This window comes from Flaviflagellibacter deserti (genome assembly GCF_042652085.1).
Lineage (GTDB): Bacteria > Pseudomonadota > Alphaproteobacteria > Rhizobiales > Methylopilaceae > Flaviflagellibacter > Flaviflagellibacter deserti.
Genome location: NZ_JBHSJF010000006.1, coordinates 1128032 through 1506992, shown reverse-complemented (window position 1 = coordinate 1506992; position 378961 = coordinate 1128032). Strand labels below are relative to the sequence as shown.

399 protein-coding genes, 4 tRNA genes, 1 other RNA gene, 1 pseudogene and 1 other annotated feature (1 of these 406 only partly in view) are annotated in these 378961 nt (G+C 63.7%); of the genes and pseudogenes, 237 read left to right on the top strand and 168 right to left on the bottom strand.

Features of this window, described 5'->3' with window-relative positions; genetic code table 11:
- Positions 1–487: 487 nt before the first annotated feature.
- On the top strand, positions 488–1681 hold the full coding sequence (locus ACFPFW_RS14460) for an MFS transporter (protein ID WP_379771257.1): 1194 nt from the start codon (positions 488–490) through the stop codon (positions 1679–1681).
- Positions 1682–1730: 49 nt separating this feature from the next.
- Here ACFPFW_RS14460 and ACFPFW_RS14455 read toward each other — a convergent pair whose 3' ends face one another.
- A complete protein-coding gene (locus tag ACFPFW_RS14455) occupies positions 1731–2657 on the bottom strand; it encodes a LysR family transcriptional regulator (RefSeq protein WP_114957663.1) in 927 nt (308 codons plus the stop codon).
- Positions 2658–2733: 76 nt separating this feature from the next.
- Between ACFPFW_RS14455 and ACFPFW_RS14450 the strand changes: the two genes are divergently transcribed.
- The 4 genes from ACFPFW_RS14450 (at position 2734) to ACFPFW_RS14435 (ending at position 5075) form a co-directional block, all read left to right on the top strand.
- The gene (locus ACFPFW_RS14450; RefSeq protein WP_114957664.1) at positions 2734–3519 is read left to right on the top strand and encodes an MBL fold metallo-hydrolase; all 786 of its coding nucleotides are present in this window, start codon (positions 2734–2736) and stop codon (positions 3517–3519) included.
- 61 nt (positions 3520–3580) lie between these two features.
- Positions 3581–4294 carry an SDR family NAD(P)-dependent oxidoreductase gene (locus ACFPFW_RS14445; protein ID WP_114957665.1) on the top strand — a complete coding sequence of 238 codons (714 nt, stop codon included), beginning with the start codon at positions 3581–3583 and terminating at the stop codon, positions 4292–4294.
- Between the two features lie 26 nt (positions 4295–4320).
- Positions 4321–4566, top strand: coding sequence for a tautomerase family protein (locus ACFPFW_RS14440; protein ID WP_114957666.1), 246 nt, complete (start codon positions 4321–4323; stop codon positions 4564–4566).
- A 278-nt stretch (positions 4567–4844) separates the two neighbouring features.
- Positions 4845–5075 (top strand): hypothetical protein, encoded by a 231-nt coding sequence (locus ACFPFW_RS14435; RefSeq protein WP_114957667.1) that lies wholly within the window; start codon positions 4845–4847, stop codon positions 5073–5075.
- Positions 5076–5176: 101 nt separating this feature from the next.
- On the opposite strand, the gene ACFPFW_RS14430 is transcribed toward ACFPFW_RS14435, so the two are convergent.
- Complete coding sequence (locus ACFPFW_RS14430; RefSeq protein WP_114957668.1) at positions 5177–6004, bottom strand: DUF1206 domain-containing protein; 828 nt, start codon at positions 6002–6004, stop codon at positions 5177–5179.
- A 57-nt stretch (positions 6005–6061) separates the two neighbouring features.
- On the opposite strand from ACFPFW_RS14430, the gene ACFPFW_RS14425 reads away from it, so the two are divergent.
- A complete protein-coding gene (locus ACFPFW_RS14425) occupies positions 6062–6694 on the top strand; it encodes a LysE family translocator (RefSeq protein ID WP_114957669.1) in 633 nt (210 codons plus the stop codon).
- 112 nt (positions 6695–6806) lie between these two features.
- A complete protein-coding gene (locus ACFPFW_RS14420) occupies positions 6807–10493 on the top strand; it encodes an AsmA family protein (protein WP_114957670.1) in 3687 nt (1228 codons plus the stop codon).
- Here the strand turns inward: ACFPFW_RS14420 and ACFPFW_RS14415 are convergent.
- The 7 genes from ACFPFW_RS14415 to ssrA all read right to left on the bottom strand — a co-directional run bounded on the left by ACFPFW_RS14415 (position 10460) and on the right by ssrA (position 13931).
- Complete coding sequence (locus tag ACFPFW_RS14415) at positions 10460–10690, bottom strand: ribbon-helix-helix domain-containing protein (RefSeq protein ID WP_114957671.1); 231 nt, start codon at positions 10688–10690, stop codon at positions 10460–10462. The two genes, ACFPFW_RS14420 and ACFPFW_RS14415, sit on opposite strands and share 34 nt — an antisense overlap.
- The gene (locus tag ACFPFW_RS14410) at positions 10687–10872 is read right to left on the bottom strand and encodes a DUF4169 family protein (protein WP_114957672.1); all 186 of its coding nucleotides are present in this window, start codon (positions 10870–10872) and stop codon (positions 10687–10689) included. The genes ACFPFW_RS14415 and ACFPFW_RS14410 overlap by 4 nt, the downstream gene beginning before the upstream one ends.
- Before the next feature lie 3 nt (positions 10873–10875).
- On the bottom strand, positions 10876–11184 hold the full coding sequence (locus ACFPFW_RS14405; protein WP_114957673.1) for a CcdB family protein: 309 nt from the start codon (positions 11182–11184) through the stop codon (positions 10876–10878).
- Positions 11185–11202: 18 nt separating this feature from the next.
- Positions 11203–11409, bottom strand: coding sequence for a type II toxin-antitoxin system CcdA family antitoxin (locus ACFPFW_RS14400; RefSeq protein ID WP_114957772.1), 207 nt, complete (start codon positions 11407–11409; stop codon positions 11203–11205).
- A gap of 50 nt (positions 11410–11459) precedes the next feature.
- Positions 11460–12851: a class II fumarate hydratase gene (gene fumC / locus ACFPFW_RS14395; protein ID WP_114957674.1), complete on the bottom strand. Its 1392-nt coding sequence runs from the start codon at positions 12849–12851 to the stop codon at positions 11460–11462.
- A 60-nt stretch (positions 12852–12911) separates the two neighbouring features.
- Complete coding sequence (locus ACFPFW_RS14390) at positions 12912–13514, bottom strand: SspB family protein (protein WP_114957675.1); 603 nt, start codon at positions 13512–13514, stop codon at positions 12912–12914.
- A gap of 61 nt (positions 13515–13575) precedes the next feature.
- Positions 13576–13931, bottom strand: a transfer-messenger RNA (tmRNA) gene (gene ssrA / locus ACFPFW_RS14385).
- Between the two features lie 88 nt (positions 13932–14019).
- Here ssrA and ACFPFW_RS14380 point away from each other — a divergent pair.
- Positions 14020–14814 (top strand): CPBP family intramembrane glutamic endopeptidase, encoded by a 795-nt coding sequence (locus ACFPFW_RS14380; RefSeq protein WP_114957676.1) that lies wholly within the window; start codon positions 14020–14022, stop codon positions 14812–14814.
- Positions 14815–14861: 47 nt separating this feature from the next.
- Here the strand turns inward: ACFPFW_RS14380 and ACFPFW_RS14375 are convergent, their stop codons facing one another.
- Positions 14862–15218 carry a hypothetical protein gene (locus tag ACFPFW_RS14375; protein ID WP_114957677.1) on the bottom strand — a complete coding sequence of 119 codons (357 nt, stop codon included), beginning with the start codon at positions 15216–15218 and terminating at the stop codon, positions 14862–14864.
- A gap of 116 nt (positions 15219–15334) precedes the next feature.
- Between ACFPFW_RS14375 and ACFPFW_RS14370 the strand changes: the two genes are divergently transcribed.
- The 8 genes from ACFPFW_RS14370 to ACFPFW_RS14335 all read left to right on the top strand — a co-directional run bounded on the left by ACFPFW_RS14370 (position 15335) and on the right by ACFPFW_RS14335 (position 21780).
- Positions 15335–15808 carry an MEKHLA domain-containing protein gene (locus ACFPFW_RS14370; protein ID WP_114957678.1) on the top strand — a complete coding sequence of 158 codons (474 nt, stop codon included), beginning with the start codon at positions 15335–15337 and terminating at the stop codon, positions 15806–15808.
- Between the two features lie 95 nt (positions 15809–15903).
- Entirely contained in the window at positions 15904–16698 is a 795-nt protein-coding gene (locus tag ACFPFW_RS14365; protein WP_114957679.1) for a thymidylate synthase, read from the top strand.
- A 63-nt stretch (positions 16699–16761) separates the two neighbouring features.
- Positions 16762–17247 (top strand): GNAT family N-acetyltransferase, encoded by a 486-nt coding sequence (locus ACFPFW_RS14360; protein ID WP_114957680.1) that lies wholly within the window; start codon positions 16762–16764, stop codon positions 17245–17247.
- A complete protein-coding gene (locus ACFPFW_RS14355) occupies positions 17244–17771 on the top strand; it encodes a dihydrofolate reductase (RefSeq protein WP_114957681.1) in 528 nt (175 codons plus the stop codon). The genes ACFPFW_RS14360 and ACFPFW_RS14355 overlap by 4 nt, the downstream gene beginning before the upstream one ends.
- A 169-nt stretch (positions 17772–17940) precedes the next feature.
- Positions 17941–19149: an FtsH protease activity modulator HflK gene (gene hflK, locus ACFPFW_RS14350; RefSeq protein WP_114957682.1), complete on the top strand. Its 1209-nt coding sequence runs from the start codon at positions 17941–17943 to the stop codon at positions 19147–19149.
- Entirely contained in the window at positions 19146–20054 is a 909-nt protein-coding gene (hflC, locus tag ACFPFW_RS14345; RefSeq protein ID WP_114957683.1) for a protease modulator HflC, read from the top strand. Before hflK ends, hflC begins: the two co-directional genes overlap by 4 nt.
- Positions 20051–20236 carry a DUF2065 domain-containing protein gene (locus ACFPFW_RS14340; RefSeq protein ID WP_114957684.1) on the top strand — a complete coding sequence of 62 codons (186 nt, stop codon included), beginning with the start codon at positions 20051–20053 and terminating at the stop codon, positions 20234–20236. The genes hflC and ACFPFW_RS14340 overlap by 4 nt, the downstream gene beginning before the upstream one ends.
- Positions 20237–20292: 56 nt before the next feature.
- Complete coding sequence (locus tag ACFPFW_RS14335) at positions 20293–21780, top strand: Do family serine endopeptidase (protein ID WP_114957685.1); 1488 nt, start codon at positions 20293–20295, stop codon at positions 21778–21780.
- 35 nt (positions 21781–21815) lie between these two features.
- On the opposite strand, the gene serB is transcribed toward ACFPFW_RS14335, so the two are convergent.
- Complete coding sequence (gene serB / locus ACFPFW_RS14330) at positions 21816–22709, bottom strand: phosphoserine phosphatase SerB (protein WP_114957686.1); 894 nt, start codon at positions 22707–22709, stop codon at positions 21816–21818.
- A gap of 30 nt (positions 22710–22739) precedes the next feature.
- Here serB and miaA point away from each other — a divergent pair, with 30 nt between their 5' ends.
- The 10 genes from miaA (at position 22740) to ACFPFW_RS14280 (ending at position 32346) form a co-directional block, all read left to right on the top strand.
- Positions 22740–23642 (top strand): tRNA (adenosine(37)-N6)-dimethylallyltransferase MiaA, encoded by a 903-nt coding sequence (miaA, locus tag ACFPFW_RS14325; protein WP_114957687.1) that lies wholly within the window; start codon positions 22740–22742, stop codon positions 23640–23642.
- 130 nt (positions 23643–23772) lie between these two features.
- Entirely contained in the window at positions 23773–24417 is a 645-nt protein-coding gene (locus ACFPFW_RS14320; RefSeq protein ID WP_114957688.1) for an outer membrane protein, read from the top strand.
- Positions 24418–24558: 141 nt separating this feature from the next.
- Positions 24559–25227 carry an outer membrane protein gene (locus ACFPFW_RS14315; protein ID WP_114957689.1) on the top strand — a complete coding sequence of 223 codons (669 nt, stop codon included), beginning with the start codon at positions 24559–24561 and terminating at the stop codon, positions 25225–25227.
- Positions 25228–25522: 295 nt separating this feature from the next.
- On the top strand, positions 25523–27304 hold the full coding sequence (locus ACFPFW_RS14310) for an acetolactate synthase 3 large subunit (protein WP_114957690.1): 1782 nt from the start codon (positions 25523–25525) through the stop codon (positions 27302–27304).
- Positions 27305–27388: 84 nt separating this feature from the next.
- Entirely contained in the window at positions 27389–27904 is a 516-nt protein-coding gene (gene ilvN, locus ACFPFW_RS14305; RefSeq protein WP_114957691.1) for an acetolactate synthase small subunit, read from the top strand.
- A 117-nt stretch (positions 27905–28021) separates the two neighbouring features.
- Positions 28022–29041: a ketol-acid reductoisomerase gene (gene ilvC / locus ACFPFW_RS14300; RefSeq protein WP_114957692.1), complete on the top strand. Its 1020-nt coding sequence runs from the start codon at positions 28022–28024 to the stop codon at positions 29039–29041.
- Between the two features lie 72 nt (positions 29042–29113).
- Positions 29114–29788: an HAD family hydrolase gene (locus ACFPFW_RS14295; protein ID WP_114957693.1), complete on the top strand. Its 675-nt coding sequence runs from the start codon at positions 29114–29116 to the stop codon at positions 29786–29788.
- Between the two features lie 85 nt (positions 29789–29873).
- Positions 29874–30722, top strand: coding sequence for a pyridoxal kinase PdxY (pdxY, locus tag ACFPFW_RS14290; protein WP_114957694.1), 849 nt, complete (start codon positions 29874–29876; stop codon positions 30720–30722).
- Positions 30719–31627: a PhzF family phenazine biosynthesis protein gene (locus tag ACFPFW_RS14285; RefSeq protein ID WP_114957695.1), complete on the top strand. Its 909-nt coding sequence runs from the start codon at positions 30719–30721 to the stop codon at positions 31625–31627. The genes pdxY and ACFPFW_RS14285 overlap by 4 nt, the downstream gene beginning before the upstream one ends.
- Positions 31624–32346: an NUDIX hydrolase gene (locus ACFPFW_RS14280; protein WP_114957696.1), complete on the top strand. Its 723-nt coding sequence runs from the start codon at positions 31624–31626 to the stop codon at positions 32344–32346. Before ACFPFW_RS14285 ends, ACFPFW_RS14280 begins: the two co-directional genes overlap by 4 nt.
- On the opposite strand, the gene ACFPFW_RS14275 is transcribed toward ACFPFW_RS14280, so the two are convergent.
- A complete protein-coding gene (locus tag ACFPFW_RS14275) occupies positions 32347–32619 on the bottom strand; it encodes a hypothetical protein (protein ID WP_114957697.1) in 273 nt (90 codons plus the stop codon).
- A gap of 73 nt (positions 32620–32692) precedes the next feature.
- Between ACFPFW_RS14275 and ACFPFW_RS14270 the strand changes: the two genes are divergently transcribed.
- The 3 genes from ACFPFW_RS14270 (at position 32693) to ACFPFW_RS14260 (ending at position 34930) form a co-directional block, all read left to right on the top strand.
- Positions 32693–32896 (top strand): hypothetical protein, encoded by a 204-nt coding sequence (locus tag ACFPFW_RS14270; RefSeq protein WP_162799730.1) that lies wholly within the window; start codon positions 32693–32695, stop codon positions 32894–32896.
- Between the two features lie 106 nt (positions 32897–33002).
- On the top strand, positions 33003–34550 hold the full coding sequence (locus ACFPFW_RS14265; protein WP_114957699.1) for a 2-isopropylmalate synthase: 1548 nt from the start codon (positions 33003–33005) through the stop codon (positions 34548–34550).
- Between the two features lie 209 nt (positions 34551–34759).
- Positions 34760–34930, top strand: a complete 171-nt coding sequence (locus ACFPFW_RS14260) for a hypothetical protein (RefSeq protein WP_162799731.1) — start codon at positions 34760–34762, stop codon at positions 34928–34930.
- On the opposite strand, the gene ACFPFW_RS14255 is transcribed toward ACFPFW_RS14260, so the two are convergent.
- A complete protein-coding gene (locus ACFPFW_RS14255) occupies positions 34927–35766 on the bottom strand; it encodes a helix-turn-helix transcriptional regulator (protein WP_114957700.1) in 840 nt (279 codons plus the stop codon). The two genes, ACFPFW_RS14260 and ACFPFW_RS14255, sit on opposite strands and share 4 nt — an antisense overlap.
- Before the next feature lie 226 nt (positions 35767–35992).
- Between ACFPFW_RS14255 and ACFPFW_RS14250 the strand changes: the two genes are divergently transcribed.
- Positions 35993–37051: an aldo/keto reductase gene (locus ACFPFW_RS14250; RefSeq protein WP_114957773.1), complete on the top strand. Its 1059-nt coding sequence runs from the start codon at positions 35993–35995 to the stop codon at positions 37049–37051.
- Between the two features lie 151 nt (positions 37052–37202).
- Here ACFPFW_RS14250 and ACFPFW_RS14245 read toward each other — a convergent pair whose 3' ends face one another.
- Positions 37203–38171: a Bug family tripartite tricarboxylate transporter substrate binding protein gene (locus ACFPFW_RS14245; RefSeq protein ID WP_114957701.1), complete on the bottom strand. Its 969-nt coding sequence runs from the start codon at positions 38169–38171 to the stop codon at positions 37203–37205.
- 173 nt (positions 38172–38344) lie between these two features.
- Here ACFPFW_RS14245 and ACFPFW_RS14240 point away from each other — a divergent pair, with 173 nt between their 5' ends.
- From ACFPFW_RS14240 to ACFPFW_RS14210, 7 genes are all read left to right on the top strand, one after another.
- Positions 38345–39313, top strand: coding sequence for a tripartite tricarboxylate transporter substrate binding protein BugD (locus tag ACFPFW_RS14240; RefSeq protein ID WP_114957702.1), 969 nt, complete (start codon positions 38345–38347; stop codon positions 39311–39313).
- 48 nt (positions 39314–39361) lie between these two features.
- A complete protein-coding gene (locus ACFPFW_RS14235; RefSeq protein ID WP_114957703.1) occupies positions 39362–39748 on the top strand; it encodes a hypothetical protein in 387 nt (128 codons plus the stop codon).
- Positions 39745–40197, top strand: coding sequence for a tripartite tricarboxylate transporter TctB family protein (locus tag ACFPFW_RS14230; RefSeq protein ID WP_114957704.1), 453 nt, complete (start codon positions 39745–39747; stop codon positions 40195–40197). Before ACFPFW_RS14235 ends, ACFPFW_RS14230 begins: the two co-directional genes overlap by 4 nt.
- A gap of 4 nt (positions 40198–40201) precedes the next feature.
- Positions 40202–41722, top strand: coding sequence for a tripartite tricarboxylate transporter permease (locus tag ACFPFW_RS14225; RefSeq protein WP_114957705.1), 1521 nt, complete (start codon positions 40202–40204; stop codon positions 41720–41722).
- A 53-nt stretch (positions 41723–41775) separates the two neighbouring features.
- Complete coding sequence (greA, locus tag ACFPFW_RS14220; RefSeq protein ID WP_114957706.1) at positions 41776–42258, top strand: transcription elongation factor GreA; 483 nt, start codon at positions 41776–41778, stop codon at positions 42256–42258.
- Positions 42259–42354: 96 nt separating this feature from the next.
- Positions 42355–42430, top strand: a tRNA-Lys gene (locus tag ACFPFW_RS14215).
- Positions 42431–43496: 1066 nt separating this feature from the next.
- Complete coding sequence (locus tag ACFPFW_RS14210; RefSeq protein WP_114957708.1) at positions 43497–43691, top strand: hypothetical protein; 195 nt, start codon at positions 43497–43499, stop codon at positions 43689–43691.
- Here the strand turns inward: ACFPFW_RS14210 and dprA are convergent.
- Genes dprA through ACFPFW_RS14190 form a run of 4 tightly spaced genes read right to left on the bottom strand, consistent with a single transcriptional unit; the run spans position 43669 to position 47693 of the window.
- Entirely contained in the window at positions 43669–44805 is a 1137-nt protein-coding gene (gene dprA, locus ACFPFW_RS14205; protein ID WP_114957709.1) for a DNA-processing protein DprA, read from the bottom strand. The genes ACFPFW_RS14210 and dprA overlap by 23 nt on opposite strands.
- A 1-nt stretch (position 44806) precedes the next feature.
- Entirely contained in the window at positions 44807–45430 is a 624-nt protein-coding gene (gene plsY / locus ACFPFW_RS14200) for a glycerol-3-phosphate 1-O-acyltransferase PlsY (protein ID WP_114957774.1), read from the bottom strand.
- Between the two features lie 18 nt (positions 45431–45448).
- Positions 45449–46738, bottom strand: a complete 1290-nt coding sequence (locus ACFPFW_RS14195; protein ID WP_114957710.1) for a dihydroorotase — start codon at positions 46736–46738, stop codon at positions 45449–45451.
- A gap of 4 nt (positions 46739–46742) precedes the next feature.
- The gene (locus tag ACFPFW_RS14190; protein WP_114957711.1) at positions 46743–47693 is read right to left on the bottom strand and encodes an aspartate carbamoyltransferase catalytic subunit; all 951 of its coding nucleotides are present in this window, start codon (positions 47691–47693) and stop codon (positions 46743–46745) included.
- Between the two features lie 108 nt (positions 47694–47801).
- On the opposite strand from ACFPFW_RS14190, the gene ACFPFW_RS14185 reads away from it, so the two are divergent.
- Both ACFPFW_RS14185 and ACFPFW_RS14180 read left to right on the top strand, forming a co-directional pair.
- Complete coding sequence (locus ACFPFW_RS14185) at positions 47802–48227, top strand: BA14K family protein (protein WP_114957712.1); 426 nt, start codon at positions 47802–47804, stop codon at positions 48225–48227.
- A gap of 166 nt (positions 48228–48393) precedes the next feature.
- Entirely contained in the window at positions 48394–48741 is a 348-nt protein-coding gene (locus ACFPFW_RS14180) for a hypothetical protein (RefSeq protein ID WP_114957713.1), read from the top strand.
- 116 nt (positions 48742–48857) lie between these two features.
- On the opposite strand, the gene ruvX is transcribed toward ACFPFW_RS14180, so the two are convergent.
- A complete protein-coding gene (ruvX, locus tag ACFPFW_RS14175; protein ID WP_114957714.1) occupies positions 48858–49334 on the bottom strand; it encodes a Holliday junction resolvase RuvX in 477 nt (158 codons plus the stop codon).
- Positions 49335–49436: 102 nt separating this feature from the next.
- Between ruvX and ACFPFW_RS14170 the strand changes: the two genes are divergently transcribed.
- The 12 genes from ACFPFW_RS14170 to der all read left to right on the top strand — a co-directional run bounded on the left by ACFPFW_RS14170 (position 49437) and on the right by der (position 60265).
- A complete protein-coding gene (locus ACFPFW_RS14170) occupies positions 49437–50132 on the top strand; it encodes a metal-dependent hydrolase (RefSeq protein WP_114957715.1) in 696 nt (231 codons plus the stop codon).
- A gap of 149 nt (positions 50133–50281) precedes the next feature.
- Positions 50282–50569 (top strand): Asp-tRNA(Asn)/Glu-tRNA(Gln) amidotransferase subunit GatC, encoded by a 288-nt coding sequence (gene gatC / locus ACFPFW_RS14165; protein WP_114957716.1) that lies wholly within the window; start codon positions 50282–50284, stop codon positions 50567–50569.
- A complete protein-coding gene (gatA, locus tag ACFPFW_RS14160) occupies positions 50569–52101 on the top strand; it encodes an Asp-tRNA(Asn)/Glu-tRNA(Gln) amidotransferase subunit GatA (protein ID WP_114957717.1) in 1533 nt (510 codons plus the stop codon). The genes gatC and gatA overlap by 1 nt, the downstream gene beginning before the upstream one ends.
- The gene (locus ACFPFW_RS14155) at positions 52098–52385 is read left to right on the top strand and encodes a chorismate mutase (RefSeq protein ID WP_114957775.1); all 288 of its coding nucleotides are present in this window, start codon (positions 52098–52100) and stop codon (positions 52383–52385) included. Before gatA ends, ACFPFW_RS14155 begins: the two co-directional genes overlap by 4 nt.
- A 4-nt stretch (positions 52386–52389) precedes the next feature.
- Positions 52390–52704, top strand: a complete 315-nt coding sequence (locus ACFPFW_RS14150) for a hypothetical protein (protein WP_114957718.1) — start codon at positions 52390–52392, stop codon at positions 52702–52704.
- Between the two features lie 3 nt (positions 52705–52707).
- Positions 52708–53178: a ricin-type beta-trefoil lectin domain protein gene (locus ACFPFW_RS14145; RefSeq protein WP_114957719.1), complete on the top strand. Its 471-nt coding sequence runs from the start codon at positions 52708–52710 to the stop codon at positions 53176–53178.
- A gap of 17 nt (positions 53179–53195) precedes the next feature.
- Positions 53196–54674, top strand: a complete 1479-nt coding sequence (gene gatB, locus ACFPFW_RS14140) for an Asp-tRNA(Asn)/Glu-tRNA(Gln) amidotransferase subunit GatB (protein WP_114957720.1) — start codon at positions 53196–53198, stop codon at positions 54672–54674.
- Positions 54674–56260: an ArnT family glycosyltransferase gene (locus ACFPFW_RS14135; protein ID WP_114957721.1), complete on the top strand. Its 1587-nt coding sequence runs from the start codon at positions 54674–54676 to the stop codon at positions 56258–56260. Before gatB ends, ACFPFW_RS14135 begins: the two co-directional genes overlap by 1 nt.
- A gap of 13 nt (positions 56261–56273) precedes the next feature.
- Positions 56274–57791 carry a glycosyltransferase family 39 protein gene (locus ACFPFW_RS14130; RefSeq protein ID WP_114957722.1) on the top strand — a complete coding sequence of 506 codons (1518 nt, stop codon included), beginning with the start codon at positions 56274–56276 and terminating at the stop codon, positions 57789–57791.
- Positions 57792–57912: 121 nt separating this feature from the next.
- On the top strand, positions 57913–58608 hold the full coding sequence (locus ACFPFW_RS14125) for a tetratricopeptide repeat protein (RefSeq protein WP_114957723.1): 696 nt from the start codon (positions 57913–57915) through the stop codon (positions 58606–58608).
- 8 nt (positions 58609–58616) lie between these two features.
- A complete protein-coding gene (locus tag ACFPFW_RS14120) occupies positions 58617–58883 on the top strand; it encodes a hypothetical protein (protein ID WP_114957724.1) in 267 nt (88 codons plus the stop codon).
- A 23-nt stretch (positions 58884–58906) separates the two neighbouring features.
- Complete coding sequence (gene der, locus ACFPFW_RS14115; RefSeq protein ID WP_114957725.1) at positions 58907–60265, top strand: ribosome biogenesis GTPase Der; 1359 nt, start codon at positions 58907–58909, stop codon at positions 60263–60265.
- Between the two features lie 204 nt (positions 60266–60469).
- Here der and ACFPFW_RS14110 read toward each other — a convergent pair whose 3' ends face one another.
- From ACFPFW_RS14110 to ACFPFW_RS14085, 6 genes are all read right to left on the bottom strand, one after another.
- Positions 60470–61213, bottom strand: coding sequence for an SDR family NAD(P)-dependent oxidoreductase (locus ACFPFW_RS14110; RefSeq protein WP_114957777.1), 744 nt, complete (start codon positions 61211–61213; stop codon positions 60470–60472).
- Positions 61214–61223: 10 nt separating this feature from the next.
- Positions 61224–62711: an amidophosphoribosyltransferase gene (purF, locus tag ACFPFW_RS14105; RefSeq protein ID WP_379771220.1), complete on the bottom strand. Its 1488-nt coding sequence runs from the start codon at positions 62709–62711 to the stop codon at positions 61224–61226.
- 31 nt (positions 62712–62742) lie between these two features.
- Positions 62743–63363: a CvpA family protein gene (locus ACFPFW_RS14100; protein ID WP_114957726.1), complete on the bottom strand. Its 621-nt coding sequence runs from the start codon at positions 63361–63363 to the stop codon at positions 62743–62745.
- Positions 63364–63446: 83 nt separating this feature from the next.
- Positions 63447–64874 carry a DNA repair protein RadA gene (radA, locus tag ACFPFW_RS14095; RefSeq protein WP_114957727.1) on the bottom strand — a complete coding sequence of 476 codons (1428 nt, stop codon included), beginning with the start codon at positions 64872–64874 and terminating at the stop codon, positions 63447–63449.
- A gap of 103 nt (positions 64875–64977) precedes the next feature.
- Positions 64978–65898, bottom strand: a complete 921-nt coding sequence (locus ACFPFW_RS14090; RefSeq protein ID WP_114957728.1) for an MBL fold metallo-hydrolase — start codon at positions 65896–65898, stop codon at positions 64978–64980.
- Between the two features lie 104 nt (positions 65899–66002).
- The gene (locus ACFPFW_RS14085; RefSeq protein ID WP_114957729.1) at positions 66003–66668 is read right to left on the bottom strand and encodes a peroxiredoxin; all 666 of its coding nucleotides are present in this window, start codon (positions 66666–66668) and stop codon (positions 66003–66005) included.
- A 190-nt stretch (positions 66669–66858) separates the two neighbouring features.
- Between ACFPFW_RS14085 and ACFPFW_RS14080 the strand changes: the two genes are divergently transcribed.
- The 3 genes from ACFPFW_RS14080 to msrB all read left to right on the top strand — a co-directional run bounded on the left by ACFPFW_RS14080 (position 66859) and on the right by msrB (position 68179).
- The gene (locus ACFPFW_RS14080; RefSeq protein ID WP_114957778.1) at positions 66859–67167 is read left to right on the top strand and encodes an ArsR/SmtB family transcription factor; all 309 of its coding nucleotides are present in this window, start codon (positions 66859–66861) and stop codon (positions 67165–67167) included.
- A gap of 23 nt (positions 67168–67190) precedes the next feature.
- On the top strand, positions 67191–67556 hold the full coding sequence (locus tag ACFPFW_RS14075; protein ID WP_379771215.1) for a VOC family protein: 366 nt from the start codon (positions 67191–67193) through the stop codon (positions 67554–67556).
- Between the two features lie 116 nt (positions 67557–67672).
- On the top strand, positions 67673–68179 hold the full coding sequence (gene msrB / locus ACFPFW_RS14070; RefSeq protein WP_114957731.1) for a peptide-methionine (R)-S-oxide reductase MsrB: 507 nt from the start codon (positions 67673–67675) through the stop codon (positions 68177–68179).
- A gap of 285 nt (positions 68180–68464) precedes the next feature.
- On the opposite strand, the gene alr is transcribed toward msrB, so the two are convergent.
- The 8 genes from alr to ACFPFW_RS14030 all read right to left on the bottom strand — a co-directional run bounded on the left by alr (position 68465) and on the right by ACFPFW_RS14030 (position 75679).
- Entirely contained in the window at positions 68465–69595 is a 1131-nt protein-coding gene (gene alr / locus ACFPFW_RS14065) for an alanine racemase (protein WP_114957732.1), read from the bottom strand.
- Positions 69592–71088 carry a replicative DNA helicase gene (locus ACFPFW_RS14060; RefSeq protein ID WP_114957733.1) on the bottom strand — a complete coding sequence of 499 codons (1497 nt, stop codon included), beginning with the start codon at positions 71086–71088 and terminating at the stop codon, positions 69592–69594. The genes alr and ACFPFW_RS14060 overlap by 4 nt, the downstream gene beginning before the upstream one ends.
- Before the next feature lie 131 nt (positions 71089–71219).
- Positions 71220–72467: a class I SAM-dependent methyltransferase gene (locus ACFPFW_RS14055; RefSeq protein WP_114957734.1), complete on the bottom strand. Its 1248-nt coding sequence runs from the start codon at positions 72465–72467 to the stop codon at positions 71220–71222.
- 169 nt (positions 72468–72636) lie between these two features.
- Positions 72637–73188: a 50S ribosomal protein L9 gene (gene rplI / locus ACFPFW_RS14050; protein ID WP_114957735.1), complete on the bottom strand. Its 552-nt coding sequence runs from the start codon at positions 73186–73188 to the stop codon at positions 72637–72639.
- A 31-nt stretch (positions 73189–73219) separates the two neighbouring features.
- Complete coding sequence (locus ACFPFW_RS14045; protein WP_114957736.1) at positions 73220–74194, bottom strand: DUF2232 domain-containing protein; 975 nt, start codon at positions 74192–74194, stop codon at positions 73220–73222.
- A gap of 105 nt (positions 74195–74299) precedes the next feature.
- Positions 74300–74539 carry a 30S ribosomal protein S18 gene (rpsR, locus tag ACFPFW_RS14040; protein ID WP_114957737.1) on the bottom strand — a complete coding sequence of 80 codons (240 nt, stop codon included), beginning with the start codon at positions 74537–74539 and terminating at the stop codon, positions 74300–74302.
- Positions 74540–74541: 2 nt separating this feature from the next.
- Positions 74542–74958, bottom strand: coding sequence for a 30S ribosomal protein S6 (rpsF, locus tag ACFPFW_RS14035; protein ID WP_114957738.1), 417 nt, complete (start codon positions 74956–74958; stop codon positions 74542–74544).
- 235 nt (positions 74959–75193) lie between these two features.
- The gene (locus ACFPFW_RS14030) at positions 75194–75679 is read right to left on the bottom strand and encodes a DUF1579 domain-containing protein (protein WP_114957739.1); all 486 of its coding nucleotides are present in this window, start codon (positions 75677–75679) and stop codon (positions 75194–75196) included.
- A 162-nt stretch (positions 75680–75841) separates the two neighbouring features.
- Here ACFPFW_RS14030 and trhO point away from each other — a divergent pair, with 162 nt between their 5' ends.
- A complete protein-coding gene (gene trhO / locus ACFPFW_RS14025) occupies positions 75842–76594 on the top strand; it encodes an oxygen-dependent tRNA uridine(34) hydroxylase TrhO (RefSeq protein ID WP_114957740.1) in 753 nt (250 codons plus the stop codon).
- Entirely contained in the window at positions 76587–76802 is a 216-nt protein-coding gene (locus ACFPFW_RS14020) for a SlyX family protein (protein ID WP_114957741.1), read from the top strand. The genes trhO and ACFPFW_RS14020 overlap by 8 nt, the downstream gene beginning before the upstream one ends.
- 8 nt (positions 76803–76810) lie before the next feature.
- On the opposite strand, the gene ACFPFW_RS14015 is transcribed toward ACFPFW_RS14020, so the two are convergent.
- Positions 76811–78016, bottom strand: coding sequence for a multidrug effflux MFS transporter (locus tag ACFPFW_RS14015; RefSeq protein ID WP_114957742.1), 1206 nt, complete (start codon positions 78014–78016; stop codon positions 76811–76813).
- A 295-nt stretch (positions 78017–78311) separates the two neighbouring features.
- Between ACFPFW_RS14015 and ACFPFW_RS14010 the strand changes: the two genes are divergently transcribed.
- The 7 genes from ACFPFW_RS14010 (at position 78312) to ACFPFW_RS13980 (ending at position 84503) form a co-directional block, all read left to right on the top strand.
- Positions 78312–79082, top strand: a complete 771-nt coding sequence (locus tag ACFPFW_RS14010) for an amino acid ABC transporter substrate-binding protein (RefSeq protein WP_114957779.1) — start codon at positions 78312–78314, stop codon at positions 79080–79082.
- Between the two features lie 75 nt (positions 79083–79157).
- The gene (locus ACFPFW_RS14005; RefSeq protein ID WP_114957743.1) at positions 79158–79838 is read left to right on the top strand and encodes an amino acid ABC transporter permease; all 681 of its coding nucleotides are present in this window, start codon (positions 79158–79160) and stop codon (positions 79836–79838) included.
- Positions 79835–80605 carry an amino acid ABC transporter ATP-binding protein gene (locus ACFPFW_RS14000; RefSeq protein WP_114957744.1) on the top strand — a complete coding sequence of 257 codons (771 nt, stop codon included), beginning with the start codon at positions 79835–79837 and terminating at the stop codon, positions 80603–80605. The genes ACFPFW_RS14005 and ACFPFW_RS14000 overlap by 4 nt, the downstream gene beginning before the upstream one ends.
- 166 nt (positions 80606–80771) lie before the next feature.
- Positions 80772–81419 carry a TetR/AcrR family transcriptional regulator gene (locus ACFPFW_RS13995; RefSeq protein WP_114957745.1) on the top strand — a complete coding sequence of 216 codons (648 nt, stop codon included), beginning with the start codon at positions 80772–80774 and terminating at the stop codon, positions 81417–81419.
- Positions 81416–82387, top strand: a complete 972-nt coding sequence (locus tag ACFPFW_RS13990; protein WP_114957746.1) for an HlyD family secretion protein — start codon at positions 81416–81418, stop codon at positions 82385–82387. Before ACFPFW_RS13995 ends, ACFPFW_RS13990 begins: the two co-directional genes overlap by 4 nt.
- Positions 82384–83346, top strand: a complete 963-nt coding sequence (locus tag ACFPFW_RS13985) for an ABC transporter ATP-binding protein (RefSeq protein ID WP_114957747.1) — start codon at positions 82384–82386, stop codon at positions 83344–83346. Before ACFPFW_RS13990 ends, ACFPFW_RS13985 begins: the two co-directional genes overlap by 4 nt.
- A complete protein-coding gene (locus ACFPFW_RS13980) occupies positions 83343–84503 on the top strand; it encodes an ABC transporter permease (protein ID WP_114957748.1) in 1161 nt (386 codons plus the stop codon). Before ACFPFW_RS13985 ends, ACFPFW_RS13980 begins: the two co-directional genes overlap by 4 nt.
- A gap of 9 nt (positions 84504–84512) precedes the next feature.
- Here ACFPFW_RS13980 and phnE (ACFPFW_RS13975) read toward each other — a convergent pair whose 3' ends face one another.
- From phnE (ACFPFW_RS13975) to ACFPFW_RS13915, 13 genes are all read right to left on the bottom strand, one after another.
- Positions 84513–85322: a phosphonate ABC transporter, permease protein PhnE gene (gene phnE / locus ACFPFW_RS13975; RefSeq protein WP_114957749.1), complete on the bottom strand. Its 810-nt coding sequence runs from the start codon at positions 85320–85322 to the stop codon at positions 84513–84515.
- Complete coding sequence (gene phnE / locus ACFPFW_RS13970; RefSeq protein ID WP_379771201.1) at positions 85319–86116, bottom strand: phosphonate ABC transporter, permease protein PhnE; 798 nt, start codon at positions 86114–86116, stop codon at positions 85319–85321. Before phnE (ACFPFW_RS13970) ends, phnE (ACFPFW_RS13975) begins: the two co-directional genes overlap by 4 nt.
- On the bottom strand, positions 86103–86909 hold the full coding sequence (gene phnC / locus ACFPFW_RS13965; protein ID WP_114957751.1) for a phosphonate ABC transporter ATP-binding protein: 807 nt from the start codon (positions 86907–86909) through the stop codon (positions 86103–86105). The genes phnE (ACFPFW_RS13970) and phnC overlap by 14 nt, the downstream gene beginning before the upstream one ends.
- Positions 86906–87931 carry a phosphate/phosphite/phosphonate ABC transporter substrate-binding protein gene (gene phnD, locus ACFPFW_RS13960; RefSeq protein WP_114957752.1) on the bottom strand — a complete coding sequence of 342 codons (1026 nt, stop codon included), beginning with the start codon at positions 87929–87931 and terminating at the stop codon, positions 86906–86908. Before phnD ends, phnC begins: the two co-directional genes overlap by 4 nt.
- Positions 87932–88180: 249 nt before the next feature.
- Complete coding sequence (locus ACFPFW_RS13955; RefSeq protein WP_114957753.1) at positions 88181–88507, bottom strand: DUF1330 domain-containing protein; 327 nt, start codon at positions 88505–88507, stop codon at positions 88181–88183.
- Positions 88508–88620: 113 nt separating this feature from the next.
- The gene (locus ACFPFW_RS13950; protein WP_114957754.1) at positions 88621–90810 is read right to left on the bottom strand and encodes a xanthine dehydrogenase family protein molybdopterin-binding subunit; all 2190 of its coding nucleotides are present in this window, start codon (positions 90808–90810) and stop codon (positions 88621–88623) included.
- Positions 90811–90821: 11 nt separating this feature from the next.
- Positions 90822–91286 (bottom strand): (2Fe-2S)-binding protein, encoded by a 465-nt coding sequence (locus tag ACFPFW_RS13945; RefSeq protein ID WP_114957755.1) that lies wholly within the window; start codon positions 91284–91286, stop codon positions 90822–90824.
- A gap of 299 nt (positions 91287–91585) precedes the next feature.
- Positions 91586–91843 carry a hypothetical protein gene (locus ACFPFW_RS13940; protein ID WP_114957756.1) on the bottom strand — a complete coding sequence of 86 codons (258 nt, stop codon included), beginning with the start codon at positions 91841–91843 and terminating at the stop codon, positions 91586–91588.
- Between the two features lie 17 nt (positions 91844–91860).
- Positions 91861–92121 carry a hypothetical protein gene (locus ACFPFW_RS13935; RefSeq protein WP_114957757.1) on the bottom strand — a complete coding sequence of 87 codons (261 nt, stop codon included), beginning with the start codon at positions 92119–92121 and terminating at the stop codon, positions 91861–91863.
- Complete coding sequence (locus tag ACFPFW_RS13930; protein WP_114957758.1) at positions 92114–92368, bottom strand: hypothetical protein; 255 nt, start codon at positions 92366–92368, stop codon at positions 92114–92116. The genes ACFPFW_RS13935 and ACFPFW_RS13930 overlap by 8 nt, the downstream gene beginning before the upstream one ends.
- A gap of 9 nt (positions 92369–92377) precedes the next feature.
- The gene (locus tag ACFPFW_RS13925) at positions 92378–92596 is read right to left on the bottom strand and encodes a hypothetical protein (RefSeq protein ID WP_114957759.1); all 219 of its coding nucleotides are present in this window, start codon (positions 92594–92596) and stop codon (positions 92378–92380) included.
- Positions 92597–92943: 347 nt separating this feature from the next.
- Entirely contained in the window at positions 92944–93081 is a 138-nt protein-coding gene (locus ACFPFW_RS13920) for a hypothetical protein (RefSeq protein ID WP_379771193.1), read from the bottom strand.
- 54 nt (positions 93082–93135) lie between these two features.
- Complete coding sequence (locus ACFPFW_RS13915) at positions 93136–93969, bottom strand: transglutaminase-like domain-containing protein (RefSeq protein WP_114957760.1); 834 nt, start codon at positions 93967–93969, stop codon at positions 93136–93138.
- A 227-nt stretch (positions 93970–94196) separates the two neighbouring features.
- Between ACFPFW_RS13915 and pgm the strand changes: the two genes are divergently transcribed.
- Positions 94197–95855: a phosphoglucomutase (alpha-D-glucose-1,6-bisphosphate-dependent) gene (pgm, locus tag ACFPFW_RS13910; RefSeq protein WP_114957780.1), complete on the top strand. Its 1659-nt coding sequence runs from the start codon at positions 94197–94199 to the stop codon at positions 95853–95855.
- Between the two features lie 13 nt (positions 95856–95868).
- Here the strand turns inward: pgm and ACFPFW_RS13905 are convergent, their stop codons facing one another.
- The gene (locus tag ACFPFW_RS13905) at positions 95869–97545 is read right to left on the bottom strand and encodes an FAD-dependent oxidoreductase (RefSeq protein ID WP_114957761.1); all 1677 of its coding nucleotides are present in this window, start codon (positions 97543–97545) and stop codon (positions 95869–95871) included.
- A gap of 178 nt (positions 97546–97723) precedes the next feature.
- On the opposite strand from ACFPFW_RS13905, the gene ACFPFW_RS13900 reads away from it, so the two are divergent.
- The 5 genes from ACFPFW_RS13900 to ACFPFW_RS13880 all read left to right on the top strand — a co-directional run bounded on the left by ACFPFW_RS13900 (position 97724) and on the right by ACFPFW_RS13880 (position 103493).
- On the top strand, positions 97724–99835 hold the full coding sequence (locus ACFPFW_RS13900; protein ID WP_162799733.1) for a bifunctional diguanylate cyclase/phosphodiesterase: 2112 nt from the start codon (positions 97724–97726) through the stop codon (positions 99833–99835).
- 150 nt (positions 99836–99985) lie between these two features.
- A complete protein-coding gene (locus tag ACFPFW_RS13895) occupies positions 99986–100903 on the top strand; it encodes a metal ABC transporter substrate-binding protein (protein WP_114957763.1) in 918 nt (305 codons plus the stop codon).
- An 8-nt stretch (positions 100904–100911) separates the two neighbouring features.
- Positions 100912–101787 (top strand): manganese/iron ABC transporter ATP-binding protein, encoded by an 876-nt coding sequence (locus ACFPFW_RS13890; RefSeq protein WP_379771187.1) that lies wholly within the window; start codon positions 100912–100914, stop codon positions 101785–101787.
- A gap of 3 nt (positions 101788–101790) precedes the next feature.
- A complete protein-coding gene (locus ACFPFW_RS13885; protein ID WP_114957765.1) occupies positions 101791–102648 on the top strand; it encodes a metal ABC transporter permease in 858 nt (285 codons plus the stop codon).
- Positions 102645–103493, top strand: coding sequence for a metal ABC transporter permease (locus ACFPFW_RS13880; RefSeq protein ID WP_114957766.1), 849 nt, complete (start codon positions 102645–102647; stop codon positions 103491–103493). The genes ACFPFW_RS13885 and ACFPFW_RS13880 overlap by 4 nt, the downstream gene beginning before the upstream one ends.
- Positions 103494–103587: 94 nt before the next feature.
- Here ACFPFW_RS13880 and ACFPFW_RS13875 read toward each other — a convergent pair whose 3' ends face one another.
- Positions 103588–104232, bottom strand: coding sequence for a TetR/AcrR family transcriptional regulator (locus ACFPFW_RS13875; protein WP_114957767.1), 645 nt, complete (start codon positions 104230–104232; stop codon positions 103588–103590).
- 171 nt (positions 104233–104403) lie between these two features.
- Here ACFPFW_RS13875 and ACFPFW_RS13870 point away from each other — a divergent pair, with 171 nt between their 5' ends.
- Positions 104404–105240 carry a MipA/OmpV family protein gene (locus ACFPFW_RS13870; RefSeq protein ID WP_379771183.1) on the top strand — a complete coding sequence of 279 codons (837 nt, stop codon included), beginning with the start codon at positions 104404–104406 and terminating at the stop codon, positions 105238–105240.
- Between the two features lie 8 nt (positions 105241–105248).
- Here ACFPFW_RS13870 and ACFPFW_RS13865 read toward each other — a convergent pair whose 3' ends face one another.
- Positions 105249–106679, bottom strand: a complete 1431-nt coding sequence (locus ACFPFW_RS13865; RefSeq protein ID WP_114957769.1) for an MFS transporter — start codon at positions 106677–106679, stop codon at positions 105249–105251.
- A 366-nt stretch (positions 106680–107045) separates the two neighbouring features.
- Between ACFPFW_RS13865 and ACFPFW_RS13860 the strand changes: the two genes are divergently transcribed.
- The 3 genes from ACFPFW_RS13860 (at position 107046) to ACFPFW_RS13850 (ending at position 117351) form a co-directional block, all read left to right on the top strand.
- Positions 107046–114251 carry a 3-keto-alpha-glucoside-1,2-lyase-like domain-containing protein gene (locus ACFPFW_RS13860; RefSeq protein ID WP_379771179.1) on the top strand — a complete coding sequence of 2402 codons (7206 nt, stop codon included), beginning with the start codon at positions 107046–107048 and terminating at the stop codon, positions 114249–114251.
- Between the two features lie 229 nt (positions 114252–114480).
- On the top strand, positions 114481–116451 hold the full coding sequence (locus tag ACFPFW_RS13855; protein ID WP_379771177.1) for a glycerophosphodiester phosphodiesterase family protein: 1971 nt from the start codon (positions 114481–114483) through the stop codon (positions 116449–116451).
- A gap of 183 nt (positions 116452–116634) precedes the next feature.
- Entirely contained in the window at positions 116635–117351 is a 717-nt protein-coding gene (locus ACFPFW_RS13850) for a DUF2141 domain-containing protein (protein WP_114956698.1), read from the top strand.
- Positions 117352–117403: 52 nt separating this feature from the next.
- Here ACFPFW_RS13850 and ACFPFW_RS13845 read toward each other — a convergent pair whose 3' ends face one another.
- From ACFPFW_RS13845 to ACFPFW_RS13830, 4 genes are all read right to left on the bottom strand, one after another.
- Entirely contained in the window at positions 117404–119248 is a 1845-nt protein-coding gene (locus ACFPFW_RS13845; RefSeq protein WP_114956699.1) for a hypothetical protein, read from the bottom strand.
- Between the two features lie 123 nt (positions 119249–119371).
- On the bottom strand, positions 119372–119740 hold the full coding sequence (locus tag ACFPFW_RS13840) for a response regulator transcription factor (RefSeq protein WP_114956700.1): 369 nt from the start codon (positions 119738–119740) through the stop codon (positions 119372–119374).
- 117 nt (positions 119741–119857) lie between these two features.
- Positions 119858–120487: a response regulator transcription factor gene (locus tag ACFPFW_RS13835; RefSeq protein ID WP_114956701.1), complete on the bottom strand. Its 630-nt coding sequence runs from the start codon at positions 120485–120487 to the stop codon at positions 119858–119860.
- Complete coding sequence (locus ACFPFW_RS13830; protein ID WP_162799645.1) at positions 120484–122406, bottom strand: PAS domain-containing sensor histidine kinase; 1923 nt, start codon at positions 122404–122406, stop codon at positions 120484–120486. Before ACFPFW_RS13830 ends, ACFPFW_RS13835 begins: the two co-directional genes overlap by 4 nt.
- 236 nt (positions 122407–122642) lie before the next feature.
- On the opposite strand from ACFPFW_RS13830, the gene ACFPFW_RS13825 reads away from it, so the two are divergent.
- Together ACFPFW_RS13825 and ACFPFW_RS13820 are read left to right on the top strand one after the other, a co-directional pair.
- Positions 122643–123383, top strand: coding sequence for a sensor histidine kinase (locus tag ACFPFW_RS13825; RefSeq protein WP_114956703.1), 741 nt, complete (start codon positions 122643–122645; stop codon positions 123381–123383).
- Between the two features lie 46 nt (positions 123384–123429).
- Complete coding sequence (locus ACFPFW_RS13820) at positions 123430–123951, top strand: Dps family protein (protein WP_114956704.1); 522 nt, start codon at positions 123430–123432, stop codon at positions 123949–123951.
- A gap of 45 nt (positions 123952–123996) precedes the next feature.
- Here ACFPFW_RS13820 and ACFPFW_RS13815 read toward each other — a convergent pair whose 3' ends face one another.
- Entirely contained in the window at positions 123997–124764 is a 768-nt protein-coding gene (locus ACFPFW_RS13815; protein WP_379771170.1) for an ion channel, read from the bottom strand.
- A 236-nt stretch (positions 124765–125000) separates the two neighbouring features.
- Here ACFPFW_RS13815 and ACFPFW_RS13810 point away from each other — a divergent pair, with 236 nt between their 5' ends.
- From ACFPFW_RS13810 to ACFPFW_RS13800, 3 genes are all read left to right on the top strand, one after another.
- Positions 125001–126167, top strand: a complete 1167-nt coding sequence (locus tag ACFPFW_RS13810) for an alpha/beta hydrolase (protein WP_379771167.1) — start codon at positions 125001–125003, stop codon at positions 126165–126167.
- 194 nt (positions 126168–126361) lie between these two features.
- Positions 126362–128515, top strand: a complete 2154-nt coding sequence (locus ACFPFW_RS13805) for a histidine kinase dimerization/phosphoacceptor domain -containing protein (RefSeq protein ID WP_114956706.1) — start codon at positions 126362–126364, stop codon at positions 128513–128515.
- A 77-nt stretch (positions 128516–128592) separates the two neighbouring features.
- The gene (locus ACFPFW_RS13800; RefSeq protein WP_379771164.1) at positions 128593–129702 is read left to right on the top strand and encodes a calcium:cation antiporter; all 1110 of its coding nucleotides are present in this window, start codon (positions 128593–128595) and stop codon (positions 129700–129702) included.
- Here ACFPFW_RS13800 and ACFPFW_RS13795 read toward each other — a convergent pair.
- Positions 129693–130640 carry an AraC family transcriptional regulator gene (locus ACFPFW_RS13795; RefSeq protein ID WP_114956707.1) on the bottom strand — a complete coding sequence of 316 codons (948 nt, stop codon included), beginning with the start codon at positions 130638–130640 and terminating at the stop codon, positions 129693–129695. The genes ACFPFW_RS13800 and ACFPFW_RS13795 overlap by 10 nt on opposite strands.
- A 231-nt stretch (positions 130641–130871) precedes the next feature.
- Between ACFPFW_RS13795 and ACFPFW_RS13790 the strand changes: the two genes are divergently transcribed.
- The 3 genes from ACFPFW_RS13790 to ACFPFW_RS13780 are packed head-to-tail and all read left to right on the top strand — an operon-like array spanning position 130872 to position 134652.
- Entirely contained in the window at positions 130872–133046 is a 2175-nt protein-coding gene (locus tag ACFPFW_RS13790; protein ID WP_379771161.1) for a TonB-dependent receptor, read from the top strand.
- Positions 133046–133417: a hypothetical protein gene (locus ACFPFW_RS13785; protein ID WP_114956709.1), complete on the top strand. Its 372-nt coding sequence runs from the start codon at positions 133046–133048 to the stop codon at positions 133415–133417. Before ACFPFW_RS13790 ends, ACFPFW_RS13785 begins: the two co-directional genes overlap by 1 nt.
- Positions 133414–134652, top strand: a complete 1239-nt coding sequence (locus tag ACFPFW_RS13780) for an MFS transporter (protein WP_114956710.1) — start codon at positions 133414–133416, stop codon at positions 134650–134652. Before ACFPFW_RS13785 ends, ACFPFW_RS13780 begins: the two co-directional genes overlap by 4 nt.
- Here the strand turns inward: ACFPFW_RS13780 and ACFPFW_RS13775 are convergent.
- On the bottom strand, positions 134646–135101 hold the full coding sequence (locus ACFPFW_RS13775; protein WP_114956711.1) for a hypothetical protein: 456 nt from the start codon (positions 135099–135101) through the stop codon (positions 134646–134648). The two genes, ACFPFW_RS13780 and ACFPFW_RS13775, sit on opposite strands and share 7 nt — an antisense overlap.
- Before the next feature lie 455 nt (positions 135102–135556).
- On the opposite strand from ACFPFW_RS13775, the gene ACFPFW_RS13770 reads away from it, so the two are divergent.
- From ACFPFW_RS13770 to arsK, 11 genes are all read left to right on the top strand, one after another.
- Positions 135557–136306, top strand: a complete 750-nt coding sequence (locus ACFPFW_RS13770; protein ID WP_114956712.1) for a nucleotidyltransferase — start codon at positions 135557–135559, stop codon at positions 136304–136306.
- A gap of 205 nt (positions 136307–136511) precedes the next feature.
- Positions 136512–137291 carry a metallophosphoesterase family protein gene (locus ACFPFW_RS13765; RefSeq protein WP_114956713.1) on the top strand — a complete coding sequence of 260 codons (780 nt, stop codon included), beginning with the start codon at positions 136512–136514 and terminating at the stop codon, positions 137289–137291.
- 130 nt (positions 137292–137421) lie between these two features.
- Positions 137422–137778 (top strand): ArsR/SmtB family transcription factor, encoded by a 357-nt coding sequence (locus tag ACFPFW_RS13760; protein WP_114956714.1) that lies wholly within the window; start codon positions 137422–137424, stop codon positions 137776–137778.
- Positions 137771–138298 (top strand): arsenate reductase ArsC, encoded by a 528-nt coding sequence (locus ACFPFW_RS13755; RefSeq protein ID WP_114956715.1) that lies wholly within the window; start codon positions 137771–137773, stop codon positions 138296–138298. Before ACFPFW_RS13760 ends, ACFPFW_RS13755 begins: the two co-directional genes overlap by 8 nt.
- Positions 138299–138336: 38 nt before the next feature.
- A complete protein-coding gene (gene arsB / locus ACFPFW_RS13750) occupies positions 138337–139374 on the top strand; it encodes an ACR3 family arsenite efflux transporter (RefSeq protein ID WP_114956890.1) in 1038 nt (345 codons plus the stop codon).
- Positions 139374–139796, top strand: a complete 423-nt coding sequence (gene arsC / locus ACFPFW_RS13745; RefSeq protein WP_114956716.1) for an arsenate reductase (glutaredoxin) — start codon at positions 139374–139376, stop codon at positions 139794–139796. Before arsB ends, arsC begins: the two co-directional genes overlap by 1 nt.
- A gap of 123 nt (positions 139797–139919) precedes the next feature.
- Positions 139920–139975, top strand: a sequence feature (sul1 is cis-regulatory element that is thought to sense ions involved in sulfur or methionine metabolism; They are found in Alphaproteobacteria).
- 71 nt (positions 139976–140046) lie between these two features.
- The gene (locus ACFPFW_RS13740) at positions 140047–141522 is read left to right on the top strand and encodes a SulP family inorganic anion transporter (protein ID WP_114956717.1); all 1476 of its coding nucleotides are present in this window, start codon (positions 140047–140049) and stop codon (positions 141520–141522) included.
- A gap of 550 nt (positions 141523–142072) precedes the next feature.
- Complete coding sequence (locus ACFPFW_RS13735) at positions 142073–142474, top strand: PadR family transcriptional regulator (RefSeq protein WP_379771153.1); 402 nt, start codon at positions 142073–142075, stop codon at positions 142472–142474.
- Between the two features lie 22 nt (positions 142475–142496).
- On the top strand, positions 142497–143846 hold the full coding sequence (locus tag ACFPFW_RS13730; protein ID WP_114956719.1) for an FAD-dependent oxidoreductase: 1350 nt from the start codon (positions 142497–142499) through the stop codon (positions 143844–143846).
- Between the two features lie 13 nt (positions 143847–143859).
- Positions 143860–144546, top strand: a complete 687-nt coding sequence (gene arsH / locus ACFPFW_RS13725) for an arsenical resistance protein ArsH (RefSeq protein ID WP_114956720.1) — start codon at positions 143860–143862, stop codon at positions 144544–144546.
- On the top strand, positions 144546–145751 hold the full coding sequence (arsK, locus tag ACFPFW_RS13720) for an arsenite efflux MFS transporter ArsK (protein ID WP_114956721.1): 1206 nt from the start codon (positions 144546–144548) through the stop codon (positions 145749–145751). The genes arsH and arsK overlap by 1 nt, the downstream gene beginning before the upstream one ends.
- A gap of 41 nt (positions 145752–145792) precedes the next feature.
- Here the strand turns inward: arsK and ACFPFW_RS13715 are convergent, their stop codons facing one another.
- Positions 145793–147643 carry a mechanosensitive ion channel family protein gene (locus ACFPFW_RS13715; RefSeq protein ID WP_114956722.1) on the bottom strand — a complete coding sequence of 617 codons (1851 nt, stop codon included), beginning with the start codon at positions 147641–147643 and terminating at the stop codon, positions 145793–145795.
- Between the two features lie 224 nt (positions 147644–147867).
- Here ACFPFW_RS13715 and ACFPFW_RS13710 point away from each other — a divergent pair, with 224 nt between their 5' ends.
- The gene (locus ACFPFW_RS13710) at positions 147868–148371 is read left to right on the top strand and encodes a hypothetical protein (RefSeq protein ID WP_114956723.1); all 504 of its coding nucleotides are present in this window, start codon (positions 147868–147870) and stop codon (positions 148369–148371) included.
- A 2-nt stretch (positions 148372–148373) separates the two neighbouring features.
- On the opposite strand, the gene ACFPFW_RS13705 is transcribed toward ACFPFW_RS13710, so the two are convergent.
- Positions 148374–148661 (bottom strand): hypothetical protein, encoded by a 288-nt coding sequence (locus ACFPFW_RS13705; RefSeq protein WP_114956724.1) that lies wholly within the window; start codon positions 148659–148661, stop codon positions 148374–148376.
- A gap of 405 nt (positions 148662–149066) precedes the next feature.
- Here ACFPFW_RS13705 and ACFPFW_RS13700 point away from each other — a divergent pair, with 405 nt between their 5' ends.
- On the top strand, positions 149067–150746 hold the full coding sequence (locus ACFPFW_RS13700) for a methyl-accepting chemotaxis protein (protein ID WP_114956725.1): 1680 nt from the start codon (positions 149067–149069) through the stop codon (positions 150744–150746).
- 27 nt (positions 150747–150773) lie between these two features.
- On the opposite strand, the gene ACFPFW_RS13695 is transcribed toward ACFPFW_RS13700, so the two are convergent.
- The 3 genes from ACFPFW_RS13695 to ACFPFW_RS13685 form a co-directional block, all read right to left on the bottom strand.
- On the bottom strand, positions 150774–151205 hold the full coding sequence (locus tag ACFPFW_RS13695) for a DUF6766 family protein (RefSeq protein WP_379771146.1): 432 nt from the start codon (positions 151203–151205) through the stop codon (positions 150774–150776).
- An 80-nt stretch (positions 151206–151285) separates the two neighbouring features.
- Entirely contained in the window at positions 151286–151510 is a 225-nt protein-coding gene (locus ACFPFW_RS13690; protein WP_114956726.1) for a DUF2934 domain-containing protein, read from the bottom strand.
- Between the two features lie 19 nt (positions 151511–151529).
- On the bottom strand, positions 151530–151718 hold the full coding sequence (locus ACFPFW_RS13685; protein ID WP_114956727.1) for a DUF3008 family protein: 189 nt from the start codon (positions 151716–151718) through the stop codon (positions 151530–151532).
- A gap of 111 nt (positions 151719–151829) precedes the next feature.
- Between ACFPFW_RS13685 and ACFPFW_RS13680 the strand changes: the two genes are divergently transcribed.
- The 3 genes from ACFPFW_RS13680 to ACFPFW_RS13670 all read left to right on the top strand — a co-directional run bounded on the left by ACFPFW_RS13680 (position 151830) and on the right by ACFPFW_RS13670 (position 153275).
- Positions 151830–152573, top strand: coding sequence for a competence/damage-inducible protein A (locus ACFPFW_RS13680; RefSeq protein WP_114956728.1), 744 nt, complete (start codon positions 151830–151832; stop codon positions 152571–152573).
- A 53-nt stretch (positions 152574–152626) separates the two neighbouring features.
- On the top strand, positions 152627–153139 hold the full coding sequence (locus ACFPFW_RS13675; protein WP_379771141.1) for an MgtC/SapB family protein: 513 nt from the start codon (positions 152627–152629) through the stop codon (positions 153137–153139).
- A 50-nt stretch (positions 153140–153189) separates the two neighbouring features.
- Positions 153190–153275 (top strand) — tRNA-Leu (locus ACFPFW_RS13670).
- 25 nt (positions 153276–153300) lie between these two features.
- On the opposite strand, the gene ACFPFW_RS13665 is transcribed toward ACFPFW_RS13670, so the two are convergent.
- The 9 genes from ACFPFW_RS13665 to ACFPFW_RS13625 all read right to left on the bottom strand — a co-directional run bounded on the left by ACFPFW_RS13665 (position 153301) and on the right by ACFPFW_RS13625 (position 159932).
- Positions 153301–153636, bottom strand: coding sequence for a cytochrome C oxidase subunit IV family protein (locus ACFPFW_RS13665; RefSeq protein ID WP_114956729.1), 336 nt, complete (start codon positions 153634–153636; stop codon positions 153301–153303).
- An 8-nt stretch (positions 153637–153644) separates the two neighbouring features.
- Positions 153645–154364, bottom strand: a complete 720-nt coding sequence (locus tag ACFPFW_RS13660; protein WP_114956730.1) for a heme-copper oxidase subunit III family protein — start codon at positions 154362–154364, stop codon at positions 153645–153647.
- 13 nt (positions 154365–154377) lie between these two features.
- Positions 154378–155070 (bottom strand): cytochrome c oxidase subunit 3, encoded by a 693-nt coding sequence (locus ACFPFW_RS13655; RefSeq protein ID WP_114956731.1) that lies wholly within the window; start codon positions 155068–155070, stop codon positions 154378–154380.
- Entirely contained in the window at positions 155067–156839 is a 1773-nt protein-coding gene (locus ACFPFW_RS13650; protein ID WP_114956732.1) for a cytochrome c oxidase subunit I, read from the bottom strand. The genes ACFPFW_RS13655 and ACFPFW_RS13650 overlap by 4 nt, the downstream gene beginning before the upstream one ends.
- Positions 156836–157666: a cytochrome c oxidase subunit II gene (locus tag ACFPFW_RS13645; RefSeq protein WP_114956733.1), complete on the bottom strand. Its 831-nt coding sequence runs from the start codon at positions 157664–157666 to the stop codon at positions 156836–156838. The genes ACFPFW_RS13650 and ACFPFW_RS13645 overlap by 4 nt, the downstream gene beginning before the upstream one ends.
- 30 nt (positions 157667–157696) lie before the next feature.
- A complete protein-coding gene (locus ACFPFW_RS13640; protein WP_114956734.1) occupies positions 157697–158149 on the bottom strand; it encodes a c-type cytochrome in 453 nt (150 codons plus the stop codon).
- Entirely contained in the window at positions 158146–159003 is an 858-nt protein-coding gene (locus ACFPFW_RS13635; RefSeq protein WP_114956735.1) for a DUF2189 domain-containing protein, read from the bottom strand. Before ACFPFW_RS13635 ends, ACFPFW_RS13640 begins: the two co-directional genes overlap by 4 nt.
- Positions 159004–159365: 362 nt before the next feature.
- Positions 159366–159461, bottom strand: coding sequence for a pyrroloquinoline quinone precursor peptide PqqA (gene pqqA, locus ACFPFW_RS13630; protein ID WP_114956736.1), 96 nt, complete (start codon positions 159459–159461; stop codon positions 159366–159368).
- Positions 159462–159515: 54 nt separating this feature from the next.
- Positions 159516–159932 (bottom strand): hypothetical protein, encoded by a 417-nt coding sequence (locus ACFPFW_RS13625; RefSeq protein WP_379771133.1) that lies wholly within the window; start codon positions 159930–159932, stop codon positions 159516–159518.
- Positions 159933–160057: 125 nt separating this feature from the next.
- Between ACFPFW_RS13625 and ACFPFW_RS13620 the strand changes: the two genes are divergently transcribed.
- The 6 genes from ACFPFW_RS13620 to ACFPFW_RS13595 all read left to right on the top strand — a co-directional run bounded on the left by ACFPFW_RS13620 (position 160058) and on the right by ACFPFW_RS13595 (position 165094).
- Positions 160058–161242: an ABC transporter substrate-binding protein gene (locus ACFPFW_RS13620; RefSeq protein ID WP_114956737.1), complete on the top strand. Its 1185-nt coding sequence runs from the start codon at positions 160058–160060 to the stop codon at positions 161240–161242.
- A gap of 37 nt (positions 161243–161279) precedes the next feature.
- Positions 161280–162251, top strand: a complete 972-nt coding sequence (locus tag ACFPFW_RS13615; protein WP_114956738.1) for a PQQ-dependent catabolism-associated beta-propeller protein — start codon at positions 161280–161282, stop codon at positions 162249–162251.
- 60 nt (positions 162252–162311) lie between these two features.
- Positions 162312–162752 carry a cupredoxin domain-containing protein gene (locus ACFPFW_RS13610; protein WP_162799646.1) on the top strand — a complete coding sequence of 147 codons (441 nt, stop codon included), beginning with the start codon at positions 162312–162314 and terminating at the stop codon, positions 162750–162752.
- 91 nt (positions 162753–162843) lie between these two features.
- Entirely contained in the window at positions 162844–163629 is a 786-nt protein-coding gene (locus ACFPFW_RS13605; RefSeq protein WP_114956894.1) for an ATP-binding cassette domain-containing protein, read from the top strand.
- A complete protein-coding gene (locus ACFPFW_RS13600) occupies positions 163626–164480 on the top strand; it encodes an ABC transporter permease (protein ID WP_114956740.1) in 855 nt (284 codons plus the stop codon). Before ACFPFW_RS13605 ends, ACFPFW_RS13600 begins: the two co-directional genes overlap by 4 nt.
- Positions 164477–165094 (top strand): hypothetical protein, encoded by a 618-nt coding sequence (locus ACFPFW_RS13595; protein ID WP_114956741.1) that lies wholly within the window; start codon positions 164477–164479, stop codon positions 165092–165094. Before ACFPFW_RS13600 ends, ACFPFW_RS13595 begins: the two co-directional genes overlap by 4 nt.
- On the opposite strand, the gene ACFPFW_RS13590 is transcribed toward ACFPFW_RS13595, so the two are convergent.
- From ACFPFW_RS13590 to ACFPFW_RS13575, 4 genes are all read right to left on the bottom strand, one after another.
- Positions 165091–165897, bottom strand: a complete 807-nt coding sequence (locus ACFPFW_RS13590; RefSeq protein WP_379771127.1) for a substrate-binding domain-containing protein — start codon at positions 165895–165897, stop codon at positions 165091–165093. The genes ACFPFW_RS13595 and ACFPFW_RS13590 overlap by 4 nt on opposite strands.
- A 73-nt stretch (positions 165898–165970) precedes the next feature.
- A complete protein-coding gene (locus ACFPFW_RS13585) occupies positions 165971–166474 on the bottom strand; it encodes a c-type cytochrome, methanol metabolism-related (RefSeq protein WP_379771489.1) in 504 nt (167 codons plus the stop codon).
- Between the two features lie 107 nt (positions 166475–166581).
- Positions 166582–168387 carry a lanthanide-dependent methanol dehydrogenase XoxF5 gene (gene xoxF5, locus ACFPFW_RS13580; protein WP_114956744.1) on the bottom strand — a complete coding sequence of 602 codons (1806 nt, stop codon included), beginning with the start codon at positions 168385–168387 and terminating at the stop codon, positions 166582–166584.
- A 254-nt stretch (positions 168388–168641) separates the two neighbouring features.
- Positions 168642–168998, bottom strand: coding sequence for a hypothetical protein (locus ACFPFW_RS13575; protein ID WP_162799647.1), 357 nt, complete (start codon positions 168996–168998; stop codon positions 168642–168644).
- 208 nt (positions 168999–169206) lie between these two features.
- On the opposite strand from ACFPFW_RS13575, the gene ACFPFW_RS13570 reads away from it, so the two are divergent.
- The 3 genes from ACFPFW_RS13570 to gfa all read left to right on the top strand — a co-directional run bounded on the left by ACFPFW_RS13570 (position 169207) and on the right by gfa (position 171958).
- Positions 169207–169965: a pentapeptide repeat-containing protein gene (locus ACFPFW_RS13570; RefSeq protein ID WP_114956896.1), complete on the top strand. Its 759-nt coding sequence runs from the start codon at positions 169207–169209 to the stop codon at positions 169963–169965.
- 262 nt (positions 169966–170227) lie between these two features.
- Positions 170228–171337 (top strand): S-(hydroxymethyl)glutathione dehydrogenase/class III alcohol dehydrogenase, encoded by a 1110-nt coding sequence (locus tag ACFPFW_RS13565; protein WP_114956745.1) that lies wholly within the window; start codon positions 170228–170230, stop codon positions 171335–171337.
- Positions 171338–171376: 39 nt separating this feature from the next.
- A complete protein-coding gene (gfa, locus tag ACFPFW_RS13560) occupies positions 171377–171958 on the top strand; it encodes an S-(hydroxymethyl)glutathione synthase (protein WP_379771122.1) in 582 nt (193 codons plus the stop codon).
- Positions 171959–172009: 51 nt separating this feature from the next.
- On the opposite strand, the gene ACFPFW_RS13555 is transcribed toward gfa, so the two are convergent.
- Positions 172010–172306: a hypothetical protein gene (locus ACFPFW_RS13555; protein ID WP_114956746.1), complete on the bottom strand. Its 297-nt coding sequence runs from the start codon at positions 172304–172306 to the stop codon at positions 172010–172012.
- Positions 172307–172572: 266 nt separating this feature from the next.
- Entirely contained in the window at positions 172573–174027 is a 1455-nt protein-coding gene (locus tag ACFPFW_RS13550; protein WP_114956747.1) for a DEAD/DEAH box helicase, read from the bottom strand.
- 334 nt (positions 174028–174361) lie between these two features.
- On the opposite strand from ACFPFW_RS13550, the gene wrbA reads away from it, so the two are divergent.
- Positions 174362–174961, top strand: coding sequence for an NAD(P)H:quinone oxidoreductase type IV (gene wrbA / locus ACFPFW_RS13545; RefSeq protein ID WP_114956748.1), 600 nt, complete (start codon positions 174362–174364; stop codon positions 174959–174961).
- A 3-nt stretch (positions 174962–174964) separates the two neighbouring features.
- Here wrbA and ACFPFW_RS13540 read toward each other — a convergent pair whose 3' ends face one another.
- Complete coding sequence (locus ACFPFW_RS13540; RefSeq protein WP_114956749.1) at positions 174965–176131, bottom strand: FAD-dependent monooxygenase; 1167 nt, start codon at positions 176129–176131, stop codon at positions 174965–174967.
- Positions 176132–176137: 6 nt separating this feature from the next.
- Entirely contained in the window at positions 176138–176398 is a 261-nt protein-coding gene (locus ACFPFW_RS13535) for a zinc-finger domain-containing protein (protein ID WP_114956750.1), read from the bottom strand.
- Positions 176399–176505: 107 nt separating this feature from the next.
- Here ACFPFW_RS13535 and ACFPFW_RS13530 point away from each other — a divergent pair, with 107 nt between their 5' ends.
- From ACFPFW_RS13530 to ACFPFW_RS13520, 3 genes are all read left to right on the top strand, one after another.
- Entirely contained in the window at positions 176506–177258 is a 753-nt protein-coding gene (locus ACFPFW_RS13530; RefSeq protein ID WP_114956898.1) for an alpha/beta fold hydrolase, read from the top strand.
- 116 nt (positions 177259–177374) lie between these two features.
- Entirely contained in the window at positions 177375–178217 is an 843-nt protein-coding gene (gene cysE / locus ACFPFW_RS13525) for a serine O-acetyltransferase (RefSeq protein WP_379771115.1), read from the top strand.
- Between the two features lie 88 nt (positions 178218–178305).
- Positions 178306–178503 (top strand): DUF3126 family protein, encoded by a 198-nt coding sequence (locus tag ACFPFW_RS13520; RefSeq protein ID WP_379771486.1) that lies wholly within the window; start codon positions 178306–178308, stop codon positions 178501–178503.
- Here ACFPFW_RS13520 and ACFPFW_RS13515 read toward each other — a convergent pair.
- From ACFPFW_RS13515 to ACFPFW_RS13505, 3 genes are all read right to left on the bottom strand, one after another.
- Entirely contained in the window at positions 178500–179222 is a 723-nt protein-coding gene (locus tag ACFPFW_RS13515; protein ID WP_114956752.1) for a phosphatase PAP2 family protein, read from the bottom strand. The genes ACFPFW_RS13520 and ACFPFW_RS13515 overlap by 4 nt on opposite strands.
- 57 nt (positions 179223–179279) lie before the next feature.
- Positions 179280–179915, bottom strand: a complete 636-nt coding sequence (locus ACFPFW_RS13510) for a transglutaminase-like cysteine peptidase (RefSeq protein ID WP_114956753.1) — start codon at positions 179913–179915, stop codon at positions 179280–179282.
- Between the two features lie 173 nt (positions 179916–180088).
- Complete coding sequence (locus ACFPFW_RS13505; protein WP_114956754.1) at positions 180089–180688, bottom strand: PilZ domain-containing protein; 600 nt, start codon at positions 180686–180688, stop codon at positions 180089–180091.
- Between the two features lie 224 nt (positions 180689–180912).
- On the opposite strand from ACFPFW_RS13505, the gene ACFPFW_RS13500 reads away from it, so the two are divergent.
- Together ACFPFW_RS13500 and ACFPFW_RS13495 are read left to right on the top strand one after the other, a co-directional pair.
- Positions 180913–181653, top strand: a complete 741-nt coding sequence (locus ACFPFW_RS13500; protein ID WP_379771110.1) for a rhomboid family intramembrane serine protease — start codon at positions 180913–180915, stop codon at positions 181651–181653.
- Positions 181654–181731: 78 nt separating this feature from the next.
- On the top strand, positions 181732–182163 hold the full coding sequence (locus tag ACFPFW_RS13495) for a CBS domain-containing protein (protein ID WP_114956755.1): 432 nt from the start codon (positions 181732–181734) through the stop codon (positions 182161–182163).
- Here ACFPFW_RS13495 and hisI read toward each other — a convergent pair.
- Together hisI and folE are read right to left on the bottom strand one after the other, a co-directional pair.
- Entirely contained in the window at positions 182160–182621 is a 462-nt protein-coding gene (hisI, locus tag ACFPFW_RS13490; protein ID WP_114956756.1) for a phosphoribosyl-AMP cyclohydrolase, read from the bottom strand. The genes ACFPFW_RS13495 and hisI overlap by 4 nt on opposite strands.
- A complete protein-coding gene (folE, locus tag ACFPFW_RS13485) occupies positions 182622–183245 on the bottom strand; it encodes a GTP cyclohydrolase I FolE (protein ID WP_114956757.1) in 624 nt (207 codons plus the stop codon). It lies immediately after the preceding gene.
- Between the two features lie 158 nt (positions 183246–183403).
- On the opposite strand from folE, the gene ACFPFW_RS13480 reads away from it, so the two are divergent.
- Complete coding sequence (locus ACFPFW_RS13480) at positions 183404–183847, top strand: iron-sulfur cluster assembly scaffold protein (protein ID WP_114956758.1); 444 nt, start codon at positions 183404–183406, stop codon at positions 183845–183847.
- A 33-nt stretch (positions 183848–183880) separates the two neighbouring features.
- Here the strand turns inward: ACFPFW_RS13480 and ACFPFW_RS13475 are convergent, their stop codons facing one another.
- The 5 genes from ACFPFW_RS13475 to ACFPFW_RS13455 all read right to left on the bottom strand — a co-directional run bounded on the left by ACFPFW_RS13475 (position 183881) and on the right by ACFPFW_RS13455 (position 188871).
- Positions 183881–185977, bottom strand: coding sequence for a methyl-accepting chemotaxis protein (locus ACFPFW_RS13475; protein WP_114956759.1), 2097 nt, complete (start codon positions 185975–185977; stop codon positions 183881–183883).
- A 187-nt stretch (positions 185978–186164) separates the two neighbouring features.
- Entirely contained in the window at positions 186165–186758 is a 594-nt protein-coding gene (locus ACFPFW_RS13470; protein ID WP_114956760.1) for a formyltransferase family protein, read from the bottom strand.
- Positions 186759–186842: 84 nt separating this feature from the next.
- Entirely contained in the window at positions 186843–187205 is a 363-nt protein-coding gene (locus ACFPFW_RS13465) for a hypothetical protein (protein ID WP_114956761.1), read from the bottom strand.
- A gap of 132 nt (positions 187206–187337) precedes the next feature.
- Positions 187338–187844 carry a YciE/YciF ferroxidase family protein gene (locus ACFPFW_RS13460; RefSeq protein ID WP_114956762.1) on the bottom strand — a complete coding sequence of 169 codons (507 nt, stop codon included), beginning with the start codon at positions 187842–187844 and terminating at the stop codon, positions 187338–187340.
- Between the two features lie 88 nt (positions 187845–187932).
- Positions 187933–188871, bottom strand: coding sequence for an NAD(P)H-dependent oxidoreductase (locus tag ACFPFW_RS13455; RefSeq protein ID WP_114956763.1), 939 nt, complete (start codon positions 188869–188871; stop codon positions 187933–187935).
- Positions 188872–188940: 69 nt separating this feature from the next.
- On the opposite strand from ACFPFW_RS13455, the gene ACFPFW_RS13450 reads away from it, so the two are divergent.
- Both ACFPFW_RS13450 and ACFPFW_RS13445 read left to right on the top strand, forming a co-directional pair.
- On the top strand, positions 188941–189339 hold the full coding sequence (locus tag ACFPFW_RS13450; protein ID WP_379771102.1) for a hypothetical protein: 399 nt from the start codon (positions 188941–188943) through the stop codon (positions 189337–189339).
- A 23-nt stretch (positions 189340–189362) separates the two neighbouring features.
- Complete coding sequence (locus ACFPFW_RS13445; protein WP_114956765.1) at positions 189363–189659, top strand: hypothetical protein; 297 nt, start codon at positions 189363–189365, stop codon at positions 189657–189659.
- Here ACFPFW_RS13445 and ACFPFW_RS13440 read toward each other — a convergent pair.
- Entirely contained in the window at positions 189656–190804 is a 1149-nt protein-coding gene (locus ACFPFW_RS13440) for an aminotransferase (RefSeq protein WP_114956766.1), read from the bottom strand. The genes ACFPFW_RS13445 and ACFPFW_RS13440 overlap by 4 nt on opposite strands.
- A gap of 265 nt (positions 190805–191069) precedes the next feature.
- On the opposite strand from ACFPFW_RS13440, the gene ACFPFW_RS13435 reads away from it, so the two are divergent.
- Entirely contained in the window at positions 191070–191324 is a 255-nt protein-coding gene (locus tag ACFPFW_RS13435; RefSeq protein WP_114956767.1) for a hypothetical protein, read from the top strand.
- A 69-nt stretch (positions 191325–191393) separates the two neighbouring features.
- Here ACFPFW_RS13435 and ACFPFW_RS13430 read toward each other — a convergent pair whose 3' ends face one another.
- Both ACFPFW_RS13430 and ACFPFW_RS13425 read right to left on the bottom strand, forming a co-directional pair.
- Positions 191394–191639, bottom strand: coding sequence for a hypothetical protein (locus tag ACFPFW_RS13430; RefSeq protein ID WP_114956768.1), 246 nt, complete (start codon positions 191637–191639; stop codon positions 191394–191396).
- A 96-nt stretch (positions 191640–191735) separates the two neighbouring features.
- The gene (locus ACFPFW_RS13425) at positions 191736–191951 is read right to left on the bottom strand and encodes a hypothetical protein (RefSeq protein ID WP_162799644.1); all 216 of its coding nucleotides are present in this window, start codon (positions 191949–191951) and stop codon (positions 191736–191738) included.
- A gap of 246 nt (positions 191952–192197) precedes the next feature.
- Here ACFPFW_RS13425 and ACFPFW_RS13420 point away from each other — a divergent pair, with 246 nt between their 5' ends.
- Together ACFPFW_RS13420 and ACFPFW_RS13415 are read left to right on the top strand one after the other, a co-directional pair.
- The gene (locus ACFPFW_RS13420; RefSeq protein WP_379771097.1) at positions 192198–192590 is read left to right on the top strand and encodes an NADH:ubiquinone oxidoreductase subunit NDUFA12; all 393 of its coding nucleotides are present in this window, start codon (positions 192198–192200) and stop codon (positions 192588–192590) included.
- Positions 192591–192670: 80 nt separating this feature from the next.
- Positions 192671–193126: a DUF2155 domain-containing protein gene (locus tag ACFPFW_RS13415; protein WP_379771094.1), complete on the top strand. Its 456-nt coding sequence runs from the start codon at positions 192671–192673 to the stop codon at positions 193124–193126.
- Between the two features lie 95 nt (positions 193127–193221).
- Here the strand turns inward: ACFPFW_RS13415 and aat are convergent, their stop codons facing one another.
- The 6 genes from aat to ACFPFW_RS13385 form a co-directional block, all read right to left on the bottom strand.
- Entirely contained in the window at positions 193222–193902 is a 681-nt protein-coding gene (aat, locus tag ACFPFW_RS13410; RefSeq protein ID WP_114956770.1) for a leucyl/phenylalanyl-tRNA--protein transferase, read from the bottom strand.
- 52 nt (positions 193903–193954) lie between these two features.
- Positions 193955–195307: an acetyl-CoA carboxylase biotin carboxylase subunit gene (gene accC / locus ACFPFW_RS13405; protein WP_114956771.1), complete on the bottom strand. Its 1353-nt coding sequence runs from the start codon at positions 195305–195307 to the stop codon at positions 193955–193957.
- Positions 195308–195322: 15 nt separating this feature from the next.
- Positions 195323–195781, bottom strand: coding sequence for an acetyl-CoA carboxylase biotin carboxyl carrier protein (gene accB / locus ACFPFW_RS13400; RefSeq protein ID WP_114956772.1), 459 nt, complete (start codon positions 195779–195781; stop codon positions 195323–195325).
- 24 nt (positions 195782–195805) lie between these two features.
- On the bottom strand, positions 195806–196258 hold the full coding sequence (gene aroQ, locus ACFPFW_RS13395; protein WP_114956773.1) for a type II 3-dehydroquinate dehydratase: 453 nt from the start codon (positions 196256–196258) through the stop codon (positions 195806–195808).
- Positions 196259–196364: 106 nt separating this feature from the next.
- The gene (locus tag ACFPFW_RS13390; protein ID WP_114956774.1) at positions 196365–197123 is read right to left on the bottom strand and encodes a DsbA family protein; all 759 of its coding nucleotides are present in this window, start codon (positions 197121–197123) and stop codon (positions 196365–196367) included.
- Between the two features lie 28 nt (positions 197124–197151).
- On the bottom strand, positions 197152–198501 hold the full coding sequence (locus tag ACFPFW_RS13385; protein WP_379771087.1) for a M48 family metalloprotease: 1350 nt from the start codon (positions 198499–198501) through the stop codon (positions 197152–197154).
- Positions 198502–198618: 117 nt separating this feature from the next.
- On the opposite strand from ACFPFW_RS13385, the gene ACFPFW_RS13380 reads away from it, so the two are divergent.
- Positions 198619–199797: a pyridoxal phosphate-dependent aminotransferase gene (locus ACFPFW_RS13380; protein ID WP_114956776.1), complete on the top strand. Its 1179-nt coding sequence runs from the start codon at positions 198619–198621 to the stop codon at positions 199795–199797.
- Positions 199798–199839: 42 nt separating this feature from the next.
- Here the strand turns inward: ACFPFW_RS13380 and ACFPFW_RS13375 are convergent, their stop codons facing one another.
- Positions 199840–202395, bottom strand: a complete 2556-nt coding sequence (locus ACFPFW_RS13375) for an Rne/Rng family ribonuclease (protein WP_114956777.1) — start codon at positions 202393–202395, stop codon at positions 199840–199842.
- Between the two features lie 663 nt (positions 202396–203058).
- Here ACFPFW_RS13375 and ACFPFW_RS13370 point away from each other — a divergent pair.
- From ACFPFW_RS13370 to ACFPFW_RS13355, 4 genes are all read left to right on the top strand, one after another.
- Positions 203059–204150 carry an N-acetylmuramoyl-L-alanine amidase gene (locus ACFPFW_RS13370; protein ID WP_379771082.1) on the top strand — a complete coding sequence of 364 codons (1092 nt, stop codon included), beginning with the start codon at positions 203059–203061 and terminating at the stop codon, positions 204148–204150.
- Between the two features lie 119 nt (positions 204151–204269).
- A complete protein-coding gene (locus ACFPFW_RS13365) occupies positions 204270–206741 on the top strand; it encodes a penicillin-binding protein 1A (protein WP_114956779.1) in 2472 nt (823 codons plus the stop codon).
- On the top strand, positions 206738–206986 hold the full coding sequence (locus ACFPFW_RS13360) for a hypothetical protein (RefSeq protein ID WP_114956780.1): 249 nt from the start codon (positions 206738–206740) through the stop codon (positions 206984–206986). The genes ACFPFW_RS13365 and ACFPFW_RS13360 overlap by 4 nt, the downstream gene beginning before the upstream one ends.
- 133 nt (positions 206987–207119) lie before the next feature.
- A complete protein-coding gene (locus tag ACFPFW_RS13355) occupies positions 207120–208067 on the top strand; it encodes a DMT family transporter (RefSeq protein ID WP_114956781.1) in 948 nt (315 codons plus the stop codon).
- 10 nt (positions 208068–208077) lie between these two features.
- On the opposite strand, the gene ACFPFW_RS13350 is transcribed toward ACFPFW_RS13355, so the two are convergent.
- On the bottom strand, positions 208078–208590 hold the full coding sequence (locus tag ACFPFW_RS13350) for a hypothetical protein (protein ID WP_162799649.1): 513 nt from the start codon (positions 208588–208590) through the stop codon (positions 208078–208080).
- A 122-nt stretch (positions 208591–208712) separates the two neighbouring features.
- Here ACFPFW_RS13350 and prfB point away from each other — a divergent pair.
- Positions 208713–209844 (top strand): peptide chain release factor 2 gene (prfB, locus tag ACFPFW_RS13345; protein ID WP_114956783.1). Its coding sequence is split into 2 segments (ribosomal slippage): positions 208713–208781 and positions 208783–209844, totalling 1131 coding nucleotides; the frame shifts between segments, so codons are not numbered across the junction.
- A 2-nt stretch (positions 209845–209846) separates the two neighbouring features.
- Here the strand turns inward: prfB and ACFPFW_RS13340 are convergent.
- Both ACFPFW_RS13340 and ACFPFW_RS13335 read right to left on the bottom strand, forming a co-directional pair.
- Entirely contained in the window at positions 209847–211028 is a 1182-nt protein-coding gene (locus ACFPFW_RS13340) for a M23 family metallopeptidase (protein ID WP_162799650.1), read from the bottom strand.
- Between the two features lie 405 nt (positions 211029–211433).
- Positions 211434–211907: a peroxiredoxin gene (locus ACFPFW_RS13335; RefSeq protein WP_379771077.1), complete on the bottom strand. Its 474-nt coding sequence runs from the start codon at positions 211905–211907 to the stop codon at positions 211434–211436.
- Between the two features lie 188 nt (positions 211908–212095).
- Here ACFPFW_RS13335 and ACFPFW_RS13330 point away from each other — a divergent pair, with 188 nt between their 5' ends.
- A complete protein-coding gene (locus ACFPFW_RS13330; protein ID WP_379771074.1) occupies positions 212096–215428 on the top strand; it encodes a YhdP family protein in 3333 nt (1110 codons plus the stop codon).
- Here ACFPFW_RS13330 and tyrS read toward each other — a convergent pair.
- The gene (gene tyrS / locus ACFPFW_RS13325; protein ID WP_114956788.1) at positions 215425–216684 is read right to left on the bottom strand and encodes a tyrosine--tRNA ligase; all 1260 of its coding nucleotides are present in this window, start codon (positions 216682–216684) and stop codon (positions 215425–215427) included. The genes ACFPFW_RS13330 and tyrS overlap by 4 nt on opposite strands.
- A 90-nt stretch (positions 216685–216774) precedes the next feature.
- On the opposite strand from tyrS, the gene ACFPFW_RS13320 reads away from it, so the two are divergent.
- Both ACFPFW_RS13320 and ACFPFW_RS13315 read left to right on the top strand, forming a co-directional pair.
- Complete coding sequence (locus tag ACFPFW_RS13320) at positions 216775–217881, top strand: anhydro-N-acetylmuramic acid kinase (protein ID WP_114956789.1); 1107 nt, start codon at positions 216775–216777, stop codon at positions 217879–217881.
- 82 nt (positions 217882–217963) lie between these two features.
- A complete protein-coding gene (locus ACFPFW_RS13315; RefSeq protein ID WP_114956790.1) occupies positions 217964–219523 on the top strand; it encodes an OpgD/OpgG family glucan biosynthesis protein in 1560 nt (519 codons plus the stop codon).
- Here the strand turns inward: ACFPFW_RS13315 and ACFPFW_RS13310 are convergent.
- Together ACFPFW_RS13310 and ACFPFW_RS13305 are read right to left on the bottom strand one after the other, a co-directional pair.
- Positions 219520–220461 (bottom strand): AEC family transporter, encoded by a 942-nt coding sequence (locus ACFPFW_RS13310; protein ID WP_114956791.1) that lies wholly within the window; start codon positions 220459–220461, stop codon positions 219520–219522. The genes ACFPFW_RS13315 and ACFPFW_RS13310 overlap by 4 nt on opposite strands.
- A gap of 15 nt (positions 220462–220476) precedes the next feature.
- Positions 220477–221130 (bottom strand): alpha/beta hydrolase, encoded by a 654-nt coding sequence (locus tag ACFPFW_RS13305; protein ID WP_114956792.1) that lies wholly within the window; start codon positions 221128–221130, stop codon positions 220477–220479.
- 182 nt (positions 221131–221312) lie between these two features.
- On the opposite strand from ACFPFW_RS13305, the gene ACFPFW_RS13300 reads away from it, so the two are divergent.
- The 8 genes from ACFPFW_RS13300 (at position 221313) to ACFPFW_RS13265 (ending at position 229641) form a co-directional block, all read left to right on the top strand.
- Positions 221313–222485 carry a cysteine desulfurase family protein gene (locus ACFPFW_RS13300; protein WP_114956793.1) on the top strand — a complete coding sequence of 391 codons (1173 nt, stop codon included), beginning with the start codon at positions 221313–221315 and terminating at the stop codon, positions 222483–222485.
- Between the two features lie 88 nt (positions 222486–222573).
- Positions 222574–224049 carry a Fe-S cluster assembly protein SufB gene (gene sufB / locus ACFPFW_RS13295; protein WP_114956794.1) on the top strand — a complete coding sequence of 492 codons (1476 nt, stop codon included), beginning with the start codon at positions 222574–222576 and terminating at the stop codon, positions 224047–224049.
- Positions 224049–224369 carry an antibiotic biosynthesis monooxygenase gene (locus tag ACFPFW_RS13290; RefSeq protein WP_114956795.1) on the top strand — a complete coding sequence of 107 codons (321 nt, stop codon included), beginning with the start codon at positions 224049–224051 and terminating at the stop codon, positions 224367–224369. The genes sufB and ACFPFW_RS13290 overlap by 1 nt, the downstream gene beginning before the upstream one ends.
- 50 nt (positions 224370–224419) lie before the next feature.
- Positions 224420–225172: a Fe-S cluster assembly ATPase SufC gene (gene sufC / locus ACFPFW_RS13285; protein ID WP_114956796.1), complete on the top strand. Its 753-nt coding sequence runs from the start codon at positions 224420–224422 to the stop codon at positions 225170–225172.
- On the top strand, positions 225172–226479 hold the full coding sequence (gene sufD / locus ACFPFW_RS13280; RefSeq protein ID WP_114956797.1) for a Fe-S cluster assembly protein SufD: 1308 nt from the start codon (positions 225172–225174) through the stop codon (positions 226477–226479). Before sufC ends, sufD begins: the two co-directional genes overlap by 1 nt.
- Positions 226480–226634: 155 nt before the next feature.
- A complete protein-coding gene (locus ACFPFW_RS13275; RefSeq protein WP_114956798.1) occupies positions 226635–227882 on the top strand; it encodes an aminotransferase class V-fold PLP-dependent enzyme in 1248 nt (415 codons plus the stop codon).
- A 9-nt stretch (positions 227883–227891) separates the two neighbouring features.
- Positions 227892–228269 (top strand): SUF system Fe-S cluster assembly protein, encoded by a 378-nt coding sequence (locus tag ACFPFW_RS13270; RefSeq protein ID WP_114956902.1) that lies wholly within the window; start codon positions 227892–227894, stop codon positions 228267–228269.
- A 124-nt stretch (positions 228270–228393) separates the two neighbouring features.
- Entirely contained in the window at positions 228394–229641 is a 1248-nt protein-coding gene (locus ACFPFW_RS13265; protein ID WP_114956799.1) for a peptidoglycan DD-metalloendopeptidase family protein, read from the top strand.
- 147 nt (positions 229642–229788) lie between these two features.
- On the opposite strand, the gene ACFPFW_RS13260 is transcribed toward ACFPFW_RS13265, so the two are convergent.
- Entirely contained in the window at positions 229789–230652 is an 864-nt protein-coding gene (locus ACFPFW_RS13260; RefSeq protein ID WP_114956800.1) for an ATP-binding protein, read from the bottom strand.
- Between the two features lie 66 nt (positions 230653–230718).
- Here ACFPFW_RS13260 and ACFPFW_RS13255 point away from each other — a divergent pair, with 66 nt between their 5' ends.
- From ACFPFW_RS13255 to ACFPFW_RS13230, 6 genes are all read left to right on the top strand, one after another.
- Positions 230719–231339: a glutathione S-transferase family protein gene (locus ACFPFW_RS13255; protein WP_114956801.1), complete on the top strand. Its 621-nt coding sequence runs from the start codon at positions 230719–230721 to the stop codon at positions 231337–231339.
- Between the two features lie 109 nt (positions 231340–231448).
- Positions 231449–231784: a preprotein translocase subunit YajC gene (gene yajC / locus ACFPFW_RS13250; RefSeq protein WP_114956903.1), complete on the top strand. Its 336-nt coding sequence runs from the start codon at positions 231449–231451 to the stop codon at positions 231782–231784.
- 16 nt (positions 231785–231800) lie between these two features.
- The gene (gene secD, locus ACFPFW_RS13245) at positions 231801–233405 is read left to right on the top strand and encodes a protein translocase subunit SecD (protein ID WP_114956802.1); all 1605 of its coding nucleotides are present in this window, start codon (positions 231801–231803) and stop codon (positions 233403–233405) included.
- 11 nt (positions 233406–233416) lie between these two features.
- Positions 233417–234358 (top strand): protein translocase subunit SecF, encoded by a 942-nt coding sequence (gene secF / locus ACFPFW_RS13240; RefSeq protein ID WP_114956803.1) that lies wholly within the window; start codon positions 233417–233419, stop codon positions 234356–234358.
- Positions 234359–234361: 3 nt separating this feature from the next.
- Positions 234362–234754 carry an Mth938-like domain-containing protein gene (locus tag ACFPFW_RS13235; RefSeq protein WP_379771062.1) on the top strand — a complete coding sequence of 131 codons (393 nt, stop codon included), beginning with the start codon at positions 234362–234364 and terminating at the stop codon, positions 234752–234754.
- A complete protein-coding gene (locus tag ACFPFW_RS13230) occupies positions 234751–235602 on the top strand; it encodes a phytoene/squalene synthase family protein (RefSeq protein ID WP_379771059.1) in 852 nt (283 codons plus the stop codon). Before ACFPFW_RS13235 ends, ACFPFW_RS13230 begins: the two co-directional genes overlap by 4 nt.
- 106 nt (positions 235603–235708) lie before the next feature.
- On the opposite strand, the gene ACFPFW_RS13225 is transcribed toward ACFPFW_RS13230, so the two are convergent.
- Positions 235709–235879 (bottom strand): hypothetical protein, encoded by a 171-nt coding sequence (locus ACFPFW_RS13225; protein WP_162799651.1) that lies wholly within the window; start codon positions 235877–235879, stop codon positions 235709–235711.
- Between the two features lie 191 nt (positions 235880–236070).
- Between ACFPFW_RS13225 and minC the strand changes: the two genes are divergently transcribed.
- Genes minC through minE form a run of 3 tightly spaced genes read left to right on the top strand, consistent with a single transcriptional unit; the run spans position 236071 to position 237877 of the window.
- A complete protein-coding gene (gene minC, locus ACFPFW_RS13220) occupies positions 236071–236769 on the top strand; it encodes a septum site-determining protein MinC (RefSeq protein ID WP_114956804.1) in 699 nt (232 codons plus the stop codon).
- Between the two features lie 17 nt (positions 236770–236786).
- Entirely contained in the window at positions 236787–237605 is an 819-nt protein-coding gene (gene minD / locus ACFPFW_RS13215; protein ID WP_114956805.1) for a septum site-determining protein MinD, read from the top strand.
- Positions 237602–237877 (top strand): cell division topological specificity factor MinE, encoded by a 276-nt coding sequence (gene minE, locus ACFPFW_RS13210; protein WP_114956806.1) that lies wholly within the window; start codon positions 237602–237604, stop codon positions 237875–237877. The genes minD and minE overlap by 4 nt, the downstream gene beginning before the upstream one ends.
- 64 nt (positions 237878–237941) lie before the next feature.
- On the opposite strand, the gene ACFPFW_RS13205 is transcribed toward minE, so the two are convergent.
- From ACFPFW_RS13205 to ACFPFW_RS13185, 5 genes are all read right to left on the bottom strand, one after another.
- Positions 237942–238964 (bottom strand): extracellular solute-binding protein, encoded by a 1023-nt coding sequence (locus tag ACFPFW_RS13205; protein WP_114956807.1) that lies wholly within the window; start codon positions 238962–238964, stop codon positions 237942–237944.
- Between the two features lie 35 nt (positions 238965–238999).
- Positions 239000–239926 carry an alpha/beta hydrolase gene (locus ACFPFW_RS13200; protein ID WP_379771054.1) on the bottom strand — a complete coding sequence of 309 codons (927 nt, stop codon included), beginning with the start codon at positions 239924–239926 and terminating at the stop codon, positions 239000–239002.
- A gap of 11 nt (positions 239927–239937) precedes the next feature.
- Positions 239938–241035, bottom strand: coding sequence for an ABC transporter ATP-binding protein (locus tag ACFPFW_RS13195; protein WP_114956808.1), 1098 nt, complete (start codon positions 241033–241035; stop codon positions 239938–239940).
- Positions 241035–242771, bottom strand: coding sequence for an ABC transporter permease (locus ACFPFW_RS13190; RefSeq protein ID WP_114956809.1), 1737 nt, complete (start codon positions 242769–242771; stop codon positions 241035–241037). Before ACFPFW_RS13190 ends, ACFPFW_RS13195 begins: the two co-directional genes overlap by 1 nt.
- Positions 242772–242833: 62 nt before the next feature.
- The gene (locus ACFPFW_RS13185) at positions 242834–243694 is read right to left on the bottom strand and encodes a fumarylacetoacetate hydrolase family protein (protein WP_114956810.1); all 861 of its coding nucleotides are present in this window, start codon (positions 243692–243694) and stop codon (positions 242834–242836) included.
- A 146-nt stretch (positions 243695–243840) separates the two neighbouring features.
- On the opposite strand from ACFPFW_RS13185, the gene ACFPFW_RS13180 reads away from it, so the two are divergent.
- Both ACFPFW_RS13180 and ACFPFW_RS13175 read left to right on the top strand, forming a co-directional pair.
- On the top strand, positions 243841–244536 hold the full coding sequence (locus tag ACFPFW_RS13180) for a FadR/GntR family transcriptional regulator (RefSeq protein WP_379771050.1): 696 nt from the start codon (positions 243841–243843) through the stop codon (positions 244534–244536).
- Positions 244533–245423 carry an HpcH/HpaI aldolase/citrate lyase family protein gene (locus tag ACFPFW_RS13175; protein ID WP_114956811.1) on the top strand — a complete coding sequence of 297 codons (891 nt, stop codon included), beginning with the start codon at positions 244533–244535 and terminating at the stop codon, positions 245421–245423. Before ACFPFW_RS13180 ends, ACFPFW_RS13175 begins: the two co-directional genes overlap by 4 nt.
- On the opposite strand, the gene ACFPFW_RS13170 is transcribed toward ACFPFW_RS13175, so the two are convergent.
- Complete coding sequence (locus tag ACFPFW_RS13170) at positions 245420–245815, bottom strand: transposase (RefSeq protein WP_114956812.1); 396 nt, start codon at positions 245813–245815, stop codon at positions 245420–245422. The two genes, ACFPFW_RS13175 and ACFPFW_RS13170, sit on opposite strands and share 4 nt — an antisense overlap.
- 248 nt (positions 245816–246063) lie before the next feature.
- Between ACFPFW_RS13170 and ACFPFW_RS13165 the strand changes: the two genes are divergently transcribed.
- From ACFPFW_RS13165 to ACFPFW_RS13140, 6 genes are all read left to right on the top strand, one after another.
- Positions 246064–247317 (top strand): urea ABC transporter substrate-binding protein, encoded by a 1254-nt coding sequence (locus tag ACFPFW_RS13165; protein ID WP_114956813.1) that lies wholly within the window; start codon positions 246064–246066, stop codon positions 247315–247317.
- A gap of 69 nt (positions 247318–247386) precedes the next feature.
- Positions 247387–249003 (top strand): urea ABC transporter permease subunit UrtB, encoded by a 1617-nt coding sequence (gene urtB / locus ACFPFW_RS13160; RefSeq protein ID WP_379771045.1) that lies wholly within the window; start codon positions 247387–247389, stop codon positions 249001–249003.
- The gene (gene urtC / locus ACFPFW_RS13155; RefSeq protein WP_114956815.1) at positions 249000–250076 is read left to right on the top strand and encodes an urea ABC transporter permease subunit UrtC; all 1077 of its coding nucleotides are present in this window, start codon (positions 249000–249002) and stop codon (positions 250074–250076) included. The genes urtB (ACFPFW_RS13160) and urtC (ACFPFW_RS13155) overlap by 4 nt, the downstream gene beginning before the upstream one ends.
- Positions 250073–250786, top strand: coding sequence for an ABC transporter ATP-binding protein (locus tag ACFPFW_RS13150; protein ID WP_114956816.1), 714 nt, complete (start codon positions 250073–250075; stop codon positions 250784–250786). Before urtC (ACFPFW_RS13155) ends, ACFPFW_RS13150 begins: the two co-directional genes overlap by 4 nt.
- Before the next feature lie 2 nt (positions 250787–250788).
- Positions 250789–251478: an urea ABC transporter ATP-binding subunit UrtE gene (gene urtE, locus ACFPFW_RS13145; protein WP_114956817.1), complete on the top strand. Its 690-nt coding sequence runs from the start codon at positions 250789–250791 to the stop codon at positions 251476–251478.
- A 17-nt stretch (positions 251479–251495) separates the two neighbouring features.
- Entirely contained in the window at positions 251496–252437 is a 942-nt protein-coding gene (locus tag ACFPFW_RS13140) for an acetamidase/formamidase family protein (protein ID WP_114956818.1), read from the top strand.
- Positions 252438–252465: 28 nt separating this feature from the next.
- Here ACFPFW_RS13140 and ACFPFW_RS13135 read toward each other — a convergent pair whose 3' ends face one another.
- Entirely contained in the window at positions 252466–253404 is a 939-nt protein-coding gene (locus ACFPFW_RS13135) for an acetamidase/formamidase family protein (protein WP_114956819.1), read from the bottom strand.
- Between the two features lie 112 nt (positions 253405–253516).
- Between ACFPFW_RS13135 and ACFPFW_RS13130 the strand changes: the two genes are divergently transcribed.
- The 5 genes from ACFPFW_RS13130 (at position 253517) to ACFPFW_RS13110 (ending at position 257760) form a co-directional block, all read left to right on the top strand.
- Complete coding sequence (locus ACFPFW_RS13130; protein WP_114956820.1) at positions 253517–253870, top strand: transposase; 354 nt, start codon at positions 253517–253519, stop codon at positions 253868–253870.
- Between the two features lie 261 nt (positions 253871–254131).
- Positions 254132–255145 carry an ABC transporter substrate-binding protein gene (locus tag ACFPFW_RS13125; RefSeq protein WP_114956821.1) on the top strand — a complete coding sequence of 338 codons (1014 nt, stop codon included), beginning with the start codon at positions 254132–254134 and terminating at the stop codon, positions 255143–255145.
- A 5-nt stretch (positions 255146–255150) separates the two neighbouring features.
- Complete coding sequence (locus ACFPFW_RS13120; protein WP_114956908.1) at positions 255151–255975, top strand: ABC transporter ATP-binding protein; 825 nt, start codon at positions 255151–255153, stop codon at positions 255973–255975.
- The gene (locus ACFPFW_RS13115; RefSeq protein WP_379771039.1) at positions 255975–256811 is read left to right on the top strand and encodes an ABC transporter permease; all 837 of its coding nucleotides are present in this window, start codon (positions 255975–255977) and stop codon (positions 256809–256811) included. The genes ACFPFW_RS13120 and ACFPFW_RS13115 overlap by 1 nt, the downstream gene beginning before the upstream one ends.
- 28 nt (positions 256812–256839) lie before the next feature.
- Entirely contained in the window at positions 256840–257760 is a 921-nt protein-coding gene (locus ACFPFW_RS13110; protein ID WP_114956823.1) for an acetamidase/formamidase family protein, read from the top strand.
- A gap of 19 nt (positions 257761–257779) precedes the next feature.
- Here ACFPFW_RS13110 and ACFPFW_RS13105 read toward each other — a convergent pair whose 3' ends face one another.
- The 6 genes from ACFPFW_RS13105 to ACFPFW_RS13080 all read right to left on the bottom strand — a co-directional run bounded on the left by ACFPFW_RS13105 (position 257780) and on the right by ACFPFW_RS13080 (position 263823).
- Positions 257780–258553 (bottom strand): enoyl-CoA hydratase/isomerase family protein, encoded by a 774-nt coding sequence (locus ACFPFW_RS13105; protein ID WP_114956824.1) that lies wholly within the window; start codon positions 258551–258553, stop codon positions 257780–257782.
- Positions 258550–259815, bottom strand: coding sequence for a CaiB/BaiF CoA transferase family protein (locus ACFPFW_RS13100; RefSeq protein ID WP_114956825.1), 1266 nt, complete (start codon positions 259813–259815; stop codon positions 258550–258552). Before ACFPFW_RS13100 ends, ACFPFW_RS13105 begins: the two co-directional genes overlap by 4 nt.
- Positions 259816–259895: 80 nt before the next feature.
- Complete coding sequence (locus ACFPFW_RS13095; RefSeq protein ID WP_114956909.1) at positions 259896–260624, bottom strand: GntR family transcriptional regulator; 729 nt, start codon at positions 260622–260624, stop codon at positions 259896–259898.
- Between the two features lie 69 nt (positions 260625–260693).
- Positions 260694–262232 (bottom strand): tripartite tricarboxylate transporter permease, encoded by a 1539-nt coding sequence (locus tag ACFPFW_RS13090; RefSeq protein ID WP_114956826.1) that lies wholly within the window; start codon positions 262230–262232, stop codon positions 260694–260696.
- A gap of 10 nt (positions 262233–262242) precedes the next feature.
- Positions 262243–262725, bottom strand: a complete 483-nt coding sequence (locus ACFPFW_RS13085) for a tripartite tricarboxylate transporter TctB family protein (protein WP_114956827.1) — start codon at positions 262723–262725, stop codon at positions 262243–262245.
- A gap of 87 nt (positions 262726–262812) precedes the next feature.
- A complete protein-coding gene (locus ACFPFW_RS13080; RefSeq protein WP_114956828.1) occupies positions 262813–263823 on the bottom strand; it encodes a tripartite tricarboxylate transporter substrate binding protein in 1011 nt (336 codons plus the stop codon).
- Positions 263824–263997: 174 nt separating this feature from the next.
- Between ACFPFW_RS13080 and ACFPFW_RS13075 the strand changes: the two genes are divergently transcribed.
- Positions 263998–264525 (top strand): gamma carbonic anhydrase family protein, encoded by a 528-nt coding sequence (locus ACFPFW_RS13075; protein ID WP_114956910.1) that lies wholly within the window; start codon positions 263998–264000, stop codon positions 264523–264525.
- A 100-nt stretch (positions 264526–264625) separates the two neighbouring features.
- A complete protein-coding gene (locus ACFPFW_RS13070; protein ID WP_114956829.1) occupies positions 264626–265387 on the top strand; it encodes a DeoR/GlpR family DNA-binding transcription regulator in 762 nt (253 codons plus the stop codon).
- A 74-nt stretch (positions 265388–265461) separates the two neighbouring features.
- On the opposite strand, the gene ACFPFW_RS13065 is transcribed toward ACFPFW_RS13070, so the two are convergent.
- From ACFPFW_RS13065 to ACFPFW_RS13045, 5 genes are all read right to left on the bottom strand, one after another.
- Positions 265462–266151, bottom strand: coding sequence for a cysteine hydrolase family protein (locus ACFPFW_RS13065; RefSeq protein WP_114956830.1), 690 nt, complete (start codon positions 266149–266151; stop codon positions 265462–265464).
- Positions 266152–266164: 13 nt separating this feature from the next.
- On the bottom strand, positions 266165–266965 hold the full coding sequence (locus tag ACFPFW_RS13060; protein ID WP_379771033.1) for an ABC transporter permease: 801 nt from the start codon (positions 266963–266965) through the stop codon (positions 266165–266167).
- 1 nt (position 266966) lies between these two features.
- Positions 266967–267875, bottom strand: a complete 909-nt coding sequence (locus ACFPFW_RS13055; RefSeq protein WP_114956831.1) for an ABC transporter permease — start codon at positions 267873–267875, stop codon at positions 266967–266969.
- Positions 267875–268996: an ABC transporter ATP-binding protein gene (locus ACFPFW_RS13050; protein WP_114956832.1), complete on the bottom strand. Its 1122-nt coding sequence runs from the start codon at positions 268994–268996 to the stop codon at positions 267875–267877. The genes ACFPFW_RS13055 and ACFPFW_RS13050 overlap by 1 nt, the downstream gene beginning before the upstream one ends.
- Before the next feature lie 122 nt (positions 268997–269118).
- Complete coding sequence (locus ACFPFW_RS13045) at positions 269119–270267, bottom strand: ABC transporter substrate-binding protein (RefSeq protein WP_114956833.1); 1149 nt, start codon at positions 270265–270267, stop codon at positions 269119–269121.
- Between the two features lie 325 nt (positions 270268–270592).
- On the opposite strand from ACFPFW_RS13045, the gene fabG reads away from it, so the two are divergent.
- Positions 270593–271369, top strand: coding sequence for a 3-oxoacyl-ACP reductase FabG (gene fabG, locus ACFPFW_RS13040; protein WP_114956834.1), 777 nt, complete (start codon positions 270593–270595; stop codon positions 271367–271369).
- Positions 271370–271534: 165 nt separating this feature from the next.
- Here fabG and ACFPFW_RS13035 read toward each other — a convergent pair whose 3' ends face one another.
- From ACFPFW_RS13035 to ACFPFW_RS13005, 7 genes are all read right to left on the bottom strand, one after another.
- Positions 271535–272866: an aspartate aminotransferase family protein gene (locus ACFPFW_RS13035; RefSeq protein WP_114956835.1), complete on the bottom strand. Its 1332-nt coding sequence runs from the start codon at positions 272864–272866 to the stop codon at positions 271535–271537.
- Positions 272867–272882: 16 nt separating this feature from the next.
- Entirely contained in the window at positions 272883–273872 is a 990-nt protein-coding gene (locus ACFPFW_RS13030) for a phosphotransferase enzyme family protein (RefSeq protein ID WP_114956836.1), read from the bottom strand.
- A gap of 74 nt (positions 273873–273946) precedes the next feature.
- Entirely contained in the window at positions 273947–274834 is an 888-nt protein-coding gene (locus ACFPFW_RS13025; RefSeq protein ID WP_114956837.1) for a proline iminopeptidase-family hydrolase, read from the bottom strand.
- A gap of 149 nt (positions 274835–274983) precedes the next feature.
- Positions 274984–275535, bottom strand: coding sequence for a sarcosine oxidase subunit gamma (locus tag ACFPFW_RS13020; protein ID WP_114956838.1), 552 nt, complete (start codon positions 275533–275535; stop codon positions 274984–274986).
- Positions 275528–278509 carry a sarcosine oxidase subunit alpha family protein gene (locus ACFPFW_RS13015; protein ID WP_114956839.1) on the bottom strand — a complete coding sequence of 994 codons (2982 nt, stop codon included), beginning with the start codon at positions 278507–278509 and terminating at the stop codon, positions 275528–275530. Before ACFPFW_RS13015 ends, ACFPFW_RS13020 begins: the two co-directional genes overlap by 8 nt.
- The gene (locus ACFPFW_RS13010) at positions 278506–278772 is read right to left on the bottom strand and encodes a sarcosine oxidase subunit delta (protein WP_114956840.1); all 267 of its coding nucleotides are present in this window, start codon (positions 278770–278772) and stop codon (positions 278506–278508) included. The genes ACFPFW_RS13015 and ACFPFW_RS13010 overlap by 4 nt, the downstream gene beginning before the upstream one ends.
- A gap of 176 nt (positions 278773–278948) precedes the next feature.
- Entirely contained in the window at positions 278949–280196 is a 1248-nt protein-coding gene (locus ACFPFW_RS13005) for a sarcosine oxidase subunit beta family protein (RefSeq protein ID WP_114956841.1), read from the bottom strand.
- 74 nt (positions 280197–280270) lie between these two features.
- Between ACFPFW_RS13005 and ACFPFW_RS13000 the strand changes: the two genes are divergently transcribed.
- The 23 genes from ACFPFW_RS13000 (at position 280271) to ACFPFW_RS12890 (ending at position 302848) form a co-directional block, all read left to right on the top strand.
- A complete protein-coding gene (locus tag ACFPFW_RS13000) occupies positions 280271–281242 on the top strand; it encodes a GlxA family transcriptional regulator (protein WP_379771023.1) in 972 nt (323 codons plus the stop codon).
- A gap of 16 nt (positions 281243–281258) precedes the next feature.
- On the top strand, positions 281259–281921 hold the full coding sequence (locus tag ACFPFW_RS12995; RefSeq protein WP_114956842.1) for a helix-turn-helix domain-containing protein: 663 nt from the start codon (positions 281259–281261) through the stop codon (positions 281919–281921).
- 111 nt (positions 281922–282032) lie between these two features.
- Positions 282033–282923: a class II glutamine amidotransferase gene (locus ACFPFW_RS12990; RefSeq protein WP_114956843.1), complete on the top strand. Its 891-nt coding sequence runs from the start codon at positions 282033–282035 to the stop codon at positions 282921–282923.
- A complete protein-coding gene (locus tag ACFPFW_RS12985) occupies positions 282923–283606 on the top strand; it encodes a GltB/FmdC/FwdC-like GXGXG domain-containing protein (RefSeq protein WP_114956844.1) in 684 nt (227 codons plus the stop codon). The genes ACFPFW_RS12990 and ACFPFW_RS12985 overlap by 1 nt, the downstream gene beginning before the upstream one ends.
- The gene (locus ACFPFW_RS12980; RefSeq protein WP_114956845.1) at positions 283607–284938 is read left to right on the top strand and encodes an FMN-binding glutamate synthase family protein; all 1332 of its coding nucleotides are present in this window, start codon (positions 283607–283609) and stop codon (positions 284936–284938) included.
- 55 nt (positions 284939–284993) lie between these two features.
- A complete protein-coding gene (gene glnT / locus ACFPFW_RS12975; protein WP_114956846.1) occupies positions 284994–286292 on the top strand; it encodes a type III glutamate--ammonia ligase in 1299 nt (432 codons plus the stop codon).
- A 22-nt stretch (positions 286293–286314) separates the two neighbouring features.
- Entirely contained in the window at positions 286315–287229 is a 915-nt protein-coding gene (gene purU, locus ACFPFW_RS12970; RefSeq protein WP_114956913.1) for a formyltetrahydrofolate deformylase, read from the top strand.
- Between the two features lie 67 nt (positions 287230–287296).
- A complete protein-coding gene (ureE, locus tag ACFPFW_RS12965) occupies positions 287297–287764 on the top strand; it encodes an urease accessory protein UreE (protein WP_114956847.1) in 468 nt (155 codons plus the stop codon).
- Positions 287758–288429: an urease accessory protein UreF gene (locus ACFPFW_RS12960; protein WP_114956848.1), complete on the top strand. Its 672-nt coding sequence runs from the start codon at positions 287758–287760 to the stop codon at positions 288427–288429. Before ureE ends, ACFPFW_RS12960 begins: the two co-directional genes overlap by 7 nt.
- 12 nt (positions 288430–288441) lie before the next feature.
- Positions 288442–289134 carry an urease subunit gamma gene (locus ACFPFW_RS12955; protein ID WP_114956849.1) on the top strand — a complete coding sequence of 231 codons (693 nt, stop codon included), beginning with the start codon at positions 288442–288444 and terminating at the stop codon, positions 289132–289134.
- Between the two features lie 5 nt (positions 289135–289139).
- Entirely contained in the window at positions 289140–290849 is a 1710-nt protein-coding gene (ureC, locus tag ACFPFW_RS12950) for an urease subunit alpha (protein ID WP_114956850.1), read from the top strand.
- A gap of 5 nt (positions 290850–290854) precedes the next feature.
- Complete coding sequence (gene ureG / locus ACFPFW_RS12945) at positions 290855–291505, top strand: urease accessory protein UreG (RefSeq protein ID WP_114956851.1); 651 nt, start codon at positions 290855–290857, stop codon at positions 291503–291505.
- Entirely contained in the window at positions 291502–292362 is an 861-nt protein-coding gene (locus tag ACFPFW_RS12940) for an urease accessory protein UreD (RefSeq protein WP_114956852.1), read from the top strand. Before ureG ends, ACFPFW_RS12940 begins: the two co-directional genes overlap by 4 nt.
- 400 nt (positions 292363–292762) lie before the next feature.
- Complete coding sequence (locus ACFPFW_RS12935) at positions 292763–294070, top strand: transporter substrate-binding protein (RefSeq protein WP_114956853.1); 1308 nt, start codon at positions 292763–292765, stop codon at positions 294068–294070.
- 90 nt (positions 294071–294160) lie between these two features.
- Positions 294161–295048, top strand: coding sequence for an urea ABC transporter permease subunit UrtB (urtB, locus tag ACFPFW_RS12930; protein WP_114956854.1), 888 nt, complete (start codon positions 294161–294163; stop codon positions 295046–295048).
- A 37-nt stretch (positions 295049–295085) separates the two neighbouring features.
- Entirely contained in the window at positions 295086–296195 is a 1110-nt protein-coding gene (gene urtC / locus ACFPFW_RS12925; protein ID WP_114956855.1) for an urea ABC transporter permease subunit UrtC, read from the top strand.
- 2 nt (positions 296196–296197) lie between these two features.
- Positions 296198–296938: an urea ABC transporter ATP-binding protein UrtD gene (gene urtD / locus ACFPFW_RS12920; protein ID WP_114956856.1), complete on the top strand. Its 741-nt coding sequence runs from the start codon at positions 296198–296200 to the stop codon at positions 296936–296938.
- A gap of 1 nt (position 296939) precedes the next feature.
- Positions 296940–297638 carry an urea ABC transporter ATP-binding subunit UrtE gene (gene urtE / locus ACFPFW_RS12915; RefSeq protein ID WP_114956857.1) on the top strand — a complete coding sequence of 233 codons (699 nt, stop codon included), beginning with the start codon at positions 296940–296942 and terminating at the stop codon, positions 297636–297638.
- 69 nt (positions 297639–297707) lie between these two features.
- Complete coding sequence (locus ACFPFW_RS12910; protein WP_114956858.1) at positions 297708–298151, top strand: N,N-dimethylformamidase, small subunit; 444 nt, start codon at positions 297708–297710, stop codon at positions 298149–298151.
- Between the two features lie 129 nt (positions 298152–298280).
- A complete protein-coding gene (locus ACFPFW_RS12905; RefSeq protein WP_379771009.1) occupies positions 298281–300662 on the top strand; it encodes a N,N-dimethylformamidase beta subunit family domain-containing protein in 2382 nt (793 codons plus the stop codon).
- A 69-nt stretch (positions 300663–300731) separates the two neighbouring features.
- Positions 300732–301829 (top strand): Rieske (2Fe-2S) protein, encoded by a 1098-nt coding sequence (locus ACFPFW_RS12900; protein ID WP_114956860.1) that lies wholly within the window; start codon positions 300732–300734, stop codon positions 301827–301829.
- A gap of 3 nt (positions 301830–301832) precedes the next feature.
- Positions 301833–302531 carry a tetratricopeptide repeat protein gene (locus tag ACFPFW_RS12895; RefSeq protein WP_379771006.1) on the top strand — a complete coding sequence of 233 codons (699 nt, stop codon included), beginning with the start codon at positions 301833–301835 and terminating at the stop codon, positions 302529–302531.
- 5 nt (positions 302532–302536) lie between these two features.
- Positions 302537–302848, top strand: a complete 312-nt coding sequence (locus ACFPFW_RS12890; protein WP_114956861.1) for a hypothetical protein — start codon at positions 302537–302539, stop codon at positions 302846–302848.
- On the opposite strand, the gene ACFPFW_RS12885 is transcribed toward ACFPFW_RS12890, so the two are convergent.
- Genes ACFPFW_RS12885 through ACFPFW_RS12875 form a run of 3 tightly spaced genes read right to left on the bottom strand, consistent with a single transcriptional unit; the run spans position 302845 to position 306043 of the window.
- The gene (locus ACFPFW_RS12885; protein ID WP_114956915.1) at positions 302845–303780 is read right to left on the bottom strand and encodes a phosphotransferase; all 936 of its coding nucleotides are present in this window, start codon (positions 303778–303780) and stop codon (positions 302845–302847) included. The genes ACFPFW_RS12890 and ACFPFW_RS12885 overlap by 4 nt on opposite strands.
- Before the next feature lie 20 nt (positions 303781–303800).
- On the bottom strand, positions 303801–304760 hold the full coding sequence (locus ACFPFW_RS12880) for a phosphotransferase (RefSeq protein WP_114956862.1): 960 nt from the start codon (positions 304758–304760) through the stop codon (positions 303801–303803).
- Entirely contained in the window at positions 304757–306043 is a 1287-nt protein-coding gene (locus ACFPFW_RS12875; protein ID WP_162799652.1) for an allantoate amidohydrolase, read from the bottom strand. The genes ACFPFW_RS12880 and ACFPFW_RS12875 overlap by 4 nt, the downstream gene beginning before the upstream one ends.
- A gap of 357 nt (positions 306044–306400) precedes the next feature.
- Here ACFPFW_RS12875 and ACFPFW_RS12870 point away from each other — a divergent pair, with 357 nt between their 5' ends.
- From ACFPFW_RS12870 to ACFPFW_RS12845, 6 genes are all read left to right on the top strand, one after another.
- Positions 306401–307609: a tyrosine-type recombinase/integrase gene (locus tag ACFPFW_RS12870; RefSeq protein ID WP_114956864.1), complete on the top strand. Its 1209-nt coding sequence runs from the start codon at positions 306401–306403 to the stop codon at positions 307607–307609.
- A 17-nt stretch (positions 307610–307626) separates the two neighbouring features.
- Entirely contained in the window at positions 307627–308274 is a 648-nt protein-coding gene (locus ACFPFW_RS12865; RefSeq protein WP_162799653.1) for a hypothetical protein, read from the top strand.
- 72 nt (positions 308275–308346) lie between these two features.
- Positions 308347–308541 (top strand): helix-turn-helix domain-containing protein, encoded by a 195-nt coding sequence (locus ACFPFW_RS12860; protein WP_114956866.1) that lies wholly within the window; start codon positions 308347–308349, stop codon positions 308539–308541.
- Positions 308542–308777: 236 nt separating this feature from the next.
- Complete coding sequence (locus tag ACFPFW_RS12855) at positions 308778–309065, top strand: winged helix domain-containing protein (RefSeq protein ID WP_114956867.1); 288 nt, start codon at positions 308778–308780, stop codon at positions 309063–309065.
- Positions 309062–309307 (top strand): transcriptional coactivator p15/PC4 family protein, encoded by a 246-nt coding sequence (locus ACFPFW_RS12850; protein WP_114956868.1) that lies wholly within the window; start codon positions 309062–309064, stop codon positions 309305–309307. The genes ACFPFW_RS12855 and ACFPFW_RS12850 overlap by 4 nt, the downstream gene beginning before the upstream one ends.
- Positions 309308–309390: 83 nt before the next feature.
- Positions 309391–309885, top strand: coding sequence for a hypothetical protein (locus ACFPFW_RS12845; RefSeq protein ID WP_162799654.1), 495 nt, complete (start codon positions 309391–309393; stop codon positions 309883–309885).
- A 97-nt stretch (positions 309886–309982) separates the two neighbouring features.
- Here the strand turns inward: ACFPFW_RS12845 and ACFPFW_RS12840 are convergent, their stop codons facing one another.
- Together ACFPFW_RS12840 and ACFPFW_RS12835 are read right to left on the bottom strand one after the other, a co-directional pair.
- A complete protein-coding gene (locus ACFPFW_RS12840; RefSeq protein ID WP_114956870.1) occupies positions 309983–310666 on the bottom strand; it encodes a DUF6064 family protein in 684 nt (227 codons plus the stop codon).
- On the bottom strand, positions 310666–311562 hold the full coding sequence (locus ACFPFW_RS12835) for an aldo/keto reductase (protein WP_379770998.1): 897 nt from the start codon (positions 311560–311562) through the stop codon (positions 310666–310668). The genes ACFPFW_RS12840 and ACFPFW_RS12835 overlap by 1 nt, the downstream gene beginning before the upstream one ends.
- A gap of 312 nt (positions 311563–311874) precedes the next feature.
- Here ACFPFW_RS12835 and ACFPFW_RS12830 point away from each other — a divergent pair, with 312 nt between their 5' ends.
- Entirely contained in the window at positions 311875–312042 is a 168-nt protein-coding gene (locus ACFPFW_RS12830; RefSeq protein WP_379770995.1) for a pyocin activator PrtN family protein, read from the top strand.
- Here ACFPFW_RS12830 and ACFPFW_RS12825 read toward each other — a convergent pair.
- From ACFPFW_RS12825 to ACFPFW_RS12815, 3 genes are all read right to left on the bottom strand, one after another.
- Positions 312030–312842, bottom strand: coding sequence for a nickel-binding protein (locus tag ACFPFW_RS12825; RefSeq protein WP_114956872.1), 813 nt, complete (start codon positions 312840–312842; stop codon positions 312030–312032). The genes ACFPFW_RS12830 and ACFPFW_RS12825 overlap by 13 nt on opposite strands.
- A 44-nt stretch (positions 312843–312886) precedes the next feature.
- The gene (locus ACFPFW_RS12820; protein ID WP_162799655.1) at positions 312887–313069 is read right to left on the bottom strand and encodes a hypothetical protein; all 183 of its coding nucleotides are present in this window, start codon (positions 313067–313069) and stop codon (positions 312887–312889) included.
- A gap of 430 nt (positions 313070–313499) precedes the next feature.
- Positions 313500–313883: a hypothetical protein gene (locus ACFPFW_RS12815; protein WP_379770992.1), complete on the bottom strand. Its 384-nt coding sequence runs from the start codon at positions 313881–313883 to the stop codon at positions 313500–313502.
- Positions 313884–314475: 592 nt separating this feature from the next.
- Between ACFPFW_RS12815 and ACFPFW_RS12810 the strand changes: the two genes are divergently transcribed.
- Entirely contained in the window at positions 314476–315228 is a 753-nt protein-coding gene (locus tag ACFPFW_RS12810; RefSeq protein ID WP_114956876.1) for an SOS response-associated peptidase, read from the top strand.
- Positions 315228–315521: a hypothetical protein gene (locus tag ACFPFW_RS12805; protein ID WP_114956877.1), complete on the top strand. Its 294-nt coding sequence runs from the start codon at positions 315228–315230 to the stop codon at positions 315519–315521. The genes ACFPFW_RS12810 and ACFPFW_RS12805 overlap by 1 nt, the downstream gene beginning before the upstream one ends.
- Before the next feature lie 15 nt (positions 315522–315536).
- Here ACFPFW_RS12805 and ACFPFW_RS12800 read toward each other — a convergent pair whose 3' ends face one another.
- Both ACFPFW_RS12800 and ACFPFW_RS12795 read right to left on the bottom strand, forming a co-directional pair.
- On the bottom strand, positions 315537–315761 hold the full coding sequence (locus ACFPFW_RS12800; RefSeq protein WP_114956878.1) for a hypothetical protein: 225 nt from the start codon (positions 315759–315761) through the stop codon (positions 315537–315539).
- 115 nt (positions 315762–315876) lie between these two features.
- Entirely contained in the window at positions 315877–316113 is a 237-nt protein-coding gene (locus ACFPFW_RS12795) for a hypothetical protein (protein WP_114956879.1), read from the bottom strand.
- Between the two features lie 104 nt (positions 316114–316217).
- Here ACFPFW_RS12795 and ku point away from each other — a divergent pair, with 104 nt between their 5' ends.
- The 3 genes from ku to ACFPFW_RS12780 all read left to right on the top strand — a co-directional run bounded on the left by ku (position 316218) and on the right by ACFPFW_RS12780 (position 318479).
- Positions 316218–317081 carry a non-homologous end joining protein Ku gene (ku, locus tag ACFPFW_RS12790; protein ID WP_114956880.1) on the top strand — a complete coding sequence of 288 codons (864 nt, stop codon included), beginning with the start codon at positions 316218–316220 and terminating at the stop codon, positions 317079–317081.
- 433 nt (positions 317082–317514) lie between these two features.
- Positions 317515–317715, top strand: a complete 201-nt coding sequence (locus tag ACFPFW_RS12785) for a DUF3606 domain-containing protein (protein WP_114956881.1) — start codon at positions 317515–317517, stop codon at positions 317713–317715.
- Between the two features lie 281 nt (positions 317716–317996).
- On the top strand, positions 317997–318479 hold the full coding sequence (locus ACFPFW_RS12780) for a DUF4142 domain-containing protein (RefSeq protein WP_114956882.1): 483 nt from the start codon (positions 317997–317999) through the stop codon (positions 318477–318479).
- A gap of 170 nt (positions 318480–318649) precedes the next feature.
- Here ACFPFW_RS12780 and glgX read toward each other — a convergent pair whose 3' ends face one another.
- The 4 genes from glgX to ACFPFW_RS12760 form a co-directional block, all read right to left on the bottom strand.
- Positions 318650–320728 carry a glycogen debranching protein GlgX gene (glgX, locus tag ACFPFW_RS12775; RefSeq protein WP_114956883.1) on the bottom strand — a complete coding sequence of 693 codons (2079 nt, stop codon included), beginning with the start codon at positions 320726–320728 and terminating at the stop codon, positions 318650–318652.
- Positions 320729–321734: 1006 nt separating this feature from the next.
- Entirely contained in the window at positions 321735–322412 is a 678-nt protein-coding gene (locus ACFPFW_RS12770; RefSeq protein WP_114956884.1) for a PRC-barrel domain-containing protein, read from the bottom strand.
- A gap of 328 nt (positions 322413–322740) precedes the next feature.
- Positions 322741–323469 (bottom strand): Crp/Fnr family transcriptional regulator, encoded by a 729-nt coding sequence (locus tag ACFPFW_RS12765; RefSeq protein WP_114956885.1) that lies wholly within the window; start codon positions 323467–323469, stop codon positions 322741–322743.
- Between the two features lie 285 nt (positions 323470–323754).
- Positions 323755–324396 carry a Crp/Fnr family transcriptional regulator gene (locus tag ACFPFW_RS12760; protein ID WP_379770983.1) on the bottom strand — a complete coding sequence of 214 codons (642 nt, stop codon included), beginning with the start codon at positions 324394–324396 and terminating at the stop codon, positions 323755–323757.
- A gap of 328 nt (positions 324397–324724) precedes the next feature.
- Between ACFPFW_RS12760 and ACFPFW_RS12755 the strand changes: the two genes are divergently transcribed.
- Entirely contained in the window at positions 324725–324955 is a 231-nt protein-coding gene (locus tag ACFPFW_RS12755) for a DUF6894 family protein (RefSeq protein ID WP_114956887.1), read from the top strand.
- 832 nt (positions 324956–325787) lie between these two features.
- Here ACFPFW_RS12755 and ACFPFW_RS12750 read toward each other — a convergent pair.
- On the bottom strand, positions 325788–326543 hold the full coding sequence (locus tag ACFPFW_RS12750) for a hypothetical protein (RefSeq protein WP_162799596.1): 756 nt from the start codon (positions 326541–326543) through the stop codon (positions 325788–325790).
- 115 nt (positions 326544–326658) lie between these two features.
- Here ACFPFW_RS12750 and ACFPFW_RS12745 point away from each other — a divergent pair, with 115 nt between their 5' ends.
- The 5 genes from ACFPFW_RS12745 (at position 326659) to ACFPFW_RS12725 (ending at position 330303) form a co-directional block, all read left to right on the top strand.
- Entirely contained in the window at positions 326659–327306 is a 648-nt protein-coding gene (locus ACFPFW_RS12745) for an SH3 domain-containing protein (RefSeq protein ID WP_114955948.1), read from the top strand.
- Positions 327307–327627: 321 nt separating this feature from the next.
- Positions 327628–328164, top strand: a complete 537-nt coding sequence (locus tag ACFPFW_RS12740) for a hypothetical protein (RefSeq protein ID WP_114955949.1) — start codon at positions 327628–327630, stop codon at positions 328162–328164.
- A 94-nt stretch (positions 328165–328258) separates the two neighbouring features.
- Positions 328259–328447 carry a hypothetical protein gene (locus tag ACFPFW_RS12735; RefSeq protein ID WP_114955950.1) on the top strand — a complete coding sequence of 63 codons (189 nt, stop codon included), beginning with the start codon at positions 328259–328261 and terminating at the stop codon, positions 328445–328447.
- Between the two features lie 149 nt (positions 328448–328596).
- Positions 328597–329838 carry a hypothetical protein gene (locus ACFPFW_RS12730; RefSeq protein ID WP_114955951.1) on the top strand — a complete coding sequence of 414 codons (1242 nt, stop codon included), beginning with the start codon at positions 328597–328599 and terminating at the stop codon, positions 329836–329838.
- Between the two features lie 108 nt (positions 329839–329946).
- The gene (locus ACFPFW_RS12725) at positions 329947–330303 is read left to right on the top strand and encodes a hypothetical protein (RefSeq protein ID WP_379770977.1); all 357 of its coding nucleotides are present in this window, start codon (positions 329947–329949) and stop codon (positions 330301–330303) included.
- Between the two features lie 561 nt (positions 330304–330864).
- Here the strand turns inward: ACFPFW_RS12725 and ACFPFW_RS12720 are convergent.
- The 3 genes from ACFPFW_RS12720 to ACFPFW_RS12710 all read right to left on the bottom strand — a co-directional run bounded on the left by ACFPFW_RS12720 (position 330865) and on the right by ACFPFW_RS12710 (position 331832).
- Entirely contained in the window at positions 330865–331086 is a 222-nt protein-coding gene (locus tag ACFPFW_RS12720) for a hypothetical protein (protein ID WP_114955953.1), read from the bottom strand.
- An 8-nt stretch (positions 331087–331094) separates the two neighbouring features.
- Complete coding sequence (locus tag ACFPFW_RS12715; RefSeq protein WP_114955954.1) at positions 331095–331391, bottom strand: hypothetical protein; 297 nt, start codon at positions 331389–331391, stop codon at positions 331095–331097.
- Between the two features lie 123 nt (positions 331392–331514).
- Positions 331515–331832, bottom strand: coding sequence for a hypothetical protein (locus ACFPFW_RS12710; protein ID WP_114955955.1), 318 nt, complete (start codon positions 331830–331832; stop codon positions 331515–331517).
- Between ACFPFW_RS12710 and ACFPFW_RS12705 the strand changes: the two genes are divergently transcribed.
- On the top strand, positions 331817–332194 hold the full coding sequence (locus ACFPFW_RS12705) for a helix-turn-helix domain-containing protein (protein WP_379770973.1): 378 nt from the start codon (positions 331817–331819) through the stop codon (positions 332192–332194). The two genes, ACFPFW_RS12710 and ACFPFW_RS12705, sit on opposite strands and share 16 nt — an antisense overlap.
- Complete coding sequence (locus ACFPFW_RS12700) at positions 332191–332664, top strand: thermonuclease family protein (protein ID WP_114955957.1); 474 nt, start codon at positions 332191–332193, stop codon at positions 332662–332664. Before ACFPFW_RS12705 ends, ACFPFW_RS12700 begins: the two co-directional genes overlap by 4 nt.
- Before the next feature lie 49 nt (positions 332665–332713).
- Here ACFPFW_RS12700 and ACFPFW_RS12695 read toward each other — a convergent pair whose 3' ends face one another.
- Entirely contained in the window at positions 332714–332938 is a 225-nt protein-coding gene (locus ACFPFW_RS12695) for a hypothetical protein (protein WP_114955958.1), read from the bottom strand.
- A 23-nt stretch (positions 332939–332961) separates the two neighbouring features.
- The gene (locus tag ACFPFW_RS12690) at positions 332962–333423 is read right to left on the bottom strand and encodes a hypothetical protein (protein WP_114955959.1); all 462 of its coding nucleotides are present in this window, start codon (positions 333421–333423) and stop codon (positions 332962–332964) included.
- Between the two features lie 163 nt (positions 333424–333586).
- Between ACFPFW_RS12690 and ACFPFW_RS12685 the strand changes: the two genes are divergently transcribed.
- Positions 333587–333928 (top strand): HGGxSTG domain-containing protein, encoded by a 342-nt coding sequence (locus tag ACFPFW_RS12685; protein ID WP_379770969.1) that lies wholly within the window; start codon positions 333587–333589, stop codon positions 333926–333928.
- Between the two features lie 829 nt (positions 333929–334757).
- Positions 334758–335090 (top strand): helix-turn-helix domain-containing protein, encoded by a 333-nt coding sequence (locus tag ACFPFW_RS12680; RefSeq protein ID WP_114955961.1) that lies wholly within the window; start codon positions 334758–334760, stop codon positions 335088–335090.
- On the opposite strand, the gene ACFPFW_RS12675 is transcribed toward ACFPFW_RS12680, so the two are convergent.
- The gene (locus ACFPFW_RS12675) at positions 335087–335740 is read right to left on the bottom strand and encodes a hypothetical protein (RefSeq protein ID WP_114955962.1); all 654 of its coding nucleotides are present in this window, start codon (positions 335738–335740) and stop codon (positions 335087–335089) included. The genes ACFPFW_RS12680 and ACFPFW_RS12675 overlap by 4 nt on opposite strands.
- A 461-nt stretch (positions 335741–336201) precedes the next feature.
- On the opposite strand from ACFPFW_RS12675, the gene ACFPFW_RS12670 reads away from it, so the two are divergent.
- Positions 336202–336942 carry a hypothetical protein gene (locus tag ACFPFW_RS12670; protein WP_114955963.1) on the top strand — a complete coding sequence of 247 codons (741 nt, stop codon included), beginning with the start codon at positions 336202–336204 and terminating at the stop codon, positions 336940–336942.
- Positions 336943–336978: 36 nt separating this feature from the next.
- Here the strand turns inward: ACFPFW_RS12670 and ACFPFW_RS12665 are convergent, their stop codons facing one another.
- Positions 336979–337485 carry a hypothetical protein gene (locus tag ACFPFW_RS12665; RefSeq protein ID WP_379770966.1) on the bottom strand — a complete coding sequence of 169 codons (507 nt, stop codon included), beginning with the start codon at positions 337483–337485 and terminating at the stop codon, positions 336979–336981.
- 28 nt (positions 337486–337513) lie between these two features.
- A tRNA-Ser gene (locus ACFPFW_RS12660) sits at positions 337514–337607 on the bottom strand.
- 87 nt (positions 337608–337694) lie between these two features.
- On the opposite strand from ACFPFW_RS12660, the gene recJ reads away from it, so the two are divergent.
- The 4 genes from recJ (at position 337695) to ACFPFW_RS12640 (ending at position 340700) form a co-directional block, all read left to right on the top strand.
- A complete protein-coding gene (gene recJ, locus ACFPFW_RS12655) occupies positions 337695–339494 on the top strand; it encodes a single-stranded-DNA-specific exonuclease RecJ (RefSeq protein ID WP_114955964.1) in 1800 nt (599 codons plus the stop codon).
- A 63-nt stretch (positions 339495–339557) separates the two neighbouring features.
- A tRNA-Glu gene (locus ACFPFW_RS12650) sits at positions 339558–339632 on the top strand.
- Positions 339633–339924: 292 nt separating this feature from the next.
- Positions 339925–340161 (top strand): hypothetical protein, encoded by a 237-nt coding sequence (locus tag ACFPFW_RS12645; protein WP_114955965.1) that lies wholly within the window; start codon positions 339925–339927, stop codon positions 340159–340161.
- 320 nt (positions 340162–340481) lie between these two features.
- Complete coding sequence (locus tag ACFPFW_RS12640; RefSeq protein ID WP_114955966.1) at positions 340482–340700, top strand: hypothetical protein; 219 nt, start codon at positions 340482–340484, stop codon at positions 340698–340700.
- A gap of 3 nt (positions 340701–340703) precedes the next feature.
- On the opposite strand, the gene tsaA is transcribed toward ACFPFW_RS12640, so the two are convergent.
- The 4 genes from tsaA to ACFPFW_RS12620 are packed head-to-tail and all read right to left on the bottom strand — an operon-like array spanning position 340704 to position 344044.
- Positions 340704–341156: a tRNA (N6-threonylcarbamoyladenosine(37)-N6)-methyltransferase TrmO gene (gene tsaA / locus ACFPFW_RS12635; RefSeq protein WP_114955967.1), complete on the bottom strand. Its 453-nt coding sequence runs from the start codon at positions 341154–341156 to the stop codon at positions 340704–340706.
- Positions 341140–342045 carry an allantoinase PuuE gene (gene puuE / locus ACFPFW_RS12630; RefSeq protein ID WP_114955968.1) on the bottom strand — a complete coding sequence of 302 codons (906 nt, stop codon included), beginning with the start codon at positions 342043–342045 and terminating at the stop codon, positions 341140–341142. Before puuE ends, tsaA begins: the two co-directional genes overlap by 17 nt.
- Positions 342042–343319, bottom strand: coding sequence for a Zn-dependent hydrolase (locus ACFPFW_RS12625; protein ID WP_114955969.1), 1278 nt, complete (start codon positions 343317–343319; stop codon positions 342042–342044). The genes puuE and ACFPFW_RS12625 overlap by 4 nt, the downstream gene beginning before the upstream one ends.
- Positions 343319–344044 carry a GntR family transcriptional regulator gene (locus tag ACFPFW_RS12620; RefSeq protein ID WP_114955970.1) on the bottom strand — a complete coding sequence of 242 codons (726 nt, stop codon included), beginning with the start codon at positions 344042–344044 and terminating at the stop codon, positions 343319–343321. The genes ACFPFW_RS12625 and ACFPFW_RS12620 overlap by 1 nt, the downstream gene beginning before the upstream one ends.
- Before the next feature lie 218 nt (positions 344045–344262).
- Here ACFPFW_RS12620 and ACFPFW_RS12615 point away from each other — a divergent pair, with 218 nt between their 5' ends.
- The 6 genes from ACFPFW_RS12615 to ACFPFW_RS12590 all read left to right on the top strand — a co-directional run bounded on the left by ACFPFW_RS12615 (position 344263) and on the right by ACFPFW_RS12590 (position 350104).
- Positions 344263–345351 carry an ABC transporter ATP-binding protein gene (locus ACFPFW_RS12615; protein ID WP_114955971.1) on the top strand — a complete coding sequence of 363 codons (1089 nt, stop codon included), beginning with the start codon at positions 344263–344265 and terminating at the stop codon, positions 345349–345351.
- Between the two features lie 24 nt (positions 345352–345375).
- Positions 345376–346668 carry an ABC transporter substrate-binding protein gene (locus ACFPFW_RS12610; protein WP_114955972.1) on the top strand — a complete coding sequence of 431 codons (1293 nt, stop codon included), beginning with the start codon at positions 345376–345378 and terminating at the stop codon, positions 346666–346668.
- Positions 346669–346768: 100 nt separating this feature from the next.
- The gene (locus ACFPFW_RS12605; protein ID WP_114955973.1) at positions 346769–347680 is read left to right on the top strand and encodes an ABC transporter permease; all 912 of its coding nucleotides are present in this window, start codon (positions 346769–346771) and stop codon (positions 347678–347680) included.
- 1 nt (position 347681) lies between these two features.
- Positions 347682–348509: an ABC transporter permease gene (locus tag ACFPFW_RS12600; protein ID WP_114955974.1), complete on the top strand. Its 828-nt coding sequence runs from the start codon at positions 347682–347684 to the stop codon at positions 348507–348509.
- Between the two features lie 9 nt (positions 348510–348518).
- On the top strand, positions 348519–349265 hold the full coding sequence (locus tag ACFPFW_RS12595) for an aspartate/glutamate racemase family protein (RefSeq protein WP_114955975.1): 747 nt from the start codon (positions 348519–348521) through the stop codon (positions 349263–349265).
- On the top strand, positions 349262–350104 hold the full coding sequence (locus ACFPFW_RS12590; protein WP_379770956.1) for a GNAT family N-acetyltransferase: 843 nt from the start codon (positions 349262–349264) through the stop codon (positions 350102–350104). Before ACFPFW_RS12595 ends, ACFPFW_RS12590 begins: the two co-directional genes overlap by 4 nt.
- Before the next feature lie 3 nt (positions 350105–350107).
- On the opposite strand, the gene ACFPFW_RS12585 is transcribed toward ACFPFW_RS12590, so the two are convergent.
- On the bottom strand, positions 350108–350521 hold the full coding sequence (locus tag ACFPFW_RS12585) for a DUF3830 family protein (RefSeq protein WP_114956184.1): 414 nt from the start codon (positions 350519–350521) through the stop codon (positions 350108–350110).
- A gap of 106 nt (positions 350522–350627) precedes the next feature.
- Between ACFPFW_RS12585 and ACFPFW_RS12580 the strand changes: the two genes are divergently transcribed.
- Positions 350628–351797 (top strand): winged helix-turn-helix domain-containing protein, encoded by a 1170-nt coding sequence (locus ACFPFW_RS12580; protein ID WP_114955976.1) that lies wholly within the window; start codon positions 350628–350630, stop codon positions 351795–351797.
- Here ACFPFW_RS12580 and trpE read toward each other — a convergent pair whose 3' ends face one another.
- Positions 351798–353312 carry an anthranilate synthase component I gene (gene trpE / locus ACFPFW_RS12575; RefSeq protein ID WP_114955977.1) on the bottom strand — a complete coding sequence of 505 codons (1515 nt, stop codon included), beginning with the start codon at positions 353310–353312 and terminating at the stop codon, positions 351798–351800. It abuts the gene before it with no gap.
- A gap of 7 nt (positions 353313–353319) precedes the next feature.
- The gene (locus ACFPFW_RS12570; RefSeq protein ID WP_114955978.1) at positions 353320–355215 is read right to left on the bottom strand and encodes a SurA N-terminal domain-containing protein; all 1896 of its coding nucleotides are present in this window, start codon (positions 355213–355215) and stop codon (positions 353320–353322) included.
- A 131-nt stretch (positions 355216–355346) separates the two neighbouring features.
- Between ACFPFW_RS12570 and tpiA the strand changes: the two genes are divergently transcribed.
- The 4 genes from tpiA (at position 355347) to kdsA (ending at position 359147) form a co-directional block, all read left to right on the top strand.
- On the top strand, positions 355347–356099 hold the full coding sequence (gene tpiA, locus ACFPFW_RS12565; RefSeq protein WP_114955979.1) for a triose-phosphate isomerase: 753 nt from the start codon (positions 355347–355349) through the stop codon (positions 356097–356099).
- A 62-nt stretch (positions 356100–356161) separates the two neighbouring features.
- Positions 356162–356611 carry a preprotein translocase subunit SecG gene (gene secG / locus ACFPFW_RS12560; protein ID WP_114955980.1) on the top strand — a complete coding sequence of 150 codons (450 nt, stop codon included), beginning with the start codon at positions 356162–356164 and terminating at the stop codon, positions 356609–356611.
- Positions 356612–356686: 75 nt separating this feature from the next.
- Positions 356687–358315 (top strand): CTP synthase, encoded by a 1629-nt coding sequence (locus tag ACFPFW_RS12555; RefSeq protein WP_114955981.1) that lies wholly within the window; start codon positions 356687–356689, stop codon positions 358313–358315.
- 4 nt (positions 358316–358319) lie between these two features.
- The gene (kdsA, locus tag ACFPFW_RS12550) at positions 358320–359147 is read left to right on the top strand and encodes a 3-deoxy-8-phosphooctulonate synthase (RefSeq protein ID WP_114955982.1); all 828 of its coding nucleotides are present in this window, start codon (positions 358320–358322) and stop codon (positions 359145–359147) included.
- 170 nt (positions 359148–359317) lie between these two features.
- On the opposite strand, the gene ACFPFW_RS12545 is transcribed toward kdsA, so the two are convergent.
- Complete coding sequence (locus tag ACFPFW_RS12545; RefSeq protein WP_114955983.1) at positions 359318–360301, bottom strand: hypothetical protein; 984 nt, start codon at positions 360299–360301, stop codon at positions 359318–359320.
- A 206-nt stretch (positions 360302–360507) separates the two neighbouring features.
- Between ACFPFW_RS12545 and eno the strand changes: the two genes are divergently transcribed.
- Entirely contained in the window at positions 360508–361791 is a 1284-nt protein-coding gene (gene eno / locus ACFPFW_RS12540) for a phosphopyruvate hydratase (RefSeq protein WP_114955984.1), read from the top strand.
- A 61-nt stretch (positions 361792–361852) separates the two neighbouring features.
- Here the strand turns inward: eno and ACFPFW_RS12535 are convergent, their stop codons facing one another.
- Positions 361853–362365 (bottom strand): nucleoside 2-deoxyribosyltransferase, encoded by a 513-nt coding sequence (locus tag ACFPFW_RS12535; protein WP_162799600.1) that lies wholly within the window; start codon positions 362363–362365, stop codon positions 361853–361855.
- A complete protein-coding gene (locus ACFPFW_RS12530) occupies positions 362365–363291 on the bottom strand; it encodes an alpha/beta fold hydrolase (protein ID WP_114955986.1) in 927 nt (308 codons plus the stop codon). The genes ACFPFW_RS12535 and ACFPFW_RS12530 overlap by 1 nt, the downstream gene beginning before the upstream one ends.
- 143 nt (positions 363292–363434) lie before the next feature.
- On the opposite strand from ACFPFW_RS12530, the gene ACFPFW_RS12525 reads away from it, so the two are divergent.
- From ACFPFW_RS12525 to lpdA, 9 genes are all read left to right on the top strand, one after another.
- Positions 363435–365237, top strand: a complete 1803-nt coding sequence (locus tag ACFPFW_RS12525) for a potassium/proton antiporter (protein WP_114955987.1) — start codon at positions 363435–363437, stop codon at positions 365235–365237.
- A gap of 25 nt (positions 365238–365262) precedes the next feature.
- Positions 365263–365577 (top strand): FtsB family cell division protein, encoded by a 315-nt coding sequence (locus tag ACFPFW_RS12520; RefSeq protein WP_114955988.1) that lies wholly within the window; start codon positions 365263–365265, stop codon positions 365575–365577.
- 226 nt (positions 365578–365803) lie between these two features.
- Entirely contained in the window at positions 365804–366961 is a 1158-nt protein-coding gene (locus tag ACFPFW_RS12515; RefSeq protein WP_162799601.1) for a TAXI family TRAP transporter solute-binding subunit, read from the top strand.
- 45 nt (positions 366962–367006) lie between these two features.
- A complete protein-coding gene (locus ACFPFW_RS12510; RefSeq protein ID WP_114955990.1) occupies positions 367007–367840 on the top strand; it encodes an SEL1-like repeat protein in 834 nt (277 codons plus the stop codon).
- Positions 367841–368055: 215 nt separating this feature from the next.
- The gene (pdhA, locus tag ACFPFW_RS12505) at positions 368056–369069 is read left to right on the top strand and encodes a pyruvate dehydrogenase (acetyl-transferring) E1 component subunit alpha (RefSeq protein ID WP_114955991.1); all 1014 of its coding nucleotides are present in this window, start codon (positions 368056–368058) and stop codon (positions 369067–369069) included.
- Positions 369070–369152: 83 nt separating this feature from the next.
- Positions 369153–370571: a pyruvate dehydrogenase complex E1 component subunit beta gene (locus tag ACFPFW_RS12500; protein WP_114955992.1), complete on the top strand. Its 1419-nt coding sequence runs from the start codon at positions 369153–369155 to the stop codon at positions 370569–370571.
- Positions 370568–370858 carry a DUF5076 domain-containing protein gene (locus ACFPFW_RS12495; protein ID WP_114955993.1) on the top strand — a complete coding sequence of 97 codons (291 nt, stop codon included), beginning with the start codon at positions 370568–370570 and terminating at the stop codon, positions 370856–370858. The genes ACFPFW_RS12500 and ACFPFW_RS12495 overlap by 4 nt, the downstream gene beginning before the upstream one ends.
- Positions 370859–370865: 7 nt before the next feature.
- A complete protein-coding gene (locus tag ACFPFW_RS12490; RefSeq protein ID WP_114955994.1) occupies positions 370866–372194 on the top strand; it encodes a pyruvate dehydrogenase complex dihydrolipoamide acetyltransferase in 1329 nt (442 codons plus the stop codon).
- A 108-nt stretch (positions 372195–372302) separates the two neighbouring features.
- A complete protein-coding gene (gene lpdA, locus ACFPFW_RS12485; RefSeq protein WP_114955995.1) occupies positions 372303–373742 on the top strand; it encodes a dihydrolipoyl dehydrogenase in 1440 nt (479 codons plus the stop codon).
- Positions 373743–373858: 116 nt separating this feature from the next.
- On the opposite strand, the pseudogene ACFPFW_RS12480 reads toward lpdA, so the two are convergent.
- A pseudogene (locus tag ACFPFW_RS12480) lies at positions 373859–374172 on the bottom strand (four-helix bundle copper-binding protein).
- Entirely contained in the window at positions 374135–374332 is a 198-nt protein-coding gene (locus tag ACFPFW_RS12475; RefSeq protein ID WP_114955996.1) for a DUF3606 domain-containing protein, read from the bottom strand. Before ACFPFW_RS12475 ends, ACFPFW_RS12480 begins: the two are co-directional and overlap by 38 nt.
- Positions 374333–374517: 185 nt before the next feature.
- Here ACFPFW_RS12475 and ACFPFW_RS12470 point away from each other — a divergent pair, with 185 nt between their 5' ends.
- The 3 genes from ACFPFW_RS12470 (at position 374518) to ACFPFW_RS12460 (ending at position 375960) form a co-directional block, all read left to right on the top strand.
- Positions 374518–374778 (top strand): GlsB/YeaQ/YmgE family stress response membrane protein, encoded by a 261-nt coding sequence (locus ACFPFW_RS12470; protein WP_114955997.1) that lies wholly within the window; start codon positions 374518–374520, stop codon positions 374776–374778.
- Positions 374779–374852: 74 nt separating this feature from the next.
- Positions 374853–375206 carry a DUF1428 domain-containing protein gene (locus tag ACFPFW_RS12465; RefSeq protein ID WP_114955998.1) on the top strand — a complete coding sequence of 118 codons (354 nt, stop codon included), beginning with the start codon at positions 374853–374855 and terminating at the stop codon, positions 375204–375206.
- 16 nt (positions 375207–375222) lie between these two features.
- Complete coding sequence (locus ACFPFW_RS12460) at positions 375223–375960, top strand: DUF3750 domain-containing protein (protein WP_114955999.1); 738 nt, start codon at positions 375223–375225, stop codon at positions 375958–375960.
- A 48-nt stretch (positions 375961–376008) separates the two neighbouring features.
- On the opposite strand, the gene ACFPFW_RS12455 is transcribed toward ACFPFW_RS12460, so the two are convergent.
- Positions 376009–376887: a DUF4394 domain-containing protein gene (locus ACFPFW_RS12455; protein WP_379770940.1), complete on the bottom strand. Its 879-nt coding sequence runs from the start codon at positions 376885–376887 to the stop codon at positions 376009–376011.
- Positions 376888–376947: 60 nt separating this feature from the next.
- On the opposite strand from ACFPFW_RS12455, the gene ACFPFW_RS12450 reads away from it, so the two are divergent.
- The 3 genes from ACFPFW_RS12450 to ACFPFW_RS12440 all read left to right on the top strand — a co-directional run.
- Complete coding sequence (locus tag ACFPFW_RS12450; protein ID WP_379770937.1) at positions 376948–377499, top strand: sigma-70 family RNA polymerase sigma factor; 552 nt, start codon at positions 376948–376950, stop codon at positions 377497–377499.
- Positions 377496–378203: an anti-sigma factor gene (locus ACFPFW_RS12445; RefSeq protein WP_114956001.1), complete on the top strand. Its 708-nt coding sequence runs from the start codon at positions 377496–377498 to the stop codon at positions 378201–378203. Before ACFPFW_RS12450 ends, ACFPFW_RS12445 begins: the two co-directional genes overlap by 4 nt.
- A 77-nt stretch (positions 378204–378280) precedes the next feature.
- Positions 378281–378961, top strand: partial view of a glutathione binding-like protein gene (locus ACFPFW_RS12440; protein WP_114956002.1) — the 5' portion only. 27 nt of this gene lie beyond the right edge of the window; the window shows 681 of its 708 coding nt (coding positions 1–681); it begins with the start codon at positions 378281–378283; the stop codon falls past the right edge of the window.

The window sequence follows — 378961 nt, the reverse complement described above, 5'->3', positions numbered from 1 at the left end:
TTCTCGGTCGTCCTACATCCTCCGGCCTCCCGGGAGCGGGGTTCCGGACCCCGCCCGCAGGCGCCGCTCCTCATCCCGCGCCGGCCGGCCGGTACCTGGCCAGCGCCCCTCGCAGGGTGAGGATGAATGGAGGACTAGCAGAAGATAGGAATATTGTCAATATATTTGAGCCATGCGCGGACCGGGAGACGGGTGCGCCAAATCCCATTCTCCGTCATTGCCGGGCTTGACCCGGCAATCCAGCCAGCTGCCCGTTGCCTGGCTCTGGTCAAGCCCGGGCATGAGGAGTGCTTCCCCTCACGCACTCGAATCTCCCGGCGTCGAGTCGCCTCTCCCGTAACGGGGAGAGGCGCTCGCCCCCTGTGCGCAACCGTTATCGCGGTCCCATGCGTTCCTAGGGGAAGCGACGGTCCCGTTGGCGGGTGGTCACGCTCCAGCGCAGCCACGCGGGGGTGCGCAGTCACAGGGTCGAGATCGGCGAGGGTCCGTGTATCCAAATCCGCTGCCGCGCTTCGTTCTGCTCTATGCGCTGATGTATGCGGCGTTCGGGGTGACCTCGCCGTTCTGGCCACGGTTCTTCGAGACGCGCGGGCTGACGCCGGAAGAGCTCGGCCTGCTGTTCGCGGCCGGGACGGCGGTGCGGCTGGTGTCCGGTCCGCTGGCAGGCAGGGTGGCCGATCTTGTCGCGGCGCGGCGCGCGGTGCTCGCCGTCTGCACCGGCACGGCGGCTTTGGTCGCGCTCGGCGTGCTTCCGGCGCAGGGCTTCTGGCTGTTGCTGCTGGTGAGCCTGTGCCATGCGGCGGCGCTCGCCCCGGTCACCACGCTCGCGGATGCGCTGGCCCTGAACGCGGCCACGGCGTCCGGGCGCGCTGGCGGCAAGAGGTTCGAATATGGCTGGGTGCGCGGCACCGGCTCGGCGGCCTTCATCGTCGGGACGCTCATCGCCGGGCAGGTGGTGGGCGAAGCCGGGCTCGCTCTTATCGTCCCGATGCATGCGGGACTGCTCGCCGGCGCGGCTCTCGTCGCTCTGCTCGTCCCCGAGGTGATGTCCAAGCGGGACGCACCGGTGGCGAAAGAAGCGGCAAAGGAAGCGGGCTCGCCCGCCGGAGGCTTCGCGGCGCTACTGCGCATCGCGCTGTTCCGCCGGCTCCTGCTGGTGGCGGCGCTGGTGATGGGTAGCCATGCCATGCACGACGTGTTCGCGGTCATCCGCTGGCATGCGGCGGGCATGAGTGCGGGGCTGGCAAGCGTGCTGTGGTCGCTGTCGGTGGCGGCGGAGGTGGTCGTGTTCTTCCTGATCGGCCCGCCGCTGATCGCGCGGCTGGGCCCGGCGGCGGCGGCCGCCATCGCCGCGGCAGCGGGCGTGCTCCGCTGGATCGTCATGGCTCTGTCGGTCGATCCGCTGGCGCTCGTCCTGGTACAGCCGCTGCACGGCCTCACCTTCGCGCTGCTGCATCTCGCCTGCATGAGGCTGCTGGCGCAGACCGTGCCGCCGCAGCTCGCGGCGACCGGGCAGGCGGTCTACGCGCTCGCCGTCAGTGCGGCGACGGGGCTGCTGACGCTCACGGCGGGCGCGCTCTATGCCCGGTACGGTGCGCCGGCGTTCTTCGGGATGGCGGCGTTGTGTGCCGTGGCGCTGCCGCTGACGCTGGGGCTGCGGGTGCGCGTTCAGGAGGGGTAGGGCGCGATCGCCGGCGGTATCCGGCAAGCGTCCTCGGACGAACTTCCACTTATAACTGGCGGAAATCAGCGTTCGCTCCGCCCTCGATGAAAGTTTCAAAAAGCGCTCGCTCGCTCGCGAACATTTCACCGAGCTTGTCGGCCACCGTTCGGACCGGCGAATTCTTTCGGTCCTGGCGCCGTGTCAGAATCCAGACCTCGCGTGGCGGCGGGAGGGGCTCAAGTCTGCAGGGGCGCAGGCCGTTCTCCTGCCGCCCGATATAATGAGGAAGCAAAGCGAGACCGGCGTTCGCCTTGGCGGCGGTGGCCTGTGCGACCTGGTTGTTGGCACGGAACGAGACGCGCGCTCGGGGGAAGTGACGCGACAGCCAGGCGGCCTCGGGAATATCGGCGTTGACCTCGTCGAAGCCGACGAAGATCGGATCCGCCCCCGCCTCGACCTCGTCGCAGACAGCAGGCGTGCCGTAGAAGCCGTATCCAATGGTCGCGAGCTGGCGGGCGATCAGATAGCTGTCCTGCGGGCGACCGAGCCGGATGGCGATATCCGTCTCGTGCCGTTCCAGGCTGACGGCGCGGAGATCGGTAGCGAGATCGATGTCGAGCCCGGGATATTCGACGGGGATCCTGGCCAGCCGGGCGATCAGGAAGCCTTGGGAGAGCGCCGGAGAGGCGTTGATCCGTACGAGGCCGCGCGGGGCGTCGTCGGTGCCGGCGCGGCCGAGCGTCTGGGCGGCGGCTTCCATGTCGCTCGCCGCAGCGAGCGTGCGCGTGCCGGCGGGCGTCAGGACATAGCCGTCCGGCCGCCGTTCGACGAGCCTTTCCCCGAGCGAGGCCTCCAGCGCCTTGATCCGGCGCGCGACGGTGGCGTGATTGATCGCGAGCGTGCGCGCCGCCGCCGACAGGCTGCCATGCCGGCCCAGCGCGAGGAAGACGCGGAGGTCCTCCCAATCGAGGTCTGTGCGTTTTTGCTCAGCCATTGCGCAAGAATAGCGAATTTTGCGCAGGTGTGAACGACCCTATTCATTTGGGCACCGACAAACACGAGGTGTCCGGATGTCCTCCCAAGACCTGAAACTGACGCTCATCGGCGGCCCGACGGTCCTGATCGAATATGACGGACTGCGCCTGCTGACCGACCCGACTTTCGACCCTCCGGGCCTGTACCGCGAGGGACCGCCGGTCCGGTTCGAGAAGACCTCCGGCCCCGCGCTTTCGGTCGAGGAGGTCGGGCGGCTCGACGCCGTGCTGCTCAGCCACGACCAGCATTTCGACAATCTCGACGATTCCGGCCGCGCGATGCTGCCAACGGTTCGCGTGACCTACACGACCAGGGTTGGGGCGGAGCGCCTCGGCGGCAATGCTCGGGGACTGGCGCCGTTCGAGACGGTGTCCCTGACCGGCGCGAGCGGGCAGAGGCTCCTCGTCACGGCAACGCCCGCGCGGCATGGGCCCGTCGGCATCGAGCCGATCTCCGGCGATGTCGTCGGCTTCGCGCTCGGCACCGACAGGCCGGGCGACCTCCTCTACGTGACCGGCGACACCGTCTGGTACGACGGCACGGCCGAGGTCGCCCGCCAGTTCTCGCCCCGCGCCGTGATCCTGTTCACCGGCGCCGCCGAGCCGCGCGGCCGCTTCCACGTGACCATGGGCAGCGAGGACGCGCTGGAAGCGGCGCACGCCTTCCCGAACGCCACTCTGGTCGCCGCGCACAACGAGGGCTGGGTGCATTTCCGCGAAACCCAGGCGCAACTCGCCGACGTCTTCGCCCAGTTCGGGCTAAGCGACCGCCTGAGGCACTTCGAGCGCGGCAAGCTTCTCGTCATCGGCCCGCAGGCCTGAGCGATCCCAAAACCTTCATTCGACAACCCGCGCCAACGCGCATTTCCAGAGGTAACTCATCATGAGAACAGAGCAGAAAGTCGCAATCGTCACCGGAGCCTCGCAGGGCATCGGAGCGGCCATCGTCGAGGCGTATCGCAAGGACGGCTTCGCCGTCGTCGCCAATTCGCGCAGCATCAAACCCTCGCAAGACGATGGCGTGGTCGCGGTCCCCGGCAATATCGGCGATCGCGAGGTGGCGGCGCTGGTGGTCAAGACGGCGATCGAGCGCTTCGGGCGGATCGATACCTTGATCAACAATGCCGGCATCTTCATCGGCAAACCGTTCACCGACTACACGCCGGACGACTTCGCCAACGTCCTCGACGTCAACGTGCGCGGCTTCTTCCACGTGACCCAGCTCGCCGTCCCGCAGATGCTGCGGCAGGGCAGCGGGCATATCGTCCAGATCACGACGGCGCTCGTCGACCAGCCGATGACCGCGCTTCCGTCGGGCCTCGCGGCCCTGACCAAAGGCGGCCTCGACGCGGTGACGCGTTCGCTGGCGATCGAATATGCCAGGAGCGGTATCCGCGTGAACGCGGTGGCGCCGGGCATCATCAAGACGCCTATGAACCCGCCGGAGACGCACGCCGCGCTCGGCGCCCTGCATCCGGTCGGACGCATGGGCGAGGTCCGGGATGTCGTCGATGCGATCCGCTATCTGGAACAGGCGAGCTTCGTGACAGGCGAGACCCTGAACGTCGACGGCGGCCAGCACGCCGGCCATTGGTGATCGATCCAACCTGAAGGAGAACGACAATGCCCTATGTGAACATCAAGGTGACGCGCGAAGGCACCGCGCCAGGCGCCTTCAGCACGACACCGGAGCAGAAGGCCGCGCTCATCAAGGGAGTGAGCGACCTACTGTTCGAGGTGCTCGGTAAACCGCGGAATACGACATTCGTCATCATAGACGAGGTGGAGCTGGACAGCTGGGGCTTGGGTGGACTGCCGGTTCTGGAATATCGCGAGCTCGTGTCACGGGCGGCTCCGAAGGACGAGTGAACGTCATTCCATGGTCCGATGGCGCGGTATTTCGAGCTGGCTCGCCCGGCTAGCGGACGACGGCAATTACGAGCGAGAAGCAATCGCCTGTAATCGCCGCCGCGTCAGGATCATGTAATCCAACCGCATCAAAATTGTCGGTTTCTGTATCAGCCGCCCGCACGTTCGATAGAATCGTGCAATTCTGCCGGAGGCTTGGTCTACCGCTTCAGACCCTTCCGCCCCCATCTTCTTCTCACGCCAGCCAACACTGGCTGACACCATCGGAGGAGATGACTATGACCACGAACAAGACCCTGATCCTTGCCGCTGCCGCTCTGGTCGTCGGCGCCACGCCGGCCCTGGCCTGGAAGGACTCCCGCAACAACCAGAACGGCATGTATGCCTTCGTCCGCGAGCACAATGCGAAGATGGAGCGCCGCTTCGAGGTTCCGGCTTCACTGGAGATACGCGCCGCGACGACGGTGCAGCCGAAGAAGGCCGTGAAGCAGCAGCCGAAGGCGCAGTGAGGGTCGTTTGAAGGGCGTTATCCTCCTGCCTGACCGGAGGAGATCCACGCCAAGCGGCGCCCGAAAGGGCCGTCCCGACGGGGCGGCCCTTCTTTGTGCCCCTAGGCCGTTTTTAGCCGGCGCGTGTTCAGGCGTGGCTCGGGCGGATCGATCCTGCGGTAGAAGGCCTGGGCGATGGCGAAGGCGCCGAAGGCGAACAGGCCGGCCGATACGAGGGCGAGCAGGGCCCAGCCATAGGGCTGCTCGCGCAGGGTCTGGAGCGCGCCGCCAAGTCCCTTCGCGGCCGATGGATCGTGGGTCCAGGCGGCGAGGACGAGCAGGGCGCCGACGATAAGGAAGGTGACGCCTCGCGCCGCATAGCCGGCGCGGCCGAGCGGGATGAGCCAGGTTTCCTCGTCGCGGCCGCAGCGCAGCCTTTTGCGGAACGCGGCCGTCCAGGCGCGGACGAGCATCGCGCCGCCGGCGACGACGACGGCGATGCCGGCCGCGGCGACCAGCCAGGGGCCGAAAGGCTGCGACAGCAGCCAGCGCGTCCAGTCCTGCGCGCCGTCTCCGCCGCCCGACGAGCCGATGCCGAGCGAGAGCTGGATGGCCCAGGCCGCCAGTCCGAAATGAAGGGCGGAGCTGACGAGATGGGCGCCCCGCACCGCGAGTCCCTTCGCGCCGGTGCCGTGGCCGTCGGCATCGCTCAGCGCCTCGACGAGCCGCCAGAGCGCGAAGGCGAGGAGGCCGGCGGCGACGACGGCCAGGAGAACGCCGCCGAAGGGCTGGTTCATCAATTCGCGCAGGGCGTCGGTCGAGCCGCCGCTCATGCCGCCCGCGCCGATGGCGGCGAGAAGCGAAAGTCCGCCGACCAGGAGGTAGACGATCCCGCGCGCCGCATAGCCGCATCGCGCGGCATTCTCCAGTGTCTCCTTCGCCAAAGCCATTTGTCATCGCTCCGTTACAGGCTACAAACTCGCGACCTTCTTTCTTGTTCGTTCGCCATGACACCCCAAGCTCTCGTCGCATCCTTCTCAGCCGGTTTCGTCTACGGCATTTCGCCCGGTCCGGCGGTGCTCGCGATGTTCACGCTGACGGCGCTGTCCGGCCGCAAGCATGGCGCCCGGTTCATCGGTGCGCATCTGTTCGGCGACACGGTCTGGTGCTCGCTGGCCATTCTCGCGATCGTCGGCGTCAGCCAGTTGGGGCACACGCTGTTCGACGTGCTGGGCGTCGCCTGCGGGCTCTATCTGATCTGGCTGGGCTGGCAGGCGATCCGGCAGTCGGGCGATGCGGAGACGACGGCGATCGGCGCGATCAATCCGGCGCGCACGGGCTTCCTGTTCGGCATCACCAATCCGAAGGCCTATCCGGTCGCGGTGGCGATGTTCACCGCGCTGACCGCGCCGTTCGCGTCGAGCCTGACCTGGTCGGACGCGCCGGCCTTCATGCTGGCGGCGATCGTCGGCTTCGTGCTGGCCTATGCGCTCCTGTTGTGGATGGCCGGGCTGTCGCCGATCCGAAACGTGGTCTCGCGCCACCACCGCATCATCACCCGCATCACCGGGGCGATGTTCGTGCTGTTCGGCGCGAAATCGGTGTTCGACGTGTTCAATGCAGTGAGATCGCGGGCCTGACACGCGCAGGCTGTCGCTTTCTCACCATGTTGCAGTCATATTGAACGAATGCGACCGCGCCGGGGGATCCGGCGCATAGGTTCTGGGGCGAAGGGGCGGGGCGCTTCTTAACGTGACCAACACGCTGACCGGTCTCGGCATCGCGCTTCTGCTGGCATTGGCCACCGCGCTGATCGGGCCGCTGTTCATTGACTGGACGACCTATCGCTCCTCGTTCGAGGCGCAGGCGAGCCGCGTCATGGGCGTGCCGGTGCGCGTGCTGGGCGATGTCGAGGCGCGCATCCTGCCGAGCCCGCGCATCCGCTTCGGCAATGTCGTCGCCGGGGACGAATGGGATTCCGCCAAGCTCGAGGCGGATTCGTTCTCGCTCGACATGGCACTGATGCCACTGCTCAGCGGAAGCTACCATGTCAGCAATCTGCGCATCGACGGTGCGAACCTGAAGACGGCGCTCGCCGCCAATGGCGAGGTGACGCTGCCGGTGCGCAACGGCGGTGTGTCGCGCGAGGATCTCGACCGCGTCCGTGTCGAGAAGCTGTCGATCACCAGATCGAAGCTGACTTTGGCCGATCCGGCGGCCAATCGCATGATCACCATCGACAACCTTGCGCTCGACGGCGAGGCGGCTGCGCTGGCGGGACCGCTGAAGCTGCAGGGCTCGGGCACGGTCGACGGCCAGCGTTATTCGCTGCGGGCGGGGACGGGCGAGTTCGACCAGGCCGGCAATGGCCGTGTCGAACTGGCGGTCGAGGGACCGGATGGCGGCACGCTGTCGGTCGACGGATCGCTGACGCTCGGCGCGCTGCCGCGCATCAAGGGCAAGGCTGTCTATGTGATCCCGCCGGGCGAGGCGGCCGAGGACCGGCCCGCGCGCTCGCGGCTGAAGCTGCAGGCGCAGATCGAGGGCGATCCGCGACGTCTGGTGTCCGACACGGTCGACGTCCAGCTCGGCGACGAGGGCAGCGGCACCCTGATGTCGGGCACCGGCGAGCTGTCGCTCCGGGGCGTGCCGGCGCTCAAGCTCGACCTCAACGCTCGCCAGGTCGACGTGGACCGCAGCCTGGCGCGGCCGAAGGAGGTCCCGCCGCTGACCCCGGCCGACGCGCTCGGGGCCTATTCGGCGCAGCTTCCAGTCTCGCCGTCCTCCGCGCTCAATCTCCAGCTCCGGCTCTCAGCCGAGGGCGTGGTGCTGGCCGGCGACATCGTCCAGAATCTCCGCGCCGAGGTCTCGAACAGCCGGACCGGCTGGACCATCGACAATCTCGCCTTCCGCGCGCCGGGCGGCGGCGACGTGAAGACTGCCGGGGCCGTGACCTTCGAGGGCGGCCCGGGTTATGCCGGCCTGTTGTCGGTCGATGTCTCCAACATGCCGAGCCTCGTGCGCTGGCTCGAAGGCGCGACGGCGACGCGCTCCGACATCGCGGTGCGTCGCCTCAAGGTCGACGGCGATATCGCGGTCCGTGCCGACGCATACGTCCTGCAGGACTTCCGGATGACCGCCGACGGCGCCGACCTCAGCGGCCGCGTCGCCTGGAGCGGCGAGGACGGCAAGACGCCGAAGCTCGAAGCCAAACTTAGTGCCGACAGGCTCGATCTCGACGCGATCGATATCCAGCGCTTCGCCTCGCTGTCCGGCGTGCAGAACGCGAACGTGGACCTGACGCTGAAGGCGAACCAGATGACCTTCGCCAAGGTGCCGTGGAGCAAGGTCGACGTGGATCTGTCGGCGTCGTCCGGCGCGGTCGACATCCGCCGCCTGAACGTCGCCGATCTCGGCGGCGCAAGGATCGAGGCCAAGGGCAGGATCGGCGAGAAGGACGGCCGTCCCGACGGCAGGATGGACGCGAAGATCAATGCCGCCAGGCTCGACGGGCTGGTCGCGGTCCTGAGGAAGACGCCGGCTCCGGCCGCGCTCGTCGACGCCTTCGCCGCGCGCACCGATCTTCTCGCGCCGGCGGCGCTGACGGCTACGGTCACCTCCGATCCGAAATCGACGAAGCTTTCCGGAAAGGTGCGCGGCAGCCTCGGCGGTTCGACGGTCGATCTCGATCTCGGCGCCGATCCGCGTAATGTCGCGCCGACGCTCACGGCCACCCTGAGGGCGTCGTCCGACAACCAGGCCAGGCTTCTCGCGCAGCTCGGCCTGCCGGTCGTCGCGATCGATGCAAGCGGTCCGGCGAGCGTCGAGGCGAGCATCCTGAACAACGGCAAGGACAAGCCAACCGCCCAGGCCAAGTTCATGGCCAACGGCACGACCGGCGCGTTCAGGGGCACCTACGATCCCTCCGGCAAGCCGCTGCTCGCCGGCCACCTCGAAGCGGGCACCGAGGATGCCGGGCATTTCGCGATCATGCTGGGTCGTGCGGCACCGGGCAGCCTGCCGTCGATCCCGTTCAACGTGACCGGCGATCTCAGCATCGCCGACGACGGCTGGCGGCTGGCGAAGGCGAGTGGCTTCGTGCAGGGCCGTGCGATCAATGGCAGCCTTGGTTATGGCGGCAAGAACGGCGTCTCGGGCAATCTGTCGGTCACCTCGCTCAGCCTGAGCGAGCTTCTCGCGACCGGCCTCGGGCCGCTCGTCGTCAGCGGGGCCGATCCCGCTGGCTGGCCGACCGGGCCGATCGCTCCGGGGCTCCTCGAAGGGACGAGCGGCAAGGTCGACGTGACGACCGACGCGCTCGAACTCCTGCCGGGTTATGTCGCCGGCAAGGCCGCCTTCACCGTGTCGGTCGGCAAGAACGAATTCGCTCTGCAGGACGTGAGGGGCGTTCTCGCCGGCGGCGAACTCAAGGGCAGTCTTAGCCTGCGCCGGATGGAGAACGATACCTCGGTCGCCGCGCGCATGGCCCTGACCGATGCCGAGGCGCGGGATCTCGTCTGGTCGTCCGATCGCCCCGCCGTCGTGGGCCGCCTCAATGTCTCGGCCGACGTGCTGGGTAATGGCGCCAGCCTTTCGGACGTCATCGCCAATCTCTCGGGCAGCGGCACGGCCACGCTTCGCGACGGCCGTTTCGCCGCGCTCGATCCCGGCGCGTTCGAGCGCACCCTCCAGTCCATGGAGGCGGGAAACGGGGCCGGCAATGCCAATCCGGCCCAGATCGGCAACCGCTTCCAGACCGAACTTCTGCTCGGCGATCTCGGCGTATCTGAAGCGACGACGTCGTTCACGATCGGCGCGGGCGTTCTGCGAGCGCAGAACGCGGCGGTGACCGGTCCCGCCGCCAACGCCACGGCTTCGGCGACGATCGATCTGACCAAGGCCAATGTCACCGGCGACATCACGATACGCCCGCGTTCGCTGGCCGACATCGCCGACGACAAGGTTCCGCAGGCCGACATCATGTTCTCCGGTCCGATCCAGGCGCCGGTCCGGACACTCGATACGACCACTTTCGCCAACACGCTGACCGTCCGCGCGTTGGAGCGCGAGGTCGCCCGCGTCGAGAAGATGGAAGCGGAGAGGGCGGAGCGGGAGCGGATCGCGGCGGAGGAGGAGGCCAAGCGCGCCGCCGAAGAGGCCGAGGAGGCCCGCATCCGCGCGATCACCGAGAGTACGGGGCAGGTGCCGTTGCCCGCGCTGCCTCCGCCGATCCAGGTGATGCCGATGCCGAGGAATTCGCCGGTTACGTCCGCGACGCCGCCCGCAGCGGCGCCGTCCGCGATCGTGCCTCCTCCCGCGGCGGCGTCATCGCCTCCGCCTCCGGCGACGCCGCGTCCCCGCCCGCCGGGGCGCTCGGACGAGGGATCGCCGCTCGACTTTCTCCGTCAGCGCGCCGCGCCGGCAGCCTCGTCGCGGTAATAGCGAAGCACGTACAGTCTGATCGCCGACGAGAGATTGTTCTCGCCGCGGTTGCCGTCGATCTCCGCGACGAGCGCGCGGAGAGTGACCTCGCGCCGATGGCCGATCTCCTGAAGGGCTGTCCAGAAATCGTCCTCGAGCGTGATGCTGGTCCGGTGCCCAGCGATCTCGATCGAGCGCTTGCGGACGCCGCTCACTCGGGGTCCTTGTCGATCCGGTGCTGATCGATGAGGCGCCGGGCCTGTTCCTCGCGCGCGCTTGCCGTCGACTTCTCGGTTTTGGTCCGGCCGAAAGCGGCCCGATTTTCGGTCGCTTTCGCCTTTTTGTCGGCGCGGGCCTTGTCCTTGCGGAAACGGTTGAGGTTGATCAGATCGGCCATCGGTCAGATCCCGGTGAAGAGCAGATCGAGCGCGGCGGCAATTGCGGTGCGTTCCGGTTCGAGGTTCTGCACCAGCCGCCGCAGTTCGGATGTCAGAATATTCACGATCTCCAACGGCGAAAGCAAAACGGCGGCGCCCTCGATTTCAAAACGCGGATTAAGCCGCTGGACCGGTTTCAGCAATTCAGCGCCAATAAGAGGCGCGATAACCGTCCGCCGATCCAGAAAGTACCCGCCGGGAAGGGCCAGCAGGTATGGCGCACGTTCCCGCGAGCGCGCGCTCTCGTTCTCGAAGACGTCGAACTGGCGCATTCAGAGGCTCCGCCATTCCTAGCCGAAAACGCCGTGCTCGCTTACGTATCTGTCGAAGTCCTCCAGCGCGGTGCGATTTTCCGCGCGCCAACGCCGCTCTCTCTCAAGTCGAATGGCCTTCGAGAGTGCCGCTTCCGCCAGATGCGATAGATTGATTCCCATCGCCTTCGCCTCATCGAGAAGCTCAGCATCCACCGACAGATTCACAGCCCGTTTCGAGCTCATCGCGATCACTCCGTTCTGATGCGCATATCGCATGCGCATCAGGTGAGAAATCAACCTGGCCCGACCATCTTCTCCGGGCGAACCAACTCATCGAATTCCGCGTCGGTCACGTAGCCGCCGCCGACGGCTTCCTCGCGGAGCGTCGTGCCGTTCTTGTGCGCGGTCTTGGCGATCTTGGCAGCGTTGTCGTAGCCGATCTTCGGCGCGAGCGCGGTGACGAGCATCAGCGAGCGCTCCAGCGCCGACTTGATGTTGTCCTCGCGCGGCTCGATGCCGACGACGCAGTTCTCGGTGAAGGAGATTGCGGCGTCCGCCATCAACCTGACCGACTGCAGGAAATTGTAGGCCATCACCGGGTTGAAGACGTTCAGCTCGAAATGGCCCTGGCTGCCGGCGAAGGTGATGGCGGCTTGGTTGCCGAACACCTGTATGCAGACCTGTGTCAGCGCCTCGCACTGCGTCGGGTTCACCTTGCCCGGCATGATCGAGGAGCCCGGCTCGTTTTCCGGCAACGCAAGCTCGCCGAGGCCCGAGCGCGGACCGGAGCCGAGCAGGCGAATGTCGTTGGCGATCTTGAACAGCGACGCCGCCACCGTGTTGATGGCACCGTGCGAGAACACCATTGCATCGTGGGCCGCCAACGCTTCGAACTTGTTCGGCGCCGAGGTGAACTTCAGCCCGGTGATCTGTGCGATCCGGTCCGCCACCGCCTCGGCGAAGCCGACCGGCGCGTTTAGCCCCGTGCCGACGGCGGTGCCGCCCTGGGCGAGCTGCATCAGCGCGGGCAGGGTACTTTCGATCCGGGCGATGCCGTTCTCGACCTGCTGGGTGTAGCCCGAAAACTCCTGACCCAGCGTCAAAGGTGTTGCGTCCTGTGTATGGGTGCGGCCGATCTTGATGATGCCCGCCCATTGGTTCGCCTTGTCGTTCAGGGCGTTGCGCAGCATCTGCAGCGCCGGCAGGAGCCGGTGGACGATCTCCTCCGCGCAGGCGATGTGCATCGCCGTCGGATAGGTGTCGTTCGACGACTGGCTCATATTGACGTGGTCGTTCGGATGGACGGGCTTCTTCGAGCCCATCTCGCCGCCGAGGATCTCGATGGCGCGGTTCGACACCACCTCGTTGGCGTTCATGTTCGATTGCGTGCCGGAGCCGGTCTGCCAGACTGCGAGCGGGAAATGCGCGTCGAGCTTGCCTTCGATGACCTCCTGCGCTGCCTGCACGATGGCGCGGCCGAGCGCCGGATCGAGCCGGCCGAGGTCCATGTTCACCTCGGCTGCGGCGCGCTTGACGATGCCGAGCGCGCGGACGATTGGCAGCGGCTGCTTTTCCCAGCCGATCTTGAAATTGCCGAGGGATCGCTGCGCCTGTGCGCCCCAGTAACGGTCGGTGGCGACCTCGATAGGGCCGAACGTATCTGTTTCGGTACGCGTCTTCGTCATGGAACTCGCCCTCCCGCGGCGAGGCGGGATGTGCCCGCTGATGGAGCCGGGCTTAGCCCGTTATTTTTTCCGGAATTTGTCGAGGCTGACGATTTCGGCGCCGCCGGTGTCCGGCGGGTTGGCCTGGACGCTCGGCGTTTCGGCGGCCGCCAGAGTCTCGACCGACGCCTTCTCGCTTTTCTTGCGTCCCGTCTGCGCTGGCGCGGGCGGCGAAACGGCCGGTTCGCTTCCGGCGCCGCGAGGCAGATCGCGCGGTCCCGTCGCCTTCTCCGGCTTCTCGGTGGCCTTCTCGTCGGTCGGCACCTGATTGAGCGCCTCGAACTTCAGGCCGAACTTCACCGATGGGTCGAAGAAGCCGGTGATCGCGTCGAACGGCACGTAGAGCTTCTCAGGCACGTTCGAGAAGGACAGGCCGACCTCGAAGCCGTTCTCGCCGACCGAAAGGTCCCAGAACTGATGCTGGAGGATGATCGTCATCTCCTCCGGATACTTCTCGCGCAGGCGCGGCGAGATCCGGACCCCGGGAAACTCGGTGTTGAAGGAGATATAGAAATGGTGCTCGCCGGGCACGCCTGTCCGGGCGACGTCCTCGAGAACGCGACGCACGACTCCACGCAGGGCCTCCTGCGCCAATAGGTCGTAACGAATAAGGTCCGTTGCCATGCTCCGCCGCTTGCGACCGGATCCGAAATCAGGCCGCCCCAGCAATGCCGAAGCGGAGTTAAGTGGAGGCTTCTGTTGCCAGGTGCCTCCGAACCCCGCCTGACGAGTGCTAGCCCGCCAGGACTTTGATTTCGGTACTCAAACTGCGTTACGCAGCCTGGGCAACCGGAGCATAGTTGTCGTTGGCAACTACAAATTTAGCCCGATAACGGCGGTACAATGCCGAGCAAAAGCGCAACCTTTACACCCTCGTCGATCCTGTTTCGCCCCCGCCGCAATCCGCTGAAAACGGATTCTGGTGGAGGCGCCGGGCACTGCCCCCGGGTCCGAAAGGCTTATTACGTAGGCCGTTTATCGCCATATCTGGCCGAAGCCAGCACGTGAAATATAGGGATTTGAGTCGCCGACGCAAAGGCTTTGCGGCGGAATTCGGTGGACCGGTGAACGTTTCGCGACCATTCGACGACTGACGGAAAGTGCTTCACCAAGGCAAGGACCGTTCGCCATGACCATGACCACCGAAATATCGATGCTGCCGTCCGTCGAGACGGCGCCACGGGAATCGGCGTCCGGCGTCCGGCCATTCGGCCCCTTCGTATCCATCCTCCTCGTGCTTGCGATCATGATCATGGGGATCGCGATCGCTTTCGCGGTGGCTTTCGTGGCGACCGGACTGCTGCACGGCGGCGGCTGGCAGAGTTTTCTCGACGCACTCGATTCGCCGGAAGAGGCGACCGGGCTCGCTCAACTGGGCGAGAGGTTTTCGTGGCTGCTGGCCGCGACCTGGAGCTTCCTGCTCATTCCGCTGATCGTCGCACTCGCGGCGATTCGAGGCGGCGGAGGAATCCGCAGGCTCCTCGCGATCAATTTCAGCGTGCCGCTCAAGCCGATGCTGTGGGCGCTCGGCTTCATCGTCCTCGTCGCATTGGTCGAGGGCCGGCTCGCCGAGATGTATCCCTCGATCCAGCAACTCTTCGGGCTGGCGCAGGATCCGCTCGCCCTGGCGATCTCCGCGGTGGTGATCATGGTCCTCGCGCCGATCGGCGAGGAACTCGTCTTCCGTGGCTTCCTCTACACCGCGTTCCGCGAGCGGTGGGGCTATGCGCCGTCGCTGATCGTCGTCTCGGTGCTGTTCTCGGCCATGCATTTCGAGCCGACGATGATGTATCCGCTGCTCGTCCTGCCGCTCGCCTTCGCGCTCGGCTGGCTGCGCGAGAAATCCGGCGGGGTATTCGCGCCGATCCTGCTGCACATGATCGTCAACGACTGGGCGTTTCTCTCGACCTATCTGACGAGATGAATAAAACGGCGGGCATGGGAGCCCGCCGTTTGGATTCCTCGTTCGGCTCAGCGAACGACGCGGGTGACGCTGATCACGCGGCCCGAGCGGTCGTCGATGCGAACGCGCAGGTTGCCGGGTCCGCGACGGGCGGTGCCGACGACCACCCAGTCGCCGCGATTGCGCGAGACCGAGCGGACACGCTCGACGCCGTTGCGGCGGGCGATGAAAATCGCGTCGCGCTGGTCGACATTGCGGCGCCAGCGGCGGTCGTAACGATCATAGCCGGCATCGCCGGGATAGACGCGGACGCCGTTCGGCGTGATCACGATACCCTGGGCGCTGGCGGGGGCTGTGCCGGCCACGGCGGCGAAGCCGAGCCCGAGGCTCAGCGCCATCAGCGCGCTGGCTGCAAACTTACGCATGGACATCTCCTGAAGGTCAAAATTGAACCCTTGCAGCGCATTAATAGGAAATCGCTGCTGAACGGGCTGTGAACGCCTCGTCCGGGTTTTCGTTCAGAAAGGGCGGAAGGGACTGCATGGACAGCCAAACGAAACACGCGGTTCCGGATGTCGCTCTGGACCGTTCTTTCTTCGACCTTCTGACCGGAAGCCATCTCAGGATCGTCGGGCGCCCGCTGATGCCCGTAGATCAGGGGCCGCGCTGGCTCTATGAGCACGCGCCTTTCGTCCTGCTCGCACACGATGGCGGCACGGATCCGACGTTCGTGTATGCGAACCGGACCGCGCAGACCCTGTTCGAATATGACTGGAACGAATTCGTCGGTCTGCCGTCGAGGCTTTCGGCCGAGCTTCCGGACAGGGCCGAGCGCCAGCGCCTGCTGGACAGGGTCGCAGCGAAGAGCTTCATCGACGACTACAGTGGGATCAGAATCGCGAAGTCCGGTCGCCGCTTCCGGATCGAGCGGGCGGTGGTCTGGCAGTTGATCGACGGCACCGGGGTCGATCGCGGGCAGGCGGCGGCATTCTCGTCGTGGACCGACGTGACCTAGTCGCCGACCTTTCTGTTCAGAAGGGTCGGGCAGGGGTTTTGCGGCCCCCGGGCGCGGTATAAATAAGCGCGACCAGCGCGCGGGACTCGACGCAGATGCAGGCCTATCTCGATCTACTCCGCCGCGCCTTCGACGAAGGCGCGCAAAAGGGCGACCGCACCGGCACCGGGACATTGTCGGTGTTCGGCCATCAGATGCGTTTCGACCTGTCGGAAGGCTTTCCGCTCGTCACCACGAAGAAGCTGCATCTGCGCTCGATCATCCATGAGCTTCTCTGGTTCCTGAAGGGCGACACCAATGTGCGCTACCTGCAGGACAACAAGGTCACGATCTGGGACGAATGGGCGGATGCCGACGGCAATCTCGGCCCGGTCTACGGCAAACAATGGCGCTCGTGGGCGACGCCTGACGGCACGACGATCGACCAGATCAGCGACGTGCTGAACGAGATCCGCAGCAATCCGAATTCGCGACGCATGATCGTCTCAGCCTGGAACCCGGCCGATCTCGACAAGATGGCGCTCGCGCCGTGCCATTGCCTGTTCCAGTTTTACGTTGCCGACGGCAGGCTGTCCTGCCAGCTCTATCAGCGTTCCGCTGACATCTTCCTCGGCGTGCCGTTCAACATCGCTTCCTATGCGCTGCTGACGCAGATGATCGCGCAGGTCACGGGGCTGAAGCCGGGCGATTTCGTCCACACTCTGGGCGATGCGCATCTTTATCTGAACCACGTCGATCAGGCGCGCGAACAGCTTGCCCGCGAACCGCGACCGCTGCCGACGCTTCGGCTCAATCCGGCGGTGCGCTCGCTGTTCGATTTCAAATTCGAGGATATCGAGATCGTCGGCTACGAGCCGCACGCCACGATCAAGGCGCCGATCGCGATCTGACGGCCTTGCCGTTCCCGGCGTGTTGCCTGACAACACGCCGGACATTCCTCACCAGGTTTCCCGATGACCCTCACCATCCGCCCCGCGCGTCCCGGCGACGCGGCGCTCATCCTGCGTCTCGTCCATGAACTCGCAGAATACGAGAAGCTGACACACGAGGTTCTCGCGACCGAGGAGCTGATAGACGCGGCCCTGTTTGGGCCATCGCCGCGCGTCTTTTGCGAGATATCCGAATGGGACGGCGAGCCGGTCGGGCAGGCGCTGTGGTATTATACGTTCTCGACCTTCACCGGTCGCGGCGGTCTCTATCTCGAAGACCTCTACGTCCGTCCCGAAGCGCGTGGCAAAGGGATCGGCAAGGCGCTGTTGATCCATTTGGCCCGTCGCTGCGTTGATGAGAATCTGACCCGGTTCGAATGGTCGGTCCTCGACTGGAACACGCCGTCCATCGAGTTCTACAAATCGCAGGGAGCGGTGATGACAGATGGCTGGACGGGCTGCCGGGTGAGCGGCGAGGCGCTGAACAGGCTGGCGGAGAAGGGCGCATGATCCCGGATATCGTCTTTGTGGTCGCGATGGCCGACAACCGCGTCATCGGCCACAACGGCGACATGCCGTGGCATGTCCGCAGCGATCTGAAGCGCTTCAAGGCGCTGACCTGGGGCAAGCCCATGATCATGGGCCGCAAGACATGGAAGTCGATCGGCAAGCCTCTGCCAGGCCGCGAATCCATCGTGGTCACCCGCGACGCGGGCTTCGTGGCGGAAGGCGCGCATGTCGTCCATTCCGTCGAATGCGCCGTCGAGCGCGCGAGGCAGATTGCGGTGGAGCTTGGCTCCGACGAGATCGCGGTGATCGGCGGCGGCGACATCTTCGCACAGCTTCTATCGCAGGCGCGCCGCATCCACGTGACGGAGATCCACGCCGATCCCCGCGGCGACGCCTTCTTCCCGGAGCTCGACCCCGGCCAATGGGTGGAGGAAAGCCGCGCCCGCCACGAAGCGGGCGAGGCCGACGACCACGCTTTCGACTTCGTCACTTATGTTCCGCGGGCGATGGCCGACGTCACGTAAACGTTCCCGTCTACCGTAGTTCTGCTCTCTTGAACCGCGGCAAAGGATTAGCCATTTCGTGGCCCGCATTCTCTGTCTGGGTTGATCGGTCGCCGTGCGGTCGCCTACAAGCTTTCCAACCAATTGACGGAATACATCCGCATTCCGAGCGGAATGGAGAAGGATTTCTATGCCCTGGAGCAATCAAAGCGGCGGTGGCGGCGGTCCCTGGAGGCCCAATCCTGGTCCGTGGGGCGGTGGCCCGCAGTCGGGCGGCCCGCGTCCGCCGGATATCGACGAGCTTCTCCGCCGTAGCCAGGACCGCCTGCGTCGCGTCATGCCGGGCGGTTTCTTCGGTGGCGGCCGCGGCATCCTTCTCATCATCATCGCGGCTCTGGCGCTGTGGGCCGCATCCGGCTTCTTCACGGTCAGCCCGAGCGAGCAGGGCGTCGTGCTACGCTTCGGCAAGCATGTCCGCACGACCGGCGACGGCCTGCACTATCACCTGCCTTATCCGATCGAGACGGTGATCATTCCGAACGTCACCGAGAACCGTCGCCTGGAGATCGGCCTGCGCATGGAAGGCGCAAGCCAGCGCTCGACGGTCGGCGTCCGCGAGATCCCCCAGGAAAGCCTGATGCTGACGGGCGACGAGAACATCGTCGACGTCAACTTCACGGTGGTCTGGCAGATCAAGCCGGGCAATCCCGCGACCGATACCCCCGGAGGTGCGGCCGACTTCCTGTTCAACCTGCAGGCGCCCGAGAACACGATCCGCGCCATCGCCGAAAGCGCGATGCGCGAGGTCATCGGCCGCACCGATCTCCAGCTCGTCCTCACCCAGGGCCGGCAGAACATCGAGTCCGCGGTCCACGAGCTGATGCAGAAGACGCTGGACGAGTACCAGGCCGGTGTCCTCATCATCCAGGTACAGATGCAGAAGGTCGATCCGCCGGATCAGGTCATCGATGCGTTCCGCGACGTCCAGGCGGCCCGTGCCGACCAGGAGCGCGTGCAGAACGAGGCGCAGGCCTACGCCAACCGCGTCGTGCCGGAAGCGCGAGGCGAGGCAGCCCGCATCTCGCAGGCCGCCGAAGGCTACAAGGAGCGCGTCGTCAACGAGGCGCGCGGTGCCGCCGACCGTTTCAACTCGGTCTTCAACGAGTACCGCAAGGCGCCGCAGGTCACCCGCGAGCGCATCTTCCTCGAGACGATGGAGCGCGTGCTCGGCTCGACCGACAAGATCATCATCGATCCGACCACGGGCGGGCAGGGTGTCGTGCCCTTCCTGCCTCTGACCCAGATGGAGCGCTCCCAGCCGCGCGGCGGCTCGACCAGCGCTCCGCCGGCGGCTGCTCCGCGTCCCGCCATTCCGCCGACCACGGGAGTTGCCCGATGAAAAGTCTCATTGGCGGTGCGGCGTTCGTCGTCGTCATACTCGCCGCTTTCCTTGGTCTGAGTTCGCTGTTCACGGTCAGCCAGACCGAACAGGTGCTCGTCCTGCGCTTCGGCCAGGCGATCAAGATCGTTCGCGAGCCGGGTCTCAACCTCAAGCTGCCGTTCATCGACAGCGTCGTCCGGATCGACAAGCGCATCCTCGCGCTCGACCTGCCTGAGCAGGAGGTCATCGCCTCCGACCAGAAGCGGCTGCGTGTCGACGCCTTCGCGCGCTACAAGGTCATCGATCCGCTTAAGTTCTACCAGACCCTAGGTTCGGTCGAGACGGCCAACAGCCAGCTCGCGACCTTCGTGAACTCGGGTCTTCGCCGCGTGCTCGGTGAATCGACGTTCCAGCAGGTCGTCCGTGACGAGCGCGCGCAGTTGATGTCGCGCATCCGCGAAACCGTGAACACACAGGCTGCGAGTCTCGGCATCGACGTGATCGACGTTCGCATCCGCCGCGCCGATCTGCCGGAGCAGAACAGTCAGGCAATCTACCAGCGTATGCAGACCGAGCGTGCCCGCGAAGCCGCCGAGATTCGCGCCCAGGGCCAGGAAGCGCAGCAGCGTATCCGCGCCAGGGCCGATCGTGACGTGATTGTGATCACCGCCGAAGCCAACCGCGCCGCCGAGGCGATCCGCGGCCAGGGCGATGGCGAGCGCAGCGCGATCTTCGCGAATGCCTACGGCCAGGATCAGGACTTCTTCGCGTTCTTCCGCTCGATGCAGGCCTACGAGACCGGCCTCGGCGCGAACGACACGCGGCTCGTCCTCAGCCCAGATTCGGATTTCCTGAAGTATTTCAGATCTCCGAACGGGCAGACGCCGCCGGCCCCAGCTCTTGGAGCCGCGCCGGCACAGTGACCGACTTCATCGTGGCCCTCGGTCTCGTTCTCGTGATCGAGGGCCTCGTGTCGGCCGCTTTTCCCGGTGCGGTCGTCCGGGCAATGGAAAGGGCGGCGGCGACGCCGCCGCAAACGCTTCGTCTCGTCGGTCTGATCTCCGCCGCCATCGGCCTTGCCCTCGTCTGGCTGATTCGCGGCTGACGGAACGGTTTTCATCGCGGCGTTTAACGGGTTAGACTTCGCATCAGAGGTCGCCCATGACAGATTTCGTTTCGCGTAGGATCGTCCGACCGGCCGCCGGAATTGCCGGCCTTCTGCTGCTGATCGCAGAGGCAACAGCCCAGACACCTCCGCCGCCGACACCGCGTGGACCAGAGGCACTTGCCGATACGATCGACCAGGTCGTGGATTCGGTCGTCCTGATCTCGACCTCCGAGGACGTCGACGGCACGGGCGGGGACGACACGGACGATCCGAAGCTTTCCCCGGATGTGCCGCTCGACGAATTCTTCGACGATTTCTTCAAGCGCCAGCAGGGTGGCGACAACCGGGCACGCCCGACCGGCGAGGGGTCCGGCTTCGTGATCGATCCTGCCGGCACGATCGTCACCAACTTCCACGTCGTCGACGGCGCCGACCGGGTCGAAGTGACCTTCAATGACGGTTCCAAGCTCCCGGCCGAGGTCGTCGGCAAGGACAAGGAAACCGACGTCGCGGTGCTGAAGGTGAAGCCGTCCGCGCCGCTTGAGGCCGCGAAGTTCGGCAATCCCGACCGGCTTCGCGTCGGCGAATGGGTGCTCGCAATGGGCAATCCGTTCGGCATCGGCCTGTCGGCGACCTCGGGCATCGTCTCGGGTCGCAATCGCGACATGCGCACCGGCCGCTACGACAATTTCATCCAGACCGACGCGAGCATCAACAAGGGCAATTCGGGCGGTCCGCTGTTCAATCTGGACGGCGAGGTCGTCGGTATGAACACCGCCATCCTGTCGCCTACCGGCGGCTCGGTCGGTATCGGTTTCGCGGTGCCCGTCTCGACGCTCGCGCCCGTCATCGATCAGTTGATCCGCTTCGGCGAGACGCGGCGCGGCTATATCGGCGTCCGTATCCAGGACGTGCCGCCGGAAATCGTCCAGCGCCTGTCTCTGAAGAACGTTCAGGGCGCTCTCATCGCCGGCGTCAACGAGCAGGGACCGGCTGCCAAGGCAGGCCTCAAGATCGGCGACGTCATCGTCACCTTCGACGGCAAGCCGGTGACGACGTCGCGCGTTCTGCAGCGCCTCGTTGCCGATGCGGGCGTCGATCGCAAGGCCGAGATCCTGATTCTTCGCGACGGCAAGGAAATCCGTACCCAGATCGATATCGGTCGTCTCGAGGAAGGCGCGGCCGCGGAGGCCAAGCCATCCGGGGAGAACGACAAGCCGCTGGCGCCCCCGGTCGCGACGGGTTCCGTCCTCGGCCTCGACGTCGCGCCGCTCAATGACGACACACGCGCCCGCTTCAAGATCGACCCGACGCTCGAAGGCGGCGTGGTCGTCGTCGCGGTGAAGCCGGAATCGCCGCTGAAGGACTCGAACGTCCGGGTCGGCGACGTCATCCTCGAAATCGCGCAACAGAAGATCGCGACGCCGGAGGACTTCACCGCCAGGCTCGCAGCGTTGAAGAAGGACGGCCAGTCGAGCGCGCTCGCTTTGGTCGCCAACGCCAAGGCGGAAATGCGCTTCCTGCGCGTGCCGACGGAGTGAGATGTTTTCCCTCCCGCACGGGGGAGGGAGGGCGCTCACGCTGCGAATTCGTCGCGGTGATAACCCTGCAAATAGAGGAGGGCGGTCAGGTCGCCGTGGGTGACCCGGGCCCCCGCGGCAGCGGCCACGGCCGGCTTTGCGCGGAACGCCACTCCGAGGCCCGCCTCCGCGATCATCGCCAGATCGTTCGCTCCGTCGCCGACGGCCAAAGTCTGCTCGCGATTGAGGCCGAGCGCGTCGCGCAGTTCGACCAGCGCCTCGCGTTTGGCCTCGCGCCCGAGAATCGGCTCTGCGATCGTGCCGCGCAGGAATTCGCCATCCAGATCGAGCCGGTTCGATCGATCCTCGTGAAAGCCGAGCCGTGCCGCGACCGGTCCGGTGAACAGGGTGAACCCGCCCGAGACCAGAGCCGTGTGCGCGCCGTTCGCCCGCATCGTCTTCACCAGCGTCTCCGCGCCGGACATCAGGGTGATGCGCTCCTCCAGAAGCCGATCGATCTGATTCGTCGCCAGACCCTTCAGAAGCGCGACACGCTCCCTCAGGGCCGGTTCGAACGCGATTTCGCCCTGCATTGCACGCTCGGTGATGAGGGAAACTTGCGCCTTCAGCCCGACGAGATCGGCCAGCTCGTCCACGCATTCCTGGCCGATCATGGTCGAATCCATGTCGGCGACGAGGAGCGCCTTCCGGCGGTGCGCCGGAGGCAGGATGTTGAGATCGACGGGGGAATTGCCCAGCACGCTGCCGACGTCGTCCAGCAAACCGGGCAATGAGCCGGCGTCGGCCTCAAACGCGATCTCGGCTGCAACACCGTCCGCCAATGATTTCGGATCGTGAGCGCCGGGCAGGGCCGCCCGAACGCGATCGAGGAGATCGCCATTCACAACGGGATTGTCGGGATTGGCAGTGAGAACGGCGATGTGCAGCATGGTCGCGCACGACTATAAGGGCCGGCTCCCATGAACAAGCCCGTGCCGTCCCAACCCCGTATCATCCTTCTCGCCGGTCCGACGGCCAGCGGGAAATCCGCGGCCGCACTCAGGCTTACGGAGGAGACCGGCGGTACGATCGTCAATGCCGATTCGATGCAGGTCTATCGCGACCTGCGGCTACTGACCTCCCGGCCACCCGAGGCGGATGAGGCGAGGGCGCCGCATCTTCTCTACGGCCATGTCGATGGCGCGGAAGCGTATTCGGTCGGGCGCTGGCTCGCGGATGTCGAGCCTGTCGTCACCCAAGCGCGGGAGGACGGGCGCATCCTGATTTTTGTCGGCGGGACAGGCCTCTATTTCGAAGCTCTCACGCAAGGTATTTCGCCTGTTCCCGACATTCCCGAGGCCGTGCGGCAGCACTGGCGGACCCGCGGAGCGGAAGCTTCGACTGAGGACCTGCACCGCGAACTTGGCCGCCGCGATCCCGAAATGGCCCGGCGCCTGCGTCCGTCCGACCCGCAGCGGGTGATCCGCGCCCTTGAAGTGCTGGAGGCCACCGGGAGCTCGCTGTCGCACTGGCAGGAAGTCGCTTCCAGGCCGCTGATCGATCCGGGGCAGGCGGAGAGATACGTCTTCAAGGTCGAGCGCACGGAATTGCGCCGCCGCATCGGCGTACGATTCCAGACGATGATCGAGCAAGGTGCGCTCGACGAGGTACGGGCTATCATGGATCGCGGGCTCGATCCGGCGCTGCCGGTCATGCGCGCCATCGGGGTGCCGCTGCTCGCGGCCCATCTGCGGGGCGAAATGTCGTTGCAAGCCGCGATAGATCTCTCGATCACAGAAACGCGCCAGTACGCGAAGCGCCAGGACACCTGGATGCGGCGCCGGTTTGGAGACTGGCCGGAATTTCCGATCACGGAAGCGTGAGGTCTTGCCGTCTTTCCGGCGCAACGGAGGCAGGGCCGTCACAATCGAGGCGCCTGTGGCTTTCGCGTTACAGCGTTTCAGGCCCTCAATCTGTACAAACTGATTCACAAACATTCGGGGGCCACCTCTCATGAAGCGTATTCTTCTCGCCGGCGCTGCGTTCGCCGCTCTCTCCACCGCAGCCATGGCGGCCGACATGCCGATCATGGCTCCGGAAGCGGCTCTTGCTCCGGTTGACATCTGGTCGGGCCAATACGCCGGTATCCAGGGCGGCTTCGCCTGGGGCGAGTTCGACGACGACACCTTGGCCGACACCTTTGACGCGGAAGGCGGCTTCGGCGGCCTCTACTACGGCAGCAACTGGCAGTTCGGAAACTGGGTCCTTGGCCTCGACGGCAGCGTGTCCTTCGCCGACATCAGCGTTGACGACGATGCCTATCCGGCCGGCGACGATTTCAAGATTCAGGGCTTCTCGGCTTCGCGTGCCCGTGTCGGCTACGCCTTCGACAACGTCCTGCTCTACGCCGCCGGTGGTTTCTCTCTCGCCCGCGCCGAACTGGACGTTGCTGGCGTCGATGACGACCAGTGGCTGAAGGGCTTCACGGTCGGCGCTGGCCTCGAGACCAAGTTCGCCGAGAACTGGTCGGCTCGCATCGAGTACATGTACTTCAACTGGGGTGACGAGGACTTCGACGTTCCGGCTGCGGTCAACATCGACGTGGAAGACACCCACATGATCCGCGCCGGTATCGCCTACCACTTCAACCTGTTCTGATCTCTGTCGCCTCGGCGATTGTCAGACCCCGCCCGGGCAACCGGGCGGGGTTTTTGCATTTTTGACTTGTGTGATGCTGAGGGTACAGCAATCGCAGCAAATTCGGCTTACTGGTTGCACCAATTCAGGATTTGGCTCGGAATGATCAGACTCCCTCTCACCTTTGCCGCATTGGCGCTTTCGACGACGGTGGCTTTTGCCGCCGACGTGACAGCACCTGCGCCCGCGGCGGGCGACTGGGGTGGTTATTTCGTCGGTGTGCAGGGCGGTGGCGCTGTTTCCGGCGAGGCTGAGTTCACGCCTGGAACGGCCGCGCCCGGCACGCCCGGCGAGTTCGACGCCGAAGGCGGCTTTGGCGGCGTCTTTTACGGCCGCAACTGGCAATCCGGAAACTGGGTCTACGGCCTTGAGGGCAGCCTGTCCTTCGGCAAGATCGACGGCGGGGAAGATCTCGGCGGCGGCGCCGACATCGACGCCAAGATCGACGCCTTCTCCACGTCCCGCGTGAAGCTCGGTTACAGCTTCGACGACATCCTTCTGTTCGTCGCCGGCGGCTTCTCGCTGGCGCATGTCGAGGCGGAAGCGTCCGACGTAGGCGGTTCGCCGCTGTTCGACGACAGCGCTTGGGCCAAGGGCTTCACCTTCGGCGCCGGCGCCGACATGAAGGTCTCGGAGAACTGGACCGCGCGCGTCGAATATCTCTTCGTCGATTACGGCGACGAGGATTTCTCGCTCGCCGGCACGTCCGGTACGAAGATCGACCTGAACGATCTGCATCTTGTTCGCGGCGGATTTTCGTACCGGTTCTGAGCCGTTCCGCGTTAAGTCTCCGGCAATGTCCGTCGGCCAAGATCATGGCGGTCCACATTTTCGCCCAAAGTCCGCTTGACCGTTCCCAGGCAGCGGATTATGTGACTGTCACGATCAACAGGAGAGGCTGCGCCGTGCGCACGCTCATTATCGTATCGGGAGCGCCATCAACGTAACGGTCATGGACCGTCGCGAAAGGTGGCGCATGCAGGGGCTCTTCGAGGCCCCTTTTTTATTGCCCGGTCGGTACCGAAAACTTTCCGGGTGGTCTGCAAGTGAGGGCGGAGAAATCGCCATGGCGAAGAAGATCGCGAAGCAACAGATGACCGGCGCCGAGATCGTGGTTCGGGCTTTGCTCGACCAGGGCGTGGATACCATTTTCGGCTATCCGGGCGGCGCGGTACTTCCGATCTACGACGCGCTCTTCCAGCAGAACGAGCTCCAGCACATCCTCGCCCGTCACGAGCAGGGCGCGACCCATTCGGCCGAGGGCTATGCCCGTTCGACCGGCAAGGTCGGCGTCGTCCTCGTGACCTCGGGTCCGGGCGCGACGAACGCCGTCACCGGCATGGTCGACGCACTGATGGATTCGATCCCGCTCGTCGTCATCACCGGCCAGGTCCCGACCCATCTGATCGGCACCGACGCGTTCCAGGAATGCGATACCGTCGGCATCACCCGCGCCGCGACCAAGCACAATTATCTGGTCAAGGACGTCAACGATCTCGCGCGCATCCTGCACGAGGCGTTCTACGTCGCGCGCTCCGGCCGCCCCGGCCCCGTTCTGGTCGATATCCCGAAGGATCTGCAGTTCGCTGCCGGTCTCTACACCGGTCCCGAGAATGTCTCGCATCCGACCTATCAGCCGCGTGTGAAGGGCGACGAGGACCGCATCCGCGCGGCGGTCGAGTTGATGGCATCGGCCAGGAAGCCGGTCTTCTACACCGGCGGCGGCATCATCAATTCGGGGCCAGAAGCGAGCGAGGCGCTGCGCGAGCTCGTCCACGCGACCGGCTTTCCGATCACCTCGACCCTGATGGGCCTCGGCGCCTTTCCGGCATCCGACAAGCAATGGCTCGGCATGCTCGGCATGCACGGCACCTACGAAGCCAATCACACGATGCATGATTGCGACGTGATGATCTGCCTCGGCGCCCGCTTCGACGACCGCGTCACCGGCCGCGTCGATGCGTTCTCGCCGGGCTCGAAGAAGATCCACGTCGATATTGACCCGTCCTCGATCAACAAGATCATCAAGGTCGATATCCCGATCATCGGCGACGTCGGCAACGTCATCAAGGAGATGCTGCGTCTCTGGAAGGACGAGAAGAAGAAAGCCGACAAGGACGCGCTGAAGGACTGGTGGAAGCAGATCGGCCGCTGGCGTTCGCGCAAGAGCCTCAACTACACGGGCTCGAAAAACATCATCAAGCCGCAATACGCGGTCGAGCGGCTCTACGAGGCCACCAAGGGCCGTGAGACCTATGTCACGACCGAGGTCGGCCAGCACCAGATGTGGGCCGCGCAGTACTATCATTTCGAGCAGCCAAACCGCTGGATGACCTCGGGCGGCCTCGGAACGATGGGCTATGGCCTGCCAGCCGCGATCGGCGCGCAGGTCGCGCATCCGGACGCACTCGTCTGCTGCATCGCGGGCGAGGCCTCGGTCCTGATGAACATGCAGGAGATGTCGACCGCCACGCAGTTCCGCCTGCCGATCAAGGTCTTCATCCTGAACAACGAATATATGGGCATGGTCCGCCAGTGGCAGCAACTGCTCCACGGCGCTCGCTATTCGCAGTCGTACTCAGAGGCGCTGCCGGACTTCGTGAAGCTCGCGGAGGCCTATGGCGGCAAGGGCATTCGTTGCGAAGACCCGGCCGAGCTCGACCAGAAGATCCAGGAAATGCTGGATTACGACGGTCCGGTCCTGTTCGACTGCCGCGTCGAGAAGGTCGAGAACTGCTTCCCGATGATCCCGTCGGGCAAGGCCCACAACGACATGATCCTGGGCGATGCCGCGGCGGCCGAGGACATCGGCTCGGTCATCTCCGAAGAGGGCAAGGTCCTCGTCTGACGACATGTCAGGGCGCGGCGGGGGGCCGCGTCCGACGACACTCGTAGGCCGGGGGCTCCTGCCCCCGGCGATTGAAAGCGCACAATGCTCTCCCAAAAAGAACCCATCGAACGCCATGTCCTGTCTGTCCTCGTGGACAACGAACCGGGCGTACTCGGCCGCGTCGTCGGCCTCTTCTCCGGCCGCGGCTACAATATCGAGAGCCTGACGGTCTCCGAGATCGAGCACGACAAGCATCGCTCCCGCATCACCATCGTCACCTCCGGCACGCCGGCGATTATCGACCAGATCGAGGCCCAGCTCGGCCGCCTCGTGCCGGTTCATCGCGTGGTCGACCTCTCCAATTCCGGCCCGATGGTCGAGCGCGAGCTCGCGCTCATCAAGGTCGCCGGCAAGGGCGAGATCCGCGCCGAGGCGCTGCGTCTGGCCGAGGCCTTCCGCGCCCGCGTCATGGACGCGACGATCGAAAGCTTCGTCTTCGAGCTCACCGGAAAGTCGGACAAGCTGGATCAGTTCATCTCGCTTATGCTGCCGCTCGGCCTTGTTGAAGTGTCCCGCACCGGCGTCGCCGCGATCTCGCGCGGCCCCAAGGGGATGTAAGTCTGACTTGTCCCAAACGCCCCCGGGCCGTATAGGCCCCGCGGGGAGGGCGCTTTAGCCCGCAAACTACTCACCTCGAGCCGCGTCCGCGGCCATCCGTTTCAGGGGTTTACGAACATGCGCGTCTATTATGATCGGGATGCCGACATCAATCTCATCAAGAGCAAGAAGGTCGCCATCATCGGCTACGGCTCGCAGGGCCGCGCCCACGCGCTGAACCTCAAGGAATCCGGCGTCAACGACATCGTGGTCGGCCTGCGTCCGGAATCGACCACGGCGAAGAAGGTCGAGGCCGATGGCCTCAAGGTCATGTCGGTCGCGGAGGCCGCCAAATGGGCGGATCTGATGATGATGGCCACCCCGGACGAGCTCCAGGCCGACATCTGGAAGGACGAGATCGCTCCGAACATCCGCGACGGCGCCGCGATCGCCTTCGCCCACGGCCTCAACGTCCACTTCAACCTGATCGAGCCGAAGTCGACCATCGACGTCGTCATGATCGCGCCGAAGGGCCCGGGCCACACCGTGCGCGGCGAATACCAGAAGGGCGGCGGCGTGCCGTGCCTGGTCGCCGTTCACCAGAACTATTCGGGCAATGCCCTCGAGCTCGCCATCGCCTATGCTTCGGGCGTCGGCGGTGGCCGTTCGGGCATCATCGAGACGACGTTCAAGGAAGAGTGCGAGACCGATTTGTTCGGCGAGCAGGTCGTCCTTTGCGGCGGTCTCGTCGAGCTGATCCGCGCCGGTTTCGAGACGCTGGTCGAGGCCGGCTACGCACCGGAAATGGCCTATTTCGAGTGCCTGCACGAGACCAAACTGATCGTCGACCTCATCTATGAGGGCGGCATCGCCAACATGAACTATTCGATCTCGAACACCGCCGAATGGGGCGAGTACGTCTCGGGTCCGCGCATCATCACCGACGAGACCAAGGCCGAGATGAAGAAGGTCCTGAAGGACATTCAGACCGGCAAGTTCACGTCGGACTGGATGCAGGAATATCGCGCCGGCGCCGCCCGCTTCAAAGGCATCCGTCGCGTCAACGACGCCCACCAGATCGAGCAGGTCGGCGAGAAGCTGCGCGGCATGATGCCGTGGATCGGCAAGAACAAGCTGGTCGACAAGGCCCGCAACTGATCGCCATCGTCGGCCGACATGATCGAGCCCCGGCCATCGCGCCGGGGCTTTTCAGTTCAGGGGGAATATCGCGTGCTGGTCATCTTCGATTGCGACGGCGTGCTCGTCGATTCCGAAATCCTCGCTCTGCGGCTGATGGCCGAACGGTTGACGGAGGCCGGCTTTCCGATCGAGGTCGAGGACATGCTCGGCCGCTTCGCCGGGTTCACCGACGAGCAGACAATCCACATCCTCGAGGAGGAGTTCGGCCGGGGCATTCCGGACAGCTTCCTCGCCGATTATTCCGCCGAGCTCGACAAGCGCCTGCCGAACGTCCAGATCATCCCCGGCGCTCAGGAGGTGCTCGACCTGATCGACGCGCCGCGCTGCGTCTGCTCGAATTCCGAGACGCACCGCCTCAAGATCACGCTCGGCGCGACCGGGCTGTGGGACCGGTTCCGGCCCTACATCTTCTCGGCGCGCGAAGTCGGCGAAAAGAGGCCGAAGCCGGCGCCGGACGTCTATCTTCATGCCGCGAAGGAGATGGGCGTCGCTCCTGCCGATACCATCGTCATCGAGGATTCGGTTGCCGGCGTTGCGGGCGCGGTCAAGGCGGGCATGCGGGTGATCGGCTTCGTCGGAGCTTCGCATCAGCAACCCGGCGCCAGCGAGGCCTTGACCGATGCCGGGGCGGAGACGGTGGTACGCCGCCTCGTCGACGCGGCGGCAGTGGTCGAAGCCTTCAAGGGCTGGCGCGATCCGGGCTGACGTTTCGCGTGATGGCAGTCATCACGCCTTTTCGCTTTGCCGCCTGCCAACTCTGCCCTAAAGCGCATCCTCTCGAAGGTGCGTCATGAACATCCTGTCCATCCAGTCCTGGGTCGCCTACGGCCATGTCGGCAATGCGTCGGCGGTTTTTCCGATGCAGCGCCTCGGCCACGAGGTCTGGGCCGTCAACACGGTCCAGTTCTCCAACCACACCGGCTACGGCGCCTGGAAAGGCCAGGTTTTCTCCGGCGAGGCGATCCGCGAGGTCGTCGACGGCATCGCCGAGCGCGGCGTGCTCGGGACCTGCGACGGCGTGCTGTCCGGTTATATGGGCGATGCCTCGATCGGCGAGGCGATCCTCGACGCCGTCGAGCGGGTGAAGACGGCGCATCCCGGCGCGCTCTATTGCTGCGACCCGGTGATCGGCGATGTCGGGCGCGGCGTGTTCGTGCGGCCTGGCATTCCGGAATTCATGAAGGCGCGCGCGGTCCCGGCCGCCGACATCATCACGCCGAACCATTTCGAGCTCGAACTTCTGTCCGGCATGGAAGTGAAGGGAACAGAGGACCTGGCCCGCGCACTCGACGCAGTCCACGAACTCGGCCCCAAAGTGGTGGTCGTCACCAGCCTGCAAACGGACGACACGCCGCTCGGCTCACTCGATCTCGTTGTCTCCGATGCCGGCAAACGTTCGCGCGTCCGCACGCCGCTTCTCCCAGTCTCGGTCAACGGGGCAGGGGACGCGATCGCCGCTCTGTTCTTCGTCCACTTCATGGAGACCGGCAGCGCTGCCGAGGCTTTGGCTCGCGCGGCATCGTCGGTCTACGGCCTCCTCAAGCGCACATCGGACGCCGGATCGCGGGAGATCCTGTCTGTCGCCGCGCAGGACGAGTTCGTGAAGCCGACCACCCGCTTCGAGGCTGAGCCGCTATGAAATCCCGTCGTTTCGTCACGCTCGACGTCTTCACCGACAAGCGGTTCACCGGCAACCAGCTTGCGGTTGTTCTCGACTCCGAGGGACTTGAGACCGAGGCGATGCAGGCCATCGCCCGCGAGTTCAACCTGTCGGAGACCGTGTTCGTCCAACCGCCGCAGGACTCGGTCAATCTCTCCGCCGTGCGCATCTTCATGCCCGGTGGAGAACTGCCTTTCGCCGGCCATCCGACGGTCGGCTCGGCCGTCCTGCTCGCGATGCTCAACAAGGCCAGCATCGGCCACGACCTGAACTTCACCATCGAGGAGAAGATCGGTCTCGTCCCGTGCACGGTCCGTCTGTCTGCAAGCGATACCGGCCGCGCGCGGTTCGAGCTGCCGAAGCTACCTTATGAAGCCGGCGAGGCGGCACCCGCCGCAGACATCGCGGAGGCGCTCGGGCTGGACGCCTCCGACATCGGGTTCGGCAATCACGTGCCGAGCCGGTTCGGCGTCGGTGCTCCCTTCACCTTCGTGCCGCTGAAGTCGCGCGATGCGCTCGATCGCGCCGCGATCCATGCACAGCATTGGGCTAAGGCTTTCGGCACCGATTCTCACAACGCTGCACATCTCTACACGCCGGGTGGTGTCAGTCCCGATGCCAGCTTCGACACCCGCATGTTCGCGCCGGGAATGGGCGTCACCGAAGACCCGGCGACCGGCTCGGCGGCCGCGAGCTTCGCGGGCGTGCTGATGAAATTCCAGCCATCCGGCAATGGCCAGCACACCTATGTCATCGAGCAGGGCCGCGTGATGGGCCGCCCGAGCCGCATCGTGCTCGGCCTCGACGTCTGGGACGGCGCGCTGACTGGAGGTACGATCGGCGGCGAGGCGGTCGTCGTATCTGAGGGCACCATCACCGCATGAGCATCTTGAATCCGTCCGGCAGGGCTCCCATCGTGGGCGACGTCACGTCGTTCGAATGCCGGATGGTCGACGAGGTGTGGCCCTGGGCGGAGAACAATTCCGCCGCCATTGCCGCGAACTGGGCCACGGCCAAGGCCAGGAAGCCGGAACTGTTCGACGGCGAGGTGATCATCGCCCGTAGTGTCGAGATCACGGGTTCCCAACTCGTCTCGACACATACGATCGTCTCGTACTCCGCGCTGATGTATTGGCAGAGCCTCAATTTCCCTCCGGCCGGCGCCTTCAATCTGTTCGGCGCGGCGGCGGTCGTGACGAGCGATGGCGCGCTACTGTTCGGCCGGATGGCCGCCCACACCAACAATGCCGGCAACCTTTACTTCCCGTGCGGAACGCCGGACCGCGCCGACATCGTCGATGACCGGCTCGACATCGAAGGCTCGATCCTTCGCGAACTCGATGAGGAAACCGGCCTCGGCGCTTACCTGACGGCGACGGACGATCGCTGGATCGTCTGGGATGGCGGTCTGTTCGGCTGCATGCGCCGCTATGATACGGCGCTCGATGCAGCGCAGGCGGCCGAGGCCGTGGCTGCCTATCTGGCGAAGGACGAGAAACCGGAACTGTCCGAAGTCGTTTTCGCACGCGCGATGAGCGACATCGATCAGGCGGTCACCCCGGCTTACGCGCGGGCTATCGCCTCGCAGATACTGCCCGACTGATCACTGCAGCTGGGGCGGATAGCCGTAGCGCTTCTTGGTCGCCAACACGGCCTGGATCGCGGCGTCGTTCTGGCCCGCTTTGCAGAGTTCGTTGGTCTTGACCAAGTCCGCGCTCGCCTTGGCGTAGATTTCCTTGCCGACGAAGCCGATGCGGAGATCGTTGTCGAGCAGCTTCTGATACTTCGTGATCTGGACCTTGCAGTCGACCTTCTGCGCGAAAGCGGGCGAGGCAGTCAGCATAATTGCTGCGAGAAGAAGCGGAAGACGCGGCATGGATACCCCCGGAAACACGCCTCAAGGATTAGGCAGCGGGACCCAAGCGGGCAAGACGGACGAAGGTCTCGACTTGCCCGACACACAGGAAGTCGGCTATCAAGCCGCTCTGCCGCGCACACGGTTTGGTAATCGGCGTGCGGCAGAGTTGAACGACAGGCGCAAACGGAACGCGACGACCATGCTGGTCCGCACCACGATCGACGACAAGACCGCACGGCGTTTCGCCGCCGGCGTCGCGCGCCTTCTTTCCGGGCTCCTTCTTAGCCGCCCCTGAGGGCCGGCCGGGCTTTGCCTGGGCGCTCAGGGGACTTTGACCGCTCAGAAGACAAACCCAACCCGCGCTGACCAGGCCGGGCGAAAAATTCAGAAGGCAGTTTCCGATGACGAATTCCGCAAGCGACCGCGTCGTAATCTTCGACACCACCCTGCGCGACGGCGAGCAGTGTCCCGGGGCCTCGATGACCTTCGAGGAGAAGCTCGAAGTCGCCGAACTCCTGGAGGAGATGGGCGTCGACATCATCGAGGCCGGCTTCCCGATCGCCAGCGTCGGCGATTTCGAGAGCGTGCAGGAGATCGCCCGCCGCGCCAAGAAGGCCGTCATCGCGGGTCTGGCCCGCGCCATTCCCGGTGACATCGCCCGTGCCGGCGAGGCCGTGCGTCTCGCCCAGCGCGGCCGCATCCACACTTTTGTGTCGACCTCGCCGATCCATCTGGAACACCAGATGCGCAAGACGCAGGAGCAGGTGATCGAGATCATCGCCGCGACGGTCGCGCAGGCGCGCAATCTCGTCGAGGACGTCGAGTGGTCGGCGATGGATGCGACCCGCACTCCGCTGGATTACCTGGCGCGCTGCGTCGAGACCGCCATCAAGGCCGGCGCGACCACGATCAACCTGCCGGACACGGTCGGCTATTCGACCCCGGACGAATACGCCCACATGTTCCGGACCATGATCGAGAAGGTACCGAACGCCGATCAGGCGATCTTCTCGACCCATTGCCATGACGATCTGGGTCTGGCCGTCGCGAATTCGCTGGCCGGCGTCGCCGGTGGCGCGCGGCAGATCGAATGCACGATCAATGGCCTCGGCGAGCGTGCCGGCAATGCCGCGCTGGAGGAGGTCGTGATGGCGCTCCGCACCCGTCGCGACGTGCTGCCGTATTCGACCGACATCGACGCCACCATGCTGACCCGCGCTTCCAAGCTGGTCTCGGCCGTCACCTCGTTCCCGGTCCAGTACAACAAGGCCATCGTCGGCCGGAACGCCTTCGCGCACGAGAGCGGCATCCATCAGGACGGCATGCTGAAGAACGCGCAGACCTACGAGATCATGACGCCGGAATCGGTGGGCGTGACCAAGACCTCGCTGGTGATGGGCAAGCATTCCGGCCGCGCCGCCTTCCGCACCAAGCTGAAGGATCTCGGCTACCAACTGGGCGAGAACGCGTTCGAGGACGCCTTCAACCAGTTCAAGGCATTGGCCGACCGCAAGAAGCACGTCTACGACGAGGACATCGAGGCGCTGGTCGATCAGGAGATCGCGCTGGCCGACGACCGTATCAAGGTGCTGTCGCTGACGGTGATCGCCGGCACGCTCGGCGCCCAGTCGACGGTGACGCTCGATATCGACGGCGAGCACAAGACGGTGCAGGAAACCGGCAACGGCCCGGTCGATGCGATCTTCAACTCGATCAAGACGCTCGTTCCGAACGAAGCGGTGTTGGAGCTCTATCAGGTCCACGCCGTGACCGAGGGCACCGACGCCCAGGCCGAGGTTTCGGTCCGTCTCACCGAGAACGGCAAGACCGTTACCGGCCGTGCCGCGGACCCGGATACACTCGTCGCGTCCGCCCGCGCCTATGTGGCCGGCCTCAACAAGCTGATGATCAAGCGCAACACGGTTGGCGCCCAGGTCATGATGGCCTGATCTCGTGCGCAGGCTGCACGGAAATGAGAGCCGCCCTTCGGGGCGGCTTTTTTCATGACAAAGTAGTGATCGAAATCAGTTGCAACCCCGATTGACTGTCGTTTTCCGCCGATTACAGTGCCGGGTTATCTCAGAAGCTTATCGTGGCCAGTAATCGGAGCGGATCGCGCGCTCCAAGTCGTGTCTTCGCGAAAGTCGTGAGGGATTCGATGGAATATGAAATCAAGCGGCCCGACATTCTTTTCCGTCTGCGTTTCTACGCCGACGATATTGAAGATGTGCCGGAGAGCGATCTGATCAGCATCCTGCAAGAAGCGGCCGAACTCATCGAGACGCTCCGTGACAGCGTCAACGGGACCGAGCGTCTGGCTCGGGCCTAAAGATCGCCGCGAAACCGGGACGGATTGACGCCGCTGATCCGCCGGAACGTCCGCGTGAAATGGCTGACGCTCTGGAAGCCGACGCGCAGCGACAGATCGAGCACCGACACCTTCTCCGTCGACAATATCCGCATCGCCCGTTCGATCCTTCGGCGGGTGATGAAATCGAGCGGCGTCGCGCCTGTCGTTTCACGGAAGGCGCGATGGAGATGCCCGGCGGACAGACCGATCTCCTGAGCCAATTCCGCGATCCGTATGTCGCGTTCCAGATGCGCGTCGACGAACTCGGCGATGCGCCGGAGGCGCCACGGCGCCAGCGCCCATGGCCGGGCAGGGGCGGATGCCGGCCGGCCATAACGGCAGCCCATATAGCTCCGCAGCGCGTCCGTCATCGTCTCGCAATAGAGAGTGGAGAGCACTCCGCCGGCCGTATGCAGCCGGGCGAATTCCTGCACGAGACCGAACAGGAACGAGTCCTCGGCATGGGTGAACGGCGCGAAGTCGAACCTCTCCTCGTTGTCTCCCGTGTCGGGATCGAACGCGATCGAAGCCCAGCGCATGTCCACGCCGCGCATCCGCATCCGGCGCTCCGAATTAGCGGGAATGAACGAGACCGAGCCCGCGCGGTCGGGGCCTGAATAAAGGTGGCCGCAATCCGTCTCGACCTCGATCCTCTCCGCTCCGCCGCTCAGGGTGGCGATCAGGATGTGATCCGGAGTCCGGATCGTGCCTTCCACGACGTCGGTATAGGGCCGGCGGGCGGTATCGAAGCTGCCGCCCGCCCAGGCGAAATTCTGCCAGTCGCGGGGTAGGGGATCGAGCCTGCGGACACGCATCGGATGTGCTCCTGCTTATTGCCCGAACTACTATCGACAGGCGTGCGTGTGCCGGATTTTTTGTAGCGAGGATCGCCAGCAGGCCGGCCTGACAGATTTCGTTACAAATCCATGCGTGATTTCCGCGAGGATCCGACAAACGCGGTCAGGATCGGGAGCGCGCGATCTTCCGCGCGCAGGCAGTTTGGCGCCATGGGAGCGGGATTGCCGCTCGATGGAGCTAATCATGACTTACCCGACGACAGCGAGCCGCCGCGACATCTTCAAGGGCGCGCTCGGCCTCGGCCTTGCGGCGGCGATGCCCGGTATCGTCCCGGCTTTCAGCCAGACCGCCCCGGCCGCCAGTGACGGCATCATCCGCCGCACGATCGGCCGCACCAACGAAACGATCCCCGCGCTTGGCCTCGGCACGTTCCTGACCTTCGACGTGCTTCCTGGCGAAAAGCGCGACCATCTTCGGGAGGTCATCCGTACCTATTGGGACGGCGGCGCCCGGATGATCGACACCTCGCCGCTTTACGGAACGAGCGAGAACACCGTCGGCGATTTCGCGACCGATCTCGGCATCAATGACCAGGCTTTCATCGCCAACAAGATCTGGGCGACCGGCGAATTCCTCGCCGACCAGAGCCATGCGCTGGCGAGCCTCCAGCAGTCGCAGACGCGGCTGTGGCGGGAGCGGTTCGACCTCATGCAATGCCACAGTCTGGTGAATGTCGACTTCATCGTGCCGCTGCTCAACAGCTGGAAGAAGGAGGGCAGGGTCCGCTATGTCGGGATCACCCATTTCGAAAATCCGTATCACTCGATCCTCGTCGACTGGATCGGCAAGGCGCCGCTCGATTTCGTCCAGGTCAATTACTCGATCGCCAACCGCGCGGCCGAAGACCGGATCATTCCGGCGGCGGCCCATCGCGGTGTCGCCGTCCTGACCAATCTGCCGTTCGAGAAGGCGAGGCTGTTCAAGCTGGTCGAGGGGCGGCCGGTGCCGGATTTCGCGCGGGAGTTCGGCGCGGAGAACTGGGCCCAGTTCTTCCTGAAATGGGTGATCTCGAACCCGAACGTCACCTGCGCGCTGAGCTCGACCGCGAACCCCGCCCATGCCGCCGAGAACATCGGAGCGCTCAAAGGGCCGCTGCCGGATGCCGCCATGCGCCGCCGCATGGTGCAGCACATGGAGACGATTCCCGGCTTCGATCAGGTCGCGACCACGCCCTGGTATCCGGGCAAGCGCTATCCCGGGATCATCGCACGCTCGCAGGCCGAATTGCGGGCTAGGAGTTGATCAGAGGGAGGATGACGGCGATGCGTGATGTGTCCCGGGGCCGCGAAAGCGGAGCCGGGGACACATACTCCGCAGCGCCTCGGCTCAATCATTGACACCGGGGGCTATGGGTTCCGGGCCCGGCTTCGCCGTCCCGGAACACGCGATTCACTCAGCTTGCGAGACCGAGTTCCTTCAGCAGCGATGCGACGCGGGTCTTCTCGGTGTCGAGGAAGGTCTTGAACTCGGCGGCCGGCATATGGAGATTCTCCCAGCCGCGGTCCTTGCAGGCCTTCGCCCATTCATCGCTCTTGGCGACCTTGGCGATGACACCGTCGAGCTCTTCGAGCTTGGCCGCGTCGATACCCGGCGAGGCGACGAGGCCGCGCCAGTTCACGAGCTCCGCGTCGACGCCCTGTTCCTTGAAGGTCGGGACGTCGATGCCCGCCAGTCGCTGCGGCGAGGACATGCCGATCGCGCGCAGCTTGCCGCTCTTGATGTGGTCGGCGAACTCGGCGTAACCGCCCGTCGCGACCGTGACCTTGTTCGAAATCACGAACGGCAGCATCTCGCCGCCGGCGCCGACCACGATGTAGTTCATCTTGGTCACGTCGCCGCCGACCGCCTTGACGACGAGGGCGCTGACGAGGTGATCCGGACTGCCGAGGCCGAATCCGCCCCAGCTCACCGAACCCGGATTGTCCTTGTACTTCTTGACCAGGTCGTCGAGCGTCTTGATGTCGGACTGCGCCGATACGACGAGCGGCTGGTACTCGCCCTGGAGACGGGCCAGGGGTGTCACCTGGTCGAGCGTGACAGGAGCCTTGTTGAGGATCACCGCGCCGACCATGCCGAGCCCGACCGTCAGCATTCCGTTCGGCTTCTTGGCGTTGACGAACTGGGCGAGGCCGACCGTGCCGCCCGCGCCGGGCACGTTGAGGACCTGCGCGCTCGAGACCGTTTTCTGGCCCTGCGCGATCTGCTGGACGGTACGGGCCAGCGTGTCGTAGCCGCCGCCGGGGCCCGCCGCCGCGATCATCTCGATCGAAGGGCCGGCTGCATGCGCGGGGCCTAGACCGGCAAGGCTCCCGCCTGCCACGGCCGCGAGGCCGGCGTTGAAGCTGCGTCGTGTGATGTTCATGTCCATTCTCCCAAATTTATTCTTTAGTCGACGTGCCCATGCTGCTTGGATAAAGAAACTTGCCCGGTTGCAGCAAGGGCTTGCTCCCAACCGATTTTCGCTCATGATTACTTCGCACAGGACACGGCAGCCGCGAGGCTGAAAGATCGTCCAGCCTGGGAAGGAACAATAATATGCGTAAGCTTCTCGCTGCAGCGCTTGGCGCCGCCGCACTCCTCGCAACCCCCGCCTTCGCCGCTTATCCGGAACGCGCCATCACGGTCGTCGTGCCGTTCTCGGCTGGTGGTCCGACCGATACGGTCACCCGAATCCTCGCCGAAGCCATGAGCCGCGAGCTCGGCCAGCAGATCGTCGTCGACAATGTCGGCGGCGCCGGCGGCACGCTCGGCGCGGGCCGCGTCGCCAAGGCCGATCCGGACGGCTACACGCTGCTCCTGCACCATATCGGCATGGCGACCTCCGCCTCGCTCTACCGCAAGCTCGCCTATGACACGCTGGGCGCGTTCGACTATGTCGGCCTCGTCACCGACGTGCCGATGGTCATCGTCGCCCGTCCGACCTTCGAGCCGAAGGACCTCAAGGGCCTGATCGACTACGTGAAGGCCAACAAGGACAAGGTGACCTATGCCAATGCCGGCATCGGCGCCGCCTCGCATCTCTGCGGCATGCTCTTCATGAGCGCGATCCAGACACCGCTGACGACCGTTCCCTACAAGGGCACCGGTCCGGCGCTCACCGACCTCATGGGCGGTCAGGTCGACTTCATGTGCGACCAGACGACCAACACGACGAACCAGATCAAGGAGGGCAAGATCAAGGCCTACGCGACGACGACCGCGAAGCGCCTTGCCCCGCTGCCGGATGTCCCGACCGCCGAGGAAGGCGGTCTGCCCGGCTTCCAGGTCGGTATCTGGCACGGCATCTACGCCCCGAAGGGCACGCCGAAGGAGGCGCTCGACAAGCTGACCGCCGCTCTCCAGAAGGCGTTGGCTGATCCGAACGTGAAGGAGCGCTTCGCTTCGCTCGGCACGGCTCCCTCGACGACTGCGGAAGCAACACCGGAGGCTCTGAAAGCCAAGCTGGAATCGGAAATCGCGCGGTGGCGCCCGGTCATCCAGGCAGCCGGCCAGTACGCCGACTAAAGCTGAGAAAGGACCGGCCCGCCTCGTGCGGGCCGGTTCGCTTTAGCCATGACCTTTCGCTCGAAATCGATTGCAGTGCGGCTGATCTATCCGCTGCTCACGCTCGGTCTGTTCGCATTCCTGCCGATCGCGATCGCGCGCGAAAACAAATGCACGAGCGGCGACACCGCCTTCATGATCGCCAAGCGCTTCACGACCGAGCAGATGGTGCTCGTGAAGGAAGACGAGCCCGACTTCCCCTGGATGGAATCTTCAATGACCCATTATCTCAGCGGCTGCACCCACGAGGTGGAGTCGTGGTTCGACCGCAAGGCCGGCGAGGGCCGTGAGCGTGTGAACTACACGGCGCGTGTCCACTACGACGTCTTCAACAATCACTGGGATCTCGAAACCTGGCAGATGGACGCGCACGCGCCGATCGGGGGGCGGTCGTGACCCTCAATCGCAAGGACCTTATCTGCGGTCTCCTATTCATCGTCATCGGCCTCCTGTTCGCCTATGGCGGCAAGGACCTGCCGCTCGGTACGGCGTTCCGCATGGGGCCGGGTTATTTCCCGATGGTGCTCTGCGGTATCCTCATCCTGCTCGGCCTGATCATCGCCTTCCGCTCGTTCGGCGAGGTCGATTCGCCTCTCGGCGGCGTGCCGTGGCGCGCGCTGCTTCTCATCCTCCCGGCGACCGTCATCTTCGGTTACGGCGTTCGCGGCCTCGGCCTCATCCCGGCCGTCTTCCTGGTCGGTTTCAGTTCGGCTTTCGCCAGTCGTCAGACCGGGCCGATCTTCGCCTTCGTTCTGGCGGTGATTCTCACGCTGTTTTGCGCGGGCGTCTTCTATTGGGGGCTCGGCCTCCCGATGCAATTGTTCGGCCCCTGGGTGAGGTTCTGACGCCATGGATCTTCTTGCAAATCTGGCGCTCGGCCTCTCCACCGCGTTCGCCCCAGAAAACCTGCTCTACTGCTTCATCGGCGTCCTGCTTGGAACGCTCGTCGGCGTGCTGCCGGGCCTCGGACCGACGGCGACCACGGCGATGCTGCTGCCGATCACCTTCGCGCTCGAACCGACGCCCGCGCTCATCATGCTCGCGGGCATCTATTACGGCGCGCAGTACGGCGGCTCGACCACCGCGATCCTGATCAACATGCCGGGTGAAAGCTCGTCGGCGGTGACCTCCGTCGACGGCTATCAGATGGCGAGACAGGGCAGGGCAGGGCCGGCGCTTGCGGCCGCGGCCATAGGCTCGTTCTTTGCCGGTACGGTCGCGACCTTCCTGATCGCGCTGTTCGCGCCGCCGCTGACCACGATCGCGCTCGAATTCGGCCCGCCGGAATATTTCTCGCTCGTCGTGCTCGGCCTCGTCTCCTCTGTCGCGCTCGCGCACGGCTCGGTCCTGAAGGCGATCGCGATGATCGTGCTCGGCCTCCTGCTCGGGGTCGTCGGCACCGACATCTACACCGGCACGCCGCGCTTCACGCTCGACCAGCTCGAACTCGCCGACGGCATCAACTTCGTCGCGGTGGCGGCGGGCGTCTTCGGCGTCGCCGAGATTCTGCGCAATATGGAGACCGAGCATACGCGCGAGCCGATCATCGCCAAGGTCGCCGGGCTGATGCCGACGCGGGATGATTTACGGCGCATGATCGCGCCGGTGCTTCGCGGCACCTTCATCGGGTCCGCGCTCGGCATCCTGCCGGGTGGCGGCGCGATCCTGTCATCCTTCGCGGCCTACACGATCGAGAAGCGCATCTCGAAGCATCCCGAGAAGTTCGGCAAGGGCGCGATCGAGGGCGTTGCGGCGCCTGAATCGGCCAACAATGCGGGTGCGCAGACCTCGTTCATTCCAATGCTGACGCTCGGCATCCCGGCCAACCCCGTCATGGCGCTGATGATCGGCGCGATGATCATTCAGGGCATCGTCCCGGGACCGAATGTCTCCCGAGAGCAGCCGGAGCTGTTCTGGGGCGTCATCGCCTCGATGTGGGTCGGCAATCTGATGCTGGTGATCCTCAATCTGCCGCTGATCGGCATCTGGGTCCGCCTGCTGAGGATTCCCTACCGCGCGCTCTTTCCGGCGATCCTGGCGTTCGCCTCGATCGGCGTCTGGTCCGTCAACTCGAACCCGTTCGACCTCTATGCGATCGCGCTGTTCGGCGCGCTGGGCTGGGTGCTGCTCAAGCTCGATTGCGAGCCGGCGCCGCTCCTGCTCGGCTTCGTCCTCGGCCCCCTGCTGGAGGAGCATCTCAGGCGCGCCATGATCATTTCGCGCGGCGATCCGACGATCTTCGTCAACTTCGCCGAGCGGCCGATCAGCGCGATCCTGCTCATGCTGTCTGCGATCGCTCTCGTGATCGTCTTCCTTCCGGCGATCGCCAAGAAGCGCGAAGAAGTATTCGAGGAAAGCGACCCCGTATGAACACCTACTTGCCGGGTGGATGCGGCATGACGATCTAATATGAGAGGATCGTCATGAGTGTTGCATTCACCCGGGAAGAGGATCTGGAAGCGGTTGCCGCGCATCTGCCCGACCGCCCCATATCTCCTCATCCGAATCTCGTTACGCCGGCCGGGCTCAAGCAGCTCGATGAGGCCCTAGCCGCCGCGCGCGCGGCATATGCAGAGGCGCAGCAGGCGGGTCAGATCGACGTCGATCGCACTCCGATGGCCAGGGCCGCGCGTGACCTTCGCTACTATTCGGTCCGTCGTGCCAGCGCGCAACTCGTCGAGCGGACGGCGGCTCCGGACGTCGTCGCGTTCGGCGACAAGGTCACGTTCAACCGCGATGACGGCCGGCACCAGACATTCCGCATCGTCGGAGAGGACGAGGCCGATGTCGCCAAGGGTTCGATCTCCTACGTCTCGCCTCTGGCGCGCGCGCTGATGGGCAAGAGCGTCGGCGATGTCGCCGTGGTAGGCGAGGGGGAAGTCGAGATCGTCGCGATCGAGCGTTGAGCCAAATCGCGACGATATTTTGTGACCGGCGGTATGGACACTGCAATTCGGGTCTGCTACCTCCACGGCCCGCGCGAAACTTCGGTTCGCACAGGCGGGCGCATAGCTCAGTTGGTAGAGCAGCTGACTCTTAATCAGCGGGTCCTAGGTTCGAGCCCTAGTGCGCCCACCAATCCTTTCAAAGGGTTAGGTGTGAATTTCCGTCCGACCCGGACACTGATTCATGGGTTGGAAGGCGGACCTACGATTTCCACTGAAATCTGGCTACAGCTAGAAATAGCTTCGTGCCGATCTACTACTTTCCCGTCCCGCGCTCCATTCTACCGTAATAGCGGCTGAAGGCTGATGTTCTTCTTCTTCTCGAACAAGCTGGGATGCGGCGGGTCGATCTTGATCTCGCTCATTCTCACCGGCCTAGTGCTGTTCCTCATGGGCGTTTTCTGACGCGGGAATTTAACGCTGCCGCGAGCTCCAGGAGCCAAGGGCGGCGCGGCGCTCAGAAGATGCCGATCCCACAAATCAGTCGGCGGCGGGTATTCGTGCGATGACTTTGATCTCGAGTCGAAGCCAGCCAGCCAATTGACGCCAACAGCGGTGATGTTCGGTAGGGAGGCTCGCCAAGAACCTGTCCCGGACAGCCGGGAAGGTCGATCTGAGAAATGGAAGTCTCCAGAGGCAAGATCACTGTTTGACGTGGACGTTTGCTCCACCGCTGGCCACCGCCGACCCACCCTCTGCCAGCTCTAAAATCAGCACACACGGCGCGTGATGTTGTGCGCAACTCGCGCTGCAATTGTTGAGCGGCTTCCCGCATGATAATGATTCGCCATTAATAAATATGGCGCAAACGTGGCACTTCTCGATTTCCCGATCTCTCGCCCGCGTTTTCAGCTTCGGTTCGGCTTTGGCTTTCGGGAGCCGCCACGCGATGGCCTGTGGCATCGCTACATGCCGCTTCTGTCCGTTCGCCTGATCGATGGGACGACCGGCTACTCCGCGCTCGGCGACATCTTCTGTCGCTTCAGGGGCGGCCGGTGGGAATACCGGCAGGAGGCTCGAGCCTGGATCGATGATCAGTTGTGATCATCCTGGCGACCATGCTGCCATAACGTTCTTATTGCACCGCCCAACATAGGTTGTGCACAGGTTGCACATTGCAATCATTGGTAGATTCGGTAACATCGTCGTGAGCGCGGCCGATTCTACAAAAGCACAGGCGGCGAATAACGGGAGCATTCATGGCGCGCGACGGCTTTGAGGATGATACGTCACGGGCCGCGACCGCGCGTTATCTCGCAGACATATCCAGCGAACTGTCATCCTTGGCGCATCGCGCCGGTCTCGACGTCGTGGCTCACCTGTTCGAGATGGCGAGGGCGGAGGCCGAGGAGAACATCCTCGCCGACGATCCTATAGCCGGTCGATCAAACTGACCCGTCCGCCGGCATGTCGATCGAGGCGTCCGGCGAGTTCCAGCTCCAGCAAAATCAGGTGAACGAGCCGCGCCGGTGCGCCTGACATCCTGATCAGGTCGTCCACCGCGGCCGGGGATGGACCCAGCAGTTCCTCGACACGCGCGCGGACCTCGCCATTGGGAACTGGCGGGGGCATGTCGTGTTCGGGCTCGGCGAGAACGGGCAGGGCGGCCGGCGGGAGATTGCGGCCGAGCATTCCGGACAGCGCTTCGATGACGTGTTCCGAGCTTGCGATCAGGGTCGCGCCATCGCGCAGCAATTTGTTCGAGCCCTCGCATCGCGGATCGAGCGGCGATCCGGGCGCGGCCATGACCTCGCGGCCGAGTTCCGCTGCAAGACGCGCGGTGATCAGCGAGCCCGACCGCAAGGCCGCCTCTACGATCACCACGCCCATCGCAAGACCGGCTATGATCCTATTGCGTCTCGGGAAATCCTGTGCGCGCGGTTCCCAGCCGAGCGGCATCTCGGTCAGGCCGGCACCGCTATTTTCGACGATGCGGGCGAGGAGCGGGACGTTCTCCGGCGGATAGATCCTGTCGAGCCCGCCGGCCAATGCCGCGACCGTGCCGGTGGAGAGCGAGGCCTCATGTGCCGATGCGTCGATGCCGCGCGCGAGGCCCGAGCTGATGGTGAAGCCGGCATCGCCGAGCTCCCGTGCGATCCTCGCCGCGAAGGATCGGCCGGCAGCGGAAGCATTGCGCGCGCCGACGATCGCGACCATCGGCCGGGACAGGCATTCGAGGTTGCCGATCACGCTGAGGATGGGTGGCGCACCGTCGGCCGCTGCCAGGGCGGAAGGATATTCCGGCTCGCCGAGCGCGATCAGGCGTCCGCCGAGCTTCTCGATGCCCGCGATCTCCCGTTCGGCATCGGAAACGGAGCAGATTTTCGGGCTGATCAGCGCCCCTCCGCGACGGGCGAGATCCGGCAGCGCGTCCAGCGCGGCTGCGGCTCCGCCGTGATAGTTCAGCAGATTACGGAAGGTTCTCGGCCCGACGTTCTCCGACCGGATCAGGCGGAGCCATGACAGGCGTTGCGCATCGGTCAGGTGCTTTGCCGATGGCGCGTGCACCTCAATGGTCCGTGACGGCGGCTTTCTTCGCGCCGATTTTTGTTTCGGTACCAGCGAGAAGCCGGCTGATGTTCGCGTGATGCTTTATCCAGACGAGCGCCGTCAGAAGAAGGAAAAGCGATGCGAAATCCGGCTGGCCGAGCGCCCAGAGTACCAATGGGGTCGCGCCGCTGGCGATCAGCGCCGACAGAGACGAGTATTTCGTCAGCCAGGCCACCGCGATCCAGATGAGGCCGAAGATCAGCGCCGCCGGCCAGGCGAGGCCGAGGAGGACGCCGATATAGGTCGCGACGCCCTTGCCGCCCTTGAAGCCGAGCCAGACCGGGAACATGTGGCCGAGGATCGCTCCGAGGCCGGAGGCGATCGCGGCGTACGGGCCCCATTGCCAGGCGATCAGGACGGCGGCCGTGCCTTTCAGGGCGTCGGCGAGGAGCGTCGCCGCGGCGAGGTCCTTCCTTCCGGTGCGGAGCACGTTGGTGGCGCCGATATTGTGCGAGCCGATGGCGCGGATGTCGCCCATGCCGGCCGCCTTCGTCAGCAGGAAGCCGAACGGGATCGAGCCGAGGAGATAGCCGAAGGCGAGGGCGAGAAGGGTTGTCGTCGTGAACAGGTCTTGCACGGTCAGCACCGGTGATGCAGGAGGCTAAGCGTATTCGTAGACCGTTTTACCGGCAACAAAGGTTCTGAAAACTCGGCCCTGAAGGCGGGCTTCGTCGAACGGCGTGTTCTTCGATTTCGAGCGCAGCGTCTTCTTGTCGAGCACCCAGGGTTCGTCGGGATCGAACAGGACGAGGTCGGCCGGCTGGCCTTTCTCGAGGCGTCCGCCCGGCAGGCCGAGAAGCTCGGCGGGGCGCGTCGACATCGCGCGGAAGAGTTTCGGCAGGCCGAGATGGCCGGCATGGACGAGGCGGAGCCCCGCCGAGAGCATCGTCTCGATGCCGAGCGCGCCGTCGCCGGCTTCGGCGAAGGGCTGGCGCTTCTGCTCAACGTCCTGCGGATTGTGGTCGGAGACGACGATGTCGATCAGGCCGTCGGCGAGCGCTTCCGCGAGCGCGAGGCGCTCTTCCTCGCTCCGGAGCGGCGGCGCGAGTTTGAAATAGGTGCGGTAGTCGCCGATGTCGGTCTCGTTGAACGACAGATGGTTGATCGAGGTGCCGCAGGAGAAGGGCAGGCCCTGGTCCTTGGCGCGGCGGGCGATCTCCAGCGAGTCGCGATTGGTGATGATCGCCGCGTGATAGCGGCTGCCGGTCATGCGGACGAGGCGGGCATCGCGTTCGAGGACGATCGTTTCCGCCTCGATCGGGCGGCCGCCGAGGCCGAGCCGGCTCGCATATTCGCCGGAATTCATCACGCCATTGCCGGCGAGGTTCGGATCCTCGGTGTGATGGACGATCAGCGCGCCGTAATCGCGGGCATAAGTCAGCGCGCGGAGGAAGACACGGGCGTTGGAAATGGTCTTCGCGCCGTCGGTAAAGCAAACCGCGCCGGCCTGTTTCAGAAGCCCGATTTCCGTCATCTCCTCGCCCCGCAGGCCCTTGGTGATGGCGGCGGCGGTATGGACGTTGACGACGGCCGTGTCGCGGGCGCGGCGGATCAGGTAGTCGACGATCGCGGGGTCGTCGATGGCCGGATTGGTCTCGGGCGTGCAGACGACGGTGGTGACGCCGCCGGCGGCGGCCGCCTGGCTACCCGAGGCGATGCTCTCGCGATGCTCGGAGCCCGGCTCGCCGAGAAAGGCGCGGGCGTCGACGAGGCCGGGGGCGAGGACCTTGCCGCGTGCGTCGAGCGTCTCGGCGCCGTCCGGAGCGGTGTTCAGGTTCGGCCCGAGGTCGGCGATCAGGCCATCCTTGATGAGCAGCGAACCGCGCGCTTCCGATCCCGCGACGGGATCGACCAGTGTCGCGTTGGCGATGAGGAGAGGGCGGCTCGTCATCGCATCACCGGTTCGGCAGGTTGCGGGCGAGGGCCTCGAGCACGGCCATGCGCACGGCGACGCCCATCTCGACCTGTTCGCGGATCAGGCTCTGTGCGCCGTCCGCCACTGCGGAGTCGATCTCGACGCCGCGGTTCATCGGCCCGGGATGCATGACGAGCGCGTCGGGCTTGGCCCAGGACAGCTTCTCGGCATCGAGGCCGTAGAAGTGGAAATATTCGCGCACCGACGGCACGAAGGAACCGTTCATCCGCTCGAGCTGCAGCCGCAGCATCATGACGATGTCGGCATCCTTCAGGCCCTCGCGCATGTCGCGGAAGACCTCGACGCCGAAGCGGTCGATGCCGCGCGGAAGGAGCGTGGACGGGCCGATCACCCGGACCCGTGCGCCGAGCGCCTGCAACAGGATTATGTTTGAGCGCGCGACGCGGCTGTGCAGGACGTCGCCGCAGATCGCGACGATCAGGCCCTGAATGCGGCCCTTGTTGCGGCGGATGGTGAGGCCGTCGAGCAGCGCCTGGGTCGGATGCTCGTGCGCGCCGTCGCCGGCATTAACGACCGAGCAGTCGACCTTGCGGGCGAGGAGATGCACCGCGCCGGCCGCGTGATGGCGGACCACGATCAAATCGGGATGCATCGCGTTCAGCGTCGCGGCGGTGTCGAGAAGCGTCTCGCCCTTTTTGATCGAGGACGAGCCGACCGCCATGTTCATGACGTCGGCGCCAAGCCGTTTGCCCGCGATCTCGAACGAGGACTGCGTCCGCGTCGAATTCTCGAAGAACAGGTTGATCTGGGTGCGGCCGGTGAGGGTGGTGCGCCTCTTTTCGACCTGACGATTGAGCTCGACGGCCTCGTCGGCCATGTCGAGCAATGCCGTCATCTCGAAGGGCGATAGCCCCTCTATGCCGAGCAAGTGCCGGTGAGCAAATTGTGAAGTCGGGGCCGTGGCGGTCATCCGAAGGCGATCTCATATGGGGAGTCGGAACCGTCCGCAAGCCAGGGACGTTATTCAGGGTAAAGGGCTGACTGCGTCGGCTGGCGATCCGTTCAGGAGGATCAGACTATGTTCAGAGTTTCCGGTACCAAAGCCTTGATCGCCGCCGTGGCGCTTTCCGTTGCCGCAACGACGGGTGTTGCCAATGCCGCTCCGATCACAGGCGGCGCCAAATCGATTTCGCCAGCAGCTGCGACGACGAGCGACGCCACTCTGACCGACGTGCGCTGGCGCGGTGGCCGTCGTGGCTATTATCGTGGCTACCGTGGTGGCCGCGGTTGGGGCCCGGGTATCGGCATCGGCCTCGGTCTCGGCGCTCTCGCAGCCGGCGCGGCAATCGCCAGCAGTCCATATTACTACGGCCGCGGCTATTGCGACCCGTATTATGATTATTGCGGCCCGCGTCGCCGGGTCTACTACAACTCCTATTACGCTCCCGGCCCGTACTACTACGCGCCGCGGCGTTACTACGGTTACGGCCATCCCTACTGGTGATCGCAGCTCACCACGGGATGGTGGAAAGGGACGCCTTCGGGCGTCCCTTTTTTATTGTTCGCGCATAGCCCGGCTTAACCACGACCGCAGGTTTGGAGCGCTTCGGCTCAGAGAACGAGGCGCGATGCGGTAGATTCCGATGCGCGCACAGCGCCTTGGAGACGACATGCACCTCGTTCGAACCATCGGGATCGGCCTCGTTCTGGCCGCTGGTCTTGCCGGCGCCGTCTCGGCGCAGCCGGTCGGCACGTCATCCCATGGCGGCGGCCATAACGGCCCCGGCTGGAACAACGGACCGAGTTGGAACCGGCCGGGTTGGAACGGGCACGGCCGTCCGGATTGGCGTCGTGGAGATTTCGCCGGCGAGGCCGGTGCGGCCGCGATCGACAATTACTACAACAATTGCAATCCCGAGGCGGAGTATTGCGGCGGTCGCCGTGTGACGCCGACATATCGCGACCGGCCGATGTCACCTCCGCGAGGGGGGTATTCCGCTCAGTCCGGCGGCTGGTAGCCTCAGGCTGTCAGACCGGACAGCAGTCGCATTCAATCGTCATCCTCCGGCTCGACCGGAGGATCCATCCTACAGCGCCCAATGGGTCCTCCGGTCAAGCCAGAGGACGACGGCACCTAAGCCGTCATAACCCGCAGCCGGTCGAGCGCTCCCTGAAGGATGAAGCTCGCGGCATGCGCGTCGATCACCTCGGCACGTCGGGCGCGGCTCATGTCCTGCTCGATCAACAGGCGTTCGGCGGCCGTCGTCGAAAGCCTTTCGTCCCAGAAAACGATCGGCAGGTCGGTGACGTTCGACAGATTGCGGGCGAAGGCGCGTGTCGCCTGGGCGCGCGGGCCTTCGCTGCCGTCCATGTTGATCGGCAGGCCAAGAACGAAAGCCGCGATCTTGCGTTCGGCGGCAAGCGCGAGAAGCGTCTCCGCATCCTTGCCGAATTTCGTCTTCGAGAGCGTCTTCAGCGGCGTCGAGACACGGCGGCCGTCGTCCGAGACCGCGATGCCGATCGTCTTCGTCCCGAGATCGAGGCCGAACAAGGATGCGCGGGGCGGCAGAAGCGGCGCGAGGGCGTCGAGCGTCAGGATGGGGGCGGGCATCGGCCGGAAGTAGCACGCGCCAAACCCATCCGCCACGCCGCCGACCGTTGACCAATGCTTTCCGGCCGCTAGCTTGTCGCCCGAGTCCAGCGGGAGAGTTCGATGCGCATTACCTGGTACGGCCATTCGGCGTTCAAGCTCGAGTTCGGCGAGGTCGGCATCCTGTTAGATCCCTTCATCACCGGCTCCGGCTACAGGGGCGACATGAACGAGGTCACGCGCGGCGTGACGCATATCCTGCTGACGCACGGCCATGGCGACCATGTCGGGGATACGGTTCAGATTGCCAAGCAGACCGGCGCAACGCTCGTCTCCAGCTTCGAGGTGGTGAGCTGGCTGAACGGGCAGGGTGTCGAGAAGGTCGAGCCGATGAACACCGGCGGCTCGATCCAGCTCCCGGGTTTCACGGTCACGCTCGTCCAGGCCTTCCATTCGTCGGGCGAACTCGTGAACGGCGTCTTCGCCCAGCTCGGCCATCCGAACGGCATCATCGTTGAGGCTCCAGGGCAACCGACCGTCTACCATCTCGGCGATACCGGCCTGTTCAGCGACATGAAGCTGATCCAGGAACTGTACCAGCCGAAGATCGGCTTCGTGCCGATCGGCGACCGCTTCACCATGGGCGCGCGCACGGCGGCCTATGCGGTTAACAATTTCCTCGATCTGGAGACGGTCGTTCCCTGCCATTACGCGACGTTCGGGCTGCTCGCTCCGAACGCGGACGACTTCATCAGGCAGGTGACGAAAGCCAAGACCAAGATCGTGGTGCCGGAGAAGGGCGTGGCGTTCGAGGCGTAGTCGTCGTTCTCCAAGCCGGAGGATCCGAGGGCGCGGCGATATGGATCCTCCGGTCAAGCCGGAGGATGACGCCGAGAGCGTTGCGACACCATCGTGGCAAGTGCTAATCCGGCTTCAACAATCAATACTGACTTATCAAAGGGAATGGCATGGCGGTCGACGAGACCACGGTCCGGCGCGTCGCGAAGCTCGCGCGCATTGCGGTGAAGGATGACGAGGTTCCGCATCTGGCGGGCGAGATCAACGCGATCCTGGCCTTCGTCGAGGAGCTGAATGCCGTCGACGTGACCGACGTGCCGCCGATGACGTCCGTGACGCCGATGGCGATCCCGATGCGCAAGGACGGGGTCACGGCCGGCGGCGAGCCGGAGAAGGTGCTGGCCAATGCGCCGGTTCGCGAGGGTGATTTCTACGTCGTGCCGAAGGTGGTCGAGTGATGAGTGAGCTGACCGACCTGACGCTTGCCGAGGCGCGCGACGGCCTGCGTGCCAAGAAGTTCACCGCGACCGAGCTTGCCGACGCCCATATCGCCGCCGTCGAGGCCGCGCGCGGGCTGAACGCCTACATCCTCGAAACGCCCGAGAAGGCGCGCGAGATGGCCAAGGCCAGCGATGCGAAGCTCGCGAAGGGCGAGGGCGGAGCGCTCGAGGGCATTCCGCTCGGCGTGAAGGATCTGTTCGCGACCGAGGGCGTGCGGACGACCGCCTGCTCGCGCATTCTGGACGACTTCAAGCCGACCTATGAATCGACCGTCACGAGCCAGCTCTGGCGCGACGGCGCGGTCATGCTCGGCAAATTGAACAACGACGAATTCGCCATGGGCTCGTCGAACGAGACGTCGGCGTTCGGTCCGGTCGCCAATCCCTGGCTTGCCGGCAATGCCGATCGCGCCCGGGCGAAGGCGAGCCTGTCGAACCTCGCGACGGCAGGCGAAGCCGGCGTGCTCGTTCCAGGCGGCTCGTCCGGCGGTTCGTCTGCCGCCGTGGCCGCGCGTCTGTGCCTCGGTGCGACCGGCACCGATACCGGCGGCTCGATCCGCCAGCCGGCCGCGTTCACCGGCATCGTCGGCATCAAGCCAACCTATGGCCGCTGCTCGCGCTGGGGCATCGTGGCCTTCGCATCCTCGCTCGACCAGGCCGGTCCGTTCGCCCGCACGGTGCGCGATACCGCGATCCTGATGCGCTCGATGGCGGGCTACGACCCGAAGGATTCGACCTCGGTGAACCAGCCGGTGCCGGATTACGAGGCGTCTGTCGGACGCTCGGTGAAGGGGCTGAAGATCGGCGTTCCGAAGGAATACCGTGTCGACGGCATGCCGGAAGAGATGGACAGTCTCTGGCACAAGGGCCGCGAATGGCTGAAGGCGGCGGGTGCCGATGTGGTCGAGATCTCGCTGCCGTACACGAAATATGCGCTGCCGGCGTATTACATCGTGGCGCCGGCCGAGGCCTCGTCGAACCTCGCCCGCTATGACGGCGTCCGCTACGGCGCCCGTGTGCCGGGCAAGGACGTGACCGAGATGTACGAGAACACCCGCGCCGCCGGTTTCGGCGCCGAGGTGAGGCGGCGCATCATGATCGGCACCTACGTGCTGTCGGCGGGCTATTACGACGCCTATTACGTGCGGGCGCAGAAACTGCGTACGCTGATCAAGCGTGATTTCGAGCAGGCATTTGCGGCGGGCGTCGACGCCATCCTGACACCGACGACGCCGTCGGTAGCCTTCCCGATCGGCTCCAAGGGCTCGGTCGATCCGGTCGAGATGTACCTCCTCGACATCTTCACGGTGACGGTGAACATGGCTGGCCTGCCGGGCATTTCGGTTCCCGCCGGCTCGTCGCAGGACGGCCTGCCGCTCGGCCTGCAGCTGATCGGCCGCCCGTTCGACGAGGAGACTTTGTTCTCGGTCGGCCAGGTCATCGAGGACGCGGCCGGCGTCCATCCCAAGCCGGAGGCCTGGTGGCGGTGAGCACGGATCGCGAGTTTCTGACCGAGGCGCGTGCCGATATCGACGCGATCGACGCGGAACTCGTGAAGCTGCTCGCCAAGCGCGTCGCGGTCGTCGACCGCGTTATCGCCATCAAGGCGGAGCAGGGAATTCCGGCGCTCCTGCCGGAGCGTGTCGAGGAAGTCGTCGCCCATGCCCGCCAAGAGGCCGAGGCCAATGGAGCGCCGCCCGATCTCGCCGAAATCTTGTATCGCGCCCTGATCGCGTGGACAGTCGAATATGAAGAGCGAACGCTCGGGAGGTGACCTGATGAACCTCGCAGAATTCAAGGACAGCCTGACCGGCGAGCGCCCGCCGCTTGAGGCGACACCGGTTCTTGTCGCCCTGTGGTGGGCGAAGAAGGGCAATTGGGAGCTCGCGCACGAGACCGCGCAGGGTATTCCCACCAAGGAAGGCGCGTGGGTGCACGCGCATCTTCACCGCGTCGAGGGCGACCTCGACAATGCCGGCTATTGGTACGGGCAGTCCGGCCGCGCGCGGAGCCAGGAGCCGCTCGACCAGGAATGGGACAAGATCGCGACGACCTTGCTCGCCTCCGTCCCGTCGAACGCAAGGGTGGCCTGAGCGATGGCGATGCTCCGTGCCATGTTCGGAATGCTCGTGCTTGCCGGCTTGATGCTGGCGGCTGGGTCGGCGAGCGCCGGCACGCTGCGGCCGCTCGGAAAGTCCGACCTGTGCCTGACGGCGGAGCCGACCAACCAGCCGGGATACAAGCTGTCGCTGAAGGCGTGTGCCAACTCGGAATTCCAGGAGTTCCGCAAGGGCCAGGCCAATGTGCTGATCGTCGCGAAGGCCTGCGTCGAGATCATCGCGGTCGACAGCACCCGCCAGAACCTGATCGCGGCCGCCACGCAATGCCGGGGGCTGCCGGGCCAGAGCTGGACTTTGTCCCGCGCCGGTCTGCTCGTTGGCGCGAACCGGCTCTGCCTCGTGCCGAGGGGTGAACCGGTCGACGGTGGTCCGATTGCCGTGGAACAATGCGCCGAGGACAACGCCGCCGCCCTCGACCAGAAATGGGCTGTCTACGGACGCCTCTGAGAGACCAGGAAATTCCGATGAACATGCATGTCCGTCCCGCCGATCCGAAGAAGCTCATCAAGGGCGCAACGGCCGATTGGGAAATCGTCATCGGCATGGAGATCCATGCCCAGGTGACGTCCGAGGCCAAGCTGTTCTCCGGCGCCTCGACCGAATTCGGCCGTCCACCGAACTCGAACGTCTCGCTGGTCGACGCGGCGATGCCGGGCATGCTGCCGGTGATCAACGAGGAATGCGTGCGGCAGGCGGTGCGCACCGGTCTCGGCCTGAAGGCGGAGATCCATCCGCGCTCGGTGTTCGACCGCAAGAACTACTTCTATCCGGACCTGCCGCAGGGCTACCAGATCTCGCAGTACAAGAGCCCGATCGTCGGCGAGGGCGAGGTCGTGCTCGACATGCCCGACGGCCAGATCAAGGTCGGCATCGAGCGCCTGCATCTCGAACAGGACGCCGGCAAGTCGATCCACGACCAGGACCCGCGCAATTCCTTCGTCGACCTGAACCGTTCGGGCGTCGCGCTGATGGAGATCGTCTCGAAGCCCGACCTTCGTTCGTCGGATGAGGCGCGGGCGTTCGTCACCAAGCTGCGCACGATCCTGCGCTATCTCGGCACCTGCGACGGCGACATGGAGAAGGGCAATCTCCGCGCCGACGTGAACGTCTCCGTCCGCAAGCCGGGCGAGCCTTTCGGCACGCGCTGCGAGATCAAGAACGTCAACTCGATCCGCTTCATCGGCCAGGCCATCGAATACGAAGCGCGCCGCCAGATCGGCATCATCGAGGACGGCGGCACGATCGATCAGGAAACCCGCCTGTTCGATCCCGGCAAGGGCGAGACGCGGTCCATGCGTTCGAAGGAAGAGGCGCACGATTACCGCTACTTCCCTGATCCGGATTTGCTCCCGCTCGACCTGCCGGAAGGCCTGATCGAGGAACTGGAAGCCGCGCTGCCGGAACTGCCGGACGAGAAGAAGGCGCGCTTCCAGACGCAATACGGGCTCTCGGCCTATGATGCCGACGTGCTGGTGGCGGAGAAGGCTTCGGCCGATTTCTACGAGACCGTCGCCAAGGGCCGCGACGGCAAGATCGTCGCGAACTGGGTGATCAACGAACTGTTCGGCCGCCTGAACAAGGAAGGCCATTCGATCGACGACAGCCCGTTCTCGGCGGCCCAGCTCGGCTCGCTGATCGACCTCATCAAGGACGGCACGATCTCGGGCAAGATCGCCAAGGACGTGTTCGAGATCGTCTGGACCGAGGGCGGCGACCCGAAGGAGATCGTCGAGACGCGCGGCCTGAAGCAGGTCACCGATACCGGCGCGATCGAGAAGGCCGTCGACGAGATCATCGCCACGAACCCCGAAAAGGCCGAGCAGGCCAAGGGCAAGCCGGGCATGCTCGGCTGGTTCGTCGGCCAGGTGATGAAATCGACCGGCGGCAAGGCCAACCCGCAGGCGGTCAGCGATCTGCTGAAGGCTAAACTGGGCATCGACTAATGACGGACGCCGCGGTCGGCCGGACCCGGTCGCAGCGTCTTGCGGCGGGGCTGGACCGCGTCCTCGACGTGCTCGCCAACGCGCGGGCGATCACGGCCTTCTGGCTGTTCTACGTCCTCGTCCTCGGCTCGCTGCGCCTCGTGCGGTCGAGCTTCCTGCCTTTCGACGATGCGCTGTCGGCGGAGGTCATGCAGGGGCGGTTTTCCTGGGTCTATCAGGCCCGGAACCCACCGCTGTACGAATGGCTGCTATGGGCGGTCCAGCAGGGTATGGGTCCGGGCGTCGCCGGCCACCTCTTCCTTCGTTCGCTGATCATCGTCGCGATCGGCGTCCTGACCTTCGATCTCGTTCGCGCCGCGACCGGCAGGCCGCGCGTCGGCGTCGCCGCGTCGCTGTCGCTGCTGTGCTTCTACTGGTTCGGCTGGCACGTCCACGATTCGCTGACCCAGTCACTGCTGCTGATCCTGTTCATCTTCGGTCTGATGCGGGCGCTGATCCTGTTCATGGAACAGCCCGGACTGCGGTCGGCGATTCTGCTCGGTATCTGCGTTGGCCTCGGCCTGCTCTCCAAATGGAGCTTCTCGCTGCCGGCGGCCGCTGCCGCGGCGGCGATCCTGTCGGACCGCGAATTGCGCGGGCAGTTCGCGCGGCCATGCCTCCTGGTCGTTCCGCTGATCGCGCTCGTCCTCGTCGCGCCGACGGGGTTCTGGCTCTACATGCATCAATCGCGGTTTGCCGAGACCGTCGGCGGCGTCATGACTGGAGAGGGGCAGAACCATGCCATGCGCGCGCTCGAGGGCCTGATCAGGCTGCCAATCGCGCTGTTCCTGTTCCTGTCGCCATGGCTTGTCGCGTTCGCAATCGGGGCAGGGCGCCCCCGTGCGTGGTTTCCGGCGTCACCGTCTCCAGTCATCCGGCTCCTCGTCCGCCTCTCGCTCGCAACGCTGGTCATTCTCGGCGCATCGATCCTCGTGGTCGGCATCGCGAATATCCGCGAGCACTACCTCTATCCCGTCGGTCTGCCATTGATCATCGCCCTCTGGGCGGCAGTGGCAGGGAGCACACGCGAGGAACCCGTCTTGCGGGTGACGACGGCCGCCTCAATCCTGTTCGGGGCGCTGGTGCTCGGCATCAAGGTGGCGATGGCCGCGAATGCGCTGATGCCGTCGGACAAGGTGGCCAAGGACCTCGTCCCATATCAGGGTCTCGCGCAGACGCTGACGTCGTCCGGCCTCGGCGCGGAGGCTTTCATCGCCTCCGACCATATCCTGGCTGGCCAGCTCATCGCGGCCATGCCGCGTGCGACGGTGGTTTCGCAGTCCACCCGCCGCGCCACGGTGCCCGGAACCTATCGTCCAAGCCAGCAATGCATCCTGATCTGGCCGAAGGGCGGTGCCCCAGCAGGAAATCGCCTGGCCGGGCTCGGCATTGCCGAAACCTCGGCGAAGATCTCCATGCTGTCCATTTTCGGGTCGCCGGGTGGTATTGGTCCCGCGCGTCGTGGCGAGTTCGAACTGGCCGATCTCGGTCGGGACGCCGAACCATGCCGCCGGCTGATCGGCACCGGCGAAACAGCAATTCAATAACGGCAGGCGCGTCGTGGTCGACAATGCAATCGGACCAGCGGTTATCGCTGAACAGGGATTAGCCCGGGCAAAAGCACTGACGACGCCGGCTGTCTGGTTCCTGGTCGCGATCACCGTCTATTTCGCGCTGCAGACCGTGCTGCGGGTGCTCTACGCTCCGTCGGTCAGCGCGGACGATGCCGAGCTCCTGATCACGACACAGTCGCTCGACTGGGGACACGGCACCCAGCCGCCGCTCTACAACTGGATCCAGATCGCCGCATTCAGGCTCTTCGGCGTCAACCTGTTCGCGCTTTCGGCGATCAAGAACCTCTTGCTGTGGGTCATCTTTGCCGCCGGCTTCTTCGTCGCGCGACGGCCTCTCGACGACGACCGCAAGGCGGCAATTGCCGCTCTCTGCCTGTTCCTCGTCCCGCAGATCGGCTGGGAGTTTCAGCGCGCACTGACCCATTCGGTGATCGTGCTGGCGATGACCATGCTCACTTTGCTCGCTCTGCTGCGGGTCGTGCAGGCAGGCAAGACGGTCGATTACGTCCTGCTCGGCGTTTTCATCGGGCTCGGCTGTCTGTCCAAGTACAATTTCATCATCGGCGTCGCCGCGATGCTCGTATGCGCGGTGACGATCACTGAACTCCGCCCGAAGATCATCAATGTGCGGCTTCTTCTGTCGCTCGCGATCGCGGCGCTGATCCTTTCGCCGCATGTCCTGTGGACCGTGTCCAATATGGAAACGGTGCTGGGCCGGACCTCCAAGTTCAAAGCGGAAGAATCGGCTTCGTTCTCGCTGACGCCGCTGCTCGCCGTCGTGGAGGCGACCTTCCAGTCGGTCGTGCTTCCCTGCGCCGTCTTCCTCATCGCGGCCGCGATCGCCTGGTTCCGGGGGAGCCGTCCGGGACCGCATGCGAGCCGTCCGCCGGTCCAGGTGTTCTTCCTTCGCCTCGTGCCGGTTGGAATTGGCCTCATCCTCATCGGCTCGATGTTCGCGGGCATCGGAGAGCTGAAGGAGCGTTGGCTCATAACGGTGACCTTCGCCGTGCCACTGGCGCTGTTTCTGCTCACCGAAGACCTGCTTGGCCGGCGAGGCCGGAACGCGATCGGGATCGTTGCGGCGGCCTGCGCCGTGCTCGCTGGCATCGGTCTCGGCGTGATGTATCTCCTGCCTCGCTCCATTCCACCGGAGCCGAACCGTCCGCTGCCAGTCATTGCGCAGGATATCCGGGCGTTGGGCTATCAGCGCGGGACGATCATCGCCGGCCATACCCGGCTCGGCGGCGCGATGAAGCTCGAATTTTCCGACAGCCGGGTGGTCGAACCGCAATACCAGATGCTTCCGGGGGGCGCCGCCGGACCGTTCCTGCTGGTGTGGACCGGAGACAAGACGGTGCCCAGCCAGGTCTCGGACCTTTACCGCCAGACCTGTGGCGCCGATCTTCCAGCGGTTACGAGCAAGGAACTGTCGGCGCCATACCTGCACTCTTCGGCGCTTTGGCGCGTTAACGTCGTGCTGATCGACGGTTGCACGCGCTCCTGATGCGCATTTTGGTGATCGAGAGGCCTCTTTAGTCTTCTCGACGTTTGCCTCGCCACAATCGCATGGCTATGGTGCGCGCCGCTTCGCCGGGCGAAGCATAGATTCCGAACAGAACCGGTCCATGTCCGACATTTTCAACGAAATTGAAGAAGACCTGCGGCGCGAGAAGCTGGACCGGCTTTGGAAACGCTTCGGGCCGCTGTTCATCGCCATTGCGGTGCTGATCGTTCTCGGTGTCGCCGGCTGGCGCGGCTGGGAATGGTATGCCGACAGGCAGTCGGCCGAGGCCGGCGCCAAATACAATGCCGCTTTGGCGCTCGCCGGCGAAAACAAGCATGCCGACGCTGAAACGCAGCTCCAGGCGCTGGCCAAGGATGGACCGGCCGGATATGCGCTGCTGGCGCGCTTTCGCGCCGCGGCCGAGCTGAGCCTCACCAAGCCCGCCGACGGCGTGGCGGCGTTCGAGGCCATCGGACAGGACGTGGCGGTTCCGCAGTTGCTGCGCGATCTAGCCCGTGTCCGGGCCGCGATGCTCCTCGTCGACAGCGGCAGCTACGCCGATGTCGCCAGCCGTGCCGAACCGCTGGCAGCACCGGGCAATACCTGGCGCCATGCGGCGCGCGAGGCGCTCGCTCTGGCCGCCTGGAAGGCCGGCAATCTTGCGGATGCGCGGCGTTGGGCCGAAGCTTTGGTCCAGGACGTCGAGGCGCCGGGCGGAGCGCGTGCGCGCGGTCAGGTCATCCTCGATCTCGCCGCCGGCAGCGAAGCCCAGCCTGCGCCGACCCCAGCACCGGCCCAGCCGGCCGCGCAGCAATGAGGGGACAGATGATGTTTCGTACCGTCCGCACCGTCACCTTGCTGGCCGTTGCCGGCCTTGCGCTCGCAGGCTGCAGCGGGATCAGCAGCATGAACCCGTTCGCCGAGAAGGACACCAAGCTTTCCGGCCAGCGCCAGCCGGTCTTCCCAGCGGGCAGCCCCTATGCCGGCCCGCGCAAGCTGCCGCCTCCGAACAGCCAGGCTTCCGGTCCCAATATCCGGGCTGATGCTCCTCCGCCGTCGGTGTCGGCCAATCCGCCGCCTCCGGCCCAATAAAGTTCGCGGTCGCGGAGAGTCTCATGCCGGTCGTTGCGATCATCGGCCGGCCCAATGTCGGCAAATCGACCCTGTTCAACCGTCTGATCGGCAAGCGCATCGCGCTCGTCGACGACCGGCCGGGCGTGACCCGCGACCGCCGCGAGGGCGAGGCGCGCGTCGGTGACATCGAATTCGTCGCGGTCGATACCGCCGGGCTTGAGGACGCGTCCGAGGATTCGCTCGCCGGCCGCATGACGGCGCAGACCGTCTCCGCCATCGAGGGCGCCGACATCGTGCTGTTCATGATGGATGCGCGCGTCGGCGTGACGCCCGAGGACGAGCACTTCGCCAATCTGGTCCGCAGATCCGGCAAGCCGGTTGTCCTCGTCGCCAACAAGAGCGAAGGCAAGGAAGGCCTCGCCGGAGCCTATGATGCGTTCCGCCTCGGCCTCGGCGATCCGATCGCTCTGTCCGCCGAGCATGGCGAAGGCTTCGCCGATCTCCATCTCGCCCTCAGCGAGGCGCTGGAGAATGGCGGCGTTTCCGAAGAGGAAGACGAAGACGAGGATGCGACGGGTCCGCTCTCGGTCGCGATCGTCGGTCGTCCGAATGCCGGCAAGTCGACTTTGATCAACCGCCTGCTCGGCGAGGAGCGGATGCTGACCGGCCCGGAAGCGGGCATCACGCGCGACTCGATCTCGGTCGAGCTCTTGTGGCGCGGTCGCGAGATCAAGCTGGTGGATACCGCCGGCATGCGCCGCAAGGCGAAGGTTCAGGACAAGCTGGAAAAGATGGCGGTGCAGGACGCGCTCCGCAGCATCCAGTATGCCGAGGTCGTGGTCGTCCTGCTCGATGCGACGATCCCGTTCGAGAAGCAGGATCTGCAGATCGCCGACCTCGTCGCGCGCGAGGGCAGGGCGATCGTCATCGCGCTCAACAAATGGGATCTGGTCGAGAACCGCGCCGGAGCGCTGAAGGCGCATCGCGAGGCCGCCGACCGGCTCCTGTCGCAGGTGAAGGGGATGCCGCTCGTTGCGGTGTCGGCGTCCACGGGCGAGGGCGTGGACCGGCTGATGCAGGCCGTCATCACCGCGCATGAGGTCTGGAACCGCCGGGTGTCGACGGCGAAGATCAATCGTTGGCTGGAAGCAGTGCTGCAGCAGCATCCGCCGCCGGCGGTGCGCGGCTCGCGGGTGAAGCTCCGCTACATGACGCAGACCAAGGCGCGGCCGCCTTCTTTCGTGCTGTTCGGCACGCGGACTGACGTGCTGCCGGACAGCTATGTGCGTTATCTGGTGAACGGGCTGCGCGAGGCGTTCGACCTGCCGGGGACGCCGATCCGGCTCAGCTTCCGAGAGCCGAAGAACCCGTTCGAGGGCAAGGAAAAGGACAAAGACTAGGGCCGGGTTATGCCTCGTCATGGCAGGGCTTGTCCCTGCCATCCAAGTTCTTTTCTTCTCGACAGGCTGTGAACTCGTGGATGCCAAGGCCAAGCCTTGGCATGACGGAAGGTCGTCATTGCCGGGCTTGACCCGGCAATCCAGCAGCGCCCATTGCCTGGCTTCTGGATGCCCGGTCGAGCCCGGGCATGACGACGGGTGGGGCTAGGCCGGCTTCTGGAAATCCAGGAATGTGCCCAGGCGGGCGTCGAAGAGTTTGCCGGTTTCCATCAGCGCCGGGTCGGCGAGCGTCAGGATGTGCTGCGCGACCCCTTCGGCGGTCGGCAGTGTGTCCGGATCCTCGCCCGGCATGGCCTGCTTGCGCATCGCGGTGCGCGTCGCGCCCGGATTGAAGAGATTGGCGCGGATGGGCGAGTTGCGGGTCTCTTCCGCGTAGCTGCGGACGAGCGCGTCGAGCGCGGCCTTGGAGGTCGCGTAGAGGCCCCAGTAGGCGCGGACGTTCGTCGCTGCCCCGGAACTCACGAAGATGGCGCGGCCGGCATCGGAGCGGCGGAGCAGCGGGTCAAGCGAGCGGATCAGCCGCCAGTTCGCCGTAACGTTGACCGCCATGACGTTGTCCCACTGCTTCGGATCGATGTGGCCGACCGGGGTGAGCGGACCGAGCGCGCCGGCATTGCCGACCAGGATGTCGAGCTTGCCGAAGCGCTCGTGCAGCGCCGCGCCGAGACGATCGAGCGCCTCGTAATCGGTGACGTCGAGCGGAACGAGCGTGGCCGAGCTTCCGGCTGCCTTGATCTGGTCGTCGAGCGCTTCGAGGCCGCCGACGGTACGGGCGAGGGCGACGATGTGCGCCCCGGCCTCGGCCAGAGCCAGGGCCGCGGCCGCGCCGATGCCGCGCGACGCGCCGGTGACAACCGCGACGCGGCCCTTCAGATCAGGTTTGCTCAAGACTTCGCTCTCAGCCGGCTTCAGCAAGCAGCGAAAGCTGCTTCGGATTGCTGCCTTCGCCCATGACGTCGGTCAGCGGCGTCGGGTAGTCGCCGGTGAAGTAGTGGTCGGCGAACTGCGGACGGACCGGGTTGCGGGCCTCTTCGCCCATCGCGCGGTAGAGACCGTCGACCGAGACAAAGGCGAGGCTGTCGGCGCCGACGAATTTCCGCATGCCTTCGAGATCGAGGCGGGCGGCGAGCAGCTTGTCGCGCTCGGGCGTGTCGATGCCGTAATAGTCCGGATGGGTGATCGGCGGGCTGGCGAGGCGGAAGTGGACTTCCTTGGCCCCGGCATCGCGCATCATCTGCACGATCTTCACCGAGGTCGTGCCGCGCACGAGGCTGTCGTCGACGAGGACGATGCGCTTGCCCTCGACCATCGCGCGGTTGGCCGAATGCTTCAGGCGGACGCCGAGCTCGCGGATGCGCTGCGTCGGCTGGATGAAGGTGCGGCCGACATAATGGTTGCGGATGATGCCGAGCTCGAACGGAATGCCGCTCTCCTGGGCGAAGCCGATGGCGGCAGGCACGCCGGAATCCGGCACCGGAACCACGACGTCGGCATCGACGGGCGCCTCGCGGGCCAGTTCTTGGCCGATCCGCTTGCGGACCTCGTAGACGCTCTTGCCCTGCACGATCGAGTCGGGGCGGGCGAAGTAGATGAACTCGAAGATGCAGGGGCGCATCGGCTGCGGCGGGAACGGCTTGTGCGATTCGATGCCGTCCTCGGTGATGACGACGATCTCGCCGTTTTCGATGTCGCGGATGTATTTCGCGCCGATCGTGTCGAGGGCACAGGTCTCGGACGCCAGAATGTAATGGCCGTCGAGTTCGCCGAGCACCAGCGGGCGAATGCCGAGCGGGTCGCGGGCGCCGATCAGCTTCTTGGTCGACAGCGCGACGAAGGCATAGGCGCCTTCGAGCTGGCGTACGGCGTCGATGAAGCGGTCGAGGAAACGATTGCGCTGGCTGCGGGCGACGAGGTGGAGCACGACTTCGGTGTCGGTCGTCGACTGGCAGAGCGCGCCGTCGCGGACGAGCTGGCGGCGAAGTGCGAGGCCGTTGGTCAAGTTGCCGTTATGAGCGACGGCGAAGCCGCCGGTCTCGAGCTCGGCGAAGAGCGGCTGGACGTTGCGGAGAATGGTTTCGCCGGTCGTCGAATAACGGTTGTGGCCGATGGCGGCTGAGCCGGGCAGGCGTTCGATGACACGGGCATCGGAGAAGTTGTCGCCGACGAGACCGAGCCGTTTTTCGGCGTTGAAGCGCTTGCCGTCGTAAGTGACGATGCCGGAGGCTTCCTGGCCGCGATGCTGGAGAGCGTGGAGACCGAGAGCGGTGATCGCCGCGGCGTCAGGGTGTCCGAAGATGCCGAAGACGCCGCACTCCTCGTGGAGCCGGTCCGCTTCGACCTGACGCCAAAAATCGTCCGCTGCGCTCTCGCTCGCGTCCATGCTCATTGCAAACTCCCGGCGCGGCTCCTGCGCGCAATCAGTTCTGCGGAGGTGGCGGCGAGGCCGGTTCCGGTTCCGCAGGAGGCGACGACGGATCGCTGTCCGGCACCGCACTCGGTTCGGTGCTCTGTCCGGGCAATCCACCCTTTAGCCTATTCAAGATGGTGGCTTCCGGGTCTTCCGGCAACATAGTGAGCAGAGATTTACCCGCGCTTTCCAAAACCGGTTTCGAAGCAGCGTCGGCAACCCATTGCGGCTGCGAGCGTTCCGGCACGAGCCAGGCGAAGAACAGGAAGGCGATGACCGCCAGAAGAAGCCCGCGCGCGCCGCCGTACACAAAGCCCAAAGCGCGGTCGAACGGACCGATCCTGCTGTCCAGAATGACGTCCGACAGCTTCATCGTGATCAGCGAGACGATGAGCAAAGTGACTAGGAAGATCGCGGCGCCGGCGATGACGTCGGCCAGGATCTTCGGCTCGAGCTTGATATAGGCGTGCGCGAGTTCGCGCCCGGCCGGAAGGAAATAGAGCGTGGCGGCCGCAGCCGCGGCCCATGAGGCAATGGACAGCACTTCGCGAGTGAAACCGCGCACCATGGCCAACAGGGCAGAGATGAGGACGACGCCGAGAACGATGAAATCAAGGTACGTGATCGGCATAGACCCGCCTTTGGCGCCGGTAACCAGGCACGGGACTCAAAACGGGCCGTGCGGCGCACTTATAGCGGCACGGTTTCGAGACGTCACGCCTCATTCACAGATGACAGATGCGCGTCCTGTCGCGCCGGACCCTTGCGGACACCGCGCGCCGCGATCTCGGCAACGAGAGAATCGAGCGCCGTCAGGCCGGTGAGCGAGAAACCCGAATCGTTTGCACCTTCCGACGAACTCGCCGGAGCGAAGGCGCGGGAGAAGCCGAGCCGCTTTGCTTCCTTCGCACGCAATCCCGCATGGGACACCGGCCGGACCGCCCCCGACAGGCTGACTTCGCCGAAGAAGACGCTGTCCAGCGGAAGAACGGAATTGGCAAAGGAGGAGACGAGGGCGGCCGCGACCGCGATATCGGCCGCCGGCTCCTGGATGCGCAGACCGCCCGCGACATTGAGATAGACGTCGTGGCTCCCAAGCCTGAGCCCGGCATGGGCTTCGAGCACCGCGAGTACCATCGACAGCCGGTTCGAATCCCAGCCGACGACGGCGCGGCGGGGCGTGCCGAGCGAGGAGGGGGCGACAAGTGCCTGCACCTCGACGAGGATCGGCCGCGTGCCTTCGATGCCGGCGAAGACGGCGACGCCTGGAGCGGCGACATCGCGGCTCGACAGGAACAGCGCCGAGGGATTGGCGACGTCTTCGAGCCCGTTTCCGGTCATCGAGAAGACGCCGATCTCGTCGGTCGGGCCGAAACGGTTCTTCTGCGCCCGCAAAACGCGGAAGGCGTGACCCTGTTCGCCCTCGAACGACAGCACGGCGTCGACCATGTGCTCGACGACGCGCGGGCCGGCGATCTGGCCGTCCTTGGTGACGTGGCCGACGAGGATCACCGCCGCGCCGGAAGTCTTGGCAAAGCGGATCAGCGCCTGCGCCGATGCGCGGACCTGCGTGACTGTCCCGGGCGCGGATTCCACGGCCGAGGTCCACATGGTCTGGATCGAATCGATGACGACGAAGCGCGGCACCGTGCCGGCCGACAAGGTGGCGAGGATGTCCTCGACATTCGTCTCGGCGCCGAGTTCGACGGGCGCGTCCGCCAGGCCGAGGCGATCGGCGCGCATGCGGACCTGCGCGGCGGCCTCCTCGCCGGAGATATAGACGGTGCGATGACCGGCGCGGGCGAGGGCAGCCGCTGCCTGGATCAGGAGCGTGGATTTGCCGATGCCCGGCTCGCCGCCGAGCAGAAGCGCGGAGCCGCGAACGAAACCGCCGCCGGTGACGCGATCGAGTTCGGATATCCCGGCCTTGAGGCGCGGCGCCTGTTCGGTGACGCCGTCGAGCCCCTCAAGCGGGATCAGCCGTCCGGACCGCGCCGAGATCGTCCCGCCCTTGGTGACGGGAGCGGAGGCAGCCTCCTCGACGATCGTGTTCCACTCGTTGCAGCCCTCGCATTTGCCAGTCCAGCGGTTATGCAGCGTCCCGCAGTTCTGACAGACAAAGGTGGATCGCGCTTTCGCCATGAATCACTCCGCGAGCGGAGGATGCCGGATATTCGGCCCGTGCGCCAGCGGAATGTTCTATTTTTGTTCTTACCGTGGAGGAGCTTGTCGGAACAGGGTCCTTCTAGTCCCACCGAGCTGCCGGCAGGACATCGAGCGGAATCCTCAGATATCGTCTTCCATTCGTTTCCGGCGCGGGCAGTCGGCCAGCGGCAATGTTCACCTGGAGCGCGTGAAACATCAGCCTCGGCATCGGAAGCTCGGCGTCGCGGGCCCGGCGGAGTTCGATGAACTCCTGTTCGTTCTGCGCCTGCCGAAGATGAACATTGCGGCGCCGCTGCTCGGCCACGGTGCTCTCCCAGGCGGGACCACGACCGTCAGGCATGTAGTCATGCCCGGTAAACAGGCGCGCATCGTCCGGCAGGGCAAGAATGCGCTGGAGCGTTCGCCACAGCTGCCCCGCATCTCCACCCGGGAAATCGCAACGCGCGGTGCCGAAGTCCGGCATCAGGAGCGTGTCGTGGACAAAGGCCGCATTGCCGACGACATAAGTGACCGATGCAAGCGTATGGCCAGGGGAGAACAGGACTTCGGCATCGAGTGCGCCGATCTTGAATCGCTCGCCGTCCGCGAACAGGTGGTCCCATTGCGAGCCGTCCGTCGGGAAGGTGTTCGGCAGGTTGTAGATTGCCTTCCACAGCGTCTGAACCTCGACGATCTTCTCGCCGATTCCGGTCCGTGCGCCGGTTTTCTGCTTCAGGTAATCCGCAGCCGACAAATGGTCGGCATGAGGATGGGTGTCCAGGATCCACGTCGGCTTTAAATGCCGCTCGGAGATGTGTCGGAGTAATTGATCCGCCGATGACGTCGCGAGCGACCCCGCTTTCTCGTCATAATCGAGGACGGGGTCGATGATGGCGCATTCGCCGGTTGCCGGATCGGAAACGACGTATTGGATGCTGCAGGTGCGGCGTTCGAAAAATCCGCAGACATGCGGCTCATGTCCGCTGTCGGGAACAGGACGCGAGAGATCTGCTGTGCCCATCCTTCATGCTCCCGCGGGCACCCACTCAGGCCGCGCCCATTCTCGAACGGAACAGCGAAACGCTGGGACCGTCAATGATCCCAGCGTGTTGGCGGGAGGGAGAGCTATTGAACTCTCGGCTGCGGCACGATGCGAATATAGGGTTTCGGCGATTTCCAGCCGCCTGGATAAATCTGCCGGGCTTCGTCGTCTGTCACCGAGCCAGCAATGATGACATCCTCGCCCTGCTTCCAGTTAACGGGCGTCGCGACCCTGTGCTTCGCCGTAAGCTGGATCGAGTCGATGACCCGAAGCACTTCATCGAAGTTGCGGCCGGTCGTCATCGGATAGATGAGGATCAGCTTGATCTTCTTGTCCGGGCCGATGAGGAAAACGTTTCGCACAGTCTGGTTGTCGGCCGGCGTGCGCCCTTCCGAGCTGCCTCTCGTGTCTGCCGGAAGCATTCCATAGAGCTTCGAGATTTCGAGATCGGGATCGCCAATCATCGGATAGTTCGGCGCGTTTCCCTGCGTCTCCCTGATGTCGTCGGACCATTTCGCGTGGTTGCCGACCGGGTCGACGCTCAGGCCAACGATTTTGACGTTCCGCCGCTCGAACTCGGGCTTGATCCTGGCCATGTAGCCAAGTTCGGTCGTGCAGACAGGGGTAAAATCCTTCGGATGCGAGAAGAGTATGCACCAAGAGTCGCCAACCCAGTCATGAAAGCGAATTCGGCCTTCCGTGGTGTCAGCTTCGAAGTCCGGTGCCACATCGCCAAGCTGGAGAGCCATGGTAACCTCCCTCTGGAGAGTTTCGATGTAGAAGCCGGCAGTATAGCACCTCACCGAGATAGGCGAAATCAGCTCGGCTACGGGTGGTGAGCGGGAAGGTGGGCCCGGCGAACATCTGACCGTCACCTGGCGGTGCAGCAGCGATAGGTGGTTTCTTGACATGCAATAATTTTATTGCATGTTCGTCGCCATGAATGATGACGAACTTGATCGGATCTTCAGGGCGCTTGCCGACCCGACCCGCCGAAAGATCATAGATCGGCTGCGCGAACAGCCTGACCAGTCGCTGTTCCAGATCTGCGCGATGTCGGTCGCGGAAGGCGGGAAAGCTCTGTCCCGTCAGGCAATCACCCAGCATCTCGATATGCTTCAGAACGCTGGGCTGCTCCACGTGTCCTGGTCAGGTCGGACCAAAATCCACTCGCTTGATCTCAAGCCATTGCGGGAAGCGGCGGACATCTGGTTTCGCAAGCACCTTCTGGAAGGGGAAAATCCATGAGAATCTATGTCACGAGCGTCTTCGTGGATGACCAATCGAAGGCCCTCGATTTCTACACGCGTATACTGGGGTTCAAGGTGAAAAATGATGTGCCCCTGGGAGAGTATCGCTGGCTTACCGTTGTCTCGCCGGAAGCGCCTGAAGGTACCGAACTGCTTCTCGAACCGGGCGAGCATCCCGCCGTCCAACCCTACAAGACTGCGCTCGTCGAGGACGGTATCCCGGCGACATCGTTTCAGGTCGATGATGTCGATGCCGAATATGACAGGCTTCTTTCGCTTGGCGTCTCGTTCACCGTGGAACCAATGGATGCCGGACCTGTCCGGATGGTGGTGTTCGACGATACCTGCGGCAACCTCATCCAATTGATTGAGATGAAGGGCGGTTGAGGGCCCGATCCGGCCGTCCAATGTGCTGTCCGACTGATCTCGCGTTCGTGAAGAGAGGCCGGAAGCCGCCAAGCCCGGTCCTGCGTAGCTTCGGTTGAACGATCCAGGAGGCTCACATGTTGAACCGGCGAGCCGTGCTTTTAGGCGGCGCAATTATGGGAACGGGATTGTCGATGTTCGGACGCTCCTGGAATCCGTTTGCCGTAACTCCGGCCGAGGCTTTCGAAATTGAGAAAACTCCGGACGAGTGGAGACAGGTGCTGACGCGGGAGCAGTTCGCCGTTCTGCGTCAGCATGCCACCGAACGGCCCGGCTCGAGCCCTCTCAACAAGGAGCATCGCAGCGGCATCTTCGCCTGCGCGGGCTGCGACCTTCCGCTGTTCTCGTCCGAGACGAAGTTCGAGAGCGGAACGGGCTGGCCGAGCTTCTGGCAGCCGCTCGCCAATGCCGTCGGCGAGACCAAGGATACGACGTTGATGATGGTGCGGACGGAAGTGCATTGCGCCCGCTGCGGCGGCCATCTCGGCCATGTCTTCGACGACGGCCCGAAGCCGACCGGACTGCGCTACTGCATGAACGGCGTGGCGATGACGTTCAAGCCGGCGGGTGCTCAGCCGACGTAACGGCGTGCGAGGTGGGGCGTCATCCTCCGGCTTGACCGGAGGATCCATGATCTTGGTCAAGGCCCGTCGGGTCTCCTCCAGTCAAGCCGGAGGACGACGACGGAGGGCGACCGGAAACAATCGAGGGGCTCTCCCTCCCCGGAACGGGGAGGGCCGAGTTGCGCGCAGCGCGAACCGGGGTGGGGATGCGGTCTATCGAAACGCGCTCGGGTGGGAGAGGCCGTTTGCCCCACCCGGCTCGCTGCGCGAGTCCGCCCTCCCCATGCTGGGGAGGGAGAGGCGTGCTCAGCCGATGTAGATCCTTGCGAAGCGGCTGCCGAGCCCGGTCAGGATCTCGTAGCCGATTGTGTTCGCCCTAGCGCCGACTTCGTCGATCGTGATGCCGTCGCCGATCAAGGTCACGAAGTCGCCGCGCCGCACCGCATCGGGGGCGAGGTCCGTGACGTCCACGGCGATCAGGTCCATCGAGACGCGGCCGATCAGCGGGCAGCGTTTGCCGGCGACGATCGCGTCGGCGCCCCGGCGGTCGTCGCTTGAGCCGGCCGCGCGCATGAAGCCGTCGGCATAGCCTGCCGAGACGACGGCGACCCGCGATGGACGGCGCGCGGTTTCGGTGGCGCCGTAGCCGACCGTCTCGCCTTCGTCGACCTCGCGGACCTGGATCACACGAGCGTCGAACAGGACCACCGGCTTCAGCGGGTTGTCGCCGCCGAGCGGATGACCGCCGTAGAGCGCGATGCCGGGCCGGCAGAGATCGAAGACGAAGGCGCCGCCTTGCAGCGTGCCGGCGGAATTGGCCAGGCTGGCCGGTACGCCGGGGAAGTCGGCGGCCACATTTCCGAAGCTCTCGATCTGATGCTCGGTCAGCGGATGGTCGGCATCTTCCCCGCAGGCGAGATGGCTCATGATCAGGCTCGGCCGGAAGGCGAGATTGCCGCCGGCATAGCGCTTGGCCACGTCCTGCGTTTCCGCGAAGCTGAGGCCGAGCCGGTTCATGCCGGTGTCGACATGGATCGCGGCCTCGCCGGCGATGCCGTTTTCCTTCGCGAACAGCTCCCATTCGTCTATCTCGGGCAGGCTGCCAAGGACCGGATGAGCCTTGATCTCGGCGAGGATCGGAGACGAACCCGGCGCGAGGCCGCCGAGCACATAGATCGCCGCGTCCGGCAATTCCTCGCGGACGGCCCGGGCCTCGAAGGGAAGGGCGACGAAGAAGGTGCGGGCGCCCGCCTGCCACAGCGCGCGGACGGCCGGCCTGATGCCGATGCCGTAGGCGTCCGCCTTGACCACGGCCGCGCATTCGGCCTCGCCGGCGCACGATGCGAGGTGCTTCCAGTTGGACTGGAGGGCACCGAGATCGATGGTGAGGCGGCTTCCGGTTTCGAGGTCAGGTGGCCCGGTGAACGGGTCGATCATTCGGAGCTGCGTTCCGGGAGGTAATCCTCGCGGGCGAGATTGCCGAAGCGGGTGACCTCGGCCTCGAATTGAACCTGAACCGTGCCCGTCGGTCCATGGCGCTGCTTGCCGATGATGACCTCGGCGCGGCCGTGGATCTGTTCCATCTCGGTCTGCCACTTGATGTGCTCTTCGGTGCCCGGGCGGGGCTCCTTGTTCTTGTGATAGTATTCCTCGCGGAACACGAAGATGACTACGTCGGCGTCCTGCTCGATCGAGCCGGATTCGCGGAGGTCGGAGAGCTGCGGGCGCTTGTCGTCGCGGCTTTCGACCTGACGGGAGAGCTGAGACAGCGCGATGATCGGGACGTTGAGTTCCTTCGCCAGCGCCTTCAGGCCGGTGGTGATCTCGGTCACCTCCTGCACACGGCCCTGGTCCTTCTTCGCGGAGCCCGACAGAAGCTGAATATAGTCCACGACCAAGAGGTCGAGGCCGCGCTGGCGCTGTAGGCGACGGGCGCGGGCGGCCAAAGCGGCGATGGTGATGCCGCCGGTCTCGTCGATGTACAGCGGCACGGCCTGCATGGCGCGCGCGGCGTCCGACAGGCGGATGAATTCCTGCTCGGTGATGTCGCCTCGGCGGATCTTGTAGGAGGCGAGGTTGGCCTGCTCGGCGATGATACGGGTGGCGAGCTGTTCGGCCGACATTTCGAGCGAGAAGAAGCCGACGATGCCGCCGTCGACCGTCTTCGAGACGCCGTCGACCTCCTCCGCGCGCCAGGCCTTGGCGATGTTGAAGGCGATGTTGGTCGCGAGCGCCGTCTTGCCCATGCCCGGGCGTCCGGCGACGATGATCAGGTCGGAGCGCTGCAGGCCGCCCATCATCTTATCGAGGTCGCTGAGGCCGGTCGAAACGCCCGACAGGCCGCCGTCGCGCTTGAAGGCGTTCGCGGCCATGTCGACGGCGGTGTAGAGCGCGTCGCCGAAGCGCTGGAAGCCGCCGTCGTAGCGGCCGAGCTCGGCCACCTCGTAGAGCCGGCGCTCGGCGTCCTCGATCTGGCTGCGCGGCGGCATGTCGACCGGCGCGTCATAGGCGATGTTGACCATGTCCTCGCCGATCGTGATCAGCGAGCGGCGGATGGCGAGGTCGTAGATCGTGCGGCCGTAATCCTCGGCGTTGATGACGCTGGTCGCCTCGGCGGCGAGGCGGGCCATGTATTGCGACAGGGTCAGGCCGCCGAGATCGGTGTCGCCCGGCAGGAAGGTCTTGAGCGTGACCGGCGTCGCGATCTTGCCGGCGCGAATCAGGCTGGCCGAGATCTCGTAGACGCGTTGATGAATCTGCTCGTGGAAATGGCGCGGTTCCAGGAAGTCGGAGACCCGATAGAAGGCTTCGTTGTTGACGAGGATCGCGCCGAGAAGAGCCTGCTCCGCCTCGATATTGTGAGGAGCCTGACGGTATTGCGGCTCTTGTACAGGGGTGAGCGCGCGTGCGGCTGAGTTCGCGGGGGGCATATCGATCCGATGTGTGAATATGGATTCACCATGGTCCCGCGCCTCAGCGCAGACCAGCGAATCTGCGCGATCCTAACCCACCGTGCCCACCATCCACAGCCCCGTGATTTGGTCAGCCTCTGTGTCTTGATTTACTCGCCCGCAAGACGCAGCGGGGCGTTCTCCGCTTCCTGCAGCATCCGCTCCCGCTCGGCGATGTAGTCGCGGGTGAGGGGAAGCGCGTCGACCTTCTTGGCGATCTGGAGCTGGAAGACGACGTCGTCGCCGTTGCGGAAGGTCGCCTCGCAGCCGGCGAGGTAGAATTCCCACATCAGGCAGAACCGCTCGTCGTAGAGCGCCTTGGCCTCCTCGCGCCGGGCCATGAAGCGTTCGCGCCAGGCCTTCAGCGTCTCGGCGTAATGCAGGCGCAGGATCTCGACGTCGGTGATGATCAGGCCGGCCTTTTCGATGGCGGGGATGATCTCCTCGAGGTCCGGCAGATAGCCGCCGGGGAAGATGTATTTGGTGATCCACGGATTGGTCACGCCCGGCCCGGTGGTGCGGCCGATCGTGTGGATCAGCATCACCCCGTCCTCGTCCAGCAGGCGGGCGCACTGGCGGAAGAAAGTGCCGTAATAGCCGACGCCGACATGCTCGAACATGCCGACCGAGACGATGCGGTCGAACGTGCCTTGCGTCTCGCGATAGTCCTCGATGCGGAATTCGACCCGGTCCTGCATCCCGCTCTGCTCGGCGCGGTCGCGGGCGATGGCGAACTGTTCTTCCGAGAGCGTGATGCCGACGACCTCCGCGCCCGCGGTCTCGGCGAGGTAGAGGCCAAGGCCGCCCCAGCCGCAGCCGATATCGAGCACCTTGTTGCCCGGCTCGACCGCGAGCTTGGCCACGATGTGACGTTTCTTGGCGAGCTGCGCCTCTTCGAGGCTCTGGCCGGGCCGCTGGAAATAAGCGCACGAATACTGTCGGTCGGAATCGAGGAACAGATCGTAGAGCCGCCGGTCGAGGTCGTAGTGATGAGCGACGTTGCGCTTCGAGCGCACGCCCCGGTTCCATTGCGCGAAGCGGCGAAGCAGGATGCGTCCGCGCTCCAGGATGCGGGCGGTCAGCGGGTAGGGGCGGTGGCGGAGGTTGAGGAGAACGAGATTCAGGAGGTCGTAGATCGACCCCTGTTCCATCACGAGGCGGCCGTCCATGTAGAGTTCGCCGAGCTTCATCTCGGGATCGGCGATCAGGGCCCTCTGAGCCGCGGCGTCGGTGAAGCGGATGACGACCTTGTTGCCCGTGCCGTCGCCAAAACTAAGCCGGCGGCCCTGCGCCGTCAGCACGTCCAATGAGCCGCGCAGGATCGCCCGCCGCAGCATGCCCCCTAGGATCATCGCCATATTGTGCGCCCGCACGGGCAAGCGTCGAACGCGTTCCGTGCGCCCTCAACGTTACAACGTGCGATAAGCTATGGAGGGGGCGTGGCGATTTCAATGCGTCAAGAGACGTAGAAATACGAAGAAGCCCGCCGAAGCGGGCTTCCAGTGCACAGTAATGAGGCTTTGCTGATCAGGCTTCGTCACCCGGGCCGCCGGCTTCGGGCACGAAGGTCTCGAAAACCGCGTCTTCCTCGCGGACCGTGAGGTCCTCGCCCTTGGTCTGGCGCTCGGCTTCCGCCGCGCTGCGGGCGATGTTCACCGTGACCGAAACCTCGACCTCCGGATGCAGTGCGACCGGGATCTCGTGCAGGCCGATCGTCTTCAGCGGCGTGTTCAGGACGATCTGCTGGCGGCTGACCGAGTAGCCGGCGGCGGTCAGGGCCTCGGCGACGTCGCGGCCGGTGACCGAGCCGTAGAGCTGGCCGGTCTCGCCCGCCTGGCGGACCAGGACGATCGCCTGGCCGTTCAGCTTCTCGCCGACCTTGTCGGCTTCCTTCTTGGTCTCGAGGCTGCGGGCCTCGAGCTGGGCGCGCTCGCGCTCGAAGCGGGCCTTGTTGTCGGCCGTGGCGCGGAGCGCCTTGCCCTGCGGCAGGAGGAAGTTGCGGGCGAAGCCGTCGCGGACGCGGACTTCTTCGCCCATCTGGCCAAGCTTGGCGATGCGTTCGAGAAGGATGACTTGCATTGGTATTCTCCGTCTTAAGCTTTGATGTTTTTTATGATTTCGGGTTCGATGCCCGGCTGATCGCGATCCGGTCTCGGATCGAAAACACATGTTCGGCGATGCCGATGAAGGTGAGGATGATCACCGTCCAGGCCTGCACCGCGAGAAGCACGTAGGCCGCGCCGATGATCAGGCCGCGCCCGGTGGTTCCGCGCGTCCCGGCATGGATCAGCGCCAGACCGAGCATCGCGAAAGGGATGGCGAAGCTCGTGCTCAGGATGCCGGCGGTGAAGCCGGCAATGCCGGGCAGTATGCTCGCCGCCGTCGCGCCCAGCATGATCAGCAGGCTGAACCGGGGCAGCTGGAACTCGGAGATGTTCGGCCAGGGGCGCGCGAGGCGGCCCGAGGTGCGGACGACGCGGCCCGCGACCCACAGATTGACCAGCGAGACGGTGCTCCAGAGCGCTGCCGCCAGCGGCGGGAGCGCGAGCACGGCGAGCTCGGTGATGCGGGTCGGATCGCCGCCGCCGGGCAGGGTGACGGGCTGGCCGGCGGGCGTGCCGGTCTCGACTCGAAGGAAGGTCTCGAAGGTCGTGCGGATCGCGGCGCGGTATTCGTCGAGCGAGCCGGCGACGAGCGGAATGGTGACGAGGACGAGGCCCGCGCCGAGTAGCGCCGCCCAGATGATCAGCCGGCCGACCGGATACCAGTCCATGCCGGCTTCCGGATTGCCCTCGTCGCGCGAACGGCCGAGCAGAGCGAGATAAGCGAGCCACCACGACGGCGCGCCGACCGAAAGGACATAGGCGCGGGCGGTGTCGAAATCACCGAGGCCAAACAGGACGGAGGCCGCGATCATCACGCCGATCAGGCCGGCCTGATGCTGCCAGCCGAGGCTTGCGATGAAGATGGGAAGCGGCGCGAAGATGAACAGCAGGACGGACAGCGTCGAGCCGGACGCGAGCGCCAGGCTAAGCGTGGCGGACGCAATGCCGCTCGCAAGTCCCACAAGGAAAACGATCATCATCGGTTCTGCTGTCCCGCTTCATCAGCGGTTAGAGGAGGATCGCGATGTCCGCCCCAACCCGGTATGGAAACCGGGCACCTGGCGGCGCCCGGGCAGTTCGTCAGATTACTTGATCACGTACGGCAGCAGGCCGAGGAAGCGGGCGCGCTTGATCGCCTGAGCGAGTTCGCGCTGCTTCTTCTGCGAGACGGCGGTGATGCGGGACGGGACGATCTTGCCGCGTTCGGAAATGTAGCGCTGCAGGAGCTTGACGTCCTTGTAGTCGATCTTCGGCGCGTTGGCGCCCGCGAACGGGCACGACTTGCGGCGGCGGAAGAAGGGGCGGCGGGTCTGGGTCGCGGCCATGATCAGACTTCCTCTTCCACGACGGCTTCGGTGGTTTCACGGTCGTCGCGACGCGGCGGACGATCGCCACGCTCGCTGCGATCGCGCTCGTCGCGGTCACGCCGCTGCATCATCGCAGACGGCTCGGTCTCGTGCTCGTCCACGCGGATGGTCATGAAACGCAGGATGTCTTCGTTGATCTTCATCTGGCGTTCCATTTCGGCGACAGCCGCCGGAGGGGCCGAGATGTTGAGCAGCGTGTAGTGCGCCTTGCGGTTCTTCGAAATGCGGAAGGCGAGGCTCTTCACGCCCCAATATTCCACCTTGCCGATTTCGCCGCCGCCGGCCGAAATGACGCCCTTGTACTGGTCGACGAATTCCTCGACCTGCTGGGCCGTCACGTCCTGGCGAGCCAGGAAGACGTGTTCATACAATGCCATAGGTGTTTGGCCTCTCTCATCGTTCCCGTGACCCTGGCGCTGAGCCCTTCGAGCCCGGGAAAGGCTCGAACCAAACTCTCGAAGGCGGAGACACGGGACGACGGGATCACCAGGAGCCCTGCCACCCTTGAAGGGCGACCGTCCGTTCAGCCCCCGGCCGAGGCATCACGAAGGGCGCGCTTATACGCGAACGTCCGTGAAAAGCAACCCGGCCAAGGGGTAATTTTCGGAGAAGTCAGCCCGCCCGGCGATAGGTCATCTGCATGACCTGCTGCCAACTGCCGTCTTCCTGCTTCATCATCGAAGTCAGGGTCCGTTTGTCCGACCCGTGGAATTCGATGATGTCCTGATAATCGGCCGTGCCGCCGCCGCCCTCGGGCGAGAAAGACGGTCCCACGGTGTCGAGCGTCAGCTTGTTGCCGGAGTCATCGACCGATCCCTCGTAGTGCCAGAGATAGGCCATCATCGAGCCGAACCACGAGCCGACATATTTGCCCTTGGCCGGGTCGTAGCCGAGCGTCAGGACAGAGCTTCCCTTGCCGCCGCCCGGCATGTCGCCTGTGGCCTCGCCCTGGATCCAGAGTCCGCCGATCGTGCGGACATGCTCTTTCCACGGCTCGAGCTTTTCGCCCTCCGGCGTCGGCATGTCCGCCTCGGCGATCCAATCTCCGAGGAGCTTTTCGAGCCACTTATGTTCGGCCTGCGGTTCGCTGTTCATCATGAGCCGTCTCTCCCGTTTTCCGGCTGTCCGGAATTCCGCCAGCTATTCCGTCGGGGCGCAAAAGAGCACGGACGGGCGACACCCGGCAGCCGTAACCTCACGGTAGACGGCGATTGTGGAGGCCGTTTGCCATGATGCTTCGAGACGCGTTACACGACCGCCATGCCTCTTAAGGTCGCCGCCCTCTATCAGTTCGTCGCGCTGCCGGATTTCCGCGATCTGCGCGCGCCTTTGTTCGATCTCTGCCAAGGACTCGGCATCAAGGGTTCGCTGCTGCTCGCTCCGGAAGGCATCAACGGGACGATCGCGGGCCCGGAAGAGGCCATCGACGCGCTGCTTCCCGAGATGGACGTGCTGTTCGGTGGCCGTCTCGACAATCTCGAACTGAAATTCTCGGCCGCCTCGGAGATGCCGTTCGGCCGGCTCAAGGTGCGGCTGAAGAAGGAGATCGTCACGCTCGGCGATCCCGCGACCGATCCGACCGCTAGCGTCGGCACCTATGTCGATGCGAAGGACTGGAACGCGCTGCTCGACGATCAGGACCTGATCCTGATCGACACCCGCAACCACTTCGAAGTCGAGATGGGGACGTTCGAGGGCGCGGTCGATCCGCGGCTTCGCCATTTCAGCGACTTCAAGGACTACGTGGCCCGCGAACTCGACCCAGCGCGGCATCGCAAGGTGGCGATGTTCTGCACTGGCGGCATTCGCTGCGAGAAGGCCAGCTCCTACATGCTCGCGCACGGCTTCGAGAACGTCTTCCACCTCAAGGGCGGGATATTGGCCTATCTGGAGAATGTGCCGGCCGAGGACAGCCGCTGGCGGGGCGAATGCTTCGTCTTCGACGAGCGTGTCGCGCTTGGTCATGGCCTGTCGGAGCGTGCCCGTGAAATGGCGGAGGCCGACGATGAGTGACGATCTCGCCGCGCGGCTCGAAGCGCTCGAGATCCGCGTCGCCTATCAGGACCAGGTCCTCGAGGACCTGAACCAGACGATCACGTCGCAGTGGAAGGACATCGACCGGCTGCGCCGCGAAATGGCCGCGCTCGCCGACCGGGTCGCACAAGCCGAGCGCGGGGCAGGGGGCGAGGCGGAGGACGAGCCTCCGCCGCCACACTATTAGGGCCGGCCCTAAGCCGGCTGCTCCGACATCGGCGCGCTGAACAGCCGTCCACCCTCCGCGAAGAAGACGAAGCCGACCGACAGCAGGCTGAACACCGCGAAGCCGATCGTCAGCGGCACGGTGGTGCCGTCGAATTGCTGGCCGATCGCGAAGCCGAGAATGGCGCCGCCGAAGGTCGAGACGAAACCCTGCACCGCGGATGCCGTGCCGGCGACATGGCCGAGCGGCTGCATCGCCATCGCGTTGAAATTCGAGACGCAGAGACCGAAGCAGAACATCATTGCTGCCTGGAAGATGCCGAAGGTCCAGATGTTCTCGAGATCCATGACCGCGACCATCATGTGAGCCACGGCGACGGCGGCGAAGCCGAGGACCGCGCCGTGTGACACGGTACGGGTGCCGAGCCTCTCGACGATGCGCGAATTCAAGAGCGACGACAGCGCCATGAACGCCGCGATGAGCGCGAAGACGGTGGTGAATAGGCCGGGATGGCCGAGCGCGTCGGCGAAGACCTGCTGCGCCGAATTGATGAAGGCGAACAGCGCGCCCATCAGGAGCGTGATGGCCAGGTTGTAGCCGACGGAGACCCGCGTCGTCAGCGTGACGTAGAAGCCGTGGCCGATGCCGCGCAGCGAGATCGGGATGCGGTCTTCCGGGTGCATCGTCTCGGGCAGCTTGAGCACCGCCCAGACCAGGGTGATCGCCGAATAGAGCGAGAGACCGAGGAAGATCGCGTGCCATGACGCGAACAGCATGATGATCTGGCCGAGCGACGGAGCGATGATCGGCGCTATCAGGAAGACGATGAAGGCGAGCGACATCACCCGCGCCATGGTCGCGCCGGTATAGCAGTCGCGGACGATCGTGATCGCCAGCACGCGCGAGGCGGCGGCGCCGATGCCCATGACGAGGCGGGCCAGAAGCATGGTCTCGAAGTTCGGCGCGATCGCCGCGGCCGCGGCCGCCACGACATAGATCGCGATACCGACGATCAGTACCGGCTTGCGGCCGAAACGGTCCGACAGCGTACCGTAGATGATCTGCGCGCCGCCGAAGCCGAGCAGATAAGCCGTCACCACCCATTGCGTCTCGTTGGCATTGGCGATGCCGAAGTCGCGGCCGATATCCGGCAGCGCCGGCAGCATGGAATCGATCGCGACCGCGTTGAGCGCCATCACCGCGGCGATGAAGCCGACGAACTGGCGAAAGGTCATCCCGGCATGCGGTGAAGGCGGGCGGTCGTCCGTATCGGGTGTCATGGCGCTGGCTATTGAGAGGTGGCGGCCCGGCCGGGCGTGACGAGGCCCGGACATAGGCACGACCATGCGATTTGGCCACCCGCAACGTGTGAAAATTGCTCAGACCCAAATATTACATAATTGAAGCGTGATATACAACTGTATTCAAGTTTGACTTGTATATTTTATCGGCAAATGCCTATTCTTGCGGCGAACCGGCTCGGTGCCGGCGTCGTTTCATAGGGATGGCAACGCCGTCCGGGAGTTCAAGATGAAGATCGTAAAGTCCATTCTCGTCGCCGGCCTGCTCGGGCTCGCCGCAGTTGCGCAGGCACAGGCTCAGGGCCTTGAGCGCATCAAGAGCGCGGGCGTGCTGAAGATCGGCACCGAGGGGACCTATTCGCCGTTCACCTACCACGACAAATCGGGCGCGCTCGTCGGCTTCGACGTCGAGATCGGCCGCGCTATCGCCGACAAGCTCGGCGTCAAAGCCGAGTTCCTGGAGGGCAAATGGGACGGCCTTATCGCCGGTCTCGACGCCAAGCGCTACGACGCGGTGATCAACCAGGTCGGCATCACCGAGGCCCGCAAGGCGAAATACGACTTCTCGGAACCTTATATCGCGTCGAAGGCGGTGCTGATCGTTCGCGAGGACAACAACGAGATCAAAACCTTCGCCGATCTGAAGGGCAAGAAATCGGCGCAGAGCCTGACCTCGAATTTCGGCAAGCTCGCGCAGGATTCGGGCGCTGAATTGGTCGGCACCGACGGCTTCGACCAGTCTATCCAGCTTCTGCTGACCGGCCGGGCCGACGCCACGATCAACGACAACCTGTCCTTCCTCGACTTCAAGAAGCAGAAGCCCGACGCCAAGGTGAAGATCGCCGCGACGCAGGCCAATGCCGACTATTCGGGCGTCATCGTCAGCAAGGGCCAGCCCGACCTCGTCGCCGCCATCAACGATGCGCTGAAGGCGATCAAGGCCGACGGCACCTACGAGACGATCTCGCAGAAATATTTCGGCGCCAACGTCTCGAACTAATAGTATCGACGGGCACCAGGGCCGGGTGCGGGGGCACCCGGCCTTTTTTATGGGTGCGGACAAGGGGATCGAGGCGTGCCGCACTGGCTTCAATTGATGCTGGAATCGCTCGGCCCGCTGCTGTGGGCCGGGGTCCAGTTCACGATTCCCCTGACATTGCTGTCGTTCGCGCTCGGGCTCACCGTTGGGCTGGCCGCGGCGCTGATCCGCCTATTCGGACCGAAACCGCTCGCGGCCATTGTCCGCTTCTACGTCTGGATCATTCGCGGCACGCCGCTTCTGGTTCAGCTCTTCCTGATCTTCTATGGCCTGCCGAGCATCGGCATCCTGCTCGACGCGTTCCCTGCCGCGTTGATCGGCTTCACGCTGAATGTCGGCGCCTATACCTCCGAGATCATCCGTGCGGTGATCTCATCGGTGCCCAAGGGCCAGTGGGAAGCGGCCTATTCGATCGGCATGACATGGCCGCAAGCGCTGCGCCGGACCGTGCTGCCGCAGGCCGCGCGGACCGCCGTGCCGCCGCTCTCAAACACGTTCATCTCGCTGGTGAAGGACACCTCGCTCGCGGCCGCGATCACCGTGCCGGAGCTGTTTCAGGCCGCCCAACGCATCGTCGCCACGACCTATGAGCCGCTGATCCTCTATGTCGAGGCGGCGCTCATCTATCTCGCGCTGAGTTCGGTGCTGTCTGTGCTTCAGGAGCGGCTGGAGATCCGGCTCAACCGCCAGGGCGGCTTCGTCGAGGCGCGGGCATGATCAACCTCACCGCCATCGAGAAGAGTTTCGGCGATCTGCCGGTGCTGAAGGGCGTTGACCTTGTCGTTCCGCGCGGCGGCGTCACCGCTCTCATAGGACCGTCCGGCGGCGGCAAGAGCACGCTGCTTCGCTGCATCAACCTGCTCGAACTGCCGACCTCCGGCACGGTCGAGGTCGGCGAATGCCGGATCGAGTTCCGGCCGGGCCGCAAGGTCAATCAGAAAGCGGTTCGCGAGCTTCGCCGCCAGACCGGAATGGTGTTCCAGAACTTCCAGCTCTTTCCGCATCAGACTGCGGTGGCGAACGTCATGGAGGGTCTGCTCACCGTCCTGAAATGGCCGAAGGACAGGGCACATGCCCGGGCGATTGAACTGCTCGACAAGGTCGGCCTCGCGCATAAGGCCGATGCCTGGCCCTCCAGCCTCTCAGGCGGCCAACAGCAGCGCGTCGCGATCGCTCGGGCTCTCGCTCCGGAACCGAAAGTGCTGCTCTGCGACGAGCCTACCTCCGCGCTTGACCCAGAACTCTCGGGAGAGGTCGTCGCCGTGCTGGCTCAGCTGGCGGAGGAGGGGACGACCATGGTGATGGCGACCCACGATCTCAGGCTCGCCCGCCAGATCGCGCATGACGTCGTCTTCCTGGAAGCCGGCAAGGTGGTAGAGGCCGGGCAGGCTTCGCAGATATTCGAGAAGCCGTCGCAGGCGAGGACGGTGCAGTTCATTTCCACGCTGACCGAGCAGGGTATGGCTGCCGGCGCGGGGATTTAGGCTCAATCCTGTCCGCATCGTAATGCTCCGGCTTGACCGGAGCATCCATTCACGAGCGTTCGATGGATCCTCCGGTCAAGCCGGAGGATGACGACCTGGTCGAGGGCTGTTCACAGCACTTAATCTCGTGTATGACTGACCGGTCAGTCATTATAAGATCAGTGCGATGCAAGTGACCAAAACCGCCCGAAAACCGGGACGGGCACTCACTCCCGAGGAGCGCCAGACGAAGACGCAACAGCTGCTCGACGCGGCGCTGGACGTCTTCCTCGAACGCGGCTTCGAGGCGGCGCGGCTCGACGAGGTCGCCAAGCGCGCGGGCGTCGCCAAGGGCACGCTCTACCTCTACTTCGCCTCGAAGGAGGCTTTGTTCGAGGACCTGATCCGCTCGCTGATTGCCTCGCCCATTCAAGAGGTTGGACAACGGATGCTCGCGCAGGACATTCCCGCCGAGATGATGCTGCGCGGCCTGTTGAACTGGGCGAAGAAAGAGGTGCTCGGCACCCGCCGCAAGGACATCGCCCGCCTGATCATCTCCGAAGCCGGCCGTTTCCCCGAGCTGGGCGCCTTCTACCACCGCGAAGTCATCAGCCGTGGCACCGCGGTCATCCGCGCCATCGTCACGCGCGGCGTCGAGCGTGGCGAGTTCACCTCCGACGCTCTGGACCGGTTCCCGCAACTGCTGATCGCGCCGGTCCTGGTCGGCATCATCTGGAACGGCCTGTTCAGCCATGTCGAGACGCTCGACACCGATGGCCTGCTCGACGTTCACGCCGATCTCATTATTCGCGGTCTGAAAGGCGGTGCGGCATGAAACGCATCGTCCCGCTCATCCTGATCCTCGCGATCGCCGCAGCCGCGGCCTGGTATCTCTGGCCGGCTCCCACCGACCCGGACCGGGTGCAGGGCTATATCGAGGGCGATCTCGTTCTCGTCGGTCCGGAAAGCGCGGGCAGGGTGGTCAGCCTCACCGTCGATTCTGGCAGCGATGTCTCTGAAAACGCGGAGCTTTTCTGCCTCGATACCCGCTCCGAGGAAGCCGCGCGCGACGAGGCGCAGGCAAAGCTCAACCAGGCCAAGGCGCAATTGGCGGATCTTCAGGCAGCGGTTCAGCGGCCCGAACAGATTGCCGTTCTGAGGGCGACCGAGAACCGCGCGAAGGCAGCGCTCGATTTGTCCCGCGCCGACGTCGAACGCCAGAGAGCCTTGTTCCAGAAGGGTTTTTCCTCCGAGGCGCGGCTCCAGCAGGCGCAGGCGCAATTCGAAAGCGATGGAGCGGCCTTGGCCGAGGCTCGCCGGCAGATCGAAGCGGCGGAAATCCCGGGCAGAAGCGAACTGATCGCGGGCGCGGAAGCCGCCGTGAAGGCAGCCGAGGCCTCGCTCGACGGCGCGGTCAAAGCGCTGGAGAAACGCCGAGTGTTCGCGCCCGTCGCGGCCGTCGTCGAGGATGTCTATTTCCGCGCGGGCGAGGTCGTGGCGGCCGGCCAGCCTGTTCTTGCCCTGCTCCCGCCCGGCAACCGTAAGGTCCGCTTCTATGTTCCGGAACCTCAGCTTTCCGGCCTAAGGCTCGGGCAGGACGTGACAATCTACTGCGACGGCTGCCAACCGATGACGGCCAGGCTGAGCTTCCTGTCGAGCGAGGCCGAGTTCACCCCGCCGGTCATCTTCAGCGAGGAGGAGAGGGCGAAGCTCGTCTTCAAGGCGGAAGCGAAGCTGACCCAGGGCGAGACCCTGCCGCTCGGGCTGCCGGTCGATGTCGTCCTGCACGGGCGCGCAAAATGACCGCCGCAGCCCTGCCAGCCGACCTCCCACAGACCGACCCGGACGTGGTCATCGACGTCGAGGGGCTGACCAAGAAGTTCGGCGAGCGCACGGTGGTGAAGGACCTGACCATGCAGGTCCGGCGCGGGCTGATCTACGGCTTCCTCGGCCCGAACGGCTCCGGCAAGACGACGACGATCCGGATGCTGACCGGCCTGCTGACGCCCGACAGCGGGCGTGGCACCTGCCTCGGCTACGACATCCTCACCCAGTCGACCGAGATCAAGCGCCATGTCGGCTACATGACGCAGAAGTTCTCGCTCTATACCGACCTGTCGATCCGCGAGAACCTCGAATTCATCGGGCGCGTTCACGGCCTCTCCGACCCGCGCGGGGCGGCGTCGGAGGCCATCGCCCGGCTCGGGCTGGAGAATCGGGCGAGCCAGCTTGCCGGCGAACTCTCGGGCGGCTGGAAGCAGCGGCTCGCGCTCGGCGCCTGCATCCTGCCGAAGCCAGATCTTCTCCTCCTCGACGAGCCGACCGCCGGCGTTGACCCCAAGGCCCGGCGCGAATTCTGGGATGAGATCCACCATCTCGCCCATGACGGCATGACCGTCCTCGTCTCGACCCATTACATGGACGAGGCCGAGCGCTGTCACGAGATCGCATATATCGCCTATGGCGAGCTCTTGACCCACGGCACGGTCGACGAGGTCGTCGCGCAATCGGGTCTCGCGACCTACACCGTCACCGGCCGCGATCTCTCCGCGCTCGCCGACCAGCTCTCGAAGACCGAAGGCGTGGACCAGGTCGCGCCGTTCGGCTCGGCGCTCCACATCTCCGGCCGCGACAAGGCCAGGCTCGACGCCGCCATCGAGGCGCTGCCGGAGACCGAGGGCGTCGAGGTCACGCCCTCCGAACCCACGCTCGAGGACGTCTTCATCGAGCTGATGAGCCAGAGCCGGGACAATTTCGCATGAGCGCGCCGGCCGAACCGCGCGCGAAACCCGGCGGCAGCTTCAGCCGCTTCCGCGCCGTCTTCATCAAGGAGGCGATCCAGCTCCGCCGCGACCGGCTGACCTTCGCGATGATGGTGATGATCCCGCTGATGCAGCTGCTCTTGTTCGGCTACGCCATCAACACCGACCCGAAGAGCCTGCCGACGGCCGTCCTCCAGCTCGACGACAGCGCGTTTGCACGCTCCTTCATCGGCGCCATGCATGCGACCGACTATTTCGCGATCGAGAAGACGGTCCACAGTGAAAAGGAACTCGACGACCTCTTCCTCTCCGGCGCGATCCAGTTCGCGGTGCAGATCCCGGTCGATTTCGGCAAGAAGATCATGCGCGGCGAGAAGCCCGCTCTGCTGGTCATTGCCGACGCCACCGACCCTTCCGCCTCGGGCAACGCCATCGCCGCGCTGCAGCAGCTTCCGCAGACCGTCTTCGCCCGCGACCTGGAGGGCGCCGCCGCGATGCGGGAGGGCCAGGCGCCGCCGTTCGAACTCCGTCTCCACCGCCGCTACAACCCGGCCGGCGAGACCCGCTTCAACATCGTGCCGGGGCTGATGGGCACGATCCTGACGCTGACCATGCTCCTCTTCACCGGCCTGTCGGTGACGCGCGAGGTCGAGCGCGGGACGATGGAGACCTTGCTGTCGCTGCCGATCCGCCCGGTCGAGATCATGCTCGGCAAGATCTCGCCCTACGTCGTCGTCGGCGCGGTGCAGATGACGATCATCCTGACGACGAGCTTCCTGCTGTTCGGCGTTCCGATTGTCGGTTCGCTCACGCTGCTCTTGGCGCTAACGACGCTCTTCATCATCGCCAATCTCGCGGTCGGCTACACCTTCTCGACCATCGCCACGAGCCAACTCCAGGCGATGCAGATGTCCTTCTTCTTCTTCCTGCCGTCCATGCTGCTCTCGGGCTTCATGTTCCCGTTCCGCGGCATGCCGGTCTGGGCGCAGTACATCGGCGAAATCCTGCCGCTGACGCATTTCCTGCGGGTGGTGCGCGGCATCATGCTGAAGGGCGCGGGGCTATGGGACCTGAGCCACGATGTACTGGCGCTGGTGGCGTTCGTTCTGGTGGCGATGGGGGTCGCGGTGGCGCGGTTTCGGCAGACTTTGGATTGAGGCGAGGCGCTACAGCGCGCGCTGCCGGATCGCCGTCACCACCAGTTCGGCTAGCACCACCACGGCGAAGATCGTCAGCAGCACCACGGCGACCTGATCCCAGTAGAGCAGGTTCAGCGCCGTATCGAGCGCGACGCCGATGCCTCCCGCGCCGACGAGGCCGAGCACGGCGGATTCGCGGATGTTGATGTCCCAGCGGAACAGCGCGATCGACCAGAAAGCCGGGCGAACCTGTGGCCAGTATCCCATCAGGATCTGGCTTCGCTTCGGCGCGCCCGCAGCGACCAGTGCCTCGATCGATCCCTGGTTCGCCTCCTCCAGCGCCTCGCCGAACAGCTTGCCGACGAAGCCGATGGAACGGAACGCGATCGCCAATGTGCCGGCGAGGGGACCGGGACCGAAGATCGCGACGAACAGCAGCGCCCAGACGAGCGAGTTCACCGAGCGCGAGGTGACGAACAGGAAATGGGCGAACCAGTTGAGCACCGGAACGGGCGTCAGGTTGCGCGCGGCGACCAGGCCGAGCGGCACTGCGAAGAACAGCGACAGGATGGTGCCGAGCGTCGCGATGTGCAGCGTCTCGATCAGCGAGGCCCAGACGGCCTCGCCGAAATAGCTCCAGTCCATCGGCCACATGCGGACGAACAGGTCGGCGATCTGCTGCGGCGAGTCGTAGAGGAATTCCGGGATGATCTCGATCGTCCGGAACGACCAGACGATCGCGATGACGGCGGCGAGATAGAGCGCGTAGCGGCCGAGCCTCTGGGCCGGCGTGAAGCGCACCCATTCGCGGTCGATGGCCGTTCCGACCGTGCTCATTGAAACGCCTTCCGGATCCAGCCCGAAAGGACTTCAGCGACCATGATCATCGCCACCGTGACGATGAGGATCGCGAGCACGTAGTCGTAGTCGAAGCGCTGGTAAGCGGTGAACAAAGTGGCGCCGATGCCGCCGCCGCCGACGATGCCGACCATGGTCGAGTTCCGCAGGTTGGAATCGAGCTGGTAGGTCGCGAAGCCGATGAAGCGTGGCAGGACCTGTGGCTGCACGGCCATGATCAGCACGTTCAGGAACGGCGCGCCGGTGGCGCGGACAGCTTCGACCTGCTTCAGCGAGATTTCCTCGATCGCCTCGGCGAACAGTTTGCCGACGAAGCCGATCGACCCGACGATCAGCGCCAGCACACCCGCGAGCGCGCCGAAGCCGACCGCCTTCACGAACAGGATCGCGATGATGATCGGGTGGAACGACCGGCAGAGTGCGATGATCGTCCGCGCAGGCCAGGTCACCCAAGGCGGCATCAGATTGCGTGCCGCCAGCAGTCCGACCGGCAGCGACAGCAGAATGCCGAAGAAGCTCGACAGGATCGCGATCTGCAGGCTCTCGACCATGCCGTCGACGAGAAGCTGGGTCCGCTCGAAATCGGGCGGGAACATCCGGGCGAGGAAGGTCCCTCCCTGGCCGAGGCCGGTGACGAACCGGTCCCACGAGAAGCCGAGATGCGAGGCGGCGTAGATCGTGTAGACGACCAGCGCCCCGAACGCGATGCGCCCGCTCCAATTGGCCTGGAAGGCTTGCCGACCAAGGGGGAGGCCAGGATCAGGGGCGCTCATCGAGCCAGTTCTCCCCGCCATAGATCGCCTTGAGGTCGGCGTCGGTCAGTCCGTCCGGCGGGCCGTCATAGACGACGTGGCCGCCTGTCATGCCGACGACGCGTTGCGCGAAGCGCTTGGCCAGTCCGACATTGTGGATGTTGACGATCACCGGGATGTCGCGCTCGCCGGCCAGCCGCGAGAGGATCTCCATGATCTCGACCGAGGTTTTCGGATCGAGCGAGGAGGTGGGCTCGTCGGCGAGGATCAGGTCGGGCTCCTGCATGATCGCCCGGGCGATACCGACGCGCTGGCGCTGGCCGCCGGAGAGTGCGTCCGCGCGGCGGAGCGCGACGCGTTCGAGCCCGACCGCGTCCAGCAGTCCGAAGGCGCGGTCGATGTCGGCCTGCGGGAATTTCCGCAGCCAGGCGCGCCATACCGGGACATAGCCGAGCCGGCCGGAGAGCAGGTTCTCCATCACCGTCAGCCGTTCCACGAGATTGTACTCCTGGAACACCATGCCGATGCGCCGCCGCGCCTCGCGGAGCTGCCGGCCGCGAAGCCGCGCGAGATCCTGGCCCATGAACTTGATTTCGCCGGACGTGGGCTCGACCAGCCGATTGATGCAGCGCAGCAGCGTGCTCTTGCCGGTGCCGGACGGGCCGATCACGGCGGTCAGGCCGTGGCCGGCAATCGTCAGGTTGATGCCGCGAAGGACCGGCTTGTTGCGCCGGTACTCCTTGACGAGATCGCGGATGACCAGAGAGCGGGCGTCCTGCCCGCTCTCCGTCACGAGGCCCGGCGCCGCGTTCACTGCGTCTTCTTCTGTTTCTCTTCGGCCTTCTTGCGCGCGGCTTCCGCCTCGCGGGCCGTTTCCTTCTCGTAGGCGGCCTTGTTGTACGGCGTGCCGGACTTCTCGCCGACCTCGCGCACCACGGCCCATTCCTTCTGATAGGTGATCGGGAAGAAGCGGTCGTCGCCGTTGAACTCCTTCTGCATCTCCGGCGGGAAGCGGAAGTCGTAGAAGCACTGCTTGATCTTTTCGGCGAGCTCCGGCTTCAGGTCGTGGGCGTAGGCGAACGAGGAGGTCGGGAAGACCTCGCTCTTGAAAATGATGCGGAAGTTCTCGCCCTTCACCGTGCCGCGGTCGACCATGCGGTTATAGACGTCGGACGCGACGGGCGCAGCGTCGTAGTCGCCGGCCTCGACGCCGAGCGTCGACTTGTCATGGCCGCCGGAGAAGATCGGCTTGTAGTCCTCGTTCGGCTTAAGGCCTTCCGCGGGAAACAGCACGACCGGCGCGAGGTGGCCGGAATTGGAGGAGGGCGAGGTGTGGGCGACCTTCTTGCCCTTCAGGTCGGAGAGCTTCTGATACGGGCTGTCGGCCTTCACCAGCATGAACAGCTGATAGCCCTGGAAACCCTTTGCGGTGCCCTTGGCGGCGAACGGAATGGCGCCCGCCATGTTGACCGCGAACCCGGTCGGGCCGGTCGAGAAGCCCGCGACGTGCAGGCGCCCGGACCGCATGGCCTCGATCTCGGCGGAGTTCGACTGGACGGGGTAGTAGACGACCTTCTTGCCGGTGCATTCGGAGAGATGCTTGGTGAACGGCGCGAAGGCGTTCTCGTAGACGGCGGGGTCCTCGACCGGGGTATAGGCGAAGACCAGCGTGCTCGGATCGCGGGTTTCCTTCGGCACGTCGGCGACGAGGTCGTTGTTGGCGTCGCAGTACATGTCGTCGAGCTGGCCGCGATTGGCGCAGTCCTGGGCAGAGGCAGTTCCGACATAGCCGAGGCCCGCGGCAAGCGCGAACATGGCTGTCCAGATTCTGAGCATTTTCTATCCTCCCTGCTTATTCTTATTTCCATAAGCCAAGCGGAAAATAGCGCTCAAGCCAAGCCTCTAAATCGCGAAAAGATGTGATTTCTCTGCGATAAGGCTCGTCATGCCTTTGTCATTGTGACGATTGGCGAGGGTGGCGGGGCAATGAAGTGGCCCGCGGGCGACCGGTGTTGCTTTGGGCTTCATGTCCCATTCCGCGGCCGCTCTTTCGGCGGCCGCGCTTTCGCGATCTCCGGCTGCTCCTCACCCTTTACCCAGATATGGGATCGTTCCGGCCAGATCGGTATCGTCGATCAACTGGAAGCGGCTTTCACTGCCGTCCCTGCGGGCCTGGGCGTGAGGGGCATATCTGGGGTCGTTGACGAAGGCCTCGGCTGCTTCGGCCGATGGAAACTCCAGAAGCGCGATAAGGGTGGTTTCCAGAGGCGTGCCTTCCAGCGTCTTCACGTTCCCGCTTCTTGCCAGATACTTGCCGCCGTGCTCATGCACCAGATCATGAACCGCCGCGGCGTATGCCGGCACCCATGCTTCGTCAGTCACCTTGACGTCAGCGATGATGTAAACGGTCATTTTGGTTTATCCGTTCCTATGTCGGACGAGGGCGGTGGCGGGCACCTTCATTGCACCACACATCGCACGATCGATGATCGCGTTCTTCCCTAGCATCGGCAGACATCCGGCGTTCATCCCGAACGGCTCTCCGACTTCAGCTTCTCCGTATCGATCGGCAGCTTCCGCAGCCTCACTCCCGTCGCCGCGTAGACCGCGTTCAACACCGCGGGCGCCAAGGCCGAAGTCCCCGGCTCACCAAGCCCGCCCGGTGCCTCGCTGCTCTTGACGATCTCGACCTCGATCTTCGGGGCCTCGTCGATGCGGAGCATCTGGTAGGTGTCGAAATTGGTCTGCTCGACCCGGCCGTCCTTGAGCGTGATCTCGCCGTAGAGAGCAGCGGTGATGCCGAAGATGATGCCGCTCTGGATCTGCGCCTCGATCGTGTCCGGATTGACGGCGACGCCGCAGTCGATGGCGGCGACGACGCGGTCGACGCGGACGGTGCCGTTGTCCGCGACCGTCACCTCGGCGACCTCCGACAAATAGCTTCCGAACGCGAACTGCACGGAGATGCCGCGACCCTTCCGGGGCCCGAGCGGGGTTCCCCATCCGGCGTTCCTGGCGGCGGTCTCCATCACTTTCAGCGCGCGCGGATTGTCCGCCAGCAGCGCGCGGCGATACTCGACCGGGTCCTTCTTGGCCGCGGCGGCGAGTTCGTCGATGAAGCTTTCGACCACATAGATGTTGTGCGTCGGGCCGACGCCGCGCCAGAACGCTGTCGGGATGCCCGGAGGCTCCACCTGGACGTAGTCGACGTGCATGTTCGGGACGGCATAGGGGATCTCGGCCGCGCCCTCGACCGCGTCGGGGTCGACGCCGTTCTTCATCCACGAGGGGGAGTAGCGGGCTATGATCGACGAACCGGCAATGCGGTGGCTCCAGGCCGTCAGTCTGCCGTTCTCGTCGAGCCCGGCGCTCATCCGGTCGAAATAGTACGGCCGGTACATGTCCTGGGTGATGTCTTCCTCGCGGCTCCAGACGACCTTGATCGGGTCCTTGGACTGCTTCGCGATGAGCGCGGCCTGAGCGATGAAATCGACCTCGAGCCGGCGGCCGAAACCGCCGCCGAGGAGGTGGTTATGGATCGTTACCTGCTCGGGCTTCAGCCCGAGCGACTTCGCCACCACCGCCTGGGCGATATCCGGCACCTGCGAGCCGACCCAGACATCGCAGCTATCCGGCTTCACCTGAACGGTGCAATTGATCGGCTCCATCGTCGCATGGGCGAGGAACGGCGCTTCGTAGATGGCCTCGACCTTGGTGGCCGCCTTGGCGAGGGCGGCTGCGACGTCGCCCTTGTCGGTGGCGACGGCCCCGGGTTTCTCGGAAGCGGTTGCCAGAGCGGCGACGACATCCGCCGTGGTGACGGATGCGTGAGGGCCGTCGTCGAAGGTGACGGCAGCGGCTTCCAGGCCCTGTTTCGCCGCCCAGTAGTGATCGGCGATGACCGCGACCGCATTGTCGAGCTTCGCGACCTGATGCACGCCCGGAACCTTCAGCGCCGCCGCTTCGTCGACCGAGGCGACCTTGCCGCCGAAGACCGGAGAAGCGGAGACCGTGGCGACCTTCATGCCGGGCAGTTTGACGTCGATGCCATAGATCGCCGTGCCATTCACCTTGCCCGCGACGTCGAGCCGTTTGACCGGCGTGCCGATCAGGCGGAACGTGGACGGATCCTTGAGCTTGACGTCGGCCGGGACGGGGAGTTTGGCGGCGGCGTCGACGAGTTCGCCATATCCGATCCGGCGTTTGCTCGCGGCGTGGACGACGAAGCCCGGCTCGGTGGTCAGGCCGGCGGCGTCAACCTTAAGATTGGTCGCGGCAGCCGTGATCAGCATCTGCCGCGCCGTGGCACCGGCCTGGCGCAGCGGCATGTAGAACGCCCGGATGGACGTCGAACCGCCCGTCATCTGCACGCCGCCGATCAGGGCGTTGCCGTAGAGCTTCGCGTTCGCCGGAGAGTGTTCCACCACGACATTGGTCAGGTCGACATCGAGTTCCTCGGCAACCAGCATCGGCAGCGAGGTAAAGGTGCCCTGGCCCATCTCGATCATCGGGGAGATGAACGTCACCTTGCCCGTCTGGTCGATGCGGATGAACGCATTCGGAGCGAACGGCTCGCTACCCGTCGCGGCGTCTGCCGGCAGGATTGCGGAGGGCAGGGTGAAGCCGATCATCAAGCCGCCGCCGACTGCGGCGCTCGAGCGGAGGAAGGTGCGGCGGGAAACAGTCCGGTCCATCACGTCGTCGAGAAGAGTCATGGCTGTTGTCCTCACTGCGCACTGACGGAGTTGGCGGCCTGCTTGATCGCTTCGCGGATGCGCACATAGGTGCCACATCGGCAGATGTTGCCAGACATCGCCGCGTCGATGTCGGCATCTGTCGGTTTCGGATTGCCCGCGAGAAGCGCGCTCGCCGACATGATCTGCCCTGATTGGCAGTAGCCGCACTGGACGACTTCGACGCCAAGCCACGCGGTCTGGATCGCCTTGCCGGCCGGCGTTTCGCCGATCGCCTCGATCGTCGTGACCGACCGGCCCGCAGCGTCACTGACTGGTGTGATGCAGGAGCGGGTCGGCTCGCCGTCGATGTGCACGGTACAGGCTCCGCACTGGGCGATGCCGCAACCGAACTTCGTTCCCGTCATGCCGAGAATGTCCCGGATCACCCACAAAAGCGGCATGTCGTCCGGAGCATCGACCGAATGGGGTCGGCCGTTCACATTAAGATTGAGCATGGAAGAAACCCCCTCGGCCTGTGCTGACAATTATGGTTTGGAAAACTGCGTGGTTCGGCGGACCGGACGGACCCCGGGGCGAGGTCCGGACGACAATTCCGCGAAGAGCGTGGCGCTCGCCACCGATGTGGCGACAGCGAGGCTTCTCTACAAGTATCAGCAGGTATGCCACCTCCTGACCGGCTCACGGAATCACTCAGTTTTCAGGACTCGGGACGGAACGAACGCTCGCTCGTCGAGCGTCAGTTTGGAACGAATCTACGTCCCAAAGTATGGCCGGAATGAGGAGGCGGGACCTGCTAGTGGGTATCGGCATCCAGCGCGCGAGCAAGGTCGGCCGCACTTACCAGATGCACTTCCTCGCGGCCTGCCGGCCCGGTGAGCGCCGGAGTGTGGAGCATGGTCGCGACGCGGTGATAGGCGATGTGGGTCAGGCCGGGGAGTTCCTCGTCGTCGGTGACGAGCCGGTAAGTGCCGGCCGGCTGCGGGCCCGTCAGGGTAGACAGCTCGAAGGGGTGCTGGAAGGTGATTGTTGTCTCGGTGGTGCGGAGTGGCATGGCAAAGCCTCGCTCGTTTATGGCCGGCCCAGCGGCATTGCCGGCTCCGTGCCCAACAGCAGCCCGGTCATTTGCACCCATTTGACGAAGGCCTTCAGCACCTTGGCCTTATCCTGCGTCGTTCGCGCTTTCTTCAGGGCGAGGGCGATGCCGCCCAGAACCGCGCCGTTCGACGGGTTGAGATAGGCTTCCACGTCGCCGATCGTGCGCAGCCGAATTTCGGCATGGCCGTCCATCACGACGAGGATCCGGCTTAGCCGGTCGGTCAATTCAGCCATGCCGGGGGTCCGGCTCGCGGCCCCCTTCGTTCAGCCAGGCGTCCTCTTGCGCGGACGTGGCCGAAGACCGGTCGCGTTGGTCGTCCTCGATGTCTCTCTCCTGATTGGCAAGCGTGCCGTAGAAGCGGGAGAAGCCGAGCAGGCCGCCGACGAAGGGAGCGGTGCTTTGTCTTGCAGCCTTCAGAAATGTATCTGACTTGAGCTGCAGGCGCATCGAGTAGAACGGCGGCGCAACTGTTTCAGTCATGGCTCGCTCCTAGACGAAAACCTGGTTGCCGGCATGGCTGTGCGAAATCTCTTTTTCCGTCACCACTCGCTCGGTGACCTCAGTCGGACTCTTCATCCGGTACTGCAGCGTGCCATCGGCACCTTCGGGAAGCTGTCGCGTGATCTCGTACGGGCCGCGTTGAACATTGAGAGGAACGCGGATCCACTCGACCTGATCGCCCAGCTGGAATTCATGATCGTGTTGCATAAATTGAAAGTGGTGATTGCTACGTCGAATACAAGGAGCGAGCGGCTGATGATAAATAAAAATAACGACCTAGTAGTTGATAGAAAATAAGACTACCATCGGAGATACGAAAAATACATCGCCAATCCAAATAGATCGGAAGCGACCATGCCGGTCGAAATCTATCCATGGCATGATTGGTTCGCCTGGCGGCCAGTATTCGTCAATGGCGGCATAGCCTGGTTGAGCACCATCAGGCGCAGGCGGCGCTCAATGGATCAATGGGAATACGCCGGGGGTCAGACTGACTGACTCCTCGCGCAAACACCCGGGAAATCCGGTGTCGGGCGACGCGTCGCCCGAGTGGCCTATTTCTTTTTTTCCGTCGACCGTGCCACCGTATCTCCGACGATCGAATTCTTGGTCGACGGGGCGGCGGCGATCACCTTAGGGGTGACCTTCTTCGGTTTCTTGGCTTCGCGGTTGCCGCGTTGTTCCTTGGACATGTCGTTTCCTCCGAGGGTGTCAGCAGACGCCCGTTTTATGGCTGGAACAAGGGGTCAGTGGATTGGGTGAGCGAAGGGCAGGTCGGGCGCTTCCTCGGTCACGACCTTGAACTCGATCAACTGGTTTGGGCCGAAGGTCAGGGTCAGCGGCACATCGGCGGCGTCGCGGCCATAGGCGATCAGGATGCGGCCGATGCGGGGATCGTTGTTTCTCGGGTCGAACATGTGCCAGCGGCCGCCGAGAAAGACCTCGATCCAGGCGGCGAAGTCCCCGGGTGCATGCGGCAGGGGCAGGCCGATATCGCTGACATAGCCGGTGCAGTAGCGGGCTGGGATGTTGAGGCAGCGGCAGAAGGTCAGCGCCAGATGAGCGAAGTCGCGGCAGACGCCAATCTTCTCCTCATACGCGTCCATCGCCGAACGGGTCGGCCGAGAATGCGCGTAGCCGAAAGTGATGTGGTTGTGCACGAACTCGCAGATCGCCTGAACGCGCGACAGGCCGGGCGGCAGCGCACCGAACAGGTCCCAGGCAATGTCAGACAGCCGGTCGGTCTCGCAATAGCGGCTGCCGAGCAGGAAGAGCAGCGTCTCGGCCGGGAGGAGAGCGGGTGAAACCTCGTCGGCGGCCTTGGCCACCGCATCCCACTGGCCATCGTCGCGGACGACCGTGTCTGTCTTCAGCGTGAAACGTCCGACGGGCGCGGTGAAGCGGCTGCACCAATTGCCGAAGCTGTCGCGATATCCCTGGATCGGCACGGCGGGCGAGGTGGTGAGGTAATCGGGCCGTTCAAGATCGGAGACGCGCGAGGAATGCACGTTGAGCATCGCGATCATCGGCGTGATCTGCTCGAATTCGTAGGTCATCTCGCAGCCAACCAGAATCCGCATGCTCTCTCCTCAGTCGATGGAATCTTCCGAGGGACCGCGAAGGTCGGCCCGCGTGGTCCGCGGCGGCAAATATCGATGACAGACAACTTGGAGCACATCGGCGGCGGAGAAGATACAGGCGCGCCTAAACCAATCGACACATCATCTTTTCCCGAAACGATGTGCGAACGTCGTCGAACGGCATTATCGTCCGCCGCATCTTTGGTTTCGGCAGGAGCTTCGAACGCATGAACGCATCAGTGAACCCCAATGCCGGGCGCCTGACCGACCTTCGCGATCTCGCCGACATTCCGAGCCTCGTCGTCGCCTATTACGCGGAGCGGCCCGATCCCGGTGTCGTCGAGCAGCGCGTGTCGTTCGGCACGTCGGGGCACAGGGGCTCGTCGCTGACGCGGAGCTTCAACGAACGCCACATCCTCGCCGTCACGCAGGCGATTTGCGAATACAGGAAGAAGGAGGGCATCGACGGGCCGCTGTTCATCGGCCTCGACACCCACGCATTGTCGCGCCCGGCATTCGTGACGGCGCTCGAAGTGCTGGCGGCGCATGACGTCACCGTGATGGTTGCGGCCAACAACGATTTCACCCCGACGCCGGTGATCTCGCGGGCGATTCTTGCCTACAATCGCAGGCGCCAGAGCGGGCTCTCCGACGGCATTGTCATCACGCCCTCGCACAATCCTCCCGGCGACGGCGGCTTCAAATACAATCCGCCGCATGGCGGGCCGGCGGGCTCGGCGGTGACTGGCTGGATCGAGGGCAGGGCGAACGAGCTTCTCGGCGGCGCGGAGATCGCCCGCGTCAGCTACGAGCAGGCCCTGCGCGCGCCGACCACGGTTCAGCACGATTACGTCACCGCCTATGTCGACGATCTCGCCTCCGTCATCGACCTGGAGGCTATTCGCGCGTCCGGTCTGCATCTCGCGGTGGATGCGCTGGGCGGCGCCGGCATCCATTATTGGCATCGCATCGCCGAACGCTACGGGCTCGACCTCACCGTTCTGAACGACGTCTACGACCCGACCTTCCGCTTCATCACGCGCGACTGGGACGGCAAGATCCGCATGGACCCGTCCTCACCGGATGCGATGCGGAGCCTGATCGGGCTGAAGGACGATTTCGACCTCGCCTTCGCCTGCGACACCGACCACGACCGCCACGGCATCGTGACGAAGAGCGCGGGCCTGATGCAGCCGAACCATTATCTTGCGGCGGCGATCGACTACCTCATCACGCACCGCCCGGACTGGAAGCCGGATATCGCGATCGGGAAGACGGTCGTCAGCAGCAGCATCATCGACCGCGTGGTGACGCGGAGGAACCACCGGGTCCACGAGACGCCGGTTGGCTTCAAATGGTTCGTCGACGGCCTGACTGACGGCTGGATCGGCTTCTGCGGCGAGGAGAGCGCCGGCGCGACCTTCGTCGAGACGAGCGGCCAGGTTTGGACGACCGACAAGGACGGCATCACCGCGGGCCTGCTGTCGGCCGAGATGACCGCCCGCACCGGTCGCGACCCGGCGGAACTGTACAAGGGCCTAACCGAGGAGGTCGGGACCTCGTATTATCGCCGCAGCGACGCGCCGGCCAACAAGGAGCAGCGGACGGCCCTCGGCCGCCTGACCCCCGACACGTTCAAAGTGACGGAACTCGCGGGCGAGGCGGTGCAGCACGTGCTGACCCACGCGCCCGGCGATGGCAGCGCGATCGGCGGAATCAAGGTCGTGGCCGCGAACGGCTGGTTCGCCGTGCGTCCGTCCGGCACCGAGGATGTCTACAAGATCTATGCCGAGAGCTTCATCGGCGACGACCATCTGCGCCGGATCGAGGATCAGTCGCGCCAGCTGGTCGGCGAAGCGCTGTCGGTCGCGTCCGCAGCCGCCTAGAACGTCGTTCTGGTCAGGCCGCTCGCTGCCTCTCCCGGCGGGCGAGATAGCCGTGGATCTGGGCGACGACGGCCGCGCCGTCGCCAACCGCCGCAGCGACACGCTTGGTCGATGACGCGCGCACATCGCCGATCGCGAAGACACCCGATCTGTTCGTTTCCAGCGACGTGCCGTTTGAATCGTTGCGATCCGCTCCGGTGAGAACGAAGCCCTTGTTGTCGACGTCGACGCAGCCGTTCAGCCAGCCGGTGTTGGGATCGGCGCCGACGAACAGGAACAGGTGCTTGATGTTCCGGGTAAGCGTCGTGCCGGTCGCGGCCTTGCGCAGGACGATCTCCTGCAGGCCCCGGGTCTCATCGCCGCCGAGTTCGGTGACCTCGGTATTGGTGTGAATCTCGACGTTCGGCAAAGCAGCGATGCGCTCGATCAGGTATTGCGACATCGATGATTCCAGGCCGTTTGCCCGGATGACCAGATGCAGGTGCTTCACCTTCGGCGCGAGATAGACCACGGCCTGTCCGGCCGAATTACCTCCACCGACGAGCGCGACCTCCTCGCCCTTGCAGAGCTGTGCCTCGACTGGCGACGCCCAGTACGAGATTCCGCGACCCTCGAATGTCGCAAGATTGGCGATGTCGGGCCGGCGGTAGCTTGCGCCCGAGGCGATGACGACTGTCCTCGACGAGATCGTCTTGCCATCGGATAGGAGGAGATCGAGCGTCGCGTGCACGTCGTCCTCCGTGCCGGGGCAGGTCAGCTTGGTGACCTCCAGTGGGATGGCCAGCTCGGCGCCGAATTTCTGCGCCTGCGTGAATGCTCGGCCGGCGAGCGCCTGGCCTGAAATGCCGGTCGGGAAACCGAGATAGTTCTCGATCCGGGCCGACGCGCCCGCCTGTCCGCCGATCGCGCGGGTGTCGAGAACGAGGACCTTCAGACCCTCCGATGCGGCATAGACGGCGGTGGCGAGGCCGGCCGGGCCCGCGCCGACGATCGCCACGTCGTAGGTGACCGACGGATCGAGCTCCGGCGTCATGCCGAGGCAAACGCCGGCCTCGGCATTCGTCGGATGCTTGAGGACTGTGCCGTTCGGGCAGATGAGGATCGGGAGATCCTCTTCCGCAATGCCGAGGCGTTCGATGAGAGCGCGGGCTTCCGCGTCATGGCAGTCGAGGACAGTGTTCGGATGGCCGTTCCGCGTCAGGAACCCTTGCAGCCGGACGAGGTCGCGGTCGTTTGCCCGCCCGAGCAAAGTGGAGCCGGCATTGCCGCCCTCGATCAGGGCGACCCGGCGCAGAATGTAGGCACGCATGACGATCTCGCCGATTTCGGCCGAGCCGATGACGAGAGCGCGCAGATGAGGGGCGTCCAGGGGAACGGCGACGCAGCCCTCCGCGCCGGCCTTGCCCGCCGCCAGGGAGGCGCGTCCGGCAAGCTGGCTGATCTCTCCCGAGAACTGACCGGCCATGTGCGAAACGATCGGCTGTTCGTGGCCGAGGCCATCGCGCCGGACGACATCGATCGATCCGCGCAGGATCAGCCAGGCTGGGGAATTGCGCTGGCCAACCTCGAATACCGTTTCGCCGGGCTGAAACTCGCGCTCGCCGCCACTGGCGAACCGCTTCATCACCTCGACCTGTACGGGATCGAGCTTCGGGAATCTCTGGTGGAAACGTGTGTCTATCGCCGACATGGGGATCTATCCGGGGAACGAGCGGAGTCTTCAGCATGCGATGGTCATGCGCAAGCGCACCGAGCAAAGGCAGCCATCGACTTGGTCTGTTGGGATAGCCGGTCACGCATTCGTAAACGCTCTTGTTAAGGTCAGGCAAAGATTGTTGGTGGATGGTTCCCTTATTGGAGGGGGCCTCATGCGTTTGACGAGGCAGATCACGGCCTGTCTGCTGATCGGTTGCGCCATCACCTTTTTAACGGTCGGGGCGATGACTGTCTGGATGGCCAGGCAGTATGACGCCCAGGCGGCAGCCGCGGCGCAGATCATGATGGCGGGCAATTCGGAATCGGCACATTACCGCCTGAAGAACACGACCGACGATTATTCCTGGTGGGACGATGCCTACCTGGCCTATGCCCGCGGCGACCGGGACTGGCTGAACACCAATGTCGGCACCGGGATATCCGAGACCGCCGTCGGCGACGTCATGGTCATCGCCTCGCCCGACGGCAAGATCGTCTACGGCTGGACCTCGCAGGAAAACGAGACGCTCGAGCAGACGATCACCGCGACCACGATCCGCCTGGCCAGGCAGGTGCTCGCGGATGTGCCGCTCGGCCCGACCTCGGCGAAAACCATGCTCGCCCGTGGACCTGCGGGTGTTCTGATGATCGGCGCGGGCCGCCTGACGCCGAAGAATCATGCCGGCGTCGACGTGTCCCGCCTGCCCATCCTGATCATCGGCCGCTACCAGACTCCGGAGCGGATCAGCCGCGTCGGCAGGAGCTTCCTGCTCGACGACCTCGCGGTGAGCGACACACCCGTTCCGGGCAAGGATTTCCGTCCGCTGCTCGATCCCGCCAAGCAGAGGGTGGGCTATCTGGTATGGACGCCGCCGCGGCCGGGAGCGGCGCTGCTCCAGGAACTGCTGGTGCCGCTCGGCATCGCTCTGACGGTGTTTGCGGTGGTGATGCTGTTCGTCGCCACGCGCGCCCGCGGCTTTGCCGACGAACTCGCTATGGCGGCGCGGCTGGATCACCTGACTGGGCTAGATAATCGCAAGGGGCTCTCGGATTTCCTTGCCTCGAAGGCATGTCAGGACGAGATCGGGAAAGGCGGCGTCGCGGTCATCTATGTCGACGTCAACGGGTTCAAGACCGTCAACGATTCCGTCGGCCACAAGGGTGGCGACGTCCTCGTGCGCGAGGTCGCGGCGCGGCTGATCGCGGCGACGCCTGGCAGGGCGCGGGTCGCCCGCGTCGGTGGCGACGAGTTCGTCGTGGTGCTTGTCGGCGACGACGCCGAAAATGTGGTCGAGATCGCGAATTGCATACCGGTCGCGATGGAGAAGCCGTTCGTCGTCGCGGAGATCGAATTCAACGTCTCCTGCGCCGTCGGCTATGCGCGCGGCACGGATGCGGAAGGCGGCGCTGACGCGTTGCTGCAGCGTGCCGATCTGGCGATGTACCAGGCCAAGCAGGAGCAGCGGCTGTCGCCTGTCGCCTATACGCCGTCGATGGAGACCGACGCGCTGGCGCGCAAGCAGTTCGAGGCCAAGCTCCGGAATGCCATCGAGGCCGGCGAGCTGCACATCGTCTATCAGCCGATCGCCTCGACAATCGATATGAGGGTGTGTGGGCTGGAGGCACTGGTGCGCTGGCATTCGCCGGAGCTCGGCGATGTCCCGCCGCAGAAACTGATCGCGGTTGCCGAGGAATCGGGACTGATCCGCTCGGTCGGCGATTTCGTGCTGAACCGCGTCTGCGAGGACTCCTGGCGCTGGCCCAACCTGAAACTGTCGGTGAACGTGTCGCCGGCGCAGCTGCGCGACGTCGCCTTCGTGTCGCGCTTCAGGACCATGCTCCGAAAGCATGGCGTTACGCCGGGCCAGATCGAGATCGAGCTGACCGAAACGGTGCTGCTGAAGGATCCCGCGCCCGCCGCCAGGAAGCTTGAACAGCTTCGGAACCTTGGGATCACGGTGGCGCTCGACGATTTCGGCACTGGCTTCTCGTCGATCAGCTCGCTCCGCGCATTTCCGCTCGACCGCCTCAAGATCGACCGCTCCTTCGTGCAGGATCTCGGCACCGATCCGGACGCGGCGACGCTGATCCAGTCCTTCGTTGCGGTGGCCCGCGCCAAGCGCCTGTCCGTGGTCTGCGAAGGTGTCGAGACCGAAACGCAGGCGGAGATGATCAGGCTCCTCGATTGCGATTTCATCCAGGGCTATCTCCTGGCGCGGCCAATGCGGGTCGAGCAGATGGCCGAGTTCCTCGCAGGCGAAGAGCTCCGCACGGAGGCCGTATAGCCAGCTCGGAAGGCTGCAGAACATCGGGCGCTGTGTTTCTCCGGGACGGATTACGTCGTCGGCGATCAGCTGCAAATGCGAATGACTTGCAATATCAACTCAAACGTGGAAGCTTATTGAGAGTCATTCTCAGCTGGAGCGGGAGCCGGAATGTTAGCTCAGATCAGACGTGGTGCAGTCGCTGGTTTCGTGGCCATGGCCGCCTTCTCGATTTCGGCCGAAGCCGGCGCGGCGGCCGAGAAGTTCAAGGCGGTGACGACGTTCACCGTCATCGCCGACATGGCGAAGAACGTCGCCGGCGATGCCGCGATCGTGGAGTCGATCACCAAGCCCGGTGCGGAAATCCATGGATACTCGCCGACCCCGGGCGACATTCAGCGCGCGCAGGACGCCCAGCTCATCCTCTGGAACGGCCTCAACCTCGAGCTCTGGTTCGAGAAGTTTTTTCAGAACCTGAAGAACGTGCCGGGCGCGGTCGTCTCGAACGGCGTAGAGCCGATGGGCATCACGGAGGGGCCCTATACCGGCAAGCCCAATCCGCATGCCTGGATGTCGCCGAAGAACGCGCTGATCTATGTCGACAACATCCGCGACGCCTTCGTGAAATACGATCCGAAGAATGCCGCGATCTATGAGGCGAACGCCGCCGCCTACAAGGCTAAGGTCGAGGCCGCCGTCTCGCCCATCCGGGCCAAGCTCGATACCATCCCCGCGGACAGGCGCTGGCTGGTCTCCAGCGAGGGAGCGTTCTCGTATCTCGCCCGCGATTTCGGCCTGAAGGAGCTCTATCTCTGGCCGATCAATGCCGACCAGCAGGGCACGCCGCAGCAGGTCCGCAAGGTGATCGACGCGGTCAAGGCGAACAGGATCGCCGTCGTATTTAGCGAGAGCACGGTCTCCGACAAGCCGGCCAGGCAGGTCGCCCGCGAGACTGGCGCGCAGTATGGCGGCGTCCTCTACGTCGACTCGCTGAGCGAGGCCGACGGCCCGGTGCCGACCTATATCGATCTCCTGCGCGTCACCTCCGACACCGTCGAGAAGGGACTCGCCGAGGGATTGTCCCAGTGAATATTGCCGTGTCCCATCCCGCCGCCGTTGCTCCCGCCGGCGTGGGGGCGGGCATCCGCGTCGACGACGCGACTGTCATTTATCGCAATGGCCACACAGCGTTGCGTAATGCCAGCTTCGATATCCCGACCGGCACGATCACCGCGCTCGTCGGTGTCAACGGCTCCGGCAAGTCGACCTTGTTCAAGGCGATCATGGGCTTCGTCCGGCTCGCGCGGGGAAACATCTCGGTTCTCGGCCAGCCGGTCGAAAGGGCGCTGAAGAAGAACCTCATCGCCTATGTGCCGCAGAGCGACGAGGTGGACTGGAATTTCCCGGTCCTCGTCGAGGATGTCGTGATGATGGGCCGCTACGGCCATATGGGGCTGCTGCGCCGGCCGAAACCTGCCGACCGTCAGGCTGTCGACGTCGCGCTTGCCCGTGTCGGCATGACGGACTTCCGCAAGCGCCAGATCGGCGAGCTGTCGGGCGGACAGAAGAAGCGCGTCTTTCTTGCCCGTGCTCTGGCGCAGGACGGGTGGGTCATCCTGCTTGACGAGCCGTTCACGGGCGTCGACGTGAAGACCGAGGACGCCATCATCCGCCTGCTCAAATCGCTGCGGGACGAAGGGCGGGTGATGCTGGTCTCGACGCATAATCTCGGCAGCGTGCCGGAATTCTGCGACCGTACCGTGCTGCTCAAGGGCACCGTGCTGGCCTATGGGCAAACCGCGGAGACCTTCACCCAGGCCAATCTGGAAAAGACCTTCGGCGGCGTGCTCCGCCATTTCGTGCTGAGCGAAGGCGGAAGGCCGGGTTCGCTCGACGTTCTCACCGATGACGAGCGGCCGCTGGTGCTCCGCGGCGACAGGCCGGCGGAGCGCGACGTGGCGAAGAGCACCTGACGGATGGCCTATCTGCTCGAACCCTTCTCCTACGAATACATGCGCAACGCGATGTGGGTGTCCACTCTGGTCGGCGGCGTCTGCGCCTTCCTCTCGGCCTATCTCATGCTGAAGGGCTGGTCACTCATCGGCGATGCGCTGTCGCACTCGATCGTCCCCGGCGTTGCCGGCGCCTATATGCTCGGCCTGCCGTTTTCGATCGGCGCGTTCTTCTCGGGCGGACTGGCCGCAGCCGCCATGCTGTTCCTCAACCAGCGCACCCGGTTGAAGGAGGACGCGATCATCGGGCTGATCTTCTCCTCCTTTTTCGGGCTCGGCCTATTCATGGTCTCGCTGTCGCCGACCTCGGTGAACATCCAGACGATCGTCCTCGGCAACATTCTGGCTATCACGCCGGAAGACACGCTCCAGCTCGCCGTCATCGGCTTCGTCTCGCTGGCCGTGCTCCTGGTCAAATGGAGGGACCTGATGGTGGTCTTCTTCGACGAAAGCCACGCCCGTTCGATCGGACTCAATCCGGTCAGGCTCAAGATCATCTTCTTCACCCTGCTGTCTGCATCGACGGTCGCGGCGATGCAGACGGTCGGCGCGTTCCTCGTCATCTGCATGGTGGTGACGCCGGGCGCTACGGCCTATCTGCTGACCGACCGTTTCGAGCGCCTGCTCGTTCTTGCCGTCGCCATCGGCGCCGCGACCAGCCTGGTCGGCGCCTATGCGAGCTATTTCCTCGATGGGGCGACCGGCGGCATCATCGTCGTCCTGCAGACGCTGATCTTCCTCACCGCCTTCTTTCTTGCCCCCAAGCACGGAATGCTGGCGGCCCGCCGCCGCGCGGCGGAAGCCCTGGAGGCCGACGCATGACCATGCTCGATACGCTGCTCGCGCCGTTCCAGTTCGAGTTCATGATCAATGCCCTGGTGATCTCGGTGCTGGTTGCGGTGCCGACGGCGCTGCTGTCCTGCTTCCTCGTCCTCAAGGGCTGGTCGCTGATGGGAGACGCGATCTCGCATGCCGTCTTTCCGGGAGTGGTCATCGCCTACATCGTCGGGCTTCCCTACGCCGCCGGTGCCTTCGCGGCCGGCATGATGTGCGCGCTCGCGACGGGATTTCTGAAGGACAACAGCCGCATCAAGCAGGACACGGTGATGGGGATCGTGTTCTCCGGCATGTTCGGCCTTGGGCTCGTGCTCTACGTGAAGATCCAGTCCGAGGTTCACCTCGACCACATCCTGTTCGGCGACATGCTCGGCATCGGCACCCGCGACATCGCCGAGAGTGCGGTGATCGCCGCGATCATCGGCGGCATCATCGTGCTCAAGTGGAAGGACTTCCTTCTTCATGCCTTCGATCCGGCGCAGGCCAGGGCGCTCGGCCTGCCGGTCAGGCTCCTCCATTACGGCCTGCTCTGCCTGATCTCGCTGACGATCGTCGGCGCCCTGAAAGCGGTCGGCATCATCCTCGCCATCGCCATGCTGATTGCGCCGGGGGCGATCGCATTCCTACTCAGCCGGACGTTCGGCACGATGCTGATCCTCTCGGTGGCTATCGCGATCGCCGCGTCCCTTCTCGGTGTCTACCTGTCCTTCTTCATCGACAGCGCTCCGGCACCGACGATCGTGCTGCTGCTTACCCTGGCTTTCGTGATGGCATTCGTCCGTACCATCCTGGCGGCAGGTCGGGGCGGGGCGGAGGCGCCGACAGGCTAGGCTTCCGTCCTGAGTATCGCTTCGCCGGGGGTACTCACCCGAGGCCAGCGGCCGCGCCACATCTTCCAGCGCCCGCCGCGCCGTTCCGGCGCGCTTACGCTGCCAACCCCTTCACGACCATCTCCAGACTCTGCTCGATCAGTGCCTCCCGCTCGGCCCAAGGGAAATTCGGCCAGTCGATCAACATCAGGCAAACGCCCTGGAACACCATCCAGGTGGTCTGCGCGATCACGGTCGGGTCGGCTGGCCTGAGCACGCCCGCTTCCAGCAGGCGTTCGATCTGCCGGCGGAAGGTGAGGAAACACTGGATGCCCGGGGATTGCTCGGCGTATGGGCGCGAGAGGTCCAATTCGGCTGTGCTGTGCTTGCGGGTCGATCCTGCCTTGAAAGTGAGTTGGAATTCCTTGGGGTGGGTGAAAGCGAAGCCGATATACGTGCGGCCGATCGCTCTCAGCAGATCGATATTGGCCGGCGCATCCTTGGCGACACCGCTGATGACCTCGGTCAGTGCGATGAAGGTTTCCCGCCGGATTGCATCGAGGATCGCTTCCTTGTTCGGGAAATACACATAGAGGCCGGTCTGGGACACGCCGACCCGCTCAGCGAGCCGGCGTGTGGTGACGCTCTCGACACCTTCGTCGAAGAACAACGTTTTCGCCGCTTCGATGATTTCCGCCCGGCGCTCATGGCCGTGCCCGCGCGGCTTGCGTGCCTGTTCGGCAGTGCTTCGTGTGATCACACGAGACGCCTTCCATCCTCGACGCCGCCAGATCGCGACTGGCTTCGGTTGCAGCGGTCGCTGTCCTACACCCTTCCGGAAGCTGACGAAACCGCCTTGATAAAGTCCAAATGTTCAAGATAACTGTTCAATGAACACTTAAGGTGTTCGTGGGGATCGCAAGGGGGTTTTATGGGTGCGTCTTGTCTCGAAATGGCCGACCGGTTCCACGGATCGCGTCCGTCCTTCATTGCCTCCCTTCTCGCGCTGCTTGCGATACCATCCGAGGCGGCCTTTGCCGCCGATGCGACTACGCGATCGCCCGGAGACGACCTTGTGATCGAGCTCGGCGGCGGCGCGAAATTCGAACCTTCCTATGAAGGTGCGTCCGACTATGACGTGTCGCCGTTTCCGACCATCAAGCTGGAATATCTGAACGTGCCGGGCCTGTTCACGATCGGCGGCGGCGGCGACGATCTCGGCTTCTCGATCGGACCGTCGTTCAACGTCACCGGCGAGCGCGACAGCTCCGACCATGACGAACTGACCGGCCTGAACGATGTCGACGCCACCTATGAGCTCGGCCTGAAGGCCAGCTATGAATGGGAGCATGCCGAGGTCTACGGCGCGGCGCGTTATGCGTTCGGCGGGGCCGAGGGTTTCGTCGGCGATGTGGGTGCGAACGCGATCTTTCGGCCGACATCGTATCTGGAGTTCAAAATCGGTCCCGTCGCGACCTTCGCGGGCGAGGACTACATGGACACCTATTTCGGCGTGACACCGGGCGAGTCGCTCTCGACCGGCGGTCGCCTCTCGGCCTTCGATGCTGAAGCGGGCATCAAATCGGCCGGCGTGGAGGCGAAGGCGCGCTACGAGTTCCGGGAGGACTGGTTCCTGAATGCCGAGGCCTCGTGGACCAGCATGGTCGCCGACGCGAAGGACTCTCCGATCGTCGAGGCCGGCGACGACCAGCAGTTCACCGTTGGACTGGGCGTCTCCAGGCGGTTTTCGCTCGACCTGTTCGATTGAGCTGACCGTCACTCCCAGGCGAGCGGCCGGGCAACGTCTTCCAGCGCCCGCCGCTCGGCCGCGATGCCCCATTTCCACATCACGGCTGCCGCGAACAACATGAGCGCCGATCCGAACACATAACCTCCGAACACCGCCTCACGCGACCCGGTCTCGACCAGCCAGGCGAACACCGCCGGGCCGGCCACGCCACCCACGCCGGTGCCGATCGCGTAGAAGATCGCGATGGCGAGAGCGCGGACTTCCAGCGGGAAGGTCTCGCTGACGGTGAGATAGGCCGAGCTCGCGGCGCAGGAGGCGAAGAAGAAAATCACCGACCAGCACAGCGTCTGCGTGGTCGCCGAGAGCACGCCCTCGACGAAGAGCCAGCCGGTCAAGGTCAGCAGCAGGCCGGAGATGGCGTAGGTGCCGGCGATCATGATGCGGCGGCCGATCGTGTCGAAGAGGTGGCCGAGCATGACCGGGCCGAGGAAATTGCCGGCGGCGAAAGGCAGGATGTACCAGCCGATATCGGCCGAGGCGACGCCGTAGAAGTCCATCAGGACGAGAGCGTAGGTGAAGAAGATCGCGTTGTAGAAGAAGGCCTGCGAGGCCATCAGCGACAGCCCGACGAAGGCGCGCCTCGGATTGGTGACGAAGATCGCGGTCAGTGCTTCCCTCATCGGCGTATGGGTGCGCGGGCGTACCCGGATCGGTTCGCCGTCCGGATCGGGCAGGGGGATCGCCCACCCCTGTTCGATGCGCTCGACGACGAACTCGGCCTGGTCGGCGCGGCCATGCGTCATCAGCCAGCGCGGGCTTTCCGGCAGCCATGAGCGCAATACGAGGATGAAAAGTCCGAGCACGGCGCCGATGAAGAAGGCGAGTCGCCAGCCGAGTTCGGGGTCGATGATCGCGGGATCGAGCAGGATCAGCGAGCCGATGGCGCCGAGCGCCGCGCCGATCCAGAAGCTGCCATTGATGATGAGGTCGGTCCGGCCGCGATAGCGCGCGGGGATGAGTTCTTGGATCGTCGAATTGATCGCGGTGTATTCGCCGCCGATGCCCGCGCCAGTCAGGAAGCGGAAGAGGACGAAGCTCCAGACGTTCCATGAGAAGGCGGTGCCGGCGGTGGCCAGGATGTAGACCGCGAGCGTGATGAAGAAGAGCTTCTTCCGCCCCAGCCGGTCGGTCAGCCAGCCGAAGCCGAGCGCGCCGAGCACCGCGCCCGCCAGATAGGCGCTGGCGGCGAGGCCGACTTCCGCATTGCTCATCCTCAGGACGGGACTGTCCTTCAGCGCGCCTGCCAGAGCTCCGGCAAGCGTCACCTCCAGACCGTCGAGGATCCAGGTGATGCCGAGCGCAATGACGACGAGCGTGTGGAATCGCCCCCAGGGCAGCCGTTCGAGGCGGGCGGGGACTCGGGATTCGACGATGTCGAGAGTGGGGGAGCGCTGCATGGTCGGAGAACAAACCCCGACGGCGACGGACCCGTTCCGGTACTGCGAAGTTCCCTCCGGTTCCCATCGGCGGGCACGGTCCGGTTCTCTTCTCCCGGCGGGGCGCGGATTAAAAATCGTAGGGGCAGCGTCAGCGGTCTTTCCGCATTTATCCTTCAACTTCAACGTGTAGCGCGATTTTGCCCGTGTTTTGATTTTCGCAAAACGGTAAACGCGCCGTCATAAACTTTGGTCAAAGAGGCGGCCTGAGTTTCCTGAGCCGGCTCGGCGCCGGACTGCGTTCGAACTTCTACGACTATACATTCCACGAGCAGTGTTCGTGGAAACGAAACCGTCTTTCCTACTGAGATCTTCTGGAGAACTCCCATGGTCGATCAGCTGAATTATCCCGCCGCGAATCCCCAGGGCGGCTTCCTCGTCGATCCGGGCATCGCCGGCACTGTGTCGAGCTACACCATGGTGTTCGATATCAACGTCGCGACAATGGGCGGCTACGCCGCTCTGCTGCAGACCGATCTCAACAACGCCAGCGACGCCGAACTCTTCATGCGCAAGAGCGGCTCGACCTTCGGCATCGGACATAACCAGGACTATGACGGCTCGGCCGCGCTCGGCCAGTGGCACCGCGTGGCGGTCACCATCGACGGCGACCAGATGGCCAAGTACATCGATGGCGTGCTGGTCGACACGCAGACGATCACGAGCGGCAATCTCGCCCGCTTCACGCTGTCGGACGGCGGCTTCCTGATCCTGGCCGACGAGGACGGGGAGACGGCTCCGGGCTCGCTCAACAGCTTCCTGTTCGTCGACCGCGCGATGACCGCGACCGAGATCGGCGCGCTCGGCACCTCGGACGGCGTTTCGGGCATCCTCGCCTCGGCCCCGGAAGGCACGCAGGCAACCCAGTTCGACTTCACCGGAGAGAGCTTCGAGCCGACCTTCGGCAACGGCACCCTGGTCGATCGCGCCGCGCCGCCGGTCGAGCCGGATCCCGATCCGGTCGCCGTGATCAGCCAGATCAAGGACATGATGGTCACCCCGGACGAGGAGACCCTCGTCATTGATCTCGCGACGGTGTTTCAGGGCGAAGGCCTGACCTACACGGTTGAGACGGCCGAGGGCGAAGTAGTCAACGCGACCATCACCGACGGCAAGCTCAGCCTCGACTTTGGCGATCTCGGCTTCTCCGACGTCCGCGTCAAGGCGACCGATGGTGAGGGCAATGTCGCGAGCGACACGTTCCGCGTCCGCGTCGCCGGCGAGAACGCCTACACGCTCGCGGTTCTGCCGGATACGCAGGACTACACCGACAACGCGCATCTCTCGCACATCTTCGGCGACATGACGCAGTGGCTCGTCGACCAGAAGGACACCATGAACATCAAGTTCGTGATGCATGTCGGCGACGTCACCCAGAACAACCTGCCGGGCCAGTGGGATATCGCCGAGGCGGCGCTCCGCAAGCTCGACGGCAAGATCCCGTACTCGCTGCTGCCGGGCAATCACGACCAGGCCGCCGGTGGCTCCGCCGCCGACCATTCCTCGGTCTATCTCGACGAGCGCTTCTCCCCGGACAAGCAGGAAGCCACGAACCCGGACACGTTCGGCGGCGCATACGACCAGGAGCAGAACAGCGCCCGCAACACCTATTCGACCTTCGAGGGCACCGACGGCACCAAATGGCTGGTGCTGAACATGGAATTCGGTCCGCGCGACGACGTGCTTCGCTGGGCCGGCGACATCATCGAGGAGAATCTCGATCACCGCGTGATCATCGTCTCGCACTCGCTGACCGACTATGCCGGCCGCCACGATCCGCTCGGTGGTCCGCTGTACGATGAAGGCGCGGGCTACGATTACGGCATCGGCCGCGACCCGCAGGGCGCCAACGACGGCGAGACGGTCTATCGCGAACTGCTGGCCAAGTACCCGAACATCTCGATGACCTTCTCGGGTCACATCTTCGGCGACGGCGCCGAGACGAATGTCAGCTATTCGCAGTACGGCAATCCCGTGTTCGAGATGCTGGTGAACTACCAGAACGGCATCTCCCGCGAGATCACCGGCAACGGCAACGAGGCGCTCGGCAACAATGGCGGCAACGGCGCGATGCGCCTCGTCGTCATCGACCCGGACAACAACACGATCTCGACCGAGACCTATTTCACCGAGTTCGACGACTACCTCGACGGCTACCGCGTGAAGCCGGAGCTCGATCGTGACGGCCTGACCGGCGAATATCGCGGTCATCAGGAGACGTTCACGGACGTGAACGTCGGCACGCCCGACCTCTTCGCCATGGCCAAGGCCGGCGACGACCTGTTCGTCGAGGCCGGTGACGGCAGCGACGCGGCGCTGGTCAATCTCGACGCCTCGACCTCGCTCAACCCGAAGTCCGAAGGCCTGACCTATGAATGGCTGAACGAGGACGGCGACGTCGTCGCGACCGGCCAGAAGCCGTCGGTCGAATTCGATCTCGGCAAGCATGAGCTGACGCTGAAGGTCACCGACACCAATGGTCTCGTCACCACCGACAAGGTCGTCATCGTCGTGCGCGGCGAGGACACGCTGCTGGTCGAGAACTTCAACGACGGCGACGCGGCGGGCTGGTCGACGGGCCCTGACCAGGGCATCACGGTCGGCGTCGGCACGGCCGCCGATTTCGGCATCCCGGCGCTCGGTCCCGAAGACAAGGTCGGCCATGTTCCGGCGCTGTCGAGCGGCGAGAAGTTCTTCCTGTCGCCGCTGCCGGGCGTTCCGGCCGGCACGGTGATCACGTCCTACACGCTGGTCTACGACCTCTACGTTCCGCTGGCGACCGCGAGTGAATACACCTCGCTGTTCCAGACCGACGTGAACAATGCGAGCGACGCGGAGCTCTTCATCCGCAAGACCGGCGCCACCACCGGCGGCATCGGCATCGGCGGCAATTATCCGGGCGCGTTCCAGTACGACGCCTGGCAGCGCATCGCCTTCGTCGTCGAGGACCAGGGCAATGGCAACGTCCTCATCAGCAAGTACATCGAGGGCCAGAAGGTGGGCGAGCAGACCATGCCGGCTGACCGCTTCGCCTTCGACGTCTCGAAGGGCGGCCTGATCTTCTCGGACGAGGACGGCGAGAACTCGAACCTCTACGTCTCGAGCCTCTTGATCACCGACAAGGTCTACACCGACCAGGAGATCGCCGATCTCGGCGGCGCCAAGGCCGGCGGCATCACCCAGTCCGCTCCGAGCCTCTATGCTTCGCAGTTCGACTTCAACGACGACGACCTGGCCCCGACCTACGGCCCCGGCCATATCGGCATGGGCCAGGGCGGCGAGACCGGTCCGTTCCTGCTCAAGGGCACCGTGTTCTCGCGGCCGGACGCCGAGGCCGGCATGCCGGCTCCGGAAGGCGCGCTGTGGGACATGTCCGACGCGGCCGGCAACAAGCTGGTGTGGACGGGCGAGGGCGCCAATGACTGGGCGAACTACGTCCTCGAAGCCGGCGTGACCTCGATGGACAACGACGCGGTCGGCGTCGTCTTCTACTATCAGGACGACGAGAACTATTATCGCTTCACCCTCGATGGCGAGACCAACCGCCGCGAGATCGTCAAGGTGCAGGACGGCGTCGAGACGGTGCTAGCCTCGACCGAGGCGGGCTACCAGTTCAACGTCGAGCTGAAGCTCAAGGTCGCGGTGATCGACGGCGTGATCAACGCCTTCCTCGGCGACAAGAACGTCTTCGGCGGCCCGGTGGTCGATGCCACCAACCCGCTGACGCACGGCACGGTCGGCCTCTATTCCAGCGGCCAGCGCTCCTCGATCTTCGATGACATCGCGGTCACCCGCGCCGACCTCACCGCCCATGCCGGCGAGGACCAGCGCGTGTTCGACACCGACGGCGACGGCCATGTCGCGGTGACTTTGCATGCCGACGGCTCGTACGGCCTGACCGACATCGTCTCGTGGGTGTGGACCAACGAGGACGGCGAGCAGGTCGCCACCGGCAAGAACCCGACGGTCGATTTCGACGCCGGCGTCAACAAGCTGACGCTGACCGTCACCGACGGCAGCGGCAAGACCTCGACCGACCGCGTCGACGTCGAGGTGGTGGCCAAGGACAAGCTCCTCGTTTCCGAGGATTTCTCGTCGGCGGCTTCCCTGTCGAAGTGGACGATCGTGGACGAGGGCGAGTTCGGCGGCATCGGCGCCGACGGCAAGTCCTCCGACTGGGTACTCGTCGACGGCAAGCTGCAGCAGAATTCCGACCTGCAGAGTCGCGAGCTGACCTGGGACGGCGCGAGCAATCCGGATTACTGGCAGCGCGGCTGGAGCCCGCTCGGCGACGGCGTCAATGTGCTGCGCGTCGGCACCTACGCACTCTACAACGACCCGGCGGCGAAGGATTGGGACGACTATTCGGTCCAGGCGACCGTGCAGACGCCGGACAATGACGGCCTCGGCTTCCTGTTCCACTACACGGACGCCAACAACTACTACAAGCTGGAGCTCGACGCGGAAGGCACGCTCGACCGCGATCCGGGCAACGGCGCGGGCAGCGTCTTCAACCTGCTGCGCATGCGCGACGGCGTCGAGGAGATCCTCGGCCAGGTTCCGGGCAAGTACGAGCCGGGCAAGGCGTTCGAGCTGCGCGTCGACATCGTCGACAACCGCATCACCGCCTTCATCAACGGCGAGGAAATCTTCGCCTATGCGATCGAGGACCACGGCAACGAGAAGGGCACTGTCGGCCTCTATTCATGGGGCAATCAGGGCCTGAGCTTCGACAACGTCACCGTCGTCGATCTCTCCGATGCCGAGCCGCCGGTCGGCGACCTCGTCCTCATCGGCGACGAATTCGACAATGAGCTGACGGGCGATATCGGCGACGACGAGATCATCGGTCTTGCCGGCGACGACACGCTGACGGGCGCGGCCGGCGACGACAGCATCAATGCCGGCGAGGGCGACGACCTGGTCGACGCCGGTGAAGGCGACGACCTCGTCGAGGGCGGCGAGGGCGACGACGACATCCAGGGCGGCGCGGGCGACGACGAACTGCTCGGCGGCGAGGGTGACGACGTCATCGACGGTGGCGAAGGCTACGACACGATCGACGGCGAAGCCGGCAACGACACTTTGATCGCCGGTGAAGGCGACGACGTGTCGGGCGGCGAGGGCGACGACGAGATCCAGGTCTCCATCGAGAGCGGCCTCCCGGCCTCGCTCGACGGCGGCGAGGGCGACGACACGGTTCGTCTCGGCGGCGCCGGCACGGCTGCGCTTGGCGAGACCACCGATGTCGAAAACCTCGTGGTCGCGGGCGGCACCTGGTCGGTCGCGGACAGCGACTATTCCACGGTCAGCATCGAGGACGGCGCGACCGTCACCAGCGCGGTCGTGCTCAACAACGAGGATGTCCTGACGGTCGAGACCGGCGGCAAGCTTCTTGCCAACAACGCCGTCACCTGGACGGGTGGCGACGTCGTGGTCGACAATTCGGGCCTGATCGAAGGCAGTCGCACGCTGCAGACGACAGCAGGCGCGAGTGGCGATCTCGAGTTCAACAATCTCGCGGGCGGCACCATCCGTGGCCAGATCAGCCCCGGCGCCAGCGGTGCCGCGACGGCCACGATCACGCTCAACAATTCCGGTGTGATCGAGGCCTCGTCGGGCGGTCGCGTGATCGACTTCCGCAGCTTCGATGGCTCGGGCGGTCGCGCCACCATCAACAACCTGGCCGGCGGCGTCATCCGCAACACCGGACTGACCTCCGGCGACGCCGACGTGCTGCGTCCCGGCCAGAACGGCACCGTCAACAATTGGGGAACGATCATCGCGGCCGAAGGCCTAGTCGGCGGCGGAGACCTGATCGACTTCCAGAGCGACACCGGCGGCAAGGTCAACAACTATGCCGGCGGCCTGATGGAAGGCTCGCGCCATGTCGTGACCGGCGATCATGCCGTGACCGTCGTCAACGACGGCACGATGATCGGCCGCAACGGTTCGGCGGTGAACATCGACAATGACGGTTCGGAAGCCGACAAGGTGTTCATCACCAATCGCGGCACGATGGAAGGCCGCTCGGCGGAGCTCGCCGACTCGGACGGCGACGCGATCGACGTCGACGGTCTGGTGCAGATCCTGAACTACGGCAAGATCAAGGGTCTCGGCGCCGAGGGCTACCATGACGGCGAGCCGAACGTGTCGGAAGGCATCGCGATCGGCGGCGGCACCATCGTCAACAATGCGTCGGGCGAGATCTACGGCTACGGCCGCGGCATCCAGGTCGACAATTCGAGCAACGAGAACGCGCTCGGTGCGACCCTGATCGTCAATGACGGCCTGATCCAGGGCGACGGTCATGGTCCTGAAGGGGTTGATCCGGCGGACGCAGCGCGGTTCGACCTGCGCGGCAACGAGGCGATCAACCTCGTCGGCAACTACGCTGACGAACTCATCAACAACAGTGCCGGCCGGATCGTCGGCGGCGTGTCGATGGGCGGCGGCAACGACGTGCTGAGCAATTCGGGCTCGATCACGGCGACCGGCGGTTCGGCGATCGACATGGGGGCGGGCGATGACGTCGTGAACCTCTATATCGGCTCGACCATCAGCGGCACGATCCTCCTCGGCGAGGGCAATGACCGGATCACGATGAACTCGTATCTCGGCGCGGTGACGGTCGATGCCGGCGACGGCAACGACGACATCACGACGAGCTTCGGCGACGACCTGATCTATGGCGGCGCTGGCAACGATTACATCTACGGCGCGGAAGGCAACGACACGATCTTCGCCGGCTCCGGCGACGACACGATCCTGGCCGATCTCGGCAATGACACGATCGACGGCGGCGACGGCTTCGACACCCTGTTCCTGGCGCGCGCCACCGGCCCGATCACGGTCGACTTCGCGGCGGGCAAGGTGTCGGCTGAGGGCATCGGCAGCGACACCTTCACCAACATCGAGAGCCTCCTCTTCGGTGCTGGCGACGACGTCATCACCGGCGGCAACGGCAATGACGGCATCGATGGCGGCGAGGGCAACGATACGGTGAAGGGCGGGGCCGGCGACGACCTGGTCGCGGGCGGTGCGGGCAACGACTTGGTCGACGGCGGTTCTGGTGACGACACCGTCTCCGGCGGCATCGGCAACGACACGCTGAAGGGCGGTTCGGGCAACGATCTCGTCGACGGCGGCGAGGGCAATGATCTGATCGACGCCGGTTCTGGCGACGACGTGATCACCGCCGGCGCCGGCAACGACACGGTCGACGCCGGTTCGGGCGTGGACCGGATCGAGGGCGGCGCGGGCGACGACCTGCTGAAGGGCGGTTCGGGTCAGGACACCTTCGTCTTCGCGGCCGGCTTCGGCCACGACACGATCTCCGACTTCGCGACGTCGGGCGCCAGCGCCGACGTGCTGGAGTTCTCGATCGACGTGTTCGCCGACTTCGCCTCGGCGATGGCCTCGGCGACGCAGGTCGGCTCGGACGTGGTGTTCACGATCGACGGGGACACCACGCTGACCCTCGACCACGTCAAGCTCGCCAATCTCGGCGCGGACGACTTCCGCTTCGTCTGAGCATTGAAGCGGGGCGGCCCGGCCGCCCCGCCACACGACCCGCTCTACTGAGGAAAGACCGTCTTTTCCGCCGCCGCACCTCGTGCGGCGGTGGCTTCCGCACGCCTGAACGGGCGTCCCTTCCAGGCCGGTCATGAACGGAGCCGGTCCGGTCGTTCAATTCGATTCCGTTCGCTCGCGTCGCGATGCTGCTGTCGCGGCTCATGCCATCATTGTTTGAGGATTCATCATGTCCGATATCGATATTTACGCCCATCGCGGAACCAACCCGTACCCGGATCACTCGCGCGAAGCCCATGTCTGGGGCGTCAATTGGGGCGCGGACGTCATCGAGCCGGATCTGTGGCTGACCAAGGACGGCGTGCTCGTCGTCAGCCACGACAACCACAACTATTCGAACCTGACCTATGAAGAGGCGAAGGCACTCGAGCCTGCGCTCCAGACCTTCGGCGAGGTCATCGAGATCGTCAAAACCATGTCGATCGAGACCGGTCGCTCCATCGGCATCATTCCCGAGACCAAGAGCACCGACTACGCGACCAGCGAGGCCGTCGTTAAGGAGCTGATCGCGCACGAGTTCACCGATCCGGACCGTGTCGTCATCCAGAGCTTCTCCTCTGCGAACCTGCAGATGCTGAACGATACCATCATGCCGCAATACGGCCTGGACATTCCGCTCGCTTTCCTCGGCGCCACCAATCTGAGTACGGCGACCCTGGAGCAGGTCGCGGCCTATGCCGACATCATCGCGCCCCATCAGAGTCTCCTGACGGCGGAGGGCGTCGCCGCCGCTCACGCGCTCGGACTCGAAGTCGTCACCTGGACGATCACCGGTACCCGTGACCAGATCCAGAGGCTCGTCGACCTCAATGTCGACGGCGTCTTCGTCGACGAGACCAATACTGCCCGCGAGAGCATCTCGAACATCAACAACGTGACCGTTGCCTACGGCACGGAAGGCGACGACGAGATCTCCGGCACGGCCGGCGACGACCTCGCCTATGGCATGAAGGGCGACGACACCATCAGCCTCGGTGACGGCAACGACGTGGCGTACGGCGATGCCGGCGACGATGTGATCGACGGCGAGGCCGGAAACGACGTCCTCTTTGGTGGTTCGGGCGACGACGATCTCGCCGGCGGCGAAGGTGATGACGTGCTGGTCGGCGGCGTGGGCGACGACGTGCTCGATGGCGGCGACGGCATCGATACCGTCTCCTATCTGGCCGGACTCAGCGACACCACGGGCGTCACCGTCGACCTTTCGACGGGGAGCGCCTACGGCGACGAAGCGGGCGCGGATGAGCTCGTCGGAATCGAGAATGTTATCGGCGGCAAGGGCGACGACACGCTGACCGGCGACGATGCCGCAAACGTTCTCGACGGCAGCGCCGGCAACGACACGATCGATGGTGGTGCCGGCGACGACACGCTGAAGGGCGGCGCCGGCGACGACACGATCGCCGGCGGAGCGGGCGTCGACACGCTCGACCTTTCCGATGCCACCGGCGCGATCAATCTCAATGTCGGGGCCGGCACGGCCTCGGGCGCCGGCATCGGCACCGACACGTTCTCCGGCATCGAAGCGTTCCGGTTCGGCGCGGGCGACGACGTCGTCACCGGCGGCAACGGCAATGACGTGTTCGACGGCGGCCTCGGCAACGACACGCTGAAGGGCGGCGCGGGCGACGACCTCGTCGCCGGCGGCGCCGGCAACGACAATGTCGACGGCGGTTCGGGCGACGACTCGGTCTCCGGCGGCATCGGCAACGACACGCTGAAGGGCGGTTCGGGCAACGATCTCGTCGACGGCGGCGAGGGCGATGATCTGATCGACGCCGGTTCTGGCGACGACGTGATCACCGCCGGCGCCGGCAACGACACGGTCGACGCCGGTTCGGGCGTGGACCGGATCGAGGGCGGCGCGGGCGACGACCTGCTGAAGGGCGGTTCGGGCGGCGACACCTTCGTCTTCGCTCAAGGCTTTGGCCACGACGTGATCTCGGACTTCGCGACGTCGGGCGCCAGCGCCGACGTGCTCGAGTTCTCGATCGACATCTTCGCCGACTTCGCCGCGGCGATGGCCTCGGCGGTGCAGGTCGGCTCCGATGTCGTGTTCACGATCGACGAGGACACCACGCTGACGCTCGACCACACCAAGCTCGCCACGCTCGGCGCGGACGACTTCCGCTTCGTCTGAGCCGATAGGACAGAAAAACGAGAGGGCGCCGAAAGGCGCCCTTTTTGTTGATCAGACAAGTATTTCCCTGGGAACCGTAACCTTGTTTCTCGCTTGCGATCCCTTCCACTCACACTTTCGGCTATATCGTCCGCAACAAAGCCGTCCGACACATTAGCGTACGCATCTCGCAAGGAGAGACAGATGCCGAGGATCAAATCAGACCAACGCACTCTCATGTCCCGGTCGGGCATTGCAGGGCTCGGCGCGCTTGCTTTCGCGAGCGTTCTATCGGTCTCGTCCGCGCAGGCGGCGGATGTCCTTCTCCTGATAGACGGTATCGAGCCCACCAAGGGCATCGTTCGCGTCGCCTTCTGCAACACCGGCCCGCTCGACGAATGCAGGCAGTTCTCGGCGGAGCAGCCGGCCAGCGCCGAGACCCTCGGTTTCCGCTTCCAGAACGTGCCGCCCGGCCGCTATGCCTTCGTCGGCTATCAGGACATGGACGAGAGCGGCAAGAATGAGCGCAACATGCTGGGAATGCCGAAGGAGCCGTTTGCTCTCAGCAACGGTGCCGGCTCCAAGCTGATTCCGCCGCCCGATCACGAGGATCTGGCGATGGACGTGCTCGACGGACCGGAAGAGACCACGATCGAGATCACGCTCCAGACCGTGACCGCGACCAAGAAGAAGAAAGGTCTCGGCAAGGCGCCGATCGAGACCGTGCCGGTCGTGCTCGTCGGCGACGTCATGAATCCGCCGCCCGAGGGAACCCCGCTGCCCGCGCCGGTCCTCGGCGGTCTTCCGCCGGCCTCAACTCCGACCACCGCGAAACCGGCCACAGCCAAGGCGCCGGCCGCTCCGAAGGCCGCCGCGGCGCCCAAGCCGACCGCCGTGATGCCGGCACCCGCGCCAAAGTAAAAAAGCAAAGCCCGGAACGCGAGTTCCGGGCTTTTTCGTCAGCGCGGCAGGTTCAGTTCGCCGCGAGCCATTTCTGCATGTCGCCGCGAAGCTGCGCATCGGCCTCGTGGAAGAAGTATTCCGAGACGATCGTCGGCGACTTGATCTTGCTGTTGATGCCGTCGTTGATCGACATATGCACGCCGTCACGGCCGGAAAGCTGGTGGCACTGGGCGCATGAGACGGTGTTGAAGCGGATCGCGTGGACGTCCTGCCGCTTCGGATCGCGGAAGGTGTCGACCGTCAGTGAGGACAGCACCTCCGTCAGCTCGGCCTTCCGCGCGCCTTGCGACTTCTCGATCTCGGCGCGCAGCAGATCGGTGTCGTAGACCGACGAGTAATAGCCGTAGTCGATGCCCTGGCGGATCGTTTTCGCCGCCGCGAGCTGGCCGGTGAGGTTGTGGCGTTCGAGATTGCCGAAGATCCAGATGCCGGTCAGCGCCGAGCCCCACTGGATGCCGTGGACCGGCCGCGCCGTCGTGAATTCGCGGATGAAATCGCGCAGCTTGCCGTCGCCATTGCCGCTTTCGCGCGCCCGGGTCAGTTCGTCGAGGCGGGTCATGAAATGGCGCTGCTGCTCGGCGCGGGTTTTGTCGTCGGCAAGGCGGTCGACGACGTCCCATTTGAGGTGCAGGAAAAGCTGCTCGCTCATATGGATGGGATCGAGCGGATTGATCATCTGGTACGTGAAGCGCACCTGCGGGATGATGCGCTCGCCGGTCCAGGCCGCGTCGAGCTGCGGCTCCTGCGGCTTCATCGTCATGCCGACCAGCCTAAAATGCGCCATGTCCGCGACGTCGGCCTCGACATCCCTGATCGGCTGGATGACGAGACCTGAGGTGTAGACGTTGTTCGGCGTGACGTCTGAAAGGCGCAGCGTGTCGTTGCCGGGCTCGGTGGAGGGGTCGTATCCGGGGAAGGGCTGGCCCTTCAGGAAGTCGAGCAACTTCGCGAACTCGTCCGGCTGCAGCAGCGAGCCGAGCGGATATTCCGTCCGCATCTCAGGCGTCGCCTCGACCACCATCTGGCGCGGCAGCGAGAATGCCTTCAGGCCCTTCTGCGGGCGGGGCGTGTCGATGCCGTAGTCGAAGGCGTGGCCATCGGGGTAGTACCAGAGCGAGTTGCGCTTCAGGTCGTTCAGATCGAACGGCTTGCGCTGATCGTAGTCGCGTAGCTCTTTCATCGGGTAGTTGACCGAGAGCTTGGCCTCGAAGCGCTGGAGCTCTTTCTGGGGAAAATCCGCGAGGCTCATCGCGTCGCGATGGTCCCACATGAACTTCATCGGGTCGAAGTTCGGATCGGGATCGTGCGCGACATGGCGGCCGCATTCGGCGTCGGGGCGCAGCCTGGTATAGTGCTCCAGCCGGACGACGACGCGGGTATAGCCTTCCTTGCGCTCCTTCTCAAACGTGGTCTTCGGATATTCGTCGATGTGGCGCAGCAGATAGGCGCTGTCGACCTTGCAGCCCTCCGGCGTCTCCAGCGAGGACTGGTGGTCGATGTGGCGGGAATCCTCCCAGATCGCGGCCGGGATCAACTGAGCGTAGCTGGCCTGATGGCCCTTCTGCATCATCGGATAAAGCGGCTCGGTGGCGCCGAGGCCGGAATCGATGAACTCGTAATTGTAGCCGGGCCGCGGGGCGCGCAGCAGCGACTCGAAATAGGTGATGACGTCGTAGACGGAACCCGGCCGGAGCGACGGAGTGTTGCTCTGCAGGATCTTGGTGCGGTTGAGATTGTAGACCTTCTCGGCGACCAGCGAGCTGTTGACGGGCTTTTCTTCCTCGGCTGAGGCGAGGAATGGAGATGTAGCGAAGAAGGCAAGCGACAGAACGGAAACTCGTAAGCCCGGCCTCATCCAATCCCCCCTTTGACCCCTGTCAAAATCGTATCAGGCTTGGGTGATTTCGCCATTGGGCCGGAAAAAAATCCCCGGAAAGTTGGGATGGTGTGTCGCAGCCGCCACATGCTCGCAAGCGGATTATCGTCCGAGCGCGGCTTCGATTTCTTGGATCAGGGCATTGGCCTGAAACGGCTTGCTGAGGAAGGCGGAAGCCCCGGCTTCCTTTGCTTTCCGCTCCAGATGGGGGGCGGCAAAGGCGGTCATGAAGATGATCGGGAAGGCATGGCCCTGGTCCTTGAGCGCGGCCTGAAGGTCGATGCCGGACATTCCAGGCATCTGGACGTCCGTGATCAGGCACGAGATCGCTGTCTTCTCTTCGGAGCCGAGGAACTCCTCACCGGACGCATAGGTACGAACGGAATAGCCGAGCGAGCGCATCAGGCTGGAAAGCGCGATGCGAACGGCTTCGTCATCGTCGGTGACTGCAATGAGAGGAACAGCGGCCAAGATACACTATCCAATCGACCGTACGCGCTGAAGAATCTGGTGGCGACGGATCATGATCCTATTTAGCTGACCTCTAATGTGGCGGGTATCATACGGAGGTTTGCCCGCATGCTGTAATCATCGCCCGGCCAGTGCCTCGGCCATGCGGACCAGGTCCGCGAGCGAGCGGGCATTCATTTTCCGCATGACATTGCCGCGGTGGATCTTGACCGTGATCTCGCTCAGGCCGAGCTCGCCCGCGATCTGCTTGTTCATGAGACCCTTGGTCACGAGCGCCATGACCTCCCGCTCGCGCGGGGTAAGCGTGTCGTGATTGCTGCGAAGAGCCGAGGCCACGCCGTCCAGAGCGCGGCGCTCGCGGTCCTTCTCAAGCGCGGTGGAAACCGCGTCGAGCATTTCCTGATCGCGGAACGGCTTGGCGAGAAAATCGACCGCGCCGGCCTTCATCCCGCGAACCGTCATCGGGATATCGCCGTAGCCGGTCATGAATATCACCGGGATGTTGATGCCCGAGCGAGAGAGCTGCGTCTGGAAATCCAGGCCGCTGACGCCAGGCAGGCGAACGTCGAGCACAAGGCAGCTCGGCGTTTCCGGCAGGGATGCTGTCAGCACATCGGCGGCAGAGGGAAAGACTTTCACGTCGTAGCCGATTGAACGGAACAGGCTGCTGAGCGCGTCGCGGATGTCGGCGTCGTCGTCGACGACCAGAACCAGCGGGTTGGGTGCGGTGGTAGTTGCAGGTTTCACTGGCGATTCCGAAGTATCAGGCGGAAGGTCGAGCCGGGCTCGCTCTTTTCAACCGTTGTCAGCTCGCCGCCATGGGCAGCGGCGATCGAGCGGCAGATCGATAGGCCCATCCCCATGCCGTTTGCCTTCGTCGTGAAGAACGGCTCGAAAATACGGGACGCGATTTCAGGCGGCAATCCGGGTCCGGTATCGGAAACTTCGATCATCGGTCCGTCTTGTCCGTCGATCGTGCGAAGCGCGATCAGTCGAGTATCCCTCGGCTGGCCGTTCATCGCCTGCGCCGCGTTCAGCAGGAGGTTCAGGACGACCTGCTGGAGCTGCACCCGATCGCCGGTGATTTCGGGGCTGGGATTGGCGAGATCGACCGTCAATTGCGCGCCGTGGATGCCGAGCTCGCGGTCGACAAGGGCCGCAGCCTGTTCGGCGACCTCGTTCAGGGATAGCGGCTCGTAGCGGGGATCGGTCTTTTTTGCCATCGCGCGCAGGCGAGCGATGACCTCGGCCGCGCGATTGCCGTTGGCGATGATCCTGTCGAGGTTTGCCCGGATCTCGCCGAGATCGGGCTCTTGCCGCGACAGCCAGCGGACACAGGCCTCACCATTGGTGACGATCGCGGCGAGAGGCTGGTTCACCTCGTGCGCGATCGATGCCGTCAGCTCGCCGAGCGTCGCGACCCGTGCCGCGTGGGCTAATTCGGAATTGGCGCGATCGAGGGCTTCCTGGAAGCGATGCCGCTCGGTGATGTCGGTCATGCTGATCAAGACCGAGTTCATCACCTCCGGTTCGGAGGCGAGCCTCATGTTGAACAGGACTGAAATGTTGTCGCCGGCCAGCGTGTGCAGAACAGCCTCCGAACTGGTCGTCGTCTCACCGCGGAAAAGCGCATCGATCACTTCGACGAACCCGGCATCGCCGTCGGCGCCGACGACGGTCGAGATCGGTCCAAGCAGTTCCGATCGGTCCTTCGCACCAAACAGCTCCACTGTCGCATCGTTCACGTCCATGGTGCGGACGAGAGCCTTCAGTCGTGCGATCTCATCGGGCCTCTGCTCCAGATAGCCTCGGGCGTCGAGGACGCCGTCCCTGCGAAGGGCGTCGATGGCCTTCTTGATCCCGGAATAATCCTGCTCCCAGATCGACACGCCCGCGGCGTCGAAGATGTTGCGGTAGCGCCTTTCGCTCCTCCGCAATTCGGCGTCCGCGCGCTTCTGCTCGGTGACGTCCGTATTGGTTTCGAGGATGGCCAGCGGCCTGTCCTGGTCGTCCCGCTGAAGCGCCCAGCGGCTGCTCACCGTCAGCCGCCGTCCGTCACGTGTCGTCTGGATGAGCTCGCCCTCCCAGCGCCCAGTTTGATGGATCTCGGCGATGATGGCCTCATGGCTCATCGGAAAGACGGTGCGGATCAGTTCCCTCGGCTGCTGGCCGGCGGCCTCGTCGCTCGACCAGCCGTAGAGTTGCTCGGCGCCTCGGTTCCAATAGGTGATGTTGCCGGACAGGTCGTGGACGAAGATCGCGTCGTGCGACAGATCGAGCAGCCGCGCGCGCTCCTGAGCGACCTTCACGGTGGATAGATTGCGTAGCGCCAGCACCGTGGTGATGGCGATGGCGGACAGGCTCATCATCGACCGGACCCATGCCGAATCCTCGAAGTGGAAGCCGTGAACCACCACATAGCTCGTGACGGTGAGGACAACACAGGCGATGGCGGCGACGATGACCTCGCGGCGGCCACAGGTGCTCGCAATCATCATGATCACGACGACGTACAAAACCGCGATCGCAAACTGCATCGGGCTCAGGGTGTCGAAGACGAAGAGTGCCGTTGCGAGTAACGCCGCGACATACGGAATCCAGCGCGACCACCGGCGGTCGTCCAGGGGGTCTGCCAGATAGGTCTTGTCTGTCGCTTCGACGGTCATCGCCTGGTCCACAAGCCGCCGCGCGCTCTTCGCGGCCCGACTCGTTTGCTCCGTACGAACGATGACGGCAAGCAAAACGAGCGTTTTTCGTGCCTACCCCAAACCTATGTATGGGGCCGCCGATCCCTAAGCATGGTGTTTGAAACCCAGCGTAGGATTCTCTCCGCAGTGCCCGGTCGTCAATCTGCGTCCATCGAAACGCCGCTGCACCGCGTCGGCGAAGATCGGGGGATCAGATGGGACAGATCATGGCATTCAACGACAGCTCGGACGAGACGGTCCGGATTGACGAAAAACAGGAGCGCAAGCACCTCTCGAGAATTCTCGGCGTGATCGGCCATGACCTGAAGCAGCCGGTCTCCGTTGCGATGATGTTCGTGGAGATGGCGCGCGCCGATCTCAACGGCGAGAAGAGTCCCGAACGCCTCCAGCGCGCCTATGATGCGCTCCGTCAGGTCTGCCGCGAACTCGATGCGATCGCCCGCACCTCGCAGGGCGGCAAGGCGTTCAGCCCCCGGACCACGGAGGTGCCGGTTCAGGTCCTATTCGACCGGCTCGATGCCGAATGGCGCGCCTATGCCGCCCATTTCGGGGTCTTCCTTCGCCTGCTGCCGAGTTCCGCAGTCGTCTCCACGGATCCGGAACTCCTCATGACGATCCTGCGCAACCTGGTCGGCAACGCCGTCAAATTCTCGTCGCGCGGCCGTCGCGTTGTCGTCGGCTGCCGGCGCGTTCGCGGCGAAGTTCGCTTCGAGGTGCATGACCAGGGGCCGGGCATGCGCTCCGACCGCCTGGAGAAGATGTTCGACGCGTTCGAACGGGGCGAGCAGCGGGATTCCATTCCGGGGCTTGGCCTTGGCCTCCATCTCGTCCGGGAAACCGGCGCGCTTCTCGGCTGCAAGGTGGCGATCTCGTCGATTGAGGGACGCGGAACGTCCTTCCACGTCTATGTGCCGAAACCCGCGCTCAACAGCTGACCGCACCGCTTCATCAAGTCGGGGGGCCGACCGAAGGAAACCGATCATGAGCACTGAACTCGCAACCCGCATGAAGGCGCCTCTGACGACACCGACAGATCTCGGCGCGGAGGCTCGCCGGAATGTCTCCGCCGCCTTGAACGGGATTCTCGCGGATATGTTCGCGTTGTACCTGAAGACGAAGAATTTCCACTGGCATATGTCGGGTCCGCATTTCCGCGATTACCATCTTCTGCTCGACGAGCAGGGCGATGAGATTTTCGCGACGACCGACGACATCGCCGAGCGGGTTCGAAAGATCGGCGGCACGACGATCCGCTCGATCGGTCATATCGGGCGCCTGCAGCGGGTATTGGACAACGACGCCGACTATGTGACACCGGAGGACATGCTCGCCGAGCTTCGCACCGACACCCAGGAGCTGATCGGTCGGATGCGCCGTGCCCATGAAGTTTGTGACGAACACAATGACGTCGCGAGCGCCAGCCTGCTGGAGAACTGGATCGACGAGGCCGAGGGTCGCGCCTGGTTCCTGTTCGAGACGGGCAGGGAAGTTCGGGTGCTCTAGGATTGCGACAGAGCCGGCGACGTCGCCGGCTCTGTCTGCATAACGTCAGGGCTCTTCGTTGGGGATTTTGAGAGGATGCCCGCAAGCCTTGCAGAAGACGGCATCCGGCTCGTGCCGCATCAGTGCGCATTGCGGACAGCGGAAGCTGACCTTTCGCGGCCTGAAGATCGCCTGCGCCAATTGCACGAACAGCGAGATGCCCGCGATCATCGCCACGACCGAAGTCAGCTTGCCCCATGGACCGGGTAGGGTGATGTCGCCGAAACCGGTCGTGGTCACCGTCGCGACGGTGAAATAGAGCGCGTCGACATAGGTCGTCAGTCCCTCGGTGCGCCCGGCAAAGGTCGTGTAGACGAAACCGGTGAACACGAAGAGGAACGTGACGAGCCTGATGATGGCGCGCGTAGCGTTTTCCCAGCTTTCCAGCCCGCGTTTGCGCAAAGGCCGCCACACCACATCGGTTCGCGACAGGGTCCATAGCCGAAGCGCCCGCAGGAAGCTCAGATTGGCCAGCCAAAGCGGCGCGAGCAAAGTGGCGAGCACCAGAAGATCGATCCAAACATCCAGCTGGCGCACCCACTTCCGGATGTCTTCGGCGGCCAGTGCCCGGGCAACAAGATCAGCGGCCACCACGAGCGCAATCGTGTAGTCGAGCCAGAAATAGACCGGCTTGTCGCTGATAATCGGCGCCAACAGGAAGAAGCCGATGATCGCCAGGTCGATGACGACGACCGCCCATTGGAAGCGCAACGCCGTCGTCGACCGGCCGTGATAAAGCGACCTGAGTGTCTGCTGAAGGCGCTGGATCGACACCTGTTTCCTCTCGATTCTTCTTCTTTGCCCGGCAGGGTAAGCCTGTCTGCCGCCTACAGGAAACGCCGTTCCGCCCTTTCAGTGCCTTGTTTACGTGTCAGAGGGATTCGCGTCGGAATATTCGTTGCGACGGAGCCTTGGCGGTTCGGTCGGAATTTCGGCATCGACAGTTTATCGGGGCAGGCTGGGGACGCCGCGTTTGCGGTGGCTTGTTCGCATTGGGTGGGGTCTTTTCGTTGGGTCTGTTTCGCGCCGTTCCTCTCGTCGCTTTCCTCCTCGCGGGCTGTGCGGGTGGTCCCGATCTGTCGGGCGATCAGTATCCGTCGGACATTGCGCGCACCGGGACGCTGACTGCGGTGACGACCCGCAAGCCGGTGGGCGACGGACGCGTCTCGCCCTGGTTCGGGCCGGAGCGCGGCAATCCGCACATTGCCGAAGTCCGTTTCGATTCGCCCTACAAAGCGGGCCGCTTTTCGACACAGGCGATCGGCATCAGCGACTGGAAGATCCAGAGCGTCCAGCAGGTGGCCTCGATCGCCGCCGCGCAGCCGCTCGACGGTGGTTCGCAGCGCGACGTCCTGATGTACGTGCACGGCTTCAACGAGAGTTTTGCCGACGCCACGCTCGATGCGGCTAGGCTGTCGGATGCGCTGCATTTCCGCGGCAACACCGTCGTCTTCAGCTGGCCGTCCCGGAATTCCGTTCTGGATTACATGGCCGACCGCGAGAGTGCGATGTGGTCCCGCGATGCGCTGGAAGACGCGCTTGACGATCTCCTGACCACGCCGGGTGTCGGCCGCGTCAACATCGTCGCCCACAGCATGGGCGGCATGGTCACCGTCGAGGCGCTCCGGCAGGTGGTTGCGCACAATGGCGGCGCGACGGGCAAATTCGGAGCGATCATCTTCGCCTCGCCGGACATCGACGTCGACAGCTTCTCGGCTTCGGTTCGGCGATTGGGCGATCTCAATCGCCGGATGACGGTGATCACCTCGAAGGACGATCGCGCGCTGGCGATTTCTGCCAGCCTCGCCGGTGGCGGCCGTGCGGGCCGGGTCGACAAAGCGAAGCTCGAGGATCTCGGCATCGAAGTCGTCGACGCTTCCGGCCTGTCGCGCGGCCTGATCCGCCACGATCTCTTCCTGCACGACGCTTCGGTTCAGAAGGTCATCGCCCAGGCGATCCGCGACGCCGGCAGTCAGGTCAGCACCGGGGCGGTATCGTCCTATCCCGCTCCGGCCATCACCCCGGCTGTGCCGGTCGCCGCGCAGCCACAGGTGCAATACCAGCCGCCGCCAGCCCAGACGCAGCCCGCCGTTCAGCCGCAGCAGCCAATGGCGCAAGCCCAGCCGCCACTCCAGATCCCGCCGCCCGTGGAGGCTTCGCCGGTGCCCACGCAGTAAAGAGCGGGAACCAGCGGCGCAATTCTCCGTTATCACCCAGCCGTGCTGCGACTTCCGTCTTGCAAACAAAGTTGGCTTGCGGTCCGTGCGTTTTGCCGCGGGCAAAAAGAGGAAGCGAGCGTTGAGACAATCGACTGGGACTGAGGCGTGATTGTTTGGGGTCCGGTCGGGCCCGCGCATCGGGAAGAAGCAGCGTGAGCGATGCGATCGACACTACGCTCTGCGACCGCGAGCCCATCCACATTCCCGGATCGATCCAGCCGCACGGATTGTTGCTGGTCGCGGATTTGGGCGGACTCGTAGTCCGCCATGGCGCCGGCGACATCGAGGGCCGCCTCGGTCGACAGAAATGGCTCGGTGCATCACTGGTCGATCTTATAGGCGGGGAGATGGCGGACCGTGCGGCCGGGGTTGCTAGTCTCGACACATCGCCAGGCTTTCTCGGACGCATTTTGCTCGCCAATGTGGCGTTCGACGTCAGCGCGCATCTCTCGCATGGACAATTAGTCGTCGAACTGGAGCCCACGCCCGATCAGGTGACGGCTTCGGCGATCTTGTCGCGGCTGGAGGCGGCGGCGGGGGCTCTCGAAAAGGCGCTCACGCTCAACGAACTCTGCCAGGTCGCGGCCCTCGAGTTCCGGCGGCTCACCGGCTACAGCCGGGTCATGATCTATCATTTCCTTGAGAACGACGCGGGCGTCGTCCTGGGTGAGGACCGAGCGCCCGGCCAGCCCTCGTTCATGAATCATCATTTCCCGGCATCGGACATCCCGAAGCAGGCGAGGGCGCTCTATATCCGCAATTTGGTTCGGGTCATCCCGGATGTATCCTACGAGCCCGCGCCGTTGCGTCCGACTCTCTCGCCGGACGAGACGCTCGACATGAGCGACTGCATCTTGCGAAGCGTCTCCTCGGTTCATATCCAGTATCTGCGGAACATGGGCGTGGCCGCCTCGGCGTCGATCTCGATCGTCAAGGACGGCGTGCTGTGGGGGTTAGTGGCCTGTCACAACGAGACGCCACTTGCGATCAGCTACGACGTGCGGGCCGCGTCGCGCGCTTTGGCCGGCAGCCTCGCGCGGCAGATCAAGGCCCGGGAAGAGACGGACGCCTATCGCGAGCGGGTCCGTCTGCGCAGTTTCGAGGACGACATCGTGTCGCTGCTCTCGCGAGAGGGATCGCTCGACAGCGCGATTTCAAACCATCTCGCCGAACTGATGCGCATGCTCAACGCCGACGGCGTGGCGGTCCTGCGTAGCCAGGATCTCGTCGTCGGTGGACGCTGTCCGCCTGAGGAAGAGGTGCGGGCGATAGGTGCCTGGGCAACCGACAAGGCCGTGGAGACGACGTTTGCGACCGAGCGCCTCTCCGAGGTCTATCCGGGAAAGCTTGAGGCCGCGCCCCTGGCCAGTGGCCTCCTTGCGATCACCCTGTCGGCCAGCGAGCCCTGGCTCGTGCTCTGGTTTCGCGCCGAGCATATCAAGACGGTGGAGTGGGCAGGGAATCCGCAAAAGGACATCACCACCGGTCCGGGTGGAGTGCTCAATCCGCGCGCGAGTTTCGAGGCGTGGAAGGAGACGGTGCGCGGCCGCGCCCGCCGCTGGACGTTGCCCGAGGTCGAGGCGGCCGGCCGCCTGCGTGTCGCGGTGACCGGTGTCTGGCAGAACCGGCGCATGCGCGACCTCAACCGCCAGCTTCTCGCCACTCTAGACGAGAAGGATGTGCTGATCCGCCAGAAGGAGTTCCTGATCGGCGAGGTCAATCATCGCGTCCAGAACAGTCTCCAGCTGGTGTCGAGCTTCCTGTCGCTGCAGGCGCGGGCGTCGAACGATCCGGCCCTGCAGTCCGCCATCGACGAGGCACGGCGCAGGCTCGCGGCAGTGTCGCTCGTTCATCGCAGGCTCTATCGGGCCGATCAGGTGGAGGCAGTCGACGTCGCCCGCTATATCGAGGAACTGACGCGCGATCTCGTGGCATCGATGGGCGACGAATGGGCGCCGCACATCACGCTCGATCTGTCCCCGGTCATGCTGCCGCCGGATCGTACGGTTGGTCTCGGACTAGTGCTCACCGAGTTGATTATCAACGCCAACAAATATGCCTATGGCGGACAGCCGGGGCCGCTGCGGATCACTCTTGCCGAGGACCGGGCGGACTTCCGCCTGACCGTCGCCGACCAAGGTGGCGGCCGTGCTCCGAATTCCAACAGGCGTGGCTTCGGCAGCCGCATGATGGATGCTCTGGTGACCCAACTCGGGGGCGATCTCGGCTATGAGGACGCCAAGCCCGGCCTGCGCGCCGTTCTGAAGGCTCCGATCAGCATGCAACACGAGACGGCGCCTGCATAAGCGGGCATAAAGCTCTTGCCTGTACTTTCTGCCCTGGCGAGGAAACTTTGCCACGACAGGTTCAGTCAGGAGCGTCGATGTCAGCCAGTCCCTCCGCGAAGATGCCGATTATATCTTGGGCCTGTCCGCTGCTGGCGGTTGCCTTCTACGTCGCCGCGTCGTCTGTCGGCTTCAAGGACGCGCTTCCGCCCGGCGTGACCGGTATCGCACTGGCGCTCCTTCTCATGCCGGTCCTGTTCGGCGCGATCTTCGCCGCCGTCTACCATGCGGAGACGATCGCGCACTGGTCAGGCGAGCCATACGGCACGCTCATTCTCACGGTAGCCGTAACGGTTATCGAGGTGGCGCTGATTGCCTCGGTCATGATGTCGGATGCGAACGGCAGCCCGGCGCTCGCGCGCGACACGGTCTTCGCTGTCGTGATGACCGTCTGCAATGGTCTCGCCGGCCTCTGCATACTCGTCGGCGGACTGAAATATCGCGAGCAGAGTTTCCGAGTTCCCGGCGCAGCCGCCTACGTGACCGTTCTGATCGTCATGGCGACTTTGACGCTCGTCCTGCCGAACTACACCAGAGAGACGCCGGGACCGAGCTATTCGGACAGTCAGCTCATCTTCGTCGCCGTGGTCACCGTCGTCCTCTACGCCGCGTTCCTCTATATCCAGACTGTCCGCCACCGCGATTACTTCATTATCCAGGCGGGCGATCAGGGATGGCACGAGACGCATTCGATGCGACAGCTGGCCCTAAGCGGGCTGCTCCTGCTTGTCGCCCTGGTGGCGATCATCATGCTGTCGAAGAAGTTCGCGGTGGTGGTCGAACTCGGTCGGGAAGCGGCAGGTGCGCCCGCGCCGGTGACGGGCCTCATCGTTGCCATCCTGATCCTGCTTCCCGAAGGCATCGCGGCCGTTCAGGCGGCTCGCAAGGATGCGCTTCAAAAGTCGCTCAATCTTGCGCTCGGCTCAGCGCTGGCGACCATCGGCATGACCTTCCCCGCCGTCACCATTGTCGCGCTCGCACTGCACACACCGCTGACGCTGGGCCTCGATCCCTCGGACACGGTGTTGCTCGCCCTGACGCTTCTCGTCAGCACCATGACCTTCGCCACCGGCCGCACGAACATCCTCTACGGCTTCGTGCACCTCGTGATCTTCGCGACCTTCCTGTTCCTGACCTTTCAGCCCTGAACCGCCGACCGCGCCTCGCGCGGCGTCACGAGATAGCGGCGGCGGAAGACGCGGTTGAAATAGGAGAGGTCGCCGAAGCCGACCTCGTACGCGATGTCGCTGATTTTGCGGCCATCGCCGGACCGCAGCACGGCCCAGGCGCGGTCGAGCCGCTGTTCAAGCACATATTCCGAGAACGTCGTGCCCTCGGCCTCGAACAGCTTCTGCACGGTGCGCGCCGTCACACGCTGACGGCGGGCGACATGGTCGATCGTCAGCTCCCGGTTCGCCAAGCACTTGCGGATGTCATCCTTGATCGAGTCGAGCCGGCTCGTCGTAGCTTCGTTGTCCTGACCGCTTCGAAGCAGGAGCGTCAGCAGATCCTGGATGTGGGACGCGGCGATGCGGCGGCTCTCCGACGTCACGACCGGCAATATGCCCTGCAGCAGCGCGCCGCCGTAATGGGCGAGAAGCTGGAACGCCGCGACCTCGTGGGAGACGAGGCGGGGCAGGGTGGAGAGAAGGTCCGCCGAAGCGCCACGCACGGCCTGGCGTGGGACGCGCAGGCAGTCGAGCCGAGCGAGTTCGGAGACGTCCCAGGTCCAGGTCTTCCCGGTGGAGACGAGAACCGCGTCTCCCGCCTCCACGCGCAATACGCGTCCGTCCTGCTCGACCGTGATCGGCCCGCCCACCGGGCGCAGCAGCATGATGTCGTCGGCGCCGTCCTTGAGGCAGTGCTCTGTGTTGCGGCACGCGCTGGCGCAATTCAGGAAGCAAGTCGTCAGGCACGCATCGGGTAGCTCGCAGGACACCGCGCGCGCCATGAAGGGAATGCCGGGGTTCGGCACGATGTCGAGCGTCGCGAAAAGATCGCTCAGCCGCCGGCGCGACTGGCTGAGCCGCTCGCCTTCCGGCATATCGTCGGTCGTGAACCAGATCGGCGCGGCGGCGCTGGCCAAATCCCCATTCCCCTGATGCTTTGATGCAACTCGAGTGCAAAACAGCGCTTGAGTTCGTCCTAGTCCTAGTTCTACTTCGTCCTGCCCCAAGAAGCACGTTCTTATTGAGGCTAGTCGATCAAAAGAATGATTGATTAGGGGCTGGGGAAGTCTATGCGTATCCGTGGTACCGCGCTGTTTGGAATAAGTCTAATCTTGCCAACGGCAGTATTTGCCCAGGAAACACAACCGGTGATCGAGCTCGAGCCGATCATCGTCACTGGAGCGCGCACGGAGCGACCGGTATCGAGGACTCCCGCGACCGTCCGCGTGGTCGAGCGGGACGAGATCGAAAAGCAGATGCAGCTGACGTCGAATCCATCGGCGATCATCTCGCGCCTGATACCCGGCTATTCGGTCTCGAACCAGACGATCTCTGGCGCGTCCGAGACCTATCGCGGCCGCGACCTCCTCGTGATGCTCGACGGTGTTCCGCTGAACACGCCGCTCCGCGACGTCTCGCGCATCCTGGCGCTGATCGACCTCAACACGGTGGAGCGCATCGAATTCGTTTCCGGCGCTTCGAGCCTCTATGGCTCTGGCGCGACCGGCGGCACGGTGAACTTCATCACCAAGAAGGCGACGGACGGAAAGCCGATCGTCCGGATCAACACCGCGCTGCGGGCCTTCACGGCGAATGTCGGCGACAGCCTGCAGCCGGAGATTTCGGCCTCGATCACCGGCAAGGCCGAGAACGGTCCGGACTATGTGTTCGTCGGCTCGGGGCGCTTCGCCGACAAGACCTATGATGGCGCCGGTCGCGAATTGCCATCCGACGGCATGCTCGGGCAGGGCGGCGGCGACCGTTTCGAAAGCGGCAATCTGTTCGGCAAGCTCGGCTACGACCTCGATCTCGGTAAGCGCTTCGAGGTGTCGGCGAACTGGATCTATCTCAACCAGGATCCGGAGTGGATGACGACCTATCTGCCACCGTTTGCGCGGCCGGATTTCACGCGGCCCTACGAAGGTAAGAGCGTCCTGGAGGATTCAAAGCAGATCTCGGCGCGCTACACCGACGATGACTTCGCGCTCGGCAGCCTGAAGGCGGTGGCGTTCTTCAACGACGTCCGCAAGCGCTTCAACTATTCGGAGTTCGATCTCAACTACAACAACGTCGTCTACTATTCCGGTAATCTCGGCGACCCGACGAGCCCGTTCAACCAGACGGACCTCTCGAACCAGCGCGGCGGCGTGAACCTGACCGTCGATTCCCCACTCGACCGTCTCTACGACGGGATGCGGCTGACCTGGGGCGCGGACATCATTCACGAGAAGACCTCACAGGTGACGACGGAAGGCCGCGACACCTTCAATCCGATGTCGATGATGACCTATGCCGCGTTCGGCCAGCTCGAAGCGCCGGTCACTGAGCGCCTGACCGTCCGTGGCGGCATGCGCTACGAATATTTCGACCTGACGGTCGACGATTTCGTGCGGCCCGCCGCATTCCTCGGCTTCCCGGGCCTCGGCTATGCCGTCCTGCCGGACCTGCCGGTGGCGGGCGGCGAATTCGACTACAGCGCGCCGACTTTCAATCTCGGCGGCACGTTCGACCTCACCGAGACCTCGCAGATCTTCGGCGGTTTCAGCCAGGGCTATGCATTGCCGGACGTTGGTTCTTTCACTCGCCGGGCGGGTGCGATGAGCACTCCACAAATCCTGTTCTTCGGCTGCTTCCTTCCTCCCGGGCCGCTGCCGCCGGTTCCCTTCAATTGCGCGAAGAATCTGACGACGAGCTTCGACCAGATCTCGCCCGAGGCGCAGATCGTGAACAGCTACGAGCTCGGCGTGCGTGGCAGTTACGACCAGTTCAAGGGCAGCCTCGTCGGCTTCGTCAGCACCTCGGAGGAAGGCGTGACCTTCGATCCAGCGACGAACTCGCTGTCGCAACAGAAGGAGATCGTCTGGGGCGCCGAGTTCCAGGGCGAATGGGCAATGACCGAGGCCTTCTCGCTCGGCACCTTCCTCGCCTATCGCGAAGGGCGTTTCGACCAGAACAAGGACGGCGAGTACGATAGCTGGCTGCCGAACAACCGCATCGCGACGCCGTTCCGCGCGGTCGTCTACGGCGACTATCGGTTCGACAACGGCGTGGTGTTCCATCTGGAAGGCGAGGGTTGGACTGGCCGCAACAAGGCGGTGAACCCGGCGGGTCTGAGCTACGAGCTGGAAGGCGATTTTCTGGTCAACACGTCGATCTCAGCGCCTTTGGCAGGAGGCACCTTCTATCTTGGCGTCCAGAACCTGTTCGACGAGGACTATGCCAATCCCACCGCCAGCTCCGTTCGCGAGAACGCGGCGCTGGGCACGCTCGAAGTCCATGGCTGGGGCCGCACGGTCTCGCTCGGCTACGCCAAGACGTTCTGATGGTCAGTCTTGAGGAGAAGGACGGGCTCGTGACGCTCAGGTTTCACGAGCCCTACGCAGAGCCTGACGAGACGGACTATCTGACCGCGCTGAGGATGATCGAGACGCGCACGGAGCCGTTCGCAATGCTTTCGATCATCGGCTCGGCCGGGCATTTCTCCGACGCCGGCGAGCGCGAGCAGGCCTTGTGGTTCAAACGCTCGCGGCTGCACATGAATCTGTTGTGCAGGGCCATGGCGGTGGTGCGTCCGCAGGTGTCGGATCACATGCGCTCGGTCTTCTCCAAGCTCTGGAATCTGCCGGTGCTCGTCACCACCGACGAGGCCGAGGCGCGGGAGTTTCTCGTGCCGCATCTGAAGGAACTGGCATGAGCGAGGTCGTGGCTGCCCCGGCAAAGGCTAGCGAACGGTTCAGGCTGTTCGCGGTCCTGGGCGGGCTCTATCTCGCGCAGTCTATCCCTAGCTATCTGATCGCCGCCGCTCTGCCGCCGATCCTTCGCGAAAACGGCGTCTCGCGCACCTCGATCGGCATGATCAGCATTCTGTTCCTGCCGCTCGTCCTGAAATTCCTCTGGGCGCCGCAGATCGATCGCATCCGGCCGGTCGCCAGGCGGCACCGGGCAGGGTGGGTATTCATCACCCAGTCGTTAACGGTCGTCTGCCTCGTGGCGATGGCGTTCGTCGTTCCGACGAACATGCCGGTCGTGCTCTCGATCGGAATGGCGATCTCGATCCTGGTCTCGACCCAGGACATCGCGACCGACGGCTACGCCGCCAAATATCTGCCGCCCGAGGACCGGGCTATCGGCAATGCGATCCAGGGCGGCGCGATCGCGTTCGGCGTCGTGATCGGCGGCACGATGGGGCTCGTCCTCTATGAGCATATCGGCTGGACCCCGACCGTACTCGCCATTGCCGCGGCATCGCTGCTTCCGCTTCTGGCCGCGCTGGGAATGCGCGAGGAGGACGGATCGGTGGATATCGCGCGTGGTCCGCGCCCGTCGATCCGCGCGTTCTGGCGACGGCCGGAAGCTCGTCAGATCCTGATGGTCGCGCTGATCTATCGGGCGAGCGAAGGCCTCGTGAAGGCCATGGAGGGGCCGTACCTCGTCGACCGCGGCGTTCCGCTCGACTGGATCGGCTACATTTCCGGCGGCGGTGCGGTGACGGCGGGTTTGGCGGGTTCGGCCATCGCGGCCGTCCTCGTTAGGACGATGGGGAACACCAACGTCCTCCTGTTGCTCGGCGGATTGCGGACAGGCTGCTTCCTGATGTTCGCGGCGCACGCGGTGGGGCTGCTGACCGGTTTCGGTCCGCTGTTTGGCGCAGCCGCCTTCCAGACGCTCATCCGCTACATGGAGATCGTCGCGCTCTACAGCCTGTTCATGAGCGTATCGTCGTCCGAGCAGCCGGGAACGGATTTCACCATCCTCGCCTGCGCGCAACTCGGTGTTTATCTCATCGGCTCGTTCGTTGCCGGTGCCATTGCGGACGCGCTTGGCTATCCGGCGCTGTTCGGCGTCGCGGCCGCGATTTCGGCGGTCGCTGTTGTCCTGACGGCCTGGACCGTCAGGACACCGCGCGTCGTACCCCCGTCAGCTCAGTGAGCGCGTTCGCCTTCCGTTGATCCGCCGACATCGCCCAGCGGCGGCAGCACGGCCGAGCGGAGCTCGCGCTCCTCGCTCGCGCTGTCCATATGGGCGATATAGGCCGAGCGGCAGAGAGCATAGGCGAAGCGGGCTTCGATCGCCGCCGTGTCCAGCCGGCTCAGCGCCGTGCAGGTCGCCTCGAACCTGTTCATCACATCCTCGGTCGCTCCGGCGTTGCGGCGAGCAAACAGGAGCGCCTCGACGAGCGCGCTGCCGTTCCTCTCTACATCAGCATTGGTCCGGACGACCTCGCGCAGCGCGTTGTCGAGCCGTTCTTCGGCGGAGCTCAGGATTTCGAGATCGTGGGCAACCATCTTCGCCGCAACCCGCAATTCGCGCGAGCGTTTTTCGATGCCTTCGAGCGCAACGTGCTCGGTCTCTTCGAGCTCATCCCCAGAGCTCGCCACGAAAGGGGTTTCGGATGAAACAAGCTGGGCGATTACAACACCTTCGCTTGCCGCAGCTTCAACGTTACGAAGCAACTCATCTTCGTCGACAGGGTGAGGTCTAGATCGAACAACACGCATGAGCAAGTCCTCCCGTGGCTACTCTTGCGTCGTAATCTCGTCAGCACAACACTTTATTGCGCTTAGACTCTTCACAACTTCCGGAATTGCAGATGGTATCTCGGCACTCTTGCTTTTAAAATCAAGCACTTAAGGTCGTTAAGGATGATGAGTGCATCCACGCTTTATTGGCCGAAAATTTGACGAATATCATCGGAATCTGCGTCGATCACGGGCTGTTCTGAGAGTGAAACAGAGGCCCCTCGGGTCCGCTGGGAACCTTCCTCCTCGCTTCCTTGTTACGCCTCAACCCCGCGATGACGCCGGGGACGGAGAACAACGAGGCGCCAGAGGAAATGCCGTCCCCCCACGTGCCAGCCTCCAGCATGCCGGTGCCGCCCAAGGCCGAGGCATTCTATGCGGATTGCTTGAAACATTTGAAGAAATCCGGCGTGCCGTTCATGGTCGCCGGCACCTACGCCGTATCAAGCTATACCGGCATCCGTCGCCCGACCAAGGATCTCGACGTGTTCTGCCGGGCAGGGGACTATCCCCGTATCCTCAAGTACTTCCAGGCGCTTGGTTACAAAACGGTTGTGGAAGATGAACGCTGGATCGCCAAGATCAAAAAGGACCGCTGGACCTTCGACGTCATCTTCAATTCCCGCACCGCCGCGACGCCGATCACCGATAGCTGGTTTGCCGAGAACCACCGCTGCAAGATCTACGGCACCGAGGTCCAGCTCATCGCGCCGACCGAGCTCGTCTGGTCCAAGGTCTTCGTGCAGAACCGTGAGCGCTATGACGGTGCCGACATCGCCCATGTCATCCTTCGCCAGCACCAGCAGATCGATTGGAAGCGGCTCCTCGGCTACATGGAACAGTACTGGGAGGTGCTCCTCATCCACGTCCTCAATTTCCGCTTCGTCTATCCGACCGAACGGCAGTGCGTTCCGGACTGGCTGTTCGACGAACTGATGTCGCGCATCGCCAATCAGCGTGCCATGCCCGAGGGCCGCACCCGCGTCTGCCGCGGCCGCCTGTTCTCTCCACCGGACTATCTGATTGACATCGCGGAATGGGGGTTCGCGGATCTGGTGGGGTGACCGCGCCCTGGACAAAGCGCACACCCCGGCGTTTTGAGTGCGCCGCAGGCGCTCTCTAGATAAAGAGTACGGCGGTGCCGCGAGGAACGCTGGGGTCCCCGGTTCTCGGGATGCAGCTTCGCTGCACCCGGACCCGGATACGGGGAACCCCATCCGCCTCCCGCACATTCCCCACATGAGGAACGCCCTATCAACGGAGCCCCGCATGCAGGACGACTCCACCGTCATCGACATCTCTCCCGTCGCCAATGGCGAGCCGCACCAGGTCCCGACGCCAGGCACGATACGCATCGCCGCGATCGGCGATCTCCACGTCAACGAGGCGTCCGAGCATCCGTATCGCGATCTCTTCCTGGAGATGAACGACATCGCGGACGTGCTCTGTCTGTGCGGCGACCTCACGGATTTCGGCAAGGTGCGCGAGGCGGAGATACTCGCCGAGGACATTCGGCACCTGAAGATTCCGACTGTCGGCGTGCTCGGCAATCACGACCATGAAAGCGGCCATTGCGACGAGGTCGGGCGCATCCTCCGCCAGGCCGGCCTCTGCCTCCTCGGCGAGAACGCGCACATCCACAAGGGTGTCGGCTTCGCCGGGGTGAAGGGCTTCGGCGGCGGCTTTGGCCGGCGCATGCTCGGTGCCTTCGGCGAGCGCGCCACCAGGGCCTTCGTGCAGGAATCGATCGACGAATGCATGCATCTCGAGATCGCGCTGCGTTCGCTCCGCACCGAGAAGAAGATCGTCGTCTTGCACTATGCGCCGGTCGAGGAGACCGTGGTCGGCGAGCCGGAGCAGATCTATCCCTTCCTCGGCAATTCGCGGCTGGGAGAGACGATCGACCGGTTCGACGTTACCGCCGTCGTCCACGGCCACGCCCATCGCGGCACCTATCGCGGCAAGACCCCGAACGGGGTCCCCGTCTTCAACGTCGCCGCCGGCATCGCCAAGGAGAACGGCAAGCCCTACGCGCTGATGGAGATTTGAGAACTCAAGGACGAAGCGGGGCTGGTATCTGTTCATCCCTATGGGGCGATGAACTTGCGGCGTTGTGCAGTGGTGTGAAATCGCAAACTGGGACTTGAGTATCCATCCATATATCGATAGTTCTCGATATATGGATAAAGAGAGAGCTCTTCTCGCGCTCGCGGCCCTTTCCCAGGGCACGCGGTTCGACACGTTCCAGCTGCTCGTCAGGCACGAGCCGGATGGCCTTCCGGCGGGCGAGATCGCCAGGCTTCTGGCCATCCCGCAAAACACGATGTCGTCGCATCTGGCCGTTCTGACCCGCGCCGGCCTCGCAAAGGCGGAGCGCCAGAGTCGCTCGATCATCTACCGCGCGGACATCGCGGCCTTCAGCAAAATGACGGTCTTCATGCTGAAGGACTGCTGCGGCGGACGGGCCGAAATCTGCGCGCCGATCATCACCCAGCTCACACCCTGCTGCCCGGAGAAGGAGCCGATCCATGGCTGACCGCGTCTACAATGTGCTGTTCTTGTGCACCGGCAATTCCGCCCGTTCGATCCTCGCCGAGGCCTATCTCAATCATATCGGCAAGGGCCGTTTCCGCGCCCATTCCGCCGGCAGCACGCCGAAGGGCACGGTCCATCCGATGACGCTGAAGGTCCTGGAGGCCGAAGGGCTGCCAACGGAGGGGCTGCGCTCGAAAGCGTGGGACGAGTTCGCCGCTCCCGGCGCGCCGGTGATGGATTTCGTCTTTACTGTCTGTGACAATGCCGCGGGCGAGACATGCCCGATGTGGCCGGGGCAGCCGATGACGGCGCATTGGGGCATCGAGGACCCCGCCATCGCCACGGGATCCACTATTGGCATGGAGCGGGCCTTCAGCTCCGCCGCTCGCTATCTCCGCAACCGCATCAACCTGTTCACCGCGCTGCCGATCGCGAGCCTCGATCACATGGCGCTCGGCAGCAAGCTTCGTGAGATCGGACGCGGCGAAGGCAGCACCGAGCAGCGCTCGGACGTCGCCTGATGTCCGATATCGCGATCCCGGCCGCCGCCAGGCCTTCCATGAGCGTCTTCGAGCGCTTCCTAACGGTGTGGGTGTTTGCCTGCATCGTCGTTGGCATCGCGCTCGGCTCAGCGCTTCCCGGCCTGTTCCAGGCGATCGCTGCCGCGGAGGTGGCGAAGGTCAATCTGCCGGTTGCCGTGCTGATCTGGCTGATGATCGTGCCGATGCTGCTGAAGATCGATTTCGGCTCGCTCGGCGAAGTCGGCCGGCACTGGCGCGGCATCGGCGTGACCTTGTTCATCAACTGGGCAGTCAAGCCGTTCTCGATGATGCTGCTCGGCACGCTCTTCATCGGCAATCTGTTCGCGGCCTATCTGCCCCAGGACCAGATTTCCTCCTACATCGCCGGCCTCATCCTGCTGGCAGCCGCGCCGTGCACGGCGATGGTGTTCGTCTGGTCGAACCTCTGCGAGGGCGAACCCAATTTCACCCTCAGCCAGGTCGCGTTGAACGACATCGTCATGGTGTTCGCCTTCGCGCCGCTCGTCGGCCTTCTGCTCGGCGTCGCCTCGATCTCCGTGCCGTGGGACACGCTCGTCCTGTCGGTCGTGCTCTACATCGTCCTGCCGGTCATCGCCGCCCAGCTCTGGAGGCGAGGGCTTCTGGCGACGGGAGGCGAGGGGGCTCTCAAGCGCACGCTCGGACTCCTTCAGCCGGTCTCGCTGGTGGCATTGCTCGCGACCCTCGTTCTGCTGTTCGCCTTCCAGGGCGAGCAGATCCTGGCGCAGCCGATGGTCATCGCACTTCTCGCCGTGCCGATCCTGATTCAGGTCTACCTGAACGCCGGTCTCGCTTATTGGCTCAGCCGCCGCTTCGGCGTCGCCTGGTGCGTCGCCGCTCCCGCCGCGCTGATCGGCGCCTCGAACTTCTTCGAGCTCGCGGTCGCCGCGGCGATCAGCCTGTTCGGCCTGAATTCCGGCGCCGCGCTAGCGACCGTCGTCGGCGTGCTCGTCGAGGTGCCTGTGATGCTCTCGGTCGTTCGCATCGTGAAGGCGTCGCGCGGCTGGTACGAACAGGGCGCCAAGGGAGCCGCATGATGGACGTCACGATCTACCACAACCCCGATTGCGGCACGTCGCGCAACACCCTGGCCCTCATCCGCAACGCGGGCATCGAGCCTAAGATCGTTGAATATCTGAAGACGCCGCCGGACAGGGAGACGCTTCGGGGTCTGATCACCCGCGCCGGACTGACGGTCCGCGAGACACTCCGCCAGAACGGCACGCCCTACGCAAAACTCGGCCTCGACGATCCGTCGCTGTCGGATGAAACGCTTCTCGACCGGATGATGGCCCATCCCATCCTGATCAATCGACCCTTCGTCGTCACGCCCGAGGGCGTGCGCCTCTGCCGTCCTTCCGAGGTCGTGCTGGACGTCCTGCCGCTGCCGCAGAAGGGGCCGTTCTCCAAGGAGGACGGCGAACTGCTCATCGACGCCGCCGGTAATCGCGTCGGCTGAGGAGAACAAACACCGGGGACGAGGCTCGGTGCCCTGGCATGCCGATGCGGCCATTCGCCCGTCATCCTATCCGTCGAAACGGTTGCGAAGGAACGTTTTTTCCTTCATCACGAGTTCAATCGAATGGAGCCCGGTGCAAGCCCGGGTGGCTCTTCCGGCCGCCGATCCGCCGGACCACGCAAAAGACACGACTGAATACCGAGGTGGCTGTGCGGCCGCCGCTGTCGTGCGCCTGTTGCGGAAACACCAGATGCAAACCTCACAAAGCTACCTTCGCGAGTGGTTCTCCAACCCGCGCCGCGATGTCCTTTCAGGAATCGTCGTCGCTCTTGCCCTCATCCCCGAGGCAATCGGCTTCTCGGTGATTGCCGGAGTCGATCCCAAGGTCGGCCTCTATGCCTCGTTCGCGATCGCCTGCGTATCGGCGGTCGTTGGAGGACGCCCGGGCATGATTTCGGCCGCCACCGCCGCCACCGCGGTTCTGATGGTCGATCTCGTGCGAGACCACGGGCTCCAATACCTCTTCGCGGCGACGATCCTGATGGGCCTCCTCCAGTTAGGGGCGGGATTTCTGAAACTCGGCCGATTAATGCGCTTCGTCTCACGCTCGGTCATTACTGGCTTCGTGAATGCCCTAGCCATCCTAATCTTCATGGCCCAACTGCCTGAACTCCTGGGCGTGCCGCAGCAGACCTACATCCTCATCGCCGCTGGCCTCGCCATCATCTACCTGTTCCCACTCGTTACGAGGATGGTTCCATCACCGCTCGTGGCCATCGCTGCGTTGACAGCTGTGACGATCTGGACGGGGCTGGACGTCCGGACAGTTGGAGACCTCGGCGAGTTGCCGTCCACGCTGCCCGTGTTCGCGCTGCCGCAGGTGCCGCTTACCTGGGAAACGCTTCAGGTCATATTCCCGTATTCCGTGACGCTGGCGGCGGTGGGGCTGCTTGAGAGCCTACTGACCGCGCAGATCGTCGACGACATGACCGACACCGGGAGCAGCAAGAACCGCGAATGCTACGGTCAGGGAGCGGGGAATATCGCGTCAGCGCTCATCGGAGGCATGGGCGGCTGTGCGATGATCGGGCAGTCGGTCATCAACGTGACGTCTGGCGGGCGCGGTCGGCTTTCGACCTTCGTCGCCGGAGCGTTCCTCTTGTTCCTGATCCTTGTGCTCGACGATATTGTGCGCATCATTCCGATGGCGGCGCTGGTTGCCGTCATGATCATGGTATCCGTGAGCACCTTTTCGTGGCGCTCTCTCCTGGAACTCCGGAGCAATCCCTGGCAATCATCGATCGTGATGATCGCGACCGTCGTAACGGTTGTGTCCACGCATGATCTGGCCAAGGGTGTTCTGGTCGGGGTCCTTCTGTCGGGAGTGTTCTTCGCCGGAAAGGTCGCCCGCATGGTTTCCGTCGAACGCACCACGGACGCTGCGGGCGCGGAAATCTGGAACGTGTATGGCCAGATATTCTTCGCCTCCGCGGAAGCTTTCATCGCCTCGTTTCGTACTGACGAGACTGCCGAGAGGATCACGATCGACGTCAGCAGAGCCCACTTCTGGGACATCACCGCGGTGGGAGCGCTCGACAAGGTCGTGCTGCGGTTCCGGGCAAAAGGGGCGAACGTGACGGTAATCGGCCTCAACGAGGCGAGCGCAACCATGATCGACCGCTTCGCAGTCCACGACAAGGAGGATGGCGTGCTGCGCGCTCACTAGGCGACGCGTCTCCCATCATCCTTCGCCAGATGCGGGCGCTGCTTTTTTCTTGCGCGATGACGTCCGGCGCGCTGCGGAGCCTGCTGTCGGCGGCGAGGCTTCATTTCATCCGCAGAAGCGAAGTAAGTTCCCGGGATTATCGCTTCGACTGGTGGGCGGCTAAAGAGGACTGGTTCTCACGAGGATAGTAGATGTGGGAGATGAACAACAACAAGATGATGGCTAGCACACCTGCCACTACCCCAATGTAGGAAATTCGGATCATGTTCATTTCCTGAACAGCTCCCGCGGAACGTACCGCTGGAGGATCGCGGTCGTGCCCGACCCATATGTGTCGCTCCGCCTCCTCAAAGAAAGACCCACCGGAGCTTCGCCTAATGCCTCTAACGAACGCCAGAAGCATTCTATTCGACGGCTTGAAGCGTTGAGGCGTCGACATGAAGCATCAGGGAAACCTCACGGCAAATCGCTCCCGGCACGAACCTTCAACCCATCGATGGTTGATATATCGATCCCCTAGGTATAGGGTGCACCCATGCCTAGATCATCAATGCATGCCGTAACCCGTCCGGGTCCCGACTTCTTGAATCGCTCCTACTGGAGCGGCACGATCAAGATGAGCCTCTCCAAGTACTTCATCCTCTGCGTCCTGCATGAGAAGCCGATGCACGGCTACGACATGGCTCGCGCCGTCGAGCGCACGACGAGCGGGTGCTGCTCTCCGACCGAGGGGACGATCTACCCGGTTCTTCGCGAATTCGAGGAGGGCGGCTTCGTCTCGGTCGAGGCTGAGGTCGTGTCGGGACGCGAGCGCAAGGTCTACAGCCTGACCGACAAGGGTAGGGCGGCCTTCCAAGTGGCGCTCGCCGCCTGGATGGAGGTCACGCAGGCCCTGACGGAATCCCAAAAGCTCGCCGCGCCGGACCGGGACGGTCCGTCGTGCTGCGGGTAATTCGCAGCACGGAGATCCTGTGATGAGTTCGACGGTTGCCATCATCGGCGCTGGTCCGATCGGCCTCGCGGCTGCTGCCTACCTCGTGAAGCGTGGGCTGAAGCCAGTGATCCTGGAGCAGGGACCTTCCGTCGGCTCATCTCTACGGAGCTGGTCGCATGTCCGGGTCTTCACCCCGTGGTCACTCAACATCGACGGCGCCGCGCGCGAACTGCTGATGCAACGCGGTTGGGAAGAGCCAGAACCGGACGACCTGCCCACCGGCGCCGATCTCGTCGATCGGTATCTTGAGCCGCTTGCGCGGCATCCCGCCATTGCAGAAGGACTGCTCCTCAACGCCAAAGTCATTGCGGTCGCCCGCACCGACACCGACAAGCTCGGCGACCGACGCAAGGGAACCTCTTTCACGGTGCGCTGGGTCGATGGCGAGGGGTGCCAAAACGACGTCAAGGCGAAAGCGGTGATCGACGCCTCGGGGACTTGGGGACACCCTAACCCGATGGGTCGCAACGGCCTGTCGATCCTCGGCGAGGACGAGCTCGGAGACAGCATCCTTTACGGCATTCCCGACATCGCCGGAAAACTCGCCGACGAGTTCGCCGGCAAGCGGACGCTGGTTGTGGGTGGGGGCCATTCAGCTATCAACGCCGTCCTCGACCTGGTGCGGTTGAAGGACCGAGACCCCGCCACGGAAGTTCTCTGGGGTCTACGCCGAAGCGGGGTCGATCGACTGGTCGGTGGCGGCCTGAACGACGCCTTACCCGGACGAGGATCGCTCGGGCTCGCCGCGCAGAGGGAGATTGATGCGGGGCAGGTGACGCTGCTCGCTCCGTTCGTCGCCGGGAGCGTTTCGCGGAAGGACGGCGCAGTCCACGTGTCGGCCAGTTCCCCGGGAGGACGGACGCCGCTGGTAGTCGACCGAATCGTCGTCGCGACGGGATCACGCCCCGACTTCGGCTTCCTGCGGGAGCTGCGCATCTCGATCGATGCGGCTGTCGAGGCGCCTCCGGCGCTGGCACCGCTGATCGACCCGAACGTCCATTCGTGCGGGACGGTGTCGCCGCACGGTGCCGTGGAACTCGCCCACCCGGAATCGGACTTCTACATCGTCGGCTCCAAGTCCTACGGACGAGCGCCCACCTTCCTGATGGCGACGGGTTACGAACAGGTCCGCTCCGTTGTCGCTGAGATCGCCGGGGACCATATCGCGGCGCGCGAGGTCCGCCTCATCCTGCCGGAGACGGGCGTCTGCGGCAGCACCGCATCCGCAAAGGCATCGTCGGGCTGCTGCGCTCCGCCGCCCCCGGCCGAGCGCGCCGTCGGGGCCTGTTGCGGGGTAACCGCATCGACTGAGGAACCAACCAGTGCTTGATTTGCCAAACGTGATGCCGGGCGTCATCGAGCCGCCGGACAGGGAGCGGCTGTCCGTGCCGATTGGCACCCATAGCCCGCGCATCCTGATGCTCTACGGCTCGCTCCGCGCGCGCTCCTACAGCCGCTTCCTCACCCAAGAGGCCGCCCGGCTGCTCGAATATTTCGGCGCGGAAGTCCGCATCTTTGATCCCGCCGGCCTGCCGCTGCCCGATGCCGAGCCAGACAACCATCCGAAGGTGCGCGAGCTTCGCGAGCTGTCGCAATGGTCGGAGGGGCAGGTCTGGTGCAGCCCCGAGCGCCACGGAACGATTTCCGGCGTCATGAAGGCCCAGATCGACTGGATTCCGCTCTCCGTCGGCTCCGTCCGTCCGACACAGGGGCGGACGCTCGCCGTGATGCAGGTGTCCGGCGGCTCGCAGAGCTTCAACGCGGTCAATCAGCTCCGTCAGCTCGGCCGCTGGATGCGGATGATCACCATCCCCAACCAGTCCTCGGTCGCCAAGGCGTTCCAGGAATTCGACGAAGCGGGGCGGATGAAGCCGTCCGCCTATTACGACCGCGTCGTCGACGTCATGGAGGAATTGGTCAAGTTCACGCTGCTCACGCGCGACGTCTCGCGATATCTCACCGACCGCTACAGCGAGCGCCGAGAACGCGCCTCGGAACTTGAATCCCGCGTCGCGCTGAAGTCTATCTGATGTCGCGCGCGGCCATTCTCGTCTGGCTGTTCGGCCTTACCCAGATCGTCGGCTACGGCACGCTGTATTATTCGTTCAGCGTGCTGGCGCCCTCCATGGCCGAGGATCTCGGCCTCGCCATCGGCTGGGTCTATGGCGCGTTCTCGTTGGCCCTGCTCGCGGGTGGCCTCGTCTCACCGTTCGTCGGCCGGGCTGTGGATCGGCATGGCGCCGGCGCCGTCATGACCTTCGGCTCGCTCGCCGCCGCCGCCGCGCTCGTCCTGTGCGCAACAGCCGGCAATGCTCCCATGCTCGCCATGGGCCTCGTCGCGATCGAGGTGACGGCGATCTTCGTGCAATACGAGGCAGCCTTCGCCGCTCTGGTCCAACTCACCGGCTCGGATGCCAATCGCCGGATCACCCATCTCACTCTGATCGCCGGTTTCGCCTCGACCATCTTCTGGCCGCTTACCTCGGCGCTGCACGACATCATGTCGTGGCGGGACGTCTATCTCTGGTACGCCGGGCTTCACGTCGTGCTCTGCTTACCCATTCACATCTGGGTCGCGCGCCAGCCCCGAACGGGCGGAGCAGACTGCGCCACGATCCCGGACGGCGATACCGCCGACCGTCCATCGATGGGCAGCGAGCGCCGCGCCTTCGCGCTCCTCCTCATTGGCTTCTCCCTCGTCGGTTTCGTCATCTCTGCTTTGCTGGTTCACATGATTCCGCTCCTGACGGCGCTCGGCCTCGGCTCGATGAGCGCCATCGTCGGCGCCGTCTTCGGTCCAGCGCAGGTTCTCAGCCGAGTGGTCAATATGGGCTTCGGTCGCGAGCTTCATCCGCTCAGGCTGGCAATGATCTCGGCCGGCATGATGGTGCTGGCGCTGGGGCTTCTGGCCGTTGCCTCTCCCTGGCTGGTCGCGGCGCTCATGTTCTCCGCTCTGTTCGGCCTTGGCTCCGGCCTCACCAGCATCGTCCGGGGCACGGTTCCGCTCGCTCTGTTCGGCTCGCGGGGCTATGGCGCGCGGATCGGGAAACTCACCTCGGCAAGGCTCATTCTCTCCTCGATCGCCCCCTTCGCCTTCGCGCTGGTGCTCGAGCGGGCAGGGACGGCGGTGGGGCTGTGCCTCCTGGTCGGTCTGGCTTTGCTGGCGGTAGGGGCGCTGTGGGCGATCGACCGGCAGAGAGTGCGGGCGGGTCTCGGTTATTCTCCGGCGGAATAGTTTCCGCGGACGAATTTGACCAGATGACGTGCATTGGCCGCCTATGCCGCATCCGGATTGGCGGTTAGCGGCTTCGGAACGGCCCTAATACCGTTTTCACGGAATGCACTGTGTATAGCCGTCAGGGCGGCCCGGCGGATCAACGACTGCTGACCGGCCTTCGCTCTGAATTTGGCATGGATGATCAGCGTGCCGTCCTCGACCTCGCCTATGCCCTTGCTCTTCAGCGGTTCCAGAAGATCGACCGCAAGTTCGGGGTCGGCAGCGATGTCCTCGCCGATCTTCTTGATGATCTTCCGGACTTTCTCCACGTCGGTGTCGAACGCGACCCGGAACGCCAGCTTTTCGATCACCCAATCGCGGCTGAAATTCTGGATCTTGCCGATCTGGCCATATGGCACCGTCGCCAGGGTCCCACGCGTGCCTCGCAAGCAAACGGACCGGACCGAAATCTTCTCCACGGTTCCCTTGGCGCCCGAGGTTTCGATGTATTCGCCGAAGCGGAAAGCATCGTCGATCAGGAAAAACAGGCCGGACACAACATCCTTCACGAGCGTTTGCGAGCCGAAACCGATCGCCAATCCGAAGATGCTCAGGCCGGTGATCAGCGGCCACACATTGACGCCGATCGATACCAGGACCGAAAGCAGTGCCAGTACGACAATGCTTGCTTTGCCGATGCCGCTCAGTAGCGGGACAAGGGTGCCGAGACGGGATCGCGGTGCGTTCGGCACCTCCGCATCTTCACCAACAGCTGGAAGCTCCGGTCGCAGGGCGCGACCCGCGGCCGTTCCGACCAAGTTCCACAGGAACGCCGTCGCCATGAGGATCAACGCCAGTCCGAACGAGTCGCGGGCGACCTGTCCGAGATCTATTCCGAAACCGTCCGCCAGCGGCGTCGCCCATATCGTCGCGAGCATGCTGAGTATGATGATCACCACCGCGAATCGGGCTGTCTGGCGTCCCGCGGCCGCGAGGATCGAGATGTCGGGAGATTCCAGTCCTCGTCGCGCCCAGCTTCCGATCATCGCGTCCAGATGCGGGATCGCGACAAACATCAGCCCCGTCAGCAGGACGGCTGATCCGGGAAAGGCCCTTCCCATGGTCAGGGCGCCCTGGGTGCTGAGAAAGGTGACGATCAGAAACCCGATGATGATCCCCGGCCATGATCTGGCGAGACCGGTGCGCCAGCGGCTTCTGGGACGTGGACCGGCTGCCGCGACCGCCATCGTGCGCCTGTTACGCCATGCGACGGCGGCAAACAGAAGATAGGCCGGAATACCGACCAGTCCCGTCCGGACCAGATCCTCCAGACCCGGTCCAGCATTCCAAAGCCGCAGTGTCGCGATCAGCGCAACGCCGATGATTGCGAAGGCGACGACGACGGAGAGGTCGCGCACCAGCGCCCTGAGATGGATGGAGCGGCTCGGAGTTTCGGTTCGCCGCGATGCCATGAGGATGAATCTCACGGTGGCGAGTATCAGAAAGCCCGCAATGGTGACGACAGCCCAGAGCCGCAGTGTCCGCATCGGCAGGCCGGCGCCGGTGAGGACTTGCGTCGCGATGAAGCCGAAGACCAGCGCGAGGGCCGCGGCCTCGATGCTCGCGAGGAATTTGCGCCAGACGCTGCGCGCGTCCGTCCTCTTCGTGAGCCAGCGATTGACCAGCACCAGCATGCCCGCGACGAGCGACACAGTCAGGATGATCTGGAATAAAAGAAAAGGGCCCGATGTTCCGGCACTCGCGAGCGAGGCGTTCAGGCCTTCAAACTCGGCGGGCACGGCGCGCAAGGCGTCCGATCGGGCGTCCAAGCCGCTGACGAACTCCTCGGCGAGATGTTCAAGCCCGGAAATCAGGGAGGTGATGTCGTCTGCCGCCGCCGTTTCACTCACAATTCCTCGGCCTTTCGTCTCTTGCAGCCGATCCGTCGGTGTGTGGTTTCATGCTAGCGCGAATGCGGAAGCTTCGGCGCGCGTAACAGTTACGTCGCCGCAAGGTAACGGTAACGGGGAGCGCGGACAGCCGACGGGCCGAAGCGCTACAGGAGTGCTATCCTCCTCTCTGGAATGACTCCAATTCGGGGGTCAGGGGCGGGCCTTTTGGGGGAGGTTTTGCGATGTCGAGCTACATTTATCTGCTGACGCTCGTGCACACAGCGATCAGTCTGGTCGCCCTGGTGCTCGGCTGGCCGGTCATCTCCGGCTTTCTGCATGGCCGGGTCTCGACCTGGACCTTCTGGTTCCTCGTCACCGCGATCGCCTGCAGCGTGACCGGCTTCTTGTTCCCGATCACGGTCATCACGCCCGGCATCGTCTTCGGCATCATCGCGCTCGTCACTTTGGCGATCGCTCTCTATGCCCGCCGCGCCCATTACGCCGGCCATCTGCGCTGGATCTATGTCGCGACCATGGTGCTGAACGTCTATCTTCTGCTGGTCGTGACGATCGTCCAATCGTTCCAGAAGATCCCGTTCCTCAACGCGCTGGCGCCGACCGGTGCCGAGCCGCCGGTCCTGATCGCGCAGGTCATCGGCCTCGTCGCCTTCCTGGTCCTCGGCGTTTTCTCGGTGATCAAGTTCAAGGGCGAGTTCGGCGGCGGCGTGATGCCAACTCCGGCCTGATCTCAGCGCAGGCCGAGAAATCTCAGGGCGAATGCCAGCGCGGGGTGCTCCCTGCGCTGGGGCGGGGTCAGCCCGAGCGCGCGCCAGCCGTGCGGCGTCAGCTCGAAATGCGATCGCAACCCGAACGGACCCGCAAGCGCGAAGCGGACGAGGTCGCGCCGCTCGGCGCGGAGCGCGCAGGTCTCGTCGATCTGCCGCACGGTTTCCACGTCGCCGAGAAGAATGCGCCCGCCTGCGAACGAAAGCTTGCGCAGAAAACGGCCGAGCTGAGGGTCGAGGGCGCTGTCCATGATTCAAGTGGTAACACCACAGTAGAACTACGGATACGTCAGAAATCCTGACATTCCACGTCTCGATTCCGGCAAATTGCTCCTCGATCCTCGGCCGGCCGCATCCCGAAACCGACCAGCCGCGCGAAATCACGCTGATATTATAGCTCATTAGACGAAAGGAGGAGCGTATCGAAGTTGATGAAATCCGATCCCGGAGGCGTGAACAGATTTCCTTACTGAATCAACAGATTTCGAGTCCGGCGGGAGACCTCCGAAATCTCTAGAGAGACGGAACTTTCGAGATCTGGACCATGTAGTTTCCCGTAAAGGGTAAGGTCTCCGGTGACGATCCAGCGGAGGAAATAAACCGTTAACCATGTGGGTGGCTCCCTCGAAGGTGAAAACAGGGTCCGGGGGACGGCTATGAAATTCACCAACCTGAAGCTCGTGTACAAAGTGATGTGCGTGCTGATCGCCATGGCGGGCGTGGCGATCTTCGGTGTTGTGTTCTCCGACAAGAAGATATCCGAGGTCGAGACGACCTATATGGAGCTCGTCGAGCATACGAGCCCGACACTCGTCGCGATGACGAGGCTGAACCTTCGTCTCGTGATCCTGAGCTCGGGCATGTACGAGACCTTTGCCTTCCATGGCGAGGACGCGAAGAGCGCCCGCGACGAGGTGAAGAAGGCCCGCAAGGAGTATCAGGAGCAGGTCTCGCAGCTGCAGAAGCTCGATCCCGACGACAGCACGATCTACGAGAGCTTCCTCGACGACTTCGAGGATATCAGCGACGAGGCCAACAAGGCTGCCGACCTCGCAATGGCCGGCCGCGTCGACCAGGCGCTGCCGATTGCGCACAAGGTCGACGATGCGATCGACGAACTGCGCACCAAGATCCGTAACAAGACCAATGCCGACTCCCAGGAAATGGAACGAAAGGCCGAACAGGCGGCGGCAACGGCGGAGAGCGCGCAGACGGAAAACATGGTCGTTTCCCTCATCGGCCTCGGCGTGGTCTTCATGCTCGCGGTCTGGATGACGATCGGCCTGATTTCCCGCCCGCTGGCCCGGATGTCGGTGACGATGGCGGCTCTGGCCGGAGGCGATCTCACCGTCTCGGTCGATGGGCAGAAGCGCAAGGACGAGGTCGGCGACATGGCCAAGGCGGTCGACGTTTTCAAGCAGAACGCGATCGCGGTGAAACAGCTCGAGGCCGAGCAGGAAGCGCAGAAGGCGCGTGCCGAGGCCGAGAAGCGGGCGGCGATGAACGACCTCGCCGATAGGTTCGAGGTCGAGGTGATGGGCGTGGTGCAGGCGGTGTCGGCGTCGGCACAGCAGCTTCAGGCCAATGCCGAGACCATGTCCTCCGCCGCGGAGGAAACGAGCCGACAGTCGAACGCGGTCGCGGCGGCATCCGAACAGGCGACCACCAATGTGCAGACCGTCGCCGCCGCTGCGGAGGAGCTCTCAAAATCGATCCACGAGATCGCCGAGCAGGTGACCTCGGCGGCCACCGCGACCACGACGGCGACGAACCAGGCGTCGAGCACGGTGACCCTCGTCCAGGGGCTCGCGCAGAGCGCCCAGCGTATCGGCGAAGTCGTCGGCCTGATCGGCGACGTCTCCGCGCAGACGAACCTTCTGGCGCTCAACGCGACCATCGAAGCAGCACGTGCCGGCGAGGCGGGACGCGGTTTCGCCGTCGTCGCCCAGGAAGTGAAGCAACTCGCGGCCCAGACGTCGCGGGCCACCGAGGAGATCGCCTCGCAGATCCAGGCCGTTCAGGGGGCGACCAATGAGGTTGTGCAGGCGATCACCGGGATCAGCAATTCGATCAGCCAGATCGACAACATTTCCGGCGCTATCGCCACGGCGGTGGAAGAGCAGGGCGCGGCGACGCAGGAAATCGCCCGCAACGTCGTCCAGGCCTCGACCGGCACGAAGGAGGTGTCGTCGAACATCTCCGGCGTTAGCGAGGCTGCGGCGTCCACCGGCAAGGTATCCGAGGAGATCGTGGGCGCCTCGGTCAGCCTGGCCAAGCAGGCAAACGATCTCCGCGATCAGGTGTCGGCGTTCATCGGACGAGTCCGCGTCGCCTGACGGACGATTTGAAACGAAAGTCCACCGTCAGGAACGACGGCGGGTTTTCCTTTGTCCGGCGCGCGAATGCTGGCCCGCATAGGCGGCGTCGAGGGCGCGGATCTCGTCCTCGGCGCCTTTGGGATCTAGCTTCCGGATAAGAACGTCGATCTTGGCTTCCAGTCGCTCATCGCCTTCCTTCGACTGCGGCGAGCCGACATAAAGGAAGAGTGCGAGACCACCGACCTGCCATAGCAGTTGTAGAAATTCCGATTGCCAGTTCTCGAACGTGTCGCGCAGCATCTCGACCGAGTAGCCCGAAAGGGTGATGGGCTGACTGAGTGCGCGCTGCTCGTCGATGTAGGCGAACCAGCCGAAGATCCAGTGGCCCGCGATCGAGAAGAGGAACAGTCCGAGCGTGATCCACGCATAAGAATAGCGTTTCAGGACCGATCTCATCGGAAGATCGGTCTCGGCCATGGGTTCGGGGTTCTTCGGCGTTTCTCCCAGCGCCTTTTGACGGGCGCTGTCTCCTGTTCTTCTCGAACTTCTGGCCATGATTATCCTAGCTCGGTTGACTCCTTCAGCCGCTCACCGACTGGTTGTTCGACTTTCTGCTCTACCTTCTGCGCCCCGAGCGGACCGTCGGCGTCCGGCTCGGGCCTGAACTGGTCGCACATCTCGCGCCGGGCCTGCTCCCAGTGTTCGCGCTCGCGGCCTTCCGGCTGGCCGAGCTGAATCCATATCTCATAGGCGCGCAGTCGGATGCGTTCTTCCTTGTCCATTCCGTCCCCCCGATCCGGTTCAGTGCTTTGCGGCGTGCTCGGGTTTTCCCTTGCGCTTGGTCGAAGCCATCTTGTCGAGTTCCTTTTCGCTCATGGACTCGACCATCTGCTTTGAGGCGCCGCGCAGCTTCGATTTCGGCATGTCTCCGCGCTTGGCGGCGAGGGCCGCTCCGGCGGCCTTCTGTTGGGCTCCAGATTTGGCTGGCATGATGCGCTCCCGAATGTGTTGGGTTTCCCATGACGGGAACGCGTGGACCGACGCAGGGTTCCGGCACGAACGCCCTTGCTGAACCGGGGAGCGGCACCTTAAATCCCCGCCATGACCACGCCCGACATCGTCACTGCCGCCGTCCTCGTGATCGGCGACGAAATCCTATCCGGCCGCACCAAGGATCAGAACATCGGCACGATCGCCGACTGGTTGACCGGGATCGGCATCGATCTGAAAGAGGTGAGGGTGGTTCCCGATGAGGAGCCTGAGATCGTCGGGGCTGTGAACGCGCTTCGAGCGAAATACACCTACGTCTTCACCACTGGCGGTATCGGCCCGACGCATGACGACATCACTGCCGATTGCGTGGCCAAGGCGTTTGGCGTCGGCATCGATCACGATCCGCGAGCCGTCGCTTTGCTCCAGCAGATCCCCGGCATGGTGCTCAACGAAGCGCGGCTGCGGATGGCGCGCATCCCGAACGGCGCCGATCTCATCGTCAACAGCGTATCCAAGGCGCCGGGCTTCCGGATCGGCAACGTGCATGTGATGGCCGGCGTACCGAAGATCATGCAGGCCATGCTGGTGGAGATCGCACCGACGCTGAAGACCGGGCCGAAGGTGCAGTCGGTGACGATTCCGGCCGGCCTGAAGGAGGGCGATATCGGCACGCCGCTCGGCCTCATCCAGAAAGCGTATCCGGCGGTGACGATCGGCAGCTATCCCTTCCAGGACGAGCGCGGCTACAACACCAACCTCGTCGTCCGCTCGCGCGATACCGAGGCCCTGGTCGCCGCGACGAACGCGGTCGAGGCGATGCTGGCCGATGTGAGAGAGCAGCTCTCGCGTTGAACCCTTCCGCACCGTGAAAGGTTGAACTCCCGAGACAATAGCGGGAGGCGGCGATGGATTTCGTACTCGAAGCGGAACGGGTTCTTCATGCCGAGGTCGGCATCGGAACGATGATGAGCAGACTGGTGACGGCGGCTCTCCTCGGCCTCGTCGTCGGCCTGGATCGCGAATATCGGCAGCATTCGGCGGGCATGCGGACGCATATGCTGGTGTCGCTCGCCGCGGCCACATTCGCGCTGCTCACCTTCGAGCTCATCGCCCGCATGCGCGGCGATCTCATCCAGGCGGATCCGGTGCGCGTGATTGGTGCGGTGACGAACGGCGTTGCCTTCCTCGCCGCCGGCACGATCATCCAGGGCCGGCGCGGCGTGAAGGGTCTGACAACGGGCGCCGGAATGTGGATGGCCGGCGCCATCGGCCTTGCATGCGGGATCGGCGCCTATGTGATCGCGGTGACCGGGACCGTGCTCGTGGTGATCATCCTGTCGCTTCTGGCGCTGGTCTCGCCGGCGCTGCCGAAGCAAGGCGCCGACGCCCGCGACAACGAAGCGAAAACGTCGGATTGATCCGGCAGACGTTGAGCGACACAACCCCGTCATCTAGGGTGCGCGCCCACGCGGGCGTGGTGGAACTGGTAGACACAAGGGACTTAAAATCCCTCATCCTCTGGATATGCGGGTTCGACCCCCGCCGCCCGCACCACACCCCGCTGTGCTGCCGCCTTCGCTCACGACCCGTTCAGGAACAGCACTCGGGTGAAGAGCGTGTAGCCCGACTCCTCGACCATGATCCAGACGAAGACGAGCACCGCGCCGACCGGGACGAGCATCGCGTAGACGAGTGCGAGCCGTTCCCAGGCGAGGTGCATGAAGACCGCGACTATCAGGCCCGCCTTCAGGATCATGAAGGTCAGGATGAGAGTGTACCGCATCGGCCCCTGAACGCCGAAATAATCGACCAGATACGAGAACGTGCTAAGCACGAACAGCCAGCCCCAGACGATCAGATAGAGCTTGATCGGATGATGCTGGCCTTCCGCCTTTTCGGTCACGGCATGTGTCATGTCTGTTCTCACCACAGATAGAAGAAGGCGAAGATGAAAACCCAGACGAGGTCGACGAAGTGCCAGTAGAGGCCCATGATCTCGACGGCCTCGTAACGGCCCTTGCGGCTGGTGAAGAAGCCCTTGGCCTCGCGGTCGAAGTCGCCGCGCCAGACCTTCCGGGCGACGATCAGCAGGAAAATCACGCCGAACGTCACATGCGTCCCGTGGAAGCCCGTGATCATGAAGAAGGCCGAGCCGAACTGGGCCGCTCCCCACGGATTTTCCCATGGCCTGACGCCCTCGTGGATCAGCTTGGTCCATTCGAACGCCTGCATGCCGACGAAGGCCGCACCAAGCAAAGCGGTAACCAGCATCAGGATCGCCGTGGTGCGCCTGTCGCGCCGATAGGCGTAGTTCACCGCCATTGCCATCGTGCCGCTGCTGCTGATCAGCACGAAGGTCATGATCGCGATCAGGAGCAGCGGCAGCGTCACGCCGCCGATCTCCAGCGCGAAGACCTCGCTCGGATTGGGCCACGGCACCGAGGTCGACATGCGGGCCGTCATGTAGGCGATCAGGAAGCAGCTGAACACGAAGGTGTCGCTGAGAAGGAAGATCCAGATCATGGCCTTCCCCCAGGAAACGTTCTTGAACGCCTGCTGGTCCGACGACAGGTCGGCCGCGATCCCCTTCAGGCCGGCCGGCATCGTCTCGGTCTGGATGTGGGTCAGGGGAATGTCGGCCATCCGCGATTTCTCCCTAGCTGAGAAGCTGCCGGCAGAGCTCGAGCGCATCGGCTGCCCAACCCGTCAGGAGGGCGAACAGGATGAGCCAGACGGCGAGCAGGAAATGCCAATAGATCGCGCAAAGCTCGACGCTGAGCCGAACGGCCCGGACATCGTCGCTCAACCATGTCCGGTACATGGTGCGGGCGAGGGCAACCAGGCCGCCCAGCACATGCAGTCCGTGTAGCCCGGTGATAAGATAGAAGAACGAATTCGCGGGATTGCCGGCCAGCACATAGCCGGCCTCGTCAAGCTGCCACCAGGCGAGGAACTGCCCGACGACGAATGCGAGGGTCGAGCCGCCGGCCGTCAGCAGGCCGATCTTCACGCTCTGGATGTCCCAACGGTCCGCGGCCCGCTTCGCGCCCTGCAGGACCACGCTGCTGAGGAGCAGAAGCGCCGTATTCGGCCAGAGCAGCGCCGGCATCGGCAGCGACGACCAATCGGAGAATTGCATCCGCATCGAATAGGCGCTGATCGACAGTGCGAAGAGCGAGCCGAGCCCTACTAGGAGCACGCCGAGGCCGATCTTCGCGAGCGGAACCGTGCGAGGTGCTTCGTCGATCACGCCCTGTTCCAGCCAGGGCTTGGCCATCAGCCGCTGCCGCGACATCCACCAGCCTGCGACGACGCCGACCGCGGCGAAGAAGAGTAGCGCACCCGTCATGGCGAATGCCCCTGCATCGCGACGACAGCCGGCGGCGGCTCGTTCTGCGGGATGAAGTCCCGCGCGGCGCCGGGCACGTTGTAGTCATAGGCCCAGCGGTAGACGACCGGGACATGCGGACCCCAATTTCCATGCGGCGGCGGCGTCTCCGGCGTCTGCCATTCGAGCGAGGCGGCACCCCACGGATTGCCGTCCGCCTCGCGGCCTCGGAACAGGCTCCAGGCGAGGTTGAACACGAACATGAACTGGGCCGCGCCAACGATCAGCGCCGCTATCGTGATGAAGATGTTCAACTGATGCGCCGAGGCTGGGTAAGTCGTCGATTCCAGCATCTCGTGATAACGGCGCGGCACGCCCATCAGCCCGAGATAGTGCATCGGGAAGAAGATCGCGTAGGCGCCGAGGAAGGTGATCCAGAAGTGGATCTTGCCGAGCGTCTCGTCGAGCAGCCGGCCCGTCACCTTCGGATACCAATGATAGATCGCACCGAAGATGACCAGGATCGGCGCGACGCCCATCACCATGTGGAAATGCGCCACGACGAACATCGTGTCCGACAGCGGCACGTCGACGACGACATTGCCGAGGAACAGCCCCGTCAGTCCGCCGTTCACGAAGGTCACTATGAACGCCAGCGCGAACAGCATTGGCGTCCGCAGATGGATGTCGCCCCGCCAGAGCGTCAGCACCCAGTTGTAGACCTTGATCGCGGTGGGGATCGCGATGATCAAAGTGGTCGTCGCGAAGAAGAACCCGAAATAGGGGTTCATGCCGCTCACATACATGTGGTGCGCCCAGACGACGAAGCTGAGCGCCCCGATGGCGATGATCGCCCATACCATCATGCGGTAGCCGAAGATGTTCCGCCGCGCATGCACGCTGATGAGGTCGGAGACGATGCCGAAGGCGGGCAGGGCGACGATGTAGACCTCGGGGTGGCCGAAGAACCAGAACAGGTGCTGGAAGAGGAGCGGGCTGCCGCCGCCGTATTTGAGCTGTTCGCCCATCGAATAGAGCGTCGGCATGAAGAAGCTCGTGCCGAGCAGCTTGTCGAACAGCATCATCACCGCGCCGACGAACAATGCCGGGAAGGCCAGCAGCGCCATGACGCTCGCGGTGAAGATGCCCCAGACCGTCAGCGGCATCCGCATCAAAGTCATGCCGCGCGCACGTCCCTGCAGGACCGTCACCACATAGTTCAGGCCACCCATGGTGAAGCCGATGATGAAGACGATCAGCGAGACGAGCATCAGGACGATGCCCCATTCCTGGCCCGGAGTGCCGGCGAGGATCGCCTGCGGTGGGTAGAGGGTCCAACCCGCGCCGGTGGGGCCGCCGGGCGCGAAGAAGCTCGCGACCAGGATCAGGACCGCGAGGAAATAGACCCAGAAGCTGAGCATGTTGACGTACGGGAACACCATGTCCCGCGCACCGACCATCAGGGGGATCAGGTAATTGCCGAAGCCGCCGAGGAAGAGCGCGGTCAGCACGTAAACCACCATCATCATCCCGTGCATGGTGATGAGCTGGTAATAGCGGTCGGCGTCGATGAACTCGAACACGCCCGGGAAGCCGAGCTGCAGCCGCATCAGCCACGACAGAACTAGCGCGATCAGGCCGACCCCGAGCGCAACCAGCGAATATTGGATGGCGATGACCTTCGCGTCCTGCGCGAAGACGTATTTCGTGATCCAGCTGTGTGGATGATAGAGCTCGACGTCCTCGACATCGGCGGACATGCCGCCGGGCCCGAGCGGGATCTCGGTCATCGCGTTTCCTCATTCTTGTTATTGGCGGGGGCGGTGTCGTTGTCGGCCAGCACCGGTCGCGTCTGCTTGTCGAGCCAGTCCTGGTAGGCGACCGCCTCCTCAACCACGACCTGACCGCGCATCATCGGATGGCCGACGCCGCAGAGCTCGGCGCAGAGAATTTCGAACTGCCCGGTCCGCGTCGGCGTCAGCCAGAAATAGGTGACCATGCCGGGCACCAGGTCCATCTTCGCGCGGAATTCCGGCACATAGAAATTGTGCAGCACATCGACCGATCGAAGCAGCGCCTTGATCGGCTTGCCGACCGGCAAATGCAGTTCGGCGCCCTGGACGACGACATCGTCCTTGCCGTTCGGATCGTCGGGATTGAGCCCGATCGGGTTCTCGGTGGTGATGAATTTGGTCGAGGACGTACCGAGCTTCCCGTCCGGCCCCGGCAGGCGGAAGCTCCATTGCCATTGCTGGCCGACGATCTCGGCCTCCGTGGCTTCCGCAGGAACGTTGATGAACCGGTCCCATACGAACAGGCCGGGCGTCAGCATCGCCGCGACGCCGACGCCGGTCACCACCGTCAGCCACCACTCGAGCCTGCGGTTCTCGGGCTCATAACTTGCGACATTGCCGGGCCGGTGGCGGAAGCGGAACACGCAATACGCCATGAACAGCAACACCGCGACGAACACCACGCCGGTGATCCAGAAGGTGATCAGGATCGTGTCGTCGATGTACTTCCAGTTCGAGGCAATAGGCGGCCACCACCACGGGCTCAGGAAGTGAAACAACACCGAGCCCAGCGCGACCACTACGAGCATCACCGCGGCGAACATCGCTCACCTCCCGGCCCGTCTTTTTTGTTTTTACTCCTTGATCAGCGTGACGGGTGCGCTGTCGAACGTATGCAGATAGGCGATCAGATCCTTGATCTTCTGGTCGTCCTTGAGACCGGCATAGGTCATCTTCGTTCCCGGGATCTTGGCCTTCGGGTTCTTGATGTATTCGGTGAAGGTCGGCTCGTCCCAAGTCAGATGCGCTGTCTTGTTTGCCTCCGTATAGGCGTATCCGGCGACCTTGCCGGAGACGCGTCCGAAGAGCCCGTTGAGAGTCGGGCCGACGCCGTTTTTCGCAGTAGGCCCGACCTGATGGCAGGCGCGGCAGGCCGCATAGACCTTCTCGCCCGCCGCCGCGTCCTGTGCCCGGACCTCGGCGGTGAAAAGCAAGGCAATCGCAAGTGCTGTGAGTGGGAGGGCGGGGCGCCAGCGGGCGCCCCAGGGACAACCGCCGTAGATGTCAACGTCGCTTTTTTCCGTCATTGCAATACCTTGCGATAAAGATGCCATGTTGCGTGACCGAGAACCGGCATGACGACGATCAGCCCCAGCAGGAGCGGGATCGTGCCGAGGACAAGGCCGCACGCGACGATCATTCCCCAGAGCAGCATCGGTCCGGGGTTCATCATGACGGCCCGTACGGAACTCTCTATCGCCGTCCTCAGGGTAACGTTGCGGTCGAGAAGGAGCGGGAACGACACCACGCTGATCGTCAGCACGAGCAGAGCAAACAGGAAGCCGACGCTGACGCCAACGATCATGAGCGCCCAACCCTCGGACGTGGTGAATATCTGACGGGCGAAGTCAGTGATGGAAGCCGGCATATGTGCGCCGAAAATGAGCCAGTAGATGCCCATGGCAACTGCCAGCCAGACCACGAAGATCGCGGTCAGCAACAATCCCAGCCCGACGAACGCCCCAAACGATGGCCGGTTGAGCACGGCCATGGAGTCGGACCATGAGACCTCGAGTCCGAGCTCGCGCCTTCTGCTCATCTCGTACAGACCGGCAGCTGCGAACGGACCGATCAGCGCGAAACCAGAAATGAGGGGAAACAGCAGCGGAAGCATCTCGTTGTGCAGCGCCACATGCGCCAAAACGAGACCTGCCAGGGGGTAGACGAAGGCGATGAAAATGACGTCTGTCCGACAGGCGCCAAAATCCGCGAGCCCCTTCGACAGTGCGTCGCGTATGTCCGCCGCGGTGATGCGTTGCACCACGGGAATGTCGCTCAGTGCTTCTCTGGGCCTCTTCCAGTCGTGGGCAGTATGGCCTAGGCCATGAACCGTTTCGCGGATCGCGTCATAACCCCATTCAACGGGGTTTCGGATCGTCATCTCCGTTTCCTCCCGAACCTTGAGGTCGAGATCACGGACGGTTTCATGACGATTGGGTCACGAACACACCGCGACCTCAGCCCAAAGTCGAGAATACGCCCGATCTGCCCGAAAACAAGTGGATTGCCACATGGATCGGTCCAGCGATGAAGCCAGGCATTTGGTTTCGGAAGACACGAACGGCGTGATCACACCTGTGACGACGCTGGGCCGAGGATGCGACACGTCCACCAGGAGCGATCGCTTTGTTCGAAGGCACAAATTGAAGCCCCGCGCGCCGCGACCTCACTTGAGATCAGGAGCGCGCGGCGGCTGTACTATTCAAGACCATTGCCGGCATTGCTGTCGGCAATGTTCGGCGATCAGATTTCGCCGTCGTCCAGGCCTTCAGCCGGCGTATAGGCCGTGACTTCGAGGCCGCATGCGGTTTCGACGATCTTCGGTGTTTCCCAAGTCATTTTTCATGCTCCGTCTGCTTGTTCTACCCGAACCGTCGATTGTCGGCCGCCCGGTCATTTGGCTCCGGAAAGTTGCTTCGCCTGCCTGACAGAGGTCATGCAATCAGCTTCCTTGCCCTGCCGATCGAATTCCCTCGCGCGCTGCAGAGCTGCGTTTGCATCGGTCGGCTCGGCTGCTGCCCGCCCGCTAGCCGCCTGGTCCGCCGCAGTTGGCTGACCTTGCGTCTGGCGGCGCACGTCCGCGGGCGACGTGGCCTTGCCCTCGGCCTGCTTGCCCATTGCGCCGGTCGGCGCATGCTGACCCGACGAAGCGGCTGACGAGCCGGTTCCGGATGTCGGACCCGCACCCGCATCACTGGCGGAGAGGGTCTTCGTCAGATTGTTGATTTCCGTCGTACACGGGCCAGCCATTGCAGGGCCGAGTCCCAACCCCAGTGTGGTGGCGGCGAGAATGAATGTCGTGGTTTTCATCGGCCTCTCCTAATTGTCAGGGGAATGGAGGCGCGCAAATTTGGCTTCCTTGTCTGCAACTCAATTCGGGGGTTCCTCGTTCCTTCCGGAATGACCGGATTGAACACCGGCACCGGGGGGAGACGATGAGACGACTGATCCTGATCCTTGCGATCATGTTGGCTCCGCTCACATCTTCAGCCATAGCGCAGGTCAACGAGGTCCGGATCGGCTATCTGCGCACTCCGCCTCCGCGCGAGGCTCTGTCCCTGATCGACCTCCCCGCGGAAAACGACGGGTTGGCCGGCGCTGAGCTTGCCGTCGCTGACAACAACACGACCGGTCGGTTTCTCAAGCAGGCCTTCCTGATCGAAGAGACGCGCCTTGCCGATGGAGAAGATCCCTCGCAAGCGGTTACGGCGATGGCGGATAGGGGCATATCTTTCGTCATTGCCGATCTCGATCCGGACTTGTTGCTGAAGACCGCCGCCGCGGCGCAGGGCAGGGGCATCCTCCTCTTCAATGTCGGAGCGGCGGACGACAGGCTCCGCGAAGAGGACTGCCGAGCGAACGTCATCCACGTGGCTCCCACGCGATCCATGCTCGCGGATGCGCTCGCCCAATATCTCGTCTTCAAGAAATGGCGGAAATGGTTCCTCGTCGTCGGCTCGCATCCGAAAGACGTGCTGTATGGCGATGCCCTGCGGCGGGCCGCGAAGCGTTTCGGCGCCCAGATCGTCGAGGAGCGCATCTTCGAGGACACGGGAGGGGCGCGGCAGACCGACAGCGGTGTCGCTCAGGTGCAGCGGAAGATCGCGGTCTTCACGCAGAGCGTGCCGGCCTATGACGTGCTGGTGGCAGCGGATGAGAGCGAGGTGTTCGCCGCCTACATGCCGTTCCGCACCTGGGACGCACGCCCGGTCGCGGGGTCGGCGGGTCTCGTTCCGACCAGCTGGCATGCGTCCCACAATCAGTGGGCCGCTCTTCAGATGCAGAGCCGGTTCCAGAAGCGCTTTTCGCGGTTCATGACAGCCCGGGATATTCAGGCTTGGTCGGCCGTGCGGATGGTCGGCGAAAGCGCGACGCGGACTGCTTCGACCGATCCGCAGACGATAACACGCTATCTCAAGAGTCCCGACTTCTCCCTGGCGGCATTCAAGGGTCAGAAGCTGACATTGCGGGACTGGAATCTTCAGCTCCGTCAGCCCATTCTGCTGGCCGACGGCCGCATGGTCGTGTCGGTGTCCCCGCAGGAGGGCTTCCTGCACCAAGTCTCGGAGCTCGATACACTCGGGTTTGACCGGCCCGAAACAAAATGCAAGCTGAAATGACTGGTCGAACTCCGGACAACAAGGAGGAGACAGGGAGATGCAGCTTCGAACCGTGGCGCTTGGCGCCGCGCTATCGACCGCTTTCGCTTGCGAGGCGGGCGCCTACACGGCCTATGTGTCGAATGAAGGAGCCAACACCGTGTCGGTCATCGACATGGCGAATTTTTCCGTCATCGCAACGATCAAGGTCGGCCAGCGGCCGCGCGGCATCGAGCTGACGAAGGACGGCAAGCATCTCCTGGTCGCCGTCGGCGACGATGACACGGTCGAGATCGTCGACACCGCAACTCGCGAGATCGTGGGCACGCTGCCCTCCGGCCCCGATCCCGAACTCTTCACGCAGGATCCGGAGGGCAAGCTCCTCTATATCGCCAACGAAGACGACAACCTGGTCACCGTCGTCGACATCGCGAAGCGGGCTCCTGTCGCCGAGGTGCAGGTCGGCGTCGAGCCGGAGGGGATGGGCATGAGCCCGGACGGCAAGATCCTCGTCAATACGTCCGAAACGACGAACATGGCGCACTTCATCGATACGCAGACGCACGAGATCGTCGCCAACGTGCTCGTCGATTCCCGGCCGCGCTTTGCCGAATTCAAGAAGGATGGCTCGGAGCTCTGGGTCTCGGCCGAAATCGGCGGCACGGTCAGCGTCATCGATCCCGTGAAACGGGAAGTGACGAAGAAGATCACGTTCGAAATCCCGGGCCTAAGGGCGGAATCGATTCAGCCCGTCGGCGTGCGCATCACCAAGGACGGCAGCAAGGGCTTCATAGCGCTGGGTCCGGCCAATCGCGTCGCCGTCGTCAATGGAACGACGCACGCGGTGGAAGACTATCTCCTGGTCGGCCAGCGCGTCTGGCAACTCGCGTTCACACCGGACGAAAAATACCTGCTCACCACCAACGGCGTATCGAACGACGTGTCTGTCGTCGACGTTGCTGCGGGCAAGGTGATCAAGACCATTCAGGTCGGCGAACTGCCTTGGGGGGTTGCCGTTTCAAACGATTGATTTTCACTGACCAGATTCGGCTGTCTTAGCGTCCGATCCAAACAATAATGGGAGGAACAAATGCCTGAATTAAGCGCAGTTCGACTTGCGAGAATGATGTTCCTAACCGCATTCATGGTCAGCGGACCCTATCTCGCTCATGCGCAGCAGGGTTTGCTCACTCGGCCTCAAAAACTCGAGCCGCCTTTGAAACTGTCGTCGGGCGCTCCGCTTGCCGAGAAGCCCTATCAACTGGAGTCGGGGAAGCACTACCGGCTCACGATCACGTCCGATGGAACTCAAGAACTGGCCCTTAATGGCCCTGACTTCTTCCGGAACGTTTGGGTCAACGAGGTGGTGATCAACGATATCGAGATCAGGCCGCTTGGCGTGGATTCAATCGAATTCGATGCCAAGGGAGAGGTGGAAATCACGTTCGTCACCATTCGCCCGGGTACGTTCACATTGCGGGTGCCGGGCACCACCAGCAGCTCACAGCAGGCGACCTTCAATGTGAAATGACGGTTCGTGCCGTTGCCGCGGGCAGGTGGCCAGGACCGTCCAGGTCGGCGAGCTGCCGGGGGTGTCGCCATTTCGGAGGACTGACGCCACGATAGCGCATGTCTCGCGGGAGCAACTGCAATCCGCCGGCTCCGCCGCCCTGTCGGTCGAGGGAGTGAGCCATTCCTATGGCCTGCGGAGCGCGCTCAAGGACCTGAGCTTCGCGATTGATCCCGCGACCTTCACCGTCCTTCTCGGACTGAACGGAGCGGGCAAGAGCACGCTGTTTTCGCTGATCACACATCTTTACGCCACGCAGACGGGCTCGATCCTCATCTTCGACCACGACGTCGGACGGGCTTCGGGAGAGGCGCTGCGCAGGCTTGGCGTCGTCTTCCAGTCCCGCACCCTCGACCTCGACCTGACCGTCATGCAGAACCTCGCCTATCACGCCGCCCTGCATGGCATAGGCAGCCGTGAGGCGAGGCTGCGGGCAGGGGAGGCGCTGGAGCGCGTCGCGCTGACGGATCGCATGCGGGACAAGGCACGCAGCCTCTCCGGCGGCCAGATGAGGCGACTCGAGATCGCCCGCGCGCTGCTGCATCGGCCACCGCTTCTCTTGCTCGACGAACCCACGGTTGGCCTCGATGTCGATGCGCGCGCGGACATTCTCGACCACGTCCACCGGCTGGTCGCGCAGGACGGCGTCTGTGTGCTGTGGGCGACGCATCTCGTCGACGAGATAGGGACTCGGGACGACGTCCTTGTCCTGCACGAAGGGCGACTGCTCGCGCATGGCCGCGCGTCGAAGGTCATCGCCGATTGCGGCGCGCAGGATGTTCGAACCGCCTTCATGCGACTGACCGGGCGAGAAAGGGAAACGAGCGGAGTTCCATGACGCTGGATATCGCCACGCACTCCCAGCCACCCGGCTTCTCGATCGGGCAATACGCTATCTGCCTGCGCGGGATCGTCTGGCGCGAAATGCTCCGCTTCCTTCATCAGCGCGAACGGTTCGCCTCCGCGCTGGTCAGGCCGCTGGTCTGGCTGTTCATCTTCGCTGCGGGCTTCCGGCAGGTGCTCGGCGTGTCGATCATTCCGCCGTACGAGGTATACGTCCTCTACGAGGTCTTCATCACGCCGGGCTTGATCGCGATGATCCAACTGTTCAACGGCATGCAGTCGTCGCTTTCAATGGTCTACGACCGCGAGACGGGCAGTATGAGGACACTGCTCGTCAGTCCGCTGCCGCGCTGGTTCCTGCTGTCGTCGAAACTGATTGCCGGCACCGCAATCTCGCTGCTGCAGGTCTACGCGTTCCTCGCCATCGCGTGGTTCTGGGAGATCGAGCCGCCCATCGTCGGCTATCTTACGGTCTTGCCCGCGCTGATCCTTTCGGGGCTGATGCTCGGTTCGCTCGGCATGCTCGTGTCTTCGCTCGTCAAGCAGATGGAGAACTTCGCGGGGGTGATGAACTTCCTGATCTTCCCGATGTTCTTCGCCTCGTCGGCGCTCTACCCGCTATGGCGCGTCAGGGAATCCAGTCCGCTCCTCTATTACATCTGCGAGCTCAACCCGTTCACCCATGCGGTGGAGCTGATCCGCTTCGCCCTCTATGCCAAGCTCAATCCGGCTGCCCTAGGCATCGTCGCGGCATGCACGGTCGTATTCATGATCGGGGCGATATTGGCCTATGATCCCGCTCATGGCTTTCGCGCCCGGCAGGGGCAGACAGGAGGAGCGGCGTGACACGTCTCTCTCGTCTCGCGGCGATTGCGGCAATAGCCGCCGCCGTTCCGCTTCACGCCAATGCCGTCGACCGGCGGTTTCCCGACTGGCCGTGCGTTCAGGCTCGAGTCGGGGAGATCTCCGTTGCCACGGCCTGGACCGGGCCCTCGGTCGAGGATGCGCTCGACATCTGGGACGACGATCGCCAGATCGCGGACCTCGTGGCGCATCTCGCCGCCCGGAGGACACCGTTGGACGAGGCTGAAAAGGCGGCCGTGGAGTTCGTTCAGAACGGCAATGGCGACAAGCAGGAGAAGGCCAAGCTCCTCGTCGCGGGCCTGTTCGACACGCTCAATCGGGAGCGGCTCGACGTCGTCAACGGGCTGGAACGCCTGACCCGCAGGCAGCGAGACTTCGCGACGAGCATCGAAGCCGATGCGGCGCGGCTGCGGAATCTGCAGAGCAAACCCGACGCGGACCAGAAGGAGGTCGCGGACCTCGCCAATCGTGTCGAATGGGCCACCCGCATTTTCGAGGAGCGGCGTAAATCGGTACGGTTCGCCTGCGAGGTGCCGGTGGTCATAGAACAACGGTTCTTCGCGCTAGCCCGCGCGGTTCAGCGCGTTCTGGACTAGTGACTCTTGATGATGTGGTTCTGTTCGTCGAGCAGAGGCACGCCGTAGTCGAGCAGGATCGTGTCGATCGCCTCCTTGTTGTTGCGGATCAGCCGGTTGAGCGCACGCTTCCATTCCTGGTCCGAGGCACGCACGCCCATCGTGATGTGAAAGGAAAGGCGAGGGCCCGTCATCTCCCTCACTAGCGGCGTTACGGACATGGGAGGCGTTGACTGCTTGGCGAAATAGCCGGCCATCGGGCCCCACAGTACCCCGGCATCGATGTCTCCCGACGCGATGTCGCGAACCATGTCCCTCGCCGAGGAATCGACACGGGTATCGACCAGAAGCGGGTAGGGCTTGGCGCGGGCCATCAGCCCGTTGACGACAAGAAGATCGCCCGGAGGAGTACCCGCCACCACGCCGATGCGCTTTTCCTTGAGTCGCGGGTCGGCCAACGTGTCGACGCCGTCCAGCCCGCCTCCCGGCTTGAAGATCAACGCATACGCAGTGCGGTAGTACGGGTTGGTATTCTGAACGAGTTCATCGCCCTGCGCGTAGCCGATGATGACGTCGCATTTGTGCATGCCCAGGGTGTTGCGGACGAAGCCGGTAGTCTGCGGGAACCAGGTGTAGACAAGCGACTTGCCGAGCTTCTGGGCGAGCAGTTCGGCGATCTTGTTCTCGAAGCCCTCCTGCTTGTCGTTCGAGAAGGGAAGGTTCCCTGGGTCGGAGCAGACCCGGAGAACCTTGGGATCGATAAGTTCGAGCGAGAGATCGGCGGCGCCCTGTGCGAGCGTCGCGGTTGCCACGAGCGGTGACATGATCGCCGCCCAAACAAGCCTTACAAACAATGCCGTCAGGCGCGTTCTGGCCATCTCTTCTCGCTCCGTACGATCAATGTCCCATGCAGGCTTTTTCCGCTTCGGCGAACGAGGCCGGTTTCGGGGCGTTCTTCGCCGGCCGGGCCCGGTCCACAGCTCCAGCCGTTCTCGCGCGCAGGTAGACGTAGATATCGTCGAGGTAGCACATGACGTTCGGGTTGGTTCCGAACGACGGCATGACGTTCTCATGGCCGCCGCCGACATTCACGCGTCCGTTGACGACGACGTTCTGGAAGTCCGCGTATGGCATGGTTTTCAGCGACTGCACCAGGGCAGGCGCATAGGTCGAGCCTTCGCCCGCCGGTCCGTGGCAGGTGTGGCACTCCGCGTGGTAACGCCGGAAACCCGATAAGGTGTACCAGTCGACCGTGCCGTCTGCATCCTTCTTGAAAGTGGGATTTCCCTGTGCATCGAAGAACTTGCCGTCCTGCTCGGACGCTACCGCGGGATCGCCCGATCCGTCGGCTCCGATTGCAGCAGGCGTGCTTGCGAGGAGCGCGATACCGAGCGCTCCAATAAAGAATTGGATTTTCACTGCTCTTTCCTCCGGGGCCTTTGCTGTTCGGCTGCGAAAGGTCCTCCGCTGGTCGAGCGGAGGACCTTCGCTTTAGTCCGAGAGGGGTCTCAGTCGCCCGGAAGCGAGAAGACCGTCAGCTGGCCGCCGAGAGCCGTGTAGTCGCGCAGCGCGGCATAGCCGCCGACAGCGCCGAGGCCCGCGGTCGGCTCGGTCAGACCGGCCGCGAGGCCGATGCCCGCCCAGCCGCCGACACCCGAGAGCACGGCGACGTATTGCTTGCCGTCGAACTCATAGGTGTTGACGTTGCCGATGATGCCGGAGGGGGTCTTGAACTTGTAGAGTTCCTTCCCCGTCTTGGCATCGACGGCCTTCAGGTAGCCTTCCAGCGTTCCGTAGAACACCACGCCGCCCTTGGTGGCGAGGGCGCCCGACCAGACCGAGAAACGCTCGGGCACCGACCAGGCGATCTTGCCCGTCGTGGCGTCCCAGGCGATGAAGTTGCCCATATTGGTCTCGCCCTTCGGCGGGAACATCGACAACGTGGCGCCGACATAGGGTTGGCCGGCGGTGTAGCTCACCTTGAACGGCTCGTAGTCCATGCAGACGTGGTTGGTCGGCACGTAGAAGAGCTTGGTGTCAGGCGAATAGCTGGCGGGCTGCTGATCCTTGCTGCCCAGAGCGGCGGGGCAGATGCCCTGCACGTTTGTGTCCGGGCCACCCTTCTGGGTCGAGTACTGATCAACCACCTGCGGCCGGCCGTATGTCTTGGACGACTTGTCCATGTCGATCTTCGTCGCCCAGTTCACCACCGGATCGTACTTCTCGGCAACGAGGAGTTCGCCGTTCTCGCGATCGAGCGTGTAGCCGAAGCCGTTGCGGTCGAAGTGCACCAGCGCCTTGCGGTTCTGGCCGCCAATCTGAAGATCCGTCAGGATCATCTCGTTGACGCCGTCATAGTCCCACTCGTCGTGCGGGGTCATCTGGTAGACCCACTTCGCCATGCCGGTGTCGGGATCACGTGCGAAGATCGTCATCGAATATTTGTTGTCGCCCGGACGCTGCGACGGGTTCCAGGTCGATGGGTTGCCGGTTCCGTAGTAGACCAAGTTCAGATTGGGATCGTAGGCGAACCAGCCCCAGGTCGTTCCACCGCCGATCTTCCACTGATCGCCCTGCCAGGTCTTGAGGCTGCTGTCCTTGCCGATCGGCTTGCCGAGCTCGGTCGTCTTTTCCGGGTCGACAAGCATCTCGTTGTCGGGCCCGACCGAATAGCCTCGCCAGGCCATCTTGCCGTCGGAGAGGTTGTAGGCGGTGATATGGCCGCGTACGCCGAACTCGGCGCCTGAAATGCCGATCAGCACCTTGTCCTTGACGACCATCGGAGCGGCCGTCGCGGTCTCGCCCTTGGACGGATCGCCGTTCTTCGTCTGCCAGAGCACGTTGCCGTTCTTGGCATCGAGCGCCACGACCGTGGTGTCCGCCTGATTCAGGATGATCTTGCCGTCGCCGTAGGCCACGCCGCGGTTGACGGTGTCGCAGCACATCACGGGAATGACATTCGGATCCTGCTTGGGCTCGTATTTCCAGAGAATCTTGCCCTCGTCCTTCAGGTCGAGCGCATAGACCATGTTCGGGAATGGGGTGTGCACGTACATCACGCCATCGATAACGAGCGGGCCGCCTTCGTGGCCGCGGAGCACACCGGTCGAGAACGTCCAGTTCGCCTGCAGCTTATCGACATTCTCGGTGTTGATCTGATCGAGCGCGGAGTAGCGATGATTGGCGTAATTGCCCGTGGGCATTACCCAATTCTTCGCATTCTTCTCCATTTTTTCGAGTTCGTCGTTCGCGTTTGCTGCCCCGGCGGCCACAGATGCAACGCCGGCAAGTAGTCCGACAATGAGGTAACGCATCGCTATCCTCCCTAACGATTTTTCGTTTGGGGGTGGCGGTACCAAGCAGAACGACACTACAGGCGTGCCGAATCCTCAGCACTGCAACCCTAATTTGGGAGTGTCTTCGAAGCCTCGCCCCGGCCTTAGGGATTACGCGGTTGGTTCCGCATCCCCTTGGCTCCTATTGCGTCAACGCTCCCAAGAAGTTGACGTCTCAAGCACCGAAAACATTCGGTCACGATATGCCTGTGCTCATCCGTACGCAACGGCGATCAGAAACAGCGCACTTCGGCTTCGGCCTGAGCCCGGCGCAGATCGTCGACGGCTGCTCTCGATGGCTCTGGAGACCTGAATTGAGCGCCACGTTCTCCCTGTACCTGTGCCAGGCTGGCCACCGTCTCTCCAGAGACGTACCGGTCGTAAGGCAGGAGCGTCGCGACCACGTCGATGGAACAGGAGCAACGTTCGAGGGAATCCCGCGTTTCTCCGTTGGCCTTCATGCAGGCGAAGACATAATCGACCCGGGCCGCGGTGGGATAATCGTTCAGCTGTTGTGCGCCGGACGGCGTGGCAAGGATTACAAAACCCAGCGCGAGCGAGCTGCGTAACATCATGTCAGTGAGGCTCATCTTCATGCCTCCGCGAACGGCGTCACCGTCTTGTGCCTTGGGTGGCGGTGACACTCGCTCATGTCCTATCGGCCTGCGAAATGCCATGCAATGTCTCTGCGCGGATCGGCCCACACGTCTTGCTATGAACGCCGTCAGCGACAGTTCGGTTGTGGAGCCGGCGATGTTTCACCGATCGACACGGGCGGCGATACTCGCCGTCCTCACAATGACAAGTACCGCACCTGCCATCGCGCAGGATCTGATGCGCCATCTCGACCTGTCGTCTCCCGAGATGACATCGGCGGAGATGACGCGATCAGACGTCGAGGCCGCGCTGCGCTCGTCCTCCATCGGAAAGCCCGCCGATCTGACGGGAAAGCGGCTTTCCGGTCTCGACCTCAGTGGTCTGGATCTTGCCGGTGTGATTCTCCGGGCTGCTCGGCTGAACCGGGCCAATCTTTCCGGCGCGAAACTCGATCGCGCGGTTCTCGATCAGGCATGGCTGCTTGGAGCAAACCTCGAGAAGGCCAGTCTCAGGGGAGCCAATATTTTCGGCGCGCAGATGCAGGGCGCCAGCCTGAATGGCGCCGACCTGTCGGCTGCCCGGCTGACCGCTGACCTGACGAGTGCGAGCCTAGTCGCGGCGAACCTCGAGAATGCCGATCTCGGTGCCGATATGAGGAACCAGTCCATGGGTCTCATGCGTGCCATTTTGCGGTCGGCGAAACTCGATCGCGCTAACCTCCGCGGTGCGAATCTCTCGCGGGTCGATCTCGAATTTGCGTCCTTGAAAGGCGCGGATCTGAGCCAGGTCTCGTTGCGCGGCGCTACTCTGGGCGGCGCCGATCTGACCGAGGCGACCGTGCAGGGCGCCGATTTCCTCGATGCCGATCTGGCGTCTGCAAAGCTCGTCCGCCTGGTCGGATTGGACCAGGCGAGAAATCTCGATCAGGCAAGGAATCTGCGTCGCGTGGTTCGGGAGTGACCCGGTCACTCCCGTGGTTTTCCTGCATTCGTCGTGCTACGCTTTCGTCAGAATTTCGTGAGCTCAGGGCCTCATGGCCCTGTCGAGCTCGTGGCAATCGCGGCTGAAACGAGCCTGGGCGAGAAACACCTCGCAGCTGCATGTCCGGCTTCGTATCACTAGCCGCCCGATGCTGTGCCGCCTTCGACCGCGAAGGCGGGATGTTTTGAGCTGACGCGTCGGATCCCCTTGGCGATCCGGATGAAGCGAGGAGCAGACAGCGATGAAGACCCGCGCCGCAGTCGCATTCGAGAAGGCCAAGCCGCTCGAGATCGTCGAGGTCGACCTCGAAGGTCCGAAAGCGGGCGAGGTCATGGTCGAGATCAAGGCGACTGGGATCTGCCACACCGACGAATTCACCCGGTCAGGTGCCGATCCCGAGGGTATTTTTCCAGTCATCCTCGGTCACGAGGGCGCTGGAATCGTCGTCGAAGTCGGCCCGGACGTGAAGTCGGTTGCGGTCGGCGATCACGTCATTCCGCTCTACACGCCCGAATGCCGCGAGTGTGAATACTGCCTCAGCCGGAAGACCAATCTCTGCCAGAAGATCAGGGCGACCCAGGGCAGGGGCCTGATGCCCGACGGGACCAGCAGGTTCTCCTACAAGGGCGAGACGATTTATCACTACATGGGCTGTTCGACGTTCTCGAACTACACCGTGCTGCCCGAGATAGCGGTGGCGAAAATCCGCGAGGACGCACCGGCGGACAAGGTCTGTTACGTCGGCTGTGGCGTGACAACCGGCATCGGCGCAGTCGTCAACACGGCAAAGGTCGAGTCGGGCGCGAATTGCGTCGTCTTTGGTCTAGGCGGCATCGGCCTGAACGTCATTCAGGGCCTGCGACTGGTCGGCGCCAGCATGATCGTCGGCGTCGATCTCAACGACGACCGGGAAAAATGGGGTCGCGAGTTCGGCATGACCCATTTCGTCAACCCATCGAAGGTCGGCGGCGACCTCGTCGCGCATCTGGTCGAGCTAACCCGCGGCGGCGCCGATTACACGTTCGAATGCATCGGCAACACCAAGGTCATGCGCACCGCGCTCGAGGCCTGCCACAAGGGCTGGGGCCAATCGATCATCATCGGCGTCGCGGGAGCGGGTGAGGAGATCGCCACGCGGCCATTCCAGCTCGTGACCGGGCGCGTCTGGAAAGGCAGCGCGTTCGGCGGCGCGAGGGGACGGACGGACGTGCCGAAGATCGTCGACATGTACATGAACGGTCAGATCGCGATCGATCCGATGATCACCCATACGATGAAGATCGAGGACATCAATACCGGGTTCGACCTGATGCACAGGGGGGAGTCGATCCGCGGCGTAGTGGTCTACTGAAGGAAGCAGCGAAACAAGCTGCGGTAGGGAGGACGACAAATGCTGGACACGATGACAATCTCCATTCATCCCGCCATCGACAACGGGATCAAACAGGGCTCGGAGAGCTTCGCCGGTGGCACTCTGGTCTGCGATTGCGCGGACAGGCCGGTGACCGTGCAGATCAGCTCCCAGGTTCTTCACAATCACGCATGCGGCTGCACGCAGTGCTGGAAGCCCAAGGGCGCCACATTCTCGATCGTCGGAGTCGTGCCGAGCGATAAGGTCAACGTCACTGCGAACGCCGACAAGCTCGCGGTGGTCGATCCAAACGCGACGATCCTGAGGCATGCCTGCAAGGCCTGTGGTGTGCATATGTACGGCCCCATCGAGAAGGATCATGCCTTCAAGGGCCTGTCCTTCATCCACGCCGAGCGGTTCAGGGAACCCGGTTGGGCGCCTCCCGGCTTCGCGGCCTTCGTCTCTTCGGTGATCGAATCCGGGACGAGACCCAGCGACATGCCAGCGGTGCGGTCGCGACTGAAGGAAGTCGGTCTCGAACCCTATGACGCACTCAACCCGCCGCTGATGGACGCGCTGGCGACCTTCGCGGCCAGGAAGGCAGGCACGCTGCGCGAATGAGAACAGCGGAAACGGATGCGGCTTGTTCGGTGTCCGTTTCCGCGCTTCGCGCTACTCGCCGTTCACGCACTGCGCCGCCGGGCATTTCTGCGGCGGCGCGATCCCGCATGTGGCGGTGAAGGTAGAGCCGGCCGGCGTATCGAACGTCTGCGACTGGCCGAGTTTGATGGCCGCCTGATTGGTACCTCCGCTGCCGTTCTCGCCATTGCAGACGAGCACCTGCGACATGGTCGGGCAGGAACGATTGGTGAAGGTGAAGCTTCCGCCTTTGCAGGCGGCCTCCGCGCCCGATGCCAGCGCGACCGAGAAAATCCCAATCCCTGCAAGCAGCTTGATGCCTGATGTCATGATTCACCTCCCGATCAGATGCTCGTTTGCGGGAGGGTTTGAAGTCAAGACGGCCGACTTTCTTCGGGAACCAGCGCTCACCCTCAACGTTCCCCCACGGGGGACGCAAGCGAGGGTTGGTCATGAACAATTTGATCTACATCGTCGGTCTCGTTGTCGTGGTCATCGCAGTACTGAGCTTCTTCGGCCTGCGCTGACATACGATCCGAGGCAAACGAAAAAGGGGCGCTCCGAGGCGCCCCTTTTCTATTTCCAGTTCTGGCTCTTTAGCTCGACCGGTTTTCCTGTCGGGGCCGCTGTCCATTCGGACGCTGCCCGTTCGGCTTCATGAACCGCATGCCGCCGAGATCGCCGCCGGCAGGACGTTCCTGACGCTGCTCGCCGCTACGGGCATGCGGGCGCTGCTCGCCATGGCGATGGCCGTGCGGCTTCTGCTCGCCGCTACGCTGCGCGTGCTGGCCGGGCTGCTGATGGGCATTGCCGCCCGGCTGGCTGCGGCCGCGACCACCGCGGCGCTTCTGGTTAGTGCGCTGCGGCTGGTTGCCGGGATGATGCGAGCCGCCGCCGCGGCTTGTGTGGAAGTCCTCGTGTGCCTTCTCATGGCCCTCAAGCGGCGGGACCGTCAGCGCGATCAGCCGTTCGATGTCACGCAGCAGCGGACGTTCGTCCGGTGAGCAGAACGAGATCGCCATGCCAGCTGCGCCGGCGCGTGCAGTGCGGCCGATGCGGTGGACATAGCTCTCCGGCACGTTCGGCAGGTCGAAGTTGACGACATGCGTCACGCCGTCGACATCGATGCCGCGGGCGGCGATGTCGGTCGCGACCAGCGCCCGGGTCTTGCCGGCCTTGAAGCTGGCAAGTGCGCGCTCGCGGGCACCCTGGGACTTGTTGCCGTGGATGGCCGCGGCGCCGATGCCCTCGACCTCGAGGTGTTTGGCGATTTTGTCGGCCCCATGCTTGGTCCGCGAGAAGACGAGGACGCGGTCCATGCCGTTCTCCTTGAGGAGGCGGGCCAGAAGGTGGCGCTTCTCGCCATTATCGACGAAGGCCATCTTCTGCTCGACGCGATCGGCGGTCTTGGCGACAGGCGTCACCGCGACCTCGACCGGGTTCTTCAGCATATCGGCCGCAAGCGCGCCGATCTCCCTCGGCATCGTGGCCGAGAAGAACAGGTTTTGACGAGACTTCGGAAGAGCCGCGACGATTTTCTTGATGTCATGGATGAAGCCCATGTCGAGCATCTGGTCGGCTTCGTCGAGGACGAAGATCTCGACCGGATCGAGCCGGAGCATCTGGCCGCGCAGATGGTCGAGCAGGCGGCCGGGCGTGGCGACGAGGATGTCGATGCCGGCGGACAGCGCGCGAACCTGCGGACCGGCCGAAACGCCGCCGAAGATGACCGCAACAGAAAGGCCAAGGCCCTTGCCGTAGACGCGGAAGCTCTCGGCGATCTGGCTCGCGAGTTCGCGGGTCGGGCTGAGGATCAGCGCGCGGCAAGAGCGGCGCTGGGCCGGCTTCTTGTCCGCGGCAAGGCGATGGAGGATGGGAAGCGCGAAGGCAGCCGTCTTGCCGGTGCCTGTCTGGGCGATGCCGAGAAGGTCGCTACCCTTCATGAGGTGAGGAATCGACTGTGCCTGGATCGGCGTCGGGTTCTCGTACTTTTCAGCCGAGAGCGCCGCGAGGATGTGCGCGTTCAGGCCGAGATCGGTAAAGGATGTCACTTAGTGGTGTGCTTTCAAATGGCCGCGCCCGGCGAGCCTGACGATCAAGCGTCAGTCGCAATATGCGCGGGGTCTCAAGAGACCGCCCCGCGTGATCTGGGCTGCCGGATGGTTCGAGGCGTCTGGCGAGACGGAAGGTACTGAAACCCCGTTCACGCGGCCATGACGCCGAAGATCGCCGAAGCGATGAGCGCTATGTGCGGGTTTGCGCGCGGAAAGTCAATCTTGGGGTTCCATAGGCGTCATGCACAGATGCACAAATGGGAATGCGACGCGCGGAATTGTTGGGCACGCGGGCATGCATATCCTCCCGGCAACTCTTCGGGAGCATGCGATGACCAAGATTCTTGTCCTCTATTATTCCGCTTACGGCCACATCGAGGCGATGGCTCAAGCCGTCGCCGAGGGCGCACGGGAGACCGGCGCCGAAGTGGCGATCAAGCGCGTGCCGGAACTCGTTCCGGAAGACGTCGCCCGCGCCTCGCATTTCAAGCTCGATCAGGCTGCTCCGATCGCGACGCCGGATGAACTCGCCGATTACGACGGGATCATCGTCGGCGCCGGCACCCGTTTCGGCACGATGGCCTCGCAGATGCGCAATTTCTGGGACCAAACCGGTGGCCTGTGGTTCGCGGGAAAGCTCGTCGGCAAGATCGGCTCGGCGTTCACCTCGTCGGCGACCCAGCACGGCGGTCAGGAATCGACCATCCTCGGCTTCATTCCGACGCTTCTGCATCAGGGCATGGTCGTGGCCGGCCTGCCTTATGCCTTCCAGGGGCAGATGGGCGTCGACGAGATCAAGGGCGGCTCGCCTTACGGTGCGTCCACGATCACCAATGGCGACGGCAGCCGTATGCCTTCGGCAGTAGAGCTTGAAGGTGCCCGCTATCAGGGCCGCCACGTCGCGACGCTCGCGGCGAAGCTGGCGAAGTAACCTTCAACTGTCGGGTCTGTATCCATACACCCAGTCGAACCGGCTCATGAGCCGGTTCGGGCCCATGGCACGGAGCGCGGTGTCGCGTGCGAGCGCCATCAGGCCGCCCATGCGGTAAATTTGGCCATTCTGACGTGACGTCCTCTGCACCGCCGTCACGCGCGGCTTGCGTAGCTTCTCGTATGCCGTGAACGCCTGCTTGGGCTCGGCGGGCCAGCGGACGAGCTGATTGGCCAGCACGGCGGCATCCTCGATTGCCATCGCCGCGCCCTGCGCCATGTGTGGTAGGGCCGCATGGGCGGCATCTCCAAGCAGAGTGATCCGGCCTTCGCTCCATGACGAGAGCTGGGGGAGCTCGTAGAGTGGCCATTTCAGCCATGGACCTGCTGAAGCGATCAACTGGCGGATGGTCGGGGTCCAGGCGGAGAAGGCCGCGCCGGCTTCCTGCGTGCTCGCAGGCGTGCCCCACCCTCGGTCCGGCGACGTCCCCTGCGCGGTGGCGACGAGGTTCAGCGTGCCTCTCTGCTCGACGGGATAGGTGACGAGATGTGCCTCGGGCCCGAGCCATACGGCGGCCTCGTTGCCGGTGCGTACGGCAGCGACCGCCCGCCAGGCGACCTGTCCCGAGAAGACGGGAGTTGGCCTGCCGAGCCGCGCGCGGACCGTCGAACGCAAGCCGTCCGCGCCGATGAGGGCAGGGGTGGCGACCGTCTCGTCGCCGCGCGTGTTACGAACGTGGACGATCACCCGATCCTCGGTCTGCGCGACGTCGATCAGCTCCGTTGCGAGGCGAATCTCCACGCCGGCCGAGGCAACGGCATTGGCGAGGACCGATTGCAGCCGGGCGCGGTGGATGAGGCGATAGGGAGCGCCCCAGCGGTTTTCGGCGGCATCGCCGAGCGGCATATGGGTGATCGCCCGGCCTGTCCTACCGTCGATCAGGCGTATCGCGTCGGGACGGAGGCCCGCCGTGTCTAGTGCTTGGCCGAGGCCGAGCTCATCGAGGATCCGGCCTGCATTCGGCGTGATCTGAATGCCGGCGCCGATTTCTTCCAGCGCCGGCGCGCGTTCAATGATCGCCGCCGACATTCCGTGGCGGGCAAGGGCGAGCGCAAGAGTGAGACCGCCGATACCGGCGCCCGCGATCAGGATCGGGCGCTGCGGAGGCATCCCGGATCAATGGGCGGGTGTGAGTTCCGCACCCCAGAGGCAACCGGCCGGCTCGGTCTCGCTGGCCTTCAGCTCCGGCGAATAGCGGAACAGCGTCGAGCAATAGGGGCAGACGATCTCGTTGTCGTCGCCCATGTCGAGGAACACATGCGGATGATCGTACGGCGGCCTGGCGCCGATGCATTGAAATTCGCGGACGCCGATCCGGATGGCCGAGTGACCGGCGGTGTTGTGAAAGTGCGGCGTGCGAATGTCGGCCACGGTCATGCGTCCCTTGAATTTGAGTGGTCGCAAACTAACCGCTTCACCCCCGGAAGGCGAGGGGCTATTCGTCGCCGTCCCACCTCCATGCCCAATTGCTCAAAGGGAATTCGATGCCGAGCTTTCTGTCGGATGGTCTGACGCTGAACTACGTCGATGAGGGTGAGGGTGATCCCGTTCTCCTGATCCACGGTTTCGCATCGAATCTGCAGATGAACTGGGTCGGACCCGGCTGGATTTCGACGCTGATGGGCGCTGGCTTCCGCGTCATCGCTTTCGATCACCGCGGCCATGGTCTCAGCGACAAGATCTATGACAGTGAGCGCTATGCCAATCCGCAGATGGCCGAGGACGCGCTGGCTCTGCTCGATCATCTCGGTCTCCAACGGGTCGACATCATCGGCTATTCGATGGGCGCGCGCGTCGGCGCCCTGATTGCGATCGAACATCCAGAGCGGGTGCGGAGCCTCGTCATCGGCGGCATGGGCGACCGTCTTTTCGAGGGCGCGTCGAAGTCCGAGGAGATCGCCGAGGCTTTGGAAGCGAACCATCGAGACGACGTCACCGACCCATATGCGCGGACGTTCCGCGTCTTCGCCGAGGCGACCAAGGCCGATATGCGGGCGCTCGCTGCGGTGATGCGCTCTCCGCGGACGCCGCTGACGGCGGAGGGTTTGAATTCCATCGGGCTGCCGGTCCTGATCGCCGTCGGCACGGAAGACGATGTCGCGGGAAAGACCGAGAAACTCGCGGAAACCATTCCGGGCTCTGAGGTTTTGGCTATCACCGGCCGCGATCACAACCGCGCTGTGGGCGACAAGATATTCAAGGCGGGCGTGCTGGATTTCCTGAGCCGGCGCCCCTGACGAAAAAGGCGAAGGCGAGGCATCTTCCGCCGCGCTCCAATAAGCACTAGATACACGCTTCAACGGCTCGTTCAGCACTCTGTGCGAGACAAGGGCCCAGAAACGGGAAAAGCGCCGTGATCCAGTCCGTCCATGCACGCAGCAAGGCTGTGCTCCAGACCGTCGATCCCGTGTGGCAGCAGCTGCGCGAGGAGGCCGAGGAATTTGCCGCCCGTGAACCCGCGCTGGCGGGCTTCATTCATTCGACGATCCTGCATCACGATACGCTTGAAACCGCAGTCGCCCATCGTATCGCCTCACGGCTCGAACACCCGGAACTCGGCGAGGGCGTGATCCGCGCGGCATTCGAGAATGCGCTGGCATCCGACCCCGGCATCGGTCTTTCGATGCGCGCCGATATCGCCGCTGTCTGCGACCGTGACCCGGTCTGCTCGCGCTTCCTCGACCCGGTTCTCTACTTCAAGGGCTTTCACGCCCTTCAGGCGCATCGTTTCGCCAACCGCCTGTGGCTCGACGGTCGACAGGATTTCGCTCTCTATCTCCAGAGCCGCGTTTCCAGCGCGCTCCAGGTCGACATCCACCCGGCGGTGCCGATCGGCAAGGGCGTGTTCATGGACCACGCGACGGGTATCGTCATCGGTGCGACCGCGGTTATCGAGGACGACGTCTCGATCCTCCAGAACGTCACACTCGGCGGCACCGGCAAGGAACGCGGCGATCGTCATCCGAAGATCCGTCGCGGCGTGCTGATCGGCGCGGGCGCGAAGATCCTCGGCAATATCGAGGTCGGAGCGGGCTCGCGCGTCGCCGCGGGCTCGGTCGTGCTCAATCGCGTGCCGTCGTGCATGACGGTTGCGGGCGTTCCGGCACGTGTCGTCGGTCGCGCGCCGTGCGCCGACCCGTCGCGCAGCATGGACCACATGCTCACGGATGCTGACTTTTTCGACCCCGTGATCTGAGTTCGGGTGTTGCGGTGCGGCGTGCGGCCGTGCCAAACCCTTCGCGACCACCCACCAAGATCGGAGACTTCGCTTGGACAAGCGAGAGATGGAGAAGGTGCAAGCCTATCTCCGCAAGACGTTCGGAAACCAGACGCTCCGCGTCGTGGCCCGCCCGCGCAAGATGGACTCGGCCGAAATCTATCTCGGCGAGGAATTCATCGGCGTTCTGTTCCGCGACGATGAGGACGGTGACCTGTCCTACAATTTCCAGATGGCCATTCTGGCCGAGGATCTCGTCGACTAAGCCTTCGCGGCGCCGGGCTCTTCGCCTGGCTCCTCGACCTTTCCGCGGCGCTGCAGGTAGAGCGCTGCGATCCAGCACAGGATCGCCCACGAGGCGCCTGCGCACCAGCCGGCGAGGACGTCCGTCGGCCAGTGGACGCCGAGATAGACGCGGCTCACTCCCACCATGATCGTGATCGTGACGGCGAGCGTGAGGATGTAGATCTTCACGCGTCGCTTTTCCTGCACGCGCGCGAGCAGCGCGCCTAGCGTGAGATAGGTGATCGCCGACAGCATTGCGTGACCGCTTGGAAAGCTCGCCGTATGGACGTCGACGATATGGGCGACGAGATCAGGGCGAGGGCGGTCGAAGAACAGCTTCAGCAGGTTGTTGAGCAGGGTTCCGCCTCCGACCGCGAAGAGCACCATCAGCGCCGCGCCCTTTTTGCCGGTGATCAGCAGATAGCCGAGGACCGCGAGCGTCACGATCGTCAGGATCGTCGTGCTGCCCAGGCTGGTGAGGTCGGTGAACATGATCTCGACCCAGCGCGGGCCGATCGGGTCCTGCCTGTCGGTCTCGCGGAGCGACAACAGGATCGTTTCATCTATGGCGTGGGTCTCGCCTTCGGTGACTTCGTCGGCGATCTGGATGAAGGCCAGCAGGCAGGCGGCTGCGGCAGCGAGGCTGGCAAGGCCGACGATTTCGGTGCGGACAAGGGTGCGGAGCGAAGAGAGGGTCATGGCAGCGTGATAACGCGGCACGCGCCCCGGACAAAGCCGGGGCAGCCCCCGTTGCGGTCAGCGCGTCGAGGCGACGCCCGTATTGCTGTCAACCGGGCCGACGAAAACCCAGAGCTTCGGGTCCGTCTGCGACTGTCGCTTCACGTATTGGTAGGGCGTCTGCGACCACACCACGACGTCTTCGCGCTGATTGTCGAGGACGAGATCGCCCTGGTCGGTTGGAACGGTGAGGACGGCGTGGCCTGCGCCCTTCTCGTCGCGGACGACGGTGATGAGCAGCGAGCTCTCGCTCCAGCCGGCATCCATCAGCAGCTTCCGCTTCAGCAGGACATAGTCCTCGCAGTCGCCCTTGGTCGTCGGATAGGTCCAGTATTCGGGCGTACCGTAGAATTCCTGGTCGGTCACCGGCTGGATTTGCGTGTTGGCCCACCGGTTGACCTGATCGAGCTGAGAGAAGGTCGCGGCGGTGAGGATGACCCGGCCTTGTTGCTGGGTTTCCCTGGCGCAATCGGCCGGGTGGCTGGAGCAGAAGGCGACGAAGCCAATGGGTGCACGAGCGGCGCCGAGGATCTTCATGCGCGGAGAATTATCCAGCGCAGATGCTTCGGAGCATCCAAGGAAGAAGAAGGCTACCATGGCCGCAGCAACAGCCGAAACGGCCTTGCTATACTTCGCGCCGAATACGCTACTCATCGAACCTCTCCGAAGTCGTTGAGGTTCTTTTCTCAGAAACGATTTGAGTTCGATCTAAGGTTGGTGGCTTTGTTTTAGCGAATGACTCTAGGTTTCATTAACCACGGAACGCATACGAAAACGCCCGCTGAGGGCGGGCGTTTCAGGGCAACGAGTTTGGGGCCGATTTCGGCCTAGCCGCCGAATTGCTCTTCGAGCAGCTCGAAGTTCTGCGGACGCAGGAACTCCACGGCGACGCCGCCATCGAAATGACGGACGACCTTGGCGTGCGTGCGTCCGAGAGTGACCGGTGAGCCCATCGGCGGTTGGGCGTCGACCTGAACTGCCGCACCGGACAGAGAGATGTCGACCACCCGGCACGGATATTCCCGGCCGTCGGGCATGACCAGCAGTGACCGAGTGTTTTTGGGTAGGCCGCGATCGTGGCGGCGGTCTTCCGGCAGGCCGAGGATCTGGCGGTTGGCCAGCCAGGTCAGCTGATCCGCCAATTTCTCGCGCTTGCGCGGCGTGGCCGCGATCGTCATCGCAAAGCCGTTCTCAATGCCGCGGATCACCGCGCCTTCGATGCGGCCGATATGGTCGAAATAGGCGATGACGCGTTCACCGGGACGGCCGATCACCGGTGCGATGATCGAACAGCCGCCTGGAGAGATGTCGAGCGTTTGGCACGGATATTCCTGCCGGTCGGCGAGCATGTAGCGGCCCAGGAGCGCGACCTTCACGCGAGCGTGGCGGCGCTGCTCATGAGGGGCAAGCTTCGGCAGAGGTTGCATCAACGGCGCTACACCACATCTCGCCAGAGCCAGCGTCGCACGAGGCTCAAGGAACTATCCGAGGGGAGATTAAGTAGACGCGGTTAACGAGCCGTATGGAGTCGGAAACTATTCATCCTCATCGCGCAAATTTTTGATATGGCACAACGAATCCGAGGCACTTCGCCACAACTGCCTTGCTTTGCGCCGTCGGCATGTCACCTTCTTTTTCGAGAGCCCTATTCGTGCAGCGCGACAACGAACCCATTGTGAATGCCCCGCCTGTGGTCGGTTGGACCATCGCGGCGCTCGTGGCGATTCACATCGCTCGCCAGTTCCTCGGACCGGACGACGAATCGCAGATCATCCTGCTCTTCGCGTTCATTCCGGCGCGCTACGATCCGAGCTTCGCATTTCAGTCCGCCTTTCCGGGCGGCATCGCCGGAGACATATGGACCTTCGTGACCTATTCGGCGCTGCACGGCGATGCGATGCATCTCGTCGTCAACAGTGTGTGGTTGCTGGCATTCGGCAGTGCCGTCGCCTGGCGATTCGGCGGAGCGCGGTTCCTGGCTTTCGCGGCCGTCACCTCGGCCTGCGGCGCGGCGATGCATCTGCTTTTCCACTACGGCGAGCCGGTTCCGATGATCGGCGCCTCTGGCGCCATTTCCGGTCTTACGGCTGCTGCGATCCGCTTCATCTTCGAGGCCGGCGGCCCGCTCGGGGCATTCCGCCGGCGCGGCAGGGGAGCGTTCGCGGTGCCCGCGGTGCCGCTCATCGACCTGGTCCGCTCTCAGCAGATCATGGTCTTCGTCGCCATCTGGTTCGGCATCAATCTGGTCTATGCGATCGGTGCCTGGAGTTCCGGAGGAGAATCCAGCATCGCCTGGGAAGCACATATCGGCGGCTTCATCGCCGGGCTTGTATTGTTTCCGCTTTTCGACCCGAAATTGCCCGTTGGTTTCAACGGTCTACGGAGCGCTTGATCCGGAACAACCCTCGCGCGATCATGTTGGTAAGACCGTACCAAAGTACGGCTGCAATAAGAACGGAGGGACGGATCGATGCAGGTTTCGGCGATTTTGGAGAGCAAGGGGTCCGAGGTCGTGACCCTTCAGCCCGAAAGCACATTGGCGGATGCGGCCCGTCTTCTGGCGAAGCGCAAGATCGGCACCGTGGTCGTCACCGCCGGGGATGACATCATCCTGGGCATCCTTTCGGAACGCGACATCGTCCGCGCCGTGGCCGAACTCGGTGCTGGCGCGCTCGAGGCGCCATTGTCGGCTCATATGACCAAGACGGTGAAGACGGCCAGCCGCAGCGACGCGCTTCGCGGTGTCATGGAGAAGATGACGCAAGGACGGTTCCGCCACATGCCCGTCGTCGAGAACGGCCGTATGGTCGGCATCATCTCGATCGGCGACGTCGTGAAATGGCGCCTGGCCCAGATCGAGGCCGAGGCGAGCGCGATGCGGGATTACATCGCGTCCGCTTAGGTGGTCTTCTTGTAGACTTCGGCCGGGTCGAATTTTGGCTCGGCGTCGACGAAGTCGAGCGCAAGGCGAGGCGAGGGCGCCTCGCCGAGCGGAACCGAGCGATAGAAGCAGGAGGTGCGTCCGGTGTGGCAGGACGCGCCGGTGCCGCCGACGCGCACTTTGAGCCAGACGGCGTCCTGGTCGCAATCGACGCGAAGCTCGGTCACGCTCTGGACGTGGCCGCTTTCCTCGCCCTTCTTCCAGAGCTTGCCGCGCGAGCGCGAATAATAATGCGCTTCGCGGGTCTCGATCGTCTTCGCCAGCGCCTGGGCATTCATATGCGCGAGCATCAGCACCGTCCCGGTTTCGGCATCGGTGACGACGGCCGTGACCAGGCCCGCCGCGTCGAATCTCGGCGCGAGCACGCGGCCTTCCTCGATTTCAGCCGGGGACAGCGATGTTGCGAAGAGGTCAGGCATTCAGCGCTGCACGCCGCGCACGAGCGTGATGAAACGCACCTGCTCGGCCGGGTCCTCAAACAGGCCCGTGAAACGCGTCGTCGTCGTCGACACGCCGGATTTGCGGATGCCGCGCATGGCCATGCACATATGCTCGGCCTCGATCATTACGGCGAGACCGCGCGGAGCCAGGACCTTGTCGATCGCTTCGGCGATCGATTCTGTCAGATGTTCCTGTGTCTGGAGCCTGCGTGCGAAGACGTCGACGACACGGCCGATCTTGGACAGGCCGACGACGCCGCCGCTCGGATAATAGGCGACGTGCACCTTGCCGACGAACGGCACCATGTGGTGCTCGCAGTGCGAAAAGAACGGAATGTCCTGGACGAGGACGATGTCCTTGTAGCCGCCGACATCGTCGAATACGCGCTCCAGGATCGCGTTGGCATCCTGTTTGTAGCCGCCGTAGAGCTCGGCATAGGCATTCACGACGCGTTTCGGCGTATCGACGAGGCCTTCGCGCTCCGGATCGTCGCCCATATAGGCGATGAGGGTCCGTACGGCTTCTTCTGCTTCTTCGCGGGTGGGGCGCTTCGTTTCCGGGTCAAACGCACGCAACGCCGGGTGCTTGATAATCGCGTCCATGAAACCTTCCGCAGCGAGCCGGAATTGGCCCGCGTCGTTATCTGGTGCGGGTACATATCGTATGAAACCCGGAGCCCCTATATAATGCTGAACCCGGAAGCCGCAAAAAGGGTTAGCGCCCGAGCGCTGTTGCGCGGGTGCAAGTGGCTGGACACTTTATGTTGAACGACATCTACAATCGCAAGATCCTTGAACTGGCTGCGGGCATCCCGCGTCTCGGTCGGTTGCCGCATCCAGATGCCAGCGCGACCGCGCATTCGAAGCTTTGCGGTTCGACGGTGACGGTCGATCTCGCCGTCGACGGCGATACCGTGACGGACTTCGCTCATGACGTGAGGGCCTGCGCGCTCGGCCAGGCTTCGTCCTCCATCATGGCAAGCCACGTCGTCGGCTCGACCGCGGACGAACTGCGCCAGGTGCGCGAGACGATGCGGGCGATGCTCAAGGATAGTGGGCCGCCGCCGAACGGAAAATGGGCCGATCTGGCAGTGCTCGAGCCGGTGCGAGACTACAAGGCGCGTCACGCTTCGACCCTATTGACCTTCGACGCCGTGGTCGATGCGCTCGACCAGGTCCAGGCAAAAAAGGCCGCGGCTGAATAACAGCCGCGGCCCTTCTTTTCGTTATTTGGCCGATCAGGCGGCTTCGATGCCCGAGATGAAGGTCTGCATCTCGCGGCGGAGCTCGGTCGAGGCCTTTGCCAGATCGCGCGCGGAGGAGAGAACCTCCGACGCCGAGCTCCCGGTAATCGTTGCCGCCTCGCGGACCTCGTCGATGCTTTGGGTCACGTATTCGGTGCCCTGGGCGGCCTGAGCCACGCGGCTGGCGATCTCGGTCGTCGCGGAGTGCTGCTCTTCGGCCGCCGCGGCGATGGCGCTCGAAATCTCGTGCACTCGCTCGATGGTCGATCCGATCGACTGGATGGCGCTGACCGCGCCGACTGTCGCCTGCTGCAGCTCCTTGATCTGGCTTGCGATCTCGTCGGTCGCCTTGATCGTCTGGTTGGCGAGGTCCTTCACTTCGCTCGCCACGACCGCGAAGCCGCGGCCGGCTTCGCCGGCGCGGGCCGCCTCGATGGTCGCATTAAGCGCCAGCAGGTTGGTGCGGGCCGCGATGTCGTTGATGAGCGCGACGACCGTCTCGATCCGCTCGGCGCTGGTGGAGAGCGCTTGGACGGTTTTGTCGGTGTGGCGGACATCCTCGACCGCGCGCCGCGCCGCGTCTGCGGTCTGGCTGACCTGCGTACCGATCTCGTTGGCCGAGGAGGACAGTTCCTCGGTGGCGGCGGCGACGGCCTGGACGTTCGAGCCGGTGGCGCGAGCCGATTCGGCGAGCACGCCGGTCTGCTGAGAAGTGCGGTCGGCGGTGCCGGTCATGTCGTTCGCAGTCGTTTCCAGGCGCTCCGAGGCGCCGACGAGAGCACTGATGAGATCGCCGACCTTGGCGTTGAAGCCCTGGGCGAGTTCGGACAGCGTGCGGCGTTTGTCGGCCTCGGTCTGGACCTTCATGCGTTCGGCCTCTTCCTCCAGGCGCTGGCGCTCTATGGCGTCGCGCTTGAAGACCTCGACCGCGCGGGCCATGTCGCCAATCTCGTCCGAGCGCGAAGCTCCCTTGATCTCGACATTCATGTCGCCAGCAGCCAAAGCCGCCATCGCATCGGTCATCTGGGTGATCGGCCGGGTGACGCGGCGCTGGACGATGAAGAAGCTGGCGGTGGCGAGCAATACGACCGCTGCGAGCAAGCCCGACTGGAACATCAAACGACTTTGCGCGGCGGCGTATTTGCTCTCGGCCTGCTCCTGAGCGAGCTGCATTGCCGTGTTCGGGATCGCAGTCAACGCGTCGAGGGCGCCGTTGCCGATGCGGGTGAGATCGTCGTTCGAGACCGACTGTTCTTTATTCTCTGCAAGATCGTCATAGGCGGCCTTGCGGGTCTTTTCCCATGTATCAAAAGCGTCAGTCTGCGCGGCTTTCACAAGCTCGACGAGCTTGGGCGATACCCCGGGACGAGAGGTCAGTTCCTTCACCACACCCCAGTTCGACTGCGTCTGGCCGAGAAGCTGAGCCATCTTGCGATCGGCCGCAGGAGTGATGGTCTTGGCATTGCGTGATTCGGACAGAGCGGTGCGGCTCAGGCCGACGCCGTCGCGTGCGATCCATGCCGCCTGCTTGATGGCCATGAGTTCGGCCGTTTCCGGATCGGCCATGCGGATGGTCTCACCGAGGGCCGCCGACATCGCTTCCATGCGATTGATGACGTCGGTTGCGGCTGCGTTGAAGTCCTTGGAGATGCCTTGGCGACGCTCGGACAGCGGCTTCTTGAGGGCTTCCTCGGATTCGGTCCGGATCTTCTCGAGCTTTTCGATGCTCGCCGCGAGACCGTTGAAGACCTCCGGTTCGCCGTTGGTGCAATCGATCTGCGTGCAGAGCACGAGGACGTGCGCGGTAGCCGGATTGGCCTTGTTCTGCGCGTCCTTGATCAGGGAGAAGAACCCGTCGGAGGCGGGGTTCTCGGCTTCCAGGGCAGTGCGGGTCGGACCGCGTTGGACGCGTTGATTCTGGAGAGCGGTGAAGACTTCGCGACCGGCCTCAGCGACGCTGACGACCTGCGCGCTTTCCTTCAATTGGCCCATGTCATTGTAGATCGGAACAGCGAGAGTACCGACCGCGATGAGCGCCATTGCGCCGAACAACACACGAAGGACGACGGCAAGCGTAAGCTTGTGAGACATTACTCAACCCCATTCACCGACCACTGCGGCGGTGCCCGGGGCTAAATCTCGGCGGAAAATCAAAAAATAGGATTAATAATTCAAGTCGGTGCGCTGGCAGCGCCTGTTTTTATCGAGGCTTTCTGGCCTGTTAGCCACTCGTGTGCTGATTTTTCGCCCTCGACGACGGCTCTTAGACCACGACACCTCAGGCGGCTGGAGTCTCGTCCTTGATTCGCGGGGCGAGGGTCACGAAGCGCGGGTCCTGCGGCGTCGCCTTGCAGGTGCCGGTCTCGGCGATTTCGTCGATCACCTGGGTGAGAAGGCGAATGCCCATTGGCGCGAGTTCGCGGCGCCACAGGCTGGCATCGTCTTCGCCCGGCAGGACGAAGCACCAATCCTGGGCGGCGATGCCACCGGCGTCCATTTCATCCGTCAGATGATAGACGCTGCCACCCGCGATCGGATCGCCCGCCTTGACGGTCCATTCAATCGACGCGATGCCGCGCCAGCGGGGCAGCAGAGATGGGTGATAGCCAAGCGAGGCGATCCTGGCCTTGTCGAGCGGGATGAAGGCATGGGAGTAGGCTGCGAGAACGACGTCGAATTCGCCGGGCAGATCGTCATGGGTCACGCGCTTGCGGCCGGCATGGCAGACGAGCGGCACTCCAGCGGCTTCCGCCGCCTTCGCCAAGCGGTCTTCCGGATCGGGCGCGACGACGTGGAGGTCATGGCCGCGCGCATGCAGGATCTGGAACATCTCCGCGCCGAACCACCGCGAACCGATCAGTGCAATCCTCATTCCGCCGCCCTCGAAAACAAAAGCCGCCCCAACGAAAGGTCGAGGCGGCTTGGTAACGAAATCGGCCCGGGGCCGAAAGAGAAATCAGCCGCGCTTCTCGGCCTTCCAGGTGCCCGAACAACCGCCGGCCGGAGCCTTCCAGGTGCCGGTACCGAATTTACCGCTCAGTTTGCCCGTGCCGTCCGCTCCCTGATTGCCGCGCGAAACGCTGACCTTGACCGCGCCTGTGCCTTCGACTTGGCCGGACACGCTGAAGCCGGCATTGCCGCCGTAGCTGACGACGCCGTCCCTAATTGTGAGCGGATAGCGGTAGGCGCGATCGCACTGGCCCTGCTGCGTGACGATCAGGACGCTCCAGGCGCCGTCATAGCTGGCCGCCGGGCTTTCGGTCGTAAAGGCGGCGATGGTGCCGGTCGCCACCGCTGCGGCGATCAGAAGGTGCTTCATTAGAAAAGTTCCTAGTCTCGGAAAAACCGGCATAGACGCGACAGATGTGGCAAAAACAAGAGGGCGGCATTCTCTGCCGCCCTCTATGACTGGAGAATGTCGCCCGCCGCAAAACACGACCGGCTAAAGCATTCAGGCGGCCGCTTTCTTGTTGAGCTTCTTCTCGGCAAGCGCGGTCAACGATTTGTCGGTCTTGTATTCCTCTTCGAGATTGAGCTCGAGCGGGCGAACGAGATTGGTCAGGCCGAGTTGCTTCGCCCAGGCGATCAGCGTGCCGTAGCGGGTGATTTCGTAGTGCTCGACGGCCTGCGCGGACGCGAGAAGGGCGGCGTCCAGCACTTCCTTGTCGGCAACATTACCGGCGACATGCTTGGCCTCCTTGAGGATGCCGTCGATCGCCTCGCAATCCGTGCCCTGTGCCGGATGGCCGTAGGCGTCGAAGACGTCTTCGAGGCGTTTGATCTGCTGGCTGGTTTCCTTCAGGTGCTTCTCGAAGCCTGCCTTGAGTTCGGAATTGGTCGCCTTCTCGATCATGGTCGGAAGGTTCTTTTCGATCCTCTGCTCGGCATAATAGATGTCCTGCAGCATGTGCAGGAACAGGTCGTCCATCGTCTTGATGTCTTTCGAAAACAGGCCCATCGCGCGCTCCCGTTCGTTTGCGGATTGGTGCGTCGCCGTTCGGTGCGACTGAGCCTGAAACGCTCTGATCCGGCCGGTGTTCCGGCCATTACTGATTGGTCGTACTCTTCGCCTGCTTCACGGCCTCTTCAGTCCCAGGCACGGGGCCCTTGGCCAAGACATACGCGGTGAAGGCATCGGTCCATCGATCGAAGTGTTCGAGGCCCTTGGCGTCATTCTCCACGACGTCGTCGGCCTGATCGTCGGCATAAAGCCTGCCGACGCCAAAGTCGCAATGATCCCAGAGGGCGTCGGGGACTTCGATGCCCGAATAGCGGCACTGCCAGACGAGACCCTTATAGGCGTCCCGAACGTCGCAATCCTGCGGCTCGTTGGCCGGGTCGAACCATTCCTTGTGCTTCAGGATTTTTGGCCGGCCGTCTTCGCCGATATCGGCGCCGCCACGGTCGCCATAGCAGAAGAAGGCGGCCGTCCGGCCTTCGAGGTGATTACGGTTCAGTTCCTGCCATTGCGGCGAGCGCTCCAGCGCCTGCGCAAGCGCCGTCGATTTCTTGTCGATCAGATCCGGCCGCGGATTGCCGCCGTTCATGCAGACGAGGCGATCGAACATCGCCTTGAAGTTGGAGGACGGGCCGTACCACCAAATCGGACCGATGAAGGCCCAGGCATCCGCGCGGGCGAGCCGTCCGTAGAGGTCGAGATCCCACATCAGATCTGGCTGGCTCTGGGATTTCGGGCCGTAGCAGTTGCAGGGCCAGACGCAGAGCGCCATGGAAGACGAAACACAGCCGTTGCACCCCTGGATCTTCGGCTTGCCATGCTGGTTGCCGATATCCTCGGTGTCGATCTGCCACCCGGCGGGAAGACGGGCCGCCATTCGCTGCATCAGGAAGCGGGCCTTCGAATCGAGCCCCGGGCAACCGTTCACCCGACGTGCCGACCCGGCGATGACAAGGACGCGAAGGGGGCGTGCCTCGACATGCTCGGGCTTTTGGAAAACGTCAGTCGCTTGAAGGCGCTGTAGCATCCGGGCCTCGCATTGTGCGTACGACAACGCACGAGGCCGCCAATCAGGTCATTCGGGATGCCGGACTCAGTGGGCGCGATGCTCGGAGAGAAGGTGAGCGCACATCTTCAGGGCCGACGGCGTATGGGTCACCTGGATGCGAAGAGGGCGACCGGGCATCAAAGCGCGCCAGAGATCGAGAGCGGCGTGGACGGAGCCCGCGAGAGCTTCGGTGCAGAGGGCAAGGCGGGCCGGCTCTTCTTTGCCGATCCCCAGTTCCTTGGCCATCCGAAGGTCGTCGCCGGGACGAACCTGACCGGAACGAATACGCTGATGAAGAGGCTCGATCGTCGTGGTTGTGCTCATCACTTGTCCATGATGCCCGCTTCTGGAAAATTGCCAAGAGCTTCTTTGGAATTCGTGAACGCCTCTGACCGTTCCAAGACCGATTTTTTGCTTTTGGAACGATGCTTTTCGGATCAACGTTGATCTCGGCCATGGGGAGACGCGTGATGAATACGGCAAACCTGCAGCTGGAAGGCCTTTATGCGGCGGTCGCCGCGCTGATGAGCACGCTTCGGGACAAGGGGGTGATCTCGTCCGAAGAGATAGATCGCTGCCTTCGCGAGGCGGAGGACACGATGACCTCAGGCAAGCCGCGTGATCTTTCACCGGCCAATATCGAGGCGATTCGTTTTCCGTTCCGCTATCTGCGCGCGGCGAACAACGCGGGGGGCTGCCCACGTTCGTTCTCTACGATCGCGGCGGAGATCGGGATGACGAAGGATGTAAGCCGTTCGATCAGCTAACGGACGAGCCCGGCGAGACGCTCGATCGCGGCATCGAGCGTCGCATCCTGTTTCGAGAAACAGATTCTGACGACACTTGTCACCGGAGTCTCGGCATAGAAGGCGGAGACCGGGATCAGCGCGACGCCGCGTTCGTGGACGAGCGTCTTGCAGAAGCTCTCGTCGTCGACATTCAGTCCCAGTGGAGCGAGGTCGACGTTCAGGAAGTATGTGCCCTGACTTTCAAGGGGCGGCAGGCCGATCGACCTTAGGCCACTGGCCAGTCGATCGCGGGAACGCGAGAGGTCCTGGCGCATCCCCTCAAAGAACGCATCTTCCTTGTCGAGACCGTATGCGACGGCGGCCTGGAGGTTCGGCGGTGTCGTGAATGTCAGGAACTGGTGGGCTTTCGACAGCGACTTCATCAGTGGTGGCGCGGCGCAGACGAAGCCGACTTTCCATCCGGTCAACGAGAATATCTTGCCTGCCGAGCCGATCTTGACCGTGCGGTCGCGCATGCCGGGCAGGGCGATCATCGGAATATGTTCGCGGCCGTCGAAGACGACATGCTCCCAGACCTCGTCGCAGACGGCGACGGCGTCGAACTCCTGGCAATAGCGCGAGAGGAGTTCGAGATCCTCGCGACCGAAGACCGTCGCGGTCGGATTGAGGGGATTGTTGAGAACGACCACCTTGGTCTTCGGCGAAAAAGCGGCGGTGAGCATCTCTTCGGTGAAGCGCCAGTGCGGCGGTTCAAGGCGGACAAGCCGCGGAACGCCGCCGGCCCGTTTCACGAGCGGCAAATAGGCATCATAGAGCGGCTGGAACAGCACGACTTCATCGCCGGGCTCGATAAGCGCGAAGAGCGCGCCGGCGATGGCCTCGGTCGCTCCCGACGTGACCATCACCTCGGCCACTGGGTCGAGGTCGACGCCGTGCCAGTGTCGATAATGGTTCGCCACAGCCGTGCGCAGTTCGGGCAGGCCCATCATGGGCGGATATTGGTTGTAGCCGTTCAGGACCGCGTCGGCCGCGGCACGACGTATGTCTTCCGGCCCGGACCCGTCCGGAAATCCCTGGCCGAGATTGATCGCGCCGGTCTCCCGGGCGAGCAGGGACATGACTTCGAAGATCGTGGTTGGAAGATTGCTGAAGAGCGCGTTCATAGCGTCGCGCAAATGGGCATGTTTTGGCCCGCTGTGGAAGACCGGCCGGTCCGGAACAGTTCCACCGGCTCGTCTTACCAATAAGGTTTAATGCAAAGGTACTAATTCCTAAATCGCAGGCCAGATCTGCCGCCAACGCTCTTATCGAACCTCGTTGAGGCGCCATGTCATTCGAGCCGGACGACGCACTCAGACATCGCCGCCCGACATGGTGATGACCAATGGCGGATGCATCCGAGGCACGCCGCCAATATGGAGAAGTAACATGAAGGCTTTTCGTACTCTCGCCCTGGCCGGGCTGGTCGCGCTCAGCGCTGGCACCGCTGCCTATGCCCATGATCGTGATGGCAGGGCGGAGGAGGCAATCCGGGATGAAGGCCTACCCGGCCACGAATACCTCAACACCCAGAACGTTCTCGAAGGTCGTTCCTCGACCATTGGTCCGGCCCCGACCCAGTACGGCGAGTACGGCATGAACCGTACCCACGGGCGCTCCTTCTGGCACCGCCCGGCCTACTAGCGCGCACAATAGATTGGTCCAGCGTCAAACAGAAAGGCCGCCCGGATGGCGGCCTTTCTAATTGGCGATTCAACCGCGCATCTTTTCCTTTTCCTTCGCTCCGACCCGCGTCAGCTTCTTGATCACAAGCGGAGCCAGACCGGATTTATCCGCGATCTCGCGGTCCTGCTGTTCGATCACCGCGCGCGCCGGTTCGTCGCCGTCGAGGCCGCCGAGAATGTCGGCCGGGACGCGGCGATTGGATCGCTGTGAGCCATCCTCGTAGATGACGTTAAACAGGACGAATTCGCTCTTCGAGCCGGGTTTCTTGGCCATCTCACGCACCCTTTGAAATGAAAAGCGGCCCCGAAGGGCCGCGCCGCATCAATCATAGATAGGTGCGATGACAGCATTACGCGAGTCGGCGTCGCTTCAAGCGCCCGTCCAGCCCTGCGTCCGGGCCGCGATCGTGAAATTCGCCACGGCCGTCTTTATGCTGCGCTCGCAATCGGTTTCGATCGCCTCGGAAACGCTCCGAGCCGCCTTCTCCCAATGGCCCGCGAACGGGCCACCTCGCATCTGCTGGCGCTTCGCCAGCGCTATCATGCCGCGATAGCTCGCGACAAATTGCAGCCCGTCCTCCGTCATAAGACGGATTTGCTTTGGAAGAAGATCGTCCTTTCGCATACCAACGCCACCCCTTACCGGCAGGGAAGGCTAGTCCCGCTCTCTCTGCTTCGCACAGGAGGGGTGTCGGGCTTCTCCACAAGGCCGAGGCTTCGTCTGCCGGTTATTAACAGTTCGTTAATCTTTTGGCGGTGGCTGGGTCGCTGGACAGGGCGTGCTCGTCACGCCATAAACCCTGCAAACCTTCGCGCGCCGGAGAATCGTCCCTTGAAGCAGTTCCTTCTGCAGCTTTTCACCTGGTGGAACGGCCAGACCATCGGCACGCGGTTCTTCACGTGGCGCGCGGGCACTTTTGTCGGCGAGGACGAGTACGGGAATCGCTACTACAAAGCCAATGTCGCGCCGCTCGGCGAGCGCCGCTGGGTGATCTACAACGGCGTTGCCGAGCCGACCATGATCCCGACCGGCTGGCACGGCTGGATTCACCACACGACCGATATCGCGCCGGCCGACGAAGGCTTCGTGGCTCCTGAATGGTTCCAGCCGCATCGGCCGAATCCGACCGGAACGCCGGCAGCCTATCGTCCAAAGGGATCGACCCTCGGCAGGACGCGCCGTTCGTCGACGCCAGATTATCAGGCTTGGACGCCGGGAAGCTGATTGTCGCGGCGTGCTGCCGTCTGCGCGCCATATTCCGAGTGAATCTCGCAGCATCCCGCCTGAACCGAGGCAAAGCCCGCGTGATCCCGTTGTTTCGCCGTCCGGCATTCGCCATCGCCGGTCTCTGTGCCGTGCTGACGGCGGGTTTCGCCATGGCGCAGGTACCTGTTGCGCCAGGGCCCGCCGTTGACCGGATCGCGAACCCGGTGGCGCGTTTCGCCGGACTCGACAAGGTCACCGGCAGGATCGTCAATTTCGACGTCAAGATCGACGAGACCGTGCAGTTCGGAGCCCTGCAGGTCACGCCGCGCGTCTGTTACACGAGGCCGCCGACCGAGCAGCCGGAGACGATCGGCTTCGTCGAGGTCGACGAGATCACCCTGCAAAACGAGACGCAGCGGATTTTCGCGGGCTGGATGTTCGCTGACAGCCCGGGCCTGAATGCGATCGAGCATCCGATCTACGATGTCTGGATCACCGATTGCGTTGGTGGCGCGAAGCTGCCGGTGCCGGAAGCACCGAAGCTGGGAGAGTAAATCCGTCCTCATCCGAGCCGCAGGCTCGTGTCGAAGGAAGGGCGGCAGACTCGGAACTCTTGGCGCTCCTTCGACGCCGCCGCTGCGCGCCCGGCTCAGGATGAGGTCTTTTTCAGTATCGCGAGCGCTTCAGCGCCGCTGATCGTTTGTCCCTTGGGCCAGACAAAGAAGTTGCCGTTTCCGGGCAGGGCTGATTCGAGCAGGTGGTGATAGTCGCGTCGCGGCACCTCCACGGCGCCGAACATTTCCAAATGCTCCGTCACGAACTGCGTATCCAGCAGGTTGAACCTCCCGGCGACGAGGCGCGCCGCGAGATGCACCAACGCGACCTTTGATGCGTCGCGGCTCGTGTGGAACATGCTCTCGCCGAAGAAGGCGCCACCGAGCCGCACGCCGTAGAGACCGCCGACCAGCCTGCCGTGCTCATAGGCCTCGATCGTGTGGCAATGGCCGATGTCGAAAAGATCGCTGTAGAGCTTGCGGATACGGCGGTTGATCCAGGTCTTCCGACGGCCAGGAGCGGGAGCCGCGCAGGCTGAGATCACCGCGTCGAAATCCTGGTCGACCCTGATCTCGAACCGGTCCGAGCGGACCGTGCGGGCGAGTCGGTTGGGAACGTGGAATCCGTCGAGCGGGATGACGCCGCGGAGATCCGGCTCTATCCAGTAGAGGCCGGGGTCCTGCGCGCTCTCGGCCATCGGAAAGATGCCGCAGGCATAGGCTTTCAGCAGCACTTCCGGCGTGATCTCGACCAGGACATCGTCGACGCGTGTCATGTCCCGGAGTGTACGGGACTTTGAAGCCTCTCCCAAGGGGAGAGGCTCTGCGTTATTCGCCCATCAGTCCGTTGGCGAGGCGCTTCTCGAGCCAGTGGATGTCGTACTGGCCGTCCTGGATCTCGGGATCGCGGACGAGGGTGCGGAACAGCGGGAGCGTCGTCTCGATGCCGTCGACGACGAACTCGTCGAGCGCGCGGCGCAGGCGCATCAGGCATTCGGTGCGCGTCTTGCCGTGGACAATCAGCTTACCTGCGAGGGAGTCGTAATAGGGCGGGATCGTGTAGCCCTGATAGGCGGCGGAATCGACGCGGACGCCAAGCCCGCCCGGCACGTGCCATTGCAGGATCTTGCCAGGCGAGGGCCTGAAGGAGACCGGGTTTTCGGCGTTGACGCGGCACTCGATGGCGTGACCGTTGAGCTTGACGTCGTCCTGGGTGAACGACAGTTCGGCGCCGCCCGCGATCCGGATCTGCTCGTTGACGAGATCGATACCGGTGATCATCTCGGTCACCGGATGCTCCACCTGGATGCGGGTGTTCATCTCGATGAAGTAGAACTCGCCGTTCTCGTACAGGAACTCGATGGTTCCGACGCCGAGATAGCCGAGATCGGCCATCGCATTCGCGACAATCGAACCGATGCGTTCGCGCTCTTCGGAGTTGAGGGCGGGCGAGGGGGCTTCTTCCCAGACCTTCTGGTGACGACGCTGCAGCGAGCAGTCGCGCTCGCCGAGATGGACGGCCTTGCCGCGTCCGTCGCCGATGACCTGCACCTCGATATGGCGCGGCTTCTGGAGATATTTTTCGATGTAGACCGCATCGTCGCCGAACGCGGCCTTGGCCTCCGAGCGAGCGGTGGACAGCGCTTCCGACATATCGTCTTCGGTCAGCGCGACCTTCATGCCGCGTCCGCCACCGCCGGCCGCCGCCTTGATGATGACTGGATAGCCGATCTCGGCCGCAATGCGGCGCGCCTCGCCGTCCTCGCTTACGCCGCCATCAGAACCCGGAACGACCGGAATGCCGAGGCGCTTGGCCGTCTGCTTGGCGGCGATCTTGTCGCCCATCACCCGGATATGCTCGGCCTTGGGACCGATGAAGGTGATGCCGTGCTCGTCGAGGATCTCGGCGAAGCGGGCGTTTTCCGACAGGAAGCCGTAGCCCGGATGGACCGCCTCGGCACCGGTGATTTCGCAGGCGGCGAGCAGTTGCGGGATGGCGAGGTAGGAATCGCGCGCCGTCGGCGGGCCGATGCAGACCGCCTCGTCGGCGAGCTTGACGTGCATCGCTTCGGCGTCGGCCGTGGAATGCACGGCGACCGTTGCAATGCCGAGCTCCTTGCAGGCGCGCAGCACCCGGAGCGCGATCTCGCCGCGGTTGGCGATGAGGACCTTGTCGAACATCCCGTCAGGGTTCCGTTACGAGACGATCAGGAGCGGCTGGCCGAATTCGATCGGCTGACCGTCCTCGACCAGGATTTCGCGAACCACGCCGCTCTTCGGAGCGGGGATCGCGTTCATCGTCTTCATCGCCTCGATGATGAGGAGCGTCTGACCCTGGCGGACTTCGGCGCCGACCTCGACGAAGGTCTTCGCGCCCGGTTCCGGCGCACGGTAGGCGGTGCCGACCATCGGCGAAAGAATGACGCCCGGCGCCTTGGCCTTGTCTTCAGGGGAAATGGCCGCGGCCGGGGCTGCCGCGGGAGACCCGGCGGCGGGCGTCGAATAGACCGGAGCGGTAACCTGGATGCTGCGCGCCACGCGGATGCGCAGGTCGTCGTTCTCGATCTCGATCTCCGAAAGGTCCGTCTCCTTCAGGAGATTGGCGAGGTCGCGGATGAGATCGTGGTTGAAGCCGTTTTTGGCGTCCTTGGTCATGGACTTCTTCTTCTCCAAAGGGCGTCAGGCGTGACCGGACTGCGCAAGGATGCGCGCCAGGCCTTCCAGAGCGAGTTCATAGCCGTAGGACCCGAAGCCGACGACAATTCCGCGTGCCACGGGGGACACGAAGGAATGGTGCCGGAAGTCCTCGCGGGCGTGCACATTCGACAAATGCACTTCGATGGCCGGAACGTCGGCGGCTTTCAGCGCATCATGCAGCGCAACCGAAGTGTGCGTATAGGCGGCGGGATTGATGACGATCCCCTTCGCCTTGGTCCTGGCTTCCTGGATCCAATCGACCAGAACGCCCTCGATATTGGTCTGGCGGAAGTCCACCAAAAAGCCCAGCGCCTTGCCGCGCTCGGCGACCTTCTTCTCGATATCGGTGAGCGTCTCCGAACCATAGACTTCCGGCTCGCGCAGACCGAGCAGGTTCAGGTTCGGGCCGTTGAGGACGAAGACAGTCGAAGTCATGATGCCGAGGGCAAGGGTCTAACGGGCCGGGCCCGGATGGGCGGTGGTTATAGGGGCCACGCGCGGAGGTGGAAAGCGATTTAAGCGGCAGACGCGCCGGAACGCGTCAGGAGCAGGTCGCCTTCCCACAGGAACGGACATTCCCGATGATCTCCTTGAGGTTCGCGACGCCGACTGCGCCGGGCACGACCTGATCGCCGATCACATAGGTTGGCGTGCCCTCGATGTTCAGCTTCTGGGCGAGTTCGTGAACCTCGAGAAGCGTGGCGTCGACCTCGGGATCGGCTAGGCCCTCGGCCAGCTTGTTCATATCGAGTCCGAGCTTCTTGGCAACGTCGAGCGCGGCCTGGCCATCGGCCTGTTTGTCGGAGCCAAGCATCTCGCGATGGAATTGGAGATATTTCTCGGGCGCTTGGGCATGCAGTGCGACGGCGACGCGCGCGGTGTCGTGTGATCCTTCGCCGAGAACCGGCATTTCCTTCAGCACGACGCGGAGCTTCGGATCGCTCTTCAGCAGGACCTCGGTGTCGCTGAGCGCCCGGCGGCAATAGCCGCAATTGTAGTCGAAGAATTCGACGAGCGTGACGTCGCCTTTCGGATTGCCGAGAACGACCTGGCGCTTCGAGTTGTAGATCTTGTCGCGATATTCGCCGAAGACTCCGACGCGGGCCTTGTCCTCCGAAGCCTTGTCCTTGGCCGAGAGGCGAGACGCCATCTCCCGCAGGATCTCAGGGTTGTTCAGAAGGTAGTCGCGGACGATGCCCTCGATCCGGGCACGCTCGGCGTCGGGGGCCTGGGCGGCGGCGGGAAGAATGCTCGCGAGGCCGAGTACGGCGGCAATGAGCGTGGCGCGCAGATTGATCACTTCATTATCCTTTGCAGCCCACCGAACTCTATTTCAGCTTCGGCGCACGGTAGTTGACTATGTCGTCAGCGCGCAACCAGCCGGGTGAACCGGCCGAGAAGCGTTGTTTGGCACGCGCTGCAAGTTCCTTGGCCGTCTGGACGTCGCCCGAGTAGAAGGCAGCCTGCGCCGATGCCAGATCTGCCTCTGGCAGCTGGTTTTTTCGGCCATAGGCGTTCGCCAGATTGCGATAGGCGTCCGCGGACTCCTGTTCGCTCGCAGTCGCCTGGCGAAGCTGAGTGATCGCGGCATCGAGTTGGCTGTTGTCGTTGCTCGCGACCATCGCCTCGCCGAGCATGATGCGAATGAGGCCCGATCTCGGTTTCAGGGATGACGCGCGGCGAAGCGGCTCGATCGCCTGCTTCGGCCGGCCGGCCTCCAGCAGCGCCTGGCCCTTCAGTTCCCAGAAATACGGGTTGTTGGGTTCCGTCGAGATCAGGGAATCGATCTCGCGCTGCGCGACCTCGACCGAACCGAAGCGATAAGTGGCGACCGCCCGGGCATAGCGGGCCGGAAGGCTGGTATTGGATAGCGGATAGGTCCGCAGCACCGTGTCCATCGGCCTCACGAAGCCGATGATCTTAGCCTGCACCATCTTGTGGCGCTTTAAGAGCTCGTCGGAATCCTGCGCGTTCAGATAGGGGCTTTCGTTGGCAATGCGTTCCAGGAGCGCGATACGTTCGACCGGCATCGGATGGGTCTGCGCGTACGGATCGACGAACCGCGCATTGAACATGCTCTTGTCGGCGAAGCCCTTGAAGACTTCGAGCATGCCTTTCGGCGACTGCCCGGTCTTCGTGAGGTAGCTCACGGCAGCCTGATCAGCGGCCTGTTCCTGGCTGCGGATATACGAGAGCAGGTCGCGCTTTATGATCTCACCAGGCGCCGTCACCGCCGCCTGCGCACCGCCGGCGATGGTCGAACCGCTGGCGCCGCTTGCCGCACCCGCACCGACTGCTGCCGCGCCCAGCAGCATGGCGATGATAGCGCGGGTCTGCGCCTCCTCCAGCTTCTGGCGCATCGCGGAAAGATGGCCGCCGGCAATGTGGCCCGTCTCATGGGCGAGGACGCCGATCAGCTGATTGGGCGTCTTCGCGTCGACGATCGCCCCGAGATTGATGAAGATGCGGCGTCCGTTGGCGACGAACGCGTTGAACGACATGTCGCGGACGAGATGGATCTGGATCGCGGACGGCTCCTGGCCCGCCGCCTTGAGAACCGGCGTGACGTAGTCGCGCATCAGCTCTTCGATCTCGGCGTCGCGGACCGGAGCAAGCCTGTTATTCGCCCCCTGCGCGGCGGAAGGCGCCGACAGCGAGGTCGTGCCGAACGCGAGCATGACAGCAAAGCTGACGACGCGGGCCGAAAATCCGGCTCGGGACTTGCGTGGGGGCGTCAGGGACGGCATAGGCCGGGCGATGCACCAGAACCGTGGCGCAAAAGCGGCGCAAATCTCATGAGTCACATTGAAGATCGTGCACGGAGACTCCTTCATGCGCAACGGGCGGATGTGGCGCCGTTTCTCGCGATGGATGTGGCTTCCGCGGCACAGCGGCTCGAGGCATCCGGCCGCTCGGTCATTCACATGGAAATCGGCGAGCCGGGCTTTGCCGCTCCCCGTGCGGCCCGCGAAGCCGCGATAGGCGCGCTGCAGGGCACGCCGATCGGCTACACACACGCGCTCGGCATGCCGGCGCTTCGCGCTCGGATATCGAAGCATTATACCGATGCCTACGGCCTGTCCGTTCCGGCCGAGCGGATCGCCGTGACGACAGGCTCGTCCAGTGGCTTCGTCCTCGCCTTTCTCGCTCTGTTCGACGTCGGCGACCGTGTCGCGATCTCTTCGCCCGGTTATCCTCCCTATAAAACGATCCTCGGAGCGCTGGGGCTGATCCCGGTCGAAATCGAGACCGGACCGGACAGTCGCTGGGCGCTCGATGGCGAGGCGATCGAGAAGGCGCATCGCGAGGCGCCGCTGTCAGGCGTCCTGCTGATGAGCCCCGCCAATCCGAGCGGCACGATCGTCGGCCGGGAGGCGCTCGAGGATATCGTCGCGACCTGCAGGCGGCTCGGCATCCGCCTGATCTCGGACGAGATCTACCACGGCCTCTCTTACGGCGAGCCGGCCGAGACCGCTCTGCGCTTCGGCGACGATGTCGTCGTCGTGAACAGCTTCTCGAAATATTGGTGCATGACCGGCTGGCGCATCGGTTGGCTCGTCGTGCCGGAGGCGCTCGAAAGGCCGATCGAGCGGCTTGGACAGAACCTCTTCATCTCAGCGCCGACTTTGTCGCAGATCGCAGCGACGGCTGCTCTCGATGCAACCGAGGAACTGGAGGCGATCAAGGCGATCTATGCGCGGAACCGCTCGTTCCTGCTGACAGAGCTGCCGAAGATCGGCTTCGACAAATTCCTGCCGGCCGACGGTGCCTTCTACATCTACGCCGACGTGACGCGGCAAACCAATGACAGCCCCGCCTTTGCTCGTGCAATGCTCGAAGAGGCGGGTGTTGCGGCAACGCCCGGAAACGATTTCGACCGGGCGCGCGGGCACCGGTTCCTCCGGTTCTCCTTCGCCGGCGCCGAAGCGGATATCGGCGAAGCGATAGGGCGGCTCAGGGACTGGATGAAATGAAAAACCCGGATGTTGTGGCATCCGGGTTTTGATTTTCAGCGATCAGCCGCCGCGAACCTTGCTCCACCAGCCGGTCCGGCGGGGGCGGTCGATCTCCTCGGCCGCCTGCTGGACAGGCGTCGGAGCGGGGATTGCCTTTTCGACGACCGGCTCGGGCTCGGGTTCCGGCACGACTTCGGCGATGGGTTCTTCGACCGGGGTCGCAATGATCTCCGGAGCGGCGGACACTGCGGCCGCTGCCTCGTCAGTACCGGCTTCGGCGGCCTCTCCCTTGCCGCGACGGGTGCCGCCACGACGTCCGCGACGGCGGGGCTTCGGCTCATCTTCGACCGCGACCTCTTCGCCAGTGGCGGCAGGAACCGTGGCCTCGTCGACCATCACCGCAGCCGCAGCCGATTCCTCGGCGGGAGCCTCGACGACCAGGCCTTCATCGTCGCCCTCGAACGAGCCGATCTCCTCGGCATCCGAGGCGGCCTGGTCGTTCTGGTTCTCGCCATTGAAGCCAACGCCGGCGCGATCCTCGCCGCCACGGCCGCGACCACGACGACGACGGCGACGGCGACGGCGTCCGGCCTCGCCTTCCTCACGCGGCTGCTGGGCCTCGCGCGGACCGCGCTCGCCACGCGGTTCGCGACCATTGTCCTGGCGGGGTGCTTCGTGCTCACCCTCGTCCTCAGCGAAGACCTCGTCCTCGGGCTCCTCGACGACCGGGGGAAGTTGCGCGACGAGCTGCGGCGTGCCGGTTGCCGGCTCGCCACGCTGGATCACGCAATGCTCGCCGACCGAAAGTGTGTCGTCGGCGGTGAACAAAACGTCGATGCCGAAGCGGCTTTCGATCTCGCGGAGGTGGCCGCGCTTCTGATTGAGAATGTAGAGTGCAACCGAGGACGGCGTGCGGACGAGGAGATCGAAGCCCGCATTGCGCAGCAGGCTGTCCTCGATCATGCGAAGCACGTGGAGAGCGACCGATGGGACCGAGCGGACGCGGCCGGTGCCGGCGCAGATGGCGCAAACTTCGCTCGAGCTTTCCAGAACGCCGGTGCGGATGCGCTGGCGCGACATTTCCAGAAGGCCGAAATGCGAAATGCGGCCAACCTGGATGCGGGCGCGGTCGTTCTTCAGGCAGTCCTTGAGCTTCTTCTCGACGGCGCGGTTATTGCGGTTCTCTTCCATGTCGATGAAGTCGACGACGATGAGACCGGCGAGGTCGCGCAGGCGGAGCTGGCGAGAAACTTCTTCCGCCGCTTCGAGATTCGTCTTGAGAGCGGTGTCCTCGATATTGTGTTCGCGCGTAGCGCGACCCGAGTTCACGTCGATCGCGACGAGCGCTTCCGTCTGGTTGATGACGATATAGCCGCCGGACTTCAGCGTGACGGTGCTCGAGAACATCGCATCGAGCTGAGCCTCGACGCCGAAACGGGTGTAGATCGGCAGCGGGTCGCGATAGGACTTCACGTTCTTGGCATGGCTCGGCATGAGCATGCGCATGAAGTCCTTGGCCTCGCGGAACGCACCATCTCCCGCGACGAGAACTTCGTCGATGTCTTTGTTGTAGAGGTCGCGGATGGCGCGCTTCACGAGCGAGCCTTCCTCATGGACGAGGGCAGGGGCCGTCGACGACAGGGTGGTCTCGCGGACCGTTTCCCAGAGGCGCAGCAGATATTCGAAATCGCGCTTGATCTCGGCCTTGGTGCGGTTGGCGCCGGCCGTGCGCAGGATGACGCCCATGCCCTCCGGCACGTCGAGATCGGTCGCGATCTCTTTCATCTTCTTGCGGTCGGCCGCGTTGGTGACCTTGCGGGAGATGCCGCCGCCGCGCGCCGTGTTCGGCATCAGCACCGAATAGCGGCCGGCAAGCGAGAGATAGGTGGTGAGAGCCGCGCCCTTGTTGCCGCGCTCCTCCTTCACCGCCTGGACCAGCAGGACCTGGCGGCGCTTGATGACTTCCTGGATCTTGTACTGGCGGCCGCGGCGCTGGCGACGCTCGGGGATCTCTTCGAGCGAGTCTTCGGCGGCACCAACCGACTCGATCTCGTCCTTGGCGTCGTCGCGTACTTCGACGAGTTCGCCATTTCCGCCTTCGACACCGGGCTCGGAAACTTCCGGGGTTGCGGCTTCTTCGGCGGCGGCTAGGAGCGCGTCCCGCTCGGTCTCGCCGGCTTCGCTGCCCTCGATTTCGCCATCGGTCTCGGACGCCGGAACGTCCTCGCTCACCGCCTCGTCGGACGACGCGGCGGACTTGGCGCGCCCGCGGCGACGACGCCCGCGGACTTCCTTCGGCTTTTCTTCTTCCTCATGCTCGTCGTGACGGTCGCGGGCTTCCTCATCGAGGAGTGCCTGACGGTCGGCGACGGGGATCTGGTAGTAGTCCGGATGGATCTCGCTGAAAGCGAGGAAGCCGTGCCGGTTGCCGCCATATTCGACGAACGCAGCCTGAAGCGACGGTTCGACCCGGGTTACCTTGGCGAGATAGATGTTCCCGCGAAGCTGTTTGCGGTTAGCGCTCTCGAAGTCGAACTCTTCGATGCGGTTGCCGCGGACGACCACCACCCGAGTCTCCTCCGGATGGGCGGCGTCGATAAGCATCTTGTTGGCCATTGAAAGCTCTCGATTCTGCGCCGCGCGCGCAAACCGGCACGGGAACCTCTCGTTCCACCGTGCGGGCCCGCTGCGCTGGCGCTGTGTCTGATAGAAAATGTGATGATGTGTTCGGCCGGAAGGACGGCGTCGAGCGCACAGGAAATTGCCTGAACGTTCGTGTTTTCCGTCATCGGCTCCAATTCCAAGCCCGCATATGCGGGGTGTCAGTCGCAGCTCGCCGCGCAAGATGCCGGGCGCAAGGACTGGTCTGCCGCCTCATGCGAAAACCGGATATCTCCGGCTATGGGCGCTGCCTCACCGAGGGGAGGACCTGTCCGAAACGGCGACTTCCACACTCATACAGATGGGAAGCTGCCGCCATCGCGCGTGAGCAGGCTGGGAGCCTTCAGCACGGTGCGAGCCGAGTCCTTTCATATACAAAAGCCCGGAATTGACAAGCAGTTGTGTTGCTTCGTTGTTACGACGGATGGTGGAGCTGTCGAGAGAAATCCACCAGAAATTGGAATGCAATATGGGCGAAGCAGAGGTTTTCCGTTAGGCCGGAGAGAGCGAAATCGGAGAAGTGATGTGGAGAATTGCCGATTTCTGATTCTCCTGTGCGTAGCTGTCGGCGCGTGGTTCGCGCCCGCATCGGCTCGAGCGGATGAGCCTGTCGCGGCAATGGCGACAAGGCTCGAGGGCGACCTCAACCGGACGCGACTTTCCGTACTGCTCGGCGCGCAGATCGAGCCGAGCATCTTCACGTTGCCGGACCCGTACCGCGTCATCATCGACCTGCCGAATGTCCTGTTCCACGCCGAGGATCAGACCGGTCATCCCGCGCGCGGCCTCGTATCGACCTACCGCTACGGGCTGATCGCGCCTGGGCGTTCCCGCATCGTCATCGACACGCCTGGGCCGGTCGCGGTCGATTCGATGAAACAATCACGAACCAGTGATGGCATCAGGCTCGATATCGACCTCGTGGCGACGAGCCGCGATGCCTTCGTGAAAGCGGCAACGCGGCAGCGCGCGGAAGTCGAGGTGCCGCCCAAGCCCGACGCGCCGACGGCCGATGCCGGCGACAAGCGTCCTGTAATCGTCATCGATCCCGGCCATGGCGGCATCGACATGGGCGCGCACGGCCAGGACGGTGAGCAGGAAAAGAAGGTCGTTCTCGATTTCGGTCTCGCCCTCAGGGCCAAGCTCGATGCGACCGGTCGCTATCGGGTGGTGATGACCCGTGACGACGACCGCTTCATCGCACTCGCCGACCGGGTGAGGGTCGCCCGCGAGGCCGGCGCCCAATTGTTCGTGTCGATCCACGCCGACTCTATCTCCGATCCGTTCGGCGTACGCGGTGCGACTGTCTATACGCTGTCCGACAGGGCGAGCGACGCCGAAGCCGAGAAACTGGCCGAGAAGGAGAACCGAGCCGACGTCATCGCGGGCGTCGACCTGACGTCCGAACCCGACGAAGTGGCGGGTATCCTGATCGATCTCGCGAGACGGGAAACAAAGGCGTTTTCAGCGCGTTTCGCCCAGAATCTCGTGATATCGGTGAAGGGGGCGGTCCGGTTGAACAAGAATCCGAACCGGTCCGCCGGTTTCATGGTCCTGAAGGCTCCCGACGTGCCGTCGGTGCTCCTCGAACTCGGCTATATGTCCAACAGGGACGACCTGAAGCTGCTGACGTCCGAGGAGTGGCGGAACACCGCATCCGGAGCCATGGTCGCGGCGGTCGATCGGTTTTTCGGGTATCAAAAGGAATAGGGCACTTCGACCGGACCGGCGGCGCGCCCCATAAAATCCACAAACGGCTTCCAAGCCGGGCAATCAAGATCGCACGGCCAGGCGGAGCGGGCGGTTCTAACGAGGGGGATGCTGCGTAGATGCGCCTGCTGCTTCGCTTTTTCGGCTTTCTGTTCGCAACGGCGACGATTCTCGGCGTTGTCGCGGCGGCGGCCATTGGCGCTTTCGTCTGGCAGCAGGCCCAAGACCTTCCGGATCATGCGACGCTCGAGAAATACGAGCCGCCAGTCACCACGCGCCTGCACGCCGTGGATGGCAGCCTGATCGCCGAATACGCCAATCAGCGCCGCCTGTTCCTGCCTATCCAGGCGGTCCCGCAGCTTGTGATCCACGCCTTCCTCTCGGCGGAGGACAAGAACTTCTACGAGCACGGCGGTATCGATCCGACCGGCATCGCTCGCGCCGTCTGGTACAATATCGAGAACATGGGCCGCGATCGCCGTCCGCAGGGCGCGTCGACCATCACGCAGCAGGTCGCGAAGAACTTCCTGCTGACGAATGAAGCCTCGATGAACCGCAAGATCAAGGAAGCGCTGCTGGCACTTCGGATCGAGCAGACCTTCTCGAAGGACAAGATCCTCGAGCTGTATCTCAACGAGATTTATCTCGGCCTCGGCAATTACGGCATTGCCGCCGCGGCGCTGAACTATTTCGATAAGTCGGTCCATGAGCTCAACGTGGCCGAGGTCGCCTATCTCGCCGCGCTGCCGAAGGCGCCGAACAATTACAATCCATTCCGCTATGCCGATCGCGCCATCGAGCGCCGTAACTGGGTCATCGACCGCATGGTCGAGAACGGCTTCGTTTCGGCGGAGGACGGCCGTGCCGCAAAGGACTCTCCTCTAGGCGTGACGGCCCGCGCATCGAGCGCCCATGTCTACACCGCGCCTTACTACGCTGAAGAGGTTCGCCGGATTCTCTATGAGAAGTTCGGTGGCAAGGGCCTCTACGAGGGTGGCCTTTCGGTCCGCACGGCACTGAACCCGCAGCTCCAGGAAATGGCGAAGAAGGCGCTGTCGGCCGGCTTCGTGAAGTTCGACGAGGCGCGGGGCTGGCGCGGCGCGATCCGCAATGTCGGTGCGGTTCAGGATTGGGGCAAGGCGCTGGCCGAAGTTCCGGCCTATGGCGATGTCGGCTGGAAGCTCGCGGTCGTGCTGGCCGTCGACGGCAACGGTGCGACGATCGGAATGCAGCCTGGTCGCGAGGCCAACGGTGCCGTCAAGGCCGACCGGGATACCGGCAATATCCCTCCCGAAGGCATGAAGTGGGCAGGGCGCTGGTCCTCCGGCGCGACGAAGCCGCCGAACCAGAAAGGCCCTCTCGGACCCGGCGATGTCGTCTATGTGGAGCCGCTGACCGGCAAGGACGGCAAGGCTCAGGCCGGCCAGTACCGCCTGCGTCAGGTGCCCGAAATCTCCGGCGCGATGGTGGTCATGGACCCGTTCACCGGCCGCGTTCTCGCGCTCGTCGGCGGCTTCTCCTATGACCAGAGCGAATTCAACCGCGCGACGCAGGCACTGCGCCAGCCCGGCTCCTCGTTCAAGCCGCTGCTCTACGCCGCCGCGCTCGACAATGGTTACACGCCGTCGTCGGTGGTTCTGGATGCGCCGATCGAGATCGACCAAGGCACCGGCGGCGAGACCTGGAAACCGGAGAATTATTCCGGAGAGTTCTACGGCCCGCAGACGTTGCGCTTCGGTATCGAGAAGTCTCGTAACGTCATGACCGTGCGCCTGGCGCAGGACATGGGCATGCCGATCGTCTCGGAATATGCCCGTCGCTTCGGCGTCTATGATGATTTGCCGCCGTTCCTGTCGATGGCGCTCGGCGCCGGCGAGACGACCTTGCTGCGCATGGTTGGCGGCTATTCGATCTTCGCCAATGGCGGCAAGAAGGTCGTGCCGAGCCTGATCGATCGCGTACAGGACCGCTACGGCCGCACGATCTACAAGCACGACGCGCGCGAATGTCAGGGCTGCCGGGCGACCGACTGGCGCGGCCAGCAGCCGCCAACGCTTGTCGACCATCGCGAGCAGGTGCTCGACCCGCTGACCGCCTATCAGATGACGTCCATGCTCGAAGGCGTCGTCCTGCGTGGCACCGCGACGGTTCTCCGCCAGGTCGGCAAGCCAATGGCCGGCAAGACCGGTACGACCAACGACAACAAGGATTCCTGGTTCGTCGGCTTCTCGCCTGATCTCGCCGTGGGTGTCTACCTCGGGTACGACAAGCCGCGCGACATGGGTCACGGAACGACCGGTGGCGAGCTCGCGGCGCCGATCGTCAGCGATTTCATGAAGGTCGCACTCGCGGACAAGCCCGCCGTGCCGTTCCGCGTTCCGCCGGGCATCAAGCTCGTCCGCATCAACCCCGTCACCGGCATGCGCGCGGGACCGGGAGACCAGAAGGTCATCCTCGAAGCCTTCAAGCCGGGTACCGCGCCCCCGGACAGCTATTCGGTCATCGGCTACGGCGCCGGAGACGGCCAGGCGATCGGCGTAACGCCGGAAGCCGACCGCGCGGTTCGCAGCGGCACGGGCGGCCTCTATTGAGGTTCGCGGCGATCCTTCTCGTCGTGATGACGGGAAGCGCCTTCGCCGACGAGCCGAAACTGACGCCGCTGAAGCCGCCCGCGCCGGACAGCCTCGAAAGCTTGATGCGGGAGCAGGCGGCCTGCACTGCTTTCACCAATGACTGCGTGATCTGCGCTCGCGCGCCGGACGGTCCGAAATGCTCGACGCCGGGCATCGCCTGCCAGCCGAAAGAATGGCGCTGCACTAACGTCATGAACCCTTGATCACCGTTCGCTGGGCTCGGGGGGCTGTCCAAACTTCCCTGCGAGTGACTATCGGCGTATTTACAGCGCCGGTTCCGGTTCCTAGGTAGGACCGACCGTCCGGCCTTTCGCCGGTTCTCATTTCAGGACTCCAATGACCAGCGCCGGCACAGCTGCAACCCCAGCCAGCCGGCCGTGGGTGGGCTATCTGTTCGCCGCGGCCGGCGCATGCCTGTTCGCGACCAAGAGCATCATCATCAAGCTCGCCTATGCGGAGGGGATCGACGCCGAGACGCTGCTTGCGCTCCGCATGGTCCTGTCGCTGCCGGTCTACGTCGTGATCGGGGTCTGGGCGGTGCGGGCGTCCAGGGGCACCGTCACGCCAAGCCCGGAGAGAAGCCGCGCGATCTTTCATGCGATCTTCGTCGGACTGCTCGGCTATTGGGTTTCGAGCTGGGCCGACTTCAAGGGGCTCGAATACATTTCCGCCCAGTTCGAGCGGCTGATCCTGTTCACCTATCCCTTGTTCGTGGTGCTGTTCGGGGCGGCCTTCTTCCACCAGCCGGTAAAGGCTAAGGCTCTCCTGGCATTCGTTGTCAGCTATGCGGGCCTCGCCCTGATCTTCAATCAGGATCTCGGTGTGCTGGGTCAAAGCGCACTTATCGGCGCCGCGTGGGTCATGGCGGCTGCCGTTGCGTTCGCGCTCTATCAGCTCCTGGCCAAGGAGATCATCTTTACCCTTGGGCCGCAGCTCTTCACCTGCATCGCCATGAGCGCCGCGGCGGTGGCGGCAATCGGGCAGTTCCTGCTGACGCATGAACTCAAGCCGCTATCCCCTTACGTAATGTGGCTCGGCGTCCTGATAGCAGTCGGCGCCACCGTGCTTCCGTCGTTCTTCATGAACGCCGCCCTGTCACGGATTTCGGCGCAGGCAAACGCGACGATCTCGACGATGAGCCCGGTCGCCACCATTGCGCTCGCGGTCGTCGTGCTGGGCGAGGGGATGAGCCTGATCGACGTGATCGGCAGCGTGCTGGTTCTGGCCGGTGTCGGCTTCTACACGCTGGCGAGCCGGGAACGCGTCGTCGTTTCGGACGATTGAGATGCCGTGACTACCAGCTCGTGTCCCACTCCTGATACATGAGATGCCCGAATGTCGTCAGTTGAATGCTGCACTTCTTCAGGAAGTCGAATTTCACGATGCATCGTCCGGGCCTGTCTTCCCATTTTCCGGTTATGTCGAACCGCATCATCAACCCCGGCTCCGTGAATTCCAGATCGGCAAATCCCTTGCGTTGAAAGAGGTTGAGGGCACTTACCGAGTGTTTGAAAATCGCTTTTTCAATGATCCTGTCGTCCTCGATGGTTTCGCTGGTCAGTATTCGCTCCGATCTGTCGAACAGTTCCCAGTAGCAATTGCGGACGCCGATATTGAATTCTCCGACCTCGATATCATCGCCTCGAAAGGTTCGGATTGGTATTTGATCACCGAAATCCATGACCAGCATGGATCCGAGATACTTTCGTAGGAAAAAATTGGGTCGATCAGCGGCATGGATTGCCAGCATGTCGTTGAGAAAAGCCGTCGAGCATCGGCGCCGGCTGGGTTGCTTGCGTTCTGCCATGTGATCCTGATCAAGGGGCCACGATCAGCTAGCGAACAAATCACATGCGCTCAATAGCGGTTTACAGACCCTGCCTCGTTCCCTAGGTTCCGCGCTCTTTTCAAACCTCGAAGAAGCGATTCATGCGCGCCGAGACGTCCAAACTCGTAGAAGAACTCAAGCAGTCGGTCGGGCTGCTGAGGAGGCATCTTTGACTGGGATCAGTCCCTCTCACGCCTGAAAGAGCTCAACGCGCTTTCCGAAGACCCGACGCTCTGGGACGATGCCGATCGCGCCCAGAAACTGATGCGCGAGCGCACTGATCTGGAGACCCGAATCGAGCAGATCCTGCGCTTCGATCGCGAACTCGCCGACAACGTCGAACTGATCGAACTCGGCGAGGCCGAGGGCGATGACGGCGTCATCTCGGAAGCCGAGGCCGCCATCAAGGCTCTGACCGAGGAGGCCGGGCGCCAGCAGATCGAGACCTTGCTTTCGGGCGAGGCCGACGGCAGCGACACCTATCTCGACGTTCATCCCGGCGCCGGAGGCACCGAGAGTCAGGACTGGGCCGAGATGCTCCTGCGCATGTACACGCGCTGGGCCGAGCGGCGCGGCTTCAAGATCGAGGTCGTCGACCATCAGGACGGCGAAGGCGCGGGCATCAAGTCGGCGACTTTGCTGATCAAGGGCCGCAACGCCTATGGCTGGCTGAAGACGGAAGCGGGCGTGCACCGGCTGGTGCGCATCTCGCCGTTCGATTCCAATGCGCGCAGACAGACCAGCTTCGCCTCGATCGACGTCTATCCGGTCATCGACGACCGCATCCAGATCGACATCGACGAAAGTCAAGTCCGCGTCGACACGATGCGTTCGGGTGGCGCGGGCGGCCAGCACGTCAACAAGACGGAATCGGCCGTTCGCCTGACGCATATTCCGACCGGCATCGCCGTCGTCAGCCAGGGCGACCGCTCGCAGCACAAGAACCGGGCCACCGCCTGGAACATGCTGCGCGCCAAGCTCTACGAGATGGAGCTGAAGAAGCGCGAGGACGCCGCGGCGGCCGAGCAGGCCGCCCGCACCGATATCGGCTGGGGCCATCAGATCCGCTCCTACGTCCTGCAGCCGTATCAGATGGTGAAAGACCTCCGCACCGGCGTGACCTCGACCAGCCCGAGCGACGTGCTCGACGGCGATGTCGATCCGTTCATGGAAGCGGCATTGGCCCAGCGCGTCTATGGCGGCGGGCCGGAGAGCGTCGACGACGTCGACTGATCTCAGTTCAGGCTTGCAAGCGTCGTCCCGACCGCGAGGAAGCGGTCGGGATTGACCGGCTCGCCGTTGACCCTGACTTCATAGTGCAGATGCGGCCCGGTCGAGCGCCCGGTCGAGCCGACGCGGCCGATCATGTCCCCGGCAGAGACGGTCTGACCTTCCCTGACGCCGATCGACGACAGGTGGCCGTAGCGGGTCGAGGTGCCGCTCGAATGGCGGATTTCGACCATCAGGCCGTAGCCGTTCGTCCATCCGGCGGTGACCACGTTGCCGTCGGCGGTAGCGCGGGCGGTTGACCCGGACGCGGCACGCAGATCCACGCCGCTATGGAAGGCCGGCGCGCCGAGGAATGGGTCCATCCTTGTGCCGAAACCGCTGGTCTTCTGCGCGCCGGGCAGGGGCGACCGCACCGGGATTTGCGAAAGCCCAGCGCGGAGATCGTCCGCCTCGGCGGCCATATCGGCCAGCGCTGCCAGATCGGTTCCCAGCTTGTGCACCGGATTAACAGACGTCGGTAAAAACGGTCCACCGACCGAGGCTTGAATTGGTTTCTTCAAGTCACGATTGAGCCCGAGCCGCGCATAGACATTGTCGAGACTTGCGCGTTGATGCTCATAGCGTCGCTTCAGGTCGGCAATCGCTCTGGTTTGATTGCGCTCCAGGCGGTCGTAGGCGTTACCGAGGGTATCCAACCTATTGAGCACCGGCGAGCCGTCGTCCGTCGGCGTCAGGAAACCGTGCGACTGGCGGAGCGGCATGTCTTCCGGTTCGGGGGCGGCTTCTTCGGGATCGGACGGTTTTGCCTCGACCTCATCTCCCGAGCCCAGAAGCCGAATGATCTCGTCCTGTCTGCGGGTGGTGCGGGCCTGTCGTTCGGCCAGCGCGTCGAGCTTGCTTGCCATGGTCTGCTGCTCGACCAGCCGCGAACTGGATATCCGCTGAATCTCGTCGCGAAGCCGTTGAATTTCCGCACGCGAGCCACGTTCGATCGATGCATGACGTTCGGTGATGCCGATCAGGACCTGGTCATGAAAGAAGGCATAGCCTGTTGTTGCGACACACCAGATGCCCAGCGCAAGGACGGCAAGAACGATCGATAGGGCGGTGAGGGGATGCAGATCGATCCTCAGCCGCCGAACGGGCGAGCCTGTCGATTGTCGAGACCGTTGATACGAGGCCTGCATGCCCCGTTTCATAGAACGGTAAGGTTAACCCCACGTAAGCGACGCCCCGCGAAGCCATGGATCTGCGGGGCGTCGAATTGGCGAAATGTGCAGCCTCAGTTCGGCTGCCGTCCCTCGATCATGGCCGTGGACGCGGGCGGATGCGGCAGAGGCATCCAGTGGGTCGGCGTGTCCAGGTATCTATGATCCCAGCTCGTCACCCATCCCCTCATCAGGGTGTTGTAATGCCCGACCTCGCAGGGGCCGTGTTTGCAATACACCAACACCGATGTGTCCTTGGGCCCCGTCTCGATAGGATGCCAGTCGTTCATCACGTTGCTCCCCTCGTGCGAATCCGACGAGCAATTTTTCCATATTTCGGTTCCGAAAGTCGACCTACGTGCGGTTGTCGGTGCCGGGACGAGTCTATGCACTGATACGCTGGGCCTCCTCGAGCACCTCCCGAACATGCGCCGCGACGCGGACTTTAGGCCAGATTCTGGCGACGCGGCCTTCCGGATCGATCAGCAGTGTCGTCCGTTCCACGCCCATATATGTGCGGCCATACATGCTTTTTTCTACCCAGACGCCGTAGCGTTCTAGCGCGGTCCGCGTCTCGTCCGAGACGAGCGGGAACTGCAGATCGTATTTGCGTTTGAACTTGTCGTGGCTCTTCACGGAATCGGGCGAGAGGCCGATGACGACGGTGTTCGCGGCGGCGAATTCGTCGCGTAGCGCATTGAAGTCGATCGCTTCCTGCGTGCAACTCGTCGTGTCGTCCTTGGGATAGAAATACAGGACGACATTGCGGCCGCGCAGGTCCGAAAGGCGAAATGTACCGCCGCCATCGGTAGGCAGTTCGAAATCCGGGGCGGGAGAACCGGGCTGAAGCTTTGTCACGCGCCGTCCTTTCGTCTTATTCCTATCGCCTATGCTCTCTTTAGAGAGTAGCGCGGTCGGCATCGAGCCGGACCGCGCGGCTGTGTGTTTCTTTTTGTTCCGGGCGGGGTCTGGGAGGGATGGCGCAGAAGCGGGGCTCACGCCGCGCAAAGCAGAAGCGCGTCACCAGGAGTTGGCGCGGCGTCCGCATGCGTATTTCCAAGTTTTCAATGCTGCGCAAATGCGCGCTGATCGGTGTCGGCATCGCGCTGCTACTCGTCGCGGGTGTCGCCGGCGTGCTGTTCAGCTCGCTACCCTCGCGCTTCGTCACGCCGCGCATTGCCCAGGCGATCGAGGCGCGTCTTGGGCCCGGTTACATCGTCAATATCGGCAAGTCCCAGGTCGATCCGACCACAAACGGGCTGGACCTGAAGCTGGACGAGTTCGAGATCGAGGATCCGTCGGGAGCGCCAGTATTGCGCGTCCCGAGCGCCTCGATCGCTCTCGACGGCAATATCCTGATGGGCGGTCAGGCCTCGTTGCGACGCCTGAAGATTGTCCAGCCTCATCTGACGCTTCGCATCGAAGACAATGGCGAGGTTGCCTTGGCCGGCACCGAGGGCGGACCTGCGCTGTTTCGCATCCCCGGCGCGGACGTGCCGCAGGACGCTCCGGCGGAGATATTCGGATTCCTCTCCGGTGCGATGGCCATTCTTCAGCCATCCGGGCCGCTTGCGAGCTTCGAGGTCGCCGAGATCGAGCGTGGCAATATCGTCATCGACGACCAGCGGCGCGGCCGTATCGATCGCGTCGAACAGGTCGATTTGAAAGTTTCACGTCAGGCGGACGGCAACGGCCTTGTCGCCAGCGCCGCATCGGCGTCCGCGGAAAACCGCTGGTCGGTCACGGCGACGGTCGGCGGCAAGCCGGGCGAGGGACGTGATTTCGATCTCGGTTTCGAGAATCTCGCGCTTGGACGCCTGATCTACGAGGCACTTCGTGGCGCGGTCCCGGCCGAGATCGATGGGCGGCTGTTTGGTCATCTCTATGCCCGGCTCGACCCTGCCGGACAGGTTCCAACGGCCGAGGCCCGGTTGGACGTCGTCGGATTCCGCGCCGTTGCTCCCGACAAGCCCGACGAGGCCATGAACGTGGAGCGCGGCCGCGTCCAGCTCTCGTGGAACGGCAAGGACCGAGTTCTCCGGCTCGGCCAATCGGACATCGTCGCCAACAATACGCGCATCAGTTTCGGCGGTCAGGCACGGCCAGCCGATGACAGCGCGGACCAATGGAACTATGCGATCGGTGGCACGGAGATCGCCGTGCCCGGGGCCGATCCCGGTTTGTCGGCATTGCGGTTCGACCGTTTCGAGGTGAACGGCAATCTGCGCCGCGAGGCCCGTATCCTGACGATCGACAACGCGGCTGTTCGCGGCCGGGCCCTGTCGGTGGTGGGCCAGGGAACATTCGATTTCAGCGGCGAGAAGCCGATGGGCGATTTCGCGATCGCCGGTTCGCGATCGCCGATCGCCGCTCTGTTGCGGGTCTGGCCGGTCCCGATCGCAGCCAACAGCCGGAGATGGATCGCCGAGAACGTCAAATCGGGGGTGGTGGAGGAACTCAACATCGCGGTGCGCGGCGAACTGGCGATCGGTCCTCAGCACGAGCGCTCGACTTTGGTCGACGCGAAATTCACCGATGGCGTCTTCACCTATCTCAACGGCGCGCCGCCGGCGATCGGCGTGACTGGTGAATTGACCGTCCAGGACAAGGTGATGCAGGTCCGCCTCGACGAAGGACGGGTGGAGTTCGGCGACAACAAGACGCTTGGAATCGCCGGCACTTTGTTCGGCACGGACGATCACCGGCCGAACCCGTTCCAAGGTTATCTCGCCATCAAGCTGCAGGGACCGGTTCAGGCGGCGGGTGCGCTGATGTCGGTGCCGATCCTGGACCGCCTGGCGCCGAATACCTCGAAACTCCTTCAAGGCAACGGCAAGGTCGACGGCACAATCACCTTGACCGGTCCCTTCGGGCGCGGCTCCGATATTTCGAAACTTCAGGTCGGCGTCGATGCCGGATTTGCCGGGCTGTCCCTGCCTAAGGGGATCGGCAGCAAGGACATCGACAATGGCAATCTGCGGCTCCTGGTCGATCGGGCCGCGGTCAATCTGCGCGGCGATCTGAAACTCGCCGGCGCTCCGATGGCGGTCGAGGCCCAGATCGCGCGCGACGAGACGGGGAAACTCGGCTCGACCGTCGTCGCATTCTCGATGGACCCGTCCAAGATCAAGGATTTCTCCAACGAGACCATCAAGATGAGCGGTCCGGTCTCGGCGCGCCTGTCGCTCGCCGGACCGGGGCAGTTCGATGGCGCCAAGTTCGAAGCGGACATATCGAGCGCCCAGGTCGAAGGGCCGCTCGGCATCGGCAAGGCGGCCGGGCAGGGCGGACGCATCGCCTTCACCGTCAAGCCCCAGAACGACGGCTTCCAACTCGGAGATTTCTCGGCTCAGGGTGGCGGCATCGACATCAAGGGTGTGGTCCGTTTCGACGGTGGCGGCCAGTTCAACAGCGCTGATTTCAATACGTTCCGGATCAGCAGCGGCGATGACACCAAGCTGTCGGTCGACAAAGCAGGGCAGGGCTTCAAGCTGTCGATGCAGGGCAGCACGTTCGACGCCCGTCCGGCTCTGAAGCAGATCACGACCGGCCAGACGGACCGGAAGGGGCCGGATCTCGATGTCGACATGAAACTCGGCACCGTGGTCGGCAACAACAACGAGGTCCTGAGCGGCGCCGATTTCCGCATCAGCCGCCGCGGCAACACCACGAGGTCACTCTACCTGACCGGCCGTATCGGCGGAGGGTCGATCGAGGGCAAGTCGCAGGGTGACGATAATCGCGTCATCAGCATCCGGGCGGCGGATTCCGGCGCGACGCTCCGCTTCCTCGATGTCTACCGCCGCATGCGCGGCGGCGCGCTGGCACTCGACGTCGTGCCCGGCGAGACCAGTAAGGGACGGCTGATCGTCCAGAACTTCCAGGTCATCGGCGACCAGCAGCTGGCGTCCGTCGCGCATAGCGGTCGCGGCAACGCTGCCCAGGCAAATAACAACGGCATGACCTTCACCCGGATGGAGACGAAATTCCGTCTCGGCGACGGCAAGGTGATGGTCGACGACTGCGTCGTCTACGGAAACGAACTCGGCGCGACGCTCGACGGACAGGTCGATTACGCGCAGAACCAGATCGGCCTGCGCGGTACGTTCCTGCCCGCCTATGCGCTGAACAATCTGTTCGGCAAGGTGCCGGTGCTCGGGATGATTCTCGGCGGAGGCTCGCAGGAAGGACTGGTCGGCATCACCTTCGAGGTGCGCGGGCCGTGGACCGCGCCCGTCATGAACATGAACCCGCTATCGGCCGTCGCCCCGGGCTTCCTGCGCAAGATATTCGAGTTCCGCCAGCAGAATCCGCCGAACGCGGACGGGACTTCGCCCGAGGTCCGTTCCTTCAAGCCGAACGATCCGGCTTATCGTTAGCCGACCGGCTTCAGGAGAACGTGGCGTTTCTTGCCGAGCGAAAGCTTGATCACGCCCTCGGGCGTCAGATCGCCGGTTCTGAGGATCGCCCGCTCATCGGTCACCGTCGCGTCGTTGACCTTCAGCCCGCCGCCCTTGACCTGACGTCGTGCATCGCCGTTCGAACCCACAAGGCCGGCGGTTACGAAGGCATGCAGGACGCCGATGCCCTGTTCGGCGAGCTCGGGCGCCGAGACTTCGACCGTTGGTAGATTCTCAGCCAGCGCACCTTCCTCGAAGGTGCGGCGTGCGGTTTCCTGCGCTTCATTGGCGGCGTCGCGGCCATGGACGAGCGCGGTGACCTCGGTCGCGAGAACCTTCTTCGCCTCGTTGATGTCGGCGCCCTCGAGCGCTTCGAGCCGCGCGCATTCCTCGAGTGGAAGATCGGTGAAGAGACGTAGGAACCGACCGACATCCTCGTCCTCGGTGTTGCGCCAGTACTGCCAGAAGTCCCACGTGCTCAGCATGTCACCGTTGAGCCAGACCGCGCCGGCGGCGGTCTTGCCCATCTTGGCGCCCGATGCCGTCGTCAGAAGCGGGCAGGTCAGGCCGTAAAGTTCGGCGCCCGCGACGCGGCGGCCGAGATCGATGCCGTTGACGATGTTGCCCCACTGATCCGAGCCACCCATCTGCAGCCGCACGCCGCGCGTCTTCGCCAGTTCGGCAAAGTCGTAGGCCTGCAGGATCATGTAGTTGAATTCGAGGAAGCTGAGCGGCTGGTCGCGATCGAGGCGCAGCTTCACCGAATCGAAGGTGAGCATCCGGTTGACCGAGAAGTGCCGGCCGTAATCCCGGAGGAATGGGATGTAGTGCAGCGTGTCGAGCCATTCGGCGTTGTTGACCATCACCGCATCGGTTGGGCCGTCGCCGAAGCTCAGGAAATTCGTGAAGATCTGCTTGATCGACGCCATGTTGGACGCGATCACCTCGTCGGTCAGAAGCTGGCGCGCCTCGTCCTTGCCCGACGGGTCGCCGACCTTGGTCGTGCCGCCGCCCATCAGCACGATGGGCTTGTGGCCGGACTGCTGGAGCCGCCGCAGCATCATGATGCCCATCATATGGCCGACATGCAGGCTCGGGCCCGTGCAGTCGAAACCGATATAGGCGGTGATCGGGCCTTCCAGCGCGAGCTTGTCGAGGGCCTCCGGGTCCGAGATCTGGGCGATGTAGCCGCGCTCGGCGAAGAGTTTCAGGAAGGACGAACGGTATTCGATCATGACACTGCTTCTTCTGTGAGGCGGCCCGTCTAGCAGGTTCGTGGCGAGAAAGGCTACCTCTTGGTATCGAGTTTAGAGGAAAGCGAGTCGATGCGCGCACTGGGGATGATGAGCGGGACCTCGCTCGACGGGATCGATTTAGCGGTGCTGGAGACAGACGGAGAGACGATTGCGGCGTTCGGTCCGGTCGCGAGCTTTCACTATGACGGGCATCAGGCCGAGCGCGCGCTGATCTTCGGCGCGATGGAGGATGCGGCCGGACTGACCGACCGTGCGGCGCGGCCAGGCCGGCTCGTCGACGCAGAGGCCGCCGTGACCAGGCTGAACACCGAGGCGATCCTCGCCTTCCTGAAGACTGCCGGCTCCGTCGACGTGATAGGATTTCACGGCCAGACGGTCGTCCATCGCCCCGAAATCGGCCTGACGGTCCAGCTCGGCGACGGCTGGGCCTTGGCGAGGGCCGCCGGGGTGCCGGTCGTGTTTGATTTCCGCGCCGCGGACATGGCGATCGGCGGGCAGGGAGCTCCGTTCGTGCCGGTGTTCCACCGCGCCCTAGTGAAGGCCCTCGACGTTCCGGGGCCAGTCGCGGTGCTCAATCTCGGCGGCGTCGCGAACGTCACCTATCTCGACGGCGATGCGGAGCCGGTCGGCTGCGATGTCGGACCGGCCAATGCATTGCTCGACGACTTCATGCTGACGCGCACCGGGCAGCCGTTCGACGCCGACAGCGCGGCCGCGAATGCGGGCAAGGCCGACGAGACCGCGATAGCCGGTCTTCTCAAGCATGGCTTCTTCGATCAGCCACCGCCGAAATCGCTGGACCGCAATGCGTTCCGCCGTTGGGTCTCCGAGCGGCTGCCGCTCGACCGAATGTCGGTCGAAGACGGCGCAGCAACGCTGACGGCGTTCACCGCGGCGGCGACCATGCGCATCCTGCCGCATCTGCCGCGCCGGCCCATGACCTGGATCGTGGTTGGCGGCGGGGCACGCAATCCGGCAATGATGCGGATGCTCGCCGAACGGCTTGCGCCCGCCGGGGTCCTGACCGGCGGCGAGGTCGGCTGGTCGAGCGATCATGTCGAGGCGCAGGCCTTCGCCTTCCTCGCCGTCCGCTCCCTGAGGGGGCTGCCGCTGAGCTTTCCATGGACGACGGGCGTTCCACAGCCGACCACCGGCGGCGTCATCTGTCTGCCTTGATTGGGGTGGATTTGCACCTCTTTCAGGATATCTAGTCCTGTAATTAGCTGCCCCACCTCAGAATTTGGCCGGAGCTTTCCGCATGGCCGACCTTTCCCGCCGCGAACTTCTGGCCGCAATGGCCGCGCTCGGTTTCGTCCTTCCGCTCGATGCATTCGCGGACGACACCAATCCCGACCTCGAATTCAGCGGCGGCGAGCCGTTCTCCTTCGACAAGCTGGTGGCCGAGGCCGAAGCGCTGGCGAAAGCTCCTTACGTGCCGGAAGTGCCGCGCGCGAAGGACGTTCTCGACAAACTAGTCTACGACGAACACAACCGGCTGCAGTTCAAGCTGGACAAGACGCTGCATGTCGGCAACGACAAGGCGCTGGTCCGGATGTTCCATCTCGGTCACTTCTTCCCGGTGCCGGTGGGCATCCACATCATCGACGACGGGCAGGCGAAGCGGCTTCTCTACAAGCCCGACTTCTTCACGATCCCCTCGGACAGTCCGGCGAAGGAATTGCCCGATGATATCGGCTTCGCCGGTTTCCGGGTGATGGAGCCGGGCTCCGAGCGCGATTGGCTCGCATTCCTCGGTGCCGCCTATATGCGCTCGTCGGGCGAACTCGATCAGTTCGGCATGTCGGCACGGGCGCTCGCGATCGATGTCGCGATGCCGACGCCCGAGGAGTTTCCTCGCTTCACCGACTTCTATTTCGCGCCGTCCGAAACCGGCGGCGCGCTGATGCTCTATTGCAAGCTCGACAGCCCCCGTGTCGCCGGCGCGCTTGCGATGGACATTTCCAAGAACGGTGTCGTGGTGATGGACACCAAGGCCCGCTATTTCGCCCGCGAATCCGTCGGCCGGTTCGGCATCGCCGCTCTGACCTCGATGTTCTGGTATTCCGAGACGACGGGCCCCCGTGGGGCGGACTGGCGGCCGGAGGTGCATGACTCGGACGGTCTGGCAATGCTGACGGGCCACGGCGACCGGCTATGGCGGCCGCTGAACAATCCCGAGCGGGTGATGACGTCGAGCTTTTCGGACAATGCGCCGAAGGGATACGGCCTACTTCAGCGCGACCGGAATTTCGAGAATTACGAGGACGACGGCGTCTTCTACGAGCGCCGCCCAAGCGTCTGGGTCGAACCACTTGGCGATTGGGGTCCGGGGCAGGTTCAACTCGTCGAAATTCCGACCGACGATGAGATCCACGACAACATCGCCGCCTATTGGCTGTCGGCGAAGCCGGTAAACAAGGGCGATGCGATCGCCATCGACTACAAGCTGAGCTGGGCGAAGGACGAGCCGCCGACCCTTCTAGGCCGGACGATCGCGACCCGCATCGGCCGAGGCGGCATTCCCGGCCAGCCTCGTCCTCCCGGTGTGTTCAAGATCGTCGTCGACTTTGCAGGCCCGATGATCACGGCGCTCGGCAAGAGCGCGAAGGGCGTCGAGGCCATGGTCAGCGCATCGTCCGGTACGGTCGCGAACGCGACCGCCTATTCGAACAAGGCGGAGGACAGCTGGCGCGCGATTTTCGATTTCACTGCGGCGGGTCCTGACCCGGTCGAGATGCGGCTGTTCCTGAGCAAGGACGGCGTGCCGGTGACGGAGACGTGGCTCTACCAATTCCTGCCGGTGAAGAAGCCGGCCTAGCCGGTGTGGCCGCTGACATAGAGCAGCGCGGAGATCGTCAGGACCGAAGCGAGCGTCGAGTAGAGGATCGTATCGGCGGTGACCGCCGCGTCGCGCTTGTAATATTCCGCGAGCATGAATGGGCCGGTGCCCGTGGGCAGGGCGGAGATCAGGATCGCCGTGTCGGCCGTGACCTTTGGCAGGTCGAAGGCGTGATAGGCGAGCACATAGGTCAGCGCTGGCTGCACGAAGAGCTTCAGCAGCGTGAGCAGGATGGCTCCGGCGCGGTCCTTGTCGACCGCTGCGCGTTCGGCGGCGAGAAATAGACCGAGAGCGACAAGCGCGCACGGACTGGCGGCCGCGCTGAGAAGGTCGAGGAAAGTGTCGGCTGCTTTCGGGAGCGGCAGGCCGGAGGCTGCGAAGGCAATGCCGATGGCCGGCGAGACGACGAGCGGGTTCTTGATCAGCGAGCGGGACACCGCCAGCGCCATCCGGCCCGGATGCCGCTCTGTCTGGATGCCGATTTCGAGCAGGACGATGGCCATCGCGAACATCACGCAGGCGGTGGTGATCGCCGCTATCGTGACGACGGGAAAGCTCTCGGCACCGAACACCAGGAAGCAGAGCGGGAAGCCCATATAGCCCGCATTCGGATAGGCGGCGTCGAGGCCTTCGACGCTTGCATCGGCGAGCCCCTTCTTTCTCATCCTGATCAGGATCGTCGCGAAAAACAGGATGAAGCAGGAAAGGCCGAACACGACCATGAAGCCGGGCTGATAAAGCTCGTCCCAGCTGGCATGGACGGTGATTTTAAGGAACAGAGCCGGCAGGCCGAGCCAGACGACGAAGCGGTTCAGTTCGGTCAGCGCCGCCGGTCCGAGGATGCCGGTCCTGCGGCAGATGAAGCCCGCGAGAACCAGCCCGAAGATCGGTAGAACGACCGACAGCGTCGCGAGCATGCCGGTCGTGTCCGATCAGGCGGCGGTGGAGTTCCGCCCGAGGCGCTTGTCCAGGTAACCGCTGCAGCTGGCCATCAACTCGTCGGTCTTGCCGTCGAAGAAATGGTTCGCGCCCGGAATGATATCCTGGTCGATGATGATGCCACGCTGGGTCTTCAGCTTGTCGACCAGCGCCTGGACATCCTTCGGCTGCGCCACTCGATCGACGTCGCCGTGGACGATGAGGCCGGAAGACGGGCAGGGGGCCAGGAAGGTGAAGTCGAACTTGCCGGCCGGCGGGGCGACCGAAATGAAACCCTCGACCTCGGGACGGCGCATCAGGAGTTGCATGCCGATCCAGGCACCGAAGGAGACGCCAGCGACCCAACAGGCGCGCGCGTCGGGATTGATGCTCTGCGCCCAATCGAGCGCGGACGCCGCGTCCGACAGCTCGTCCTGGCCGTGATAGATGCCCTGCGACCTACCGACGCCGCGGAAATTGAACCGCAGGACTGAAAAGCCGCGCTCGGCGAACATATAATAGAGCTGGTAGACGATGGGGTTGTTCATCGTCCCGCCGAATTGCGAATGCGGATGCAGCACGATACCGATCGGCGCATTCCTCGTCTTCGAGGGATGGTAACGGCCTTCAAGGCGGCCGGCAGGGCCGTTGAAAATAACTTCAGGCATAGGACGTTCGTCTCGTTCTCATGTGCCGCGCGATTGTGACGGCTTGACTCGCGGCGGTGATTGGCCGAAGTGCTAGAATAGTTCTAAGGGTTTGTCGCCCGCTTTCGGGCGCCACTCCGTTCTCATATCATGCGGGGCATGCCTTGGCGCAAGTTCAACTTGGCCTGGTGTGCGGCAGTCCGATGACGATGACTCGAATATATCTGGATCATAACGCGACGGCGCCAATCCGTCCGGAAGCGGCCCGTGCGGTGGGCCGGGCGCTGGTTCAGGGCGGAAATCCGTCCTCCATCCACACCGAGGGCCGCAAGGCACGCGCGACGATCGAACGCGCCCGCGAAGATGTGGCGGCGCTCGTCGGCGCACAGCCGAAGAACGTGTTCTTCACCAGCGGTGCGACCGAAGCGCTCAATCTTGCGCTGACGCCGTCGCTGCAGGCTGGCTGCGATGCCAGGCCCTGGCGGCTCTACGTGTCGGCAACCGAGCACGCCGCCGTTCTGATGGGACATCGCTTCCCGGAGGATGCGGTCGAGATCGTGCCGGTGAAGCCGAACGGCGTCATCGACCTCGATGCGCTCGCCAAGGCGCTTGAGCAGCACGAATACAGCCGTCCGTTGCTCGCGCTTCAGATCGCCAACAACGAGACCGGCGTCATTCAGCCGGTGAAGGCGGCCGCCGAACTGATCCACGGCCGTGACGGCCTCGTCGTCAGCGACGCGGTGCAGGCGGCCGGCCGTATGCCGGTCGATATAGAGACCTGTGGCGCGGACCTGATCGCCATCTCGGCGCACAAGATCGGTGGTCCGTCGGGCGCTGGTGCGCTGATCCGCAGGAAAGAGGCGATCCATATCGGCGAGCCGCTCGTGCGCGGTGGCGGCCAGGAAAAGGGTCTTCGCGCGGGCACGGAGAACCTTGCTTCGATCGCCGGCTTCGGTGCGGCCGCGGAGGCGATTCGCCGTGATCTCGCCGCCGATGTCTCCCGGCTTGAGAGCCAGCGTGAGCGTCTGGAAAGCGGCATCTTCGGCATAGCCCAGGACGTGGTCGTGTTCGGGGCCGCCGCCGAGCGCATTCCGAATACCGTGGCCTTCGCGGTTCCGGGCGTGGTCGCGGAGACGGCGTTGATCTCGTTCGACCTCGCCGGCGTCGCGATCTCGTCCGGATCGGCCTGTTCGTCCGGTAAGGTAAAGAACTCGCACGTCCTTGACGCCATGGGCGTGAAACCCGACATCCGTGCATGCATGCTGCGGGTCAGTCTCGGCTGGACCACATCCGACGCGGATATCGAGCGTTTTCTTGAGGTTTTTGCGCAGCTTCGTGCTAACACTTCCGTAGCTGGAAAAGTTCTAGCTGCGTAATTTCGTATTTCGCGGGGTCTGACCGTGGAATACGCACATACAGACCCCGAACCCGCGGTCCTTGAAACCGCTGTGGAAGGAGAGGTTCATGCCGGCCGTCCAGGAGACGATCGACCAGGTACGTCAAATCGACGTCGATCAGTACAAGTATGGCTTTGTCACGGACATCGAGTCCGATCGGGCCCCTCAGGGGCTTTCGGAAGATATCGTCCGCTTCATTTCCGCCAAGAAAAATGAGCCGGAATGGATGCTCGAATGGCGTCTCGACGCCTATCGCCGCTGGCTGACTATGCGGGAGCCGACCTGGGCCAAGGTCGAGTACGCGCCGATCCCTTATTCGGATCTCTATTACTATTCCGCGCCGAAGAGCTCGCCTGGGCCCAAGAGCCTGGACGAGGTCGATCCGGAGCTGCTGCGCACCTACGAGAAGCTCGGTATTCCGCTCCGTGAGCGCGAGATCCTCGCCGGCGTCGAGGGCGCGGGTTCGCGCGTCGCCGTCGACGCGGTGTTCGATTCGGTTTCGGTCGCGACGACGTTCAAGGCGGAACTCGCGAAGGCCGGCGTGCTGTTCATGCCGATCTCCGAAGCGGTGAAGGAACATCCGGAGCTGGTGAAGAAGTATCTCGGCTCGGTCGTTCCGGTCACCGACAACTTCTTCGCGACGCTGAACTCGGCGGTCTTCTCCGATGGTTCATTCGTCTACATCCCGCCGGGTGTTCGCTGCCCGATGGAGCTGTCGACCTATTTCCGCATCAATGAGCGGAACACCGGACAGTTCGAGCGCACTTTGATCATCGCCGACAAGGGCTCCTATGTGAGCTACCTCGAAGGCTGCACCGCGCCGATGCGCGACGAGAACCAGCTTCACGCGGCCGTCGTCGAGTTGATCGCGCTCGAAGACGCCGAGATCAAATACTCGACTGTCCAGAACTGGTATCCGGGCGATTCCGAGGGCAAGGGCGGCATCTACAACTTCGTGACCAAGCGTGGCGACTGCCGCGGCGATCGCGCGAAGATCTCGTGGACGCAGGTCGAAACCGGTTCGGCGATCACCTGGAAATATCCGAGCTGCATCCTGCGCGGCGACAATTCGGTCGGCGAGTTCTACTCGATCGCTATTTCGAACGGCATGCAGCAGGTCGATTCCGGCACCAAGATGATCCATCTCGGCCGCGACACGACCTCCAAGATCATCTCGAAGGGTATCGCCGCGGGTAAGTCGCAGAACACTTATCGCGGACAGGTCTCGGCGCATCGCAAGGCGAAGAACGCTCGCAACTTCACGAACTGCGACAGTCTCCTGATCGGCGATCAGTGCGGCGCGCACACCGTGCCGTATATCGAGGCGAACACCGCCTCGGCGACGTTCGAGCACGAGGCGACCACGTCCAAGATCGCCGAAGACCAGATGTTCTACTGCCAGCAGCGCGGTCTCTCGGAAGAAGAGGCAGTGGCGCTGATCGTGAACGGCTTCGTCAAGGACGTGCTGCAGCAGCTTCCGATGGAGTTCGCCGTCGAGGCGCAGAAGCTGATCGCGGTCAGCCTCGAGGGCTCCGTGGGCTGATGCCCGTCAAGCGGATCTGGCATGGCTGGACCACGCCGGAGAATGCCAACGCCTACGAGACGCTGCTGAAGACTTTCGTCTTCCCGAGCATCGAGGCGAAGAAGGTGGCGGGATACAGGTCGATCGAGCTGTTACGCCGCCCGCTGGAGGACGAGGTCGAATTCATCACGGTGATGACCTTCGACGATCTCGACTCGGTGAAGGCCTTCGTCGGCGAGGATTACGAGACGGTCTACGTGCCCGACAGGGCGCGGGCCATTCTGAAACGCTTCGACGATCGCTCGCAGCACTACGAGTTGATCGAAACGAGACACTACTGAGAAATACCGGTTCGCAGCGAGAGCTCGCCGGTCGAGACGAGGAACTGAACATGCTGTCGATCAAGAACCTGTACGCCCGTATCGAGGACAATGGGCAGGAGATCATCAAGGGCCTCAATCTGGAGGTTCCGACCGGTCAGGTCCATGCGATCATGGGTCCGAACGGCTCGGGCAAGTCGACGCTCTCCTATGTCCTGGCCGGCAAGGAAGATTACGAGGTCACCGAGGGTTCGGTCGAACTCGACGGCGAGGACCTGCTCGAACTCGAAGCCGACGAGCGCGCCAACAAGGGCGTCTTTCTCGCCTTCCAGTATCCGCTGGAGATCCCGGGCGTCGGCACGATGACCTTCCTCAAGGCCGCCCTCAATGCCCAGCGCCGCGCCCGCGATGAGGGCGAGATCTCGACCCCTGACTTCATCAAGATGGTTCGCCAGCATGCGAGCGATCTCGGCATCGACCAGGATATGCTCAAGCGTTCGCTGAACGTCGGCTTCTCTGGCGGCGAGAAGAAGCGCGCCGAGATCCTCCAGATGTCGCTGCTCCAGCCGAAGCTCGCGATCCTCGACGAGACGGATTCGGGCCTCGACATCGATGCGCTGAAGGTCGTCTCGGACGGCGTGAACCGTCTGCGTTCGCCGGACCGTTCCTTCGTCGTGATCACGCACTATCAGCGCCTCCTGAACTACATCAAGCCGGACGTCGTCCACGTGATGTCAAAGGGCCGGATCGTCCGTTCGGGCGGCCCGGAACTCGCGCTCGAGCTCGAGAAGAACGGCTACGCCGAGTACGTGGAGGCCGCCTGATGAACACGGCGGTTCGCCCCATCAAGACGGCGGCCGAGAACGCGCTTGTCGAGCAGTTCACGGCGGCCAAGGCTCGCCTTCCGGGCAACCGGGATGCGCGTGAGAAGGCATTCGGCGCGGTTGTCGAAGGCCTCCCGCATCGCCGCGTCGAGGAATGGAAGTACACCGATCTGCGTGCGCTGATGCGCGACGCGAAACCGCTCGCCGACCTGCCGACTGACGCGCAGGTCGCGGCCGTCGATCGCAAGCGCGTCCTGACCTCGTTCGACGCATCGAAGATCGTCTTCGCGAATGGCAGCCTGATCGAGAGCCTGTCCGATCTCGGCAAGCTGCCGGCTGGCGTTGAAGCCGTGTCGCTGGCCAAGGCCTATGCCTCCGATCTTCCGCTGCTGGCCCGCTTCGGCGAGGCCGAGGCACCGGAGGACAATGCCGCGATCGCGCTCAATACCGCGTTCGTTTCCGACGGCGTCCTCATCAGGATCGCGGCCGGCACGAAGGTCGACCGGCCGCTTCATCTGGCGTTCGGCCAGGATGGCGAGGGCCATGCGTCCTATGCGCGGATCCTGATCGTGGTCGAGGACGACGCCAAGGTCGAGATCGTCGAGAGTCATTTCGGCGAGGGTCATCACCAGACCAACTCCTATGTGGAGCTTCTGGCCGGTGACCGGACCGACATCAACCTCATCAAGCTGCAGGCGGAATCGCTCGACACCCAGCATCTCGCCACTCTGGCGATCAAGCTCGGCGCCGAATCCTCGCTCCAGACCGTCGCCGTCGCGCGCGGCTCTGACGTCGCCCGCCAGCAGGTCTTTGTGAAGTTCGAGGGCGACAACACCAAGGCGTCGCTGAATGGCATCTCGCTGTCCGGCGCGCGCCGTCATCTCGACACGACCTTCTTCGCCGATCACGCCAGCTATGGCTGTGAGAGCCGCGAACTGTTCAAGTCGGTGCTGGACGGCGATAGCCGGTCGGTGTTCCAGGGCAAGATCCTGGTCCGCCAGAATGCGCAGAAGACCGACGGCCGGATGATGAGCCGGGCTCTGATGCTTTCGGAAGGCTCGGAAGCCGATCTCAAGCCGGAACTCGAGATCTACGCCGACGACGTCCAGTGCGCGCACGGTGCGACCTGCGGCGCGCTCGACGAAGACCATCTGTTCTACCTGATGGCCCGCGGCATTTCGAAGATCGACGCACAGGCCATCCTGGTTGAGGCGTTCGTCGGCGAAGTGCTCGACATGGTCGAGGACGAAGGTCTGAAGGACGCGTTGGCGGTCGTGACCAACAGCTGGCTGATGGCACGGGATTGATGGTTGCCTCTCCCAATGGGAGAGGTCGGCTCATCGCGGCAGCGATGGCCGGGTGAGGGGACAGACTTATCGAGGGGACATACCCCTCACCCCGCTCAAACCTGCCGGTTTGAGTCGGCCCTCTCCCCTGGGGAGAGGGTTGGAAAGGCCGAGTTATGAACGCACCTGTCCTGACCAAGACCATGGGCTATGACGTCGAAACCGTGCGCCGCGATTTCCCGGCGCTGTCGCTCGACGTGCACGGCAAGCCGCTCGTCTATCTCGACAACGGTGCCTCGGCTCAGAAACCCAATCAGGTGCTCGACGCGATCCGCCATTCCTACGAGGCGGAATACGCGAACGTTCATCGCGGACTTCATTACCTCGCGAACGCAGCGACCGAGGCCTACGAAGGTGCGCGCGAGGCCGTACGCGGCTTCATCAACGCCGCCTCGACAGACGAAGTGATTTTCACCCGTTCCGCGACGGGAGCGATCAATGCCGTCGCGTCAAGCTTCGGCCGTATGGCCATCGGACCCGGCGACGAGGTCGTCGTCTCGATCCTAGAGCACCACTCCAACATCGTGCCGTGGCACTACCACCGCGAACGGAACGGCGCGGTCCTCAAATGGGCGCCGATCCAGGACGACGGCACATTCGATCTCGACGCCTTCGAAGCGCTGCTCGGGCCGAAGGTGAAGATCGTTGCACTGACCCATATGTCGAACGTCACGGGTACGATCACGCCGGTGAAGGACATCATCCGGCTTGCCCATGCGCGCGGGATTCCCGTCCTGCTCGACGGCAGCCAGGCGATCGTCCACATGCCGGTCGATGTGCGCGACCTCGATGTAGACTTCTACGTCTTCACCGGTCACAAGCTTTACGGCCCGACCGGCATCGGCGTGCTCTACGGCAAGCGGGAATGGCTCGAAAAGATGCCGCCCTATGAAGGTGGCGGCGAGATGATCCGCGACGTGACCACGGACACGGTCACTTACGCCGGCCTGCCCAACCGCTTCGAGGCCGGCACGCCGCCGATCGTCCAGGCGGTCGGTCTCGGCGCCGCGATCAAATATGTCGAGGCGCTCGGCCGTGAGAACATCTACGCCCACGAGCTTCGCCTGCGCGACTACGCCCACAAGAAGCTGGGCGCGATGAATTCGGTCAGGATTTTCGGCACGACGGAGCAGAAGGGCGCGATCGTCTCCTTCCAGCTCGAAGGCGCGCATGCCCATGACGTCGCAACCGTGCTGGACCGCCAGGGCGTCGCGGTGAGGGCAGGGACGCATTGCGCCCAGCCGCTTCTGCAGCGTTTCGGCGTGACCTCGACCTGCCGTGCAAGCTTTGGCCTCTACAATACCGAGGCCGAGATAGATACATTGGCTGTAGCGCTTGAGAAGGCGCACAGCCTGTTCTCGTGAGACCCGATGATGAGTGATACCGCCTCCGCGACCCCGAATGCTGCCGAGCTGAACGGGCCGTCGACCCTGCCGCCCGAGGAACTCGATCAGCTGGCGCAGGACATCATCGGCGCGCTCAAGACCGTCTACGATCCGGAAATCCCGGTCGACATCTACGAGCTCGGCCTAGTCTACAAGATCGACGTCAGCGATGATCGCGATGTCGCGATCGACATGACGCTCACGGCTCCGGCTTGCCCGGTCGCGGCCGAGATGCCGGCTTGGGTCGAGAACGCGGTTGGCGCCGTTCCCGGCATAAACGGCGTGAAAGTCAGCATGACTTTCGAGCCGCCATGGGACCAGAGCCGCATGTCGGACGAGGCGCGCGTCGCGCTCGATATGTGGTGATCCACGGCGTGGTGAATCCCCGGCAAAAATAACCCGGCACTTTTTGCAACCCGGCAACCCTCTGTTTACCGAAAGCGGGCTTACTTACACAGAATATGTGTCCTGTTGTGTGTGAGTAGGTGCGATGCGTCAGGCGGTTTCTGCCCGTATACGGCCCAGCATTCGGTTCTCTGTCCTTGGTTTCGTGGCTCTCGCCGCCTCGGCCTGCAGCCAGACCGACCGCTTCGACGATCCCTTCTCCAATCCGTTCAGCAAGGAGCCGAACTATACCGGCTCGGTGAACAGCGCGCCGTCGGGCTCGGTCAGCTCGCAGCCGCTGCCTCCGCCCTCTGGTGGCGGATACCAGCCTTCGTCGAGCTACGGCTATCAGCAGCCGTCGAACTATCAATCGAACTACGCTCCGGCTCCCGCGCAGGCCTATCCGCCTTACCGCGCGCCGGCGCCGCAGCCGAACTATCAGCAGCAGTCCTACCAGCAGCAATCGCCGCAGCCGCAGCAATCGGGCTATCAGCAGGCGAGCTATAGCCAGGCCGCCGCTCCGGTTCGCGCGAACTCCAACAATAATCAGGCCTGGTATCCGAACGGCCAGCAGCAGGCCGCCGCGCAGAAGCCGGTTGCTCCGCCGCGTTCCGTCGTTGCCGCCAAGCCGCCGATCGCGACAGATGGCGTGCATACGGTTCAGCCGGGCGAAACCCTGTTCTCGGTCGCTCGCACGCGCGGCGTTCCGGCCGGTCAGCTCGCCGAGGCGAATGGTTTCGGTCTCGATCACAGGGTCCGTATCGGCGAGAAGCTGAGGTTGCCGCAGGGCAGCACGATGAAGCTCGCAGCCGCTCCCGCGCCGATGATGGCCGCGCCTGCCAAGCAGATGCTGCAGCCCGCTCCGGTGGCTGCTCCCCTCGACCAGCCGAAGATGGAGAGGGTTGTCGCCACTGCCACGCCGAAGCCGGTCGTGGCCGTGGATGACGACGAGCCGCGTTCGCAGACGAGCGGCGGCACAGACTTCCGCTATCCGGTCCGCGGCCGTATCATTTCCGGCTTCGGTTCGAAGCCGAATGGCTCAACCAATGACGGCATCAACTTCTCGGTGCCGGAGGGCACGCCGATCAAGGCAGCCGAGGGCGGCGTGGTTGCCTATGCCGGTAACGAGCTGAAGGGCTTTGGCAATCTGGTCCTCATCCGCCATGCCGGGGAATGGGTCACGGCCTACGCCCACGCCAGCGAGATCATGGTCAAGCGTGGCGACGTCGTCCGTCGGGGTCAGGTGATCGCCAAGTCCGGCGCGACCGGCAATGTCTCGGCTCCGCAACTGCACTTCGAGGTCCGCCGCGGCGCGACCCCGGTCGATCCGATGGATCACCTGCCGCAGGGTTGAGGTTTGTCTCTCCCGTTTACGGGAGAGGTCGACTCGCGAAGCGAGCGGGTGAGGAACATGATTGCAGCAACGAGCATCGTGCTTGCCCTCACCCCGGTGCGTTGACACGCACTCGACCCTCTCCTGCTTCGCAGGAGAGGGAGAAGATCACCCCACCTGCTTGCCCAGTCGCCCGGCCAGATCGAGGATGAACTGCCAGGCGGTGCGGCCCGAACGTGAGCCGCGTGTCGTCGACCATTCCAGCGCCTCGGCACGGAGATCGCTCGGCGAATAATCCAGCCCGTATTCCATCGCATAGGCGCGGATCATCGCCAGATAATCGTCCTGGCTGCACGGGTGGAAGCCCAGCCATAGGCCGAATCGATCCGACAGCGAGACCTTCTCCTCGACTGCTTCGCCCGGATTGATCGCGGTCGAACGCTCGTTCTCGATCATGTCGCGCGGCATCAGGTGCCGGCGGTTCGAAGTCGCATAGAGAATGACGTTATCCGGACGTCCCTCGATGCCGCCTTCCAGAACGGCCTTCAGCGCCTTGTAGGAGCTGTCGCCGATGTCGAAGGAGAGGTCGTCGCAGAACAGCACGATGCGATGTGGTGCGCTGCGAAGGAGGTTCATCAGCTCTGGAAGCGTCTCGACATCCTCACGATGGATTTCGACCAGTTTCAGCGGCTTCCCGGCACTCGCGTTGATATGCGCGTGGATCGCCTTCACGAGCGAGCTCTTGCCCATACCGCGCGCACCCCAGAGGAGGGCGTTGTTGGCCGGGAAGCCGTTGGCGAAGCGCTCGGTGTTCGCGAGCAGCGTGTCGCGGTTGCGGTCTATGCCCTTGAGAATGCCGATATCGACGCGTGAGACCTTGGCTACCGGCATGAGGTTGCGCCCGGCGGCCTGCCAGACGAACGCGTCGGCGGCGGAAAGATCGGCCGGCTTGGCCGGCGGCGGCGACATGCGCTCCAGAGCATCGGCAATGCGATTCAGCGCATTGGACAGAAAGGCGGGTTGTTCAGTCATGCGGATCGGATTAGAGCCACAGGCAGCTGAAGTCCATGACCCAAAAGTGGACCGCCTGGAGGGGAAATGCTGAAGATCTGGGGACGTGCTAACTCCGTCAACGTCAAGAAGGTCATGTGGTGCGTCGGCGAACTCGGCATTCCGCACGAGCGCGTCGATGCGGGCCTCGCCTTCGGCATCAACAACACGCCGGAGTTCAAGGCGAAGAACCCGAACGGTCTCGTGCCGCTCATCGACGACGACGGCTTCATCCTCTGGGAATCGAATGCGATCGTCCGCTATCTCTCGGCGAAGTACGGCAGCGGCTCGCTCTGGGCGAGCGATCCGGCGGTCCGGGCCATGGGCGACAAATGGATGGACTGGCCGACCTCGACGCTCGTGCCTGAATTCCGCAAGGTCTTCCACAACATCGTCCGCCGTCCGCCGGCAGAGCGCGATCATGCCGAGGCAGCGGAAGGAATCGCCGCCTGCAGCAAGCTGTTCGCCATGGTTGATGGTGCCCTGTCGACGCAGCCCTATCTATCTGGTCAGGCTCTCGGAATGGGCGACATCCCGCTCGGCTGCTTCGCCTATCTCTGGCTCTCGATGCCGATCGAGCGCCCGTCCATGCCTCATCTCGAGGCCTGGTACGGAAAGCTGAAGGAGCGCCCCGCCTACCAGTCTGGCGTGATGACGCCGCTTTCCTAGGTATCAGTACGTCCCGGGAAGTCTCGTTTGCTTTCCGGGGGTCTATCGCTATAGTCCCGGCCGCTTCGCAGGCGGCCGTCTGCGATCCCGCTATCTCATGGAGTTTTCGATGTTCATCTCGCCTGCTTTTGCCCAGGGCGCCATCGGCGGGGCGGAAGGCAACTTCCTGCTGAACATCATGCCGTTCCTGCTGATTTTCGTTATCATGTATTTCCTCGTGATCCGTCCGCAGCAGAAGCGCCTGAAGTCCCATCGCGAAATGGTCGGCGGTGTCCGCCGTGGCGACACGATCGTCACCTCGGGCGGCTTGATCGGAAAGATCACGAAGGTCGTGGACGAGACCGAAGTCGAAGTGCAGATCGCCGATAATGTCCGCGTGCGCGTCGCCCGCGCGATGATCAATGAAGTCCGCGCCAAGGGCGAACCCGTCGCCAACGACGCCTGAGGCGTAACACTTTTCCATGCTGCACTATTCGCGGACTAAGACGATTCTGACGCTCCTGGTGGTCGCACTGGGACTGCTTTTCGTCGTGCCGAATCTTCTGTCGCCGCAGGCACGCGCCAGGCTTCCGAGCTTCCTGCAGAACACGATCGTGCTCGGCCTCGACCTTCAGGGCGGTTCGCACATCCTGCTGGAAGTCGACGCCCAGGCGCTCCGGAACGAGAAGCTCGAGGCGCTCCGCGATCAGGTGCGCACCGCTCTCCGCGATGCCCGCATCGGCTATACCGGTCTCGGCAATGCCGGGCAGGGGGTGCAGGTTCGCCTGCGCGACGTCGCCGATCTTCAGGCGGCGACGACGAAGCTTCGCGAACTGCGCAATCCGATCTCGTCGTCACTGCTCGGCAATACCGGGCAGTTCGATCTCGACGTGACGAACACGCCGGACGGCTTGGTCACGCTGACGCCGACCGAAGCCGGCGTCGACGCGCGCATCCGCTCCGCCGTCGACCAGTCGATCGAGATTGTCCGCCGCCGCGTCGACGAACTCGGCACGACGGAACCGAGCATCCAGCGTCAGGGTGCTGACCGCATCCTCGTCCAGGTGCCAGGCCTGCAGGACCCGCAGCGTCTTAAAGAACTCATCGGCACCACCGCCAAGCTGACCTTCCGCATGGTCGACGTCACAATGCCGGTGCAGCAGGCCGAGGCGACGCGTCCTCCGCCGGAATCCGAAATTCTGGTCGGTGCCGAAAACCCCAACGAGAAATACCTCGTCGAGAAGCGCATTCTGGTCGCGGGCGAAGACCTCGTCGACGCGCAGCCGGGCTTCAGCCAGCAGACCAACGAGCCGATCGTCTCGTTCCGCTTCAATTCGAACGGCGCCCGCCGCTTCGCCACCGCGACGCAGCAGAACGTCGGCAAGCCGTTCGCTATCGTTCTCGACAACAAGGTGATCTCGGCGCCGCGCATCAACGAGCCGATCACCGGCGGCTCGGGCCAGATCTCGGGCAGCTTCACGGTCGAGAGTGCGAACAATCTTGCGATCCTGCTCCGCGCTGGAGCGCTGCCCGCACCACTGACCGTCGTCGAGGAGCGCACGGTCGGTCCGGGCCTTGGCCAGGACTCGATCGATGCTGGCACCAAGGCAACGATCTATGCCGCGATCTTCGTCGTGATCTTCATGTTCGCGACCTACGGTACGTTCGGCCTGATCGCAAACATCGCTTTGATCATCCATGTCGGCCTGATCTTCGGCTTGATGTCGCTGATCGGCGCGACGCTCACGTTGCCCGGCATCGCCGGCATCGTCCTGACCATCGGCACGGCGGTTGACTCGAACGTGCTGATCTACGAGCGCATCCGCGAGGAATTCCATTCCGGCCGCTCTATGGTGTCGGCGATCCAGGCCGGCTTCGAGCGCGCGTTCGCCACCATCGTCGACTCGAACTCGACCATGGCCATCGCCGCCGTCATTCTGTTCCTGCTGGGTTCCGGCCCGGTGAAGGGCTTCGCCGTCGTCTTCGTCCTCGGCATTCTCACGACTGTGATCACGGCCGTGACGATGACCCGTATGATGATCGCGCTCTGGTACCGCTGGACGCGGGCCAAGGCCCTGCCGTTCTGAGAGGTTGAACCGTGCGTCTTCTGCGCCTTTGGCCTGAGAACAGCCATTTCCCGTTCATGAAGTGGCGGCGGGTGACGTTCCCGCTGTCCGCGATCATGTCGCTCGTCATCCTCGGCCTGTTCTTCCTGCATGGGCTGAATTTCGGCATCGACTTCCGCGGCGGCACGCTGCTGGAACTGCAGGCGAAATCCGGCACGGCCGACGCCGCGCAGGTGCGCGAGCAGTCCAACGCGCTCGGCTTCGGCGAGGTCGAGGTGCAGGAATTCGGCGGGCAGGGCAGCCTGTCGCTCCGCTTCCCGATTCAGGAAGGGGGCGAGGCGGCTCAGAGCGCGGTCGTGCAGAAGGCGCGCGACACGTTCGGCCAGGCCTATGATTTCCGCCGGGTCGAGACGGTCGGCCCGCGTGTGTCGGGCGAGCTCGTCCAGGCCGGCACGCTCGGCGTCGTGCTCTCGCTCGTCGCCGTGCTCTGCTACCTCTGGTTCCGCTTCGAGCGCAATCTGGCGACCGGCGCGCTGATCGGCACGCTTCACGACGTGCTTTTGACCGTCGGCTTCTTCGTCGTCACCCAGCTCGAGTTCAACATGACCTCGATCGCGGCGATCCTGACGATCGTCGGCTATTCGCTGAACGAGACCGTCGTCGTGTTCGACCGTACGCGTGAACTGCTTCGCCGCTACAAGAACATGCCGGACGAGGAGCTGCTGGACCTGTCGATCAACACGACCATGTCGCGCACCGCGATCACCGCGATGACGACCTTCCTGGCGCTGCTGGCACTCGTCCTGTTCGGCGGCGAGGCGATCGAGGGCTTCGCGATCGTCATGCTCGTGGGCATCGTGATCTGCACCTATTCGGCGATCTTCGTCTCCTCGCCGTCGCTGATCTATCTCGGCCTGCGCCAGAGCGAGACCCAGCGCGCCGCTGCCGCGAAGACCGTTGCAGCCAAGCCCTGACCTGTGGCGGGCGCTCGCTACGAAGGGTTCTTTCCCGGCCGCGCTTTGCTCGATGCCTATGGCAATGGCGGCTTCCGCTTCGCGGAGATGTCGCATCGCGGCTCGATCATCTGTCTGCCGAGCGGCATCTGGGCTTGGCCTCCGGTCACCGCCGCCGACATCGACGCCAAATCGCTGCGGCGGGCGATGGATGAGGCCCCGGAGATCGAGATGCTGCTGATCGGCACCGGTGACGTGCATGTGCCGTTGCCGATGCCTCTCCGGGAAACGCTGAAGGCGTCCGGGCTTCGGGTCGATATTATGGCCACGGGAGCGGCGGCGCGGACCTACAACGTTCTTCTTTCCGATCAGAGAAAGGTTGCGGCGGCGCTGATCGCGGTCGAAAACGCGCGATGATGGACACCGCCGCTTATTGCCAGGAACTGGTCCGCGACGAGGACCGGGACCGTTTCCTGACGACCCTGTTCGCGCCCGACGAGCGACGGCAGGCACTCTATGCGCTCTATGCCTTCAACACCGAACTGGCGCGTGTCCGCGAAAGCGTCAGCGATCCCATTCCCGGCGAAATCCGGCTGACCTGGTGGCGGGAGGTTTTCGAGGGGTCACGCAAGGGCGAGGCAGAGGCTCATCCGGTCGCTCGGGCGCTGCTTTCCGCGATCCATGACAACCGCCTGCCGTTCGAGCCGTTCATCCGAATGACGGAGGCGCGGGTGTTCGATCTCTACGACGACCCCGTGCCGACCGTGGGCGATCTCGAAGGCTATGCCGGCGACACATCCTCGGCGCTGATCCGGCTCGCCTCGATCGTCCTTACGGGAGGGGAGGAGCCGGGGGGCGCAGCCGCTGCGGGGCATGCCGGCGTCGCTTATGCGATCACCGGCCTGCTGCGCGCCTTTCCATTCCATGCGCAGCGTGGCCAGATATTCGTCCCGGCCGAGGTGCTGGCGCGTAACGGCGTCGGCCGCGAGGACGTGCTGTCTGGCAGGACCACGCCCGAGATTCTCGCGGCGCTGAAGGAGATGCGCGAGCTCGCCTGGCGTCACCTCGATGCCGCGCGCGCCGCGATGACGGGCGTCGACGGCCAGGCACTGGCAGCGTTCCTGCCGGGCGCTCTGGTGGCGGGTTATCTCAAGCGAATGGAACGACGCGACTACGACCCGTTCCGCACACCGGTCGAGGTGCCGCAATGGCGGCGTCAATGGACGCTGTGGCGCGCGGCAAGCAGGAGCCGGCCGCTGGGGTAATGTTTTCCGGGGCGGTGAAGCCGAGCCCGGAATCCATAAGCCCTGTGCTGGCTGCGAGAAGCCACGGAGTTGGGTCCGGGCTCGCTTCGCGCCCCGGAACACGTCATCACCGGCGCTCGGAAGTCCCGAGATGGACGCCGTAGTTTTTGTCGCGCTCGTCGCGCTTCTGGATCAATTCCTCGTAAGCCCGCTTGGCTTCGTCGGAGAGAGCAACGCGTTTCACGGGCTGCTTTTTGCGCGGATCTTTCGCGCGTTTGTACTGGCTGTTGTCAGTCATTCGAGTGGCCCCCAGCGAGACGGGCCGCAATCTATCAAAGGATCGCGGGGAATGGCAGCCCGAAACCGGCGGCATCGTGCCCGTCTTTTGGTCGACGAAACATCAAGATTGCCTTGCGGATTTCGGGCGACGTTAACCAGTCGTTAAGCATGGGGGCGGCTAACTCGTAACGTGTCGTTAAGGGTTTCGTCGTGAGCGCTTCCACTGCCGTTCGCCAGAATTTGCGCTTCAAGGGCAAGTCCTATCTCGCCCTCGTCCTGACACCGGAAGAGCCCTACGAAGCCTGGATCGAGGAACTTGCCGACCTCAGCGCGCGCTCTCCCGGCTTCTTCGCGACCCGTCCGGTCGTCCTCGACGTGGCGGCTACGGGTCTGCCGCCGCGCGATGTAAAAGCGCTGGTCGTCGCGCTCGATCGAATCGGCGTGCGGGTGATGGGGCTCGAAGGGCCGCGCCATCTCAAGCTGCCGCCGGGCATGCCGCCGCTGTTGAACGGCGGACGCCAGGCGAGCGGCATCGAGGTGCACGAAGAGGGCGAGGACTCACAGCCGAAGGCTGCCGCTCCGACCGGTTCGCTGGTCGTCGAGAACGTGCGCTCCGGGCAGAGCGTGGTCTTCCCGGACGGCGACGTCACCGTCATCGGTTCGGTTGCGTCGGGCGCCGAAGTACTCGCCGCCGGCTCGATCCACATCTACGGAACGCTGAGGGGCAGGGCGGTCGCCGGTGCCTACGGCAATCCGCACGCCCGCATCTTCTGCCGCAAGCTCGAAGCGGAATTCCTGGCCATCGACGCCGAATATCTGACGGCCGAAGGCATCGACCAATCCATTCTCGGACAGCCAGTTCAGATCTGGTCCGAGAACGCATCCATCAAACTCAACGTCCTGCGCTGATCGGGGAGACTAACGTCATGGGAGAAGTAGTTGTCGTTACCTCGGGCAAGGGCGGCGTCGGCAAGACGACCACCACTGCCGCACTAGGCGCGGCGTTAGCCGCGGCCGGCGATACGGTCTGCGTCATCGATTTTGACGTCGGCCTGCGCAACCTCGATCTCGTCCTCGGCGCCGAGCGCCGGGTGGTGTTCGACTTCATCAATGTCATCCAGGGCCATGCCAAGCTCACGCAGGCGCTGATCCGCGACAAGCGCCTCGAAAACCTGTGGCTGCTCCCGGCCTCGCAGACGCGGGACAAGGATGCGCTGACGGAAGAGGGCGTCGAGTACGTCATCAACGACCTGCGCTCGCGGTTCGACTGGGTGATCTGCGACAGCCCGGCCGGCATCGAGCGCGGCGCGGCACTGGCGATGCGCCACGCCGATCTCGCTGTCGTCGTCAGCAACCCCGAAGTCTCGTCGGTGCGCGACTCCGATCGCATCATCGGCCTGCTGGACGCCAAGACCGAGCGTGCCGAGCGCGGCGAGGGCATTCCGAAATATCTGCTGCTCACCCGCTACAACGCGGCACGCGCCAGCCGCGGCGACATGATGGCCGTCGAGGACGTGCTGGAAATCCTGTCGATCCCGCTGCTTGGCATCATCCCCGAGAGCGAGGAAGTGTTGAAGGCCTCGAACGTCGGTTCGCCGGTCACGCTCAGCAATCCCGCCAGCAGGCCGGCAGTCGCTTACGCCGAAGCCGCCCGCCGCCTGCGCGGCGAGGACCTCGGCGAGGTCGTCGTGCCGGTCCACAAGAACGGCCTGTTCGGCAAGCTGTTTGGAAGGAACGCCGCATGAGCGTTCTCAATCTCTTCAGGAAACGCAACTCGGCCTCTGCGGCACGCGACCGCCTGCAGATCCTGCTGGCCCACGAGAAGACCAGCGGCCCGGCCTCGGCACTCCTGTTCACGCTCCGCGAGGAGATCCTCGCCGCAATCGCCAAGCACGTCGACGTCGACCAGACCAAGGTCAACGTGAACATGAAGCGTGAGGAAACCTATTCGATCGTCGAGATTGATTTCGAGGTTCCGGAGCCTCTGCCGGTGTCGCGGCTGCGCGTGGCGAGCTAAGATCCGGTAGCCAAACAAAAAGGCCGGCGCCTCGCAGTGCCGGCCTTTGTTCTTTGATCCCGGATCAACGGAAGATGTCGTTGAAGCCTTCCTTGATCTTGCCTGCCTGCTTCTCCAGCGCGTCGTAGTCGACCGGCAGGACAGTGAGTTCGTTCAGCTTCGGGCTGCCCTTCGGCGGGTCGATGTCGGAACGAGCGGAATAGCCGCCATCGGTCGGGAACACGGTCTGCGCCTTGGTGCCGATCATGAACGCGGCAAAGACCTTGGCCGCTTCAGGGTTCGGGCCGCCCTTCACGATGGCGGTCGGAGAGGGGATCACGAACGTGCCGTCCTTCGGATAGATCGTCGTGATCTCATGGCCGCCCTGGCGGTCCTCGGCGGCGTAGGAATCAAGCGCTCCAACGGCGATCAGGCGCTCGCCGCGCTTGATGTTGTCCGAGACCTGCTGGTTCCCCTGGACGACCATGACGTCGTTCTTGGCGAGCTTCTCGTAATAGTCCCAGCCGAGCTTGGTCGAGAGCGTGCCGACGACCGAGAGCTGGAGTGAGGTGAAGGACGGGTCCGTCATCACCATCTTGCCGGAATATTTGGCGTCGGTGAGGTCGGTCCATTTCTGCGGACGGTCGGCCTCGGCCACCTTGTCCGTGCGCAGATAGATCGTAATCAGGTTGAGGCGCTGGCCGATCCACGAGCCGTCGGCGGCCTTCGCCTCCGCCGGGATCTTGTCGAAGTCAGCCGGCTTGAACGGCACGAACGTGCCGGCCTCCGCCATCACGTTCATCGCCGCGGGATCGGACGTCGTCAGAACGTCAGCGGCGGTGCGGCCGGCCGACTGCTCCTGCTGGAAGCGGCGCAGGATGGCCGAACCGCCGGAGCGGAACAGCTCGACCTTGATGCCGGTCTCGTCCTGAAACAACTGGACAATCTTGTTGGCCTGTTCGATCGGCGTCGAGGTGTACCAGACGACCTTTCCTTCGCTCTTCGCCTTCGCCATGTCGGCGGCGTCCTGGGCCAGCGCGCCGCCTGCGCCGAGCGCCGTGCTCATCACCGCAGCCGCGATTATCGCGGTCATTTTTGCAGAGACCATGTGTTTCCTCCCGGTTCTTATGTGCCGTCTGGTCTTTAGTGTTGCTCGCCTCGATAGACGGGATCGGGCTGAGTGAAGAAGCTGTGCAGGATGTGGTAGACGAGCTCGTAGTTCTTCTGCTGGAACGAGGCATGCGAGATGCCCGGCATCACCGCGAACTGCTTGTCCGGATTAGGCAATCTTGCGTAGAACGCGATCAGGTCCTCGAAGCTCGCAATGCCGTCGTACTCGCCGCGCATGACGATCGTCGGCATGGTGAGCCTGGCCGGGTCGGTGATCGGCAGGTTCGAGCACATGTCGCGATAGGTGCCGTTCGGCATCGAATCATCGAGCGACAGGATGGCGTCCGCGAAGGCCTCGACCACGCGATCCTCGGCGGTACCGGGATGGTCGCGGTTGAACACCGAATGGACGAAAGCCCGGTCAATCGGCCGGCGCTCGCCCTCGCGGAAATTCGGCAGCCGGGTGCGGCGCTCGGCGAGCGTGTGGCTACCTTCACCGGTCCAGACGAAAGCGTCGAGCGCGAGCCGCGCGACCATGTCCGGATGGTTTTCGGCAAGGCCGGCCGCGCGCAGGGCGCCCGACGAAATGCCATAGACGTAGAACGACTTCGTGCCGCGAAGCTTCTGAATGTATTGCGCCGCTGCCCCGGCATCGGCCGCACCTTCGGCGATTGTCGCCTTGGTGCCGGGACGCTTGTCGGAGCGGCCATAGCCCCGACAGTCGAAGCACCAGGTGTCGAAGCCCCAGTCTGCGAAGCGATCCATCGCCGAGGAATAGGGACGGCCCGGCACCTGGAGGTCGAAGGTCGGCTGCGAGGCCATGGACGATCCGTGGACGAACAGAACGGTTCCGCGCTTCTTGTCCGTCGTCGCCTGCTTCTCGAACAGGAAGAGGTCGGAATCGCCGATCTTCGTCCAGTGTTCCTGGCCTTCGCTCAGCTTTTCGGCTGCCATCGACATGTCTGAGGTCCTCATTGTTTCGTGGGTTCGGTGCGCGGAAACGCGCTGCATTCGCCGGCGCGGATCTGAGCGTGGACGGTTTCGCCGACGTTGAAGCGCTCGGTCGGATGAGCCTGGACGCGGATCGCCGGGCCCGATGCGAGTTCGACCCAGTATTCGACGATGTTGCCGAGGAATGTTTCCTCGGTGACTGTACCGGTCAGACCCGGTCTGCCGTCGCTGGAGCGTGCCAGATCGACATTCTCCGGCCGTACCGCGACGTCGAGCGGATCGCCGTCCGCAACGCCCGCTGGGACGCTGACATCGATATCGACGCCGGCCACGTTCGCGATCAGCGCTCCGGACGCCAGCCGCTTCGCCGCCGCCGGAACGAAGTTCACGATACCCATGAAGTCGGCGACGGTCTTGTTGGTCGGCCTGCGGTAGACCTCGTCCGGCGTGCCGTATTGCTGCAGCCTGCCGCCGTGCATGACCGCGATCTGGTCAGACAGCGCCAGCGCCTCGGCCTGATCATGCGTCACGTAGACGAAAGTGATGCCCGTCCTCCGCTGAAGCTGCTTCAGCTCGACCCTCATCCGCTCGCGGAGCTTGGCGTCGAGGTTCGACAGCGGCTCGTCGAGGAGGAGGATCTCCGGCTCCACGACGAGACTACGGGCCAGCGCCACGCGCTGCTGCTGGCCGCCGGAGAGCTCGCCCGGAAACCGGCTTTCGAGGCCGTTGAGATTGACGAGATCGAGCGTCGCCTCGACGCGCCGCCGGCATTCCGCCTTCTCGATCTTCCTGAGCTTCAGGCCGAACACGACGTTCTCGTAGACCGTCTTGTGCGGCCAGACCGCGTAGTTCTGGAACACCATGCCCATGCCCCGCTTGTCGGGCGGGGCCACTCCTTCGGCGGAGGAGATGACGCGGGAGCCTACCTCGATCGTGCCCTTGTCGGGCGTCAGGTAGCCCGCGATCAGGCGAAGCGTCGTCGTCTTGCCGCAGCCGGACGGGCCGAGCAGGGTGACGAACTGGTTGTCCTTGATGTCGAGGTCGAGACCGCTGACCGCGGCCATCTCCGCATTCGCGGCATAGGATTTCGACAGACCCTTGATACGAATTCCGGCCATCAGCTTGCCGCTCCCGAACGTGAGGTTTCGCCGGTCTTCAGGCCGAGTTTGCTGCCGCCGAATTTCTGCGCGAAGAAGATCGCGCCGGCGACGATGACCATGTTGACGAGGGCGAGGGCTGCGACCGGCTCGGTCGAACCGGTCTCGTAAAGATTGTAGATCGCGACCGCGAGCGTGATCGAACTCGAGCTGAACAAGAGGATCGAGGCCGACAATTCCTGGATCACCGGCACGAAGACGAGGAGCCAGCCCGCGAACAGGCCGGGCCGGATCAGCGGCAGGGTGATCTCCCAGAGCGTCTTGCCCCAGCTCGCGCCGAGGATGCGGGCACTCTCTTCGAGTGAAGGATCTATCTGCCGGAGCGAGGAGTTCGCCGCGCGCACGCCGAGCGGCACATAACGTCCGACATAGGCGAGCAGGAGGATGCCGAGCGTGCCGTAGAGCGCGACGGGCATCGACAGCCAGAACTGCAGGATCGCGACCGCCATCACGATGCCGGGCAGACCGAGCGGGATCAGCGCCGCATAGTCGAGGATCTTGCGGCCTGGCCACTTCGTCCGGATGTCGATCCAGCTGAGCAGCGTGCCGAGCAGCACGCAGATCGTCGAGGCGATGATCGCGAGCAGGAGGCTGTTGGCGATCGCGCGCTTGGTGACGTCGTAGTCGAACAGGATGAAGCGGTAGTTGTCGAAGGTCAGGTTCTGCCAGAAGTCGAGACCCCAGGACTTGCTGAACGACACCGCGGCCAGCGTGCCATAGGGCAGGGCGATGGCGACGATGAAGGTCAGAACGCACGCGCCGAACAGCACCCAGCGCCCGGCGCCGAGGTCCATCAGCTGCGGACGCGCGCCCTTGCCGGCGAGCGTCACGTAGGAGCGGCGGGAGAGGAAGGCGCGCTGCAGGTAGAGCGCGATCACCGTGATCGCGATGAACAGCAGCGACAACGCCGAGGCCAGTCCGTATTGCGGCGGGTAATCGAACAGCGAGTAGATGCGCGTCGGCAGGGTCACGATGCCGCCCGGCAGGCCGATGATGGCCTGCGATCCGAACAGCGCGATCGCGTTGACGAAAGCGAGCAGGGTGCCGGACAGGATCGCCGGGGCGACCAGCGGCGCGGTGATTGTCAGCGCCGTCCTGATCTTGCTGGCGCCGAGGATCTGCGCCGCCTCTTCATAGGACGCGTCGACCGATTGCAGCGCGCTTGATGCCAGCAGGTAGACGAACGGAAATGTGTGCAGCACCGTGACGAAGACGAGGCCGCTCATCGTGAAGATGTTGAAGCCGAAATTGATGCCGACGACGTCGCGGAGGAAGACGTTGACGATACCGGCGTTCGGGCTGAACAGGTTGACGAAGGCGATCGCGGTCAGAAACGGCGGCGACAGATAGGAGAGGGTGGCCGTCGCCTGGATCAGTCCCTTACCGGGGACGTTCGTCCGGCTCACCGCCCAGGCCAGCGGCACGCCGATGGCGATGCTGAGAAGGCCGGTCCAGGCGCCCAGCACCAGCGAATTGCCGAGCGCCCGCAGATAGGAGCGGCCGGTCAGTGCCCGCTCGAAATATTCGAACGTCAGTCCGTCCTCGGACCTGACCGCGCCGACCAGAAGCGAGGCGACCGGCAGCACGACGAGAACGATCAGCGCGACAATCGCGGCGCCGAGCACGAAAGTGTCAAGCCGGAACCATGACGGCCGACCTTGCACGCGCGGCTCTGCCGCGACGGCGGTTACACTCATCTTTCCTCCCCGCGGCGGCGCGTGTTTCCGCGCTTCAGCCGCAAACGTCCGTCAGGCCGAAATCAGCCGAACGGATTGCTCAATGTGCCGAGCCCCGTGATCGTCATCGTCACGCGGTCGCCGGCCTTGAGAAACTTTGGCGGCTTGAAGCCGATGCCAACGCCCTGCGGGGTGCCGGTCGCGATCAGGTCGCCGGGTTCAAGCGTGGTGCCGGCCGAGATCGTCTCGATCAGGCCGGGAATGTCGAAGATCAAGTCGTTGGTGTTGGCGTCCTGGCGAAGCTCGCCATTGACCCAGGTCTTCACCTGCAGGTTCTCGGCGTCGACCTCGTCGGCCGTCGTGATCCAGGGACCCATCGGGCAGAACGTGTCGAGCGATTTTCCGAGATACCATTGCTTGTGGTTCTTCTGTCGGTCGCGGGCGGTCACGTCGTTGATGATCGTGTAGCCGAAGATGTGCTTCCAGGCGTCCGCGCGCTTGATGTTGCGACCGCCCTTGCCGACGACGATCGTCAGCTCGACTTCGTAGTCGACCTCGCTCGTCACGCCGGCATGGACGCTGACTGTCGCTTCCGGGCCGACGACACAGTGCGGCGGCTTGGTGAAGACCGCCGGATATTCGTCGATCTCTGCGCCTTTTACGGCGCCGGCCTCGTATCCGCTCTGGGCGAATTCCTTCGCGTGGGCATGGTAGTTCTTGCCGACGCAGATGACGTTGTGGGCCGGCCGGGGAATCGGGGCGAGGAGCGTCACGCTGTCCAGCGCCACTCCCGAGCCGTTCATCTTCAGCTTCGGCTTCAGCGCCTCGTAGTTCGCGATCAGCGAGATCATATCCGGCACATCGATCGGATGGATCCGGTTGGCCTCCTCCTCGACGATCCCGACGGCTTCCCGCCCATTATTGTCGAACGTCGCGAACTTCATGTTTCCGCCCTGATTGGTATACCAATTTCCGAATTATAGTTTGACCAATCCCATAATTGTCAACACTACATCTCCCGTAAAAGCTTTACTCCCTCTGATATCGGGGATAATACATTGGTCTATTGGTTGACCAATATGGGCTGAAAATGTCGATGGAACGCGTGGCGGGAACCAAGCCCGCCGCAATGGTTCAGAGCTATCTGGCGGAAGCCTTCGCCTCCGGCAGCTATCGTCCGGGTTCGAAACTGCCGACCGAGCGCGCTCTGTCCGAACAGCTCGGTGTGCCGCGCGCGGCGGTGCGGGATGCGCTGTCGGTTTTCGAGGCGCAGCGAAAAGTCGTGCGTATCATCGGCAGCGGTACCTATGTCGCCGAGGACGCGTCGGTCGATCCCCCGGTGAGCGGCGATGCGAGCCCGGTCGAGATCATGGCCGCACGTCTTATCTTCGAGCCGCGTCTGGCCATGCTTGTGGTCATGAACGCGACCGCGGCCGATTTCGAGCGCATGGAAGAGTGCAATCGCAAGGCGGAGGCGGCCGACGATTTCGAGGAGTTCGAGCGCTGGGACGCGGCGCTGCATCAGGCCATCGCCGACGCCACCCATAACCGGCTGATCATCCGCCTCTACGCCACGATCACCAGCGCCCGTGACCAGGCGGAATGGGGCCATCTCAAGCGCCGCAGCATCACCGCTGAGCGGCGCGACATCTATCGCCGCGAGCACCGCGAGATCGTTTCCGCATTGCGCGCGCGGGATGCGAAGATGGCGGAGGAAGCACTCACCGCGCACCTGCACCGGGTGCGCGACAACCTGCTTGGCTATCAGCCGGGAGCCGCACTTTGAGTTCAGAGATCAGGCCGCGCCGCAGCGTACTCTACGTACCCGGCGGCAATCCCCGCATGCATGAAAAGGCGCGCGGCGTTGCCGCCGATTGCGTGGTGATCGACCTTGAGGATTCAGTTGCGCCGGACGCCAAGGTCGATGCGCGCAAGCTGACGGCTGAAACTGTCCGCGCAGGGGGCTTCGGCCCGCGCGAGGTCGTCATCCGCGTCAACCAGCCGGGCAGCGAATGGTTTGCTGAGGATCTGGAGGCGGCGGGGCTCGCCGGGCCGGACGCGGTGCTGGTCACCAAGACCGAGACGCCCGAGATCATCGTCGACGCGGCCCTCACTTTGGCCAGGCTGGGATTGGAGAAGCCGGTTGCCCTGTGGGCTATGATCGAGACGCCGCGCGGTGTGATCAACGCCAGCGCGATCGCCGATCTCGCACTCGGCGACAACGCGGCCGGACTTGCCGGCCTCGTGATCGGCACCAACGACATCGCCAAGGCGACGAAGGCGAGGGCGGTGAACGGTCGTGCCGCGCTGGTGCCGTCGCTCGTCCAGACGATCAACGCGGCTCGTGCGGCCGGCATCTTCGTGCTGGACGGCGTGTTTAACGATTTCTCGGACATGGCCGGCTACGAGGCCGAATGCGTGCAGGGCCGTGACCTCGGCTTCGACGGCAAGACGCTGATTCATCCGAGTCAGGTCGAGCTTGCGAACAAGGTCTTCTCGCCAAGCGAGGAAGAGGTCGATGAGGCGCGCCGCATCATCGCGGAGTTCGATCTGCCGGAGAACAAGGGCAAGGGTGCGATCCGCTTCGAGGGCCGGATGGTGGAAATCCTGCACGCCGACGTGGCAAGGCAGACTTTGGCCCTAGCAGAGGCGATCCAGGCGCAGTCGGTCTAGCGGCCCGTCCGCAGGGTCGAGAACCGCCCGAGCGCCACGCCTTCCTTCAAAGCCGGCGGCGGAGCGCCGTTGGCGAGCGCATGGTCCTTTGACCAGCCGACGCCGACTTCCATCCGGCAGTGGGCAGCGCCGTCGCGGGATGGATGATGCGAGCCATGCTCACGCAGCCGCATCAGGTAATCGAGCTGACGCCGAAGGCGGCGGTTTTCGTCTTCAAGGGATGTCAGCCGTTCGACGGCGGGCCGGTCGAGGCCGCCGAAGCGCTTTCGCCAGCGGTAGAAGGTACGCAGCGAAACATGGGCTGCGCGGCAGATGTCGTCGATCGGAATGCCGGCGTCCGCCTCAGCCAGAAGGAATGTGATCTCGTCGTCGGTGTGACCTGAGCGTCTCATTGCCTCGCACCAGCCATCAGGCGATTGCCCGATTGGTAAAGGTACGATAGTCCCAAGTGACCGGCTTGACGAGTGGGCGCGAATTCGACGGATCGTCGCGCCATTTCGGTGTCAAAATGTCAAAAATGACACTACGCCCGGCGCTGCGGTAAAATTCGTGCAATTGCCTACCGGCTTGCGAATCTTATCGCCTTGCCCCGAACCGGTGAGTTTCTAGGCTGCCTGCATCTGAAAAGCAGGGGTCAGCCATGACCAAGTTCTCACGCCGTTCCTTCCTGAAATCCACTGCCGGAGCCGCCGCCGCGGCCGGTCTCACCAACCTCGCCGCACCGGCGCTGATCACGTCCGCGCGCGCCGCCGGCACCGTGAAGCTCGGCTGCCTCTTTTCCTCATCCGGTACGATGGCGAACATCGAGGGCCGCCTGAACCATGTCGTCCGCATGGCCGCCGACGAGATCAACGCGGCGGGCGGCGTCAACGGCTCGACCATCGAGGTCGTGACGTCCGACCCGGCCTCCGACTGGCCGCTCTACGCCCAGATCGGCCGGCAGATGCTGCAGCAGGAGAAGGTCGCCTCGCTGTTCGGCTGCTGGACCTCGGTCTCGCGCAAATCGGTCCTGCCGGTCGTCGAACAGGCCGACGGCCTGCTGTTTTACCCGCTCCACTTCGAGGGCGACGAGAATTCGAAGAACGTCGTCTACGTCAACTCGCCGCCGGCAAGCTCGGTCCTTCCCGCCGTCGACTACCTGATGAGCGACGAGGGCGTCACGGCCAAGCGCTTCTTCATGCTGGGCTCGGACTATGTATGGCCGCGCACGATCAACAAGCAGCTTAAGGGCTACTTCAAGTCGAAGGGCATTCCCGAGACGTCGTGGAAGGAAGAGTACGTCCCACTCGGCTTCTCGAACTTCCAGACGCTGGTCAACCAGATCCGCGCTTTCGCCGACCAGCCCGGCGGCCAGCCGGTCGTCATCCTGACGACGGTCGGCTCGTCGATCCCGGACTTCTTCCGCGAGTTCATCAACCAGGGCATCAAGGCTACCGAAGTTCCGGTGCTCGGCCTCGACGTCGTGGAGGCGGACCTGGAAGGCCTCGACACCGCGCCGCTCGTCGGTCACCTCAACTGCTGGGCCTACCTGCAGAAGGCCGCCGGTCCCGCGAACGAGAAGTTCCTGAAGGACTGGGCCGGCTACGTGAAGGCCAAGAACGTGCCGTTCAAGGCGGATGTCGTCATCGACCCGATGGTCTCGGCCTATGACTCGGTCCATCTCTGGGCGCTCGCCGCCAAGAAGGCCGGTTCGTTCGAGGTGCCGCAGGTCCGCGCCGCCTTCGACGGCATCACCTTCGACTGCCCGTCGGGTTACAAGCTGAAGATGACCGCCGAGAACAATTACGTCTACCGCGGCGTCTTCATCGGCTCGGTCAACGAGGCGCAGGGCTTCGACATTCTTTGGCAGTCCAAAGACGAGCCGAAGCCGATCCCGTTCAGCCCCTACGGCTGAGCACGGGCCCCGCCGCCTTACAATCACGCCTCGGGCGGCGGGGCGAATTCCTTCTCATTTGTGATGTCCATGATCCGACCGCTGATCCTCGGCTGGCTCTTCGCCGTGGCTGTTGCCACCGGCGCGTCTGCGCAAAGCCCGGGCAGGGCGGAGCTCATTGCTGGCTTGTGCGGCAACGCGGCGGCGACCGGCGATGCCGGCAATCGCATCCTCGCGAGTGCGGGGCAGCCCGATGCGGCCGAACTTCCCTGGATGGAAACCGTGACCTCGGCGCTGCTCGACCGCCAGCTCAAATGCGCGGCCGATCCGGGGCAGACCGTCGTCGACGGCGGCGGCGCGGTCCGCAACGCGGTGACTTTGGAACCGGCGTCCGCGCCTGATCAGCCAAAGGTGCCGGTCCTCAACCTCAAGAATCGCGCCGTCTTCGAGCTTGCTCAATCCGCGCTCCGTCTTCGCGTCGGTGCCACGCCGTCCGTCCGCCGTCAGGCACTCACCGCGCTTGGCCGCAAGGCCGCCAGCGTGCCGGTCGAGGTGTTCGAACAGGCCGCCGCCGGCGAGAGCGATGCCGGCCTGAAAGCCGAGATCGAGAGCACGGCGCAGATCTCCGCGCTGAACTCTCCGGACATCGCGAAGCGCATCGCCGCCGTAGAGCGGCTGGCCTCCACACCGAACCGCCGCGTCCAGACGCAGATCGCCGCGCTCCTGGCAGACCCGGCCTACAAATCCGACCAGAAGTTCCGCCTCGCGGTCGACGCCGCACTGATCAAAGTCGGGCAGGGCATCCTGCTCGGCGACGTGCTCTCGACGCTCTACAACGGGCTCAGCTTCGCCTCGATCCTGTTCATGGCGGCGATTGGCTTGTCGGTCATCTTCGGCCTGATGGGCGTGATCAACCTCGCCCAGGGTGAACTCATCATGATCGGCGCCTACGTGACCTGGCTCACCCAGGAAGCGCTGAAGTCGATCGCGCCCGGTCTCGCCGACTATTACCTCTTCATCGCGGTGGTGCCGGCCTTCCTCGTTACCGCCGGCATCGGCGTCCTGTTGGAGGCAACGATCCTCCGCCACCTCTACAAGCGCCCGCTGATGAGCCTGCTCGCGACCTGGGCGATCAGCCTGTTCCTGATCAACCTCGTCCGCGTCAGCTTCGGCACGCAGAACCTGCAATTCCTGACGCCGTTCTACATCTCCGGCGGCGTGCCGGTGGTCGGCGATTTCATCGTCACCTGGAACCGCCTGTTCGCCATCGCCTTCGCCGCGATCACGCTCGCGCTGACATGGTTCGTGGTGAACCGCACCGGTCTCGGCCTCAACATCCGCGCGGTGACGCAGAACCGCGACATGGCCGGCTGCATCGGTATCCCGACTCGCAAGATCGACATGATGGCCTTCGGCCTCGGCTCCGGTCTTGCCGGCCTCGCCGGGCTGTCGCTGTCGCCAATCTACAACGTCAATCCGCAGATGGGCGGCAACTTCATCATCGACAGCTTCATGGTCGTGGTGCTCGGCGGCGTCGGCACGATCGGCGGCACGCTCGTCGCCGCGCTCGGCGTCGGTCAGGTCAACGTGCTGATCGAACCGCTCTGGGGCGCCGTCGCGGCAAAGGTCATCGTGCTGTTTCTGATCATCGCCTTCCTGCAATGGCGGCCCGAGGGCCTGTTCACCGCGAAGGGGCGGCGCCGATGAAGACGCTCTTTGCCGACAAGAGCTTCGCCGCTCTCATCGCTTTGTGTGCCGCAGCCGTCATCGTCATCGCGCTGTTCGGCGGTACCTCGCTACTGACGCCGTACATGGTCAACGCCATCGGCCAGCTTGCGGCTTTCGCGATCCTGGCGGTCTCCCTCGACCTGATCTGGGGTTATCTCGGCATCCTCAGCCTCGGTCACGGCCTGTTCTTCGCCATCGGCGGCTACGTCGCCGCGATGCACCTGCTGAAGCACTCGTACGAGGTCACCGGCATCGTGCCTGACTTCATGCAGTTCATGGGCTGGAAGGAGTTCCCGCTCTACTGGGCCGGGCTGTCGAACTTCCCGTATGCGCTGCTGCTCGCGCTCGGCGTCACCGCGATCGTCGCCTTCGTCTTCGGCTATGTCTCGTTCCGCTCTAAGGTCGGCGGCGTCTATTTCGCCATCATCAGCCAGGCGCTCGTCTACGTCGCCATGCTGCTGATGTTCAGGAACGACACCGGCTTCGGCGGCAATAACGGCATGACCGGCTTCTCACTGGTCTTCGGCTGGCCGGTGGGGCAGGCGGGCACGCTCATCGGCATGGCGGTCGTCTCGATCGTCGTCCTGATCGCGGTCCTGATCGGCTGCCGTCTTCTCGTCACCAGCCGCACCGGGCGGATGATGGTCGCCGCCCGCGACGACGAAGTTCGTCTGCGCTCGCTCGGCTACGGCACGCTCTGGCTCAAGCTCGCGATCTGGTGCCTCTCGGCCGTCATCGCGGCCATCGCCGGCATCCTCTATGTGCCGCAGGTCGGCATCATCAATCCGCGCGTCCTGTCGCCGGAACTCTCGCTCGAAATCGCGGTCTGGGTCGCGGTCGGTGGACGCGGCTATCTCACGGGCGCGGTGATCGGCGCGCTCGCGGTCAATGCGCTGAAATTCTGGCTGTCGGCGGCGGCGCCGGAAGTCTGGCCCTTCATCCTGTCCGGCCTCGTCGTCCTCATCGTCCTTGTCTTCCCGAACGGCCTGCTCGATCTCGCGGGTCTCAAATGGAAGCCGCGTCTTCTGTCATCGATGGGAGGCGCCAAATGAGCGGCGGCACGGCTCTCGTCATCGACGGGCTGGAGGTGGAATTCGGCCGATTCCGCGCCGTCGACAATCTCTCGCTCGCCATCGACTACGGCGAGGTCCGCGCGCTGATCGGGCCGAACGGCGCGGGCAAGTCGACCGTGCTCAACGTCGTCGCCGGCGTCACACCCGCGAAGGCCGGCCGCATCGTGCTGGACGATACCGACCTCATAGGACTGAGCGAGGCGCAGATTGCCCGCAAGGGCGTGCGCCGCAAGTTCCAGAAACCAAGCGTCTTCGAGGTGCTCACCGTCCGCGAGAACATCGAACTCGGGCTGGGCGTCCCGGTCGCCAAGGCTCCCTCCGGCCGGATCGACGAGGTGCTCGCAATGGTCAACCTGACCGAGCTCGCCGACCGGCCGGCCGGGACCCTCGCGCATGGCCAGAAGCAATGGCTCGAGATCGGAATGGTGCTCGCCTCCGATCCGAAGATCCTGATGCTCGACGAGCCGGTCGCCGGCCTGACCGACGAGGAACGCCAGCGCACCGCCGCGCTCATTCGCGCGCTTCGCCGTCCGGACCGCGCGATCGTCGTGGTCGAGCACGATATGGGCTTCGTCGAGGAGATCGCCGACAAGGTGACGGTGCTCCACGAGGGGCGGACCCTGTTCGAAGGCCCGATGAGCCGCGTCCGCGAGGATGCGCGCGTCATCGAAGTCTATCTGGGGCGCTGACGATGGCTCTCGTCGTCCAGAACCTCGAACAGCACTACGGCAGCGCCCAGGTGCTCCGGAACGTCTCGCTGAACGTCGACGACGGCGCGTGCCTCGCCGTTCTCGGCCGCAACGGGGCAGGGAAGACCACTCTGTTGCGCTGCCTGATGGGCGTGCTGCCGCCGACCTCCGGTTCGATCTCGTTCGACGGTGCCGACATCACCAACTGGTCGCCGCATCGCCGCTCACAGCATGGCCTCGCCTATGTCCCGCAGGGTCGCGAAATCTTCCCCGAACTGAGCGTCCGCGAGAACGTGCTGGCCGCCGCGCGCGCCCACCGAACGGGCAGCGACGGCATCGACGAAGCGGTCGCGCTGTTTCCGATCCTCAAGGAGTTCTGGCACCGCACAGGCGGCCAGCTCAGCGGCGGCCAGCAGCAGCAGCTCGCCATCGCGCGCGCGCTTGTCACCCGGCCGAAGCTCCTCATCCTCGACGAGCCGACCGAGGGCATCCAGCCGTCCATCGTCAAGACGATCGAAGCCGCCATCGCCTCGCTGAAGGGGCGGATGTCGATCCTTCTCGTCGAGCAATACCTCGATTTCGCGATCCGCCTCGCCGACGGCTTTGCCGTGCTGTCGCGTGGCGCCGTCATCGAGCAGGGGAGCGGCGAGGCCATGACCCACGCTTCCCTGTCCCGCTACATCGCCGTTTGAGTTCCAAGGAGAGAATAATGTCCCGCAGCTACGAGATCCCCGCCACGCCCGAGAACATGGTCTGGGGCTATCTCGACAGCCAGCGCGAGCCGGTGCTGGAGGTCAATTCGGGAGATGTGGTGCGGCTGCACTCGTTCCCGGCCGGCGGGCCCGAAGCGCTGCCGCCGAACGGCGATCTGGAAGTGCCGGAGGCCTACACGAACGCGCTGAACGCGCTCCAGCAGGGAGGCGGGCCACACTTCATCACCGGCCCGGTCTACGTGCGCGGCGCGGAGCCAGGTGATGTGCTGCAGGTCGACATCATCGATGCCAAGGTCAATCAGGATTGGGGCTTCGTCGCCATCCTGCCGCTGCTCGGCACGCTGCCGGACGAGTTCACCGACTACGAGACGATCCATCCCAAGGTCGATCATGACCGCAATGTCTGCATTATGCCGTGGGGGACCGAGATCGAGCTCGATCCGTTCTTCGGCATCATCGCCACCGCGCCGCCGCCGGCCTGGGGCCGCGTCGGCTCGCCGGTGCCGCGCAGCTTCGGCGGCAATATGGACAACAAGGAGCTGAAGCCCGGCACGACGCTCTATCTGCCGATCTACAACAAGGGCGCTCTGTTCTACGCAGGCGACGGCCACGGCGTGCAGGGCGACGGCGAGGTCTGCATCACCGCGCTCGAAACCGGCCTCAGCGGCAGCTTCCGCCTGACCGTCCGCAAGGATCTCCGCTACGACTTTCCGTTCGCCGAGAACAAGACGCATCTGATCTCGATCGGCCTCGACGAAGACCTCGACGATGCGATGAAGCAGGCCGTGCGCGAGATGGTGAAACACATCTGCGAGCGCACCAATCTCAACCGGAACCAGGCCTACATGCTGTGTTCGCTGGCGGGGAACCTGCGCGTGACCCAGACCGTGGATGGGAACAAGGGCGTGCACATGATGCTCGCCAAATCCGTCCTCTGACGTCCCGTTCGAATGCGTCCCGGAGGCCTCAGAGATAGGCCTTCGGGAACATCATGTGCACGCCTTTGTTGCCGTCGACCATCTGCGTGATCCTCAGATTTCCGACGAGCGAGCACATCATATAGGCCTCGTTCGGCGTCATCTTCGAACGCTGGCAGACATGCCTGATCATCTCGCGGACGGCCTGCCGGGCGGCATCGTCGAGGTCTTCGTCAAGGCCGATCGAGATCAGATGCGTGGCGTTCTCCGCGAACGGCCAGGTGAGCGACATGTCCTCCCGCACCGTCAGCCGGAACGAGCCCGATACGCCGGTCTCGAGCGCGGTGATGCAGACCTCGCCGTCGCCCTGCACGGCGTGGCCGTCGCCGGCATAGAAGAGGGCGCCTTCGTTGAAGACCGGGAGGTATAGCGTCGAACCCGGCCTGAGTTCCTTGTTGTCCATATTGCCGCCGAAGACGCGCGGCACCGGCGAGCCGACGCGGCCCCAGGCGGGTGGCGGCGCGGTGGCGATGATGCCGAAGAATGGATCGAGCGCGATCTCGGTCCCCCACGGCATGGTTGCGGTGCCGCGCTGGCGATCGATCCTCGGGTGGATCATCGCATAGTCCTGGAATTCGCCGGGCAGGGTGCCGGTCAGCGGCAGCAGAGCGACGAAGCCCCAATCCTGCGTGATCTGGACATCGAGGATGTCGACCTGCAGCACCGACCCGACGCGAGCGCCGCGCACATGCACCGGGCCGGTGATGAAATGCGGGCCTGGACCGGGCGCCATGCTGTCCAGTGCCTTGCGATATTCCGGGCTTACGCGTGAGGCATCGGGAGGCAGTACATCCTCACCGCCCGCCGGAAACGAGTGCAGCGTGACCACATCGCCGGAATCGACTTCGAGAATCGGGGCGATGTTTGAATCGAGATACCCCCAGACCATGTTCTCCGGCGTGGCCGGTATCTCGTGTCGCCTCGACATATGTTCCCCTAGCGCCTTGATGCAGCTTGGATGCCAAACATCCGGCGCGCTTCTTGCTTCGATTATATGAGGCAGTTCGCTGCCCACCGGTATCGCATTTTGGGGCACGAGTATGAGACGCTCCCAATTTACGGACGACGAGATCATCCGCCTCCTGCGTGAGGCGGACGGTGGAACGCCTGTCTCGGAGATCTGCCGCACCGCGGCGGTTTCCATGCGCACGTTCTATCGCTGGCGCCAGCGCTTCAACGGCATGGAGCCGGCCGAACTTTCAGAGATGCGGGCGCTCCAGATCGAAAACCGCCGCCTGCGGGCGGTGCTGGAAGATCTGGTGCGGGGGCCTGGCATGGCGCGGCCGAGGGGATCGGCCGCGCCATCGCCTGTTCAGGAACAGGACCACCACGGCGGTGCGCCGAGTTCGCGCGGCGGGATGCTCTACTACGCCTCCCTGCGGGCGCGTCCCTGATAGGCAATCGCTGCTCAAAAGTTAGCCGGTGCCGAAGGCGCTTAATGGCACTCTCGCCAGTATGACCGGCCGGAATTCATAATTCAGTCGGTGCGGACATCGCCTCCGGCAACCTGAGACTGCGAATGCCGGCGATTTGGCCACGAATGCGTCAAATCCCTCGGGAGACAGCGAATATCTTGGCCTTGAGCGACCGGGCCGGAGGGTCATCATGACGCCATCCACGCCGGAACGCGGCGTCACTTTTCCGGAGGTTTTTCAATGAAAGATGGGCGTCTTGACCGCCGGTCATTCCTCAAGGTTTCGACGGCCGCCGCTGTCGCCGGGCTTGCTTCGCCCGCGCTGATCAGCCGTGCTTCGGCTGCAGGTCTGAAGACCGTGAACTTCAGCGAAGCCGTGCACAATCTCGGCTACATCAACCTCTATGTCGGCATGCACGCCGGCATCTTCAAAAAGCACGGTCTCGACATGAAGGTCAGCGCCGCCGGCGGCGACACCCAGACCTTCGCCGCTGTCCTCGGCGGCTCCGCCGATTTCGCCATCGGCGACGCCACCATGGCGCAGATCTCGCGCGAGAACGGCGGCCCCGGCGTCGTCGTCGGCACGGTCGTGCAGCGGGCCCATTATTTCGGCGTGTCGAAGACCCTCGAGCCTTTCACCGACCCGACGATGCTGAAGGGCAAGAAGGTCGTCACCTCGCCCGAGCCGAACACCAACTTCTCCGTCACCAAGCGCATGGTGGAGAAGGCCGGGCTCAAGCTCGGCACCGACGTCACGATTGTGCCGGTGAACCCGGGCACCGAGATCGGCGCGATGCTCGCCGGCCAGGCCGACATGGCGGTCGCCTATCAGCCGAGCGTCGCTGCCGCCGAGGCGCAGGGCTCGAAGGTCGTGTTCGACTTCTCGAACTATATCGGCCCGTTCTGCAACACCGGCATCATGGTGCTGCCTTCGACGATCAAGAAGGACCCGGAGATGGTGCAGGCGCTCGTCACCGCGTTCGAGGAATCCTCGCGCAAGACCTACGCCGATCCGGCTTTCGCGAAGGAAGTCGCGCGCAAGGAATTCCCCGATCTTCCGGGTGACGTCGTCGACAAGGCGATCGACGCCGAGCTTCAGTACAAGATCCCGGCCCAGTCGGTGAAGACGATGGAAGACCAGTGGAAGAACCTGATGGACATGCAGGTCTACCTCAAGAACATCAAGGGCACGGTGGCCTTCAGCGACATCATCGACAATTCGTTCGCTGAGAAGGCGATAGCCTCGCTCGGATGATCCAGATGGAGGCCGTTCACGCCAGCCTCCATTCAGGAACGGCGCCGCAGTCGCCTCTGTCTGCGGCGCCGCTTGAAGTCCTGGGGGTTTCGAAAAGTTATGTCGGAAGCCAGGCCGTTGTGCCGGTCATCGGCGATATCAGCCTGACGCTGAACCGCGGCGAGATCGTCAGCGTCGTCGGCCCGTCCGGTTGCGGCAAGACCACTTTGCTCAACGTGCTCTGCGGACTGATCCCGCCGGACACAGGCACCGTGCGCTGGCACGGCGCCGCGATCTCCGGCCAGCCGGCCAATGTCGGCTACATGTTGCAGAAGGACCTCCTGTTTCAGTGGCGGACGGCCTTGAGCAACGTCATGCTCGGGCTCGAAATCCGCCGCGTGTCGGCGGTGCAGGCGGAAGATCGCGCCCGCGCGATGCTCGACCAGCTCGGCCTGCACGGCTTCGCCGACGCCTATCCATCGACCCTGTCCGGCGGCATGCGCCAGCGCGTGGCCCTGGCGCGGACTTTGGTCAACGATCCTGAAGTGCTGCTCCTCGACGAGCCGTTCGCCGCGCTCGATTTCCAGACCAAGCTCGTGATCGAGAGCGACACCGTGAATCTCGTCCGCGATAGCGGCCGCTCGGCGCTGCTCATCACCCATGACATCGAGGAGGCGGTCTCGGTCTCCGACCGCGTCATCGTTCTGTCGAAGCGCCCTACGCGGGTGAAGAAGACCTATGCGATCGATCTCGGCGTCGAACGTGCCGACATGATCGCCGCCCGCGAGAGCCCGCGCTTCGTCGATTATGTCAGGCAGATCTGGGCCGATTTGGACGTGGCGCGCCAATGATGCACGAGACACCCCAGAAGATGACCGGCGAAGACCGTCTCGCCGCGGAACTCCGCAAGACGCGCGCCCGCACCTTGCGGATGGCTGCGGCGGTGACTGCCGCCCAGCTCCTCCTGCTCGTCGCCGGACTTGCGCTCTGGCAATGGGCGACCAGTGCAAGCAGCCAGGCAGCCTTCATGTTCGGTTCGCCGTCTGCCATCGGCGGTCACCTCGCGCAGATGTTCAGGGACGGCAGCGTCTGGCGCGATTCCTACGTCACCGGCATCGAGACCGTTCTCGGCTTCGTCGTCGGCAATGTCATCGGTACAGCCCTCGGCCTTGCGCTGTGGTATTCGCGCTTCATCTCGCGGGTCATGCAGCCCTTCATCATCGCAATCGGCTCGATCCCGATCATCGCGCTCGCGCCGATCGTCATCATCTGGTTCGGCACCGGGCTCGCCTCCAAGATTGCGATGTCGACATTGTCGGTCGTCGTCGTCGCGCTGGTCACTTCCTACAAGGGCGCGACCGGCGTCGACGACGACCAGATCAACCTGATGCGCACTCTGGGCGCCTCGAAGTTCCAGATCTTCCGCAAGCTCGTCGTGCCGGCCTCGCTGACCGACATTTTCGCCGGACTGAAACTTACCGTCGGCTTCGCGCTGATCGGCGCAATCGTCGGCGAGTTCATGTCCTCCTCGGAGGGCCTCGGCCACGCGATCTTCAAGGCGGGCTCGCTCTACATCATCCCGAAGGTGTTCGCGGAACTCGTCGCGACCATCGCGCTCGCCTTGATCCTGACTTTCATCGTCGGACGCGTCGAACGGCTGCTGACGCCGTGGCGCCGCGCCGGCTGACCAAACACCAATCTCGAGAGTTTGAACCATGACGCTGCACGTTCCGAAGATCGGCAACATCAAATACGCGCTGTCGGCCGATCATCCTTTCGTGGCGAAGATGAACCCCGGCGAGACGGCGGTCGTCGACTGCGCCATCAACGCAAACGACGGAACGATCCGCGCGGTCGGGCAGCAGCTGACGCCGGATGACGTCGAGTTCCCCTTCGTCAACGGCGCGACCGGGCCGATCGAGATCGTGGGCGCCAAGAAAGGCGACATGCTGAGTGTCGAGATCCTCGACATGAAGCTCGACACGCTCGGTTTCACCGCGCTCTGGCCGGGCGTCGGCATGTTCCCGGACTGGGTGCGGAACAAGGAGTTCGGCCACCAGACCCGCGTGATGGAAGTGAAGGACGGCTTCGTCCACTGGAGCGACAAGGTCAAATTGCCGGTCCGGCCGATGATCGGTGTCATCGGCGTCGCGCCGGTCCACGGCGCTGTGCTCACCGTCGACAATGGCCCGCATGGCGGCAATCTCGATATCCAGGAAGTCACGACCGGCAGTACGGTTATGTTCCGCGTCCAGCATGACGGCGCGCACCTCTTCCTCGGCGATTGCCACGCCATTCAGGGCGACGGCGAGGCCAACGGCATGGGCGCGACCGAGATCGCCGCGACACTCACCGTCCGCGTCTCGCTGTCTAAGGCGCCGAAACGGCTGATCCATCCCCGCATCGAGACGGCGACGCATATCTGCACGACGGGCTGTGCGCGGCCGCTGGAGGATGCGATGCGGATCGCCTTCCAGGAGATGATCTACTGGCTGAACGACGAATACGGCATCCCGGAACCGGAAGCCTACATGCTGCTCGGCCAGATCGCCGAGGCGCGCTGCACCCAGGTGGTCAATCCGAAATACAGCTACATCTGCAAGGTGCCGAAGTCGCTCCTGGCGTCCTTCGCCTGACGATGAGGGAAGGGCGCCGTCAGGCGCCCGTCCACACCGGCTTCTGTTTGGCGAGGAATGCCTCGACGCCGATTTTGAAGTCGGCGCTGCCGTAGCATTCGGCGACGAGGTCGTCGCCGTCCGGCAGGTTTGCGTTGATGATGCGACGCGTGCCTTCCTTGATGACGCGCATCGTCACCGGCGCGTTGGCCAGGAGCTTCGACACCATGACGCCGACGCGCTCGTCGAGGACGTAGGGCTCGGCAATCTCGGTGACGAAACCGGCGGCCTTCGCTTCCTCCGCGCCGAGCACCTCCGCCAGCATCAGCATGCGCTTTGCGCGCGCCACGCCGACCGCCGCGATGACGCGCGCGGTATTCGCCATCGACAGGCAATTGCCGAGCGTGCGGGCGATCGGGATGCCGAACTTCGCGGCAGGCGTGGCGACGCGGAAATCGCAGGCCGCCGCGATCGCCATGCCGCCGCCGATCGCCCAGCCGTCGACAATCGCGATGGTGGGAATCGGCAGGCTCTCGATCTGGCCGATACGGGTGTCGATGATGGTCTCGTATTTGAGGCCGTCCTCGCCGGTCTTGAACTCGCGGAACTGCTCGATGTCGGTGCCGGCGACGAAGGCCTCGCCGCCCGCGCCGCGGAACGTCACCACGCGCAGGCTCTTGTCCTCGGCGATGCGGTCGCAGATCTCGCCGAGCGAAGCGTACATGCCCCAGGTCATCGCATTGCGCGCCTCGGGCCGGTCAAAGACGACCGAGCCGACGCCGTTCTCGACGGTGTAAAGAACCTGACCGCTCATGCGCCGAACGCTCCGCGCGCCTTCAGATCGGCGATCTCCTTCTCGTCGAGGCCGACTTCCGCCAGCACGCTGTCGGTATGCTCGCCGAGCAGCGGCGGGTGCATCCGGATCTGCTGCGGCGTGCCCATCAGTTTCACCGGAAAGCCGATGTTCGGCACCGTCCCCTCGATCGGATGCGGGATTTCGAGCCGCATCTTGCGATGTCTGCCGTGCTCGCTCTCGAACGCCTCGGGATAGGAGCTCATCTTGCCTGCCGGGATGCCGACGGCGAGAAGCTCGTCGACCCATTCGTCGGACGTCTTGGTGACGAAGGTCTTCTCCAGTTCCTCGATCAGAACTTCACGGTTCTTGAGACGCAGCGGATTGGTGGTGAAGCGCTGGTCCTCGAGCAGGTCCTCGCGGCCGATCTGCTCGCAAAGCTGCAGCCAGAGCTTCTGGTTGGTCGCGCCCATGACAAAATAGCCGTCCTTCGACTTCACGGCCTGATAGGGCGCGCTCATCTTGTTGGACGTTCCGACCGGGGTCGGCATGACGCCGGTGCCCCAATATTCGGACGTGTCCCAGATCGAGAAGGCGAGGGCGGCCTCGAACAGCGAGGCGTCGATGTACTGGCCTTCGCCGCTCTTCTGGCGGCCGATATAGGCGCTGAGCAGCGCATAGGTGCAGAACAGCGCGCAACCGATATCGGCGACCGGAACGCCGGCCTTCACCGGTGGCATGCCCGGATGGCCGGTCACGCTCATCACGCCGGACATCGCCTGCGCCATCAGGTCGAAGCCTGGACGGTCGGCCCACGGGCCGGTCTGGCCGAAGCCAGAGATCGAGGCATAGATCAGCTTCGGATTGATCTTCTTCAGCGTCTCGTAGTCGACGCCGAGCTTTTTCACCACGCCGGGACGATAGTTCTCGACCAGGATGTCGGCAGTCTCGACCAGCTTGTAGAACGCCTCGCGACCGGCATCGCTCTTCAGGTCGAGCGTGATCGAGCGCTTGTTGCGGTTCATGTTGAGGAAGCCCATCGAGTCGGGCCCCTTCATTTTGAAGCCCATCGACGAACGGGTCTGGTCGCCGGTCGGCGGCTCGATCTTGATGACGTCTGCGCCGAGATCCGCCAGCAGCATGGTCGAGAACGGTCCCGCCATAACCTGGCTGAAGTCGAGGACGCGAACGCCCGCGAGCGGAAGGCTGGCAGCCGACGGGCCCGTGCCGGTCTCCTTCTGGGTCGAGGGCTTGGCCTCGGTGTGATCGAGAAGATCGCTCATTGTGTCCTTCCAGTCGGTCTGCGCGTCGCGCGATAATCAATAATTACAATCGGGACGGCTTTTGCCGTCCGGAATTCGTTTCAGAAGCTGATCTCGGGTGCCGCCGACTTGCGGCGCGGGGGCTTCTCGGCGGCTGTCTCTTCGGCTTCCTTGCCGCGGACGAAGTCGCGCGCGATGCCCACGGTCGTGCCGGTGATGTGGCGCTCGAGCAGCGCACCAAGCGTGTCGCCGTCGCGCGCTTCGAGCGCCGTGATCATCTGCTCGTGCTCCAGCACGGCCTTGCGCCAGTGCTCCGGCGTCTTCCGCATCACGAAGCGGCAGGAATGGATGCGCGTCAGGACCTGCTGATAGAAGGCGTGCAGCGTCGCATTGTTGGCGATGACGAAGAACGCATTGTGGATCTGGCGGTTGAGGACGAGATAGCTGGCCTCGTCGCCCGCCGCGTAGCACCGCATCATCTCGTCGTGCAGCGCGCGCACGCGGTCGATGTCCTGGCTGGTCGCGACCGCGCAGGCGAGTTTTCCGGCCAGGCGCTCGAGCGAGGCCATGATCGGAAAGAGCTCGTTGATCTGGTCCTCGGTGATCCGGGCGACGATCGCGCCGCGATGCGGCATGATCTGCAGCACGCCCTCGGCGGCGAGCACCTTCAGCGCTTCCCGAATAGGCGTCCGCGACACGCCGAAGCGCTCGCAGAGCTGCTCCTCCGGCACCTTCTCGCCGGCGCGGAGCTCGCCCGAAAGGATCATCTCGCGCAGCGGTGCCACGAGCGATTCATGCAGGCTCTGACGTACAAGTGTATTGATCGCCATCAATTTATACCGCTGCGTTTCCTGCCGATTCGCCATGATAAAGGCCGTCACGCATTTCCAGAAATCCGCTCATACCGAACCAACCTCCGACTGCGGCGGCAGCGCCTTGCGGCGAAAGCCGATGCCGGCCTTGGAGAGGAGCTTCGAGATCAGGGGCAGGAAGAGGAGGATGATGCCGAGCGCCATCATCGTGCCGACGAGGCCGTTGGACCAGAAGATCGAGGCCGAGCCGTTCGATGTCAGCATGGCCTGGCGGAAGGCGTCCTCGGCCTTGTCGCCGAGCACCATGGCCAGCACGAAGGGCGCGAGCGGGTAATCGAGCTTCTTGAAGACGTAGCCGGCCACGCCGAACAGCAGCGCGAGCCAGATGTCGAAGGTGTGGCTTGCGACCGTATAGGCACCGATCATGCAGACGACCGTGATCATCGGTCCGACGATGCGGAACGGCGCGCGCAGGATGTAGGCGAACATCGGCACCGTCGCGAGGACGAGGATCACGGCGATGATGTTGCCGAGATACATCGAGGCGATCAGGCCCCAGACGAAATCGGGGCGCGTCGTGAACAGCATGGGTCCGGGTGCGAGGCCCCAGATCATTAGGCCGCCCATCATAACGGCGGCCGTCGCCGAGCCCGGAATGCCGAGCGCGAGCATCGGCAGGAGCGCGCAGGAGCCGGCCGAATGGTCGGCCGTCTCCGGCGCGACGATGCCTTCCGGCTCGCCCTTGCCGAACCGGTTGCCATTCTTCGCGAAGCGGCGTCCGATGGCGTAGCTCATGAAGCTCGCGGCGGTCGGTCCGCCGGGGGTAATACCCATCCAGCAGCCGATCAGCGCACTGCGGAGGACGGTCGCCCAGTAGCGCGGCACTTCAGCGACCGTCTTGAAGATCTCACGCAGGCTGAGCTTCGCCTTCACGCCATGGAATTCGAGGTTTTCCTCCATGGTCATGATCAACTCGCCGAGGCCAAACAGGCCGATGACCGCGACGAGGAAGCTGATTCCGCCGATCAGTGCGTCGAACTCGAAGGTGAGGCGGCTTTCGCCCGAGATCGTGTCGGCGCCGATGGCCGAGCAAGCGAAGCCCAGCATCATCGAGACGAGCGTCTTGAAGGGCGAGCCGCTCGACATGCCGATGAAGCTGGCGAACGCCATGAAGTAGACGGCGAAGTACTCCGCGGCACCGAAACGCAGCGCGAAATTCGCGACCCAGCCGGAGAGCAGCGTGATGACGATGACGCCGGTCAGCGCACCGATGCCGGCGGACGAGAAGGCGAGGGTGAGGGCGCGTACCGCCTGACCCTGCCGCGCCATCGGATAGCCGTCGAATGTCGTCGCGACGGAGGATGGTTCGCCCGGGATGTTGAACAGGATCGAGGTCGTCGATCCGCCGAAGAGTGCTCCCCAGTACATGCTGGTGAGCAGGATGATCGCCGACACCGGGTCCATGGTGAAGGTGAGCGGCAGAAGCAGCGAGACGCCGTTCGGCGCGCCGAGGCCTGGCAGGACGCCGACGACGAGGCCGAGCAGTACGCCTGCGACCATGATGAGGATGTGGTGGGTCGTCAGTGCGACGGCGAAGCCGTCCAGAAGCAGGCCGAAATTGCTCATCGCGCGTGCCTCAATAGATGCCGAAATAGTTCAGCACCGGCCCCTTGAGGAGCGGCACCATGAACAGCTTTTCGAAGACGACGAAATTGATGACGGCGACCGCCAGGGCGGCTGCGATCGAGGTCGCGAGCTTGAGTTTTCCGGGCACGTACATCGCGTAGAAGATGTAGATCGCCATGCCGATATAGAGGCCGAGCCAGGCGGAGATCGCGGCGAAGGCGACGATCGGCAGGAAGAACAGGACGACGGAGCGGGCGCGCTCGGCATCGAGGAAGGGCGGCTTGCTCTCGGCCGGACGCAGCAGCGCCTGGCCGCCGATCACGGCGCTGCCGAGGATGATCAGGCAGCCGACATAGAACGGGAAATAGCCCGGCCGCGGCCCGGAATCGTCCCAGGTGATGCCGTTCTCGAGCGCCCCATAGCAGACGATTGCGCCGAGAAGCGCGGTGATGACGGACGTCGCGATTTCGCTCGTCCTGCGTGAGATTTCCATCGGCTATCCTGCCCATCCGTCGCAGCGGAGGTTCGCTTTCTTATGGAAGTGGGGCGGCGCCAATCGGCCTGCGCCGCCCCGATCGGCTCAGTCGGCAGTCTTCAGCCAGCCATTGTCCTTGTAGTAGCCGGAGTAGGCGACCTTGTGCTGGTCGATGAACGCCTTGAACTCGGCGCCGGTCAGCGTGCGCGGGATCTGCGCGCCGCGTGTCATGTAGCCCTTGAACTCCTCGGTCTGGGCGACCTTCTTGAAGAGCTCGGTGTAGTAGGCGAGGGCGTCCGCCGGGATGCCCTTGGCGGCCCAGATCGTGCGCGGCTGGGCGAACGACTTCACCGCGATGCCGGCTTCCTGGCAGGTTGGGATCGAGTTCCACGACTGGCCGTCGGCGATGATCGTGGTGTCGGTCAGGCGGGTTTCCTCGAACACGCAGAGCGGCTTCTGCACGCCGGCCTTCCACTGCTCGACGCTCTCGCTCGGATTGTTGACGTTGGCCTGGATGTGGCCGCCCGCGACCTGGACGGCCGCTTCGCTGCCGCTCTTGTAGGGGATGTAGGAGAGGTCGATGCCGGCCGACTTCTCGATCAAAGTCGTCAGCGTCTCGTCGGCTTCCTTGGCCTTGGCGCCGCCGACCTTGATCGTACCGGGCGCTTCCTTGGCCTTGGCGATGAAGCCCTTAACGTCCTCGATGCCAGAGGACTTCGGGTTCACCCACAGGATGAACGGATCGAAGGTCATCGCCGCGACCGGCTCGAGGTCGTTGAGGCTGTAGGAGAGCTTGTTGGCGAGCGGGAGCACATAGGCGTCCTGCGTGCCGAAGAAGAGCTTGTAGGGGTCGCCGCCAGAGGTCTTGGCATAGATGAAGGTCTCGGCACCGCTGCCGCCGGCCTTGTTGCTGACGATGATCGGATCGCTGAGCAGATTGCCCTTCGACAGCGCCGACTGGACGACACGCGCAAAGGTGTCGGTGCCGCCGCCCGGACCTGCCGCCGCGACGAATTCGATCGGACGCTCGGGCTTCCACTCGGCCGCGGCGGGAGCCGCGATGGCGAGCGTCGCCGCAGCGGTCAGCGCGGCCAATTTGAGAGAATTCACGGTCATGTTCGCTCCCTGGTGAATGCTTCTGGTCGGGACGCGCCGTGAAGGACGCCGTAGCCAAACCTGTTTCGCATCAATAATTATAAATACGATTTTGCATGGCTGGCAAACGCTTTTGGTATGACTCCCGGTCGCACCGTGGCTTTAGGGGATCGGAAAACCTGGGAGGAAATGAATATGGCTTTGTACGCGCTGAACGAATTCCAGCCGGAGATCGCCGATGCCGATCGCCTGTGGATCGCGCCCGACGCCCATGTTGTCGGGCGGGTGAAGCTCGGCCTCGATGTCAGCGTCTGGTTCGGCGCGATTGTACGCGGCGACAACGATCAGATCGCGATCGGGGACGGCAGCAATGTTCAGGACGGTGCGGTGCTCCATGCCGATCCGGGCTTTCCGCTGACGCTCGGCCCGAATGTCACGATCGGCCACCGGGCCATCGTCCACGGCTGCTCGATCGGCGAGAACTCTCTGATCGGGATGGGCGCAACGGTTCTCAACGGTGCACAAATCGGGCGCAACTGCATTGTCGGGGCCAATGCCCTCGTGACTGAGGGGAAGGTCTTTCCGGACAATTCCCTGATTGTAGGGACGCCGGCCAAGGCGATCCGTTCAATTTCCGAGGAAAATGCCGCCCAGCTCGCTTATGTCGCGTCGCATTATGTAGGGAACGCGGACCGCTTCAGGTCCGGCCTCCGGAGAATTTAAGCAAGTTCCGGATTTCGATCCCGGCAAGACTGGTTTCATTATCGAAGATGCGCGATTGTTCGGATGAAAATCGTCGACGCGCAGATCGAATCTCGGCCGCATGAAACTTTCCAAAGGTGATCGCCAGTCGCGGATTCTTTCCGAACTTGGCCGCAGTCCCAGTCTTCGTGTCGCCGATCTTGCGGCCCGCCTGACCGTTTCCACCGAAACCATCCGCCGCGACCTGGATGAACTGACCGAACAGGGACTGTTGAACCGCACCTATGGCGGCGCGGTCCGCCCCCTCTCGACCGAGCCCTCGGTCACCGAGCGCCACAGCCTCCTCGTCAGCGAAAGAGAGCGGATTGGCCGTGCAGCATTGCCCCTGATCCATGCCGGCCACACCATCATGATCGGATCTGGCTCGACAACGACCCATGTCGCTCGTCGCATCGCGATCGAGGCGAAGAACATCACCGTCATCACCCATTCGTTCGGCGTCGCGACGGTTCTCGCGCTCAATCCGACGATCAAGGTGCTGATGCTGCCGGGCGACTATCTCGCCAGCGAAGGCGCGACAGTGGGCGTCCACACCGTGTCGTTCCTCAACGGCTTCTATGCCGACTTCGCCATCCTCGGCGCGAGCGGTCTCTCGCCGGACGGGCCTTCGGAGGCCTTGGTGGAATGCGGCGCGGTCTACAGCGCGATGACGATGCGAGCTGCTCAGACGATCGTCGTGGCCGACAATTCGAAATTCGACCGCATCTTCCCGGCTCGCTACGCATCGTGGCGCCAGGTGAACCACCTCGTCACCGATGTCGCGCCAGAAGGCGTGCTGCTGTCGAGCATCCAGCAGAACAGCATCAATCTGGTGGTCGGTTAACGCGCTAGCCCGTCATGCTCCGGCTTGACCGGAGCATCCATGTGGGTCCTCCGGTCAAGCCGGAGGGACGACGACTAAGGCAAATATCCCACGAGTTCGTCGGCGTTCATCACGCTCGCGTAGATCATGTTGATGATCTCGATCTCGCGGTCGTGCAGCTCCTGGCTTCCCGCCGCGCAGCCATCCTCCACCACGATCACGTCGAAGCTCTCGTCGGCCAGACTACGCACGGTCGAGGACACGCACTGGTCGGTGAAGATGCCGACGCACACGACATGGGTGACGCCGAGATTGGTCAGGATGAGCCGCAGATTGGTTCCGGTCAGTGCGCTGTCGGTCGTCTTGGTGACGACTATCTCCTCGCCGATCGGCTCGACCGAATCCGGGATCTGCGACTCGTAGAAATTCTTCGGAAGGAGCAGGTCGTTCCAGCCCGGCTTCTTCTGACTCAGCGAGCGGTCGCGGCCATCCTTCAAATGGCATGCGATGCGGGCGAACAGGACATCGAGGCCGCGTCCCCGGAACTCGCCCAGAAGCCGCTGGATCGTCGGGATGACGGTGCCGTGCATGCGCTGATGGAACGGCGTCCAGGCGTGGTAGTGGTCGAGTTCGAAGCCCTCGAGCGTCGCCGGATCGGGACGGTCGAGGTACGTGTTCTGGACATCGATGACGAGCAGAGCGACCTTGCCGTTTTCCAGCACGGGGTCGAGCGGCTCCGGCGCTCCGTCGTAATAGAAGGAACGATACGAGGTCTTCCAGCTCACGATTGGCCCCTGATCATTCGGCGGCGCGGCGGCGGATCAGCATCATCGCCAACCCGCCGAGGAGAAGGACGGTAGCGGCGGCGAGCGTCGACATCGTGCCGAGCGCCGGCACCATCGGCGTGTAGCCCGCGACCATCTTCGAATAGAGCCATTTCGGCACCGTCGAGTCCGCGCCGGCGGTGTAGAGCGACAGCGGGAAATTGCCCCATGACAGCAGGAAGGCGAACAAGGCTCCCGACCAGATGCCGGGCCAGAGGATCGGCAGCGTGATCTCGCGCAGAATGAACAGGCGGCTCGCGCCGAGATCCGACGCTGCGTCCTCCAGAACGGGATCGAAACTGTAGACCTGGATCGCGATGACGAGCGTCACGACAGGCACGATCCAGACGAGATGGGCGACAGCCGCTGTCTGCCAGCTCGGCGCGAGGCCGAGCGAGTTGAACCAGAGCAGCAAAGCGAGACCGAGCACCGGCTGCGGGAAGAAGATCGGGAGCAGGAGAAGCTTCTGGTAGAGCTTACGGCCCTTCCATTCGTAGCGCGCGAAGGCGAGGGCGCCGAAGAAGGCGATGACGACCGAGATCACGGTGACGATGCCGGCGATCAGCAGCGAATTCTGGACGATCGTCGCGATCTCGAAGGAGTCGATCGTCCGCTGCCACCACTCGCCGGAATATTCCTTCACCGGGAAGCCGAAATAGCGGCCCCTCGACAAGCCGGCGAGCGCACCACAGGCAATTGGCAGATAGATCATCAGGACGACGAAGCCGGTCCACAGACCGATGAAGAGTCCGGAGCGGCGCTTTTCCATGTCCATGTCAGCGCTTTCCGAGAATGCGGTCGAGGTCGAGTTTCGACATCACGAACAACGCCAGCCCGCTGATGATGATCATCAGAAGCACGGCAAGTGCCGAGCCGAGCGGCCAGTTCTGCGAATAGGTGAACGCGATCTCGATATCGTGGGTGATCATAATGACGGACTGGCCGCCGAGGATCTTCGCCTCGGCGACCGCGCCGGCCGCCAGAACGAAGGTCAGCAGCATGCCGATCAGGATGCCCGGCATCGCCAGTGGCAGCTCGATCTCACGCCAGATCATCAGCCTGCCAGCGCCGAGATCGCGGGCGGCGTCGACGAGGTCGCGCGGCACCATTGCGAGGCCGAGCGTCATCGGAAACAGCATGAACGGCAGGTAGACGTAGACCATGCCGAACAGGATGATGCCGGGCGTGAACAGAACCTCCGGGCCGCCTGCCAGGCCAAGTGTCTTCAGCGTTCCGTCGAGCACGCCGTTCTTGATGAAAAACAGCGTCCAGCCGTAGAGGCGGACGTTCTCCGAAACGAAAAGCGGGAAGACGAAAAGCACGCTGATCAGGCCGGACCACTTTCCGAACACGCGGTTGAGGCCATAGGCAATCGGATAGGCCACGAGCGCCAGCAGCACGACGGTGCAGAAGGCGAAAGCCAGCGACCAGGCGAACGACATCCAGACAGTGTTGGAGGAGTCGAAGATCGTCGCGAAGTTTTCCAGCGTGAACGAGCGGAACACATCGAAGCTGCGTGGCGTCGCGAACGCATAGGCGACCACCGTCAGCAGCGGGGCTATGAAGCCGAGCAGCAGGAACAGGATGACGGGGCTGGCGCAGCGCAGCCCGGCCGGGATCGCGACTGTCCGCTTCGGTGCCGACTGGCTTTCGGTCCTCGGAGCGGCGAGGGCAACGTCTGCCATCAGGCCGCCACCACGATGGCGTCGGTGGCGTCCCAGCCGACGAGCACGGGTGTGTCCAGCGTGCCCTTCCAGCCATTGCCGCGTGACAGCTCGACCAGCAGCGTCTTGTCCCCGACGCGCACCTGATACTGGATGCGCGAGCCGAGCGAATATTCGTTGTAGATCGTGCCGTTCATCGCGTTGTCGGCAGCGCCGGGCTTGTCGACGAAACGAAGGAATTCCGGACGCACCACGACCGCGACCTTCGTCGCGTCGGTGAGAGCGGACGGGAGCTTGAGCTTGATCGGTGCGCCGCCTTCGGCTGCGACCCATTCCCCGGCCGAACTCTTGACCGCCTCGATGACGTTCACCTCGCCCACAAACTCGGAGACGAAGCGGTCGGCCGGGCGGCTGTATATCTCCTCCGGCGTACCGACCTGGACCAGGCGGCCGGCGCGCATCACGCCGATGCGGTCGGACATCACCATCGCCTCTTCGAGGGAATGGGTGATGTAGATGAAGGTCTTGCCGGTCTCCTTGTGGAGGTCCTTCAACTCCTTCTCGAGCACCTTCTTCAGCTTGTAGTCGAGCGCGGACAGCGGCTCGTCGAAGAACAGGACGTCGGGGTCGTAGGCGAAGGCGCGTGCGAGGGCGACACGCTGCTTCTCGCCGCCTGAGCACTTCATGACATTCTTGCCGTAATAGCTTTCCGGCAGGCGCAGCATGCGCAGCAGTTCGAGAGCGCGCTCCTTGCGCTTGGCCGGAGCGATGTTCTTCACCTTCAGCGGAAATTCGATGTTTTCGCCGACAGTCTTGTGCGGGAACAGCGCAAGCGACTGGAAGACGAGGCAGGTCGGGCGCTTGTTTGCCGGCACGTCGTTGATGAGCTCGCCGCGCAGCGTGATGTTGCCTTCGGAGGGCGCTTCCATGCCTGCCAGCATGCGCAGCAGCGTCGTCTTGCCGGAGCCCGACGGCCCGACGATCGTCAGGAACTCGCCTTCGACGATATCGAGGTCGATCCGTTCGACCGCGGCGAAATCACCGAAGGTCTTGCGGACGCCTACGAGCTGCAGGACAGGGAGGGGCTGGGCGCCGCTCGGCTTCGCGACGTCCGACTGCTCTTTCACCAGGGCCAATCCCATTCCACAAACTCCACATCCACCGGACCCTCATCCCCGGGCCTGATCCGGGGATCCAGAAGCCTTGCCCTCGAACCCTGGATGGCCGGGTCGAGCCCGGCCATGAGGGAGAAAGGTCCGCCTGTTCAGCCGCGCAGGCGCTTGGCCGCCGTCATGATGTCGAGCGCCTTGTCGTAGTCCGGGACGATGTCGTACTCGGCCGAGCGCGACATTTCCTCTTCGAGGCTGTCGTACTGGATCGCGTCGAGCTCTTCCTTGGTGAAGAGGTCGAAGCAGGACTTGTTGCCCATCTGGGCGACCGGGTTGAACGTGCCCTCGGCGAAGGCGACGGTGTGCGCCACCTTCGGGTCCTGGACGTATTTCAGGAACTCGGTCGCGAGCGGCGACAGGTTCGGATTGTTGACGGTCGAGGTGATCTCGATCCAGGAGATGCCGCCCTTGCCGTCGATCGGTCCCTTGAGCGGCGTCACGGCGCGCATTTCCGGGTAGCCGTCGGCACGGGCCGGGGAGACGGAATAGGTGCCGCCGGTGAGATGGCAGTCGATCTCGCCCGAGATCAGCGCCTGGTTCATTGTGGCGATGTCGCCGACCATCTTGGCGCCCTTGAAGACGCGCTGGGCCGTCTCGTCGAACTTCTTCATCTCCTCGGGAGTGTGTTCCTTGAACGGGTTGATGCCCGCGACCATGAAGATGTTGAAGACGTTCCAGTCGTCGGATTCGAGGATGCCGTACTTGCCGGCGAGCTTCGGATCGTTGAACAGGTCCCAGCCCTGTTCCTCGGCGGTCTTGCGGCTGATCTTCTTGGTGTTGACGACGAAGCTGTAGGGTCCGAACCTTTGGGCCATGCCGAGCAGGTCCTTGCCGTCGTCGCTCATCGCCCATTTGTAGGGCGCCTTGAACTCCGGCAGCATCTTGTCGAAGAACGGCTCGAACTCGGCCTTCGGCAGGGGCTTGATGAGACCAGCCGGCGCCATGATCTTGCGCGCCCAGGGATTGTTGACGTTGATCAGGTCCCAGACATTCGTCTCGCCGGCGCGCAGGCGGTTGATCATGGTTGGGTCGTTGGTCAGGCTCTCTGCCTTCACCGTCGCCTTTTCCGAACCACGGAACGGGTCGAGCACCTGGGCGGAGTTGTAGCCCTCCCAGCAGAGGATGTTCAGTTCCTTCGCCCGTCCGGCGGCGAAGGCCTTGCCCGCCATGCCGAACGGTCCCACCGCCGCGACCGCGCCGGCACCCATGATCTGAAGCAGATTGCGTCTCGAAATCTCGGTCATCGCTCTGTCCCCGTCGCCCGTCAGCGGGCAGAAGCGTGAGCGCGCCGTCGCGCCCAGCAATGTTGGAAGTCTGACCTCATGATGTGAGGTTTACAACATTTTTCTGATGCGACATTCTGCATGAGAAAACCGTCCAACGCGGTTTCAGGCATTCGTATTGCGTCGATCATGCCAGTTCCGGATTTCTCTACGCCGTGGGAATTTCAAGCGGATAGGTTTGCTTTGCCTCTAGGCAGGCAGCGCCAAGGGTTGCTGCTTTTCTAGTCAGAGGCGGTTCGAGCCTATCTGTGGCGTCCAACATCGAGTGATCAAAAGAGAGGCAAAAATGTTGAAGTCGCTACAGGGCCGGACCGTCATCGTGACCGGCGGCAGCAAGGGTATCGGCCGCGGAATCGCCAAACGCTTCGGTCTGGCCGGGCTCAATGTGCTCGTCGTCTCGCGCAATCTCCAAGAGGCTCAAAAGGTCGCGGCCGAGATCGGACCGCATGCATCGGGTTTTGCGGGCGACGTTTCGACCGCCGAAGCGTGCGAGGCGATGGCCGCCGCTGCGCTCGATCGCTACGGCTCGATCGACGTGCTTTGCGCCAATGCCGGCATCTTCCCGGCGGCAAAGCTGGGCGACATGACGGTCGCCGATTTCGACCACGTCATAGGCACCAATCTCCGCAGCACCTTCCTGACCGTTTCGGCCGTCCTGCCGGCGATGAAGGCCAAGGGAATGGGCCGCATCGTTCTCACATCCTCGATCACCGGTCCGATCACCGGCTATCCCGGCTGGTCGCACTACGGAGCGAGCAAGGCTGGCCAGCTCGGCTTCATGCGGACCGCCGCGATCGAGCTCGCGCCGTTCAACATCACCGTCAACGCGGTCATGCCCGGCAACATCATGACCGAGGGCATGGAAGGGATGGGCAGCGAATATATCGAGAAGACCGCCGCCTCGATCCCGATGAAGCGGCTCGGCGTCGTCGACGATATCGCCAATGCGGCGCTCTATTTCGCGTCGGAGGAGGCGAACTACGTCACCGGCCAGACCATCGTCGTGGACGGCGGTCAGGTGCTGCCGGAAAATCCGGGTGCCATGGAGGCGATGGAGGGGTGACATCGTTCCCCGGACCGCGTGCAGCGCAGCTGCATCGCGTGATCCGGGGCCCGGCGCTCATGTGCGCCGCAGGCGCTCTATGGTTTTCGAGCTTCGCGAGTATGCGCTGGGTCCCGGATCGGCGCTGCGCTTCACGCAGCTTATCCGGGACACCTATGCCGATGGCTAGTTCCGCGCCTCGCCCAGCACGTCCGTCAGCACGTCGAAGAACAGGTCCGCGTTCTCGCGGCTGAAGCAGAGCGGCGGGCGGATCTTCAGCGTGTTGCCGTAGAAGCCGGCCGCGCCGATGAGGACGCCGCGTTCCTTCATCCCGTTGATGACGAAGGTCGCCATGGCGGTGTCGGGTTCGCGGGTCTCTTCGTCGTTGAACTCAAGCCCGGTGAAGAGTCCGGCACCCCGGACATCCCCGATCACCGGAAAGCGGTTCGAGAGTTCGCGCAGGCCTGTCCGAAAATAGGTGCCGACCTCGTCCGCGTTCCTGATCAAGCCTTCGCCCTCGATCACGTCGAGGACCGCGAGACCAGCCGCCGCCGCAACGGGATTGCCGCCGAACGTGTTGAAATAGCCGGTGCCCTCGCAGAACGGTTCCAGCAGGTCCGGGCGCGTCACCATCCCGCCCATCGGAAAACCGTTCCCCATCGGCTTGCCCATGGTGACGATATCCGGCTCCACGCCGTGACGCTCGAAGCCCCACATCGCCCCGGTACGACCGAACCCTGGCTGTACCTCGTCCGAAATGAACATGCCGCCGGCCGCATGGACCACGTCCACGGCCGCTTTCAGGAAGCCCGCCGGGTCGGCATAGATGCCGTCGCTGGAGAAGATCGAATCGACGAGAAAGCCGGCGAATTTGACGCCGTTCGATTCAAGATCGGCGATGGCCGCCTTGACGCTGGCCGCGAACACCTGGCCGACATCCTCGCCCGAAACCGGGCTCAGCGGCGCCGGCACCGTCCGGACATGGCGCGGCACGACACGGCTCTTGTAGGAGGACGGCGAGACATCCATCACCGCCGACGTGTTGCCATGATAGGCCGTCTCGGTGACGATGAAGCCTTCGCCTCCGGTCGCGATCTTGGCCACGCGGAGCGCGAGATCGTTGCTCTCGCTGCCCGTGCAGGTGAACACGACGTTGGACAGCCGCTCCGGGAAGGTCGCGAGCAGCCGCTCGGCGTAGGTGTGGATGTTGTCGTAGAGATAGCGGGTGTGGATGTTCAGCGTGCCGACCTGCTCTGCGATCGCGCGGGCGACGTGCGGGTGGCAATGCCCGACTGACGGGACGTTGTTGTAGACGTCGAGAAAGCGCCGGCCCTCGCTGTCGTACATCCAGACGCCGTCGGCGCGGACCATTTTGATCGGCTCGGAGTAGAACAGGACCGAGGACGCGCCGAAGGTTGCCTGGCGCCGTTTGACGAGCGAGGCGACCTCCGCTCGGAGGCCGTTCGCCTGATCCGCGTCGAAGCGATTCAGCGCGAGGATCTGTTTTCCCTGACCCATGTTTTCTCCCGGCCGGTCAGCCGTTCTTCGTCAGATAGGATTCGGCGAGCGCGACGGAACCCTCGGTGTAGGGCACGCCCATGGACTGCGCGGTCGGAGTTTCCGAATGCGATGCGATCCAGGCGGTAAGCTGCAGGCGCCGGAGCATCAGGAACATCGGCAGCGTCGCTTCATCTTCCCTGGAGAGCGGCACGTAATCGCGATAGCCGTCGACCCAGGCCGACATCAGTTCGGGAATGAACGGCTCGCTTTCGAGGAAACTGACAGAGGCCGCGAAGTCGTAGGCGAACCAGCTCGTGCCGCAATCGTCGAAGTCGATGACGCCGAGGCGGTCGCCGTCGACCAGCAGGTTGGCGGGCCGCATGTCGCAATGGACGAGGCCGTATTTGTCGTCGCTTGAGCCGTAGGCGGCGGTCTGGCGTTCCAGAAGGGCGGCGGCGCGCTCCAGGATCGCGCGGCCTCCGGCGTCAAGGCCTAGCCCATCGCGCCAGTCGCCCCAATGGGCGCGGGAGCCGATGATCGTGTCGAAGTTCCAATTCTTCCGGGCGAATCCCGTCGGCTTCGCCCAGCCGCGACTGTGTGTATGAAGCCGGGCATTGATGGCGCCGAGCACGCCGTACCATTTCACCAGATCGTCGGAGGTGTCCGGTTCCTTGCCGCTCATATGCTCGAAGGCGACGACATAGCGGCGATGGCCGGAATCATCGAATGCACAGAGGAGTTCGCCGTCCTTGGCCGGAATCGGGCGAGGGGTCTCCACGACGCCATCCTCGCGCAACGCGGAGATCCAATTCAGCTCCGAGACGATCTCGTCGCGCGTGTGATAGTCTGGACGATGGACGCGCAGGATGACGCGACGGCCATTGGCCTCATCCTCCGCGACATAGGTCGCGTTCTCGGAGATCGTCAGCAACGACAGCGGCGCCGACGACGGCAGCCGCCAGTTCGGCAGAGCGGACCGGAGACCGGTCTCCAGCCGCTGCAGGAACGCATCTTCATAGAGCATGATCAGCCCCTCTTATGTTGGAGACTGCAACAAACGATGTTGGAAGCGCAACATTAAAGATGCGCAGGTGCCGCTTATCCCGAGTGCTTCGCGAGAAAGTCGAGCAGCGCAGGATAATAAGCCGCAGGCTCCTCGTAGAACGGCATGTGGCTCGAATTCTGGAAGACATGCAGCACGGCGTCGGGGAGGCCGCGCTTCATCTGATAGGCGCAGACCGGCGTGATCTCATCGTGCAATCCGACCGTGATGAGGGAGGGGACGGTGATGCGATGGAGATCGCCGCTGCGGTCCCAGTCCTTGAGATTGCCGATATAGAGAAATTCGTTCGGCCCCTGCATCGTGCCATAGGGACCCATGTTCCAGTCGCCCAGCGACCGGTTCAGCGGGGCCGGCCATTCCTGCAGCCGGCAGACATGGCGATAGTTCAGAACCGTGATCGCCGCCTGATATTCCGGATGATCCAGCGTGCCCGCCGCTTCATGGGCCAGCATCATCGCAACGGTCTCGGAGCCGAGAGCGCTGCGCAGCCTCTCAAGCTCCCGTGCGAGAAGCGGCAGGTCGGCGGCGGTGTCCTCGAGGATCAGCGTTTTAAGCGCGTCCGGGTAGGCGAGGGCATATTCGATGGCGAGCCAGCCGCCCCAGGAATGGCCGAGCAGATGGACCTTGCCGAGGCCGAGCGCCTTGCGGACGGTCTCGGTTTCCTCGACGTACCGCGAGATGGTCCATAGGGCAGGGTCTGCCGGTCGGCTCGAAGCGCCGGTGCCGAGCTGGTCGAAGGCGACGACGCGGTAGCCCTGGTCGATCAGGCAGGAATGCGCATCCCGAAGATAATCGCACGGCAGCCCCGGTCCGCCGTTCAGGCAGAAGACCACTTCGTCCCCGGTGCCGAAACTGTAAGCGACGACCTCATACTCGCCGACTGCAATCCGGACGGTCTGATCCGGGGCCATATCTCGCCACATCGAAATGCTCCTCTGGTGAGGGCGCTTCGCAGCAAAAACCGCACCATTGGGCAGAGGGCGATGTGATGATCGAAGGCGGCGGAGACGGAGGGAATTCCGTCGAACTCGTCAGAATCGCAGCGGATTCCTCGGACCTTGGGCGTGCCGTGTTAAATCGCGGCGCTGGCGGCCAGCCAATGATGGAAGCTTCCGGCCATGCTGCGGAACACCGCGACCTCGAACGCGCCTTCGTCCGTCTGCCAGAGCATGCAGCCGATATGGGCGATGACGGTGACGGCAGCTTTCTCCGGTCTGAAGACGGACGGATGCAGATCGATCGGCACGCCTTTCTGAAGCAGGGTGCGGGCCTTTGGTCCTGACAGGCGGAGCACGGCATAGCCGGACGACTGGTCGGAGACCGAGGCCAATCCCTCCAGGTCATTCGCGAGCATCGAGGTAAAGCCGGACGATGAGGATCCGGCGGCGAGCCAGACGCCGGGGCCGATGCCGATGAAAGCGAGGTCGTCCGTTCCGGCACGGGACGGCGAGGCCGGTAGGTTGATGCCGTAGAGGCTGCGGACCCTCTTTACCAAGGCCGCCGACTGATCCTTCCGGATCATGACGGTCGCAAGGCCGATGCCGGAACGTTCCTCGATCGTGAGGCCGTCACTGATCGGGAAAGCCGTCTCGAAAGCGGGCAGGGGCGCGAAAAGCTCAGACATGCTGGAGACGCGCTCCTTCGGGATCGACAAAGACCGGCGAACAGATTTCGACCTCGACATCGCCGTTGCGGATGGGGTCGTAAGCTCGGACGCGCTCGCCGAGGCGCTCAGGGCCGTGCTTGATCAGGCCCAGGCCGATCCAGTGGCCGAGGTTCGGCGAATAGGCGACCGAGGTCATGTAACCCTCGTCGTTCGCGGTGGTGGCCGCTTTGCCGAGACCGAGAAAATGGGCGCCAGCGCGAAGGCGGCGGGAAGGATCGACCGGCTTGAAGCCGACGAAGACCGGACGCTCCGGATCGACGAGACCCGGCCGGGCGGCGAGCGTGCGGCCGATGAAGTCCTTCTTCTTCGACATCATCCGGCCGAAGCCGAGATCGCCCGCGGTCGTCTGGCCGTTCAGCTCGTTGCCGGCGACGTGGCCCTTCTCGATGCGCATGACACTGAGCGCCTCGGTGCCGTAGGGCGTGACGCCGAATTCCGCGCCCGCCGCCATCAACCGCCTGATCAGCGCATCGCCGTAATGGGCTGGGACCGCAACCTCGTAGGCAAGCTCGCCCGAGAACGAGAGGCGGAAAAGCCGGACCGTCGTGCCGCCGAATTCGAACTCGGCGACGCCCATATAGGGGAATGCTTCCGGGGACAGATCAATTGCCAGGCCGAATAGGTTCTGCAGCAGCTTCCGCGCATTCGGACCAGCTACCGCGTACTGCGCCCATTGTTCGGTGATCGACACCGTCTGCACGTCGAGTTCCGGCCACAGAACCTGCCGGGCGAATTCGAGATGCGACATCGCCTTCGCGGCGTTGGCAGTGGTGGTCGACATCACGTAGCGCGTCTCGCTGAACCGGGCGGTCGTGCCGTCGTCCATGGCGAAGCCGTCCTCGCGCAGCATCATGCCGTAGCGGGCGCGGCCGACGGCAAGCGTCGAGAACATGTTGATGTAGACGCGGTCGAGGAGAATGCCGGCATCCGGACCCTGGATGTCGATCTTGCCGAGCGTCGAGACATCGCAGATGCCGACACCGTTGCGCACGGCCAGCACTTCGCGATTGACCGTCTCCAGCCAGTCCATTTCTCCGGGGCGGGAGAACCATTGCGGTCGCAGCCATTGCCCGGCCTCGACGAAGCTCGCGCCGTTCTCCTCGGCCCAGCGGTGGCCAGAGGTCAACCGCGTCGGCTTGAAATGCGGGCCCGTATGGATTCCAGCAAAGGCACCGATCGCCACCGGCACATGCGGCGGGCGGGCGATGGTGACGCCGGTCACCGGGATCGAGCGGCCGGTCAGTTCGGCCATGATGGCGAGACCAGTCACGCTCGACGTCTTGCCCTGGTCGGTCGCCATTCCGAGCGTGGTGTAGCGCTTCAGATGCTCGATGGCGCGGAAGCCCTCCTGCGCCGCAAGCGCGACGTCCTTGGCGGTGACGTCGTTCTGGAAGTCGACGAAGGCTTTGCCGCGACTTTTATCGACGTGCCACAGCGGAGTGGCGGAGACGGGATCGGCGGTCGTAGCGGGTACAGGCGGCATGGTCGCCGAAAAGCCGGTGTCCTCGGCCGCCTTTGCCCCTGCGTCGGCGCCGGTGCGCAGAATGTCCGCGAGCGCAAAACGGCCGGCGGCGGCTCCGGCTACTGACATTCCGGGCAGCAGGACATCCGCCACGAATGCCGATATCTCCTCGTTCCAGACCGGCCGATGACCATAATGGTTGGTGAGGCCGATATTCGGATTGCTGCCATTGGCGACCGCGAGAAGGTCGGCGCGGACCTGCCGCTCGCGATTGTCGGCGCCGATGATCGAGAGCGAGGCCAGAGCGTGCCCGCCATTGGCTTCACGGAGACGCGCGCCGAGGAAGACCGGCGCGTGCGCGCGCTTGGCGATGTCGCCAAGCGACGGAGCGACCTGCAGGCGCGGATCGACCACGGCGGCGATCTCGATGCCGGCGGCGGCGAGGTCGGCGATCGTGCGCCAGCCATCGTCGCTCGACGTGAACACGACCGCCCGCTTGCCCGGATTGGCGGCGTAGCGGTTGACGTATGTGCGGACGGCGGAGGCGAGCATCACGCCGGGCGTGTCGTTGCCGCCGAAGACGATCGGCCGCTCGATTGCGCCGGCGGCAAGAACGCTGCGCTTAGCGACGATCTTCCAGAGCCGCTGGCGCGGCTGGCCGGGACCGGGTGTTTCGAGATGGTCGGAGACCTTCTCGATCGCACCGTAGGTGCCGCCGTCATAGACGCCGAAGACGGTGGTGCTCGGCAGGAGCGTGACGTTCGGAAGGCCGTCGAGTTCGGCGACAACATTCGCCGCCCACTCGGCGCAGGGCGTGCCGTCAATCTCGGTCCGTTCGGAGAGAAGCCGGCCTCCGAAGCGGAAATCCTCGTCGCAGAGAATGACGCGAGCGCCCGAGCGGCCGGCCGCCAAAGCCGCCATCAATCCCGCGGCGCCGCCGCCGATCACCAGCACGTCGCAGAATGCGTGGACCTTCTCGTAGCTGTCCGGGTCCGACTCCATGCTCAGGCGGCCGAGGCCCGCAGAGCGGCGGATCAGCGGCTCGTAGAGCTTCTCCCAGAGAAAGCCCGGCCACATGAAGGTCTTATAGTAGAAGCCGGCGCCGAGCAGCGGCGAAAACCAGTTGTTGATCGACTGGATGTCGAAGGCGAGCGACGGCCAGCGGTTCTGGCTCATTGCCGCGAGGCCGTTGTAAAGCTCGACCGTGGTCGCCTTGGTGTTCGGCTCGCGCCGGGCGCCGGTGCGAAGTTCGACCAGGCCGTTTGGCTCTTCGGAGCCGGCGGTCAGGAAGCCGCGTGGGCGGTGGTATTTGAAAGAGCGGCCGACCAAAGTGACGCCGTTCGCCACTAGCGCCGAGGCCAAAGTATCGCCAGCAAAACCCCCATATTGCTTACCGTCGAAGCTGAAATTCAGCGACACGGAACGATCGATCAGGCCACCTGTCGCGCGGCGGTTCGGTTGCGGACTCATTGGACGTTACCCGAGGCAAGCGAGGCGCTCAGAATCTCATGGGTCCGCGTGTTCCGCTCGACGGTGAGCCAGCTCCGGCAACCCTGGGCGTGATACCAGTATTCGCGATGCGGCCCGGCGGGATTGTCGCGCAGATAGGCGTAGTCGAAGAATGCCGAAGCCGCGTCCGGTGCGTCGGGATCGGGGCGCGCGGCTGTCGCATCGCCGAGATAGGTGAACTCGCTGAGGTCGCGCGAGCCGCAAAAGGGGCAGGGAAGCCGCATCTACTGGGCCTTCGGCGCTGGTGCTCCCTCTCCCCGGCGGGGAGAGGGTCGGGGTGAGGGGGGCATGTTCCGGGATAGGTCGTAGCCCTCACCTCGCTCGCCTCCGGCGAGTCGCCCTCTCCCCACCGGGGAGAGGAGCTGATTGCGGCATTTGGATCGCATATACGTCTCGATCATCAGTGCAGGTTCGGTTGGGCGCCAACGCCCTTTTCGTCGATCAGATGCCCCGTTTCGAAACGATCGAGCCGGTAGGCTTCGGCGGTCGGGTGTGGCGTGCCTGTCGCCAGCAGATGGGCGAAGCAGAAGCCGGAGGCGGGCGTCGCCTTGAAGCCGCCATAGCACCAGCCGGCATTCAGATAGAGGCCATCGATCGGCGTCCTGTCGATGATCGGCGAACCATCCATCGACATGTCCATCAGCCCGCCCCAGCCGCGCAGCAGGCGGGCGCGGCCGAGCATGGGCATAACCGCCATTCCGCCCTCGCAGACATCCTCGATCACTGGGAGGTTTCCGCGCTGAGCGTAGGAATTGTAGCCGTCGATATCGCCGCCGAAGACGAGGCCGCCCTTGTCGGACTGGCTGATGTAGAAATGTCCGGCGCCGAAGGTGATGACGCCAGGGATCGCCGGCTTCAGCCCTTCCGAGACGAAGGCCTGCAGGACATGCGTTTCGATCGGCAGCCGCATCCCGGCGAGCGACATCACGCGCGACGAGTTTCCGGCGACCGCGACCGCGACCTTGCCCGCTCGGATGAAGCCGCGGCTGGTCTCGACGCCCTCGACCTTGCCATTGTCGATGCGGAAGCCGGTGACCTCGCAGTTCTGGACGACGTCCACGCCGAGATCGCTCGCGGCGCGGGCATAGCCCCAGGCCACTGCATCGTGCCGCACCGTGCCGCCGCGCTTCTGCAGCAGGCCGCCCTGGATCGGGAATCGGCCATTGTCGAAGTTTAGGAAGGGCGCCATCGCGCGAACCTCCTCGCGATGGAGAAGCTGGGCATCAACGCCCTCTAGCCGCATCGCGTTGCCGCGCCGGGCATAGGCGTCGCGCTGGGCGTCGGAGTGGAACAGGTTCAGTACGCCGCGCTGGCTGACCATGGTGTTGTAGTTGAGGTCGTCCTCAAGCTTCTCCCAGAGCTTCATCGACAGTTCGTAGAACGGGATATTGCCGGGCAGCAGATAGTTCGAACGGACGATGGTCGTGTTGCGGCCGATATTGCCGCCGCCGATCCAGCCCTTGTCGAGCACCGCGATGTTGCGGAATCCGAATTCCTTGGCGAGGTAGTAGCTCGCCGCAAGGCCGTGACCTCCGCCGATGATGACGATGTCGTAGGCGTCCTTCGGCGCGGCGTCGCGCCAGGTCGGCTTCCAGTGTCTGTGGCCTGTGAGGGCGTTGTAGGCGAGGGATAGAGCCGAGAATTGCATGAGTCGCTTAGCGATTGATCCGTGGGGATTCTGCGCATAAGACGAGACGAAGCTTGTCTGGATGCGAACTCACCGTGACCAATAGCGACATCGACCCGAAGCCTAGGACATTCGGTTTTCTGCTCGTCCCGGGCTTTGCGCTGATGTCGTATTCGTCGGCGGCCGAGCCTTTGCGCGCCGCGAACGTGCTCGCGCACCGCGAGCTGTATCGGTGGCGCCACATATCGACGGACGGCCGCGGGATTCCGGCCTCAAACGGCATCTCCGTGACCCCCGATCTCTCCGTCGGCGACGAGGTCGATCTCGATGCCGTCATCGTCTGCGCTGGAGGAAATCCGTCGCAGTTCGTTCATGCTCCCACTATTCGCTGGTTGCGGGGCATGGCGCGCCGCGGCGTCCGGCTCGGCGGCGTTTCGGGCGGGGCCTATGTACTGGCGCGGGCGGGTCTGCTCGACGGCTACCGCTGCACGATCCACTGGGAGCATGCTGCCGCGTTCGAGGAGGAGTTTCCCGATCTCGATGTTCGCCACACATTGTTCGAGATCGACCGCGACCGCCTGACCTGCGCGGGTGGCACCGCGGCGCTGGACATGATGCACGCCGTGATTGAGCACGAGCAGGGACATGACCTGGCGGCGGAGGTGAGCGAATGGTTTCTCCAGACCCGCGTGCGGTTGGGCAGCGGTTCCCAGCGTATGGACGCCCGCGAGCGTTATGGTGTGACCAGTCAGCGCCTCATAAGAGCTCTTGATTACATGGATTCCCACATCGAAAATCCGGTAAGACGCGCGGTGCTGGCGCGGATAGCGGGCGTCTCGGTGCGGCAGCTCGAGCGGCTTTTTTCCGAACAGCTCCAGTCGACAATCGCCGATCACTACTTGAAGATACGTCTTGAGCGTGCGCACACTTTGCTTCGTGAAACGGCACTTTCATTGGTTGAAGTCGGTCTGGCGGCAGGCTTTGTGAGCCCCAGCCACTTCTCACGCTCCTATCGGAAGCGTCACGGAATGGCGCCGAGCCGCGCGCGACGTGACTTCAAGCAATAGATACTGGAGCAGGCGATTGGCGGGTGAAGGTTCGGCTCGGGCGACGGCCAACGGCCCGGAAGAAGCTCTGGCAACCGGCTCTGGCGCTCCCGCGACTGAGCCTGTCCGTTCTCTGGAACGAGCGATCGGCGGGCAGGTGAGAACTCTCCGCAGGAGCCGCGACCTGTCGGTCGCCGATCTCGCGAACGCGGCGCGCATTTCCACCGGCATGCTGTCGAAGATCGAAAACGGCCAGATCTCGCCCTCGCTCAGCACGCTGCAGTCGATCGCGGGCGCTTTGACAGTCCCCATGACGACCTTGTTCGCGGCCTTCGACGAGCGCCGCGACTGCTCGTATGTGCGGGCCGGGCAGGGCGTGGTGATCGAGCGGCGCGGCACGAAGGTCGGACACGTGTATCAGCTGCTCGGAGCTGCGGTCGGCGGCGACGTGGTCGTCGAGCCCTATCTCATCACCTTGCGTGAGGATGCGGCTCCGTATACCGGCTTCCAGCACGCGGGAACCGAATTCATCTATATGCTGTCTGGCGAGGTGATCTACCGCCACGCCGAACAGACCTATCATCTGAAGCCCGGGGATTCGATTCTGTTCGATTCTGGCGCTCTCCATGGCCCCGAGACACTCGTCAGCTCGCCCATGGAGTATCTGTCGATCATCATCTACAGCCGGCAGAATGCCTGACCTTTTGCCCGTATAATTTCTTTTCAGGAAATATTTATTCTCCCCCATTGACGGCTGCCGTCGCCTATCGTTATCTCCGTGGACACACGTAAGCGGTTCCGGGGGAACAATATGTGCGGCATCGTCGGCCTGTTTCTGAAGGACAAGACGCTTGAGCCGAAGCTCGGCTCGATGCTGTCGGACATGCTGACGGTGATGTGCGATCGGGGGCCGGACTCGGCGGGCTTTGCCGTCTACGGGGCGGGCGACACCACGCGTGTGAAGCTGACGCTTCGCTCGGCCAAGCCGCTGGATGACGTCGTCAAGGATCTCGAAGCGGGCCTCGGTGTCGCCGTCTCGGCCGTCCTGCGCGAAACGCATCTCGTCGTGACGCTGCCGGCTGACAAGGAAGATGCCGCCCGCGCCTGGCTCGCATCGACCCGGCCGGAGGCGACGGTGGTCGGTGCCGGCCAGCGGATGGAGCTCTATAAAGAGGTCGGCCGTCCGGATGCGGTGGCCGAGCGCTTCGGCCTCGCCGGGATGAGCGGCACGCACGGCATTGGCCATACCAGGATGGCGACCGAGAGCGCGGTCACGACCAACGGCGCCCACCCGTTCTCGACCGGTGCCGACCAGTGCCTCGTCCACAATGGCTCGTTGTCGAACCACAACGCCGTCCGCCGTACGCTCCTTCGCGAGGGTATCGCGATCGAGACCGAGAACGATTCCGAGGTCGCGGCCGGCTATCTCACCTGGCGCATGCGCGAGGGCGCGAGTCTTAAGGAAGCGCTGGAGGCGAGCCTCAAGGATCTCGACGGCTTCTATACTTTTGTGGTCGGCACCGAGACCGGATTTGCGGTGCTGCGTGATCCGATCGCCTGCAAGCCCGCCGTGATGGCCGAGACGGACGATTACGTCGCGTTCGGCTCGGAATACCGCGCGCTCGCCGGTCTGCCGGGCATCGAGACTGCCCGTGTCTGGGAACCGGAACCGGCCACCGTCTATGCCTGGGAGCGGGCGTAATGCCGGTCGTCGATCTCGGTACGACGCCGCTGCGCGAGCTGAATGCGGCGCTGCATGCGCTATCCAAAGACACTAACGAGACGCACTGGCATGTGATCAATCCGCAGGGCAAGCATGCCGTCGCGGTCGGCCTCGATGCCCCCGTCACCGTCGAGATCCAGGGACATGTCGGCTATTACTGCGCCGGCATGAATCAGCATGCGACCGTCATCGTCTCAGGAAATGCCGGGGTCGGTTTGGCCGAGAACATGATGTCCGGCGAAGTCCGGGTGAGGGGCGATGCCAGTCAGTCGGCGGGCGCCACCGGGCAGGGCGGGCTGCTTGTCATCGACGGCAATGCTTCCGCCCGTTGCGGCATCTCGATGAAGGGCATCGACATCGTCGTGAAGGGGTCGATCGGGCCGATGAGCGCGTTCATGGCGCAGACCGGCAATCTGGTGGTGCTCGGCGATGCCGGCGAGGCGCTGGGCGACTCCATTTACGAAGCCCGGCTGTTCGTGCGTGGGGAGGTGAAGAGCCTTGGCGCGGACTGCGAGGAGAAGGCCGTCACCGATGAGGATCGCGCAGTGCTGAGCGGGCTGCTTGAGCGCGCGGGCGCGGACGCCAGGGCCGACGAGTTCAAGCTCTATGGCTCGGCGCGCACCCTCTATCATTTCCACGTCGACAATGCGGGGGCTTACTAGATGACCGCGCCGGTCAATCCGCCTCGCACCGTGCCGCGCCCGTCGGCGACGTTCGACCAGTACACGATCTCGGAAATCCAGCGCGCCGCCGCGACCGGTATCTACGATATCCGCGGCGGAGGCGCGAAGCGGCGGGTGCCGCATTTCGACGACCTGCTGTTCGTCGGCGCCTCGATCTCGCGCTATCCGCTTGAGGGCTATCGCGAGAAGTGCGGCACCGATGTCGTGCTCGGCAGCCGTTTCGCGAAGCAGCCGATCCACCTCAAGATCCCGGTCACGATTGCCGGTATGAGCTTCGGCGCGCTGTCCGGTCCGGCGAAGGAAGCGCTCGGCCGTGGAGCGTCCGCCCTCGGCACGTCGACCACGACGGGAGACGGCGGCATGACTCCCGAGGAGCGCGGCCATTCCTCGATCCTCGTCTACCAGCTTCTGCCGTCGCGCTATGGCATGAACCCGGACGATCTGCGCAAGGCCGACGCGATCGAGATCGTCGTGGGGCAGGGCGCAAAGCCTGGCGGCGGCGGCATGCTGCTCGGGCAGAAGATATCGCCGCGCGTCGCCAGGATGCGCCATTTGCCTGAAGGCATCGACCAGCGCTCGGCCTGCCGCCACCCGGACTGGACTGGCCCGGACGACCTCGAGATCAAGATCGAGGAACTGCGCGAGCTGACCGACTGGGAAAAGCCGATCTACGTAAAGGTCGGCGCGAGCCGCCCCTATTATGACACCGCGCTCGCGGTGAAGGCCGGCGCCGACGTCGTCGTGCTCGATGGCATGCAGGGCGGCACCGCCGCGACGCAGGAAGTATTCATCGAGAATGTCGGCCTGCCGATCCTCGCCTCGATCCGCCCGGCGGTGCAGGCGCTGCAGGATCTTGGAATGCATCGCAAGGTGCAGTTGATCGTCTCCGGCGGCATCCGTAATGGTGCCGACGTCGCCAAGGCGCTGGCGCTCGGCGCAGATGCGGTGGCTATCGGCACCGCGGCCCTGGTCGCGCTCGGCGACAACGATCCGCGCCTCGAGGCCGAATACCAGGCGCTCGGCACGACCGCCGGTTCCTATGACGACTGGCACGAAGGGCGTGATCCGGCCGGCATCACCACGCAGGATTCGGCGCTTGCCGCGCGCCTCGATCCGGTGATCGCCGGCCGCCGCCTCGCAAATTATCTTTCGGTCCTGACACTCGAGGCGCAGACGATAGCCCGCGCCTGCGGCAAGACCCATGTCCATAATCTCGAGCCCGAGGACCTCGTGGCGCTGACGGTCGAGGCGGCGGCAATGGCGCGCGTGCCTCTCGCGGGCACGAACTGGATACCGGGGCAGGGCTTCTGACATTCGAGGCCGCCCGGCGCGGCCGCAGCGGGCGGCGGGGCCGCAGGGGGCAGACATGGCGAGCGACCTTGAGAAGACCGCGAAGGACCGCGGCATCAAGTATTTCCTGATTTCCTACACCGATCTGTTCGGCACCCAGCGCGCCAAGCTCGTCCCGGCCTCGGCGATCAACGACATGGCGAAGGCCGGCGCCGGTTTCGCCGGTTTCGCGACTTGGCTCGACATGACCCCGGCCGACCCCGACCTGTTTGCCGTCCCCGATCCCGCGACGCTGATCCAGCTGCCCTGGAAACCGGAAGTGGGCTGGCTCGCCGCCGATCTGGTGATGAACGGCAAGGCCGTCGAGCAGGCACCCCGCGTCGTGCTGAAGCGGCAGATCGAGAAGGCCGCGGCGCTCGGCTACGAGATGAAAAGCGGCGTCGAGTGTGAGTTCTTCCTGATCTCGCCGGACGGCACTAGCATCTCCGACACGGCCGACAAGCAGGAAAAGCCCTGCTACGACCAGTCGGCGCTGATGCGCCGCTATGATGTGATTTCAGAACTGTGCGACGCCATGCTCGGGCTCGGCTGGAAGCCGTACCAGAACGACCATGAAGACGCGAACGGCCAGTTCGAGATGAACTGGGACTATGACAATGCGCTCGTCACCGCCGACAGGCACGCCTTCTTCAAGTTCATGGCGAAGTCGCTTGCCGAGAAGCACGGCCTGCGCGCGACCTTCATGCCGAAGCCGTTCGCCAATCTCACCGGCAATGGCTGCCATGCGCATGTATCGATGTGGAAGGGCCGCGAAAACGTCTTCGCCGACGATGCCGGCGAACTCGGCGTTTCCGAGCTCGGCTACAGCTTCATCGGCGGCCTGATCCACAATGCGGACGCGCTCTGCGCGATCACCAATCCGACGGTGAACTCCTATAAGCGCATCAACGCGCCGCGCACGACCTCCGGTGCCACCTGGGCGCCGAGCAGCATCACCTATACCGGCAACAACCGCACCCACATGATCCGGATTCCGGATGCGGGCCGCTTCGAGTTCCGTCTCGCCGACGGTGCGGTCAATCCGTATCTTTTGCAGGCCGGCCTTCTCGCCGCGGGCCTCGACGGCATTGCCAACAAACGCGATCCTGGCGAGCGGCTCGACATCAACATGTACACCGACGGCCACAAGGTGCGAGGCACCAAGAAGCTACCGCTGAACATGCTCGATGCGATCCGGGCGCTCGACATGTCCGGAATTCTCACCGAGGGCCTCGGCGAGTTCGTTCCGTCCTACGTTAAGCTGAAGATGGAAGAGTGGAACGCCTATTCGCGCCACCTGACGGAATGGGAACGCGAGGCGACGCTCGATTGCTGAGAGTCCTTGAAGAATGAGCACGATGATCCTCGATGAGCCTGTCCGTGCGGCGAAGCGCGCAGACAGCGCGTCCGAAACCGCCGACCATGTCATCGTCACGCTGTCGTGCCCGAACCGGCCCGGTATCGTGGCGGCCGTTTCGACCTACCTCTTCGAGCGCGGCTTCAACATTCTCGAGGCCACCCAGTACGACGACACCGGCACCGGCCGCTTTTTCATGCGGATGGTCTTGAACTCGGTGGGTGGCGGTTGCGATCTCGAACCGCTGCGGGACGGCTTCAAGCCGATCGCGGACACGTTTTCGATGGACTGGTCGATGCGTCTCGCGGGCGAACGCCGTCGCGTCATGCTGATGGTCTCCAAGTTCGACCACTGCCTTTCGGACCTGCTGTATCGCTGGCGCATCGGCGAGATCCCGATGGAGATCACGGCGATCGTCGCCAACCACCCGCAGTCGAGCTACGCTCATCTCGATCTGTCGGGCATCCAGTTCCACCATGTTCCGGTGACGAAGGACACGAAGCTCGAGCAGGAAGAACGCATCTGGGAACTGGTGCGCGAAACACGAACCGAGACGGTCGTGCTGGCGCGCTACATGCAGGTGCTGTCGGACGGCCTAGCCGCCAAGCTGCGCGGCCGCTGTATCAACATTCACCATTCCTTCCTGCCTGGCTTCAAGGGCGCCAAGCCCTATCACCAGGCGTTCGAACGTGGCGTGAAGCTCATCGGCGCGACCGCCCATTACGTCACGTCCGATCTCGACGAAGGTCCGATCATCGAGCAGGACGTCGAGCGCATATCGCACCACGCGACGCCGGAAGATCTCGTTCGCAAGGGCCGCGACATCGAACGCCGCGTCCTCGCGCGAGCTTTGTCCTGGCATCTGGAGGATCGCGTCCTGCTGAACGGCAGCCGTACTGTTGTATTCGCGAACTGACCTGTTCCACGCTGGCGGCCGCGGGTCCTCCAGGTACTATCTTTTCTCCTCCGAGCGAGCGTTCCAGATGCTTCTTGTCGAACGGATTATCGGTGACGCAAAAGCCCCCGAATTTGCCGGTCGCATTCATCATCTGGATCATCATCACGCCGTCGAATACCTCGAAATCCCGACGGCCGATCTGGCGCGGCGGCGGCTGCGCACGACGCTGCCCTCGGGCGAGGAGATCGCCATCGCGCTGCAGCGCGACGAGGCGCTGTTCGATCGTGCGGTGCTTCTGCTGGAGCAGGACCGAGCCATCGTCGTTCACGTTCTGGCCGAACGCTGGCTGCGTCTTGCACCGGCATCGTCCGCCGGCGCTCTGCAACTGGGATATCATGCCGGCAATCTGCACTGGCGCGTGCGGTTCGGCGGCGGTGTTCTGTTCATCGCGCTCGATGGCCCCGAAGACACCTATCTTGCCCGCATCCAGGGGTTACTCGACCACGGCGACGTGACCGCATCGGTCGTCGGCTCCGAGGCGCTGCCGTGCTGAGTCTTCTCACCGTTCTGCAGCATGCGGACACCGCCTTCCCGAGTGGTGCCTTCGCGTTCTCGAACGGTCTCGAAGGCGTCTCCACGCTTGGCCGCAAGATCGACCGCGACGCGCTGCAGGATCTCGTCGGCTCGGTGTTGCTGCACCGCTGGACACCGTTCGATCGCGTCGCCCTCGCTCGAAGCCATCGGGCAGGCACCGATCTCGACGCGCTGATCGCTGTGGACCGGGAGGTCGAGATAGCCAATGTCGTCGAGCCACTGCGCACAGGTTCCCGCCGCAACGCCGGAGCACTGCTTGCCGCCCATGTCCGTATCGGCACGCCTGGTGCCGAGCGTCTGCTCGGCACGATCCGGAGCGGTGGTCTCGTTGGCCACCTGACGACGGTCCAGGGCTATCTCTGGCGCGAAACTGGCATCGCGGAGGGCGAGGCCCTCGGGATCTCAGCCTACCAGACGGCGGGAGGGCTCGTCGCGGCCGCCGTGCGTCTTGGGCAACTCGGCGCAATCGATGCGCAGAAGGTGCTTGCGGCGGTCATTCCGCTGGCGGCGGAAGCCGCAGCGCGGTCGGTGGAGGATTGGGAGCGGCTGTCGAGCGCGACACCGTTCATGGATATCGCGGTCATGCGGCACGCAAGGGCCGATCTCAAGCTGTTTGCGAACTAGGAGGTTGCCGCTGTGCTGCTGACTCCAACCGAATACGAACGACTGACGATCTTCACCGCCGCCGAACTGGCGCGGAAACGCCGGGCGCGGGGTCTCAAGCTCAACCATCCGGAAGCCTCGGCGATCATCAGCGACGAGATCCTGGAGGGCGCGCGCGACGGCCGCTCGGTGGCCGATCTTATGGGCTATGGCTCGCGGATTCTGACCACGGCAGATGTGATGCCCGGCGTCGCCGCGATGATGCCGATCCTGCAGGTCGAGGCGGTGTTTCCCGACGGCACGAAGCTCGTCACCGTTCATGAGCCCATCCGGCCGGCGGAAGGCTCGGCTCCCGATGAACTCGAACCCGGAGCGATCATTCCCGCCGAAGGCGAAATCGAGATCAATGCCGGTCGCGGGAAGGGGAGCGTCACGGTGGTCAACACCGGCGATCGGGCGATCCAGATCGGCTCGCATTTCCACATCTTCGAGGCCAACAAGGCGCTCGATTTCGACCGTGCTGCAGCCTTCGGCATGCGCCTCGACATCCCGGCCGGAACGGCCATCCGCTTTGAGCCCGGCCAGTCGAAACAGGTCGATCTCGTCGAGTTCGGCGGCCGTCGCGAACTGAGCGGGCTCAACAATCTCACGCGGGGCGAAAGCGGTGAGGAGGCGAAGAGCGCCGCCCTGGCGCGTGCCCGCGCGGCCGGCTTCAAGGGAGCGTAAACGTCATGGCAAGGATCTCGCGTCGCGAATACGCCGCCCTTTACGGACCCACGGTCGGCGACGGCATCCGCCTCGGCGACACCTCGCTGGTGGCGGTCGTCGAGAAGGACTTTGCGGTCTACGGTGACGAATGCCTGCACGGCGGCGGCAAGACGCTTCGCGACGGTGCCGGTCTCGCTGGCCTCACCAGCAAGGAAGGCGCGCTCGACTTCCTGCTCTGCAATGTCGTCGTGATCGACGCCGTGCTCGGCATCGTGAAGGGCGATCTCGGCATCAAGGACGGCAAGATCGTCGGCATCGGCAAGGCGGGTAACCCGGCCGTCATGGACGGCGTCGATCCCAACCTCATCGTCGGCGCTGCGACCACCGTGCGCGACTGCGAGGGCCTCATCGCGACCGCGGGCGCGATCGACGTGCACGTGCATTTCGATTCAGCCGGCCTCTGCGAACACGCCATTTCGTCCGGCATCACCACGATGATCGGCGGCTCGCTCGGCCCGATCACGGTCGGCATCGATTCCGGCGGGCCGTTCAATGTCGGCAAGATGCTGCAGGCAGCCGAGCACTGGCCGATCAATTTCGGCTTCCTCGGGCGCGGCAATACCCATCGTCCGGAGCCGCTCATCGAGCAGATGGAGGCGGGCTGCCTTGGCTTGAAGATCCACGAGGACTGGGGATCGATGCCGGCCACCATCGACCAGTGCCTCAGTGTTGCCGACGACATCGATTTCCAGGTCCAACTGCACAGCGACACGCTGAACGAATCCGGCTTCGTCGAGAACACGCTGGCGGCGATCGACGGCCGGACGATCCACATGTATCACACCGAGGGCGCCGGCGGCGGACATGCGCCGGACATCATCAGCGTGGCCGGCGTCGAGAACTGCCTGCCGTCGTCCACCAATCCGACCAATCCCTACACGGTCAACACGTTCGACGAACACCTCGACATGACGATGGTGTGCCATCACCTGAATCCCGCGATTCCGGAGGACGTGGCGTTCGCGGAAAGCCGCATACGCGCCCAGACGATCGCTGCGGAGGACGTGCTGCACGACATCGGCGCAATCTCGATGCTCGGCTCCGACAGCCAGGGTATGGGCCGCATCCACGAGGTCATCTGCCGGACGTGGCAGCTCGCCTCCAAGATGAAGGACCAGCGCGGCCTGCTGCCCGAAGATCGGCCGGGCTTCGGCGACAACGAACGCATCCTGCGCTTCGTCGCCAAGTACACGATCAACGCCGCCCGCACGTTCGGCATCGACAGGCACATCGGTTCGCTCGAGCCGGGCAAGATGGCCGACATCGTCATCTGGCGCCCGGCCTTCTTCGGCATCAAGCCGGAGCTCGTCATCAAGGGCGGCTTCATCGCCTGGGGCGCCATGGGCGACAGCGCGGCCTCGCTGATGAGTTGCGAGCCGCTGGCGCTACGGCCCCAATGGGGAGCGTACGGCCGCGCCGCTCCAGCGCTGTCGGCGTGCTTCGTCCACCCATTGGCGATCGCGCGCGATCTTGCCGGCACGTTGGGCCTCTCCAAGGCACTCCTGCCGGCACAGGGAACGCGCAAGTTGAAGAAGAGCGACATGCTGCGAAACACCGCCTGTCCGAGCATCCGTGTCGACCCGCAGACCTTCGACGTGTTCGTGAACGGCGATCTCGCGACCTGCGCGCCATCGACCAGCCTGCCGCTCGCCCAGCGCTACATGCTGCGATGAACAGCATGCACGACACCGCGATCGAGGCGACGACGCCGACCGGCAGCCGTCCCGCCGCCCGTATCGGCATAGGCGGGCCGGTGGGATCGGGGAAGACGGCGCTGATCGAGGCGCTGATACCGGTTCTCTCCGCGCGCGGGATCGATCTCGCCGTGGTCACGAATGACCTCGTGACGAAGGAGGACGCCGAGCGCCTCCGCCGGTCCGGGCTGATCGATCCCGCGCGCGTGTCGGCGGTCGAGGCGGGCGCCTGCCCGCATACCGTCATCCGCGAGGACCCGACGCTCAACATGGCGGCGGGCGACGAGCTCGAGGCGAGCTTTCCCGGCCTGGAACTGCTGATCTTCGAATCCGGTGGCGACAATCTCGCATCTACGTTCTCGCTCGATCTCGTCGACTGGTGGATCTTCGTGATCGATGTCGCGGGCGGCGACGATATTCCGCGCAAGAAGGGACCGGGTGTCCTGCGCTGCGACCTCCTCGTCATCAACAAGACCGACCTTGCGCCTTATGTCGGTGTCGATCTCGACGCCATGCTGGCGGAAGCAAATTCCGCGCGCGGCGGCCGACCGATCATCGCGACCAATGCGCGGAAGGGCGCTGGCATCGCCGAGGTCGCGGATGCGATCCAGCACGCGGTGCTGTTCACACCGTGAATGTCAGGCCGCCCTCTGAATTCTCGATCGCCACGACGCATGGCCGGACGATCCGTGCGAACCTCCAGTTCGCGGTCGGCGGCGGCCGCAGCTTCCTCACGCACCAGCACGTTCCGTATCCGTTTCACCTGACGAGGCCGTTCTACCTCGACCGCGAGCGGCCGGATTGCGCGACGGTCTACCTGCAGTCGGTCTCGGGTGGACTCTATCGGGCTGACGACCTCGACATCACCATATCGACCTCCGAAGGCGCCGCGGCGCACGTCACCACGCAGGCCGCCACGGTTGTTCACGACACTCAGTCCGATCCCGTTCGCCAGCGCGTGAGCCTGCGTGTCTCGCCCGGCTCGCTGCTTGTCTACACGCCCGATCCGATCGTGCTGTTTCCGTCGGCCGACATCGTCAGCGAAACGACGATTGAGATCGCTGCCGACGCGCGTGCGATCCTCTGCGAAGGCCAGACCTGGTTCGATCCTCTCGCGCAGGACCGTGACTTCGGTATTGTAGAGACCTCCGTGCTCGTCCGGGGCCTCGACGGGACGCTGCTGGCGGCTGATCGCAGCATCCTGCCGGGCAGGGCGCTCAAGCAGCGCTATTCGCCTCTGGTGGGCTATCGAGCGGTCGGAAATGCCTTCCTTCTCGGAGAGATGTCGGCCGGTCTCGACCCCAGCGATGTCGAGCGCGACCTCCATGCGCTCGGCTGCCTCTCGGGCATATCCCGGTTGCCGGGTGCGAACGGGCTGATCGTCCGCCTTCTTGGGCCCGACGGCGGCACTCTCGCGCGGGGGCTCGGTCTGGTCTTCCGCGCCGGATTCAGGGCCATGACCGGCCTGGATCCCGCGCCGCGCCGAAAATAGCAGCGCCGGCTACCGGCTTAGTCTTCATCGCCGCGCTTTCTTTGATTTCAGGCGAAAAAACTGTCCTGGACGCCGCCTTTGCGCGCGTGTTGGCAGCCATGACGTGCATAGACAATCGAAAACACCAGTTGCTTGTGAAGCAAAAAAGTTGAGCAAGTATTCGTGTCAGTATTGGTGATTCTGAATACGGATGAGGCGACATGCGGGAAACATAGGCAGGCTCGGAGAAGCGGTGCTCAACCCTTAGCCGTTTAACACGATCTGACAATTCTGGAGAAAATTAATTTCTTGACGATCTTCGTTTGTGGGCTCTAGCTTTAATCAAATCCGGCAGTACAGAAGTCGAATGGCGACAGTGTATGCCCTTCGTCTTGAGCAGTATCTACTAGAGGGTCAGACTATGAAGCCGTCACGTCGTGATTTTCTTAAGAAAGCATCTATTGCCGGTGTAGCATTGGCTGCGCCTCATCTTTGGCTTCCTGTTACCCGCGAGGCCTGGGGTGCCACGCTCAACAAAGGCGAGCCGATCAAGGTCGGTCTTCTGTTCTCCCTGACCGGCGGTCTGGCCGTTCCGGAGGAAGATTCGACGCTCGTCATGCAATACGCGATCGACGAGATCAACGCGGCCGGCGGCATTGCCGGCAGCCCAATCGAGCCGGTCATCGTCGACGCGAAGTCGGACTTCAACGTCTACTCCGAGAAGGCGAAGGAACTAATCCTTCGCAATAAAGTCATAGCGCTGTTCGGCTGCTATACTTCGGCCAGCCGCAAGGCGATCCTGCCGACGGTCATGTCGCAGAACCATCTGCTGTACTATCCGACCTGCTATGAAGGCGCGGAGTGCACGCAGAACACGATTTGCACGGGTCCCCTGGCCAACCAGCACTCGAAGGACCTCATCCCCTTCATGGTCGAGAAGTTCGGCAAGAAGGTCTTCTTCGTCGGCTCGAACTATGTGTGGCCGAAGGAATCGAACAAGAACGCCAAGATCTGGCTTCAGAACGCCGGCGGCGAACTGCTCGGCGAAGAGTACATCCCGCTCGGCAGCTCGGAGTTCGGGCCGGTTCTGAACAAGATCCGCCAGGCCAAACCCGACTTTATCTTCTCGACGGTCGTCGGCGCGTCCGACATCGCCTTCCACAAGCAGTTCAAGCAGGAAGGCTTCAAGGTCGACGAGATGCCAATCGCCTCGCTCACCACCGGTGAGATCGAGACGAAGGCGATGGGCAACGAATTCGGCGCCGGCCACTTCCTCTCGGCCCCGTACTTCCAGAACCTCGAAAGCCCGACCAACGCGAAGTTCGTCGAGAGCTTCCTGAAGAGCAAGTACGGCAAGAACGGCACGACGCACTACAACATGGAGGAGACCTATCTCTCCGCCTACGTGTTCAAGGCCGGCATCGAAAAGGCGATCGCCCAGTTCGGCGTCGAGGAAGTGACGCCGCGCAAGATCCGCGACGTCAGCGGCGGCATCAAGGTTTCGGCCGACATCTCCCCGGAAGGCGAGATCTGGATCGACGAGCAGAACTTCAACACCTGGCTCGTTCCCAAGATCGGTCAGTGCCAGGCCGACGGCAGCTTCAAGATCGTCAAGACGGCTTCCGAGCACGTCGCTCCGGACCCGTATTCCATCTACGCCGACATCGGCAAGTGCTCCGCGAACGGTCTGGTCGCGCCTGACGGCAAGGTCCGTAAGAACGTGATCTGACAACAGGCTGGCCCGGGCGGTCCTCTCTGCGCCCGGGCCAGTCTTTTCGCACATTCCAACCGCTTAGCTCGTCAATGCGAGATCAGGACCATGTGGGCTAGTTTCGATCCCAGTTCGTTCGCCAACGCCCTCATCCTCGGCATCAGTATCGGCAGCATCTGGCTGATCGCCGCGCTGGGGCTGACGATCATCTACGGCACCGCCGGCGTGATCAACATGGCGCATGGCGAGTTCATTATGCTCGGCGCCTACAGCTCCTACATGCTGCAGTCCTATTTCGGCCTGCCGTTCCTGCTCTGCATCCCGGCCTCGTTCGTCATCGTCGGCGTCATCGGGCTGATCCTGGAACGAGGCCTGATCCGCTATCTCTACAAGCGGCCGCTCGACACGCTTCTCGCCACCTGGGGCGTCTCACTCGTCCTGATGCAGGGCGTGCGGCTGATCTTCGGCAGCGATCCGAAATACATTGCGGTCCCCGAGGTCTTCCAGAGCAACATCCAGCTCGGCTTTTTCAACCTGTCGACATTCCGCGTCGTCGTCTTCTTCATCACCATCGCGCTGGTCGTCGGCATCTGGGCGCTGTTCTATCGCAGCCGCTTCGGAATGCAGGTCCGCGCCGTGATGCAGAACAACGAGATGGCGACCTCGTTCGGCATCAACTCCGACCGCGTATACATGATGACCTTCGCCATCGGCGCTGGTCTCGCGGGCGTCGCGGGCTCGCTGTTCGGCGTGCTCAACATCGTCCTCCCGACCATGGGTTCCGCCTATGTGGTGCAGGCCTTCCTGGTCGTGGTCGTTGGCGGCGGCTCGCTCGTGGGCAGCGTCGCGGCGGGCGGAGGGATGGGCGAGTTGCAGTCGATCTTCGCCTACTTCACAAACGATACGTTCGCCCGGTTCCTGCTCTTCGTGATGATCGTGGTCTTCCTGAGGTTCAGGCCGCAGGGACTGTTTGCGCCGGCAAAGGCACGCCGATGAACCCCCGCGCAAACCATCCACTGACACAGGCCGGACGATGACCAATATCTACCACAGCAAGCCCGCGCAATGGGCCGTATACCTGGTGTTCTTCGCGGCACTGGGCGTGATCCCGCTCTTCATCGACGACGCCTTCCTCCTGAATCAGTTCTCGACCTACGGCGTCTACGGCATGCTCGCTCTGTCGCTGGCGCTGTGCTGGGGCTTCGGCGGAATCCTGAACCTCGGCCAGGGTATCGCCTTCGGCCTCGCCGCCTATGGCATGGCGATGACCATGCAGATGCAGGCACAGGATCCCGAGAATGATCCGATCCCGCCGTTCATGCTCAACAACAGCCTGGATCATCTGCCTTGGTTCTGGGAGCCGTTCTGGAATACCGGCCTCGGCATCTTCCTCGCTCTGCTCGTGCCGACCCTGTTCTACATCGCCTTCGGAAGCATCATGTTCCGCTCGCGCGTTTCCGGGCCGTTCTTCGCGATCATGACGCTCGCGATGCTCAGCGCCTGGTACACGCTGATCCTCGACATCCAGCCCTACACCAACGGCGTCAACGGCATCACGCCGCCACGCGCTTTGCAGGTCTTCGGCTTCGAGATTGATCCCTACAGCTCGACCTCCTATTGGGTCGTCTACACCGCGCTCCTCCTCTGCACGATCGGTGCGAAGCTGCTGACGCAGAGCAAGTTCGGCCTCATCGTGCAGGCGGTGCGCTGCGATGCCGAGCGCGTCCGCTTCCTCGGCTACAACGTCGCCTTCTACGAGACCGTCATCTACACGCTCTCCGGCCTCATCGCCTCGATCGCCGGCTGCCTCTGGGTCGTACTGGTCCAGTACGTTTCGCCCGCGCAGATGGATGTGACGTTCAGCATCTCGATGGTTATCTGGGCCGGCATCGGCGGCCGCCTGTCGCTGATCGGCGCCATCATCGGAGCGTTCCTGATCCAGGGCGCGCAGAGCTATCTCGGTGACGAGTTCCTCAACACCTGGCTGCTGATCCTCGGCGGGTTCTTCATCATCGTCGTCCGCTTCCTGCCGAAGGGCCTCGCCGGCCTGCTGGAAATCGTGCTTGGCCGCATCGGCGGATCGCCCAGGTCGAAGTCGCCGGACGCGGTGGCCGACGGCAAGCTCGTGGCTGCGGGAGAGTAACGATGGGAATGCTCGAAATCCGCGACCTCAACAAAAGCTACGATGCGATCCACATCATCAACGGCTTCAGCCTTGATGTGACGGAGCTGACGCTCTGTTGCCTCGTAGGCCCGAACGGCGCTGGCAAGACCACGACCATGGACCTCATCACCGGTCGCCAGAAGCCGACCTCGGGGCAGGTCCTGTTCTACGGCGACGACATCACCGGGCTCGACGAGCACGAGATCGCGCGTCGCGGCATCGGCCGCAAGTTCCAGGTGCCGGCCGTACTCAAGGATCTCAGCGTCCGCGAGAACTTCCAGGTCGCCTACAGTCGAACGACCAACCCGCTGCGCAACATCTTCAAGTTCCATTCGAAGGGCTTCGAGCGGAAGCTCGACGAGATCGGCACGCTCGCGGGCCTGAATGAACGGCTCGACACTCAGGCCGGTCTGCTCTCGCACGGCGAGACCCAGTGGCTCGAGATCGGCATGGTCCTGATGCAGGATCCGAGGCTGCTGCTGATGGACGAGCCCGTCGCCGGCATGACCGAGATCGAGATCGAGAAGACGGCGCGCATCTTCAACCAGCTCAAGAAGACGCACACCCTGATCGTCGTCGAGCACGACATGGGGTTCGTCCGCGAAATCGCCGACGTGGTGACGGTCATGCACATGGGAAGCCTGCTCGCGCAGGGCACGATCAGCCAAGTGGAATCCAATCCGCGGGTGAAGGAAGTCTATCTCGGAAACGAGGTGCACTGAGATGCTGCTCTCCTTCGAGAAGGTCACCTCGTACTACGGCAAGACGCCCATCCTGAAGGACATGACCTTCGGGCTGCCCAAGGGACAGTGTCTTTGCGTTCTCGGTCGCAACGGCGTCGGCAAGACCACGTTGATGCGCACGATCATGGGCCTCACCGACTGGTCGTCGGGAGAGATCCGGATCGAGGACCAGGACATCAGCAAGGCGCCGACCTACGAGCGCGCCAAGCATGGCCTCGGCTACATCCCGCAGGGCCGCCAGATCCTCGGCAACTTCACCGTCAAGGAAAACATCCTGCTGGGCACTTTCGCCCGCAGCGATGGCGACAGCCAGGTGCCGGAACTGTGCCTGCGCCTCTTTCCCTATCTCGCCGAAAACCTGAACAAGCGCGCCGGCCTCCTGTCCGGCGGTCAGCAGCAGCAACTCGCCATCGCACGGGCGCTCGCCACCAATCCGCAGGTACTGCTGCTCGACGAGCCGACGGAAGGCATCCAGCCGAACATCGTGTTCGAGATCGGCGAGACGCTTCACATGCTCAACAAGGAACTCGGCATCACGCTGATCCTGACCGAGCAGCACATCAAAGTGGCCCGACGTTTGGGCGACGCATTCATCATGATGGACAACGGGCGCATCGTCGCCCGAGGTTCGATGGACGAAATGACGGACGAGGTTGTCAACAAGCACATGACGATCTGACGTCTGCTGTTGCCGGGCGGCTCACGCCGTCCGGAATTCAACGCACCTTATGCGACGAGGAGCTGGAGAATGACGATTTCCATACCCAAGAAGGGTACGCCCGAGCGGCAGCAGCTTATCGACGAACACCGTCGTTGCGTTGACTCCATGAAGGGGGTCGCAGGCTTCTCCGTACTCGAATGCGGCACTCCGGGCGACACGACCGATATTTCGGGCGGCGTCCACGACTATCCGGTTCTCAAGCGTGTTCTGCTGCGCATGCGGGGCACGCCGACCAAGGGCAAGCTGGTCGTCATCTGCACCAAGGTCGATGCCGAATGGCGCATCGGCCGGCTGTCGGGCATTCGCGGCGTCCCGCCGGAATTCGTCAGCGACAAGGTCTACGACGACGAGCAGGAGATCCAGCACGACATCTTCCTGATGCGGCTCGACGAGATGCCCGAACATGACGGCAATCCGGAACAGTACAACGAGGGTTGGAAGCGCCGCGCCGACAACTACACGGTGACCTGACCCTCTACGGCCCGGCGCCGGGCGCCGAGCCATGAATCCATCAGCGAGTGACCAAACGTGGCCTTCGCCGCGAAGGGCAGACACTTGCCTGAAACAGACCTTTGAATAGGGATAACTCCAATGTGCGCCATGAGGCTGACAGGGTATGCGGACAAATTCGGTGTCCACCCGGGAGATAAGATCAAGTTCTACGTGAATTGCGACGGGCCGGCCGAATACACCGCCGAGATCGTTCACATGATCCACGGCGACACCAATCCCCGTGGTCCCGGTTACATCGAGAAGCCGGTCAGCGCCGCGGTCAACAAGACCTACAAGGGCAAGAAGCAGGTTGTTCACGGCGGCTCGTATGGCTTCGTCGCGGACGCTCCGCAGCTCCGCGTCGAAAGCTTCACGCTACAGGCGTGGATATGGCCGACCATTCCGCGCACCCATCCGCGCTATTGGAAGCACGGCCCGCAGGCGATCGTCACCAAATGGTCCGGCGGCAAGGGCTACGGCCTCTTCATCAACGCGGACGGCTGCCTCGAACTGCGCGTCGACGGCGAGACGATCACGACAGGCGCGCCGATCCGCGATCACGCCTGGCACTTCGTGGCCGCGACCTTCGACGCGGCGACGGGCGAGGCGGTGCTCTATCACGAGCCGCAGATCGTCTACGCCCTCGATCCGGTCATCGAGCCCGTCCGGAAGACCCTGTCGACCAGGATCACCCACGAGACGATCCCGCTGACCCTTGCCGCGAGCGTTGAGAAGGTCGATGCGTCCGATCCGCTGGCCAAGTCGTCGATGCCGGCCGGCGTCGTCTACACCCACAAATACAACGGCAAAATCGACAGCCCGCGCCTCTGCAATCGCGCGCTCAGCCGCGCCGAGATCGAGACGATGAAGATGGGCGCCTCGCCCGCCATGTCGGAGCGCCGCCATGTCGGCCCGACCGATACACTGGCGAAGTGCATGGTCGCGTCGTGGGATTTCGGCGACGGCATCAACACCCTCATCGGCAAGGACAAGGGTCCGTACCGCTTCAGCTTCCGGCTGGTGAACTGCCCGGTGCGTGGCCTGACCGGCTATAACTGGCAGGGCACGACGTTCGACTGGAAGCACGCCCAGTCCGAATACGGCGCGATCCATTTTCACGACGACGATGTCGACGATGCTCGCTGGGACGCCGATTTCGAATGGGAGGTGCCGACCGACATCAAGAGCCGCTTCTACGCAGCCAAGCTAACCACGAGCGAAGGCGACGAGGAGTATATCCCGTTCTGGATCGTTCCCCGCGTCGGCGAGGAGCAGTCCAAGATCGCGGTCATGGTGCCGACCATCAGCTATATGGCCTACGCCAACGAGCACGTCGCCTGTAATGCCGGCGCGGCGGAGCTGTTCGTCTACCGCGTGCCGATCATGCAGCACCAGAACATGTTCCTGGCCGAGCACCGTGAATACGGTGGCTCGATCTACGATACCCACACCGACGGCAGCGGCATCTCGCTCTCGTCCCGCCTGCGCCCGATTCTTTCGATCCGGCCGAAGTACGACCATTTCCTCGCCCAGGCGCCGTGGCAGTATCCGGCCGACCTGCATCTCATCTACTGGCTGGAGGAGATGGGTTACGAGTACGACGTCATCACCGACGAGGACGTGACCTATGACGGTCTCGCCCGGCTCGAGAACTACAACGTTATCATCACGGGCTCGCATCCGGAGCACAATTCCGGACCGCAGCTCGACGCGCTGCACAACTACACGCAGCGCGGCGGCCGCCTGATGTATATGGGCGCCGACGGCTGGTATTGGGTCCACTCCTACCACCCGGCCTATGACGAACTCGGTCGCGGCATCGTCACCGAGATGCGGCGCTGCGAATCCGGCATCCGCACCTGGCGCGCCGATCCAGGCGAATACTACCACCAGAGCACCGGCGAACTCGGCGGCATGTGGCGCTATCGCGGCCGCTATCTACATACCGTCGCGGGCGTCGGCATGTCGTCGGAAGGCTTCGATATTTCGAGCTACTTCACCCGTCTGTCGGAATCCAACGACCCGCGCGTCAGCTGGGCGTTCGATGGCATCGACTACGACGAGAAGCTAGGCAATTTCGGACTCGTCGGCGGCGGTGCGGCCGGTCTCGAACTCGACATCGTCGACACGATGCTCGGTTCGCCCCCGCACATCCTGACGGTCGCGACATCGGCCGGTCGCCACACCGAAGCTTACCTCCTCGTCATGGAGGATTTCGGCTTCAACCAGCAGGGTCTCGACGGCACCACGCATCCGCGTGTGCGCGGCGACATCACCTTCTGCGAGACGCCGAACGGCGGTGGGTGCTTCTCGTTCAGCTCGATCGCGTTCTGCGGTTCGCTGCCCTGGAACAACGGCAAGAACAACATCTCCACCCTAGTGGGGAACGTTCTCAACCGCTTCATGCAGGACGGCCCGTTGCCTGCGGCTCCCGGCGATGCGGTCAAGTATCGCGGTCGCGCCGACTACGAGAGCCCCGCGGTCAGCTAAGGCGTCGGAACAAGCAACAAGCGCCCGCGTCCTGTTCGCGGGCGCGCCTCCTCCACTCAGGATCAGCCAATGTCGCGTCGTCCTGATCTCGGCTATTTCGATGAGGGCCACGACCTCACCGAGGCGGCTTTCTATGCGGATGCGGTCGCGCCGCTCGGCGAGGCGCACAGCCTGCCACCTGCGAGCTTCCGCTCGCTGCACTTCTATTTCCTGGAAGACGAGGCGATCTGGAGCCGGCAATGGATCGGCATCGGCGTTCACGACGACATCCCGAACGCGGGCGACATCCTGCCCTATACGATCGGCCATCATGGTCTGCACGTGCAGCGCCTCAACGACGGCGGCATCGCCGGCCGGTTCAACAAGGCGCAGCATGGCGGCTGCCGCGTCGTGCCGCTGCAATGCCAGGGCGGCAAGAAGACCGCATGCTCGTTCACCTCATGCGGTTACAGCCGCGATCGCAAGCCGATCAGCGCCACGGAGCTCGGCGACGATACGCCGGAGATGCACCAATATTTCGGTCTTCGCCCCGAGCGGCTTTTCCCGGTCAACCTCCGCAGTTGGGGACCGTTGATCTTCGCCAATGTCGATCATGCACCCCGCGCATTCGAGAGCGGTATCGGCACGCTTCCCGTATCGGCGTTCTTCGACAATTCCAGAAACCGGCGGCTGGGTGAACAATGGCTGGAATTCGATGCCGACTGGAAGCTCCTCGGTGAACATCTCTCCGGCGGATCGCCCATCGAGGAACAGGACGGCTGGATCATGGCGTCCGGATTGCTCTCGACCGGCGAAGGCGTCCGGACGGCGTGGCTGTTTCCAGGCGTGATCCTGATCGCGACCGAGGACGAGACTTGCGTCGTCATCCTCCAGCCGACAGCGATCGGCCGGACCCTCTGCCGGATCAGCGTCTACGGCGCGACCGGCGGCGAGACATCGTTTCTTGACCGCTGGATTGGCGACCTGCGCCAGCGTGCCGGAGCGGCGGAAGCACGACACCGCGAACTCGTTCAATGGGCAACCGCTTCGCAGCCGAACACGATCGGCACACCGCCGCCGCTTCAGCCGAACGCCATCGGGCTCTGGGCGCAGCGTCGGCTGGTCGACGGCATCCTGACAAGGCCGACGCCGTTCATCGTCGAACCGCTCTACAGCAATCCGAGGTAAGGAATGGCCGTCATGACGCTCGACAAACCGACTGGCGTGACCAACGCCGACGGCGTGGCCGCGTACTGGGCGAAGGACTATCGCTCCGCACTGGCGATCTTCTCGGAACTTGCGGCAGGCGGTGATGCCGAGGCGCAGGTCTGGCTCGGTTCGCTTTACGCGAATGGCCATGGTGTCACGTCTTCGCTGCAGACCGCGCTCGACTGGTATCGCCGCGCCTCCGAACAGGGGCACGTGCAGGCGCAGACCAATCTCGGCGCCATGCTGGTGATGGGGCAGGGCGCTCCGGCTGATTTCGAGCAGGGCGCGATCTGGCTGCGCAAGGCTGCGGAGCAGGGCGACCTCTATGCCTGTTTCAATCTCGCGGCGCTGTATGGCAAGGGGCAGGGCGTGCCGCAGGACGAGGCGGTCGCCGCCCAGTGGTATGAGCGTGCTGCGGCGGCCGGCCACTATCCCGCGCAGGCGCGGCTAGGCTTCATGTATGCCAACGGCACTGGCGTCGAGAAAAGCCGGGTCAAGGCGTTCGTCTGGCTGTCCCTCGCGGCGCAGCATGGAGTCGGCAACGCCCTCAAGGCTCTCGACGGCGTCGTCGACCAGATGTCGAGCGACGAGAAGAACGACGCGTTCGTCATGCTCGACCGTTTTCGGGGGCGGGTGCCGCAGGATCCAGGCCAGCTCAAACTCAACCCGATCCCGGGCTGATCGCGATGGTCTTCAGCGTCCAGCAAATCAAGTTCGAGTTCCTGATGTACATCAAGGAATTCGGCGGCCGCGCGGAAGATTGGCAGGTTGGCACCTGCTCAGATCCGCGCGCGGCGATGTTCGAGTCGGGCAAGGTCGACGAGAGCGCCGACATCTGGCTCTGGAAACCGGCGATGACACCGCAAGCGGCAGCGATGATTTACCGCTTCATGACTCAGCAGTTCCGGGTCAATCCGGCTCCGTTCAGCGTTTCTGGCCCGGACTGCGCTTGTGTCTTCCTCTACAAGGTGCGCGACGAGCAGACGATCGCGTCCTAGAGGCTGCGCAGCCATTCCGGCCAGTCGGGATGGTGCATCACGGTTCTCGCCCGCATGTGCTTCCAGACGCCGTATTTATGGAAGTCGAAATCGATCGCCGACACCCGTTCCTGCACCATCGCCCAACTCGACCATTTGAGGTCAGCCAGCGCCTTCATCACCGCGATGCGCGCCTCGATCTGCGGCGTGCAGGACCCGTAATACGCCTCGACGAGCTCCCGTTCGACCGTGCGCGGGAAGAACATCTCTCCGAACCAGTTGGCGAGTTCATAGGCCCGGTCGTTGTTAGACGCATATTCGAAATCAACCAGCATCACCTCGTCATCCGGTCCGAGCATGAAATTGCCGGCGAGGGTGTCGTTCATGCATGGAACGAGGTCGAGTCCCGATGCGGATACCGCCGCGCGCGCGTTCTCGTACTGCGCCTTCAGCCAGGCGAAGTCCGGCGGCTCATAGCCATCGAGCTCGGCGATCTGGTGGAGGTGCTCGTCGATCAGGTCGAAGATCGTCTTGGTCAGGTCGAGGCGCGGGCTGTCGTTGAACGCCTTCAGGCCTTTCAACGCGTTCATCCGCACGGTCGGGCGCATGAAATCCAGATTGGTGGAAGCGCGGTATCCCTCGACGAACTGGAAGATCTCGATGCCGTCGTCGACGAGGAAATCCACCACGCGCGCGCCGACGCCGCTTTCATGCGCGCGGCGGCTGGCATTGTTGGCGGCGTTTCGCTCGATGAACATCTCGGTACCGCGGCCCGGCACCTTCACGAAATAATCGATCTCGTGCCCGTCGACCGAGACGCGCCAGTTGGCGTTGCTGATACCACCCGATACGGGCTGGTAACGGATAGGTTCTCCGGCCCAAGCCGGCATTTTCGCCAGCACCCCTTCGATCGCCCTCTCGGCGTCGGTCGCAGCATCTCCGATCTGTTTCATGGAAAAAGTCGGTTCCGTCGTCACAGCCGCCTGAGCCATGCTTCGAAATCCCAGTGGGACATGGTCGAGCGACAGCGCAGCAATCGCCACTGTCCGTATTTGAAGAACTCGATGTTCGTGCGCGCCGAGGTTGTGCTGCGCAGCACGCCCCAGATGCCCCAGGCGAGATCGTCGACCGCTCCGTAGGCGCGGCAGCGGTTCAGCAGGCGTTCGTCGAACCGCCCAGCATAATGCCCTATCGCGTCCGCTTTTTCGGCGTCGAACTGGAATGCCTCGTTGAGAAGGCTCGCGACATCGAACCAGGGATCGTTGTCGCCCGCGAGATCGAAATCGACCAGACGCACCGCGCCGTCCGGCCCCAGCATGATGTTCGAGGCGATGCCGTCGTTGTGGCAGAAGGCGAGGTCGTATCCGGCCGCCTCGATCGCGGCCTTCACCGCACGGGCATTGCCTAACAGCCAGTCCAGATCGCCGGGCAGCGGCGCGCCGCTTTCGACCGCCGAGGCCGCCAATTGCTCGATGCGCGCGAACACATCGAACCGCCATCCTAGTCGAGGGCCGTCGTGCAGCCGTTGCCTGGCGTCCAGCACACGTCCGATCACGCCCGGCGTCTTCAAGTCGCCGACATGGGCGTATCGCCATGGAGGCGGCAAATACTCAAAGCCGGCGATGCCGCTTCCGGACTGGTCGATCACGATAGCCGGCGCCACGCCCAGATCGGCCGCGACTTTCGCCGCCGCGATCGACTGGGGTACCGAAACATCTCCCGCCATGTCCTCGTTCAGCGCCTTGAGAAAGATACGTTCGCCGCCCGCGTCGATGAGAATGCAGTCCGACGCGACGCCGCGATGCACCGGCGAGCAGATCGCCGCCGCCGCAAGCGCATAGGACACTCCGCGATCCGCGAGCCCTGGCACATGCGTGATGGCCGCCTCGGCACGGCGGTCGAATGCGGTCGCGGCCTGTCCGAACGGTGTCATGCCTTGCGGTCGCCGGAGCACAGTGCGAACGCCGCCCGAATCAGCGTGTCGAGACCCGCCGCGAGGTCGGCCGCCGCCGTCTCCTCGCGCGGATTATGCGCGATCCCGTCGACGCTGGGCACGAAGATCAACCCGGTTGGGCAACGTCCAAGAAAGCTCAGGGCGTCATGGCCCGCGACAGTATCGACATCCATCGTGACGTAGCCCGCTTCCCGTGCACAGGTCCGTGTCAGGTCGGCGATCTCGCCGGGCAGCATGCGGATGCCGCGCCTGGTTTCGGATGCGATCGCGCACGCAATGCCGGCAGCTTCCGCCGCTTCCTGAAGCAGGACATTCGCGGCCTCGTGCGCAGCCGACAGGATCGCATCGTCGGCGGACCGGATCTCGACGCTCATCTCCACGCGGGCAGCCACGGTGTTCGGCGAATTGGGCGACAATAGCATTCGCGCGACGGACGTATGGAGGGCACCGGGCCACCGGTCGGCGAGGGCGCGGATCGCGGTAACGGCGTGGGCGGCACCCAGGAGCGCGTCTCGTCTCCGCGCCATTGACCCCGGCCCGGTATGCGTCTGCTCGCCGGTGAACACGACGTCGAGCTTCGCGGCGCCCCAATTGCGGACGACGATGCCAATCTGCGCGCCGTTCTCTTCGAGCCGCACGTCCTGCTCGACATGCAGTTCGAGATAGGCGGCAGGCAGGGGAGGTGGCTCGTCTTGGCCGAGATAGCCGATCGCGGCCAGCGCCTCGCCGGCCGTCACGCCGTCGTCGTCGGCTGCGGCAAGCGCGGCGTCGAGCGCGATCGCGCCGACATAGCTGCCGCTGCCAAGCAGGCTCGGCCGAAACCGGGCGCCTTCCTCATTCGTCCAATTCACCACGCAGAAATTCACCTCGAACGCGTGTCCATCTCGCTTCAGAAAAAGCAAGGACCGTGCCGTGCAGCACGCCGCGGCGACACCAAGTGCGCCATCCAGTTTTCCACCGTTCGGCTGGGTGTCGAGATGCGATCCGCACATCACGATCGGGGCGCCGGGGCCAGCCAGGTCGAACAGGCCGAACATGTTACCTGCACGATCGACGCGAACCTCCGCTCCTTCGCCGAGCAGCCAGACACGGAGGTGGTCGCGTGCGGCTCCATCCTCGGCGGAGGCGGTCAGCCGGTGCACGCCGCCGTTCGGCAAACCGCCGAAGGTGGAGAACTCGGCGAGCAACTGGTGCAGCAAGCCATCGTCAAGCATGGCCCAGCCGGTGGTTTCATGCCCTGAAGGGTCATGGTCGATAGACATGAACGGCCCTCTCGATGGGAACATTCAACCTTACGAAAACCATTTGATCGCGGATACGAGCGCGATGACACCGTCACCGTTGAGCTGAATGTGGATGTGTTGCGGTTCCTGCCTCGACGGTTTCACCAGTCATCGCGACATTTGCTCGCCGGGCAGGGCCAGGCTGCGCTTTCCGAAAACAGGATCAGGCGAGATTTGTGGCGGAGACGGAGTCCGCCAAATCGATGTCCGCGCTTGTTCTCCTTCGTACTTCTCGCCCCTGAGTTATCAAGGGAATACAGGCTTCTGCGTCTTCCTTCGTTCGCGAACGTTCGCTAGAATCCGCGTCATCTGTTGGGGTAATTGTTGGGGTGACGCTTGCCGAGGCAGACACAGAGGCTGAGTGCTCGCGGCGTCGCCGCGCTCACCAAAACTGGCCGTCATGCGGACGGGAACGGCCTTTATCTCGTCATCGATAAGAACGGGGCTAAGCGCTGGGTCTTCCTCTTCCGCTTCGGTGGCCGGCTTCGCGAGATGGGCCTTGGCGGTCTCTCGGCTGTCTCGCTGTCCCGTGCTCGGGAACTCGCGGGCGAGGCGAGGGCGGAAGTAGCCGCCGGCCGCAATCCGATCGAATCCCGCAAAGCCATGAGGCGTGTCCCAACATTCGGAGAATGCGCGGATCAGTTGATCGAATCCCTGCGTTCGGAATGGCGTAATGCCAAGCACAAGGCCCAGTGGGAAATGACGCTGACCGAATATGCCAAGCCGCTTCGGTCAAAGCCTGTCGATGAAATCTCCACCGAGGACGTTCTCCGCGTCCTGAAGCCGATCTGGGCCACCAAGCCCGAAACCGCCTCTCGCCTCCGTGGCCGAATAGAGCGGGTGCTCGACGCTGCGAAGGCGCTTGGCTATCGCTCAGGCGAGAACCCGGCCCTGTGGCGAGGACACCTCAAGAACCTGCTTCCACGGCGCCAGAAGCTGAGCCGGGGCCACCACGCTGCGATGCCGTATGCCGAGGTGCCGGCGTTCTGTTCCGATCTGCGCCAACTCAATTCCATTTCCGCTCAAGCGCTGCTGTTCTGCGTTTTGACGGCGACCCGCTCGGGCGAAGTGCTCGGTGCTCGCTGGTCGGAGATTGATCTCGCAAAGAAGCTCTGGACCGTCCCGGCGGCGCGTATGAAGGCGTCGCGTGAGCATCGCGTGCCGCTGGCCGGACCATGTGTCGATATTTTGGAGCGGCTACGAAACGCCAGGCGCACGGATGATGCTGGAGACTACGTTTTCGAAGGGCAACGACGAGGCAGGCCGCTTTCTGTGATGGCACTCACGATGGTGCTCCGGCGGATGAAGCACGGCCATTTCACGGTTCACGGGTTTCGATCGTCGTTCCGCGATTGGGCTGGCGAATGCACATCGTTCCCACGCGAGGTTGCAGAAGCCGCCTTGGCTCATGTTGTCGGTGATGAGACCGAGCGCGCATACCGGCGTGGCGATGCCTTGGAGAAGCGGCGTAAGTTAATGGCCGCTTGGGCGGAGTTCATTGCCTCGTCGGCTTCAACCAACGTAGTCAGACTGGGTAGACGATGAGCTCTCGCAGTCTCAGCTTGGTCTCGCCCGACGACCTAAAGTCGGTCGATCGCATCCTAGAAGCCACAGCTAGAGGTGGTCGCTTCAAGGTCCCGACCGATATCGATAGAGAGGGGCTAGCTTCCGCGCTTTCATTTTGCCTCACTTGGTACAAGATGTACGCGTCCCAAGCCAAGAAACCGGAGCGCCGCCGGCGTAAAGAAGTGGCTGCGAAGATTGGCTCCTCAGCTGTGGAATTGCTTGGAGCACTCAGCAAGGCGGAACAGCTTCGTATGGTCGGTATCGATCAGCCCGATGATGCAGTTCTCGACTTTCTCCACTTGCTAGTGGACCAAGCGCGGGAGGCGGAAGACCTCTATAGCTCCCCGGGCGCATTCAAGGATGTGGGCAGCGCATTCGTGTTCTTGGCGGGAGAGCGCCTTCCTCATGTTTACGAGAAGTATCTCGGCCACAAGGCTACGATCGGGAGGGGAGTTGAGACTAAGAAAGTACGCAGCCCACCCGCCAATAGCCCGTACATTCGTTTTGCCATAGCATTCTGCGACGAGTTCGGCGTGCGTCCAGAGGAGGGGAGGTCGTACAGCGGCGAGACTATCGCCGACGCTCTAAAGAAAGCGCGGCGACACGCGAGTAATCAGCATGGTGCAAAAGCGAGGAAATATTAATTTTCGCACCATTCTACATTAACCCTGATCCATCCGCCATGATCCCTCATCGCAATTCACGCGGGGACGGACATGCACAAACCACTTGCTTACCACATCGACGAGGCCGCCAAGGTCTCGGGTATCGGGCGCTCCAAGATCTACGAAGCCGTAGGCGAGGGCGCTCTCAAGGCCGTCAAATGTGGACGGCGCACTCTCATCAAAACTGAGGATCTGGAGGCGTTCATCGCCAGCCTGCCGGCGCTAGTCACCGGCCGTGCTGCATGACGCATGCTTGAAAGCAATCGACCCAGCGCAGCTCGCAACTGCACCGGGTCGGATTTTTCGCTATCGATCTAGGAAATCAAAAGCATGAAAAACATACCCCAAATCCCACCGAATACCAATGACATTTGCGGGCTGACACCCGCCGCTTTCTGGCTGTGTGCCCGCTACGGTGTGCGCCCGGCCATCGCCAACTTGCTGGCCTCCGGCGCCGGCCTGGGTCCGAGGGAGGCGCGCTAATGGCTATCCTCGAACTGAAGGCCCGAATCGGCGGCGAAAATGGTCCCGTGTTGAAGTTCAAGGGACGTCAGGCTTGGGCGCTGTCCGAGCTCACGCGAGCCGGGGAACGCGGCGTGACGCCGATCGAAGTGCCCGGGCCACGTTGGTCCGACTACGTATTCAAGCTGCGGCGTGAAGGCGTCGCGGTCGAGACGATCGACGAGAGCCACGCCGGCCCGTATGCGGGCACGCATGCCCGCTACAAGCTCGCCACGCCGGTCACCATCATCGATGAGGTGCGGGCATGAGCGATATCATCGTAGCCGAGTTCCAAAAGAACTCTCGCGAGGACTTTCGCGTCGCCGTCGGAGAGTTCAAGGGGCACGCCCTGGCTCATGTTCGCGCTTGGGCTAGGAAGGACGACGGCACGGTCATCCCGACGAAGAATGGCTTGTCGCTGCGGCTTCACCAGATCCCGGATTTGATCCGAGCTCTGGAGAAAGCTGCGGCCGCTGGCGAAGCCGCCGGCTTTCACGGCACCCTGGATTGAGCGCTATTTCGCACAACGAATGGCAGGGGGGTGAAAGCCCCTCTGTTCTTCGAGGTCGCTTCTCAGGCGGGGAGGAGTGAACCGTGCCACGCACCGCGAACAAGAAGGGCCGATCGATAAAAGAAGCTCGGCACCTTCGCTTGTATCACTGGCTCGTCGAGAGCGAGGCCTGGCGGTCGTTATCGCCACAAGCGCGCGCCATCTACGTCGAGATCGAACACCGCTATAACGGCGTCAACAACGGCCGCATCGGCTTTGGGTGCCGGGAGGCAGCGGAGCACTGCCGGATCAACAAGAACACTGCCAGTCGGGCGCTCAAGGAGCTGCAGGAGAAGGGCTTTATCCGACTGCGCTTACAGGGCACCTTTCACCGCAAGGATCGTCACCAGAGCGAGTGGGTTCTAACCGCCCACCCGACGGACGACGCCAACGCCACAAAGGACTTCAGGCAGTGGCATGAAAGAAAATCCTCGGTGCCTCGTTTTCATACTGACGAGGCCTCACTTTCATACCGAGAGGCCCATTTGGGTGGTCAGAACGGTGCCGTAGTGGCCCTGAATTCGTACCGTCAGGCCTAGTTTAGGGGGCGCCTCGGTGCCCTCTTTTCATACACATATAGTATACCAGGTGAAGGCGTAGCCGGAGCATGTTCTGAACGTCTTTCGGAGCGTGCTTTTAGTGAGCGGGTCGCTTTATCACGTTACGCGGCCACGTTTGATACCCGAATGCCACACCGGCGGCAGCGAGCGGTATCCAGCCATCGGCCGCTTCCAACGCATAAAGCGTTACCGCGCTTGCGATGCACCACAGCGCCGGGATCACCACAAGGAACCAGCCGACCCCCAGACGCGGTACAAGGACAGCAAGCCCAAGCGTGGCGATGGCTGTAGGGTCGGGGGCTATGCCAAAGACCTCAGCGGCCTCGATGGGTCTGCCCGCAAAAAGGGCAACGAGCGGGTGCACGAAGACCGCGTAGACGACGACGCCAAGACCCACGGCGCGACGGGTACCCGGACCTGGGAAGCGCAGCGTACCTCGGTAACATCCTACCCAGAGGAACAGGGCCGCCTCGATCAGAAAGGCCGGGACGACATAGGGCGCAGCCCAGTTGATCGAGGCATAGCGGTTCCACAGGAAGCTCCATGCCACCCAAATCCAGAGCATCGCCATCAGGAACGAAATGATCTTATGCGACCGCGGGCGCGGCCGGACGAGCAGGATGAGGATCGCGACGCCTGCGGCCATGGTCAGGATTTGAAGCGGCCAGACCGCCTCATTGTGCAGTTCGAACACGCGCCAGTAGACCCGCGGCGAGAACAACAGGAAGTCGTGAAGCCTGTAGGTCCACCACTCCGACATCAAAGGTCCTGGACGTAGGCGATCATGCGGCTCCGCATCGCCTCATCGGGCAGTGGACCGGACCCTGCCGCAAGGTTTTCCCGGACGTGATCGACGCGCGTCGTCGCCGGGATCACGACGGTGATGTCCGGGTGTCCAAGAATGAACTTGAGAATGAACTGCGCCCACGTCGTTGCGCCGATTTCGCCAGCCCATTCCGGAAGCGGCGTCCCTTCGAGCCGACGGGTCAGCGCTCCCTGCTGAAACGGGCGATTGACGATCACGCCGATGCTGCGATCACGGGCGAGACGCAGAATGCGCTCCTCCACATCGCGATCATCGATGTTGTAGGTGAGTTGAACGAAATCGAGCGGCTGCGTTCGCATGATGTCTTCGAGGAGATCATGACGGCGCCCCTCGGAAGTCGTGATGCCCACGTAACGGACATTTCCGCTCGCCTTCATATCGAAGAGTGTTTTCAGGTGGCTCTCCCAGGCGAGCAGGTTATGAACCTGGAGCAGATCGAGACGGGGCACGTCCCATAGCCTGCGCGATTGCTCGATCTGTGCCGGCCCCTGGCTGCCTGAAGACGTCCAGACCTTGTCAGCAGCAAATAGCTGGGAAGGCCGATTAAGCTTATCGAGACCATGGCCGATCACCGCCTGCGAGGATCCATACATCGGCGAGGAATCGATGACCCGCCCACCGGCATCGAAGAAGGCCGCCATCACCGCTGCGCATTCGTCGCGCAACACGTCGTCATTGCCGACGTTAAACGTGATCCAGGATCCCAGACCGATGGCCGGAATCCTTTCCATGGTCGATGGGATGGAACGCAGGAGTGGGCTCTGATCTTGAGCCTGTGTTTCCATACCGGGTGCGAGAGCCGCAGAAGTGATAGCCGCTGCAGCCGCCATAACATCTCTTCGCGTCGGTCCATCATTGACCATGGCGGTCTCCCGTCTGCTCACACCGCGATACGGTCGTTCCTCACGAATTTTCTACAATTTTGCCTTCTCTGCGCGGACCCAATTGTATCAAAACCCTGCAGGGAAGCGTCAGCACGACATCCCACGACAATTCATCTGGGTGGAACCAAACACAAAGCGGACGCGTGATGAACACAGCTTTCCTCCTCATGGCGAGTACGACGGGAAGGCGGTCATTCCGCTTAAGGCCGCTGCCGGGACTACTTCCGTCACCTGACGCCTGGGAAGTTCCTGCGGAAGGTGTTGGCTGGCGAGATCAAGATCCCAGTGGTCCGGATCGAGAACAGCCAGAAGAGCGCCAAGGGTGTCCACCTACGAGACTTAGCCGACTACATCGACGAACGTCGTCAGCTCGCTATTAAAGAGCTCAGCCAGTTGCGGTCTGCAACTGGATCTCAGCGGCACTGAACGCTGTAGACAGAGACGAGACGAGCAAGCCCCTTTAGAGAACGAGGTGCGAGTTCTCTAAGCTCGGAAGTGTCGCTGATAGCATCGCGGACCGCGCCTGAGACCAAGATTGCGTCCGGCTCAGCCGCCTGACACAGACGAGCCGCTGTTTGCACAGTCGACCCGAAGAGATCATTGCTGTCGGCGACAGGCTCGCCGACATCTACACCGATGCGCACATGCAGTTTCTCTTTGCTGGCGAGGTTGAAAGCCTCAAAGCCGTGCTGGATCGCCCGAGCGCATTGCACTGCAGCATTGGCATCATCGAGGGAGGCCATGATCCCGTCGCCCGTATGCTTGACCTCCCGCCCGCGGCTGTCCTTGAGCGCACGGCGGACGATTGCGTCATGGGCGCGAACCATTTCCACGGCCCGAGCATCTCCCAGCCGCGCCGTCATAGCTGTCGAGTCTACGATATCAGTGAACATAATAGCGCGCACGGCCGCGTCGAAATTGACCCTCGCGTCTGGGCCATTAGACGGTGGATCGGACACCCGCCCCAGAAAAGCTTCGACGGCCGAGAGGTCTACTTCGATTACGTCCTGGGCGACATCCCCATGAGCTTCGTCGTGGACCCGCATCGCCGTTGCGATATTAGGTGCATCAATAAGACAGAATCCGGTTCCGCGGGCCTCATCGAACCAGTAGGTGAGAAAGCGGACCCCATAGCGTTCTTGGACTTCCAAATCTTTGCGATGTGCCTCGGCGATGTCGGTTGCGGTGAGGCCACTAAGATCGTGTCGGTCGAGGAAAATCGGCATGTAACGGTCCTCGGTTTAGTTCAGGCTGGGTAAGTCGCGGCCGATTACGCGGCTTCCTCCTCGGCACATGCCTCCGCCGGCAGCCGCCCCATGGCAGCTAGCCATTCACAGACGCCAAGCGTAACAGCGCTCCCTATCGTCGGCTTTGGTTTCGGCTCTCCCGCGATCCATTTTTCAAGCGCCGCCAGCACGTTGTCCGGCAACTCGACTTCGACAGTCTTGCTCATTCTGACCCCCTTTGTGGCCTTGAGCATAGACCGGGAGCGCGAGGAATCAACCGAGCGGAACAGTTGGATCGAAAGTCCATTTCTCTTTTCCGGAGGAGCGAATGGAAGAGACCTTGAAGAAGCTACAGAATCGGCGCGCAATTCAGCGCTTTCGCATTAGCGAGGATGCTGACGGCAGTCTTTGTGTCGATGCCTGGATGATGGCACGTCTTATGTGGACGATGCGGTTCGGGCAGTGCGCAAAACAATAGAACATCAGGCTCGGCAAGAAAATCGGCGGGTCCGAGTGATGATCGCGGCGATCCTCGAAAAGTTCGAGGTCGAGCCTGGCGGCGTGCCTGTGCATCGCACCTATCATCAAGCCGTCGACAAGGCAGACTGAGTCACCCACCACCCGAATCCTGACCTGCTCATGCGGGTCTAGGCCACGCTAGGTTGCCTGCTGACCGGCCTGCAAGCCGATGCACTCTGCGAGATCGGTCATCTCAAGCCAATCTCGGAATCGACGTGTCACCTCAGTCGCGGCCTCTGCTTGGTTATTCGCAATGCCCCATAAGGCACCTTGCTTCGGAGGCGGCTTGTAGAAGCCCCATTTCCAGTACTCGCCGCAATGGAGGTCATGAGCGAGCTCGACGTAGCCCATGTCGATTTCACCGCACATGGCGAACCAGCGATTGTTTCTGCTGCCGGGGGCGAGCGGCAGGGGATCGTCCGATCGCTGCGGCCGAGGATGCCCCGCGACGACCTCGAAAAGCCGCGCTCGCTTCAGCCATCCGCGCCAAGCGGCCGACATGGCTTGCATCGCCTCGGGCAAGGTCGGCTCCGAGCCGTGCTTGAGGAATGAATGGTCATAGAGCGCGTAAATGCTCCAGGACCACTGGCCTTCGCGCGGGCCACCTTCGTGCTGGCTGAAGCCTCCGAGTTCGAAATCGCCCGTGACCGCTGACCAGTGCCGATCACTCGGTTCGCGAGCCCGATTACGGAGATGTGGGCGGACGAGGCGGAGGGGCATTGCCGTATCCTGTACGTTGACTCTAGTCCTATTTGTTCTCTTTCTGTTCCGATGTCGATCCACACCTTAGAGGAGGCTTTCGCTGCCGGTTGGTCGCTCACGGCCCGGTGCGCTCATGGCGGCCGAGATGGGATGAAATCGGTGCGCCGGTGTCTTTGGCAGCAGGAGCTGGATCTACCGACGCTGATTGCTACCAGGGGAGGGCCGTTCCCGATCGACATGTTGCAGGAGCGGTTGATCTGTCCCCAATGCCGTTCTCGCCGCGTGGTCGTGCTGATCAGCCGACCGTCACCGGCCGAGGCGGAGACGATCCGGGTCCGCAGCTATCTGACGAATGCCCGGGGTGCGAGGAAGCGGCGTTGACCCCTGATCCCGGCCATGAAAGGTGAAGGCCATGTGCAACCTGTACAGCCAGACCAAGGGCCAGCAGGCGATCCGCGAGCTCGCGCGGGCATTCCATGACCGCACCGGAAACCTGCCGCCGATGCCCGGCATCTTCCCCGACTATTCGGCGCCCATCGTGATTAACGGGACGGACGGCCGCGAGCTGGTGACTGCGCGCTGGGGGATGCCGTCGCCGCAGAACATCCAGTTCGAGGCGGCGAAGAAGCGCGCGGCCAAGCTCCAGGAGAAGGGGCAGGCCGTCGATTTCAAGGATCTGCTGGCGAACGAGCCAGATCGAGGTGTCACCAACATCCGCAACACGTCATCGTCACACTGGCGTCGCTGGCTTGGCCCTGAGAGCCGCTGTCTGGTGCCGTTCACGAGCTTCAGCGAGTTCAACAAGGATGCAGGCGGCGACATCTGGTTCGCGTTCTCCGAAGAGCGCCCGCTGTCCTTCTTTGCAGGGATCTGGACGGCGCAATGGACGAGTGTCCGGAAGGTGAAGAACGGGCCGGAGACGGCTGACCTCTATGGCTTCCTGACCACCGAGCCGAACGCCGTTGTGAAGCCGATCCACCCAAAGGCTATGCCCGTGATCCTGACCACAACCGAAGAATTCGACATCTGGATGCGGGCACCATGGGGCGAGGCCGGATTGCTGCAGCGGCCTTTGCCGGATGAAGCGCTGACGATCGTTGCCCGGGGCGTGAAAGAGGACAGCGTTGAACTGGCCGCGGCGGGCGGCTGGCTGGGTGGCGGCTGATGAAGCTCGATATCGTCAGGCGAGACTTCGCCAAGATCGGTGAGGCATGGTTCGAGGTCGAGGATCTTCGCGGTCAGGGCAAGACGTTCGACCGGAAATGGTCGGCTTTCTGCGCCTTGGTGCCGGGCGACCCCAACGCGCTCGCGCCACTGCTGAAGGGCCAATTGGCAGCACACCGCGACGTGGATGTGGTGCCGTCATCAACCGGCGTCTGGCTGGTCGCCGGCCACCATTGGCTGTTGAAGGCGATCCAGGCCATCGGCCATGAGATCGGGCAGCTACATCCGGCCTAGTGCTCGGTCTCGGAGCTAGATGTCAGGGCGGCGGGCCGGTGCGTCCCTGTAATGTCGGATCTCGCCACCCTTGGCGAGTTCGGCGATGCGGCGGTCGCCCTGCCAGACTTCGATCGCGTTCTTGTAAGCGAACATCCTGGCCGCTTCGACCGCCTGCTCGTCGGTCTCGACTTCATCGAGGACGTGCGCCGCGATGAAGTTGCCGTCGTCGTTCATGATGAAGGCGCGAAACGTTTTCATGCGTCAATAACGCCGGGACGATTGATATGGCTCCGACTGGCGGCCGAGCGAGATCGAGGTCATCCGAATAGCTAGCATCGCCCGAACGTCCACTCCCGAATGTCCGATGCCCGGCCTAGGACGCCCTGCGGCTTTCGCCCTCATTGGCGGGGGCTGGCGGCGCGGAGGCAATCACGCGCTCAGCTTGGTCCAGTGCCTCGTTAATCCGCTCGTCATCGACGATTTCAAGAGTGCTGTCTTTGAATTCGACATCCGTCATTCGGCTGCCGGGCTCAATGCGCCGGCGCATAAGGCCCTGTAGTCGACGGAAGCCACCGACGATCCGCGTGAGGGCTGGAGAATTCGAGAACATGGCTGTGCTCCTTTAGGAACCGAGTCGCCTCGTCACGGATTCGTTCCAAATGGAACGATTCTGCTTCGAAACGACTCGACTCCGCGCAACCGGAGCATCGCGTCATGGCCCCCACCACTCGTTCCTGGAAAGGCTACCTCAAGCTCTCCCTCGTCACCTGCGCCGTGGCGATGGCCCCAGCCCAGACCGATCGGGACAAGACCCGCTTCCACACGCTGAACAAGGAGACAGGGAACCGGCTCCGGATGCAGTGGATCGACGCGGAGACAGGCGACGTCGTCGAGAACGAGGACCGGGCCCGCGGATACGAATACGCCAAGGGCGAGCACATCATCGTCGAGGAGGAGGATTTCGAAGCGATAGCGCTGGAGAGCCGGACCACGATCGATGTGGATCAGTTCGTTCCCAAGGATGAGGTCGATTGGCTCTGGACCGGGGACCATCATTACCTGGTCCCTGATGACGAGGTCGCGGTCGAGGCGTTCTCGGTCATCCGCGACGCGATGGCCGCAACCAAGACAAACGGCATCGCCCGCGTCACCATCAACAAGCGCGAGCGCTGGGTTCTGGTCGCGCCGCGCGACAGGGGCATCCTGATCACGACGCTGCGCTACCCCTACGAGGTCCGCTCCGAGGCCGCCGGGTTCGAGCGCATCTCCGGTGTGAAGCCGGACGAAAAGGACGTCGAGACCATGCGCCAGGTCATCAGGACGATGATGGGCAAATGGGACGCCTCGAAGTTCGAGGACCGCTACGAGACCGCGGTCAAGAAGATGCTCAGCGATAAGCAGAAGGGCCACGTGCTCAAGCCCGCACCGGCCGCTCCCGATGCGCCGCAGAAGCACGAGAAGGTTGTCAGCATGTTCGATGCGCTGCGCCGCTCTATCGAAGCCGAGGAGAAGAAGCGGCCGAAAGCCGAGAGCAAGAAGCGCGGCGCCGCTAAGGCACCAGTAAAGAAATCCGCATGATCATGGGCTCGAAATCGGACCATGGAGGAGCGTCGGTAGCGATTGGCCGACCAGCCTCCGACGAATTTCTCCTCGTGCGCTGCCTGTCTTGTAAGCATCGCGCCGCGAGACACTGGGCGGACCTGGCCGACTACGGCGTCACTGTCGACACAACATTGGCCGAGTTATCGCGAGTTTTGAATTGCAGCGAGTGCGGGAGTGGATCGGTTGAGGTTGAATGGGGCAACGCCGCCACTGCCGCCTTCTACCGAGACAGTGACGCGGGCGCGGCTGAACGCTGATGTTCTTCCTTTTCTCGAACAAACTGGGATGCGCGGGGTCAATTCTGATTTCGCTCATCTTCACAGGCCTAGTCCTGTTGCTCATGGGCGTCTTCTAGCGCGGGGAACTTCGCGGGCGGCGCAGCGCTTCCTCTGAAATCAAAGGAGGCCCCATGGCAGACGACAAATCGAAACAGGATGAACGTGATCGCAGCCGCGTTGCCGGCGACGAGCGATACGAGATCGACTACTTCGCGAAGGAGGCCGGCGTCTCGATCGACCAAGCCCGCGAGTTGATCGAAAAGCACGGCAACGACCGAGAGACGCTGATGGCCGAGGCGGCGAAACTCACAGCGGAGCGGCGATCAGCTTGAGGAGAAAGACGTGGAGGATCAGATCAGGCAGGCGTTGATCGACGAACTCCGCCGACAGGCCCAGGAGAAGCCGCATAGTCTTCAGATAGCGATCCAGGGTGACACCGCGAAAGCCGACGGCACCATTGACTTGCTTGCTCTAGCTGCTGCCGTAACCGGGGCTGTTGCGGGTGGCCCTTGAAAGAAGATCCGGAGCGGATGCCATTGCTGAGTGCATAATTACGCACGAAGTGGAACGTCCGCCTCCTATCTCGGTTGTCGTACCTCTCAGGAGGGAACCGATGAAAAAGTACCTATTCGCCGCCTCGCTTTTGGGGCTGTCGCTCGGCAGTGCGATGGCTCAGGACAAGGCAGGCCCCGATCATGTCTTTGTCACGAAAGCCGCGATGTCGAACATGTTCGAGATCGAGTCGAGCAAGGTCGCAGTTGAGAAGGCCAAGGATCCCGAGATCAAGAAGTTCGCGCAGCAGATGATCTCGGATCACACCAAGGCCGGCAAGGAGATGATGGCGGTCGCGCCCGATGCACCGAAGGAACTCGACGCCGCGCATCTGGCGAAAGTCGAGAAGCTCAAGGAGGCCGAGGGCGAGAAGTTCGACGCGGCTTATATCGACGAGCAAGTTGTGGCCCATGATGAGGCGGTTGCGCTGTTCACGAAGTTCAGCACGGAAGCGGAGACGCCGAAGCTGAAGGAGTTCGCGGCCAAGACGCTGCCCACGCTCAAAGAGCACCAAGAGCACGTGAAGGACCTCAACAACAAGTGATCGTTCGGGCCTCGCTGCTACGGCAGCGGGGCTGCTCCATCGTCTATGGCGCCTGCTCTGCCTTCCTTGTTTGAATGACGTGTAAGTACATCTCCAGGATCAGGCGTCGGCGCCGATCTGAAAGCATTGTGAGAGGTGGTGGCATCTCGGCAGAGCGAAGAGACTACGAGTTAAACGAGAACCACCAGCGAGCGGCCGTCGACTGTGATCTGTTCCGAACCAGTCTTCGGTTCTTCAGCATTCGGATAGGCCGTATCGAGCGCAGTGTGCCATGGGCGGTCTTCGCGAGACGGCAGGTTGAATGCGACCGGTCCCGAATGCGGATTGAATAGTACGATGATGTCGGACCAGACATCGGGCTGGTCTTTCAGATCGTCGCGGCTCAGGCGTACGCCGATCGAGGTCGCTCCGACATCGGCCCATTGCTCGGCGGTTTGCTCACCGCCGCTGGGGTTGAGCCAAGTCACGATCATTCCGTCACGGAAGCTGTCCCGACGCAGCAATGGCTGCGCGTTTCGCAGTTCGATAAGCCGCCGCACGAAGTCGGCGAGGGTCTTTTCCCGGTCACCGACCTTCCAGCTCACCCAACTGATCTCGTTGTCCTGGCAATACCCGTTGTTGTTGCCCTGCTGGGTGCGGCCACGCTCGTCTCCGGCGAGAAGCATCGGCGTGCCGTGCGACAGCAGCAGGGTGGCAAGGAAATTGCGCTTCTGCTGCTCCCGGGCGCCAATGATGCCTTCGTCGTCTGTCGGCCCCTCGGCTCCAAAGTTGAAGCTCCGGTTGTCGCCATGGCCGTCCTGGCCGTTCTCGCCGTTCGCGTCGTTGTGCTTCTCATTGTACGAAACGATGTCGTGAAGGGTGAACCCGTCATGCGCGGTGATGAAGTTCACCCCGGCCCAAGGTCGTCGGCCGCGCAGGTCGTAGATGTCTCCCGAGCCGGTGAAACGCGCCGCGAAGTCGCTGGCCGTGCCTTCTTCGTCGCGCCAGTAATCGCGCACGGTGTCGCGATATTTGTCGTTCCATTCGCTCCAGCCTGGCGGAAAGCCGCCGACCTGATAGCCGCCCGGCCCGATGTCCCAGGGCTCGCCAACGAGCTTGACCCGGCTCAGAACCGGATCTTGGCCGACGGCATCGAAGAAACCGCCGCGCTGGTCGAAGCCTGATGGCTCGCGGCCAAGGATCGTGCCGAGGTCGAATCGGAAGCCGTCGACATGGATGTGCTCGACCCAGTAGCGCAGCGAGTCGAGGATCATCTGCAGCACGCGCGGATGCGACGTGTTCACGGTGTTACCGGTGCCCGTGTCGTTGATGTAGTAGCGAGGCTCGTCCTTCATCGTCCGGTAATATGAGAAGTTGTCGATGCCCTTGAACGACAGGGTTGGCCCGAGTTCGTTGCCCTCGGCCGTATGGTTGTAGACGACGTCGAGGATCACCTCGATGCCGGCATCGTGATAGGCGCGGACCATGTCCCTGAGACCGTTCAGACCTTTCGGCCCGAGGTAGCGCTGTTCTGGGGCGAAGAACGCCATCGTGTTGTAGCCCCAGAAATTGGCGAGGCCCTTCGAGATTAGATGCTCGTCGTCCGGATAGGCGTGGATCGGCAATAGCTCAACCGAGGTGACACCCAGACCTTTGATGTAGTCGACCACCGAGGGGTGGCTGAAACCGTCGAAGGTGCCGCGGAAATTCTCCGGGACGGCCGGATGCAGCTTCGTGAAGCCGCGAACATGGGTCTCGTAGAAGATCGTCCGGGAATGAGGAATGCGGGGGCTGCGGTCGCCCTTCCAGTCATAGTCCTGGGGATCGATCACCCGACATTTCGGCATGCCCGGCGCGCTGTCCCGATCATCGAAGGACAGGTCCTTGTCCTCGGCATCGAGGATGTAGCCGAAATGCGCCGGCGACCAGTTCAGCTCGCCCACGAGTTCCCGTGCATAAGGGTCGATCAGGAGCTTGTTCGGATTAAAGCGGTGTCCGTTCTCCGGATCGTAGGGCCCGTGGACGCGGTAGCCATACACCGTGCCCGGACCGACGCCCGGCAGAAAACCGTGCCATACCTCGTTGGTGAATTCGGGCAGGGTGATCCGCTCGATCTCGTTCGTGCCGTCAGCGTCGAAGATGCAGAGTTCGATGCGTTCCGCATGGGCGGAGAAGATCGCGAAATTCGTACCGCGCCCATTCCAGTTGGCACCCAGCGGAGAGGGCTCGCCGGGATAGAGTTCCCGTCCCGATTTCGTGATCGATACCATGCTTGGGAGGTCCCGCTTTCAGGCCGCAAAGTTGGCGCCGGACTTTCAACTCGGGAATTCATCATTAGTTGCGAAGGGATCCCTCATCGCAGGAGATGCAAGGGCCGAGAACACACGCGAGGTCATCTGGAAGGTGACCGGCAGATGGGAAGTTCGATAACCGCTACGAGACCGTAGTAAACGATGCTGACGGCGAAGCGCTCCGAAGGCAGCTCCGGCTGCGCGAAGAAAGCGTTTCGATGTCGTCTCGATCATCGAAGCCAGCAGCGGCGATCAGGCGGATTCTCGGAGATGCAGCTAGAGGGAGTCGAACGTTGCCTCCCTGCATGCATGCAGCCGCGACACAGGCCGAGGGTCGACAGGCAGGCACTCACGAGTTGAGGATGATTTCGCTGCCGAGTTTGCTGAAGTCGATATACATCCCGATTCTTCGATCGCTTGGTGCAGATCGAGGAGTCACGTTTCGAGCCCCGCCGACATCCTTGAAGTGCAAGATGATGGGGTCTCATGCACCTCAGCGAAACCCAGAAAATCGACTGTCACCTTTTAGTCGGCGGCCGATCCGTCATCACGTTCACTAAAAAGAGCCCCGCCGGCAATTGGCGGGGCAAAGTTTCGAGATGGATACAATACACCCTCGAAATCCGATGGATCTCTCGGTTCCGCCGTGGACGGAACCGCACCATCGTTGCCCTGATCGAAGCCGGTAACCGCCACCCTCGGAGCGCAGAGCTGGATGGCCTTCACTACGGACTCCGGCGTGAAGGGAGCGCTGGTGGTCCTTCACCTCGCAAGCGGCAAGGCGCGTCGGGTGCTCGATGGTCATCCCAGCATCAAGCGGACAAGAGGTGCAGTGAAGGCTGATGGCGAAGTGCTGCGTCGCCCCGACGGCGCGCGGCGAGAGTTTGCCGCCGACGGCATCGCATTGTCTGGAGACGGCGAGTCGCGATGGTCACCGGCTTCGAGAGTTCGTCGGGAAATCGCGGCGCCGAAATGGCTAAAAATCCTACTGCATCCCGAGTTGCTTGGAGCCGGCCTCGGACAGCTTCACCGACGGCTCATTGGGGCTGCCGGAAATCTGGAGCTCTGCGAATGGGACCTCGTGTGCCCGATTGCTTGAGAAGAGCTCGTTGCCGGCCGCGAGAATGACCCTGTCGACCTGTCCAGGGGCGAACCGGAGATCCTTGATCGAAATGCTGCCGTCACTGATCTCCGCCCCGACGATGGCCGCGGCGGACCAAGTTTCAGGCTTGAAGTCTTTGATCTCGGGTAGGGCCCCGATCTGCTCTGACGTGAGCGGCAGCGTCAGCCCTCCCTCAGCGCCCGGCGTTGGAAGCTCCCGGGTATCGAGACGGCGCTGGGTCATCGCAAGGGCAGCGATTCCCGTTCCGACGACCAGGTGATCAATCCGGCCAGTGGAATCGAGGATCACGTCAACGAGCTTTGCGGAACGCTCACCCGTGCTGTCGACCAGTTCCGCGCCTTCCAGAGTGGAAAACAGGTTCCAGTCAGTCTGAGCGTAATCCCCAGATTGACTGGTTGAGGCGCTGAGGTCCTGCTTCCCCTCACTGGGCAAACCAGACGCGGTCGGCGCTGGGCTCTCAGCACGAGCGAGTTGATGAGCCGACACAGAGGCCACAGCCAGTGACGCAAAGAGTACGGCTATTGCGGGTTTTTCGCGCATGCTCCTCCCTCTCGGGTCTTCAACATGACGATCGCCTGCGGGGTTGCACCAAAAACGGCGCCAGTACGGAACCGTCCATAGATTGAGCCGTCTCGTCCTAGGCGGCTGACGAAAACATACGAGGATCGATCCCGCCTAAACGAGGCCCGGGAAAATCGACTTGCCATCCATCTGCTTATCCTGAGCTCCGCTAGCGGTCGGCGGTGGCGCTCGTCGCCGAGGGGTTCCATCGACCGGCTCGTAAACGTGCCCTTGCCATCCATCGACGAGCCACTCGACCATCGGCCCTGAACGGATTCGGCGCCTGCCTGACGTTGGTTGCTGCGGCTTACCTAGGCTCGTGCTGCACGTTCAGGTAAGCCGGGGAGAATTCTGCGAATTCCTGCAGTCCGTTCCAGTTGTGAATTGTCACTAGACCGTTCCGCCAGCTGACGAGATTTCGGGTACGTAGCTCCTTAAGCACTCGATTTACATGAACGTTTGACAACCCCAAGGTATCGCCGAGTTCCTGCTGCGTGAGTGGGCATAGGTAAGCCTCTCCTTCTGTAAGCCCGACTGCTTGAAGCCGGCAGAATAACTCGCAGATCAAGTGAGCCATGTGGGTAGTCGCCGAGCTACGGCCCATCATGGTCAACCACTCACGGTGGGTCGCCGAGTCGATCAACGTGAGGAGCCACAGCAGCCTTGTGAGATGCGGCTTATGTTCGGTGATCTTGGCTAGGGTGCAATGAGGGACCATCGCCAATTTGCAGTCCGATAGAGCGGCGACGCCATGGTCCATTGTTTTGAGCAGGAAGCTATGGAGGTCGACGAAGTCTCCGGGAACATGAATCGCGGTGATCTGACGACCGCCTTCGGCCAAAACCTTGTAGCGTGCCGCGAAGCCGTCGACGAGCAGTGATGATTCCGAAGGCCTGTTGCCTTCTCGCACGATGTCGTCCTTGGCTGAAACCAGCCTGAGCCGGCCCACGCTGTTGGTCAGCGTTTCCTTTTCATCTGCGCTTAAGTTGTCGCGGCGCTCAAGCCTGGCTATCAGCCGGTCGACCGGTGAGGTCATGGATTCAGCGTCGCTTTCAGCGACAGCTCGACAATCCGCCGGTCGTTCTCGTCTTTGACGATGACCTCGAATCTCTGGTTGGGGTCCAGCTCGCCCGCAGCATCTCGCCGAAAAGAATGACGGCCTCGCGCCAGGCGTCCTGATCGTTCTTCAACTCCTGCGGTTCCGGGTGGGGCGGCATCGACAAGTGGAATCGGTAGAATTGGCATGAGCTTCGTGATGCCAGCTGGATCGACACCGGCATTAACGCAGGTTGGAAACAATCAATTTCAGCCGCCTAGAAAACTAATGACGCAAATGAAGGTAGGTCGCGTCGAACGCCCCCGCCTTCTTCAATCCACTCCAGTCCGTGATGTTGAGGTGGCCGCGATACCACCGAATCAGCCCGTCGGTTCTCATTGCCTGAAGGGTGCGGTTGACATGCACCGTCGACAGCCCAAGCGCGTCGCCCATTTTTTCCTGGGTTAGCGGCAATTCGACCTTGTAGCCATTGGCTAGACCGATGGCTTGGTAGCGAACGAAGAGTTCGCAAATGAAATGGGAGATCCGTCCATAGGCTTCTCGCCGCCCGAGCCCTGCCATCCATTCGCGAAACACTGCCGCCTCGATCAACGTGTCACGCCACAGCGCATTCCTAATCCTGGGGTGGTCGTCAATCAGGCGATTCATCGTCTCATGCGGGACAAAGGCGACGACGCTCGACACAACGGTTCCAATATTATGGTCCATCACCTGCAGATGAAGGCTTTGTAGGTCGGGAATGTCTCCTGAGATATGGAAGGAGAAGATCTGCCGTTTGCCCTCTTCGAGGAGCTTGTAACGGTACAGCAGGCCATCGAGCAGGATGCAGCACTGCGACGGCCGGTCGTGATCTCGCGCGATGTCCTGGTCGGGGCGAATGCTTCGCGCCAAAATCGGCAGCGCCATCAGCGCCTCGTATTCAGCAGAGGAGAGATTGTAGATGCTCTCCAGCTTCCGGATGAGAGGGTACGCGGGCGATGACTGAGGCGACATGAGCGCTCCTTATCCGGGGAGCGCTAGACCTCGGGGCGATCAGAGAACCATACAGATCGTGATCAGCGACCGCGCCAAACTGCGTCGGTGTCGTTCATTAACATGGAGCGCTGAACTTCAATAACATCCGCGCGGCGGCATCTTTCTCGATCGTCGATCCTGCCCTACAATTCCATCATCACCGAGAACCGTTGGCGCCGGTGACTGAGAGACATTCGTGCTCCCGCCCTCGGGAGATGGAATGCAACGCTTCTTTTTTCATGTCATCGATGGGACCTTCGGCATCGATAGCGAGGGCACCGAGCTCTTAGATTTGGATGCGGCTCGATCCGAAGCCATTCGAACTGCCGGAGAGATTTTGAGACATGCTCCTCAGCCAGTTTACGATGGAACGGAATGGCAGATGCATGTCACCGACGAAAGCACCCGAACGCTGCTCAAGCTGACGTTCAAGATGGAACGGTGTGCCTGACGCTCTTTTCTGCTGACGGAGCAGGCCAGAAAATCCGAACGACGTGAATCAGGCGAGGCTCCGACGATGGCCTATGAAGAAGTTTCGCAAGTTGCAACTGCGAGGCTCTCCATACCTCTGGCGATAAACGCGCCACGCGGCGTCGAATTTGAGCTCGTGTCCCGTTTGGTCCGTTCGACCATGGCGCACTCCGTTCTCGTAGGTAGGCAGAGGCTCGCAACTTCATCAAGGAGCACGGAAACGATCGAGACACTGACGGCAGCCGCTGCCGATCTGACCATCGATTGGCGCTCTGCCTGACGAGCGGAAATGCCCGATGCGGCTCTGTCCTAGGCGACACTAAGCAGGAGCCATAATAGCTTCTAGTCTGACTTCGCCCCGCCTGGCTACCGGAGCCGGCGCGGGGCTTTTTGCAGTTCTTAACAGCTATTAATGATCGGTCGTCAGGATCTGCGAAAGTCAGCCTGCGGCAACAGAAGCCGCTTCCCACGGGGAGGCAGCCAGACATGATTTCAGAGGATTGGGAGCTCCGTCGCGAGTCCCGGCGGTGCGCTTTCGAAGCATCCCGCCAAGACGGACTGTCGGAGATGTTCAGCGGCTTGAGCCGCTTCTATGCTGAACTTGCGCGACCCGATGCCGAAAGCGCGCCGCGCCGGCGGGAGCCAGCACATCGCCGGGAATTCACTACTCGGGACGCAACCGAAGATGAGCTTAGGCTTCGCGCCTGAAGGTGGACCCATGAACCGCGTCACAATCGTGGGGGTCGCAATCGGCATAGCCGCTCTGACGAGCTCTGACGTGAAGGAATGAAATCGTTGCGTGTCGTCTCGCCTCACGCTCCAGGCGCCTGCGTGATCTCGATCACGTGGGTGTCCTCACCGATCTTCACGCCGATCGAATAGCTTTTGGCTTTGCCATCGGCGTACTCCTTGCGAGGCGGCTCGAAGGTCACCGTGCCGCCGATCCATTCGCCCGGCATCACCGTGTTATCCTTCAGCACATTGCCCTCGAGCGCCGCCATATTGGCCTCAGCCTGATTGGCGAAAGCCGCGATGTTGCGGTTGTTCTGTGCGTTGGCATTTGCGACCGCGATCTGATTGGCGGCCGGGCTGTAGTAGGTCGTGTGATAGGTCCCGTGAGGTGTGTGGGTCGTCGCGGTCCCGTGCCCCGCATTGGCGGCCTGGATCGAATTTCCCGCCGCACCCAAACCGACGCCGATCGCAGCGAACACCTGCCGCGTCTTCTCCTCGTCGACCAACTGCTCATAGGTCTTCACGTTGAGCGCGCGAGCGTACTGCCCTTGCTTCGTCTGGATCACCTTGATATCCGCGACGCGGAGATCGACCGGCTTTGGCGTCCGGTTTTGCACCGCGAGCACATAGACCGGTCGCTGACCGGCGGGAACGCCCCTGCCGGCCGGACGTAGCATCACGACTGAACTCGGCTGGCTCGAAATCAACGCTCCAACTCCATCGCGAATGACATTCTGCTGTGTTGCCGAAGCCTTGTAGCTGACCGTCTCGGTCGTCACGCAACCGCCGAGCGCGAGAGCCACGCCGGCCGCGATTACAGTATTCCCAGTTTTCATTGAGCCCCCCTATCCCCGAGCCGATCTCATCCGACGCGCGAGTGGGAGTCAATCCACAACCCGGCGTGACACCCAGCCCGACGTGCTCTAGCGTTTCGATCGGGGAGGGAAGCCGATGCAGAAGCGCATTGGTTGGCTGGTCGCGGCTTTGATGGCGTTGGCGTGGATCAGCAGCGGGCGCAACGACCCACCGGGCCCGGAAAGGCTTGCGGCCACGGTTCGCAAAGAAAGGATTGCCGCGGTCCCATCGCCGGCGGTTGCGCTGCCTCCGCCCGCGCCAGAAATGCCGCCGCTTAAGCCGGCGCCCGCGCCACCGGCGACGTCGAAGCTCAGCCAAACCACCACCCTCTACACCTCGACGAAGGTGAATATGCGTGCAGCGCCCTCGACGACGGCCGCAATAGTCGCGACGCTTGAGCCAGGGGCGGCGGTGTCTGTTGGAACGCCGTCGGGCCTGTGGTTTCCCGTCACCCGCGCTGGCAAGTCCGGTTGGATCCGGTACGACTTCTTGATCGGGGGGGCCGCCACCGTTCAAAAAGCCGCTCCGGTGGAGCCCGCAGCACCATCACCACCGAAACCCCAACCACCAACTGCATTCTACTCGCCGATTACGCCGGCCAAGCCGCGCTCGCTGACACCGTTACGGGATCCCTATGTCGGCACGTGCGATTGTCCGTACGATCGCAAACGGAACGGCGCCATGTGTGGCGGTAGCAGCGCGTACAGTCGACCAGGCGGTCGGAACCCGGCGTGCTATTTGTAAGCAAAATTCAGCGCAGAGGCGGTGACGCCGAAGCTAAAGGAATTCGCTTCGAAGACGCTCCCGACGCTCGAAGAGCATCAGGAACACGTGAGCATTTGAAAGAAATGACCGCTTTGGCCTTCGCTGCTGCATGCAAAAATTCTCGCTCAAGTACGTACGACGACTTGACATAACCCCCGCAGGGGGTTAAGGTTGGGAAATTAATCGGTGGGAGGTGCGTCTAGCATCAATCCGATTTTCGCCAGCCCAATCGGGCGCAGGCATTCGATAGCTCCGAAGCGATTTCCGCCTCGGGGCTATTTCTGTTTTGGGGAGCACCTCATGGGGCAACGTGCGGGACGCAAGCGTGGGATCGGCGAGCGTTACAAGAGCGGGGATCTGAAGCCAGCAGAGCAGGGGTTCGCGCCTGCCGAGGTTCGACACATGGTCGACGCCGCGAGGGCTAAGGTCATCGATGGCTGCTTTGGCACGACGGTCGGTCGGCTTCGACTGGAGGCGCCGGCCGAGTTCACTGACGAGTTGTTCTTCGCATCCCGGCAGTTCGCGGCCTGGTTCGCCAAACACGACCGGCTGATGGGGATGAACCGACCGCGCACAGCCAAGTCGCCGGACTACAGCCAGGCTTGGCAGCCTTCGATCAGTACGACTCCGGACGAGACCGACGTGGAGGAAGTTGCAGCGGCAAGGCGGGAGATGGCGGCCGTTGTCGCCGGCCTCGGAGAGCAGCGTTATCGCGTGGTCTACAATTCCGTGCTTCTCGATCTGCACTGCAACAGCTGGGAACGTGAAGCGCTCCGATCGGGCCTTGAATGGCTGGCGATTCATTTCGGAATGGCTCGCCTTCAGCGCGCATGCTGAAGACGCCGACATATGAGGCGCTTCAGCCGCCAATCCGCGCGGACGCACCCAACATCGGCAGCGAACACTTCGACCTCAAAGGGGATCGAAAGCGATGACTCATGTTCAAAGCTCTAAGCCCAATATACGGCTCGAAACGAAGATCACTGTCCGCGTGCCGAACTGGCTCGTAGAGGCCGCTAAGCAGGATCGCCTGAAGACAACGGTGCCGCTCTCGGTCGTTGTTCGACAGGCGCTGATTGCGCGCTTCGGGGATCGAGGCGGCAGCAGCACGCCCACCTAAACAAAGCTGACATTCGAGACGTTCCAGCGCCCTCCCTGACGCGCAGCGCGCCCTCCGCTTTACCGAACGTAAAATCTCAACTCCGAGCGGCTCCCTCGCATGAGGCGGGCCGCTTTTTGCTGCCGAGAATTGGAAATAGGAGACCGAAAGTGCCTCGAAACGGATCAGGAACATACATCGTCCCGAACACCTTCACGCCGGGCACGGTCATCTCGTCCTCCACGATGAATGCCAACTTCTCCGATGCGGGTCAGGCGATCACGGACTCGCTTGCCCGCGACGGGCAGGGCGGCATGCTCGGCCAGTTCAAGGCATCGGACGGAACGAACGGCGCTCCGGGTATCAGCTTCGTCTCAGACACCGATACCGGCATTCGACGGGTCGGAACGGGCGAGGTGGCTTTCGTCGCCGACGGCGCGGATGTCCTCACCTATTCGCCAACGGCCGTAGGGGCGGCGCAACCGTTCATGGCGGCCGAGGCGATCAGCGCCGCAAAGCAGGTCAATTTCGCGGCGGCTGGCTCTATCGTTGCGGCGGCCACGACCGATCTCGGATCGGTTGCTTCGAACACGGTCACGGTCACCGGCAATACGACCATCACCTCGCTCGGCACGGCAGCGGCCGGCGTCGAGCGCTGGGTTCGCTTCACCGGCACGCCGACGCTGACCTACAATGCGACCTCGCTGATTCTGCCCGGTGCAACGAACATCACGGCAGCGGCGGGCGACATCGCCTATTTCAAGTCGGAGGGATCGGGCAACTGGCGCTGCTGGGCGTTCCTGCGTGGGTCTGGCGTTCCGGCCACGACGCCGGGCGTCACCGTCGACAACACGGCCCTTCGCTTCAACGGAACCGGCGGCGCGATCCAGACGTCGACCCTGGTCATCAACGACGACGGCAGCATCACCCAGCCGAGCGCGGGCGCCGAGACTATTCCGACCGGGACGACAGTGCAGCGGCCGACCGGCGTTGAGGGCATGATCCGCTACAATACGGATCTCGATCGCCTAGAATATTACGATGCCGGCGCATGGCGTGTCGTGCAGCGACGGGATTGGGATTTCACGAGCGCGGAGCAGGCCGTCACGGCTGGCGCAGAACTGGTTATGCCTCATGGACTTGGGGCCATTCCAACGAAACTGCAGATTGTTCTTCGTTGTAAGGCGGCGAACTTGGGATGGGCTGTGGATGACGAGGTTCACCGCATCAGTGACAGCGCGTTTGGCACCACGAACAACAACACGTCGAGTGTCGGGCTGGGCGTAGACGCCACAAACATCTATCTCTCGACGGACACGACCTTACCGAACATTGCGCCAAAGACTGGCGGCAACGCGACGACCATTACCGTCGCGGCGGCCTGGGCCTATGTCGTCCGCGCTTCGCTCTGAACGTTCGCCGCCCCGCGCCGCTAAGAACGCCTTTCGTCCTGCGTCTCGATCGCCAGCCCCCGCCGCGGCGGAGCTTCATCACGCGAAAGCCTGGCCGCTCGGCGGCCGATGCCCAAGCGGTCTTTGCAACAATCGACAAGAGAAGATCTGAAGATGACAGCAGAAACCAACCGCGCTTTGATTGGTGCTTTCGCCGCCCAATTCGACCCGCCGCTTACGGTTGTTCCGACCGCGAGGATCGATGACACGCCTGTGTCCCATGCCTATGCGGCGAGCTATTTCGACGCCGGCCGGAACATCGGGATTACGGCTGTAGTTTTCGGAAGCGGCGCCTTCAAGGCGTATATCGAGGCAACACCCCGAGGCGGCATGGAGGAAGTCGAGAGAGTCGGCGAACTGTTCGCCGGCACGCTCGGAATCAAGCCCGGCGATGATGGATCATCTCTTGTGCAATGGGGTGCCTAGCGCGGGCCAGCAAAAAGGGCGCCCCAAGGACGCCCTTAGATGCCGGGCCCTTGAGCTTAGTGGAGGGGGTAGACGGCCCTCGCCACAGCAGACCAGAGTTCGCTTAGATGCTCATCGCGTTCGACGGCGATCCCATGCCGCCGCGCGAGCCTCCTGCAAAAGATCCTATCGCCGCAGTCGGGACGGGAGAGGTGAATCGCATCCCATTCAGGAGCGTTTGCGCGCTCCTTGATCGAGACGCGGAAGCGAAGGGAGTTGACCTCCCAAGGCTCCAAGCGTGAGCCGATATCGGCGGGCAGGATCAGACCGCCTCGCCTTTCGGCACAAGCCTCAGAACCGTGGCAGGCGCCATCGTCGGTCTTTCGGCGACGGTCGGAGTGCCGTGCGTGAATGCCAGAAGCTCGCGGGCGTACTCGAGCGTCTGGAGCGCGTCATCGGGGTCATCGATGAGTTGAGAAAACGGATGTGATCCTGATCGGTAGCCTGTGCCATTGGATTTGACCTCCTCGGGTGTGGGTTAGTGCCGGGGAGCGTTGACGCGCTTTCCCGGCTCGCTTGCTTTCAGTTCCTCGCCGCGTGCGCGGTCACGATGGCGACCAGATCGGCTTGCCTTTCGGCCGGAAGCGACAGAACAAAGCGCAGCATTTCGCCAAGCTCATAAGCCTTCCGCTCGTCCACGGTGACGCCCCATTTCCGGCAGGCCTCGATCGCCGCGAGCGCGTAGACATCCGCGCTTGTCAGCTTCGAAAGGGGCTTGCTCGTCAGGTGATTGATAATCGTCATGTCCGGCCTCAAAGGTCGCGATAGATCGAGCGGACGCGGTGAATGGCGACGACCTCGGAGCGGTCGAACGTCACGGCGTCGCCCTCACGGTCTATCAGGACGACCGCCGCAGCGCGGGCGGTGAGGCGAGAAATCTTAATGCCCCCAGCGCGAAGCCAGACGACAACCACGTTGCCAATCTCGACCGGATCGAGGGCGTTCGCGGTGAAGTGCCATGCCTCCGCGCTTTCCATGTATGTCGGTAGCACCGTTGTCCCGGCCGGAACCGGCAGGATGTAGGAGCCTTCCAAGGGTCCGCGCTTCATGTTTCGTCCTTTCACTGCGGGGTGTTTTCCAAGGCCCACGACGCCCATTCGGTGCAGGGCGAAGATCGAAGGCGAGGACCGCCGCAGCAATGGCCGTGACGATCGACTGAGCGCGCGAGGCCATCAGGAGGCCTCCAGCGTGCGGATTTCGGAGCGGATGACCTCAAGGCGCTGATTGGCGGCGAACAGCGAGCCATCGCGCATCACGAGGGTGTATTCTTCGGAGCGCAGCGCCTCGATACGGGCAGCAACTTCCGGGGCGATCGAGCGGACCAAGGCAGCAGCGCGGGCGGCTTCGGCCTTCACTTCGGCCCATGCGTAGCGGAGCTGACGGGCGAAAGCGGAGGGAACGAAGAACCTGGCGCCGATATTACGGAGACGTTCCCAAGCCCGACGCATGGCCTTGGCGTGGATCGAGGTGGGAGTTGCGCCCTTGGCCATTTCCGTTTTACCAATGTAAGTTCCGTAAAACAGAAGATACCGGGATTGGTTATGGTTTCAAGCGGAAACTTGCGGAAAACAGAAAAAACCGCTACTTTTTTGGAATGATAGATTCAGACCAGTGTCGGGCCGCCCGAGCCCTATTGAACTGGACGCAGCCGCAGCTCGCGCGGGAGAGCGGCTTAAGCGACGTGACGATCCGAACCTTTGAGAAGGGGGGCGGAATGCGCGACAGCAACCGGACGCTTTTGCGCCTGGTCTTTGAGCGCGCCGGCCTCGAATTTCTAGACGAGAACGGCAAGGGCGCTGGCGTCAGATTCCGTGACAACGGCAGCGCTCGAAACGCGGGCGCTGGAGCATGAAGGCTATCGCGTTCGCCTTAGCCATAACTGTCTCGCCAGCCATTGCCGCCGAGCCAATCATCGGCCGCGCCACGGTCACTGATGGCGATACGATCGAGATCCACGGGCAACGCATCCGGCTCTTTGGCATAGATGCGCCAGAGGGAGGCCAGACGTGCGGGGATGAAGCCGGCCGGCAATATCGTTGCGGGCAGACTGCGGCGCTCGCGCTCGACCGACTGATTGCCTCTGCGTCTCCGACCAGGTGTGAACCGTTGGACGTGGATCGCTATGGCCGGATTGTCGCCCGATGCTTCACTGGCGCAGTCGACGTCGCGGAATGGCTCGTCTCTCGCGGACTGGCGGTTGACTATCCGGAGTACAGCCGGGGCGTCTATGGGCCTGCGGAAAACCGGGCTAGGACCGCTAAGGCCGGGCTCTGGCGCGGGCGGTTTGAGAAGCCGTGGGAATGGCGCAGGGCCAGCCGCTAGGGAGGGCGAAGCGCGGATTGTTCGAAGACTAGCCCGCGCTTGGTGCTGATCAGGCGTTGCGAGCGTGCCGCACGTGGCGGACAGATGCACCCATGATTGCCGACGGCCTATCGGAAACGACCCAGCTGCCGCCCGCAGCATTAGCCTCGTAGATTTCGGCCCATCCGTTCTTGGCCAGTGCGCTGGCGAGGAGAGCAGGGGTGCCCAGGTCGGCCTCGCAATGAAGAACTTTGTCGTCGATGAGCGCTAGGGCGAACTTGGTGCGAGACATCATTTTCTCCTGTTGAGGGGAACGTTTTACACAATCAGGGAGCGAGCCTCAAACGCTCGACGACCAAGCGCCGCGCTCCCGAAAACGTTGAGGATTGAAGCATGACCCGGAAGTCGAAGCTCGGGGACGAAACGATCCGGGTCGAGGTTGCCGCTAGCGTCGCCGATATGGAAAAGGCGGCACAGCGTCGATGGGCCAAGCGCCTGATGGACATGCCACCCACGGTCGAGATGAAAGGCGGGGCAGTCGCTCCAGACTTGAGCGGTAAGGCCACTTCCGAGGGATGGGTGGCACGCTTTGCCGACACGTGCGGAACGAGCTCGCTCGACTTCGCCAATCGCATTCTCAGCGATGTGAGCCGCATCGCGCCGGAGCGGGGAAATACAGCCGATAAGCCGGATGTCGATGCCGCCCTTGCGATCATCCATGGCGTTCGGCCGGCCAACGAGATTGAAGCCATGCTCGCCGCCCAGATGGCAGGCACTCACATCCTCTCTATGGAGATGATGCGCAAGGCTCGGCACACTGACAACGCGGTGATGCTGGACAGCTACAACAACATGGCCGTGAAGCTTATGCGCACGTTCACGGGGCAGGCAGAGGCCTTGGCGAAGCTACGCCGGGGCGGCGAACAGACAGTGAGGGTAGAGCATGTGCACGTGTACGATGGAGGACAGGCAATCGTTGGCCACGTCGAAAATCGGGGAGGGGGCGCTGACAGAAGGTGCGACCAACCCCGTGCAAGCATCGCGCCCGAAGCATTGGCCTATGTTCCAGGCGTGCCGATGTGGTGCGAAGACGAGGGCAGGGACACCATGCCAGTCGCCGGCGGTACGGGGAAAGGCCCGGTGTCGGATGCACGGCGGAGCAAGGGGAAGCGGCGCGCCGAAGGGTGAGCGAAACGGGTCGTATCGGCATGGCTTTCACACTCGCGAAGCTTTCGCCGAGCGGCGTCTTGTGGCGAAATGGCTGAGGGGGATCGGACGACTTTAGGGGGCAGGATGCTGAACAGATTAAATGGTTGGCGACGGCTTTGGGTCGTGGGAACCGGTTTGGCGCTGCTCTGGTTTGGCCTGATCCATCCACTTTACGAAGCTTACCATTATCGCTCTTGGGACTGGGACCAGCGGCGCGACCTAGAACGCGATTTGCTCAATCCGAACTGTGTCGAGTATCGGTCACGGCCCGTCGAGGATCTACGCGAACCCGCTTGGAGCGCGACTGAGAGTACCTGCTACCGCCTCTACACCGTACGAAAAATCTGGAAGCCTGCGCTGCCGTTCACGATCGACCATTGGGATGCGATACGGGCGAGTGAAAAACGGAACGCGTTTCTCGCGATGGCTGGCGCGTTTACCCTGGCGACCCTTCTAGTGGCGGGACTCGTTTATTTCGCAGGGTTCTTGTTGGCCTGGATACGGGCGGGATTCCGAAAGCAAAGCACTTAGGCTGTTTCCGGATCGACGCACGCTGATAGTACAGCGCAAAAACAGGGGCGTGAGCCGAACGAGACGTGGGTTTAGGTGGATGTACGCTCCGCGCAAAAGCGCGAGGATTATGCGGTCGCGCTGCCCAGCTTTGAAGACAATCAGCCGATACAAGCCGGCGATGGCCTACCACACGCCCAAGACGTTGGCAGCGGAACTCGGGTGCTCTGAACGAGCCCTTCGGTCCCTAGCCCGCGATATCGGAGCCTGCCGCATTGTGGGCAAGCGAATGATTTTCCTCGATGAGGATGTTGCCGCGCTGCTGGACGCCATGAAGCCCGCTCCTCGGAGAACTCCCTTCACACGGGAGGGGGTCGAATTGCCGACCGGTGGCTATGCCGCGCTTGTCGCGGCGCGGGAAGCCGCGAAGGCGCTTAGAGACCAGCACAAGGAGCGCGACCGAAAGCGACGGTTGGACCAAGCGGCGGAGCAAAAAAGTCTGGCTCGGAAGCTGGATCGCGAGAATGGACGGTAATCGGCCTATGACGCCCGAGCAGGTGGCCGAGCATTGGGGATGCAGTGCGAACCATGTTCGGAATCTGGTGAAGCGCGGCGAGCTGGAGGCGTTCAAGCTTGGCTTGCGGCTGATCCGGATCACGCCTCAAGCTGTCCGCGACTATGAAGAGAGGCAATCGAACAAGCCTCGGCAAGTACGGCTCCATCGTTAAGGGACTTGGCCGAGGAGCGCTTCAACTCGCTGGACGCGACCGACCCACGTTGCGGCTACCGGGCTTCTCCACTCGATCAGTTGAATGATCCGGGCGTAATCCTCGCCTAGCCGTCGGCCGAAGATCGGCTCGTGATGCGCGATCCGGTTTCGGAAGAACCTAACGTGGTATAGTTCGGAATACGCGGCCTCCCTTGCGATCGAGGCCTGCGTGTTCGTCGAGATCCCCGGGAACACCTCATGCAAGTGTGGCTCCCATAGGCGCTCGTCCTGACTGGCGAGGAACATCCATTGCCAGAAGGCGAACTTGAGATCCGCGACGACCTTGCCGGCTGTTGGTTCCTTAGCGGCTACGGCCTCAAGGTCTCTGACTGGACAGTAACCCCTCCGGGTTCGACGTAGGCTACGTCTGAAGCCTCGAGCCCACGGCCAGTTTTCACCATGCACCTTCTCGATGGCCTGCACCACGGCATTTCTCATCGCCACCTCACAGACATGAAGCGGGAGCATGAAGGCGGCCGACACCTTTAGGTTCCACTGGTACAACGCCAGTGCTTCGGCGGTCATGCCGTCCTTGGCCTTGAGGTATGTGGCGAACCGAGGTGGTGATAGGACTAGAGGTAGGGTGTCCAACTCTTCGGTGGTGAACATAGGGTCCGTAGGTTCCTCGACATGGGAACCATACCCCAACCCTGTGGTCATTGACGATTAATCATTGTCGGCCATATATAGCCCTACCACGGCTTTGAGACTCGCGGGCTTCGGCCCCCCCTCATTGTCATCGGACTTGGTAAAGGCCTGCCCCTCGGGGTGGGCCTTTCTCGTTCATCGGTCCTACTACTCCTGCCTGTCCTGCTGATCATGACCGCGCACCTAAACTAGTGCTGAGTGCTGGCTCTTCTGCCAAACGTGTACCTCCTTGCCGCCATACGGAACAGGTATTCGAGCCGGTCTTGGTACTTCGGATTGTCGAGCACATAGCGCACCGTGCCCGACCACAATTTCCTCCCCGTGCAATCTCAACGTCGCAGTCAAGAAATCGAAGCTGGATCGGAGTCATCATTGACTCCACTGCAAGCAAATGGATTCATCCCAAAGTGGATGGGGTTCATATGCTTCAATCGTTTGTTGAAAAGCTGAGTCCAGCGATAGAAAAGACGGTTTCTGGGCTGGCCAAAGAACGATTCAGAACTGATCCGATAGCCGGGCCGAAATTTTCCAGAGCCACCAGCATCATCAGCGCCGCATATAAGCGGCATGGACGTATTTTGGAGGAGGCGCTTCGCCTAAGGTTGTCCGAATGTCAGCATTTCTCGGTTTGGACTGATCCAAACTTCAGTATCAGCGATACCGCTGATCGGGCCATCCGGGGACGGAATTCCGACATCGAGGAAAGCCTGCCAATCGAACTTCCATATGGAGGCTCAGGTCGTGCCCTACAGGTCGACCTCTTCGTCTTCGATCGTCGGATTAGTACTTTGCGGGCTTACGAGGTGAAGCGGGGCAACGGGGCCTATGACTCAGGAAAGAAGCGGTCCATCCTCAGGGACCTGCTTTGCGTTCAATCGCTTCTCAGGAGCTACGGCGGATCTCGTGGGCTAATTGCGACGTCGGCGGAGGCGCGTCTGATCTCATACTACGGCGTGCGAGCTCTCCCAGCTCCGCTAAATTTGTTCGGCCACGAATTGGATGATCATTTCGTGTTCCCGGTGCAGAAGTACGTGGACGCCGTAAATGAACGCTTTCAGGAACGCCTATACGATTTGCTATCGGACGTTCTTGGATTGACGGAACTGGAGAGGGCGGCGCTCTGCCAAGCCTGCCCCCTGCACCGTCCGCTGTTACACCACTAGGGCTCGGCCAACAGCCCGCCGACAGGCAGGAGAAAATCAAGTAGGAGGCACTAAGAGGCCTCGGATCGTGTCACGATCAGCTTCGATATTCCGTAACAGCCGTCCAGATCGGTGCTCAAGCTGCCAGAAATGAATCTCCCTAAGCGTAATGCCGTGCTTCGGAAGCACCGCTCGACGGCGCTCGTCATAGATCCGCCGCTGCTCGCCACGGTGGACGCCGCTGCACGTTAGTTTTGTTGGCTTGTCGAAAAAAGACACGGCCTCCGAATGCTGCCGCTCGCAATACTCAATAACCAGCCTCAGCGACGGGTAATAAGCGTCCACGCATAGCAAACGACTTCTGCCGCTTCGGCCTGGATCTCCATAGAGAAATGGAAAGCTGTGCTGCCGCGCGGATGTCTCGCCGAGCACTTCGTCGCAGACATTGAGGGCGTACCACTCGTCGGAATTCTCGCGGCCGCGCATCTCAGGAAGAGGCAGCGGGCGGGGCGAGATGTTGGGGTAATTGTTGGGGTGAGCGACACCTAAGGACGAGAAATACAAGGCTTCTCAACGGCGTATCCCGGCAAGATGGCGGAGACGGAGGGATTCGAACCCTCGATAGGGCTTTACAACCCTATAACGGTTTAGCAAACCGCCGCCTTCAGCCTCTCGGCCACGTCTCCGGCGCACGCTTCGTAGCGGCTGAGGGATGAGTGGTCAACGCACCTGTCGGCGTTGAGCCGACTCGCTGTTCGGGGCATGGTCCCCGGATGCCCAGTCCAGCACTGATCCTGCCCGCCGAACCGGCCGCGCTTCTCGGCGTCGAGAATTCGTTCTGCGGCCGGGTCTGGCGCGAACGCCTTGATGAAGCGGGGCAGATGCGGGCTCTGGCGATCTCCCAGCGGCACGGCGTGCCCGACCTTCTGGCGCGCATCCTGGCCGGTCGCGGCGTGACTGTGGACAGCGCCGCCGAATATATCTCGCCGAGCATCAGATCCCTCCTGCCGGAACCCTATCTGCTGACGGACATGGAGAAAGCGGCCACGCGAATCGCCGAGGCGATCGAGCGTCAGGAGCAGGTCGCGATCTTCGGCGATTACGACGTCGATGGCGCGACCTCCTCGGCGGTGCTGGGTTCGCTCCTGCGCGCGGCCGGTACGACGTTCCAGATCTACATCCCGGACCGGATTTTCGAAGGCTACGGACCGAACATCGAAGCGATCCGGAGCCTTGCTGCCGGTGGTGCGAAGCTGTTGGTGACGGTCGATTGCGGCACGACGAGCCATGCGGCGCTCGCCGAAGCCCATACGCTCGGCATGGACGTCGTCGTGCTCGATCATCACCAGACCGGCGCCGAGCTCCCGGAGGTCAATGCGCTGGTCAATCCGCAGCGCGCCGACGATCTCTCCGGCCAGCAGCACCTCGCGGCAGTCGGCGTGGTGTTCCTAACGGTAGTTGCGGTGAACCGGCTGCTGCGCCAGAGGGGATTCTGGACGTCCGAGCGCACCGAGCCGGACCTTCTGGCCATGCTCGATCTCGTCGCCCTGGGCACCGCCGCCGACGTCGTGCCGCTGACCGGTATCAATCGCGCCTTCGTCGGCAAGGGGCTTGCGGCTCTTGGACAGCGCCGGCGGCCGGGTCTGCGGGCGCTTGCGGATCTCGCCGGCATGCGCGGCGCGCCGTCGCCCTATCATCTCGGTTTCCTGCTCGGGCCGCGCATCAATGCCGGCGGACGCATCGGCCGCGCCGATCTCGGCGCGCGGCTCCTGATGTGCGACGACGATATCGAAGCCCGTGCCCTCGCCGAGGAACTCGACCGGCTGAACCGCGAACGCCAGGCCGTCGAGCAGGCCACCCTTGCCGAGGCCGAAGGGCAGGCGGCGGCCGAGGACAGTCGAGCCGTGGTCATCGCCTCGGGGCAGGATTGGCATCCGGGCGTGGTCGGCCTCGTCGCCGCGCGGCTGAAGGAGAAGACCAGCCGGCCGAGCTTCGCCATCGCGATCAACGGAGAGGGCGTCGGCACCGGCTCCGGACGCTCGGTGCCGGGCGTCGATCTCGGGCGCGCGGTGCGGAAAGCGGTGGAGGAGGGGCTGCTGACCAAGGGCGGCGGCCATGCCATGGCGGCGGGTGTCACTGTACCGCCCGGCGGGCTCGCGGCACTATCGGCCTTCCTCGAATCGGAATTGGCGGGCGACGTCGCATCGGCGCGGAAATCCGACGTGCTGAAGATCGACGGCGTGCTGTCGGCCGGAGCGTTGACGCCCGATCTGATTGCCGAGATCGGCCGGGCAGGGCCTTTCGGCGCCGGCAATTCCGAGCCGATCTTCGTGCTGCCGTCACACAATCTGATTGCAGCCGACATCGTCGGTGGCGCGCATATCCGGCTGCGCGTCCGGGCACCGGATGGGTCGACCGCCTCGGCCATCGCCTTCCGCGCCGCCACGCAGCCTCTCGGCGACAGGCTCCGCGCCTCGATCGGCCGCCCGGTCCATCTCGCGGGCTGCCTGCAGCTCGACGATTGGAACGGCCGCCAGAGCGTTAGCCTGCGCGTGACGGATGCGGCAATCTGATGCCGTAAAGTTGTCATCAGGCGTTGCCGGAGCGGATTCGTCATCCTATAAGGGCCGCGCTTCGCGCCCTTCGTCTATCGGTTAGGACGTCAGCCTTTCACGCTGAAAAGAGGGGTTCGACTCCCCTAGGGCGCGCCAAGCATTTCCAGACATCAACGAGACCAAAGGGTGGGAACTTTCCGTCCGGTGCTGGCACCCACCGGTGGGAAACGTCGTTCACCGTTCATCTTCCAATTGGCTGATGAATCGCGACGTCGGCGAGCGTGATCTGATCGCCCGTACGCTCCCACCCAAACCTAAGCATTAGCCCGAAAACCGAAGGTATTTCTTATCTCAAGCGCTGGTCGGCGCCATCTTCTGCTCATCGGAGGCACACGCTTTCGACCATCGAGATCGCGGCGCTCGGCGCCGCTCATGCAGGAGTAGTGAGATGCAAGCCGTTCGCTCAATCGTCCTCGCCGGTGTTTTGGTCGCCGTCGCCGGGGGCAGCGCTTTCGCCCGTGACGGCAAGGTTGAAGCCGCAATCCGCGATGAAGGTCTCCCGACCTCGTCGGTCTTCGTCAGGGACCAGGCGATCAATCACCGTTCGTCGTTCTTCGCGGCGCCGTCGAAGGCTCCGCTCAAGGTCGCGCCGGTGACCACGAAGGCCAAGACCCAGGCTCGTTGAGTATTGCGTTTGGGTGCGAGGAGGCCGTCTCTGGCGGCCTCCCTCGGACTCTCTTTCGAGTATCGGTAAGGCGGTGACCTGAAGAGGCCGCCACGCACCGCATGACGTGACGGCCACTTGCCGCAGTCGAGGGGGTCGAGGGTCTCGCGGCAGGCCCGAATATCTCATTCGGGTTGCACCGAAGTCGTATGACAGCTGCGACCGCCCGCCACAAAAATGCGGGGCTAGCCACGATCCTGAATCCGGATACGATCCCGCTTCCAGCCGCTCGCCGATCCCGATATCCGGTGGCCGCTGTTGCTAACGGACAGGGGCGTCCCATGGCTGACGATGTTCTAATCACTCCCGAAGCGTTCGGCGTTCTGCAGGCGATGAAGCGGATCGACAAGCTACGGCTCTACGACCCGAGCGTGGCCGACGAACTGACCGGCAAGGGGCTCGCCGAGCTTCAAGGCAAAAGCCTGGTCATCACCAAGGCCGGCAGGCTGGCTCGCAAGAAGGCCCGTCAGGCACGGCATGCGGCGCTGAAGTCCGCCTGATCGTCACGCTTTCGGGCAGTGGACCGGCTTGATGTCGAGGAGCGGCGTGCCGTCGACGCAGTCGAGGCCGCGCACCGACAGCACGCCGTCGGCTATTGCGTGGATTTCGACGATGCTGCTTGCGATCGGGTTTGGACGAACCGGAGAGCGTAGAGAGAACGTGCCGTTGAGATCGCCGTCCATGCGCGGATTCTGAACCAGAAGATCTCGGCGGGCGAGGTGCATCCAGTAAAGCACCTGAATGGTCTGACCCGGCTGCAGTCCGCTGAGCGCCGGACGCCAGATGCTGTCTACTTCTATCTGACAGAGAGGGCCGTCCGGTTTGCCTTGGCGCGGACAGACCGCGCGTTCCCTGTAAGGCGTCCGGATACGGCCGATGAACGTCACGGACGCATCGTGCGTCGGCTCATGGTCGACGGCGATCTCACCGGGGCGGATGTCAGCGGACGATTGCATGTTCGGCGTGCCAGTGACGGGCGATGTCGAGACGGCGCGGAATCCAGACTTTTTCGTGCTTCTGAATATGATCGAGAAAGCGCGCGAGGCCAGCAGCGCGGCCGGGGCGGCCTGCGAGGCGACAGTGCAGGCCGACCGTCATCATCTTCGGTTCAGTTTCTCCTTCCTGGTAAAGGAGATCGAATGAATCTTTGAGGTATTGATAGAAGTCCTCTCCGCCCGAAAAACCCTGCGCGTTTACGAAGCGCATGTCATTCGCATCGAGCGTATACGGAATAATCAGGTGTGGGCCGTGCGGACCGGTGACCCAATACGGCAGGTCGTCCGCGTAAGAGTCTGAGGAGTAAAGGAAACCGCCGTCCTCCACGATGAGGCCGAGCGTGTTCTCCGACGTTCGGCCCGTATACCAGCCGAGCGGACGCTCGCCGGTCGCCTCGGTGTGGATGCGGATTGCGTCCTTGAGCTGCTGACGCTCCTCGGCCTCCGGCATGTCGCGATATTCGATCCATTTGAGGCCGTGACTGGCGATTTCCCAGCCGGCCTCCTTCATGCCCGCGACCTGATCCGGGCTTCGCATCAGGGCGGTCGCGACGCCGTAGACGGTGACCGGCAGGCTGCGCTCGGTGAACATCCGCCACAGCCGCCAGAAGCCGGCGCGCGCGCCGTATTCAAACATGCTCTCGATGTTCATGTGGCGGCGGCCAGGCCAGGGCTGCGCGCCGAGAACGTCAGACAGGAAGGCTTCCGAAGCGGCGTCGCCGTGGAGAATCGAGTTCTCGCCGCCTTCCTCGTAATTGATCACGAACTGGACCGCGACGCGGGCTCCGCCGGGCCAGCGCGGATCGGGCGTCTCGCGGCCATAGCCGCGCAGGTCGCGGGGATAGGTCATCCGCCGGCTTTCTGATGAACACCGGCAAGCGCGAGCACGCTATGGAGCAGGACATTGGCTCCGTCCGCGCAATCCGATGGCGTCGCGCTCTCGGCTTCGTTGTGGCTGATGCCGTCCTTACACGGAACGAAGATCATAGCGGTCGGCATCACCGTAGCGACCGCGCAGGCATCGTGGCCGGCGCCCGAAATCATCGGCAGGTGTTTCAGGCCGAGCGTATCTGCGGCATGGGAGATGGTCTCGACGACTTCCGGCGCGAAGGTGACGGGGGCCTTGCTCCAGATCTTTTCAACCATCACGCCAACGCCGCGGGCGTTGGAAATCCTCGCTGCCGCGGCATGTGCGTCGGCATACATCCTCGCGAGCGCCTGGGCTTCGGGATGACGGAACTCCAGGCTGAACTGGACGCCGCCCGGGACCGTATTGCGCGAGCCGGGACCGATCTCGGCGACGCCGATCGTGCCGACGCCGCCAGGCGCCTCGGCGCGTGCGATGGCCTCGACCGCGAGCGCAAATTCGGCGAAGGCGGTCAGCGCATCCTTGCGCAGGTGCATCGGCGTCGTGCCGGCATGGCTTTCGCGGCCCTCGACCACGCCGTTGCACCAGATCTGGCCCTTGGCATGGGAGACGACGCCGATCGGCACGCCTTCCGCTTCGAGCGTCGGGCCCTGTTCGATGTGGAGCTCGACCATTGCCGCGAACCGACGTTCGCCGGTGCGCTCGGTACCGCGATAGCCGATGCCCGCGAGCGCATCGGCGACGGTGATGCCGTTCGCGTCCATCCGCGTCAGCGCGAAGCTGCGCTCGACATCGCCGGCGAAGACTTCCGAGCCCATCTCGCCCGGGGCGAAACGGGCGCCTTCCTCGTTGGTCCAGTTGATCAGGCAGAGCGGCGCATCGGTCTCGATGCCCGCGTCATCGAGCGTGCGGAGAACTTCGAGACCGGCGAGCACTCCGAGCACACCGTCGAATTTGCCGCCGGTCGGCTGGGTGTCGAGATGCGAGCCCATCGCCACCGGGAGCTTGTCCGGATCGCGGCCGGCGCGCTGGACGTAGATATTGCCGAGATCATCGACGCCGACCGAATAGCCGCGCTCGCGCGCCTTCGCGACCAGCCAGTTTCGAACGAGGCGATCCTCATCCGACAGCGCGAGCCGCTTGATGCCCCCTTTGCGCGTCGCGCCGAATTGCGCGGTTTCCATCAGGGTCGACCATAGCCGGTCGCCGTTGATTGTGAGGTTCTGACCGGTTTGGGACTTGCGTGTCGCTAGCATCAGAGATCGAGCAATTCGGAGAGAGGACGCGGCGAGGGCGGATTCCGCTCGAGGTCCAGATCGTGATCAATATGGTCGAGATGCTCGATCATCAATGCGGCGGCTTTGTCTTCGTCCTTGGCGGCAAGGGCCGAGATGATCGCGCGGTGCTCGTGCATGCCGCAGACGGAAACGCCGGAGCGGCCATAAAGCGCGATAATGAGCGAGGAGCGTGCGATCAGTTCGCCAAGAAAGCGGGCGAGGATCAGATTGCCGCCGATGTCGGCGAGCTTGAGATGGAATTCGCCGGACAGGCGGATGGCGTTCCGACGGTCGCCAGCCTTCAGGGCCTCAGCCTCGGCGGAGCAGTGGTCACGCAAAAGCTTGCCGTTCTTGGGGATATAATTTCGGGCGGAGGCGCGGGCGATGTCGGGTTCGATCAGTCGCCGGGCATCGAAGACCTGCCGGGCCTCTTGCGCGCCTGGACTCGCCACGAACGCGCCGCGATTGCGCTCCAGCGTAACAAGGCCCGCGTGGGACAAACCCTGCAGGGCAGCACGGACCACGGTGCGGCTGACGCCAAACGCCTCTCCGACCTCGTCCTCGGAAAGCTTGGTGCTGGGCGCGAGTCGATGGTCGACGATTGCCGCCTGCAATGCGTCGCGTACCTGACGGCTGCGATCCGGCGCATTCGATGTGCCGTCGCGCCAGACGACCGCGCCGTCGGAGAACGTCTCCAGTTTCATATCTCGATTATCGCATCGAACCGGGAATCGGTCACGGCGAGATTGTATACAGAAGCGGCCTCCATCGTATGCAATTGCACAAAAGGTGAGCGTGTTCGTGCCCCACCGGCAAAACTACGGTGAGTCCATCCGTCTTGAGAAATCAAGGAGTTGAACGACGAAGAGGGGATTGGCACGGCCGTTGCGAGAAGGGCGAGGTCCATGCGGGGGAGGCCGGTTTGGAACCAGCGCAGATTGAGGTCATCGGCGTTACCAAGCGCTATACCGGCGGCACGGTGGCGGTCGACGATATCAGCCTGAAGATTCCCGCCGGCACCTATTGCTGTCTTCTCGGCCCGTCCGGCTGCGGCAAGTCCACGACGCTGCGGATGATCGCCGGGCATGAATCGATCAGCGAGGGTCATATCCGTCTCGGCGACACCGTGGTGACCGATCTTCCGCCGGCGCAGCGCGGCACGGCGATGATGTTCCAGAGCTATGCCCTGTTTCCGCATCTCGACTGCACGGACAACGTCGCCTTCAGTCTGAAGATGCGCGGCGTTGACAAGACGGCGCGGCGGGCACGGGCGCTGGACATGCTCAAGCTTGTCCAGCTCGACCATCTCGCCGAGCGTCGCCCGGCGCAGCTTTCGGGTGGTCAGCAGCAGCGTGTCGCTCTTGCCCGTGCGCTCATCACCGATCCGCAGGTTCTGCTGCTCGACGAGCCGCTGTCGGCGCTCGATCCCTTCCTGAAGATCCGAGTTCGGCAGGAGCTCAAGAAGCTCCAGCTCCAACTCGGCATCTCGTTCATCCATGTCACCCACAGCCAGGAAGAGGCGATGGCGTTGGCCGATCTCGTCGTGGTGATGAACCAAGGGAAGATCGAGCAGGCGGCGGCTCCTCGCGAAGTCTTCAATCGCCCCTCTACCGCATTCGTCGCCAAGTTCATGGGCGATCACAACGTGCTCGCCGGTCGTGTCACCACGGTCGATGGCGCGGGCGTGCAGTTCGAGGCGCCGGGCGGTATCTCCTTCAACGCGCCTGCGAAGGACCTTCAACCGGGACAGCCCATCGAGATCGCGGTCAGAAATGATCGCGTGAAAATCGGCCAGCCGCCGAGGAAGGGCTGCGGCATGACCGGGCTCGTCCAGAACGTCGAATATCACGGCCAGAAGGTGCAGGTGTCGCTCAGCGCGCCGGGCGTCGACGATTTCGCCGTGCAGCTTCCAGAGACCGACTTCTTCTCGGCTCCGCTCGCGATCGGCGATGCGGTGCCTCTGACCTGGGCGCCGGAAGACGTCCACATCCTCAAATCATCCGTGGCGTGAACGCGGACCGAACAGGAGAGAGCGATGACGAAAGACAAGACGACTTCGACGGGCGGCGTGTCGCGCCGTACGATCCTGAAGGGTGCCGCGGCGACCGCGGGTCTCGCTGCCGGTTCGGGCGCGATCACCGGCTTCCCGATGGTCTGGTCACAGACGCCGATCGTGCTCCGCCAGGTCGGCACCGGCGTCTCGAACATCAACGCCATCGCCGAGAAGTGCAAAGCCGACCTCGGCATAACGCTGCAGATGACGGCGCTCGATTCCGACGCAGCCGCGCAGCGGACCGTCACGCAGCCCGACAGCTACGACATCGCGGACGTCGAATACTGGATCTGCAAGAAGGTGTTTCCGGCCGGCACGCTGCAGCCGATGGACGTCTCGAAGCTGAAATACTTCGACAAGATCGTCCCGCTGTTCGTCACCGGCAAGCTGACGCCCGACTCGGTCATCGCGCAGGGCACGGCCCCGCATACGGTCGGCTTCGTCGAGGGCAAGGATTCGAAGAAGTTCGCCAAGGCCCCGACGGGCTGGATGACGATGGTTCCGACCATCTACAACGCCGATACGCTCGGCATCCGCCCGGACCTCGTCGGCCGCGACATCACCACCTGGGCCGACATCATGGACCCGGCGTTCAAGGGCAAGACCTCGATCCTGAACATCCCGTCGATCGGCATCATGGACGCCGCGATGATCATGGAAGCCTCGGGCGAGATCAAATACGGCGACAAGGGCAACATGACCAAGGAGGAGATCGACAAGACGATCGCCTTCCTGATCAAGGCGAAGAAGGCGGGCCAGTTCCGCGCGTTCTGGAAGTCGTTCGACGAGAGCGTCAACCTGATGGCTTCGGGCGAGGTCATCATCCAGTCGATGTGGTCGCCGGCCGTTGCCGCCGTCCGCTCGAAGGGCATCGCCTGCAAATACCAGCCGCTCAAGGAAGGCTACCGCGCATGGGGCGGCGGCCTCGGCCTCGCCAAGCATCTCGATGGCAAGCAGCTCGACGCCGCCTACGAATACATCAACTGGTACCTGTCCGGCTGGGTCGGCGCCTACCTCAATCGCCAAGGCTATTACTCGGCGGCGATGGACACGGCCAAGCAGTACATGTCCGAGGACGAGTGGGGCTATTGGGTCGAGGGCAAGGCCGCCAAGGGCGACATCCTCGCGCCGGACGGCAAGGTCATGGAAAAGGCGGGCTCGGTGCGCGACGGCGGCTCGTTCTACGAGCGCATGGGCAAGGTAGCCTGCTGGAATTCGGTCATGGACGAGGACCGCTACATGATCCGCAAGTGGAACGAGTTCATCGCCGCCTGAGCGGAATGAGTTGAAGGAACCTGGCAGCCGGGCGGTGCGCGTTGCGTATAGCGCCGTCCGGTTGCCGGACCAGATCGAATCACGGTGAGGGGACGGATAGATGAGCGAAGCTGTGGCGGATGCAGTCTTGCCGGCAATCGACGTGCCGCCGCGCAAGCGCTTCAGCATCGGCCGCTATGCCTCCTATCTGCAGGCGCTTCCGCTCGCGGTGATCCTCGGCATGTTTCTCGTTTTGCCGATCCTGACCATCGTGATGGTCAGCTTCTGGGACTACGACTCGGTCCAGATCTATCCGGACTTCATCCTGCTGAACTACGAGGAGACTCTGGGCTCCTGGGTGACCTGGCAGACCTATCTCAACACGCTGCGCTACACGGCGATCGTCTGGGCGCTCACGCTCGTCATCGGCTTCTGGATCGCCTATTTCCTGGCCTTTCACGTGCGCACCGCGACCATGCAGATGGTGCTGTTCCTCATCTGCACCGTGCCGTTCCTGACCTCGAACATCATCCGCATGATCTCGTGGATTCCGTTCCTCGGGAGGAACGGGCTGATCAACCAGTCGCTGATGAATATGGGCCTTGTCGACCGGCCGCTCGAATTCCTGCTGTTCTCGGATTTCGCGGTCGTGCTGGCGATGGTGCACCTCTATTCGCTGTTCATGGTGACGCCGATCTTCAACACGCTGATGCGCATCGACCGCTCGCTGATCGAGGCGGCGCGCGATGCCGGCGCGAATTCGTGGCAGATTCTCACCAACGTCATCATCCCGCTGGCCAAGCCGGGCATCGCCATTGGCTCGATCTTCGTAGTGACGCTCTGCATGGGCGATTTCATCACCGTCCGCTTCATGTCGGGCGGCCAGTCGGCTTCGGTCGGCCTGATGATCGCGAACCAGATTTCGGTGCTGCAATACCCGGCCGCCGCCGCGAACGCGGTCATTCTCCTGGCTGTGGTGCTGTTGATGGTCGCGTGCATTCTCCGCGTCGTGAACATCCGCAAGGAGCTGTGACATGAACACGGAACGACGCGGTCTCGGCTTCTGGGTGCTCGCCGCCTTCTTCACGCTGTTCGTCCTGTTCCTTTACGGACCCCTGACGACGATCTTCATCCTGTCCTTCCAGGGGCCGGACGGCGGCCTGACATTCCCGATGAACGGGGTGTCGCTGCGCTGGTTTCAGAACCTGTTCGAGACGCAGGCCGTCGGTGATTTCGGCGGCTCGTTCCTGCGTTCGTTGATGCTTGGCCTGATGGTAATGGCGACTACGATCGTCGTCGCTCTCCTTGCGGGAATGGCGTTCCGCCGTCCGTTCTGGGGGGCGGGGCCGCTGTTCTACACGGCGATCGCGAGCCTGATCGTGCCGTCGATCCTCGTCAGCCTCGGTATCGGCCTCCTGTTCCAGGTCGTTGGCGTCAGATCTGCCTGGTACTCGTCGGCATTCGGCGCGCATCTGACATGGGCGCTGCCGTTCGGCCTGCTGATCATGTTCGCGGTCTTCAACCGCTTCAATCCGAGTTATGAGGAAGCGGCGAGGGATCTCGGCGCCACGCCCTGGCAGAGCTTCCGCCATGTGCTGCTGCCGCTGATCCTCCCGAGCCTGATCGGTGTGGGATTGTTCGGCTTTACGTTGTCCTACGACGAGTTCGCAAGGACGCTGATGACGGCGGGATCGTTCAACACGCTGCCGCTCGAAATCTACGGCATGACCACGAACGTCACGACGCCCGTGCTCTATGCGCTCGGAACGGTCACGACGGGCTTTTCGCTGCTGATCATTCTGCTATCGCTGCTCGGCATCTACATCTCCCAGCGCGCCGCTCGTCGACGGGCGCGCGCCTGATCGGCATCCATGCGTATTCTTGTTGTAAATCCGAACACGACGGTCGGCATGACGGCCAAGATCGGCGAGGCGGCCCGCTCGGTCGCCGCGGCCGGTACCGAGATCCTTGCGGTCAATCCAGCGATGGGGCCGGTCTCGATCGAGGGCTTCTACGACGAGGCGTTGGCTCTGCCGGGGCTGCTTCAGGAGATCGCCAGGGGCGAAGCGGCCGGTGCTAACGGCGTCGTCATCGCCTGTTTCGACGATACCGGCCTCGACGCCGCGCGAGCGCTGGCGACAGTTCCGGTGGTCGGAATATGCGAGAGTGCACTGGCCGCGGCCGGGATGATCGCCACGAAGATCTCCGTCGTGACGACATTGTCGCGTTCGCTGGTTCCGATCGAAGGCCTGGTTCGCCGCTATGGATTTGCCGAGCGGGCGAGGGTGCATGCGTCCGACATACCGGTGCTGAGCCTCGAAGACTCAGCATCGGGAGCCGGATCGATCCTGCGCGCCGCGATCAAGTCTGCACTCGAATCCGACGGCAGCGATGCGGTGGTTCTCGGATGCGCGGGCATGGCCGATCTGGCGCGCGATCTTACCGCCGAGTTCGGCGTTCCGGTGATCGATGGCGTGTCCGCCGGCGTGAAGATGGTCGAGGCGTTGGTTGGCCTTGGGCTGAAGACGGCTAAAAGCGGCGCCTACGCCCGTCCGCTCGACAAGACCTATACCGGAGCACTTGCGGATTTCGCGCCTGCCGTAATCCTGCGCGGATGAGCGATCTGAACATCCGGACGATGACGCCGGCCGATCTCGACATGGCGATCGAGTGGGCGGCGCGCGAGGGCTGGAATCCCGGTCTCGACGACGCGGAGGCGTTTCTCGCGGCCGATCCCGGCGGGTTTCTGGTGGGTGAGGTCGATGGCCGGCCGGTCACCTGCATTTCGGCGGTGCGCTATGGCGAAAGCTTCGGGTTCGTCGGCTTCTACATCGCGGCGCCGGAGGCTCGCGGCAAAGGATATGGCTGGGCGACATGGCAGGCGGCGATGGAGCGGCTCGCCGGCAGGACCGTGGGCCTCGATGGTGTCGTGGCGCAGCAGGAGAACTACAGAAAATCGGGCTTCGAGCTGCTGCACCGCAATGTCCGCTACGGCGGGACGGTCGGCGTCTCGGTCGTGCCAGATGATCTGCTTGTGCCGGTGGACGATGCGCTCGTTCCCGCGATCATCGCCTATGATCGGCCGTTCTTTGCAGGCCCGCGCCAGAGCTTTTTGCGCACATGGCTGACGAGCGGTTTGAGGACGTCGTTCGCCTATGTGGAGAACGGAGCGGTACTCGGTTACGGCACCGTCAGGTCGTGCCGCGACGGGTACAAGATCGGGCCTCTGTTCGCGGACAATAAAGGCATCGCCGACGCGCTGTTCCGCGTACTCATCTCGAAGGCCAAGGACGGGCCAATCTATCTCGATCTGCCCGAACCGAACGCGGCGGCGAGGGCGTTGGCGGAGCGTAACGGCATGAGACCAGTGTTCGAGACGGCGCGGATGTATCGTGGACCCGCGCCGGACCTGCCTTTGAGCCGAACTTACGGCATTACCAGCTTCGAGCTGGGCTGACGTTCAGGCCCGCGAGAACAGGATGTTTTGCGCGCCGTCCCACAGGGTTTTCTTGCCGAGAGCGACGAGGTTCTCGCGACCCTTGGTGATCGTCATGAAATGGTTGCCGGCGAGCTGGCCCATCTTGCTGGCGAAGCGGACGCCGCCATAGGCGAGCAGGATTTCGGTCTCGCTGTAGCCGCCCGGATAGAGGATGAAGTCGCCAGGCGCCGGGAAGCTCGTCGCATTCTCGTAGCCGAGGCCGAAATCGGTTTCGCCGAGCGGGATCCAGCAGCCTTCGCCGCTCCAGCGCACGTGGATGATGCGCTCCTTGTAGGGCAGAAGCGTCAGGAACTTTTCGCAGGTCGTCGGCGCGGCCTCATGTTCGAGCTTGGCCTCGAATTCGTAGGGGCCGGCGTTGATGCGGATCGTGGTCATCTCGGTCTCCGGGGGATTGCGGAAGGTATGTCCGAACACGATCTGACGCGCTAGACCATTTCGCCCGTTTCGGGGCGGTTCTCCGTCACACTCAATACCGGATTCGATGGCCCGTATCGTTCGCAAGCGCGCCTATGAGCTGACAAAGGCCGAAGCGCGGCGCATTTGGCTGCGCGCGCAGCGCCTCGATGTTGGGGAGCCATTCGGGTCCGGTCCGAAGGCGACGCAAGCGGCAGTCGAGCACCTCGGTTACGTGCAGATCGACACCATCCATGTGATCGAGCGCTGTCATCACCACATTCTCTGGAGCCGCATCCCGAACTATCAGCGTGAGCACCTCCATCAGGCCCGGACGGTCGACAAGACGGTGTTCGAGTTCTGGACCCATGCCCTGTCGTATGTGCCGACGCGCGACATCCGTTTCTTCCTGCCGGACATGAAGCGCCATCGCGACCAGCCTGACAGCTGGTACAGCTCGGTATCGAAGGCCGACCTGCGCAAAGTGCTGAGCCGGATTCGCAAGGACGGCGCGCTGACCATCCGGGACATCGATGACGATGTGCTGGTCGAGAAGGATCATCCCTGGGCCAGCAAGAAGCCCTCGAAGCGCGCGCTTCAGCTCGCTTTCTATGATGGCCTGGTCACCGTCAGCGAACGCGTCGGGATGCTGAAAACCTATGAGCTGATCGACCGGCATTTCGACTGGGAAAAGGCGCCTAGGCCCGCGAGCGAGAAGCAGATCCTCGATTACCTGCTCGACCGCGCGCTCACCGCGCAGGGGATCGTCAGTCTGGATTCAGCCTGCCATCTCGATGCGCCCAGAAAGCCGGCGATCCGCGAGCTGATCGAGAAGCGTGTCCGGAAGAAGGAGCTTGTGCCGGTCGCGGTCGAGGAGGCCGGCAAGGTCGAGCACTGGGCGCGGCCCGAAGCTCTGGAGGATGGTGCGAGAGAGTCGGACGATACACTGGTCCATATCCTCTCGCCGTTCGACCCACTCATCATCCAGCGCAAACGGCTCTCGTTGTTCTTCGGCTACGACCACCGCTTTGAGGCCTATCTGCCGAAGGACAAGCGCGTCTTCGGCTATTTCGCGCTTCCGGTCCTGATCGGCGACAAGGTCGTCGCGGCGATCGATCTGAAGACCGATCGCGAACGAAAGAAGGTCGACATCAAGCAATGGACATGGGTCGGAGAGGGCTCCGACTCCGACAAGCCCGTGATCGAGAAAGCGCTCGGCAGGTTCGAGCGCTTTCAGTTGGCCGCGACAGAAGACTGACTACTGGCCGCGCCGGGTCTGGGCCGCGAAGCGGACGGCCTCCTCGGCCGCGCGGAACTGGGCGCGCGCCTTGTTGTGGCACTCGGCGTTTTCGCTCGCCGGGACCGAGTCCGCGACGATGCCGGCGCCGGCCTGCACGTACATACGCCCGTCCTTCACCACCGCGGTGCGGAGAGCGATGCAGGTGTCCATGGAGCCATTGGCGCCGAAATAGCCGACGCAGCCGGCATAGACGCCGCGCTTGTCCTTCTCCAGTTCGTCGATGATCTCCATCGCCCGCACTTTCGGTGCACCGGAGACGGTGCCCGCCGGAAATCCCGCGACCAACGCATCAAGTGCGTCATGACCCGCCGCAAGCTTGCCCTCGACGTTCGAGACGATGTGCATCACGTGCGAATAATATTCGAGGAAGAACTGGTCGGTGACCTCCACCGTGCCGATCTCGGCGACACGGCCGACATCGTTTCTGCCGAGGTCGAGCAACATCAGATGCTCGGCGCGTTCCTTGGGGTCCGCGAGGAGATCGTCGGCGTGCTTGCGGTCCTCCGCGGGTGTCGCGCCTCGTGGACGGGTGCCCGCGATTGGCCGGATGGTGACCACGCCGTCGCGCGAGCGGACCAGGATCTCCGGGCTGGAGCAGACGATCTGGAAGCCGCCGAAATCGAGATAGACCAGGAAAGGCGCAGGATTGACCCGGCGCAGCGCACGGTAGAGCGCGAAAGGCGGCAGGGTGAACGGTGCCTCGAAGCGCTGGGACAGAACGACCTGGAAGATATCGCCTGCCGCGATGTATTCCTTCGCCTCGGCCACCATCCCGAGATATTCGGCCTCGGTGGTGTTCGAAACGAAATCCGGGGCAGGGTGGTCGCCGTCGTCGCCCTCGAAGCGGGTGAGTGGCTCGTCGAGAAGGTCCACGACCTCCATCAGCCGGTCGGTCGCCCGGGATAGCGCGGCGTCCGAGGAAACTCCGGCTTCATGGCGTGCCGGGGTGACGAGCGTGATCTCGTCGCGCACGGCATCGAAGATCACCATCACCGTCGGGCGGATCAGCAGAGCATCCGGGACGCCGAGGACGTCCGGATTCGGGACCGGCAGCGCCTCCATATGGCGCACCATGTCATAGCTCAGATAACCGAACACACCGGCGGCCATCGGTGGCAAGCCCTCGGGCATCGGAATTGCCGACTCAGCGAGCAGCGCGCGCAGGGCGTCGAGCGGCGGTAGATGTTGCTCCTCGAATGTAGTGGGAGCCTTGTCAGGTGTGCGGTTGATCTCGGCCTTTTCGCCGTTGCAGCGCCAGATCAGATCGGGCTTCAGGCCGATCATCGAATAGCGGCCGCGCGTCGCGCCACCTTCCACGGATTCGAGCAGGAACGCGTTGGCGCGCCCGGCGCAAAGCTTCAGATAGGCCGAAACCGGGGTCTCCAGATCGGCGACGAGCGTCGTCCAGACGACCTGCGGATTGCCGGCCGAATATGCGGCGGCGAAGCGCTCGGCTGAGGGTTCGATGCGCATCGCGAGATCAGTTTTCGGCGGTGCCGCCGAGCGCGGTCGCGAGAGCCTGACTGTTGACCGTCGCGCCTAAGTCGTTCTGCAACTGCATCACGTACTGGCTGGCCAGATCGTTCTGCAGCGTGTCGCCGAGCTGGTCGCGAACCTGCGCGACGAACGGGGCATTCGCCCCGGGGGTCGGGACCTCGACCTGCACGACCTGGAAGATCACGCGGTCGGTATCGTTCTGTGCCGGGGCCGAGCCGAAGCCGCTGGTTGGCGTCGAGAATACGGCGGCTGCGGCCGAACGGCCGAACAGCGGGCCGCCACGACGGTCGATCTTGTCGGCGCTGAGGACGGTCACGCCTTCGCGCTCAGCAAGGGCGGGCAGGGTGATCGTGCCGGCCTTGAGATCGGTAATCGCTTGGGCGACCTTCGCCTCGAGCTGCTTGCGTGCTTCTTCGGCCTTCCAGCGGTTGGCGATGTCGGCACGTGCCTCCTCGAAGGTACGAGCGCGAGCCGGATCGACCTTGGTGACGTCGTACCAGTAGAACGAGCCGGCCTGGCCCTGCACCGGATCGTTCTCGACGCCGACATCCGACTGGAATGCTGCCGTCAGCACTTCCTGGCCACCCGGGATGGTGGCGGTCTGTCCAGCCGGGTCCTTGCCGTCGCGATCGATCTGATCGACCGTCGTCGCCTGTAGGCTGAATTTGTTGGCGATTTCGGCTAGGGTCGAGCCGCTGGCGCGAGCATCCTCGATCTGATCGTGGATCGTCAGCACCTGATCGGCGGCGCGCTCACTGGCGATCGTGCGACGAAGCTCTTCCTTCACTTCGTCGAGCGAACGGACGACTTCCGGTTCGATCGCGGTGACGCGGAGGATGACTGTGCTGAAATCGCCCTGGACCGGATCGCTGACCTGGCCCTGCGGCAATGCGAAGGCGGCGTCCGCGAGCTTCCGGTCGATCATGTCGGCCTTGGCCGTCGTGCCGAGCGAAAGATCGGCGGCCGCGACGTTCCGCGAGGTCGCCAGGTCCTCGAAGCTCATGCCACCCTTGATCCTGGCCGAGGCCTCGTTGGCTTCGTCGAGCGACGGGAAGGTGATGCGCTCGATCGTGCGACGTTCGGGCGTTCCGAGGCGGGCCTTGTCCTGCTCGTAGCGGGCGGCGACGTCCTCGTCCGAAACGGTCTGCTTGGCCGCGAGGGATTCGGTTGTCAGCGGCAACACCGTCAGCGAACGCCGCTCGGGCGCCTGGAAGGTGCCCTTGCGCTCCTCATAGAAGCTTTTCAGCGTCGCCTCGTCCGCCTCTGCAATGTCGGCGCCGGGCGAGCCGGGAAGCACAATATAGCTCGCGGTGCGGCGCTCGTTCTGATGCTGGTTGACCGCATTGATCAGTGCTTCCGGAACCGGAACGCCACCGGCGAGTCCGTCGATGATCTGGCGGCGAGCCATGAAACGCTTCTGGGCGGCGACGAACATCTGCTCGTTCATGCCGTTCGCGCGGAGGATCGAATCGAAGCGGGCGGCGTCGAAGGAGCCGTTAGGGCCGGCGAAGCTCTGATCCTTCATGATCGTGTCCACGACCGCGCTGTCCGGCACGATCAGACGGAGAGCCTTGGCCTCTTCGTCCAACGTCGCTTCCGCCATCAACTCGCTCAATACCTGGCGATCGAGGCCAAGGGCGCGGGCGTCGGTGATCGAAAGCGGCCGGCCGAAACGAGTGCCGGCCTGTTGAAGCTCGCGGTTGAAGCTGTCGCGGAACGTCTGGACGTCGATCGGCGTGCTGCCAACCCAGGCAACCTCACTGGTTCCACGCCCGCGGAATACGTCACCGATGCCCCAGACGGCGAAACTCAGCACGATAACGGCGAGGAACGCCTTCATGACGAAGCCGGCGGCCTGATTACGCAGAGCGTTGAGCATGGTGTTTCCGAATTACTGTACCGGGCGGGCATATAGCGCGAGACACGCGGTGGCGCATAGTGGTGGCATCACGGCTTGCGCTTGGCGTCATGAAAATGTCTCTTCGCCCAAAGTCGCAGCAGGAGTCCGAAATGCCTTCAAGACCGCGTCCGCTCGTCGCCGGGAACTGGAAGATGAACGGTCTCCTGGCCTCACTGGCGGAACTGGTGGCGATTCGAGACGGCGTCGCCGAGGGCAGAGCGGGCGAGGCGGAGGTCGTGATCTGCCCTCCAGCGACATTGATAGCCCTCGCGAACGACGTGAGGGGCACCGTCGGCATCGGCGGTCAGGACTGCCATCCCGCACTGGCCGGCGCGCATACCGGAGATCTTTCCGCTGAGATGCTCGCCGATCTCGGTGCGACATATGTGATCGTGGGGCATTCCGAGCGGCGTGCCGATCATAGCGAGAGCGACACATTGGTGCGGGCGAAGGCGCAGGCGGCCTGGCGTGCCGGGCTTTCCGCGATCGTCTGCCTGGGCGAGACACGAGAGCAGCGCGACGCTGGCCTCACCATCGAGCTTGTCGGTCGCCAACTCCAGGATTCGGTGCCCGATGGCGCGACGACCACGAACCTCGTCATCGCCTACGAGCCGGTCTGGGCGATCGGAACGGGACTTACGCCCACGACGCGTGACGTCGCCGAAGTGCATGCGTTCATTCGCGAAAAGCTCGTCGCGCGGTTCGGCGAAGCGGGCGCCGCGATCCGGGTTCTCTATGGGGGCTCGGTGAAACCGGACAATGCCGCCGAACTAATGGCGGTCCCGAATGTCGACGGTGCCCTGGTCGGTGGCGCGAGCCTCGAGGCGAAGGACTTTCTGGCAATCGCCGGGGTCTATGCATAGCCGGGGTAGCATCCGCCGCGAGGCTAGTGTAATCAGCCGCGACCTCACCCATATGGCCGGATATGCATACCGTTCTCATCGTCATCCATTTGATGATCGTGCTCGCGCTCGTCGTCACCGTTCTCCTTCAGCGGTCTGAGGGCGGCGGTCTTGGCATTGGCGGCGGCGGCGGTTTCATGACCAGCCGCGGCCAGGCCAGCGCCCTGACCCGGGCGACCGGCATTCTTGCGGCTCTGTTCTTCGCCACCTCGATCGCTCTCGCGATCCAGGCCGGCACGAACCGGATTCCGCAGTCGATCATCCAGCGCAACGCCCCGGGCGGCACTGGCCTGCCGCAGGGTGTGCCGACGCAGGGCGGTATTCTCGATTCGCTGAAACAGCAGCAGCCGTCTGCTCCGCAGGCGCCCATCTCGGGCGTTCCGCAGGCTCCGGCTCCGGCAGCGCCTGCTGCACCGGCACCCGCTGCTCCTCCCGCACCGCCGTCGCCGGCTCCGGCCGCTCCGGCTCAGTAAAATTGTGGACGCGCGAATGGTTCGCGCGTTCTTTCACTCGCATTTCGACTGCAAGAGAGGATAGGGTGTAAGCCCATGACGCGGTATGTCTTCATAACCGGCGGCGTGGTCTCCTCACTTGGCAAGGGTCTCGCGTCCGCCGCTCTCGGCGCGCTTCTTCAGGCTCGGGGCTACAAAGTCCGCCTTCGCAAGCTCGATCCCTATCTCAACGTCGATCCGGGGACGATGAGTCCCTATCAGCACGGCGAGGTCTTCGTGACCGACGACGGCGCGGAGACCGATCTCGACCTGGGCCACTACGAACGCTTCATCGGTGTTCCGACCGGCAAGCAGGACAACATCACGACCGGCCGGATCTACCAGGAGATCATCGCCAAGGAACGTCGCGGCGACTATCTCGGTGGGACTGTCCAGGTCATCCCGCACGTCACCGACGCCATCAAGGACTTCGTCCTGTCGGGCAATGACGGTTTCGATTTCTGCCTGGTCGAGATCGGTGGCACCGTCGGCGACATCGAGGGCCTGCCGTTCTTCGAGGCGATCCGCCAGCTCGGCAACGACCTGCCGCGCGGCCATGCGATCTACATCCACCTTACGCTGTTGCCCTACATCCCGAGCGCGGGTGAGCTGAAGACCAAGCCGACCCAGCATTCGGTGAAGGAACTACGCTCGATCGGCATCCAGCCGGACATCCTGCTCTGCCGCACCGACCGGCCGATTCCGCCGGACGAGCGTCGTAAGATGGGCCTGTTCTGCAATGTGCGCCCGGAAGCCGTCATCGAGGCGCGCGACGTCGAGACGATCTACGACGTTCCGGCGGCCTATCACGCGGAGGGTCTCGACCGCGAAGTCCTGCGTGCCTTTGGGTTGCCGGACGAGGCCGAGCCGAATCTGGCGCGCTGGACCAACATTTCCGAGCGCCTGCACAATCCCGAGGGCGAGGTCACCATCGCCATCGTCGGCAAATATACCGGCCTCAAGGACGCCTATAAGTCGCTCAACGAGGCACTGGTCCATGGCGGCATCGCTAACCGGGTGAAGGTGAATCTCGACTGGATCGAGAGTGAGATCTTCGAGAACGAGGACCCCGCGCCTTATCTCGAGCACGTCCACGGCATTCTGGTGCCGGGCGGCTTCGGTGTTCGCGGCGTCGAGGGCAAGATTCGCGCGGCGAATTTCGCCCGTGAGCGCGGCGTGCCGTATTTCGGCATCTGCCTCGGCATGCAGATGGCCGTCATCGAGGCCGCGCGAAATCTCGCGGGCGTCGAGCATGCGAACTCGACCGAATTCGGCCCGACGCCGGAGCCCGTCGTTGGCCTATTGACCGAATGGGTGCGCGGCAACGTGCTGGAGCAGCGCGCCGCCGGCGGCGATCTCGGTGGCACGATGCGTCTCGGTGCCTATACCGCGAACCTGAAGGCCGGATCGAAGGTCGCCGACATCTACGGCTCGACCGAAATCTCCGAGCGCCATCGTCACCGCTACGAGGTGAACACCGCCTATCTCGACCGGCTGGAGCAGCGCGGCGTGCGCTTCTGCGGCATGTCACCGGACGGCGTGCTGCCGGAGATCATCGAGATGGAAGGCCATCCCTGGTTCATCGGCGTGCAGTTCCATCCCGAGCTGAAGTCGCGTCCGTTCGAGCCGCACCCGCTGTTCGCGAGCTTCATCGAGGCGGCGATGGCGCAGAGCCGTCTGGTCTGAGACGATGTCCGAGCACATCGTCTCCGTCGGTTCCGTCCGTTTCGGAAACGAGCTTCCGCTCGCGCTCATCGCCGGCCCCTGCCAGCTCGAATCCCGCGATCATGCCTTCGAGGTCGCGACCGAGCTGAAGGACATCACTTCGCGGCTCGGCATCGGGCTCGTCTTCAAGACCAGCTTCGACAAGGCGAACCGTACGTCCGCCAATGCGGCGCGGGGCATTGGCCTCGAGGCGGCGCTGCCGATCTTCGCGGAGATCCGCGAGAAGCTCGGACTTCCGGTGCTGACCGATGTTCATGACGCGGCGCAGTGCGCTCCGGTGGCGGAAGCCGTGGACGTACTGCAGATTCCGGCTTTCCTCTGCCGACAGACGGACCTTCTCGTCGCCGCCGCCGAAACCGGCCGCGCGGTGAATGTAAAGAAGGGCCAGTTCCTGGCACCCTGGGACATGAAGAACGTCGTGTCCAAGATCACCGGTGCCGGGAACGACAAGGTTCTCGTCACCGAGCGCGGCGCAAGCTTCGGCTACAACACGCTCGTTTCCGACATGCGGGCGCTTCCGGTGCTTCGCGAAACCGGCATGCCGGTGATCTTCGACGCGACCCACTCGGTGCAGCAGCCGGGCGGGCAGGGGACGTCATCGGGCGGTCAGCGCGAATTCGTGCCGGTTCTGGCGCGGGCGGCAGTCGCCGTGGGCGTCGCGGGCGTCTTCATTGAGACGCATCCCGATCCGGACCATGCGCCGAGCGACGGGCCGAACATGATCCCGCTTCGCGAGATGGAAGCGCTGCTTGCGAACCTGATCGCATTCGACCGGCTGGCGAAGGCAACCTAGATCCGGGGAGAAACACGTGAGCTTCAAATATACCTGGCACGTGGTTCTCGTTCTGGTCGTCATCCTCGGCTTCGTCTTCGCCCAGGAACTTCTCGATTTCTTCTGGGCCGAGCAGTAATCGCGAACTGGCGTAAACCGCTGCCGTCATCCGGCAGCGGCTCGATGACCGGTCAGCGGGGTGCGATCAGTTCGCCGGCATTGCGATCGTAGCGGAGCAGAAGCGCGGGACGCAGGCGCGTACCGCCGATCCAGCGATCGACGTCGTTCGTCATCGCATGATCGAGCCGACCCGCGAGAACCCGGCGTCCGGCAGGCGTAAGGCGCAGGATCGCATCCGCGAAAGCCTTGTATCCGGTGTCCTTTTCCGGCTCCCGGATGAGCGTGTACGGCACTTCCACGCCCTCGACGAGGGGTTCCGGGACGAAGGTCAGCCCATCGACCCGGCGGAAGAAGCTGGCGTCGCCCATGAAACTGGCATCCTCCTGAGCCACCACCGCCTTGAAGAGTTCGCCCCTGCGGGTCGGGCCTTCTTCGAGACGTTGCAGCACCCGCTCCTCGGTAAGGCTGAGGCCGCGGATCGGGTCCGGAAACTCGGCCAGAAGGCGGAGCAGCGCGGGTTTCAGGTAGGGCAGCGCCGCGATATCGTGAGCCGCGAAGGCGACGAGCACCGTCGGGTCTGATGAGGTGAATGCCCGCCAGGCATGACAGGCGAGTTCGAACTGCTCGATGGTCACAGGCGCGGCCATTTCGGCCAGCTTCCGAATCTGCCCTTCGCTCTGGACGCCGAGATAATCGTCCGCCTGCACGAGGTAGACGCCGTCGATCCGCTTCTCTTCGGCCAGGAAATGCAGGACCTGGATCAGCTGGAGCTGGTCGTAGAGGTCGTGTTCCAGCCACAGCTCGATGCGGTCGAACTCGGCATGCCGGCGGATCGTCGAGTCGCGTTCCGCGAAGGAGAGGGCGACCTCTTCGTGTGGAACACCGAACTCCTTGGCGATGAATGCCGCACGCAGCTGAGAGAGCCGCTCGAGTTGCTCCTCGTCGGTCACAGGGCCGTCGTGCAGAACGTCGCGCCAGGGAAGGATCTCTCCATCGATTCCCGCGGCACGCATCCGCTCTACGGCGGCGTCTCCATTCGTCACGATCAAACGCATAACAAACTCTCCTGTTACGGCGTCAATCTCGCCAGCAGGTCTGGCAAATTCGGGGCGAGAATGACGTCATTCAGGGCCGTTTTGCGACCGCTTCTAAGGGTTCCAGACAACAGGGTCATCCAAGTGTCTTAGGTGGCAGGGACTTTGCGTTGCCATAAGGCATCGCGTAAGAACCGCAGCTCATTCAAATCCCTCCGGAGAAGACTATGACCGCTATCGTCGACATCATCGGGCGCGAAATCCTCGACAGCCGCGGCAATCCGACCGTGGAAGTGGACGTCGTCCTGGAAGATGGGTCGATGGGTCGCGCCGCGGTGCCCTCGGGGGCCTCGACCGGCGCGCATGAAGCGGTCGAGCTTCGCGACGGCGACAAGAGCCGTTATCTCGGCAAGGGCGTGCTGAAGGCCGTCGATGCCGTCAACAACGACATCTTCGACGCGATCGGCGGCCTTGATGCCGAAGACCAGCCGAAGGTCGACCAGGCGATGATCGATCTCGACGGCACGCCGAACAAGGCTCGCCTTGGCGCCAACGCCATCCTTGGCGTTTCGCTCGCGGTCGCGAAGGCCGCGGCCGAAGCGTCCGGACTGCCGCTCTATCGCTATGTCGGCGGTCCCTCGGCCCGCGTCCTGCCGGTGCCGATGATGAACATCGTCAACGGCGGCGCCCATGCGGACAATCCGATCGACTTCCAGGAATTCATGATCCTGCCGGTCGGCGCCGAGACCTTCGCCGAGGCCGTCCGCACGGGTTCGGAGATCTTCCACACGCTGCGTAGCGCGCTGAAGGCCGCCGGCCACAACACCAATGTCGGCGACGAGGGCGGCTTCGCTCCGAACCTGCCGTCCGCTCCGGCCGCGCTCGACTTCGTCATGGCGGCGATCGAGAAGGCCGGCTTCAAGCCGGGGCAGGACGTCTATATCGGCCTCGATTGCGCCGCGACCGAGTTCTTCAAGGACGGCAAATACGTCTATGAGGGCGAGGGTGTGACCCGCACCCCGATCGAGCAGGCCGATTATCTGGCCAAGCTCGCGGCAGACTATCCGATCGTCACCATCGAGGACGGCATGTCCGAGGACGATTGGGAGGGCTGGAAGGCCGTCACCGACAAGATCGGCAAGAAGGTCCAACTCGTCGGCGACGACCTGTTCGTGACGAACGTGACGCGCTTGTCGCAGGGCATCAAGCAGGGCACCGCGAACTCGATCCTGGTGAAGGTCAACCAGATCGGCTCGCTGACCGAGACGCTCGCGGCCGTCGATATGGCGCACCGCGCCGGCTACACGGCGGTGATGTCGCATCGCTCGGGCGAAACCGAGGATTCGACCATCGCCGACCTCGCGGTCGCAACGAACTGCGGTCAGATCAAGACCGGCTCGCTGGCACGTTCGGATCGGACCGCGAAGTACAACCAGCTCATCCGCATCGAGGAAGAGCTCGGTTCGCAGGCGATCTACGCCGGCCGCTCCGCACTGAAGGCGCTCGCCTGATCTGACCGCCATGCTCCGGCTTGACTGGAGCATCCACAAGCCGACGAAACGGGTCCTCCGGTCAAGCCGGAGGACGACGCCTCATCTCGTCGGCCGCAGCGGCGATCGCCTCATTCGGCGTCGCAAATACTGACCGCACCGCGCCGGCGATCATCAGGTTGAACGGCTGCCCGAAATCCTCGACTTCCGCGCCACTTTCGTCTCGGCGCGCGCCATGTTCATCCCAGGTGAACGGGATGCGTTCAACTAGCGGACGGAGATCACTGGAATAGCCGAAAACAGGAATGCCACGCTCGATCGCCATGCCGATCTCGACGGCAGTGCCATCGTCGCAATGAGGCCCGCGGAATGGACTGAGATCGGCAATGACTGCATCGGCACGCCGGAGCATCTGCCCACATGACGCGAAGATCATCCGCATCGCGATCTGGCCGTCCTCCGGAAGCGCGAAACCATGATCGAGGGGAAACAGACCCTCGCAGCCGTGCTTGGCGCAGATGGCCTTCAGCTTCTCGCCACGCTCCCTGGCGTTCGGCATAAAGACGGTGGGACCCGCAAGATAAAGCCTGGGCATCACGATTGGTGCGCCGTGAAGAAGGCGAGAAGTTCGGCCGCGGTCTCGTCCGGCATTTCTTCCTGAAGCATGTGTCCGCATTCGAGCGCGCGGCCCTCGACCCGAACGGCCTTGGGGCGCCAGGTTTCGATGACGTCGTAGAGTTCCCCGACCGTGCCCCTGCCACCCCATAGTGCGAGGAGGGGTGCCGTTATCCGGCTGCCGGCGTCCTCCGCATCGTGAACGAGGTCGATGGTCGCCGCGGCCCGGTAGTCCTCGCAGATCGCGTGACGGGTCGCCGGATCGCTGTAGCAGCGGAGATATTCGGCGAAGATCGCGTCGTCGATTACGCCACGCGTCTTCACCTGCGCAGCGAGATGACGACGCAGGAAGAATTCGGGATCGGCGCCGATCATCTTTTCCGGCAGCGGCTCCGGCTGGATCAGGAAGAACCACCAGAAATAACGTGTGGCGAAGGCCCGGTCGGTACGCTCGTACATCGTCGCCGTCGGCGCGATATCCATCACCGCTGCTCTGGCGATCGCGTCCGGATGGTCGAGCGCCATGCGATGGACGACGCGGGCGCCACGATCATGGCCGGCGACGGCGAAGCGGTCATGACCGAGAATCCGCATGAGCCTGACCTGATCCTGAGCCATCAAACGCTTGGAATAGTTGATGTGCTGCGAGCCGCCGTCGGGCTTGCTGCTATCCCCATAGCCGCGCAGATCCGCGGCTATCACGGTGAAATGCCCTTTCAGCGCGGGCGTGATTTTCCGCCACGTGGCATGCGTCTGAGGATGGCCGTGAAGCAGGAGCAGCGGCGGACCGTTGCCGCCAACCGCAGCCCGGATCGTGACGCCGCCGCCGACCGCGACGTCCACCAGTCTGAAGCCGGACAGAAACGGTGATGGACCGCGTTCGCTGATTTGTTCGTCCGATGTCATCGGAGATCGCTTTAAATCCTTCCCGGGCAATCAAACCTTGAAAATCAGGGATTCGCCCGCGAACATAGCCTTATCCGGTTTCGCTGCGGATTGGGTGCCTCCTGCCTTGCGCGGGCCGGATGTGCTTTGACTGAAAGGGCCCAATGCAGAGCATTGCGATCATCAATCTTGTTCTGCTGGCCGGTTCCGCGCTTCTTGCGATCGGCATTCTGTCGAGCCTCGTCGCGCAGCGCTTCGGCGCCCCTTTGCTTCTCGTCTTCCTGCTGATCGGCGTATTCATCGGCGAGGACGGGCCTGGCGGCGTCCACTTCAACGATTACCGAACAACCTATCTGATCGGGTCTTTCGCGCTCGCCGTGATCCTGTTCGACGGTGGTCTGAGGACGCGGCTTTCGACGTTCCGGGGCGTGCTGGCACCCTCGATCCTGCTCGCGACTCTCGGCGTGATCATCACCGCGCTAGTCGTCAGTGCATTGGTCATGCCGCTGCTTGGCATGACTTTCTCTCAGGCGCTGCTTGTCGGTGCGATGGTGGCGCCGACCGATGCGGCGGCGGTGTTCTTTCTCCTGCGGGCCGGTGGTCTTCAGCTTCAGCGCCATGTCGGTTCGACGCTCGAAATCGAGTCCGGGACAAACGATCCCGTCGCCGTCCTTTTGACGATCGTGCTTGTCGAGGTGCTGCTCAGCGGCGCACGGACGCCGGTGGTCGAACTGATCGCGATGATGGTCCAGCATGGCGTGCTGGGAGCCATCGGCGGTGCCGTCGGCGGCTTCGTCATCGTCTGGGTGCTGAACCGGGTCGAGCTTCCGACCGGACTCCATCCGATCTTCTCCATCGCGGTCGCGGTCGTCACCTTCGCGGCGACGCAGGTTCTGCACGGTTCGGGATTCCTCGCGGTCTATGTCGCCGGCCTGATCGTCGGAAACCGTCGCGTGCGGGCCTTCGCCTCGATCATCTCCTTTCACGACGCAGCGACCTGGCTCGTTCAGATATTGATGTTCATCGTACTGGGATTGCTCGTAACGCCGTCGAGGCTGGTCGATGCGATCATTCCGGGGCTGGCGGTCTCGTTCTTCCTGATGTTCGTAGCCCGTCCGGTCGCTGTCTTCCTCTGTCTCGGGCCGTACAAATTCGCGGTGAACGAGCGAATATTCGTCTCCTGGGTGGGACTGCGCGGCGCCGTATCGATCTTCCTTGCGGCGATCCCCACCCTGGCGGGGCTGCCGAACGGTGAAATCTATTTCAACATCGCCTTCATTACCGTCGTCGTTTCGCTGGTCGTCCAGGGCTGGACGCTGACGCCGCTCGCGCGCCGGCTGGGTCTCGCTCTGCCGCAGGCTCGCCGGGACGTATCGCGCGTGGAGATCGACCTGCCGGGTCAACAGGAACATGAGATGGTCGGCTATCACATCGCCGAGGGAAGCGCGGTCCTTGAGCCGGGTGCTTCGCCGCGCTGGGCGCGGCCGGTGTTCGTGGTTCGTGAGGACCGCATCCTGGAGCCGGCAATGGCCGGACCACTCCAGCCCGGCGATTATGGATATTTTCTCGCCCCGCCTGAACGTGTCCGGGAGCTTGACCGGCTTTTCACGCCAGGAGAACGCGACACCGGGGAGCATTCGAATTTCCCGTTGCGCGCCGGCGTGCAGCTATCCGTGCTGAGCGATCTCTACGGCCTCGATGTCGACAGCGAGCTTGGCGAGCGGACCGTGGCCGACCATTTCGCCGAGGAACTGGAGAACGAGCCGACACCGGGCGACAGGCTTTCGCTCGGCATGGCGACGCTCGTCGTCCATACCGTTCGCGATGGACGCGTGGCCGAAGCCGAGCTCGAGATCGGCGACCGGGCAGGGGATTCCGACATCAAGCCGGATAGTCTCGATCTGGCTCTGAGCGCGTTGGCCCGCCGTTTCCGCGTGCTCGAACGGCGCATCTTTAACCGCCGGTAAACCAAGTCGGCGTCAGCTTGCGAATATGGTCATCCGTACCCGCCTTCGTGCCTTCCTGCTGCAGACCGGCCTCTGGCTGACGGCCGCTGCCTGCATCGGCTATTTCGGATATCACGCGGTTCATGGCGAGCGAGGACTGAGGGCTCACCGCAATTTCGATCAGGAGATCGCGGCGCTGTCGGTCCAGCTGGCTTCGCTGGAAGGAAAGAAAAAGGAACTCGAACACCGCGTGAACCAGTTCGAACCGTCGAGCGTTGACCGCGATCTACTGGACGAGGAGGCCCGCCGAAACCTTGGCTGGCTTCATCCGAACGATCGCGTTTTGGTCCTCCCGCGCTAACTCCGGCCACGAATCAGTTCATTTTTTGACCCTATTGCGGTTTCTCAGCCGCCGGCCGTAAGCCTTTGATTCGTCGTATTCCGGGTCGTTTTCAGAAAAATGTCCAAATTGCTCGCCTAGATTCGGCCGCAATATAATCTTGTTTTTGTCCTCATTCGAGTCACTTCGTATTGGACACGCTGCTATTAAGTAACAGTGTCGCTATGAGTAGTCCGGGGGGATGTATATGCGACGTCTTGTTCTGCGCACGATCGCGTTTGTCTGTCTTTTAACGGCATCGGTCGCGCCAGCGATCTCGCAAACCGCTGACACCGCTAACGAAAATCCAATTGAAGCGCGCCTTCGCGATCAGAAGAACGCTTGGACCGTCGGCATAGCCGGCGGGCTTCTCGATACCACCAATATGCGGTTCGCCGACGAGATGGGACGAGCGCTGAACGACGGGGACAATCTCCGCGTCATGCCGATGGTCGGCTTTGGTTCGGCGTCGAACCTCGAAGACCTCCTGTATTTGCGAGGCGTCGACGTCGCCTTCACGCAGTCCGACGTGTTCGAGTATTTCCGAACCGAGCGTAAGATCGGAAACCTCGACAAACGCGTTCAGTTCGTCGCCCGTTTTCCCATCGCCGAACTGCACATACTGGCGCGCGGCGACATCCGCAGCGTCGAAGATCTGCGCGGCAAGCGGGTGAGCTTCGGTCCGCTAGGCACGTCGGCCAGCATGACCGGCACCATCGTGCTGCAGCGTCTCGGCATTCCGGTCGAGAAGGTCTTCATCGACCACACCCAGGGCATGAAGGATCTGGCTTCCGGCGACCTCGCGGCAATCGTTCGCGTGGCGGGCCGCCCGCTCGGCTTCTTCGCCGAGATGCCGGCAAATACCGGCTTCCACTTCCTGCCCGTGCCGTTCACCGAGAAGTTCGCCGACTACTACACGCTCAGCGAACTCTCCTCCGACGATTATCCCGGCCTGGTCCCGAAAGGGCAGACGGTCGAGACGATCGGCGTGCCGACCGTGCTCGCGGTCTACAACTGGCCGAAGAGCAATCCTCGCTACAAGAAGGTCGAGCGTTTCGTCGAGCGCCTGTTCCAGAACTGGGACAAGCTGCAGGTGGAGGGCTTCCATCCGAAATGGCGGGAGGTGAATCTCGCCGCGACCGTTCCCGGATGGCAGCGCTTCGGTGTCGCCGAACGCGTGCTTCAGCAGGCCGGTGCACAGAACGACACGTCCGACGATCTCAGCAGCCAGTTCGGCAGCTATCTCGACGCCCAGAAGGGCAATCAAACTCAGGCCGATCGCGATGCGCTCTTCAAGGAGTTCATGGCGTGGCGTGCCCAACAGAACAAGCGGCAGCAAAAGCCGAAAGCAATCTCCAGCAATTGAGGAAACGCCTAGCCGGCTGAGGGGCCGGTCAGACAGGGGGCTGTCATGAGCAATCAATTCGAACCGCAGGCGCCGGACGACATGTTCGCGCCGAAAGGTCGTACGCCGACGCCACAGGCGCATGATCCATTCGCCGATGCCGACCATTTCGGCTATCAGGCCTTTGCCCAGCAATACGCTGCCGCGCAGCAACCGACGACCCGGAAGAAGCCGGTCAGCGGTCATTCCAAGATGATGCTGCGGTTGAGCATGCTGGTGCTGCTCGTTGGCGCCGGCATTGGCGGCTTCATCGGTTATCGGCATTTCAACGGGCAGCCGCTGTTCCAGGATCGCGAGCCGACTTTATTCGAGGTCGCTTCGACCAAGGCCGCCATGGCTTCGCTCGCCGCTGCCGAAACGGAACGGACGGTGACCATTCTCCAGCCTCCGCCGGCGGAGCCCATCGAGACGGCGCGTGCATCGACGACGGAACCCGATCCGGTTCAGGAGCCCGCGCCGGCCCCGGCTCCGGAAATTGCCGCTTTGACCCAGCAGCCTCCGCCGCCGCCTCAGCCACAAGTGGTCCAGGCTCCGCCGCCGCCGGCGCCTGTCGTCCCGAAGCTCACCCAGTCCGAACTCGCGTTGCTGATGGAGCGAGGTCATCGCTTCGTTGAGTCGGGAGACTTCGCCAGCGCACGACCGCTATACCGTCGCGCCGCCGAGGCCGGATACGCTGAAGCGGCTCTCGCTCTCGGCGATACCTACGATCCGACATTCCTCAAGCAGCGCCGCGTCGTTGGCCTTGCGCCTGATCCGGCGAAGGCACGGCAGTGGTATCAGCGGGCACTGGAACTCGGCTCCCTGGAAGCGGACATGAAACTCGGCCGCCTGGCACAGTGAATGTGCCGAACTCATGTTCAACTTTCGCTGATCAGCTATGCCGTCTGCGCATATCGTTTCGCGTACCGCGCCACGGCAAACGCTTGATTTTCTTGGGTTGAACTGAATTCGGCCATACCTGGGCGGTTCTCGCTTTTGCTGATTTGATGCGCTAACGTCTGCCCAAAATAGAAGCGGCGGGGGCCGTCCTATTGTCGACGGCAGGGAGCGTATGAATGGCAGCAACAGCGGCCGCCCAGGTAAAATCTGAATCCTCTAACCTCCTGGTGGAATTCACCAAAGAGGAAGAACTCACAGCTTTCCGCGAAATGCTGATGATCCGCCGGTTCGAAGAGAAGGCCGGCCAGCTTTACGGCATGGGCCTCATTGGCGGCTTCTGCCACCTCTATATCGGCCAGGAGGCCGTCGTCGTCGGTATGCAGACCGCGATGAAAGAGGGCGATCAGGTCATCACCGGCTATCGCGATCACGGCCACATGCTTGCAACGGGCATGGACCCCAAGGGCGTCATGGCCGAGCTCACCGGCCGCCAGGGAGGCTATTCCCGCGGCAAGGGCGGCTCGATGCACATGTTCAGCCGCGAGAAGAATTTCTATGGTGGTCACGGCATCGTCGGCGGCCAGGTCTCGCTCGGCACCGGTCTCGCCTTCGCCAACAAATTCCGCAACGATGACAGCGTCTCGATCGTCTACTTCGGCGACGGCGCGGCCAATCAGGGGCAGGTCTACGAGAGCTTCAACATGGCGAAGCTCTGGAAGCTGCCGGTCGTCTACGTGGTCGAAAACAACCGCTACGGGATGGGCACGGCGCATCATCGTGCATCCTCGACAACCGATTTCTCCAAGCGCGGCCTGTCCTTCGACATTCCGGGCGAGCAAGTCGACGGCATGGACGTCCGCGCCGTCAAGGCCGCCGGCGACAGGGCGATTGCCTATGCGCGCTCGGGGCAGGGTCCGTACATCATCGAAATGCTGACGTACCGTTATCGCGGCCATTCGATGTCGGACCCGGCCAAATACCGGCCGAAGGAAGAAGTGCAGAAAATGCGCGACGAGCACGACCCGATCGAACAGGTACGCAAGCGCCTGCTCGATAACGGTTGGAGCAAGGAAGAGGATCTGAACGCGATCGACAAGGAGATCCGCGTCGTCGTGAATGATGCCGCCGATTTTGCGAGCTCTGATCCGGAGCCGGATCCGGCGGAGCTTTGGACCGACATCCTTCGCTGACAAGCCTTTCGCGCAGTTTCATCGAATGCCCGGCTGGACTCGCATAAGCGAGGCCGCAGCCCCGAACAGGAAGCGCTCCGCTTATGCCGATTGAAGTTCTGATGCCCGCGCTCTCCCCGACCATGGAGTCGGGCAAGCTCGCGAAATGGCTCAAAAACGAAGGCGATGCCGTCAAATCCGGCGACGTGCTGGCCGAGATCGAGACCGACAAGGCGACGATGGAGATCGAGGCGATCGACGACGGCACGCTCGGCAAGATCCTGATCAAGGACGGCACCGAGGACGTGGCGGTGAACACGCCCATCGCCATCATCCTCGTAACGGGCGAGGATCCCTCGGCTGCGATCGCGAAGTCCAGCGGCAATGGCGCAGCGGCTCCGGCCGCCGAGAAGAAGGCCGAGGAAAGTGCTCCGCCGGTCGCTCCCGAAAAGGGACCGGCTCCGGACAAGGCGCCGTCGGCCGTGGCCGCGCCACCGAAGGTCGAAATCCAGCCCGATCCAGAAGTGCCGGAAGGCACCGAGATGGTGCACCAGACCGTCCGCGAGGCCCTTCGCGACGCAATGGCCGAGGAGATGCGCCGCGATCCGGACATCTTCCTGATGGGCGAGGAAGTCGCCGAATATCAGGGCGCCTACAAGATCTCGCAGGGCCTGCTCGACGAATTCGGCGCCCGCCGCGTGATCGATACCCCGATCACCGAATACGGCTTCGCCGGGGTCGGCGTTGGTGCCGCTCTGTCCGGCCTGAAACCGATCGTTGAGTTCATGACCTGGAACTTCGCCATGCAGGCGATCGACCACATCATCAACTCAGCTGCGAAGACACTCTATATGTCGGGCGGCCAGATGGGCTGTCCGATCGTATTCCGAGGTCCGAACGGTGCCGCGGCCCGAGTAGCGGCGCAGCACAGCCAGGACTACACGGCGTGGTACAGCCAGGTACCGGGACTTAAAGTCATCGCTCCCTACACCGCCGCAGACTTCAAGGGCCTTCTGAAGGCCGCTATCCGGGACCCCAACCCGGTCATCTTCCTCGAAAATGAAATCCTCTACGGCCAAAGCTTCGACGTTCCGAAGCTCGACGACTTCGTGCTGCCGATCGGCAAGGCGCGGATCGCGCGCGCCGGCAGCGACGTGACGCTCGTCTCTTTCTCGATCGGCATGACATACGCGCTCAAGGCGGCCGAGGAACTGGCCGGGCAGGGGATCGAGGCCGAGGTCATCGACCTTCGCACCATCCGCCCGATGGACATCGAGACGGTCATCGAATCAGTGAAGAAGACCGGCCGCTGCGTCACCGTCGAAGAGGGCTGGCCTCAGTCGGGCGTCGGCTCCGAGATCGTCGCCCAGCTGATGGAGAAGGCTTTCGACTATCTCGATGCGCCGGTCCTCCGCGTGACGGGCAAGGACGTCCCGATGCCCTATGCCGCCAATCTCGAAAAGTTGGCGCTCCCTTCCGTCGCCGAAGTCGTCGAGGCGGCGAAGGCTGTCAGCTACAAATGAGCGAGTTCGAGGCTCTGCATCTGCCGTCGGCGGCCTTCGAAAAGGGAGGCGTCGAGGTATTGCGGGCCGCGATTATCGACGAGGGTCTGCATGTGTCCCTGAAGCGGGCGTTCGACGACCCATCGACCTGGGGTGTCCTGCTTGCCGATATCGCGAGACACGTTTCGCGCGTCTATGCGAAGGAAACCGGCGCGAGCGAGGCCGAGGTCGTCGTCGATATTCGGCGCCTGTTCGACGCTGAGCTCGACCAGCCGACCGATGTCGGCTCAACCGATGCCATGAACTGAGACCGAGATGCCCATCAACATTCTGATGCCTGCGCTGTCGCCGACCATGGAGCGGGGAAATCTCGCGAAATGGCTCAAGAAAGAGGGCGACAAGGTGAAGTCCGGCGACGTGCTCGCCGAGATCGAGACCGACAAGGCGACCATGGAAGTCGAGGCGGTCGATGAGGGCGTCCTCGGCAAGATTCTGATCGCCGAAGGAACCAACGACGTCGCCGTGAACGAGCCGATCGCGGTTCTGCTCGAAGAGGGCGAGGACGCGAGCGCGGCTTCGGCGCCAGCGGCTAAGCCCGCGGAAAAGGCACCGGCCACGGCTGATGCCGGGAAGTCGTCGCCGGCGGCGGCTGAAGCGCCGGAGCCTACAGCCGCGCCTGCTCCGGCGGCGCCCGCGCCGGCCGCTCCGAAGCTGAATGGCTTGGGCGCCAAGGTGTTCGCATCTCCGCTGGCGCGTCGGATCGCCAAGGAGCGCGGCATCGACCTGTCGTCGATCACGGGTTCCGGTCCGCATGGCCGCGTGGTCAAGAAGGACGTCGAGAACGCGCGGCCGGGAACGGGCGCGGGCGCTCCGGCTTCGGGCGGCGGCCAGTTCGGCTTCCCATTGATGCCGGACGACAAGATCCGGGCGCTGTTCGAGCCGGGTTCGTACGACGTCATCCCGCATGACGGCATGCGCAAGACGATCGCGAGCCGGATGCAGCAGTCCAAGGTCGTCGTCCCGCATTACTATCTCGCGGTCGACGTCGATCTTGATGCGCTGCTGAAGATGCGCGAGGAGATGAACTCCTACGCGCCGATGAGTGACGGCAAGCCGGTGTGGCGTTTGTCGGTGAACGACTTCATCATCAAGGCCTTGGCGCTCACTCTTAAGAAACACCCTGAAGCGAATGCCTCGTGGACCGAAGGCGGCATGCTGCGCCACAAGGGCGTCGATATTGGCGTCGCGGTCGCGATCCCGGACGGCCTGATCACTCCGATCATCCGCAACGCGCATGAAAAGGCGCTGCCGGACATCTCGATGGAGATGAGTTCGCTGGCCAAGCGGGCGCGCGAGCGCAAGCTAAAGCCGCACGAATACCAGGGCGGCACGACGGCGATCTCGAACCTTGGAATGTACGGCGTGAAGCACTTCACCGCCGTGGTGAATCCGCCGCATTCGACCATCCTCGCGGTCGCGGCCGGCGAGAAGCGGGCTGTCGTTCGCAACGACCAGATCGTCATCGCCACCCAGATGACGGCGACGATCTCCTGCGACCACCGCGTACTGGACGGCGCCGAGTCGGCGCAGCTGATGCAGACCTTCAAGGGCTATGTCGAGAAGCCGGTCGGACTGGTGATGTAGCCTCCTCGTCATGCCAAGGCCTGGCCTTGGGATCCACGAGTTCACAGCGTGCCAATAGGAAAGAACGTGGATGGCAGGGCTTAGCCCTGCCATGACGGAAAGAGAAATATGGCCGACAATCAGTTCGACATCATCATCATCGGCGGCGGTCCGGGCGGCTATGTGGCCGCGATCCGCGCCGCTCAGCTCGGCTTCAAGGTTGCGGTCGCGGAGCGCGAACACCTCGGCGGCATCTGCTCGAACTGGGGCTGCATTCCGACCAAGGCGCTGCTTCGTTCGGCCGAGGTCTACCACTATTTCCACCAAGCGAAGAATTATGGCCTCGCGGTCGAGAAGCCGTCGTTCGATCTGAAGGCGATCGTCCAGCGTTCGCGCGGCATTGCCGGACAGATGAACACTGGCGTCCAGTTCCTGTTCAAGAAGAACAAGATCACGACGATCTGGGGCGATGCGAAGATCACCAAAGTCGGCGAGATCACGGTGACGGCGCCGACCAAGGGCGTGCTCGGCCCGCCGGTCGAGGCGCCGAAGGGTGCGCTTGGAGCGGGCACCTACAAGGCGGCGCACATCATCGTCGCCACCGGCGCGCGGCCGCGCGTTCTGCCGGGGCTCGAACCCGACAAGAAGCAGGTGTGGACGTATTTCGAGGCGATGAACCCGGAAAGCTTCCCGAAGTCACTGCTGGTCATCGGCTCAGGCGCGATCGGCGTCGAATTCGCGAGTTTCTACAAGACGATGGGCGCCGATGTGACCGTCGTCGAGGTGCTGCCGCAGATCCTGCCTGTCGAGGACGCTGACATCGCCGCCTTTGCCCGCAAGCAGTTCGAGAAGCAGGGCATCAAGATCTTGACCGGCGCCAAGGTCGCGAAGCTCGACAAGGCAAAGGATAGCGTGACCGCGACCATCGAGGTCGGCGGCAAGACCGAGACGATCACGGCCGAGAAGGTGATCTCGGCGGTCGGCGTCGTCGGCAATATCGAGAACATCGGCCTCGAGGCGGTAGGCGTGAAGACCGATCGCGGCGTGGTCGTCACCGACGGCTACGGCCGGACCAATGTGAAGGGCATCTACGCCATCGGCGACGTCGCCGGCCCGCCGATGCTGGCCCACAAGGCCGAGCATGAGGGCGTGACCTGCGTCGAGGCGATCAAGGGCCTGAAGGTCCATGCGCTCGACAAGAACAAGGTGCCGGGCTGCACCTACTGCCATCCGCAGATCGCCTCGGTCGGCCTGACCGAAGCGAAGGCGAAGGAGCAGGGGCGCGAGGTCAAGATCGGCCGTTTTCCATTCATCGGCAACGGCAAGGCAATTGCGCTTGGCGAGCCGGAAGGTCTTTGCAAGACGATCTTCGACGCCAAGACGGGCGAACTGTTGGGCGCGCATCTATCGGGCGCCGAAGTCACCGAGCTCATCCAGGGCTTCGTCGTCGCGATGAATTGCGAGACGACCGAGGAAGAGCTGATGCACACGATCTTCCCGCATCCGACGCTTTCGGAGACGATGAAGGAAAGCGTGCTGGATGCTTATGGGCGTGTGCTGAATATGTGATTTCTTGCCTTCTCCCCAACGAGGGAGAAGGTCGACTCGCATCGCCAGATGCGAGCGGGTTGAGGGCACATTGCGGCTAGGCTGTGCCGTGGTTAGGAATGCCTTCGGCGTCGCCCTCACTCGGCTCGGCCGGTCCCCGGCCGAATCCGCTCTCCCTCGTCGGGGAGAGAGTCACGCCGCCATCTTCTCGCAGTCTCCGCGCACGTCCGGCACGCCGCGACGCGCTCGTCCATATCGCCGATCCGCTCGCAATCCGCCGCGCATTCACGACAAACCTCCCCGAGCATTCGCGACAGGTATGTTTGTGATGGGGCGTGTCGATCAGCATGAAATGCGCTGAGGTCCGGCAAGTCTCGGCGCAGGCATCTCGGCGTTCAAATGGTGCATGACGATCAGGCTCGCGCGTGATCCGTGAGCCGCGCCGCGGCAGCCATCAGTTTCTCACGGTCGGGACCGTGCTGGCGGATCAGTTCGCGCGCCTGATCATTCGTGATGCCCGCCGCCTCGGCGAAGTCATGGACCTCATAGTCTTCTGAGCCCGAGACGCGGCTGCGGTCCGGTTCGCCCGGTTTCGTCTTGTCGTCCGCCATAAAAGCCTCCCGATGCTGTCGCCCGCGCATGCGGACCTCTCAAGGGAGAATCTTCTTCCATGCGTTCAGGTTCCCTCGGTCCGGCCGGACCTGTCATGAAGGTTTTTTCCTGAATCGTGCATCCTTCCCCTAGGGTCGAGCGTTGAAGGGGACGCAAGCGACGTTCCCGTTCGCAGGAGGCACTCATGGAAGGTGTAGGCTGGATATCGACCATCGTCATCGGCATTCTCGCCGGGTGGATCGCGGAGAAGGTGACGGGCAGCAATATCGGTCTGATCATGAACCTGATCGTCGGCCTGATCGGCGCTGTCATCGGGCGCTTCCTGGCGGTGAGCGTGTTCAATCTCGAATATTCCGGCTGGTGGGCGAGCCTGGCGGTTTCGACAGTGGGCGCGATCGTCCTGCTCTTCATCGTCGGCGTGCTGCGTGGACGCCGCGCGGTTTAATGCGGTGAAGCGAGCCATAAAAAAGGCGAGCGGAATTCTTATTTCATGAGCGCCTGCTCAGAGGAGGATTTGCGATGCCCTACGTTGATGGTTTCGTACTCGCCGTGCCGAAGGCCAATCTCGATGCCTACAAGGCGGTAGCAACGACCGCCGGTCAGGTTTGGATGGAGCATGGCGCTCTTTCCTTCGTCGAATGCTGGGGCGACGACGTCCCGGACGGGGAGGTGACGTCCTTCCCGATGGCCGTGAAAGCCAAGGACGACGAGACCGTGGTCTTCTCGTGGATCACCTATCCCTCCCGCGCCGCGCGCGACGAGATCAACAAGAAGGTGATGGAAGACCCACGGCTCAAGGCAAGCATGGAGAACATGCCCTTCGACGGCAAGCGCATGATCTATGGCGGTTTCGAAACCGTGGTCGAGATGTGAGTTCCTCGACCGCTGAATGAAGCGCGTGATCCTAGCCTTTCTTATCGCCGTCTTCTTGCCGCTGGGCACCCACGCGCTTTGGTGGTGGAATCAGGGCTGGCCGGATTCCTGGTCCGATGCCGATTGGTCGTCCGCGAGCCTGCTCCCTCAGGCCAAGGACGAGCCGGATCCGGTCGTCCATGTTCTGGCCGCCCGAGTCGGCAACTGGCGGGGCATCTTCGCCCATCATTCCTGGGTCGTGATCAAGCCCGCGGGCGCGCCGAACTACACCCGCTACGATGTCGTCGGCTGGGGGACGCCGATCCGCACCAATGTTCGCGAGGTCGACGGTCGCTGGTACGGCAATGCGCCGGTTGTCTTGCAGACATTGCGCGGCGAAGCGGCGGAAGCGGCCATTCCCAAGATCCGGGCGGCGGTTTCGGACTATCCGTTCTCGGATGTCGGAACCTACCGCGCCTGGCCGGGACCGAACTCGAACACGTTCGTTGCCTACATCGCCCAACGTGTGCCCGAACTCGCGCCGTCGCTCCTGCCGACCGCGCTCGGCAAGGACTTTCGCGCTCCGGGCTTCTTCGCGGGCGAGAGCCCGAGCGGTAGCGGCTTCCAGATCTCGTATAGCGGACTCGCCGGCCTGACGGTCGGCTGGGTTGAAGGACTGGAGATCAATGTTCTGGGGACGGTGACGGGCGTGGATTTAAGACGCCCCGCGATCAAGTTGCCCGGCTGGGGCAGGATCGGGCTATCCCCCGCCTGATATGAAAACGGCGGCCGAAGCCGCCGTTTCCGAGGGAGTACTGGACGATCATTCCCACCAGGCGATGTCGGTGAGATCTCCCGAGACATCGAGCTTCACGGCTTCCTTGGCCGCGCCGGACTTCATGTCGACCGAATAGAGCTTGCCGCCATGCGCGAGCCACGCATCGTTCTTGCCTTCGCCCGCGACGATGTTGAACGCCACCGGACCGGTCGGCGTCATGCCGATCGAGCCCACCGTGTTCAACGTGCCGTCGTTCGGCGGAGCCTGCAGGACGAGCGAACCGGTGGCGGCGTCGATATTGTAAAGCTCGGTCTTCTCGGGCTTCGGGCCGTTCTTCGAATTGGTGTACGCGCCGGCGACGATCTTCGGCGTCTTGTCCGCATTGGCATCGCCTGCCTTGTACTTATGCGAGCCGTCGACCGTCGCCTTGCCGTCATCGACATTGACGCGGAGGCTGGTGCCGTCGTCGGCCATGATGCGCATGCGATCGGCGGCCGGATTGAAGTCGATCGTCGCGGTGACGCCGGGCTTGAGGCTTTCACTGAGCTTCGACTTCTCGGTGGTCTTGCCGGTTTTCGGGTCGATCGTCACGACCGCATTGTCGGCGGTCACGCCATAGAGCATGCCGTCCGCCGGGCGGACGTCGATCGCCCAGACGGGCTTATCGATCTTTACCGTCGCGGTCGTCTTGCCGGATGCCGGATCGAGCAGGACCAGGGTGTCCTTGCCGACGAGGCCGACAAGGGATGCCGCTGACGCAGCGGTGGCGGATAGGGCCGTGGCGGCGAGGAGGGCCGAGGCGAGCAGCAGGGGCTTCGTGTTCATCGTGTTCTCCCAGTGATCCGAGGTTCGGGCCTCGATGAGGGGGCTACACACGGCGATGGTCGATTGGATGCAGTCGCTGAAAATAATCTCCGGCTGCATCCGTTCGCTGCTTTCGCGCGTATCGTGCATAGCGCGAACATGCGGAGACGGATTTTGAGCTTGGCCGCGAGAACGGAGACGGCCTTCGATCATGGCGCGGCGATCATGGCCTGCGCCGGTCAGGACGCGGACGCGCTGCGCGAGCTTTACGACCGTGAGGCGCCTTCGATGATCGGAGTGGCGCTCCGGATCGTCCGCCGGAAGGACCTCGCCGAGGAGATCGTGCATGACGCCTTCGTGCAGATCTGGCGCAAGGCGTCGCAATTCGATGCCACCCTCGGTTCCGGGCGGAGCTGGATGTACGCCATCGTCCGCAACCGCGCCTTGAGCGTCATCCGCGACCGCAGCCGTGAGGATCTGGTCGATGACGCCGATCTGGATGGGCTCGTCGAGCAGACCGACCACGACGACCTAGTCTCGCGCCTGCCGGATCGCGACGCGCTTCGCGTCTGCCTCGAAAGGCTGGAAGCGCCGCGACGGGCAAGCGTGGTGCTGGCTTATGCCGGTGGGCTCTCGCATGGAGAGATTGCGGGAAAGCTCGGCGTGCCACTCGGAACTGTGAAGGCGTGGATCCGGCGCAGCCTGATTTCGCTCAGGCAGTGCATGGCATGAGCGACCGCGATATCGACGCCCTTGCAGGCGAATATGTACTCGGCCTGACCGAGCCCGAGGAAAGCGAGCGGATCGAGCGTGCGCTGTCGACCGATCATGCGCTGGCGCAGGCCATCGCCGCGTGGCGGGAACGCCTGTCGCCGCTCGATGAGGTAGCGGATCGCGTCGAGCCCTCGGCCGTGCTTTGGGAGCGGATACGGACCGGTATCGGCCAGCGTGCGGTCGTGGCGCGGACGCCGAGGAAGCGGGTGCTTAGCGCCATGTGGCACAATCTCGGCTTCTGGCGCGGTTCAGCGCTCGCGGGTGCCCTGGCCAGCTTTGTTCTGGCGATGGGACTCGGCGCCATGCTTTTGCGGCCGGGTCCCGCACCCGTGGTCGTCGCCATCCTTGAGGCCGCCGATTCAACGCCCGGCGCCATCGTCGAGGCCTATGCGGACGGCAGCGTTCTGCTGCGGCCGCTGACCGATATCGACGTTCCCGAAGGCAAGATTCTTCAGGTCTGGACGCTCTGGGATCGTGGCGTCGGGCCGGTGCCGCTTGGCCTGCTCGATGCCGCGCACGAGGCGCGGATGAACGCGCAGGGGCAGCCGGTTCCACAGCCCCGGCAATTGTACGAGATCACGCTAGAACCCGCGGGCGGATCGCCGACCGGAAAGCCGACCGGACCGGTCCTTTACAAGGGGCTGGCGACGCAGCCGCTATAAATTTCCCCGGTGCATTGCGAATGAATGCGTGAGCCAATACTTGCACGTCCATCGCGTCCTTTCCGACCGGGGATCCAATGTCTGAACTGCAAAAAGAGCCGATCGACCTTTATTTCTGGCCGACACCGAACGGCTACAAGATCACGATCATGCTCGAAGAGGTCGGGCTTCCTTACCGGGTCATCCCGGTCAACATCGGCAAGGGCGACCAGTTCAAACCGGAATTCCTGGCGATCTCGCCGAACAACCGCATGCCGGCAATCGCCGATCCCGACGGACCCGACGGCGAGCCGATCTCTGTCTTCGAATCCGCTGCCATACTCCAATATCTCGGCCGCAAGACAGGCAAGTTCTACCCGACCGACGAACGCAGGCGCGTCGAGGTCGAGCAATGGCTGATGTGGCAGATGGGCGGCCTCGGCCCGATGGCCGGGCAGGCGCATCACTTCCGCCTCTATGCACCAGAGAAGATTCCTTACGCGATCGAGCGCTATACCAAGGAGGCCAACCGCCTTTACGGCGTGATGAACAAGCGCCTCGCCGATCGTGATTACCTCGCCGGCGAATATTCGATCGCCGACATGGCCTGCGTCGGCTGGACCCGGGTCTGGGAGCGGCAGGGGCAGGATCCCTCCGAATTCCCAAACGTGCAGAAATGGCTCGAGCGCATGACCTCGCGTCCGGCCGTGCAGCGCGGCTTCGAAGTGAAGGCCGAGGGTGAGGCGCTCGATCTCGCGAGCAACCAGGACGCACAGAAG

Bases quoted from the DNA above. Each gene is read 5' to 3' on its own strand.
- ACFPFW_RS14455 (WP_114957663.1), bottom strand. From the start codon at position 2,657: ATGGCTGAGCAAAAACGCACAGACCTCGATTGGGAGGACCTCCGCGTC.
- ACFPFW_RS14450 (WP_114957664.1), top strand. From the start codon at position 2,734: ATGTCCTCCCAAGACCTGAAACTGACGCTCATCGGCGGCCCGACGGTC.
- ACFPFW_RS14445 (WP_114957665.1), top strand. From the start codon at position 3,581: ATGAGAACAGAGCAGAAAGTCGCAATCGTCACCGGAGCCTCGCAGGGC.
- ACFPFW_RS14440 (WP_114957666.1), top strand. From the start codon at position 4,321: ATGCCCTATGTGAACATCAAGGTGACGCGCGAAGGCACCGCGCCAGGC.
- ACFPFW_RS14435 (WP_114957667.1), top strand. From the start codon at position 4,845: ATGACCACGAACAAGACCCTGATCCTTGCCGCTGCCGCTCTGGTCGTC.
- ACFPFW_RS14430 (WP_114957668.1), bottom strand. From the start codon at position 6,004: ATGGCTTTGGCGAAGGAGACACTGGAGAATGCCGCGCGATGCGGCTAT.
- ACFPFW_RS14425 (WP_114957669.1), top strand. From the start codon at position 6,062: ATGACACCCCAAGCTCTCGTCGCATCCTTCTCAGCCGGTTTCGTCTAC.
- ACFPFW_RS14410 (WP_114957672.1), bottom strand. From the start codon at position 10,872: ATGGCCGATCTGATCAACCTCAACCGTTTCCGCAAGGACAAGGCCCGC.
- ACFPFW_RS14405 (WP_114957673.1), bottom strand. From the start codon at position 11,184: ATGCGCCAGTTCGACGTCTTCGAGAACGAGAGCGCGCGCTCGCGGGAA.
- ACFPFW_RS14400 (WP_114957772.1), bottom strand. From the start codon at position 11,409: ATGAGCTCGAAACGGGCTGTGAATCTGTCGGTGGATGCTGAGCTTCTC.
- fumC (WP_114957674.1), bottom strand. From the start codon at position 12,851: ATGACGAAGACGCGTACCGAAACAGATACGTTCGGCCCTATCGAGGTC.
- ACFPFW_RS14390 (WP_114957675.1), bottom strand. From the start codon at position 13,514: ATGGCAACGGACCTTATTCGTTACGACCTATTGGCGCAGGAGGCCCTG.
- ACFPFW_RS14380 (WP_114957676.1), top strand. From the start codon at position 14,020: ATGACCATGACCACCGAAATATCGATGCTGCCGTCCGTCGAGACGGCG.
- ACFPFW_RS14375 (WP_114957677.1), bottom strand. From the start codon at position 15,218: ATGCGTAAGTTTGCAGCCAGCGCGCTGATGGCGCTGAGCCTCGGGCTC.
- ACFPFW_RS14370 (WP_114957678.1), top strand. From the start codon at position 15,335: ATGGACAGCCAAACGAAACACGCGGTTCCGGATGTCGCTCTGGACCGT.
- ACFPFW_RS14365 (WP_114957679.1), top strand. From the start codon at position 15,904: ATGCAGGCCTATCTCGATCTACTCCGCCGCGCCTTCGACGAAGGCGCG.
- ACFPFW_RS14360 (WP_114957680.1), top strand. From the start codon at position 16,762: ATGACCCTCACCATCCGCCCCGCGCGTCCCGGCGACGCGGCGCTCATC.
- ACFPFW_RS14355 (WP_114957681.1), top strand. From the start codon at position 17,244: ATGATCCCGGATATCGTCTTTGTGGTCGCGATGGCCGACAACCGCGTC.
- hflK (WP_114957682.1), top strand. From the start codon at position 17,941: ATGCCCTGGAGCAATCAAAGCGGCGGTGGCGGCGGTCCCTGGAGGCCC.
- hflC (WP_114957683.1), top strand. From the start codon at position 19,146: ATGAAAAGTCTCATTGGCGGTGCGGCGTTCGTCGTCGTCATACTCGCC.
- ACFPFW_RS14335 (WP_114957685.1), top strand. From the start codon at position 20,293: ATGACAGATTTCGTTTCGCGTAGGATCGTCCGACCGGCCGCCGGAATT.
- serB (WP_114957686.1), bottom strand. From the start codon at position 22,709: ATGCTGCACATCGCCGTTCTCACTGCCAATCCCGACAATCCCGTTGTG.
- miaA (WP_114957687.1), top strand. From the start codon at position 22,740: ATGAACAAGCCCGTGCCGTCCCAACCCCGTATCATCCTTCTCGCCGGT.
- ACFPFW_RS14320 (WP_114957688.1), top strand. From the start codon at position 23,773: ATGAAGCGTATTCTTCTCGCCGGCGCTGCGTTCGCCGCTCTCTCCACC.
- ACFPFW_RS14315 (WP_114957689.1), top strand. From the start codon at position 24,559: ATGATCAGACTCCCTCTCACCTTTGCCGCATTGGCGCTTTCGACGACG.
- ACFPFW_RS14310 (WP_114957690.1), top strand. From the start codon at position 25,523: ATGGCGAAGAAGATCGCGAAGCAACAGATGACCGGCGCCGAGATCGTG.
- ilvN (WP_114957691.1), top strand. From the start codon at position 27,389: ATGCTCTCCCAAAAAGAACCCATCGAACGCCATGTCCTGTCTGTCCTC.
- ilvC (WP_114957692.1), top strand. From the start codon at position 28,022: ATGCGCGTCTATTATGATCGGGATGCCGACATCAATCTCATCAAGAGC.
- pdxY (WP_114957694.1), top strand. From the start codon at position 29,874: ATGAACATCCTGTCCATCCAGTCCTGGGTCGCCTACGGCCATGTCGGC.
- ACFPFW_RS14285 (WP_114957695.1), top strand. From the start codon at position 30,719: ATGAAATCCCGTCGTTTCGTCACGCTCGACGTCTTCACCGACAAGCGG.
- ACFPFW_RS14280 (WP_114957696.1), top strand. From the start codon at position 31,624: ATGAGCATCTTGAATCCGTCCGGCAGGGCTCCCATCGTGGGCGACGTC.
- ACFPFW_RS14275 (WP_114957697.1), bottom strand. From the start codon at position 32,619: ATGCCGCGTCTTCCGCTTCTTCTCGCAGCAATTATGCTGACTGCCTCG.
- ACFPFW_RS14265 (WP_114957699.1), top strand. From the start codon at position 33,003: ATGACGAATTCCGCAAGCGACCGCGTCGTAATCTTCGACACCACCCTG.
- ACFPFW_RS14260 (WP_162799731.1), top strand. From the start codon at position 34,760: ATGGAATATGAAATCAAGCGGCCCGACATTCTTTTCCGTCTGCGTTTC.
- ACFPFW_RS14255 (WP_114957700.1), bottom strand. From the start codon at position 35,766: ATGCGTGTCCGCAGGCTCGATCCCCTACCCCGCGACTGGCAGAATTTC.
- ACFPFW_RS14250 (WP_114957773.1), top strand. From the start codon at position 35,993: ATGACTTACCCGACGACAGCGAGCCGCCGCGACATCTTCAAGGGCGCG.
- ACFPFW_RS14245 (WP_114957701.1), bottom strand. From the start codon at position 38,171: ATGAACATCACACGACGCAGCTTCAACGCCGGCCTCGCGGCCGTGGCA.
- ACFPFW_RS14240 (WP_114957702.1), top strand. From the start codon at position 38,345: ATGCGTAAGCTTCTCGCTGCAGCGCTTGGCGCCGCCGCACTCCTCGCA.
- ACFPFW_RS14235 (WP_114957703.1), top strand. From the start codon at position 39,362: ATGACCTTTCGCTCGAAATCGATTGCAGTGCGGCTGATCTATCCGCTG.
- ACFPFW_RS14225 (WP_114957705.1), top strand. From the start codon at position 40,202: ATGGATCTTCTTGCAAATCTGGCGCTCGGCCTCTCCACCGCGTTCGCC.
- greA (WP_114957706.1), top strand. From the start codon at position 41,776: ATGAGTGTTGCATTCACCCGGGAAGAGGATCTGGAAGCGGTTGCCGCG.
- ACFPFW_RS14210 (WP_114957708.1), top strand. From the start codon at position 43,497: ATGGCGCGCGACGGCTTTGAGGATGATACGTCACGGGCCGCGACCGCG.
- ACFPFW_RS14195 (WP_114957710.1), bottom strand. From the start codon at position 46,738: ATGACGAGCCGCCCTCTCCTCATCGCCAACGCGACACTGGTCGATCCC.
- ACFPFW_RS14190 (WP_114957711.1), bottom strand. From the start codon at position 47,693: ATGACCGCCACGGCCCCGACTTCACAATTTGCTCACCGGCACTTGCTC.
- ACFPFW_RS14185 (WP_114957712.1), top strand. From the start codon at position 47,802: ATGTTCAGAGTTTCCGGTACCAAAGCCTTGATCGCCGCCGTGGCGCTT.
- ACFPFW_RS14180 (WP_114957713.1), top strand. From the start codon at position 48,394: ATGCACCTCGTTCGAACCATCGGGATCGGCCTCGTTCTGGCCGCTGGT.
- ruvX (WP_114957714.1), bottom strand. From the start codon at position 49,334: ATGCCCGCCCCCATCCTGACGCTCGACGCCCTCGCGCCGCTTCTGCCG.
- ACFPFW_RS14170 (WP_114957715.1), top strand. From the start codon at position 49,437: ATGCGCATTACCTGGTACGGCCATTCGGCGTTCAAGCTCGAGTTCGGC.
- gatC (WP_114957716.1), top strand. From the start codon at position 50,282: ATGGCGGTCGACGAGACCACGGTCCGGCGCGTCGCGAAGCTCGCGCGC.
- gatA (WP_114957717.1), top strand. From the start codon at position 50,569: ATGAGTGAGCTGACCGACCTGACGCTTGCCGAGGCGCGCGACGGCCTG.
- ACFPFW_RS14150 (WP_114957718.1), top strand. From the start codon at position 52,390: ATGAACCTCGCAGAATTCAAGGACAGCCTGACCGGCGAGCGCCCGCCG.
- ACFPFW_RS14145 (WP_114957719.1), top strand. From the start codon at position 52,708: ATGGCGATGCTCCGTGCCATGTTCGGAATGCTCGTGCTTGCCGGCTTG.
- gatB (WP_114957720.1), top strand. From the start codon at position 53,196: ATGAACATGCATGTCCGTCCCGCCGATCCGAAGAAGCTCATCAAGGGC.
- ACFPFW_RS14135 (WP_114957721.1), top strand. From the start codon at position 54,674: ATGACGGACGCCGCGGTCGGCCGGACCCGGTCGCAGCGTCTTGCGGCG.
- ACFPFW_RS14125 (WP_114957723.1), top strand. From the start codon at position 57,913: ATGTCCGACATTTTCAACGAAATTGAAGAAGACCTGCGGCGCGAGAAG.
- ACFPFW_RS14120 (WP_114957724.1), top strand. From the start codon at position 58,617: ATGATGTTTCGTACCGTCCGCACCGTCACCTTGCTGGCCGTTGCCGGC.
- der (WP_114957725.1), top strand. From the start codon at position 58,907: ATGCCGGTCGTTGCGATCATCGGCCGGCCCAATGTCGGCAAATCGACC.
- purF (WP_379771220.1), bottom strand. From the start codon at position 62,711: ATGAGCATGGACGCGAGCGAGAGCGCAGCGGACGATTTTTGGCGTCAG.
- ACFPFW_RS14100 (WP_114957726.1), bottom strand. From the start codon at position 63,363: ATGCCGATCACGTACCTTGATTTCATCGTTCTCGGCGTCGTCCTCATC.
- radA (WP_114957727.1), bottom strand. From the start codon at position 64,874: ATGGCGAAAGCGCGATCCACCTTTGTCTGTCAGAACTGCGGGACGCTG.
- ACFPFW_RS14090 (WP_114957728.1), bottom strand. From the start codon at position 65,898: ATGGGCACAGCAGATCTCTCGCGTCCTGTTCCCGACAGCGGACATGAG.
- ACFPFW_RS14085 (WP_114957729.1), bottom strand. From the start codon at position 66,668: ATGGCTCTCCAGCTTGGCGATGTGGCACCGGACTTCGAAGCTGACACC.
- ACFPFW_RS14080 (WP_114957778.1), top strand. From the start codon at position 66,859: ATGAATGATGACGAACTTGATCGGATCTTCAGGGCGCTTGCCGACCCG.
- msrB (WP_114957731.1), top strand. From the start codon at position 67,673: ATGTTGAACCGGCGAGCCGTGCTTTTAGGCGGCGCAATTATGGGAACG.
- alr (WP_114957732.1), bottom strand. From the start codon at position 69,595: ATGATCGACCCGTTCACCGGGCCACCTGACCTCGAAACCGGAAGCCGC.
- ACFPFW_RS14060 (WP_114957733.1), bottom strand. From the start codon at position 71,088: ATGCCCCCCGCGAACTCAGCCGCACGCGCGCTCACCCCTGTACAAGAG.
- ACFPFW_RS14055 (WP_114957734.1), bottom strand. From the start codon at position 72,467: ATGGCGATGATCCTAGGGGGCATGCTGCGGCGGGCGATCCTGCGCGGC.
- rplI (WP_114957735.1), bottom strand. From the start codon at position 73,188: ATGCAAGTCATCCTTCTCGAACGCATCGCCAAGCTTGGCCAGATGGGC.
- ACFPFW_RS14045 (WP_114957736.1), bottom strand. From the start codon at position 74,194: ATGATGATCGTTTTCCTTGTGGGACTTGCGAGCGGCATTGCGTCCGCC.
- rpsR (WP_114957737.1), bottom strand. From the start codon at position 74,539: ATGGCCGCGACCCAGACCCGCCGCCCCTTCTTCCGCCGCCGCAAGTCG.
- rpsF (WP_114957738.1), bottom strand. From the start codon at position 74,958: ATGGCATTGTATGAACACGTCTTCCTGGCTCGCCAGGACGTGACGGCC.
- ACFPFW_RS14030 (WP_114957739.1), bottom strand. From the start codon at position 75,679: ATGATGAACAGCGAACCGCAGGCCGAACATAAGTGGCTCGAAAAGCTC.
- trhO (WP_114957740.1), top strand. From the start codon at position 75,842: ATGCCTCTTAAGGTCGCCGCCCTCTATCAGTTCGTCGCGCTGCCGGAT.
- ACFPFW_RS14020 (WP_114957741.1), top strand. From the start codon at position 76,587: ATGAGTGACGATCTCGCCGCGCGGCTCGAAGCGCTCGAGATCCGCGTC.
- ACFPFW_RS14015 (WP_114957742.1), bottom strand. From the start codon at position 78,016: ATGACCTTTCGCCAGTTCGTCGGCTTCATCGCCGCGGTGATGGCGCTC.
- ACFPFW_RS14010 (WP_114957779.1), top strand. From the start codon at position 78,312: ATGAAGATCGTAAAGTCCATTCTCGTCGCCGGCCTGCTCGGGCTCGCC.
- ACFPFW_RS14000 (WP_114957744.1), top strand. From the start codon at position 79,835: ATGATCAACCTCACCGCCATCGAGAAGAGTTTCGGCGATCTGCCGGTG.
- ACFPFW_RS13995 (WP_114957745.1), top strand. From the start codon at position 80,772: ATGCAAGTGACCAAAACCGCCCGAAAACCGGGACGGGCACTCACTCCC.
- ACFPFW_RS13990 (WP_114957746.1), top strand. From the start codon at position 81,416: ATGAAACGCATCGTCCCGCTCATCCTGATCCTCGCGATCGCCGCAGCC.
- ACFPFW_RS13985 (WP_114957747.1), top strand. From the start codon at position 82,384: ATGACCGCCGCAGCCCTGCCAGCCGACCTCCCACAGACCGACCCGGAC.
- ACFPFW_RS13980 (WP_114957748.1), top strand. From the start codon at position 83,343: ATGAGCGCGCCGGCCGAACCGCGCGCGAAACCCGGCGGCAGCTTCAGC.
- phnE (WP_114957749.1), bottom strand. From the start codon at position 85,322: ATGAGCACGGTCGGAACGGCCATCGACCGCGAATGGGTGCGCTTCACG.
- phnE (WP_379771201.1), bottom strand. From the start codon at position 86,116: ATGAGCGCCCCTGATCCTGGCCTCCCCCTTGGTCGGCAAGCCTTCCAG.
- phnD (WP_114957752.1), bottom strand. From the start codon at position 87,931: ATGCTCAGAATCTGGACAGCCATGTTCGCGCTTGCCGCGGGCCTCGGC.
- ACFPFW_RS13955 (WP_114957753.1), bottom strand. From the start codon at position 88,507: ATGACCGTTTACATCATCGCTGACGTCAAGGTGACTGACGAAGCATGG.
- ACFPFW_RS13950 (WP_114957754.1), bottom strand. From the start codon at position 90,810: ATGACTCTTCTCGACGACGTGATGGACCGGACTGTTTCCCGCCGCACC.
- ACFPFW_RS13945 (WP_114957755.1), bottom strand. From the start codon at position 91,286: ATGCTCAATCTTAATGTGAACGGCCGACCCCATTCGGTCGATGCTCCG.
- ACFPFW_RS13940 (WP_114957756.1), bottom strand. From the start codon at position 91,843: ATGCCACTCCGCACCACCGAGACAACAATCACCTTCCAGCACCCCTTC.
- ACFPFW_RS13935 (WP_114957757.1), bottom strand. From the start codon at position 92,121: ATGGCTGAATTGACCGACCGGCTAAGCCGGATCCTCGTCGTGATGGAC.
- ACFPFW_RS13930 (WP_114957758.1), bottom strand. From the start codon at position 92,368: ATGACTGAAACAGTTGCGCCGCCGTTCTACTCGATGCGCCTGCAGCTC.
- ACFPFW_RS13925 (WP_114957759.1), bottom strand. From the start codon at position 92,596: ATGCAACACGATCATGAATTCCAGCTGGGCGATCAGGTCGAGTGGATC.
- ACFPFW_RS13920 (WP_379771193.1), bottom strand. From the start codon at position 93,081: ATGTCCAAGGAACAACGCGGCAACCGCGAAGCCAAGAAACCGAAGAAG.
- ACFPFW_RS13915 (WP_114957760.1), bottom strand. From the start codon at position 93,969: ATGCGGATTCTGGTTGGCTGCGAGATGACCTACGAATTCGAGCAGATC.
- pgm (WP_114957780.1), top strand. From the start codon at position 94,197: ATGAACGCATCAGTGAACCCCAATGCCGGGCGCCTGACCGACCTTCGC.
- ACFPFW_RS13905 (WP_114957761.1), bottom strand. From the start codon at position 97,545: ATGTCGGCGATAGACACACGTTTCCACCAGAGATTCCCGAAGCTCGAT.
- ACFPFW_RS13900 (WP_162799733.1), top strand. From the start codon at position 97,724: ATGCGTTTGACGAGGCAGATCACGGCCTGTCTGCTGATCGGTTGCGCC.
- ACFPFW_RS13895 (WP_114957763.1), top strand. From the start codon at position 99,986: ATGTTAGCTCAGATCAGACGTGGTGCAGTCGCTGGTTTCGTGGCCATG.
- ACFPFW_RS13885 (WP_114957765.1), top strand. From the start codon at position 101,791: ATGGCCTATCTGCTCGAACCCTTCTCCTACGAATACATGCGCAACGCG.
- ACFPFW_RS13880 (WP_114957766.1), top strand. From the start codon at position 102,645: ATGACCATGCTCGATACGCTGCTCGCGCCGTTCCAGTTCGAGTTCATG.
- ACFPFW_RS13870 (WP_379771183.1), top strand. From the start codon at position 104,404: ATGGGTGCGTCTTGTCTCGAAATGGCCGACCGGTTCCACGGATCGCGT.
- ACFPFW_RS13865 (WP_114957769.1), bottom strand. From the start codon at position 106,679: ATGCAGCGCTCCCCCACTCTCGACATCGTCGAATCCCGAGTCCCCGCC.
- ACFPFW_RS13860 (WP_379771179.1), top strand. From the start codon at position 107,046: ATGGTCGATCAGCTGAATTATCCCGCCGCGAATCCCCAGGGCGGCTTC.
- ACFPFW_RS13855 (WP_379771177.1), top strand. From the start codon at position 114,481: ATGTCCGATATCGATATTTACGCCCATCGCGGAACCAACCCGTACCCG.
- ACFPFW_RS13850 (WP_114956698.1), top strand. From the start codon at position 116,635: ATGCCGAGGATCAAATCAGACCAACGCACTCTCATGTCCCGGTCGGGC.
- ACFPFW_RS13845 (WP_114956699.1), bottom strand. From the start codon at position 119,248: ATGAGGCCGGGCTTACGAGTTTCCGTTCTGTCGCTTGCCTTCTTCGCT.
- ACFPFW_RS13830 (WP_162799645.1), bottom strand. From the start codon at position 122,406: ATGACCGTCGAAGCGACAGACAAGACCTATCTGGCAGACCCCCTGGAC.
- ACFPFW_RS13825 (WP_114956703.1), top strand. From the start codon at position 122,643: ATGGGACAGATCATGGCATTCAACGACAGCTCGGACGAGACGGTCCGG.
- ACFPFW_RS13820 (WP_114956704.1), top strand. From the start codon at position 123,430: ATGAGCACTGAACTCGCAACCCGCATGAAGGCGCCTCTGACGACACCG.
- ACFPFW_RS13800 (WP_379771164.1), top strand. From the start codon at position 128,593: ATGTCAGCCAGTCCCTCCGCGAAGATGCCGATTATATCTTGGGCCTGT.
- ACFPFW_RS13785 (WP_114956709.1), top strand. From the start codon at position 133,046: ATGGTCAGTCTTGAGGAGAAGGACGGGCTCGTGACGCTCAGGTTTCAC.
- ACFPFW_RS13780 (WP_114956710.1), top strand. From the start codon at position 133,414: ATGAGCGAGGTCGTGGCTGCCCCGGCAAAGGCTAGCGAACGGTTCAGG.
- ACFPFW_RS13770 (WP_114956712.1), top strand. From the start codon at position 135,557: ATGCCGTCCCCCCACGTGCCAGCCTCCAGCATGCCGGTGCCGCCCAAG.
- ACFPFW_RS13765 (WP_114956713.1), top strand. From the start codon at position 136,512: ATGCAGGACGACTCCACCGTCATCGACATCTCTCCCGTCGCCAATGGC.
- ACFPFW_RS13760 (WP_114956714.1), top strand. From the start codon at position 137,422: ATGGATAAAGAGAGAGCTCTTCTCGCGCTCGCGGCCCTTTCCCAGGGC.
- ACFPFW_RS13755 (WP_114956715.1), top strand. From the start codon at position 137,771: ATGGCTGACCGCGTCTACAATGTGCTGTTCTTGTGCACCGGCAATTCC.
- arsB (WP_114956890.1), top strand. From the start codon at position 138,337: ATGAGCGTCTTCGAGCGCTTCCTAACGGTGTGGGTGTTTGCCTGCATC.
- arsC (WP_114956716.1), top strand. From the start codon at position 139,374: ATGGACGTCACGATCTACCACAACCCCGATTGCGGCACGTCGCGCAAC.
- ACFPFW_RS13740 (WP_114956717.1), top strand. From the start codon at position 140,047: ATGCAAACCTCACAAAGCTACCTTCGCGAGTGGTTCTCCAACCCGCGC.
- ACFPFW_RS13735 (WP_379771153.1), top strand. From the start codon at position 142,073: ATGCATGCCGTAACCCGTCCGGGTCCCGACTTCTTGAATCGCTCCTAC.
- ACFPFW_RS13730 (WP_114956719.1), top strand. From the start codon at position 142,497: ATGAGTTCGACGGTTGCCATCATCGGCGCTGGTCCGATCGGCCTCGCG.
- arsH (WP_114956720.1), top strand. From the start codon at position 143,860: ATGCCGGGCGTCATCGAGCCGCCGGACAGGGAGCGGCTGTCCGTGCCG.
- arsK (WP_114956721.1), top strand. From the start codon at position 144,546: ATGTCGCGCGCGGCCATTCTCGTCTGGCTGTTCGGCCTTACCCAGATC.
- ACFPFW_RS13710 (WP_114956723.1), top strand. From the start codon at position 147,868: ATGTCGAGCTACATTTATCTGCTGACGCTCGTGCACACAGCGATCAGT.
- ACFPFW_RS13705 (WP_114956724.1), bottom strand. From the start codon at position 148,661: ATGGACAGCGCCCTCGACCCTCAGCTCGGCCGTTTTCTGCGCAAGCTT.
- ACFPFW_RS13700 (WP_114956725.1), top strand. From the start codon at position 149,067: ATGAAATTCACCAACCTGAAGCTCGTGTACAAAGTGATGTGCGTGCTG.
- ACFPFW_RS13695 (WP_379771146.1), bottom strand. From the start codon at position 151,205: ATGGCCGAGACCGATCTTCCGATGAGATCGGTCCTGAAACGCTATTCT.
- ACFPFW_RS13690 (WP_114956726.1), bottom strand. From the start codon at position 151,510: ATGGACAAGGAAGAACGCATCCGACTGCGCGCCTATGAGATATGGATT.
- ACFPFW_RS13685 (WP_114956727.1), bottom strand. From the start codon at position 151,718: ATGCCAGCCAAATCTGGAGCCCAACAGAAGGCCGCCGGAGCGGCCCTC.
- ACFPFW_RS13680 (WP_114956728.1), top strand. From the start codon at position 151,830: ATGACCACGCCCGACATCGTCACTGCCGCCGTCCTCGTGATCGGCGAC.
- ACFPFW_RS13675 (WP_379771141.1), top strand. From the start codon at position 152,627: ATGGATTTCGTACTCGAAGCGGAACGGGTTCTTCATGCCGAGGTCGGC.
- ACFPFW_RS13665 (WP_114956729.1), bottom strand. From the start codon at position 153,636: ATGACACATGCCGTGACCGAAAAGGCGGAAGGCCAGCATCATCCGATC.
- ACFPFW_RS13660 (WP_114956730.1), bottom strand. From the start codon at position 154,364: ATGGCCGACATTCCCCTGACCCACATCCAGACCGAGACGATGCCGGCC.
- ACFPFW_RS13655 (WP_114956731.1), bottom strand. From the start codon at position 155,070: ATGACGGGTGCGCTACTCTTCTTCGCCGCGGTCGGCGTCGTCGCAGGC.
- ACFPFW_RS13650 (WP_114956732.1), bottom strand. From the start codon at position 156,839: ATGACCGAGATCCCGCTCGGGCCCGGCGGCATGTCCGCCGATGTCGAG.
- ACFPFW_RS13645 (WP_114956733.1), bottom strand. From the start codon at position 157,666: ATGTTCGCCGCGGTGATGCTCGTAGTGGTCGCGCTGGGCTCGGTGTTG.
- ACFPFW_RS13640 (WP_114956734.1), bottom strand. From the start codon at position 158,149: ATGACGGAAAAAAGCGACGTTGACATCTACGGCGGTTGTCCCTGGGGC.
- ACFPFW_RS13635 (WP_114956735.1), bottom strand. From the start codon at position 159,003: ATGACGATCCGAAACCCCGTTGAATGGGGTTATGACGCGATCCGCGAA.
- pqqA (WP_114956736.1), bottom strand. From the start codon at position 159,461: ATGACTTGGGAAACACCGAAGATCGTCGAAACCGCATGCGGCCTCGAA.
- ACFPFW_RS13625 (WP_379771133.1), bottom strand. From the start codon at position 159,932: ATGAAAACCACGACATTCATTCTCGCCGCCACCACACTGGGGTTGGGA.
- ACFPFW_RS13620 (WP_114956737.1), top strand. From the start codon at position 160,058: ATGAGACGACTGATCCTGATCCTTGCGATCATGTTGGCTCCGCTCACA.
- ACFPFW_RS13615 (WP_114956738.1), top strand. From the start codon at position 161,280: ATGCAGCTTCGAACCGTGGCGCTTGGCGCCGCGCTATCGACCGCTTTC.
- ACFPFW_RS13610 (WP_162799646.1), top strand. From the start codon at position 162,312: ATGCCTGAATTAAGCGCAGTTCGACTTGCGAGAATGATGTTCCTAACC.
- ACFPFW_RS13600 (WP_114956740.1), top strand. From the start codon at position 163,626: ATGACGCTGGATATCGCCACGCACTCCCAGCCACCCGGCTTCTCGATC.
- ACFPFW_RS13590 (WP_379771127.1), bottom strand. From the start codon at position 165,897: ATGTCACCGCTCGTGGCAACCGCGACGCTCGCACAGGGCGCCGCCGAT.
- xoxF5 (WP_114956744.1), bottom strand. From the start codon at position 168,387: ATGCGTTACCTCATTGTCGGACTACTTGCCGGCGTTGCATCTGTGGCC.
- ACFPFW_RS13575 (WP_162799647.1), bottom strand. From the start codon at position 168,998: ATGAGCCTCACTGACATGATGTTACGCAGCTCGCTCGCGCTGGGTTTT.
- ACFPFW_RS13570 (WP_114956896.1), top strand. From the start codon at position 169,207: ATGACAAGTACCGCACCTGCCATCGCGCAGGATCTGATGCGCCATCTC.
- ACFPFW_RS13565 (WP_114956745.1), top strand. From the start codon at position 170,228: ATGAAGACCCGCGCCGCAGTCGCATTCGAGAAGGCCAAGCCGCTCGAG.
- gfa (WP_379771122.1), top strand. From the start codon at position 171,377: ATGCTGGACACGATGACAATCTCCATTCATCCCGCCATCGACAACGGG.
- ACFPFW_RS13555 (WP_114956746.1), bottom strand. From the start codon at position 172,306: ATGACATCAGGCATCAAGCTGCTTGCAGGGATTGGGATTTTCTCGGTC.
- wrbA (WP_114956748.1), top strand. From the start codon at position 174,362: ATGACCAAGATTCTTGTCCTCTATTATTCCGCTTACGGCCACATCGAG.
- ACFPFW_RS13540 (WP_114956749.1), bottom strand. From the start codon at position 176,131: ATGCCTCCGCAGCGCCCGATCCTGATCGCGGGCGCCGGTATCGGCGGT.
- ACFPFW_RS13535 (WP_114956750.1), bottom strand. From the start codon at position 176,398: ATGACCGTGGCCGACATTCGCACGCCGCACTTTCACAACACCGCCGGT.
- ACFPFW_RS13530 (WP_114956898.1), top strand. From the start codon at position 176,506: ATGCCGAGCTTTCTGTCGGATGGTCTGACGCTGAACTACGTCGATGAG.
- ACFPFW_RS13520 (WP_379771486.1), top strand. From the start codon at position 178,306: ATGGAGAAGGTGCAAGCCTATCTCCGCAAGACGTTCGGAAACCAGACG.
- ACFPFW_RS13515 (WP_114956752.1), bottom strand. From the start codon at position 179,222: ATGACCCTCTCTTCGCTCCGCACCCTTGTCCGCACCGAAATCGTCGGC.
- ACFPFW_RS13510 (WP_114956753.1), bottom strand. From the start codon at position 179,915: ATGAGTAGCGTATTCGGCGCGAAGTATAGCAAGGCCGTTTCGGCTGTT.
- ACFPFW_RS13505 (WP_114956754.1), bottom strand. From the start codon at position 180,688: ATGCAACCTCTGCCGAAGCTTGCCCCTCATGAGCAGCGCCGCCACGCT.
- ACFPFW_RS13495 (WP_114956755.1), top strand. From the start codon at position 181,732: ATGCAGGTTTCGGCGATTTTGGAGAGCAAGGGGTCCGAGGTCGTGACC.
- hisI (WP_114956756.1), bottom strand. From the start codon at position 182,621: ATGCCTGACCTCTTCGCAACATCGCTGTCCCCGGCTGAAATCGAGGAA.
- folE (WP_114956757.1), bottom strand. From the start codon at position 183,245: ATGGACGCGATTATCAAGCACCCGGCGTTGCGTGCGTTTGACCCGGAA.
- ACFPFW_RS13480 (WP_114956758.1), top strand. From the start codon at position 183,404: ATGTTGAACGACATCTACAATCGCAAGATCCTTGAACTGGCTGCGGGC.
- ACFPFW_RS13475 (WP_114956759.1), bottom strand. From the start codon at position 185,977: ATGTCTCACAAGCTTACGCTTGCCGTCGTCCTTCGTGTGTTGTTCGGC.
- ACFPFW_RS13470 (WP_114956760.1), bottom strand. From the start codon at position 186,758: ATGAGGATTGCACTGATCGGTTCGCGGTGGTTCGGCGCGGAGATGTTC.
- ACFPFW_RS13465 (WP_114956761.1), bottom strand. From the start codon at position 187,205: ATGAAGCACCTTCTGATCGCCGCAGCGGTGGCGACCGGCACCATCGCC.
- ACFPFW_RS13460 (WP_114956762.1), bottom strand. From the start codon at position 187,844: ATGGGCCTGTTTTCGAAAGACATCAAGACGATGGACGACCTGTTCCTG.
- ACFPFW_RS13455 (WP_114956763.1), bottom strand. From the start codon at position 188,871: ATGCTACAGCGCCTTCAAGCGACTGACGTTTTCCAAAAGCCCGAGCAT.
- ACFPFW_RS13445 (WP_114956765.1), top strand. From the start codon at position 189,363: ATGAATACGGCAAACCTGCAGCTGGAAGGCCTTTATGCGGCGGTCGCC.
- ACFPFW_RS13440 (WP_114956766.1), bottom strand. From the start codon at position 190,804: ATGAACGCGCTCTTCAGCAATCTTCCAACCACGATCTTCGAAGTCATG.
- ACFPFW_RS13435 (WP_114956767.1), top strand. From the start codon at position 191,070: ATGAAGGCTTTTCGTACTCTCGCCCTGGCCGGGCTGGTCGCGCTCAGC.
- ACFPFW_RS13430 (WP_114956768.1), bottom strand. From the start codon at position 191,639: ATGGCCAAGAAACCCGGCTCGAAGAGCGAATTCGTCCTGTTTAACGTC.
- ACFPFW_RS13425 (WP_162799644.1), bottom strand. From the start codon at position 191,951: ATGACGGAGGACGGGCTGCAATTTGTCGCGAGCTATCGCGGCATGATA.
- aat (WP_114956770.1), bottom strand. From the start codon at position 193,902: ATGACACGCGTCGACGATGTCCTGGTCGAGATCACGCCGGAAGTGCTG.
- accC (WP_114956771.1), bottom strand. From the start codon at position 195,307: ATGTTCGACAAGGTCCTCATCGCCAACCGCGGCGAGATCGCGCTCCGG.
- accB (WP_114956772.1), bottom strand. From the start codon at position 195,781: ATGACCAAGGACGCCAAAAACGGCTTCAACCACGATCTCATCCGCGAC.
- aroQ (WP_114956773.1), bottom strand. From the start codon at position 196,258: ATGACTTCGACTGTCTTCGTCCTCAACGGCCCGAACCTGAACCTGCTC.
- ACFPFW_RS13385 (WP_379771087.1), bottom strand. From the start codon at position 198,501: ATGCTCGCGTTCGGCACGACCTCGCTGTCGGCGCCTTCCGCCGCGCAG.
- ACFPFW_RS13380 (WP_114956776.1), top strand. From the start codon at position 198,619: ATGAGTCACATTGAAGATCGTGCACGGAGACTCCTTCATGCGCAACGG.
- ACFPFW_RS13375 (WP_114956777.1), bottom strand. From the start codon at position 202,395: ATGGCCAACAAGATGCTTATCGACGCCGCCCATCCGGAGGAGACTCGG.
- ACFPFW_RS13370 (WP_379771082.1), top strand. From the start codon at position 203,059: ATGGCGACAAGGCTCGAGGGCGACCTCAACCGGACGCGACTTTCCGTA.
- ACFPFW_RS13365 (WP_114956779.1), top strand. From the start codon at position 204,270: ATGCGCCTGCTGCTTCGCTTTTTCGGCTTTCTGTTCGCAACGGCGACG.
- ACFPFW_RS13355 (WP_114956781.1), top strand. From the start codon at position 207,120: ATGACCAGCGCCGGCACAGCTGCAACCCCAGCCAGCCGGCCGTGGGTG.
- ACFPFW_RS13350 (WP_162799649.1), bottom strand. From the start codon at position 208,590: ATGGCAGAACGCAAGCAACCCAGCCGGCGCCGATGCTCGACGGCTTTT.
- ACFPFW_RS13340 (WP_162799650.1), bottom strand. From the start codon at position 211,028: ATGCAGGCCTCGTATCAACGGTCTCGACAATCGACAGGCTCGCCCGTT.
- ACFPFW_RS13330 (WP_379771074.1), top strand. From the start codon at position 212,096: ATGCGTATTTCCAAGTTTTCAATGCTGCGCAAATGCGCGCTGATCGGT.
- tyrS (WP_114956788.1), bottom strand. From the start codon at position 216,684: ATGATCGAATACCGTTCGTCCTTCCTGAAACTCTTCGCCGAGCGCGGC.
- ACFPFW_RS13320 (WP_114956789.1), top strand. From the start codon at position 216,775: ATGCGCGCACTGGGGATGATGAGCGGGACCTCGCTCGACGGGATCGAT.
- ACFPFW_RS13315 (WP_114956790.1), top strand. From the start codon at position 217,964: ATGGCCGACCTTTCCCGCCGCGAACTTCTGGCCGCAATGGCCGCGCTC.
- ACFPFW_RS13310 (WP_114956791.1), bottom strand. From the start codon at position 220,461: ATGCTCGCGACGCTGTCGGTCGTTCTACCGATCTTCGGGCTGGTTCTC.
- ACFPFW_RS13305 (WP_114956792.1), bottom strand. From the start codon at position 221,130: ATGCCTGAAGTTATTTTCAACGGCCCTGCCGGCCGCCTTGAAGGCCGT.
- ACFPFW_RS13300 (WP_114956793.1), top strand. From the start codon at position 221,313: ATGACGATGACTCGAATATATCTGGATCATAACGCGACGGCGCCAATC.
- sufB (WP_114956794.1), top strand. From the start codon at position 222,574: ATGCCGGCCGTCCAGGAGACGATCGACCAGGTACGTCAAATCGACGTC.
- ACFPFW_RS13290 (WP_114956795.1), top strand. From the start codon at position 224,049: ATGCCCGTCAAGCGGATCTGGCATGGCTGGACCACGCCGGAGAATGCC.
- sufC (WP_114956796.1), top strand. From the start codon at position 224,420: ATGCTGTCGATCAAGAACCTGTACGCCCGTATCGAGGACAATGGGCAG.
- sufD (WP_114956797.1), top strand. From the start codon at position 225,172: ATGAACACGGCGGTTCGCCCCATCAAGACGGCGGCCGAGAACGCGCTT.
- ACFPFW_RS13275 (WP_114956798.1), top strand. From the start codon at position 226,635: ATGAACGCACCTGTCCTGACCAAGACCATGGGCTATGACGTCGAAACC.
- ACFPFW_RS13270 (WP_114956902.1), top strand. From the start codon at position 227,892: ATGAGTGATACCGCCTCCGCGACCCCGAATGCTGCCGAGCTGAACGGG.
- ACFPFW_RS13265 (WP_114956799.1), top strand. From the start codon at position 228,394: ATGCGTCAGGCGGTTTCTGCCCGTATACGGCCCAGCATTCGGTTCTCT.
- ACFPFW_RS13260 (WP_114956800.1), bottom strand. From the start codon at position 230,652: ATGACTGAACAACCCGCCTTTCTGTCCAATGCGCTGAATCGCATTGCC.
- ACFPFW_RS13255 (WP_114956801.1), top strand. From the start codon at position 230,719: ATGCTGAAGATCTGGGGACGTGCTAACTCCGTCAACGTCAAGAAGGTC.
- yajC (WP_114956903.1), top strand. From the start codon at position 231,449: ATGTTCATCTCGCCTGCTTTTGCCCAGGGCGCCATCGGCGGGGCGGAA.
- secD (WP_114956802.1), top strand. From the start codon at position 231,801: ATGCTGCACTATTCGCGGACTAAGACGATTCTGACGCTCCTGGTGGTC.
- ACFPFW_RS13230 (WP_379771059.1), top strand. From the start codon at position 234,751: ATGATGGACACCGCCGCTTATTGCCAGGAACTGGTCCGCGACGAGGAC.
- ACFPFW_RS13225 (WP_162799651.1), bottom strand. From the start codon at position 235,879: ATGACTGACAACAGCCAGTACAAACGCGCGAAAGATCCGCGCAAAAAG.
- minD (WP_114956805.1), top strand. From the start codon at position 236,787: ATGGGAGAAGTAGTTGTCGTTACCTCGGGCAAGGGCGGCGTCGGCAAG.
- minE (WP_114956806.1), top strand. From the start codon at position 237,602: ATGAGCGTTCTCAATCTCTTCAGGAAACGCAACTCGGCCTCTGCGGCA.
- ACFPFW_RS13205 (WP_114956807.1), bottom strand. From the start codon at position 238,964: ATGGTCTCTGCAAAAATGACCGCGATAATCGCGGCTGCGGTGATGAGC.
- ACFPFW_RS13200 (WP_379771054.1), bottom strand. From the start codon at position 239,926: ATGTCGATGGCAGCCGAAAAGCTGAGCGAAGGCCAGGAACACTGGACG.
- ACFPFW_RS13195 (WP_114956808.1), bottom strand. From the start codon at position 241,035: ATGGCCGGAATTCGTATCAAGGGTCTGTCGAAATCCTATGCCGCGAAT.
- ACFPFW_RS13190 (WP_114956809.1), bottom strand. From the start codon at position 242,771: ATGAGTGTAACCGCCGTCGCGGCAGAGCCGCGCGTGCAAGGTCGGCCG.
- ACFPFW_RS13185 (WP_114956810.1), bottom strand. From the start codon at position 243,694: ATGAAGTTCGCGACGTTCGACAATAATGGGCGGGAAGCCGTCGGGATC.
- ACFPFW_RS13180 (WP_379771050.1), top strand. From the start codon at position 243,841: ATGTCGATGGAACGCGTGGCGGGAACCAAGCCCGCCGCAATGGTTCAG.
- ACFPFW_RS13170 (WP_114956812.1), bottom strand. From the start codon at position 245,815: ATGAGACGCTCAGGTCACACCGACGACGAGATCACATTCCTTCTGGCT.
- ACFPFW_RS13165 (WP_114956813.1), top strand. From the start codon at position 246,064: ATGACCAAGTTCTCACGCCGTTCCTTCCTGAAATCCACTGCCGGAGCC.
- urtB (WP_379771045.1), top strand. From the start codon at position 247,387: ATGATCCGACCGCTGATCCTCGGCTGGCTCTTCGCCGTGGCTGTTGCC.
- urtC (WP_114956815.1), top strand. From the start codon at position 249,000: ATGAAGACGCTCTTTGCCGACAAGAGCTTCGCCGCTCTCATCGCTTTG.
- ACFPFW_RS13150 (WP_114956816.1), top strand. From the start codon at position 250,073: ATGAGCGGCGGCACGGCTCTCGTCATCGACGGGCTGGAGGTGGAATTC.
- urtE (WP_114956817.1), top strand. From the start codon at position 250,789: ATGGCTCTCGTCGTCCAGAACCTCGAACAGCACTACGGCAGCGCCCAG.
- ACFPFW_RS13140 (WP_114956818.1), top strand. From the start codon at position 251,496: ATGTCCCGCAGCTACGAGATCCCCGCCACGCCCGAGAACATGGTCTGG.
- ACFPFW_RS13135 (WP_114956819.1), bottom strand. From the start codon at position 253,404: ATGTCGAGGCGACACGAGATACCGGCCACGCCGGAGAACATGGTCTGG.
- ACFPFW_RS13130 (WP_114956820.1), top strand. From the start codon at position 253,517: ATGAGACGCTCCCAATTTACGGACGACGAGATCATCCGCCTCCTGCGT.
- ACFPFW_RS13125 (WP_114956821.1), top strand. From the start codon at position 254,132: ATGAAAGATGGGCGTCTTGACCGCCGGTCATTCCTCAAGGTTTCGACG.
- ACFPFW_RS13120 (WP_114956908.1), top strand. From the start codon at position 255,151: ATGGAGGCCGTTCACGCCAGCCTCCATTCAGGAACGGCGCCGCAGTCG.
- ACFPFW_RS13115 (WP_379771039.1), top strand. From the start codon at position 255,975: ATGCACGAGACACCCCAGAAGATGACCGGCGAAGACCGTCTCGCCGCG.
- ACFPFW_RS13110 (WP_114956823.1), top strand. From the start codon at position 256,840: ATGACGCTGCACGTTCCGAAGATCGGCAACATCAAATACGCGCTGTCG.
- ACFPFW_RS13105 (WP_114956824.1), bottom strand. From the start codon at position 258,553: ATGAGCGGTCAGGTTCTTTACACCGTCGAGAACGGCGTCGGCTCGGTC.
- ACFPFW_RS13100 (WP_114956825.1), bottom strand. From the start codon at position 259,815: ATGAGCGATCTTCTCGATCACACCGAGGCCAAGCCCTCGACCCAGAAG.
- ACFPFW_RS13095 (WP_114956909.1), bottom strand. From the start codon at position 260,624: ATGGCGATCAATACACTTGTACGTCAGAGCCTGCATGAATCGCTCGTG.
- ACFPFW_RS13090 (WP_114956826.1), bottom strand. From the start codon at position 262,232: ATGAGCAATTTCGGCCTGCTTCTGGACGGCTTCGCCGTCGCACTGACG.
- ACFPFW_RS13085 (WP_114956827.1), bottom strand. From the start codon at position 262,725: ATGGAAATCTCACGCAGGACGAGCGAAATCGCGACGTCCGTCATCACC.
- ACFPFW_RS13080 (WP_114956828.1), bottom strand. From the start codon at position 263,823: ATGACCGTGAATTCTCTCAAATTGGCCGCGCTGACCGCTGCGGCGACG.
- ACFPFW_RS13075 (WP_114956910.1), top strand. From the start codon at position 263,998: ATGGCTTTGTACGCGCTGAACGAATTCCAGCCGGAGATCGCCGATGCC.
- ACFPFW_RS13070 (WP_114956829.1), top strand. From the start codon at position 264,626: ATGAAACTTTCCAAAGGTGATCGCCAGTCGCGGATTCTTTCCGAACTT.
- ACFPFW_RS13060 (WP_379771033.1), bottom strand. From the start codon at position 266,965: ATGGACATGGAAAAGCGCCGCTCCGGACTCTTCATCGGTCTGTGGACC.
- ACFPFW_RS13055 (WP_114956831.1), bottom strand. From the start codon at position 267,875: ATGGCAGACGTTGCCCTCGCCGCTCCGAGGACCGAAAGCCAGTCGGCA.
- ACFPFW_RS13050 (WP_114956832.1), bottom strand. From the start codon at position 268,996: ATGGGATTGGCCCTGGTGAAAGAGCAGTCGGACGTCGCGAAGCCGAGC.
- ACFPFW_RS13045 (WP_114956833.1), bottom strand. From the start codon at position 270,267: ATGACCGAGATTTCGAGACGCAATCTGCTTCAGATCATGGGTGCCGGC.
- fabG (WP_114956834.1), top strand. From the start codon at position 270,593: ATGTTGAAGTCGCTACAGGGCCGGACCGTCATCGTGACCGGCGGCAGC.
- ACFPFW_RS13035 (WP_114956835.1), bottom strand. From the start codon at position 272,866: ATGGGTCAGGGAAAACAGATCCTCGCGCTGAATCGCTTCGACGCGGAT.
- ACFPFW_RS13030 (WP_114956836.1), bottom strand. From the start codon at position 273,872: ATGCTCTATGAAGATGCGTTCCTGCAGCGGCTGGAGACCGGTCTCCGG.
- ACFPFW_RS13025 (WP_114956837.1), bottom strand. From the start codon at position 274,834: ATGTGGCGAGATATGGCCCCGGATCAGACCGTCCGGATTGCAGTCGGC.
- ACFPFW_RS13020 (WP_114956838.1), bottom strand. From the start codon at position 275,535: ATGTCTGAGCTTTTCGCGCCCCTGCCCGCTTTCGAGACGGCTTTCCCG.
- ACFPFW_RS13015 (WP_114956839.1), bottom strand. From the start codon at position 278,509: ATGAGTCCGCAACCGAACCGCCGCGCGACAGGTGGCCTGATCGATCGT.
- ACFPFW_RS13010 (WP_114956840.1), bottom strand. From the start codon at position 278,772: ATGCGGCTTCCCTGCCCCTTTTGCGGCTCGCGCGACCTCAGCGAGTTC.
- ACFPFW_RS13005 (WP_114956841.1), bottom strand. From the start codon at position 280,196: ATGCAATTCTCGGCTCTATCCCTCGCCTACAACGCCCTCACAGGCCAC.
- ACFPFW_RS12990 (WP_114956843.1), top strand. From the start codon at position 282,033: ATGTGCGGCATCGTCGGCCTGTTTCTGAAGGACAAGACGCTTGAGCCG.
- ACFPFW_RS12985 (WP_114956844.1), top strand. From the start codon at position 282,923: ATGCCGGTCGTCGATCTCGGTACGACGCCGCTGCGCGAGCTGAATGCG.
- ACFPFW_RS12980 (WP_114956845.1), top strand. From the start codon at position 283,607: ATGACCGCGCCGGTCAATCCGCCTCGCACCGTGCCGCGCCCGTCGGCG.
- glnT (WP_114956846.1), top strand. From the start codon at position 284,994: ATGGCGAGCGACCTTGAGAAGACCGCGAAGGACCGCGGCATCAAGTAT.
- purU (WP_114956913.1), top strand. From the start codon at position 286,315: ATGATCCTCGATGAGCCTGTCCGTGCGGCGAAGCGCGCAGACAGCGCG.
- ureE (WP_114956847.1), top strand. From the start codon at position 287,297: ATGCTTCTTGTCGAACGGATTATCGGTGACGCAAAAGCCCCCGAATTT.
- ureC (WP_114956850.1), top strand. From the start codon at position 289,140: ATGGCAAGGATCTCGCGTCGCGAATACGCCGCCCTTTACGGACCCACG.
- ureG (WP_114956851.1), top strand. From the start codon at position 290,855: ATGCACGACACCGCGATCGAGGCGACGACGCCGACCGGCAGCCGTCCC.
- ACFPFW_RS12935 (WP_114956853.1), top strand. From the start codon at position 292,763: ATGAAGCCGTCACGTCGTGATTTTCTTAAGAAAGCATCTATTGCCGGT.
- urtB (WP_114956854.1), top strand. From the start codon at position 294,161: ATGTGGGCTAGTTTCGATCCCAGTTCGTTCGCCAACGCCCTCATCCTC.
- urtC (WP_114956855.1), top strand. From the start codon at position 295,086: ATGACCAATATCTACCACAGCAAGCCCGCGCAATGGGCCGTATACCTG.
- urtD (WP_114956856.1), top strand. From the start codon at position 296,198: ATGGGAATGCTCGAAATCCGCGACCTCAACAAAAGCTACGATGCGATC.
- urtE (WP_114956857.1), top strand. From the start codon at position 296,940: ATGCTGCTCTCCTTCGAGAAGGTCACCTCGTACTACGGCAAGACGCCC.
- ACFPFW_RS12910 (WP_114956858.1), top strand. From the start codon at position 297,708: ATGACGATTTCCATACCCAAGAAGGGTACGCCCGAGCGGCAGCAGCTT.
- ACFPFW_RS12905 (WP_379771009.1), top strand. From the start codon at position 298,281: ATGAGGCTGACAGGGTATGCGGACAAATTCGGTGTCCACCCGGGAGAT.
- ACFPFW_RS12900 (WP_114956860.1), top strand. From the start codon at position 300,732: ATGTCGCGTCGTCCTGATCTCGGCTATTTCGATGAGGGCCACGACCTC.
- ACFPFW_RS12895 (WP_379771006.1), top strand. From the start codon at position 301,833: ATGGCCGTCATGACGCTCGACAAACCGACTGGCGTGACCAACGCCGAC.
- ACFPFW_RS12890 (WP_114956861.1), top strand. From the start codon at position 302,537: ATGGTCTTCAGCGTCCAGCAAATCAAGTTCGAGTTCCTGATGTACATC.
- ACFPFW_RS12885 (WP_114956915.1), bottom strand. From the start codon at position 303,780: ATGAAACAGATCGGAGATGCTGCGACCGACGCCGAGAGGGCGATCGAA.
- ACFPFW_RS12880 (WP_114956862.1), bottom strand. From the start codon at position 304,760: ATGACACCGTTCGGACAGGCCGCGACCGCATTCGACCGCCGTGCCGAG.
- ACFPFW_RS12875 (WP_162799652.1), bottom strand. From the start codon at position 306,043: ATGTCTATCGACCATGACCCTTCAGGGCATGAAACCACCGGCTGGGCC.
- ACFPFW_RS12860 (WP_114956866.1), top strand. From the start codon at position 308,347: ATGCACAAACCACTTGCTTACCACATCGACGAGGCCGCCAAGGTCTCG.
- ACFPFW_RS12855 (WP_114956867.1), top strand. From the start codon at position 308,778: ATGGCTATCCTCGAACTGAAGGCCCGAATCGGCGGCGAAAATGGTCCC.
- ACFPFW_RS12850 (WP_114956868.1), top strand. From the start codon at position 309,062: ATGAGCGATATCATCGTAGCCGAGTTCCAAAAGAACTCTCGCGAGGAC.
- ACFPFW_RS12840 (WP_114956870.1), bottom strand. From the start codon at position 310,666: ATGTCGGAGTGGTGGACCTACAGGCTTCACGACTTCCTGTTGTTCTCG.
- ACFPFW_RS12835 (WP_379770998.1), bottom strand. From the start codon at position 311,562: ATGGCGGCTGCAGCGGCTATCACTTCTGCGGCTCTCGCACCCGGTATG.
- ACFPFW_RS12825 (WP_114956872.1), bottom strand. From the start codon at position 312,842: ATGCCGATTTTCCTCGACCGACACGATCTTAGTGGCCTCACCGCAACC.
- ACFPFW_RS12820 (WP_162799655.1), bottom strand. From the start codon at position 313,069: ATGAGCAAGACTGTCGAAGTCGAGTTGCCGGACAACGTGCTGGCGGCG.
- ACFPFW_RS12810 (WP_114956876.1), top strand. From the start codon at position 314,476: ATGTGCAACCTGTACAGCCAGACCAAGGGCCAGCAGGCGATCCGCGAG.
- ACFPFW_RS12805 (WP_114956877.1), top strand. From the start codon at position 315,228: ATGAAGCTCGATATCGTCAGGCGAGACTTCGCCAAGATCGGTGAGGCA.
- ACFPFW_RS12800 (WP_114956878.1), bottom strand. From the start codon at position 315,761: ATGAAAACGTTTCGCGCCTTCATCATGAACGACGACGGCAACTTCATC.
- ACFPFW_RS12795 (WP_114956879.1), bottom strand. From the start codon at position 316,113: ATGTTCTCGAATTCTCCAGCCCTCACGCGGATCGTCGGTGGCTTCCGT.
- ku (WP_114956880.1), top strand. From the start codon at position 316,218: ATGGCCCCCACCACTCGTTCCTGGAAAGGCTACCTCAAGCTCTCCCTC.
- ACFPFW_RS12785 (WP_114956881.1), top strand. From the start codon at position 317,515: ATGGCAGACGACAAATCGAAACAGGATGAACGTGATCGCAGCCGCGTT.
- ACFPFW_RS12780 (WP_114956882.1), top strand. From the start codon at position 317,997: ATGAAAAAGTACCTATTCGCCGCCTCGCTTTTGGGGCTGTCGCTCGGC.
- glgX (WP_114956883.1), bottom strand. From the start codon at position 320,728: ATGGTATCGATCACGAAATCGGGACGGGAACTCTATCCCGGCGAGCCC.
- ACFPFW_RS12770 (WP_114956884.1), bottom strand. From the start codon at position 322,412: ATGCGCGAAAAACCCGCAATAGCCGTACTCTTTGCGTCACTGGCTGTG.
- ACFPFW_RS12765 (WP_114956885.1), bottom strand. From the start codon at position 323,469: ATGACCTCACCGGTCGACCGGCTGATAGCCAGGCTTGAGCGCCGCGAC.
- ACFPFW_RS12760 (WP_379770983.1), bottom strand. From the start codon at position 324,396: ATGGCGCTGCCGATTTTGGCGCGAAGCATTCGCCCCGACCAGGACATC.
- ACFPFW_RS12755 (WP_114956887.1), top strand. From the start codon at position 324,725: ATGCAACGCTTCTTTTTTCATGTCATCGATGGGACCTTCGGCATCGAT.
- ACFPFW_RS12750 (WP_162799596.1), bottom strand. From the start codon at position 326,543: ATGAAAACTGGGAATACTGTAATCGCGGCCGGCGTGGCTCTCGCGCTC.
- ACFPFW_RS12745 (WP_114955948.1), top strand. From the start codon at position 326,659: ATGCAGAAGCGCATTGGTTGGCTGGTCGCGGCTTTGATGGCGTTGGCG.
- ACFPFW_RS12740 (WP_114955949.1), top strand. From the start codon at position 327,628: ATGGGGCAACGTGCGGGACGCAAGCGTGGGATCGGCGAGCGTTACAAG.
- ACFPFW_RS12735 (WP_114955950.1), top strand. From the start codon at position 328,259: ATGACTCATGTTCAAAGCTCTAAGCCCAATATACGGCTCGAAACGAAG.
- ACFPFW_RS12725 (WP_379770977.1), top strand. From the start codon at position 329,947: ATGCCCAAGCGGTCTTTGCAACAATCGACAAGAGAAGATCTGAAGATG.
- ACFPFW_RS12720 (WP_114955953.1), bottom strand. From the start codon at position 331,086: ATGACGATTATCAATCACCTGACGAGCAAGCCCCTTTCGAAGCTGACA.
- ACFPFW_RS12715 (WP_114955954.1), bottom strand. From the start codon at position 331,391: ATGAAGCGCGGACCCTTGGAAGGCTCCTACATCCTGCCGGTTCCGGCC.
- ACFPFW_RS12710 (WP_114955955.1), bottom strand. From the start codon at position 331,832: ATGGCCAAGGGCGCAACTCCCACCTCGATCCACGCCAAGGCCATGCGT.
- ACFPFW_RS12700 (WP_114955957.1), top strand. From the start codon at position 332,191: ATGAAGGCTATCGCGTTCGCCTTAGCCATAACTGTCTCGCCAGCCATT.
- ACFPFW_RS12695 (WP_114955958.1), bottom strand. From the start codon at position 332,938: ATGATGTCTCGCACCAAGTTCGCCCTAGCGCTCATCGACGACAAAGTT.
- ACFPFW_RS12685 (WP_379770969.1), top strand. From the start codon at position 333,587: ATGTGCACGTGTACGATGGAGGACAGGCAATCGTTGGCCACGTCGAAA.
- ACFPFW_RS12680 (WP_114955961.1), top strand. From the start codon at position 334,758: ATGCCGCGCTTGTCGCGGCGCGGGAAGCCGCGAAGGCGCTTAGAGACC.
- ACFPFW_RS12675 (WP_114955962.1), bottom strand. From the start codon at position 335,740: ATGTTCACCACCGAAGAGTTGGACACCCTACCTCTAGTCCTATCACCA.
- ACFPFW_RS12670 (WP_114955963.1), top strand. From the start codon at position 336,202: ATGCTTCAATCGTTTGTTGAAAAGCTGAGTCCAGCGATAGAAAAGACG.
- recJ (WP_114955964.1), top strand. From the start codon at position 337,695: ATGCCCAGTCCAGCACTGATCCTGCCCGCCGAACCGGCCGCGCTTCTC.
- ACFPFW_RS12645 (WP_114955965.1), top strand. From the start codon at position 339,925: ATGCAAGCCGTTCGCTCAATCGTCCTCGCCGGTGTTTTGGTCGCCGTC.
- ACFPFW_RS12640 (WP_114955966.1), top strand. From the start codon at position 340,482: ATGGCTGACGATGTTCTAATCACTCCCGAAGCGTTCGGCGTTCTGCAG.
- tsaA (WP_114955967.1), bottom strand. From the start codon at position 341,156: ATGCAATCGTCCGCTGACATCCGCCCCGGTGAGATCGCCGTCGACCAT.
- puuE (WP_114955968.1), bottom strand. From the start codon at position 342,045: ATGACCTATCCCCGCGACCTGCGCGGCTATGGCCGCGAGACGCCCGAT.
- ACFPFW_RS12625 (WP_114955969.1), bottom strand. From the start codon at position 343,319: ATGCTAGCGACACGCAAGTCCCAAACCGGTCAGAACCTCACAATCAAC.
- ACFPFW_RS12620 (WP_114955970.1), bottom strand. From the start codon at position 344,044: ATGAAACTGGAGACGTTCTCCGACGGCGCGGTCGTCTGGCGCGACGGC.
- ACFPFW_RS12610 (WP_114955972.1), top strand. From the start codon at position 345,376: ATGACGAAAGACAAGACGACTTCGACGGGCGGCGTGTCGCGCCGTACG.
- ACFPFW_RS12605 (WP_114955973.1), top strand. From the start codon at position 346,769: ATGAGCGAAGCTGTGGCGGATGCAGTCTTGCCGGCAATCGACGTGCCG.
- ACFPFW_RS12600 (WP_114955974.1), top strand. From the start codon at position 347,682: ATGAACACGGAACGACGCGGTCTCGGCTTCTGGGTGCTCGCCGCCTTC.
- ACFPFW_RS12595 (WP_114955975.1), top strand. From the start codon at position 348,519: ATGCGTATTCTTGTTGTAAATCCGAACACGACGGTCGGCATGACGGCC.
- ACFPFW_RS12590 (WP_379770956.1), top strand. From the start codon at position 349,262: ATGAGCGATCTGAACATCCGGACGATGACGCCGGCCGATCTCGACATG.
- ACFPFW_RS12585 (WP_114956184.1), bottom strand. From the start codon at position 350,521: ATGACCACGATCCGCATCAACGCCGGCCCCTACGAATTCGAGGCCAAG.
- ACFPFW_RS12580 (WP_114955976.1), top strand. From the start codon at position 350,628: ATGGCCCGTATCGTTCGCAAGCGCGCCTATGAGCTGACAAAGGCCGAA.
- trpE (WP_114955977.1), bottom strand. From the start codon at position 353,312: ATGCGCATCGAACCCTCAGCCGAGCGCTTCGCCGCCGCATATTCGGCC.
- ACFPFW_RS12570 (WP_114955978.1), bottom strand. From the start codon at position 355,215: ATGCTCAACGCTCTGCGTAATCAGGCCGCCGGCTTCGTCATGAAGGCG.
- tpiA (WP_114955979.1), top strand. From the start codon at position 355,347: ATGCCTTCAAGACCGCGTCCGCTCGTCGCCGGGAACTGGAAGATGAAC.
- secG (WP_114955980.1), top strand. From the start codon at position 356,162: ATGCATACCGTTCTCATCGTCATCCATTTGATGATCGTGCTCGCGCTC.
- ACFPFW_RS12555 (WP_114955981.1), top strand. From the start codon at position 356,687: ATGACGCGGTATGTCTTCATAACCGGCGGCGTGGTCTCCTCACTTGGC.
- kdsA (WP_114955982.1), top strand. From the start codon at position 358,320: ATGTCCGAGCACATCGTCTCCGTCGGTTCCGTCCGTTTCGGAAACGAG.
- ACFPFW_RS12545 (WP_114955983.1), bottom strand. From the start codon at position 360,301: ATGCGTTTGATCGTGACGAATGGAGACGCCGCCGTAGAGCGGATGCGT.
- eno (WP_114955984.1), top strand. From the start codon at position 360,508: ATGACCGCTATCGTCGACATCATCGGGCGCGAAATCCTCGACAGCCGC.
- ACFPFW_RS12535 (WP_162799600.1), bottom strand. From the start codon at position 362,365: ATGCCCAGGCTTTATCTTGCGGGTCCCACCGTCTTTATGCCGAACGCC.
- ACFPFW_RS12530 (WP_114955986.1), bottom strand. From the start codon at position 363,291: ATGACATCGGACGAACAAATCAGCGAACGCGGTCCATCACCGTTTCTG.
- ACFPFW_RS12525 (WP_114955987.1), top strand. From the start codon at position 363,435: ATGCAGAGCATTGCGATCATCAATCTTGTTCTGCTGGCCGGTTCCGCG.
- ACFPFW_RS12520 (WP_114955988.1), top strand. From the start codon at position 365,263: ATGGTCATCCGTACCCGCCTTCGTGCCTTCCTGCTGCAGACCGGCCTC.
- ACFPFW_RS12515 (WP_162799601.1), top strand. From the start codon at position 365,804: ATGCGACGTCTTGTTCTGCGCACGATCGCGTTTGTCTGTCTTTTAACG.
- ACFPFW_RS12510 (WP_114955990.1), top strand. From the start codon at position 367,007: ATGAGCAATCAATTCGAACCGCAGGCGCCGGACGACATGTTCGCGCCG.
- pdhA (WP_114955991.1), top strand. From the start codon at position 368,056: ATGGCAGCAACAGCGGCCGCCCAGGTAAAATCTGAATCCTCTAACCTC.
- ACFPFW_RS12500 (WP_114955992.1), top strand. From the start codon at position 369,153: ATGCCGATTGAAGTTCTGATGCCCGCGCTCTCCCCGACCATGGAGTCG.
- ACFPFW_RS12495 (WP_114955993.1), top strand. From the start codon at position 370,568: ATGAGCGAGTTCGAGGCTCTGCATCTGCCGTCGGCGGCCTTCGAAAAG.
- ACFPFW_RS12490 (WP_114955994.1), top strand. From the start codon at position 370,866: ATGCCCATCAACATTCTGATGCCTGCGCTGTCGCCGACCATGGAGCGG.
- lpdA (WP_114955995.1), top strand. From the start codon at position 372,303: ATGGCCGACAATCAGTTCGACATCATCATCATCGGCGGCGGTCCGGGC.
- ACFPFW_RS12475 (WP_114955996.1), bottom strand. From the start codon at position 374,332: ATGGCGGACGACAAGACGAAACCGGGCGAACCGGACCGCAGCCGCGTC.
- ACFPFW_RS12470 (WP_114955997.1), top strand. From the start codon at position 374,518: ATGGAAGGTGTAGGCTGGATATCGACCATCGTCATCGGCATTCTCGCC.
- ACFPFW_RS12465 (WP_114955998.1), top strand. From the start codon at position 374,853: ATGCCCTACGTTGATGGTTTCGTACTCGCCGTGCCGAAGGCCAATCTC.
- ACFPFW_RS12460 (WP_114955999.1), top strand. From the start codon at position 375,223: ATGAAGCGCGTGATCCTAGCCTTTCTTATCGCCGTCTTCTTGCCGCTG.
- ACFPFW_RS12455 (WP_379770940.1), bottom strand. From the start codon at position 376,887: ATGCAGCCGGAGATTATTTTCAGCGACTGCATCCAATCGACCATCGCC.
- ACFPFW_RS12445 (WP_114956001.1), top strand. From the start codon at position 377,496: ATGAGCGACCGCGATATCGACGCCCTTGCAGGCGAATATGTACTCGGC.